General features: G+C 71.1%; 381 protein-coding genes, 3 tRNA genes, 1 other RNA gene, 5 pseudogenes and 1 riboswitch. Of the genes and pseudogenes, 156 read left to right on the top strand and 234 right to left on the bottom strand.

What is annotated here, in order from left to right:
- The first annotated feature begins 173 nt into the window (after nucleotides 1-173).
- From HQQ79_RS08385 to HQQ79_RS08350, 8 genes are all read left to right on the top strand, one after another.
- Complete coding sequence (locus tag HQQ79_RS08385; protein ID WP_173033656.1) at nucleotides 174-5,513, top strand: DUF6531 domain-containing protein; 5,340 nt, start codon at nucleotides 174-176, stop codon at nucleotides 5,511-5,513.
- 13 nt (nucleotides 5,514-5,526) lie between these two features.
- Nucleotides 5,527-5,874: a hypothetical protein gene (locus HQQ79_RS08380; protein WP_173033654.1), complete on the top strand. Its 348-nt coding sequence runs from the start codon at nucleotides 5,527-5,529 to the stop codon at nucleotides 5,872-5,874.
- Between the two features lie 48 nt (nucleotides 5,875-5,922).
- Nucleotides 5,923-6,387 carry a hypothetical protein gene (locus tag HQQ79_RS08375; protein ID WP_173033652.1) on the top strand — a complete coding sequence of 155 codons (465 nt, stop codon included), beginning with the start codon at nucleotides 5,923-5,925 and terminating at the stop codon, nucleotides 6,385-6,387.
- A gap of 210 nt (nucleotides 6,388-6,597) precedes the next feature.
- Nucleotides 6,598-7,197 (top strand): Imm26 family immunity protein, encoded by a 600-nt coding sequence (locus HQQ79_RS08370; protein WP_173033650.1) that lies wholly within the window; start codon nucleotides 6,598-6,600, stop codon nucleotides 7,195-7,197.
- Nucleotides 7,187-7,606 (top strand): DUF6188 family protein, encoded by a 420-nt coding sequence (locus tag HQQ79_RS08365; protein WP_173033648.1) that lies wholly within the window; start codon nucleotides 7,187-7,189, stop codon nucleotides 7,604-7,606. Before HQQ79_RS08370 ends, HQQ79_RS08365 begins: the two co-directional genes overlap by 11 nt.
- On the top strand, nucleotides 7,603-8,019 hold the full coding sequence (locus tag HQQ79_RS08360) for a DUF6188 family protein (protein ID WP_017886112.1): 417 nt from the start codon (nucleotides 7,603-7,605) through the stop codon (nucleotides 8,017-8,019). Before HQQ79_RS08365 ends, HQQ79_RS08360 begins: the two co-directional genes overlap by 4 nt.
- Nucleotides 8,020-8,078: 59 nt before the next feature.
- Nucleotides 8,079-8,741: a hypothetical protein gene (locus HQQ79_RS08355; protein WP_173033646.1), complete on the top strand. Its 663-nt coding sequence runs from the start codon at nucleotides 8,079-8,081 to the stop codon at nucleotides 8,739-8,741.
- On the top strand, nucleotides 8,738-9,256 hold the full coding sequence (locus HQQ79_RS08350) for a hypothetical protein (RefSeq protein WP_071244566.1): 519 nt from the start codon (nucleotides 8,738-8,740) through the stop codon (nucleotides 9,254-9,256). The genes HQQ79_RS08355 and HQQ79_RS08350 overlap by 4 nt, the downstream gene beginning before the upstream one ends.
- 129 nt (nucleotides 9,257-9,385) lie before the next feature.
- On the opposite strand, the gene HQQ79_RS08345 is transcribed toward HQQ79_RS08350, so the two are convergent.
- A complete protein-coding gene (locus tag HQQ79_RS08345; protein WP_071244565.1) occupies nucleotides 9,386-10,609 on the bottom strand; it encodes an alpha/beta fold hydrolase in 1,224 nt (407 codons plus the stop codon).
- Between the two features lie 23 nt (nucleotides 10,610-10,632).
- Here HQQ79_RS08345 and HQQ79_RS08340 point away from each other — a divergent pair, with 23 nt between their 5' ends.
- The 4 genes from HQQ79_RS08340 to HQQ79_RS08325 all read left to right on the top strand — a co-directional run bounded on the left by HQQ79_RS08340 (nucleotide 10,633) and on the right by HQQ79_RS08325 (nucleotide 16,041).
- The gene (locus HQQ79_RS08340; protein ID WP_017886108.1) at nucleotides 10,633-11,214 is read left to right on the top strand and encodes a DUF3000 domain-containing protein; all 582 of its coding nucleotides are present in this window, start codon (nucleotides 10,633-10,635) and stop codon (nucleotides 11,212-11,214) included.
- Nucleotides 11,215-11,369: 155 nt separating this feature from the next.
- Nucleotides 11,370-12,554: an HRDC domain-containing protein gene (locus HQQ79_RS08335; protein WP_173034310.1), complete on the top strand. Its 1,185-nt coding sequence runs from the start codon at nucleotides 11,370-11,372 to the stop codon at nucleotides 12,552-12,554.
- Between the two features lie 128 nt (nucleotides 12,555-12,682).
- Nucleotides 12,683-13,900 (top strand): thiolase family protein, encoded by a 1,218-nt coding sequence (locus HQQ79_RS08330; protein WP_027465475.1) that lies wholly within the window; start codon nucleotides 12,683-12,685, stop codon nucleotides 13,898-13,900.
- Between the two features lie 2 nt (nucleotides 13,901-13,902).
- Nucleotides 13,903-16,041: a 3-hydroxyacyl-CoA dehydrogenase NAD-binding domain-containing protein gene (locus HQQ79_RS08325; RefSeq protein ID WP_173034308.1), complete on the top strand. Its 2,139-nt coding sequence runs from the start codon at nucleotides 13,903-13,905 to the stop codon at nucleotides 16,039-16,041.
- 112 nt (nucleotides 16,042-16,153) lie between these two features.
- On the opposite strand, the gene dxs is transcribed toward HQQ79_RS08325, so the two are convergent.
- The 5 genes from dxs to dut all read right to left on the bottom strand — a co-directional run bounded on the left by dxs (nucleotide 16,154) and on the right by dut (nucleotide 23,210).
- A complete protein-coding gene (gene dxs, locus HQQ79_RS08320; RefSeq protein WP_173033644.1) occupies nucleotides 16,154-18,091 on the bottom strand; it encodes a 1-deoxy-D-xylulose-5-phosphate synthase in 1,938 nt (645 codons plus the stop codon).
- Between the two features lie 151 nt (nucleotides 18,092-18,242).
- A complete protein-coding gene (acnA, locus tag HQQ79_RS08315; protein WP_027465472.1) occupies nucleotides 18,243-21,059 on the bottom strand; it encodes an aconitate hydratase AcnA in 2,817 nt (938 codons plus the stop codon).
- A 128-nt stretch (nucleotides 21,060-21,187) separates the two neighbouring features.
- On the bottom strand, nucleotides 21,188-21,967 hold the full coding sequence (locus tag HQQ79_RS08310) for a DUF3159 domain-containing protein (RefSeq protein WP_111030153.1): 780 nt from the start codon (nucleotides 21,965-21,967) through the stop codon (nucleotides 21,188-21,190).
- Nucleotides 21,968-21,999: 32 nt separating this feature from the next.
- Nucleotides 22,000-22,722 carry a DUF3710 domain-containing protein gene (locus HQQ79_RS08305; protein ID WP_027465470.1) on the bottom strand — a complete coding sequence of 241 codons (723 nt, stop codon included), beginning with the start codon at nucleotides 22,720-22,722 and terminating at the stop codon, nucleotides 22,000-22,002.
- Entirely contained in the window at nucleotides 22,719-23,210 is a 492-nt protein-coding gene (dut, locus tag HQQ79_RS08300; protein ID WP_173033642.1) for a dUTP diphosphatase, read from the bottom strand. Before dut ends, HQQ79_RS08305 begins: the two co-directional genes overlap by 4 nt.
- Nucleotides 23,211-23,273: 63 nt before the next feature.
- Between dut and HQQ79_RS08295 the strand changes: the two genes are divergently transcribed.
- The gene (locus HQQ79_RS08295; protein ID WP_110859581.1) at nucleotides 23,274-23,705 is read left to right on the top strand and encodes a DUF3093 domain-containing protein; all 432 of its coding nucleotides are present in this window, start codon (nucleotides 23,274-23,276) and stop codon (nucleotides 23,703-23,705) included.
- 128 nt (nucleotides 23,706-23,833) lie between these two features.
- On the opposite strand, the gene HQQ79_RS08290 is transcribed toward HQQ79_RS08295, so the two are convergent.
- Nucleotides 23,834-24,133, bottom strand: a complete 300-nt coding sequence (locus HQQ79_RS08290) for a DUF4193 domain-containing protein (RefSeq protein ID WP_017886098.1) — start codon at nucleotides 24,131-24,133, stop codon at nucleotides 23,834-23,836.
- Between the two features lie 298 nt (nucleotides 24,134-24,431).
- Here HQQ79_RS08290 and sepH point away from each other — a divergent pair, with 298 nt between their 5' ends.
- Nucleotides 24,432-25,460 carry a septation protein SepH gene (gene sepH / locus HQQ79_RS08285; protein ID WP_173033640.1) on the top strand — a complete coding sequence of 343 codons (1,029 nt, stop codon included), beginning with the start codon at nucleotides 24,432-24,434 and terminating at the stop codon, nucleotides 25,458-25,460.
- Nucleotides 25,461-25,493: 33 nt separating this feature from the next.
- Here sepH and HQQ79_RS08280 read toward each other — a convergent pair whose 3' ends face one another.
- On the bottom strand, nucleotides 25,494-26,660 hold the full coding sequence (locus HQQ79_RS08280; RefSeq protein ID WP_173033638.1) for an alkaline phosphatase family protein: 1,167 nt from the start codon (nucleotides 26,658-26,660) through the stop codon (nucleotides 25,494-25,496).
- Nucleotides 26,661-26,703: 43 nt separating this feature from the next.
- Between HQQ79_RS08280 and HQQ79_RS08275 the strand changes: the two genes are divergently transcribed.
- Entirely contained in the window at nucleotides 26,704-29,190 is a 2,487-nt protein-coding gene (locus HQQ79_RS08275; RefSeq protein WP_111057234.1) for a DNA topoisomerase (ATP-hydrolyzing) subunit A, read from the top strand.
- Nucleotides 29,191-29,476: 286 nt separating this feature from the next.
- Here the strand turns inward: HQQ79_RS08275 and HQQ79_RS08270 are convergent, their stop codons facing one another.
- Entirely contained in the window at nucleotides 29,477-31,603 is a 2,127-nt protein-coding gene (locus tag HQQ79_RS08270; protein ID WP_173033636.1) for a DNA topoisomerase IV subunit B, read from the bottom strand.
- Between the two features lie 167 nt (nucleotides 31,604-31,770).
- Between HQQ79_RS08270 and HQQ79_RS08265 the strand changes: the two genes are divergently transcribed.
- Nucleotides 31,771-31,995, top strand: a complete 225-nt coding sequence (locus HQQ79_RS08265; protein ID WP_017886093.1) for a hypothetical protein — start codon at nucleotides 31,771-31,773, stop codon at nucleotides 31,993-31,995.
- A gap of 71 nt (nucleotides 31,996-32,066) precedes the next feature.
- Here HQQ79_RS08265 and HQQ79_RS08260 read toward each other — a convergent pair whose 3' ends face one another.
- From HQQ79_RS08260 to HQQ79_RS08235, 6 genes are all read right to left on the bottom strand, one after another.
- Nucleotides 32,067-32,516: a peptidoglycan-binding protein gene (locus HQQ79_RS08260; protein ID WP_173033634.1), complete on the bottom strand. Its 450-nt coding sequence runs from the start codon at nucleotides 32,514-32,516 to the stop codon at nucleotides 32,067-32,069.
- A gap of 127 nt (nucleotides 32,517-32,643) precedes the next feature.
- The gene (locus tag HQQ79_RS08255; protein WP_173033632.1) at nucleotides 32,644-33,417 is read right to left on the bottom strand and encodes a type 1 glutamine amidotransferase; all 774 of its coding nucleotides are present in this window, start codon (nucleotides 33,415-33,417) and stop codon (nucleotides 32,644-32,646) included.
- Nucleotides 33,414-34,673 (bottom strand): MurT ligase domain-containing protein, encoded by a 1,260-nt coding sequence (locus HQQ79_RS08250; protein WP_027465463.1) that lies wholly within the window; start codon nucleotides 34,671-34,673, stop codon nucleotides 33,414-33,416. Before HQQ79_RS08250 ends, HQQ79_RS08255 begins: the two co-directional genes overlap by 4 nt.
- 6 nt (nucleotides 34,674-34,679) lie before the next feature.
- The gene (locus HQQ79_RS08245; RefSeq protein WP_027465462.1) at nucleotides 34,680-35,939 is read right to left on the bottom strand and encodes an RNA polymerase sigma factor; all 1,260 of its coding nucleotides are present in this window, start codon (nucleotides 35,937-35,939) and stop codon (nucleotides 34,680-34,682) included.
- Nucleotides 35,940-36,132: 193 nt separating this feature from the next.
- Nucleotides 36,133-37,452, bottom strand: a complete 1,320-nt coding sequence (locus tag HQQ79_RS08240; RefSeq protein ID WP_111057239.1) for a nitrate/nitrite transporter — start codon at nucleotides 37,450-37,452, stop codon at nucleotides 36,133-36,135.
- Nucleotides 37,453-37,609: 157 nt separating this feature from the next.
- Nucleotides 37,610-38,539, bottom strand: a complete 930-nt coding sequence (locus tag HQQ79_RS08235) for a proteasome assembly chaperone family protein (RefSeq protein ID WP_173033630.1) — start codon at nucleotides 38,537-38,539, stop codon at nucleotides 37,610-37,612.
- Between the two features lie 76 nt (nucleotides 38,540-38,615).
- Here HQQ79_RS08235 and HQQ79_RS08230 point away from each other — a divergent pair, with 76 nt between their 5' ends.
- The 3 genes from HQQ79_RS08230 (at nucleotide 38,616) to sucB (ending at nucleotide 43,224) form a co-directional block, all read left to right on the top strand.
- The gene (locus HQQ79_RS08230) at nucleotides 38,616-40,106 is read left to right on the top strand and encodes a leucyl aminopeptidase (protein ID WP_173033628.1); all 1,491 of its coding nucleotides are present in this window, start codon (nucleotides 38,616-38,618) and stop codon (nucleotides 40,104-40,106) included.
- 156 nt (nucleotides 40,107-40,262) lie between these two features.
- On the top strand, nucleotides 40,263-41,636 hold the full coding sequence (gene lpdA / locus HQQ79_RS08225) for a dihydrolipoyl dehydrogenase (RefSeq protein WP_027465458.1): 1,374 nt from the start codon (nucleotides 40,263-40,265) through the stop codon (nucleotides 41,634-41,636).
- Between the two features lie 73 nt (nucleotides 41,637-41,709).
- Complete coding sequence (gene sucB, locus HQQ79_RS08220; protein WP_173033626.1) at nucleotides 41,710-43,224, top strand: 2-oxoglutarate dehydrogenase, E2 component, dihydrolipoamide succinyltransferase; 1,515 nt, start codon at nucleotides 41,710-41,712, stop codon at nucleotides 43,222-43,224.
- A gap of 83 nt (nucleotides 43,225-43,307) precedes the next feature.
- On the opposite strand, the gene HQQ79_RS08215 is transcribed toward sucB, so the two are convergent.
- Nucleotides 43,308-44,198 carry a hypothetical protein gene (locus tag HQQ79_RS08215; RefSeq protein ID WP_173033624.1) on the bottom strand — a complete coding sequence of 297 codons (891 nt, stop codon included), beginning with the start codon at nucleotides 44,196-44,198 and terminating at the stop codon, nucleotides 43,308-43,310.
- Nucleotides 44,199-44,326: 128 nt separating this feature from the next.
- Between HQQ79_RS08215 and HQQ79_RS08210 the strand changes: the two genes are divergently transcribed.
- Nucleotides 44,327-45,043 carry a DUF4191 domain-containing protein gene (locus HQQ79_RS08210; RefSeq protein WP_027465455.1) on the top strand — a complete coding sequence of 239 codons (717 nt, stop codon included), beginning with the start codon at nucleotides 44,327-44,329 and terminating at the stop codon, nucleotides 45,041-45,043.
- 185 nt (nucleotides 45,044-45,228) lie between these two features.
- Here HQQ79_RS08210 and HQQ79_RS08205 read toward each other — a convergent pair whose 3' ends face one another.
- Nucleotides 45,229-45,684 carry an RDD family protein gene (locus HQQ79_RS08205; RefSeq protein ID WP_027465454.1) on the bottom strand — a complete coding sequence of 152 codons (456 nt, stop codon included), beginning with the start codon at nucleotides 45,682-45,684 and terminating at the stop codon, nucleotides 45,229-45,231.
- A 141-nt stretch (nucleotides 45,685-45,825) separates the two neighbouring features.
- On the opposite strand from HQQ79_RS08205, the gene glnA (HQQ79_RS08200) reads away from it, so the two are divergent.
- Nucleotides 45,826-47,250: a type I glutamate--ammonia ligase gene (glnA, locus tag HQQ79_RS08200; RefSeq protein ID WP_173033622.1), complete on the top strand. Its 1,425-nt coding sequence runs from the start codon at nucleotides 45,826-45,828 to the stop codon at nucleotides 47,248-47,250.
- A gap of 399 nt (nucleotides 47,251-47,649) precedes the next feature.
- Here the strand turns inward: glnA (HQQ79_RS08200) and HQQ79_RS08195 are convergent, their stop codons facing one another.
- The 6 genes from HQQ79_RS08195 to HQQ79_RS08170 form a co-directional block, all read right to left on the bottom strand.
- On the bottom strand, nucleotides 47,650-49,077 hold the full coding sequence (locus HQQ79_RS08195) for a UDP-glucose/GDP-mannose dehydrogenase family protein (protein WP_051596711.1): 1,428 nt from the start codon (nucleotides 49,075-49,077) through the stop codon (nucleotides 47,650-47,652).
- Entirely contained in the window at nucleotides 49,074-50,618 is a 1,545-nt protein-coding gene (locus HQQ79_RS08190) for a glycosyl hydrolase (protein ID WP_173033620.1), read from the bottom strand. The genes HQQ79_RS08195 and HQQ79_RS08190 overlap by 4 nt, the downstream gene beginning before the upstream one ends.
- A complete protein-coding gene (locus HQQ79_RS08185; RefSeq protein WP_173033618.1) occupies nucleotides 50,611-52,239 on the bottom strand; it encodes a glycosyltransferase family 2 protein in 1,629 nt (542 codons plus the stop codon). Before HQQ79_RS08185 ends, HQQ79_RS08190 begins: the two co-directional genes overlap by 8 nt.
- A gap of 569 nt (nucleotides 52,240-52,808) precedes the next feature.
- Complete coding sequence (locus HQQ79_RS08180; RefSeq protein WP_173033610.1) at nucleotides 52,809-55,760, bottom strand: bifunctional [glutamine synthetase] adenylyltransferase/[glutamine synthetase]-adenylyl-L-tyrosine phosphorylase; 2,952 nt, start codon at nucleotides 55,758-55,760, stop codon at nucleotides 52,809-52,811.
- A gap of 36 nt (nucleotides 55,761-55,796) precedes the next feature.
- The gene (glnA, locus tag HQQ79_RS08175; protein ID WP_027465449.1) at nucleotides 55,797-57,134 is read right to left on the bottom strand and encodes a type I glutamate--ammonia ligase; all 1,338 of its coding nucleotides are present in this window, start codon (nucleotides 57,132-57,134) and stop codon (nucleotides 55,797-55,799) included.
- A 114-nt stretch (nucleotides 57,135-57,248) separates the two neighbouring features.
- Complete coding sequence (locus HQQ79_RS08170; protein ID WP_027465448.1) at nucleotides 57,249-57,428, bottom strand: SPOR domain-containing protein; 180 nt, start codon at nucleotides 57,426-57,428, stop codon at nucleotides 57,249-57,251.
- A 149-nt stretch (nucleotides 57,429-57,577) separates the two neighbouring features.
- Here HQQ79_RS08170 and map point away from each other — a divergent pair, with 149 nt between their 5' ends.
- The 3 genes from map to rnpB all read left to right on the top strand — a co-directional run bounded on the left by map (nucleotide 57,578) and on the right by rnpB (nucleotide 59,801).
- The gene (gene map / locus HQQ79_RS08165) at nucleotides 57,578-58,441 is read left to right on the top strand and encodes a type I methionyl aminopeptidase (protein WP_027465447.1); all 864 of its coding nucleotides are present in this window, start codon (nucleotides 57,578-57,580) and stop codon (nucleotides 58,439-58,441) included.
- A gap of 41 nt (nucleotides 58,442-58,482) precedes the next feature.
- Nucleotides 58,483-59,232 carry a polyphosphate--glucose phosphotransferase gene (gene ppgK / locus HQQ79_RS08160; RefSeq protein ID WP_027465446.1) on the top strand — a complete coding sequence of 250 codons (750 nt, stop codon included), beginning with the start codon at nucleotides 58,483-58,485 and terminating at the stop codon, nucleotides 59,230-59,232.
- Between the two features lie 208 nt (nucleotides 59,233-59,440).
- An RNA gene (rnpB, locus tag HQQ79_RS08155) (RNase P RNA component class A) lies at nucleotides 59,441-59,801 on the top strand.
- Between the two features lie 411 nt (nucleotides 59,802-60,212).
- Here rnpB and HQQ79_RS08150 read toward each other — a convergent pair.
- The 10 genes from HQQ79_RS08150 to HQQ79_RS08105 all read right to left on the bottom strand — a co-directional run bounded on the left by HQQ79_RS08150 (nucleotide 60,213) and on the right by HQQ79_RS08105 (nucleotide 71,203).
- Nucleotides 60,213-60,947 (bottom strand): zinc ribbon domain-containing protein, encoded by a 735-nt coding sequence (locus HQQ79_RS08150; protein WP_027465445.1) that lies wholly within the window; start codon nucleotides 60,945-60,947, stop codon nucleotides 60,213-60,215.
- Nucleotides 60,948-60,949: 2 nt separating this feature from the next.
- Nucleotides 60,950-61,795: a Nif3-like dinuclear metal center hexameric protein gene (locus tag HQQ79_RS08145; RefSeq protein WP_071244543.1), complete on the bottom strand. Its 846-nt coding sequence runs from the start codon at nucleotides 61,793-61,795 to the stop codon at nucleotides 60,950-60,952.
- Between the two features lie 134 nt (nucleotides 61,796-61,929).
- The gene (locus tag HQQ79_RS08140) at nucleotides 61,930-63,003 is read right to left on the bottom strand and encodes a hypothetical protein (RefSeq protein ID WP_173033608.1); all 1,074 of its coding nucleotides are present in this window, start codon (nucleotides 63,001-63,003) and stop codon (nucleotides 61,930-61,932) included.
- A 107-nt stretch (nucleotides 63,004-63,110) separates the two neighbouring features.
- A complete protein-coding gene (locus HQQ79_RS08135) occupies nucleotides 63,111-63,770 on the bottom strand; it encodes an alpha/beta hydrolase (RefSeq protein ID WP_173033606.1) in 660 nt (219 codons plus the stop codon).
- Nucleotides 63,771-63,820: 50 nt separating this feature from the next.
- Entirely contained in the window at nucleotides 63,821-64,804 is a 984-nt protein-coding gene (locus HQQ79_RS08130; RefSeq protein ID WP_173033598.1) for an AraC family transcriptional regulator, read from the bottom strand.
- A gap of 129 nt (nucleotides 64,805-64,933) precedes the next feature.
- Entirely contained in the window at nucleotides 64,934-65,347 is a 414-nt protein-coding gene (locus HQQ79_RS08125) for an ATP-binding protein (protein WP_035808261.1), read from the bottom strand.
- Nucleotides 65,347-65,682, bottom strand: coding sequence for an STAS domain-containing protein (locus tag HQQ79_RS08120; RefSeq protein ID WP_017886068.1), 336 nt, complete (start codon nucleotides 65,680-65,682; stop codon nucleotides 65,347-65,349). The genes HQQ79_RS08125 and HQQ79_RS08120 overlap by 1 nt, the downstream gene beginning before the upstream one ends.
- 59 nt (nucleotides 65,683-65,741) lie before the next feature.
- Nucleotides 65,742-66,950: a multidrug effflux MFS transporter gene (locus tag HQQ79_RS08115; protein WP_367948077.1), complete on the bottom strand. Its 1,209-nt coding sequence runs from the start codon at nucleotides 66,948-66,950 to the stop codon at nucleotides 65,742-65,744.
- 739 nt (nucleotides 66,951-67,689) lie between these two features.
- Nucleotides 67,690-70,347 (bottom strand): phosphoenolpyruvate carboxylase, encoded by a 2,658-nt coding sequence (locus tag HQQ79_RS08110; RefSeq protein ID WP_173033594.1) that lies wholly within the window; start codon nucleotides 70,345-70,347, stop codon nucleotides 67,690-67,692.
- A 172-nt stretch (nucleotides 70,348-70,519) separates the two neighbouring features.
- Nucleotides 70,520-71,203 carry a heme oxygenase (biliverdin-producing) gene (locus HQQ79_RS08105; protein ID WP_138803218.1) on the bottom strand — a complete coding sequence of 228 codons (684 nt, stop codon included), beginning with the start codon at nucleotides 71,201-71,203 and terminating at the stop codon, nucleotides 70,520-70,522.
- 84 nt (nucleotides 71,204-71,287) lie between these two features.
- On the opposite strand from HQQ79_RS08105, the gene HQQ79_RS08100 reads away from it, so the two are divergent.
- On the top strand, nucleotides 71,288-72,133 hold the full coding sequence (locus tag HQQ79_RS08100) for a siderophore-interacting protein (protein ID WP_173033592.1): 846 nt from the start codon (nucleotides 71,288-71,290) through the stop codon (nucleotides 72,131-72,133).
- Between the two features lie 476 nt (nucleotides 72,134-72,609).
- Nucleotides 72,610-73,176 carry a GIY-YIG nuclease family protein gene (locus tag HQQ79_RS08095; RefSeq protein WP_173033576.1) on the top strand — a complete coding sequence of 189 codons (567 nt, stop codon included), beginning with the start codon at nucleotides 72,610-72,612 and terminating at the stop codon, nucleotides 73,174-73,176.
- Between the two features lie 48 nt (nucleotides 73,177-73,224).
- On the opposite strand, the gene HQQ79_RS08090 is transcribed toward HQQ79_RS08095, so the two are convergent.
- The 4 genes from HQQ79_RS08090 to HQQ79_RS08075 all read right to left on the bottom strand — a co-directional run bounded on the left by HQQ79_RS08090 (nucleotide 73,225) and on the right by HQQ79_RS08075 (nucleotide 77,541).
- Nucleotides 73,225-74,775 (bottom strand): GMC family oxidoreductase, encoded by a 1,551-nt coding sequence (locus HQQ79_RS08090; RefSeq protein ID WP_027465434.1) that lies wholly within the window; start codon nucleotides 74,773-74,775, stop codon nucleotides 73,225-73,227.
- A complete protein-coding gene (locus HQQ79_RS08085; protein WP_173033574.1) occupies nucleotides 74,772-76,157 on the bottom strand; it encodes an alpha/beta fold hydrolase in 1,386 nt (461 codons plus the stop codon). Before HQQ79_RS08085 ends, HQQ79_RS08090 begins: the two co-directional genes overlap by 4 nt.
- A gap of 82 nt (nucleotides 76,158-76,239) precedes the next feature.
- Entirely contained in the window at nucleotides 76,240-77,238 is a 999-nt protein-coding gene (locus HQQ79_RS08080; RefSeq protein ID WP_173033572.1) for a hypothetical protein, read from the bottom strand.
- A gap of 51 nt (nucleotides 77,239-77,289) precedes the next feature.
- Entirely contained in the window at nucleotides 77,290-77,541 is a 252-nt protein-coding gene (locus HQQ79_RS08075; RefSeq protein WP_173033570.1) for a DUF4287 domain-containing protein, read from the bottom strand.
- 155 nt (nucleotides 77,542-77,696) lie between these two features.
- Here HQQ79_RS08075 and HQQ79_RS08070 point away from each other — a divergent pair, with 155 nt between their 5' ends.
- The 3 genes from HQQ79_RS08070 to HQQ79_RS08060 are packed head-to-tail and all read left to right on the top strand — an operon-like array spanning nucleotide 77,697 to nucleotide 80,666.
- On the top strand, nucleotides 77,697-78,809 hold the full coding sequence (locus tag HQQ79_RS08070) for an amino acid ABC transporter permease (protein WP_173033568.1): 1,113 nt from the start codon (nucleotides 77,697-77,699) through the stop codon (nucleotides 78,807-78,809).
- Entirely contained in the window at nucleotides 78,809-79,582 is a 774-nt protein-coding gene (locus tag HQQ79_RS08065; protein WP_173033566.1) for an amino acid ABC transporter ATP-binding protein, read from the top strand. Before HQQ79_RS08070 ends, HQQ79_RS08065 begins: the two co-directional genes overlap by 1 nt.
- 40 nt (nucleotides 79,583-79,622) lie before the next feature.
- Nucleotides 79,623-80,666, top strand: coding sequence for a transporter substrate-binding domain-containing protein (locus HQQ79_RS08060; protein ID WP_173033564.1), 1,044 nt, complete (start codon nucleotides 79,623-79,625; stop codon nucleotides 80,664-80,666).
- A gap of 447 nt (nucleotides 80,667-81,113) precedes the next feature.
- Here HQQ79_RS08060 and HQQ79_RS08055 read toward each other — a convergent pair whose 3' ends face one another.
- From HQQ79_RS08055 to HQQ79_RS08020, 8 genes are read right to left on the bottom strand one after another with little or no spacing between them, the layout of a single operon-like run.
- Nucleotides 81,114-82,307, bottom strand: a complete 1,194-nt coding sequence (locus HQQ79_RS08055; protein ID WP_173033562.1) for an LLM class flavin-dependent oxidoreductase — start codon at nucleotides 82,305-82,307, stop codon at nucleotides 81,114-81,116.
- Nucleotides 82,304-83,929, bottom strand: coding sequence for an ABC transporter substrate-binding protein (locus tag HQQ79_RS08050; RefSeq protein WP_173033560.1), 1,626 nt, complete (start codon nucleotides 83,927-83,929; stop codon nucleotides 82,304-82,306). The genes HQQ79_RS08055 and HQQ79_RS08050 overlap by 4 nt, the downstream gene beginning before the upstream one ends.
- Nucleotides 83,926-85,599 (bottom strand): ABC transporter ATP-binding protein, encoded by a 1,674-nt coding sequence (locus HQQ79_RS08045; RefSeq protein ID WP_173033558.1) that lies wholly within the window; start codon nucleotides 85,597-85,599, stop codon nucleotides 83,926-83,928. The genes HQQ79_RS08050 and HQQ79_RS08045 overlap by 4 nt, the downstream gene beginning before the upstream one ends.
- Nucleotides 85,596-86,507, bottom strand: coding sequence for an ABC transporter permease (locus HQQ79_RS08040; RefSeq protein WP_173033556.1), 912 nt, complete (start codon nucleotides 86,505-86,507; stop codon nucleotides 85,596-85,598). Before HQQ79_RS08040 ends, HQQ79_RS08045 begins: the two co-directional genes overlap by 4 nt.
- A complete protein-coding gene (locus HQQ79_RS08035; protein ID WP_173033555.1) occupies nucleotides 86,504-87,535 on the bottom strand; it encodes an ABC transporter permease in 1,032 nt (343 codons plus the stop codon). Before HQQ79_RS08035 ends, HQQ79_RS08040 begins: the two co-directional genes overlap by 4 nt.
- Nucleotides 87,532-88,560: an LLM class flavin-dependent oxidoreductase gene (locus HQQ79_RS08030; RefSeq protein ID WP_173033553.1), complete on the bottom strand. Its 1,029-nt coding sequence runs from the start codon at nucleotides 88,558-88,560 to the stop codon at nucleotides 87,532-87,534. Before HQQ79_RS08030 ends, HQQ79_RS08035 begins: the two co-directional genes overlap by 4 nt.
- Nucleotides 88,557-89,948, bottom strand: a complete 1,392-nt coding sequence (locus HQQ79_RS08025) for an NtaA/DmoA family FMN-dependent monooxygenase (protein ID WP_173033551.1) — start codon at nucleotides 89,946-89,948, stop codon at nucleotides 88,557-88,559. Before HQQ79_RS08025 ends, HQQ79_RS08030 begins: the two co-directional genes overlap by 4 nt.
- The gene (locus HQQ79_RS08020) at nucleotides 89,945-91,144 is read right to left on the bottom strand and encodes an LLM class flavin-dependent oxidoreductase (protein ID WP_173033549.1); all 1,200 of its coding nucleotides are present in this window, start codon (nucleotides 91,142-91,144) and stop codon (nucleotides 89,945-89,947) included. Before HQQ79_RS08020 ends, HQQ79_RS08025 begins: the two co-directional genes overlap by 4 nt.
- A 237-nt stretch (nucleotides 91,145-91,381) precedes the next feature.
- On the opposite strand from HQQ79_RS08020, the gene HQQ79_RS08015 reads away from it, so the two are divergent.
- Entirely contained in the window at nucleotides 91,382-91,942 is a 561-nt protein-coding gene (locus HQQ79_RS08015; RefSeq protein ID WP_173033547.1) for a histidine phosphatase family protein, read from the top strand.
- A gap of 69 nt (nucleotides 91,943-92,011) precedes the next feature.
- On the opposite strand, the gene HQQ79_RS08010 is transcribed toward HQQ79_RS08015, so the two are convergent.
- Both HQQ79_RS08010 and HQQ79_RS08005 read right to left on the bottom strand, forming a co-directional pair.
- Complete coding sequence (locus HQQ79_RS08010; protein ID WP_173033545.1) at nucleotides 92,012-93,034, bottom strand: transporter; 1,023 nt, start codon at nucleotides 93,032-93,034, stop codon at nucleotides 92,012-92,014.
- Nucleotides 93,035-93,102: 68 nt separating this feature from the next.
- Nucleotides 93,103-93,933 (bottom strand): DUF1684 domain-containing protein, encoded by an 831-nt coding sequence (locus tag HQQ79_RS08005; RefSeq protein WP_173033543.1) that lies wholly within the window; start codon nucleotides 93,931-93,933, stop codon nucleotides 93,103-93,105.
- A gap of 381 nt (nucleotides 93,934-94,314) precedes the next feature.
- On the opposite strand from HQQ79_RS08005, the gene HQQ79_RS08000 reads away from it, so the two are divergent.
- Entirely contained in the window at nucleotides 94,315-95,541 is a 1,227-nt protein-coding gene (locus HQQ79_RS08000) for a cobalamin-independent methionine synthase II family protein (RefSeq protein WP_173033541.1), read from the top strand.
- Between the two features lie 202 nt (nucleotides 95,542-95,743).
- Here HQQ79_RS08000 and HQQ79_RS07995 read toward each other — a convergent pair whose 3' ends face one another.
- A complete protein-coding gene (locus tag HQQ79_RS07995) occupies nucleotides 95,744-96,703 on the bottom strand; it encodes an SDR family oxidoreductase (RefSeq protein WP_173033539.1) in 960 nt (319 codons plus the stop codon).
- A 75-nt stretch (nucleotides 96,704-96,778) separates the two neighbouring features.
- Here HQQ79_RS07995 and HQQ79_RS07990 point away from each other — a divergent pair, with 75 nt between their 5' ends.
- Nucleotides 96,779-97,039: a hypothetical protein gene (locus HQQ79_RS07990; RefSeq protein ID WP_027465422.1), complete on the top strand. Its 261-nt coding sequence runs from the start codon at nucleotides 96,779-96,781 to the stop codon at nucleotides 97,037-97,039.
- 125 nt (nucleotides 97,040-97,164) lie between these two features.
- The gene (locus HQQ79_RS07985; protein WP_173033537.1) at nucleotides 97,165-98,016 is read left to right on the top strand and encodes a family 16 glycosylhydrolase; all 852 of its coding nucleotides are present in this window, start codon (nucleotides 97,165-97,167) and stop codon (nucleotides 98,014-98,016) included.
- Nucleotides 98,017-98,058: 42 nt separating this feature from the next.
- Here HQQ79_RS07985 and HQQ79_RS07980 read toward each other — a convergent pair whose 3' ends face one another.
- Nucleotides 98,059-98,259, bottom strand: a complete 201-nt coding sequence (locus HQQ79_RS07980) for a hypothetical protein (protein WP_111110269.1) — start codon at nucleotides 98,257-98,259, stop codon at nucleotides 98,059-98,061.
- 38 nt (nucleotides 98,260-98,297) lie between these two features.
- Nucleotides 98,298-98,636 (bottom strand): DUF3140 domain-containing protein, encoded by a 339-nt coding sequence (locus HQQ79_RS07975; RefSeq protein WP_173033535.1) that lies wholly within the window; start codon nucleotides 98,634-98,636, stop codon nucleotides 98,298-98,300.
- 114 nt (nucleotides 98,637-98,750) lie between these two features.
- Between HQQ79_RS07975 and HQQ79_RS07970 the strand changes: the two genes are divergently transcribed.
- Together HQQ79_RS07970 and HQQ79_RS07965 are read left to right on the top strand one after the other, a co-directional pair.
- The gene (locus tag HQQ79_RS07970; protein WP_173033533.1) at nucleotides 98,751-98,897 is read left to right on the top strand and encodes a hypothetical protein; all 147 of its coding nucleotides are present in this window, start codon (nucleotides 98,751-98,753) and stop codon (nucleotides 98,895-98,897) included.
- A gap of 64 nt (nucleotides 98,898-98,961) precedes the next feature.
- Nucleotides 98,962-99,909: an isoprenylcysteine carboxylmethyltransferase family protein gene (locus HQQ79_RS07965; protein ID WP_173033531.1), complete on the top strand. Its 948-nt coding sequence runs from the start codon at nucleotides 98,962-98,964 to the stop codon at nucleotides 99,907-99,909.
- Here HQQ79_RS07965 and HQQ79_RS07960 read toward each other — a convergent pair.
- From HQQ79_RS07960 to HQQ79_RS19150, 3 genes are all read right to left on the bottom strand, one after another.
- Nucleotides 99,890-100,306, bottom strand: a complete 417-nt coding sequence (locus tag HQQ79_RS07960; RefSeq protein ID WP_027465416.1) for a VOC family protein — start codon at nucleotides 100,304-100,306, stop codon at nucleotides 99,890-99,892. The two genes, HQQ79_RS07965 and HQQ79_RS07960, sit on opposite strands and share 20 nt — an antisense overlap.
- Before the next feature lie 242 nt (nucleotides 100,307-100,548).
- Nucleotides 100,549-101,163, bottom strand: a complete 615-nt coding sequence (locus HQQ79_RS07955; protein WP_173033530.1) for a DapH/DapD/GlmU-related protein — start codon at nucleotides 101,161-101,163, stop codon at nucleotides 100,549-100,551.
- 119 nt (nucleotides 101,164-101,282) lie between these two features.
- Nucleotides 101,283-102,239: an AraC family transcriptional regulator gene (locus tag HQQ79_RS19150; RefSeq protein ID WP_173033528.1), complete on the bottom strand. Its 957-nt coding sequence runs from the start codon at nucleotides 102,237-102,239 to the stop codon at nucleotides 101,283-101,285.
- Between the two features lie 106 nt (nucleotides 102,240-102,345).
- Here HQQ79_RS19150 and HQQ79_RS07945 point away from each other — a divergent pair, with 106 nt between their 5' ends.
- Nucleotides 102,346-102,675, top strand: coding sequence for a hypothetical protein (locus tag HQQ79_RS07945; protein WP_173033526.1), 330 nt, complete (start codon nucleotides 102,346-102,348; stop codon nucleotides 102,673-102,675).
- Nucleotides 102,676-102,685: 10 nt separating this feature from the next.
- On the opposite strand, the gene HQQ79_RS07940 is transcribed toward HQQ79_RS07945, so the two are convergent.
- The gene (locus tag HQQ79_RS07940) at nucleotides 102,686-103,000 is read right to left on the bottom strand and encodes a hypothetical protein (RefSeq protein ID WP_071244494.1); all 315 of its coding nucleotides are present in this window, start codon (nucleotides 102,998-103,000) and stop codon (nucleotides 102,686-102,688) included.
- Between the two features lie 189 nt (nucleotides 103,001-103,189).
- On the opposite strand from HQQ79_RS07940, the gene HQQ79_RS07935 reads away from it, so the two are divergent.
- A complete protein-coding gene (locus HQQ79_RS07935) occupies nucleotides 103,190-104,023 on the top strand; it encodes an SDR family oxidoreductase (protein WP_111057716.1) in 834 nt (277 codons plus the stop codon).
- A gap of 137 nt (nucleotides 104,024-104,160) precedes the next feature.
- On the top strand, nucleotides 104,161-104,658 hold the full coding sequence (locus HQQ79_RS07930; protein ID WP_027465412.1) for a hypothetical protein: 498 nt from the start codon (nucleotides 104,161-104,163) through the stop codon (nucleotides 104,656-104,658).
- 25 nt (nucleotides 104,659-104,683) lie between these two features.
- On the opposite strand, the gene HQQ79_RS07925 is transcribed toward HQQ79_RS07930, so the two are convergent.
- Nucleotides 104,684-105,025 (bottom strand): hypothetical protein, encoded by a 342-nt coding sequence (locus tag HQQ79_RS07925; RefSeq protein WP_173033524.1) that lies wholly within the window; start codon nucleotides 105,023-105,025, stop codon nucleotides 104,684-104,686.
- Between the two features lie 504 nt (nucleotides 105,026-105,529).
- Here HQQ79_RS07925 and HQQ79_RS07920 point away from each other — a divergent pair.
- A complete protein-coding gene (locus HQQ79_RS07920) occupies nucleotides 105,530-106,687 on the top strand; it encodes a glycosyltransferase family 4 protein (protein WP_173033522.1) in 1,158 nt (385 codons plus the stop codon).
- Here the strand turns inward: HQQ79_RS07920 and HQQ79_RS07915 are convergent.
- From HQQ79_RS07915 to HQQ79_RS07900, 4 genes are all read right to left on the bottom strand, one after another.
- Entirely contained in the window at nucleotides 106,648-108,429 is a 1,782-nt protein-coding gene (locus HQQ79_RS07915) for a collagen-binding domain-containing protein (protein ID WP_173033520.1), read from the bottom strand. The genes HQQ79_RS07920 and HQQ79_RS07915 overlap by 40 nt on opposite strands.
- Nucleotides 108,426-110,102 (bottom strand): aspartate 4-decarboxylase, encoded by a 1,677-nt coding sequence (gene aspD / locus HQQ79_RS07910; protein WP_173033518.1) that lies wholly within the window; start codon nucleotides 110,100-110,102, stop codon nucleotides 108,426-108,428. Before aspD ends, HQQ79_RS07915 begins: the two co-directional genes overlap by 4 nt.
- Nucleotides 110,103-110,122: 20 nt before the next feature.
- A complete protein-coding gene (locus HQQ79_RS07905) occupies nucleotides 110,123-111,829 on the bottom strand; it encodes an aspartate:alanine exchanger family transporter (protein WP_173033516.1) in 1,707 nt (568 codons plus the stop codon).
- 230 nt (nucleotides 111,830-112,059) lie between these two features.
- Complete coding sequence (locus tag HQQ79_RS07900) at nucleotides 112,060-112,728, bottom strand: ArsR family transcriptional regulator (protein ID WP_173033514.1); 669 nt, start codon at nucleotides 112,726-112,728, stop codon at nucleotides 112,060-112,062.
- Between the two features lie 45 nt (nucleotides 112,729-112,773).
- Here HQQ79_RS07900 and chrA point away from each other — a divergent pair, with 45 nt between their 5' ends.
- Complete coding sequence (gene chrA, locus HQQ79_RS07895) at nucleotides 112,774-113,979, top strand: chromate efflux transporter (protein ID WP_173033512.1); 1,206 nt, start codon at nucleotides 112,774-112,776, stop codon at nucleotides 113,977-113,979.
- A gap of 14 nt (nucleotides 113,980-113,993) precedes the next feature.
- The gene (locus HQQ79_RS07890; RefSeq protein WP_173033510.1) at nucleotides 113,994-114,386 is read left to right on the top strand and encodes an arsenate reductase ArsC; all 393 of its coding nucleotides are present in this window, start codon (nucleotides 113,994-113,996) and stop codon (nucleotides 114,384-114,386) included.
- Here the strand turns inward: HQQ79_RS07890 and HQQ79_RS07885 are convergent.
- A complete protein-coding gene (locus HQQ79_RS07885) occupies nucleotides 114,364-115,080 on the bottom strand; it encodes an alpha/beta hydrolase (protein WP_367948076.1) in 717 nt (238 codons plus the stop codon). The two genes, HQQ79_RS07890 and HQQ79_RS07885, sit on opposite strands and share 23 nt — an antisense overlap.
- A gap of 76 nt (nucleotides 115,081-115,156) precedes the next feature.
- Nucleotides 115,157-115,684 carry a phenolic acid decarboxylase gene (locus tag HQQ79_RS07880; RefSeq protein WP_017885669.1) on the bottom strand — a complete coding sequence of 176 codons (528 nt, stop codon included), beginning with the start codon at nucleotides 115,682-115,684 and terminating at the stop codon, nucleotides 115,157-115,159.
- Between the two features lie 63 nt (nucleotides 115,685-115,747).
- On the opposite strand from HQQ79_RS07880, the gene HQQ79_RS07875 reads away from it, so the two are divergent.
- A complete protein-coding gene (locus HQQ79_RS07875) occupies nucleotides 115,748-116,218 on the top strand; it encodes a MarR family winged helix-turn-helix transcriptional regulator (RefSeq protein ID WP_017885670.1) in 471 nt (156 codons plus the stop codon).
- A 240-nt stretch (nucleotides 116,219-116,458) separates the two neighbouring features.
- Nucleotides 116,459-117,412 carry a nuclear transport factor 2 family protein gene (locus tag HQQ79_RS07870; RefSeq protein WP_173033508.1) on the top strand — a complete coding sequence of 318 codons (954 nt, stop codon included), beginning with the start codon at nucleotides 116,459-116,461 and terminating at the stop codon, nucleotides 117,410-117,412.
- 25 nt (nucleotides 117,413-117,437) lie between these two features.
- Here HQQ79_RS07870 and HQQ79_RS07865 read toward each other — a convergent pair whose 3' ends face one another.
- Nucleotides 117,438-118,013, bottom strand: a complete 576-nt coding sequence (locus HQQ79_RS07865) for a GrpB family protein (protein ID WP_173033506.1) — start codon at nucleotides 118,011-118,013, stop codon at nucleotides 117,438-117,440.
- 58 nt (nucleotides 118,014-118,071) lie between these two features.
- Nucleotides 118,072-119,271: an MFS transporter gene (locus HQQ79_RS07860; protein WP_367948075.1), complete on the bottom strand. Its 1,200-nt coding sequence runs from the start codon at nucleotides 119,269-119,271 to the stop codon at nucleotides 118,072-118,074.
- A 126-nt stretch (nucleotides 119,272-119,397) separates the two neighbouring features.
- Here HQQ79_RS07860 and HQQ79_RS07855 point away from each other — a divergent pair, with 126 nt between their 5' ends.
- The 5 genes from HQQ79_RS07855 to arr all read left to right on the top strand — a co-directional run bounded on the left by HQQ79_RS07855 (nucleotide 119,398) and on the right by arr (nucleotide 122,887).
- The gene (locus HQQ79_RS07855) at nucleotides 119,398-119,961 is read left to right on the top strand and encodes a cyclophilin-like fold protein (RefSeq protein ID WP_173033504.1); all 564 of its coding nucleotides are present in this window, start codon (nucleotides 119,398-119,400) and stop codon (nucleotides 119,959-119,961) included.
- Nucleotides 119,962-120,014: 53 nt separating this feature from the next.
- The gene (locus HQQ79_RS07850; RefSeq protein ID WP_173033502.1) at nucleotides 120,015-120,857 is read left to right on the top strand and encodes an SDR family oxidoreductase; all 843 of its coding nucleotides are present in this window, start codon (nucleotides 120,015-120,017) and stop codon (nucleotides 120,855-120,857) included.
- Between the two features lie 73 nt (nucleotides 120,858-120,930).
- Entirely contained in the window at nucleotides 120,931-121,779 is an 849-nt protein-coding gene (locus tag HQQ79_RS07845) for an alpha/beta fold hydrolase (RefSeq protein ID WP_173033500.1), read from the top strand.
- Nucleotides 121,772-122,344 (top strand): TetR/AcrR family transcriptional regulator, encoded by a 573-nt coding sequence (locus tag HQQ79_RS07840; RefSeq protein WP_027465387.1) that lies wholly within the window; start codon nucleotides 121,772-121,774, stop codon nucleotides 122,342-122,344. The genes HQQ79_RS07845 and HQQ79_RS07840 overlap by 8 nt, the downstream gene beginning before the upstream one ends.
- Nucleotides 122,345-122,464: 120 nt before the next feature.
- Nucleotides 122,465-122,887, top strand: a complete 423-nt coding sequence (gene arr, locus HQQ79_RS07835) for an NAD(+)--rifampin ADP-ribosyltransferase (protein ID WP_173033498.1) — start codon at nucleotides 122,465-122,467, stop codon at nucleotides 122,885-122,887.
- A 6-nt stretch (nucleotides 122,888-122,893) separates the two neighbouring features.
- On the opposite strand, the gene HQQ79_RS07830 is transcribed toward arr, so the two are convergent.
- Nucleotides 122,894-124,198, bottom strand: coding sequence for a glutathionylspermidine synthase family protein (locus HQQ79_RS07830; RefSeq protein ID WP_173033497.1), 1,305 nt, complete (start codon nucleotides 124,196-124,198; stop codon nucleotides 122,894-122,896).
- Nucleotides 124,198-124,569, bottom strand: a complete 372-nt coding sequence (locus HQQ79_RS07825; protein WP_152377983.1) for a tRNA-dihydrouridine synthase — start codon at nucleotides 124,567-124,569, stop codon at nucleotides 124,198-124,200. Before HQQ79_RS07825 ends, HQQ79_RS07830 begins: the two co-directional genes overlap by 1 nt.
- Nucleotides 124,570-124,702: 133 nt before the next feature.
- On the opposite strand from HQQ79_RS07825, the gene HQQ79_RS07820 reads away from it, so the two are divergent.
- Both HQQ79_RS07820 and HQQ79_RS07815 read left to right on the top strand, forming a co-directional pair.
- Entirely contained in the window at nucleotides 124,703-125,209 is a 507-nt protein-coding gene (locus HQQ79_RS07820) for a hypothetical protein (protein ID WP_173033496.1), read from the top strand.
- 131 nt (nucleotides 125,210-125,340) lie between these two features.
- Nucleotides 125,341-125,868 carry a hypothetical protein gene (locus HQQ79_RS07815; protein WP_173033494.1) on the top strand — a complete coding sequence of 176 codons (528 nt, stop codon included), beginning with the start codon at nucleotides 125,341-125,343 and terminating at the stop codon, nucleotides 125,866-125,868.
- Between the two features lie 68 nt (nucleotides 125,869-125,936).
- Here the strand turns inward: HQQ79_RS07815 and HQQ79_RS07810 are convergent, their stop codons facing one another.
- Nucleotides 125,937-126,590: a TetR family transcriptional regulator gene (locus HQQ79_RS07810; RefSeq protein ID WP_173033492.1), complete on the bottom strand. Its 654-nt coding sequence runs from the start codon at nucleotides 126,588-126,590 to the stop codon at nucleotides 125,937-125,939.
- Between the two features lie 187 nt (nucleotides 126,591-126,777).
- On the opposite strand from HQQ79_RS07810, the gene HQQ79_RS07805 reads away from it, so the two are divergent.
- The 4 genes from HQQ79_RS07805 (at nucleotide 126,778) to HQQ79_RS07790 (ending at nucleotide 130,587) form a co-directional block, all read left to right on the top strand.
- A complete protein-coding gene (locus tag HQQ79_RS07805) occupies nucleotides 126,778-127,275 on the top strand; it encodes a hypothetical protein (protein ID WP_173033489.1) in 498 nt (165 codons plus the stop codon).
- Between the two features lie 3 nt (nucleotides 127,276-127,278).
- Entirely contained in the window at nucleotides 127,279-128,154 is an 876-nt protein-coding gene (locus HQQ79_RS07800; protein ID WP_173033487.1) for a hypothetical protein, read from the top strand.
- Nucleotides 128,155-128,323: 169 nt separating this feature from the next.
- Complete coding sequence (locus tag HQQ79_RS07795) at nucleotides 128,324-129,430, top strand: tyrosine-protein phosphatase (RefSeq protein WP_173033485.1); 1,107 nt, start codon at nucleotides 128,324-128,326, stop codon at nucleotides 129,428-129,430.
- 137 nt (nucleotides 129,431-129,567) lie between these two features.
- Complete coding sequence (locus HQQ79_RS07790) at nucleotides 129,568-130,587, top strand: LacI family DNA-binding transcriptional regulator (RefSeq protein WP_173033483.1); 1,020 nt, start codon at nucleotides 129,568-129,570, stop codon at nucleotides 130,585-130,587.
- 99 nt (nucleotides 130,588-130,686) lie between these two features.
- Here HQQ79_RS07790 and HQQ79_RS07785 read toward each other — a convergent pair whose 3' ends face one another.
- The 3 genes from HQQ79_RS07785 to HQQ79_RS07775 are packed head-to-tail and all read right to left on the bottom strand — an operon-like array spanning nucleotide 130,687 to nucleotide 133,452.
- The gene (locus tag HQQ79_RS07785) at nucleotides 130,687-132,051 is read right to left on the bottom strand and encodes a HAMP domain-containing sensor histidine kinase (protein WP_173033481.1); all 1,365 of its coding nucleotides are present in this window, start codon (nucleotides 132,049-132,051) and stop codon (nucleotides 130,687-130,689) included.
- Nucleotides 132,048-132,731, bottom strand: coding sequence for a response regulator transcription factor (locus HQQ79_RS07780; protein ID WP_173033479.1), 684 nt, complete (start codon nucleotides 132,729-132,731; stop codon nucleotides 132,048-132,050). The genes HQQ79_RS07785 and HQQ79_RS07780 overlap by 4 nt, the downstream gene beginning before the upstream one ends.
- A 1-nt stretch (nucleotide 132,732) precedes the next feature.
- A complete protein-coding gene (locus HQQ79_RS07775; protein WP_173033477.1) occupies nucleotides 132,733-133,452 on the bottom strand; it encodes a VIT family protein in 720 nt (239 codons plus the stop codon).
- Nucleotides 133,453-133,576: 124 nt separating this feature from the next.
- Between HQQ79_RS07775 and HQQ79_RS07770 the strand changes: the two genes are divergently transcribed.
- The 3 genes from HQQ79_RS07770 (at nucleotide 133,577) to HQQ79_RS19145 (ending at nucleotide 135,871) form a co-directional block, all read left to right on the top strand.
- On the top strand, nucleotides 133,577-134,041 hold the full coding sequence (locus HQQ79_RS07770; protein ID WP_173033475.1) for a DUF2231 domain-containing protein: 465 nt from the start codon (nucleotides 133,577-133,579) through the stop codon (nucleotides 134,039-134,041).
- Nucleotides 134,042-134,198: 157 nt separating this feature from the next.
- On the top strand, nucleotides 134,199-134,849 hold the full coding sequence (locus HQQ79_RS07765) for a heme utilization protein (protein ID WP_173033473.1): 651 nt from the start codon (nucleotides 134,199-134,201) through the stop codon (nucleotides 134,847-134,849).
- A gap of 2 nt (nucleotides 134,850-134,851) precedes the next feature.
- Nucleotides 134,852-135,871: a LacI family DNA-binding transcriptional regulator gene (locus HQQ79_RS19145; RefSeq protein ID WP_173033471.1), complete on the top strand. Its 1,020-nt coding sequence runs from the start codon at nucleotides 134,852-134,854 to the stop codon at nucleotides 135,869-135,871.
- 76 nt (nucleotides 135,872-135,947) lie between these two features.
- Here HQQ79_RS19145 and HQQ79_RS07755 read toward each other — a convergent pair whose 3' ends face one another.
- Complete coding sequence (locus HQQ79_RS07755; protein ID WP_173033469.1) at nucleotides 135,948-136,829, bottom strand: inositol monophosphatase; 882 nt, start codon at nucleotides 136,827-136,829, stop codon at nucleotides 135,948-135,950.
- Nucleotides 136,830-137,193: 364 nt separating this feature from the next.
- Between HQQ79_RS07755 and HQQ79_RS07750 the strand changes: the two genes are divergently transcribed.
- From HQQ79_RS07750 to HQQ79_RS07735, 4 genes are all read left to right on the top strand, one after another.
- Nucleotides 137,194-138,066 carry a carbohydrate ABC transporter permease gene (locus HQQ79_RS07750; protein WP_228516251.1) on the top strand — a complete coding sequence of 291 codons (873 nt, stop codon included), beginning with the start codon at nucleotides 137,194-137,196 and terminating at the stop codon, nucleotides 138,064-138,066.
- The gene (locus tag HQQ79_RS07745) at nucleotides 138,066-138,896 is read left to right on the top strand and encodes a carbohydrate ABC transporter permease (RefSeq protein ID WP_173033465.1); all 831 of its coding nucleotides are present in this window, start codon (nucleotides 138,066-138,068) and stop codon (nucleotides 138,894-138,896) included. The genes HQQ79_RS07750 and HQQ79_RS07745 overlap by 1 nt, the downstream gene beginning before the upstream one ends.
- A 56-nt stretch (nucleotides 138,897-138,952) precedes the next feature.
- Nucleotides 138,953-140,290, top strand: a complete 1,338-nt coding sequence (locus tag HQQ79_RS07740; RefSeq protein ID WP_173033463.1) for an ABC transporter substrate-binding protein — start codon at nucleotides 138,953-138,955, stop codon at nucleotides 140,288-140,290.
- 120 nt (nucleotides 140,291-140,410) lie between these two features.
- Complete coding sequence (locus HQQ79_RS07735; RefSeq protein WP_367948074.1) at nucleotides 140,411-141,619, top strand: glycosyltransferase; 1,209 nt, start codon at nucleotides 140,411-140,413, stop codon at nucleotides 141,617-141,619.
- Nucleotides 141,620-141,772: 153 nt separating this feature from the next.
- On the opposite strand, the pseudogene HQQ79_RS19140 reads toward HQQ79_RS07735, so the two are convergent.
- Both HQQ79_RS19140 and HQQ79_RS07725 read right to left on the bottom strand, forming a co-directional pair.
- Nucleotides 141,773-141,979, bottom strand: a pseudogene (locus tag HQQ79_RS19140) (transposase); the annotation flags it as partial.
- Nucleotides 141,980-142,117: 138 nt separating this feature from the next.
- Nucleotides 142,118-143,389, bottom strand: coding sequence for an alpha/beta hydrolase (locus tag HQQ79_RS07725; protein WP_173033459.1), 1,272 nt, complete (start codon nucleotides 143,387-143,389; stop codon nucleotides 142,118-142,120).
- A 74-nt stretch (nucleotides 143,390-143,463) separates the two neighbouring features.
- Between HQQ79_RS07725 and HQQ79_RS07720 the strand changes: the two genes are divergently transcribed.
- On the top strand, nucleotides 143,464-144,120 hold the full coding sequence (locus HQQ79_RS07720; protein WP_173033457.1) for a TetR/AcrR family transcriptional regulator: 657 nt from the start codon (nucleotides 143,464-143,466) through the stop codon (nucleotides 144,118-144,120).
- 401 nt (nucleotides 144,121-144,521) lie between these two features.
- Here HQQ79_RS07720 and HQQ79_RS07715 read toward each other — a convergent pair whose 3' ends face one another.
- Nucleotides 144,522-145,364 (bottom strand): hypothetical protein, encoded by an 843-nt coding sequence (locus tag HQQ79_RS07715; RefSeq protein WP_173033455.1) that lies wholly within the window; start codon nucleotides 145,362-145,364, stop codon nucleotides 144,522-144,524.
- A gap of 133 nt (nucleotides 145,365-145,497) precedes the next feature.
- Here HQQ79_RS07715 and HQQ79_RS07710 point away from each other — a divergent pair, with 133 nt between their 5' ends.
- Nucleotides 145,498-146,010: a hypothetical protein gene (locus tag HQQ79_RS07710; protein WP_173033453.1), complete on the top strand. Its 513-nt coding sequence runs from the start codon at nucleotides 145,498-145,500 to the stop codon at nucleotides 146,008-146,010.
- A 26-nt stretch (nucleotides 146,011-146,036) separates the two neighbouring features.
- Here HQQ79_RS07710 and HQQ79_RS07705 read toward each other — a convergent pair whose 3' ends face one another.
- From HQQ79_RS07705 to HQQ79_RS07695, 3 genes are all read right to left on the bottom strand, one after another.
- Entirely contained in the window at nucleotides 146,037-147,386 is a 1,350-nt protein-coding gene (locus HQQ79_RS07705) for a cation:dicarboxylase symporter family transporter (RefSeq protein WP_173033451.1), read from the bottom strand.
- 139 nt (nucleotides 147,387-147,525) lie between these two features.
- Nucleotides 147,526-148,512, bottom strand: coding sequence for an endonuclease/exonuclease/phosphatase family protein (locus HQQ79_RS07700; RefSeq protein WP_173033449.1), 987 nt, complete (start codon nucleotides 148,510-148,512; stop codon nucleotides 147,526-147,528).
- Between the two features lie 208 nt (nucleotides 148,513-148,720).
- The gene (locus tag HQQ79_RS07695) at nucleotides 148,721-149,401 is read right to left on the bottom strand and encodes a hypothetical protein (RefSeq protein WP_173033447.1); all 681 of its coding nucleotides are present in this window, start codon (nucleotides 149,399-149,401) and stop codon (nucleotides 148,721-148,723) included.
- A gap of 129 nt (nucleotides 149,402-149,530) precedes the next feature.
- Here HQQ79_RS07695 and HQQ79_RS07690 point away from each other — a divergent pair, with 129 nt between their 5' ends.
- The gene (locus HQQ79_RS07690; RefSeq protein WP_173033445.1) at nucleotides 149,531-150,865 is read left to right on the top strand and encodes a nucleotide disphospho-sugar-binding domain-containing protein; all 1,335 of its coding nucleotides are present in this window, start codon (nucleotides 149,531-149,533) and stop codon (nucleotides 150,863-150,865) included.
- Nucleotides 150,866-150,949: 84 nt separating this feature from the next.
- Here the strand turns inward: HQQ79_RS07690 and HQQ79_RS07685 are convergent, their stop codons facing one another.
- The gene (locus tag HQQ79_RS07685) at nucleotides 150,950-151,705 is read right to left on the bottom strand and encodes a GntR family transcriptional regulator (protein ID WP_173033442.1); all 756 of its coding nucleotides are present in this window, start codon (nucleotides 151,703-151,705) and stop codon (nucleotides 150,950-150,952) included.
- Nucleotides 151,706-151,944: 239 nt separating this feature from the next.
- Here HQQ79_RS07685 and HQQ79_RS07680 point away from each other — a divergent pair, with 239 nt between their 5' ends.
- Entirely contained in the window at nucleotides 151,945-154,116 is a 2,172-nt protein-coding gene (locus HQQ79_RS07680; RefSeq protein WP_173033440.1) for a phosphocholine-specific phospholipase C, read from the top strand.
- Between the two features lie 131 nt (nucleotides 154,117-154,247).
- Here HQQ79_RS07680 and HQQ79_RS07675 read toward each other — a convergent pair whose 3' ends face one another.
- From HQQ79_RS07675 to HQQ79_RS07650, 6 genes are all read right to left on the bottom strand, one after another.
- The gene (locus HQQ79_RS07675; protein ID WP_173033438.1) at nucleotides 154,248-154,757 is read right to left on the bottom strand and encodes a hypothetical protein; all 510 of its coding nucleotides are present in this window, start codon (nucleotides 154,755-154,757) and stop codon (nucleotides 154,248-154,250) included.
- A 75-nt stretch (nucleotides 154,758-154,832) separates the two neighbouring features.
- Nucleotides 154,833-155,498 carry a hypothetical protein gene (locus tag HQQ79_RS07670; RefSeq protein ID WP_173033436.1) on the bottom strand — a complete coding sequence of 222 codons (666 nt, stop codon included), beginning with the start codon at nucleotides 155,496-155,498 and terminating at the stop codon, nucleotides 154,833-154,835.
- A 195-nt stretch (nucleotides 155,499-155,693) separates the two neighbouring features.
- On the bottom strand, nucleotides 155,694-155,936 hold the full coding sequence (locus HQQ79_RS07665; RefSeq protein WP_027465359.1) for a hypothetical protein: 243 nt from the start codon (nucleotides 155,934-155,936) through the stop codon (nucleotides 155,694-155,696).
- A gap of 10 nt (nucleotides 155,937-155,946) precedes the next feature.
- Nucleotides 155,947-156,192: a hypothetical protein gene (locus HQQ79_RS07660; protein ID WP_173033435.1), complete on the bottom strand. Its 246-nt coding sequence runs from the start codon at nucleotides 156,190-156,192 to the stop codon at nucleotides 155,947-155,949.
- Nucleotides 156,159-156,231 (bottom strand) — tRNA-Val (locus HQQ79_RS07655). The genes HQQ79_RS07660 and HQQ79_RS07655 overlap by 34 nt, the downstream gene beginning before the upstream one ends.
- A 54-nt stretch (nucleotides 156,232-156,285) precedes the next feature.
- Entirely contained in the window at nucleotides 156,286-158,457 is a 2,172-nt protein-coding gene (locus tag HQQ79_RS07650; RefSeq protein ID WP_173033433.1) for a hypothetical protein, read from the bottom strand.
- Between the two features lie 248 nt (nucleotides 158,458-158,705).
- Here HQQ79_RS07650 and HQQ79_RS07645 point away from each other — a divergent pair, with 248 nt between their 5' ends.
- The 5 genes from HQQ79_RS07645 (at nucleotide 158,706) to HQQ79_RS07625 (ending at nucleotide 162,400) form a co-directional block, all read left to right on the top strand.
- The gene (locus tag HQQ79_RS07645; RefSeq protein WP_173033431.1) at nucleotides 158,706-159,350 is read left to right on the top strand and encodes a SatD family protein; all 645 of its coding nucleotides are present in this window, start codon (nucleotides 158,706-158,708) and stop codon (nucleotides 159,348-159,350) included.
- Nucleotides 159,350-160,216: a hypothetical protein gene (locus tag HQQ79_RS07640; protein WP_173033429.1), complete on the top strand. Its 867-nt coding sequence runs from the start codon at nucleotides 159,350-159,352 to the stop codon at nucleotides 160,214-160,216. The genes HQQ79_RS07645 and HQQ79_RS07640 overlap by 1 nt, the downstream gene beginning before the upstream one ends.
- 41 nt (nucleotides 160,217-160,257) lie before the next feature.
- Nucleotides 160,258-160,791, top strand: a complete 534-nt coding sequence (locus HQQ79_RS07635; RefSeq protein WP_173033427.1) for a hypothetical protein — start codon at nucleotides 160,258-160,260, stop codon at nucleotides 160,789-160,791.
- 80 nt (nucleotides 160,792-160,871) lie between these two features.
- Entirely contained in the window at nucleotides 160,872-161,852 is a 981-nt protein-coding gene (locus HQQ79_RS07630) for an aldo/keto reductase (protein WP_071248013.1), read from the top strand.
- Entirely contained in the window at nucleotides 161,849-162,400 is a 552-nt protein-coding gene (locus HQQ79_RS07625) for a hypothetical protein (RefSeq protein WP_111057656.1), read from the top strand. The genes HQQ79_RS07630 and HQQ79_RS07625 overlap by 4 nt, the downstream gene beginning before the upstream one ends.
- 18 nt (nucleotides 162,401-162,418) lie before the next feature.
- Here HQQ79_RS07625 and HQQ79_RS07620 read toward each other — a convergent pair whose 3' ends face one another.
- Nucleotides 162,419-163,993 carry a CoF synthetase gene (locus HQQ79_RS07620; RefSeq protein WP_367948073.1) on the bottom strand — a complete coding sequence of 525 codons (1,575 nt, stop codon included), beginning with the start codon at nucleotides 163,991-163,993 and terminating at the stop codon, nucleotides 162,419-162,421.
- Nucleotides 163,990-165,027 (bottom strand): hypothetical protein, encoded by a 1,038-nt coding sequence (locus HQQ79_RS07615; RefSeq protein ID WP_173033425.1) that lies wholly within the window; start codon nucleotides 165,025-165,027, stop codon nucleotides 163,990-163,992. Before HQQ79_RS07615 ends, HQQ79_RS07620 begins: the two co-directional genes overlap by 4 nt.
- A gap of 106 nt (nucleotides 165,028-165,133) precedes the next feature.
- Between HQQ79_RS07615 and HQQ79_RS07610 the strand changes: the two genes are divergently transcribed.
- The 5 genes from HQQ79_RS07610 to HQQ79_RS19135 all read left to right on the top strand — a co-directional run bounded on the left by HQQ79_RS07610 (nucleotide 165,134) and on the right by HQQ79_RS19135 (nucleotide 169,600).
- Nucleotides 165,134-165,508 (top strand): holo-ACP synthase, encoded by a 375-nt coding sequence (locus tag HQQ79_RS07610; RefSeq protein WP_173033423.1) that lies wholly within the window; start codon nucleotides 165,134-165,136, stop codon nucleotides 165,506-165,508.
- An 81-nt stretch (nucleotides 165,509-165,589) separates the two neighbouring features.
- Nucleotides 165,590-165,877, top strand: a complete 288-nt coding sequence (locus HQQ79_RS07605; RefSeq protein ID WP_051596691.1) for an acyl carrier protein — start codon at nucleotides 165,590-165,592, stop codon at nucleotides 165,875-165,877.
- Complete coding sequence (locus HQQ79_RS07600) at nucleotides 165,874-167,049, top strand: acyl-CoA dehydrogenase family protein (RefSeq protein WP_173033421.1); 1,176 nt, start codon at nucleotides 165,874-165,876, stop codon at nucleotides 167,047-167,049. Before HQQ79_RS07605 ends, HQQ79_RS07600 begins: the two co-directional genes overlap by 4 nt.
- Nucleotides 167,046-168,017, top strand: a complete 972-nt coding sequence (locus HQQ79_RS07595; protein ID WP_081827279.1) for an amino acid--[acyl-carrier-protein] ligase — start codon at nucleotides 167,046-167,048, stop codon at nucleotides 168,015-168,017. Before HQQ79_RS07600 ends, HQQ79_RS07595 begins: the two co-directional genes overlap by 4 nt.
- Nucleotides 168,014-169,600 carry an alpha/beta fold hydrolase gene (locus HQQ79_RS19135; RefSeq protein ID WP_173033420.1) on the top strand — a complete coding sequence of 529 codons (1,587 nt, stop codon included), beginning with the start codon at nucleotides 168,014-168,016 and terminating at the stop codon, nucleotides 169,598-169,600. Before HQQ79_RS07595 ends, HQQ79_RS19135 begins: the two co-directional genes overlap by 4 nt.
- A gap of 15 nt (nucleotides 169,601-169,615) precedes the next feature.
- On the opposite strand, the gene HQQ79_RS07585 is transcribed toward HQQ79_RS19135, so the two are convergent.
- Nucleotides 169,616-170,542 carry an alpha/beta hydrolase gene (locus HQQ79_RS07585; RefSeq protein WP_173033418.1) on the bottom strand — a complete coding sequence of 309 codons (927 nt, stop codon included), beginning with the start codon at nucleotides 170,540-170,542 and terminating at the stop codon, nucleotides 169,616-169,618.
- Between the two features lie 56 nt (nucleotides 170,543-170,598).
- Nucleotides 170,599-171,087 (bottom strand): peroxiredoxin, encoded by a 489-nt coding sequence (locus HQQ79_RS07580; protein ID WP_017886715.1) that lies wholly within the window; start codon nucleotides 171,085-171,087, stop codon nucleotides 170,599-170,601.
- Nucleotides 171,088-171,328: 241 nt separating this feature from the next.
- On the opposite strand from HQQ79_RS07580, the gene aceE reads away from it, so the two are divergent.
- The 6 genes from aceE to HQQ79_RS07550 all read left to right on the top strand — a co-directional run bounded on the left by aceE (nucleotide 171,329) and on the right by HQQ79_RS07550 (nucleotide 179,079).
- Nucleotides 171,329-174,073, top strand: coding sequence for a pyruvate dehydrogenase (acetyl-transferring), homodimeric type (gene aceE / locus HQQ79_RS07575; RefSeq protein WP_071405343.1), 2,745 nt, complete (start codon nucleotides 171,329-171,331; stop codon nucleotides 174,071-174,073).
- Nucleotides 174,074-174,080: 7 nt separating this feature from the next.
- Nucleotides 174,081-175,307, top strand: a complete 1,227-nt coding sequence (locus HQQ79_RS07570; RefSeq protein ID WP_027465341.1) for a CdaR family transcriptional regulator — start codon at nucleotides 174,081-174,083, stop codon at nucleotides 175,305-175,307.
- A 78-nt stretch (nucleotides 175,308-175,385) separates the two neighbouring features.
- Nucleotides 175,386-176,327, top strand: a complete 942-nt coding sequence (locus HQQ79_RS07565; protein ID WP_173033416.1) for an ACP S-malonyltransferase — start codon at nucleotides 175,386-175,388, stop codon at nucleotides 176,325-176,327.
- Nucleotides 176,324-177,376: a beta-ketoacyl-ACP synthase III gene (locus tag HQQ79_RS07560; protein ID WP_254066178.1), complete on the top strand. Its 1,053-nt coding sequence runs from the start codon at nucleotides 176,324-176,326 to the stop codon at nucleotides 177,374-177,376. The genes HQQ79_RS07565 and HQQ79_RS07560 overlap by 4 nt, the downstream gene beginning before the upstream one ends.
- Before the next feature lie 122 nt (nucleotides 177,377-177,498).
- Nucleotides 177,499-177,747: an acyl carrier protein gene (locus tag HQQ79_RS07555; RefSeq protein WP_017886710.1), complete on the top strand. Its 249-nt coding sequence runs from the start codon at nucleotides 177,499-177,501 to the stop codon at nucleotides 177,745-177,747.
- An 87-nt stretch (nucleotides 177,748-177,834) separates the two neighbouring features.
- On the top strand, nucleotides 177,835-179,079 hold the full coding sequence (locus HQQ79_RS07550) for a beta-ketoacyl synthase (protein WP_027465338.1): 1,245 nt from the start codon (nucleotides 177,835-177,837) through the stop codon (nucleotides 179,077-179,079).
- Nucleotides 179,080-179,323: 244 nt separating this feature from the next.
- Here the strand turns inward: HQQ79_RS07550 and HQQ79_RS07545 are convergent, their stop codons facing one another.
- The 6 genes from HQQ79_RS07545 to HQQ79_RS07520 all read right to left on the bottom strand — a co-directional run bounded on the left by HQQ79_RS07545 (nucleotide 179,324) and on the right by HQQ79_RS07520 (nucleotide 184,302).
- The gene (locus HQQ79_RS07545; RefSeq protein WP_367948072.1) at nucleotides 179,324-179,824 is read right to left on the bottom strand and encodes a DUF3145 domain-containing protein; all 501 of its coding nucleotides are present in this window, start codon (nucleotides 179,822-179,824) and stop codon (nucleotides 179,324-179,326) included.
- Between the two features lie 176 nt (nucleotides 179,825-180,000).
- The gene (locus tag HQQ79_RS19130; protein WP_173033414.1) at nucleotides 180,001-180,846 is read right to left on the bottom strand and encodes a DUF1684 domain-containing protein; all 846 of its coding nucleotides are present in this window, start codon (nucleotides 180,844-180,846) and stop codon (nucleotides 180,001-180,003) included.
- Nucleotides 180,843-181,967, bottom strand: coding sequence for an AI-2E family transporter (locus tag HQQ79_RS07535; protein WP_173033412.1), 1,125 nt, complete (start codon nucleotides 181,965-181,967; stop codon nucleotides 180,843-180,845). Before HQQ79_RS07535 ends, HQQ79_RS19130 begins: the two co-directional genes overlap by 4 nt.
- Nucleotides 181,968-181,974: 7 nt before the next feature.
- Nucleotides 181,975-182,049, bottom strand: a tRNA-Ile gene (locus HQQ79_RS07530).
- A 13-nt stretch (nucleotides 182,050-182,062) separates the two neighbouring features.
- Nucleotides 182,063-183,274, bottom strand: coding sequence for a glycosyltransferase (locus tag HQQ79_RS07525; RefSeq protein ID WP_071248051.1), 1,212 nt, complete (start codon nucleotides 183,272-183,274; stop codon nucleotides 182,063-182,065).
- Nucleotides 183,275-183,387: 113 nt separating this feature from the next.
- The gene (locus HQQ79_RS07520; RefSeq protein ID WP_173033410.1) at nucleotides 183,388-184,302 is read right to left on the bottom strand and encodes a DMT family transporter; all 915 of its coding nucleotides are present in this window, start codon (nucleotides 184,300-184,302) and stop codon (nucleotides 183,388-183,390) included.
- A 39-nt stretch (nucleotides 184,303-184,341) separates the two neighbouring features.
- On the opposite strand from HQQ79_RS07520, the gene def reads away from it, so the two are divergent.
- Nucleotides 184,342-184,917 carry a peptide deformylase gene (def, locus tag HQQ79_RS07515; protein ID WP_173033408.1) on the top strand — a complete coding sequence of 192 codons (576 nt, stop codon included), beginning with the start codon at nucleotides 184,342-184,344 and terminating at the stop codon, nucleotides 184,915-184,917.
- A 58-nt stretch (nucleotides 184,918-184,975) separates the two neighbouring features.
- On the opposite strand, the gene HQQ79_RS07510 is transcribed toward def, so the two are convergent.
- From HQQ79_RS07510 to dusB, 11 genes are all read right to left on the bottom strand, one after another.
- A complete protein-coding gene (locus tag HQQ79_RS07510; RefSeq protein WP_173033406.1) occupies nucleotides 184,976-185,464 on the bottom strand; it encodes a hypothetical protein in 489 nt (162 codons plus the stop codon).
- 137 nt (nucleotides 185,465-185,601) lie between these two features.
- Nucleotides 185,602-185,674, bottom strand: a tRNA-Asn gene (locus tag HQQ79_RS07505).
- Nucleotides 185,675-185,789: 115 nt separating this feature from the next.
- Nucleotides 185,790-186,848 (bottom strand): D-isomer specific 2-hydroxyacid dehydrogenase family protein, encoded by a 1,059-nt coding sequence (locus tag HQQ79_RS07500; protein ID WP_367948071.1) that lies wholly within the window; start codon nucleotides 186,846-186,848, stop codon nucleotides 185,790-185,792.
- Nucleotides 186,845-187,774 carry an ATP-binding cassette domain-containing protein gene (locus HQQ79_RS07495; RefSeq protein ID WP_173033404.1) on the bottom strand — a complete coding sequence of 310 codons (930 nt, stop codon included), beginning with the start codon at nucleotides 187,772-187,774 and terminating at the stop codon, nucleotides 186,845-186,847. Before HQQ79_RS07495 ends, HQQ79_RS07500 begins: the two co-directional genes overlap by 4 nt.
- A gap of 148 nt (nucleotides 187,775-187,922) precedes the next feature.
- Nucleotides 187,923-189,620 carry an ABC transporter ATP-binding protein gene (locus HQQ79_RS07490; RefSeq protein ID WP_173033402.1) on the bottom strand — a complete coding sequence of 566 codons (1,698 nt, stop codon included), beginning with the start codon at nucleotides 189,618-189,620 and terminating at the stop codon, nucleotides 187,923-187,925.
- Nucleotides 189,617-190,678 (bottom strand): ABC transporter permease, encoded by a 1,062-nt coding sequence (locus HQQ79_RS07485; RefSeq protein WP_173033400.1) that lies wholly within the window; start codon nucleotides 190,676-190,678, stop codon nucleotides 189,617-189,619. Before HQQ79_RS07485 ends, HQQ79_RS07490 begins: the two co-directional genes overlap by 4 nt.
- A 2-nt stretch (nucleotides 190,679-190,680) precedes the next feature.
- On the bottom strand, nucleotides 190,681-191,757 hold the full coding sequence (locus tag HQQ79_RS07480; RefSeq protein WP_083404423.1) for an ABC transporter permease: 1,077 nt from the start codon (nucleotides 191,755-191,757) through the stop codon (nucleotides 190,681-190,683).
- Nucleotides 191,758-191,874: 117 nt separating this feature from the next.
- Nucleotides 191,875-193,491 (bottom strand): ABC transporter substrate-binding protein, encoded by a 1,617-nt coding sequence (locus tag HQQ79_RS07475; protein ID WP_027465328.1) that lies wholly within the window; start codon nucleotides 193,489-193,491, stop codon nucleotides 191,875-191,877.
- A 1,201-nt stretch (nucleotides 193,492-194,692) separates the two neighbouring features.
- A complete protein-coding gene (gene dnaG / locus HQQ79_RS07470; RefSeq protein ID WP_027465327.1) occupies nucleotides 194,693-196,612 on the bottom strand; it encodes a DNA primase in 1,920 nt (639 codons plus the stop codon).
- Between the two features lie 40 nt (nucleotides 196,613-196,652).
- On the bottom strand, nucleotides 196,653-197,948 hold the full coding sequence (locus HQQ79_RS07465) for a deoxyguanosinetriphosphate triphosphohydrolase (protein ID WP_173033398.1): 1,296 nt from the start codon (nucleotides 197,946-197,948) through the stop codon (nucleotides 196,653-196,655).
- Nucleotides 197,945-199,117 (bottom strand): tRNA dihydrouridine synthase DusB, encoded by a 1,173-nt coding sequence (dusB, locus tag HQQ79_RS07460; RefSeq protein WP_173033396.1) that lies wholly within the window; start codon nucleotides 199,115-199,117, stop codon nucleotides 197,945-197,947. The genes HQQ79_RS07465 and dusB overlap by 4 nt, the downstream gene beginning before the upstream one ends.
- A gap of 47 nt (nucleotides 199,118-199,164) precedes the next feature.
- Here dusB and HQQ79_RS07455 point away from each other — a divergent pair, with 47 nt between their 5' ends.
- Nucleotides 199,165-199,650: an aminoacyl-tRNA deacylase gene (locus tag HQQ79_RS07455; protein WP_173033394.1), complete on the top strand. Its 486-nt coding sequence runs from the start codon at nucleotides 199,165-199,167 to the stop codon at nucleotides 199,648-199,650.
- 8 nt (nucleotides 199,651-199,658) lie between these two features.
- Here HQQ79_RS07455 and HQQ79_RS07450 read toward each other — a convergent pair whose 3' ends face one another.
- The 4 genes from HQQ79_RS07450 to HQQ79_RS07435 all read right to left on the bottom strand — a co-directional run bounded on the left by HQQ79_RS07450 (nucleotide 199,659) and on the right by HQQ79_RS07435 (nucleotide 203,323).
- A complete protein-coding gene (locus HQQ79_RS07450) occupies nucleotides 199,659-199,904 on the bottom strand; it encodes a hypothetical protein (RefSeq protein WP_146247980.1) in 246 nt (81 codons plus the stop codon).
- Between the two features lie 5 nt (nucleotides 199,905-199,909).
- Nucleotides 199,910-200,644 carry a DsbA family protein gene (locus tag HQQ79_RS07445; RefSeq protein WP_173033392.1) on the bottom strand — a complete coding sequence of 245 codons (735 nt, stop codon included), beginning with the start codon at nucleotides 200,642-200,644 and terminating at the stop codon, nucleotides 199,910-199,912.
- 130 nt (nucleotides 200,645-200,774) lie between these two features.
- Nucleotides 200,775-202,160: a glycine--tRNA ligase gene (locus tag HQQ79_RS07440; protein WP_173033390.1), complete on the bottom strand. Its 1,386-nt coding sequence runs from the start codon at nucleotides 202,158-202,160 to the stop codon at nucleotides 200,775-200,777.
- A 107-nt stretch (nucleotides 202,161-202,267) separates the two neighbouring features.
- Nucleotides 202,268-203,323 carry an aminotransferase class V-fold PLP-dependent enzyme gene (locus HQQ79_RS07435; RefSeq protein ID WP_173033388.1) on the bottom strand — a complete coding sequence of 352 codons (1,056 nt, stop codon included), beginning with the start codon at nucleotides 203,321-203,323 and terminating at the stop codon, nucleotides 202,268-202,270.
- Between the two features lie 70 nt (nucleotides 203,324-203,393).
- Between HQQ79_RS07435 and HQQ79_RS07430 the strand changes: the two genes are divergently transcribed.
- A complete protein-coding gene (locus HQQ79_RS07430; RefSeq protein WP_173033386.1) occupies nucleotides 203,394-204,341 on the top strand; it encodes a LysR family transcriptional regulator in 948 nt (315 codons plus the stop codon).
- 59 nt (nucleotides 204,342-204,400) lie between these two features.
- Here the strand turns inward: HQQ79_RS07430 and HQQ79_RS07425 are convergent, their stop codons facing one another.
- From HQQ79_RS07425 to hrcA, 15 genes are all read right to left on the bottom strand, one after another.
- Nucleotides 204,401-205,198 (bottom strand): isoprenyl transferase, encoded by a 798-nt coding sequence (locus tag HQQ79_RS07425; protein WP_071251399.1) that lies wholly within the window; start codon nucleotides 205,196-205,198, stop codon nucleotides 204,401-204,403.
- A complete protein-coding gene (recO, locus tag HQQ79_RS07420; RefSeq protein ID WP_027465318.1) occupies nucleotides 205,195-206,049 on the bottom strand; it encodes a DNA repair protein RecO in 855 nt (284 codons plus the stop codon). Before recO ends, HQQ79_RS07425 begins: the two co-directional genes overlap by 4 nt.
- Before the next feature lie 211 nt (nucleotides 206,050-206,260).
- Entirely contained in the window at nucleotides 206,261-208,030 is a 1,770-nt protein-coding gene (gene leuA, locus HQQ79_RS07415; RefSeq protein ID WP_110860436.1) for a 2-isopropylmalate synthase, read from the bottom strand.
- Nucleotides 208,031-208,472: 442 nt separating this feature from the next.
- Nucleotides 208,473-209,873 (bottom strand): FtsX-like permease family protein, encoded by a 1,401-nt coding sequence (locus HQQ79_RS19125; protein WP_173033384.1) that lies wholly within the window; start codon nucleotides 209,871-209,873, stop codon nucleotides 208,473-208,475.
- The gene (locus tag HQQ79_RS07405; RefSeq protein ID WP_173033382.1) at nucleotides 209,870-210,622 is read right to left on the bottom strand and encodes an ABC transporter ATP-binding protein; all 753 of its coding nucleotides are present in this window, start codon (nucleotides 210,620-210,622) and stop codon (nucleotides 209,870-209,872) included. Before HQQ79_RS07405 ends, HQQ79_RS19125 begins: the two co-directional genes overlap by 4 nt.
- 112 nt (nucleotides 210,623-210,734) lie before the next feature.
- The gene (locus tag HQQ79_RS07400; protein ID WP_173033380.1) at nucleotides 210,735-211,424 is read right to left on the bottom strand and encodes a response regulator transcription factor; all 690 of its coding nucleotides are present in this window, start codon (nucleotides 211,422-211,424) and stop codon (nucleotides 210,735-210,737) included.
- Nucleotides 211,421-212,659 carry a histidine kinase gene (locus HQQ79_RS19120; RefSeq protein ID WP_216852339.1) on the bottom strand — a complete coding sequence of 413 codons (1,239 nt, stop codon included), beginning with the start codon at nucleotides 212,657-212,659 and terminating at the stop codon, nucleotides 211,421-211,423. Before HQQ79_RS19120 ends, HQQ79_RS07400 begins: the two co-directional genes overlap by 4 nt.
- A gap of 73 nt (nucleotides 212,660-212,732) precedes the next feature.
- Entirely contained in the window at nucleotides 212,733-213,671 is a 939-nt protein-coding gene (gene era, locus HQQ79_RS07390) for a GTPase Era (RefSeq protein ID WP_027465313.1), read from the bottom strand.
- Nucleotides 213,668-214,990, bottom strand: a complete 1,323-nt coding sequence (locus tag HQQ79_RS07385; protein WP_071248109.1) for a hemolysin family protein — start codon at nucleotides 214,988-214,990, stop codon at nucleotides 213,668-213,670. Before HQQ79_RS07385 ends, era begins: the two co-directional genes overlap by 4 nt.
- A 3-nt stretch (nucleotides 214,991-214,993) precedes the next feature.
- Nucleotides 214,994-215,455: an rRNA maturation RNase YbeY gene (ybeY, locus tag HQQ79_RS07380; RefSeq protein ID WP_017886675.1), complete on the bottom strand. Its 462-nt coding sequence runs from the start codon at nucleotides 215,453-215,455 to the stop codon at nucleotides 214,994-214,996.
- Nucleotides 215,452-216,513 carry a PhoH family protein gene (locus tag HQQ79_RS07375; RefSeq protein WP_254066195.1) on the bottom strand — a complete coding sequence of 354 codons (1,062 nt, stop codon included), beginning with the start codon at nucleotides 216,511-216,513 and terminating at the stop codon, nucleotides 215,452-215,454. The genes ybeY and HQQ79_RS07375 overlap by 4 nt, the downstream gene beginning before the upstream one ends.
- A gap of 70 nt (nucleotides 216,514-216,583) precedes the next feature.
- Nucleotides 216,584-216,937, bottom strand: coding sequence for a histidine triad nucleotide-binding protein (locus HQQ79_RS07370; RefSeq protein WP_027465310.1), 354 nt, complete (start codon nucleotides 216,935-216,937; stop codon nucleotides 216,584-216,586).
- A 38-nt stretch (nucleotides 216,938-216,975) separates the two neighbouring features.
- A complete protein-coding gene (locus tag HQQ79_RS07365) occupies nucleotides 216,976-217,713 on the bottom strand; it encodes a 16S rRNA (uracil(1498)-N(3))-methyltransferase (protein ID WP_111236433.1) in 738 nt (245 codons plus the stop codon).
- The gene (gene dnaJ / locus HQQ79_RS07360; RefSeq protein WP_017886671.1) at nucleotides 217,713-218,825 is read right to left on the bottom strand and encodes a molecular chaperone DnaJ; all 1,113 of its coding nucleotides are present in this window, start codon (nucleotides 218,823-218,825) and stop codon (nucleotides 217,713-217,715) included. Before dnaJ ends, HQQ79_RS07365 begins: the two co-directional genes overlap by 1 nt.
- 33 nt (nucleotides 218,826-218,858) lie before the next feature.
- Nucleotides 218,859-219,878 (bottom strand): heat-inducible transcriptional repressor HrcA, encoded by a 1,020-nt coding sequence (gene hrcA, locus HQQ79_RS07355; RefSeq protein WP_027465308.1) that lies wholly within the window; start codon nucleotides 219,876-219,878, stop codon nucleotides 218,859-218,861.
- Between the two features lie 110 nt (nucleotides 219,879-219,988).
- Here hrcA and HQQ79_RS07350 point away from each other — a divergent pair, with 110 nt between their 5' ends.
- Nucleotides 219,989-220,462 carry a DUF4870 domain-containing protein gene (locus tag HQQ79_RS07350; RefSeq protein WP_083404419.1) on the top strand — a complete coding sequence of 158 codons (474 nt, stop codon included), beginning with the start codon at nucleotides 219,989-219,991 and terminating at the stop codon, nucleotides 220,460-220,462.
- 37 nt (nucleotides 220,463-220,499) lie between these two features.
- On the opposite strand, the gene hemW is transcribed toward HQQ79_RS07350, so the two are convergent.
- Nucleotides 220,500-221,753, bottom strand: a complete 1,254-nt coding sequence (gene hemW, locus HQQ79_RS07345) for a radical SAM family heme chaperone HemW (protein WP_027465306.1) — start codon at nucleotides 221,751-221,753, stop codon at nucleotides 220,500-220,502.
- A gap of 28 nt (nucleotides 221,754-221,781) precedes the next feature.
- Here hemW and HQQ79_RS07340 point away from each other — a divergent pair, with 28 nt between their 5' ends.
- Entirely contained in the window at nucleotides 221,782-222,474 is a 693-nt protein-coding gene (locus tag HQQ79_RS07340) for an HAD family hydrolase (RefSeq protein ID WP_173033376.1), read from the top strand.
- Between the two features lie 69 nt (nucleotides 222,475-222,543).
- On the opposite strand, the gene HQQ79_RS07335 is transcribed toward HQQ79_RS07340, so the two are convergent.
- The gene (locus HQQ79_RS07335; RefSeq protein ID WP_035808235.1) at nucleotides 222,544-223,191 is read right to left on the bottom strand and encodes a DUF1990 family protein; all 648 of its coding nucleotides are present in this window, start codon (nucleotides 223,189-223,191) and stop codon (nucleotides 222,544-222,546) included.
- A 131-nt stretch (nucleotides 223,192-223,322) separates the two neighbouring features.
- Here HQQ79_RS07335 and HQQ79_RS07330 point away from each other — a divergent pair, with 131 nt between their 5' ends.
- Entirely contained in the window at nucleotides 223,323-223,820 is a 498-nt protein-coding gene (locus tag HQQ79_RS07330) for a hypothetical protein (protein ID WP_173033374.1), read from the top strand.
- Nucleotides 223,821-223,827: 7 nt separating this feature from the next.
- Here HQQ79_RS07330 and lepA read toward each other — a convergent pair whose 3' ends face one another.
- The gene (gene lepA, locus HQQ79_RS07325) at nucleotides 223,828-225,675 is read right to left on the bottom strand and encodes a translation elongation factor 4 (RefSeq protein ID WP_173033372.1); all 1,848 of its coding nucleotides are present in this window, start codon (nucleotides 225,673-225,675) and stop codon (nucleotides 223,828-223,830) included.
- Between the two features lie 147 nt (nucleotides 225,676-225,822).
- On the bottom strand, nucleotides 225,823-226,989 hold the full coding sequence (locus HQQ79_RS07320; RefSeq protein WP_027465302.1) for a pyridoxal phosphate-dependent aminotransferase: 1,167 nt from the start codon (nucleotides 226,987-226,989) through the stop codon (nucleotides 225,823-225,825).
- Nucleotides 226,990-227,211: 222 nt separating this feature from the next.
- On the opposite strand from HQQ79_RS07320, the gene rpsT reads away from it, so the two are divergent.
- Nucleotides 227,212-227,472: a 30S ribosomal protein S20 gene (gene rpsT, locus HQQ79_RS07315; protein WP_017886662.1), complete on the top strand. Its 261-nt coding sequence runs from the start codon at nucleotides 227,212-227,214 to the stop codon at nucleotides 227,470-227,472.
- A 206-nt stretch (nucleotides 227,473-227,678) separates the two neighbouring features.
- Here rpsT and holA read toward each other — a convergent pair whose 3' ends face one another.
- The 13 genes and pseudogenes from holA to HQQ79_RS07250 all read right to left on the bottom strand — a co-directional run bounded on the left by holA (nucleotide 227,679) and on the right by HQQ79_RS07250 (nucleotide 244,834).
- Nucleotides 227,679-228,698, bottom strand: coding sequence for a DNA polymerase III subunit delta (gene holA, locus HQQ79_RS07310; RefSeq protein WP_027465301.1), 1,020 nt, complete (start codon nucleotides 228,696-228,698; stop codon nucleotides 227,679-227,681).
- Nucleotides 228,699-229,371: 673 nt separating this feature from the next.
- Nucleotides 229,372-230,394, bottom strand: a pseudogene (locus tag HQQ79_RS19115) (ComEC/Rec2 family competence protein); the annotation flags it as partial.
- 720 nt (nucleotides 230,395-231,114) lie between these two features.
- Nucleotides 231,115-231,882 (bottom strand): ComEA family DNA-binding protein, encoded by a 768-nt coding sequence (locus HQQ79_RS07300; RefSeq protein ID WP_173033370.1) that lies wholly within the window; start codon nucleotides 231,880-231,882, stop codon nucleotides 231,115-231,117.
- A gap of 107 nt (nucleotides 231,883-231,989) precedes the next feature.
- Nucleotides 231,990-234,551: a leucine--tRNA ligase gene (gene leuS, locus HQQ79_RS07295; protein ID WP_173033368.1), complete on the bottom strand. Its 2,562-nt coding sequence runs from the start codon at nucleotides 234,549-234,551 to the stop codon at nucleotides 231,990-231,992.
- A gap of 50 nt (nucleotides 234,552-234,601) precedes the next feature.
- Complete coding sequence (gene cydC / locus HQQ79_RS07290) at nucleotides 234,602-236,290, bottom strand: thiol reductant ABC exporter subunit CydC (protein ID WP_173033366.1); 1,689 nt, start codon at nucleotides 236,288-236,290, stop codon at nucleotides 234,602-234,604.
- A complete protein-coding gene (gene cydD / locus HQQ79_RS07285) occupies nucleotides 236,287-237,954 on the bottom strand; it encodes a thiol reductant ABC exporter subunit CydD (RefSeq protein ID WP_173033364.1) in 1,668 nt (555 codons plus the stop codon). The genes cydC and cydD overlap by 4 nt, the downstream gene beginning before the upstream one ends.
- A 10-nt stretch (nucleotides 237,955-237,964) precedes the next feature.
- Entirely contained in the window at nucleotides 237,965-238,969 is a 1,005-nt protein-coding gene (cydB, locus tag HQQ79_RS07280) for a cytochrome d ubiquinol oxidase subunit II (RefSeq protein WP_173033362.1), read from the bottom strand.
- A 16-nt stretch (nucleotides 238,970-238,985) separates the two neighbouring features.
- Nucleotides 238,986-240,398, bottom strand: a complete 1,413-nt coding sequence (locus tag HQQ79_RS07275; RefSeq protein ID WP_027465275.1) for a cytochrome ubiquinol oxidase subunit I — start codon at nucleotides 240,396-240,398, stop codon at nucleotides 238,986-238,988.
- A gap of 275 nt (nucleotides 240,399-240,673) precedes the next feature.
- Entirely contained in the window at nucleotides 240,674-241,597 is a 924-nt protein-coding gene (locus HQQ79_RS07270) for an ABC transporter substrate-binding protein (RefSeq protein WP_111225145.1), read from the bottom strand.
- Nucleotides 241,594-242,322, bottom strand: a complete 729-nt coding sequence (locus tag HQQ79_RS07265) for an ABC transporter permease (protein ID WP_027465273.1) — start codon at nucleotides 242,320-242,322, stop codon at nucleotides 241,594-241,596. The genes HQQ79_RS07270 and HQQ79_RS07265 overlap by 4 nt, the downstream gene beginning before the upstream one ends.
- The gene (locus HQQ79_RS07260; RefSeq protein ID WP_027465272.1) at nucleotides 242,319-243,035 is read right to left on the bottom strand and encodes an ABC transporter permease; all 717 of its coding nucleotides are present in this window, start codon (nucleotides 243,033-243,035) and stop codon (nucleotides 242,319-242,321) included. Before HQQ79_RS07260 ends, HQQ79_RS07265 begins: the two co-directional genes overlap by 4 nt.
- A complete protein-coding gene (locus HQQ79_RS07255; protein ID WP_173033360.1) occupies nucleotides 243,032-243,958 on the bottom strand; it encodes an ABC transporter ATP-binding protein in 927 nt (308 codons plus the stop codon). The genes HQQ79_RS07260 and HQQ79_RS07255 overlap by 4 nt, the downstream gene beginning before the upstream one ends.
- Nucleotides 243,959-244,186: 228 nt before the next feature.
- Nucleotides 244,187-244,834 carry a TetR/AcrR family transcriptional regulator gene (locus HQQ79_RS07250; RefSeq protein WP_071248156.1) on the bottom strand — a complete coding sequence of 216 codons (648 nt, stop codon included), beginning with the start codon at nucleotides 244,832-244,834 and terminating at the stop codon, nucleotides 244,187-244,189.
- 139 nt (nucleotides 244,835-244,973) lie between these two features.
- Between HQQ79_RS07250 and HQQ79_RS07245 the strand changes: the two genes are divergently transcribed.
- The gene (locus tag HQQ79_RS07245) at nucleotides 244,974-246,038 is read left to right on the top strand and encodes an App1 family protein (protein WP_111225147.1); all 1,065 of its coding nucleotides are present in this window, start codon (nucleotides 244,974-244,976) and stop codon (nucleotides 246,036-246,038) included.
- A 78-nt stretch (nucleotides 246,039-246,116) separates the two neighbouring features.
- Nucleotides 246,117-248,033: a glycoside hydrolase family 15 protein gene (locus tag HQQ79_RS07240; protein ID WP_173033357.1), complete on the top strand. Its 1,917-nt coding sequence runs from the start codon at nucleotides 246,117-246,119 to the stop codon at nucleotides 248,031-248,033.
- 112 nt (nucleotides 248,034-248,145) lie between these two features.
- On the opposite strand, the gene HQQ79_RS07235 is transcribed toward HQQ79_RS07240, so the two are convergent.
- From HQQ79_RS07235 to HQQ79_RS07210, 6 genes are all read right to left on the bottom strand, one after another.
- The gene (locus HQQ79_RS07235; protein WP_071245742.1) at nucleotides 248,146-249,519 is read right to left on the bottom strand and encodes a glucose-6-phosphate dehydrogenase; all 1,374 of its coding nucleotides are present in this window, start codon (nucleotides 249,517-249,519) and stop codon (nucleotides 248,146-248,148) included.
- A gap of 158 nt (nucleotides 249,520-249,677) precedes the next feature.
- Nucleotides 249,678-250,094 carry a cytochrome c oxidase subunit 4 gene (locus tag HQQ79_RS07230; RefSeq protein ID WP_027465267.1) on the bottom strand — a complete coding sequence of 139 codons (417 nt, stop codon included), beginning with the start codon at nucleotides 250,092-250,094 and terminating at the stop codon, nucleotides 249,678-249,680.
- 4 nt (nucleotides 250,095-250,098) lie between these two features.
- A complete protein-coding gene (ctaD, locus tag HQQ79_RS07225; protein ID WP_027465266.1) occupies nucleotides 250,099-251,835 on the bottom strand; it encodes a cytochrome c oxidase subunit I in 1,737 nt (578 codons plus the stop codon).
- 11 nt (nucleotides 251,836-251,846) lie between these two features.
- On the bottom strand, nucleotides 251,847-252,749 hold the full coding sequence (gene coxB, locus HQQ79_RS07220) for a cytochrome c oxidase subunit II (protein WP_027465265.1): 903 nt from the start codon (nucleotides 252,747-252,749) through the stop codon (nucleotides 251,847-251,849).
- 293 nt (nucleotides 252,750-253,042) lie between these two features.
- Complete coding sequence (locus HQQ79_RS07215) at nucleotides 253,043-253,411, bottom strand: iron-sulfur cluster assembly accessory protein (RefSeq protein ID WP_035808216.1); 369 nt, start codon at nucleotides 253,409-253,411, stop codon at nucleotides 253,043-253,045.
- A gap of 58 nt (nucleotides 253,412-253,469) precedes the next feature.
- The gene (locus HQQ79_RS07210) at nucleotides 253,470-254,921 is read right to left on the bottom strand and encodes a dipeptidase (RefSeq protein ID WP_173033356.1); all 1,452 of its coding nucleotides are present in this window, start codon (nucleotides 254,919-254,921) and stop codon (nucleotides 253,470-253,472) included.
- A gap of 52 nt (nucleotides 254,922-254,973) precedes the next feature.
- On the opposite strand from HQQ79_RS07210, the gene HQQ79_RS07205 reads away from it, so the two are divergent.
- Entirely contained in the window at nucleotides 254,974-255,549 is a 576-nt protein-coding gene (locus tag HQQ79_RS07205; RefSeq protein WP_173033354.1) for a DUF3043 domain-containing protein, read from the top strand.
- A gap of 246 nt (nucleotides 255,550-255,795) precedes the next feature.
- On the opposite strand, the gene HQQ79_RS07200 is transcribed toward HQQ79_RS07205, so the two are convergent.
- From HQQ79_RS07200 to HQQ79_RS07075, 26 genes are all read right to left on the bottom strand, one after another.
- A complete protein-coding gene (locus HQQ79_RS07200) occupies nucleotides 255,796-256,872 on the bottom strand; it encodes a quinone-dependent dihydroorotate dehydrogenase (protein WP_173033352.1) in 1,077 nt (358 codons plus the stop codon).
- Nucleotides 256,869-257,369 (bottom strand): transcriptional regulator NrdR, encoded by a 501-nt coding sequence (gene nrdR, locus HQQ79_RS07195; RefSeq protein WP_027465260.1) that lies wholly within the window; start codon nucleotides 257,367-257,369, stop codon nucleotides 256,869-256,871. The genes HQQ79_RS07200 and nrdR overlap by 4 nt, the downstream gene beginning before the upstream one ends.
- Nucleotides 257,370-257,382: 13 nt before the next feature.
- Nucleotides 257,383-258,690, bottom strand: a complete 1,308-nt coding sequence (gene hisD, locus HQQ79_RS07190) for a histidinol dehydrogenase (protein WP_173033350.1) — start codon at nucleotides 258,688-258,690, stop codon at nucleotides 257,383-257,385.
- A complete protein-coding gene (locus HQQ79_RS07185; protein WP_173033348.1) occupies nucleotides 258,687-259,586 on the bottom strand; it encodes a hypothetical protein in 900 nt (299 codons plus the stop codon). The genes hisD and HQQ79_RS07185 overlap by 4 nt, the downstream gene beginning before the upstream one ends.
- A complete protein-coding gene (locus HQQ79_RS07180; RefSeq protein ID WP_173033345.1) occupies nucleotides 259,583-259,933 on the bottom strand; it encodes a DUF2200 domain-containing protein in 351 nt (116 codons plus the stop codon). Before HQQ79_RS07180 ends, HQQ79_RS07185 begins: the two co-directional genes overlap by 4 nt.
- 11 nt (nucleotides 259,934-259,944) lie before the next feature.
- On the bottom strand, nucleotides 259,945-263,475 hold the full coding sequence (dnaE, locus tag HQQ79_RS07175; protein WP_083404253.1) for a DNA polymerase III subunit alpha: 3,531 nt from the start codon (nucleotides 263,473-263,475) through the stop codon (nucleotides 259,945-259,947).
- Nucleotides 263,476-264,213: 738 nt separating this feature from the next.
- Nucleotides 264,214-265,143 carry an RluA family pseudouridine synthase gene (locus HQQ79_RS07170; protein WP_173033343.1) on the bottom strand — a complete coding sequence of 310 codons (930 nt, stop codon included), beginning with the start codon at nucleotides 265,141-265,143 and terminating at the stop codon, nucleotides 264,214-264,216.
- Nucleotides 265,140-265,826 carry a signal peptidase II gene (gene lspA / locus HQQ79_RS07165; RefSeq protein WP_254066176.1) on the bottom strand — a complete coding sequence of 229 codons (687 nt, stop codon included), beginning with the start codon at nucleotides 265,824-265,826 and terminating at the stop codon, nucleotides 265,140-265,142. Before lspA ends, HQQ79_RS07170 begins: the two co-directional genes overlap by 4 nt.
- Nucleotides 265,827-265,828: 2 nt before the next feature.
- Nucleotides 265,829-266,506 carry a DivIVA domain-containing protein gene (locus tag HQQ79_RS07160; protein WP_173033341.1) on the bottom strand — a complete coding sequence of 226 codons (678 nt, stop codon included), beginning with the start codon at nucleotides 266,504-266,506 and terminating at the stop codon, nucleotides 265,829-265,831.
- A gap of 185 nt (nucleotides 266,507-266,691) precedes the next feature.
- Nucleotides 266,692-266,988 carry a YggT family protein gene (locus HQQ79_RS07155; RefSeq protein WP_017886631.1) on the bottom strand — a complete coding sequence of 99 codons (297 nt, stop codon included), beginning with the start codon at nucleotides 266,986-266,988 and terminating at the stop codon, nucleotides 266,692-266,694.
- 68 nt (nucleotides 266,989-267,056) lie between these two features.
- A complete protein-coding gene (locus HQQ79_RS07150; RefSeq protein WP_027465253.1) occupies nucleotides 267,057-267,641 on the bottom strand; it encodes a cell division protein SepF in 585 nt (194 codons plus the stop codon).
- 41 nt (nucleotides 267,642-267,682) lie between these two features.
- On the bottom strand, nucleotides 267,683-268,408 hold the full coding sequence (locus HQQ79_RS07145; RefSeq protein WP_173033338.1) for a YggS family pyridoxal phosphate-dependent enzyme: 726 nt from the start codon (nucleotides 268,406-268,408) through the stop codon (nucleotides 267,683-267,685).
- 7 nt (nucleotides 268,409-268,415) lie between these two features.
- Nucleotides 268,416-269,576, bottom strand: a complete 1,161-nt coding sequence (gene ftsZ / locus HQQ79_RS07140) for a cell division protein FtsZ (protein WP_027465251.1) — start codon at nucleotides 269,574-269,576, stop codon at nucleotides 268,416-268,418.
- 146 nt (nucleotides 269,577-269,722) lie between these two features.
- A complete protein-coding gene (locus HQQ79_RS19110) occupies nucleotides 269,723-270,997 on the bottom strand; it encodes an FtsQ-type POTRA domain-containing protein (protein WP_173033336.1) in 1,275 nt (424 codons plus the stop codon).
- Nucleotides 270,994-272,415, bottom strand: a complete 1,422-nt coding sequence (gene murC, locus HQQ79_RS07130; RefSeq protein ID WP_173033334.1) for a UDP-N-acetylmuramate--L-alanine ligase — start codon at nucleotides 272,413-272,415, stop codon at nucleotides 270,994-270,996. Before murC ends, HQQ79_RS19110 begins: the two co-directional genes overlap by 4 nt.
- Nucleotides 272,412-273,509, bottom strand: a complete 1,098-nt coding sequence (murG, locus tag HQQ79_RS07125) for an undecaprenyldiphospho-muramoylpentapeptide beta-N-acetylglucosaminyltransferase (protein WP_173033332.1) — start codon at nucleotides 273,507-273,509, stop codon at nucleotides 272,412-272,414. The genes murC and murG overlap by 4 nt, the downstream gene beginning before the upstream one ends.
- A complete protein-coding gene (ftsW, locus tag HQQ79_RS07120) occupies nucleotides 273,506-274,771 on the bottom strand; it encodes a putative lipid II flippase FtsW (protein WP_027465248.1) in 1,266 nt (421 codons plus the stop codon). Before ftsW ends, murG begins: the two co-directional genes overlap by 4 nt.
- Complete coding sequence (gene murD, locus HQQ79_RS07115) at nucleotides 274,734-276,269, bottom strand: UDP-N-acetylmuramoyl-L-alanine--D-glutamate ligase (protein WP_173033330.1); 1,536 nt, start codon at nucleotides 276,267-276,269, stop codon at nucleotides 274,734-274,736. Before murD ends, ftsW begins: the two co-directional genes overlap by 38 nt.
- A gap of 4 nt (nucleotides 276,270-276,273) precedes the next feature.
- The gene (gene mraY / locus HQQ79_RS07110; protein WP_173033328.1) at nucleotides 276,274-277,377 is read right to left on the bottom strand and encodes a phospho-N-acetylmuramoyl-pentapeptide-transferase; all 1,104 of its coding nucleotides are present in this window, start codon (nucleotides 277,375-277,377) and stop codon (nucleotides 276,274-276,276) included.
- Nucleotides 277,374-278,849, bottom strand: coding sequence for a UDP-N-acetylmuramoyl-tripeptide--D-alanyl-D-alanine ligase (gene murF, locus HQQ79_RS07105; protein WP_173033326.1), 1,476 nt, complete (start codon nucleotides 278,847-278,849; stop codon nucleotides 277,374-277,376). The genes mraY and murF overlap by 4 nt, the downstream gene beginning before the upstream one ends.
- Nucleotides 278,846-280,492 (bottom strand): Mur ligase family protein, encoded by a 1,647-nt coding sequence (locus HQQ79_RS07100; protein WP_173033324.1) that lies wholly within the window; start codon nucleotides 280,490-280,492, stop codon nucleotides 278,846-278,848. The genes murF and HQQ79_RS07100 overlap by 4 nt, the downstream gene beginning before the upstream one ends.
- A 14-nt stretch (nucleotides 280,493-280,506) precedes the next feature.
- Nucleotides 280,507-282,276 (bottom strand): penicillin-binding protein 2, encoded by a 1,770-nt coding sequence (locus tag HQQ79_RS07095; protein WP_173033322.1) that lies wholly within the window; start codon nucleotides 282,274-282,276, stop codon nucleotides 280,507-280,509.
- Between the two features lie 49 nt (nucleotides 282,277-282,325).
- Entirely contained in the window at nucleotides 282,326-283,012 is a 687-nt protein-coding gene (locus HQQ79_RS07090; RefSeq protein ID WP_173033320.1) for a hypothetical protein, read from the bottom strand.
- 1 nt (nucleotide 283,013) lies between these two features.
- Nucleotides 283,014-283,979: a 16S rRNA (cytosine(1402)-N(4))-methyltransferase RsmH gene (gene rsmH, locus HQQ79_RS07085; RefSeq protein ID WP_071405412.1), complete on the bottom strand. Its 966-nt coding sequence runs from the start codon at nucleotides 283,977-283,979 to the stop codon at nucleotides 283,014-283,016.
- Nucleotides 283,980-284,085: 106 nt separating this feature from the next.
- The gene (gene mraZ / locus HQQ79_RS07080) at nucleotides 284,086-284,517 is read right to left on the bottom strand and encodes a division/cell wall cluster transcriptional repressor MraZ (protein WP_017886616.1); all 432 of its coding nucleotides are present in this window, start codon (nucleotides 284,515-284,517) and stop codon (nucleotides 284,086-284,088) included.
- 736 nt (nucleotides 284,518-285,253) lie between these two features.
- The gene (locus HQQ79_RS07075) at nucleotides 285,254-285,649 is read right to left on the bottom strand and encodes a DUF3040 domain-containing protein (protein ID WP_173033318.1); all 396 of its coding nucleotides are present in this window, start codon (nucleotides 285,647-285,649) and stop codon (nucleotides 285,254-285,256) included.
- A 117-nt stretch (nucleotides 285,650-285,766) separates the two neighbouring features.
- On the opposite strand from HQQ79_RS07075, the gene HQQ79_RS07070 reads away from it, so the two are divergent.
- A complete protein-coding gene (locus tag HQQ79_RS07070; protein ID WP_231495653.1) occupies nucleotides 285,767-286,864 on the top strand; it encodes a polyprenyl synthetase family protein in 1,098 nt (365 codons plus the stop codon).
- A gap of 70 nt (nucleotides 286,865-286,934) precedes the next feature.
- On the opposite strand, the gene HQQ79_RS07065 is transcribed toward HQQ79_RS07070, so the two are convergent.
- Nucleotides 286,935-287,291, bottom strand: coding sequence for an Rv2175c family DNA-binding protein (locus tag HQQ79_RS07065; RefSeq protein WP_173033316.1), 357 nt, complete (start codon nucleotides 287,289-287,291; stop codon nucleotides 286,935-286,937).
- A 172-nt stretch (nucleotides 287,292-287,463) separates the two neighbouring features.
- Here HQQ79_RS07065 and HQQ79_RS07060 point away from each other — a divergent pair, with 172 nt between their 5' ends.
- Both HQQ79_RS07060 and pknB read left to right on the top strand, forming a co-directional pair.
- On the top strand, nucleotides 287,464-288,732 hold the full coding sequence (locus HQQ79_RS07060; protein WP_367948070.1) for a LysM peptidoglycan-binding domain-containing protein: 1,269 nt from the start codon (nucleotides 287,464-287,466) through the stop codon (nucleotides 288,730-288,732).
- A gap of 82 nt (nucleotides 288,733-288,814) precedes the next feature.
- The gene (pknB, locus tag HQQ79_RS07055) at nucleotides 288,815-290,872 is read left to right on the top strand and encodes a Stk1 family PASTA domain-containing Ser/Thr kinase (protein WP_173033314.1); all 2,058 of its coding nucleotides are present in this window, start codon (nucleotides 288,815-288,817) and stop codon (nucleotides 290,870-290,872) included.
- Nucleotides 290,873-290,968: 96 nt separating this feature from the next.
- Here pknB and HQQ79_RS07050 read toward each other — a convergent pair whose 3' ends face one another.
- From HQQ79_RS07050 to HQQ79_RS07040, 3 genes are all read right to left on the bottom strand, one after another.
- Complete coding sequence (locus HQQ79_RS07050; RefSeq protein ID WP_173033312.1) at nucleotides 290,969-292,354, bottom strand: class II 3-deoxy-7-phosphoheptulonate synthase; 1,386 nt, start codon at nucleotides 292,352-292,354, stop codon at nucleotides 290,969-290,971.
- Nucleotides 292,355-292,457: 103 nt separating this feature from the next.
- Entirely contained in the window at nucleotides 292,458-293,183 is a 726-nt protein-coding gene (locus HQQ79_RS07045; RefSeq protein WP_027465236.1) for a 1-acyl-sn-glycerol-3-phosphate acyltransferase, read from the bottom strand.
- A gap of 50 nt (nucleotides 293,184-293,233) precedes the next feature.
- Nucleotides 293,234-294,187: an ROK family glucokinase gene (locus HQQ79_RS07040; RefSeq protein WP_017886608.1), complete on the bottom strand. Its 954-nt coding sequence runs from the start codon at nucleotides 294,185-294,187 to the stop codon at nucleotides 293,234-293,236.
- 121 nt (nucleotides 294,188-294,308) lie between these two features.
- On the opposite strand from HQQ79_RS07040, the gene HQQ79_RS07035 reads away from it, so the two are divergent.
- Nucleotides 294,309-296,351: a long-chain fatty acid--CoA ligase gene (locus tag HQQ79_RS07035; RefSeq protein WP_173033309.1), complete on the top strand. Its 2,043-nt coding sequence runs from the start codon at nucleotides 294,309-294,311 to the stop codon at nucleotides 296,349-296,351.
- Nucleotides 296,352-296,860: 509 nt separating this feature from the next.
- Here HQQ79_RS07035 and HQQ79_RS18910 read toward each other — a convergent pair.
- The 3 genes from HQQ79_RS18910 to HQQ79_RS07025 form a co-directional block, all read right to left on the bottom strand.
- On the bottom strand, nucleotides 296,861-296,992 hold the full coding sequence (locus tag HQQ79_RS18910; protein WP_258366694.1) for a hypothetical protein: 132 nt from the start codon (nucleotides 296,990-296,992) through the stop codon (nucleotides 296,861-296,863).
- A 142-nt stretch (nucleotides 296,993-297,134) separates the two neighbouring features.
- Nucleotides 297,135-297,638, bottom strand: coding sequence for a peptide deformylase (locus tag HQQ79_RS07030; protein WP_173033307.1), 504 nt, complete (start codon nucleotides 297,636-297,638; stop codon nucleotides 297,135-297,137).
- 1 nt (nucleotide 297,639) lies between these two features.
- Nucleotides 297,640-301,050: a pyruvate carboxylase gene (locus HQQ79_RS07025; protein ID WP_173033305.1), complete on the bottom strand. Its 3,411-nt coding sequence runs from the start codon at nucleotides 301,048-301,050 to the stop codon at nucleotides 297,640-297,642.
- 60 nt (nucleotides 301,051-301,110) lie between these two features.
- On the opposite strand from HQQ79_RS07025, the gene HQQ79_RS07020 reads away from it, so the two are divergent.
- Nucleotides 301,111-301,923 (top strand): ParA family protein, encoded by an 813-nt coding sequence (locus HQQ79_RS07020; RefSeq protein ID WP_027465232.1) that lies wholly within the window; start codon nucleotides 301,111-301,113, stop codon nucleotides 301,921-301,923.
- Between the two features lie 865 nt (nucleotides 301,924-302,788).
- Here HQQ79_RS07020 and HQQ79_RS07015 read toward each other — a convergent pair.
- The 5 genes from HQQ79_RS07015 to HQQ79_RS06995 form a co-directional block, all read right to left on the bottom strand.
- Entirely contained in the window at nucleotides 302,789-303,349 is a 561-nt protein-coding gene (locus tag HQQ79_RS07015) for a MerR family transcriptional regulator (RefSeq protein ID WP_027465231.1), read from the bottom strand.
- A 184-nt stretch (nucleotides 303,350-303,533) separates the two neighbouring features.
- Nucleotides 303,534-304,238 (bottom strand): MerR family transcriptional regulator, encoded by a 705-nt coding sequence (locus tag HQQ79_RS07010; protein WP_027465230.1) that lies wholly within the window; start codon nucleotides 304,236-304,238, stop codon nucleotides 303,534-303,536.
- Nucleotides 304,238-304,717, bottom strand: a complete 480-nt coding sequence (locus tag HQQ79_RS07005) for an FHA domain-containing protein (protein WP_051596676.1) — start codon at nucleotides 304,715-304,717, stop codon at nucleotides 304,238-304,240. The genes HQQ79_RS07010 and HQQ79_RS07005 overlap by 1 nt, the downstream gene beginning before the upstream one ends.
- A 158-nt stretch (nucleotides 304,718-304,875) precedes the next feature.
- On the bottom strand, nucleotides 304,876-305,886 hold the full coding sequence (locus tag HQQ79_RS07000) for an iron chelate uptake ABC transporter family permease subunit (RefSeq protein WP_173033303.1): 1,011 nt from the start codon (nucleotides 305,884-305,886) through the stop codon (nucleotides 304,876-304,878).
- A complete protein-coding gene (locus tag HQQ79_RS06995; RefSeq protein WP_027465227.1) occupies nucleotides 305,883-306,917 on the bottom strand; it encodes an iron ABC transporter permease in 1,035 nt (344 codons plus the stop codon). The genes HQQ79_RS07000 and HQQ79_RS06995 overlap by 4 nt, the downstream gene beginning before the upstream one ends.
- 159 nt (nucleotides 306,918-307,076) lie before the next feature.
- Here HQQ79_RS06995 and HQQ79_RS06990 point away from each other — a divergent pair, with 159 nt between their 5' ends.
- Nucleotides 307,077-308,573, top strand: coding sequence for a trypsin-like peptidase domain-containing protein (locus tag HQQ79_RS06990; RefSeq protein WP_254066175.1), 1,497 nt, complete (start codon nucleotides 307,077-307,079; stop codon nucleotides 308,571-308,573).
- A 19-nt stretch (nucleotides 308,574-308,592) separates the two neighbouring features.
- Here HQQ79_RS06990 and HQQ79_RS06985 read toward each other — a convergent pair whose 3' ends face one another.
- Nucleotides 308,593-309,750: a hypothetical protein gene (locus tag HQQ79_RS06985; RefSeq protein WP_173033301.1), complete on the bottom strand. Its 1,158-nt coding sequence runs from the start codon at nucleotides 309,748-309,750 to the stop codon at nucleotides 308,593-308,595.
- Nucleotides 309,751-309,965: 215 nt separating this feature from the next.
- On the bottom strand, nucleotides 309,966-310,223 hold the full coding sequence (locus HQQ79_RS06980; protein ID WP_367948069.1) for a hypothetical protein: 258 nt from the start codon (nucleotides 310,221-310,223) through the stop codon (nucleotides 309,966-309,968).
- Between the two features lie 33 nt (nucleotides 310,224-310,256).
- Between HQQ79_RS06980 and HQQ79_RS06975 the strand changes: the two genes are divergently transcribed.
- Nucleotides 310,257-310,619, top strand: coding sequence for an RNA-binding S4 domain-containing protein (locus tag HQQ79_RS06975; protein WP_173033299.1), 363 nt, complete (start codon nucleotides 310,257-310,259; stop codon nucleotides 310,617-310,619).
- Here the strand turns inward: HQQ79_RS06975 and HQQ79_RS06970 are convergent.
- From HQQ79_RS06970 to HQQ79_RS06950, 5 genes are all read right to left on the bottom strand, one after another.
- Complete coding sequence (locus HQQ79_RS06970) at nucleotides 310,613-310,987, bottom strand: hypothetical protein (RefSeq protein ID WP_216852329.1); 375 nt, start codon at nucleotides 310,985-310,987, stop codon at nucleotides 310,613-310,615. The two genes, HQQ79_RS06975 and HQQ79_RS06970, sit on opposite strands and share 7 nt — an antisense overlap.
- On the bottom strand, nucleotides 310,987-311,922 hold the full coding sequence (locus HQQ79_RS06965) for a DnaJ domain-containing protein (RefSeq protein WP_173033297.1): 936 nt from the start codon (nucleotides 311,920-311,922) through the stop codon (nucleotides 310,987-310,989). The genes HQQ79_RS06970 and HQQ79_RS06965 overlap by 1 nt, the downstream gene beginning before the upstream one ends.
- A 173-nt stretch (nucleotides 311,923-312,095) precedes the next feature.
- Nucleotides 312,096-313,172, bottom strand: a complete 1,077-nt coding sequence (locus tag HQQ79_RS06960) for a winged helix DNA-binding domain-containing protein (RefSeq protein WP_173033295.1) — start codon at nucleotides 313,170-313,172, stop codon at nucleotides 312,096-312,098.
- On the bottom strand, nucleotides 313,169-313,915 hold the full coding sequence (locus HQQ79_RS06955; protein ID WP_027465222.1) for a phosphotransferase enzyme family protein: 747 nt from the start codon (nucleotides 313,913-313,915) through the stop codon (nucleotides 313,169-313,171). Before HQQ79_RS06955 ends, HQQ79_RS06960 begins: the two co-directional genes overlap by 4 nt.
- Nucleotides 313,916-314,017: 102 nt before the next feature.
- Nucleotides 314,018-314,938, bottom strand: a complete 921-nt coding sequence (locus tag HQQ79_RS06950; RefSeq protein ID WP_173033293.1) for an NUDIX domain-containing protein — start codon at nucleotides 314,936-314,938, stop codon at nucleotides 314,018-314,020.
- Between the two features lie 68 nt (nucleotides 314,939-315,006).
- Nucleotides 315,007-315,102, top strand: a riboswitch (TPP riboswitch).
- Here HQQ79_RS06950 and thiM point away from each other — a divergent pair.
- From thiM to thiD, 3 genes are all read left to right on the top strand, one after another.
- Complete coding sequence (gene thiM, locus HQQ79_RS06945) at nucleotides 315,091-315,957, top strand: hydroxyethylthiazole kinase (protein ID WP_173033291.1); 867 nt, start codon at nucleotides 315,091-315,093, stop codon at nucleotides 315,955-315,957. It overlaps the preceding riboswitch by 12 nt.
- On the top strand, nucleotides 315,954-316,706 hold the full coding sequence (locus HQQ79_RS06940) for a thiamine phosphate synthase (RefSeq protein ID WP_367948068.1): 753 nt from the start codon (nucleotides 315,954-315,956) through the stop codon (nucleotides 316,704-316,706). The genes thiM and HQQ79_RS06940 overlap by 4 nt, the downstream gene beginning before the upstream one ends.
- Nucleotides 316,703-318,253 (top strand): bifunctional hydroxymethylpyrimidine kinase/phosphomethylpyrimidine kinase, encoded by a 1,551-nt coding sequence (gene thiD, locus HQQ79_RS06935; RefSeq protein ID WP_173033289.1) that lies wholly within the window; start codon nucleotides 316,703-316,705, stop codon nucleotides 318,251-318,253. Before HQQ79_RS06940 ends, thiD begins: the two co-directional genes overlap by 4 nt.
- Here thiD and HQQ79_RS06930 read toward each other — a convergent pair.
- From HQQ79_RS06930 to HQQ79_RS06915, 4 genes are all read right to left on the bottom strand, one after another.
- On the bottom strand, nucleotides 318,198-318,707 hold the full coding sequence (locus HQQ79_RS06930) for a metallophosphoesterase (protein WP_111058186.1): 510 nt from the start codon (nucleotides 318,705-318,707) through the stop codon (nucleotides 318,198-318,200). The genes thiD and HQQ79_RS06930 overlap by 56 nt on opposite strands.
- Nucleotides 318,704-319,174 (bottom strand): MarR family winged helix-turn-helix transcriptional regulator, encoded by a 471-nt coding sequence (locus HQQ79_RS06925; RefSeq protein ID WP_051596672.1) that lies wholly within the window; start codon nucleotides 319,172-319,174, stop codon nucleotides 318,704-318,706. Before HQQ79_RS06925 ends, HQQ79_RS06930 begins: the two co-directional genes overlap by 4 nt.
- An 83-nt stretch (nucleotides 319,175-319,257) precedes the next feature.
- Nucleotides 319,258-319,719, bottom strand: a complete 462-nt coding sequence (locus HQQ79_RS06920) for a VOC family protein (protein ID WP_111033788.1) — start codon at nucleotides 319,717-319,719, stop codon at nucleotides 319,258-319,260.
- Between the two features lie 21 nt (nucleotides 319,720-319,740).
- Nucleotides 319,741-320,037 (bottom strand): GNAT family N-acetyltransferase, encoded by a 297-nt coding sequence (locus tag HQQ79_RS06915; protein WP_173033287.1) that lies wholly within the window; start codon nucleotides 320,035-320,037, stop codon nucleotides 319,741-319,743.
- A 76-nt stretch (nucleotides 320,038-320,113) separates the two neighbouring features.
- On the opposite strand from HQQ79_RS06915, the gene HQQ79_RS06910 reads away from it, so the two are divergent.
- A complete protein-coding gene (locus HQQ79_RS06910; protein WP_071405392.1) occupies nucleotides 320,114-320,749 on the top strand; it encodes an NADPH-dependent F420 reductase in 636 nt (211 codons plus the stop codon).
- A 144-nt stretch (nucleotides 320,750-320,893) separates the two neighbouring features.
- Here the strand turns inward: HQQ79_RS06910 and HQQ79_RS06905 are convergent, their stop codons facing one another.
- Nucleotides 320,894-321,862: an aldo/keto reductase gene (locus HQQ79_RS06905; protein ID WP_173033285.1), complete on the bottom strand. Its 969-nt coding sequence runs from the start codon at nucleotides 321,860-321,862 to the stop codon at nucleotides 320,894-320,896.
- A 97-nt stretch (nucleotides 321,863-321,959) separates the two neighbouring features.
- On the opposite strand from HQQ79_RS06905, the gene HQQ79_RS06900 reads away from it, so the two are divergent.
- On the top strand, nucleotides 321,960-323,189 hold the full coding sequence (locus HQQ79_RS06900) for a hypothetical protein (protein WP_173033283.1): 1,230 nt from the start codon (nucleotides 321,960-321,962) through the stop codon (nucleotides 323,187-323,189).
- A gap of 179 nt (nucleotides 323,190-323,368) precedes the next feature.
- On the opposite strand, the gene HQQ79_RS06895 is transcribed toward HQQ79_RS06900, so the two are convergent.
- Nucleotides 323,369-324,226, bottom strand: coding sequence for a LysR substrate-binding domain-containing protein (locus tag HQQ79_RS06895; RefSeq protein ID WP_173033281.1), 858 nt, complete (start codon nucleotides 324,224-324,226; stop codon nucleotides 323,369-323,371).
- 136 nt (nucleotides 324,227-324,362) lie between these two features.
- Here HQQ79_RS06895 and HQQ79_RS06890 point away from each other — a divergent pair, with 136 nt between their 5' ends.
- Nucleotides 324,363-325,685, top strand: coding sequence for an MFS transporter (locus HQQ79_RS06890; protein ID WP_071405388.1), 1,323 nt, complete (start codon nucleotides 324,363-324,365; stop codon nucleotides 325,683-325,685).
- Between the two features lie 177 nt (nucleotides 325,686-325,862).
- Here HQQ79_RS06890 and HQQ79_RS06885 read toward each other — a convergent pair whose 3' ends face one another.
- Nucleotides 325,863-326,510: an NAD(P)-dependent oxidoreductase gene (locus tag HQQ79_RS06885; RefSeq protein ID WP_173033279.1), complete on the bottom strand. Its 648-nt coding sequence runs from the start codon at nucleotides 326,508-326,510 to the stop codon at nucleotides 325,863-325,865.
- Between the two features lie 108 nt (nucleotides 326,511-326,618).
- On the opposite strand from HQQ79_RS06885, the gene HQQ79_RS06880 reads away from it, so the two are divergent.
- A complete protein-coding gene (locus tag HQQ79_RS06880) occupies nucleotides 326,619-326,981 on the top strand; it encodes a helix-turn-helix domain-containing protein (RefSeq protein ID WP_071247254.1) in 363 nt (120 codons plus the stop codon).
- 50 nt (nucleotides 326,982-327,031) lie between these two features.
- A complete protein-coding gene (locus HQQ79_RS06875) occupies nucleotides 327,032-328,063 on the top strand; it encodes an NADPH:quinone reductase (RefSeq protein WP_173033277.1) in 1,032 nt (343 codons plus the stop codon).
- Between the two features lie 150 nt (nucleotides 328,064-328,213).
- On the opposite strand, the gene HQQ79_RS06870 is transcribed toward HQQ79_RS06875, so the two are convergent.
- Nucleotides 328,214-328,399, bottom strand: coding sequence for a hypothetical protein (locus HQQ79_RS06870; protein ID WP_027465208.1), 186 nt, complete (start codon nucleotides 328,397-328,399; stop codon nucleotides 328,214-328,216).
- Nucleotides 328,400-328,440: 41 nt separating this feature from the next.
- Nucleotides 328,441-329,250 carry a GAF domain-containing protein gene (locus HQQ79_RS06865; protein ID WP_027465207.1) on the bottom strand — a complete coding sequence of 270 codons (810 nt, stop codon included), beginning with the start codon at nucleotides 329,248-329,250 and terminating at the stop codon, nucleotides 328,441-328,443.
- A 113-nt stretch (nucleotides 329,251-329,363) separates the two neighbouring features.
- Between HQQ79_RS06865 and HQQ79_RS06860 the strand changes: the two genes are divergently transcribed.
- Both HQQ79_RS06860 and HQQ79_RS06855 read left to right on the top strand, forming a co-directional pair.
- Complete coding sequence (locus HQQ79_RS06860; RefSeq protein ID WP_173033275.1) at nucleotides 329,364-330,260, top strand: patatin-like phospholipase family protein; 897 nt, start codon at nucleotides 329,364-329,366, stop codon at nucleotides 330,258-330,260.
- Complete coding sequence (locus HQQ79_RS06855; RefSeq protein ID WP_173033273.1) at nucleotides 330,257-332,299, top strand: alpha/beta fold hydrolase; 2,043 nt, start codon at nucleotides 330,257-330,259, stop codon at nucleotides 332,297-332,299. Before HQQ79_RS06860 ends, HQQ79_RS06855 begins: the two co-directional genes overlap by 4 nt.
- Before the next feature lie 39 nt (nucleotides 332,300-332,338).
- Here the strand turns inward: HQQ79_RS06855 and HQQ79_RS06850 are convergent, their stop codons facing one another.
- Nucleotides 332,339-333,520: an acyl-CoA dehydrogenase family protein gene (locus HQQ79_RS06850; RefSeq protein WP_111055003.1), complete on the bottom strand. Its 1,182-nt coding sequence runs from the start codon at nucleotides 333,518-333,520 to the stop codon at nucleotides 332,339-332,341.
- A 59-nt stretch (nucleotides 333,521-333,579) separates the two neighbouring features.
- Between HQQ79_RS06850 and HQQ79_RS06845 the strand changes: the two genes are divergently transcribed.
- Both HQQ79_RS06845 and HQQ79_RS06840 read left to right on the top strand, forming a co-directional pair.
- Nucleotides 333,580-334,188 carry a QsdR family transcriptional regulator gene (locus tag HQQ79_RS06845; RefSeq protein WP_173033272.1) on the top strand — a complete coding sequence of 203 codons (609 nt, stop codon included), beginning with the start codon at nucleotides 333,580-333,582 and terminating at the stop codon, nucleotides 334,186-334,188.
- On the top strand, nucleotides 334,185-334,628 hold the full coding sequence (locus HQQ79_RS06840) for a thioesterase family protein (protein ID WP_027465203.1): 444 nt from the start codon (nucleotides 334,185-334,187) through the stop codon (nucleotides 334,626-334,628). Before HQQ79_RS06845 ends, HQQ79_RS06840 begins: the two co-directional genes overlap by 4 nt.
- Nucleotides 334,629-334,790: 162 nt before the next feature.
- Here the strand turns inward: HQQ79_RS06840 and HQQ79_RS06835 are convergent, their stop codons facing one another.
- Together HQQ79_RS06835 and HQQ79_RS06830 are read right to left on the bottom strand one after the other, a co-directional pair.
- Complete coding sequence (locus HQQ79_RS06835) at nucleotides 334,791-335,231, bottom strand: VOC family protein (protein WP_027465202.1); 441 nt, start codon at nucleotides 335,229-335,231, stop codon at nucleotides 334,791-334,793.
- 223 nt (nucleotides 335,232-335,454) lie between these two features.
- Nucleotides 335,455-338,934, bottom strand: a complete 3,480-nt coding sequence (locus tag HQQ79_RS06830) for a bifunctional proline dehydrogenase/L-glutamate gamma-semialdehyde dehydrogenase (RefSeq protein ID WP_173033270.1) — start codon at nucleotides 338,932-338,934, stop codon at nucleotides 335,455-335,457.
- Nucleotides 338,935-339,039: 105 nt separating this feature from the next.
- Here HQQ79_RS06830 and HQQ79_RS06825 point away from each other — a divergent pair, with 105 nt between their 5' ends.
- The 6 genes from HQQ79_RS06825 (at nucleotide 339,040) to HQQ79_RS06800 (ending at nucleotide 348,001) form a co-directional block, all read left to right on the top strand.
- Nucleotides 339,040-339,942 (top strand): LysR substrate-binding domain-containing protein, encoded by a 903-nt coding sequence (locus tag HQQ79_RS06825; RefSeq protein ID WP_027465200.1) that lies wholly within the window; start codon nucleotides 339,040-339,042, stop codon nucleotides 339,940-339,942.
- Between the two features lie 166 nt (nucleotides 339,943-340,108).
- Nucleotides 340,109-341,725 (top strand): hypothetical protein, encoded by a 1,617-nt coding sequence (locus HQQ79_RS06820; protein ID WP_173033268.1) that lies wholly within the window; start codon nucleotides 340,109-340,111, stop codon nucleotides 341,723-341,725.
- A 227-nt stretch (nucleotides 341,726-341,952) separates the two neighbouring features.
- Nucleotides 341,953-343,293, top strand: coding sequence for a hypothetical protein (locus tag HQQ79_RS06815; RefSeq protein WP_173033265.1), 1,341 nt, complete (start codon nucleotides 341,953-341,955; stop codon nucleotides 343,291-343,293).
- 259 nt (nucleotides 343,294-343,552) lie between these two features.
- Nucleotides 343,553-345,421 (top strand): putative Ig domain-containing protein, encoded by a 1,869-nt coding sequence (locus tag HQQ79_RS06810; RefSeq protein WP_173033263.1) that lies wholly within the window; start codon nucleotides 343,553-343,555, stop codon nucleotides 345,419-345,421.
- A gap of 209 nt (nucleotides 345,422-345,630) precedes the next feature.
- Nucleotides 345,631-347,244, top strand: a complete 1,614-nt coding sequence (locus HQQ79_RS06805; RefSeq protein WP_173033261.1) for a putative Ig domain-containing protein — start codon at nucleotides 345,631-345,633, stop codon at nucleotides 347,242-347,244.
- Nucleotides 347,245-347,368: 124 nt separating this feature from the next.
- A complete protein-coding gene (locus tag HQQ79_RS06800) occupies nucleotides 347,369-348,001 on the top strand; it encodes an FMN-dependent NADH-azoreductase (RefSeq protein ID WP_027465195.1) in 633 nt (210 codons plus the stop codon).
- 2 nt (nucleotides 348,002-348,003) lie between these two features.
- Here the strand turns inward: HQQ79_RS06800 and HQQ79_RS06795 are convergent, their stop codons facing one another.
- Nucleotides 348,004-349,047: an MBL fold metallo-hydrolase gene (locus HQQ79_RS06795; protein ID WP_173033260.1), complete on the bottom strand. Its 1,044-nt coding sequence runs from the start codon at nucleotides 349,045-349,047 to the stop codon at nucleotides 348,004-348,006.
- Nucleotides 349,048-349,246: 199 nt separating this feature from the next.
- Between HQQ79_RS06795 and HQQ79_RS06790 the strand changes: the two genes are divergently transcribed.
- The 3 genes from HQQ79_RS06790 to HQQ79_RS06780 all read left to right on the top strand — a co-directional run bounded on the left by HQQ79_RS06790 (nucleotide 349,247) and on the right by HQQ79_RS06780 (nucleotide 350,734).
- Nucleotides 349,247-350,290, top strand: coding sequence for an ATP-dependent DNA ligase (locus HQQ79_RS06790; RefSeq protein ID WP_173033258.1), 1,044 nt, complete (start codon nucleotides 349,247-349,249; stop codon nucleotides 350,288-350,290).
- A gap of 142 nt (nucleotides 350,291-350,432) precedes the next feature.
- Nucleotides 350,433-350,594, top strand: a complete 162-nt coding sequence (locus tag HQQ79_RS06785) for a hypothetical protein (protein WP_163343780.1) — start codon at nucleotides 350,433-350,435, stop codon at nucleotides 350,592-350,594.
- 2 nt (nucleotides 350,595-350,596) lie between these two features.
- Complete coding sequence (locus HQQ79_RS06780; RefSeq protein WP_171907766.1) at nucleotides 350,597-350,734, top strand: hypothetical protein; 138 nt, start codon at nucleotides 350,597-350,599, stop codon at nucleotides 350,732-350,734.
- 22 nt (nucleotides 350,735-350,756) lie between these two features.
- On the opposite strand, the gene ligD is transcribed toward HQQ79_RS06780, so the two are convergent.
- Nucleotides 350,757-351,779 carry a non-homologous end-joining DNA ligase gene (gene ligD / locus HQQ79_RS06775; RefSeq protein ID WP_173033256.1) on the bottom strand — a complete coding sequence of 341 codons (1,023 nt, stop codon included), beginning with the start codon at nucleotides 351,777-351,779 and terminating at the stop codon, nucleotides 350,757-350,759.
- A gap of 153 nt (nucleotides 351,780-351,932) precedes the next feature.
- Here ligD and HQQ79_RS06770 point away from each other — a divergent pair, with 153 nt between their 5' ends.
- The 3 genes from HQQ79_RS06770 to HQQ79_RS06760 are packed head-to-tail and all read left to right on the top strand — an operon-like array spanning nucleotide 351,933 to nucleotide 354,589.
- Nucleotides 351,933-352,769, top strand: a complete 837-nt coding sequence (locus tag HQQ79_RS06770) for a DUF429 domain-containing protein (protein WP_035808202.1) — start codon at nucleotides 351,933-351,935, stop codon at nucleotides 352,767-352,769.
- 9 nt (nucleotides 352,770-352,778) lie between these two features.
- Nucleotides 352,779-353,981: a glycosyltransferase gene (locus HQQ79_RS06765; RefSeq protein ID WP_027465191.1), complete on the top strand. Its 1,203-nt coding sequence runs from the start codon at nucleotides 352,779-352,781 to the stop codon at nucleotides 353,979-353,981.
- Nucleotides 353,978-354,589 carry a uracil-DNA glycosylase gene (locus HQQ79_RS06760; protein WP_173033254.1) on the top strand — a complete coding sequence of 204 codons (612 nt, stop codon included), beginning with the start codon at nucleotides 353,978-353,980 and terminating at the stop codon, nucleotides 354,587-354,589. Before HQQ79_RS06765 ends, HQQ79_RS06760 begins: the two co-directional genes overlap by 4 nt.
- 51 nt (nucleotides 354,590-354,640) lie before the next feature.
- On the opposite strand, the gene HQQ79_RS06755 is transcribed toward HQQ79_RS06760, so the two are convergent.
- Nucleotides 354,641-355,069 (bottom strand): hypothetical protein, encoded by a 429-nt coding sequence (locus HQQ79_RS06755; protein ID WP_051596670.1) that lies wholly within the window; start codon nucleotides 355,067-355,069, stop codon nucleotides 354,641-354,643.
- Between the two features lie 97 nt (nucleotides 355,070-355,166).
- Here HQQ79_RS06755 and HQQ79_RS06750 point away from each other — a divergent pair, with 97 nt between their 5' ends.
- Together HQQ79_RS06750 and HQQ79_RS06745 are read left to right on the top strand one after the other, a co-directional pair.
- Nucleotides 355,167-356,621 carry an APC family permease gene (locus HQQ79_RS06750; protein ID WP_027465189.1) on the top strand — a complete coding sequence of 485 codons (1,455 nt, stop codon included), beginning with the start codon at nucleotides 355,167-355,169 and terminating at the stop codon, nucleotides 356,619-356,621.
- Between the two features lie 355 nt (nucleotides 356,622-356,976).
- Nucleotides 356,977-357,597: a hypothetical protein gene (locus HQQ79_RS06745; protein WP_051596669.1), complete on the top strand. Its 621-nt coding sequence runs from the start codon at nucleotides 356,977-356,979 to the stop codon at nucleotides 357,595-357,597.
- 4 nt (nucleotides 357,598-357,601) lie between these two features.
- Here HQQ79_RS06745 and HQQ79_RS06740 read toward each other — a convergent pair whose 3' ends face one another.
- The 3 genes from HQQ79_RS06740 to HQQ79_RS06730 all read right to left on the bottom strand — a co-directional run bounded on the left by HQQ79_RS06740 (nucleotide 357,602) and on the right by HQQ79_RS06730 (nucleotide 358,959).
- The gene (locus tag HQQ79_RS06740; RefSeq protein WP_027465188.1) at nucleotides 357,602-358,036 is read right to left on the bottom strand and encodes a hypothetical protein; all 435 of its coding nucleotides are present in this window, start codon (nucleotides 358,034-358,036) and stop codon (nucleotides 357,602-357,604) included.
- Between the two features lie 96 nt (nucleotides 358,037-358,132).
- A complete protein-coding gene (locus HQQ79_RS06735; protein WP_367948091.1) occupies nucleotides 358,133-358,606 on the bottom strand; it encodes a DUF6264 family protein in 474 nt (157 codons plus the stop codon).
- Nucleotides 358,579-358,959 (bottom strand): hypothetical protein, encoded by a 381-nt coding sequence (locus HQQ79_RS06730; RefSeq protein WP_173033250.1) that lies wholly within the window; start codon nucleotides 358,957-358,959, stop codon nucleotides 358,579-358,581. Before HQQ79_RS06730 ends, HQQ79_RS06735 begins: the two co-directional genes overlap by 28 nt.
- Before the next feature lie 90 nt (nucleotides 358,960-359,049).
- On the opposite strand from HQQ79_RS06730, the gene HQQ79_RS06725 reads away from it, so the two are divergent.
- A complete protein-coding gene (locus HQQ79_RS06725) occupies nucleotides 359,050-359,382 on the top strand; it encodes a hypothetical protein (protein ID WP_035808197.1) in 333 nt (110 codons plus the stop codon).
- Nucleotides 359,383-359,475: 93 nt separating this feature from the next.
- Here HQQ79_RS06725 and HQQ79_RS06720 read toward each other — a convergent pair whose 3' ends face one another.
- Complete coding sequence (locus HQQ79_RS06720) at nucleotides 359,476-359,976, bottom strand: DUF427 domain-containing protein (RefSeq protein ID WP_173033248.1); 501 nt, start codon at nucleotides 359,974-359,976, stop codon at nucleotides 359,476-359,478.
- A gap of 223 nt (nucleotides 359,977-360,199) precedes the next feature.
- Between HQQ79_RS06720 and HQQ79_RS06715 the strand changes: the two genes are divergently transcribed.
- Complete coding sequence (locus HQQ79_RS06715) at nucleotides 360,200-361,621, top strand: amino acid permease (protein ID WP_173033246.1); 1,422 nt, start codon at nucleotides 360,200-360,202, stop codon at nucleotides 361,619-361,621.
- 192 nt (nucleotides 361,622-361,813) lie between these two features.
- On the opposite strand, the gene HQQ79_RS06710 is transcribed toward HQQ79_RS06715, so the two are convergent.
- Together HQQ79_RS06710 and HQQ79_RS06705 are read right to left on the bottom strand one after the other, a co-directional pair.
- Nucleotides 361,814-362,338: a hypothetical protein gene (locus HQQ79_RS06710; protein WP_173033244.1), complete on the bottom strand. Its 525-nt coding sequence runs from the start codon at nucleotides 362,336-362,338 to the stop codon at nucleotides 361,814-361,816.
- 139 nt (nucleotides 362,339-362,477) lie between these two features.
- Nucleotides 362,478-362,936, bottom strand: a complete 459-nt coding sequence (locus HQQ79_RS06705; protein WP_173033242.1) for a hypothetical protein — start codon at nucleotides 362,934-362,936, stop codon at nucleotides 362,478-362,480.
- A gap of 239 nt (nucleotides 362,937-363,175) precedes the next feature.
- Between HQQ79_RS06705 and HQQ79_RS06700 the strand changes: the two genes are divergently transcribed.
- Nucleotides 363,176-364,177 (top strand): hypothetical protein, encoded by a 1,002-nt coding sequence (locus HQQ79_RS06700; RefSeq protein ID WP_173033240.1) that lies wholly within the window; start codon nucleotides 363,176-363,178, stop codon nucleotides 364,175-364,177.
- Between the two features lie 10 nt (nucleotides 364,178-364,187).
- Nucleotides 364,188-364,697: a hypothetical protein gene (locus HQQ79_RS06695; RefSeq protein WP_173033238.1), complete on the top strand. Its 510-nt coding sequence runs from the start codon at nucleotides 364,188-364,190 to the stop codon at nucleotides 364,695-364,697.
- A 576-nt stretch (nucleotides 364,698-365,273) separates the two neighbouring features.
- Here the strand turns inward: HQQ79_RS06695 and HQQ79_RS06690 are convergent.
- The gene (locus tag HQQ79_RS06690) at nucleotides 365,274-366,275 is read right to left on the bottom strand and encodes an AraC family transcriptional regulator (RefSeq protein WP_173033236.1); all 1,002 of its coding nucleotides are present in this window, start codon (nucleotides 366,273-366,275) and stop codon (nucleotides 365,274-365,276) included.
- 116 nt (nucleotides 366,276-366,391) lie between these two features.
- Nucleotides 366,392-366,589: a hypothetical protein gene (locus HQQ79_RS18390; protein WP_027465181.1), complete on the bottom strand. Its 198-nt coding sequence runs from the start codon at nucleotides 366,587-366,589 to the stop codon at nucleotides 366,392-366,394.
- 122 nt (nucleotides 366,590-366,711) lie between these two features.
- On the opposite strand from HQQ79_RS18390, the gene HQQ79_RS06685 reads away from it, so the two are divergent.
- The 5 genes from HQQ79_RS06685 to HQQ79_RS18615 all read left to right on the top strand — a co-directional run bounded on the left by HQQ79_RS06685 (nucleotide 366,712) and on the right by HQQ79_RS18615 (nucleotide 373,252).
- Nucleotides 366,712-370,158 (top strand): DEAD/DEAH box helicase, encoded by a 3,447-nt coding sequence (locus tag HQQ79_RS06685; RefSeq protein WP_173033234.1) that lies wholly within the window; start codon nucleotides 366,712-366,714, stop codon nucleotides 370,156-370,158.
- Between the two features lie 75 nt (nucleotides 370,159-370,233).
- Nucleotides 370,234-371,025 carry an HNH endonuclease family protein gene (locus HQQ79_RS06680; RefSeq protein WP_254066173.1) on the top strand — a complete coding sequence of 264 codons (792 nt, stop codon included), beginning with the start codon at nucleotides 370,234-370,236 and terminating at the stop codon, nucleotides 371,023-371,025.
- A 76-nt stretch (nucleotides 371,026-371,101) separates the two neighbouring features.
- Nucleotides 371,102-371,767 (top strand): GPP34 family phosphoprotein, encoded by a 666-nt coding sequence (locus HQQ79_RS06675; protein WP_173033232.1) that lies wholly within the window; start codon nucleotides 371,102-371,104, stop codon nucleotides 371,765-371,767.
- Between the two features lie 160 nt (nucleotides 371,768-371,927).
- Nucleotides 371,928-372,731 (top strand): glucose 1-dehydrogenase, encoded by an 804-nt coding sequence (locus HQQ79_RS06670; RefSeq protein ID WP_173033230.1) that lies wholly within the window; start codon nucleotides 371,928-371,930, stop codon nucleotides 372,729-372,731.
- A 104-nt stretch (nucleotides 372,732-372,835) separates the two neighbouring features.
- Complete coding sequence (locus tag HQQ79_RS18615; protein ID WP_173033228.1) at nucleotides 372,836-373,252, top strand: SseB family protein; 417 nt, start codon at nucleotides 372,836-372,838, stop codon at nucleotides 373,250-373,252.
- 108 nt (nucleotides 373,253-373,360) lie between these two features.
- Here HQQ79_RS18615 and HQQ79_RS06660 read toward each other — a convergent pair whose 3' ends face one another.
- Nucleotides 373,361-373,777 (bottom strand): hypothetical protein, encoded by a 417-nt coding sequence (locus tag HQQ79_RS06660; protein ID WP_173033226.1) that lies wholly within the window; start codon nucleotides 373,775-373,777, stop codon nucleotides 373,361-373,363.
- Nucleotides 373,778-373,839: 62 nt separating this feature from the next.
- On the bottom strand, nucleotides 373,840-377,334 hold the full coding sequence (locus HQQ79_RS06655) for a TM0106 family RecB-like putative nuclease (protein ID WP_173033224.1): 3,495 nt from the start codon (nucleotides 377,332-377,334) through the stop codon (nucleotides 373,840-373,842).
- Nucleotides 377,335-377,478: 144 nt separating this feature from the next.
- Between HQQ79_RS06655 and HQQ79_RS06650 the strand changes: the two genes are divergently transcribed.
- Entirely contained in the window at nucleotides 377,479-377,862 is a 384-nt protein-coding gene (locus HQQ79_RS06650; RefSeq protein ID WP_173033222.1) for a hypothetical protein, read from the top strand.
- 31 nt (nucleotides 377,863-377,893) lie between these two features.
- A complete protein-coding gene (locus HQQ79_RS06645; RefSeq protein ID WP_111058128.1) occupies nucleotides 377,894-379,690 on the top strand; it encodes a hypothetical protein in 1,797 nt (598 codons plus the stop codon).
- 24 nt (nucleotides 379,691-379,714) lie between these two features.
- Here the strand turns inward: HQQ79_RS06645 and HQQ79_RS18905 are convergent, their stop codons facing one another.
- Nucleotides 379,715-379,942 (bottom strand): DUF1653 domain-containing protein, encoded by a 228-nt coding sequence (locus HQQ79_RS18905; protein ID WP_258373722.1) that lies wholly within the window; start codon nucleotides 379,940-379,942, stop codon nucleotides 379,715-379,717.
- Between the two features lie 91 nt (nucleotides 379,943-380,033).
- On the opposite strand from HQQ79_RS18905, the gene HQQ79_RS06635 reads away from it, so the two are divergent.
- From HQQ79_RS06635 to HQQ79_RS06585, 11 genes and pseudogenes are all read left to right on the top strand, one after another.
- A complete protein-coding gene (locus HQQ79_RS06635) occupies nucleotides 380,034-380,786 on the top strand; it encodes a hypothetical protein (RefSeq protein WP_173033220.1) in 753 nt (250 codons plus the stop codon).
- Between the two features lie 91 nt (nucleotides 380,787-380,877).
- Nucleotides 380,878-381,411, top strand: a complete 534-nt coding sequence (locus HQQ79_RS06630; protein WP_367948067.1) for a thioredoxin family protein — start codon at nucleotides 380,878-380,880, stop codon at nucleotides 381,409-381,411.
- Complete coding sequence (locus HQQ79_RS06625; RefSeq protein ID WP_173033216.1) at nucleotides 381,408-381,887, top strand: DUF4395 domain-containing protein; 480 nt, start codon at nucleotides 381,408-381,410, stop codon at nucleotides 381,885-381,887. Before HQQ79_RS06630 ends, HQQ79_RS06625 begins: the two co-directional genes overlap by 4 nt.
- A 229-nt stretch (nucleotides 381,888-382,116) precedes the next feature.
- A complete protein-coding gene (locus HQQ79_RS06620) occupies nucleotides 382,117-382,704 on the top strand; it encodes a hypothetical protein (protein WP_173033214.1) in 588 nt (195 codons plus the stop codon).
- Between the two features lie 91 nt (nucleotides 382,705-382,795).
- Nucleotides 382,796-383,683 carry a MurR/RpiR family transcriptional regulator gene (locus HQQ79_RS06615; protein WP_173033212.1) on the top strand — a complete coding sequence of 296 codons (888 nt, stop codon included), beginning with the start codon at nucleotides 382,796-382,798 and terminating at the stop codon, nucleotides 383,681-383,683.
- 8 nt (nucleotides 383,684-383,691) lie between these two features.
- Entirely contained in the window at nucleotides 383,692-384,615 is a 924-nt protein-coding gene (murQ, locus tag HQQ79_RS06610) for an N-acetylmuramic acid 6-phosphate etherase (RefSeq protein ID WP_173033210.1), read from the top strand.
- Between the two features lie 46 nt (nucleotides 384,616-384,661).
- Nucleotides 384,662-386,215, top strand: coding sequence for a PTS transporter subunit EIIC (locus tag HQQ79_RS06605; RefSeq protein ID WP_173033208.1), 1,554 nt, complete (start codon nucleotides 384,662-384,664; stop codon nucleotides 386,213-386,215).
- A gap of 182 nt (nucleotides 386,216-386,397) precedes the next feature.
- Nucleotides 386,398-386,463: pseudogene (locus HQQ79_RS18610) on the top strand (Lsr2 family protein); the annotation flags it as partial.
- A gap of 304 nt (nucleotides 386,464-386,767) precedes the next feature.
- On the top strand, nucleotides 386,768-387,466 hold the full coding sequence (locus tag HQQ79_RS06595) for a methylase (RefSeq protein WP_173033206.1): 699 nt from the start codon (nucleotides 386,768-386,770) through the stop codon (nucleotides 387,464-387,466).
- The gene (locus HQQ79_RS06590; RefSeq protein WP_173033204.1) at nucleotides 387,459-390,770 is read left to right on the top strand and encodes a DEAD/DEAH box helicase; all 3,312 of its coding nucleotides are present in this window, start codon (nucleotides 387,459-387,461) and stop codon (nucleotides 390,768-390,770) included. Before HQQ79_RS06595 ends, HQQ79_RS06590 begins: the two co-directional genes overlap by 8 nt.
- Nucleotides 390,771-390,772: 2 nt before the next feature.
- On the top strand, nucleotides 390,773-391,822 hold the full coding sequence (locus HQQ79_RS06585; RefSeq protein WP_173033202.1) for an Eco57I restriction-modification methylase domain-containing protein: 1,050 nt from the start codon (nucleotides 390,773-390,775) through the stop codon (nucleotides 391,820-391,822).
- Between the two features lie 148 nt (nucleotides 391,823-391,970).
- Here the strand turns inward: HQQ79_RS06585 and HQQ79_RS06580 are convergent.
- A pseudogene (locus HQQ79_RS06580) lies at nucleotides 391,971-393,289 on the bottom strand (ISL3 family transposase).
- A 601-nt stretch (nucleotides 393,290-393,890) separates the two neighbouring features.
- On the opposite strand from HQQ79_RS06580, the gene HQQ79_RS06575 reads away from it, so the two are divergent.
- Both HQQ79_RS06575 and HQQ79_RS06570 read left to right on the top strand, forming a co-directional pair.
- Nucleotides 393,891-395,960: a DUF262 domain-containing protein gene (locus HQQ79_RS06575; RefSeq protein WP_173033200.1), complete on the top strand. Its 2,070-nt coding sequence runs from the start codon at nucleotides 393,891-393,893 to the stop codon at nucleotides 395,958-395,960.
- Between the two features lie 58 nt (nucleotides 395,961-396,018).
- Nucleotides 396,019-397,224, top strand: a complete 1,206-nt coding sequence (locus HQQ79_RS06570) for a GTPase (RefSeq protein WP_173033198.1) — start codon at nucleotides 396,019-396,021, stop codon at nucleotides 397,222-397,224.
- Here the strand turns inward: HQQ79_RS06570 and HQQ79_RS06565 are convergent.
- The 3 genes from HQQ79_RS06565 to HQQ79_RS06555 all read right to left on the bottom strand — a co-directional run bounded on the left by HQQ79_RS06565 (nucleotide 397,161) and on the right by HQQ79_RS06555 (nucleotide 399,625).
- The gene (locus HQQ79_RS06565; protein WP_173033189.1) at nucleotides 397,161-397,706 is read right to left on the bottom strand and encodes a hypothetical protein; all 546 of its coding nucleotides are present in this window, start codon (nucleotides 397,704-397,706) and stop codon (nucleotides 397,161-397,163) included. The genes HQQ79_RS06570 and HQQ79_RS06565 overlap by 64 nt on opposite strands.
- Nucleotides 397,707-398,178: 472 nt before the next feature.
- The gene (locus HQQ79_RS06560; RefSeq protein WP_173033187.1) at nucleotides 398,179-398,430 is read right to left on the bottom strand and encodes a hypothetical protein; all 252 of its coding nucleotides are present in this window, start codon (nucleotides 398,428-398,430) and stop codon (nucleotides 398,179-398,181) included.
- A gap of 262 nt (nucleotides 398,431-398,692) precedes the next feature.
- On the bottom strand, nucleotides 398,693-399,625 hold the full coding sequence (locus HQQ79_RS06555; RefSeq protein WP_173033185.1) for an NADP-dependent oxidoreductase: 933 nt from the start codon (nucleotides 399,623-399,625) through the stop codon (nucleotides 398,693-398,695).
- A 139-nt stretch (nucleotides 399,626-399,764) separates the two neighbouring features.
- Here HQQ79_RS06555 and HQQ79_RS06550 point away from each other — a divergent pair, with 139 nt between their 5' ends.
- From HQQ79_RS06550 to HQQ79_RS06530, 5 genes are all read left to right on the top strand, one after another.
- Nucleotides 399,765-400,337: a hypothetical protein gene (locus HQQ79_RS06550; protein WP_173033184.1), complete on the top strand. Its 573-nt coding sequence runs from the start codon at nucleotides 399,765-399,767 to the stop codon at nucleotides 400,335-400,337.
- A 164-nt stretch (nucleotides 400,338-400,501) separates the two neighbouring features.
- Nucleotides 400,502-401,341, top strand: coding sequence for an ABC transporter ATP-binding protein (locus tag HQQ79_RS06545; RefSeq protein ID WP_173033182.1), 840 nt, complete (start codon nucleotides 400,502-400,504; stop codon nucleotides 401,339-401,341).
- Nucleotides 401,338-402,135: an ABC transporter permease gene (locus tag HQQ79_RS06540; RefSeq protein ID WP_111023905.1), complete on the top strand. Its 798-nt coding sequence runs from the start codon at nucleotides 401,338-401,340 to the stop codon at nucleotides 402,133-402,135. Before HQQ79_RS06545 ends, HQQ79_RS06540 begins: the two co-directional genes overlap by 4 nt.
- 29 nt (nucleotides 402,136-402,164) lie before the next feature.
- Complete coding sequence (locus HQQ79_RS06535; protein WP_173033180.1) at nucleotides 402,165-403,367, top strand: sensor histidine kinase; 1,203 nt, start codon at nucleotides 402,165-402,167, stop codon at nucleotides 403,365-403,367.
- Nucleotides 403,364-403,996 carry a response regulator transcription factor gene (locus HQQ79_RS06530; RefSeq protein ID WP_071247163.1) on the top strand — a complete coding sequence of 211 codons (633 nt, stop codon included), beginning with the start codon at nucleotides 403,364-403,366 and terminating at the stop codon, nucleotides 403,994-403,996. The genes HQQ79_RS06535 and HQQ79_RS06530 overlap by 4 nt, the downstream gene beginning before the upstream one ends.
- 61 nt (nucleotides 403,997-404,057) lie before the next feature.
- On the opposite strand, the gene HQQ79_RS06525 is transcribed toward HQQ79_RS06530, so the two are convergent.
- Genes HQQ79_RS06525 through HQQ79_RS06510 form a run of 4 tightly spaced genes read right to left on the bottom strand, consistent with a single transcriptional unit; the run spans nucleotide 404,058 to nucleotide 407,300 of the window.
- Nucleotides 404,058-405,389 (bottom strand): hypothetical protein, encoded by a 1,332-nt coding sequence (locus HQQ79_RS06525; RefSeq protein WP_173033178.1) that lies wholly within the window; start codon nucleotides 405,387-405,389, stop codon nucleotides 404,058-404,060.
- On the bottom strand, nucleotides 405,386-405,706 hold the full coding sequence (locus tag HQQ79_RS06520; protein WP_071247159.1) for a hypothetical protein: 321 nt from the start codon (nucleotides 405,704-405,706) through the stop codon (nucleotides 405,386-405,388). The genes HQQ79_RS06525 and HQQ79_RS06520 overlap by 4 nt, the downstream gene beginning before the upstream one ends.
- The gene (locus HQQ79_RS06515) at nucleotides 405,703-406,986 is read right to left on the bottom strand and encodes a hypothetical protein (RefSeq protein ID WP_173033176.1); all 1,284 of its coding nucleotides are present in this window, start codon (nucleotides 406,984-406,986) and stop codon (nucleotides 405,703-405,705) included. The genes HQQ79_RS06520 and HQQ79_RS06515 overlap by 4 nt, the downstream gene beginning before the upstream one ends.
- The gene (locus HQQ79_RS06510; RefSeq protein ID WP_071247155.1) at nucleotides 406,983-407,300 is read right to left on the bottom strand and encodes a hypothetical protein; all 318 of its coding nucleotides are present in this window, start codon (nucleotides 407,298-407,300) and stop codon (nucleotides 406,983-406,985) included. The genes HQQ79_RS06515 and HQQ79_RS06510 overlap by 4 nt, the downstream gene beginning before the upstream one ends.
- Nucleotides 407,301-407,481: 181 nt before the next feature.
- Here HQQ79_RS06510 and HQQ79_RS06505 point away from each other — a divergent pair.
- Nucleotides 407,482-407,613 (top strand): annotated as a pseudogene (locus tag HQQ79_RS06505) (DNA-binding response regulator); the annotation flags it as partial.
- Between the two features lie 130 nt (nucleotides 407,614-407,743).
- Nucleotides 407,744-409,348, top strand: coding sequence for a DHA2 family efflux MFS transporter permease subunit (locus tag HQQ79_RS06500; RefSeq protein ID WP_173033174.1), 1,605 nt, complete (start codon nucleotides 407,744-407,746; stop codon nucleotides 409,346-409,348).
- Between the two features lie 205 nt (nucleotides 409,349-409,553).
- Here HQQ79_RS06500 and HQQ79_RS06495 read toward each other — a convergent pair whose 3' ends face one another.
- The 6 genes from HQQ79_RS06495 to HQQ79_RS06470 are packed head-to-tail and all read right to left on the bottom strand — an operon-like array spanning nucleotide 409,554 to nucleotide 417,281.
- Complete coding sequence (locus HQQ79_RS06495; RefSeq protein WP_173033172.1) at nucleotides 409,554-411,677, bottom strand: glycoside hydrolase family 36 protein; 2,124 nt, start codon at nucleotides 411,675-411,677, stop codon at nucleotides 409,554-409,556.
- On the bottom strand, nucleotides 411,674-412,567 hold the full coding sequence (locus HQQ79_RS06490; RefSeq protein WP_173033164.1) for an ABC transporter ATP-binding protein: 894 nt from the start codon (nucleotides 412,565-412,567) through the stop codon (nucleotides 411,674-411,676). Before HQQ79_RS06490 ends, HQQ79_RS06495 begins: the two co-directional genes overlap by 4 nt.
- On the bottom strand, nucleotides 412,564-413,520 hold the full coding sequence (locus tag HQQ79_RS06485; protein WP_051596654.1) for an ABC transporter ATP-binding protein: 957 nt from the start codon (nucleotides 413,518-413,520) through the stop codon (nucleotides 412,564-412,566). The genes HQQ79_RS06490 and HQQ79_RS06485 overlap by 4 nt, the downstream gene beginning before the upstream one ends.
- Nucleotides 413,517-414,557 (bottom strand): ABC transporter permease, encoded by a 1,041-nt coding sequence (locus tag HQQ79_RS06480; protein WP_111023919.1) that lies wholly within the window; start codon nucleotides 414,555-414,557, stop codon nucleotides 413,517-413,519. Before HQQ79_RS06480 ends, HQQ79_RS06485 begins: the two co-directional genes overlap by 4 nt.
- Before the next feature lie 14 nt (nucleotides 414,558-414,571).
- On the bottom strand, nucleotides 414,572-415,561 hold the full coding sequence (locus HQQ79_RS06475) for an ABC transporter permease (protein WP_071247140.1): 990 nt from the start codon (nucleotides 415,559-415,561) through the stop codon (nucleotides 414,572-414,574).
- 34 nt (nucleotides 415,562-415,595) lie between these two features.
- On the bottom strand, nucleotides 415,596-417,281 hold the full coding sequence (locus HQQ79_RS06470) for an ABC transporter substrate-binding protein (RefSeq protein WP_173033162.1): 1,686 nt from the start codon (nucleotides 417,279-417,281) through the stop codon (nucleotides 415,596-415,598).
- Between the two features lie 116 nt (nucleotides 417,282-417,397).
- Here HQQ79_RS06470 and HQQ79_RS06465 point away from each other — a divergent pair, with 116 nt between their 5' ends.
- Nucleotides 417,398-419,932 carry a glycoside hydrolase family 2 protein gene (locus tag HQQ79_RS06465; RefSeq protein WP_173033160.1) on the top strand — a complete coding sequence of 845 codons (2,535 nt, stop codon included), beginning with the start codon at nucleotides 417,398-417,400 and terminating at the stop codon, nucleotides 419,930-419,932.
- Between the two features lie 73 nt (nucleotides 419,933-420,005).
- Here HQQ79_RS06465 and HQQ79_RS06460 read toward each other — a convergent pair whose 3' ends face one another.
- From HQQ79_RS06460 to HQQ79_RS06450, 3 genes are all read right to left on the bottom strand, one after another.
- A complete protein-coding gene (locus tag HQQ79_RS06460) occupies nucleotides 420,006-422,177 on the bottom strand; it encodes an alpha-galactosidase (protein ID WP_367948066.1) in 2,172 nt (723 codons plus the stop codon).
- Entirely contained in the window at nucleotides 422,174-424,189 is a 2,016-nt protein-coding gene (locus HQQ79_RS06455) for a beta-galactosidase (protein ID WP_173033158.1), read from the bottom strand. Before HQQ79_RS06455 ends, HQQ79_RS06460 begins: the two co-directional genes overlap by 4 nt.
- 105 nt (nucleotides 424,190-424,294) lie before the next feature.
- Nucleotides 424,295-425,425 (bottom strand): ROK family transcriptional regulator, encoded by a 1,131-nt coding sequence (locus HQQ79_RS06450; RefSeq protein ID WP_173033156.1) that lies wholly within the window; start codon nucleotides 425,423-425,425, stop codon nucleotides 424,295-424,297.
- Nucleotides 425,426-425,572 lie beyond the last annotated feature (147 nt).

The raw sequence follows: 425,572 nt of genomic DNA, 5'->3' as shown, positions 1-425,572 counted from the left end.
CCGGGCCGCCAGGCCGTCGTAAGCTCCGGACGACCCCCGGCCAGACGGGCGGCGCGGGGCCCGCGGCCCCCGCGCCTCCTGTCCGTTGCTCGTTTCGGATGCATGCGGTCCTCTGGCATTTCAGTCGCTGGCCGTGACAGGATGGGCCCGTCAGCATCTGGGGGGAATTGACGATGGCGAAGATCCACGGGAACGATCCGACCGGCTACTCGTACGGCGCGGCGGACACGCTCAAATCGGCGTCGACGGCGCTCGCGTCGTCGATCGGCGGCCAGTCCGGATCGCGGTCGTCGTCGGTGACGACCGCGACTGCGGAGTTCCGGGGGTACTTCTCCGAGGTCTTCGCGGACAACGCCGACATCGGCGCACGCAGCGCGACGAAGCTCGTCGAGTCGTTGCAGAGCCTGTCGGGGTTCGTGCAGGAACTCCGCGACGCCGCGAAGGACGAGGACGACCGGCGGAAGCAGGCGAAGGCGTGGGACGCCCGCAAGCGTGAACGCGAGGAGAACTTCTTCGTCGGCGCCGGACACGAGATCTCGACGTGGTTCGGCGGCGGTGACGACCCGAAGCCCCCGGAGCCGGAACCGGAGCCGCGGCTGCAGGCGGACGAGGTCAGCGTCAAGGGGCGCGAGATCCCCGCGGGTGGTGGGACCAGCGGTGGGACGTCGTCGGCCGTCCCCGAAGACCTCCGCTCCTTCGAGGCGAACACCCGCACGCTCGACTCCGACCTGTCGGGTGCCGTCTCCACGTTCCGCAACGCCCTGAGCGACTACGAGGCCGAGTGCAACCCCTGCTGGGGCACGCTGAACGCCCAGTCGCTGCTGACCGCCGTCAACGACTGGCTCACCGCGAACGGGCAGGACGCCGACTGGGCGGGCACCGTCGCCGCGCAGTTCGAAGCCGCCGGTGGTGGTGCCGGGCCCGCGACGCTGTCGGACGCGGCGATCGCGGCGGCCCTGTCCGCGGCGGGCATCGACGCCGGACGTGACGACTTCACCATCGGACCGTTCTCGGCGATGGGGACGCCTCCGACGAACGGGTTCGCCGACGATCCCGTCAACACCGCCACGGGCAACTTCCTGGAGCCCGAGACCGACCTGTCGTTCGCCGGGCAGGCGGCGTCGCTCCGGCTCACCCGGATGTACAACTCGCTCGACGGCCGTGCCGGGGTGTTCGGGCTCGGGTGGTCCTCGATCCTCGACACCCGGCTGGAGATCACCGACGACGCCGCGTCGGTCGTGCTCGACGACGGCCGGCAGGTCGACTTCCCGCGGCAGGGCGACGGCTGGGACCGCGCGGTCGGCGAGGACCTGTGGCTCCGGGCCGAGGGGGACGGCCTCGTCGTCCAGGACAACGCCGGCGGTCACTGGGCGTTCACGCCGTCCGGACTGTGGTTGCGCAGCGGCCGTGGAGCCGGCACCACCGTGACCGTTCGGCGTGACGAGCAGGACCGCATCACCCGCCTGTCGCACGTGTTCGGACGGTTCATCGACGTCGAGTACGCGGGCGACCGGGTGGCGTCGACGAGCGCCTCCGACGGACGCCGCGTGGAGTACCACTACGACGATGCTCGTCGACTCGTCCGTGCGACGGACGCCGTCGGCAGCCGTCGGTACCGCTGGAACGACGACGGGCTGATCGACCGCGTGACCGCTGCCACGGGTGTGGTCGAGTGCGAGAACACCTACGACGCCCGTGGTCGTGTCGTCGAGCAGCGCACGCCGTTCGGACGGCGCGTGCGGTTCGCGTACCTGCCGGGCCGCGTCACCTCGGTCTCCGACGTCGACGGGGACCACACCAACACGTGGATCGCCGACCGCAAGGGCCGGGTCGTCGGGATCATCGACACCGACGGGCGGCGTCAGTCGATGTCGTATGACCCGCACGGCAACCTCGTCTCGGTGACCGAGCGCGACGGGCAGGTGACCGTCCACGGGTACGACGAGCGAGGACGGCGCGTCCGGACCGTGACACCGGAGGGCGCCGACCTGACCTTCGGGTACGACGAGCAGGACCGCATGACCACGGTGGTCACCGCGAACGGCGGGGTCGTCGAGTACGAGTACGCGGGCGACGACCGGAACCCGTCGACCATCGTCGACCCCGTCGGCGGTCGCACCGTGCTCGAGTGGCGGGACGGCCTGTTGGTCCGGACCACCGATCCGACGGGCGTGGTCGTCGTCTTCCACCACGACGCCTCCGGCGAGGTCGGCGGCGTCGAGAACGCCGTCGGTGACACCGCACGTCTGATCCGCGACGCCGGAGGCCGGATCATCGAGGCGGTCACACCGCTCGGCAACCGGACCCGGTACCGCTACGACGCCGCCGGCCTGCTCACCGCGCGTGAGGACCCGGACGGCGGGCTGTGGCGGTTCGAGCACGGCGACGGCGGTCGGGTCACGGCGACGATCGATCCGACCGGTGCCCGCACCGAGGTCGCCTACGGCCAGCACGGCGAGATCGTGTCCACCACGGATCCCCTCGGTCGCGTCGTGACGAAGGACTTCGACGCCTTCGGCAACGTCTCGTCGATGACCCTGCCCGACGGTGCCGAGTGGGCGTTCGTGCACGACGCGCTCTCCCGACTCGAAGCCGTGGTCGACCCGGCCGGTGGCACCTGGACACGCGAGCACGACGTGGTCGGAGCCCTCGGTGCGACGGTCGACCCGACCGGTGTCCGCACCGAGGTGGGGCGCTCGCGCGCTGACGGCGTCTCCACGGTCCGCGACGCCTTCGACGCCGTGTCCGTCACGACCGACGAGTTCGGCCGTCCGACCCGGCTCGAGCATCCAGACGCCTCCGCCGAACTCACGACGTACGACGCCTGCGGCCGACCGGTCGAACTCGTCGACGCGGACGGTGGACTCACCAGGATCGAGCGTGACCTGGCCGGACGAGTCGTCGGTGTGACCACTCCGGCGGGCCGCACCACCCGGTACGAGTACGACGCGTGCGGCCGCCCGGTCAGCGCGATCGACCCCGCTGGCGCACGCACCACGCTGACCTACGACGCCGATTCACGGGTCGTCGCGCGCACCCTGCCGACCGGCGAGGTCGCCCGGACCGAGTACGACCGCCAGGGCCGGGTCGTCCATGCAGACGTCCCCGGAGTCGGCACCGCGCGGTACCGGTACGACCGCGTGGGTCGGGTCGTGTCGGCGCGGGACACCCGTTTCGGCCAGAGGACCTTCCGCTACGACGCCGCCGGACAACTCGTCGCCGCGGTGAACGGGCTCGGCGGCACCACCCGGTACGAGTACGACCAGCGTGGGCGCCTCGTCCGCACCGTCGATCCGCTGGGTGGGGTGACCGTCCGCACGTACACGCAGCTCGACAAGGTGGCCTCGTCCACCGATCAGCTCGGTCGCACGACGACGGCGACCTACGACGCGGCCGGGCGCCAGCTCACCCAGACGGACCCGGACGGGAGCGTCCTGCGGTGGGAGTACGACGCGGCCGGGCGCGAATCCGCGCAGTACGCCGGGGACCGGTTGATCGGCCGCATCGACCGCGATGCGCGTGCTCGCACGGTGACGATCACCGACGAGACCCGTCCCGACTCCCCCGCCACCCACGTCCTCGAGTTCAGCCGACTGGGCCAGCTCGTCCGCCGTGCCACCGGCGCGCGCGAGACCCGGTGGACCCACGATACCGACGGACTCCGCACCTCGGTGCAGTCCCCTGACGGGTCCACGACCCGGTACGAGCACGACGACACCGGACGGGTCGTCCGCGTCGACCACTCCGCATTCGGCGAGGTCCGGTACGAGCACGACGCGGCGGGGCGGCTCCTGCAGGCCCGCGGCGGCGATCAGCTGCAGACCTGGGAGTACGCGAACGGACACGTGGTCCGGCACACGCGCATCGACGCGGACGGCACGCACGCCAGCACGATCGAACGCGACGCCGACGGGCGCATCACCCGGGTCGACGGACCCGGTGGGAGCACCACCTACGAGCACGACGATGCCGCGCAGCTGGTGGCGTCCGTCCAGGAAGCCCGTCGCACCGACTGGGTCTACGACGTCGCTGGTCGTCTGGCTGAGGAACGGACGGACTCCGGGGCCCGACGGTTCCGGCACGACGCCGCCGGTCAGCTGATCGGCGTCGACGCCGTGGACGGGTCGCCCGAGGTGGAGTACGCCTACGACGGCGCTGGTCGTCGGGTGCAGGCGCTCCGAGCCGACGGCGTGACGACCACGTACGGCTGGACCCCGCAGGGTCACCTCACCGGGGTGGCGGAGACCACCGCGGCAGGCAGCACCACGACCGACCTGCACGTCGACGCCCTCGGTGAACTCGCGCATGTCGACGGCCTCCCGATCGACTGGGACACCGCCGCGTTCGCACCGACGCTCCTGGCCGTCGGTGACGAGCCGGTGCTCCGCGCTCCCGGCGGCCTGATCGCGGTGGACGACCGCTGGATCGCCAGCGGTCGGCGCACCACGAGAGCAGCCGACGACGCCGACCCGTGGCAGACGCTCGTCGACCTCGGCGGCTCCGGCCTGCCCGGCGGCATCGCACTCGGCGCCGACGGTTCGCTGCAGGTCGCCGGCCTGGAGTGGATGGGAGCCCGCGCCTACGACCCGTCGTCGCGCGGCTTCCTGTCCGTCGACCCGGTCACCGCGCCCGCCGGAGCAGCCTGGGCCGGCAACCCGTACTCGTTCGCCGGCAACGATCCGCTGCACGCCATCGACCCGCTCGGTCTCGCGCCCGTTACCGACGCGGAGCTGGAGGCCTACGCGGCAGCCGAACAGGGTCCGCTCGCCCGGGCCGCTGCAGCCACCGGTGACTGGTTCGCGGACAACTGGGAGTACGTCGCCGGCGGTGCCATGGTCGTCGCCGGAGGGGTGCTCGTCGCCACCGGGGTGGGTGGTCCGGTCGGCGCGATGCTCATCAGCGCCGGTGCCGACACCATCATCCAGAAGGCCACCACCGGCGAGGTGAACTGGGGCCAGGTCGCCGTCAGCGGGGCATTCGGTGCGGTCGGCGGTGGTGCCGGTGCCCTGATCGGGAAGCACCTGCTGGGCAACGCCGCAGAGGGCGCGGTCGAGAACGTCGCGAACTACGCCGTGAGCGGCCAGCCGGTGACCCCCGGTGGCCTGCTCCGGAACGCGGCCGAAGGTGCCGCGACGTCGGCGGCCACCGGCGGCACGATGTCGAAGGTGCACCTGCCGACCGCGGTGAACAGGCTTTCCGACGTCGCTCCTTTACCTCCGACAGGACTCGGTGAGCGCGCTCAGCGAATTGCAGACAAGGTTCTCGAAGACCCGAACAAGATGGGGCACATCTTCGACAAGAAGGAACACGGACTTGATCCGCTCGTCGACTCGATGGGAGGGAAGCGTCCGGTCATCGAGGCCGTTGCCCATCACCTCGACAAAAAAGATCTACCCCCCGGCAAATTTGTTGAAGATGTACCGATAAGCGACGCTACTGTTCGCGTACGTGGATCCAATGTAGAGGACACCCCTCGTGTCGGTACAATGTTCATCCCAAGGGACACACCTTGAAGATTGGGGCAACATGAAGACAGAAGACGAATCACGTCTGCACGATCTCGTCCGCACTTGCTTGGATCACCTACTCCTACCTGAATCAGGACCATTGCAGGAACAAGCGCAAGCAATTCGAGGATTCCGAGCGACTGGTCCACGGATCTGGCAGATAGACCTTGACGACTCACCCGCCGTCAGCTTGCCGGACCAGCCCCTTCCGATCGAAGCCTCTTATGCAGATGAATCTTCTGAAGTTGTAGGCGAAGTTCTTATCTGGACGAAGAACGGGAGGATTGACAGTCTAGAGCTTCCGTGGTTCACGGATTTGATGCCAAGAAACATTCCCAGCGCTCAACAACTGCTATTTGACGAATGATTTCCAGCGTCTTCAAGCGGAGGACAAGGCGAGGTTGAATCGGATCCGATGCTGCGACTTTTTACCCGTGAATCTGAAGAGGGCGATAGCGGATGGTTCGACCTCGCCGACGTCGTGTCCTCCCTTCATCTGCCGCAGCTTTCATGGACGGCCGAGGACATATTCGTGAACGTGTCGAGAGATCCCGGACTGGACGTTGCCGAACTGGAGCAGCTCTCGAGCGCGCCCCACTTGCCCAATCCGGTGCTCGACAATGCCTCGTTCATGCGACTCACCGAAACCACGCAGCAGTTCATCGATGGCGAGTTCGTCGGATTCAACCCATCCGAAGTCGGTGATATCGACAGAGCAGTCATCCGTCTCGACATGAGTGACGGCTCGTTGTGGACGATCATCATCGACACAGATCGGGTCGAGATTCGGGACGGATTTGCCCGGGCATTCGGGCCGGGAACGCGAGTGCCGGCGATGACCACCCGCACCACCGGGCCTTCGACCGAAATGCCACCGTGAACACCGCACGGTCGCGAGCCTTGAGCAGAAACAGAGCAACCGGCCCACGAGAACGAAACGTGCTCTCTAGAGTCCACCGGTCCACGCGGGGATGGCTCCCCATCCGTGAACAGCATCACCCGTCAGGGTCGAGTTGCCCATCGGAGTTGGGGCGAAGCTCCCCCGCGATCCCACTTGTGACGTGTGCAGCCAAAGCCTGAAAGGACCACGTTGAGTTCACAGCAACAGGTCTACCCAGTTGCGGTCGGTGACGTGTTCACCGTGCCGCTCAACGACAGCAAGATGGTGCTCGGACAGGTGATCGGCAAGTACACGAAGGCGCTCTACGTCATCATCTTCGACCTCGTCGCGCCCGTCAGCTCAGTGCAGAGCCTCCACCTCAGCGAGGTGACGGCAGCGACTCCCATTCTCGCGCGGATGACGTTCGATGCGCGATTCCGACCGGGCATGTGGCAGATCGTGGGCAACAGCATTCCCGACCAACGCCGGTTCCTGCCCGCGTTCAGCCACGGATCGGAGGACTACGACGGGGTGCACGTCACGAACTTCGACAGGTCGAGGATGAGGAGGGCGACGGCTGACGAGGCCCGCCGTGTTCCGCATCTGACCGTCGACTCCCCGATGGTCGTGGAGAAAGCGGTTCGTGCCCACCACGGCTTGGAACCGTGGCGGCCGGTGTACGACGACCTCCGGTACCGCCCCACTCCGACGTCATGGGAACTCTTCGGAGAACCTCGATCTGCTCGAGCAGACTCAGCGAGGTCAGCTCCTGAACAGCAATCCGTACAAGGGAACGATCATGGTCGCTGACACCGCTGACACCGCTGACCCCACCGGGGACGCGATGACCGTCGAGCGCGCGGGCACGCTCGACCTCATAGGCGTCGACTTCCGGCTTGAGCTGGGGTTCGGCAACGGCTACCGCGTCCAGCTCGAATCCGAGTGCACCGTCACCGACCGGTCCGGAAGCACCGCGGTCGTCGATCCCGACCGCAAGGACTCACTGCTCCCGGTCCTGAGGCTGTTCGGTGCCGAGCTCGTTCGGAGTTCGGCCGAGAACGGCGTACTGACGCTGATCTTCGACGGCGGGGACACCCTCGTCGCCGGTCCCGACGCCGAGTTCGAGTCCTGGCAGGTCTCCGGGCCGAAGGGTCGCCCGGCCCGCACCGAGCCGCCGACCGGAAGCACGGGCACGGGCACGGAAGGAGATCGCGGATGAGCGGCGTTCCGCGCCAGCCCTTCGCGCTGGACATCGCCGGCGACACCGTCGACCTCATCAGCATCGGACCAGACGTGACGATCCGCTTCTCGAGCGGTGCTTCGCTCCGGTTCGAGACCGACTTCGCGCTGACAGGCTCTGACGGGGAGCACGCGTTCCTCGATCCCGGCGACAAACCGTCCCTGCTCGACCTCCTTGCCCTGCACAACAAGGTCGTCTCGGACGGTGCAGTCACGGGCGCGCGGATCGCCATCCGGTTCGCCTCGGGTGAGTTGCTCGAGGGCTGGTCGAACCGCCGAGGTCCGTCCTGGCACTACAGCGAACCGGGGCGCGCACGAGTGGACATCGACGTTCTGCCCGACGGCGAGGTCCGGTACCGACACAGCCCGTCGTCCGCGGAGATCAGACGGTGACGGACGCGCCCCCGGCCATCTCGATCCACCATCTCCGAGCGGTCACCAACGGAACGACTGTGGACCTGCCAGATCGTGTCGTCGAGGTCCTCGCCGCAGTGGGATCGGACGCGCAAGTGCTCGTCTCCGACGTGTCCGCATGCTCGTTCGCAGCGGTCATCCGCAGGAGCTATTCGACAAAGCAGCCGAACCTCGTACCGTTCATCGACCCACTCGAAGCCCTCGGGGACGAGCTCGTCCTGATCTGTCAGGTCGAGCACGGCGATGAACTCGTGACGGTCGTGTTGCGCGCGACGGACCGGACGCTCGTGGCTGCCACGGCGGTCGACCGCTCCGTCGGACTCGTCCACATCACCGTCCAGGAGCTGTGCAGGCGCCTGCGCGCATCAGACGCTCCGGGGGCGGAACTGGCGCTCGAGGTGGCATCGCAGTGTCCAGCCGAGGTCCGGGTCCGCATCTTCGAACAGGGAGCCCTTTCGACGGCACGGACCTTCCTGACGAAGTACACGATGGCCGCCGACAGTGGCTCCGACGTTCGCGGGCTCGACGAGTTCGCCCGTGTGCTCGCACCGCTCGGCGACGAGCAGCCGGGGCTCTCCACCGTGCAGGCTGACACCGCAGTCGCGATCATCGCGTTCACGCCGGGCAGGACCGACGTCCTCGCTGCCATGAGCGTGGGCGGCTTCTCGCCACAGGTCGAGACAACAGAGGAGACCGGATGACCACGACGTTGCCGAACGACCTCGAGATGGTCACGTACACGATCCCCGCTGATCACATCGTGCTGCCCGATCTGGTCCAGTTCTTCTCAGAGCTCGATTCACCAGAGCTCGTCTGGGTCCTCACGACCCTGTACGCCGTCACGTCCCCTGACAAGCCGGTCCAAGCGCTCCCACTCGAACGCCGCGTCGACGCGGCGGCGGAACCCGGGCTCATCCTGAGCCATGCCGAGGCGATGGAGATCGCTGACAGCATGCGGCAGCTCATCGACGGCGAGTTCCTCGGCTACCTCCCCGGCTCGGACCTGACCGACGAGTCGAACCTGGTCGTCCGGATCGACGCGTTCGACAGTGGCGAATGGACCGTGACGGTCCGACCGCCGCTCACGACGATGAGCGATGCCTTCGACCGGACGCACGGCCCAGCGCAGCTCGGCCGACCGGCGACTCGTCTCGAGGAGTTCGGGCCGCGACAGCAGACGACGAACGGAACGAATGCCGGACCACCCGCTTCGTGAGCAGGAATGGTCGGGTGTCGGACGGTGACCCGACCATTTCTGCTCACGATGCGACCGAACGGACGCAAGGGCGGACGGGAGGCGCGGTGCCAGCTGACACCGCGCCTCCCGTCCGCCCTTCGGTCGCGTCTACCGCGCGCTGGTCGCCCCGCGCCGCTGGACCACCTCGGTCAGCCACGCGAGGATGCGGGCGTCGAACCAGTCGGCGTCGTGGTTCCAGAGCTTGGTGTGCCGGGCCGTGGTCTGGATCTCGAGCCGGACCAGGTCCGGCCGCGCGCGGGCCAGGTCGTGCGAGGCCGAGGACGGCACGAACCCGTCGTCGTCGCTGTGCAGCAGCAGGATCGGCACCGTGAGCTCGTCGGAGCGCGTGACCATGTCGAGCTCGCGCAGGTCCACGGGAGCCTGGAGCCCGGCGAGCCGGTGCAGCACCGGCGTGCGGAGCAGGCGTTGCGCGACCTTGCGGACCGGACGCGGCAGACGCAGGAGCTGGCTCTGCGACTTCAGCACCGCGTGCCAGTCGACCACCGGGGACTCCAGCACCACCCCGTCGACCAGGCCGGCGAAGCGCGAGCGGAGCAGGGTCTGCAACACGACGGCGCCACCCATCGACCAGCCCATCAGCACGACGCTCTGGGCGTCCTGCGCGGTGAGCCAGCGGAGGACGGAGTCGACGTCCTCCCATTCGGTGCTGCCGAGGCCGTAGCGGCCGTCGACGCTCGGCGGGGCGACGCCGTCGTTCCGCCACGAGGCGAGCACCACCGAGTACCCGGCGGCGCGGAACACCGGGACGGCGCGGATCGTCTCGGCACGCGTGACGCCACGGCCGTGCACCAGGACCGCCCAGGGCGCTGCCGGGTCGTCGGCGCGGACGACCCAGGCGGGGGCGGGGCCGTTCGGGGTGGGGATGTCGACGTCCTCGACGGGCACGTCGAGTTCGCCGGGGGTCAGGTAGAACCAGCCGCCCCAGCGACCGCGACGTGCGGCGGTCGGATCGCCGGCGTCGATCGCGATGATGCGGCGCGTGACCGTGGTGTCGGTCGTGCCGAGGACCTCGCCGACGCGCATGTGGCCGGTGCCGCCGCCGAACCAGAGCGAGTAGCGGCCCTGCAGCTCGGTGTCGGCGGTGCGCTCGATCGTGACGGTCTTCCGGACGGGGTCGACGGCGTGGATCGGGACGCGCTCGTTGCGCTTGCGGTCGGGCGTGACCACGGCGCGGGCGACGGCGGCGACGAAGCCACCGATGACGGCCGTCCCCACCGCGGCAGCTGCCAGACCGGCGCCGAGTGCGATGAACCCGGCCGATCGAGCGGTCTCCTGGACGACGTCCTCGGCGGGTCGCGCGGATCGGGACATGGCCCGGAGCCTAGTCTGCATGTGTGTCCGAAACCCGAGAGCCCGACGCCTTCGCGCGGCTCCGCGCGTTCGTGTCCGGCGGCAGCGGCCGTGCCGAGACCACCGTCACCGAGATCCCCTCGCCGACCCGGATCGCACCGTTCTCGATCGCCCTGGCGGCGGACGTGTCCGGCACCGCGCACGGCGTCGAGTCGGACCTGGGCACCGGCCGGTTCATCGCCCTGTACGACCCGGAAGAACCCGAGGGCTGGGGTGGCGCGTTCCGCGTCGTCTCGTTCGCCCAAGCACCGCTCGAGCCGGAGATCGGCGTCGACGAGTTCGTCGCCGACGTGACCTGGAGCTGGCTCGTCGACGCGCTCGAGTCGCACGGTGCGACGTACGACCACGCCTCGGGCACGGCCACCAAGATCATCTCGCGCGGGTACGGTGACCTCGCCGCACAGGGCGACGGCGCCCAGCTGGAACTCCGCGCGTCGTGGACACCACGCGGCGACGACCTCACCGCACACGTCCGGGCCTGGCAGGACATCGTCGCCATGCTCGCCGGTCTGCCGCCCGCATCGGACGGCGTGACCCTGCTGGCCCCGAGGAGGCTCGCCAAGTGACCGACCCCGCTCCCCAGGACGCCGCTGGATCGACCGGCCCGGCTGCGCCCGCAGCCACGGCCGCCGGCTCGACTGCTCCCGCTGCCGCTGCTGGCTCGGCCGCTCCGGCCGCCGCCGCCAGCCCCGCCTTCGAGGCATCGCACGACGCCGTCAAGGTGATCGACACGCGCGAGGACTACCTCGAGGCGGTCGCCGCCATCGCCGCCGGCCACGGCCCCGTCGCGGTCGACGCCGAGCGCGCCAGCGGGTACCGCTACTCGCAGCGCGCCTACCTGATCCAGGTGTTCCGCCGCGGTGCCGGTGCGTTCCTGTTCGACCCGATCCCGATCGGCGACTTCTCGGAGCTGCAGGCCGCCATCGTCGACGAGGAGTGGCTGTTCCACGCCGCCTCGCAGGACCTGCCGTGCCTGCAGGAGGTCGGCCTCGTCCCGACGCGCATCTTCGACACCGAACTGGGCGCCCGCATCGCCGGGTTCCCCCGTGTCGGCCTCGGAGCCGTCGTCGAGCAGCTGCTCGGCATCACCCTGGCGAAGGCGCACTCGGCCGCCGACTGGTCGACCCGTCCGCTGCCGCAGTCGTGGCTCGTCTACGCGTCGCTCGACGTCGAGCTGCTGCCCGACCTCCGCGACGCCCTCGCCGAGAAGCTCGACGAGGCGGGCAAGACCCGGATCGCCCAGGAGGAGTTCGACGCGGTCCTGCACCGCGCCCCGAAGCCCGCCCGCGCCGAGCCCTGGCGTCGGCTGTCCGGCATGCACGCGCTCCGTGGTGCTCGAGCACTGGCGATCGCCCGGTCGCTCTGGCTCGCCCGTGACGAGTACGCACGACAGGCGGACATCGCCCCCGGACGCACGATCCCCGACTCGGCGATCGTCGCCGCCGCGGCCGCTGCACCCGAGTCCCGCGCCGAACTCGGTGCGCTGAAGTCCTTCACGGGCCGCGCCAGCCGTTCCGAGCTCGACCGCTGGTGGGCCGCCGTCGAGGAAGGCCGCACCACCGAGGACCTCCCCCGTCTCCGCGGTGCCGGCGAGGCCACCCTGCCCCCGCCCCGCGCCTGGGCGGACCGCAACCCGGCGGCCGACCGCCGGTACAAGGCCGCGCGCGCCGCGGTCACGAAGCGTGCCGAGGAGCTCGACATCCCGCTCGAGAACCTGCTCACGCCGGAGACGCTCCGGCTCGTGTCGTGGGCCCCGCCGTCGCCGCCGTCGACCGAGCTGGTCGGAGCCGCCCTCGCCGAGCACGATGCCCGTCCGTGGCAGGTCGAGGAACTCGCGTCGATCATCGCGTCGGCCTTTGTCGCTGCTGCACAGCGGCCCGCGGCGACGGACGACGACGAGTCGTAGGAACTGCCCAACCGGCATGCGGCCGCCCAGGCTGGGGGCATAGCGTCGGGAGGGTCGCCGGGCGAGGCCCGGCCAGGCCGGAGCGACCTGCGTTCCGGCCCGATCGATGAGGATCTGGGAGGCCCGGATTGCCAAAGGCATCAGACGTCGTGTTCGTGGACGGCGTTCGCACACCGTTCGGACGAGCCGGCGAGAAGGGGGTGTTCTGGAAGACCCGGTCCGACGACCTCGCGGTCCACGCGATGCGCGGACTGCTCGACCGGAACGCCTTCGACACCGCAGCCGTGGACGACGTCGCCGTCGCGGCCACCACGCAGCAGGGCGACCAGGGGCTGACGCTCGGCCGCACGGTCGGCATGCTCGCGGGTCTGCCGAAGTCGGTGCCCGGCTACGCGATCGACCGCATGTGCGCCGGTGCCATGACGAGTGTCACGACGCTCGCGGGTGCCATCGCCTTCGGCGCCGCCGACATCGCGATCGCCGGTGGTGTCGAGCACATGGGCCGGCACCCGATGGGCTTCAACGCCGACCCGAACCCGCGCTTCGTCGCGGAGCGCATGGTCTCGAGCGACGCCCTCGTCATGGGCGCCACCGCCGAGCGCCTGCACGACCGCTTCCCCGCGATCACGAAGGACCGCACGGACGCCTACGCCGTCCAGTCCCAGCAGCGCTACGCCGCCGCCTGGGCGAACGGCAAGCTCCAGCCGGACGTGATCCCGGTCGAGGTCAACAAGGGCGACGGCTGGGACGTGGTCAGCACCGACGAGCCGCCGCGGCCGGGGACGACCCTGGAGGCGCTGGCCGCGTTGAAGACGCCGTTCCGGCCCCACGGACGGGTCACCGCCGGCAACGCAGCCGGTCTGAACGACGGTGCCACCATGAGCCTGCTCGCGTCCGAGGACGGCGCGAAGCAGCACGGACTGTCGACGAAGATGCGCATGGTCTCGTTCGCCTTCGCCGGCGTCGAGCCCGAGGTCATGGGCGTCGGCCCGGTCCCCGCGACCGACAAGGCCCTGTCGAAGGCCGGCCTGTCGATCGACGACATCGGCCTGTTCGAGATCAACGAGGCGTTCGCCGTCCAGGTGCTCGCGTTCCTCGACAACTACGGCATCGCCCAGGACTCCCCGAACGTGAACGCCTGGGGCGGCGCGATCGCCGTCGGCCACCCGCTCGCGTCGAGTGGCGTCCGGCTGATGAACCAGCTCGCCGCACAGTTCGCCGAGCGACCGGACGTCAAGTACGGCATCACCACGATGTGCATCGGGCTCGGCCAGGGCGGAACCGTCATCTGGGAGAACCCGAACCACAGCAAGTCGGCCGAGCGTTCGGCTCGGAAGGGGGCGTGACCATGACCATCGTCGACAACGACCGACTGGCCGAACTCAGCGAGGACGAGGTCGTCACGCACTCGTTCGTCAAGCACGTCACGATGCCCTCCGGTGGCACGCTGGCGCTCATCACGCTCGACAACGGCAAGGACTACAAGCGGCCGAACACCCTCGGGCCCCGCACGCTCCGTGAGCTGTCCGGCGTGCTCGACACCCTGAAGACCGAGGCCGCCGCCGGCACGATCCAGGGCGTCGCGATCACCGGCAAGGAGTACTGCTTCGCCGCCGGGGCCGACCTGTCCCAGGCAGCCGCGGTCCCGTCGCGCGAGGCCGCCCACGACCTGGCCGCCCTCGGGCACGCCACGCTCAAGAAGTTCGCCGACCTCGGGGTGCCGTCGTTCGCGTTCGTGAACACCCTGGCGCTCGGCGGTGGGCTCGAGATCGCCCTGCACTGCACCTACCGGGCGTTCTCGTCCGCGGCGCAGGGCATCGGGCTCCCCGAGGTGTTCCTCGGCATCATCCCCGGCTGGGGCGGCGCGACGCTGCTCCCCCGCCTGATCGGCCCGGAGCGCGCGCTCCGCGTCATCGTCGAGAACCCGCTCAAGAACAACCGCCTGATGGACGGCCCGGCCGCGGTCGAGATCGGCATCGGTGACGTGCTCGTCCCGTCCGTCACGTTCCTGCCCTCGGCCGTGGCGTGGGCGGACGGCGTCATCACCGGAACGACCAAGGTGGTGCGGAAGAACGAGCCGGGCATGCTCGAGAAGGCCGCATGGGGCACCGTCGTCAAGGTCGCCCGCGGACAGGTCGCGTCGAAGATCGGCACCGTGCCGAAGTCGCCGTTCCGGGCGCTCGACCTCGTCGCCGCCGCCAAGTCGGGTTCGCTCGACGAACGCTTCGCCGATGAGGACGAGGCCCTCGCCGACCTCATCTCGGGCGACCAGTTCGCCGCGTCGATGTACGCCTTCGACCTCGTGCAGAAGCGTGCGAAGAAGCCCGTCGGCGCTCCCGAGGGCGTCGACGCGAAGAAGATCACGAAGGTCGGCGTCCTGGGCGCCGGGCTGATGGCGTCGCAGTTCGCGCTGCTGTTCGCCCGACGCCTGGGCGTCCCCGTCGTCATCACCGACGTCGACCAGTCCCGTGTGGACGCCGGCGTCGAGCGGATCCGCGGCGAGGTCGCGAAGCTGCTCGACAAGGGCCGGATCTCCCCCGACGACGCGAACCGCATCACGGCACTCGTCAGCGGGTCGGTGTCCTACGACGCCTTCGCCGACGCCGACTGGGTGATCGAGGCCGTCTTCGAGGAGATGACCGTCAAGCAGGAGGTCCTCCGGAAGATCGAGCAGGTCATCGCACCGGACGCCATTCTCGCCACGAACACGTCGTCGCTCTCCGTCGACGAGATGGCGTCGGTCCTGACGAACCCCGAGCGACTCGTCGGCTTCCACTTCTTCAACCCGGTCGCGGTCATGCCGCTGCTCGAGGTGGTGCGCGCGGCGAAGACCTCGGACGAGGCCCTCGTCACCGCCCTCGCCGTTGCGAAGACCCTGAAGAAGACCGCGATCATCACCGCGGACCAGCCGGGCTTCGTCGTCAACCGGGTGCTCGCACGGGTGCTCGGCGAGGCGATGCGCGGCGTGGAAGAGGGCACCTCCTTCGACACCGTCGCCCAGGGTGCCGCACCACTCGGCCTGCCGATGTCACCGTTCGAGCTGCTCGAGCTCGTCGGGCTGCCGGTCGGCGCGCACGTGCTCGACTCGCACCACGCGGCCTGGCCCGAGCGCTTCTACCCCGGCGACGGCCTGAAGAAGATCGCCGAGCACGGGACGATCCTGACCCGCGACAAGAAGGGCAATGCGACCGGGTACGACCCCGCCGCCGTGAAGCTCGTCGCGCCGTCCAAGAAGGACGCGAAGCCGGTCGACGCCGCCGAGATGCAGCGCCGGTTCGAGGACGCCCTGGCCGACGAGCTGCACCGCATGCTCGAGGACCGGGTCGTCGAGCACGTCGAGGAGATCGACCTCGGGCTCATCCTCGGTGCGGGGTACCCGTTCCAGGCGGGTGGGATCAGCCCGTACCTCGACCGGTCCGGCGCGTCCGAGCGAGTGTTCGGCGGCACGTTCCACGAGCCGCGGATCGTCGGCCCCGCTTCCCGCTAGCGCCGACTCGGTCTCGAAGGCCCCACCGCCGCACAACCAAAGTCACCCCGAATCGCGGATCGCCGTGGTTCGGGGTGACTTTGGTTGTGCGAGACGCTCGCGAACCGCGCGGTCAGCGGTCGGACGCCGCGGACTCGCGGGACCGCGCGGGCTTCGCCTGCGGCAGCTTCGTCCCGACGACCTGGTCGATGACGTCGCGGGCGATGGCCTGCGCCGTCAGCCCCGCGTCGGTGAGGATCTGCGACCGGGTCGCGTGGTCGATGAACGCGTCGGGCAGCCCGAGCTCGTTCACCCCGGTGTCCACCCCGGCAGCGCGCAGGTCCTGCCGCAACCGGGTCCCGACTCCGCCGACCCGCACGCCGTCCTCGATGGTGATCACGAGTCGGTGCGTCCGCGACAACTCGATCAGCGAGGTCGGGATCGGCACCACCCAGCGCGGGTCCACGACGGTGACGCCGATGCCCTGCGCCTCGAGCAGCGCCGCGGCCTCGAGTGCCACCGGCACCATCGACCCGACGGCGACGAAGAGCACGTCCTCGACGTCGTCCGCGGCGGCGTGCAAGACGTCCACACCATCGGGGAGACGACGGACCGCGGGGATGTCCGGTCCGACCTGCCCCTTCGACCACCGCAGCACGGTGGGGGCGTCGTCGACGGCGATCGCCTCGCGGAACTCCTCGCGCAGCGTCGGGGCATCGCGGGGCGCGGCGATCCGGATCCCCGGCACGACCTGCAGCAGCGCGAGGTCCCACATGCCGTGGTGCGAGGGGCCGTCCGGGCCGGTGATGCCGGCACGGTCGAGCACGAACGTCACGCCGGCCCGGTGCAGGGCGACGTCCATCAGCACCTGGTCGAACGCGCGGTTCAGGAAGGTCGCGTAGAGCGCCACGACCGGGTGGAGTCCCCCGTAGGCCAGGCCCGCGGCAGTCGTCACGGCGTGCTGCTCGGCGATGCCGACGTCGTAGACCCGGTCGGGGTGCTGCTCCTGGAACAGGTGGAGCCCCGTCGGCCGGAGCATCGCCGCCGTGATGGCGACGATCCGAGGATCCGAGGCGCCGGCATCGGCGAGGGAAGACGCGAACACCGACGTCCACGACGGCCCCGATGCGGCGTCGAGCGACTCCCCGGTCTCCGGGTCGATGTGCCCGACCGCGTGGAACTGGTCGGCCTGGTCGCGCAGGGCGGGCTCGAAACCGTGGCCCTTCTCGGTGATCGCGTGCACGATGACGGGAGCGCCGTACTCCTTGGCCTGCCGGAGCGCTGCCTCCATCGCCTGCTGGTCGTGGCCGTTCACCGGGCCGATGTACTTGATGTCGAGGTTCGAGTACAGCGCCTCGTTGTTCGTCAGCCGCGACAGGAAGCCGTGCAGGCCCCCGCGCATGCCTCGGTACACCGCACGACCCGGAGCGCCGAAGCGAGCCGCCACGGCCTGCGTGCCCTCGTACAGGGCGCGGTACTCGCGGCGGGTGCGCACGGAGCTGAGGAACCGCGCCATGCCACCGATCGTCGGGGCGTACGAGCGGCCGTTGTCGTTGACGACGATGACCAGTCGACGGTCGTTGTCGTCGGAGATGTTGTTGAGCGCCTCCCACGTCATGCCGCCGGTGAGCGCGCCGTCCCCGACCACCGCGACGACGGTGCGGTCGGTCTGCCCGGTCTGCCCGAACGCGCGGGAGATGCCGTCGGCCCACGACAGCGACGACGACGCGTGCGAGGACTCGACGATGTCGTGCTCGGACTCGCTCCGCTGCGGGTAGCCGGCGATGCCGCCGCGTTCGCGCAGCTTCGAGAAGTCCTGACGGCCGGTCACGAGCTTGTGCACGTACGACTGGTGCCCCGTGTCGAAGACGAACGGGTCGTTCGGCGAGTCGAACACGCGGTGCATCGCGAGCGTCAGCTCCACGACGCCCAGGTTCGGCCCGAGGTGCCCACCGGTCTTCGCGACCTCGGCGACCAGGAAGCGCCGGATCTCGGCGGCGAGGTCGGTCATCTGCGCGTCGGAGAGACGCTTCAGGTCGCGCGGCGACGTGATGCTGGCGAGCAGGCTCACGGGCGCTCCTTTCGTGGGTACCAAGCCATCACCCTATTCCCGCTACCAGGTGACGGACTGGAGGCCCGTGGCGGTGTCGCCACGGGCCTCCAGTCCGATCTGTGGTCGCGTCAGCGACCCGTGCGTACGACGCTCCTGTCGTTCAGCGGACTCAGACGAGCGAGCGGAGCACGTACTGCAGGATGCCGCCGTTGCGGTAGTAGTCGGCCTCGCCGGGGGTGTCGATACGGACGACCGCGTCGAACTCGATCGGCTGCTTGCCGGCCGGCGAGTGCTCGCTCGGCGTCGCGGTGACGTGCACCGTCTTCGGGGTGCGGCCCTCGTTCAGCTCGGTCAGCCCGGAGATCGAGACGACCTCGGTGCCGTCGAGCCCGAGGGACTCGACCGTCTCGCCCGCCGGGAACTGCAGCGGGACGACGCCCATGCCGATCAGGTTGGAGCGGTGGATCCGCTCGAAGCTCTCGGTGATGACCGCACGGACCCCGAGCAGGTTCGTGCCCTTGGCCGCCCAGTCACGGGACGAGCCGGAGCCGTACTCCTTGCCGCCGAAGATGACGAGCGGGATGCCCTGCTCCTGGTAGTGCTGCGAGGCGTCGTAGATGAACGACTGCGCACCGTCGGGCGTCGTGAAGTCACGGGTGTAGCCGCCCTCCACGCCGTCGAGCAGCTGGTTGCGCAGACGGATGTTCGCGAACGTGCCGCGGATCATGACCTCGTGGTTGCCGCGACGCGAGCCGTAGGAGTTGAAGTCCTTGCGGTCGACGCCGTGCTCGGCGAGGTACTGGCCGGCGGGGCTGTCGGCCTTGATCGAACCGGCCGGCGAGATGTGGTCGGTCGTGACCGAGTCGCCCAGCTTCGCGAGCACCCGGGCGCCGGAGATGTCCGACACCGCGTCGGGCTGCATCGTCATGCCCTCGAAGTACGGGGGCTTCCGGACGTAGGTCGACTCCTGGTCCCACTCGAAGGTGTCGCCGGTCGGGGTCGGCAGGTTCTTCCAGCGGTCGTCGCCCTCGAACACGGAGCCGTACTCGTGGGTGAACATCTCGGTGTCGATCGACTCGTCGATGACCTGCTGCACCTCGGCCGCGTCGGGCCAGATGTCGGTCAGGTAGACGTCGTTGCCGTCCTGGTCGGTGCCGAGGGCGTCCTTGTCGAAGTCGAAGTGCATCGACCCGGCGAGGGCGTAGGCGATGACCAGCGGCGGGGACGCCAGGTAGTTCATCTTGACGTCGGGGTTGATCCGGCCCTCGAAGTTGCGGTTGCCCGAGAGCACCGCGGTGACGGCGAGGTCGTTGTCCTGCACGGCCTGCGAGATCTCCTCGGGCAGCGGGCCCGAGTTGCCGATGCAGGTGGTGCACCCGTAGCCGACCGTGTAGAAGCCGAGCTGCTCGAGGTAGGTGGTGAGACCGGCCTTCTCGTAGTAGTCGGTGACGACCTTCGACCCGGGCGCGAGGGTGGTCTTCACCCAGGGCTTCGCGGTGAGGCCCTTCTTCGCGGCGTTCCGGGCGAGGATGCCGGCGGCCATCATGACCGACGGGTTCGACGTGTTCGTGCACGAGGTGATCGCGGCGATCGCGACGGCACCGTGGTCGATGGTGAACGGGTCGGCCCCGTCCATCGCGACCTTCGTCGGCGCCGAGGCGGTCGACGGTGCGCTCGACACGTGCACGTGCTCGTGCAGTGCGGTGTCCTCGTTGGTCGAACCGGCGGCGATCGGGTCGGAGGCCGGGAACGTCTCCTCGACCGCGTCGTCGAGGTCGGTCTGCTCGGACGGCGTCGTGTAGTTGTTCAGGTCGAGCTCGAACTGGCTCTTCGCGTTCGTGAGCTCGATGCGGTCCTGCGGACGCTTCGGGCCCGAGATGGACGGCACGACCGTGGAGAGGTCGAGCTCCATGTACTCGGAGTAGTTCGGCTCGACCGAGGCGTCGTGCCACAGGCCCTGGGCCTTGGAGTACGCCTCGACCAGGGCGATCTGCGCCTCGTCGCGACCGGTCAGCCGCAGGTAGTCGAGCGTGACGTCGTCGACCGGGAAGATCGCCGCCGTCGAACCGAACTCGGGCGACATGTTGCCGATGGTGGCGCGGTTGGCGAGCGGGACGGCACCGACACCCTCGCCGTAGAACTCGACGAACTTGCCGACGACGCCGTGCTTGCGGAGCTCCTGCGTGATGGTGAGCACCACGTCGGTCGCGGTCACGCCGGCCGGGATCTCACCGGAGAGCTTGAAGCCGACGACCTTCGGGATGAGCATCGACACGGGCTGGCCGAGCATCGCGGCCTCGGCCTCGATGCCGCCGACGCCCCAGCCGAGCACGCCGAGGCCGTTCACCATCGTGGTGTGCGAGTCGGTGCCGACCAGGGTGTCCGGGTACGCGTAGGTCTCGCCGTCGAAGTCACGCGTGTACGTGACCTTCGCCAGGTACTCGATGTTCACCTGGTGGACGATGCCGGTGCCCGGGGGGACGACCTTGAAGTCCTCGAACGCGGTCTGGCCCCAGCGGAGGAACTGGTAGCGCTCACCGTTCCGCTCGTACTCGAGGTCCGTGTTGCGCTGCAGGGCGTCCGTGCTGCCGAACAGGTCGGCGATGACGGAGTGGTCGATGACCATCTCGGCCGGGGACAGCGGGTTGATCTTGTTCGGGTCGCCGCCGATGTCCGCCATGGCCTCGCGCATGGTGGCGAGGTCGACGATGCACGGCACACCCGTGAAGTCCTGCATGACGACGCGCGCCGGCGAGAACTGGATCTCGGTGTCGGGCTCCGCGTCGGGCCGCCAGGAGCCGAGTGCCCGGATCTGTCCCTCGGTGACGTTCTTGCCGTCCTCGGTGCGGAGGAGGTTCTCGAGCAGCACCTTCAGGCTGTAGGGCAACTTCTCGTGCCCGGGAACCGAGTCGATCCGGTGGATCGCGTAGTCGACACCCCCAACCGACAGTGTGTCCTTCGAGCCGAAGCTATTGACTGCAGCCACCGTGCCGCCTCCCTACTGATCGGTTTGCCCTCATCCTCGCGGGCCGTGGACCGTCCCACCAGCAAGGCAAACCTAATCCCGAGAACGCGTGCGCGCCCTGCGAGAACTATCTTGATGTCGAGAGAACTCTACACCGGGGCGACGTCGTCGCGTCGGACGAACACGGTGCGGACCAGCAGCCAGGTCACCCAGAGCACCGCCGCGTACAGCGGCACGCCGAGGATCAGCTTCAGCCCGGCGAGCAGTTCGACCTGCGCCGTCAGGTACAGCGGGACCTCCACCGCGAGCCGGACCGCGAACAGCCCGACCCAGATCCAGGTGGCGACCGTCAGTACCCGGCGCTTCACCGGGTCGGCGCGCCAGTCGACGTGCGAGCCGTCCTCGTTCGCCGGCAGCAGGAAGCCGACGACGAGCCCGATGAGCGGCCAGCGGATCGCCAGCGTGATCAGCAGCCCGACGAGCCAGACGGCGTTGATGACGATCCCGGGGATGAAGTTGCTCTCCGCACGGCCGGTGATGAGCGCGAGGCCGGCCGAGACCGCGACGCCGAGGATGCCCGCGAACGACATCGTCACCGACTGCCGCTGCAGCAGCCGGAGCACCACGAACACCAGGCCGACCGCCACCGGGATCACGACGCTCGGCACGAGCTCCTTCGTGATCGCGTAGACGACCAGGAACGCGAACCCGGGCAGCACCGATTCGGCGAGGCCGCGCACCCCGCCGACCGCGCCGAGCAGCGCCCGGCCGGACGGCGCCTCACCGGGCGCGACGCGGGCGATGCCGGCGTTCTGCACGGCGTCGCGGAACTGCGCGGAGAAGGACGGTGCCACCGACGGCTCAGCCGCCGGTGCAGCGGGGTCGGAGCCAGCCGTCTCGGGTCGTGGGGTGTCGTCGTGGTCCGGCACCGTGCCTCCAGGCGGGGTTGGTCGTCAGTCGGTCAGATCGCGGTCTGCGTCGACTTGGGCATGTGCAGCGGGATGAGGTCGCGCGGCGGCATCGGCGTCGTGCCACGCACGACGACGACGCTGCGGAACAGCTCCTCGATCTCGCTGGCGTCGTCGGGCTGCTCGGCGGCCTTGCCGGCGATCACGCCGCGCAGGAACCAGCGCGGGCCGTCGACGCCGACGAAGCGGGCCGGACGGGAGCCGGCGGTGCCGCCGTCGCCGTCCACGGCGACCGGTACGGACGCGCGGAGCTCGGGGCCGAACGGGCCGTCGACCTCGGTCACGACACCGCCCTGGCGTTCGATCTGCTCGGCGATCTGGGCGCGGATCTCGTGCCACAGGCCGGTGGACCGGGGCGCCGCGAACGGCTGGACCTGCAGCGTGGACTCGTCGTAGTCGAGCCCGACCGCGACGACGCGCTGCGAGCCCTCCTCGACCTCGAGGCGCAGGTGCAGGCCCTCGCGCGGGAGCACCTTCACCCCGCCCAGGTCGACGTAGGGGCGGACCAGGTTCGCCTCGGTCTCGTCATGGGGGCCGTTCTCGGCCCGGTCCTCCGGAGCGGACTTGTCCGTCGGGGCGACCGCGTCGACCTCGTCGAGGTCCGCGTCGGCATCCGTCGCGATGTCGACCTCGGGGGACGTGTCCGCGACCTCGATGTCGTCGGCGACGGCGTCCGCCACCTCGACCTCGTCCCGCTTGCGTCGGCCGAACTTCATGCGCGCGTTCCTTCCTGAGCGTCTGCGGCGGCACCGGTCACGGCGTCGCTCCGGTCACCGTAGCCCGACGAGCCGAACCCGCCCTGTCCGCGGACGCTGTCCGGCAGGTCGTCGACCCGGGTGTAGGTCACCTTCGGCACCGGCATCACGATCAACTGGGCGATGCGGTCGCCGACGTGCACCTCGTACGGTTCCGTCTGGTCGGTGTTGAGCAGGGCGACCTTGATCTCCCCGCGGTAGCCGGAGTCGACGGTGCCGGGGCTGTTCACGATCGTGATGCCGTGCTTCGCCGCCAGGCCGCTCCGCGGGACCACGAACGCGGCGTAGCCCTCGGGCAGCGCGATGCGCAGACCCGTGGCGGCCAGGTGTCGTTCCCCCGGCTGCAGTACGAAGGCCTCGGTGGAGACGAGATCGGCACCCGCGTCGCCGGGGTGGGCGTGGCCGGGAGCGTGCTCCCCGGTCCAGAGGACGTCGACTGGTTCGGTCACGTGACGAGGGTAGTGCAGCCGTGACCGTTCCGTGACCTCGCTCGCTCGTGATCGAATGGACCCGTGACCCTGTACCGCGAACGACTCTGGGCCCCGCCCGCCCTCTACCTGGCGACGGCGCTCGTCATCCCCGCCACCCTGCTCGTCTTCCTCCCCATCAGCGTCCTGGCCGGCGTCCTCGTGGCGATCGGGATGGAGCTCGGGGTGCTGGTCCTCCTGTGGGCACTCGCACCCACCATCGAGGTCACCGACACCGAGTTCCGTGCGGGCAAGGCACACCTCCCCCGCACGCTCGTCGGCACGACCGAGGCGTTCGAGGGCGCAGCGGCCACCGAGCAGCGCGGGCCGGCACTCGACGCCCGCGCGTGGACCCTCTTCCGCGGCTACGTCCGGGGGGTCGTCAAGGTCGAGGTGCGCGACGACGCGGACCCCACGCCCTACTGGCTGGTGAGCGTCCGACACCCGGGCAAGGTCGTCGAGGCGCTGCGGTCCTGACGGACCACGGTCCACGGCCTGGAGGCGCGGCTCGGCCCCGCCTCGCAGCACACGACGAAGGCCCCGCATCCCTGGAGGATGCGGGGCCTTCGCTGATCGTTGCGTCGAGGACGACGCGGCTGTGTTCGCTAGAGCGACGCGCACTCCGCGCAGACCGGTCCGAGCTTCGACTCGTGGTCGAGCTGGGAGCGGTGCTTCACGAGGAAGCACTCGACGCAGGTGAACTCGTCGACCTGCGGGGGCAGCACCACGACGTCGAGGTCGACGTCGCTGAGGTCCTGCCCGGCGAGTTCGAAACTGCCGGGGTTGTCGGAATCATCGTCGACGACCCCCGACATCTTGTCGGGAACGCGCTCCTTGAGGGCCTCGATCGACTCCGAGTCGGAGTTGTCGTCGGTCTTCCGGGGGGCGTCGTAATCGGTGGCCATGCCCATCCATTTCTCGTATCGAGAGGTCGTCGCCGGGTGATCGGCGGCGACAGTTTGCACCACGCCCCGCCAGAGCGCAAACCGAGTGCTGCGGCGGGTCGTGCTGGCGGTGCAACCCACGACCGGAACCGGACATTCCCGACACCCGTTGCCGGAGTGCCGCGTGCCCGGGATCGGCGGCGCGGATGTCCGCGGCACGCCCGTGCGCCTCCCCGGAAACCGCCCGTCGTCCCTGCATACTCACGGGGTACGACAGCAGGACCGTACGCGACGCTGGGAAGGCGGAACCATGCAAGACGTGAGAGTCATCGGAGTCGAGTCCGGCGCACTCCTCCTGGCGACCGACGGCGGCACCGAGTTCCGGTTGCCCGTCACGTCGTCGCTGGCAGGCCAGGTGCGCCAGGCGAACCCCGACGCCGGTCCGCAGAAGCGGGTCTCCCCCAAGGACGTCCAGGCACGCATCCGTGGCGGCGCAGACGCCGCCGACGTGGCCGCCGCGCTCGACGTCGACGTCGAGTACGTCCGTCGCTTCGAGGGGCCGGTCCTCGCCGAGCGCGCCTTCATCCTCGACGCCTCGCACCGTGTGCCGGTCACCCCGGTCGACGACGAGTCCCCCGACACCTTCGGCCCCGCGATCACCGCGAAGCTGGAGGCCGGTGAGGCCACCGCGATCACCTGGGGCTCGTGGAAGCACCCGGAGAGCGGGTGGCAGGTCCGCGTCCGCTACACCGCGGGCGAGGTCGAGCACGACGCCCAGTGGCACTTCGACCCGAAGACCTCGACCCTCGCGCCGGACAACGGTGACGCCCACCGGCTGTCGCACACCGACGACGAGGGCATCGCCCCGCGCCTGCGCGCGGTCGAGTTCGAGCAGCAGGACGACGACGGCACCCGCTTCGACTCCGGCGCCTTCCGCGTCGACGAGCCGGAGCAGCCGGCCGCCGAGCCCGAGCCGTCCCAGCACGCCCCACTCCGCGCACCGCTGCCCCGCATCGGCCAGGCCGCCGTGGAAGAGCGCGCTCCCGGCAACGAGACCGCCGACCTGCTCGAGGCGCTCCGCCGTCGTCGCGGGGAGCGCGAAGCAGCGTCCTTCGGCGAACAGCGCGACGAGCCCGCCCGTGGGACCTCCATCAGCGTCGTCGACATCCCGCTGCAGGGCTTCGAGGACGGCGGCGCGCACGACACCGCACCGCAGTCCTCCGACGTCCGTCCCGCCTCGGCGCCGGAGTCCGAGAGCCGTGGCGAACGCAAGAAGCGCAACCGTCGCTCGATGCCGAGCTGGGACGAGATCGTCTTCGGCACCCGTCCGGACGACGACCCCGCCTGATCAGCACGTGCACCGACCGTCGGCGCCGACGTCCTAGTGGGCGAACGCGCCGGCGAGTCGGAGCGGCACGATCGTCTCCTCGTCGGTCATGGCACCGTGCTGGCCGATCATGCGCTTCGGCGTCTCGTCCTCGCGCAGGGCACGGTCGTCGTTGAACGCCCACGAGCCGCGCGCCACGACGAGCACGTCGCCGATGCGCGGCACCACCTGGTCGGACACGTGCCCGAACCACCCGGCCTCGATCGCCTCGGCGCGGCTGGCGACGTACGCCTTCTTGCCGTAGCGGGCCCGGAACGCGCCGACGAGGGCGCGGACGTCGGTGCCCGGTGCGACGGTGAGCTGGCGGCAGCGCGGGTCACCCGCGACGCCGACCACGTCGGTGAGCAGCAGCGGGTCGATGGAGATGTTCGCGTGGTCCGGCACGTCGAGCACACCGTGGTCCGCCGTCACCAGGACCCCCACGTCGTCGGCGCTGCGGGCGTCGAGGCGGGCGAGTTCGCCGTCGAGCAGCTCGAGGGCGGCCGTCCACCGGTCGGACTGCCAGCCGTACTTGTGTCCGATCGAGTCGAGCTCCGGCACGTACAGGTAGACGAGCGAGCGGCCACTGGTGGTCTCGGCCAGTGCGGCGTCGACGCGCTGGGCAACGGTGTCCGCCGACACGTACCGGGCTCCGCCGAGCACGTTCGCGGTCATCCCGGACGAGCGGTAGCGGTCCGGCCCGACGACGACGGGGTCGAGTCCGAGCTCCGCGGCCCGGGTGAACAGGGTCTGGGTCAGGAACCAGTCCGCGGGCACCTCGGTGTCCCAGCCGCCCAGCAGGTTCATCACGGCACCGGTGTCCGGGTTCCAGCCGCTGTACCCGACGACGCCGTGGGTGCCGGGCGACCGGCCGGTGGTCAGGGTGCTCAGGGCGGCCGCGGTCGTCGTCGGGAACCCGCTCCGCAGCTTCTTCGCGGCGCCGGTGCCCTTCGCGCCGGTCAACCAGCGGGCGTGCCCGGCGCGCGCCGCCAGCGCGGCGGAACCGAGGCCGTCGACCAGCACGACGATCGCCGAGCGGGCGGGGCGGAGGGTGATCCGGGCCTCCAGGCCGTCGTTCCGCAACCACGCCTCGTCCGCAGCGCCGAGCGCCACGAGGCAACTCGGGAAGACGTCGGCGAGGTTCGCGACGGCGTCGGGGGCCGTCGGTACGCTTGTTCCCATCCCACGAGTCTCCCAGACGACTCCGGTTCTCCAGAAAGGTGCCATGGCACGCACGGACGTAGTCGGCCTGCCCGACGGTGAGCGCATCGAGGACGTCGACGTCTCCGAGGAGATGCAGGGCTCCTTCCTCGAGTACGCGTACTCCGTCATCTACTCGCGGGCGCTGCCCGACGCCCGCGACGGCCTGAAGCCGGTGCAGCGTCGCATCCTGTACCAGATGGCCGAGATGGGGCTGCGACCCGACCGCGGACACGTCAAGAGCGCCCGCGTCACGGGCGAGGTGATGGGCAAGCTGCACCCGCACGGTGACGGCGCGATCTACGACGCGCTGGTCCGCATGGCCCAGCCGTTCACGATGCGCGTGCCGCTCGTCGACGGCCACGGCAACTTCGGCTCCCTCGACGACGGCCCCGCTGCCGCCCGGTACACCGAGGCGCGGCTCGCCGAACCGTCGATGGCGATGACCGAGGGCCTGGGCGAGGACGTCGTCGACTTCGTCCCGAACTACGACAACCAGATCATGCAGCCGGGCGTGCTCCCGGCGGCGTTCCCGAACCTGCTCGTCAACGGCGCCTCCGGCATCGCGGTCGGCATGGCGACGAACATGGCGCCGCACAACCTCGGCGAGGTGGTCGAGGCGGCGAAGCACCTGCTCATGAACCCGCAGGCCACCCTCGAAGAACTCATGGAGTTCGTGCCCGGCCCCGACCTGCCGTCCGGCGGCACGATCGTCGGGCTCTCCGGTGTCCGCGACGCCTACGCGACCGGCCGTGGTTCGTTCCGCACCCGCGCGAAGGTGAGCGTCGAGAACCTCACCCCGCGCAAGGTCGGGCTCGTCGTCACCGAGCTGCCCTACTTGGTCGGCCCCGAGCGTGTGATCGAGAAGATCAAGGACGGCGTCCAGTCCAAGAAGCTCGTCGGCATCTCCGACGTCAACGACCTGACCGACCGCAACCACGGGCTCCGGCTCGTCATCGGCATCAAGAGCGGCTTCAACCCCACCGCCGTGCTCGAGCAGCTCTACAAGCACACCCCGCTCGAGGACGGCTTCGGCATCAACAACGTCGCGCTGGTCGGCGGATCACCGCGCACCCTCGGGCTCCGCGAGCTGCTCGACGTCTACGTGCAGCACCGGCTCGACGTCGTCACCCGCCGGTCGCAGTACCGGCTGGCACGACGCAAGGAACGACTGCACCTGGTCGAGGGCCTGCTCATCGCGATCCTCGACATCGACGAGGTCATCCAGGTCATCCGCACCTCCGACGACTCCGAGGCGGCCCGAAACCGCCTGCGCGACGTCTTCGACCTGTCCGAGGTGCAGGCCGAGTACATCCTCGAGCTGCGCCTGCGCCGCCTGACGAAGTTCTCGCGGATGGAGCTCGAGGCCGAGCGCGACCAGCTGCTCGCCGACATCGCCGCCCTCGAAGAACTGCTGGCATCCGACGAACGACTCCGCGCGCAGGTCGCCCTCGAGCTGACCGAGGTGTCCGACAAGTTCGCGACCCCGCGCCGCACGCTGCTCACCGAGGCTGACGCCCCGGTGAAGGGCGGTCGGAAGGCCGCGGTCGACCCGGAGTCCCTGCAGATCGCCGACTCCCCCTGCCGCGTGCTGCTCTCGACCACCGGACGGCTCATCCGCGTCGACATCCCGACGTCGGAGCTCGGCATCGTCCGCGTGCCGAAGCGCTCGAAGCACGACGCCGTCCGCTCCGCCGTGGTGAGCACGGTGCGGGGGCAGATCGGCGCGATCACCTCGACCGGGCGGGTCCTCCGGCTCTCCCCCGTCGACGTCCCCGCCGTGCCGCCAGCCGCGGTCCGGCTCGACGCCGGCGTCCGGGTCACCGACTTCCTGGCGCTCACCAAGGGCGAGACCGTCGTGGCGATCGTCGACCTGTCCGGCGCGTCGTCGGACTCGCTGGCGATCGGCACCGCGCACGGCGTCGTGAAGCGCGTCGTGGCGGGTGCGTGGCCCGACAAGCCGGAGTTCGTCGCGATCGGCCTGAAGCCCGGCGACCACGTCGTCGGTGCTGCGCAGGCGCCCGAGTCCGACGATCTGGTGTTCATCAGCTCGAACGCGCAGCTGCTGCGGTTCCCGGCGTCCGTCGTCCGGGCGCAGGGGCTGCCCGCCGGTGGGGTGGCCGGCATGGCCCTGGCCGACGGCGCCTCGGTGATCTGGTTCGGCTCGGTCGCACGCTCCGACGACGCCGTGGTCGCCACGGTGTCCACCACCTCGACAGCACTGCCCGGCACCGACGCCGGTCGCGCCAAGGTCTCCGCCCTGTCGGAGTTCCCGGCGAAGGGCCGCGCCACCCAGGGTGTCCGGGCGCACGCGTTCCTGAAGGGCGAGGACGGGCTCACGGTGGGATGGGCGGGCATCGCGCCGCCGCACGCCGTCGGCACGGACGGCGCCGCGCGGACCCTGCCCGACTGGCTGTCGAAGCGCGACGGTTCCGGCGCCCCGCTCGAGGCGGTCATCGGCTCGATCGGTGGCAGCGCCGCGACGCTCGACGGCACCGCCGGCGAGGCGTAGGCGGGCGCTGGCGTGCGCCACCGGTGTCGCTGACACGGCGCCGTTTCGCGCTGAGCGACACCTCACGCTCTTCGTGCCCAGTGAGGTGTCGCCCAGCGCGTGAGAACGCAGGGCGCACGGCCTGGAGGCGCGGGGCGGCGCCGCCACGGGCCTCCCGTCCGCCATCACCGTGTCGCGGACGCGGCGCGGTTTCGCGCTGAGCGACACCTCACGGACCGGCGGCCGCGTGGACTGTCGCCCAGCGCGTGAGCACGCCAGGCCGCTCCGCGGCCCGGGCGTGAAGGCGCTACGCGTCGATGCGGTCGCGGTCCAGGCCCTCGCCGGCCAGGATGAACTCCTTGCGCGGCGCGACGTCGTTGCCCATGAGCAGCTCGAACACCTTCGCGGCACCCTCGGCGTGGGTCACGTTCACCCGACGCAGGGTGCGGTGCGCGCGGTCCATCGTGGTCTCCGCCAGCTGGTCGGCGTCCATCTCACCGAGGCCCTTGTACCGCTGGATCGGCTCCTGGTACTTCTTGCCCGTCTTCTCGAGCTTCTTCAGCACCGCCTGCAGCTCCTGTTCGGAGTACGTGTACAGCGTGTCGTTCGGCTTGCCGCGGTTCACCACGACGACCCGGTGCAGCGGCGGCACGGCGGCGAAGACCCGGCCCTGCTCGATCATCGGCCGCATGTACCGGAAGAACAGCGTCAGCAGCAGCGTGCGGATGTGGGCGCCGTCGACGTCGGCGTCCGACATGATGATGATCTTGCCGTAGCGGGCCTGGTCGATGTCGAACGTACGGCCCGAACCAGCGCCGATGACCTGGATGATCGACGCGCACTCGACGTTCGAGAGCATGTCCGACACGGACGCCTTCTGCACGTTGAGGATCTTGCCGCGGATCGGCAGCAGTGCCTGGTACTCGCTGTTGCGGGCGAGCTTCGCGGTGCCCAGCGCCGAGTCACCCTCGACGATGAAGAGCTCCGTGCCCTCGGTCTCCTGTGAGCGGCAGTCGGCGAGCTTCGTCGGCAGCGAGGAGTTCTCGAGCGCGTTCTTGCGGCGCTGCGTCTCCTTGTGTGCCCGCGCCGAGATGCGGGTCTTCATCTCGGACACGACCTTCTCGAGCAGGGCCGCCGACTGTGCCTTCTCGGTGCGCTGCGTCGAGGTGAGGATCTCGGTGATGCGCTTCGACACCACCTGGTCGACGATCTTCCGGACCGCCGGGGTGCCGAGGATCTCCTTCGTCTGCCCCTCGAACTGCGGCTCGGGCAAACGCACGGTCAGCACGGCGGTCATGCCGGCGAGGACGTCGTCCTTGTCGAGCTTGTCCTGCCCGACCTTGAGCTTGCGCGCGTTCGCCTCGACCTGGGCACGGACGGCCTTGACGACGCCCGACTCGAACCCGGCCTGGTGGGTGCCGCCCTTCGGCGTCGCGATGATGTTGACGAAGCTGCGGAACACGGTCTCGTAGCCACTGCCCCAGCGGAGCGCCAGGTCGACCTCGCACTCGCGCTCGACCGAGGTGGAGACCATGTGGCCCTTGTCGTCGAGCATCGGCACGGTCTCGGTGAAGGTGCCGGTCCCCTGCACGCGCCAGACGTCGGTGAGGGGGCTGTCGACGGCGAGGTGCTCGACGAACTCGCCGATCCCGCCCTCGTACCGGAAGCGCTCGACCACCGGACCGGCGGCCACGGTGGTGCCCGTCGCCTCGGCCCGGGCGGCAGCGGCGTCGATCGACGCCGCGCGCTCGTCGGTGATGGTGATGCCGAGCCCGGGCACGAGGAACGCGGTCTGCCGTGCACGGGTGACCAGGTCGTCGGTGCTGAACCGAGCGTCGGCGGTGAAGATCTGGCGGTCCGCCCAGTAGCGGATCCGGGAGCCGGTGACGCCCTTCTTGACCTTGCCCACCACACGCAGCTCGCTGCCCGAGGTGAAGGGCGCGAACGGAGCGTCCGGGCCGATGCCCTTGCTGTCGTCGAAGATGCCCGGCTCGCCGCGGTGGAACGACATGGCGTAGGTCTTGCCGCCCCGGTCGACCTCGACGTCGAGGCGCTCCGACAGCGCGTTCACGACCGAGGCGCCGACGCCGTGCAGGCCACCCGAGGCCGCGTACGACCCCGAGCCGAACTTGCCGCCGGCATGCAGCTTGGTGAACACAACCTCGACCCCGGTGAGGCCGGTCTTCGGTTCGACGTCGACGGGGATGCCCCGGGCGGTGTCCCGGACCTCGACCGAGCCGTCGGCGTGCAGCACGACACCGATCTCGTCACCGTGCCCCGCGAGGGCTTCATCGACCGAGTTGTCGATGATCTCCCACAGGCAGTGCATGAGGCCCCGGGAGTCCGTCGAGCCAATGTACATGCCCGGCCGCTTCCGGACCGCCTCGAGCCCTTCGAGGACGGAGAGATGGCGTGCGGAGTAGTCGGAGCTCACCGTCGGAGTTTACCGAGCGGCACCGACAGCACCGTGTGGACACTCGCACTGGGGCCAAGCGATCCGCGCTGAGCGAAACAGGGCCCGACAATGCGTCGCTCTCAGGCATCACGTGTTGAAATGGTGCAACCACCCGGCACCACCTGCGATCCGTGAGGAGCACAGCAATGACCCAGACCGTGCAGGACCCCTCCATCGACGAAGTCAGCAACCACCAGCTGACCGCCGCCGACCGTTGCGACAGCTGCGGGGCGCAGGCCTACATCCGAGCCACCATGTCGAGCGGCGAGCTCTACTTCTGCGCCCACCACGGCGCCGAGTTCAAGGACAAGCTCGCGGCGACCGCCATCGAGTGGCACGACGAGAGCAGCCGACTCTACGAGTCGAAGTAGTCGCGACCGACACACGGACAGGAGGCGCGGTGCCAGCTGGCACCGCGCCTCCTGTCTGTCTGCAGCCCGGTTCAGAACTCGCGGTTCAGTGACCAGGCCACCCCGCGGTAGCTGTTCGGGCCCCAGATGCCGTCGATCGGCCCGCTGTACCTGCCGTGGGCGGCGGCCCAGCGTTGCAGCGCAGCGATGACCGCCGGGGTCTCCGAGCCGAACGCGACCGACCCCTGGTAGTACCCACCCTTGGCGAGCTGACGGCACACCCCCAACCAGGAGTTCGGCCCCATGACGCCGTCGATCGGCCCTGCGTACCCTGCCATGCTGCCGAGGCACTGCAGCCGCTTGTAGAAGATCGGCCCCGGGACGCCGTCCGACTCGGTCGTGGTCGTCGGCACCGAACTGCAGGCGGAGCTGATCCGCGTCGTCGCGGCCTCCGCCGGAGCCGTTTGGGCGACCGTGCCGGCAGTGGTCAGGGTCACGATGAGTCCACCGACCAGGGCGAGGACGAGTTTGTTGTGGTGCATGGAGCCTCCTTTGTCGGCCTCCAACATGTCAAATGTTGAATCCGAGTGGACGCTCTTGGCAACTGTTGCCATCCGTGCGCATGCAGAAGGCCGGGCCCCGTAGGGACCCGGCCTTCTGCTTCGTGCATCAGGCGATGCGCTTGAACGCCTTGTCGACGTAGCGGTCGACCGTGGCGCGCGCTTCACGTGCGTAGCGGTCGATGGTCGCCGTCTGCTCCGCGTCCGGCGCGTACGCCCGGCCCAGCCGTGCGGTGGCCGCGGCGAGGACGCCGTCGGTCAGCTGCGGGTTGAGCGGCAGGATCGGGCCCTGCGTGTGCGTGCCGAAGGAGTTGCCGACGATCGCACCCTCGACCGGGGCTCCCGCCTGGTTGCCACCACCGGACACGACGTCGGCGAACGGGCTGACCCCTGGCGCGAGCTCGATCGTGGTGGCGTGGTCCTCGAAGCCGGCGAGACGCTTCGGTGCTCCGGGAAGCAGCGGGTACCGGGTCTCGAGGACGAAGTAGTTCACGCGCCGCTCGGCACCGCGGACGGCACGGGCGTCGAACACACCGAAGCCGGCGACCGGCGCACCCTCGGTCGGCACGACCTCGTTCGTCGCCAGGTCGAACCCACCGCCGACCGCGATGACCGGTACACCATCGGTCGCGAACGCACGGAGCGCGCCGCCGATGCGGGTGACGTCGTCGCCCAGCGAACGCATCGCGCTGAGCGGTCCGTTGCCGATCACGACGACGTCCGCCGCGGTCGGGAGCTCGTCACCGGGCGCGTACTCGACGACCTGTGTCTCGATGCCCGCAGCGGCCGCACGGCGGACCAGGGCCGCGACGTTCCCACGGTCGCCCGAGACGCCCATCTGCCGGGGGTAGACGTGCAGGATGGTCAGCCGGTCGGCCGTCATGCGGTCTTCTCCATGTCCGGGTGGCCCAGGGCCTTGCGGGCGATCATCATGATCTCGTAGTTGACGATGAAGTTCTTCGTCCCGCGGGTCGTCGAGCCGAGCTGCTCCATGTGCTTGATGGCTGCTTCGACGTCGGGCTCGACCCGGCCGATGCGGACACCGGCGTGCTCGAGCGCGATCGCGATCTGCCACGCCTTGTCACCGGAGACGACGTCCACGTGGTCGAGCTTCGAGAAGTCGATGTCGTAGATCCAGGAGATGTCGGGCGTGCCCTCGTCGATCGCCATGAGGACCTGTTCGGGCTGGTCCGGCAGGGCGTCGAGGTTGAGCTGCAGGCTCGCGGCGTTCTTGAACATCGTGAACTCGGCGGACTCACCCGCGATCGGCAGACGCTCGCCGCGGCCGTACGCCGGCTTCATCGTGCCGAAGGCCTTGGTCACGGCGTCGGCACGGAACTGCGCACCGAGGGCCGCACTCGCCGTCGCGGTGGCCGCAGCGGCGTCGACCGCGTAGTGCAGGCCGCGGGCGGGCAGCCGGACGGGGATCTCGGCACCGTCGAAGCGGATCGTCGCGCCGTCGCCCGTGTGGGCCACGACCTCGGCGTCGGCGGTCTGCTGGGCACGGTCACCGGCGTCGAACGAGTCGGCGTTCTGCAGGCCGTTCGGTGCCGCGGCGATGACCTCGTCGCTCGCGCCGAACCGCAGGACGCGCTGCCCGGGGGCGCCGGAGTAGCCGTCGAGGAACTGGTCGTCGTGGTTCGTGATGACGTTCGCCGTCGACAGCGCGGCGGTGTCGAGCATCATCGTCGCCACGCGCTCGGTCTCGAAGAACCGGTACAGCTGGTCGACCTGCACGTTGAGCATGGTCACCGTCGAGGGCGACAGGATGCCGGCGAGCTCGACCGCGAAGGCCTCGTCGACCTCGAGGATGCCGATGTCGGCCTTGAGCCGGCCGGTCAGCGAGACCTCGGACAGCAGGGCCGACGCGATGCCCTGCGGCAGGTTCGCGCCGGACGGGTTCGTGAAGACCCGCAGCCCGTGTGCGCGGACGATGTCGGAGATCATGTGCGTCGTCGTCGACTTGCCGTTCGAGCCGAGCACGAAGACGACGCCGTTCGGGAACTGCTTCGTCACGTGCTGCAGGAAGTCCGGCACGAGCTTCAGGACGATGTACCCGGGGTAGGCAGACCCGCCGCCCCTCGCACGGGCGAGGGCACGGAGGATCCGCCCGATCAGGATCGGGATGAAGAAGCGCATGCCGGCTTACTCGAGGTAGTCGCGCAGCGACTGCGACCGCGACGGGTGGCGGAGCTTCGCCATCGTCTTGGACTCGATCTGACGGATGCGCTCGCGCGTCACGCCGAACGTGTCACCGATCTGGTCGAGGGTCTTCGGCTGGCCGTCACCGAGGCCGAAGCGCATGCGGATGACGCCCGCCTCGCGCTCGGACAGGGAGTCGAGCAGGCTCTCGAGCTGCTTCTGCAGCATCGTGAAGCCCACCGCGTCAGCCGGCACGACCGCCTCGGTGTCCTCGATGAGGTCACCGAACTCCGAGTCGCCGTCCTCGCCCAGGGGCGTGTGCAGCGAGATCGGCTCGCGGCCGTACTTCTGGACCTCGACGACCTTCTCCGGGGTCATGTCGAGCTCGCGGGCGAGCTCTTCCGGAGTGGGTTCGCGACCGAGGTCCTGCAGCATCTGCCGCTGCACGCGGGCGAGCTTGTTGATGACCTCGACCATGTGCACCGGGATGCGGATGGTGCGGGCCTGGTCGGCCATGGCACGGGTGATGGCCTGACGGATCCACCACGTCGCGTAGGTCGAGAACTTGAAGCCCTTGGTGTAGTCGAACTTCTCGACCGCACGGATCAGGCCCAGGTTGCCCTCCTGGATGAGGTCCAGGAACTGCATGCCACGACCGGTGTAGCGCTTCGCGAGCGAGACGACCAGGCGGAGGTTCGCACCGAGCAGGTGCGACTTCGCACGCTGACCGTCACGGGCGACCCAGCGCAGTTCACGCTCGGCGGGCTTCGAGAGCCCCGTCGCGTGCTGCAGCTTGTCCTCGGCGAACAGGCCGGCCTCGATGCGCATCGCGAGCTCGACCTCCTGCTCGGCGTTGAGCAGGGCGACCTTGCCGATCTGCTTCAGGTAGTCCTTCACCGGGTCGGCGGTGGCACCCGTGATGGTCGTCGAGTAGACGGGCGCCTCGTCGTCGTCGGTCTGCGAGATGACGAGCGCACCGGCGGCGACCGCGGCAGCGGCGTCCGGCTTGGCCGTCTTGTCGTCGGTGTCGTCGGCCTCGTCGGTCGGCTCCTCGACGGGCTCGTCGGACGCGATCGCCTCGTCGACGGCGTCGGTCTTCTTCGCCTTGGGCGCCGCCTTCTTGGCGGGCGCCTTCTTGGCGGGGGCCTTCGTGGCGCGCTTCTTCGGCGCTGCGGTGCCCTCGGTGTCCGTGGCGTCCTCTGCCACAGCGCCCTCGGGCTCGGTGTCCTTCGTGGGATCGATCGTCGTGCTCCGGGCAGCCATGCGATCACCTCTCTCGTCGTGCCACGTTCGTGGGGTCGTGGCCTCCCTCGCCGCCCAGGTCCCGCGCCGCAGTCCCCCGCGTCGTACGAGTCCTACCGTTCCGGGCAGCACTAGGACCCATGTCAAGTCCCCCGAGTTCACCGGCGCACCGAAGTGCTCCGACAGACAGGGGTCCCGAACGGGTCCGTGATCATTATTGCACGTGCCGCTTCCGCAGGCGTGCAACGAGTGCAACCCAGAGTGGCCCGACGCGTATTCCCTCTTCCGAGTGCAGCACGCGGCGGGTCCGACGGCGGGCGTGCAGGAGCATCCCGACGCCGAAACCGACCACGACGTACTGCACCGTGAGGGCGATCCGGAAGTTCTCCCAGGCGAAGACCGTGGTGCCGGTGGCCCGTGCCGCCGCGTCGAGGACGACGCCGATCAGGTACATCATCACGAAGGCCGCCAGGAACCCGCCGACGTTCACCACGCCGTTCGCCGAGCCGAGCGAGCCGACCGGGTTGAAGGTCCGGGCGAAGTCGAAGCCGATGAGCGAACCGGGCCCGCCGATCCCCATCGCGACGACGAGCAGCACGAGCAACCACGTCGGCGGGTGCCCGGGCCAGAGCAGGATCGCCGTCCAGAGCACCGCGAGCAGGACGACCACGCCGAGCACCAGGTTGGACCGGCGCATCGGGAACCGTGCGCAGAGCACACCGAGCACCGGGCCGGCGACGAACCCGACGACCACGATGATCGTGAGGAACCCCGCCGCCTCACCCGGGGAGTACCCGAGCCCCCGGAGCATCGGCACGCCCCACAGCAGCGAGAACACCGTGCCCGAGGACTGGGTGACGTAGTGCGACCAGAACCCGAGCTGCGTGCCCGGGCGGCGGAGCGCGTGCCCGAACGTGCTGAACGCGGCACCCCACGAGTGCGGCAGCGGGATCGTGTCCGTCCGCACCGGCACGGGACCGTTCCGCACGAAGACCGCGGCGAGCACGAGACCGACGGCACTGGCCGCGGCCGCGACGCCGAACGCCGGGGTCCAGCCCACCGTGTGCAGGAGCACCGCGAACGGGAACGCCGACAGGATCTGGCCGATCTGCCCGAGGTTGCCGGTCCACTGCGAGATCTGCGGCAGGATCCGGCCGCTGAACCACATCGGCACCAGGCGGATCACCGAGATGAAGGTCATCGCGTCACCGGCGCCGACGAGCACACGCCCCGCGATGGCCGGCCCGATCGACGGGGACACCGCGACGATCGCCTGTCCGACGACCAGCAGCGCGGCGCCGAGGAGCACCAGCCGGCGCGGGCCCACGCGGTCCAGGGCGATCCCCACCGGGATCTGCAGCCCCGCGTAGACGGCGATCTGCACGACGGCGAGGGTCGACAGGACGGCGGCGGAGACGGCGAACCGGTCCTGCGCATCGACACCGGAGACCCCGAGCGAGGACCGCTGCACCACGGCGAGGACGTACGCGAGGACCGCGACGCCCCAGATCAGGAAGGCACGACGGGAGTTCACCGGTCCAGGCTACCGACGCGTCCCCGCGTCGATACGCGACGAGCGTCGTCGAGGTGCGTCACGTCGTGCCGGCGACCGGAGGACGGCCTGGAGGCGCGGTGCGGGGCCGCCACGGGCCTCCAGGCCGTCCTGTCGGGACGTCCGGATCCCGCGACGGTCAGTCGGTCGCGTCGCCCTGGGTGCGCCGGTCGGCCAGGAAGCGCTCGAGCTCGGCCGCGATCGCGTCCGCGGTCGGCACCTCGCCGTCGACGCCGGTCAGCGGCGATGCAACGGGGTTGCCCTCCATGTACGTGTCGTGCCGCTCCTCGAGCACGGAGACCAGGCGCTGCAGCTCGGGGTTGCCGGCCACCTGCTCCTCGACGCGGGTCAGGAACTCGCGACCCGACTCGCGCAGGGCGTCGGTCGGGAAGATGAGCCCGGTCGCGGCGGCGATGCCGGACAGCGCCGCGACGGCGGCGTCGGGGAACTCGGTGTCCGACAGGTAGTGGGGCACGAGCAGCACGAGCCCCGTGACCTGTGCGCCCGTCTCGGCGAGGCGGTGCTCGACCAGGTGCAGGACGTTCGCCGGCGCCTGGGTCTCGGGCTTCCAGACGCTCATCTGCTCGACGAGGTCGGCCCGGGTGCCGGAGACGGTCAGGCTGATCGGACGGGTGTGCGGGACCGGCATCGGGATGGACTGCACCCACGTGGTGTCGGCCACCTGCAGGTCGGCGACGAGCCCGGTGACGGCTCGGACGAAGCGGTTCCACTGGAAGTCCGGCTCGTAGCCCGACAGGAACAGGAACGGCTGGCCGATCTCGTCGCGCACCAGGTGCAGGGCCAGACGGGGCGGCTCGACGGCGCTGATGTGGTCGTGCTCGAAGGTGATGACCGGGCGACGGGCCCGCCAGTCGAGCAGCACGTCGGGGTCGAACTCGGCGACGAGCTCGGTGTCGAGGTCCTCGAGGATCGAGTTCGTCACCTGCGCGACGGCCGATCCGGCATCGGCGAACCCGGTCAGCCCGGCGATCAGGTGCAACCCTGCTGGCACGGTCGGGGCGTCCGCGTCGAACGTGTAGAGCTCCTCGGGGTGGTTCACCGTCCCCATGCTAGGCGGGGCCTCCGACGTCCCCGGTGCGCGACGACCACGCCGACAGCGAACAGGCCCTCGGTAGGGTTGGAGCATGGTCCGACCGACGCTCTCCACCACCAGTTCACCCCCCGAGACCACCACCGCCGACGTGCTCGTCGTCGGGGTCCGTCCGGGCTCGTCCGGCGAGGCCGACAGCACCGCGGTGCTCGCTCCGACCGCCCTGGGCACGCTCGACGCCCTGGCCGGCCTCGACCTCGCCGCGATCGGGGTCACCGGCGCGAAGGACCAGCTCGTCCGCCTGCCCGCCACCGGCGTCGGTGCGAAGTCGGTCGCGCTGATCGGGCTCGGGTCCGCCACGGGTGCCGCGGCGATCCGCGCGGCCGCCGGCAGCGCCGTCCGCCAGCTCCCCCGGGTGGACTCGATCACGCTCGCCCTGCCGACCGACTCGGCCGAGCTCGTCGACGCCGCCCTCGAGGGCGCGGCGCTCGGCGCGTACGCCTTCACCCGGCACAAGGGCACCGGCACCAAGGCCCCGGCCCGCGGTGACCAGCGCATCGAGGTCGTCGCGCCCGCCGACGTCGCCGCAGACGCCGCCGTGCGCCCCGCGATCGTCGCCGACGCCGCGTCGCTCGTGCGCGACCTCGTGAACACCGCCGCGGGCGACCTCGGGCCGCAGGACGTCGCCGACGTCGCGACCGGGTTCGCCTCGGACCTGCCGCTCACCGTCGAGGTCCTCGACGAGCAGGCGCTCGAGGAGCAGGGTTTCGGCGGCATCCTCGGTGTCGGCCGCGGTTCGGAGCGTCCCCCGCGCCTGGTCGTCGTCCGGTACGCACCCGAGTCCGCCACGAAGCACCTCGCCCTCGTGGGCAAGGGCATCACCTTCGACTCGGGCGGCCTCTCGCTCAAGCCCGCGGCGTCCATGCTCGGCATGAAGACCGACATGACCGGTGCCGCCACCGTGCTCGCCGCGACCGTCGCCGCCGCCCGCCTGGGGCTGAACGTGCGCGTGACCGCGTGGCTCGCCCTCGCCGAGAACATGCCCTCCGGCACCGCGACCCGCCCGGGCGACGTCCTGACGCTGAAGAACGGCACCACGGTCGAGGTCACGAACACCGACGCCGAGGGCCGCCTGGTGCTGGGCGACGGGATGGCCGCCGCGTCGCTCGAACAGCCCGACGCGCTCGTCGACGTCGCCACGCTGACCGGCGCCCAGGTCGTCGCGCTCGGCGACCGCACCACCGGCCTGATGGGCAGCGACGACCTCGTCGCGAAGGTCCGCGCCGTCGCCGAGGGCGTCTCGGAGCCGATCTGGCCGATGCCGCTGCCCGAGGAGCTCGAGGCCCGGCTGTCCAGCGACGTCGCCGACATCGTCAACGCCACGGTCGGCAACCCGGCCGGCGGCATGCTGCTCGCGGGCAAGTTCCTCGAGCGCTTCGCCGGCGAGGGTGTCCCCTGGGCGCACCTCGACATCGCGGGTCCGTCGGAGAACAAGGGCGGCGGGTACGCCTGGTTGGGCAAGGGTGCGACGGGCGTGATGGTCCGGACGCTCATCGCTCTCGCAGAAGACCTCCAGTCCGAGTAGTAGGTTTGGTACCGGTGGGAACGGCGCACCGACGCGCCTCCCACCGGTACTGCACGGGACGGGACCGGAACCACGCGGTCCGACCGTCGGACGCCGCCCTCCGCGGTGTCCACGTAGGGCCCGATCGGCCCGACACGCACGAGGGAGTTGCACCAGGTGACGGAACAGACTTACGACGTCGTTGTCCTCGGTGGCGGGAGTGGTGGGTACGCCGCTGCGCTCCGGGCCGCCGAACTCGGCATGAGCGTCGCGCTCATCGAGGGCGACAAGCTCGGAGGGACGTGCCTGCACCGCGGCTGCATCCCGACCAAGGCGCTGCTGCACGCCGCCGAGATCGCCGACGGCACGCGTGACGCCGAGAAGTACGGCGTGATCGCGGAGTTCGCCGGCGTCGACGTGCCCAAGGTGATCGACTACCAGCAGGGCGTCATCAACTCCAAGTACAAGGGCCTGCAGGGCCTGATCAAGGCCCGCGGCATCACCGTGGTCGAGGGCTGGGGGCGTCTGACCTCGCAGAACACCGTGCAGGTCGGCGACCAGACCGTCACCGGCAAGAACATCGTGCTCGCAACCGGCTCCTACTCGAAGTCCCTGCCCGGGCTCGAGATCGGCGGCCGCGTGATCACCTCCGAGACCGCACTCCGCATGGACTACGTCCCGAACAAGGTCGTCATCCTGGGCGGCGGCGTCATCGGCGTCGAGTTCGCCAGCGTCTGGAAGTCCTTCGGCGCCGAGGTCACCATCGTCGAGGGGCTGCCGCACCTGGTCCCCGCCGAGGACGAGTCGATGTCGAAGCAGCTCGAGCGTGCGTTCCGCAAGCGCGGCATCGAGTTCTCGCTCGGTGTCCGGTTCCAGGGCGTCGAGCAGCACGAGAACGGCGTCGTCGTCACGCTGGAGGACGGCAAGACCTTCGACGGTGACGTCCTGCTCGTCGCCGTCGGCCGTGGCCCCGTCACGCAGAACGTCGGCTACGACGAGGTCGGCGTGGCGATGGACCGCGGGTTCGTCACCACGAACGAGCGTCTCGCCACGAACATCCCGAACGTCTACGCCGTCGGCGACATCGTCCCCGGTCTGCAGCTCGCGCACCGCGGCTTCCAGCAGGGCATCTTCGTCGCCGAGGAGATCGCCGGCCTCAACCCGGTGGTCATCGAGGACAAGAACATCCCGAAGATCACCTACTCCGACCCCGAGGTCGCGTCGGTCGGGCTCTCGCAGGCCAAGGCCGAAGAGCAGTACGGCGCCGACAAGGTCGACTCGTACGAGTACAACCTGGCCGGCAACGGCAAGAGCCACATCATCGGGACCTCCGGTTCCGTCAAGGTCGTGCGCGTCGTGGACGGCCCCGTCGTCGGGGTCAGCATGATCGGTGCCCGCGTCGGCGAGCTCATCGGCGAAGCCCAGCTCGCCGTGAACTGGGAGGCGTACCCGGAGGACATCGCTCCCCTGGTGCACGGTCACCCGACCCAGAACGAAGCGCTCGGCGAGGCGTTCCTGCACCTCGCGGGCAAGCCGCTGCACGCGCTGTGACCGGCACCGGTCACCGCACTGTGACAATGACACCAACAACCACTGCAATCCCCCGCGAAGAGGAGTCCACCCGATGAGCGAATCCGTCAACCTCCCGGCGCTCGGCGAGAGCGTCACCGAGGGCACGGTGACCCGATGGCTGAAGAACGTCGGTGACCGGGTCGAGGTCGACGAGCCGCTGCTCGAGGTCTCGACCGACAAGGTCGACACCGAGATCCCGTCGCCGATCGCCGGCGTCGTCGAGGAGATCCTGGTGCAGGAGGACGAGACCGTCGAGGTCGGCACCGCCCTCGTGAAGATCGGTGACGGCTCCGGCTCGTCCGACGGCGGTTCGGACTCGTCCGACTCCGGCGCCGACGACGCGAACGCCGCCGCTGCCGACGCCGAGGAGCCCGAGGCCGCTCCCAGCACGGAGCAGGAGGCCGAGACCCCCGCCCCCGAGCCCACCGAGCCCGAGCCCGCCCCCGCCGGTCAGACGCAGCCCGCCGCCCCGCAGGCACCGTCCGCCCCGCCCGCGGCAGCACCGGTCCCGGCCGCCGCGCCGGTCCCGCCGCCCGCAGCCGCGCCGCCGGCAGCCGTGCCGGCACAGGCCGCTCCGGCAGCCGCACCGGCTCCGGCTTCTGCGCCGAGTGCCACGGCCGCCGCCGCGGTGCCGAACCCCACGCAGGACGGCGCAGCCTCCGGCTACGTCACCCCGCTGGTGCGCAAGCTCGCGAACGAGCAGGGCGTCGACCTGTCCACGGTCACGGGCTCCGGTGTCGGGGGGCGCATCCGCAAGGAGGACGTCCTCGCCGCCGCCGCGAAGGCCCCGGCCGCCTCGGCTGCAGCAGCACCCGCCGCCGCTTCCGGCCCGTTCGTCGCCGAGGTCTCGCCGCTGCGCGGAACCCGCGAGAAGATGACCCGTCTGCGCAAGGTGGTCGCCGAGCGTGCCGTGCAGTCGATGACCTCGACCGCACAGCTCACGAGCGTCGTCGAGGTCGACGTCACGAAGGTGGCGCAGTTCCGCGACGCCCACAAGGCGGAGTTCCTCGAGAAGACCGGCTCGAAGCTCTCCTTCATGCCGTTCTTCGCCCTCGCGGCGTCCGAGGCGCTGAAGGCCCACCCGAAGATCAACTCCACGGTCGACGGTGACGAGATCGTCTACCCGGAGACCGAGAACGTCTCGATCGCGGTGGACACCGAGCGCGGCCTGCTGACCCCGGTCATCAAGGACGCGGCCTCGCTGGACCTGGCGCAGTTCTCGAAGTCCATCGCGGACCTCGCCGAGCGCACCCGGAACAACCAGCTGAAGCCCGACGAGCTGGCCGGCGGCACGTTCACGCTGACCAACACCGGTTCGCGTGGCGCGCTGTTCGACACCCCCGTGGTGTTCCTGCCGCAGTCGGCGATCCTCGGCACCGGCATCGTCACGAAGCGCCCGGCGGTCGTGAAGGTCGACGGCCAGGAGGCCATCGCGATCCGCTCGTTCGTCTACCTGGCGCTGTCGTACGACCACCGGATCATCGACGGTGCGGACGCCTCGCGGTACCTCGTCGCGGTGAAGAACCGTCTCGAAGAGGGCAACTTCGCCCCGAACCTCGGGTACTGATCACCAGCAGCACGGCCGACGGCCCCGGTTCCCCTCGTGGGAGCCGGGGCCGTTCCCGTTCCCGTTGCCGGTCGGGTTCGGCGTCACCCGCCGCCGAGCAGGGTCAGCGCGGCGACCGCCGACCCGACGGTGACGACGAGCCCCACGAGGACACGGCGGAGCGGGAGTCGTCGTCCGGCTCCGAGTGGGACGCCGTGCTCGACCGCGTCCCGCAGACGATCAAGCAGTCCGTTCTGCCCGTCCAGTGTCGGCGGTTCGGCGAACACGAGGTCGCTCGGCACGGGGGTCCACCGGAACGGGCGGGGCGCGGCGGCGGCACGGACGACGTCGAGTGCTGCTCGTGCGCTCGGCCCGTCACCGTCGAGGGCGTCCTGCAGCGCTCCGAGCACCTGGGCCTGGGCGGGGTCGGCCGGGTCGACGCGGTCCCACACGCTCCGGGCTGCGAGCACGAGGGTCCGGGTCGCATCGATCACGTGCGCGGTGCGCGTCGGGGTCGTCGCGTCGGTCGGGTTGATCGGGCTCGCCGCGTTCGTCGGGTTCGTCGGGTTCGTCGCGTTCGTCGGGCGGTCGCAGAGCACCACGGCACCGGAGTCGTCCACCAGCACGTCGTCGATGCCGGCGGTACCGAGCAGGACCGCGCCGTCGTGCACGGACACCAGGAGCTCCACGAGCGGGACCGTCAGGGTCACCGCGACCCCGGTGGTCGGGGTGCCGAGCCGGTCGAGCGCCGGCACGAGCGGCGTGCCCGTGGGCCGGTCGAGGTCGACCACGAGACGCCCAGTCGGCGTCCGACCGACCGCGGACACCGGGACGAGGTGGCGCTCGGCGGCTGCGGAGCGATCGGCGACCCACGTGAGCACGTCGTGCTCGTCGTGCCCGTCGTGCCCGGCGTGCCCGTCGTGTTCCTCGTGCTCGTCGCGCTCGTTGCCGGTCGCGATCCAGCGATCCGGGTGGTGGTCGGTGCTCGTCTCCATGGTGACCAGCGTGGCGGTGGCGCGGTGGGCCTCCAGGCTCTCCCGCACCATCTGTGGACAAGACGTGTTCGCGCACAGCCGGACACGCGACGGTCTCCCCCGGCGCACGGAGGCCGTATCCTGTTCGCATGGCACGCAGCTCTTCCACAGACAAGAAGGCGAAGGAGCCGGGGCGTCTCAAGCAGATGTTCCAGGTCTTCCAGATGACCCGAAAGGCCGACCCGTCGTCGGTCTGGTGGTTCGCCCTCGCCTTCGTCGGTCCGGTCGTCCTCGGTGTCCTGCTGGCGCTGCTCCTGCCGGGGCAGAACTGGCTCGCGATCGTCCTGTGGATCGTCGCCGGTGTGCTGCTCGGTGTGCTGCTCTTCCTCATCGTGCTCGGTCGTCTGGCCGAACGTGCCGCGTACTCGCAGATCGAAGGCCAGCCCGGTGCCGTCGGTGCCGTGCTGTCGAACTCGCTCCGTCGCCAGTGGCGCTCGAGCGAGATGCCGGTCGCGGTGCACGGTCGCTCGCAGGCAGCGGTCTACCGCGCCGTGGGTCGCCCGGGTGTCGTCCTGATCACCGAGGGCCAGCGAGGCAACCTCAACCGCCAGGTCGACGAGGAGCGCCGCAAGGTCCAGCGCATCGTCCCGAACGTCGCCGTGCACGTGCTGCACGTGGGTGACGGCACCGGTGAGAGCCTGACGCTGCACAAGCTGCCCCGCGCCATGAACAAGCTCAAGAAGTCGCTCAACCGCAACGAGGTCCTGGCGGTCGCGAACCGTCTCGACTCGCTGACGCAGAGCCCCGCGGCCTCGATCCCGAAGGGCATGGACCCGATGCGGGCCCGCGCCGGACGGCCGCGCTGACCGAACCCCCACACACGGCACGAGGACGCCCCCGACCACCTGGTCGGGGGCGTCCTCGTGCGTGCGGGGTGCGTGCGGGGTGCGTGCCTCGCTCGAAGCCGGTCCTGCACGGTGCGAGGTTCCGTACTCGGTGCGGGAAGCGCAGGCGGGCACCGAGTACGGAACCTCGCACCACACAGCGCGGCTCAGCGCCGGACGAGCACCGTCCCGGCGATGCGGTCGTGCGCACCCCGACTGTCGCGGTCGATGATGAGCGCCGGGACCACCAGGCAGAGCAGCACCGTCCGGAGGATCGGCCGCCACACCCCTACGTAGCCTCCGCGCATCGGGACGACCCGCAGTCCGACGCAGATGTGGCCGAACGACCCGGACAGCAGGCAGATGAACAGGATCTGCAGCACGGCGAAGATGGCGATCTGCACCCACGAGTGCGCGATGTCGCCCGAACCGTTCACCGGCGACCACACGCCGGTGACGTAGGCGACCAGGTCGGCCAGCGCGCCGTCGATCAGCAGCGCCACGACCCGCCGGCCGATCCGCCCGACACTCCGGGGTCCGGACTCCGGCAGACCGAGGTCCTTGCCCGGCCACCCGTCCGGGTGCTCGGAGGGCGCGGACGGACTGGGAGTGCTACGGGCCATGGTCCCCAGCGTAGGCGACGGCCCGGGCGTAACACGCCCGAAACAAACCAGTCATGTCCGGGAAACCCCGTGTCAATAGCCTCGTCGGAGGTGCCTTGACCGGTGCCTCCGACATCACCCAACCCATTGGAGATCGGCCCCATGTTCAGCGATTCCTCCGAGGTCCTGGCCTTCATCAAGGACACCGACGTCAAGTTCCTCGACATCCGCTTCACGGACCTGCCCGGTGTGCAGCAGCACTTCAACATCCCGGCATCCACCGTCGACGAGGACTTCTTCTCGGTCGGCCAGCTGTTCGACGGCTCCTCGATCCGTGGGTTCGCGTCGATCCACGAGTCCGACATGCAGCTGATCCCCGATGTCACCACGGCGTACGTCGACCAGTTCCGCGCCGAGCGCACGCTCATCATGATCTTCGACATCTACAACCCGCGGAACGGCGAGATCTACGGCCGTGACCCGCGCCAGGTGGCGAAGAAGGCCGAGAAGTACCTCGCCTCGACGGGCATCGCGGACACCGCGTTCTTCGCCCCCGAGGCCGAGTTCTACATCTTCGACGACGTCCGCTACTCGGTCACGCAGAACGAGTCCTTCTACTCGGTCGACTCCGAAGAGGGCGCCTGGAACACCGGTCGCGACGAAGAGGGCGGCAACCTCGCCAACAAGACCCCGTACAAGGGCGGCTACTTCCCCGTGTCGCCGGTCGACAAGACCGCCGACCTGCGCGACGACATCACCCTCAAGCTGATCGACGCCGGCTTCGAGCTCGAGCGCTCGCACCACGAGGTGGGCACGGGCGGCCAGCAGGAGATCAACTACAAGTTCGACACGATGGTCCACGCCGCGGACGACATCCTGAAGTTCAAGTACATCGTCAAGAACACCGCCGACCAGTGGGGCAAGGTCGCCACGTTCATGCCGAAGCCGCTCTTCGGCGACAACGGCTCGGGCATGCACACCCACCAGTCGCTCTGGTCGGACGGCAAGCCGCTCTTCTACGACGAGAACGGCTACGGCGGGCTGTCGGACCTCGCCCGCTGGTACATCGGCGGCATCCTGAAGCACGCCTCGGCGCTGCTCGCCTTCACCAACCCGTCGATCAACTCGTACCACCGACTGGTCAAGGGCTTCGAGGCGCCGGTCAACCTGGTCTACTCGGCCGGCAACCGCTCGGCGGCGATCCGCATCCCGATCACGGGCACCAACCCGAAGGCCAAGCGCATCGAGTTCCGCGCGCCCGACGCCTCCGGCAACCCGTACCTGGCCTTCGCCGCGCAGCTGATGGCGGGCCTCGACGGCATCCAGAACCGCATCGAGCCGCACGAGCCGGTCGACAAGGACCTCTACGAGCTCCCGCCGGAAGAGGCGAAGGGCATCCCCCAGGTCCCCGGTTCCCTCGACGAGGCGCTCGACGCGCTCGAGGCGGACCACGAGTTCCTCACGAAGGGCAACGTCTTCACCGAGGACCTCATCCAGACCTGGATCGACTACAAGCGTGAGAACGAGATCCTCCCGCTGGCCCAGCGCCCGCACCCGTTCGAGTACGAGCTGTACTTCGGCGTCTGAGTTCCGCTGGCACCACACGAAGGGCCCCGCACCGTCAGGTGCGGGGCCCTTCGCCGTACCGGCCACGTTTCGGGGTGGGCGACACCTCACGGGCTGCGCCGCCCGTGAGGTGTCGCCCAGCGCGAGAGGACGCGGCCACCGTCAGCGCGGGGTGCGGACGCGACCGCCTGGAGGCCCGGTGCCGGTCCGACGGGCGTGCGCCGGGCCTCCAGGCGGTCGCGACGCACGTTCCTTCCCATCGCCGCTGGACTGGAAAGCGGAATCGGGCGTACCTGGTCAGAACTTCCGACCAGGTACGCCCGATTCGACCAGGTACGCCCGGTCGGACCAGGTACGGCCCCGGGCGCACGGGAACGGGGCCCGCGCCGCCCGGCACGGACCCCGTCTCGCGAACGGTGACTAGCGGCTCGTGGCCAACGCGTCGTTCGTCCCCGCTGCGACGCTCACGGGTGCACCCGTGACCGGCGTGGGACGTCCCAGGGAACGGACGGTCCACCCCGCTTTCACCCAGTCGGAGACCGGGAGGCAGTTGCGCGCGTCGATGACGACGCGGCGCCCGACGAGGTCACCGAGGGCGACCGGGTCGGCGGTGATGATGTCGTCCCACTCGGTGAGCACGAGGACGACGTCGGCGCCCTCGATCGCGTCCGTCATCGAGGCGGCGTAGCTCAGCGTCGGGAACGAGCGCTTCGCGGGCTCCATCGCCTCGGGGTCCCAGAGCGTCACCTGTGCGCCGCGGAGGTGCAGCGCAGCGGCGACGTTGAGCGCCGGGGAGTCCCGGACGTCGTCGGTCAGGGGCTTGAACGCGGCACCGATCACGGCCACGCGGCGGTTGAGCACCGATCCCCCGGCCGAGTCGATCGCCATGTCGATGACCCGCTGGCGCTGCCCCATGTTGATCTCGTCGACCTGCTGCATGAGGCCGACGACCTGGCCCGCGCCGATCTCGTTCGCGCGGTACATGAGCGCCCGGATGTCCTTCGGCAGGCAGCCGCCGCCGAAGCCGAGGCCGGCGTTCAGGAACTTCCGGCCGATGCGGGCGTCGTGGCCGAGGGCGTCGGCGAGCGTGGAGACGTCGGCACCGGTGATCGCGCACATCTCGGAGATCGCGTTGATGAACGAGATCTTCGTGGCGAGGAACGCGTTGGCGCTCACCTTGACGAGCTCCGCGGTGGCGAGGTCGGTGGTGATGACCGGGGTGCCCTCGCTGATCGGTGCGGCGTAGACCTCGCGGATCACGGCGTCGGCAGCCTCGGAGGCTCCGCCCCAGACCAGACGGTCCGGGTGCAGGGTGTCCTCGACGGCCTTGCCCTCACGCAGGAACTCGGGGTTCCAGATGAGCTCCGCGTCGATACCGGCGGGGGTGAACTCGCGGACGATGCCACGGAGACGCGATGCCGTGCCCACCGGGACCGTCGACTTGCCGACGATGAGGCCCGGGTGGGTGAGGTTCTCGGCGACACCACGGGTGGCGCTCTCCACGTAGGCAAGGTTCGCGGCGTGCGATCCGGCCTTCTGCGGTGTGCCGACGCAGACGAAGTGGACGTCCGCAGCGGCCACGGCCGAGGCGATGTCGGAGGTGAAGCGGAGCTTGCCGCTGGCGACGTGCTTCGTGATGAGCTCGGGCAGCCCGGGCTCGAAGAACGGGACCTCACCGGCGGACAGCGCGGCGAGCTTCGACGGGTCGATGTCGACACCGATGGTCTCGAAGCCCATCTCGGCCATGGCGGCCGCGTGGGTGGCACCGAGGTAGCCGGTGCCGATGACGCTGATGACGGGTGCGGGACGGGTGTCGGCCGATGCGGTCGACTTCTTGGACTCGCTCATTGCGTGACCTCCTGCAGGTCGTAGTCGATGTCGTTGCGCTTGATGCCCTCGGCGAAGGCCTTGAGGGAATCGGCGCGGGAGTTGAGACGCCAGTCGTTCGTGGTGCGCTTGCCGTCGATGATGGTGGTCGCGGTCTCGCTGAAGTACGCGAAGCCGACGATGTCCTTGTTCGCGGGGTCAGCCAGCGCATCGAAGAGCGAGTTGATCCACTGCGTCTTCTGCGGGTTCGCGACACTGGTGCCGGTCTCGGTCGCCCCGATCTCGTTGAGCATGATGCCCTTGCCCGGCGCGATCTGCCGGAGCTGCGCGAGCGTCGCTCCGAAGGTCGTGGCGAACGTCGGCTGCTCGGTGGCGTCACGGTAGTAGCCGCTCATGCCGACCCAGTCCACGTAGTCCGCACCCGGGTAGTACTGCTGCATGTACTCGAGCGTCTGGTACTTCGTGTTGCCGAGCTTGTCGATGCGGCTCGGGGACCAGTCCCAGATGACGTACTTGTTCGCGCCGTTCGCCTGGAAGACGTCGTGCACGTGCTTCCACATCTTCTTGTAGGAGCCGACGGGGTTCTTCTGGGCGTCACCCTCGGACCAGTTGTACCAGGAGCCGTTCATCTCGTGGTCGAGACGGATGACCATCGGCTGCCCGTTGGCCGCAAGCGCCTTGGCGTACTTCGTCAGGTAGGCGTCGAACGACCCACCGGAGATGTCGTCGTTCGTGTACCCGGGGACGTACTTCTGGTCGTTGCCGGTCTGCGCCGGCACCGTCTCCCACGTCATGAGGGGGACGCGACCGTTGGCCCAGGAGCGCTGCACCGCGGTGGCGTTGAACTCCTGGTCGAAGCCCTGGAAGAAGCCGGTCATGTTCGACGCGGTGCCGACCTGACGGGAGACCTCGTCGTACTCGGCCCAGTTGAACGGGGACTGCGCGGTGTACAGGCCGTACCAGCGCGACTGCTGGCCGAGGATCTCGGCCTTCGTCGGCGTGACGACCGGTGTGGCACCCGGGTCGGTCGAGGGGCCGGGGTTCGGCTTCGACCCACCGCCGTTGCCCGAACCCGAACCGCTGCCCGACCCGTTGTCCGACGAACCCGAACCGGACCCGCCGGCGGAACCGGCACCGCCGGAACCCGAGCCGCCGCTGCCGGAACCGGCGGCGTTGACGTTGGACGAGCCTCCCGAGCTCTTCGCGGCACCGAGCTGGGACTGCAGCGACGCGATCTGCGCCTTGAGTTCCGAGATCTGGTCGCCGCGCGACCCGGCCTGGGCCGTGCGGGAGTCGAGCTTGCCCTCGAGCGACCAGATGCGCTCCTGGGCGGCGTCGAGCTGCGTCTGGAGCTCGGCGGCGGACACCTTCTTGGCCTTCGGCGCCTCGACGCCGAGCGCCTGGTGCACGGCGGTCGAGACGGGGCCGGTGGGCGAGATCCACACCGACCAGGTGATGAGGCCGAGCGCCAGCACGATGGCCGTCGTGCCGATGGCCGTCCGGCGGGCGTGCTTACTGGACTGCGCCCACCAAGCACTCGAGGAACGGATGATGTCAGACAATGAGGAACGCCTCCAGGGCGAAGATCGCGATGCCGATCACGTACGGGATCGCTGCGTACGGGTTGTACCGGCGGGCTCGGGCGGGGGCCGGCGCGGCTGCTCGCTGGGCCTCCTGCTGCGCGACCGCGGCTGCGGCCTCGCGGCGGGTGGCGAGGACGGTGGTGGTGGAGTTGGTCGCCGCGTCGGCGCCGAAGAGCTCGTCGAACGCGCGGTCGACGGCAACCTGGTCGACGGTGTCGATCGGAGCGGACGAGCCCGCCGAGCCTGCGTCCGCACCGGCCATCCGGGCACGTTCGGCGTCGATCGGGCTGACCGGGATCTGCGCCGTGGAGGACAACGGCTGGACGGCGTCCGCCGGGTCCTCCTGCATCGGACCACCGGCGTAGGCGCCGGCTCGGGTCCCCCAGCCGGACGCGTGCGCCAGGCGGAAGAAGCCGATGAGCCGGATCGGCATCAGGAAGAACGTCGACACGATGATGAACATCGGCAGGCGGAAGAAGTCGCTCGGCTTCTCGGACAGGTGCCGCATCTGGCGGATCGCCATGCTCAGCACGCTCGAGATCACCATGAGCGCCGCGACGTAGACGAAGCCGGTCGAGAAGCCGTACTGCGACAGGATGCCCTGGTACAGGTTCTCGCCCTGGCCGGTGAAGGCGCGGTAGATCCAGCCGGCGATCACGCCGAAGAGCATGAACGGCAGGATGATGTCGGTGATGAAGAACGCCGCCAGGATCGGAGCGTGGCCGAGCATCCACGGCAGCATCCGCAGCGTGTTGTACTGCGAGCCGCGGGCCCAGCGGAGCTGCTGCTTGAACAGCTTCTTCACCTGCAGCGGGGCGTCCGTGTAGACCAGCGACGTGTACTGGTAGACGGTCCGGTACCCCTCCTTGAGCGTGAGGTTCGTCAGCGTCCGGTCGTCGGAGACCTCGAGGAACACGCCCATGAACTTCTCGTGCATGAACCGGTCCATCACCCGCATGAGGATGCTCCGGCGGAACGCGATGGTGCGCCCGGGCAGGCAGCCGATCTGCCCGAGGACACTCTGTGCCGGCATCGAGTAGAGCGCCCGCGAGTTCTCGAGCCAGTCGGCCCAGCGGGTGATCCAGCTGCGCTCCGGCTCGAGGATGCGCTGCCGGGTCGTGACGCCACCGACGGACTCGTCGGCGAACGGCCGGAGGAGTTCCTCGAGCGCGCCGGGGGTCCAGACGGTGTCGGAGTCGACCAGCACGGTGATGTCGCCGTTGGACATCTCGGTGCCGACCTTGACGGCGTTGCGCTTGCCCGGGATGGGCGTGTGGGTCCAGCGGACGAGCGGGGCGAACTCGTCGCAGACCTCTTCGAGCGCCTCGTTGCGAGCACCGTTGATGACGACGATGATCTCGCCGGGCTGCTGCTCGACCATGCGGCCGATGACGTCGCGGAACAGGTCGAGCGGTTCGTCCACGACGGGGACGACGACGCTGGTGGTACCGACGAAGGTGCCGGTGAAGGGGCGGTAGCGGGCGGAGATGACGACCTTGAGCAACCAGAGCAACCAGATCACCGCGGAGTACACGGCGAACAGGTAGAACTCGGGGTGCCCTTCGACCATCTGCCTGATCTGCAGAATGAAGGTGAACACTGATCCCTGCTTCAACGTTCGAGGTGGAGATTCCGCTTCATCGGGGAATCAGGGCCGGTTCGGGTGATGCCATTGATGCAGAACCTGAACGCGCGCGCAACGCGGCCCCCGTCCGGGGGCGTTACGGGCGCGTTACGGGGTACACACTGGTCCCCCTCTCGGCCGGTCGGAGCGGTCCCCCGTCGTGCTGACAGCACTCCTGCGGACCGCGCGACCGCGGAGCCTCACCTCGATGGGCGACAGGTGCGGCCTGGAGGCACGGGTCGGGTCCGGTGGAAAGCCCTGGTCAGCAGGTGGCCACGTGGCGTGTCGGGGGGCACCGGAAATGGTCCCCTGGCGGTCCGGTGGGAGTTCGGTCACGGCACGGTAACGAGCCGGGCTCTGTTTCGAACAGGGGTACGAACGGGGTGCCGTCGGGGGACGCCCCTCGACACGGGGAATTAACCTTCGACGGCTGCTCAGGTCGGGCCCGTCCGGAGACGTCCGGGCGTGTCGCGGGCGACGCAGCGTCCCGTCGCGGGCGACGCGGCGTCCTGTCGCGGGCGACGCGGCGTCCGGTCGCGGGCGGGTCAGGCGCCGTAGAACTCGCGCTCGAACACCTGTCGGGCGCGTCGCGTGACGCCGAGGTAGTCGTCCTCGAGGCGGCTCGCGGAGCCCGGCGGGTACTCCATCAGACGGGCGACACCCTCGAGCTGGACGCGGTCGACGGGCAGGACGTCGGTGGTCTTCCCCGACCACAGCACGAGGGCACTCCGGGTGCGCGATGCGAAGCGCCAGGCGGCCCCGAGCCGCTCGCCGTCCTCGGCGCCGACGAGTCCGGCGTCGACCGCGGCGTCGAGCGCCTCGAGCGTCGACGTGGTGCGGAGCGACGGGATCTCGAGCGCGTGCTGCAGCTGCAGGAGCTGCACGAACCACTCGACGTCGCTGAGCGATCCCCGGCCGAGCTTGAGGTGCCGGGCGGGGTCGGCACCGCGGGGCAGCCGTTCCGACTCCACACGGGCCTTGATTCGGCGGACCTCGCGCACCTGGTGGTCGTCGATCCGCTCGGGGTACCGGGTGCGGTCGGCGAGGTGCTCGAAGTCACGCAGGAGTTGCGCGTCGCCGACGGCCCCGCGGGCGCGGAGGAGCGCCTGCGCCTCCCACGTGAGCGACCAGCGGGCGTAGTAGGCGCCGTAGGACTCGAGTGTCCGCACGACGGGACCGTTCTTGCCCTCGGGGCGCAGGTCGATGTCGAGGTCGAGCGGGTGGATCGTGTCCTCGGTCAGCCGGTTGAGCTCGCGCACGATGGTCTGGGCGGTCCGGGAAGCGACCTCCGGAGCCAGGTCGGGTGCGCGGTACACGTACAGCACGTCGGCGTCCGAGCCGAAGCCGAGTTCCCGCCCGCCGTACCGGCCCATCGCGATGATCCCGAACTCGAAGCCCTCGGGGGCGTCACGGCGCGCGAGCGCGAGGGCACCAGCAAGGGTCGCCTCGGTGACGTCGCTCAGGGCCGGGCCGAGGCCGTCGACGTCGAGCGAGCCGAGCACGGCGGCCATGCCGAGCCGCAGGGTCTCCCGACGTCGGGTCGACCGGAGCAGCGCCGCGGAGCCGTCGACGTCGTCGCCGTGCCGGGCGGTGGTCGCGGTCATCTCGGCGAGCAGGGCGTCGATCGGCCGCGGACGCAGCAGCGCCTCGGGTTCGTCGAGCCAGGCGACCGCCTCGGGGAACCGCTCGAGCAGCCCGGACAGGAACGCCGACTCGGACAGCACGGTGGTGAGCGAGTGCGCGGCACCCGACGAGTCGCGCAGCATGCGGAGGAACCAGCTCGACTCCCCCAGGCCGTCGCTCAGCCGGCGGAAGGCCAGCAGCGCGCGGTCCGGTGCCGGCCCCTCGGCCATCCAGCGCAGGAGCACCGGGAGCAGGTTCCGCTGGATCGCCGCACGCCGGCTCGTGCCCTGCGTCAGGGCGCGGATGTGGCCGACGGCTCCGGCGGGGTCGACGAACCCGACGCCGGCGAGCCGGTCGACGACCTGGTCGTTGGTCAGGACGATCTCGTCCTCGGTCGAGGCCACGGCGGACAGCAGCGGCCGGTAGAACAGGCGCTCGTGCAGCCCGCGGACCTCGAGCTTCACGGCACGCCAGCGGGCCTCGAGCGCCGGGGCCGACGCGGCGACACCGCTCGACCGGGCGAGCACCCGCAGCTCCTCTTCGTCGGAGGGCATCAGGTGCGTCCGCTGCAGGCGCCGGAGCTGGATGCGGTGCTCGAGCACCCGGAGCAGGGCGTAGTCCGGCCCGAACCGAGCGGCCTCGGCACGGCCGACGTACCCGGCGTCGGTCAGGGCGTCCATCGCCTCGAGCGTCGACCGCACCCGCACGGACGGGTCGTCGCGGCCGTGCACGAGCTGCAGGAGCTGCACGGTGAACTCGACGTCCCGCAGGCCGCCGGGGCCGAGCTTGAGCTGCCGGTCGACGTCCGCGTCGGGGATGTGCTCGGTCACCCGCTCGCGCATCCGCTGCACCGACTCGACGAACCCCGGCCGGGTGGAGGAGTTCCACACGAACGACGCGACGGCCTCGGCGTACCGGGCACCGAGGTCGGCGGACCCGGCGATCGGCCGGGCCTTGAGCAGCGCCTGGAACTCCCACCCCTTCGCCCAGCGCTCGTAGTACGCCACGTGCGAGTCGAGGGTGCGCACGAGTGCGCCGTCCTTGCCCTCGGGCCGGAGGTTCGCGTCGACCTCCCACAGGGCGGGCTCGGCGGCGAGGTCGGTGATCGCGTGCATGGCGGCGATCGCGATGCGGGTGGAGACCAGCACGGCCCGGTCGGTGGGGACGCCGTCGGTGGGCTCGGTGACGAAGATGACGTCGACGTCGCTGACGTAGTTGAGCTCGCGCGCACCGGCCTTGCCCATCGCGATCACGGCGAGCGGCGTGGCCGCGACGTCGGCCGCGGGGAACGGCACCTCGCGCCGCGCGATGTCCACCGCGGCGTCGAGGGTGGCTCCCGCAAGGTCGGCGAGTCCGGCAGCCACGGCCGGGAACGCGTCCGTCGGCACGGGGTGCAGCACGTCGAACAGGGCGATCTGGGCCAGGTGCCGGCGGTAGCGCACGCGCAGGCGCATCCGGGCGTCCTCACCCGTGGCGCCGTCGACGGCCTCGGTCAGCGACGCCGTGTACCGCTCCTGCGACCACGGTTCGCCGACCGGTTCGAGCAGCAGGGCGAGCTCCGCCGGACGTCGGTGCAGGAACTCCCCGAGACCGATCGAGGCGCCGAGCAGGCGGACCAGGCGCTCGGTCGCCGCGTCGTCCGTCAGGACGGGGCGGAGCTCGTCCGGCGCGCGCTCGAGCAGCCGCTCGAGCATCCGCAGGGCGCCGTCCGGATCAGCGGTGCCGCCCCAGAGCGCGGCAGACCCGGCGACCGGCAGCGGCACGTCGGGGCCGAACCGGGCCTCCAGGTCGGCAGCCCGCTCGAGGCTCTCCGACAGCTCCGCGAACCCCAGACGGGCCAGCTCCGAACGTGACGTCGTCGTCCGACCGGTCATGTGGAACGTGCTCCCGAGGGGTCAGGGCGCTCGACTCTAGAGCGCGCCGAGGTTGGTGTCGAGCTCGAACGGGGTGACCTGGTCGCGGTAGCGCTTCCACTCCTGCCGCTTGTTGAGCAGCACGAAGTTGAACACCTGCTCGCCGAGGGTCTCGGCCACCAGCTCGGAGTCCTCCATGAGGCTCAGGGCGTGGTCGAGGCTCGCGGGCAACTGGCTGTAGCCCAGGGCCCGGCGCTCCGAGTCGCTGAGGCTCCAGACGTTGTCCTCGGCCTCGGCGGGGAGCTCGTACTCTTCCTCGATGCCCTTGAGGCCGGCGGCGAGCAGCAGCGAGTACGCCAGGTACGGGTTCGCCGCCGAGTCGATGCCGCGGTACTCGATGCGCGAGGACTGGCCCTTGTTCGGCTTGTAGAGCGGCACGCGCACCAGGGCCGAGCGGTTGTTGTGGCCCCAGGTCACGAAGGACGGGGCCTCGTCGCCGCCCCAGAGCCGCTTGTACGAGTTGACGAACTGGTTCGTCACCGCGGTGATCTCCGGCGCGTGCTTGAGCACGCCGGCGATGAAGTGCTTGGCCGTCTGCGACAGCTGGTACTGGCCACCGGCCTCGTAGAAGGCATTCTGGTCGCCCTCGAACAGCGACACGTGGGTGTGCATGCCGGAACCGGGCTGGCCGGAGATCGGCTTCGGCATGAACGTCGCGTAGACGCCCTGCTCGATCGCGACTTCCTTCACCACGGTGCGGAAGGTCATGATGTTGTCCGCCATCGTCAGCGCGTCGGCGTAGCGGAGGTCGATCTCGTTCTGCCCGGGGCCGGCCTCGTGGTGCGAGAACTCGACCGAGATGCCGAGGTCCTCGAGCATCCGGACCGACCGGCGACGGAAGTCGTGCGCGCTGCCGCCGGGGACGTTGTCGAAGTAGCCGGCCTGGTCGACGGGCTGCGGGCCGCCGTCCTTCCACTCGCGGCTCTTCAGCAGGTAGAACTCGATCTCGGGGTGCGTGTAGAACGTGAACCCGCGGTCGCTCGCCCGCGCCAGGGTGCGCTTCAGCACGTTGCGGGGGTCGGCCACGGCGGGCTGCCCGTCCGGCGTCGTGATGTCGCAGAACATCCGCGCGGTGGGATCGATCTCGCCGCGCCACGGCAGGATCTGGAAGGTCGAGGGGTCCGGGTGCGCCAGGACGTCGGCCTCGTACGAACGGGTGAGGCCCTCGATCGCGGAGCCGTCGAACCCGATGCCCTCGGCGAACGCGCCCTCGACCTCGGCTGGGGCGATCGCCACCGACTTCAGCGTCCCGATGACGTCCGTGAACCAGAGTCGGATGAACTTGATGCCGCGCTCCTCGATGGTGCGGAGCACGAAGTCCGTCTGCTTGTCCATGCACGACCTTTCCGTGTATCGGGTGGCCGCTGGCGGGCCTCGTCCCAGGCTAGTGGTCCGGCGGTGTGCGCGGGGCCGTGCGACGCGCCGTCGCCGGGGCGCCGGTCGCGGTGCTCAGCGGTCCTCGGCGTCCCACTTCTCGTTGTTCGCGGCGATGCGGTCGAGCGCGTGCTGCGCCTCTTCTCGCGTCGCGAACGGGCCGATCCGGTCACGCTGCGGGGACTGCGGGCCCTGCTCGACCTGGCCGGTCTTGTCGTTGAACCACCACTGGGACTCGATGCGGTCTTCGCTCATGCCGCCCACCGTACCCACGCAACCGTCTGGAGGCCCGGTGCCGGTCCGGCGGACCGGCACCGGGCCTCCAGGCAGTCACGCCCAACCCGTCGGACCGCACCGTGGGGCGGTTGCGTTCGGCGCGTCGCGCCGCGGCTAGAGTGGTCCGCATGCCCCGGGACGAACACGGACACCTGACCGCCGGCCGCATCTCCCCGCACCGCGCCGTCCCGAAGGACATCGAGCGTCCGGAGTACGTCGGGAAGGTCGAGCCCCACGAGCACGGTCTCGGTGACACCTACACACCGGACGAGGTCGAGCGCATCCGCGTGGCCGGACGCATCGCGTCGCAGGCCATCGACGCCGTCGGCGAGGCCATCCGCCCCGGCGTGACCACCGACGAGCTGGACCGGATCGGGCACGAGTTCGTCGTCGCACACGGCGCCTACCCCTCCACGCTCGGGTACCGCGGCTACCCGAAGTCGCTCTGCTCGAGCCTCAACGAGGTCATCTGCCACGGCATCCCCGACGACACCGTCCTGCAGGAGGGCGACCTCGTCAACATCGACATCACCGCCTACAAGGACGGCATGCACGGCGACACGAACCGCACGTTCGTCGTCGGGCAAGCAGCACCCGAGGTGTCGGACCTGGTGACACGGACCGAAGAGGCACTGCGTCGCGGCATCAGGGCCGTCGCCCCGGGCCGACAGGTCAACGTGATCGGTCGTGCCATCGAGGCGTACGCGAAGCGCTTCGGCTACGGCGTCGTCCGCGACTACACCGGACACGGCGTCGGTCGGGCGTTCCACTCCGGCCTGATCATCCCCCACTACGACGCACCGCAGTACGACACGGTGATCGAACCCGGCATGGTGTTCACCATCGAACCCATGCTCACGCTCGGCGGCATCGAGGCCGACATCTGGTCCGACGACTGGACAGTCTCGACCCGTGACAAGTCGTGGACCGCGCAGTTCGAGCACACCCTCGTCGTCACCGAACGCGGCGCGGAGCTCCTCACCGTCTCCTGACCGGACACCTCCGGCAGGCAACCGAAAGGCACGACAACCTCATGACCTCCCTCGCAGTCGGCGTCGACATCGGTGGTACGGGCATCAAGGGCGCGATCGTCGACGTCGCGTCCGGCGCCCTCACCACGGACCGCATCAAGAAGGCCACGCCCGAGGGCGGGAAGCCCCAGGACATCACGGCGGTGGTCAAGGAGATCATCGGCGAGCTCGCCCCCGGTGACGACGTCCCCGTCGGCGTCTGCTTCCCGGCGATCGTGCGGGACGGCAAGACGATGTCCGCCGCGAACGTGTCGAAGAAGTGGATCGGCTTCGAGGCCGAGGCGCTGTTCGAGAAGGAACTCGGCCGCTCCATCCACTTCGTCAACGACGCCGACGCCGCCGGGTTCGCCGAGCAGCAGTTCGGCGCGGCCAAGGGCAAGGACGGCCTGGTCATCGTGACGACGCTCGGCACCGGCATCGGCACCGCGCTCATCAACGACGGCGTGCTCATCGTCAACTCGGAGCTCGGGCACCTGGAGATCGAGGGGCACGATGCCGAGTCGCGCGCCTCGTTCGCCGCCAAGGAGCGCGACGACCTGTCGTGGAAGCACTGGGCGAAGCGCCTGCAGAAGTACTACTCGACGCTCGAGGCCCTGCTCTCCCCCGAGCTCTTCGTCGTCGGCGGCGGGGTCTCGAAGCAGTACGAGGAGTTCCTCCCGCTGCTCGATCTGCAGGCCGACATCATCCCCGCGACGCTCCGCAACAACGCCGGCATCATCGGCGCCGCGACCCTGGCGGCGCGCAGCGTCTAGTCCTCGTTGCGGGCGTGCCTGGTCGCGGCTGTCCCTGGTCGCGGCTGTCCCTGGTTGCGGGCGTACCTGGTCGCGGGAGTACCTGGTCGAATCGGGCGTACCTGGTCGGAACTTTCGACCAGGTACGCCCGTTCTCATCAGGTAAGCGTGTGGGTGCGGCTCTCCTCGCATCGGGCACCGCGGAGCCGGGTAGACTCGCTCCAGCGAATGGGTCGGTGAGACGGTCGCGTCGCTCCCCCGGGAGCGCCGAGGAACGTCCGGGCTCCACAGAGCAGGGCGGTGGGTAACACCCACCCGGAGCAATCCGCGAGACAGTGCCACAGAAAGCAGACCGCCGGCGGCAACGTCGGTAAGGGTGAAACGGTGGTGTAAGAGACCACCAGGGGTCCGGGTGACCGGATCCGCTCGGTAAACCTCGCCCGGAGCAAGGTCAGACAGAGGACGTTGAGGCTGCTCGCCGAGTCCTCGGGTAGACCGCTGGAGGCCGACGGCAACGTCGGTCCGAGAGAGATGGCCGTCACCGCCGCGCAAGTGGCGGGACAGAACCCGGCGTACGGCCGGCCCATTCGCCCCCTTCCCCGTGCCGCGTTGGCCCGCGTGCACGCGCGCGCGGCGCGCGCGGTCACGACTCCCCGCTCAGCTCCGCCGAGTGGTCACCATCTGTCGGCCGGCAGGGCCGCAGCCGACAGTTCGTGACCTCTCGGCGGCACGCACCCGACGCGTTGCGACCAGCCCACGACGGACAGGAGGCGCGGTGCGGCGCCGCCACGGGCCTCCCGTCAGGCGGCGCGCGCGCCGCGCGCGGTCATGACTCCCCGCTCAGGTCCGCCGAGCGGTCACCAACTGTCGGCCGGCGGGACCGCAGCCGACCGTTCGTGACCTCTCGGCGGCACGCACCCGACGCGTTGCGACCAGCCCATGACGGACAGGAGGCGCGGTGCCAGCCGGCACCGCGCCTCCGCCACGGACGTCGCTCGCGACTACAGCCCGGACTCGGCCGTCCGCACCAGGATCGCGTCGCTGTCGGGGCACAGCACCACGTCGTCGGGTGCAGCCCGGCGGATGGTCTGCAGGTCGGAGTTGTTGAGCGCCACGCCCGAGGCCGTCGACACGCCACCCTGCAGCAGCGAGGCGCCGAAGCCGTAGCGCGCACGCTGCCGGTCGTACAGGGCGAGCAGCTCGGCCGGCACCTTGGCAGCGACGTCGGCGCGGGCCTGCTCGGCGGACTCGCGGTCGGCCGTGAGCCGGGCGATCTCCGCGTCGCGCTCGGCGACCAGACCACCGCGGGCGGCCTCGACGTCGGCGAGCTTCGCCTCGATGTCGCCGACCCGGGCGCGGAGCCCGTCGAGGTTCTCCATGATCTCGAGCTCGGCGGTCTCGAGGCCGCCGATGCGCCGCTGCAGCGAGTCGAGCTCGCTCTGCAGTCCGGCGGCGTCCTTCGCGTTCGCGACGTTCTGCAGCATCGTGGTGTCGCGTTCGACACGGGCCTGTGCCACAGCGGTGTCGGACTCCAGGCGGGCGAGGTCGCGCTCGGCGTCCTCGACCTCGCCGGTGGCGGCGACGAGTTCGCTCCGGAGCGCCGCGGCCTGCTTGCTCAGCTCGGTCAGCTGGTCGCCCTTCTGCAACGACGTGATGCGGTGCGCGATGCGGGTGACGTCGTTGTCGAGACGCTGGACGTCGAGGAGGATGACCTGGTCCTCGGGTGCTGCCTTCATGGTCAGGCTCCTTCTGTGGGGGTGGTGGGTTCGGCGGCCGGCAGGACGGCGAAGTCCCACGGGTCGGTGCGGAGGTCGCTCACGGTGACGCGGACCCCGGCCCGGGTGCGCAGCTGCTCGGCGGCGACGTCGAGCCAGAGCCACTCGGTGGCCCAGTGCGAGGTGTCGATGAGCGCCGGCCCGCCGCCGAGCAGCGCCTGTTCGCGGAACTCCGAGGCCGGGTGGTGCCGCAGGTCGCTCGTGATGTAGACGTCGGCGTCGAGCACGGCGGGGTGGCCGAGCAGCGAGTCGCCCGCACCCGCGCACAGCGCCACGGTACGGACGGGCTGGTCGAAGTCACCGGAGACGCGGACGCCGGTTGCGGTGGGCGGCAGCAGGTCGACGAGCTTCCGGGCGAGGGCGCCGAGGGTCGTCCCCTCGGGCAGCACCCCGACTCGGCCGATGCCCGTGTCGGGGTCGGCTCCGGCGTCGAGCGGGCGCTGCTCGGTGAGCCCGAGGCGATCGGCGAGGACGGCCGAGGTGCCGGTCGTCACGACGTCGGCGTTGGTGTGCGCCGCGAGCAGGGCGCTGCCGCCCCGCACGAGGGTCGCGAGGACGCTGCCCTTGTAGGTCGACTCCGCGATCGTCGTCACCCCGCGCAGCAGCAGCGGGTGGTGCGTGAGCAGGAGCCCGGCACCGAGTTCGACGGCTTCACGGGCGGTGGCCGGGACAGCGTCGACGGCGAGGTGCACGTGCTCGACGGTGGCGGCGGGATCCCCCGCGACGAGCCCGACGGAGTCCCACGACTCGGCACCGGCGGCGGGCCACAGGTCCTCGATCACGGCCTGGAGTTCGCGGAGCGTCGGCATCCCGTCAGTGTACCGAGGCGACCGCCCCGCACGGGGCAGCCGGTCCGTGTGGGGTGATCCGGGCCTCCAGGCAGTGCAGCCGGAGGCAGTGCAGCCGGAGGCAGTGCAGCCGACGGCGTCGTGGCCGCAAGCCGTCAGCGACGAGCGAGCAGACCGAGCAGGCGGTCGACGAGTCGCGACCACCAGCCGGCCGGGGCCGGCGCTGCCGCCGTGGCGGTGTCGGCGTCCGCTGCCTGCGCGACGGGGGCCGGGACCACGGGTGCGGCGACGGCGTCCGGCAGGACGACCGGCGTGCTGGCGGTGACGCCCTGGTGCGCGGTGAGCGCGGCGGCGAAGGCCGCGCGGTCGATGACCGTCGGCCCGGTGGCGGGCAGGACGAGCGGGGTGGGTCGCGTGGCCGCGGACACCGGGGACACAGTCGGGAGGCCCAGCACCGGTCGGACGGGTTCGTCGCGTTCCGGGGTGACGAGTTCCACCACCGGTGCGGCTTCCGGTGCGGGTGCCTGCTCTGCTGCGGAGACGCTCCGTGCTGCGCGGGTCGGCACGGGGGCCGCCCGGGTGACGAGCGCCACGGGAGCGGTCGCTGCGCGGCGGGCTGCGGCGCGGTCGCGGCGGTCCGCCTCGGCGGCGGCATCGGTCAGCAGGTCGGCGAAGACGGTGTGGGCGAAGGCGCGGGCGGCCGTCACCTCGGGGTCCTCCGAGCCGGCGACGGTGGCCTCCCACGCGGCGAGGCGAGCGAGGTCCTCGTCACGGCGGCGGACCTCGTCCTCGAGCAGGACGATGCGCTCGATGCTGCTGCGGCCGGTGGACGACGAGACCTTGACCGCGAGGTCCTCGATGCGCAGGGCCAGACGCTCCGGCGGCTCCGGGAACGACGGGGCGCAGACCGCGGCGTGGCGGGCGCGGTCGCGGCGGAACGCGGGGGCGGCGGGTGCCGACGGGGTGGTCTCGTCCGCCGGGGTCGTCTCGTCAGCCGGGGCCGGGGTGGCGACGTGCGCCGGGGCGGTCGTCGGGTCGACGGTCGCTTCGTCGGCGGTCGAGGTGCTGATCGCTGCGTGTCCGGGGCGCTGCACGGGGCCGGTGACGGGCGGGACGACGAGGTCCGGCACGTACGGGGCACGGGTCGCCGGTGCGTCGCGGAGCCACTCCTCGAGTTCGCGGCCGAACGGGTCCACGAGCGGGGTGCGTGCGCCGGACTGGGTCTCCATGCTCGAAGGATAAATATCGCGCGGGCCGAAATGCGGGACATCCGCGGAGTGTCGCTGCACCGCCTGCCATATCGGAGCGGAGTTGAGCGGCGTGTCGCGCGCCGTGGTCACCGGGGTGGGCGGAGGCCGTCCTCGAACGCCCGCAGCAGTTCCCGTCCAGCCGACCAGGCACCGACACCACTGGCGACGTTCACGTGCCCGAGGGGACCGACACGGACGACGTCCGCGCCCATGACGTCGGCGAACACGACGCCCCGGTCGGCGCTGCAGTACGGGTCGTCGTCGCTCACGACGAGGCGCGTCGGGACCTGCTGGGCCGCGGGCACCGGGCGCGGTGTCACGAAGCCCGAGGCCTCGGCCGGGAACGCGGCGCCGAGCGGGTCGGGCGGGGCGACGAGGAAGGCACCGGCGACGAGCGCGGGAGCGTCCGCCGTGGTGGCGAGCCAGTCGGCGACGGCCAGGACGCCGAGGCTGTGGGCGATGAGGACCGGGGGTTCCGTGCACGAGGCCACGGCCGCGGAGATCGCGTCGTGCCAGTCGTCGGGCTCCGGGTCGCTCCACGAGGTGGGGGCGATGCGGACGGTGGCGCGCTGAGGGTGACGGTCGTGCTGGTCGTGCTGGCCGTTCTCGTCCTGCTGGCCGTTCTCGTCCTGCTGGCCGTGCTGGCCGTGCTCGTCCTGCTGCTCCCGCTCCCAGACGGACTGCCAGTGGTCCGGGTCCGAGTTCCAGATGCCGGGGACGATCACCCACGGTCGCGGTCTGCTCACCCCGGCAGCGTAGCGAACCGGCGGGGTGCCGATCCGGAGTGTGACGTGCGTCAGGGCTGCAGGACAGCGCCCCGGGGCTGCTGCAGCGTGTCGCGCGGGTACTGCCCGAAGCGCGACGCGTACGCCGCCGAGAACCGGCCCAGGTGCGCGAAGCCCCAGCGCAACGCCACGCTCGCCACCGTCAGCTCGCCCGCCGACGCACGCCGGAGTTCCTCGTGCACGCGGTCCAGGCGGATCCCCCGCAGCAGCGCGTTCGGCGCTGTGCCGACCTGCCGCTGGAACGCCTGCTGCAGCCCCCGGACGCTCAGGCCGACGTGCTGGGCGACGTCGGTCGTGGTCACGGGCGTGTGGGCGAAGGCGTGCATGAACTCCACGGCTTCGCGGACGCGACCGGTGGCTCCCTGCGGCAGCGTGACATCCGGGGCGATGGACTCGTGCGGGAACGTGTCGAGGAAGGCCAGCGCGGTCTCGCGCACGGTCTCGGCGAGGGCCAGCGCGGTGAGCGGTGTCGGGCCGAGCACGATCGCCGCGGCTCGTTGCACCCGGGCGTTCCAGGCGCGGAGATCCTCCGGCCGGGGCGCTGCGGTGTGATCGAACACGAGGGGGCCGGGCCGGGTGCCGTGCACCTCGGCGGCGACGCGCTCCAGGTACGTGCGGTCGAACTGCACGAGGCTCTGGCGGATCTCCTGCAGGTCGAAGGCGAAGGGGCGCCGTGTCGGGAACACCCGGGGCGTCCCCGGTGCGAAGTCGACCTCCTGGCGACCGACGTCGACGCGGCCACCGCCGTCCGAGGTCCACATCACGACGTACTCGTCGGGGACCTCGACCTCGCCCTGCATCCGCCCGTCGAACCGGGTGGAGCGGAACGTCATCGATCCGTCGCCCACGACCTGGAACCGGTACGCGAACGGACGATCGGTCCGGGACGCCGAGAACCCCGTGCTCTCGTAGGCCTCTTCGTACAGTTGCACGGCCGCGTCGAGTCCGGCGCCGGACGTCTCGAACCGGATCCGGGGATCAGGCTCGACAGTCATCGCGCGAATCGTGACACGGTGTCCGGGAAACGCGACAATCGGCGATCCGTCATTGCGGTTTACGGCCCACGGAGTGCGCTGGGTGGACGACCGATGCGGCCCAGTCGATGCCCGGGGCCGTGCTCCCGCTCAGTGGCGGGAGCGCAGCACCGTCCAGCGGTTCCGGTCGGCCACGCGTTCGTACCGCAGGTCGTCGACGACCATCCGGACGAGGGCGAGCCCGCGACCGCCCTCGGCGAAGTCGTCGGGCAGCACGGCGGCGTCGGGATCCACCGTCGCCGCGACCCCGTCGTCGGACAGCAGCGCCTGGAAGCGCTCGTCGCCGATCTCGAGCCGGAGCTCGCACGAGACGCCGTCCGGCCGGGCGCCGTGCTCGATGACGTTCGAGGTGAGTTCGACCAGGGCGAGCTCGAGGGCCATCCGGTCCTCGGCGGCGACGGACGGCTCGTGCTGCCACACGCCCGCGAGGAAGTCGTGCACGGCGGACACGTCGTCCGGAGGGCACGCCAGTGCGAGCATGTGCTCGGCGACGGGGGCGGTCATCACCAGTCGGTCACCGCGGCGTCCCCGTCGGGGTACGTCCGCAGGATCTTGTCGATGTTCGAGAGCTTGAGCACCATCTGGACCTGTTCCGACGGCGCCGCGATGCGGAGGTCGCCGCCGGCCTGCCGCGCGGTCTTGAGGCTGCCGACCAGGGCGCCGAGGCCGGAGGAGTCCATGAACTCGACCCCGGAGAGCTCGACCACGAGCCGCGAACGCCCGTTGCCGACGATCTGGGCGACGGTCTCGCGGAACGTGGGCGCGGAGACCATGTTGAGCCGGCCGCTGCACTCCAGGACGGCGGTGTCGGTCTCCGCCTCGTGTACGACGATGTCCATCTCGGTGGGTCTCCTCAGATCGGTGCGCCTTGCAACCAGCAACCTACCGGCTCAGACCGTCAGGTGTGGGACCGGTTTCGCCGCGTCGCCGTCACCTGGACCACCACGGCCGCGGCCATCAGCGCTGCCATCACCCCGCCCATCGCCAGTGCCGTGCCGCCGAGGGCTCCGGCGAGCGGTGTGCCGAGACCGCCGATGCCGAAGGTCAGCCCGCCCTGCAGGGCGGCCGCAGTCCCCGGGTGCGCCGCGCCAACGTGCTGGGTGCGGGTCATCGCCGCCGGCAGGACGAAGCCCCACGCGGCCGTCACGACCGCGAGGGCGCACCACACCGGCACGGGTCCGAGTCCGAGGATCGCCGACACGAGCACGGCCGTGGCCCCGACCGTCCCGACGACCAGGCCCAGGGTCAGCAGGGCGTCTTCGGTGAACCGTCCGACGAGCCGACCGAACAGCAGCGTCGTGACGATCATCATCGACGCGTTCGTGGCGAAGACCAGCGTGTACAGCCCCTCGGAGAACCCGAACTCCGACTGGAACACGAACGAACTCGTCGCGATGTACGCGAAGAACCCCACCGTCGACAGCACCCCGCTCAGCACGTAGGCCCGGAACCGCGGGATCGCCAGGAGCTCGCGGATGCGACGTCCGTTGGCGGCGAACCCGACGCCACCGCGACGCTCCGGCGGCAGGGTCTCGCGGAACCGCAGCACCACCGCCACGAAGAAGACGGCACCGAGCACGGCCAGCACGACGAACATGAGCCGCCACGTGCCGACCGTGAGCACCGCTCCCCCGGCCAGCGGGGCCACCACGGGGCCGATCGCATTGATGGCCGCGAGTGTGCCGAAGACCTTCGCCATCCGGGTGCCGCTCGTCACGTCGGACACCATCGCCCGACCGGCCACGGCGCCCGCGGCACCGGCGAGTCCCTGGGCGACGCGGGCCACCACCAGCGTCACGACGTCGGGCGCGAGCGCGCAGCCGACCGACGCCAGGGCGAACAGGGCGGTCCCGACGACGAGCATCGGCCGACGACCGATCCCGTCACTCACCGGTCCGACGAGCAGCTGGCCGACCGCGAAGGCCACGAGGAACGCCGTGAGCGACAGCTGCACCGCGCCCGGCGTGGTGTCGAGGTCGCGCGCGATGGCCGGGAGTGCGGGGATGTACATGTCCGTCGCGAACGGCGAGACCCCGACGATGAGCGCCAGCGGCACGATCGGGGGCAGCACGGTCGTCGTCGGTCCCAGGCTGCGCTCCGTCGTCACCTCGGACACGCTACGCGTCCCCGAATCGATTCGACAGGCACTTCGAGAGCAGCAACGGTCGAGTCGAGGTGCCGGACGCGACCGTTGCTGCTCACGAAGCGCCGGGCCTGCGACGTGCGTGCGGACGGACGGGAGGCCCGGTGCGGGCCCGCCACGGGCCTCCCGTCCGGCGCCGCGCGCGGTCACGACACCCCGCTCACGTCCGCCGAGCGGTCGCGTTCCGTCGCCCGGCGACGGCGCAGCCGACGCTTCGTGACCACTCGGCGGGGCCACCCGACGTGTCCTGACCACTCGGCGGAGCGGCGGCGCGAGGCGCGCGCGGTCACGACACCCCGCTCACGTCCGCCGAGCGGTCGCGTTCCGTCGCCCGGCGACGGCGCAGCCGACGCTTCGTTACCACTCGGCGGAGCGGCGGCGCGAGGCGCGCGCGGTCAGGACACCCCGCTCACGTCCGCCGAGTGGTCGCGTTCCGGCGCCCGGCGACGGCGCAGCCGACGCTTCGTGACCACTCGGCCGGGGCAACCCGACGTGTCCTGACCACTCGCGCGGAGCGGCGGCGCGAAGCGCGAGCGGCCACGACACCCCGCTCACGTCCGCCGAGTGGTCGCGTTCCGTCGCCCGGCGACGGCGCAGCCGACGCTTCGTGACCACTGGGCGCAGCGGCCCGGGACGTGCGCGCGGACGGACGGGAGGCCCGGTGCCAGCTGGCACCGGGCCTCCTGTCCGTCGGTCGGGGGCGTCAGCCCGTGTTCTGCAGGCCGGCCGCGATCCCGTTGACGGTGAGCAGCAGGAGCCGGTGGTCGGCGTCCGTCGGGTCCGTGCTGCCGGACGTGCGGATGGCGCGCAGCGCACGGAGCTGCAGGTGCGACAGCGCGTCGACGTACGGGCTGCGGAGGCGCACGGCGCGGGCCAGGACGGGCCGGTCCTCGAGCACGTCGCTGCCGCCGGAGACGCGGAGCACCCAGTCGCGGGTGCGGACCATCTCGTCGAGCACCTTCGCGGCGAGGTCGTCGCGGTCGGCGAGCTCGAGGTACCGGCGGGCGATGTGCTCGTCGGTCTTCGCGAGCGACATCTCGACGTTCTTGATCATCGCGGCGAAGAGCGGCCACTCGGCGTACGCGGCGCGGAGCACGTCGACGTCGCCGACGGCCTCGAGCGCGGAGCCGAGCCCGTACCAGCCGGCGAGGTTGATGCGCGCCTGCGTCCACGAGAACACCCACGGGATGGCGCGCAGGTCCTCCAGCGACTCCACCGACAGGCCACGACGGGCCGGGCGGGAGCCGAGGGGCAGCAGGCCGATCTCCTCCATCGGGGTGACCCGGGCGAACCAGGGCGCGAAGCCGTCGGCCTTGACCAGGTCGTAGAAGGCCACGCGCGAGACGTCGTCGAGCTGCTGGGCAAGGTCGGCGAACCGGGCGGCCGCGGCGGCGGTGCGCGCCTCGTTCGACGGCGACGACGCGAACAGCGTCGCCGAGGCCATCTGCTCGAGGTGGCGGGCGGCGATGTCCTGGTCGCCGTACTGGGCGAAGATGACCTCACCCTGCTCGGTGAGCTTCAGGCGACCGTCGATCGACCCCGGCGGCTGCGCGAGGACGGCCTCGTTGGCGGGACCGCCACCGCGGCCGAGCGAACCGCCCCGGCCGTGGAACAGGGTCAGCTCGATGTCGTTGTCGCGGGCCCAGTCGGCGATGCGGGCCTGCGCGTCGTACAGCGCCAGGTTCGCGGACACCGGGCCGACGTCCTTCGACGAGTCCGAGTAGCCGAGCATGACCTCGAGCCGACGGCCGGTCGCGGCGAGGCGTCGCTGGAAGGCCTCGGTGCGGACGGCCTCGTCGAGGATGTCGACGCTGGCGTGCAGGTCGGCGAAGGTCTCGAAGAGCGGGATGACGTCGAGCACCGGCGCGGCCTCGGCGGACCCGAGCGCGGCGACCGCGAGTTCGTGCACGTTCGCCAGGTCCGCCGGGGACTGCGTGAAGGACACGATGTACCGGTTCGCCGCGCGGACGCCGTAGCGGGACTGCAGCCCGGCGATCGTGCGGAAGACGGCGAGGACCTCTTCGGTGGTCTCGCTCAGTTCGCCACCGGCGCGGATCTCGGCCAGGGCCGTGCGGTGCACCTGCGAGTGCTGCCGGACCTCGAGCTCGGCGAGGTGGAACCCGAAGGTCTCGACCTGCCAGATCAGGTTCTGCAGCTCGCCGTTCGCCGGGCGGATCGCACCGGCGGCGATGAGCGACGCCTGGATGGTGCGGAGGTCGGCCAGCAGCGCCTCGGGTCCGTCGTAGGCCAGCGGCGTGGTGCCGGTCCGGGTGGCGTCGATGCGTGCGGCGACGAACAGGAGCGCACGACGGTGCGTCTCGTTCGGTGCACGGACGCCGATGCGCTCGGCGATGCCCGGGTCGAGGGATTCCTGCGCGGCGACGAGGGCGGTGAGGCCGGCGTCGGCGGGGGTGTCGCTCGCATCGAGGGTCAGGGCGCTGCCGATGCGGGTGGTCGCGCGGGCGAGGCCGAGCAGGATGTGCTCCGCCGCGATCTCGGCGGCCTGGCGGGTGACGTCGGCCGTCACGTGCGGGTTGCCGTCGCGGTCGCCGCCGATCCAGGTGCCGAACCGCACGAACGCGGGCGCGATCACGGGAGCGCGGCCGGCGTCGTCGCCCTGCAGCCGGTCGTCGAGCAGGCGGTAGACCTGCGGGACGATCTCGAACAGGGTCTGGTCGAACACGCTCATCGCGGTGCGGACCTCGTCGAGCGGGGTCGGCCGGGTGGTGCGGAGCGGGGAGGTGCGCAGGAGGGTCGTGATCTCCTCGAGCAGGCGGCGCTCGTTCTCGGCGCGGGCCGTCGCGTTGCGGACGCGGTCGCGCTCGTCGATGAGGTCCGTGATGCGGCGGACACCCGTGGTGACGGCGCGGCGGCGGGCCTCGGTCGGGTGGGCCGTCAGCACCGGGTGGAACCGCAGGGTGCGGAGGCGCTCGGCGGCCTCGGCCTCGCCGACCTCGGCGACGAGCTCGGCGTAGGTGGCGGGGAACGAGTCGCCGGCCACGCCGCCGTCGTCGCCGCGCTGGCGGAGGACCCGCACGCGGTGGTGTTCCTCGGCCAGGTTGGTGAGGTGGAAGTAGGTGGTGAACGCCTGTGCCACGGCCTCGGCGCGTTCGGCCGACATGCCGGAGACGATCGCCTGGGCACGCGCTGCACCCTCGGCGTGGTCGCCCTCGTAGGCGTCGATCACGGCGGCGCGCAACGACTCCACGTCGTGGAGCAGTTCGTCGCCCCCGTTCTCCCGCAGCACCCGGCCGAGGAGGTTGCCGAGGTACCGCACGTCGGCGCGCAGGTCACTGTCGACCGCACCGCTGACGTCGTCCCGCGCGCGCTCGTGGCGTGCAGATCCGTCGATCGCCGTCATGGAGTCCTTTCCGGGTCGTCCGGGAGGCTGGTCCCGGGTCCCAGCAGCGTATCGGCACCCGGGGACGCATGACGTCGACCGTCCGGACGGACGCGGGGCCGGGCGGGAGTGCGCAGCCGCTGCGCGCTCAGGCGGGTCCGAGCGGGCTGGGCCCGGGTACTGCCGCCGCGGGTCAGGCGGGCACGGAGGCGCTGCCCGGCTCCTGACGGAACGGCGCACGGCGGGCATCGAGGCCGGCGAGCAGCCCACGGTTCAGCTCGTAGGCGAGCTCGACCTCGGCGATCACCCGCTCCTGCTCGTCGGCCGTCCAGGGCGCGGCGTCGAGCTGGGCCCGGTAGGTGTGCTCGAAGTCGCTCGGGTCGGCGACCTGGTCGAAGATGTAGAAGAGGACACCGTTCGTGTCGAACCCGAACCGCTCGGCCAGCACCTGTCCGATCACGTGCCCGCCGGACACGTCGCCGAGGTACCGCGTGTAGTGGTGTGCCACGAAGCCGCCGGGCCACTCGGCCGCGACCTCGTTGAGGCGTCGCACGTACGCGGTCGTCGCGGGCAGCGGGCACACCAGCTCGGACCAGTCCGGGCCGATCAGGTACTCGAGGTCGGCACGGATCGCCGGCATCCGGGTGAGCTGCGCGGTGACGAACGGCGCCGCCACGGGATGGTCGGCCATGCGTTCCGCCGCCCGCTCGAGCGCGTCGTACACGAAGGCGTACTGTCCGAGCAGGTCCGCGTAGTCGGCGACGTCGCAGTCGCCGCCGAGCAGGTCCTGCATGAAGCCGCTCGTGGCCGAGGCACCGTGCGAGCGCCGCGTGCGACGCCGCAGCAGCTCGGAGAACGGGATGACGGTCGAGTCCATGAGGTAAGGCTAACCTTAGTGATGCGCGCGTCAAGCAGGGATCACCCAGGTGGCGCCGAACCCGCGAGAGGAAGCTCCCCCACGATGAGCTCGAAACCCAAACGCCCCCAGCACGTCTTCGTCGTCGACCGTACCGAACGGCTCTCGCCCCACATGGTGCGCGTGCACCTGGGCGGCTCGGCCTTCGAGGAATTCGTCGCCCAGGCCGACCCCGACCGACTCGGCTCGACCGACAAGTACGTCAAGCTCCTGCTCGCCAAGCCGTCGCTCGGACTCGTGCCGCCGTACGACCTCGAGGCCCTGCGCGAGACCCTGCCGAAGCACGACCGCCCTGCCCGCCGCACCTACACGGTGCGTGCGGTCGACCACGCCACGCGGACCATCGCGATCGACTTCGTCGTGCACGGTGACGAGGGCCTCGCCGGTCCCTGGGCAGCGTCCGCGCAGCCGGGTGATCGGCTCGCCCTGTCCGGGCCCGGTGGTGGCTACGCGCCCACCACGGACCCGGCGGTCACGCACGTGCTGCTCGGTGACGACAGCGCCCTGCCCGCGATCGGCGCCGCACTCGAGTCGATGCCCGACTCCGCCACCGGGGTCGCCCTGGTCGAGGTGGCCGGGCCCGCCGACGAGCAGGACCTCCGGCACCCGGCGGGGGTCGACCTGCGGTGGCTGCACCGGGACGCCACCGGCGCCCAGCCGGGCACGCTCCTGCTGGAGACGGCCCGCGGGCTGCCGCGTGCCTCCCGGCCGGTCCAGGTCTTCGCGCACGGCGAGCGGACCGCGATGAAGGCGATCCGTCGGCTGCTGCAGGACGACTGGGGGCTGGAGAAGCGCGAGATGTCGTTGTCGGCGTACTGGGCGCTCGGTCGCGGTGAGGACGAGTTCCAGGAGGAGAAGCGCGAGCCCGTCGGGGTGATCTTCACCGACTGACGGCGGCCTGCGTGCCCGTTCCTTCCCATGGTGGGCGCGATGGCTGGTGGAAACGGGCGTACCTGGTCGGAAGAACGCACCAGGTACGCCCGATTCGACCAGGGACGCTCGTTCTTGGGCGGTACGCCCGTTCTCGGTCGGTACGCCCGGCGGCCGGGGCGCGCGGTTCCCGCAGGTACGCCCGATCCTTCCCAGAAGGGGCGCGATGGCTGGTGGAAACGGGCGTACCTGGTCGGAAGAACGCACCAGGTACGCCCGCTTCGACCAGGTACGCCCGATTCGACCAGGTACGCCCGATCCTACCCAGAACGCGCGCGATGGCTTGTGGAAACGGGCGTACCTGGTCGGAAGAACGGACCAGGTACGCCCGGTTCGACCGGGTACGGCCGATTCGACCAGGTACGCCAGGCACGCCCGGTACGCGCAGCGGCCGGGAGGCCCGGGGCACGTCGGTGGGTCGGGCTAGCGTTCCGCGCATGGTCACCTCGTCGTGCTGCGTGCCGGGTTGCGCGGGCGTCCTCGCGGACGGTCTCGCGGGCGTCCCCCTGTGCGGCGCGCACGTCGCGTTCGTCGCCGACCTCGCGGCCGAACGCCCCGGCATCGAGGACGCCCTGCCCGGCCCGTGCCCGGCGTGCGGTTCGCGGATCGGGGTGCGCTACCCCTCGGGGATGGTGTGCGCCCGGTGCGAGTGGCGCTGGGGCGAGGTGCCGGACGGCGACCTCGCTCCCCCTCGGGTCGACGTCGTCTACTACCTGCGGATGCGCGACGACTTCGGCGACCGCATCAAGATCGGCACGACGATGAACCCTCGGCAACGGCTCGCCGCGATCCCGCACCAGGACCTGCTGGCGTTCGAGCGCGGTGACCGGACCCTCGAACGCCGACGGCACGCCACGTTCGCCGCCAGCCGGTACCCGGGTACCGAGTGGTTCCGGGTGACGCCGGAACTCCTGGCCCACGTGGACACCGTCGCCGCCGGGGTCGACGACCCGTGGGACCTGCACGCCCGGTGGACGAGCGAGGCGCTCGCGCTGCGGGGCTGACGCACGACCGAGCAGGCGGGGCGCCTGCTCAGCCGTCGGGGCGCCTGCTCAGGCGGCCTGCAGCATGCGGTCGGCGGTGCGGAGCGAGAGCGCCATGATCGTCAGCGCCGGGTTCGCGATGACCGCGCTCGGGAACACCGAGTTGTCGGCGATCCACAGGTTCGGGACGTCCCACGAGCGGCCGTCCTGGTCGACGACGGAGGTCTCGCGGTCCGTGCCCATCCGCGCGGTCCCGATGGTGTGCGCCGTGCGTTCGAGCACCCGGACGTCCTGGCCACCGGCAGCCTCGACGATGGTCGTCATCGTGCGGACCGCGTGGCGGCGGATCGCCTCTTCGTTCGAGCCCGGGGTGAACGAGACCCGGGCACGCGGGACGCCGTGCTCGTCGAGTTCGTCGGTCAGCTCGAGCCGGTTGTCGTCGTACGGCAGGCACTCGGCGTTGATGCCGACGCCGGCCGAGAACGGGTAGTCCTGCAGCGCCCGGACGAGCTCGGCACCGCGGAGTCCGCCACCCCGCACCAGCGAGGTCGCGAAGGTCTGCGGCTGCACGCCCAGGCTCTGGATGAGGTAGCCGCCCGCGAAGTCGGCGTCCGCCGGTCGGACGAAGTCCTCGGTGATGATCGACGACGGGTACCCGCGGTACGAGCGCATCGACTCGTCGAACCGCGCCCACACCTGGGTGGCTCCGTGCGCGGTGAAGTTCCGGCCGACCTGTCCGCTGCCGTTCGCGACACCGGTGTGCAGCAGCAGCCGCGGCGTCTCGACACCGCCCGCGGCGAGGACGAGGGTCCGGCAGCGCTGGCGGTGCTCACGCCCGTCGGCGGTGTAGAGGACCGCCTCGACCCGTCCCGCCGCGTCGAGCTCGATGCCGTGCACGAAGGACTCCGGACGGATCTCGGCACCGAACGCCACGGCGGCGGGCAGGTAGGTCGTGTCCATCGAGACCTTCGAGCCGTTGCGGCAGCCCTGGTGGCAGGAGCCGCAGGACACGCAGGCCTGGCGCAGCCCGTGGTGCTCCTGGTGCCGGTCCTCGGTGGTCAGGCCGACCGGGGCATCGGTGGCGGTGATCCCGACCGCCGCGGTGCCGCGCATCATCATGTCCGACGAGGCGTTCCGGGCCGGCGGGCGCATCCGGTAACGACGGGACGGGTCCCACGGGTAGTGCTCGGGGCCGGCGACACCGACGTCGTGCTCGACCTGCTCGATCCAGCCCGTGAGCTCGGCGTGGCTGATCGGCCAGTCCTGTCCCGCGCCGCTCTCGGTCCGCAGCCGCAGGTCGTGCTCGCTCGGCCGCGGGGTGAACGCGCCCCAGTGCAGCGTCGAGCCACCGACGCCCGTGCCGCTGTTGTTGGGGCCGAAGGCGGTGGGGGCTCCGCCGCCGCTCAGCCGCTCGTCCATCCAGTTGATGTCACCGGGGGCGGCGACCTCGTCCGGCACGTGGTCGCCCGGCTCGGTGTTGCGGCCGGCTTCGAGCGCGACGACCGTCAGGCCTCGGCGGGCCAGCGAGGCGAGGAGCGGTGCTCCCCCGGCCCCGGTGCCGACCACCACCACGTCGACGACGTCGTCCGTGCCGTACGTGCGTTGTCCGTCGAGTCTCATCGTGCAGCTCCGGTCGTCGGTGCGGTGTCGATCGTGGTGGCCGTGCCGGGGTCGGCGGGGGCCTCGGGTTCCCAGGCCTCGCGCTGGCCCGCCGCGAGCAGCTGGAAGCCCTGCTTGCGGACGCCGTCACCGCCGTTCGCGTAGCCGTCGAAGTCGATGGCGGCCATGGTGGCGGGGTGTGCGAGCCAGTGCTTCACGAGGTCGACGCTGGCGTCCTCGAACCACGCGCGCAGCTGCTCGGCGTCGAGATCACCGTCGGCGCGGTACCGCCCGGCTGCCACGGACTCGAGGGCCTGGTCGAGCACGCCGTCGCGGGCGGGTGCGGCGAGCACGTCGAGCGCGGCTCGGTAGGCCTCGGCGTCCACCGGCATGCCGTCCGGCCGCCAGCCGTCGCCGAGCCCGGCGGCGAGCTGCGCGTCGACCCGCAGGGCGAGGTCGACCTGGTCGGTGCCGGGCTGCGGGACGACGATCCGCGCGACCGCACGCAGGGTGCCCAACTGCGTCGGCGTCAGCGCGTGGGGTGCGGCCGTCGGGTCGTCGGGCAGGGCGCGCTCGGCCAGCAGGCCTCGGGTCCGAGCGCTGACCCGCGGCGAGGCGATCACGCGGGCGTGCTCCACGGGGACGACCGGCGACCCCGCGACCCGGCGCTGCCAGAAGTCGCGGAGGCGCTCGGCCACGGCCTCTGGCTGTTCCCAGGGCAGCAGGTGGGCGGCGCCGTCGACGACGTGGAGCTCGCTGTTCGGCCAGTGCGGCAGGGTCAGGCGACGCTGGGCGTCGGCATCCAGGTCGCCGTCCTCGGCACCGGCGAGCACCAGGGCGGGCACCGGGTTCGGTGCGGCGTCCGACCAGTCCTCGCGGCTGCCGCGGGACAGCCAGTCGGTCCAGGCCGCGGGGTCGGTCCGCTCGACGTCCTGCACCGCCGCACTGTGCCGCGCGGGCGCCAGGGGTGCCGCGGCGTTGGCGGCGACGAACTGCGCGGCGTCCTCGGTGCCGATCGGGCCACCGGCAGCCCACGAGAGCATCGTCCAACGGCGGTCGTCGTCCATCGGCTCGGGAGCGAGCGGGGACGCGGCGAGGAGCACCACGGCCCGCAGCCCGAACAGGCCGTTCGCGCCGGAGATCGTGCGGTCAGCCACCACCGTGGCGACCTTGCCGCCCATCGAGTGCCCGAGGAGCATCCACTCCGTCGAGCCACTCGCCCCGATCGCGCGCTCCACCAGGACGGCCATCTCCTCGACGGTGGTGCCGGACGACGCCGGGCTGCGACCGAAGCCGGGCAGGTCGATGCCGATCAGGTCGAGGTCGCCGAGGAGCTCGGCGCGCAGCAGCGCGAACTCCTCGGAACTCGCGCCGAGGGCGTGGAGACAGAAGACGGTGGTCACTCTGTATACCTACCCGTCGCTCGCGACCGCTCCCAGCCGGGCCGTACCCCGTCACCCCGCGCCTGTACCCCGATCGGCGGCGTCACCGGGCGTAGGCGTCGACGAACAGCGCGCCCCGGAGCTCGCGCAGGGTGTCCGCCAGCCGGTCGACGGTCCGGCCGGAGATGCCCGAGACCTGCAGGTCGTACGGGCCGAGCGCCGGCAGCCGCCCGGTGCGGATGCGGACGACCTCCCACCCCACGGCGCGGATCGCTCGGTCCTTCCTGCGGTCGGTGTCCTGCCGCGGGCCGACGTGCTCGAGCCCGTGCCGACCGGTGGAGTCGTACTCGATGGCGACGCGGAGCTCCGGCAGGATGATGTCCGGCCAGGCCTCGACGTGGTCGAAGAACGGGCGGTCGAGTCGGATGGCGGAGTGGTCGTAGGTGAACGCGAACCGCTCGGACAGCATGCCCCGGAGTTCGGCTTCGACCGCCGAGGCCGTCGCCGGGGCGCAGACGCTCGTGAACGACTCACCCGACGGCAGCCGCGGGGTCTTCGGGCAGACCGTGCGGGGAACGGACTGGGCGGCCCGACGGGGTGCACCACCAGCCGACGCTGCCGAGCCGACGGACCCGGCGACGGGCCGACGAGAGCGGGCACGGCTCGACGGGACGGCTCCGGCCGGGACCCCGCGCACCGGAGCCGCGGGCAGGGTCTGTCGTCCGGCACTCCGGACGACCCGCTGCGGCACGGGCACCGTCTGGGGCCAGTCCGACGGCAGCACCGGCCACCGCTGGGGCTGGGCCTGCACCGCGCACTCGGGGCACCACACGGAGCGGCGGCGCTCACGGCCCGGACGGGACCGCTGTTCGGACGGGGTCGCGACGAAGACGTGCCCGACGTCGCACTCCCAGGTGAGCAGGACCTCGGCCGCCGGGGGGACCTGGGTCAGGACGACGCCGTGGTTCCAGTCGGGGTGGTACTGCCGGATGAGCACCGGGTACGGCGCCCAGTCGGCGCGGAATTGCCCGACGGCGTACGGAACAGCTTCGCCGCGCGACCACTGTCGGCGGCGCCACCACGCATCGACGGGTTCGGTCACCCCACCACGCTAGGAACGACCACCGACACCCGCCGCACCACGCACGTCGGCTCAGGAGGCCAGCGCGTGCTTCACGTAGGCGACCAGGGCGTTCGCGTGCCCGTGCCCGAGGCCGTGCTCGGACTTGAGCCACCCGACGACCTCCATGTGCTGGTGGCCGTCGAGCCGGTCCGCGACCAGGTCGAGCCACTCCTGCACCGGGCGCCCGTACCTCGCCTCGATGCTCGGGAAGTACGACGCCGGACCCTTCACCTTGGTGCCGTCCGCCGGGGGCACCGGGGCGGTCACACGATGCGCTGTCATGGCGCAACGGTAGCGCTCCGTCCGCCGTCACGGAACGTCACGCGGGGCAGGCGTTCTGTGACGCCGCGTTGCGCCGGATGGCCGGGTGTTGCGTCGCGTGGCGGGGTGTTGCGCGAGGCGTTGTCGGCGCCGCCCGGGCCTCCTACGGTCGCGACATGACCGACACCACCAGGGCCCCGCAGCGGGAGGCGACCAGCGTCGACGACGCGGGCCGGACGCCCGAGCCGAGCCGCGCCTCCAGGCCGGAGACCGCGACCATCGACGCGGCCGGACACGCCGCACTCGACCGCCCCGTCGTGCCGCTGCGCCACCCGCTGCGGTGGATCGCCGCGGCCCTCGTGCTCGTGGTGCTGCTGAACTTCGTCGAGACGCTGTTCACCAACGAGCAGTGGGGCTGGCCCGCCGTCGGCAAGTGGCTGTTCAGCCCCGCCGTCCTGACCGGACTGCAGCTGACGCTGACGGCGACGGCGCTGAGCGCGGTGATCAGCTTCGCCGGCGGTGTGGTCGTCGCGATCGCACGGCTGTCGCAGAACCCGGTGCTGTCCGGGCTCGCGTGGGGGTACGTCTGGCTGTTCCGGTCGGTGCCGCTCATCCTGGTGCTCGTTTTCCTGTACAACCTCGGGTCGCTGTACCCGACCATCGGCATCGGGATCCCCTTCGGGCCGCAGTTCCAGGTGCCGACCGCCAACGTGCTCGGCGACCTGGCGATCGGTGTGATCGGGCTGAGCCTCAGCGAGATCGCCTACGCGTCGGAGATCGTCCGCGCCGGCGTGCTCGCCGTCGACCACGGCCAGCACGAGGCCGCGCAGGCGCTCGGGCTCCCCCGTCGCCGGCAGTTCGTGCGGGTGATCCTGCCGCAGGCGCTGCGGTCGATCGTGCCGGCGTTCGTCAACCAGGTCGTCGGACTGCTGAAGGCCTCGTCGCTGCTGTTCTACGTCTCGCTGCTCGACCTGTTCGGCGTGGTGCAGAACCTGTCGAACACCTACCCGACGGACATCATCCCGCTGCTCGTCGTCGCCACGATCTGGTACCTCGTGCTCACCAGCGCGGTGTCGATCGTCCAGTACTACGTCGAGCGGTGGACGGCCCGCGGTTCCGTCCGGGCGTTGCCGCCCACGCCGTTCCAGCGGGTGCGGGCCGCCGTGCGTCGCGGTTCCGGACGTGGGTCGAGACGGCCTGGAGGCCCGGATCGCCCCCGCCAGGCCGCCTCCGCCGCGCGCGTGGTCGCGTCCGGCCCCGCTTCCACCATCGACGACAGGACCATCTGATGAGCGCAGCGATCAGCATCCACGGAGCCGTCAAGGCGTTCGGCGACACGGTCGTCGTCGACGGCGTCGACCTGTCGCTGCCGTCCGGCAGCGTGACCGTCGTCCTCGGCCCCTCCGGTTCCGGCAAGTCCACGCTGCTCCGGGCGATCAACCACCTCGAGCCGCTCGACCGCGGGGTCGTCACCGTCGGCGACGAGCCCATCGGCGTCCGCCTGCGCACCGGCCGCGACGGGGTCCCCCGCTGGAAGGAGCTGCCCGAGCGGCACATCCTGCGGCAGCGGTCGCGGATCGGCTTCGTGTTCCAGCACTTCAACCTGTTCCCGCACCTGACCGCGCTCGAGAACGTGGCCGAGGGGCCGATCGCCGCCGGAGTCCCCCGTGCCGTGGCGCGCGACCGCGCAGCGGCCCTGCTCGAGCGCGTCGGACTCGGTGACCGTGGCGACACCCGGCCGCGGCAGCTCTCCGGCGGGCAGCAGCAGCGCGTGGCCATCGCGCGGGCGCTGGCGCTCGAGCCGTCGGTCGTCCTGCTCGACGAACCGACCTCGGCACTCGACCCGGAGCTCGTCGGCGAGGTGCTCGGGGTCATCCGGGGGTTGGCGGACACGGGCACCACGCTCGTCATCGTCACCCACGAGATCGCCTTCGCCCGCGAGGTCGCCGACCACGTCGTGTTCCTCGACCACGGGCGGGTCGTCGAGCAGGGCCCGCCGGCCCAGGTGCTCGACCACCCGCAGCACACTCGCACGCGTGACTTCCTGTCCCGCGTCCGCTGACCCCTGATCCCCGATCCCCGCACGCACCCCAAGGAGAACCATGTCCACGAACACCCCGTCCCGCTGGCGCAACCGCGCCGGCTCCCTCGTCCTCGCAGCCGGCGTCGTCGTCGCCCTTGCCGGCTGCGCCGCGAACGCGAACGCCGGCTCCGGCTCCGGCTCGGGTTCGGGCTCGGGCTCGGGCTCGTCCGACGGCACCGTCACGATCGGAGCTGCGTCGAACGGCGCCGCGACCGAGACGAAAGTCCGCGTCACCGAGGACTCGAAGCTCCACGACGAGCTCCCGGCTTCGATCAAGAAGTCCGGCACACTCGTCATCGGCATCGGTGCCCTGCCGTCCGGGTACCCGCCGCTCGCGTTCACCGGCGACGACCAGAAGACGCTCACCGGCTCGGAACCCGACCTGGGCCGACTCGTCGCCGCGAAGCTCGGGCTCGAACCGCAGGTGAAGAACGCGACGTGGGACAACCTCTTCGTGGGCATCGACGGCGGTTCGACCGATGTCGGACTGTCGAACATCACCGTCACCGAGCAGCGGAAAGAGAAGTACGACTTCGCCTCGTACCGGCAGGACAACCTCGCCCTGCAGGTCAAGAAGGGCAGTTCGCTCACGTTCGACGGCGACCCGTCCGTACTCGCCGGCAAGACGATCGCGACGGACTCCGGCACGAACCAGGAGAAGATCCTGCTCGGGTGGAAGGCCGACCTCGCGAAGGAGGGCAAGACCATCACGGTGAAGTACTACCCGGACGCCAACGCGAAGCTGCTCGCCGTGCAGTCCGGAAAGGTCGACGGCTACCTCGGCCCGAACCCGACCATCGCGTACCAGAACAAGCAGAACGCTGGGACGGCGAAGGCGACCACGACCGCGGGGACTTACTCCGGCGCCGGCGGCTCGCTGCAGGGGCTCATCGCGGCGACGACCAAGAAGGGCAACGGGCTGGCCGCGCCGGTGCAGGGCGCGATCAACGAGCTCATCGACGACGGCACCTACGCCAAGTGGCTCACGGCCTACAACCTGTCGAACGAGGCCGTGAAGCAGTCCGAGCTCAACCCGGAGGGCCTGCCGCTCGACGCCAGCTGACGCCGCGCGCGCTGTCCGACACCCCTGTGGCCGTCCTGGCCGCGGGGGTGTCGTGCGTGCGGGCGTCGTGCGTGCGGGCGCGGGCGTCGTGACGCGTCGGCCGATGCCGAACGACACCGTGTACGTCGTACGACGTCGACGGAGTCGCACCGTGCACGCGCGCACCATCGCGGACGCGGGCCAACGACACCGCCGCAGTCGCACGACGTCAACGGAGTCGCACCGTGCACGCGCGCACCATCGCGGACGCGGGCCAACGACACCGCCGCAGTCGCACGACGCCGGCCGTGTCGCCCCATGCACGCGCAACGAACGACGTTCCACCAGTCGATCGACGCGCGCAACGTCGCACCATGCACACGCACCAGATGCGTGCGCAACGAACGACGTCCCACGAGTCGATCGACTCGTGGGACGTCGGAACATGCACACGCACGGACAGCCGCGTCAGCCCACCGCAGCCTCCGCCGCGGCGGGAGACACCGCACCGGGCGACGCCGCAACGGGCGACACCGCGCGCGCCGCCCACTCCTCCGCGAGCAACTCGTACGACCGCACCCGCGCAGCATGGTCGTGCGTGATCGTCGTGACGAGCAGCTCGTCCGCTCCGGTCACGCGCTGCAGCGTCTCGAGCTGGTCCGCCACCGACCCCGCGTCGCCGACGAACCGGGTCGCGAGGCGATCCGCGACCGAGGCCTCGTCGGCGGCGACGAGCGGGTGCTCCCGTGCCCACGCCGGCGTCGGGTACTCGATCGCCCCGACCCCGGAGCGGATCGAGTGCACCCACTGGCCGTAGCCGAGGGCGAGATCCGCGGCCTCCGCGGCGGTGCGGCCGACGACCACGTCCGCCGAGACGATGACGTGCGGGGCGTCGAGGACTCCCGGGCGGAAGGCATCTCGGTACGCCTGCACGGACGCCAGCACCGTGCCCGGGGACGTGTGGTAGTTCGCGCCGTACGGCAGTCCGAGCGCACCCGCCGCGCGGGCACTCGCGCCGCCGGTCGAGCCGTGGATCCACAGCTCGACGGGTGCTCCGGCGGCGGGCGGGGCCTCGACGACCGAGCCGTCCCGCGACCAGGTGCCGGCGAACAGCTCGCGGATGAGGTCGAGTTCTCCCTCGAACCGGTCGACGTCGCCGGGCACCCGGCCGAGCAGCTCCCCCTGCAGCGCGAACCGACTGCCGGGCGCGATCCGGAAGTCGAACGGCGCCGGGATGACGAGTCCGTCGACGACCTCGTCCTCGCGCGGCGCGAGCGACGGGGACTTCGGGGTGCCGGGGGCCGGCGCACCCGAGCGCCCGAGCCCGAGGTCGATCCGCGGACCGTAGAGCGCGGCGAGGGTGCCGAAGGTCTCGGCGATCTGCAGCCCCCGGACGTTGCCGACGAGCGTCGCGGCGCTCCCGACCCGGATCGTCGAGGTCGCGCCGGCCACCGCCCCGATCACGATGGTCGGCGCGCTGCCGGCCACCCCGGGGTTGAGGTGGTGCTCGGCGAGCCAGTACCGGGCGTACCCCGCCTGCTCGGCGCGCCTGGCGAGGTCGACGGTGTTGCGCAGAGCGGCCGCGGCGGTGGAGCCCGCCGACACCGGCGCGAGGTCGAGGACCGACAGCGGGACCGCCCGAGGCTCGAGGGCGCCGCTCACGACGCGTCCTTCCACGCGCCGGTGAGCTGGTCGAGCCGGGTGTCCGCGCCGAACGCGATGCCGTGCACGTCCTTCGCCGTGGCGATGATGCTCGTGAGCTCGTGCACCGGCACGAAGTCGACCTGCGAGGCGATCCGCTGCTGGATCGACGCGAAGGTCTTCGCGCGCTCGGCGGGGTCGGACTGCGACAGCTCCTGGGTGAAGAGCGCGTCGAGCGTGGTGTCGGACGCGCCGATGGACTGTGCTCCGGCGCTCGAGAACTTCGAGCGGAGCACGTCCCCGTCGGCGCGCGAGCTGTTGTCCCACGCCAGGTCCCAGTCGCCGCTGGTGGTGTTGGCGAGGTACTGCGGCACGGTGCCGCTCTCGAGGGTCAGGCCGATGCCGACCTTCTGCAGCTCCTGCTGGATGAGTTCGAGCGAGGTCTGGTTCGGCCCGAAGTTCGTGATCCAGATGAGCGTGAGCTGCAGCTTCTTGCCGTCCTTCGCGCGGATGCCGTCCGAGCCCTTCTCCCACCCGGCGTCCTGCAGCGCCGAGGCTGCGGCCGCGGGGTCGTGTTCGATCGACGACGACGTGTCCACGTGGCCGGGGGTCGTCGATCCGAGGACCGAGTTCGCGACCGCGAACAGGTCGTTCAGGGACGTGTCCCGGACGGTCTTCGGGTCGACGGCCTGTGCGATCGCCTTGCGGACGACGAGGTCGGACACGAGCGGGCGCTTCTGGTTGAACGTGAGACCGAACACCTGCCCGGGGTTCGCGCGGGTGACGAGCTCGTACTGCGACTGCAGCGTGTCGACGTCGCTCGGCTGCACGCTGCTGATGGCGTCGAGCTGCCCGGACTGCAGGCTGCCGGTGCGGACGCTGGCTTCGGGGACGACCTGGAACGTCACCTTGGACAGGTGCGCCGCCCCGGTGTTCGACCGCGCTGCGGGGCCCCAGTCGTAGTCCTTGCGCTTCGTCAGGACGGTGGAGGTGTTCTTCGTGTAGGACGACAGCGTGAACGGCCCGGTCCCGATGACGGCCTTGCCGTCGGCCCGGTCGTCGAACGGCGTCTCGGTGGTCTTCGGCGCGACGATGCCGAGCGCGACCGACGCGGTGGCGTTCGGGAACGCGGCGTTCGGCGTCGTGAAGTCGACCTCGACGGTGTCGTCGTCGATGACCTTCGTCTCCTGGTACCCGGAGAAGTACGCCGCGGCGGTGCTGGTGGCTCCGGCGGCGGCGATGTCGTCGAAGGTGTCCTTCACGGCCGTGGCGTCGAGCGCCGTGCCGTCCGAGAACGTCACGCCGGAGCGCAGGTCGAACGTGAAGGCGGTGGCGTCCGCGTTGGCCGAGTACTTCGTCGCCAGCCACGGCTTGAGCGACCCGTCCGACGGGTCCTGCCAGAGCAGCGAGTCGACGAGCTGGCGGGTGATCGCGAGTGTGTCGTTGCCGGCGCCGACACCCGAGGGGTTCAGCGTGATGGGGTCGTTCGCGACGGCGTAGGTGAGCGAGCCGCCGTCGACGGGCTTCGACGACGAGGACGACGACGCGGTGCTGCCCGACGAGCAGCCGGCCATCACCAGGGCCGCCGCGGTGCCGGCCGCGATCGCGGCCACCAGACGGATCGGGGTGCGGTGGATGGTCATGAGACTCCTTCGGGTGCGGCAGCGCCGTCGACGACGACGCCTGCGGGGTCGGGTGCGACGCGCCGGGATCGTCCGGGGATCGCGTCGAGCAGGGCACGGGTGTACTCGTGCTGCGGGTGGTGGAGGACGTCGGCGACACCGCCGTGCTCCACGACGCGCCCGCCCCGGAGGACGGACACCTCGTGGGCGATGCGCCGGACGACGGCGAGGTCGTGCGAGATGAACAGGTACGAGACGCCGAGCGTCTCCTGCAGCGACGCGAGCAGGTCGAGGATCTGCGCCTGGACGGACACGTCGAGCGCGGAGACGGGCTCGTCGAGGACGACGAACGACGGGTCGAGCGCGAGCGCACGTGCGATGGCGACGCGCTGCCGCTGGCCGCCCGACAGCTCCGACGGTCGACGTGCCGCCGCCGACGCGGGCAGCGCCACGAGGTCGAGCAGCTCCGCGGCGCGCGCCTGCCGGGAGCGCCGGGTCCCGATGCCGAACGCCGCGAGCGGGTCCGCGATGATCGACCCGACCGACAGGCGCGGGTGCAGGGCCGCGTAGGGGTTCTGCTGCACGATCTGCGCGCGCCGCCGGTACGCCCAGAGCGTGCCGCCACGGGCGCCCGTCACGTCGCTGCCGTCGAACCGCACGGCCCCCGCGTCGGGTCGTTCGAGTCCGAGGACGAGGCGCGCGGTCGTCGACTTCCCGGAGCCGGACTCCCCCACGAGCGCGAGCGTCCGGCCCCGCGGGACGGTCACGTCCACCCCGTCGACGGCGGTCACGCGGTCGAAGGACTTCCGCAGTCCGGTCGCGATCACGAGGGGCGTGCCGGTGACGGCCTGGAGGCGCGGTGCGGCTCCCACGGATCCGCGCGCGTCGTCGAGACTGGGCGCCGCTCGGATCAGGGCACGGGTGTACGCCTCGCGGGGTGCGCCGAGCACCTCGGCGGGTGTGCCCTGCTCGACGATCCGCCCCTCGGACATCACGACGATGCGGTCGGCCCGGTCGGCGGCGACCCCGAGGTCGTGCGTGATGAAGAGGACGCTCGTGCCGCGCTCGGCGACGAGTCGGTCCAGGTGGTCGAGGATCGTCCGCTGCACCGTGACGTCGAGGGCGCTCGTCGGCTCGTCGGCGACGAGCAGCTCCGGGTCGCCGATGAGCGCGATCGCGATGAGGACGCGCTGTCGCATGCCGCCGGACAGCTCGTGCGGGTACTGCCGCGCACGGAGCTCCGGGCGGTCGATGCCGGCGCGACGGAGCTCCTCGACGGCCCGGTCCGCGGCCTCGGCGCGCGTGGCGAGCCCGTGGATCCGGAGCACCTCGGCGACCTGGGTGCCGATCCGGGTCACCGGGTTGAGCGAGACGGTGGGGTCCTGCGGGACGAACCCGATCCGCAGCCCGCGCACCGAGCGCACGGCGGCGTCGGACGCGGTGACCAGGTCGAGGTCCGCGGTACCGGCGGCCGCCCCGGAGAGCTGCGCCGTGCCTCCGGTCAGGGCTGCCGCTGCGGGCAGGAGCCGGAGGACCGCGTGCGCCGTCGTCGACTTGCCCGAACCGGACTCGCCGACGATCGCGACGCGTTCCCCGCGACCGACGTCGAGCGAGACGCCGTGCAGCGCGGTGCGTGCGGCTCGGCCGCGACCGTAGGCGACCGTCAGGCCGCGGATGCTGAGGAGGCTCATCGGACGGCCCGCCGTTCGGTGTCGAGGGCCCGTGCGATGCGGTTGCCGGCGAGGACCGTGACCGCGATGACGAGACCCGGGATGGTGGTCAGCCACCACGAGGTGGCGATGAAGTCGCGGCCGGTCGAGACGAGGGAGCCCCACTCCGGAGCCGGCGGCTGGGCACCGTAGCCGAGGAAGCTCAGGCTCGAGACGGCGAGGATCGCCGTGCCGAACTCGAGCGCGGCGAGGACGACGACGGGGCCGGCGGCGTTCGGCAGGACGTGCACGGCCAGCACGCGCCACCATCGGTTCCCGTTCGCCGACGCCGCCTCGACGTACGCCGCGGTGCGGACCCGGACGACCTCGGACCGCATGATCCGGGCGATGGTGGCGATGCTCGCGACGCCGACCGCCACGGCGACGTTGACGGTGCCGAAGCCGAGCACGGTGACGATCGTCAGCGAGAGCAGCAGACTCGGGATCGCGAGCAAGACGTCGGCCAGGCGCATGAGGACGGTGTCCACGACCCCGCCGACGAACCCGGCGACGAGTCCGACGACCGACCCGCCCACCAGGCCGATGACGATCGCGAGGACCGCGGCCTGCAGCGTGAGCGCGGTGCCGTGCACGACCCGGGAGTACAGGTCGCGGCCGAGCTGGTCGGTCCCGAACCAGTGCGCGGCGTCCGGCGCGGTGAGCTTCGCGGCGGGGTCGGCGGCCAGCGGGTCGTGGTGCGTGAGGACGCCCGGCAGCACCGCGGCGAGGACGACCAGGGCGAGCCAGACGGCAGCCACGGTCAGGGTCGGGCGGGCGGCGAGGGTGCGGAGCGCCGCGGTCGCCCCGCTGCGGACGCCGGGCGAACCGGGGACGCCGTCGGCGACGAGCACGCCGGGGCGGCCGAGGGCGAGCTGGGTGGTGTCGGTCATGCGGGGGCTCCCTGGGGTGCGGTCGTGGTGGACCCGGCGGTCGCGCCCGGCGTCGTCCCGGTGCCCGCGCCGTCCTGCTCGCGGAGCCGCCGACGACTGCCGGCCAGGACCACGCGCGGGTCGAGCAGCGGGTACACCAGGTCGACGACGAGGTTCGCGACGACGAAGACCGCCGCGGCGACGAGCACGATGCCCTGCACGACCGGGATGTCCTGGCCCTGCACGGCGGTCGCGGTGACACGGCCGAGCCCCGGGCGTGAGAACACGGTCTCGGTGACGACGGTGCCGGAGAACAGCTGCCCGACGATGAGCCCCGTGACGGTCAGCGCCGGCAGGGCGGCGTTCCGCAGGGCGTGCCGGAGCTGCACGCGCCAGCGACCCGCACCCTTGGCGTAGGCGGTGTCGACGTACGGCTCGCGGAGCGTCTGCACGAGCGACTTCGACAGCAGCTGGGCGATCGTCGCCCCGGTCGGCAGCGCGAGGGTGATCGCGGGCAGGACGACGGACGCCGGCCCCTCGCCGCCGAACGCCGGGAAGACGTGGAGTCCGAACGAGAACCACTGCACGAGCAGGAGCGCGAACCAGAACCCGGGGACGGCGACGCCGATCGGGGGCAGCGAGAGGAGGAACTGGCCGAGCGCACGGTTCCGCGTCCAGGTCGCCAGCACCGCCAGGCCTCCGCCGAACACGACCGCGAGCAGCAGTCCGGCGACGGCGATCTGCACCGTGGGGCCGACCGCTTCGCCGATCACCTCGGTGACCGGGCGGCCGACGCCGATGGACCGACCGAGGTCGCCGGTCAGCAGCGACCCGAGATGCTGCACGTACTGCACGAGCACGGGCTGGTCGAGTCCGTACCGGTGCCGGAGCGCGTCGAGCTGCGCCGCCGTGACGTCGGTGGCATCGGGACCGAGCATGATCCGCGCCGGGTCGCTCGGCAGCACGTAGAGGACGAAGAACGAGATCGTCCAGGCCGCCCAGAGCACGAGCACGGCCTGCCCGATCCGGGCGAGCACGTAGCGGGTCACGCGGCGATCACCTCCGGCTGCCGGTGCGCGCTCCAACCGAGCTCGGGCGCCACCTTCGCGACCACGTCCGCGACGATCTGCTCGTACTCGTCACCGGCGAACTCGTAGGGCAGCTCGACCCGGAACTCGTCGACCTCGGCGAGTGTGGCGTCGTGCACGAGTTGCTCGACGATCTGCTCGGCCGGCCCGACCAGGTCGGCGGAGAACAGCGTGCGTCGCGGACCCTGCGGCCCGGCCTGCCGGGCGAGCCGTGACTCGTACCAGGCCCGGTAGCGCTCGCGCGAGACCCGGTCGGCGGAGTCCGTCGGCACCACGCAGCGCCCCCAGGCGACCCGGGGCGCGCGGCCGACGGGCAGCGCCGCACGGTACGCGGCGAGCTGGTTCCGCTGCGCGGTGCCGTAGTCGTCGGTGCCCTCGCCGGACGTGAGGTTGCCGATCAACAGGTTGAGCCCGGCGCTGCCCGCGAAGGCCGCCGAGCGGAGCGACCCGCCGCCGTACCAGACCCGGTCGACGAGCCCGGGGGCGTACGGCTGCAGCCGGGGTCGCTGGACGGCGCCGGGGCTCTGGATGACGGTGTCCTCGTCGCCGAGGTACGTCCCGCGCAGGTTGTCGACGAACCGGGTCACCCGGCCGTACCCGCGGTCGAAGGAGCGCCAGTCGCCGTCGAACACGAGGTCGCCGAGGACCTCCTCGTGCGGCGAGCTGGTCGACAGCCCGACCTGGACGCGTCCGTGCGACAGGACGTCGGCGAGCGAGAAGTCCTCCGCCAGCCGGAACGGGCTCTCCCACCCGATCGGGACGACGGCGACACCGAGCTCGATGCGGGCGGTCCGCTGCGACGCGGCGGCGAGGAACACCGCGGCCGAGCCGATGCCGTGCTCGAGGTGCCGGTGCCGGACCCAGGCGCCGTCGACGCCGAGGCGCTCGGCCGTCTCGAAGAGGCCGAGCGTGGCGTCGAGACCGTCCACGGGGGCGTCGTCCTCGAAGTTGCCCGGCACGAGGATCGCGAGGCTGCGGACCGTCACGCGAGCACCCCCGCGCCGCGGGCCGAGCGGATCGTCCCCGGCAGGCCGAGGGTCTCGCGGAGCGTTGCGCCCTCGTCGTACGACTGCCGGTACACGCCGCGCTCCTGCAGCAGCGGGACGACCCGGTCGACGAACTCGTCGAGTCCGTACGGGTTGGTGTGCGGCACGACGACGAACCCGTCGGTGGCGCGCTCCTGCACGTACCGGTCGATCTCGGCGGCGATGTGAGCGGGCGTGCCGACGAAGCCGCCACGGGTGGAGGCGCGGATGACCAGGTCACGGATCGACAGGTGTTCGGCCGCGGCGAGGTCACGCCACGACTGCACCAGCGCGGGGACGTCGCGGGTGTGGCGGACGCGGCCACGGGTGATGTCGGCGCCCTCCAGGTCCGGCTCGATCGAGGGCAACGGCCCGTCGACGTCGTACGACGACAGATCACGGTTCCACACCTGTTCGAGGAACGCGATCGCCGTCGCCGGGCTGACCTGGGCGCGGCGGATCGCCCGGGAACGTTCCTCGGCCTCGTCCGCCGTGTCGCCGAGCACGAAGGTCGCGCCAGGCAGGATCTGCAGCTCGTCCTTCGACCGTCCGACCCGTTCGAGTCGCTCGGTCACGTCGCGGTAGAACGACTGCGCGTCGTCGAACTCGGTGTGCAGCGAGAAGATCACCTCGGCGTGCCCGGCGGCGAGGTCGCGGCCCTCGTCGGAGTCACCCGCCTGCACGATCACCGGGTGCCGCTGGGGGCTGCGCGGCACCGGGAACGTGCCGGTCACGTCGAACTGCGGGCCGTGGTGGTCGACGTCGTGGATCCGGGACCGGTCGGCGAAGGCCCCGGCGGCCAGGGTCCCGGCGGCGCCCGACCCGTTCGCCACGATCGCGTCCGAGTCCCACGAGTCCCAGAGCTCGCGCGACAGCTCCAAGAACTCGGCGGCTCGCGTGTACCGGTCGGCGTGGTCGAGGAATCCCCCACGGCGGAAGTTCGCACCGTGGAACGCGTCCGAGCTCGTCACGACGTTCCAGCCGGCGCGGCCGTCGGTCAGGTGGTCGAGCGTGGCGAGCTGCTTCGCGAGTTCGACGGGCTCGTTGAAGGTCGTCTGCAGGGTGCCGACGAGCCCGATGTGGTCGGTGACCCCGGCCAGCGCGGCCAGGATCGCGAGCGTGTTCGGGCGCCCGACGACGTCGAGGTCGTGGATGCGTCCCTTCTGCTCGCGCAACCGCAGCCCCTCGGCGAGGAACAGGTAGTCGAAGAACCCGCGCTCGGCGTTGCGGGCGAAGTGCTCGAACGACGAGAACGCGATCTGGCTCTCGGCCCGGTCGTCGCTCCAGATCGTGGTGTTGTTGACGCCCGGGAAGTGGGCGGCGAGGTGGACCTGACGCTTGGCGTTCATGCTGAGACCCCCAGGGAAGACGGACGGGCGTACCGGCTGACCGCCGGTGCGATGCCGAGCCGCGTGCGCAGGTCGGCGGTGGGACGGGACGCCACGTCGGCACGGAGGCCGGCGGTGACGAGGGCGGGGACGAGCTGCCGGGCGATCGGGGTCGAGTCGATCGGGATCCGCAGCGGGCGGAGGCGGACGCCGGCGAAACCGAGGTCACGGAGCGCGCCGATCCGGTCGACCAGGTCGGCGACCGTGGTGGCGAGGACGGTCGTGTCCGAGCCGGAACCGAGCGCGTACGGCGCACCGGCCGCGGCGTCGAGCGCCGCGAGCTCGTCCGCGGCGGCAGCCGCGGAGGACCCGAAGAGGACCGCGAGGTCCGCGAGCACCGGACGGCGGACGTCGGACCCGGCCGCCTGCTCGGCGTCACGGACGAGTGCCAGCGCGTCCTGCGCCTCCAGGCCGTCGAAGCCGGGCGTGACCAGCACGACGTCCGCGGCGTCCACGGCGAACGCCGCCGCGTCCGCACGGTGCGCGAGCGCGAAGACCGGCGGGCGCCCCTGCGGCGACCGCGGCACGATCGACGCGCCGTGCACCGAGACGAACGAACCGGAGAACGCCGCGTTGTGGATGCGGTCGCGGTCGATGAAGCGGCCCGTCGTGACGTCGCGGATGATCGCGTCGTCGTCCCAGCTGTCCCAGAGTCGTGCGACGACCTCGGCGACCTCGCGTGCCTCGGCGAACAGGGCGGCCGCGTCGTCGCCGCCGGGGCGGCGGCCGAAGAGCGCGGCCTCGCGGGTCGTCGGGCTCACCTGGATCCGCCACCCGGCTCGCCCCAGCGAGACGTGGTCGAGGGTCTGGAGGCCCGTGGCGACGTGGAAGGGCTCGGTGTGCGTCACCGAGACAGTCGGCACCAGACCGATCGCGCGGGTCGCGGGGGCGACCGCGTTCGCGACGAGGAGCGCGTCGAGGCGGCCGACGACGGTCGACGTGTCGAGGTCGCCGTCGGGGTCGGTGGGGCCGGCGGTGAAGGTGTCCTCGAGGGTGACGGCGTCGACTCCGAGCCGGTCCTGCTCGACGACGACGTCGCGCCAGTGCCGGAGGCTCGTGAGGCGCTGTGCTGCCGGGCCGGCGGCGCGCCAGGCGGCGGGATGCCAGCCGGCGCCCTGCAGCGCGGTGACGAGGGTGATGCGGTCGGGCACGGTCATGGGGCGACGCTAGGACGGTTCGGCCGGGCGGCGAAGCGGTGTTGCGGAACGTGACCGACGGTGTCGCCGTGTGACGCGCGGCGGGCGGGCGGGGCGTCGCGGGCGGCGGGGCGTCGCTCGGTGCGAGGTTGTCCACTCGGTGCGTCGGAACAGACCGGGCACGGAGTGGACAACCTCGCACCAGACGGGGCCGGGGACGGGGCCGGGGCGCACCTCGCACCGTGCGAGGATCGCCGGATGGTCTCGTCGTTCCTGACCCACGCTGAAGTGGTGGTCGACCCCGCGGTCCCGATCGAGTCGTGGGGGCTGTCGCCCGAGGGACGCGTCCGGGCCGCCGCCGCACACCGGCTCGCGTGGACGCCGGGCTCCCGGCGGATCGTCTCGAGCACCGAGCGCAAGGCCGTCGAGACCGCCGACCTGCTCGCCAGCGCCGTCGGGCTGTCGGTGGAGCACGACCCGCTGCTGGGCGAGATCGACCGGAGCGCGACCGGCTACCTGCCGCCGACCGAGTTCGAGGCCGTCGTCGACACGTTCTTCGCCGAGCCCGAGCGATCGGTCCGCGGCTGGGAGCGGGCGATCGACGCCCAGGAGCGCATCGTCGCGGCCGTCCGCCGGCACTGCGCCACCGGCGACCTCACGATCGTGTCGCACGGCGCGGTCGGCGCGCTGCTCCTGGCCCACCTGCGCGGCGTCCCGATCACGCGCGCCCTCGACCAGCCCGGCATGGGCAGCGTCTTCCACTTCGACGCGCTCGCCTGGCGGGCGACCAGCGGCTGGAGACGCGTCCCCGCGACCTGACGGGAGGCGCGGGGCGGGGCCGCCACGGGCCTCCCGTCCGCCGCCTGCGCGGCCCGACCGCGCCGCTCGTCAGACCACGCGCGTCGCGCCCGTCACGGGGCCGGGGGCGGCGTCCTCGTCGTCGGCGTCGTGCAGGGTCCGTTCGGCCTGCCCGAGCAGGTGGTGCACCGCGAGGCCGATCGAGCGGGCACCGACGACCGCGACGAGCACGCTCAGCAGCGCCAGCAACGCGGCGGTGGGGATCCAGGCGGACGGCAGCGCGAGTGCCCGGAACCACTCCACTGCGGCGGTGGCGACCGCGGCGGCCGGGAACACGAAGGACCAGAACCCGAGCGAGAACGCCAGGCGGACGTACCGCGGCAGCAGGGCCAGCTGCACCAGGACCATCAGGACGCCGAGCCCCGCGATGGCCTGCACGGGCAGGGTGACCGCTCCGTCGGTGAGGGCGAACACCGACAGGGTGGCGACCGCCGGCGGCGCGACCAGGATCGCCATCGTCGGCACGAGCGGCCCCGGCAGCGCCGGTCGGAACGCCAGCCGGATGAGCAGCAGGCCGGTCATGACGCCCCAGAAGAACACGCCGACGCCGAGGGCCGGCCAGGACAGCCAGCCGACGCCGACCTCGTGCGTGGCGACCGAGGCGACCAGGGCCGCGGCGACGGTCGGCAGCAGGTAGCCGCCGTGCGCGGACTCCAGGGCGAGCCGGCCTTCGAACCAGGTGCTCAGCAGCCAGGCGGCGAACCCGGCCGCGATGGCCACGGCGGCGAGCACGACGACCTGCCCGGCGACGGGGGCGAACCGCGCGAGGTCGACGCCGAGCAGCATCGCGGTCGCGGGCACGAGCGCGGCGATCGGCCCCTGCGCCGGGTGGCGGAGCTGGTCGACGAGCCGTTCGCTGACGCGTGCGCCCCGGACGGCGTGCGCACCGAGCAGCCACACCCACGCGACGGCCGCGATCGCCCAGAACACCTGCGGCACCACGGTGGGCAGGTGCAGCACGGGGGCGGCGTACGACCACGTCTCGGCGAAGCCGGCGAGGCCGAACGGGACGGCGAGGGTGTTGAGCGGGATGCGGGAGGTGGGTCGTGGCATGGCTCCCCCATTCTCGTGGACGGGTCGGCTGCGTCGGTGCGCGCTCGGGGGCCGTGCGTGCTCCGCGGTCAGGCTGCGGGCAGTTGCTCGCCCGCCTCGATCGCCACGTCGAGCCGGTTCTCGGCGGGCGGCAGCGGGCAGGTCGCGTGCGGGGTGTACGCGCACGGCAGGTTCGTCGACCGGTTGAAGTCGATGCGGGTGGCACCGTCGGCATCCGGTGCGGCGATGTCGAGACTCCGGTTCGCCGCGTACGTCGTGACCCCGCTCGTGCGGTCGGTGAACAGCACGTGGAGGCCGCCGGCGTGCCCGTTGAACGCCAGGAGCGACCGCGGCCCGTCGAGGTCGAACGTCAGGACGCCGGGGGCCTCGTACACGTGCAGCAGGCCGTCGACGACGCTGCCCACGGTGACCTCGCGCGGGGTGTCGAACGGCTCGAAGTGCGCGTCCACGACGAAGTGCACAGCGGGGGCGTACGCCGGGGTGCCGTGGTAGCCGACGCGGGTCGGGTTCGACGGGTGTCGTGGGCGCAGCAGGTCGCTGCCGCCGCGCCGGGCGACCTCGATCACCGCGGTCTCGTCGCCGTCGCGCCACACCACGTTCGTGCTCGAGCGCTCGGGCAGCGGGCCGAACCGGTGCGTCCCGGTGACCTGCTGCCCGTCGACCTCGATCGTCTCGTCCTCGGCCAGTGCGACCACCGGGCCGTCCTCGTCCGTCGACCAGCTGCCCGGTGCGTCCTCGAAGCGTTCCGGCGTGGCGGTGAGCCAACGGATGCTGGTGATCGCGAGGAACCCGTGCTCGCTCGCCCGGACCTGCTCGTGGTCGTCGTGCCACGTGGTCCACGTCTCGGCGAAGGTCGCGGTGGTCGGTGTCGTGGCGTTCGCCGGGGTCGTCGTGCTCATGGGTCGACCGTACGACGCGTGGCCCGTCGGCGCGACGATCGTGTCGCCGTGCGTCGGCGGGGGTCGCGCGCGTGCGGGCGGGCGGTGGCCGGGGCGGGCGCGGGGCGGGCGGTGGGCTGGTCGACGAGGAACGACACCGTCGACGTCGTACGACATCGATCCTGTCGTTCGGACGCGCCTGCAACTGTCCGCGCACGCAACAGGCGACCGAGTCGGTGTCGTACGACATCGACCCTGTCGTTCGGCGTCCGCACGAAGCCGTGGTCGCGGAACGTAACGGGCCCGACCCCTCGTGGCAGAGTGGCACTGCAGCGCACCGCGAAGCCTCGCGCGCGGCCCCCGACTCCCGACAGTCCGCACCCATCGAGAGGAAGGCAGCGCATGCCCTTCGAGAACACCGACCGCATCCAGGCCACCACCGCCGGATCACTCCCCCGCACCCCGGAGCTCATCGCCGCGAACGCCGCGCGGCCCGTGGCCGCCGACGGCTTCACGCTCGAGACCACCGACGAGGTCCGGGCCCTGACGAGCGCGGCCGTCGACGACGTCGTCGCCCGGCAGACCGCGCTCGGCATCACGCAGCCCGGCGACGGCGAGTTCGGCAAGGCGATGTCGAACAGCGTCGACTACGGCGCGTGGTGGGGGTACTCGTTCCAACGTGTCAGCGGACTCTCGCTCACGGACGCCGACATCTTCACGCAGCAGCCGGTCCGCTCGAGCCCGGGCAACGTGCAGCTGACCAGCTTCCCGGACCGTCGCGACTGGACGATCTTCCGCGAGGCCTACACCGACCCGGCGTCGGGTATCGGCACCGGCAAGAACGCCACCGCGTTCCCCACCACGACCGGCCCGATCACCTACACCGGCCACGAGGCCGCGGCCACCGACGCCGCGAACCTCAAGCACGCGGTCGAGGCCGCCGGCGCGGACAACGGTTTCATCACGGCGCTCTCCCCCGGCTCCGCCGCCCGCATCGCGAACGAGTACTACGCGACGGAGGAAGAACACATCTGGGCGTGGGCCGACGCCCTGCGCGAGGAGTACACGACGATCCTCGACGCCGGCCTGGTGCTGCAGATCGACGACCCCTCGATCGCCGAGAACTGGGACCAGATCAACCCCGAGCCGAGCACCGAGGACTACCGCGCCTTCACCCGCATCCGTGTCGAGGCGCTCAACCACGCACTCAGGGGTCTCGACACCAGCCGCGTGCGCTTCCACCTGTGCTGGGGTTCCTGGCACGGCCCGCACACCACCGACATCGAGCTCCGCCACATCGTCGACCTGATGCTCGACATCGACGCCGGCGCGTACTCGTTCGAGGCCGCGAACGCCCGCCACGAGCACGAGTGGACCGTCTGGCAGGACGTCACCCTGCCCGAGGGCAAGGTCATCGTCCCCGGTGTCGTCGGCCACGCCGCGAACGTCGTCGAGCACCCCGACCTCGTCGCGCAGCGCATCGAGCGGTTCGCCTCGGTGGTCGGGCGTGAGCGCGTCATCGCCGGCACGGACTGCGGCCTCGGCGGCCGCGTGCACCCGCAGATCGCCGCGGCGAAGCTCGAGTCCCTCGGCGAGGGTGCCCGGCGCGCGAGCGCGAAGCTCTTCTAGCCGCCCGTTCCTTCCCAGAACGGCTGCGATACCTGGCGAGATCGGGCGAACCTGCCACGAAGATCACGGCAGGTACGCCCGGTTCCGGCAGGTACGCCCGGTTCCGCCAGGTACGCCCGGTTCGGGGAGGTGCGCCCGGCTGTGCACGCACGCACGGGCGGACGGGAGGCTCGGTGCGGGCTGGCACCGTGCCTCCAGGCCGTCAGCGGCGTCGGCGCAGGGCGACGGCCGCGACCGCGACGAGCGCTCCGGCCCACAGCACGGGGCGCGTGACGCGCCGTCGCTTCGCGACCCAGCCGCCGTTCGTAGCGTTCGCGGCGTCGGCGGGGGCGTAGAGGTTCCCGTCGGTCGGGGCGCCCTCGCCACGGAGCGCGAACGTCTCCACCATCGGCTTCGTGATCTTGTGGAACAGGCCCGGGAACACGTACTGCAGCGGCACGAGCGATGCCTGGATGCGTCCAACGAAGCGGTAGCGCTTGGGGTGCGTGGCGGCCTGCACGACGGCACGGCCCGCCCGCTCGACCGAGACGGTGGGCGGCAGCGGGTGCGAGGTCTTGCCGGTGTAGTTGGCACCGTTCTGGTAGATCGGGGTGTCGATCGTGGACGGCAGCAGTGCGGTGAACCGGATGCCGGTGCCCGCGAACTCGTCGCCGAGCACGTCGACCAGGCCGAGGGCGGCGTGCTTGCTCGTGACGTACGCCGACTGGTACGGCGCCGAGAGCAGCGACTGGATCGAGCCGACGAGCACGTAGGTGCCCTTCCCGCGCTGCTTCCAGTGCGGCAGCAGGTGCGTGACGGCGTTGAGGTGCCCGTACAGGTTCGTGTCGACGACGCGCTTGAACGCCTCGGTGGGGGTCTGCTCGAACAGGCCGTAGACGAACAGGGCCGCGTTGCCGACGAAGACGTCGATGCGACCGAAGCGGGTCGTCACCGTGCCGATGAGGTCCTTGACCTGGTGCTCGTCGGCGACGTCCGTTGGGATCGCGATCGCCTCGGCGCCGAGCTTCCGGCACTCGGCGGCTGCGGCCTCGAGCGAGTCGTGCCCGCGTGCGGCGAGCACGAGCGTGGCGCCCTGCCGGGCGAACTCGTGTGCGGCGGCTCTCCCGATGCCGCTCGATGCTCCGGTGATGACGACGATCTTCCCGCGGTACCGATGTCCCATGTGTCCTTGGTACCCGGCCGTGGTCCGTTCCCGCACAGCCGGGTCGTACCCCTGCACGCGGTGCGAAGATGGAGCATGCGCAAGGACGACCTGACCGTCGACGAAGCCGCGGTCATCGCCGAGCACGCCCGCTCCGGTGTCCTCGACGTCGACGACCCCGAGGTGCGGAAGGTCGTCGAGCAGGCGAACCGGGTGCTGGTCCGTGCACAGATGTGGGGCGAGGAGCGGAGCCCGAAGCTGCGGCGTCGCCGACGGCTCATCGCGGTCGGCGCCCTCGTGATGGTGCTCGTCTGGGTCGCGGGCCTGCTCGTGCCGCTGGCGATGCGCTTCGGCTGACGGGTCCGTCGGCGCCGGCTGCGGTGTGCGCGGGGCGGATCAACCACGGTGCGGCCCTGGTCTGACTCGTCCGGATGGTGCATGATCCGACGACCACACCACCATCGCGCTGCAGGGAGCACGACATGGACCAGCACATCGATCGACGGCGCTTCATGACGCTCGGACTCGCCGGAGCCGCGACGACGGCCCTCGGCGCGACGGCGATCGGCGCGGACGGGTCGGCGCAGGCAGCGACCACGGCGGCTGCTGCCGCCCCTGTGCTGCTCGCCGCCGACGAGTTCGACGGCCCGGCCGGAAGCGCGCCGAACCCGGGGATCTGGCGGTACGACCTGGGTGCCGGTGGCTGGGGCAACGCCGAGCTGCAGACCTACACGGACTCGCGGCGGAACGCGGCGCTCGACGGTGCCGGCAACCTCGTGATCACCGCACACCGCGAGGCCGACGGCTCGTACTCGTCGGCCCGGCTGAAGTCCGAGAGCACCTACACCGCGCAGTACGGCCGCATCGAGGCGCGGATCCGGATCCCCCGCGGTCAGGGCATCTGGCCGGCGTTCTGGATGCTCGGCGCCGACATCGGGCAGGTCGGGTGGCCGGCGTGCGGGGAGATCGACGTCATGGAGAACGTCGGGTACGAGCCGGGGATCGTGCACGGCACGGTGCACGGGCCCGGGTACTCCGGCGCGCAGGGCATCTCGGCGGCGTACACGGCTCCGTCCGGAGCAGCCTTCGCCGACGACTTCCACGTGTACGGGGTCGACTGGCGCCCCGGCTCCATCACCTGGACGGTCGACGGTGTCGCGTACCGGACGGTCACCCGGTCCGACGTCGGCTCGGCGACGTGGGTGTTCGACAAGCCGTTCTTCGTGATCCTCAACGTCGCGGTCGGCGGGAACTGGCCGGGTTCGCCGGACGCCTCGACGCGGTTCCCGCAGCAGATGACGATCGACTGGCTGCGGGTCCACCAGAACGGCTAGCCGGGACCCCGCAGCCGACCCGGTCCGTTCCGCGCTGCCCGCTCAGGGACGGCGGTTCGCCCGGGCGACGAGCCACAGGTAGGTGCTGTGCCCGACCAGGGCGAGTCCGAAGAACACCGCGGCGACCGCGTACACCCGGTCGAGCTTGCCCTGCCCGATCACGAGCATCACGACGCAGAACGCGACGGCGATCGCGAGGACACCGACCTGCACGGTCGACCAGATCCGTCGGAAGCGCGGCATGCCTGTCTCGTTCACACCTCCCATTCTGCCCGATGCCGTCAGTGCTTCTCCGGGTCGTGGCCCCAGTTCATGAGCGAGTACCGCCAGGGGGTGTCGTGCACGTCGCCGTCGGGACGCTGTTCCGAGTGCCGGGCGACGTAGCCGACGACCTTCCGCATGTGCGCCAGGTCGTCGTCGGTGCGGTCGGCCTCGTGCTTCTCGAGGATCCGGATGATGTGCCGACCGCTCTCGTGGCCGGTCGATTCGCCCCCGCCGGACGGCTTCTGCCCGACGGACTTCGACTCGTCGGTGTCGAGCCACTTCCGCAGCTCGGTGGCGGTCATGTTCACCGCGTCGTCGAAGTCGGCTCGGGTCTGCTCGTCGTCGTGCTCGCTCATGCCGTCGAGACAACCCGACGGTGCTGGACGACTGCGCAGGGCGGATCGAGTCTGATGGGAATGGAACGGCCCCGCCCGGTGTCGAACTCTCCACCGACCATGAAGGAGCCCACCATGAGCCTCGACCTCCACAAGAGCACCGGCACCGGAAACGTCACCGACGAGCGCACCTGCCTGCCGAAGCCCGTCCTGCCCAGCCTGCACGACGAGCGCACCCCGTCCTTCGGCCGCTGGCTCGGACAGATCAACCACACCGACTGACCCACCAGCGGGAGCGAGGGCGCCCACGGCCCGGGCCCTCGCCGCGCACTGCTACCGTGCACCCATGTCCTGGGGCCGGCGGTACTACGCGCTGCAAGCCGTCGGCGGAGCGGCCTGGTGGATCGCCGTCGCGACGGTGCCGTGGATCCGCATGGCGACGCTCGGCTCGCTCGACCCGGTGCTCGTCGCCGTGTTCGACGTCCCGCTGTTCGTCGTCGGCTCGGCGCTCGCCGCCGCCGGGGTCCGGGCCTCCGCGGTGGTCACGACGGTGTGGACCGCGCTGGTGCTCGTCGCCCTGAGCGTCTGGGCCACCGTGACCGGCGAGGCCGGCTGGGGCGTGCTCGTCATGCTGGCCGCCACGATCGGGTCGACGGTCGCCCTCGCCCTGGTCCTGCTCGGACGGGTCCCGACGGAGTGGGTGACGAGCGGTCCGCTGCGGATCCGGACGGCTGATGCCGCGGCCCCGCGCTCCCGGCACGTCACCGCGACCGTGCTGCAGATCGTCGTCTTCTGGGGCCTGTTCCTCGGGGTGCTCCCCCTGGTCATCGCGTTCGCGGAGCACCGCTGGGGCCTGCACCCGCAGCTACCGACACCCGTCGTCACCGCCCTCACCGTCGTCGGTGTGGTCGTGCTCCTGCTGGCCAGCGCGCTCGGCATCGCGTCGGCGGCGGCGATGTCGACGAAGGGCGAGGGCACACCGCTGCCCTCGGCCACCGCGAACCGCCTGGTGGTCGCCGGGCCGTACCGGTCGGTACGGAACCCGATGGCACTCGCCGGCATCACCCAGGGTGTCGCCGTCGGCCTGCTGCTGTCGTCGTGGCTGGTCGTCGTCTACGCGATCGCCGGTTCCGTGGTCTGGAACTGCATCGTCCGCCCGCTCGAGGAATCCGACCTGGCGGAACGGTTCGGCGACGACTTCCGCCGCTACGCCGAGCAGGTCCGGTGCTGGGTGCCGCGGTGGCCGGTGCCGGCGCGGGTGGGTTCGGTGCCGCTCAGCTCGTCGCGCCGCTGATGTTGACCAGCCACGACACCCCGTGGCGATCGGTCAGCATGCCGAAGGTGTCGCCCCAGGGCGCGGTGGTGAGTGGTTCGACGATCGTCGCGCCCTGGGCGAGGCCGTTCCACCACCGCGTCAGCAGTTCGTGGTCGTCGCCGCTGAGCGAGAGCGAGATGCTGCTCTCCGCCGGTGTCGGCATGCCGGACGGCGCGTCCGACGCCATCAGGAGCAGGCCCTGGTCGCCGTCGAGCTGCCCGTGCATCACCTTGTCGGCGTCGGCGGGGTCCTGGCTCATGCCGGCTTCACCGAACGTGCCGATGGTGAGCGTGCCACCGAAGACCGAGTGGTAGAACTCGAGCGCTTCGCGGGCGCCGCTCCGGAACCCGAGGTAGGGGTTGAGGCGAACGGTCATGACGGTCTCCCTCGTCCTGCGCGGGCGCCGTCGCCCGCGTCGTGATCATGCTGGCAGAGTGCGCGTCCCCGCGGAAGGAGACGCCGTCGTCTTCGTCCGGCGCCGCCAGGTCGTCGAGACGCCTCCACATTCGGCGGCGTCTCGACGGCGGGGCGGCGTCGCAGCAGCACGCCGGCGTCTTCGAAGCAGCACCAACGCCGGACGGGAGGCACGTGGCGGCGCCGCCACGGGCCTCCAGGCCGTCAGGCGGTGGGGTCCACCACCGGTGGTCGCGCGGACGGGGCGAGCTCACGGATCCGCTTGGCGGGGACGCCGGCGTAGACGCCGTGCGCCGCCAGGCGGCCGACGACCACGGCGCCGGCGGCGACCACGACGTCGTGCTCGATGTGGGCGCCGGGCAGGATCGTGGCGCGGCCGCCGATCCAGACGTGCTCCTCGACGACCACCGGGCGGCCGGTCGCGACGTCGCTCCACCGGCCCTCGGCGTCGATCTCGTGGTGGCTCGTCATGATGAGCACCTGCATCCCGATCGCGGTGTTCGCGCCGATCGTCACGGGAGCGACGGCCTCGACGGTCACGTTCCGGTTGCAGAAGACGCCCCGGCCGATCGTGAGGTGCTTCGGGTCGCCCGTCAGCGAGAACCCGGTGCCCACACCGGACTCGGCGTGTGCGCCGGCGGCACGGAGCAGCAGCCGACGGACGATCCGCGGCAGCAGCGGGGATCCGAGCAGTGCGGTGAAGACGAAGTGCTCACGGGCGTAGGAGGCGTCCTCGACGAGCCGGCGGCCGAACGTCGACGGATCGGTCGTCGGCGGGACGACCGCAGTCGGGACGGGTGGTGCTGCTGAGCCGGCCATGGGGTCTCCAGTCGTCGTGGCTGCGTGTCCGTGCAGCGCAAACGTAGGACGACGATCGTCGGCGATCGGCCGGACGACGGGCGGTTGCGGGATTCTTGCGGGCCCGCGCGGCAGCTCGTCTACGCGCGGGCGCCGTCGCGCGCGGTGGACGCCGTCTGCCGGGGCAGCTCGCCGAACTCCTCGCGGTAGCTCCCCGCGAACCGGCCGAGGTGGGCGAACCCGGTGGCCCGGGCGATCTCGGCGATGCTCCGCCCGTCGCCCGACTCGAGCTGTTCGCGGGCGAGCAGCAGCCGGATGCGTCGCAGGTACATGGTCGGGGTGATGCCGTGGTGCCGCTGGAACGCCGCCTGTACGCCGCGCACGCTGAGGCCGGCGGCCTCGGCGACGTCGTCGACGGTGATCGGCTCGGTGGCGTGCTCGAGCAGGAAGGTCTCGGCACGGGCGAAGCGGGCGGTGGAGGCCATCGCCGGCTCGTGCTGCCCGACCGGCCAGTGCGGGATCGCGGTGAGCAGACCACCGGCGGCGAACCGGGCGAGCTCCCGCTCGCGTTCGATCGGTACGGCGTCCGGTCCGGCCAGCACCTCTTGTGCGACGGACCGCACCATGAGCCACCAGGCAGCGAGCGGGGCACCCTCGGGGACGTGCCGCGGACGGAACTCGATGGGACCGGGGGCCCAGTCCCCGCGCTCGGCGGCGACCTGCTCGACGATCGAACGGTCGATGCGCAGGACGTCCTTGTTGCAGGCGATCCAGCGGAAGCGCTGGGGGCCCTGACGGAAGAGCGTCGGGCGGCCGATCTTCACGGTGTTCTCGTCGAGCTGGGCGACCCCGGACTTCATCCAGAAGATCATCATCGCGTCGCCCGGCTCGATCGTGCCGCTCAGCACTCCGGTGCAGCGGGTCGACTCGAGCGACAGCAGTGCCGTGCCGCGCACGCGCTCCTCGAACACGAACTCGGCGTCCGTCGGTTCGACCGACAGCCCGTGGGTGATGTGCGTCCGGGCCATCGCCTCGGCCGCGACCGACGGCTCGGCGGTCTGGATCTCCCGCAGCAGGCGGTGCATGGTCTCGGGCACGTGATGATCCTGACGACAAGTCGGCGTCGGCGCAACGAGCGACGCGCCGTGTTCCTGTACGACGGCCAGCCGACGGCCTGTTGGCTGTGCACATGGAGGCCCGGACATGAAGCAGATCCAGTACGACCGCTCGACGATCCTGACGAGCGACGACGTGGCCGACGCCGTGATCGAGTACGCCGCAGCCCTGGCAGGCGGCAACCGGGCGGACACCGTCGCGATCCCCGCTGTGGCCGCCGACGGCACCATGACGACGACCAAGGTGCTGATCGGTCCGTCGAGCCAGCTCGTCGTCGAGGATGCCGAAGAGGACGAGCTCGAGCGCGAGGACACGGGTTTCGTGCAACGGCTGCGGGCAGCCGCGCTGACCTTCGAGCACGACGAGGTGATCCACGCGGACACCCGGTCGGACCTGACCGACGGGCCGGTGGCGTAGGGGCGCCCGCTCAGCGCCCGAAGTCCGGCGGCGACGCGTTGGTGTCGACGGCGAGCACGGCCTCGGTGCGCCGGCCGAGCTCGAGCAGGAACGCCTCGCCCTCGGGTTCGAGGTCGTCGTCCGGAGCCGGCTCGAGGGCGACCGGGATCGCCGGGGCCAGGAGCACCTCGATCGTGCTCGCCACCCCGAAGTCGTCGGCCGTCGGGATCGACACGACGTCGCTCAGCCGACTCTGGTGCAGTGCTGCGGCGTACCGGATCACCGCATCGGCGATCGTGTCGCTCGTCAGGACTCGGACGGTACCCGCGTAGTTCACGTACTTCAACGTTGCTCCCTGGTGAAGAGGAGCATCCGTCGCGGTGACGGTTCCCTGATCCGCTGCCACGGTAGGCCGCCGTCGTGCCGGGTACACATCTTCGAGCGCGGAACGGGGTACGCCGTGACCCTGGACGGGCGTTCAGTGGCGCCCGCCCAGCATCGGGGACGTCCAGGGAAACCGACCACAGGGAGAGACATGACCGAGCAGCAGCAGCCCCCGGGGAGCGACCAGGAACTCACGCCGAAGGCCGACCACGGCGAGGAGTCGTACCGCGGCTCCGGCAAGCTCACCGGCAAGCGTGCCGTCATCACCGGCGGGGACAGCGGCATCGGGAAGGCCGTCGCGATCGCGTTCGCGCGCGAGGGTGCCGACGTCCTGATCAGCTACCTGCCGGAAGAAGAGGACGACGCCCAGGACACGAAGCGCTGGATCGAGGAAGCCGGTCGGAAGGCCGTGCTGTTCCCGGGCGACGTGAGCGACCCCGCGTACTGCCGATCGGTCATCGACCAGGCGGTCTCGGAGCTCGGCGGGCTCGACGTCCTCGTGAACAACGCCGCTTACCAGATGACCCACGAGACGATCGAGGAGATCAGCGACGAGGAGTGGGACCACACCCTCGCGACGAACCTCAGCGCCTACTTCCACCTCGTCAAGGCGGCCCTGCCGCACCTCGGCCCGGGATCGTCGATCATCGGCTCGAGCTCGGTGAACTCCGACAACCCGAAGCCGAACCTGGCGCCCTACGACGTCACCAAGGCCGGCGTCGCGAACCTGTCCGCCGCGCTCGCGCAGCTGCTCGGCGATCGCGGCATCCGCGTGAACAGCGTCGCACCCGGTCCGATCTGGACGCCGCTGATCCCGTCGACGATGCCGCCGGAGCAGGTCGAGCAGTTCGGCAAGCAGTCGCCGCTCGGCCGTCCCGGCCAGCCGGCCGAGCTCGCACCCGTCTACGTGCTGCTCGCCAGTGACGACGGCAGCTACGTCTCCGGCGCGCGGGTCGCCGTCACCGGCGGCACCCCGATCCTGTGACGGGACGCCGGTCCGGCAACGGGACCAGGTGACGGACCGGAGGCCCGGGGCACGACGTGCGCCGGGCCTCCCGTCCGTCGTCGGGGGACGCTCCTGGCTGAATCGCCGCCCACCGGGGCCGGCCTACGTTCAGGGCCATGTCCACGCGAGCGAAGACCGTCACGGCGCTGTTCGGCGCCGCCACCGTAGCCCTCCTGCTCACCGCCTGCGACCCCGGCGGAGCCCAGAACATCAACCCCGTCGGCAAGGTCCCCGGCTCCGAGGAGAAGTCCCAGTCGGCCCAGTGCGACGTGGCCGCCAGCGCCGCCGTCGACATGATCGACAAGGCGGTCGGGTCGCACGACACCACCGAGTTCGCGAACATCCAGAAGGGTGACGGCGGCTGGTACCTCGGTGCCGCGATCGTCCCCGCGGACAGCAACGACTCGAACGACGACGAGGTCACCATCTGGGCGACCACCGCCGACCCCACGGCCGACGACTTCGACGGCCCGCTGTACGCCGTGAACGACGTCGCCAAGCAGGCGGTCGCCGACGAGACCACCACCACCTCGGACGCGCCGACGCCGTTCGCCGACGACTCGAAGGCCGCCCAGCAGGTCGAGAGCTGTGTCGTCGAGGCGTCCGACCGCTAGTCGTCGGACACCGTGTCGTGGCCGATCAGTCCTTGGGCTGGTCGGCCACTTCCACGTCCACGTGGTAGTCGTCGCCGCCGTCGGTGCTGATCGTCGACACCGAGTCGTAGACCACGTCGTAGCCCGCCGTGTTCACGTCGCAGTGCACCTCGGCGCCGTCCTCGATCGCGATGTCGTCCGCACCACAGTCGACCTCGGGCGTCGCATCCGAGACGTCGGCCAACGCGTCGACGACGACGCGTTCGAAGGCGTCCGGTGTGACGGTCCGTGACGCCGACGACGATGCCGTGCACCCGCTGAGCGTCACCGCCAGGGCGATCGTCGCGGTGAGCGTCGTGAATGCGGTGATGCCGCGCTGGTGCTGCATGGTGTCCCCCGTGGTCCCCTGGCCGCTGCTCGCCCCGAGATCGGGGACCGGCGGTTCCTCGACGATAGCGGGATGGTGCGAGGACGTCTGCCACGAGTTCGGGTCAGGAGCAGACGTCCTCGCGCTACGACGCCGTCGGGTTCGACGCGGTGGTCATGACGAGGCCAGCCCGGGAACGGGGGTCGGGCACCCGCCGGTAGGGTCCGGCGGGGTAGCTTCCCGAGACTGTATGACGACCACGGCTCAGACGTGTACGGAATCCGCCGGAACCGGACAGTCTCGTCCGTCCGCCGCCTTCGCCCGGACTGAACGTCCACTCGACGAGTCGTGAAGGCCCGCTCAGCAGCACGTCGTTTCACTAGACGATCGTCTTCTGAACGCCTACGGTTCCCAGCACCCCGTCCCGCTCCCGAACCGTGAGAGACCGCATGCACAGCCCCCGCCAGACCACCGTGCTCGAGACCGGCCGCTGACGTGGCGGCGGCGAAGGCGACCGTCCTGCTCGTGAGCGACTTCCCCCTGTCGGCGATGCGGGGTGAGCGCGCCGCGCTGGTCGAGCAGGCGAAGGCCTTCGCCGAGTCCGGTCACGTCGTCTGGGTGGCGACTCCGCGGTCGAGCGAGACCGCGGAGCTGCGAAGGCACGGCGTCCGCCTGTTCGAGGTCGAACCGTCGATCAGCCCCCCGGAGAGCGACCTGCCGGTGGTCCGCAACTCGGTCCGTGTCCGCCGGTGCCTCGGTACGCTGATGCTCGAGGAACGGATCGACCTCGTCGTCACCCACTCGGACTTCGGCCTCGCCGCGGCGGCGCTGACCACGGCGCGCTCCCTCGAGCTGCCGACGATCCACACCGTGCACGGTTCGGCGCCGGTCCGGGGCCGGACCGCGGCGGCGATGGCGCCCCTCGCACGGCACGCGCACCGTGTGGTGACCGGCATCCGGCCCACACGGCACCGCTTCACCGGGCACCCCATGGACGACGCGCGCCGCAACATGGCCGTGGCCGTCTGCGGGGCGGCCGACGTCGTCGTCACCCCGACGACACGACAGGCACGTGCGCTGCGCGAGGCCGGCGTCGGCCCGGTCCACGTCGTGCCCAACGCCCTCGGTCGCCGGACGGTCGAACCGCCGCCGGCACCGGAACTCGGCCCGCTCCGGCTCGTCTGGGCGTCGCGGTTCACCCCGGACAAGCGTCTCGACGTCCTCCTCAACGCGATCCGGCTGGTGGAGATCCGACTCGGTGCACACGCGGTGCGGGTCGATGTCGCCGGCGGGACCGTCCCCCCGACCCGCACGCCGGTGTCGGTCCGCGTCCACGGCCGCCTGTCGTCGCAGGCTGTCCACGACCTGCTGCTGTGCGGGCACGCGGCGGTGGTCTGCTCGCTCGAGCACGACGGCCAGCCGATGGCCGCGCTCGAGGCGTTCCGGGACCACCGTCCCGTCATCGTGTCCGACATCCGCCTGGCGAGCGAGTTCGGCTCCGCCGCCGTCCTGACCGACGACGAGACCGCGTTCGGGCTCGCCACGACGATCATCGAGCTGGCCTCGGACCGGACGCTGCTGCGACCGCACACCGCCGCCGCCGTCGAGCACGCCCGGCTCGCGACGGCGGAACGGCACACCGATCAGGTCCTCCGGCTGGTTGCCGGATCCCGTTCCTGCTGAGTGACGGACCGGGCGCGGTGACGCACGAGGGCCGTCGTGCCGCCGGTGACGATCAGCCCGAGCGCGAACAGCACGAGGGGCAGCGGATCGGCTCCGGTGGCGGCCAGGCTCCCGGTCCCGCCGCCGGGCTCCACGCCGACGACCGGCGCCGCGTCGACGCCACCGCCCGTGCCGGATCCGCCGTCGCCGCTCTGGTTGCCCGTGCCGGTCCCGCCCGGGACGGGGGTCGGGACGTCGGACCCGCCACCACCACCACCACCGTCGCCGTCGCCGTTGCCACCGCCGTCGCCACCGCCGTCGCCACCGCCGTTGCCGTCGTCCGGCAGCGCCGTGTTCACGATGGTGCAGACCACGTCGTCGCCGTCCGCGACGGTGACCACCCCGTCCGTCAGGGGCGCGCCGGTGCAGGTCCAGTCCCCCGCCTCGTAGCCGTCGGGGCCGCCCGACTCGGTCAGCGTGTAGTCCCCCGGCGGCACCGGTCGACCCGTCACCGCGTCGCTGCCCGACGTGCCGGAGACCGTGGTCGGTCCGCTCGCGGTCAGGGTCCAGTCACCCGGATCCGCGTCGCCACCGACGACCTGCTTGACCAGGGTGAGGTCCCCCTCGACCGCGTCGGTCGACAGGCACGACACCGTCGTCGAGAACGGGAACCCGTGGATCTCACGTGGCACCGGCCCGGCGGCGGTCGCGACCCCGTGCGTGAACGACGCCGCGACGACGTTGCCCTCGACGTTCTGGGTCACATCCCACCGCAGGTCGGCCCGGGGAGCGTAGATCGTGCCCTCGAGGACGTCGGCGCCGGTGACGTGCACGGTCGTCGCGTCCGGGAAGTTCCAGAGCACGAACGGCGCGTGCGCGTTCGTCAGGTTCGCGAGGTTCGGGACGGAACCGTCGAAGGTCGTCCCGGTGACGTTCACGACGAGCGGCGATCCGGGGCCGGGCAGACCGTCGAAGGTCAGCAGGTCGAGGGCGTCGAGGTCGGCGGCGGCCACCGTCAGCACGTTCGTGACGCCGGGCTGGACATCGGCGTACGCGGCCGTCCCCGGCGCGATCGGCGTCGGCAGGGGCGCGCCAGCGGCATCGTGCAGCACGGTCGTCACCGGGCACGTCCCGAGGTCGGCGGACAGGGACCGGTAGCGGGCGAAGGACGACGCGAAGTCCAACACCGACGGGTCGGCCGTCGTCGGGACGGAGCTCGCCGGCTGCCGGGTGGTCCCCTCGATGCGGGGGAACGTCTCGGCGGTGGTGCCCTCCGGAGCGAGCCGGTAGTCGATCGTCGCGCCGTTCTGGTCGGTGTCGAAGGCGTCGTAGGTCGCCGTGTCGCCGACGTGGGCGTACCCGCCGTTCAGCACGCGGAGCACGGCCGACTGCTCCGACGGGAACCGGATGCCGCCGTCGACGTACAGGAACGTGGGACGGCTCTCCCCCGGCAGCGTCAGGGCGTTCGCGGGCGGGTTGCCCGCGCCGATGTTGTAGCTGGTCTCGAAGGCCAGGTCACCGCCGGCGGCGAGCGTGCCCTCGGCCTCGTCGGCGGCGAGCTCGACGTCACCCTCGACGAAGACCAGGAACCCCTGGTTCGCCGGGTGCCCGTCCACCGGCACGGTGACGGGGTTGACGGGTGGGACGTCGGCCGCCGTTGCCGGCGCGGTCGCGAACATGGCCGCCGGCGTGACCAGGGCCGCCGGCACGAGGAGCGCGGCGACGCCGAGCAGTGCCGCCCGGCTGCGGACCCGCGCCGTCACGGCCGGGCCGCCCGGCCGGGGTCGGCCTCGGCGTCGGCGTCGGCGCCCTGCTCGTCGCGCCACTCGTCGAAGTACTGCTTGCCGATCGCCCGCAGGCTCCGGCCGATCTGCGTGTAGTCCTCGTCGCGCAGGTTCGCCAGCGACACCCGGACCGACCACTCGGGGCCGTCGAACCCGCCCCCGTTCAGCAGGATGATGCCGGTCTGGTCGGCGAGCCGGAACAGGATGTCGGTCGGTTCGTAGTGCTCGCGGAGGAACGCGCCGATCCCCGGCCCTCGCAGCCGTTCGGCGTAGGCCAGCACGTCGAGCTCCACGTAGTAGCCGACCCGGTTGACGTCTTCGGGCAGGGTGACCTGCATGCCGTCGAGCAGCAGCTCCAGGCGGTGCCGGATCAGCCCCTGCGCCTGGTGCTTGTAGTGGTCGGTGTCGTCGAGCACGGCGTACGCCGCGAAGAGCAGCATCTGGCACTGCTGCGGGAGGGACAGCCCGGCGGTGTGGTTGAGCGCCACCGAGCGGCTGTCGGCGACGAGCCGGTCGACGAACCGGATGTCGCGCGGGTGCAGGGAGAGGGTGCCGTACCGGGCGTCGAGGGCGGCCTGGTCCGCTTCGGGCAGTGCGGCGAGCCGCTCGTCGAACACGTTGTCCCGGTTGACGGCCACGACGCCGAGCCGCCAGCCGGTCGCGCCGAAGTACTTCGAGAACGAGTAGACGCCGATCGTGTTCCGCGGGACCTCGGCCATCAGGGAGCGGAAGCCGTCGATGAAGGTGCCGTAGACGTCGTCGGTGATGATCGTCAGCTCGGGGTTGTCGGTGGCGACGACGTCGGCGATCGCGTCGAGCGTCTCCTGGGCAATGCGGACCGAGGGCGGGTTCGTCGGGTTGACGACGAACAGGGCCTTGATGGACGGGTCGCGCAGCCGGTCGATCTCCTCCGGCGGGTACTGCCAGGTGTGCACACCGTCCTGGTCCACGGTGCTGGCGTGCAGGTGCACCTGCTCGAGGTCGTAGTCGGCCAGCGCGGGGATCTCGAGGTACGGGGTGAAGATGGGCGTCATCAGGGCGATCCGGTCGCCGCGGTGCATCAGCCGGTTCTCGAGCAGTGAGTCGAACACGTAGCACATCGCCGCGGTGCCGCCCTCGACGGCGAACAGGTCGTACGGCTGCGCCGGCGGTTCCCCGGCGCACATCTCCTGGACGAGGTACTCGTGCACGATCTGCTCGGCGTGGTGCAGCATCCGGTCCGGCTCCGGGTAGTGGTCGCCGATCACGGAGTCTGCGAGTTCCCAGACGAAGGAGTCGGGTGCGAAGCCGAGGTCGTCCACCCCGTGCCGGAGCACCCGGCGCAACAGGTCGACCCCGGGTTCGCCGTCGTGCTCGGTCAGCCACGAGCCGAAGCGTTCGGCGATGCCGTCCTTCTGCGGCACACCGACGAGTTCGGGGTCCCACTCCCGGTTCTCGCGCGAGACCGTGAGCGCGAACTGGCCGAGTGCGAAGAACGCCTCGCGGGGGGTGGGCGCGATGAAGTTCGGGTTGCCGCGGCCGGCGTTGAGCATCTGGAACGCGGTGCGTGCTTCGTGCTCGCCGGCGATGCGCTGGAGCTCGGCCTTGAGTTCGAACGGGGACAGGTGCTGCAGGCGCGCGATCTGCTCGCGGGAGACGCTGGCGACGGGCATGTGGTGCTCCTTGTGCGGGGTCAGTGTGCGGTGATCGCGACGACGACGGCGCCGCCGATGCTGAGGACGATGTTGCCGATGGCGTAGGGGACGGTGAAGCCGAGCAGCGGCACACTGCTCTTCGCCGTCTCCTGCAGGGACCCGACCGCCGCGGTGGTGGTCTGGGCACCCGTGAGCATGCCGAGGACCAAGACGGGGTCGGTCTTCCGGAAGAAGAACCGGCCGACGAAGGTCATGACGACCAGGGGCACCAGGGTGACGACCACCCCGGCGACGAGCAGCTGGACGCCGTACTGCGCGAGCCCGTCGATGAAGCCCGGCCCGGCGTTGATGCCGACGACGGCCACGAAGAGCGTGAGCCCGACGGTCTCGAAGAACCACTGCGCGCCGGGCGGGACGTGCCCGAAGGTGGGGCTCTTCGAGCGTCGCCAGCCCAGGATCAGTCCGACGATGAGCGCACCGACGCTGGTGGTGAGGGACAGCGGCACGGCGCCCACCGTGATCGACGGCACACCGATGACGGCGCCGACGGTGATGCCCAGGGCGACGGTGACCATGTCGGTCTTCGGATCGGTCCGCTCGGGGAACCCGACGTACCGGATCCCCTGCTCCAGCAACGGCAGCGGCCCCTGGACCCGCAGCTCGTCACCGGCGTGGAGCGCGGTGTCGGGGCCGAACGGGATCGCGTGCCCACCCCGGCTGATGCCCTTCAGGAAGATCTGCCGGGCCCGTTCGGTCTGCCGGAGTTCCTCGACGGTCCGACCGACGACCGCCTTGTTGGTCACGACGACGGACAGTTCCTCGATCGGCACGTCGAGCAGCGCCGGGTCGTCGATCTCAACGGCGAACGCGGCCAGGTCGTCCTCGATGATCGCCGCGTGGTGGCCGGCGACGACCACCACGTCGCCGGGGGCGAGCGTCTGGTCCAGGTGCGGCTCCACGATGGTGTCCCCGTGCCGCACCCGTGCGATGAAGACCCGGGAACCGATGCGGGCGTCCGAGGCCTGCTCGAACTCGCCGACGGTCTGCGGCGTGAAGGCCGACGTCAGCCGGTACGCGCGACGGACGACCTGCTGGTACGCGGACGTCACGTCGGGGTTGTCGTCGTGCACCCCGAGGCGCTGCTCCAGGTCGTGGGCGGCGGCGGGCAGGTCGCGGATGCCGAGGAACCGCGGGGCGAGCAGGGAGATGTAGAGCGCCGCACCGACGGTGCCGAAGATGTAGGTCACGGCGTACGCCACCGGCACCAGGTCGCTCCATGCCTTCGCCGTCGCGTCGCTCACCGGGAGTCCGGCGATGGAGTCCTGCGCGACGCCGATGATCGACGACTGCGTCAGCCCGCCGCCCGCCAGACCGGCGGCCAGACCCGGGTTGTAGCCGAGGATGCTGCTGATGACGATCGTCGTGCCGAACCCGACCACGGCCAGCACGACGGCGAACACCGCCTGCGGCAGCCCGGAGCCCTTCAGCCCCGCGACGAACTGCGGGCCGAGCTTGTAGCCGAGCGAGAACAGGAAGATCAGGAAGAAGATCTGCTTGACGATCGGGTCGACCTGCAGGTCGTCCCCGAGCACGGCGCCGATGACGACGCCGGCGAGCAGGGTGCCCGTCACGGCCCCGAGACCGATGCCGCGGTAGCTGAAGCGCCCCACGAAGAACCCGACCCCGAGCGCCAGGAACACGGCGATCTCGGGGTGTTCGATGATGGTGTCCCTGACCCAGGTCATGCGGCCGCCTTCGCCCTCGGGGCCCCTGCCTGCCCCGTTGGCCGAAAACGTAAACGGACCTCACATCCGGCGTTCCCAGGAACGCGCGCGCCGCCCTGGGCGCACCACGCGACGGACGGGAGGCTCGGTGCGGGCCCGCCCCGTGCCTCCAGTCCGCAGGCGGTCGAGCAAGGAGAACGCCCCGATGAGGAGGGGGGATCTCATCGGGACGTTCCGTTCGTGGGGCCGCGTCAGGCGGCGAGGCGCGCAGCGAGCGCGGTGGCCCGTGACCGGAGGTCCGCAAAGGTGGCCTCGTACGCGTCCGGCGTGCCGACGCGCGACGGGTTCGGCAGCGACCAGTGCAGGCTGTCGCCGTCGTCGATCGACTCGTGCGCGCGGTCGCAGACCGTCACGACCAGGTCACCGTCGGCGACGAGGTCGCGGAAGGCGCGCGGGACGTGGCGGCCGAGGTCCAGGCCGTGGCGTTCCCCGACGGCGACCGCCCCGGGGGCGATGGCGGCTGCGGGACGCGTCCCGCCGGACAACGAGCCGATCTCGCTGACCTGCGCCCAGACACCCGCGGCCAGCGGGGAGCGCGCGGAGTTGCCGGTGCAGACGAACAGCACGCGGGACACCGGGCCCGGCACCGCTGCCGAACCGTGCGGGACACCGCTCGGTTCGAGGTGCAGGTAGCTGCGGCGACCGTCGCCGTCGGAGCGGCGTCGCGTGACCAGACCGGCCTGCTCGAGGACGCGCAGGTGGTGCGCCAGGAGCGGCCCGGAGATCCCGAGGGCGGCCCGCACCTCGCTCGGGCTGGCGTCGGACGCGGCGAGCAGGTCGACGATCGCCAGGCGGGCGACGTCGCCGAGGGCCGCGTGCTGCGCCGCACGCTGCTCGAGGTCCTGCCGCCGGGTGTTCATCGGTTCAATGTTGACTGAACCATCTGCCGTCGTCAAGATGAGCGGGTGACGACGAGCCCCGAGCCCCTGCGGTCGTCCGCGGGATCGGTGTTCCTGGTGTTCCTGCGGCTCGGGCTGACCTCGTTCGGCGGGCCGGTCGCACACCTCGGGTACTTCCGCGAGGCCTTCGTGGTGCGTCGCCGCTGGCTGCGGGACGACGCCTACGCCGACCTCGTCGCACTGTGCCAGTTCCTGCCCGGACCGGCGTCGAGCCAGGTCGGGATGGCACTCGGGCTGCAGCGCGCCGGACTGCTCGGACTCCTCGCCGCGTGGTGCGGGTTCACCCTGCCGTCCGCGGTGCTGCTCGTCGCGTTCGCCCTGCTCGTTTCCGGAACGCCCGACCTGGCCGGCGCCGGGTGGCTGCTCGGGCTGCAGGCGGCCGCCGCCGCGGTGGTGGCGCAGGCGGTGCTCGGCATGGCGCGCTCGCTCACACCGGACCGCCGTCGGGCGACCATCGCGGCCGCCGCCGCGATCGTGGTGCTGCTCGTCCCCGGACCGGGGCCGCAGGTCGCGGTCATGGCGGCCTGCGGCGTGGTCGGCGTGCTGTGGCTCGGCCGGGTGGTCGGACCGGTCGAGGAGGTCGCAGGCACCGAGCTCGCCGTGCGGCTCCCCCGCTGGGTCGCCGTGTCGGCGCTCGTCGCGTTCGCCGCCCTGCTCGTCGCGGCACCCGTCGCCGCGAGCGGCACCGGGGCCGTGCGCCTGTTCGGGGTCTTCGCGCAGGCGGGCTCGCTCGTCTTCGGCGGGGGCCACGTCGTCCTGCCGTTGCTCGAGTCGCAGACCGTGGCCACCCACCTGGTCGACCACGCGGACTTCCTGGCCGGGTACGGCGCCGCACAGGCCGTGCCCGGGCCGCTGTTCACCTTCGCCGCGTGCCTCGGCGCCGTCGCCCACGGCAGTCCGAGCGGGCTCGTCGGCGCCACGGTGGCACTCGTCGCGATCTTCCTGCCGGCGGCACTCCTGGTCGTCGGCGCGCTGCCCTTCTGGCACGTGCTCCGCGCCCTGCCGTGGGCCCGCCGCGTGCTGGCCGGCGTGAACGCGGGGGTCGTCGGGCTCCTCGCCGCGGCGCTCTGGGACCCGGTCATCACCGAGGGGGTCCGCTCGGCACCCGCACTGGCGCTCGCCGTGGCCGCCTTCACCGCCCTCACCCGCTGGTCCGCTCCCCCGTGGGCCGTCGTCCTCGGAGCCGGCCTGCTCGGCGCCGTCGTCCTCTGATCGGAGTACCACGCATGCCCACCGTCCTGTTCGTCTGCGTCCACAACGCCGGTCGTTCCCAGATGGCCGCCGGCTTCCTGCAGCACCTGGCCGGTGGCCGCGTCGACGTCCGGAGCGCAGGCTCCGAACCGGCCGACCGGCTCAACCCCGTGGTCGTCGCGGCGATGCTCGAGGAGGGCATCGACATCCGGAGCGAGCAGCCGGCCCTGCTCAGCACCGATGCCGTCCGCGCTGCCGACGTCGTCATCACGATGGGGTGCGGGGACGCCTGCCCGGTGTTCCCGGGCAAGCGCTACGAGGACTGGGAGCTGACCGACCCCGCGGGGCTCGACCTCGACGCCGTCCGGCCGATCCGCGACGACGTGCGCGCGCGGGTGCAGGACCTCATCGCCCGGACCGCTCCCTGACGCGGTCGAGCAGGCGGTCGACGAGCTGCTCGCGCCACGGGACCGACGACCAGACGTGGTCCGCACCCTCGACCGCGGTGAACGTCGCCCCGCTGAGCAGTTCGCCGTAGCGCCGGCCGTACTCGACCGGGACGATCTCGTCGGCGGTGCCGTGCAGCACGTCGACCGGCCCGTCGTACCCGCGGGCCTGTGCGTAGACGTCGAGTCCGTCCCGGACCTCGTCGACGAACCCGCGCCCGAGGGCGGTCCCACCGAAGTCGAACCAGCCGCGGTCACGGACGGGTGCGAGCGGCTGCCCCTGGATGGCGTCGTGCACGGCGATGTCGTCGACCACGACCCCGGCCGGTGACCACAGGGTCAGGCTCCGCACCAGGTCGGGGACCCGGGCCGCCGCCATCGCCGACTCGACGGCGCCCAGGCTGTGGGCGACGACGTCGATCGGTGCCCCCTGGTCGGCCGAGAACGCCCGGATCATCGTGACGACCTGCTCGACCTCGTCGCCGATCGAGATGTCCGCGAACCGTCCGTCGCTCGTGCCGTGCCCGAGACGGTCGTAGGAGCGGACCGTCAGACCGGTGTCGGTCAGGACGGTCGCGGCCTGCACGAAGAGCTGGCGCGGGCCGATCGACGAGTCACCGAACCCGTGCACGAACAGCACCGCGCCGCGGGCGCCGACGCCGGGCGGTACTCCCACCCCCGGAGCGCCCCGCCCCGGTGCTCGAGCCGGATGCTCGTCAGGGCACGCTCCAGCGGACGTTCCGCGGTCATGCTCAGTTGCTCCGGTCGGCGAACCCGGCCGGCAGGTCGGCGGGCGCAGTGTCGACGACGGTCTCGTCGTCCTGGCCGACGAACTCGAACAGGGTGATGTGGGCGAACTCGGGGACGACGTAGATCGGGTAGGTGGGGCCGGCGTCGCGGTACTCGCGCATCCGGTCCAGGTGGTCGTTCTGGAACAGCACGGTCTTGCTGCCGTCCTCCTCGACCCAGTGCGGGAAGAAGATCGTGCCGTGCAGCACGCGCTCCCCCGGCACCACGGTCACGACGACGCTCGTGCCGGTCGGCTCGTTCCACGACACTTTGTAGACGCCGGCGGTGAGCACAACGAGGTCGACCTGCTGGTCCTTGACCCAGCGCCCGCCGACCATGCCGGAGTGGATGCGGTAGTCGATGGTGGTGGCGTTCTTGACGTACATCTCGTACTGCCAGCCATTGGCGTACGTGTAGATGAACCGGTGTCCGACGATGCCGGAGAGGTCCTGCGACGGGACGGGCTGTGCGACTGAGGTGGTGATCGTCATGCACTCATCCTGCGCCAAACATAGTTTTGTTGCAAACCTTTTTCGAGGACCTAAGCTGAGGACATGGGCAGCGAGCACGACACCGCAGGACTCCGGGACATCGCCCGGCGGCTCAGCGACCAGGTCGGCCCGTTCCGCCGCACCCTGCTGAACGCATCACGCCGTGACGGTGCGCTGCCGGAGCTGCCCGATGCCCAGATCGAGGTCCTGCGACGACTCGACGAGGCCGGATGGCTCACGCCGACGGCGCTCGGCCGGTCCCTCGGCCTCGCCCGCTCCACGGTCAGCAACCTCGTGACCGCGATGGAACGCGGCGGGCTCGTCCACCGGCGGCTCGCCACCGGCGACGGCCGCAGCACCGAGATCGCCCTGACCGAGCTCGCGTCCGAGCGTCTCCGGGTCTACGACGCCTCGGCCGAGCACGTCCTGGTCGGCGCGCTCGAACGCCTGGGCCCGGACGGGGTCGACGCGCTGCGCGCCGCGCTGCCCGTACTCGCCGAGCTCCGTCTGGCCATCGACGAGCCCGGAGCGTAGGGATCGGCTGACAGTGCGCGTGAGCCGTCGCACAGGTCCGGCTCGTCGATCACCAGCGGGAGCGGGTCACCCTGGCAGCGCGTGCACAGGCCACCCTGGAGGCGCGCACCGCGACTGAGAAGCCGGTCACGGTCGCAGCGCGAGGCGGCTCCACGGCGCGCGCCGGCCCCCAGGGTCCGGTTCCATCGTTCTGCCGTGCAGACGACATCACTTCTCCCCATCATCGCCAAGGCGTGTGCGGTGGCAGCTCCGGTCGCCATCGCCGTGTCGCTCGTGGCCGGTCCGGCCGTGGCGGCACCCCTCCACACCTCCACATCCGACACCACCGCGACCGCCGCGCACCACACGGTGACCCGTGCGGCGCGGACCACCTCGGGCGGCACGGCCGTCTCACGGCTCGACCGTCGCGCCGAGCAGCGCAACGAGGCCACGGTCCGGCACCTGTTCCGGTGCGCGTTCCGGTCCCCCGGGTCCGCGACGGCCCGTGCGGCTGCCCGGACCGCCGTCGCGACCGGTGCCGTCGCCCACGGTGCGACGAGCGCCTCGGGTCCGTCCGCGTTGCTCGCCGAGTTCACCGCGGACCGCTCCCGGGTGCCCGGCGCCCACGCCGTGATCAAGCACGTCGCCGGGGACGCGGACCTGGTGGCGGTGCACTGGCAGATCACCGCGAAGCCGACGGATGAACGCACGGGTGACGCCGCCGTCGACCTGTTCCGCATGCGCGACGGGCGCATCAGCGAGTGGTGGGCACTCCGTCAGACGGTGCCGAAGGGGACCCCGGCCAGCGGCAACACGAACAGCATGTTCAGCGACCTGTACCCGGCCGCGAAGCGTGACCGTCACCTGACCGAACAGCAGGAGGAGCACAACCGGGTGCTCGCCGTGACCGCGTACGACCGGCTGTTCCGCGACCACGACGTGTCCGTGCTGGACGAGGAGTTCGACCCGGCGTACCTCCAGCACAACTCGGTCGCGGCGAACGGCACAGCCGCGCTCAAGCAGTTCTTCGCCGGCAGCGCCGCGCAGAGCCTGCCGAAGCAGGAGTCCGTCATCTCGCTCGCCGACGGCGACCTGGTGTGGACGTTCTCGAAGCCGGTCGGGGCGAAGGCCGACGCACCGTTCGGTGCGGCCGACCTGTTCCGGGTCGACGGCAACCTGATCCGCGAGCACTGGGACGTCGTCCCGACGAGCTGAGACTCGGCCGACGGAGCCGCGCGTCTCAGGACGCGCGGCTCCTTCGCGCCCGCTCCTTGATCGCGGTGATGACGGCCGTCTTCGCGTCGGCGTAGGCGTTCATGTCGTCCCAACTCCGGTCGAGCAGCTCCCGCTTCGTCCGTTCGTACAGCGCCCGGTCACCGGCGTCGGCGCGCAGGTGGTCGCGGAGGAGCAGGTAGTCGTCGACCGCCGCCGCGCCCCGCTCGTAGACGTGCATGTGGACGTCACGGGCCGGCGTCCGGACCAGGCGGTGACCCGGCTCCCGGACGCGTAGCTCGTACCCGGCGGCCAGGAGCTGGTCGAGGTAGCTGGCCTCGGCGGTGACGTCCGGGACGGCGACCACGATGTCGACGATCGGTTTCGCGGCCAGGCCGGGGACGGCCGTGGAGCCGATGTGCTCGACGACCGGGGCGTCCGTGCCTGAGCCGGGGAGGGCCTCCAGGATGCGTCGCCGGTGGTCCGCGAAGACCGCAGCCCACCCGCTGTCGGCGGGGTGCAGGGGCACGGTGACCGGTTCCGGGCCGCCGATGATCTCGACGGTCGTGACGTCCGGGCGGGGGTGGACTTCGTCGTGGTGCACCCGGACATGATCGCAGCCGGCGGTCGCGGTCGCGGTGGCTTTCGCGGTCGCGGTCGTGTCAGAGCTTCGCGGGGAACGCTGAACCACGACCGATGACGGTGAGGAGCGCCGCGACCGCCCCGAACACGATCATCACCACGGCGAGTACCAGCCCGTCGAAGGCCGTCAGCAGGGCTGCGCCGAACAGGCCGGCCGCGAAGATCGCGATGTTGAACGCGACCGGCAGGAACGCGCTCGCGACGTCGGCGTCCTCGCCGCCTGCGGTCGTCAGGGCGGCCTGCAGCTGCGTCGACGAACCGCCGAAGCCGATCCCCCACAGGCCCGCGGCCACCAGGACCGCGACCGGCGACGTGTGCCCGACGAGCAGCACCACGCCCGCCAGGACGAACAGGCCGACGCTGCCGTGCAGCAGGGGTCGGGGATGCCGGTCGAGCAGGGCACCGGTCACGACGACGCCGAGGATCGCGGCGATCCCGTAGACCAGCAGCACCAGCCCGGCGCTCAGTTCGGTGCCGGTCGCCCGCAGGTACGGCGAGATGTACGTGTAGATCGTGTTGTGTGCCACCATCCACGTCGCGATCACGGCGAGGATGACCGCGATGCCGCGGATCCGGAACACCCTCACGACGGACAGCTTCGCGGCGCTCGTCTGCCCCGGGGCATCCGGCACGAACAGCGCGATCAGCGCGAGGACCACCACGCCGACCAGGCTCAGCCCGATGAACGACGACCGCCAGCCCAGGGCGTCGCCGATGAAGGACCCGAGCGGGGTGCCCAGCGCGAACCCCACCGGCGCGCCCGTCGAGACGATCGCGAGCGACACCCCGGCGGAGCGGGCCGGGCTGATCCGCCGGGCGTAGGTGGCGAACATGCCCCAGATCGTCCCCGACATCGCGCCGGCGACGAACCGGGTGACCAGCGCGACCGCGACGTTCGGCGCGAACGCGGTCAGGGTGTTCGCGACGAGCAGCACGGCGATGGCGGCCACGATGAGCGGCTTGCGGCGGAACCCGCGGGTCAGGGCGATCGCCGGGACCGTGGCGATGACCGTGCCCATCGCGTACGCGCTGACGAACAGGCCGACCGTGCCCTCGCTCGTGCCCATCCCGTCGGCGATCGCGGGCAACAGCCCGGCCGGCATCGTCTCCATGGCGACGAGGAGGAACCCGATCGCGGCGAGCAGGGCGAGCGGGAACCAGGGCAGTCGGCCGTCGGTCGCCCGGTCGGTCGTGGGGAGGTCGGAGGTCGTCGTGGTCACGGACCGACGGTAGGGGCATCGTCCGGCGGACAGGGAGGTTCTGCAGGACCCCGTTTCGCCGGAGCCTCACTGGGCGGGTGGTGGTGGGGCTTCGATGGTGGGTGTCCACCAACTCAGGGAGCTCCGATGCACATCCACACCAGACGCCGTACCGCCGAGGATCCGCTCGTCGGGCTGGGTCCGCTCGCGTCGGCTCCGGTCGTCGCGCTCGTGGTGGGGGCGCTCGCCGGGTGCAGCGGCGTCGAGCGCGCGGAGTCGCCTGCGCCGTCAGCTGCGACGTCGACGGCGTCTGCGTCTCCTTCAGCAGCTCCCACGATCACCACCCCGACGGAGGCCGACCCCGTGCACATCACCATCGAGCTCGACGGCGAGACCCTGACCGGCCGGTTGACGGACAACGCGACGGCGCGCGCGCTGGCCGCCCAGCTGCCGGCGACGCTGACGTTCGGCGACTACGGCGGCCAGGAGCAGATCGCCCGGCTCCCCACGCCGCTCGACACCACCGGCGCCCCGAGCACGAGCGATGCGCCGGCAGGCACCATCGCCTACTACGCGCCGGACCAGTCGATCGTCCTGTACTACACGGACGTCGGCAGCTTCTCGGGGATCGTGCCGATCGGCACAGTCGACGACGTCGCAGCGGTGCGCGACCTGCCGTCCGGCGCCGCCACCGTCCGAGTGCGCGGCTGACGGGTATCCGTCCCCTTCTTCGCGTCCCTTCCATCGAACAGGAACCACACACCATGACCGGAACCAGCACCTTCCTCATCACCGGCACGAGCCGCGGGATGGGCACCGACTTCGCCCGGGCCGCCCTCGACGCCGGGCACCGGGTCGTGGCGACCGGACGCGACCCCGAGCGGGTCCGCGCCGTCCTCGGCGACCACGAGCGCCTGCTCGCCGTCGAGCTCGACGTGACCGACCCGGAATCGGTCCGGGCCGCCGTCGACGCCGCGACCGACCGGTTCGGCGGCGTCGACGTCCTGGTGAACAACGCCGGGAGCTTCCAGGCCGGGTACTTCGAGGAGATCTCGGCCGAGCAGTTCCGCGCGCAGCTGGAGACGAACTTCTTCGGAGCGCTCGCCGTGACGCGCGCCGTGCTCCCGGTCATGCGACGGCAGCGCTCCGGGCACGTCATCAGCATCAGCTCCACCGCAGGCATCGTCGCCGGCGCCGGTGGGAGCGCCTACTCGGCGTCGAAGTTCGCGCTCGAGGGCTGGATGGAGGCCCTGCACGACGAGGTCGCGCCCTTCGGCATCCGCACCACGGTGGTCGAGCCCGGCTTCTTCCGCACCGACCTGCTGGCCGAGGGCGACTCGACCTTCTGGGGTGACGTCGCGATCGACGAATACGCCCCGCTCTCGGCCGGGTCGAAGGAGTTCTTCCGCGGCATGCGGGGCAACCAGTCCGGCGACCCCGCGAAGCTCGCGCAGGTGCTGCTGACGCTGATCGCGATGCCCGAGCCGCCGCTGCGGTTCGCCGCCGGCGCGGACAGCGTGGCGGGGATCGTGCAGAAGGGACAGCAGCTCGTCGAGCAGGCGCAGGCGTTCCCCGAGCTGTCGACGACGCTCGACCTGGAGGCGTGACACATGCCCCTTGCCAACCCTGGCTACGGGTATTAGCCTTTCAGTTACTACCCGTAGCCGAAGGAGCCACGACATGCTCGAACACCTGGACACCGAGGGCGGCACGATCGCCTACGACCTCTCCGGAACAGGGCCGCTCGTGGTCCTCGCCCACGGCATGGGCGACAGCCGGCACGCCTACCGTTTCGTCGCGCCGGAGCTCGTCGCGGCCGGCTACCGGGTGGCGAACGTCGACCTCCGCGGCTGCGGCGACTCGAGCACCGGGTGGGCCGGCTACGAGCGCGCCGACATCGCACGCGACCTCGTCGCCGTGGCCCGCCACCTCGGTGGCCCGGCCGTGGTCGTCGGGCAGTCCATCAGCGGCGGTGCGGCGACGATCGCCGCGGCGACCGCCCCGGACCTGGTCGCGGGCATCGTCGAACTGGCGCCGTTCACGCGCAAGCAGTCCGTCGACCTGGGCGGACTGATGCGCAACCGCCGACACCGCGCCGGCACCGTCCAGCTCGCGCGGGTCATGACGAGCGGCAGCCTGCCCGGCTGGCTCGCGTACCTCGACATCGCGGTGCCCACCAAGCCCGCCGACTGGGCGACGGAACGCAGCCGCATCGAGACGACCCTGCGGCAACCGGAGCGGATGGCGGTCCTCCGCGCCATGACCCGCACGTCACCCGCCGACGCCGGCGAGCAGCTGGGTGCCGTCCGCTGCCCCGTGCTGGTCGTCGAGGGCAGTGCCGATCCGGACTGGGCCGAGCCCCGCGCCGAGGGCGAGCGGATCCTCGCCGACCTGCCGGACGGCCTCGGCGAACTCGCCGTGATCGACGGCGCCGGTCACTACCCCCACACCGAGACGCCGGCGGCGCTCCTCGCCCTGCTGCTGCCGTTCCTCGCCCGCACGCTGCCCGTCGCAGGTCCCGTTGCCTAGGGCGGGGCTCGACCCGGCGACCGTCACCGAGGCCGCGGCGACGCTGGCCGACGAGATCGGCCTCGCCCAGCTGAGCATGAGCGTCGTCGCCGATCGCCTCGGGGTGAAGGCACCGTCGCTGTACAAGCACGTCGACGGGCTCGGCGACCTCACCCGCAGGATCGCGATCCTCGGCGCGAACGAGCTCGGTGACGCGCTCCGCGACGCCATGCAGGGGCGCAGCGGTCGGAGTGCGCTCGAGGCGGCGGTGCAGACCGTGCGCCGGAGCGTCCAGGAGCACCCGGCGCGGTACCAGGCGGCCGTCAGCGTCCGGCCGACCGGTGCTGATGACCCCCTGGCGGTCGCTCTCGGCCGCACCCTGGCGTCCTTCGCCGCGGCGCTCCGCGACTACCCCCTCGACCCGGCCGACGAGATCCACGCGCTCCGGGTGCTCCGCAGCGTCCTGCACGGGTTCGCGACGATCGAGGCGTCCGGTGGGTTCCAGATGGACACGGACGTCGATGCGAGTGCCGCGTGGATGGTCGACTTCCTGGATCGTGGCTTCCGTGCCGCGACGACACGGTGACCGCATCCACGGCGGCGCGCCCGTCGTCACCGTCCTGTGCGTCGCCGTCGTCGTCTCGGAACAGCCGCGGTGGCGCGCACTGGTCGGACACGGGCGCTGAGTCGTTCGTAGGCTGACGCCATGGCAGCAGCAGACGAGACCGGTCCGTTCTGGCACGGCACCGTGGCGGCCCTGCGACCCGGGGAGTTCCTCTCCCCCGGTTTCCGCTCGAACTACCGCCCCGACGTCGTGATGAATCACGTGTACTTCACGGCGACCCGCGACGGCGCCGGGCTCGCGGCCGAACTCGCGGCCGAGCTCGTACCCGGCGACCGCGAGCCGCGCGTGTACCGTGTCGAGCCGACCGGTCCCTTCGAGGACGACCCGAACGTGACCGACAAGAAGTTCCCCGGCAACCCGACCCGGTCGTACCGCAGTGCCCTCCCGCTCCGCGTGGTCGGCGAGGAGACCGGGTGGACACGGCTCACCCCGGAGGCGTTGCGCGGGTGGCGGGAACGGCTCGTCGCGATCCCGCCCGAGGAACGCGGCGAGATCGTCAACTGACCGACGTCAGGCCGCGATCAGGTTCGGGGCGAACCGGCACCAGTAGTCCGTGATCGGCCCGTCGGACTCGCGGATGCCGACTCCGAAGGACTCGCCGCCCACGACCCACGACCCGAGCACCGGGTGGTTGTGCCCGTTCGACCCCGGGAAGTCCGGGAGCTCGTGGTACTGCTGCCACACCCGTTCGGCCCCGGTGCCGGGGCGCCGGTACTCGCGACCGTTCGTCGTGACCGAACCGTCGGCTCGGTGCACCGCGATGCCGTCGCCCTCGCGACCGAACACGGGCTTCACGACGAAGTCGCGCATGCCGTTCGGACCGTCCGCGAAGGCCGGCAGCAGGTTCGGGTGGCCCGGGAACAAGCGCCAGAGCGCGACGAGCAGCAGCTTGTTCGACAGGAACATCTTCCACGCCGGCTCGTACCAGCGGCCGAGCCGCCCGCGGTCGCTGACCAGGAAGGCGCCGAACTCCTCGTCGCCCTGCGCCCGGTCGTCCCCGGAGACGAGGTCCTCCCACGGGTACAGCTTGAAGAGGTTGCGGATCACCGGGTACTGGGTCCCCGGCTCGTCCCCGGGCAGCGTGAACACGCTCCGCGACGAACCGGCCGGCTCCTGGTCGCCGACGAACTGGCGGGCCGTCGCGTGCCAGCCGATGTCCTTCATCTCGATGCCGGTGTGCTCCCACCCGGCCTCCCCCGCCAGGTCGCGCATGTATGCCACGGTGTCCCAGTCCTCGCCCGCCGTGTCGAGGTCGGAGTGCGCCACGAACAGTCGGCCACCGTCCTCGGCGCGCAGGGACTCGTGCAGCAGTGTCCGCCAGCGCGCCACCATCGCCTCGTGGATGCCGTTCCACTGGTCGGTCTCGGCGGAGAGTTCGCCGTTGGCGAGCCGGTCCTGCATCCAGTGCCACTGCGTGACCGATGCCTCGATCAACCCGGTCGGGGTGTCCCCGTTGTACTCGAGCATCTTGGCGGGTGAACCGTCTCCGGCGGAGGCCAGGTCGAACCGCGCGTACAGGTCGGGCTCATCGTGCTCGAGCGACCAGGCGGCGAGGTCGAACCCTGCTCGCGTCAGGCCCAGCGTGCCGAGGGCACCGGTGGCGAGGTACCGCGCGGCTTCGAGGCACATCCGGTGCAGTTCCTCGGTCTGCCGCTCGAGCGCCTCGACCTCCGGCAGCGTGAAGACGTACGCGGCGGTGTCGTTCCAGTACTCGACGGGCGTGCCGTCGTCGCGGACCGACCGCGAGTAGATCAACCCGGTCTGCTGGATCCGGCGCCGCCAGTCCGGACGCTCGGGGAACTCGATGCGCTCCATCAGCCGCCGAACCCACCGTGTCCGCCGGCTCCGCCGAAGCCGCCCTTGGTGACGGAGCTCCCACGGGACGAGACGCCGGCCTTCGCGGTCTTCCCGGCGGGCAGGGCGCTCGTGCCGCCGGAGACCGCGTCCCCCACGCCGGGGACCCTCGTGGCACGGTTGGCGAAGAGCGGCAGGAAGTACCAGCCGGCGTGCCCGCCGTGGTTGTTGCAGTCGTCGTCCGGCAGACGCTTCTCGGTCGCGTTGTCGCGGCAGATCTTCGCGTAGTCGCTGTCGACCCCGGCTCCCTCGCCGCACCCGGTCAACGACGCTGCCAGGGCTGCGACCACTCCGATGGAGACGACACGGGAAGCACGGCGACGAACACTCACGAAGGGGAACAGTACCGCTCACCACGAGCTGGTGTCCGCGTCGGCACGTCGGCCAGCGCAGACGATCGTCTGGCGAACCGGTAGCGTGTGCAGTGGCGGCACCCGCCGCACACCGTCCACGAGAGGGTCGACCATGTCGCGGAGCACCGATCGGGCCCGGGTGGCACCGATCGCCCTCGCCGTCGGGGTCGCGGCGCTCGCGGTCGCCCTCGCGCTGCCCGCGCCGGCCGCGCCGGGACCCGAGGCGCTCGGGGTAGGGGCATCGGGCGCGCTCGGCACCGCACTCGGCGCGCCGCCCGCGGCGAACAGCACGCACCGGTTCGCGATCAGGTCTCCACGGACGGTCGGCACGGACCGGGTGGTGCGCGTCCGGTTCGCCGGCTCGGGGAGGCCCGGCGCCGTCGTGGTCGTCCACTACGCCGCCCCGGAGAGCCAGGTCGCGACCGTCCACGTCGCGGAGGTCGAGCCGGGCAGCAGCGCCGTCGGCCCGACCGGCCGGTTCGCCTTCACCGCGTCGCTGCCCGAGCTGCCCCGCGGCGCTGAACAGGCATCCTGGAGCGCCCTGCTGATCGACCCCGCATCACTGGCCGTCATCGGCCGCGTCGAGGGCGTCCACCTCGTCGAGCAGACGGACCCCTGACACCCCGCTCCGTGGCCCCGCTCGATGAGAGGGCGCGCAGGGTGCTGGCCGCCGCACCATCCTGCGGTTACGTTCGCTAGACGAACGTCTGGCCAGCAGTCAGCGGCGAGACCTGACCACGAGGAGCCCCCGTGTCGACACCCCACCGCACCCCGTCATCCCGACCCGTGTCCATCGCACTCGGGGCCGCGCTGCTCCTGACCCTCGGCCTCGCCGGCTGTTCCACGGCCGGGTCCGCGACACCCTCGCCCTCCCCGTCCCCCGCCGCGCAGGGCGACGCACCCGCGACGACCGGCTCGTCACCCTCGGTCGACGTGACCGTCGCCGCGACGTCGCTCGGCAAGGTCGTCGTGGACGGCAAGGGCATGACCGCCTACTACTTCGACGCCGACGTCAAGGACTCCGGCACGAGCACCTGCACCGGTGGCTGCGCGACCGCATGGCCCGCGATCGAGGCGACCACGACGACGCCGAAGGTGTCCGGCATCACCGGCACGGTCGGCACCATCAAGGGCGTCGACGGCGGACGGCAGATCACCATCGACGGTCGGCCGATCTACACCTTCGTCGGGGACAAGAAGGCCGGCGACGTGACGGGGCAGGGCGACAAGGGTGTCTGGTACGTCGTGAACCCGGACGGGACCGAGCAGAAGAAGTAGACCGGAGGCCCCGGCGGGACGGCAGACATGCCGGGACCGCCGGGGTCAGTTCTCGGCCAGGCCCGGGGTCAGTTCTCGGCCAGGCCCGGGTCCCCACCCACCCGCACGGGCTCCACCCGCTCGAGCAGCGCATGCACGCCGGGCAGTCCGAGCCCGGTGAACAGCGCCGCCCACAGGTCACGGAGCTGCCCCTCGGTGTCCCGCGTCAGCCGCACGCTCGTCCGGGCCCACATCACCCCGAAGGTGGACGTCAGCACCAGGTCCGCCGCACGTGCCCACTCGGGATCGGTGTCCGGGCCGACACCTCCGCTCGAAGCCGACAGGTGCCGACGGACGTAGTCATCCCAGGTGAAGACCCGCGGGATCACCTCCCCCGCACCACGGAGTTCGTGACTCAGCCGGATGGCCCCGGCCGCCACCGAACACCGCATCGCGTCGGAACAGGCGGAGGTCAGCATGACGAGCAGGTGCTCGAGCCCCGCGGGCTGCGTGATCCGCGAGTCGATCGCCGCCCAACGCTCCTGCTGCCGCTCGATGACCGCGAAGGCGAGCTCGTGCTTGGACGAGAACACGTGGTAGCCGATCGCCGACTTCGGCCGGTCCATCGCGGCGGCCACCCGTGCGAACGAGGTCCCCGCGTAGCCGTGACTCGCGAACTCGGACGCCGCGGCCTCGATGATCTGCTCGCGGGTCCGGGTCTTCGCCTGCTGCCGCTGGTTCATCGCACTCCTCGATCGGGTCTTGGTTCATCATACGAACGTCTGATCAGGCATGGGCAGCGGTCGCACCGGGCGCGATGCCTCTGATCTCCTCAGGTTCAGGATTTCGCTACACGATCGTCTGACGCATTGTTAGCGTTCACGCACACCGAGCCACCCCCACCCGCACCGCCACGAACCGAGGAGTCCCATGCGTTCCACCCCGTCCACCCACCGCACCCCGTCGGTCCGCCTACTGACCGTGCTCGCGACCTGCGTCACCCTCGGCGGTGCGCTCGCCGCAGGCGTCCTGGCCCCCGCGCAGGCCGGAGCCGCCACGATCTCCCGCACGACGCACACCGAGCACACCTCGGCCCAGCCTTCCGCCGTGGCATTCACCACCGAGACCTACGGCGGCCCCGACCGGAAGAGCTTCACCGGCATCACCTTCGCCGGCACCGGCAAGCCCGACACCCTGGTCATCGTCTACTACGACGCTCCGGGCAAGCCCCGCGGCCTGTTCGACAAGCACATCGCCGAGGTCACGTCGGGGGACGACTTCGTCAGCGCCAGCGGCCACTACCGCTTCACCGCGGCGTTCCCGGACCTGCCGCGCGGCGCGACGACGCTGCACTGGCACGCCCGGCTCGCCGACCCGGACACCCTGTCGGTGATCGGACGCGTCAACGGCACCCGCACGCTCGGCTGACCCGTGACTCGCCACGCGCACCCGGCGCTCGTCCACACCCTGGCCGTCGCCGTGTCCCTGGCGGCCGTCGTCGGGGCCACCCTCACCTGGGTTCCGTCGGCCTCGGCCACCACGAGCGACGCCGACCGGGTCGCGGCGCCGATCATCGCCGGCACCGAGGTCGGGGTGCCCGGCGGCTCCTGCACGGTCGGTGCCGTGCTGGCCGGCAAGGGGTTCCGGAGCCAGTTCACCCCGTACCAGCGAGCGACCCGGTGGGTCGTGCTCGCGAAGCACTGCGCGCCGCTGCAGGCACCCCTGCAGCTCGACGGCGCGACCGTCGGCAGCGTGGTCTGGCAGTCCGCGGAGTCGGACCTCGAGCTCGCCGTCGTCCTGCCCCTGGCGTGCACCCGGGCCCGGGCGGCGACCGGGTCCTGCGACCCGTCCGTCGCGACGTGGACGCCACGGGCATCGGGTCGCGTGTTCAACCGGGTCGGCGGGGTCCTGGCACGTCCCGCCGTGACCGGTATCGGCCAACCGGATGCCGATTCCTTCTGCACCAGCGGGGCGTCGAGCGGGCTGCTGTGTTCCTGGACCTCCACACGTGTGTCGGCAGCAAGCCGTCCCGGCGCGCAGCATCTCGCCGCGGCGCGCGCCGAGGCCGGTGTCGGCGCCGGCATCGAGCCGGGCGACGCCGGCGGACCGGTGATCAGCACCACGAACCGGCTGTACGGGATCATCTCGGGCAGCACGACGACGAGCACGACGGGCTCGACGGGCTCGACGGGCTCGACGGGCTCGACGGGCTCGACGGGCTCGACGGGCTCGACGGTGCTGCTCTACACGCCCGTCCAGCAGGTGCTGACCGAGCTGTTCCGGTACCGGCTGGCCCCGGCGTCCTGAGGCGCGGGCCGCCGGGTGGGCGACTGAGCGCTGCCTCATGACCCGGACACGCCCCGGCCACCTCGCCGCCACACCGCCGACGACCCTCGCCGCGATCCTGCGGGGAGCCGGACGCCACCACGTCCGGCTCCCCACGACCCCCGGGTCCTGATCAGATCGAGGTTGCCCCGTGTCCCCGCTCCCCCACTCCCCACTCACCCGCTCCCCACGCATCCACTCCCCGCGCACCACCCGCGTCGCCGCGACCGCCCTCGCCGGCCTGGCCGTCGTCGCCTCCGCCGCGTTCTCCGTCACCGCCGCCCACGCCGACAGCACCCTCCAGCCGGCGTTCACCGCCGCCGACCACCCGATCACCGACGTCCCCGGGCTGGTCAACGGCCGTGAGCTCGCCGCGGTCCACGGCCGGTCCGGTCAGACCGTGAACGCCCCGCGGCTGATCCGCTCCGAGTCACTCGACAAGATCACCGCGGCCGGGGCCACCACCCTGGCTGACGAGTACCACGTCGACCTCGTCGTCGACCTGCGCACGTCGTCCCAGATCGCCGCGAAGCCGGACGTCGCGATCCCGGGTGCACGACACGTCGACATCTCGATGTTCGGCGCGGACGGTGACTACAGCGACGACACCGCGATGTACCACGACCTGGTCGACAAGGGCCGGGTCGACCAGGCGACACCCGGGTCGATGATCACCGCGTACCGCCGGGTCCTCCGGATCCTCGCCACGCACACCAGCGGCACGGTCCTGATCCACTGCTCCCACGGCATGGACCGCACCGGCACCGTCGTGGACCTGCTCGACCGGGTGCTCGGCGTCGACAGCGCGGACATCCTGCACGACTACCTGCTCTCGAACACGCAGCTCGGGGTGACCTGGGCCACACCGCAGCTGCTGCAGGGCACCTTCGAGCAGGACATCGCCACCGAGTACGGCGGCATGGGCTCGTACCTGACCGACACGATCGGCGTGACGAAGCACGAGGCCGCCGCCCTGCGCGAGCGCTTCCTCGTGTCGAACGACCCCACCGCGTCCTCCATCACGGTCGCGGGCGTGCGCGTCCACCTGCCCGCCGCGGCCTCGTCGCACGGCGCGACGGTCACGGCCCCGGTCCGGACGCTGCGCGCTGCGGACGTCCACGTGCACACCACGAACCCGAACGCGGTCACGAGCGTGCACGTCTCCGGGCGGACCGCGCACATCACCGTGACGGCCCAGGACGGCACCACGACCAAGGGGTACCGCCTGACGGTGCGGCACCCGGCGACGAAGCGCTAGTCCGGCACCGCCGCCGACCGCCCGCGCGCCGCGCCGGCGGTCGGCGTGACCAACTGTTCACCACCACCGTCGCCCGGTCCGAGCGTCCCTCCGGCTACCGTGACACTCGTGCAGTCCTCCAGACAACGGCGCCCGCGGTGACCGGACACCCCGCCGTCCCGACCATCCACGACGTCGCCGCCCTGGCCGGTGTGTCGAAGTCGGTCGTCTCCCGAGCCCTCGCCGGCGCGTACGGCGTGGCTCCGTCGACGACCGAGCGGGTCAAGCGCGCCGCCATCGACCTCGGCTACGTGGCGAACGCCAACGCCCGCGGCATGTCGGCACACCGCACGCACACGCTCGGGGTGTTCGTCCGCGATGCCTCCACCCCCTTCTACGGGCACCTGCTGACCGCGTTCCAGCTGCAGGCCGCGGCGCGCGGGTACCGCGTCGTCACCGCCACCGGTGCGGGGTCGTTCCCGGTCAGCGAGGAACGCCGAGCGCTCGAGACCCTGGTCTCCCTGCGCGTCGAGGGGCTCATCGTCTGCAGCGGCGCCCTGCCGATCGCCGACGTCCTGCCGTTCGCCCGGCGCATCCCGACCGTGGTCTCCGGGCGCCCCGAGACGAACGATGCGGTGAGCAGCGCGTACTGCGACGAGCGCGGCGGCGGACGCGGGCTCGCCGACCACGTTGCCGATCTCGGACACCGCCGCGTCGCCGTGCTGACGGTCACACCGGCCGGGTCGCTGACGCAGTCGGCACGCACCGACGCGATGGTGCGCCGGCTGCGTGCGCGCGGCGCGGAGGTGCTCCGGATCCGCTCCGAGGACCACGGAGCGGATCCCGAGGACCTCGACTCGTTCGTTGAGCAGGTCCTGCGGGCCGGTGGCGTGACGGCGATCATGGCACCGAGCGACCGCTGGGCCGTCGGCGTGCTCGAGTCGATGCGCCGCCGCGGCCTCCGTGCGCCGGACGACCTGTCGGTCACGGGCTACGACGGGGTCGCCCCACTCGCCACCGAGCTGCTCGGCATCACCTCGTGGCGACAGCCACTCGGCCTGATCGGCCGCCTGTCCGTCGACGACGTGGTCGACCAGATCGACGGCCGGTCGATGGGCGTGACCCACAACGCGGTCGACGGCACCCTGGTACCGGGCCGGACCGCCGCCCGGGTCTGAGCGCCGAGCGGAACGCACCCCGGGCCTGCCCGGCCCGCTCCTCAGCCGCGACGTTCGGTCATCCGAGAGTCCGAGTGACGATGTGGTCGGCGATCCCGGTCAGCACGCGGGGAGCGTGACGCTGGCGACGGCACCCCCGGAGGGGACGTTGCGGAGGTCCGCCGTCCCGTTGGCACGTTCGGCGATGCCTCGTACGAGGGAGAGCCCGAGTCCGCTCCCGCCGAGGACGGCACGCCGTGCGCTGTCCGCCCGGGTGAAACGGTCGAAGGCCTGTGGGAGGAAGTCTTCCCGGACGCCGGGTCCGTCATCGACGACGCGCAGCTCGAGCCGCCCGTCGGCGGACTGCTCGAGCGTGACCCGGATCACGCCGCCGTCCTCCCCGGCCGCGATCGCGTTCGCCACGAGGTTGTCGATGACCCGGGCGAACGCCGCGGGCTCGATCCCGTAGTGCTCGTCCGGCGCAGTCAGGCGGACGGCGAAGTCGATGTCGCGCAGACCGACGTGCGAGACGGCGCGAGCACGGTCGATCGATCCCATGAGTTCCGTGACGAGCGCAGCGACCGGCGTCGACGGAACGGCGCCGCCTTCACCCAGTCGACTGAGTTCCAGCAGGGCGTTCGCCAGCGCGACCAACCGAGCGGCATCGCTCTCGGCTGCGCGCAGCGCACGTTCGAGGGCCACGGCATCGCCGGACGAGCGGTGCGCGAGTTCGAGCCGCGCGGTCAGTGCCGCCAGCGGCGTGCGGAGTTCGTGGCTCGCATCGGAGACCATCCGCCGCTCACGCTCGGTGTTCTCGCGCTGCCGGTCGATGAAGGTGTTGAGGGTCCGGGCAAGTGCCGCGAGCTCGTCGTCGGACGCCCCTACGGGAAGGTGACCACCACCGTTCCCGGCACTGAGGTGCTCGGCGATCCGGCGCATCCGCCCCACCGGGCGGAGGGCGAGCGTCGACAGCAACCACGCCGTCGCGCCGAAGGCGAGCAGCGCCAGGATCGTGCCGACGACCAGAGACCGGTCCACCCGCGCCACCGTCTCCTGTCCGGCCCGACCGTCGTGCGCGGCCCAGACGACGAACGACCCGGCGGCGTTCCCCACCGGCACACCGACGACGGTCGCGACCCGGTGCGCGGTGTGGAGCCGCAGCGTGACCCCGTTGTCCGGCACCGTCGAGGGCAGCACCTCACGGACGTCGCGCGGCAGGGAGTCCACGACCCATCCGCCGGACGCCGACCGGATGCCGACCAGGACGTCCTCTGCCGGACGGTCCGGCGCCTCGTCCGGGTTGCGCCGGAGATCGGAGACAAAGGGTGCGGCGTCACCGGAGGCGAGGGACCGGTCGGTCGCGAGCGTCGCGCGTTCGATCTGCACGTGCAGGACGACCGCGACCCCGGAGAGCACGACTGCACCGACCATCAGACTCCCGAGGGTGATGCGGGCACGGATCGACAGACGGCGCAGGAACCTCACGTCGCCGACACGACCTCGAGGGCGTACCCCACGCCGCGCACCGTCCGGATCGCGACGTCAGCGCCCGAGGCCTGCAGCTTCTTGCGGACGTAGCTGACGTACTGGTCGACGATGGTCGGATCGAAGTGCTCGGGGCTCCCCCAGACCTCCTCGAGCACCTCGGTCCTGGTGCGCGTGTCAGGGACGCCCTGGATCAGGAACCGCAGCAACGAGAACTCCTTGACGCTCAGCGGCAGGTCCCGCCCGCGCACCGACGCACGCACGGCCAGGGTGTCGAGCCGCACCGACCCGGCCTCCACGATGGTCACCCCACCCGCGGCGCGACGCCGCAGGTGCGCCCGGATCCGCGCGTTGAGCTCGGTGATCGCGAACGGCTTCGTGAGGTAGTCATCAGCCCCGGAGTCCAGCCCGAACACCCGGTCGTCGACGGCGTCTCGTGCGGTCACCAGGATCACCGGGAAGTCCTGGCCGAGCTCACGGAGCCGTCGACAGACCTCGAAGCCCGTCATCCCGGGCAGCATGACGTCGATCGCCGCCGCCTCGAACGACCGGGCCCGGGCCTGGACGAGTGCGGCGATGCCGTCGGTCACGACCGTGACCACGTGTCCTTCACCGGTCAGGCCGCGCTCGACGAGGGCACCCATCTCCGGGTCGTCCTCCACCACCAGGATGTTCGCCATCTCAGACGACCCCGCTCGTGCCGAGCAGGGACCCGATGGCGAAGGTCGCCGCGAGGGCCAGAGCTCCACCGACGACCACCCGGGCGGTGGCGCGACGCAGCGAGCCTCCTCCGATGCGGGCTCCCGTGGCTCCGGTCAGGGCCAGCGCGAGGAGGACGACGACGAACGTCGCGGGTACCCGGATCGCCTCCGGGAAGAGGAGGATCGCCAGGAGCGGAAGGAGCGCGCCGATCGAGAACGCTGCGGCCGATGCGAACGCAGCGTGCCACGGGCTGACCACCTCGTCCTCGTCGATCCCGAGTTCGGTGGTGCGGTGCGCGGCGAGGGCGTCGCGCTCGGTCAGTTCCGAAGCCACCTGTTCGGCCGTTGCTCGTCGGAGACCGCGGCCCTGCCAGAGCTGCGTGAGTTCCTCGAGCTCGGCGGCCGGGTCGTCGGCCAGTTCACGGCGTTCCTGTTCGATGAGGGACTGCTGACTGTCCTTCTGACTGCTCACCGACACGTATTCGCCGAGCGCCATCGACACCGCGCCGCCGACGAGGGCCGCGATGCCGGCCGTCGCGATCGCCGGCACGGAGGACGAGGCACTGGCGACGCCGACGACGATGGAGGCCGTCGACACGATCCCGTCGTTCGCACCGAGGACTCCGGCGCGCAGCCAGTTCAGACGTGCCGCGAGGTCGCCGGTGTGCGCTTCTCCGGCGTGCGGCTCCGCGGTGCTCATGGTCTCAGCGAACCATGTCCGGGTCGCCCTGTTCGTGTGAGGTTTCGAACGATCCGAGCCGCCAGATCCTGTTGTCTGGTCGAACCGCGCCTGCACCGTCGGGCGCTCGACGTGAAAGGCCGTCATGGACTGGCAGTTCGGCGGGATACCGCTCCACCCCCTCTTCGTCCACCTGACCTCGGTCGCCGTCCCGGTCGCGGCGTTGACCGCGATCGTGGTCGCGGTGTGGCCCGCGGCGCGACGGTGGCTCGCAGTCGGCGCACCGATCATCGGCCTCGTCGCCCTCGTCTCGGTCCCCCTGGCGACGTCCTCGGGTGAGTGGCTCGAGCACCGAGAGCGCGAGAGCGCACTGCTCGAACGGCACACCGAACTCGCCGACGGCCTGCTGCCGTGGTCGATCGCGGTCTTCGCGCTCCTGCTGCTGTGGTGGGCCTGGCACAGGTTCGCGACCGACCGGGTGACGAGCGGCGGTGCGCTGCGCGCGGTCGCGGTCGTGGGTCCCGTGCTGCTGCTCGCCGCCGGCGTCGTGTCGATGATCGAGGTCATCGTCATCGGACACGCGGGCGCCGAGTCCGTCTGGAAGGGCTGACCGCACGGACCGGGACGGCACCTGCGCGGTACCGCCGACACCCATCGTTCACCGTCCCGTCACGGACCGACGGGTGAGATCCGGACCCGTCCGGTCGATCATGGGGAACGTTCCCGATCATCGGGAACGTTCCCCATCCCCGACCACGGACGGACCCATGCCCCAGAACGTCACCGCCAAGCTGCCGCGCGACCCGAGCGACCCGTACCGCCACGGCATCTACCTGCGCCCGGACGCCCGCACCTGCCGAGCCGTCACGGTCGTCACCGATCAGCTCCGCGCGCAGTACGGCCTGCTGTCGGCCGGCGCCTTCCCGCCGCACGCCACACTCGTCGGCAGCCAGCCGTTCGGCAGCCACGAGGACCAGGTCATCGCGGCCGTCTCGGCGCTGCTCGACGGCCGACCGGGGTTCGACGTGCACAACGCCGGCGTCCGAGAACAGGGCATCGGGTTCGTCTACGACGTCGCGACCCGACTGGACGGCTCGCACAACGACGACTTCGTCCGGCTCGCCGCCGACATCGAGGCTGTGGTCGCCCCGTTCCGGCAGCCGATGCAGGTCCCGCTGGCGAACGACTACGACCCGGAGCAGTACCGCGCGCACCTCTCGCTCGCCTCGCACGACCTGTACGGCCGACCGGACCTGCACGACGAGGTCGGCGCGTTCATCCGCGAGCTCGACGTCGACGTGCCGACCGGGTTCCGCGGCGACACCGTCGTGCTCTACCGCACCGCGAGCCCGGACTGGTCCGGTCGCTGGTGGCAGACGATGACCTGGGAGCACGTCCACACCTGGAAGCTCGCCTGACCGTGGCCGCGACCCTCCGCGACGTCGCCGAGCGGTGTGCCATCTCGCGATCGCTCGTGTCACTCGCCCTGCGGGGCGACGACGGTGTGTCCCGGCCACGTCGGGAACTCGCGGTGCGGACGGCGGACGAGCTGGGCCTCCCGGTCGGTTCGCTCGCCAGGCGACGCGCGCAGGGCGCGCCGCTCGTCCTCGGGGTGGTCGTCACCGAAGCCGCGAACCCGTTCCACGACGAAGCACTCCGGAGCGCACGCGCGACCGCGCAGACCCTCGGGTTCGCGCTCCGGGTCGTGGACGGGTTCCGTGACCCTGCCCGGTTGGCCGACGGCCTGGAGGCCCTGCACGCCTCCCGCGGATCGGCCGACGGTGCGCTCGGGGTCGCGGTCCTGAGCAGTCGGCTCGCCCCGGCACGGCTCGCGGCGGTCGCGCGCGACCTGCCGGTCGCGGTCCTCGGATCGAGCGGGTCGGCGCTCGCCGGTCTCGGATTCGACACCGTGCGTGCCGACGAGGAGTCGGGCATGCGGGCACTGGTGCTCCACCTCGCCGCCCTCGGGCACCGACGCACGTGCTTCGTGGCGGAGTCCGGCCACCCGTCGACGACCCGTCGTGCCGTCGCGCACGCCGCGGTCACCGGGCAGCTCGGCGCACCGGGCGAGCACCGCGTCGACGACGTCGAGGCCCTGGCGGCGGACCCGGCACGGATCGCGCGGCACCTCGGTGACGGGGTCACGGCGTTCGTCGCGACGAACGACGCGACCGCGGCGCGGCTCGTGTCGATCGCCGACGGCGCGGGGCTCGCGCTCCCCCGGATGGCGGCGGTGACCGGGTTCGACGGCACCGGTCTCGGCGAACGGCTCGACCTGACGAGTGTCGACCAGCCGCGCGTCCGGATGGGCGCGCGGGCGGTCGAGCTCGTGGTCGAGCGGCTCCGGGGTCGCCGCGGCGACCGGCACGAGGTGCTCCCGACACGCCTGCTGCCGCGTGGGTCCACCGCGCGGGCGGTCGCCGGGCACCCGCTCGGCTGACCGCTCGCGACACCCGCGCCGGGTCGGTCCGCGGCCGGCGGTCGGGCCGGCGGGCCGACTGGCGGCGGTCGGCGGCTCAGTCGGCGGGGGTCGTGGCCGACAGCTCCTGCACCCGGCGCACCAGCTCGGCGTGCGATCCCCCGGCGCCGGCGGCGACGTAGTCGTCGGCCAGGTGTGCACGGTCAACGACTCCACCCCGACGGAAGCCCCGGAACCACCCGCCGGCGCGCTCGAGCACCAGCGCTCCGGCGGCGACGTCCCACGGGTGCGTGGCGAAGCCCATCGTCACGTCCGACCACCCGGCGGCGACGTGCACCAGGTTGAGGGCACCGCTGCCGAGGCTGTGGTGGTGGCGGTACCGGAGCGTCAGGTCCCGGAGCAGGTCGAACGCCGCGGCCTCGCCGAGCAGGTCGAGGTCCTGCTGCACGGGGAAGCTCGTCAGGACCGTCGCGGCGTCGTCCGGCCCCGACGACGAGTGCATCGGCGCACCGTCGAGCCAGGCACCGACGTCGTCCGCCGCGAACACGTGGTCCGCGACCGGATCGAAGACCACCCCGGCGACGACCTCGCCGTCGACCTCGGCCGCGATCGAGATGCACCAGTACGCGAGACCGCGGGCGAAGTTCGCGGTGCCGTCGATCGGGTCCACGATCCACCGCACCACGGGGTCGTCGGTGCTGCCGGTGTCCCCGGTGCAGTCGGTGTCCCCGGTGGTGCCGGTACTGCCGGTGGTGCCGGTTTCCTCGCCGAGGACGACGGAGCCGGGCACGGCTGCGGTGAGCACCGCCGTGATCGCCTCTTCCGCCGCGCGGTCGTGCAGGGTCACCACGTCGTGCGCGTCGCGCTTCGTGCTGATCGTCATCGGGGCGCGGAACACGGCGAGCAGGTCGGGCGCGACGGTGCGCGCGGCCTCCTCGGCGATCGCCCAGAGTGTCTGGGGAGCAGGAACGGTTCGCATGGTCTCCGGTTCTACGACGTCGAGGCTCCTGGACGACGAACCACGCCGGTCGACGGACGGAACCCGAGGTGAACGCGCGGCGTGCGGCGGTGAACGTCGGCAGCCGATCGGCGGAGGGGTTGAACGCGGCGTGAACGGGTGACGGCGGGTGGTCGACGAGCCTTGACCGGTCTTCGACCCCCGCCGCACAGTGGAGTCGTTCCCGGTTAGGGAACGTTCCCTACTCGGAGGAGTCCGCCCCATGACGGTCCCCGTCAGGTCCGGCCTGGTCGCCGGTCCCCCGCGTGCCGCAGGGTCGCCGCGATCGCCGCGGTCGTCGCATTCGCAGCGTCCACCCCGGGCGACCCGGACGACACGGTCCTCGTTGCGCTCGGACCGCCGGCTCGGTCTGGTGCTCCTCGCACCGGCGCTGCTCGCGTTCGCGGTCTTCGTCTTCTACCCGCTCGGCCGCGTCCTGGTCCTCAGCACCCAGGGCACCGACATCTTCGGTCAGCCGGCGGGCTCGGTGGGGCTGCAGAACTACGTCCGCACGTTCACCGATCCCGCGTTCGGACGGACGATGCTGACCACCGCGGTCTTCTGCGTCGGCGTGGTCGTCGGCCGGATCGTGTTCGGTCTGCTCGTGGTGATCCCCCTGACCGTGAAGCTCCGCGGCCTGCCGGTCTTCCGCGCACTCCTGACGGCGCCCATGGTCGTGTCCGTGTCAGCGGGGTCCGTCGCGTTCGCGGCGATGCTCGCACCCGGGAACGGATTGCTGAACACGGTGATCACCCAGTTCGGCGGCGCGCCCGTCCCGTTCCTGACGAGCACGCAGTGGGCCCTGGCGAGCGTCATCGTCGTGACGATCTGGGGGTCGCTCGGGTTCACCGTGCTGCTCCTGCTCGGAGCGTTCGGCGCCATCGACCAGGACGTCATCGAGGCGGCGCACCTGGACGGTGCCGGGCCCGTGCGGACACTCTGGTCGATCTCCCTGCCGCTCGTCACGCCGACGCTCTTCTTCGTCGTCGTGACCGGAACCGTCGAGGCACTCACGACCTTCGGGCAGATCCAGATCCTGACTGGCGGCGGTCCGGCCGACTCGTCGAAGACCCTCGTCTACGCGATCTACCAGCAGGCGTTCGGGTCCGGCAGCGCGAACTTCGGCCTCGCCGCCGCGCTCGGGGTCGTGCTGTTCCTGCTCGTCCTCGGGTTGTCGCTGGTGCAGTTCGGCGTGCTCGAGAAGCGGGTGAACTACTGATGCGCCCCGTCACCGCACGCCGACTCCGGAGCGTCTTCGTCTACGCCTGGCTCGTCATCGCTGTCGTCGTCGTCTGCTTCCCGCTCTACTACGTCTTCGAGGGCGCGCTCACCCCGACCCGGTACCTGGACCAGGGCCTCGCCGGTCTCGTGCCGATCCACCTGACACTCGACAACATCGTCCGGGCCACGCAGGTCGTCCCGCTCGGGCAGCAGTTCCTGAACAGCGTCGTCGTCACCCTCGCCCAGACGGTGCTGCAGGTCGTCATCGGCATCATCACCGCCTACGCCCTGGTGTTCTGTCGGCTCCGGGGCACCCGCGCCCTGTTCCTCGTCCTGCTCGCCAGCATGATGATCCCCGGCGAGACAACGCTGATCGCGAACTACCTGACCGTCTCGTCGTGGCACCTCATCGACACGCTCCTGGTCGTCTTCCTGCCGTTCGTGGCCTCGGCGCTGACGATCTTCCTGTTCCGCCAGGCGTTCCTGAGCTTCCCGGACGAGCTGCGCGAAGCCGCGGTGCTCGACGGCGCCGGACACTTCCGGTTCATCCGGTCCATGCTCCTGCCGCTCACCCGCCCGACGCTCGTCTCGGTCACCCTGGTGAGTGCGACGGCCGCCTGGAACGGGTTCTTCTGGCCGCTCCTCGTCACGAACTCGCCGGAGCACCGCACCGTGCAGGTCGGCATCGCCCAGCTGTCCGACGCCGAGGCCGCCGACATCGGCGTGGTCCTCGCCGGTGCAGCCATGGTGACCCTCCCCGTCCTGGTCCTGGTCTTCGTCGCCCAGCGGTTCCTCGCCGGTGGCCTCACCGCCGGCGCGCTCAAGTGACGACAGGTCCGCTCCCCTCCCCGACCCCCGCCCGCCCCACACCCGAAGGACGCACCATGCCCGCACGTCGCTCCATCACCCTCACCGCACTCGCCACCGGCGCCGTCGCGGTCCTCGCCCTGACCGGGTGCTCCACGTCGAGCTCCGCGTCGGACAGCTCCGGCCCCGTCACCGTCGACTTCTGGCACGCCATGTCCGGGCCGCCCGCGACCGAGCTCGACGCGCTCGTCGCCCGCTTCAACAAGGAGAACGACAAGCACATCACCGTGAAGTCGTCGTTCCAGGGGGACTACGCGGCCGTCCAGACGAAGTACACGGCGGCGGTGCAGTCCGGCTCGACGCCGGACCTGCTCATGATGAACGACGTGTCGACCGGCTTCATGATCGACTCCGGCCAGACGGTGTCCCCCGCGACGCTCAGTGGATCGAAGTCGGGTACCGACACGATCGCGCCGGCCGCCGCGACCTACTACAGCGACGGCAAGCAACTCGCGGCGATGCCGTTCTCGGTCTCGATGCCCGTGCTCTACCTGAACAAGGCGCTCGTCGCGAAGGCCGGCCTCGACGCCACGAAACCGCCGAAGACGCTGGCGCAGGTCGCGACCTGGGCCGAGAAGATCCACGCCGCGACCGGTGGCTACGGCATGAGCATGAACATGGGCGACTCGTGGATGCTCGAGGAGCTCACCGCCTCGGGCGGCCAGGCGTTCTGCACGCCGGAGAACGGGCGGAAGGGCAAGCCGGTCACCGGCGTCTCGCTCACCTCGGACACCCAGGTGCAGTTCATGACCACACTGCAGAAGCTCTACCAGGACGGTGCCGCCCTGAACCCCGGCACCGACTCGACCGTGCAGAACTCGGCGTTCTCGAGCGACAAGGTCGGAATGCTGCTGACCTCCTCCGGCGCCTACACGACGGTCGACCCGGACGGCTCGAAGTCCGTCGTCGCTCGGTTCCCCACCACGTCGGCCTCCGACGACGCCGGGCAGGTCATCGGCGGCAACGCGCTCTGGATCTCCGGCAAGGGCCACTCGTCCGCCGAGCAGCAGGCGTCGTACACGTTCGCCAAGTGGCTCCAGACGCCGGACGTGCAGGCCGAGTGGGCGAAGGCGACCGGCTACGTCGCGATGAACACCGACGCCCAGGGCACCACCGTGGGCAAGCGCTCCCTGTCCGACCCGAACATCGCCACGATGTACCAGCGGCTCGCCGACGACCCCACGAGCGTCGCCGCTGCCGGCTGCATCACCGGCGCGTTCCCGACGGTGCGCGCCACCGTCATCGGCGCCTTCAACCGGATCGTCGAGGGTGCCGACGTCGAATCGACCATGAAGGACGCCGAACAGCAGGCCGGCAAGCAGATCGAGTCCTACAACGAGGCCGCTGGCAAGTGACCAACTCCGGGTGCACGCCCCGTCGAGGCTGACCAAGGGTTCATGGAGCGCAACCGCCGTTCGCCATACGGTTGTCTGATGAAGCGGGCGGGGAGCCCGCACGACGATCGGAGCCCTGTGGTGTCTGCTGCGAACGGCCGGCCCGGCTACGGGGCTCCGGAGCTCCTGCGCATCGTGTTCTCGTTCCCACGGGGGCGGGGACACCTCGCGCCGATGCTGCCACTCGCCCGCGCGGCCAGCGCAGCCGGACACCGGACCGCACTGAGCGGCGCACGCGAGGCGGTCCTCGAACAGACCGGGTTCTCGCACCGGCAGCCGCGGGACGTGGAGCTGCCGGCGAGCAGGCCGGGCACCGGCACCCTGACCCCGATCGATCCGAGTGCGGTGCTCACCCGCGTCCCCCAGGTCTTCCTGGGGGACGCGGCCGCCGGGGCCGTCGTCGACGTCGGACGGCTGGTCACTCGGTGGTCGGCTGACCTCGTGGTCTGCGGGGAGTTCGACTTCGGTGCCATGACCGCCGCCGAACGTGCCGGGGTGCCGTGCGTGGTGGTCCTGGCCTTCGCCTCGGCCGGTGGGACCTGGCGCGACGCGGTGCGGGAGCCGCTCGAGGCGCTCCGCCGACGCGCGGGACTCGGGCCCGACCCGCAGCAGCAGATGCTCGGCGGCGCACTCACCGTGGTCCCGTTCCCCGCGTCGATGCGATCCGGGCTCGAGCTGCGTGGTCCGGTGATCCGGATGCGACCGGACACCTGGTCGGCACACTCGTCGGATGCCGCGGCGTGGCTGGCCGCCGGCGACGGACCCCGCGTCTACGTCACGCTCGGCACCGAGTTCAACACGAAGTCCGGCGACCTGTTCGCTCGGCTCATCGACGCGCTCGCTGCCCTGCCGGCGCGGATCCTCCTGACGACCGGACCCTGGGTCGACCCGACGACCTTCGCGGTGCCGGCGGGCCCGGGAGCGATCCGGATCGAGCAGTACGTCCCACAGGACACGGTGCTCGGGCTCGTGGACCTCGTGGTGAACCACGGCGGCTCCGGATCGGTGACCGGGGCGCTCGCGCACGGGGTACCCCTGCTGGTCCTGCCGCTCGGTGCGGACCAACTGCCGAACGGCAGCTGCGTCGAGACCCTGGGCGCCGGACTCGTCCTCGACGCCGCGACGGCGGCCGCGGAGGACATCCGCACCACCGCGTCGCGACTCCTGACCGAGCCGTCGTTCGGCGTCGCAGCGGAACGGGTCAGGACCGAGATCGCGACGGGCGAACCCCCGGCCGTCGTCCTGGCCGCCGTCGAGCGCCTGATCGGCTTGACGCCCGCCCCGCGGTGAGGAGCGCAGGTCCCGCCACACCACGGCGGCGCGGCGGTCAAGCGTCGCCCCGTGCTGGTGCAAGCGCACGCTCATGGAGTCGATCGATGCGACCCAGTCCAGGTCCCCGGCCTGCTGTGCTCGTGACTGCACGTACTCCAGCACCCGCGCCCAGACCCCAGCGTCGGCCCACCGGTCGAAGTTCTTGTAGACCGGGTTCCAGTTCCCGAACCGTTCCGGCATGTCCCGCCAGGGTGCGCCCGTGCGCAACCGCCATACCGTCGCCTCAACGACCATTCGACGATCCACCGGCGGCCGTCCGGTGGCCTTCGCCCTCGGGAACAACGAGCCGATCACAGCCCAAACCTCATCAGAGATCACATCACGCGATACACCTCAAGACCCGCCCGCCAGCCACCGGAACGGGTTGAGCAACACGCGATAGCCCGCTAGGACGCACGAGCCGCGGCACACCTGCGGCCCCGCCGTCTCAACAGCAGATGGGCTACCGGGCGGGGCCTAGGGGGCGAGGTTCCGCTTCTTGAGCCAGTTCTCGGTGACGGTCATCTTGACCTGGCCGCCGATGCTGTCCTCTGTGGCGTCGAACCCGTGCCAAGCGAAGGGGACCTGCACGATCGTGGCGTCGGCGCCCGCTTGTTTCGCCTGTTCCATCACCTCCTCGTTGCCCTTGGCGGGGATGAAGTCGTCTCTCTCGGGCTGCAGGACGAGAGTCGCCGGGGTCGCGGCGCCGAGGTAGGTCGAGGGTGACACTGCTCGGGCGTGATCGGGGACGTCGGCCGGTGCGCCACCGAGGAAGAAGCGCGTGAACTCCTGCGGGTCGAAGCTCGGCAGGGGTGAGGCGCCGTGGTCGTACGTGTAGTCGATGTTGCTCACGGGATACCCGGCCACGACGGCGTCGGGAACAGGGACCTTGCCAGCTCCGGGGCACGTGGAGGGGGCGGCACCCGCGGCGGCGGACCAGCCGAGGAGCATGGCGAGGTGGCCGCCTGCGGAGTCGCCCATGACGGTCAGCTTGCTGGTGTCAGCGCCGACGTCCTTCGCCACCTTGTCTGTCCAGGTCAGGGCGCAGGCGACGTCTGCGGGGGCTTCGTCCCATGTTGCGTGCGTGGCGTCCGCGAGCCGGTAGTCGACGTTGACGACGTACCAGCCCCGATCGGCCCACCGCTGGGCCAGGCTGTCGGACTCTTCCGCAGTACCGCCGTACCAGCCGCCGCCATGGATGTACATCATCACCGGCGCGCCCTTCGGGCCGCCCTCGGGTTCGTAGATGCGCGCTTGCTGGGCCTTACCGCCAGCCGTGACGTAGGTCGTGATCCTGGTCGGGGTCACGGGCGCGTTCGTCAGCGCCAGAGTGCGGGCGAAGTTCACGGATCCGCCGTTGGCCGTCGCCGAATGCACCAGAGCTGCGGTGATGCCGGTCGAGGCGACCAGCGCCCCAAGGGCGAGAACAGAGGCGATGCCCCGGACTACGGGTCGTCGCCGTGCCCGCCACAGGGGAACGCAGAGAAGAACAGCGATGACACTGACGATCACCAGGTGCGGCGCGAAATAGCCCCACGCCATCGAGCCGCCGAGCGTCACGATGTTGCTCGTCGCAGGAACGAGGTTCCCGGCAGCGAAGACGACGACAAGGCCCCCCAGGACGGCGCCGACCACGGCAGCGACGGTCCGCGCCCACCGGAAACGCGCCGGACGGTCTCTGCCAGTCCGCTCGTCCTGCGGAGGTAGGGACTGGGATGACTGCTCGTTCGTGCTCATGGTGCCCTTCATGCAAGCCAACGTAGTGAACCGAGACTACGTCTAAACATCGACGCCGTCTAGCTTTTGCGCGTTACACTCGGCGTATGAGTTCCCCTGCAATCCCGCTCGGACGCCGCGAGATGTTGAAGGCCCGCTCACGACGCGCAATCCTCGACGCGGCTATCGCGTTGGTCGCCGAGCGGGGTGGCCCCGCCTTCACCGTCGAAGAACTCGCCGAGCGTGCGGACATGTCTCGGGCGACGGTGTTCAACTACTTCCCTTCGGTGTCAGACGTCTTGGTGACGGCGAGTGTCGAGCAGTTCGAGACTGCGTGGGCGACGTTCGACGAAGTGAGTGCGGCCGCGCCAGGGACCGATGGTTCTCGTGCCGCTGTCTTTGACGAGGTGTCTCGGTCATTGCGCGCCACGAGCATGCCCGACGTGATCGTGTCCGTCGGAGCAGTCGTCGGGCGAGGCGACGAAGCGTCACCCCGGCACGAAGCCCTGCTCCGACAGGTCATGGACCGAACCTCGCTGCACCTGGCCGAGCATGTCTCCACCCGCTACCCGAGTTGGAGCCGTCTCGAAGTCGATCTACTGGTTGGATCGCTCATGAGCGGCGTCACGGTCGCCTCGAGCCACTGGCTTCTGAACGAGGGCGGGGACCTCAGCACAGAGTCCAGGGCCACCTGGACCCGGATGCTCGACAGCGCAATCGAGGGGTCACGAACCGGCTACGGCCAGAACAAGCGACCCACCTGAGCTGTCGATCCACTGCGCCGTCACCCAGCACCACTCTTTGCCCCACTCGCGCCGTCGAAGCGACGGGCCGCTTTTTGGCGTGCTTTGCGCCGCTGTTTGTGCCGTGATGGGCGTCCCGTGTGGGGATCGCTCACCGGATCGACCATCGAGAGCTCGTGGCCCCTGGGCTCCAGCGTGGCCAGGGCGTCGCCGTCGGCGAAGTGTCGCTCGGCGCCGCCAGGTACCGAACGGCAGCTGTGTCGAGACGATGGGCGCCGACTCGTCCTCGACGCGGAGCCGACCGCAGCGGACCGAGTCAGGACCGCGGTCGCGACAGACGAACCCCCGGGTGTCGTCCTGGCCGCCGTCGATCGCCTGACCGCCGACCAGCGCTGACGAGCGACGACCCGACGACTGTCGGGTCAGCGCACCAGGCAGATCGTGCGGAAGTCGACGTCCGGACCGGGCCGTGTGTACGACGAGCCGCTCTCGAGCCAGTCGGCGGTCGGCGCGATCTGGTCGGGGACCATGTCCTCTTCCGACCGCGCGTCGATGCCCTCGGACGCCCAGTACTCCCGGACTCCGTCCACGTCGCGGTTCGCACCCTCGATCACGGTGTGGTCCTCGGGCAGGAGCTCGTTGCCTTGCTCGTCGGTGTACTCCCCCGGGTCGTACCAGTACATCCACCGCACGCCCTGGTGGGCGTTCGACAGCTGGCAGTCCTCGCTGTACGCACCACCGGCTCGCTCGCCATCGCGGTAAGCGGACTTCCGGTCGCCACCGAGGATCCGCACCGTGCGGTCCCCGATCCGCTCGAGCGTGGCCCGGGCGTCACCGTCGGCGAAGTGCCGCTCGGCGGCGGTCGCCGGCTGCGCCCGCTGCTGGGCGTCGGCGGCCATGCTCCGCACCTGTGACGTCAGGACCAGGCCGTTCCACGGCACGGCGATGACCAGCACGACGATCGCCGCGACGACGGCGACCAGTGAGTGGCGCGGTTCGCGCCGACGAGCCCGGACCTGCACGACGAGCACGACCACGGGGATCCCCACGGCGAGCACGGTGCCGATGACCAGCCGCGTCAGCACGCCCCCTGCTCCGAGCCGGTCGTCCATCGACCCGAAGTCGCGTGCCAGGTACGCCCCGATCTGGACCGCCCAGCTCACGACGAGCAGCACCGGCAGCACGAGCGCGATGGCGATCGCGTTGCCCCGCCCCGTCGTCGGGCCCGTCCCCTGGTCACGCCAGTCCTGCTGTTCCGTGCCCATGCCGGCCCCCGCCCCCGTGGTGTCGGGACCATCCTGCCAGCAGAACGCGCCCCGGGCCCCGCGGGCGACGCCGCCGCCCCACCCCCGAAGCGGTGGTGCCCCAGCGGCCCCTGTTCCTGCCAAGATGACCGACGTGACCACGACCACGCCCCGCGCCGATCCCGACGCCGCTGCCGACGGCTTCGAAGGCGGCTGGTTCCGCATCGACGGCGACCTGGAGCACCTGGACGACGTGGTGTGGCGACCCGCCACGGACGCGGACGACACAGCGACCACCCCCGGCCCTGCCGCCGTCATCGTCGGTGGCGAGCCGCGCGAGCACGTCGGTTCGACGCTGCCGTTGGCGCAGCTGGCGGAGATCGACGTGGCACGTCAACGCACCGTGCGGAAGCTCTGGCTCAGCCCGATCACCATCGTGGTGTGCCTGCTCGTCGTGACCGCGCTCGAGGTCTCGGGGCTGCCGTGGCGGACGGACCTCGGTCGGCAGCTCCTGGTCGGAGTCGGCACGGCCCTGCCGGTCGACGCGCTCTGCACCGCGATCTGGTGGCGGATCACGCGTGATCCCTCGGGCGCCGTCGTCCGCAAGATGGGCGGACACCGGACCCGCCAGCAGTACGACCAGCAGCGCGCCGTCCTCGAACGCTGACCGCGCCGCGAGCGCGCCCCGACCCCTCAGCGAACCGGCGCCGACACCGCGGCTGCACCCGCAGCAGGCTCCGCCTCCGACGACGGCCGCACCACGCGCCCGGGCCGCAGCACCGCGTCCACCCGCTCACGGTCGAGCTCGCCCTGCCACCGCGCCACCACGAGCGTCGCGACGCAGTTGCCGAGTAGGTTCACGCTCACCCGCATCGCGTCCATGATCCGGTCGGCACCGAGCAGCAGCGCGACGCCTGCGACCGGGAACAGCCCGAGGCTCGTCGCCGTCGCGGACAGCGCCAGGAACGACGAGCCCGGCACCCCGGCCATGCCCTTCGACGTCAGCAGCAGCACCCCGAGTGCGGCGACCTGCTGCTCGAGCGTCAGCGGCACCCCGAACGCCTGGGTCAGGAACAGCAGCGAGATCGACAGGTAGATCGCCGCCCCGTCGAGGTTGAACGAGTAGCCCGTCGGCACGACGAGTCCGGCGACGCTCCGTGAGACGCCGACCTCGGTGAGCCGGGTGATCATCCGCGGCAGCACGGCCTCGGTCGACGCGGTACCCAGAGCCAGCCCGAACTCGGCGCGGGTGTGCCACACGAACCGCCAGATCGGCACCCCGGACAGCAGCCGCCCGCCCACGAGCAGCGCCACGATGAACACCGCCGCTGCGCCGTAGCAGGCAGCGATCAGCAGCCCGTACGACCCCAGGGTGTCGATGCCGTACTGCCCGACCACGTACGCCATCGCCCCGAACGCACCGAGCGGCGACAGACGCATCACCCAGCCCAGGATGCGGTAGACGACCTCGAGGCACAGGTCGAGGCCCCGCACGAGCGGCCGCGCACGGTCACTGCCGATCGCGGCGATCGCCGCGCCGACGAACACCGCGAAGACGAGCACCTGCAGGATGTCGTTCGTCGCGAACGCGTTCACGACGCTCGACGGGATGAGGTCGAGGATGAAGGTCCCCGCGTCCGGAGCCGTGCCGCCGGCGGTCTTCGCCGCCACGGCGGAGGCGTCGAGCGACGACGGGTCGATCCGCAGGCCGGCCCCGGGGCGCACGAGGTTGCCGACCAGCAGGCCGAACACGAGCGCGCACGACGACGCGAGCAGGAAGTAGATCATCGCCTTGCCGGCGATCCGTCCCACGGACCGCAGGTCGCCGACGTGCACGATGCCCGTCACCACGACGATGAACACGAGCGGCGCGATCACCATCTCGATCAGCCGGATGAACCCCTGCCCGACGACGTTCAGCACCGGCGCCGCCGCGGGGAAGCAGACCCCGACGGCGATGCCGAGGGCCACCCCGATCGCGATCTGCACGAACAGCGAGTGGTACCAGCGGGCGGGAGCACGATCCGTGGTGGTGACGTCCATGCATCCACCCCACCGCGCGCGTGTTTCGACGACGTTGCGAGTCTGTTCCCACCTGCCGCGCCGCACGCCCACCGAAACAGGGCCGCACGCCCACCGAAACAGGGCCGCTCGCCCACCGGAACAGGGGCCGCCGTCCGGGTCAGCTGCCGCCGACGACCGTCAGGGTCGGGCGGTGCCGAGCACCGGACTCGTCCTGGCTCGTCAGCACGCTCCACGACCGGACGACTCCGGCCGACGGCCCGATCAGGGTGTGGTCGATGGGCATCGCCAGCCGCGGATCGAGCCACGTCGGCCACGTACCGAGCGCCGCGGCGTGCACGGTCGACGCGGCGTCCCGGCACGAACCGAGACGTCCGTCGTCGAAGCTGTCGACCGATCCGTTGAAGTCCCCCGACACGACCACGTCAGCGCCGCGGCCGCACTGCTCGCCGATCCACCGCAGGTCGGTTCGCCAGCCCGCCAGGCCACGCCCGATCGGTTGCGGAGCGTGCACGGCGACGATCGTCGGGATCGACGGCCCGGACACCGTCATCGTCTTCACCGGATCGACGCCGGGCGACATCGAGGCGCCGAACGCGCGATCGGCCCCGACGAGCACCGCCACCTGCGTGCCGGCACCACCCATGAACAGCCGCACCGGCCGACCGTGCTGCCCCATCCACCGAGCCACCGCGGTGGCGACCCGTCGGTCCCCCGCGTCGGGGAGCACGACGACGTCCGCCCGTGCGGTCAGTGCCGCGCGGGCGATGCCCTGCGCACCGACGAGTCCTCCGTTGGTGTTCCACTCGAACACCCGGAGTGCACCCCGGGCACCGTCGACCGGCCGCACGTCCCATCCCCGCACGCCGAGCACCGCCGTGTTCGCCACGGCGACGACGAGCAGGACCGCCCCGAGCGACGCAGCGACCAGCCGCACGGCTCGCGTACGTCGCAGGACGATGGCGACGAGCACCAGGGCGAGACCGGCAGCGACCAGTCCTGCGGTCACGAGGGACCGGGCCGGCAGCACGGCAGCGAGCACCGGAGCCCGCCCGACACCGAGCCAGGGAGCGGCGACGAAGGCGATACCGACCAGCAGGGTCGCGACCACCACGGTGGTCGCGACAGCAGCCGCACGACGAGACACCCCTGGATCCTCGCGCACGGCCACCCGCGGCTGCGGGTGAACAGAGACCGCCTGCTGAGGATCCTGCTGGGCCACAGCAGTGGCAGCAACGTGGGGCGCCCACGCCGTGGGGCGTCACGACACCGGACTGGAGGCCCGGTGCCAGCTGGCACCGACCCTCCAGTCCGTCACCGCGCACGTCGCGGGCCGCGCGCGCGACCGCGGGCAGCTAGCTGCCGTTCGCCTCGACCACGCGCCACACGAGCATGCCGACCGTCACCAGGGTGCCGAGCACCGAGACGATCGCCGCGACGACACCGAGCCGACGCCCGCGGCACGGCCGCACGATCGCGACCATCGCCAGGATCGACGCGACGAACTGGAACGGCCACCCGAGCACGAACACCGATGGCCAGCAGCTGCTGTACAGCCCGGTCAACGCGAGGAACAGCGCGAGCAGGGCGATCCCGAGCCGGTTCGCCCCGGCAGTCTCGGCGGTCCCGCCGTCCGAGGCGTCGCCGAGTGGGCCGCCCGGGTACGGGTTGTCGGGGCGCAGCGCCTGCAGCGCCCGGATCCGTTCGGCATCGAGCGCACCGTCCCGGGCACGCGCCGCATCGGCCAGCGCGAGGGCGTCGTTGCCGTGCCCCGCAGCCTCGTGCTGAGCGACGGCCCACGCGAAGAGCGCGCGCTGCCGGGGGTCCGAGCGGGTCGCGGCATCGACCGCCCAGCCGAGCGTGGTGAGGAAGAGCAGGCCCCCGAACGCGAGCAGGACCGCGCGCCCCGGCTCGTCGGGGTCCACCCGGAAGAGCACCACGCTGCACGCCACCATGCCGACGCCGAACAGGGCCGTCGCCCCGATCTGGCCGCGCCAGTAGCCGTTGCCCGAACTCGCCCCCGCGGGTGTGGTCATGCAGCGACCCTAGCGTCCGGGTGCCGATGCTCGAGGACTCTCACCCACTCCCAGTCCGTGCCGCGCCACGCGCCTGCTCGCCGCGCCTACGCTCCGAGCGTCCGGCCATCCCCCGACGGAAGCGGCCCCGTGTCCTCGTACCTGCTCTGCGCCCCGCCCGTCTACGGCCACCTCGCACCCCTCGTCGACGTGGGGCGCGACCTCGCCGAGCGCGGCCACGAGATCACCGTGCTGACGGGGTCCAAGTACCGCGACCTCGTCGTCGGCGCCGGGCTCCGCTTCGTGGCCCTGCCGGCCGACGCCGACTTCGACGACGCCGAGCTGCAGGACCGGCTCGCCGACGCCACGGCGGCCCGCGGGGTGGCCGTCGTCCGCGAGGGCATCATCGCGATGTTCGTGCGGCCGATCCCCTCCCAGTACCGCGCGTTGACGGCCCTGCTGGCAGCGAGTCGGTTCGACGCGGTGCTCGGCGAGGCGACGTTCACCGGGCTCGCCCCGTACCTCGCGCTGCCGCCGGGCGACCGCCTGCCCGTGCTCGGGATCGCGACCACCCCGGTGACGCTCACCAGCATCGACGCCGCACCCTTCGGCACCGCGCTCTCGCCGGGTCGCGGGCCGCTGGCGCGCGCACGCAACCGACTGCTCACGGCGGCGATCCGCCCCGTCCTCACACGCCCCCTGCAGCAGGCCGTCGACGCCGTGCTCGCCGAGGTGGGGGCGCCGCCGTCCCAGACCGGGACCTTCGACTTCGCCTACCGCTGCTTCGACACCCTGTTCCAGCTGAGCGTCGCGGAGCTCGAGTACCCGCGCCGCGAGCTCCCCGACTCGGTCCGGTTCGTCGGTCCGGTCGTGACCCGTGCGGTACCGACGCCCGAGGCCGACCTGCCCGCGTGGTGGGACGACCTGGACACCGACACCCCGGTGGTGCTCGTGACCCAGGGCACGATCGACACCGTCGACCTCGGCCGGCTCATCGCGCCGACGCTCCGCGCGCTGGCGGACGACGACGTCCTCGTCGTCGCCACCACCGGTGGCCGCCCGGTCGACCAGGTCGAACGCGCGCTCGGCTCGGCGCTGCCCGCCAACGCCCGGGTGGCGACCTTCCTGCCCTACGACCAGCTCCTACCGCGGTGCAGCGTGGTCGTCACGAACGGCGGGTTCGGCGGGGTGCAGCGTGCCCTCGCGCACGGCGTGCCGCTCGTGGTCGCCGGGTCGACCGAGGACAAGCCGGAGGTCGCCGCCCGGGTCGCGTGGGCAGGCTGCGGTCGGAACCTGCGTTCCGGGACGCCACGGCCGCAGGCGATCCGTCGGGCGGTCCGCGAGGTCCTCGCCTCGCCGACCCACCGCGCCCGCAGCCGTCAGGTCGCGGCGTCGATCGCAGCCTCGCCCGACCCCGTGGACGTCATCGAGGCCGGGCTAGCGGCGGCCGTCGCCGCCGCCGCGGACGGCTCACCGCGACGCTGATCCCGCCTGCCGGCCCACGCCGTGCGGTCGAGGGGAGACGGACGGGAGGCACGGTGCCAGCTGACACCGGGCCTCCCGTCCGGCTCATCCCGCGTCGTCGTGCCCGGTGCCGGTCAGCGGTGTCGGTGCCATTGCGGACGCCGTCCGGATCCGGAGCGGCACGGTCCCGGCGACGTACCGGTCGTCGCCCGCCTCGAGCGGGCGGCCGTCCTCGGCGGTGCTGGACCGGCGCACCTGCAGGAGCGCCGCTCCGGGCCGGACCCCGAGGAGCGCGGCGTCGGCGTCGTCCGCCAGCAGCGCGTCCACGGTGGTGACGGCGGCACCGACCCGGATGCCGAACCGGTCCTCCAGGGTCGCCGACACCGACGTCTGCCCGCCCGGGATCGTCCGGATGACGGCGGCGACCCACGGCGCGTAGGCGGTGCGCTCGAGCATGACGTCGACACCGTCGAGGGAGCGCACCCGCACGACGTGCAGGACACGCTCGTCGTGCGCCGCGCGGAACACCCGCCGCTCGGTCATCGTCGGCGCCCGCTCCTCGGTCGCCACCACCCGTCCGCCCGGTTCGTGCCCCCTCGCCCTGGCCAGCTGACCGAACGACTCGAGCCCGCCCGCTTCGTGGCCCAGCGTTGCCGTCCGGACGCGCCAGCGGGAACCCGAGCGCGCGGCGAGGACCCGCCGATCTCGGAGCAGGCCGAGCGCGTTCCGCACGGTGCCGCGCGCGACGCCGTAGTCGGCGGCGAGGTCGTGCTCGGCCGGCAGGACACCGGTGTCGTCGAACTCACCGCGGAGCACCCGGTCGGCGAGGTCCTCGGCGAGGTCCCGGAACAGTGGTCGCACCCGGTGATCCTCCTCTGCCCCGCGACGAGCTGTCCACGTGCGAGGCGGCGTCGGTGCTGAAGATCCCGGAAGGACGGCACCGACCAGTCGGGCACCCGGACACCTCCGTCCCGTTTCCACCGGACGCGTTCACCCGCCTGCCACGACCAGGCCAGACCCGGTTCAGCGCACCTGGTTGTCATGCTGACGGGCGTTCTCCCACCGGGCGCCCGCACTCCCCACGATCAGGAAGGCCCCCGATGAGCACGAGGAAGCCCGAACACGGCGCACCCGATGTCAACCTGGACGCCGCACCACCGCTGACCCCGGACGCCGCGTACACCGCCGCGGTCCGACCCGGAGTCAGTCGACGGACCGTCCTGATCGGCGGCGCGGCCGCGATCATGGCCGGTGTCGCCGCCGACTCTGCCTTCGGACCGGGAGCGGCCGACCGTGCCAGCGCAGCGACCGCCCGTGCCGTCCCCACCGGCACGATCGCCGACGTCGAGCACGTCGTCGTGCTCATGCAGGAGAACCGGTCGTTCGACCACTACTACGGCACGATGCCCGGGGTCCGCGGGTTCTCGGACAAGCAGGCGCTCGAGCTGCCGACCGGACACGACGTCTTCCACCAGCCGTCGGCGGCCCGCACCGACGGTGGCGCGATGCTGCCGTTCCGGCTCGACACCACCCGGTTCAACGCGCAGAACGCCGACGGCCTCGACCACTCCTGGGGCGGTGGGCACACCGCGTGGAACGGCGGTGCCTGGAACCGGTGGGTCGACGCGAAGAGCGCCCAGACGATGGGCTACTTCACGAGCGAGGACATCCCGTACCAGCGCGCACTCGCCGGAGCGTTCACGGTCTGCGACGACTACCACTGCTCGCTCAACGGTCCGACGACGCCGAACCGCCTGTACCAGTGGTCCGGCACCATCGACCCCCGCGGCACCCAGGGCGGACCGGCGACCGACAACCCGGCGGACTACGAACCGGTGTTCGCCTGGACCACCTACGCCGAACGGCTGCAGTCGGCCGGCGTCACCTGGAAGACCTACGCCAACGACGAGGTCGGCGACAGCTCCGCCGACCCGTACGTCGGCGACTACGGCGACAACCCGCTCTGGCTGTTCGAGCAGTACCACCGTGCGCTCGCGTCCTCCGACCCCGCCCAGCAGGAGCTCGCCGCGCGCGCCGGGCTGCACGACGGGTGGAAGCCGAACTCGGGCAAGGGCCTCGACGTCACCCACCTGCTCAGCCAGTTCGGGCAGGACTGCGCGACCAACAGCCTGCCCACCGTGTCGTACGTCATCGCCCCCTACGGCTGGAGCGAGCACCCGGCGGCCAGCCCGGACTACGGCGCCCACTACACGAACGCCGTCGTGCAGGCGCTCTTCAGCAACCCGGACACCTGGGCCTCGACCGTCCTGCTCGTCAACTACGACGAGAACGACGGGTACTTCGACCACGTCGTCCCCCCGTTCGCCGAACCCGGCACCCCCGACGAGTACGTCGACGGACTGCCCATCGGCATGGGTGCCCGCGTGCCGATGACCGTGGTGTCGCCGTGGAGCCGTGGCGGGTGGGTCAACTCGCAGGTGGCGGACCACACGTCCGTGATCCAGTTCCTCGAACACGTCACGGGGGTTCGCGAGCCGAACATCTCCGCCTGGCGACGGACCGTCTCCGGGGACCTGACGAGCTGCTTCGACTTCACCGCGCCGGACCCGAGCATCCTCGGTCCCGATGTCGTCCCCGGCATCGAGCAGACCCGGGCGCTGGTCGCGGCCGCCGACGCCGACCAGGCGAAGCCACCCATCGAGGAACCGGCGATCGGCGCGCAGACCCTGCCCGTCCAGGAGCCCGGCACCGTCCGCCGCCGGAGCCTGCCCTACCGGCAGCACGCCGACACGACCGTCGACCACCGCACCGGTCGGGTCACCGTGACGCTCGCGAACGACGGCCGTCAGGGCGTCAACTTCCTGGTCTACCCGAACACCGCGATGCCGTTCGCCGCCCACCCGAAGACCGTCCCCGTCGGCTCCACCGCCGACTGGGCATGGGACACCACGACGACCGCCGGTGCCTACGACGTCAGCGTCTACGGACCCGACCGGTTCCTCCGGCGCTTCGCCGGCACCGTCGCGGTCGGTGGTCGGGCGACCGGCGGCGTGCCGCACGTCTCGGTCGTCCGGGACACCCGGGGTCGGCGCACGCTGCAGCTCCTGCTCGAGAACACCGGCAGGGCCGAGCTCCGCTTCGTGCTCGTGGCCAACGACTTCGTCGAGCACCGCGAGACCGCACACGTCCGCGGCTCCGGGCACAAGACGATGCACTGGCCGCTCGACGAGTGGGGGTACTACGACGTGGTCGTCACCGCGGACGGTGTGCCCGGGTTCCGGTACCGCTTCGCCGGACGCGCGGAGCGCTGACGCGGGCCGACCCGCGTGGGTCGGCAGGGGCGGTCAGGCCGCGTCCACGACGAACGGGAGGCCCGGTGCCAGCTGGCACCGGGCCTCCCGTCTCATCTCGTGACCGTCTCACGTCCGTCCCGCGTGCCGTCTCACGCGTCGGCGGCGGACCCGGCGGGTGCCACCGGTGCGACCGGTGTCGCGGCGTCAGCGGCGGCGGCGTCGGCGTCGGCGTCGGTGTCGGCGTCGGCTCGCGCAGCCTGCCGGGCCAGCGCCCCGTCCAGGAAGCGTTCGACGAACGGCAACGCCACCACGATCGCGCCGACGACGGCCGCGACGGGGACGATCACCGTCCAGCCGCGCAGGATCGAGTAGATGGTGGCGCCGAGGACGACCCACACGACGACCGTGAGCGGCCGCACCGGACCGGCGCTGGCGGGCAGGTTGACCGCGTCGACGGCCGCGGGCATCGCTCGCCGTCCGAGCAGTGTCAGCATGACCCCGATGACGATGAACCCCGTCGCCCGGACGGTGCCGACCCACGCGACGTCGCTCGCCGGATCCGCCAGCACACGCTGGATGAACACCACCGCCGACAGGACCCCGACGGCGAACAGGGTGACGATCACGAGGACGGTCAGGAGACGGACGGAGCGGCGCACGAGGACTCAGCATAGGGAGCCGTCGCAGCGCCCCGCCGCGGCGGCCCGACGCGGCGCCCCCGTCGCACCGGCTCGCTAGGCGACGACCACCTGCGCGTTGACCAGGATGTCGTGCAGGTCGGGACGGAGCGCATCCTGCGAGGTCGTCCGGACCTTCACGATGAGCGCCGCTCCGGGCTTCGCGAAGGCACGCGCGACCGTCGCCGACCAGGACCCGTCCGTGTTGTGCCCGGCGATCGACAGGAACTGCGCGGTGCCGCCGGTGATCGTCGGCAGGAGCTGCTCCTCGAGCCGGTCGGCCGGCAGCCCCGCGGCCGTGAACAGCTGCTCGGTGGCGGCGCGGTCCCCGATCGTCGGGTCGAGGTCGGTCAGCCGCTGCTGCGTGATCGTCGCCACGGAGCCGTCGGCGTTCGTGTACTCCCGCGACCCGGTGGTCGGGTCCTCGCCGGTCTGCTCCCAGCCGTCGAGCGCCGAGACCTGGAGCCCGAACGCGGGCAGCGTGCTCGCCGAGAGCGCGGCGCCGTCCTCGAACGTGAGGTCCTTCGTGGCGGAGTCGGCGGTGGCCGGCGCGGTCGGCGTCTCCGTCGGCGTCTCCGTCGGTGCCTGTGTCGGTGCCGATGACCGAGGTGTGGCCCGCTCCGCTCCCGGTGCCGCGGTGCCGGTGCCGGTGCAGCCGGAGAGTGCGAGCACGACGATCACGGTCGCCGTCCCCGCGGTGGTGATCCTGGATGTGATGGACATGTGGTTCCCCCTCGGATCCCGCCGTGCGCCCCGTGCACCGGTGGGTCGGACTGGAGAGCCTACGGGTCCCGGCGGCGGCCCGCGCCCGGGTCACACGTCCGGGGTCTGTCCAGACCAGCCGAGCGATCTCCGGAGCACGACGAAGTGCAGCCCCGCGACGCGAGCGACGTGTGCCGGGCGCGGGCGCTCGGCCGACTACGAGTCGTCGCCTGCGTTCCGAGCACGCTTCCGCGCCTGAGCCCGGGCGTAGGACACCGAGCCGATCTGCACGGCGGCGAGGATGATCCAGAGGACCGCCATCTGCGTGTGGAACCGTGACGGTTCGACGACGGCCAGGACGAGCCAGACCAGCGCGATGACCGCCCACACCCAGACGAGCCACGGCAAGGGCTTGCCGATCAGCCGTTCGAGCAGACTGCGTCGCTGCATCTCGGTCATGGCGCTGACGCTACCGGACGCCAGGGTGATCGCCGAGGACCCGGGGCGACGATCGGTTGGATCCTTCCGGATCTGGTGGCTGCCGTTCCGGGAAGCGGGCCGAAGCGGGCACGGCGAGCACATCGACGATCAGCGAGGCGGCGGCGACCTCGAAGCCGTACGGCGATGACACCTCAGCGACTGACGGATCGTTGGCCACGCGCTGAACCCGGGTCTTCTCGGTGGGCCCTGCCGGGATCGAACCGACGACATCCACGGTGTAAACGTGGCGCTCTACCAGCTGAGCTAAAGGCCCTCACCACGATCCTAGGGCGTCAGCGCTCGATCGTCGTCGAACCGAGCGGGCACGTCACGACACCCCGCACCGGGGTCGGTCGCAGCGGATCACGAGTCCTTGCACGTCCTCGTCCCGGTCCTCCGACACGCCCCCCGACAGCACGATGGGGGTGTCGTCGGCGCTGAGGTCGATCGCCAGCGTGCTGGTGCCCGACCGTTCGTCCTGCACCGGCGGGAACCGGGCGATCGTCGTCTGCTCGGAGTTGGTGCACCGCGCGTCACGGCACGAGAGCAGTCCCAGAGTGCCGCGTTCCTCGTCACGGACCGCGACGAGTGGCCGCCCCGATCGGTCGATGACGAACGCCGGAAGGAGGCTCGTCGGCCCCTTCGGCGTGATGTCCGTGTGCAACGAAGACGAGCACGACGCATCCGCGCAGAACGTCAGCCGTTGGGTCGAGACACCGTTCGACCGCGCGAGCACGACCGGGTTCCCGTCGCCGCCGATCGCCACCCGCGCGTCGTACGCCTCGTCCCACTCCCGGACCGGCTCCCCCGGCGGGATGGCGTGCGACAGGTCGCGGACGACGGGCTGACCACCGTCCGGGCTGAACGACACCAGCCGAAGGGCGGTGAAGGTCGGCGAACGAGCGTCGGTCTCCGACACCAGCGAGACCACCGCGGTGCCGTCCGGCGCGACGGCGACGTCCACGCCCTGGTGGTCCAGCGGCGGGATCCACGGCATCGCCACCTGCCGAACCGTGTGTTCAACGCAGGACACGTCCTCGCAGAACACGGCGACCAGGTGCGAGCGTCCTTCCGGTTCACCGCCGCGGGCGATCCCGACCACGACCGGCCGGTCGCCGGAACCCGCGATGGCGACGTCCGTCATCCAGTAGCTGACGTGATCCCGGTCTCCGTCGACGATGTCGACGGCAGTGACCGTGGTGCGGCGCCCTTCCGGGCGATCGACGGCCGGCGCCTCGTCGGCGGAGTCGCGCTTCTCCGCCCGTCTCCCCGCGGGCCAGGCGGCACCGTCCGACTTCGGCGCCGCATCGAGTTGGTCCGCGCGTGAGTGCACGACTTCGAGCTCGTACTGCTGCGCGACTTCGTCCTCGAACCGCACCTTCCAATGGGCAGTGAGCAGCCCGCCGTCGCCGGCGCTCCCGATCGCGGAGCCGCCGGTCAGGCCGGGCATCTCCACGGGGGTGTCGCACGACGCATCCCCACACATCCGCAGACGGCTGGGCGGTGTCGACGGCGTGCTCACGACCGCCGTCCGGCCTCCGACGTCCGCGATGTCGCCGCCGAGCAGGCCGCGCGCATCGACCGACGCGGCGTCGTACTGCACAACGGCGAGCGGATTACTCGAGACGACCACCGCGAACACCACCGCCGGGACGAGCACCGCCGTCGCTCCGACGAGGCCGGGCCTGGCCCGTCGTCCCCCGGCCACCGAGTCCGCCGCCAGCGGTGACCGAAGCCGACCGCCTTCGTTCCGTGTTGCGGCCCCACGCACCGCGATCGCGACGATGACCAGCACCAGACCGGTCACGGCGACGCAGCACCAGGCCACGACCACGCTGCTCCGGAGCACGGACGGCGGCAACAGGCGCAGCAGCACCAGGACGCCGACCCCGAGCACCGTCATCAGAGTCATTCCCCCGACGAGCGCACGACGCGGCGTCGCCGTCGCCTCGTGTCCACCACGGACGACGACCCGACCAGATCCCCAGGCACGACGGAAGACCGATCGACGGGGCACACCGGCCACGAGCAACGCCCAGCCGAGCAGCAGGGGCGCCACGATGACGGCACCGAGCACCAGCAGCACGACGATCACGACGGCGCCCCATCCACCTGCCCGCCACGACACAGCGGTGGCTGTCCCCGCCGCCAACGCCACCAACGCGACGAGAGCGGCCTCGACGACGAGCCACCGGTGGTGGACCGACCACCGCCAGGCGTCGCGCGGTCCCGCCACCGCGTCGTCTGCGGCCGCGAGCATGACCACGGTGGTTGCGGTCACCCCGAAACCGAGCCCGAGCGCCGCGATGACCGTGCCCACGGCGAGCAGGGCCACGGGTACCCCGGCCCCGTCGAGCGCCACGAACGCACCGTTCACCAGGGCGACTCGACCACCAGGGACGCCGAGCAGCAGCACTACCCCGGCCAGCAGCAGCCCGGCAGCGAACGGCACGACGAAGGCGAGCACCGCGCGGCCCCCGCTCCACGCGATCAACGGCACGGGTGGCGGACCGTACTGCCGCCGCACCGCGGTCTCGGTCCGTCCTGCGCTGGCGACACCAGTCCCCGGGCGTGCACCATCCATCTGCTCGTCCCCCTCCGACAGCGTCCGCCCATGCTGTCAGGTTCGACGCCGGACGTCCAGAAGGTGACATTTCAGCCGCATGCCCTCGCGGTGGTGGGAGTGGCCGACGCGAATGGTTTAGCCCGAGGCTTACTTTCGACGATATGAAGCTCTACGCTTAACCCATGCAGTCCGAGCCCGTGATCGCCGTGATCGTCGACCTGGTCGACTCCCGCACGCTCGAGGACCGCTCCGCAGCCCAGCAGGACGTCGAGCACGCCTTCGACAGTACCGCGGACGTCACCGCGCTCGACCCCCTCCGTGCCACGGTGGGCGACGAGTTCCAGGTCATCTACGGCACGCTCACCGACGCCCTCGTGGCGACGACGGCCGCGACCCTCGCACTCCCCCCGACCGTGCAGATCCGCCTCGGCCTCGGCCGCGGGCAGGTCCGGACGATCGGCACCGGCGGCGCCGGCCCGCTGCAGGACGGCCCGGGCTGGTGGTCGGCGCGGGACGCCATCAACGAGACCCACCGGCGCGAGGACGGCCGGACCGCGTTCCTGCGGTCCTGGTACCACGACGCCGACGACCGCCACGGAACGACGGAGCGACTCGTGAACGCCTACTTCCTCAGCCGCGACCACGTCGTCTCGCGACTCGCACCCCGCGCCCGCCGGATCGCACTCGGTCTGGTGCAGGGCCGGACGCAGGCACAGATCGCCGCGGACGAGGGGATCACCCCGTCGGCGGTGTCCCAGTCCGTGCAGAAGTCGGGCGTCGCCGCCCTGGTCGAGGGCCTGCGTGTCCTCGGGGACGGGGGCCGCTGATGCTCGCCGGAGTCCTCCTGACCCTCGTCGGGCTCGCCGACGTCGTCCGCGCACGGACCGGGACCGACGCGGCACCACGGCGCGTGCTGACCACCACGGTGATCGTCCTGCTCTGGGCCGCCGTGGCGACTGTGGCGGTGCTCGGCCTCGGCCTCGCGGTCTGGTCGGTGCTGGTCGCGGTCGTCCTCGCACCCCTGTGGGTCGCGACGACGATCCCGGTGCGGTCCGGCGGTGCACCCGGCGGTCGCGATCGGGCACTCCCCTGGCTCCGACGCTCGGGATCCTGGCCGGCCGTCCTGCTCGCGGTCGCCGTCGCCGTGCTGCTGCTCTGGGTACCGGCTGCCGACGCGTCCGGCTTCGTGGTCGACTGGCACCGTGACGCCGGCCCGGCGTTCGTCGGAGCGGTGCCGCTCGCGGCGCTCGTCGCCGGCATCGGGTCCGCACTGTTCCTGGTCGACTCGGCCAACGTGGTCGTCGCCCAGGCGCTGCCGCCAGGGCTGTCGCCCGACGCACGGCCCGGTGCAGTGGCGGCCGAACCGACCCGCCGGAAGCGCTTCGACCGGCGCCGCACCACCCGGGCACCCGGGGCAGACACCGACACGGACACGGACACGGACGGCACGGTCACCCTCAAGGGCGGACGCATGATCGGCCCGATCGAGCGTCTGCTCTTGGCCGGGTTCTCGTTGGCCGGCGCCTTCCCCGTCGTGGCGGCGCTGATCGCCGCGAAGGGGATCGTCCGCTTCCCCGAGATCCGCCGCGAGACGACCGGGTACCAGGCCGAGTACTTCCTGATCGGCAGCCTGGTGAGCTGGGCGATGGCGTTCGCCGCCGCCGGCATGTGCTGGTTGCTGGCACTGGGCTGACGAACAGCCCCGCCCCCGATCACCGCAGGTACGCTCTCCCCGTGAACGGTGTCGGAGTCGGTTTCCTCGACGAAGCCGGGCGGCTCCGCCTGCTCGGTGCGGGTGTGACGGGCGCGGCCTTCGCCGTCGTCCTGGTCATGCTGGTCCTGTCGTCGTGGACCGAAGCGACCACCGCCGTCCTGGTCTCGGTCGGCATCCCGACCGCGGTGGCGGGTGCGGCGATCGCCGTCGTCCTGCAGCGCCGCGCCTGGCGCGCCGAGGGCGGCTACGAGCGGTCGATCGTCGTGCGCGAGTGGATCGCCGACGGCCAGGTGCCCGACGGTGTGCCGGCGGACCAGTGGATCCCGCTCGTGCAGGCCCAGGCCGACCGCGAAGGCGCCGGCTGGGGCAAGGTCGTCCTCGGCGTCCTGTGGATCGCGATGACGTGGTCGATGCGCGACCAGCACGGCACGCTCATCACGACGATGCTCATCCTGCTGTGGAGCGCGATGGCCCTGTGGGCAGCCGTCTGGGTCATCCCCCGCGCCCGGGCGGCGCGAGCGCTCCTGCGCCGCGGCGTCACCACGATCGGCTGAACCCCGCGCGGCTGGACCCCGCTCGGCTGCACCCTGCTCGGCTGAACCCCGCTAGCGCACGTCTGACTACGCTCGGATCCATGCAGAGTCGCACCCTCGGCCGCACCGGCCGCTCCGTCTCCCCCATCGGTCTCGGCACCTGGCAGTTCGGCGGTGACTGGGGTCCCGTCTCCGAAGCCGACGCGAACGCCGTCATGGACGCCTCCGTCGAGTCGGGCGTCACCCTGTTCGACACCGCCGACGTCTACGGCGACGGCCGGAGCGAGCAGCTCATCGGCGCGTGGCGTGCCGCGAACCCCGACGTGCCGCTGACGATCACCACGAAGATGGGTCGTCGCGCCGACCAGGTCCCCGAGAACTACGTCGCCGCGAACTTCCGCGAGTGGGTGGACCGCTCGCGGAAGAACCTCGGGCAGGACACCCTCGACCTCGTGCAGCTGCACTGCCCGCCGACCCCGGTCTACGAGGACGACGCCGTCTACGACGCCCTCGACGCGCTCGTCGCCGACGGCTCGGTCGCCGCCTACGGCGTCAGCGTCGAGACCGCCGACCAGGCCCTCACCGCGATCGCCCGGCCCGGCGTCGCGAGCGTCCAGATCATCCTCAACGCGTTCCGCCTCAAGCCGCTCGACCGCGTGCTGCCGGCCGCCCTGGAGGCAGGGGTCGGCATCCTCGCGCGCGTCCCGTTGGCCTCGGGGCTGCTCTCGGGCAAGTACACGACCGACACGTCGTTCGCCGAGGGCGACCACCGCAACTACAACCGCCACGGCGAGGCTTTCGACCAGGGCGAGACCTTCAGCGGCGTCGACTACGACGACGGCGTGCGCGCCGCGCAGACCTTCGCAGCTTCCCTGCCGGACGCCGTCTCGGTCCCGCAGGCTGCGCTGGCGTGGATCATCGCGCAGGACGGCGTCACCGCGGCGATCCCCGGCGCACGCAACCCGGAGCAGGCGCGCTCGAACGCCGCCGCCGGCGACCTGCCGCCGATCGAGGGGCTGGACGCCACCGTGCACGACCTGTACGACACGTGGTTCCGCGCGAGCGTCCACGACCGCTGGTGAGACGCCGGAGCGTCGCGGTCGCGGTGGCCGCACTCCTGCTGCTGTCCGGGTGCGCCGCATCCGGACCGGCCACCGCCCGCGACGCTCCGCCCTGGCCACGGCCGACCGACCTGACGGCCCGCGCCGAGTCCGCCGGGCTCCGGAACGTCTGGGGCGAACGGCTGGCCGAGCACGTGCACACGCACCTGACGATCCTGGACGGCGACGAACCGGTGACCGTCCCGGCGAACGTCGGGCACTCGGACAGCCGGAAGTTCGCCGCAGAGATCCACACGCACGACACCTCGGGCATCGTGCACGTCGAGTCCCCGACGGAGCAGACGTTCACGCTCGGGCAGTTCTTCGACGAGTGGGGCGTCTCGCTCGGTCCGGAGCACGTCGGTGGCCTGCGCGGCGAACTGACGGTGTGGGTCGACGGGCACCGGAGGATCGGCAACCCGCGCTCGATCGAGCTCACGGACCTGCGCCAGATCGTCCTCGTCGTCACGACCGTCGGCGAGGTCCCGCACCTGCCGGCGCCCTTCGACTGGCCGCCGCAGTACGACTAGCGCCGGAACCGGCTCGGCTCAGGCCTCCTTCGCCGCGACCCACGACAGGTCGAGGTCCCACTGCGCGACCGACCCGGCCGGCAGCTGCCACACGTACTCGTTCTTGAGCTTCTTGCCGTCCTCGCGGAACGGCCCCGTCCGGTACGGGTAGAACGCCACCGTCGGCAGCGTGCCGGGCGGCGCCGTGCGGATCGCGTTCGAGAAGTCCTTGTTCAACCGCCGCAGCTCGGCGATCACGTCGCCCCGGGCGGCATCCGCGCCGAACCCGCCGGCACCCGAGGCGAGCTGGAACGCGATGTGCAGCTGCCGGTCACCGCGGTCGTCCTCGTAGCTGATCAGCCGGTGGTTCTCGACGGCCTCGAGCAGCTCCGGGTCGCCGTAGACGACGTCCCGCACCACGTCGGGTGCGACGACGGCGCCGTTGTAGTCGACGGACAGGTCGGACCGGCCGTAGTGGAACAGCAGCGGTAGGTCGAGCTCGGCCTCGGCGGCGAGCGCCGCGTGTCCGGTCGCCCGGAGCACGGACCGCAGCTCCTTCATCCGCACGACGTGTCCGCGGTCGTGGATGTTGTAGCGGATGCGTGGGCTGATGTTCTCGGAGCGGGCGATGGTGACGACGAGTTCGCCGAGGTCGTTCGTCTCGATCAGGTAGCCGAACGGGTTGAACTGGAACACCATCGGCAGCACCCCGTACTCGCCCTGCTTGGTGAGGGCGGCGGAGAGTTCCGGTGAGGCGGCGATCGCCCGGCGGAGCTGCACGCTGAACGGGGTCTCGATGCCGAGGTTGATCTCGAGGTCACTCGCCCCGTAGGAGCCGAGCACGGCCTGCGCGTACTGCTCGATGTGGGCGCGCATGTTCTCGCTGATGCCCTCGCCCCCGAACGCGGCGACGATCGTGTACTGGCTCCAGTCGAGCCGGTCGTCCTCGAACAGGGCCTTCAGGAACGGTGGGTAGCTGCAGATGATGTAGGTGAAGTCGGTGCCGAACTCGCGCATCGTCTGCACGATCTTGTCGCGGTCCGGGCCGATCGACTTGATCATGGAGGACTCGGTGAGCGAGGCGGTCACGTTCATCCCGGTGGCCCAGGCCCCGAGCGAGAAGGCGTTGAGCACGAACGGCTGCTTCGACAGGTCCTTGGCGGTGCGGGAGAACCCGAGCTGCAGCAGCTGTCGGGTGGCCTGGCGTTCGTCGGGGCCGCGCACCCAGCTGGTCGGGGTGCCGCTCGACCCACTGGACTCGTCGACGACGACGCCGCGTCGGGGCAGGCGTCCGTCGATGCAGCGCTCGGGGATGCTCCAGCGCTTAACGTAGGATTCCTTGTCCATCTCGGGCAGTCCCGAGATCGCCGCGGCGATCCCGCCACGGGTGTCGAGCCTGGAGGTCCGTCCGGACTCCGCCAGGAACGCCCGGTACGCGGGGACCCGCTTCGCAGCCCGTTCCGCGGTCCGCCAGGCGCGCCAGCGTCCGAGGGTCCAGCGGAGCGGCTCGATGCCCGGCGTGAGCAGGAGCTTGTGGGTGCCGACGCGGGGCATGAACAGTGCGACGAAGGTCTCGACCACCCACACCACCGAGAACACCGCTGCGCGCTTCACCGGGTCCCCCCGACGGTCATCGCTGCTGCGGGTCGGCGGTGTGCCAGGGGTGGTGGGTCGCTGTGTCCGAAGCGGAACAGCATCCAGGCCATCCGCCCGTCGGACTCGTCGACGCCCGCGCGTTCGACGAACGCGGCGTGTGACCGCGGGTTGGTGATCACGGTCCCGAAGGGGTGCATGGCGATGCCGCGTGCGGAGAACGCGAGCCAGATGCGCATGAAGACCCGTCCGGCCTCGACGTACTCGGCCGGGGTGCTGAACGGTCCCTCGAGCCAGGCGAGCTGTCGGACGCCCCGCATGGTGGACAGGTACACCCTGCGGAAGACCCCGCCGATGCCCGGGGCCTGCCAGAGTCCGCGGTGCTCCATGGCGAACCGGAGCACCGGGCCGGGCATGAGCATCGTCTCGGCGGACAGCCCGTCGCCGGTGGCCGCTGCCTGTCGCTTCGAGAACCGCAGCCAGTGCAGGATCTCGTCGTGCACGGCGTCGTGCTGCAGGTCGTCGAACAGGGTCTCCTGGTTGACGCGCACGATCTCGTCGACGGTGGTCCGGTCGTCGGTGGTGCGGAAGCGTTGTCCGGCCGCCGATGCGATGGCGGACGCGGCCTCGACCGCGGTGGCGTCGACGAGCGTTGCGTCGTAGGGCCTGCGCGAGGTGCGCCGTGCGAGGAAGCCGGCCAGGGCCTCCCGGTCGTCCGTGGTGACCACGTGCGGACGCAACGTCACCGTGCCCAGCCGGTGCAGGTGGTCGTCCGCACCGGCGTCGAGCCGACCGAAGTCCATCTCGGCGTGGTCGAGCCGTTCCTGCACGGTGAACCCGTGCGCCCGTGCCACCACGTCGAGCCCTGCCAGGAACACCCCGGCGCAGACGTGCCCGAACGGGATGCCGAACGACTCCGCCGGCAACCCCCGTCGCAGGTCGTAGAACACGGTCGCGGTGCGGTCGTCCTCGACGCGCACGACGATCGGTTGCGAGTTGTGCGGCGACGGGTAGTGCCGCGCGTCCTCGATGATGCCCGTCCACGGTGATGCCATCGTTCCCCCTCGGTGGTCCCTGGCGACGATCATACGAACCCCCTCGGCGCCCCATGCCCCTCGGGGAATGCGCTGTGGAGAACTCGTGCGTAGCCTGCTCCTCGTGATGACCATCCGCACCGGCACCGACCTCGCCGCGGTCGAGGACGTCGTCGACGCCGTGACGGCGCACGGCGAGCGGTACCTGGACCGGGTGTTCACCCTGCGGGAACGCACCGACACCCGCGACGACCCGGAGCGCCTCGCTGCCCGGTTCGCGGGCAAGGAGGCCGTCGTGAAGCTGCTCCGGCCGGCTCCGGACCAGGCGATCCCGCTGCGGGACGTCGCCGTCGTGCTCGATGCCGACGGGGCCCCCACGGTCGAGCTGTCCGGGGCGGCCGCGGCCCTGGCGGAGTCGATCGGGTGCGGCCCGATCGCGGTCTCGTTGGCACACGAACGGGGGCTCGCGGTGGCGACGGCGGTGGCCCTCTCGGAGCGCTGACCCGGCGCTCCGGACAGGGGTGCGGTTTCCCGCACCGGCACGGCGGTTTCCCGAGGGCCGTTCCTCTTTACGGTTGCAGTCATGGAACAGGACCCGAACCCCTCCAGCACCACCGCGACGATCGCCGACCCGGCCACCGACCGGGCCGTCCGTCGCGCCCTCGCCGAGCACGGCCGGCTGACGGTCGACGCGTGGGACGTCGCGTCGATCGCCGACCTCTACGCCCTCGGCCTGACCTCGCACGCCACCGTCAACGTGATGCTCGCGGTGGAGTCGGACCTCGACGTCGAGTTCCCCGACTCCGTGCTGAACCGGTCCACCTTCGCGAGCGTCGAGTCGATCACCGCGGCCGCGGAGCTCGCGTCGTGACCCTGGTCCTGCCCGCTCCGTCGGTCATCGACCGCTTCGCCGAGCGTGCGAGCGCGGTGGCCGAGGTCGCCGCACAGTTCGCCGACGAGGTCGACCGCGACGCCCGACCCCCGCGCGAGGCCATCGCCGCGATGCGGGAGTACGGCCTGCTCGCGGCGGCGGTGCCGACCGAGCACGGTGGCGAGGGTGCCTCCGTGGCCGAGCTCTCCGCGATCGCGACCGAACTCGGCCGGGCCTGTGCCGCGACCGGCATGGTGTTCGCGATGCACCAGGGCCAGGTCATGGCGCTCTGGCGGCACGGCGGCGACGGTGCCGGCGTGCTCGAGACCATCGAGGCCGTCCGTGGCGGTGCGCTCGTCGCGTCGGCCACCACCGAGCGCGGCGTCGGCGGTGACGCGCGGCGGTCCACGTGTTCCATCGAGCCGACCGACGACGGCCGGATCCGTCTGCGCAAGGACGCGCCGGTGATCTCGTACGCCACCGAGGCCGACGCGGTGTTCGTCACTGCCCGACGCGACCCGGAGGCCCCGGCGTCGGACCAGCGACTGCTCATCTGCCGCACCGACACGATGGTCCTGTCGCAGACGTCCACCTGGGACACCCTGGGGCTCCGCGGTACGTGCAGCAACGGGTGGATCCTCGACACCGAGACGACGATCGACCGCGTGTTCCGCGACGACTACGCCACGATCTCCGCCCAGACCGTGCTGCCGGTGTCGCACGTGCTCTGGGCCTCGGTCTGGCTCGGCATCGCTGTCTCGTCCGCCGAACGTGCCCGCAGCGCCGTCCGCAAGCAGGCGCGCGCCGCGGTCGGGACGACCCCGCCCGGTGCCCTGCGGCTCGCCGAGCTCCTGGTCGACCTGCAGGCCCTGGCCGACTCGGTGCGCCACGCCGCCGAACGGTTCGACGCCGCCGCCGACGACCCGGACGTGCTGGCCTCGAGCGCGTACGCCCTCGCCGCGAACGCCCTGAAGATCGGTGCGTCCGAGCGCGTCACCGACATCGTCACGAAGGCGCTGCGCATCGTCGGGATCGCGGGCTACGCCGCCTCGGGTCCGATGAGCATCGCCCGACACCTCCGAGACGCCCACGGGGCCGCCGTCATGGTGAGCAACGACCGTCTCCTCAAGAACGACGCCGACCTGGCCATCATGACGGGAGTGATCCTGTGACCATCACGGACACCACCACGCACACCACCGACACCAGCACCGCGGACACCGCCGCCGCGCTCGACGCCGCCCGCGCCGCCCTCCGCGCCCGCCTGCTCACCGACGGCGTCCTCCTCGACCTCGGCACGCCCGGCCTCTACGGCCGCACCGGGGTCTTCGAGCGCGTGTACGCCGCGGTCGACGCCGCAGCGGTGCGCAGCCAGCAGCACCTCGGCGCCGAGGTCCTGCGCTTCCCGCCGGTCGAGCCGCTCGCGTCGTTCGAGCGCACCGACTACATCGCGTCGTTCCCGGACCTCGCCGCGTCGATCTCCGGGTTCACCGGCGACGACCGCACCCACCGCGCACTGCTCGCCGCCCGCGAGCGCGGTGAGCGCTGGGAGGGGTTCCTCGAGCCGGCCGACCTCATGCTCACCCCCGCGGTCTGCCACCCGGTCTACGGCCTGATCGGCGACACCGTGCCCCGGCAGGGCCGGTTCTTCGACGTCCTCGGCGACTCCTTCCGCCGGGAGCCCTCGCTCGACCCGATGCGCCTGCAGGCCTTCCACATGCACGAGTTCGTGCACGTCGGCACGCCCGCGTCCGCGGCGGCCCACCGGGACGGCAGCATCCCGGTGATGCGCGCGCTGCTCGAGTCGTTCGGGCTCGAGATCGACGTCGTCCCCGCGAACGACCCCTTCTTCGGCCGCGTCGGGCAGATGCTCGCCCGCAACCAGGTCGAGCAGGCGCTCAAGTTCGAGTTCGTGACGAAGGTCTACGGTCCCGACCACGACGCGACCGCGATCAGCTCCGCGAACTTGCACGAGGACCACTTCGGCACCTCATTCGGCCTCCGCACCGAGGACGGACAGGTCGCGCACAGCGCCTGCATCGCGTTCGGCCTGGAGCGCATCACCATCGCCCTGTTCGCCGCCCACGGCACGGACCTCGACGCCTGGCCGGCGTCCGCCCGCGCGGCCCTCGCCCTGTGACCACGCTCCACGGCTGGTCCGGATCGCCGGCGATCCGCGCCGCGGTCCAGCTCCCCGCCGCCGCGCGCGCCGGCGTCGTCATCTGCCCGCCGCTCGGGCAGGAGGGCGTCATCGCGTACCGCACGCTCCGTCTGCTGGCCGACCGCCTGGAGGCCCGTGGCATCGCCTCGGTGCGCTACGACCCGTCCGGACGTGGTGACGGCGCCCCCGACATCACGCCGGACGCGCAGGTCCGGTCCGCACGCCACGCCGCCTCCGTGCTCCGCACGACGGGGGTGCAGCACGTCGCCTTCGTCGGGCTGGCCTCGGCGGCCCTCGTCGCGGCGAACGCGGCCGCGGACACCGACGGCCTCGTCGTCTGGGACGCCCCGGCATCGGGCAAGGGCTGGCTCCGTCGGCAGCGCGCCCTCGCGACCATCACGATCGGTGCCGACCGCGTGGTCGACGGCGTCGAGAGCCTCATCGGGTTCGACGTCGAGCCGGACGAGGCCGCCGCACTCTCGGACCTCGCCTTCGCCCCGCGCACCGGGCCCACCGTCGCGCTCGTCCGTCCGGGTGCCCGGCCACCGAAGCCCCTCGGCGGTGTCGACGTGACCGAGGTCACCGGCAGCGCCGAGCTCCTCGACGGCACGAGCATCCACGCCCGCATCCCCGGAGCCGCCGTCGACACCGTCGTCGCCTGGCTCGACACCTGGGCACCCGAGACGGCGGTGCCCGTCCGCGCGCCCGTCCTCGACGAGGTCCTCGACGTCGACGGCCGCGTGTCGGAGCGGATCGTCCACCTCGGCGATCAGGGGCTGTTCGGGATCGAGACCGTCTCGTCCGCCCAGCACCACGACGCCCCCGTCGTCGTGCTCCACAGCGGCGGCGCCGAGCACCGCGTGGGCGCCACCGACTACCAGGTCGAACTCGCCCGCGCCCTCGCCCGCGACGGCGCCCGGGTCGTCCGGGTCGACCGCCGTGCCACCGGCGAGAGCACCGGCGTGCACGAGGACGAGCGGAGCTTCCTGTTCGCGCAGGAGTGGGTCGAGGACCAGTCCGCCGTCGTCACCGCACTCGCCACACCATCGGACCGGCTCGTGCTCGTCGGCATGTGCGCCGGCGCCTGGGTCGCGGGCCGCGCCGTCGAGGAGGCCCCGCGCCTGGTCGTCGAGATCAGCCCGAACGACTACCGTCGCGTCCCGGCCGAGCCCGGCTCGTACGCCGACGGGGTCCGGGCGATCGACGCCCCGTCGCCCGCCCGGATGTGGGTGCGCGAGCGGTACAACCGGTTCGTGCCGAAGGCCGTCCGCGACCGGATCGCCCGTCGCGACCGGATGGGCGGGGTCGTCGGCCACGTCCGCCCGCTCGTCGAGCACGGCACCGACGTCGTCGTGATCGTCGCTCCCGAGGACGCAGCCCTGTTCGACCGGCTCGGTGGGCAGAAGGCCGTCCGGCGCTGGCCCGGTGACGACCGTCGCGGCTCGGTGTCCGTCGTCCGCGTCGAGGACGGCGACCACGCGCTGTTCTCCCCGGCGATGCGCGAGGCCGTCGTCGCCGAGGTGCGTTCCCGCGTCGCGGCGACGTTCCCCGTCCACACCTGAGGCGGCCCGCCCGGCTCAGCGGAGGCCGAGCTCCCGCGCGACGGCGTCGGGACGCTCGACGTGGGCGAAGTGCCCGCTGTCGTCGAGCAGCACCGTCCGGACCTGCGGCACGAGCGCCCGCAGCGCCTCGAGGTCCGAGACGCGGGCGAACACGTCGTCGCGCCCGGCGATCGCCGTCACCGGGCAGGTGACGGCGCGCCACCGGTCGACGTCGTACGCCGCCGCCGACCGTGCCGCCTCGGTGAACTGCTCCGGCCGGAGCTCCTCGACGAAGGCCTCGAGCACGCTCGGGTCCAGGCGTCGCACGTTCGTGAACACCGGCGCCGCGACGAGCGGCAACAGACCGACCCGGGCGATCCCCCGGAGCAGCGGACGAGCGGCGCCACCGGTCACCGTGAGGCCCGCACGCAGCAGGGTGAACGCCGGCAGGGTGCCGAGCGCCCGCACCGGGTGCCGAGCCGCACCGGCGGTCGCGACCGTGGTGCCGGACACCAGGGCGAGCGACCGCACCCGTTCGGGCGCCACCACCGCCAGGTGCAGCCCGACGAACGCGCCCATGGAGTGCCCGACCACGTCGACCGCACCGAGACCCAGCGTTTCGAGGACGGCCGACACGGCACCCGTGACGGCGTCGAGCCCGAGCGGACCGTCCGGAGCCGGCGAGGACCCCCAGCCGGGCAGGTCGATCAGCACCAGGCCGCGGTCACCGACGCCCTGTGCGGCGTGCAACAAGGGTGTCCACGTCGACCAGGAGCCGGCGACGCCGTGCAGCAGCAGGAGCGGGTCCGGACCGGCGCGGTGGTGCACCACGACGGGGCCGGTCGGGGCCTCCACGACCGTGCGGGTCAGCCCCCAGGTGCCGGGCGTGACGCGCACCGGGTACGGGGCGTACGCATCAGCGGTGACCCCGTGACCACGTGGGTCGGTGTCGATGGCGTGCACCGGGCCTCCTGTCCGACCGTCGACGCGGACGCGTCCGTCAGGAGGGATTCGGAACGCTAGCCGACGGGGACGGGTGCCGAGCAGGCGGCGAGCCGGTCGAGGGCCGCCTTGTACTCGGCGACGTCGCGCTGCAGGCCGGGCTCGGTGATGATCGAGGCCTTGATCCGACCCTGCACGTCGATGACGAAGGTCGCGCGGGTGGCGAAGCCCTTGTGCTCGAGGAACACGCCGTACTCCTTCGAGACCGCGCCGTGCGGCCAGAAGTCGGCGAGCAGCTCGAAGTCGTAGCCGTTCGTCTCGGCGAACGACCGCAGCGTCGCCTTCGAGTCGACCGAGATGCCGAGGAGCTCGATGCGCTGGTCCTGGAACATCGTGATGTTGTCCTGCAGGGTGCAGAGCTCGTTCGTGCACCCGGACGAGAACGCCAGCGGGAAGAAGACGAGTGCGACCGGGCGGTTGCCGCGGAAGTCGCTGAGTCGGACGTGCTCACCGAACTGGTTCGGGAGCTCGAAATCCGGCGCGAGTGAGCCGATCTCCAGTGCCATCGCTACGTGTGCTTCTTCCTCGGGCGAGGGGTGTGCCCGTCGGGTCCGTGCGCCGCAGATCGCGTGTGCACGATCGGCCATGCTACGCCGACGACACGCGAATGCAAGCACCCGTCCACCTGCACGTCACCATCAGCATCAGCGTCGGTCCTGGGGCCTAGAGTGGACGGGGCCCCAGCCGGTCGCGACCCGACCACCGGAGCCACCATGTCCACCACCACGAGAACGAACGAGGTCAAGGGTGACGGTGAACGACCAGGACCCGTACAGCGCCGGGGCGAACGACCAGGATCCGCAGGAGACCGCCGAATGGCGTGAGTCCCTCGACGGGCTGGTCCAGACCCACGGACACCAGCGCGGTCGCGAGATCATGCTGAGCCTGCTCAAGCGGTCCAAGGAACTGCACCTCGGCGTGCCGATGGTCCCGACGACGGACTACGTGAACACCATCGCGCCGGAGAACGAGCCGGAGTTCCCCGGCGACGAAGAGCTGGAGCGCCGGTACCGCCGCTGGATCCGCTGGAACGCGGCCATCACGGTGCACCGCGCACAGCGTCCCGGCATCGGGGTCGGCGGGCACATCTCGACGTACGCGTCCAGCGCTGCGATGTACGAGGTCGGCTACAACCACTTCTTCCGCGCGCAGGACCACCCCTCCGGTGGCGACCAGGTCTTCTTCCAGGGCCACGCCTCCCCCGGCATGTACGCCCGCGCGTACATGGAAGGGCGCCTCTCCGAGGACCAGCTCGACGGGTTCCGGCAGGAGAAGTCGCACGCCGGCGGCGGCCTGTCGTCGTACCCGCACCCGCGCCTCATGCCGCACTTCTGGCAGTTCCCGACCGTGTCGATGGGCATCGGCCCGATCAACGCGATCTACCAGGCGCAGCAGGCCAAGTACCTGTCGAACCGCGGCATCAAGGACGCCATGGACCAGCAGGTCTGGGCGTTCCTGGGCGACGGCGAGATGGACGAGGTCGAGTCCCGCGGGCAGCTCCAGGTCGCCGCGAACGACGGCCTCGACAACCTGAACTTCGTCATCAACTGCAACCTGCAGCGACTCGACGGTCCGGTCCGTGGCAACGGCAAGATCATCCAGGAGCTCGAGGCGTTCTTCCGCGGTGCGGGCTGGAACGTCATCAAGGTCGTCTGGGGCCGCGAGTGGGACGACCTGCTCGCCCGTGACACCGAGGGCGCGCTCCTCAACCTGATGAACCAGACGCCGGACGGCGACTACCAGACGTACAAGGCCGAGAACGGTGCCTACGTGCGCGAGAACTTCTTCGGGCGCGACCCGAAGGCGCTCGAGCTCGTCAAGGACTACACCGACGACCAGATCTGGAACCTCAAGCGCGGTGGCCACGACTACCGCAAGGTCTACGCCGCGTTCAAGGCCGCGACCGAGCACAAGGGCCAGCCGACCGTCATCCTGGCGAAGACGGTCAAGGGCTACGGCCTCGGCCCGAGCTTCGAGGGCCGCAACGCGACCCACCAGATGAAGAAGCTCACGCTCGACAACCTCAAGCAGTTCCGCGACGAGATGCGCATCCCGATCTCCGACGCGCAGCTCGAGGAGAACCCCTACACGCCGCCGTACTACCACCCGGGCAACGACGACGAGGCGATCCAGTACATGCACGAGCGTCGTCGCGCGCTCGGTGGCTACGTGCCGGAACGTCGCACGAAGTACACGCAGTTCACGCTGCCGGACGACTCGAAGTACCAGGTCGTCAAGAAGGGCTCCGGCAAGCAGGAGGTCGCCACCACCATGGCGTTCGCGCGCCTGCTGAAGGACCTGTTGCGCTCGCCCGACTTCGGCGACCGCGTGGTCCCGATCATCCCGGACGAAGCACGCACCTTCGGCATGGACGCCTACTTCCCGTCGGCGAAGATCTACAACCCGAACGGCCAGCACTACACGTCGGTCGACCGCGAGCTCCTGTTGGCCTACAAGGAGAGCCCGCAGGGCCAGATCATCCACGTCGGCATCAACGAGGCGGGCGCCCTCGCGGCGTTCACCGCGGTCGGCACCTCGTACTCGACGCAGGGCGAGCCGCTCATCCCGGTCTACGTCTTCTACTCGATGTTCGGGTTCCAGCGCACCGGCGACGCCATCTGGGCCGCCGGAGACCAGATGACCCGTGGCTTCATGATCGGTGCCACCGCCGGCCGCACCACGCTGACGGGCGAAGGCCTGCAGCACGCGGACGGCCACTCGCCGCTCCTCGCCACGACGAACCCGGCCGTCGTCTCGTACGACCCGGCCTACGGCTACGAGATCGGCCACATCGTCAAGGCCGGCCTCGACCGCATGTACGGCACGAACGAGGACGGCTCGCCGAAGCACGCCGACCCGAACGTCATGTACTACCTGACGGTCTACAACGAGCCGCTGGTGCAGCCGGCCGAGCCCGAGGGCGTCGACGTCGAGGGCATCCTCAAGGGGATGTACCTGCTCAAGGCGAGCGAGCACGACGGCCCGAAGGCCCAGCTGCTCGCGTCCGGTGTCGCCGTGCCGTGGATCCTCGAGGCGCAGCAGCTCCTCGCCGAGGACTGGGGCGTGTCGGCCGACGTCTGGAGCGTCACGAGCTGGGGTGAGCTGTACCGCGACGGTGTGGCCGCCGAGCAGCAGGCGTTCCTCAACCCGAACGAGCCGGCCCGCACGCCGTTCGTCACCGAGCGTCTGCTCGGCACCGAGGGCCCGGTCGTCGCCGTGAGCGACTTCATGCACCTGGTGCAGGAGCAGATCCGCCCGTTCGTGCCGACCGACTACGCCACGCTCGGCGCCGACGGCTTCGGCTTCTCGGACACCCGTCCGGCCGCTCGCCGCTTCTTCCACATCGACGGCCCCTCGGTCGTCGTGCGGACGCTGCAGCAGCTCGCCCGCCAGGGCAAGGTCGACGGCGCGCTCGTCCAGCAGGCGATCGACAAGTACCGCCTGCACGACGTGACCGCCGGCACCACCGGCAGCGCGGGCGGCGAGAGCTGATCAACCCGTGACGACGGTCCGCCCGGACCACGAGAGCCAGGAGAGCGCGCGCGAGCGTGCGCTCTCCTGGCTCCGTCAGGTGTCCGGAGAACTCTCCACCGCCACCATCAAGCGGCTCGAGGACACGCTCCCCTGGTACAGCGAGATGCCGCCGGGGCGCCGCTCCGCCGTGGGCCTCGTCGCCCAGGCCGGCATCACCTCGTTCATCAGCTGGCTCGAGGGCACCGCGTCGACACCGTGGATCGCCGCGGCCGACGTCTTCGGGTCCGCCCCGCGGGAACTCCTGCGCTCGGTGAGCCTGCAGCAGACCCTGCAGCTCATCCGCGTCGTGGTGACCGTGGTCGAGGAACGCGCCGCCGACGACGAGATGCTGCAGGAGGCGATCCTCAAGTACTCCCGCGACATCGCGTTCGCCGCCGCCGACGTCTACGCCCGCGCGGCCGAGGCTCGTGGCCTGTGGGATGCCCGGCTCGAAGCGCTCGTGGTCGACTCGATCCTCTCCGGCGAGTACGACGACGAACTGCCCTCCCGCATCGCCGCCCTCGGGTGGCACGGCCACGGCGAGGTCGCGGTGCTCGTCGGCACCGCACCGAAGCAGCTCGAGGTCGACCAGGTCCGGCGCACCGCACGGCACATGGACGCCGACGTGCTCGTCGGGGTCCAGGGATCGCGGCTCGTCGTGGTGATCGGCCGCGCCACCCCGCGCGACGACGTCCCCGAGGGCGAGGAACCCGTCTCCTTCACGACCATCGCGCAGGCCCTCGAACCGCTGTTCGGCGAGGGCCACCTGGTGCTCGGCAACGAGGTCCCCGGGGTCGTCGACGCCTCGACGAGCGCGAAGGCCGCCCTCGCCGGGTTCGCCGTCGCGCGTGCCTGGCGTGGCGTGCCCCGCCCGGCCCTGGCCGACGACCTGCTGCCCGAACGGGCCCTGGCCGGCGACCCCCTCGCCCGGTCGGCCCTGGTGCAGCGCATCTACGTCCCGCTCAAGGACCAGTCCACCGAGCTCCTGCAGACGCTCTGGTGCTACCTGGACACCGGGCGTTCGCTCGAGGCCACGGCGCGCGAGCTCTTCGTGCACCCGAACACCGTGCGCTACCGCCTGCGCCGGGTCGCCGACATCATCGGCTGGGACGCCACGCACGCCCGTGACGCCCTGATCGTGCAGTCGGCGCTCATCCTCGGCGCGATGTCCGAGTCCGCCACCGGACGCCGCCGCATCACCCCACGGCGGTAGAGAACCAACAATGTCCCGCGGGGATTCGTGTGGGAAGTCCACACGGGCCCCGCGGGACGAGAACGCGAGGATTGTCCGGTGATCGTCGTCGTCGCGCCCGGACAGGGCTCCCAGACCCCCGGCTTCCTCGCCCCCTGGCTCGAGGACGCCACCGTTCGTGAACGAGTCGGGCAGTGGTCGGAGTCGATCGGCGTCGACCTCGCCGAGCACGGCACGAACTCCGACGCGGACACCATCAAGGACACCGCGCTCGCACAGCCCCTCATCGTCGCCGCCGGTCTGGTGACCGCCGACGCACTGCTCGCCGAGGGCCGTCGTGCCCTGGTGGGCGGGGTCGCCGGACACTCGGTGGGCGAGTTCACCGCCGCCGCGGTCGCCGGGATCCTCGAGCCGACCGACGCCGTCGCCCTGGTCGCCGAACGCGGCCGGGCCATGGCCGACGCCGCCGCGCTCGAGCCGACCTCGATGGCCGCCGTCCTCGGTGGCGACGCCGACGCCGTGGCCGCAGCCCTCGCCGAGCACGGCCTGGTGCCCGCGAACCACAACGGTGGCGGCCAGACCGTCGTCGCCGGTGCGGCCGAAGCCATCGCGGCCCTCGCCGCCGACCCGCCCGCCAAGGCCCGCGTGATCCCGCTCGCCGTGGCCGGTGCGTTCCACACCCGGTACATGGCCCCCGCCGTCGAGCGGGTCGCCCCGGGCGCGGCCGCTGCCACCGTGCAGGACCCGACCCTGCCGATCTGGACGAACGCCGACGGCTCCCGGGTCGACGACGGCCGTCGCTTCGTCGACCTGATGGTCCAGCAGATCGCGAACCCCGTGCACTGGGACGCGGTCATGGAGTCCTTCTCCGCCGCCGGCGTGACCGGCATCATCGAGCTCGCACCCGCCGGTGCCCTCGTCGGCCTGGCGAAGCGCGGCCTCCGCGGCACGCCGACCGTCGCCATCAAGACCCCCGACGACCTGCCTGCAGCGATCGACCTGCTGCAGCGCGCGGGCCAGGAAGCAGACGCAACCGCATGACCGACCCGACCACCCCGACGGACGTCCCCACGGGCCTCCCGACCGGATCCGCGCGCCCGCTGCTCCAGCAGCGCCGCGGCCACGAGTTCACCCGGATCCTGGCGTTCGGCGCCGCCCGCGGCGAGAACGTCGTGCCGAACGACGACCTCGTCGGCCCGATCGACTCGTCCGACGAGTGGATCCGGCAGCGCACCGGCATCATCACCCGCAAGCGCGCCGGCAAGGACGTCGAGGCCGTCGACCTCGCCGAGGCCGCAGCGCGCGAGGCCATCGAGAAGGCCGGCATCGAGCCGTCCCAGATCGGCGTCGTGCTCGTGAGCACCGTCACGCACACCGTCGCGACCCCGTCGATGGCGTCGCTGCTCGCCGACCGCATCGGGGCCACCCCGGCGGCCGCGTACGACATCAGCGCCGCCTGCGCCGGGTACGCCTACGGCATCGCCCAGGCCGACTCGTTCATCAAGTCCGGACTCGCCGACCACGTGCTGGTCGTCGGCGCCGAGAAGCTCAGCGACGTCGTCGACCCGACCGACCGCTCGATCTCGTTCCTGCTCGGGGACGGTGCCGGCGCCGCCGTGATCGGCCCGAGCGACTTCCCGGGCATCGCCCCCACCATCTGGGGTTCCGACGGCTCGAAGTGGGACGCCATCGGCATGACGGCGACCTACAACGAGTGGGAGGCCGGCGCGCCGCGTCCGACCATGCGCCAGGCCGGGCAGACGGTGTTCCGCTGGGCCGTCTGGGAGATGGTCAAGGTCGCCCGCCAGGCACTCGAGACCGCCGGGGTCCGCCCCGAGGACCTCGCCGCTTTCGTGCCGCACCAGGCGAACATCCGCATCATCGACGAGTTCGCCAAGCAGCTCGGCCTGCCCGAGACGGTGACGATCGCCCGCGACATCACCACCACCGGCAACACCTCCGCCGCGAGCATCCCGCTCGCCACGCACCGCCTGCTCGAGGAGCACCCGGACCTGTCGGGCGGCCTCGCCCTGCAGATCGGCTTCGGCGCCGGACTCGTCTTCGGCGCGCAGGTGGTCGTCCTCCCCTGATCCCCGCCCGGTCGCGCAACCGCGCGCCCGGTCCCCATCCCGACGAGCCTCCGCGCACCCGGACCCCGCGTGCCCTAGGCTGGTCAACGGTCAAACGACACCCCCCTTCAAGGAGAACACTCATGGCCCTGTCCAACGAAGAAGTCCTCGCCGGCCTGGCCGAGCTGATCAACGACGAGACCGGTATCGCCACCGACACCGTCGCCGCCGACAAGTCCTTCACGGACGACCTCGACATCGACTCCATCTCGATGATGACCATCGTGGTCAACGCCGAGGAGAAGTTCGACGTGAAGATCCCGGACGAAGAGGTCAAGAACCTCAAGACCGTGGGCAACGCGGTCGACTACATCGTCAAGGCCCAGGCCTGACACGAGCTTCCTGAGCGCCGCGGCCCGCGGACCCCTGCGGGCCACGGCGCTCATCTTGTTCACCCCAACGAAAGAACACGTCGTCCCATGACCAAGAAGACCGTCGTCGTCACCGGGATCGGTGCGATCTCACCCCTCGCCGCGACCGCCCCGGACACCTGGGACGCGCTGCTCGCCGGCAAGTCCGGCATCACCCGCATCGAGGACCCCCGTTACGCCGAGCTCGAACTCCCCGTGGAGTTCGCCGGCCAGGCGCGGCGGTTCCTCACGGACCAGCTCACCCGCCCCGAGTCGAAGCGCCTCGACCCCTCGTCGCAGCTGTCGCTCGTCGCGGCGCGCGAGGCCTGGGCCGACGCCGGCATCGACGACGAGTCGGTCGTGCCCGAGCGCCTGATCGTCGACTGGGCGACCGGCATCGGCGGCGTCAACACGCTGCTCGACGCCTGGGACACCCTTCGCGAGAAGGGCCCGCGTCGCGTCCTGCCGATGACGGTCCCGATGCTCATGGCGAACGGCCCCGCCGCCGCCATCGAGATGGAGTTCGGGGCCCGTGGCGGCGCCCGCACCTACCTGTCGGCCTGCGCGTCCTCGACCGAGTCGCTGGCCGAGGCGTACCGGCACATCGCCGACGGCGACGCCGACATCGTCATCACCGGTGGCGCCGAGGCCGCGCTGCACCCGCTCCCCCTGGCCGCGTTCGCCGCGATGCAGGCCCTGTCGCGCCGGAACGACTCCCCCGAGACCGCGTCGCGTCCGTACGACGTCACGCGTGACGGCTTCGTGCTCGGTGACGGCGCAGCAGCGCTCATCCTCGAGTCGAAGGAGCACGCGGAAGCCCGCGGCGCGACCATCTACGCCGAGGTCGCCGGCTCCGGCATCACCTCCGATGCCTTCCACATCACTGCGCCGGACCCCGAGGGCAGCGCCGCCGCCCGTGCGGTCCTGCAGGCCCTCGAGCACGCCGACGCGAGCATCGAGGACGTCGTGCACGTCAACGCGCACGCCACCTCGACCCCCGTCGGTGACGTCGCCGAGTACCACGCGATGCGTCGGGTCTTCGGCGACCACCTGGACGACGTCGTGGTGTCCGCCACCAAGGCGTCCACGGGGCACCTGCTCGGTGGTGCCGGTGCGATCGAGGCGGTCTTCACCGTCCTCGCGCTGCACAACCGCGTCGCCCCGCCGACGATCAACCTGCACGACCAGGACCCGGAGATCGTGATGGACGTGGCCCGCGAGCCGCGTGCCCTGCCCGAGGGCGACCTGCTCGCGGTCAGCAACTCGTTCGGCTTCGGCGGCCACAACGCCGTGGTCGCGTTCCGCAGCGTCTGATCCGTCACACCCTCTGCCAGGAGGCCCGTCCCGCGTCGTCGGCGCGGGCTTCCTTCGTTCCGGTGGTCGGTTCGCAGTCCCGCCAACACGCCGTCGTTTCGCTGAGGCGCCCCGGGAACGACGAGACGCCGCCGTGTTCGGCGGCGTCTCGAGTCTTCAGCGGTGTCAGGACAACACGCCGGCGTGTTGCGCACCCAACGCCGACGTCCGGCGCACCCGAGACGCCGGCGTGTTGCGAGTCGGGTCAGCCGACGCGGTGCAGCCAGACGACCGGGTTGCCCTCGGCCGCGTGGCGGAAGGGCTCGAGTTCGTCGTCCCAGGCCTGCCCGAGGGCGAGTCGGAGCTCACGGTGCAGCTCGAGGGCGTTGCTGCCCGCGACCTCCATCGCGTAGCGCACCCGGTCCTCGGGGATGACCATGTTGCCCGTGACGTCGGTCTGGGCGTAGAACACACCGAGGTCGGGCGTGTGCATCCAGCGGCCGCCGTCCGAGGCGCTCGTCGGCTCCTCGGTGACCTCGTACCGCAGGTGCTCCCACCCGCGCAGGGCCGACGCGATCGCGGCACCGGCGCCCACCGCACCGGTCCACGTGTACTCGGTCCGGCGCGCACCGTCCTGTGCGGGCCGGTCGAGCCACGAGAAGTTCACGGCGCGGTTCATCGCGCGACCTGCTGCCCATTCGACGTGCGGGCAGAGCGCGCGGGGTGAGGAGTGCACGTAGAGCACTCCTGTCGTCGTTCCGTTCACGGTTCCTCCGATACGTCAGGTGCGACTTCCCCATCGACCTGGTGCGGAGGATCCTGACCCGAGGGGCCACGGAACCATCGGTATGCGATTGTGATGTCCCGACGGGACACGCCCATTATGCAGCGCCACGCCTGGGAACGGCAAGGACCCGACCGGATCAGTGCCACCGCAACCCGTCAGTGCAGGACGGCACCGTTCGCGTCGACCGGGTGCCGCTCCCCCGCCGTGATCGGCACCGGGACGCGGTTGTCCTCCGGTGGGATCGGGCAGGCGTACTGGTACGAGAACGCGCACGGCGGCAGCACCAGCCGGTTCCAGTCGAGCTCGACCGTGGCCTCGGCGCCGGGGTCGTCGAGGTACAGGAACCGACCCATCGAGTAGGTGCTGCCCGGGTCGTCCTCGGGCAGGGCACTCGTGGCGTCCTGCACGATGAGCTGCAGCCGGGCGGCTCCGCGGTGGGCAGCCGACCGGACGGCGACGAAGCGCACCGCGGCACCACCCACGACGGTCTCGACGTGTCCGGCGACCGGCAGGGCGTCGCCGGCGGCGTCACGGACGCTGCCACGGGCCTCCGGGGCGTCCCCGACCAGCGGGACGTACGTGCCGGACGTCACCCAGTCGCCGGACCACGCGAAGCGGCCGATCTGCGCGAAGCGGGCGATCGCCTCGGACGACGGGTCCCAGACGCGCAGGGTGTCACCGCTGACGGTACCGGCGAAGCCGTCCGGCAGCGCGACGGTCGACGGCACGACGGCGGTGTCCCCGGCCACCAGGACCGTGCCGGCGACCGGGACGCCGTCGACGACGACGCCGTCGGATGCCTCGGCCGTCACGGTGAGTCCGCCGACGGCCGGGGCCCACGTCCCGGGGACCGGCCAGACCGGCTGCGGGTGGTCGACGTGCTGGGCGTTCACCAGGGCGAGCGGCCCACGGGCACTGCGCGCCCAGCGGTCACGGTCGTGGACGTGCTCGGCGAAGGCGGCGACGACAGCGTCGTCGGCTGCGCCGGTGCCGCTCGTCACGCCTGCTCCTGGCGGGGGTAGATGACCTTCTGCACGATGATGATGACCGACGCCGCGACGGGCAGCGCCACGAGCGCACCGAGCACGCCGCCGATCGTGCCGCCCGCGACCGCCGCGATGACCACGAGGGCGCCGGGCACCTGGACCGCCCGCGACATGATGCGCGGGGAGATCAGGTAGGCCTCGACCTGCATGTAGACCAGGTAGTAGATACCCGAGAACAGGGCGGTGGCTGGCGACGCGAAGAAGCAGAGCAGCGAGATCACGATGGCGGCGGCCAGCGTGCCGACCAGCGGGATCAGCGAGCCGAGGAACGCGATGAACGCGAGCAGCACGGGCAGCGGAGCACCGATGATGAGCAGGAAGATGAAGCTCAGGATGCCGTTGATGAGCGCCTGCGACACCTGCCCGACGACGTACCGGCCGACCGCCTGCGTGATCTGCTCGCTCACGTCGATGAAGTTCTGGCGACGCGACGCCGGGACGAACCGGTAGGCCGCGCGCTTCATGCCCCGCATCGACGCGAGGAAGTAGAGCATCAGGATGATGACGATGAGCGCCCCGGTGACCCCGGACAGGATCCCGCTGCCGACCGCCAGGATCCCGCCGCCGACGCTGAGCAGGTTGCCCGGCTTCTCGACGAAGGACTGCAGCGACTGCAGCGCGTGGTCGATGTCGAACGACCCGGCGAACTGCTTCGACAGGTCCTGCACCCACGGCTGCTGCGAGATGTCCTGCACGATCTCGGGGAAGTTCTGGACCAGGTTCGAGGTCTGCTCCACCAGGATCGGGACGACGGCGAAGACGATGCCGGCGAAGGCCCCGAGGACGACCACGACGACGATCGTGATGGCGGACCAGCGCGGGATGATCCGCTCGAGGAACGACACGAGGGGGTCGATGCCGAGCGCCAGGAACAGCGCGACCCCGATGTAGACCAGGACCGTGCTCAGCTCGTTGATGATCGACCCGGCGAGCAGCGCGACGAGCACCCCGATGGCGCCCATGAACCCGATGCGGAAGGCGTTCACGCGCACGCCGGTACCGCCACGGGTCACCTCGAAGGTGACGTTCGGTGTCGGTGCGTGGTCGTCCTGCGACGTGTCGCGCTTCCTTGGCATGTGCACGTAGGGCGGGCGGGACTCGAACCCGCGGATCGTTCGGTTATGAGCCGACTGCCTTGACCAGCTTGGCTACCGCCCCTCGCCGGAGACCCTCAGGCCACCGGCTCACCACGATACAGCGACTCGAACGTCGACAGCGTGCGGTTGATGTCGTGTGCCTCGATCATGGCCAGGCTGCGTTCCCGCATCGCCACGTACTCCGACTCGGGCGCGGTGAGCACCGTCGTGAGCTTCGCCGCCAGGTCGTCCACGTCGCCCGGGGTGAACAGGTACCCGTTGCCGTCGATCAGGTGCGGCAGCGCCATCGAGTCAGCGGCGACCACGGGCAACCCCGAGGCCATCCCCTCGAGCGACGAGATGCTCTGCAGTTCCGCCGTGGACGGCATCGCGAACACCGTCGCGTTGGTCAGGGCTTCCTGCTTGCGCTCGTCGGAGACGAAGCCCAGGAACCGCACGCGGTCCTCGAGCCCGAGCTCCTTCGCCAGCGCGGTGAGCTTCGGGATCATCTCGCCGTCGCCGACGATCGTCAGCGTCGCGGACAGCTCGGCGGGCAGCAGCGCCACCGCGCGGACGAGCACGTCGAGGTTCTTCTCGGGGGCCACACGACCCACGAACACGATGTCGTTGTTGACCGGGCGTCCCTCGCGCGCCACGTACCGGGACGCGTCGATGCCGCACGAGATCGCGAGGACCTGCTGTCCGGCGATGGCCTTCCGCAGGTAGTCGGCGGCCAGGTTCGTCGGCGTGGTGATGGTGTCGGCCAGCCGGTAGGTCTTGGCGGCGTCGCTCCACGCGATCTTCAGCGCGAGGGGCAGCGTCCACTTGCCGAACGGCGTGTACTCGAGCAGGTTCTCGGGCATGAAGTGGTTCGTCGCGATGACCCGGATGCCGCGGTCGTTCGCCTCGTGCACGATGCCGCGACCGATGACCACGTGCGACTGGATGTGCAGCACGTCGGGCTTCACGGCGTCGAGGATCGGGGCCGTCCACTTCCGGACGCTCCACGGCCACACGAAGCGCAGCCACGGGTGCAGCGGCCACTTGTACGACTTCAGGCGGTGCACGACGAGCGTGACGCCGTGGTGCTCCTCGTCGAAGGTGCCGTACTGGCGGCTCGAGGCCGGGGCCACGACGTGCACCTCGTGCCCGCGCTCGGCGAGACCGACGGCGAGCTGCTCGGCGAAGGTGGCGGCGCCGTTGACGTCGGGGGCGAAGGTGTCCGCTGCGATCAGCACGCGCAACGGTCGGTGACCGCCCGTCGCACCCGTCGGTCCGGCGGTGGCGGTGGTGGCGTCTCCTGACACGGCTGAGTTCGTCCTCTCGTGGGCGATGGCTGGTCGGCAGTGACGCTATCGCACCAGGATCGACGGTCGCGTCAGCCGCGCGGATGAGGGCGGCGACCTCCGGGCGCGCGGCGTCAGGCCCGGGTCTGGGGGTGGTGCTTGGCGAGCAGGAACACCCCGGTGATGGCGATGCCCGCGGCGACCACGAACCCCGCCACCGCGAACCACGGCGCCCCCGATGCCTCGCCGAGCACGATGACGCCGATGCCGACCGCGACGATCGGATCGATCACCGTCAGCCCCGCGATCACGAGGTCGGCCGATCCGCTCGAGTACGCGTTCTGCACGAAGTACCCGCCGAGCGACGCCGCCACGACCACGCCGGCGATGGCGAGCACGGTCAGCCAGTCGAAGGTGCCGTTCACGAACCGGTTGAGCACGACCTTGGCCAGTGTCGCCACGAACCCGTAGAGCACCCCCGCCCCGACGATGTAGTAGAGCGCGCTGCGGTGCTTCGCGACCAGCCGGAAGGACACCAGCACGAGCACCAGCACGACGGCCAGGATCACCAGCACGGTGACGAGCTGCTGGCGGGTGATCGCGCTCTCGTGCCCGACGAACGCCGCGATGCCGACGAAGATGCCGACGCCGATGATGCACGTCCACACTGCCCGCCGCGCTCGACGACCGAGCGGTACGCCCGACGACCGTGACGAGAACCACGTCGTGATGACGAGGGCGACGGCGCCCAGCGGCTGCACGACGATCAGGGGGGCGAACGTGATGCTGATGAGCTGGAGCACCACCGCGATGCCGAGCATGAGCGTGCCGAGCACCCAGTAGCCGCTCGAGACGAGCCCGACGACGTGCCGGACGCTCAGCCCCTTCGACTGCCGACCGAGACGTGCCTCGACCCGCTGCACCCCGCGGCTCTGGAACTGCGCCCCGAGCGACAGGAAGACCGCACCGATCAGGGCCACCGGGATCATCAGCGCCTGGAACGGCGTGAGGTTGCTCACGGCGTCCGGCAGCTGGAGGTCCGTCGTCACGCGTCGAGGCTACCGTCCCCCGCCGGATAACCTGGGTGAATGGCCGTTCTCCCGATCCGCATCACCGGCGAACCCGTCCTGCACGAGCGTGCAGCCGAGGTCACCGCGTTCGATGACGACCTCCGCACCCTCGTCGCCGACATGCTCGAGACCATGGACCTGGCCCCCGGCGTCGGCCTGGCCGGACCGCAGGTGGGCGTCGGCAAGCGCCTGTTCGTGTACTCCTACACCGATGACGACGACGTCCTGCACCGGGGCGCCGCCGTCAACCCGGCCCTGTGGATCACGCCCCCGGTCCCCGAGTCCGTCGAGGAGCTCGACGAGGACGAGGAGTCCGAGGGCTGCCTGTCGATCCCGGGCGAGCGGTTCCCGCTCCGCCGCTCCGAGAGCGCCCTGCTGCGGGCCTTCGACGAGCACGGCACCCCGTTCGAGGTCGAGGCGCACGGCTGGCTGGCCCGGATCTTCCAGCACGAGTACGACCACCTGGACGGCTGGCTCTACGCCGACCGCCTGGTGCACCCCTACGGCAAGCAGGTCGCCAAGGCGATCCGCAAGAGCAGCTGGGGCGGACCCGGCCAGTCCTGGTTGCCGGGTCGCGACCACCCCGAGGGCTGACGCCCGTCCTGCCGCCGTCGGCCCGTCGCGGGTGCGGCGGTCGGTCTGGAGGCCCGGCTCAGCCCCGGTAGGCCGCCAGTGCGTCCCGCAGGTGGTCGGTCTCCGGGTGTCCGGGGCAGTACCGCAGGAGGCCTGCGGCCACGTGCGCCCCGCGCTCGTCGGCGATCGCCGACGTCCACGGGTCCGAGCCGCGCACCGCGCAGGCGCTCGCGAGCTCGACCAGGGTCGCGTCGCCACGCGCCGCGGTCACCGCGGCCTGCTGCTGGCTCGACGGCACCGAGCCGGTCAGGCGCTTCGCCGAGCAGTCGGTACGCTCGGCATCCCACACCGCCGAGTAGGTCGTGTAGGTCTCGCTGTCCGATCCGCCGCGGTCGCAGACGAACGCGAAGACCACCGGCGACGCGCCTGAGCCCAGCCCGGTGTCCGAGCTCGTCGGGTCCTCGGAGGCATCGGTGTCCGGGCCGACGCTGCTGCAGCCGGTGAGCACCGCCGTCGCGGCGACGACCACGCCCAGGAGCGCGAGTCGAGGCGAACGGGAACGGTGCACCTGTGAACGCTAACAGCATCGACCGGGCACGAGCCGCGCGAACGCTGCGGATCCGGTGCGCAGGTGTGCTGGTGCGCTGGTGCAGTTCGGCAGCCGGAACGCAAAAGGTCCCCATCCAGAAGGATGAGGACCTGTCGCTCCCCGAGTTGGACTCGAACCAACAACCTGCCGGTTAACAGCCGGCTGCTCTGCCAATTGAGCTATCGAGGATCACTGTCCGCTGGCGAATGACGTGCGAACAACGGGTAACAGCATAGCAGGACCCTGGCGCCCTCCACCGCATCGGACACGCCGCCCGGGCGCGCCGCGCAGTGGAGCCCCCGGGTCAGTACCCGGCGACCGGGTCGACGACGCCGACGAAGCCCTCGCCGTCGCCCCCGAGGAACGCCGTGGCGTTCAACCGGACGCGCTCGGCCAGCAGGGGCGCGACCATCTCCGGGGTGTCGGCCTGGTGCGGGGTGATGACGGCACCGGGCTCGGACCACAGCGGGTGGCCGTCGGGCAGCGGTTCGGGGTCGGTGACGTCGAGGCCGGCCGCGGCGATCTCCCCGGCGCGCAGCGCGGCGACCAGGGCGTCGGTGTCGACGAGTCCACCGCGCGCGATGTTCACGAGCCGGGCGGAGGGCTTCATGATCCGGAACTGCCGCTCACCGAAGAGCTTCGCGGTGCCCGAGGTCATCGCCGCCGCGATCATCACGACGTCGGCGTCGGGCAGGACCTGGTCGAGCTCGTCGGTCGTGACGGTCCGCGCGGCTCCCGGGACGGGGTCGGGCGAGCGGCGCACGACGGTGACGTCGACGTCGAACGGCGCGAGCAGCCGGAGGTACTCGAGCGCGATCCCGCCGGCACCGATCACGACGACGTTCCGCCCGTACAGCGAGACCCCCTCGGGCTCGGTCGCCCACGACGACGCACGAGCGCGCTTCTGCAGGACCCGGAGCGTGCCGAGGGTCAACGCCAGCGCGTGCTCGGCGACCGGCTCCGCGTAGGCACCCTTGGCCGACGTGAACAGCACGCGGTCGCCGTGCTCCTGGATCAGGTGTGCGAAGGCGTCGACTCCGGCGAACGGCAGCTGCACCCACCCGACGGCGGAGTGCCGGCGCAGGGTTTCGTCCAGGCCGGCGGGATCGCGGTTGTCGAGCCAGACGATGCCGCGGGTGTCCGGGCCGAGCGGCCCGACCGTCCCGCCGGCCTCGGTCACGACCCGCGCGTGCAGGTCGCTCGGTCCGACGGTCCCGCTGACCTCGGGGGCCGCACTCACGGGCCGGTCGGCCGGCGCGGGCAGCACCGCGACGGGGCCGGACTCCGGGGGTCGGATCGGCAGGGGCGTGCGGGCGGTGGGGACGACTGCCCGGTGCCCGCGGGCCGGCTTCGCGGCGCTCACAGGCCCTCGGGCCGGTCGGTGCGCGGGCCGGTGCCGGCGGCGAGCGGACGACGCGGCGCCGACGAACGGCGAGACGTGCTCGGTGCCGGACGACGCTTCACCCCGCGGGCCGCGGTCGAGGCGAGGGTCTTCACGTAGGGGTCGACGGGGTTGTCGAGGACCTCGTCGAAGGTGCCGAGCCCGACGAGCCGGGCATCGGCCATCACGGCGACGCGGTCGGCGAGGGCGCGGGCCTCGCGCAGGTCGCTGGACACGACGACGGCCGAGAACTGCCGGCCGCGCTGCAGCGTCGCCAGGGCCTCGAGCACGGACTGCCGCACGAGCACGTCGACCCCGCGTGCCGGTTCGTCCGCGACCAGCAGCTGGGGTTCGAGCACGAGCGCCTTCGCCAGGGCGACGCGCTGGCGCTGCCCGCTCGAGAGCTCCCACGTGTTCAGGCGCATCGCCCCGAGCGGCAGGTGCACCGCGTCGAGCAGCCGGGCCACGATGAGCCCGGCCTCGCGCCGGTCGAACCGGCGGTCGCGTGCGTAGATCGGTTCGGCGACGGCCTCGCCCACGGTCAGGTCCGGGCTGAGCCGGTCGGCGCCGTCCTGCGGCAGGTAGCCGATCCGGCCGCTCAGCCGTTCGAGCTTGCGCGACGAGGGGCGGAGGCCCCGGGTCTTCTGGCCGAGCACCGTGAGCTCGCCGCCGACGATGTGCCGACGGAGGGCTCCCTCGCCCTCGCCGTGGGATCCGAGCTGGCCGGCGATGGCGGCGGCGAAGGTCGACTTGCCCGAGCCCGACTCACCGAGCAGGGCGAGGATCTCCCCCTGCCGGACCGTCAGGCTCACGCCGTCGACCGCCCGGATGGACTCGCCCCCGCGTCCGCCCCGGTACTCGATCGACACGTCGTCCGCGACGACCGCCGGTCCGTTGACCGCGATCATGGGTCCCCTTCCACGCCGCCCCCTGGCGGCGGTTCGCGACGGGCCGCCCTGGCAGGTCCGTCGTGCGTACAGCAGTGGAGCCGACCACCCTGGAGGCCCGGCGTGCGTCGACGACGCTGGCCGGGCCTCCAGGGTGGGTCACGTCGGGTCAGGACCCGGCGTGCTCCAGTCGCTCCAGCGTACGCCGTCGCTCCGCCTGCTCGGCTGGGTCCGGCACCGGCAGCGACGCGAGGAGCCGCTGCGTGTAGGGGTGCTGCGGCGCGCCGAGGACCTGCGCCGTCGTGCCCGTCTCGACCAGGTCGCCGCGGTACAGCACCGCGATCCGGTCGGAGAGCGCGCCGACGACCGCGAGGTCGTGGCTGATGAACAGCGAGGCGAAGCCGAGGTCCTGCTGGAGCTCGAGGAAGAGCTCGAGCACGCGCGCCTGCACGGAGACATCGAGCGCACTGGTCGGCTCGTCGGCGATGAGCAGCTTCGGCCGGAGCGCGAGCGACCGGGCGAGCGACGCGCGCTGGCGCTGCCCGCCGGAGAGCTCGTGCGGGTAGCGGTCGCCGTACGCGGCCGGCAGCTGCACGGCCTCGAGCAGCTCGTCCACCCGCTTGCGTGCAGCGCGCGGGCTCGAGACCTCCTTGTGCACGACCAGCGGCTCGGCGACGCACTCGGCGATCGTCAGCAGCGGGTTGAACGAGGTCGCCGGGTCCTGGAAGACGAACCCGATGTCCTTCCGCAGGTGCTTGAAGTCGCGTTCGCGGTACCCGAGCATCTCGGCGCCGAGGACCTTGAGCGACCCGCCGGTGACCTTCGTCAGGCCCGCCATCGCCCGGCCGATGGTGGTCTTGCCGGAGCCGGACTCCCCCACCAGGCCGAGGACCTCTCCCGGACGGATTGCCAGGTCGACGCCCTTGACCGCCTTGAACGCCGGCGAGCCGAGCCGCCCGGGGTACTCGATCTCGAGCCCCTTCGCCTCGACCAGCGGGGTGACGTCCTCGGAGATCGCGGCGCGCCGGGCCACCCCGGTGGACGCCTCGAGCCGAGGCACCGCCGCGAGCAGCCGCTTGGTGTAGTCGGCCTGCGGCGTCGCGAACAGCGCCGACGCCGTGGCCTCTTCGACGATCTCGCCCTGGTACATCACGGCGACGCGGTCGGCCAGGTCGGCGACCACGCCCATGTTGTGCGTGATGACGACGATCGCGGTGCCGAACTCGTCACGGCAGCGACGCAGGAGGTCGAGGATCTCGGCCTGCACCGTCACGTCGAGCGCCGTCGTCGGTTCGTCCGCGATGATGACGCTCGGCTCGAGGGCCAGTGCGCTCGCGATGACCACGCGCTGCTTCTGCCCGCCGGAGAACTGGTGCGGGTAGTGGTCGACGCGGGTCTCGGGGTCGGGGATGCCGACGCGACCGAGGTAGTCGATGGCCTTCGCCCGTGCTTCCTTCCTGGACACGCCGCCGTGGGCACGGAGCCCCTCGGCGATCTGCCACCCGACGGTGAAGACCGGGTTGAGGGCGGTCGACGGTTCCTGGAACACCATCGCCCCGGCGGTTCCGCGCAGGCTGCGGAGCTTCTGGGCGCCGACGCTCACCACGTCGGTGCCGTCGAGCAGCACCGCGCCGCCGAGCGTCGCCGTCTCCGGCATGAGCCGCAGCATGCTGCGCGCCGTGACGGACTTGCCGGAGCCGGACTCGCCGACCAGGGCGAGCACCTCGCCGGGGCGGACGTCGAGGCTGACGCCCTTGACCGCGTCGACGGCGCCGCCGTCGGTCGCGAACGTGACGGTCAGGTCGTCCACGACGACGACCGGTTCGGTGGTGGTGTCGCCCGGTTGCAGGCGGGTGGTCGGGGTCATGCGTCCGTCCCTTCCGTGTCGTTCCCGGCGGTGCGCGGTGCCTCGGCGTCGCGCGTGTCGCGGGGTGTCGCGGCGTCGCGCGTCTCGCGCGTCTCCCGCGTGGACACGAGCTGCTTCAGGCGTCGGCGTGCACGCAGGCGGGGGTCGGAGATGTCGTTCAGGCTCTCGCCGATGAAGGTCACGCCGAGCACGAGCACCACGATCGCGACACCCGGGTAGACACCCGTCCACCAGACACCGCTCGCGACGTCGGAGAGCGCGCGGCTCAGGTCGTAGCCCCACTCGGCGCCCGACGTCGGGCCGATGCCGAACCCGAGGAAGCCGAGGCCGGCCAGGGTCAGGATCGCGTCGCTCGCGTTGAGCGTCAGGATGAGCGGCAGGGAACGGGTCGAGTTCCGCAGGACGTGCCGCGTCATGATGCGCCACGGGTTCGTGCCCATCACGCGCGCCGACTCCACGAACGCGTCGTTCTTCAGCCGGACGGCCTCGGCCCGGACCACGCGGAAGTACTGCGGCACGTACACGACGGTGATCGAGATCGCCGCCGCGATGATGCCGCCCGAGTAGCTCGAGTTGCCGCCGGAGATGACGATGGACACGATGATCGCGAGCAGCAGCGACGGGAACGCGTAGATGGCGTCGGCCACGACCACCAGGACGCGGTCGAGCCAGCCGCCGAGGTACCCGGAGACCATGCCGAGCAGGACGCCCACGATGATCGAGACGATCACGGCGACGATGACGACGAGCACGGCTGTGCGGGCACCGTAGAGCACGCGGCTGAACACGTCGAAGCCGCCGACCGTGGTGCCCCAGATGTGCTCGGCACTCGGTTCGCCGGTGCGCGGGAAGCTCTGCCCGTTCGCGCCCTGCAGCTGGCCGAAGCCGTACGGGGCGAGGAGCGGTGCGAAGACCGCGACGAGCAGGTAGAGGGCGCAGATGACCACGCCGACGATGAGCATGGCGCGCTGCCAGCCGGTGCTCCGGCGGAGCTGGACCACCACGGGGAGTCGCTTCCAGAGCGGCTCGTGGCGGTCGACGAGGGTGGTGTCGACCATCGTCAGAACCTCACTCTCGGGTCGATCAGGGCGGCGACCACGTCGACGATGAAGTTGGTCACCGCGACGATCACCGCCAGCATCGCGACGATGCCCTGCACCGCGACGAAGTCACGGGCCGACAGGTACTGGTTGAGCTCGAAGCCCAGGCCGCGCCACCCGAAGGTCGTCTCGGTGAGCACCGAGCCGCCCAGGAGCATCGCGATCTGCAGCCCCATCACGGTGATGATCGGCACGAGGGCCGGACGGAACGCGTGGGTGCGGACGAGCCGCGACTCGCGCACGCCGCGGGACCGGGCGGCGTCGACGTACTCCGAGCCGAGCGACCCGATCATGTTCGCGCGCACCAGGCGCAGGAAGATGCCCGCCGTCAGCAGACCGAGCGTCAGCGCCGGCAGGACGGCATGCTGCAGCACGTCGCCGATGACCGCGGCGTTGCCGGTGCGGAGCGCGTCGATGATGTAGATGCCGCTCGCGCCCGGGATGCCGTCGAGGATGAGCGACACCCGGGTCGATGCACGGTCGCCGAGGGGCAGCCAGCCGAGCCACACCGAGAAGACGAGCTTGAGCAGCAGACCACCGAAGAACACCGGCGTGGCGTAGGTCAGGATCGCGAGCGCACGGAGCAGCACGTCCGGCCACTTGTCGCGCGTGTACGCGGCGAGCATGCCGAGCGGGATGCCGAGCACGAGCGCGACGATGAGCGCGTAGAACACGAGCTCCGCGGTCGCGCCGCCGTACGTGACGATGATGTCGGTGATCGGACGGTTGTCCGTCGACGAGGTGCCGAAGTCACCGCGCAGGATGTTGCCGAGGTACTCGAAGTACTGCACGAGCACCGGCCGGTCGTACCCGGCGGCGTGCAGGCGTTCCTGCAGCTGGCTCGGCGTGAGACGACCGCCGACCGATGCGGTGATCGGGTTCCCGATGACGCGCATCAGGAAGAACACGAGCGTCACCAGGATGAAGACGGTCGGGATGATGAGGAGGAACCTGACGAGGATGTACCGGCCGAGTCCGCCGCCACTGTTCTTGGCACTGCGTTGTGCCTGTGGCTTGGTGGGATCGGTGCCGTTCACGTCCTGCGTCGCCTCGGGAGTGCTGAGGGTCACGGGGTGTGTGCCTTTCGTCGCCGTTGCACAGGCACGCGGGCGTTCCTCGTGGGAACGCCCGCGGCCTGCACGTGGGGCTTGGTGCTACTTGCTCAGGGTGGCGTACCGGAACTTGAACGAGGCGTCGAGGGTCAGGCCCTTGACGTCCTTGCCGGCGACCGCGACGGACTTGCCCTGCAGCAGCGGCAGCGTCGAGATCTGGGTGGCTTCGCGCTCCTGGGCCTGCTCGATCAGGGCAGCACGCTTGTCCGTGTCGGACTCGGCCTGCTCCTTCGCGATGAGGTCCTGGATCTCCGGGTCGTCGTAGTGGTTCTGGACGAAGTTCTCCTTGGTGAAGAACGGCGACAGGTAGTTGTCGGCGTCGGAGAAGTCCGGGAACCAGCCGAGCTGGTACACGGGGTAGGCGTCCTTGGTGCGCTCCTGCGCGTAGGTCGTGTAGACCGTCGACTGGATGTTGACGGTGAACAGACCGGAGTCCTCGAGCTGCTGCTTGAGCAGCGCGTACTCGTCGTCCGAGGCCGAACCGTAGTGGTCGGGCGCGTACTGGATGTCGAGCTGCACCTTGCCCGTGACACCGGCGTCCGACAGCGTCTTCTTCGCCTTCGCCACGTCCGCGCCGCCGTCGCCGTCGCCGTACATCTCCTTGAACGGCTGGACCGCGCCGGTCAGGCCGTCCGGCACCATGGAGTAGAGCGGGGTGAAGGTGTCGTTGTAGACCTCCTTCGCGAGCTGGGCACGGTCGACCACGTCGGCGGCGGCCTGACGCACGGCCAGGGCCTTCGCCTCGTCGGCGTCGTCCTGCCCGGTGCCGAACGGCTGGGTCTTGAAGTTGAAGACCACGTAGCGGATCTCGCCACCGGGGCCGTCGGTGACCTTCAGGGAGTCGTCCTTGCGCAGGTCCGAGATGTCGGTCGGCGTCAGGGAGCGGTACGCCACGTCGACGTCGCCCTTCTGCACGGCGAGCTTGAGGTCGGTCTCCTTGGTGTAGTAGCTGGCGGTGACCTCGTCGGTCTTCGCCTTGCCGAGCAGGCCGTCGTACTTCGGGTTCGTCTTGTACTGGATCGTGTCGTTCTCCTTGTAGGAGCTGATCTGGTACTGCCCGGCGAAGGCCTTGCCCTTGACGATGTCGTCGGCGCTGGTGAGCTTCGTCGCGCTGAAGACGTCCTCGTCGACGATCGGACCCGCGGGGCTCGAGAGCACCTGCGGCCAGGTCTGGTCGGCGTGGTCCAGGTTGAACACCACGGTGGTGTCGTCCGGGGTGTCGATGCTCTTGAGGTTGGCCAGCAGCGACTGCGGACCGTTCTCGTTGTTGATCTTCAGCTCGCGATCGAACGAGAACTTCACGTCGCTCGACGTGAGCTTGTTGCCGTTCGCGAACTCGAGCCCGTCCTTGAGGGTGACCTTGTAGGTCGTCGGGTTCGTGAACTCCGCCTTCGTGGCGATGTCCGGCTCGACGTCCGGGCTCCCCACGGGCGTGTTCATCAGGAACGGGAACACCTGGTTCTGCACGGCGAAGGAGCCGTTGTCATAGGAACCGGCCGGGTCGAGGGACGTGATCTTGTCCGTCGTCCCGATGCTCAGGCCGTTCAGTTCGGTGTCACTCACGCTGCTGCTCGCGCAGCCGGTCAGCACCAGCGCCGTCGCTGCTGCACCGGCGCCGAGCGCGATGCCGCGCTTGCCCCACTTGGTCACGGATGCCATGTCCGCTGCCTCTCTGGTCATGATTGCAAGAGTCCTGAGCCGGAGGGTGGAACGTCTGTGTGCCCGGCCAGGAACGCTCATTGGTATCACCCTGTCACGGAACAGAACGAACCGGGGGCGATTTGTTTACACCGCTGTAATGCACGGGCCCGCCGCGTGATGCATGATTCCGCCGGAGTCGAGCGGCGCGTCACGCACAAAAGTTGCGTGGTGCAACCTGGGGCGTATTGCGCTGGTTCTCGGCCGTTCCCGCCACTTCCCACCCCGAAAGTGCCGGGGCTGCCGTCCCACGGAACGCCCGGCGACGGTTCCCGCGACCTCGGGGGTGCGCCGGCGGCGCGTCGTGCGACTTCACCCCCGGCCGGGAGGCCCGCCCCGCGTCAGTCCCGCCTCTTGCCCCGCCGACCGGTCACGAATCCCCGCCCGACCCTCCCCGCGCGGTCACGTCCCGTCGGCCGGACCCCGGCCAACCGACGATCTGCGACCACTCGACGCCCCACACGCGGCACGTCCTGACCACTCACGCCGTCGCCGGTCGCACAACCTGCCGCTCGCAGCTCCACCGTGCGACAGTTCGTGCCACCTCGGCGAGACGCACCCGGCGCGTCGTGCGACTTCACCCCCGGCCGGGAGGCCCGCCCCGCCTCCGCCCCGCCCCTCGCCCCCGCCGACCGGTCACGACTCCCCGCCCGACCCACGTCCGCGCCGCCCCTCGCCCCCGCCGCGCGGTCACGTTCCGTCGTCCGAACCCCGGTCAGCCGACGCTTCGCGACCACTCGACGCCCCACGCGCGGCACGTCCCGACCACTCACGCCGTCGCCGGCACAACCAGCAGCCGCTCGCAGCCGCACCGTGCGACGGTTCGCGCGACCTCGGCGAGACGCACGCGGCGCGTCGTGCGACTTCGTCCCCCGGCTTGGAGGCCCGCCCCGCGTCCGCCCCGCCCCTCGCCCCTGCCAACTGGTCACGACTCCCCGCCCGACCCGCCCCGCGCGGTCACGTTCCGTCGGCCGGACCCCGGCCAACCGACGCTTCGCGACCACTCGACGCCCCACACGCGGCACGTCCTGACCGCTCACGCACCCCCAAGGGCGCACCAACCGCCGATTGCAGCCCCACCGTCCGACGGTTCGCGCGACCTCGGCGAGAGGCACGCGGCGCGTCGTGCGACCCCGCGCCCACCAACAGCGCGGGAAGAGCCCTAGGACGCCTCGGCGTCGGCGCGCAACCGCATCCGCTGCCCGTCGATGTCGACGAGCTGCCGCTGGATCTCGGCGCGACGCTCGGCCTGCTCGTGCGGGTCGGCGCGCTGCAGCTGGCCGAGCAACGAGGCCTTGCGGGCGAGCAGGTCGCGCTCGACCAGAGCCACGACGATGCTCCGGCAGTAGGCAGCCAGGTCCTCGGCGTTGCGCGCGGGGATCGGTGCGAGGGCGAGTTCGTGCGTCAGGGTGCGGAGGGGCGCCGGCACGTCGGCGAGCAGCCGGTCGAGCCAGTCCCCCGCGCCGATGACGTCGACGTTGGCGACCACGGCGTCCCGCACGGCGGCGAGCATCGGCGTCGAGAACGTGGCCGACGCGGCGAGCCCGAGCATCGGTGCCCCGACGGACGTGGGCTGCTGCACCATCGCCATCACGGCGTCGCGCTCCATGCGGCTGATCGGGTCGTTCGGCAGCGAGCGGATCCCGGCGACGGGCTCGTCGGGGGTGTCGGCCCCGTCGGTGCCGGTTCCGGCACGGCCGTCGCGCCCCGAGCCCGCGGACCGGTCGTCCTGGGCAGCGGACCCCGCACGGCGTCGGGCGGTCTCGACCGACCGACGGACCTCGGGGATCTCCATCCCCAGCCAGCCGGCGAGTTCGCGCACGTAGCCCTGCGTCAGTGAGCGGTCGCGGATACCGGCGAGCACGGGCGCAGCAGCGCGCAGGGCACCGACGCGCCCCTCGACGGTCTCGAGGTCGTGGCCGTCCAGGGTGCGGCGGATCATGAACTCGAACATCGGGCGCTTGTTCGTGACCAATCGGCGGATCGCGTCGTCACCGCGGGCGAGCCGGAGGTCGCACGGGTCGAGCCCACCGGGCGCCACGGCGACGTAGGTCTGCGCGGCGAAGCGCTGTTCTTCCGCGAAGGCACGCGAGGCTGCGCGCTGCCCGGCCTCGTCGGGGTCGAACGTGAACACGACCTCGCCGTTGGCGTTCGGGTCGGCGCCGGCCAGGTCACCGAGCATCGGGCGCAGCACCTTGATGTGGTCGACCCCGAACGACGTGCCACAGGTGGCGACGGCCGTCGTGACGCCCGCGACGTGACAGGCCATCACGTCGGTGTAGCCCTCGACGATGACGACCTGCTTCTGCTTCGAGATGTCGCGGCGTGCCAGGTCGAGCCCGTAGAGCACCTGGCTCTTGTGGTAGATCGGGGTCTCGGGCGTGTTGAGGTACTTGGGACCCTTGTCGTCCTCGAGCAGGCGGCGCGCCCCGAAGCCGATGGTCGCCCCGGTGACGTCGCGGATGGGCCACATCAGGCGCCCGCGGAACCGGTCGTACGGCGAGCGGTCACCCTGGCTGACGAGGCCGGCGGACACGAGTTCCTCCATCGTGAAGCCGCGACCGCGCAGGTGGTCCTTGAGCATGTCGTAGGACTTCGGGGCGAACCCGACGCCGAAGTGCTGGGCGGCCGAGGGGTCGAACCCGCGCTCCCCCAGGAACCGGCGGGCGGGGTCGGCGGCAGCGGTGGTGAGCTGCCCCGTGAAGTACTCGAGCGCTGCTTCGTTCGCGGCGATCAGCCGGGCCCGGGTGTTGTAGTCGGTGCGCGGCCCGTCGCCCTCTTCGTAGTGCAGGGTGAAGCCGATCTTCGCGGCCATGCGCTCGACGGCCTCGGCGAAGGTGGTGTGGTCCTGCGCCATGATGAAGCTGAAGACGTCGCCGTCCTCACCGCAGCCGAAGCAGTGGTAGCGGCCGACCTGGGGCCGGACGTGGAACGACGGGGAGCGTTCGTCGTGGAAGGGGCAGAGGCCCTTCATCGACCCGACGCCCGCGTGCTTCAGCGTGACGTAGTCGCCCACGACGTCGGCGATGTTGACACGCGAGCGGACCTCGTCGATGTCGTTCCGCGCGATCCTGCCAGCCACCCCTCGATCCTAGTTCGTGGGACCGACGTCGGCGGACCGGTCAGACGGCGATGTGGACCGGTTCACGGTCACCCACCACCAGACGTCGGTGCCACGCGAGTGCACCCTGGTCGGTCAGGCTCGCGACCTGGTCGACGACGGCGCGCAGTCGGCCGGCGTCGTCGCCCGCGGCGTGCCAGTCGGCGGCGAAGCCGGGCTCCAGGTCGGACGCCCCCGTCGCCGCCAGCGCGTCGAGCAGTTCGGTGAGCACGCGGCGCTGGTCTTCGTACACGGGCTGACGGTCGCCCTGGGTCATCACGAAGGCCGCGACGATGCCCTTGAGCACGGCGATCTCACCGATGATCTCGGGCGGGGTGACGACCGACGCGGCGAACCGCACGAGCGACCCCGAGGCGTAGGACTCACGGGTGGCCGTCGTGGCGGTGCGCGCGAAGCGTCCGATCAGCTGCGACGTCAGGTTCTTCAGGCGTGCGGCGTCACGGCGGGAGCCGTCGTACGCGGTCATCCAGAGCGGCAACTCGCGCAGGCGGTCGAACGCCTCGAGCAGCTCGTCGCGGCTCAGGTCGTCGCCGACCCAGGCGTGCATGGCGCTCACGATGTCGTTCTCGCCGACGCGGTCACCCAGGGCCGCGACGTCGATGAACCCGGCGACGACGGCGTCCTCGAAGTCGTGCACCGAGTACGCGATGTCGTCGGCGAGGTCCATGACCTGCGCCTCGATGCAGCGCTGACGACGCGGGGCGCCGGCGCGGAGCCACTCGAAGGCGTCGTGGTCGTCGTCGTAGAAGCCGAACTTGGTGCGCCCGGAGGACGACTCCGAGACCCCCTGCGCCGCCGGCCACGGGTACTTGCAGCTGGCGTCCAACGACGCGCGGGTCAGGTTGAGCCCGTACGGACGGTCGACGTCGGAACCCGGCCGGACGCCGTAGACCTTCGGCTCGAGCCGCGTCAGCAGCCGGAGGGTCTGCGCGTTGCCCTCGAAGCCCCCGATCCCGGTGGACCAGGCGTTCACGGCGGTCTCGCCGTTGTGCCCGAACGGCGGGTGCCCGATGTCGTGCGCCAGGCACGCGGTGTCGACCACGTCGGGGTCGAGCCCGAGCGAATCGGCGAGCTCGCGGCCGACCTGCGCGACCTCGAGCGAGTGGGTCAGCCGGTTGCGGGCGAAGTCGAGCCCCGCCGTCGGGCTGAGCACCTGGGTCTTGGCGGCCAGACGCCGGAGGGCGCTGGAGTGCAGCAGTCGGGCGCGGTCACGGGCGAAGTCCGAGCGGCGGTTGCCGTGTTCTTCGGGGAGCCAGCGCTCCGCGTCGGCCGGGCCGTACGAGGCGGTGGCGCTCATCCGCCGCTGTGGTGCAGCTCGGCGGCGGCCAGGACCTTGCGGAACTCGGAGTCGACGTCGCGGGTCTCGAGCCAGCGGTCGGGCAGGGCGGTGCGCTTCGGGTGCCCGGCACGACCGCGCGGCCCCTCGGCGTCGGCACCCGGGTACGGCGCGTCGTGGTCGAGCTGACCGAGGAAGTCGTCGATCTCCTGCAGGCTCGACGCCATCGCCAGGCCGGCCCGGACGTCGCTGCCGATCGGGTACCCCTTGAAGTACCAGGCCACGTGCTTGCGGATGTCGCGGCAGGCGTGCTCTTCGTCGGCGAAGAACTCGACGAGCAGCTCGGCGTGCCGGCGGAACCCGTCGGCGACCTCACCCAGGGACGGCATGTACCGCAGCCCCTCGCCGCGGAACGCCGCGGCCAGGTCGCCGAACAGCCACGGGCGGCCGAGGCAGCCACGCCCGACGACCACGCCGTCGGCGCCGGTCTCGTCGATCATCCGGAGCGCGTCGGCGGCCGACCAGATGTCGCCGTTGCCGAGGATCGGGATGTCGGTGACGGTCTCCTTCAGCGTGGCGATCGCGGACCAGTCGGCGTGCCCGGAGTAGTGCTCGTTCGCGGTGCGGGCGTGCAGCGACACCGCGGCGACACCGGCGTCGCGCGCGATGCGTGCGGCGTCGAGGTAGGTCAGGTGGTCCTCGTCGATGCCCTTGCGCATCTTCACCGTGACGGGGACGTCACCGGCGGCACGCACGGTCTTCGTGACGAGCTCCTGGAAGAGGTCGAGCTTCCAGGGCAGCGCCGCGCCGCCGCCCTTCCGCGTCACCTTGGGAACGGGGCAGCCGAAGTTCAGGTCGATGTGGTCGGCACGGTCTTCGCCCACCAGGATCGACGCCGCTTCGGCCACGGTGTTCGGCTCGACGCCGTACAGCTGGATCGACCGCGGGGTCTCGGACTCGTGGTGCTGGATGAGCTGCATCGACACGGGCGTCCGTTCGACGAGCGCGCGCGAGGTGATCATCTCGCACACGTACAGGCCGGCGCCGTACTCGCGGCAGAGCCGGCGGTAGGCCATGTTCGTGATGCCCGCCATCGGCGCGAGCACGACCGGCACGTCGACCTCGATGGGGCCGATGCGCAGGGGCTTCGCCGGACGGGTCGCCGTCCCGGGTGCGTCAGTGATCGTCATACGTCTCCCATTCTCCCACGTCGGTGCGCGCCGGTAGCGTTCTCCACATGACTACCGACGCCAGCACCCGGTTCGACGCCGACGCCGAGGCCCGTGGCCTGCCGGTCGAAGTGGTCGAGCGCCCGGCCGCGAACTCCCTGCACGAGGCCGCCGGACTGCTCGGCATCGAGCCCGGCGACATCGTCAAGACCCTGGTGGTGAAGCGCCACGACGGCGGGTTCCTGCTCGCCCTGGTGCCCGGCGGCCGCAGCATCGCCTGGAAGAAGCTCCGCACGGTCGTCGGCGTCAACAAGCTCTCGATGCCCGACGCCACCACTGCGCTCGAAGCGTCCGGCTACGAGCGCGGCACCATCACGCCGATCGGTGCCACGGGCGACCTGCCGGTGTACGCCGACGAACGCATCGTCGGCCGCCGGGTCGCCCTGGGCGCCGGCCGGCACGGTGCGAGCGCCTTCGTCGACGCCGACGCGCTCGTCGCCGCCTACGGCGCGACCGTCGCCGACATCACCGACGAGGAACCGCAGCGCGACTGACGCAACCGTCAGTCCGGCACCTCGGACCAGTCGCCCTCGGCCCCGGCGAACGAGCCGGCGTCGATCAGGCAGGCGTCGCCCTCGCAGACCGGCGCACCGCCGGGCGTGACGAGCGTCAGCAACGCGGGACGGGCCTCCAGACCGGGGACGCCGGAACCACCGAACGCACCCGGCAGCCCCGTGAGCGCGTCCGGGACGGACGGCACCGACGTCACGGCCTGGAGGCGCACCGCGCCCTGGTCGCTGATGGTCATGTCCGTCATCGGGGCACCGCCACGTCCGCGCTCGCGTCGTCCGCAGCGCGCTCGGCCGCCGAGGCGACCTCCTCCGGCGTGGTCTCGCGGAGCGCGACCACCTGGCGGAGCACCTGCTCGAACGCCGTGGGGTCCTGGGCGCCGGAGACGCCGTACTTGCCGTCGATCACGAAGAAGGGCACGCCGTTGATCCCGTACGCCTGCGCCTGGGCCTGGTCGGCGCGGACCGCGGCGAGCTGGGCGTCGTCGCGCAGGGTGCTGAGGACCTCGTCGCGGTCGAGGCCGATCTCCGCAGCCAGGTCGGCGAGCGAGGACTCCTGTCCGACGTGTTCGCCGCGCTCGAAGTAGGCGGTGAACAGACGCTCGACCATCTCGAGCTGCTTGCCGTACTGCTTGGCGAGGTGGATGACCTGGTGTGCCTTCACCGTGTTGGTGTGGTGCATGGCCTCGAAGTCGTAGTCGAGACCGACGCCAGCGGCGATGGCGGTGACCTGGTCGAGCATCTGCTGCGCCTGGTCGACGGGCATGCCCTTGTGGCCCGAGAGGAACTCGGCCTCGGTGCCCTCGAAGTCGACGGGGGTGTCCGGGCTGAGCTCGAAGGAGTGGTACTCGACCTCGACGGGGCGGCCCTCGCTCGAGGCGCCGAACGCGGCGACGCCGGCCTCGAACTTGCGCTTGCCGATGTAGCACCAGGGGCAGGCGATGTCCGACCAGACATCGACCTTCACGGAGTCGTTCATGCTGACCCCAACGCGCTCCTGCGGCGCGCATTCCCGCCGCTGGCAGCAAAACACCGGTGTTCGCAGGTCGAGCACCCTGCTGCGGGTGTGCAACACACGAACACCGGTGTCTTGCGGGGCCGCGAGACCCCTACGCGCCGAGCAACCGCTGCGCCAGGTACCCCTGCAGCTGGTCGAGCGAGACGCGCTCCTGGCCCATGGTGTCGCGCTCGCGCACCGTGACGGCCTTGTCCTCGAGCGTGTCGAAGTCGACCGTGATGCAGAACGGCGTGCCGATCTCGTCGTGGCGACGGTAGCGACGGCCGATGGCACCGGCGTCGTCGAAGTCCACGTTCCAGTTCTTGCGCAGGTCGTCGGCCAGGCCGCGGGCGACGGGCGAGAGCTGCTCGTTGCGCGACAGCGGCAGGACGGCGGCCTTCACCGGGGCCAGGCGCGGGTCGAGGCGCAGGACGGTGCGCTTGTCGACACCGCCCTTCGCGTTGGGGGCCTCGTCCTCGTGGTACGAGTCGAGCAGGAACGCCATGAGTGCACGGGTCAGCCCGAACGACGGCTCGATGACGTACGGCACGTACTTCTCGTTGGCGGCCTGGTCGAAGAACCGGAGGTCCTGGCCGGACGCCTCGATGTGGTTGTTCAGGTCGAAGTCGGTGCGGTTCGCGACGCCCATCAGCTCGCCCCACTCCGAGCCGGTGAAGCCGAAGCGGTACTCGATGTCGGCGGTGGCGTCGGAGTAGTGCGCCCGCTCGCCGTCCGGCACGTCGAAGCGGCGCAGGTTCTCCGGGTCGATGCCGAGGTCGGTGTAGAACGCGACCGAGTCGGCGATCCACTGCTCGTAGTGCTCCTCGGCCGAGGCCGGCGGCACGAAGTACTCGATCTCCATCTGCTCGAACTCGCGCGTGCGGAAGATGAAGTTGCCGGGCGTGATCTCGTTGCGGAACGCCTTGCCGACCTGACCGATGCCGAACGGAGGCTTCATGCGGCTGGTCGTGACGACCTGCGCGAAGTCGACGAAGATGCCCTGGGCCGTCTCGGGGCGCAGGAAGTTCAGGCCCTCTTCCGACTCGACCGGGCCGAGGTAGGTCTTGAGCATCCCGGAGAACTCGCGGGGCTCGGTCCACTCGCCGCGGGTGCCGCAGTTCGGGCAGGCGATCTCGCCCATGCCGCCCTCGGGGGCGCGGCCCTTCTTCGCCTCGAACGCCTCGAGCAGGTGGTCCTCGCGGAACCGGTGGTGGCAGTGCAGGCACTCGACCAGCGGGTCGGTGAAGGTCGCGACGTGCCCGGAGGCCTCCCACACCTTGCGGGGCAGGATCACCGCGGAGTCGAGTCCGACCATGTCCCCGCGGCCGCGGACGAACCGCTGCCACCACTGGCGCTTGATGTTCTCCTTGAGCTCCACACCGAGGGGCCCGTAGTCCCATGCGGAGCGGGAGCCTCCGTAGATCTCACCCGACTGGAAGACGAAGCCGCGGCGCTTGGCCAGGGCGATGACGCTGTCGAGACGGGAGGGCTGTGCCAAAGGGTGCTCCAGAGGTCGCCGAGCTGGGTGCTCGGTGCGGAAACGGTCCGGGCAAGACTACCGGCGATCCTGGCCCGGGAGGCCCGCCCCGCGTCCGCCCTCCACGCTCACCCGCGCGACGTGCCCGGCCCCACCCCGCCGAGCGCGGCCACGACGTCGGTCACGTCGGACTCGTCGTTCCACAGGTGGAACGCGATGCGCAGTCGCCCGGCACGCCCCGAGGCGGTGACGCCCGCGGCGGTGAGGGCCCGGAGGGCCGCCCCGTCGGCGTCCGCGAACGTCACGATCGCCTGCCCGTCGCCCTGCCGAGACGACCCGAGGGCGTCGCACAGCCGATCCGCGAGACCGGTGGCGTGCCTCCAGACCGCCCGCTGGTCGAGCGCGACCGCGTGTTCGAGCGCGGCCACGGCACCGGGCCACGCCTGCCAGGCCGGCGAGACGTCGAAGCGACGCGCGTCGTCGGCCAGGTGCATGGCGGGGCCGTAGCAGGAGGACCAGACGTCCGCTCCCGCGTACCAGCCGGCCTGCACCGGGCGGAGCCGGCCGAGGGCGGTGTCGGAGAGCGTCATGAAGGCGACGCCGCGCGGAGCGCAGAGCCACTTGTAGGTGTGCGTGAGCGTCACGTCGAACGGTGCGGCGTCGACGGGCAGCACGCCGGCGGCCTGCGTGAGGTCGCAGAGGGTCAGGGCGCCGACGCGTCGGGCGGCGGCCACGACCGGGTCGGGGTCGGTGACCACGCCGGTCGCGGACTGCACCGCGGACCACGCGACCAAGGCGGTGTCGGGCCCGACGGACGCCGCGAGCCGCTCGAGCGGGACGCTCCGGACCCGGACGCCGCGGTGCGCCTGGGCGAGGAACGGGAAGACGACCGAGCTGAAGTCGCCGTCGGGGACGACCACCTCGGCGCCGTCCGGCAGCGCGTCGGCGACGACCGCGGCCATCACCGAGGTCTGCGATCCCGTCGCCACGCGCTCCACCGGGACGCCGACCAGCGCGGCGAAGAGCGCCCGTCCCTGCTCGACCAGCGCGCCGTACCGGGCGGGCGACGTCTCGGCCCGGGACCACGCGTCGAGGTCGGCGCGCTGGGCGGCGAGGGTGCCGCGGGTCGGCAGGCCCGCTGTGCACGCCGCAAGGTAGCCGCGGCCGGCGGGGAAGGAGTCCATGCGGACAGCGTCCTCGTTCCCGCCCCATCACACCAGAGCCGGTTCGTTGTGCCACCGATAACATCGGGTGATGGACGAGATCGATCCCCAGTTGCTCCGGGTCCTCCGCGCCGTGGCCGACGGCGGGTCGATCACCCGCGCTGCCGCCGCACTCGGGTCGAGCCAGCCGGCCGTCAGCCAGCTGCTGGCCCGGGCCGAGCAGCGTCTCGGCCACGCGCTGGTCCTGCGGGGCGGACGGGGCGCGACCCTCACGCACGCGGGGCAGGTGCTCGCCGACCATGCCCTGCACGTCCAGGCCGCGCTGACCGCGGCGCGCGAGGACCTCGACGCCGTCGGTGGACTCAGCCGTGGCCGGGTGCGACTCGCCGGGTTCCCGAGCGCGTCCTCCGCCCTCGTGCCCGCGGTGCTCGCCCGGCTCGCCGCGACGGCGCCCGGCGTGACGACCTCGTACGTCGAGGTCGAGCCACCCGAGGCACTCGACCTGCTGCGCGGCGGCGAGGTCGACGTCGCCCTGACCTTCACCTACGTCGGTGACGAGGTCGGGACCACCCCGGACGCGGGCCTCGTGACCCGGGCACTCGGTCGCGACCCGCTCGCGCTGGTGACGCCGGTCGAGCCAGGAGGCGCTGCGCGACTCCGCCCCGCCGGCTCCACCGTCGTGGACCTCGCGTCCCACCACGACGCCCGGTGGATCGGGGGCTGCCCGCGTTGCCGTGGGCACCTGCTCGCGTCGTGCGCGAGCGCGGGGTTCACGCCGGACATCGTGCTGGAGACGGACAACGCGGCCGCGGTGGTGGGGCTCGTCGCCGCCGGGCTCGGGGTGGCGCTGCTCCCCCGGCTGGCACTCGCGACGACGGTCATCCCCGCCGGTGTCGCGATCGACCCCGTGGACGACGAGCTCGCCCGGCGTGTCGAGGTCGTCGTCGCCCGTGGTGCCGACCGTGTGCCGAGCGTCCGTGCGGCGCTCGACGCGGTGCGCTCCGCCGCCCACCTGCTCGAGGGGCCGCTGCCGGGTTGAGGGGCCGGGCTCGGGGGCTCGGGCTCGGGCTCGGGCTCGGGCTTGGGCTTGGGCTCTGGCTAGGCCGTCGGGGTGTCGACCGCGCCGCCGTAGCGTCGGTCGCGGCTGGCGTACTCCTCGATCGCACCCCACAGGTCGGTGCGACGGAAGTCCGGCCAGAGCCGGTCGAGGAACACCATCTCGGCGTAGGCGGACTGCCACAGCAAGAAGTTGCTCGTGCGCTGTTCCCCCGAGCTCCGGAGGAACAGGTCGACGTCGGGCATCTCGGGCACGTACAGCCGCTTGGCGAGAGCCTTCTCGGTGACCTGGCTCGGCTTCAGGCGTCCGGCGGCGACGTCCTCGGCCATGCCCCGCACGGCGTCGACGATCTCGTTCCGGCCGCCGTAGTTCACGCACATCGTCAGCGTGAGGACGTCGTTGCCCGCCGTCATCCGCTCGGCGGTCTCGAGCTCGTCGATGACGCTCCGCCACAGCCGCGGGCGCCGGCCGGCCCACCGCACCTTGACGCCCCACTGGTGCAGCTGGTCACGGCGACGGCGGATGACGTCGCGGTTGAAGCCCATCAGGAACCGGACCTCTTCCGGGGAGCGCTTCCAGTTCTCCGTCGAGAACGCGTACGCCGACACGTGCCCGACGCCGATCTGGATCGCCCCGGCGACGACGTCGAGCAGCGAGGCCTCGCCCGCCTTGTGCCCCTCGATCCGCGTCAGGCCGCGGCCGTTCGCCCACCGGCCGTTGCCGTCCATGACGATGGCCACGTGCTCCGGCACGAACCGGGCCGGGATCGCCGGGGGCGTCTCGCCGGTCCAGTCGATCGGGCGGAACGGTTCGACGTCGTCGGGGCGGCGGGGGCTCATGCGGTGGGGGCTCCTTCGACAGCGGGATCAGGATCGGGCTCGGGTACGGCGGGTGCCGGGGTCGAGGCCACCGCGCGCGCCGTCGCCTCGGGTCCGCCGTGGGTCTGCGGCACCGGCATCGGGTGTTCGGAGCGGTCGACGTGCGGCAGGGACCGGAGCGATCGTTCCAGGTGCCACTGGGCGTAGGCCGCGACCACGCCGGAGGCCCGCGAACGCGTCCGCTCGTCGGTGGCGTCGACCGTCGCCCAGTCACCGGCGAGCAGGGAGCCGAGCACCCCGAGCGTCGCCGGGTCGAGCCGCGGGGTCCCCGGTGGTGCCGCACGGTCGGCGACGACACCGCCGAGCTGCACCACGAACGCCGAGTGCGGGCCGGGCTCCCCCGTCACCGCACAGTCGCTGAACGAGGGGGCCCACCCCGCGATGCTCATCGCACGGAGCAGGTACGAGTCGAGGGTCGCGCTGGACTGGTGCTCACCGCGCGACAACGAGCGGAGCGCCCCGACGAGCAACAGGTACTGCTGCAGCCCGGCGTCGGCCTCGCTCAGTCGGTCGGCGGTCTCGACCATGGCGCTGGCCGCGGTGTAGGCGCCGTAGTCGGCGACGATCTGGGCCCCGTACGCGCCGAGGGACTCCGCCTGGGTGACGATGTCGAGCGAACGGCCCTCGTAGAACTGGGCGTCGACGACCATGAACGGCTCGAGGCGGCTGCCGAACTTCGACGCGGTCCGCCGCACGCCCTTGGCCACGGCGCGGATCTTGCCGTGCTGCCGCGAGAGCATCGTGACGATGCGGTCGGCTTCACCGAGCTTGTGGGTGCGCAACACGACGCACTCGTCCCGGTACAGCGGCATGCCCCCAGTATCCCCCGCCCCGCCGACAGCCGCGTGCGGTGCGGGCGGGAGGCTCGGGGGTACCGAGTGGAATCGGGCATACCCGGTCGGAAGGAACGACCAGGTACGCCCGATTCGACCCGCAATCGCGCGTGACGGGGGAAAGACCGGGCACAGACGGGAGGCGCGCTGCGGGACGGACCCGCACCGCGCCTCCAGGGCTGGTTGCGTCTCAGGCCGAGACGAGCTCCGGTGCGCCGGCCGCGGCACCCGCGCGCACCGCGCGGTTCACCGCGGACACGATCGCCTTGAGCGACGCCGTCGAGATGTCGGCGTCGATGCCGACGCCCCACAAGCGCACCCCGTCGACGTCGAGCTCGACGTAGGACGCCGCCTTCGCGTCACCGGAGGCGCTCATCGTGTGCTCCGAGTAGTCGTACAGCGTGACCTGGACGCCCTGCTCGGCGAGCACCTTCAGGAACGCGTCGATGGGACCGGTGCCGACGGCCTCGGCCGTGACCGCGCCCTCGTCGACCCGGAGTGCCACGGACAGCGAGGTCGTGCCCTCGAAGTCGCTCGACGTCGCCGTCTTGGTGAGCTCGTACCGGCCCCACTTCTCGTCGTCGATCGACGCGGGCAGGTACTCGTCCTGGAACACGTCCCAGATGCGCTGCGACGAGAACTCGCCGCCCTCGGTGTCGGTGTGCCGCTGCACGACGCCGGAGAACTCGATCTGCAGCTTGCGGGGCAGGTCAAGGGCGTGGTCGGTCTTGAGCAGGTACGCCACACCGCCCTTGCCTGACTGCGAGTTGACGCGGATGACGGCCTCGTACGACCGGCCGATGTCCTTCGGGTCGACCGGCAGGTACGGCACCGCCCACTCGATCTCGTCGATGTCCTTGCCCGCGGCGGCGGCCTTGGCCTTCATCGCCTCGAAGCCCTTGTTGATGGCGTCCTGGTGCGAGCCGCTGAACGCCGTGTACACGAGGTCGCCCGCCCACGGCTGTCGCTCGGGCACCGGCAGCTGGTTGCAGTACTCGACGGTGCGCTTCACCTGGTCGATGTCGGCGAACGAGATCTCCGGGTCGATGCCCTGCGTGAACAGGTTCATCCCGAGGGCGACCAGGTCCACGTTGCCGGTGCGCTCACCGTTGCCGAACAGGCAGCCCTCGATGCGGTCGGCGCCTGCCATGTAGCCGAGCTCGGCGGCCGCGACCGCGGTGCCGCGGTCGTTGTGCGGGTGCAGCGACAGGATGACGTCCTCGCGGTGGGCGAGGCGGCGGGACATCCACTCGATCGAGTCGGCGTAGACGTTCGGCGTGGCCATCTCGACGGTGGCGGGCAGGTTGATGATGACCTTGCGCTCGGGCGTCGGCTCGAAGACCTCGAGGACGGCGTTGCAGATCTCCAGTGCGACCTCGAGTTCGGTGCCCGTGTAGGACTCCGGCGAGTACTCGTAGTAGATCGTCGTGTCGTGCTGCAGCGTCGCCTCGGCGGCCTTGCAGAGCTTCGCGCCGGTGACCGCGATGTCCACGACGCCCTGCACGTCGGTGCGGAAGACGACCTCGCGCTGCACGATGCTCGTCGAGTTGTACAGGTGGACGATGGCCTGCTTCGCGCCGTCGATCGCCTCGTAGGTGCGCTGGATGAGGTGCTCGCGCGCCTGGGTCAGCACCTGGATGGTGACGTCGTCGGGGATCGCGCCCTCGTCGATCAGCGACCGGACGAAGTCGAAGTCGGTCTGCGAGGCGCTCGGGAACCCGACCTCGATCTCCTTGTAGCCCATCCGGACGAGGAGGTCGAACATCGCCCGCTTGCGCTCGGCGTCCATCGGGTCGATGAGGGCCTGGTTGCCGTCACGCAGGTCGACGGCACACCAGCGCGGTGCCTTGTCGATGCGCTTCGTGGGCCAGGTGCGGTCCGGCAGGTCGACGCTGATCTGCTCGTGGAACGGGACGTACTTGTGGATCGGCATCCCGGAGGGCTGCTGGGTGTTCTGCATCGTTCTTCGCTTTCGTCGCGTGTTCGTGAGCTGTTGTGGTGCGGCCACGACGGACTCCGCGACGAGGTGGGCCGGAGTGTCAGGCCTCGTCGCGGCAGCGAAGGAGGAGGAGTGCCGAGTACATCGGGACCCACGGTAGCACCGGTGTACCAGGCTGGCGCAAGCGTGTGACGCGGGACCGCCCGGTGCTTCGGCAGGGCGTGCCGAGTGGGTGCCGGGGAGGTGCCGGGTGGTCGAGACCTGCCGCGCGCCGGTCGCCGAGCGGTCACGGTCTGTCGCCCCGGGCGGCGTCCAGACGACGGTTCGTGACACCTCGGCGGACGTGAGCGGCGTGGCGGAGCCGGGCAGGGCACGTCGGCGCGACCACACGACGAACGGGAGGCCCGGTGCCAGCTGGCACCGGGCCTCCCGTGTCGTCGCGTGGTGCGACCAGGGCGACGGGTCAGTCGACCGCGAGCGCCTCGGTCGGCGGGACACGCATGGCGCGCCGCACCGGGGCGATGGTGGCGACGACCGCCAGGACCAGCGCGCCGATCACCACGATGCCGATGGTCAGCGGCGGCAGCACCGGTGCCACGGGCGTCCCGAGCGAGCCGAGCAGCGTCTGCCCGCCGACCCAGCCGTACAGCGTGCCGAGTGCGAGCCCCGAGACGACGGCCGCGACGACCATCTGCACGGCCTCGGTCACGATCATCCGTCGAACCTGCGCGCCGGTCAGGCCGAGCACCCGCAGCAGCCCGAGTTCGCGTCGACGCTGGAGCACCCCGAGCGCCAGGGCGTTCACGACCCCGACGGCGGCGATCACGGCGGAGAACCCGACGATCACGCTGACGACGGCGTTGATCTGCACGAAGAGGTCCCGCTGCGCCTCGATCATCTCGGGGGTGGCGCTCCCCGCGCTCATGGCGCGCATCTCGGTCTCGAGCACGTGCTGCATGATGCCGAGCGCCACCGCGAAGGTGACGAGCAGGGTGACACCGATGACGAGCCCGATGGTCGCCCGCGAGGACCGACCCGGCGCCCGCATCGCGTTCCGTCCGGCGAGCAGGACGACGGGGTCGTGCGAGCCGATGCGGCCGATGAGCTGCAGCACGGGTGGCATCACGATCGTCGCCCCCACGGCGATCCCCGCGAAGGACACGAACCCGCCGAGCGCCGCCGGAAGGACCGCGACCGGGGACAGCGAGCTCACCGCGAGCCCGAGCAGCATCAGCACCGCGCCGCCGGCCATGAGCACGATCGCCCAGACCTTGCGGGCCGTACCGGACCGGACGTCGTCGTGGCTCGGCTCGACGGACGACGACAGGGCTTCGAGCGGTGTGACGGTGAGCACGCGGCGCGACCCGGCAGCGAAGGCACCCCAGGTGGCGAGGACGACGGCCACGACCGGCAGGACCAGCTCCCACGGCACGTACGTGTACTCGGCGTCGGGCAGGACCCCGTTGCCCCGCAGGACGACCACGAACAGGGCCGAGAGCGCGGTGCCCACAACGGCGCCGACGACCCCGCCGAGCACGCCGACGACCAGGCCGGTGCGGGTGATCCGCGCACGGAGGGTCGCACCGGTCGCACCGACGAGCCGCTGCAGCGCGATGATCCGGGTCTGCCCGGCGATCAGGGTGGCGCAGGTGTTCGCGGTGACGATCGCGCCGACGTAGAGCGCGATGCCGAGGAACAGCCACCCGACCACCGACAGGATCGCCTTGATCGGTCCGAGGTCGGCGACCCCGGCGGCTCGGAGCGCCTCGGTCACGATCCCCGGTGCGATGACCAGGGCGGAACCGAACGTGGTGCCGAGGGCGGCGACCAGGACGGTGGGGGCGAAGGATCGGATGCCGTTCACGCTGCTGCCTCCATCCCGAGCATCGTCGTGGAGATCGCGCCGGCGTCCATCGCGGGGCGGTCGGCGACGATCCGGCCGTCGGCCAGGAACAGGATCCGGTCGGCGTTCGCGGCCGCCACCGGGTCGTGCGTGACCATGACGACGCTCTGGCCCCATTCCTGGACGGCGCCGCGGAGGATCGCGAGCACGTCGCGCCCCGTGCGGGAGTCGAGCGCGCCGGTCGGTTCATCGGCGACGACCACCGCCGGCCGCGAAGCGAGCGCCCGTGCGATGGCGACGCGCTGCTGTTGCCCGCCGGAGAGCTGGTGCGGCCGGTGCGTCAGCCGGTTGCCGAGCCCGAGCATCTCGACCAGCCGGTCGATCCAGGCGGTCTCCTCGTGCGAGGGCTTGTGCCCGCCGAGCAGGAACGGCAGCCGGATGTTCTCGCTGACGTCGAGCGTCGGGAGGAGGTTGAACGACTGGAACACGAAGCCCAGCCGACGACGACGCAGCTCGGTGAGGTCCTTGTCGCCCAGGGCCGTGATGTCGACGCCGTCGATCTGGATCCGGCCGGCGGACACGGCATCGAGGCCGGCCGCGACGTGCATGAGGGTCGACTTGCCGGACCCGGACGGGCCCATCACCGCGGTGAACTCCCCCGCGCCGATGTCGACGCTGACGTCGTCGAGCGCGGTCACACGTCGGGCGTCGTCGCCGTAGTGCTTGGACACGTGGTCGAGGCGGATGATCGGGGCGTGGCTCGTGGTCATGCATCCACGATGGCGGTCAGGGGTCCCGTCCCGCGTCGCCCGCTCGGCTCCTGTGGATCGTCCGCTCGGCTCGGTTGCCTGTGGAGGGGTCATCCCCGCGGATGACCCGGCATCAGTCGGCCTTGGTGACGAGCCCGTGTTCGTGGGCGAAGACCACGAGGCGCACCCGGTCCCGGAGCTCGAGCTTCGTCAGGACCCGCGAGATGTGCGTCTTCACGGTCGCCTCGCTGACGTACTCGTGCTGGGCGATCTCGCCGTTGCTGAACCCCCGGGCGGCCAGGTCGAAGATCTCGCGCTCACGCGGCGTGAGGTCGGCGAACGCCGCGGGGACGGCGGCAGCGCGTCCGACCGAGTCGTCGTACCGCCGCAGGAGCTCCCGCGTGGCCGACGCGGCGAACACCGCGGTGCCGGCGTGCACGGTCCGGACCGCCGCGAGCAGGAACTCGGGGTCGGCGTCCTTGAGCACGAAGCCGCTCGCACCGGCGCGGATGGCCTTGGCGGCGGCCTCGTCGAAGTCGAACGTGGTCAGCACGAGCACCTTCGCACCGTCGGTGCCGGACTGCTCGACGATGTGGCCGGTCGCCGTGATGCCGTCCATCACGGGCATCCGGACGTCCATCAGCACCACGTCGGGACGGGTCCGTCGGACGAGTTCGACCCCCTCGGCACCGTCGCCCGCCTCGCCGACGAACCGCAGGTCGGGCTGTGAGTCGACGAGCATCCGGATGCCGGTGCGGAACAGCGCCTGGTCGTCGACGAGGGCAACACGGATCGAGTGCTCGTCGGTCGGGATCGTGGTCATCGGGCGGTGCGCTCCTGCTCGGTCGGGGTGATCCGGCCGCGGGGCATCTGCCCGCTGGCCGGGACGGTCGGCATCCGGACGGCGACCGCGAAGTCGTCCCCTCGGGCCCCGGCGGTCATGGTGCCGCCGGTCATCACGGCGCGCTCGCGCATGCCGACCAGGCCGTGGCCCGTCCCGGGGCCGCGGACCCCGTCGTCCGCGCGTCGGTTCACGACGGCGATCTCGACCGTGTCCGGCCGGTAGGTCAGGGCGGCACGCACCGGGCTGCCGGGCTCTCCGTGCTTGTACGCGTTCGTCAGGCTCTCCTGCACGATCCGGTAGACGGCGAGCTGCGTGGTGGTGGGCAGCCCGGCGGGGTCGCCCTCGCGTTCCACCCGCACGTCGAGCCCGAGCTGCCGCATCTCGTCGACGAGCCGGTCGATGTCGTCGATCTCGGGCGTCGGCGCGGTCCCCTGCTCGTGCCGGAGCGCGCCGAGGAGCTCGCGCACGTCGCCGAGGGCTCGGCGGGCCGTGGCCGAGATGGTGCTGAGGGCCTGGTCGGCCACCGCGGGGTCGGCCTTCAGGGCGTACCGGGCACCGTCGGACTGCGCGATGACGACCGCGAGCGAGTGCGCGACGATGTCGTGCATGTCGCGGGCGATCCGCACGCGCTCCTGCTCGACCGCGACAGCCCGATCGGCCCGCGCGGCGTCACGCTCGGCAAGCAGCTGGGCCTCGCGACTCATGCTCGCCGAGCGACGGGTCCGGACCACGAGTCCGGCGAGCCACGGGAGCAGCAGCAGGAGCAGGACGACGGCGAAGAACGACAGGGTGACCTGCAGCGACTCCGGCACCGACTTCGAGGTGGTCTCGTAGGTGAGGCGGTTCTGGTAGTCGTCGAAGCCCATGTACGCCGCCGCCGCCACGGACCCGAGGATCGCCGACACGAGCCCGGCCAGCCGCACACGGCGGCTGCCGTAGGCACTCGTCGTGTACATGACGCCGGCGATGAAGGCGTTCGAGACGTCCGGCACCTGCAGGGTGGCCATCTCGAAGACCGCGAACACCCACGCCACGGCCAGGGCGAGCCCGGGTGACAGACGCCGGATGGCCAGGGCGCCGGTCATCCCGACGACGGTGACCACGGACAGCGGCCCGTCGAGCCCGCGCCCGCTGGCGACCAGCACGAGGCCGCCGAGCAGCACGGCGATCAGCAGGTCGGTGATGACCTGCGCGCGCAGCATGGGACGGAACACCCGTCCACGGTACGGCGGGTCGCTCGTCCCCGCGTCCCTCGCCCGGATGACCCGGGGTGCGAGCGGCCGACGGTCAGAAGCCGAGGCGTCCGAGCTGCTTCGGGTCACGCTGCCACTCCTTGGCCACCTTCACGCGGATGTTCAGGTAGACGTGCCGGCCGCCGAGCAGCGACTCGATCTCGACGCGGGCCCGGGAACCGACGTCCTTCAGGCGCTCGCCCTTGTGTCCGATGACGATCGCCTTCTGGCTGTCCCGCTCGACGAACAGGTTCGCGAAGATGCGCAGGGGGCCGTCGGCGTCGTCGTCCGCGTCGGGCTCGACGATGTCCTCGATGACCACGGCGAGCGAGTGCGGTAGCTCGTCACGGACACCCTCGAGCGCAGCCTCACGGATGAGCTCGCCGATTCGCTCCTCGTCGGTCTCCTCGGTCACCGCGCTCGAGTCGTACAGCTGCGGCGACTCGGGGAGCAGGGCGGTGATCACGCCGAGCAGGTCTTCGAGCTGCATGCCCCTGGTGCCCGAGGTCGGCACCACGGCGTCCCAGTCGCGGAGCTTCGAGACGGCCAGCAGCTGCTCACCGACGCGGTCCTTCGAGGTGCTGTCGATCTTCGTGACGATCGCGATCTTCTTGGCGCGCGGGTACTGGTCGAGCGTGTCGTTGATGAACCGGTCGCCGGGACCGACGGGCTCGTTCGCCGGCACGCAGAACCCGATCACGTCGACGTCGCCGAGCGTGGACTGCACGAGGTCGTTGAGCCGCTCGCCGAGCAGGGTGCGCGGACGGTGCACGCCCGGGGTGTCGACGATGATCACCTGGCCGTCGGGCCGGTGCACGATCCCGCGGATGGCGCGCCTGGTGGTCTGCGGCTTCGACGAGGTGATGGCGACCTTCTCGCCCACCAGGGCGTTGGTCAGCGTCGACTTGCCGACGTTCGGACGGCCGACGAACGAGACGAAGCCCGCGCGGTAGGGCTTCTCCGAGCCGGCCTGGGTGGTGTCGGGGTCGGTCATGCGTGCGTGGTTCCCGTCGTGGTGGGTTCGGCGTCGTCGAAGGCGTCCTCGACGTCGGCCAGGGCGTGGGTGCGTTCGGCGAGCACGGTGATGAGGTGGCGGCGCTTGCCCTCCACCCGGTCGGCGGTCAGGACGACCCCGGACACGGTGACGGTGTCGCCGGAGACGGCGAGGTGTCCGAGCTCCTTGGTGAGCAGGCCACCGGCGGTGTCGACGTCGTCGTCGTCGAGCTCGATGCCGAACAGGTCGCCGAGCTCGTCGATCGGCAGTCGAGCGGAGATCCGCCAGATGCCCGGTTCGACCTCGGTCCGGTCGACGACGGCGCGGTCGTACTCGTCGGAGATGTCGCCGACGAGCTCTTCGATCAGGTCCTCCATGGTCACCAGCCCGGCGACACCGCCGTACTCGTCGACCACCAGCACCAGGTGGTTCTTGGCGACCTGCATGTGCCGCAGGGTGTCGTCGGCGTGCTTCGACTCCGGCACGAACTCGGCGGGCCGCAGCAGCCGGCTGACCCGCTCGCTGCGGGACGCCGGCCGTTCGTACAGCCACCGCGCGACGTCGCGCAGGTAGAGCACCCCCCGCACGTCGTCGCTGTCCTTACCCGTCACCGGCATCCGGGACACCCCGGCCGCCAGGAACTGCTCCATGGCCGCGGCCAGCGTCTCCGCACCGTCGACGGTGAGCATGTCCGTGCGGGGCACCATGACCTCGCGCACCAGGGTGTCGCTGAACTCGAACACCGAGTGGATGAGCTCGCGGTCCTCGTCCTCGAGCACGTTGCTCTCGGTGGCCTCGTCGACGAGCGAGAGCAGCTGCTCCTCGCTCGACACGGTGGAGGCGCTCCGGCCGCGGCCAGGGGTGACGCGGTCGCCGATCCGCACGAGCAGCCCGGCCAGCGGACCGAGCACGATGCGGACACCACGGACGATGCCGCCGGTCGCACCGATCAGCCGCTCGGCGTGGGCGCGTCCGACGCTGCGCGGACTCGACCCGACCAGCACGAACGACACCGCGGTCATGATCGCGGCGGAGACGACGAGTGCGATCCACCAGCTGTCGAAGGCGCGTACGAGGGCGATCGTGACGAGCACCGCAGCCGCGGTCTCGGCGAGGACCCGGAAGAAGTTCAGCGCGTTGACGTGCGCCCCGACGTCGTCGGCGATCGCCTCGATGGCGCGGCGGCGCTTGTTGCCCCTGGCGATCTCCTCGAGGTCGGCACGGGAGACCACCGAGAGTGCGGCGTCGCTCGCGGCGAGGAGCCCGCCGAGCACGACGAGCCCCAGCGCCACCGCGAGGAGTCCGGCGACGACGACCACCGGCTACCGCCCTCGGTGCTGGGCGGCGAAGGCGGTCAGGATCTCGCCCTGGATGCCGAACATCTCGGCCTTCTCGTCGGGCTCGGCGTGGTCGAAGCCGAGCAGGTGCAGGATGCCGTGGCAGGTGAGCAGCAGCATCTCGTCGGTGCTCGAGTGCCCGGCGGTCTTCGCCTGCTCCTCGGCCACCTGCGGGCAGAGCACGATGTCGCCCAGCAGCCCGGCCGGCGTGGGGTCGTCCTCGGTGCCGGGGCGCAGTTCGTCCATCGGGAAGCTCAGGACGTCCGTCGGTCCGGGCTCGTCCATCCACCGGACGTGCAGCTGCTCCATCGCACCCTCGTCGACCAGCACGATCGCGAGCTCGGCATCGGCGTGGACGTGCATCGCGTCCAGGGCGAACGCGGCGAGCCGCTGGATCGCGGCCTCGTCCACCTCGACGCCGGACTCGTTGTTGAGCTCGATGCTCACCGGGTGCCTCCTCGGGCGTCGTTCTGGGGGTACGGGGGTCGTGCGCGGTCCTGCGGCGGTCGCCCACGGCGTTCGGCGCGGTTCGCTCCGTCGGGGTTGCCGACCGGGGCGGTGCCGCGGCCACCGGGGCGCTGCCCGGCCTGCTCGGCGAGGCGCTCCTCGTCGTAGACCGTGTACGCGTCGACGATCCGGCCGACGAGGGTGTGGCGGACCACGTCCTCGCTGCCGAGACGGGCGAAGTGGATGTCCTCGACCTGGTCGAGGATGCGCGTCACGAGCCGGAGACCGGAGACGTTGCCCGGCAGGTCGACCTGGGTGATGTCACCCGTGATGACCATCTTCGAACCGAACCCGAGCCGGGTCAGGAACATCTTCATCTGCTCGGGCGTGGTGTTCTGCGCCTCGTCGAGCACCACGAAGGAGTCGTTGAGGGTCCGGCCACGCATGTACGCCAGCGGGGCGACCTCGACGGTGCCGGCCGCCAGGAGCTTCGGGACCAGTTCCGGGTCCATCATCTCGTTGAGGGCGTCGTACAGCGGGCGCAGGTACGGGTCGATCTTGTCGGTGAGCGTGCCCGGCAGGAAGCCGAGCCGCTCGCCGGCCTCGACCGCGGGACGGGTGAGGATGATCCGGTTGACCTCGCGCCGCTGCAGCGCCTGCACGGCCTTGGCCATCGCCAGGTACGTCTTGCCGGTACCGGCCGGACCGATGCCGAACGTGATGGTGTGCTCGTCGATGGCGTCGACGTAGGCGCGCTGCCCGTCCGTCTTCGGGCGGACGGACTTGCCGCGGCTCGACACGATCGGGGTGCCGAAGGTGTCGGACGGCTTGCGGTCGTCGTCGAGGATGCGTGCGGACATCGGGATGTCGGACGGGCCGATCTCCTGCCCGCGCCTGACCATGCCGACGAGCTCGTCGACGAGCGCCTTCGCGCGTGCGACATCGCGCTCGGGCCCGGTCAGCGTGACCTCGTTGCCACGGACGACGACCCGGACGCCCGAGTACTGGCGCTCGACGGTCTTGAGCAGACGGTCCTGGGGACCGAGCAGCTGCACCATGGCGATGCCGTCGACCTGGAGCGAGACCGAGACGGACTCGTCGTCGGCGGCGGTGGGCTGTACTGGTTCGTTAACCGGCAAGGGTGCCTTCCTGCAGTTCACCTGCGAGTACGTGCGCGTGCACGTGGAACACGGTCTGACCGGCGGCTTCGCCGGTGTTGAAGACGAGTCGGAACTGGCCGTCGGCGCGCTCGTCGGCGATGCGCTGCGCGGTGGCGACGACGTGGGCCAGCAGGTCGGGGTCGCCCGCTGCGAGTTCGCCGACGTTGGCGTACTGCTCGGTCTTGGGGACGACGAGCACGTGGACGGGAGCCTTCGGGGCGATGTCCTCGATCGCGATCACACGGTCGTCCTCGGCGACGATGGTCGCCGGGATCTCGCGCGCGATGATCTTGGAGAAGACGCTGGGCGTGCTGCTGCTCATGGGTCCATCGTAGGACGCGCCCGACGGCGTGGTCCGGCTCACCAGCGACCCAGTCGCGCCTGCAGGACAGCGAGTGCCGCCGGTCCGGCGGTGGACGTGCGGAGCACGCTGTCGCCGAGTCGGACCCGCACGGCGCCCGCGGCCTCGAGCCGGTCGAGCTCCGCGCCGTCGATGCCTCCTTCGGGGCCGACGACGAGGGCGATGTCCTCGGCGTCCGTCGGGGGCTCCCAGGTGGCGAGCCGCACGGTCGCGGTCGGGTCGAGCAGGACGAGGGTGGTCCCGTCCCCGAGCGCGGACACGAGCTGTCCGGTCGTCACCAGCGGCGCGACGACGGGCACCCGCGGACGGATCGCCTGCTTCGCGGCTTCGTGCGCGATCGCGGCCCATCGGGCACGGCCCTTCTCGACCTTCGCGCCGTCCCACCGGGAGACGCTGCGCGCGGCCGACCACGGCACCACCCGGTCGACGCCGATCTCGGTCGCCGCCTGCACGGCCATCTCGTCGCGACCGCCCTTGGCCAGGGCCTGCACGAGTGTCAGCGACGGGCGCGGTGCGTCCTGGTGCTCGACGGTCTCGACCGCGAGCTCCAGCGTGTCCTTGCCGAGTGCCGTCACCGGACCGGAGACCACGGTGCCCCGGCCGTCGGCGATCCGCAGGACCTCGCCGACCCGGACGCGCGCGACGGAGACCGCGTGCCGGCCCTCGGCGCCGTCGAGCGACACCGGGTCACCGACGGCGACGCCGTCCAGCGAGTCGACGAGGTACAGCGACGCCATCAGTGGTTGAAGAACCGGTCGCGGAGCTTGCCGAACATGCCCTGCTGGAACCGGGCGAGCTGCGGCGCGGTGGTCTTGTGCGACTTCGCGAGCTGCTCGACCAGCTGCCGTTCCTTGTGGGACAGCTTGGTCGGCGTGACGACCTGCACGCCGACCCGCAGGTCACCGCGGCCGTTCCCGCGCAGCTTCGTGATGCCGCGGTCCTTGATGACGAGGACGTCGGCACTCTGCACACCGGGACGGATCTCGAGCTCGACCGGACCGTCGAGGCCGTCGATCGTGGTGGTCGTGCCGAGGACGGCGTCGGTCATGCCGACCTCGAGCGTCGCGAGCAGGTCGTCGCCGTCGCGGCTGAAGACGTCGTCGTGGCGCACGCGGATCTCGAGGTACAGGTCGCCGGACGGGCCGCCGGCCGGACCGACCTCGCCCTGGCCGGGCATCTGCAGGCGGAGTCCGGAGTCGACGCCGGCGGGGACGTCCACCGGCACGGTGCGACGCGCGCGGACGCGGCCCTGACCCTGGCAGGTCGGGCAGGGGCTCGGGATGACGGTGCCGTACCCGCGGCACGTGCCGCACGGGGCGCTCGTCACCACGTTGCCCAGGAGCGAACGGACCTGGCGCTGGATGTGCCCGGAGCCGCCGCAGATGTCGCACGTGCGCGGGCTGGTGCCCGGTGCGCAGCAGGAGCCGTGGCAGGTCTCGCACAGCACCGCCGTGTCGACCTCGACGTCCTTGTGGGTGCCGAAGACGACCTCGTCGAGGTCGACCTCGATGCGGAGCAGGGCGTCCTGGCCGCGCTCGGCACGGCTGCGCGGGCCCGACCCGCGGCCGCCGCCACCGCCGCCGCCGAAGAAGGCGTCGAAGATGTCGCTGAAGCCACCGGCGCCACCACCGAAGGGGCTGTCGGCCTGCGGCCCGGCGTCGTACCGGCGCCGCTGCTCGGGGTCGCTCAGCACGTCGTACGCGTGCGTCACGTCCTTGAAGCGCTCGGCGGCGTCGGGTGCCGGGTTCACGTCCGGGTGGAGCTCACGCGCCAGGCGGCGGTAGGCCTTCTTGATGTCGGCATCGGAGGCGTCTCGCTGGACGCCGAGGACGTCGTAGTGGTCTGCCACGTATCCCTCAGTCGGTTGGGTTCGGTCGGTTGGTCAGTGTTCGCCCAGGAGCTTGGACAGGTAGCGGGCGACGGCGCGGACGGCCGCCATGTTCGTGCCGTAGTCCATGCGGGTCGGTCCGAGGACGCCCAGGCGGGCCACCTCGCCACCGGCCAGGTAGCCGCCGGCGACGATGCTCGTGGCGTCGAGCCCGTACTCGGCGTTCTCGACGCCGATGCTGGCCGCCACCGCGATGTCGTCCACCTGCATCTCCCCGAACAACCGGAGCAGGGTGACTTGTTCCTCGATCGCTTCGAGCACCGGGAAGAGCCCGCCGGAGAAGTCCTGCTCGCTCTTCGCCAGGTTGGCCGCACCGGCCATCAGCAGGCGGTCCTGCCGGTTCGCCGCGACCTGCTCGATGAGCGTGGCGACGACGACCCCGCCGAGCGTCTGGGCGTCGGGGCGGAGCTGCTGCGGCACGGCTCGGAGCGCGGTCGGGACGTCCTGCAGCAGGAGCCCCACCGTCGCGCCGTTCACCACGGTGCGGAGTTCACCCAGCGAGTCTTCGTCGAGCGGGACGTCGGTCTCGACCACGCGCTGTTCGACACGGGCCGTGTCGGTGATGAGCACCACCATCAACCGGGCGTCACCGAGCCGGACGAGCTCGACGTGCTGCACCCGGGCGCGCACCATCGAGGGGTACTGCACCAGGGCGACCTGGTTGGTGAGCTGGCTGAGCAGCCGGACGGTGCGCCCGAGGACCTCGTCGAGGTCGTTCGGGGCGCCGAGGAAGGTCTCGATGGCGTGGCGCTGCGCGCTGGAGAGCGGACGGGCACCCGCCAGGTGGTCCACGAATACGCGGTACCCCTTGTCGGTCGGCACCCGGCCGGACGAGGTGTGCGGCGCGGCGATCAGCTGCTCGTCCTCGAGCAGGGCCATGTCGTTGCGGATCGTCGCGGCGCTGACCCCGAAGGCGTGCCGCTCGACGATGGTCTTCGACCCGACGGGTTCACGCGACGCCACGTAGTCGCGCACGATGGCCTTGAGGACCTCGAGGCTGCGTTCACTGACCACGAGCGCCTCCTTTCCCGATCGACCTGGCACTCGGACGTGTCGACTGCTGATCCTACGCCCGACCGCTGACGGCCCGGGACTTCCGGGCGGTCGGCCGATACGCTTCCGCCATGACCTACGGACAGCAGCCCGACGGCCCCGGACCCGAGCAGCCCGGCGGCCAGTACGGCCACGGCCCCGGTGGCCCCCAGCAGCCCGGCGGACCGCAGTACCCCGGCGGACCGCAGTACCCCGCCGGCTACACCCCGCCCCGGCCGATGAGCCCGGAGGACCAGCGCCTGTGGGCCACGCTGACGCACATCGGCGGCATCTTCTTCAACTTCATCGCACCGTTGGTCGCTTACCTGGTCCTCCGCGACCGCGGCGGCTTCGTCCGCGAGCACACCCGCGTCGCGCTCAATTTTCACATCACGATGGGCATCGCCTACGTGGTCGGTTCGCTCACGTCGGTGTTCGGCGTCGGGGTCCTGATCGTGCTGGCAGCGGGCATCGTGTCGCTGATCTTCAGCATCATGGCCGCGATCGCCGCGAACCAGGGCCAGTTCTACCGCTACCCGCTCTCGATCGAGTTCATCAAGCAGTAAGCGGCAAGCACTGCGCAGCGGGCAGTGCGCCGGCCCCTCAGTCGAGCAGCTCCCGCACCACCGCGTCGGCGAGCAGGCGACCCTGCAGGGTCAGGTCGATCCGTCCCCGCACCGCGGCCGACCCGTCCACGAGTCCGCGTGCGATGAGGCCGGCGACCCGGCCACGGGCCTCCTGGCGGATCTCGCTCGTCGCGAGCTCCCCGCGGACCCGCGCCGCCAGCAGCAGGCGCTCGACGTACCGCGTCTCGTCGTCGATGGTCTCGCGGCCGGCGGCCGGGGACTCCCCCGACAGCACCCGGTTCGCGTACGCGGCCGGGTGCTTGACGTTCCACCAGCGCGTGCCGGCGACGGCGGAGTGTGCGCCGGGGCCGACGCCCCACCAGTCGTGGCCCTTCCAGTAGGAGAGGTTGTGGCGACTCGCGTGCGCGTCGCCGCGCGCCCAGTTCGACACCTCGTACCAGGAGTAGCCGGCGTCGCCGAGCACCTGGTCGGCGAGCTCGTACATGTCGGCGGCCAGGTCGTCATCGGGGGCTGGGAGCTCGCCGCGGGCGACCATGCGGCCCATCGCGGTGCCGTCCTCGACGATGAGCGAGTACGCCGACACGTGGTCGGGCTCGCAGGCGATCGCGGCGTCGAGCGAGGTCCGCCAGTCGGCGAGGGACTCACCCGGCGTCGAGTAGATGAGGTCGAGCGAGACGTCGAGGCCCTGCTGCTTGGCGAGGTCGACGACGACGGGGACCCGGAGCGGGTCGTGCGTGCGGTCGAGCGTGGCGAGCACGTGCGGCACGGCGGACTGCATGCCGTAGCTGATCCGGTTGAAGCCGCCGGCCCGCAGCGTCTCGAGCGACGCCGCGTCGACGGAGTCCGGGTTCGCCTCGGTGGTGACCTCTGCCCCGGGCAGGATGCCCCAGGTGTCGTCGATCGCACGGAGGATCATCGCCAGGTCGGACGCCGGGAGCATGGTCGGGGTGCCGCCGCCGAAGAAGACGGTCGACACCGGCCGCCGGGGCACACCGGAACGGTCGAGCACGGTCGCGGCCCACTCGATCTCGCGCACGGCGTGCCCGGCGTAGTCGTCGCGACGGACGCCGCGGAGTTCCGACGCCGTGTAGGTGTTGAAGTCGCAGTAGCCGCAGCGCACGCGGCAGAACGGCACGTGCACGTACACGCCGAACGGCACGTCACCGGCGGTGGGACCAGCCCCCGGCCCGGCAGCGGAGCCCGCCGCCGCCCACGGGGTGATCAGGCCGTCCGCTGGTGCTGGATCGGCGATCGGGAGAGCACTCGGCATGGGCTCCATTCTCCGTCATGATGGAGCCATGGAGCACCATCCCGTCCCCACCACGGTCCTGTGGGACATCGACGGCACCCTCGTGATGAACGCGTCGTCCCCGGGCAACCTCTACCACCTCGCCCTCGAGCGGGCGGTGGGCCGCGACCTCACCCTGCGGGTCGGGCACCAGCACGGCCGGACCGACGCCGGGCTCATCGCCGAGCACGTGCACGCCCACGCGTTCGAGGACACCCTGATCCCCACGGTCAGCCGGCACCTGCACGACCTGACCGCCGAACGGCACGCCTCCGGCGACCACCGCAGCAGCGTCCCCGGGGCGAAGGCGCTCCTGACCCGCTTCGCCGAACTCGGGTGGCGCAACGGCCTGCTCACCGGCAACTCCGAGTACCGCGCCCGGGTGAAGCTCACCGGCGCCGGGTTCGACGCCGACGTCTTCGACTGGGAGCACTCGTACTTCGGCGACACCGAGGTCGAGCGGGCCGGGGTCACCCTGCGCGCCGCCGCCGAGCTGGTCGGCACCCGGGCGGTCATCGTCGGCGACACCCCGCGCGACGGTGAGGCCGCGGACGCCGCGGGCATCCCCTTCCTGGCCGTGGCGACGGGTGTCTACGACGTGGACGCGCTGCGGCACACGAACGCCGTGACGGTCGCACGCGACTGCCAGCAGGACGCCGCCCTCATCGAGGATGCGATCGCCGCACTCCCGCCGCTCCGCTGAGGAGCAGGAGCGAGCGGGGTCGCGAGACCGCGGGCGCGACCGCGAGACCGCGAGACCGCGACCAGACGCCTAGTCTCCCCGCAGCGCCGCCAGGTACTTCTCCGCCATGACCTTCTGCTGCCGCCGCACGAACGGCGCGACGAAGCGCCACTTCCTGCTCGCCGGCTGCGAGAACTGCCGGACCTGCAGCCACACCGAGCCGTCCGGGGTGCGCTCGACGACGAACGACTCCTCGCCGGAGAGCGGGTGCCCCTCGAGCGTGCCGTAGGCGAACCCCTTGCGGTCGTGCTCGTCGATGATCGACACGACGCGCACCGGTGCCAGCACGGTCTGCCCGAACGCGTGGATCGTCAGCGTCGCGCTGGTGCCCGCAGTCAGCAGCGGGGTGCCGTCGGGTGCGAACTTCTCGACCCGGGGCGTGCCGATGGACGCCGGGGCGATCGGCACACCGTCGTCGTCGAAGGTGACCGGGTTGTACCGGACCTCGTCGTCGTCGGGCTGCTCCTCGACGCGCACACGGACACCACTGCGCTCCTGGATCTGCCACGTGAGCGCCTGCACCACGGCGGTCTCGAACCGCTGGTCGCCGTGTCCGATCCGCGCGCGCGACTCGGCCGGCGTGAAGCCGTCCGGCGGGTAGGTCATGAGGTCCGACGCCTGGGTCGCCCCCACCGCGCCGTACGTCAGGGCGGTCCGGTAGCTCCCGCGGATGCTCATGCCGCCATGTTACTTGGGCGGGCCGCCCCGGATCGAACCGATCCACGCTCACCTCCGTCGGATCGGCCCGCCCGCCGTGCACCCCGAACTGGAGGCCCGACAACCGCCCGCCCCGGGGCTATCGTCAGCAGGTGCCCCGCCCCACCCCCGTCCGTCCGGGGTCCGTCGACCGCCGGACCGCCGTCCTCGCCGCGCTCGCGATCGTCGCGTTCGGCGTGGCGGCGGCCGCCCGGGTGCTGGTGGACGTGACCACGTCGGCCGCGGCGTCACCCGCCCGGTACGCCACCGTCGCGCTCGCTCCCGAGGCGTGGAACGGCTTCGACACCGCGAACGTCATCGCCGCCGTCGGGGCGAGCTGCGCCGGCGCCGGGGTGCTGCTGTTCGGTGCAGCACTGGTGTCGGCGGTGCGGCGTCAGCGCGGCCGTCGGCTGCCGCTGGTCCTCGCGGTCGTGACGCTCGCGATGGTCGTCGGCGCCGTGGTCGCCGGGGTGGCCTCCGGCGAGCAGACCGACTTCGACGCGGCTGCCCACTGGGCCATCCTGCGGACCGCACTGGCGGGACTGGCCGCTGCGAGCCTCCCGGCCCTCTGCCTGGCCGCCCTGCGGGCGCGCGCCCGCCGGACCGGCTGACCCGGCGCTACTTCTTCTTCTCTTCGACGTCGCCAGAGAGCGCCGCGATGAAGGCCTCCTGCGGGACCTCGACCCGACCGATGGTCTTCATGCGCTTCTTGCCCTCCTTCTGCTTCTCGAGGAGCTTGCGCTTGCGGGTGATGTCACCGCCGTAGCACTTCGCCAGGACGTCCTTGCGCATCGCGCGGATGCTCTCGCGGGCGATGATGCGGGCGCCGATGGCAGCCTGGATCGGCACCTCGAACTGCTGGCGCGGGATGAGCTTGCGCAGCCGCTCGGTCATGAGCGTGCCGTAGGCGTACGCATTGTCACGGTGCACGATCGCACTGAAGGCGTCGACCTGGTCGCCCTGCAGCAGGATGTCGACCTTGACGAGGTCGGCGGCCTGGTCGCCGGTCGGTTCGTAGTCGAGCGACGCGTAGCCCTGGGTCTTGCTCTTCAGCTGGTCGAAGAAGTCGAAGACGATCTCGCCGAGGGGCATCTCGTAGCGGATCTCGACGCGGTCCTCGCCGAGGTACTCCATGCCGAGCAGGGAGCCGCGGCGCTGCTGGCAGAGCTCCATGATCGCGCCGACGTAGTCCTTCGGGGCCAGGATCGCGGCGCGGACCATCGGCTCGCGGACCTCGACGATGCGCCCGGTCGGGAACTCCGAGGGGTTCGTGACCTCGGTCACGGCGTTGTCCTCGGTCGTGACCTCGTAGATCACGCTCGGGGCCGTGGTGATGAGGTCGAGCCCGAACTCGCGGGACAGCCGCTCGGTGATGATCTCGAGGTGCAGCAGCCCGAGGAACCCGCAGCGGAACCCGAAGCCGAGCGCCACCGAGGTCTCCGGCTCGTAGACCAGTGCGGCGTCGGAGAGCTTGAGCTTGTCGAGCGCTTCGCGGAGCACCGGGTAGTCGCTGCCGTCGATCGGGTACAGGCCCGAGAACACCATCGGCTTCGGGTCCGTGTAGCCGGGCAGCGCCTGGGTCGCGGGCTTCTGCGCGCTCGTGACGGTGTCGCCGACCTTGGACTGGCGGACGTCCTTCACACCGGTGATCAGGTAGCCGACCTCACCGACGGACAGCCCCTTCGTGGGCTTCGGCTCCGGGCTCGAGACCCCGATCTCCAGGATCTCGTGCGTCGACTTGGTCGACATCATCTGGACCTTCTCGCGGGGCGAGATGGTGCCGTCGATCATGCGGACGTAGGTGACGACGCCGCGGTAGCTGTCGTAGACCGAGTCGAAGATCATCGCGCGGGGCGCTGCCTCGGCGTCGCCGACGGGGGCCGGCACGCGACGGACGACCAGGTCGAGGAGCTCCGGCACCCCGACGCCGGTCTTGCCGGACACCCGGAGGACGTCCTCGGGCTTGCCACCGATGAGCTGCGCGAGCTCGGCCGCGTACTTGTCCGGTTCGGCCGCCGGGAGGTCGATCTTGTTGAGGACCGGGATGATCTCGAGGTCGTTCTCGAGCGCCAGGTACAGGTTCGCGAGCGTCTGCGCCTCGATGCCCTGGGCGGCGTCGACGAGCAGGATCGCGCCCTCGCACGCGGCCAGGGAGCGCGAGACCTCGTACGAGAAGTCGACGTGCCCGGGGGTGTCGATCATGTTCAGCGCGAAGGTCTCACCGTCGAGTTCCCACGGCATGCGCACGGCCTGCGACTTGATCGTGATGCCGCGCTCGCGCTCGATGTCCATGCGGTCGAGGTACTGCGCACGCATCGCGCGGTCCTCGACGATGCCGGTGATCGACAGCATGCGGTCGGCCAGCGTCGACTTGCCGTGGTCGATGTGCGCGATGATGCAGAAGTTGCGGATCGCGTCGGCCGGGGTCGCTGCGGGCTCCAGCGGAGCGGATGCTTGTGGGCTCACGGTTCCTCAGGTGGGTCGGACGGTCGCAACAGTCTCCCACGCTTCACCCGCCCTGGAGGCACGGCGCGCGTTCGCCACGTGCGTGACGGACGCGGGGCGCGCCTCCGAAGCGGTGATGCGGTCGACGAGGCGGGCGTCGGCCGCCGGTCAGACGGTCGCGTGCGCCGGAGCCGGCAGGGCACCGAGGCCGCGCCGCAGGTCGTCCGCGGTGGCTGCGAGGCACACGCGGATCCACCCCTCGCCGGTGCGTCCGAAGGCACTGCCCGGCGCGACGGCGACCCGCTCACGCTGCAGGAACCCCAGCGCCCACTCGGCGATGTCCCCGTCGGACGCGTGCGACATGTCGATCCACAGGTAGAACGCCCCGCGTGGGTCGAGGTACCGGATGCCGGCGGCGTCGAGCGTCTCCTTCGCGACCTCGAGGTTCGCGCGGTAGTGCTCCCGAGCGTCGCGCACCGCGGAGTGGTCCCCCACGATCGCCGCGAGGGCCGCGTACTGGTCGGGTTCGGCGACGCAGCTGATCATGGCCTCCTGCGTGGTCCGCATCGTCGCGCCGAGTCCCTTCGGCGTGACGAGGTAGCCCACGCGGACACCGGTCATCGCGTACGTCTTGCTCAGCGAGAACGCCGAGAACACGCGGTCGTCCTCGTCGAGCGCCGCCAGGCTGACGTGCCGGGTGCCGTAGGTGAAGTACTCGTAGACCTCGTCGCTGATCACCCAGAGGTCGTGCCGCTTCGCGAAGGCCAGGAGCGCACGCAGGGTCTCCTCGCCGAAGACCGAGCCGAGCGGGTTCGACGGCGAGTTGACGATGAGCACCCGGGTGCGTTCGGTGACGCTCGCCTCGAGGGCCTGCAGATCGGGTTCGAAACCGTGCTGCGGCTCCAGCCGGTACGGCACCGGGGTCGCCCCGATGATGTGGGCGTTCATCGTGAAGGTCGTGTAGCCGGGGTCCGGCACGAGCACCTCGTCGCCCGGGCTCAGCGTCAGCGTCATCGCCTGGAAGAGCGCCTGCGTCGCACCGATCGTCATCCAGATCTGCTCGAGGTCGGCCTCGATCCGGTTCTCACGGCGGAGCTTGTCGCGGACGGCTTCGCGGAGCGGCGCGATCCCGCCGTTCGGCGTGTACCCGGTGCGGTCCTCGGTCCAGGCGCGACGGGCCGCCTCGCCGATGTGCGGCGCCACCGGGACGTCCGGCTCGCCGATCACGAGCATCGTGACGTCGGTACCGCTCGACTGCAGCAGGGCCGCCTGCTCGAAGACCCTCCGGATGCCGGAGGCGGGCACGGTGTCGATGCGCGGTGCGAGGGAGGGCATGTCCGTCACGGTATCCGGTGCGTGTTGCCGTGGGGTTTCGCCGCGGTCGACCGCGGGCTTCCGCCGATCCGGCGGTGTTTCGTGCTTTGGTGGCAGCCCGCTTGCCTGGTAGTGTTGGTGGCTGGCTTCCGCGTTCCCCGCCCACGGGTGGAACGCGATGCGACCAAGGGCCCCTCTACCCTGCGGTCGCGCCCACCCGTACGAGACGAGCAGGAGCAATTCATGGCGAACATCAAGTCGCAGATCAAGCGCATCAAGACCAACCTCAAGGCCACCGAGCGCAACAAGGCGTACAAGTCGGAGCTCAAGACGCACATCCGTCGTGCCAACGACGCCGTCGCCGCCGGTGACAAGGACAAGGCCGTTGCCGCCCTGGCCCTCGCGTCGAAGAAGCTCGACAAGGCCGTGAGCAAGGGTGTCATCCACAAGAACCAGGCCGCGAACCGCAAGTCGGCCATCGCGAAGAAGGTCTCGTCGCTCTGACGTCCTGACCCTTCTGGTCCGAAGGCCCCGCACCGTTGGTGCGGGGCCTTCGTCGTGTGTGGCACGTGCGGCGTGCGTGCGGCGTGGGGTGCGTTTGGTTCGCTTCGTGAGCAGAAAGGGTCGGGTCGTGATGGAACACCCGACCATTTGTGCTCACGAAGCGCCGGCCGACCGGCGCGCGAGAAGGCCGGGAGGCCCGACTCGCCTCAGCGGGGCTCGCCGCGTCGGGCGATGGTGCGGACCATGACCTCGAGCGCGTAGTGCGCGTCGCGCGAGCCACCCTTCACCGCGGTGTCCGCCTCGGCGATGCTGATGATCGCGTTCGCCAGCCCGGACTCGCTCCAGCCGGCGACGTCACGCTGCGCGCGCTGCACCTGCCACGGCGCCATGCCGAGCGCCGAGGCCGCCTGCCCGCTCGGACCCCGGAAGGCGCTGACCTTCGCCATCGTGCGGATCTTGCTCGCGAACGCGGCGACGATCGGCACGGGTGCCTCGCCGGTGGCCAGGGCGTGCCGCAGCTCGACGATCGCCGGTGCCGACCGACCCGCGAGGGCGATGTCGGCGACCTTGAACGCGTTCGTCTCGACGCGACCGCCGTAGTACTTGTCGACGACCTTGTCGGTGATCTCCTCGGCCTCGTCCGCCAGGAGCTGTCGGCACGCGGCGGCGAGTTCGGCGAGGTCGTCGGCGAACGCGGTCACCAGGGTCCGGACGGCGGAGGGTGCGATCCGGCGTCGTGCTGCGCGGAACTCGGCGTTCACGAAGTCGATGCGGTCGGTCTCGCGCTTGAGCTCGTCGCACAGCACCTCGACCCCGCCGCCGACACCGCTGCGGATCGTGTCGAGGAGCTTCTTGCCGCGCACGCCACCCCCGTGCCGGAGCACCAGGGTGACGTCGTCGGCGGGGGCCTGCAGGTACGAGATCGTCTCGGTGATGAAGGCGTCGGTGCACTTCTCGACGTTCGTGACCTGCACGAGTCGCGGCTCGCCGAACAGCGATGGGCTGGCGAGGGTCGCGAGGAGCCCGGGGGCGTACTGGTCGGCTTCGAGGTCGTGTACCTCGAGCGCGGGGTCCTCGCCCTGCAGCAGGTCCTTCAGCACACCGCGGGCGCGGTCGGCGAGGAACGCTTCGGGCCCGGTGATGAGCACGACGGGTGCCGGACGGATCCCCGACCAGGGCACCTGGTCGATCTTCGCTGCGGCGCGCGCGGGCTTCTTGGCGGCCATGTGGTCCTTCCGGTGGTGCCGGCCCGGACGGTGCCGGGTCGAGTGGTGCACCGACGATCCTACGGGCGGCCGCCGACGACGAGCGCTCCGTCCACACCCGCACCTCATCGCTGCCGGAGCGGGCGAGCACCACGGTCCCGCGTTCGTCGGTGCGGAGCGGCAGCGTGTCAGCAGCCTCGAGCATGCCGAGCGCGGACGGCGTCGGATGCCCGTAGGTGTTGTCCGCACCGACCCCGATGAGTCCGACCCGCGCGGCGAGCCCTCGGTAGAGCTGCGGGTCCTGGTCCGCGGAGCCGTGGTGCGCCACCTTCACCACGTCGATCGGCCCTTCCGGCAGACCACCGGCGTTGCGCAGCCGACGTTGCGACGACTCCCCCAGGTCGCCGAGGAAGACCCCGGTCAGGCACGCCGGACAGGAGTCTCCGTCCGCCGGCCCCGTGACCAGCACGATGCTCGCGTCGTTGCCGGCGGCACGGTCCCCGCCCGGCGGCCACACCACGCGCCAGGCGAGCGGCCCGAGGGTGCCGGACACGCGGTCGTCCGCCGTCCGGACGTCGACACCGGCACGCCGGAGGTCGTCGACCACCCGCTCGTCCGACGCACGGCCCACGGGTCCGACCAGGGCGGTCTCGACCGTGTCCGCCACAGCGCCCACCGCGCCGACGTGGTCGCGGTCGAAGTGCGTCAGGACGAGCAGGTCTATCCGGGTGACCCCGAGCAGTTCCAGGCACGCCCGGAGCCGTTCCTCGTCGTCGCCGGTGTCCACGAGCGCGACGGCGTCATCGCCGCGGAGCACCACGGCGTCCCCCTGCCCGACGTCGCACGCAGCGACCGACCAGTCGCCCGGTACCGATCCCCGGACGACGAGCACCGGGACGGTGACGGCTGCGACACCGACCACGACCACCACCCCTGCGGCGAGCACCAACCGGAAGCCGAGCCGCCCCCGGACCAGCACGGCGACCGCGATGCAGCCGCACACCAGCACCGCGGCGGCCACACCGGGCACCCCGGCCGGCCAGGGAGCCGACGCGTGTGGCAGGGCGGCCGCCCCGTGCGCGATGCCCCCGACGGCGGCGGCCGGGACCCACGCGACGGCCGCGAGCCCCTGCGCACCGACCGGCCACACCGGAGCGAGGCCACACGCGGCGAGCCCGATCACCGTGACGACCGGCGCGAACGGCTCCGCCAGCAGGTTCGCGGGCACCGCGTAGGTCGGGAGCGCCGCCGACAGCGGGATCGTCACCGGCCAGCAGGCTACCTGCGCGGCGACCGGGATCGCGAGTGCGGCGGCGACCGGCGGCCACACACGACGCGCCAGGAGCTCGGTGAGCGGCGGACCGAGCACCACGATCCCGCTCGTGGCGAGCACGGACAGGGCGAACGCGAACGACCGCGCGAACCAGGGGTCGACCACGAGCATGCCGACCGCGGCGAGGGCGATGAGCGGGACACCCCGCACCGGTCGACCGGCCAGGTGCACGACGAGCACCACGATCGCCATCACCGTGGCCCGGACGATCGACGGGTCGGGGCGCACGAGCACGACGAACACTAGGAGCACGCCGACTGCCGCCGCGGCCCGGGGGCCTCTCGGCAGACCACAGGCTCGACCGAGGACCACGACGAGCCCGACCACCACCGCGCAGTTCGCCCCGGACACCGCCGTCAGGTGCGTCAACGCCGAGGTCTCCATCGCCGCCTCGGTCGTCGGGTCGAGGCCGGAACGGTCCCCGATCGCGAGCCCGCGCAGCAGCGCCGCTCCGGGCTGCGGCAGGTCGGCCGTGGCTCGTACGAAGGCCTGCCGCGCGGTGTCGGTGGCACCGAGGAGCCCGTCGGGCGGCACCGATGACGGCGTCCCGCGCAGGAACGCGACGAACGCGGTCGCGGAACCGGGTTCGTCCGGCTGCAGGGTGGCGGTCACGGTGACCCGGGCACCGGCCGCCAGCACGGCGCCCGGTGCGTCACCGTGCTGGTCGGGGACGAGCCGGACCGGCACCCGGAGCCCGTCGAGGCCGTCCGCACGCACCAGTGTCGCGGTGACGGAGCGGTCCCCCGGCACGAGGTCGCGGGTCAGCACGGCCTCGACGTCCACGTGCCCCGCCCCCGGACCGGCGACGAGCGCACGGAGCGGTTCCGGGGCCCGCCGGGAATCCCCCACGGTGACCGACACCGCGAGCAGCGTCGTCAAGGCCCCCGCAACGAGCAGCAGCCCCGCGACGGTCGGCACGACCCCGGTGCCCCGACGCCACCGGAGCACGCTGCCGCTGACGCCGGCAAGGAGTGCCCCGGCCCCACCGACCGCGGGTGCCACGTCGGGCACGCCGACGAGCAGGGCGGTCGCGATCCAGGCGACCGCGACCGGCACCGCGAACCGCAGGTCGATCGCACTCGGCGCGAGCTGCACCGTCGCCCCTCAGACCCGCACACGATCGCGGAGCTCGGCGAACCGCACGTCGCCGATGCCGCTGACGTCGAGCAGGTCCTCGACCGCGGTGAACCGGCCGTGCTCGTCACGCCAGGCGATGATCCGCCCGGCCAGCCCGGGTCCGATCCCGGGCAGGGTCTCGAGCGCGGTCTGGTCGGCGGTGTTCAGGTCGACGACGGCGGTCTCCTCGCCCCCGGTGCCCGCAGTGCCACCGCTGCTCCCGGCCCCGGCCCCGGCGGCGGCGGTCGGGCCGGCGGCAGCACCGTCTGCCCTCGGCCCGAGCGCCTCGGGCACCTCCTGTTGCCCGACCCGCGGCACGTACAACCGCTCGCCGTCGGTCAGCACCCGGGCCAGGTTCAGGCGGTCGAGGTCGGCGTCGTCCGTGGCGCCACCGGCACGTTCGAGCGCGTCCCCGACCCGGCTCGGTGCCGGCAACTCGACCACACCGCTCCGCCGGACCGCCCCCAGCACGTGCACCACGACGCGCCCGGCACCAGGAGCGGACGGAGCAGCACCGGCAGACGCACCTGCGGACGGAGACGGTACGCCCGACGCCCCACCAGCACCGGCCGTCGGCGCCCCACGCACAACGACCCCACCCGTTCCCCCGGCACCCTCGCCTCCACCCGACAGCAGCGCCCCGACGAGGACCACCACGACGGCGACCACCACCACGACCGCCGCCAGCACCACGGCTGCCCGCGGTGACAACGCGAGACGGGACCACCAGGGTCCGGGAGACGACGGGGACGACATGCCCCGAACGCTACGGAGCCCGGCCGATCGGCCGGGCTCCGGAGGTCACACCCGTGGAGGGGTGCCACGAACGCCCCTGCTGTGAGGGACGACGCCAGCGACGGTCGCTACCCCTTGATGGCGATGTTCACGAGCTTCGGCGCCCGGACGATCACCTTCACGATCTCGCGGTCACCGATGTACCGCTGCACGTTCGCCGACGACCGTGCGAGCTGTTCGAGCTCGTCCGCCTCGATCGACTTCGACACCTCGAACGAGTCACGCACCTTGCCGTTGACCTGCACGACGGCCGTCAGGGTCTCCTGCACGAGCAGCGTCGGGTCGGCCTTCCGCCAGCCGTACGTGGCGACGGTGGCCTCGTAGCCCAGCTTCTCCCACATCTCCTCGCCGGTGTACGGCGCGAAGACGCTCAGCCCGAGCGCGATGGTCTCGACGGCCTCGCGCACGGCGGGGTCACCGGCGCCGGGGCCGCTGTCGATCGCCTTGCGGGTGACGTTGACCAGGTCCATCAGTCGCGCGATCACGACGTTGAACTTGAACGACTCCATCATCCCGGGGGCGTCGGCGAGGAATCGGTGCGTGACCTGGCGGAGTGCCCGGTCGCCGTCCGCCCAGACGACGTCGCGTGCGGACGTGACGTCGAGCGCCAGGCGGTAGGCCCGCGCCAGGAACCGAGCCGAGGCGGACGGCGAGACGTCCTCCCAGTTGATGTCGTCCTCGGGCGGGCCGGCGAAGCCCATGACCAGGCGGATGGCGTCGACGCCGTTCGCGTCGAGCTCGTCACCGAGCGAGACGCCGCCCTTCGACTTCGACATCTTCGAGCCACCGGACAGCACCATGCCCTGGTTGAGCAGTGCCGAGAACGGCTCGGTGAAGTCGAGGTACCCGAGGTCGAACAGCACCTTCGTGACGAAGCGGGCGTAGAGCAGGTGCAGGATCGCGTGCTCGATGCCGCCGATGTACTGGTCGACGGGAGCCCAGCGGCGCGCGGCTGCCGGGTCGAACGCCTGGGTGTCGTCGTTCGCCGACAGGAACCGCAGGAAGTACCACGACGAGTCGACGAAGGTGTCCATCGTGTCGGTGTCGCGGAGCGCCGGGGTGCCGTCGACGGGGTTCGGGACGTTCACCCAGTCGGTCGCGCCACCGAGCGGGGACGTGCCCTTCGGCTTGAGGTCGAGGCCCTCGGTGTCCGGCAGCACGATCGGCAGCTGGTCCTCGGGCACCGGGTGCTCGGTGCCGTCGGCACCGTGGATGATCGGGATCGGGGTGCCCCAGAAGCGCTGGCGCGAGATGAGCCAGTCGCGCAGGCGGTAGGTCTTGGCGGCACGGCCGGTCCCGCGTTCCTCGAGCAGCGCGATCGCCGCGGTGATGGCGTGCTGCTTCGACATGCCGTCGAGCGGCCCGGAGTTGATCATCCGGCCCTGGCCGGTCAGCGCTTCGCCGGTGGCGACCGGGTCGAGGGTCGGCACGTCGAAGTCGTCGAGCGTCGCGCCCTCGGGGATGACCGGGATCGCCCCGGTGACGGCGGCGTTCGTGTCGACGACCACCTTGACGGGCAGGTCGAACGCCCGCGCGAAGTCGAGGTCGCGCTGGTCGTGTGCGGGCACGGCCATCACGGCGCCGTGGCCGTAGTCGGCGAGCACGTAGTCGGCGGCCCAGATCGGCAGACGTTCCCCCGTGAGCGGGTGGATCGCGGACCGGCCGAGCGGCACGCCGGTCTTCGGGCGGTCGGCGTTCTGCCGGTCGATCTCGGACGTCTTCTGCGTTGCCGTCAGGTAGGCGTCGAAGTCGTCACGGACGGAGGACGGCACCGACGGGTCGGCGACCAGCGAGGCAGCCAGGTCGGAGTCCGGCGCGACGACCAGGAACGTCGCCCCGTGGATCGTGTCCGGACGGGTGGTGAAGACCGTGACGGGCTCGTCGCGGCCCTCGATCACGAAGTCGACGTCGGCACCGACCGAGCGGCCGATCCAGTTGCGCTGCTGCGCGATGACCTTCGCCGGCCACCGCCCCTCGAGCTGGTTCAGGTCGTCGAGCAGCCGGTCGGCGTACTCGGTGATCTTGAAGTACCACTGCGTGAGCTTCTTCTTCACGACGACGGCGCCGGAGCGGTCCGAGGTACCGTCGGGCAGGACCTGCTCGTTCGCGAGCACGGTCTGGTCCACCGGGTCCCAGTTGACCCAGCTGTCCTTGCGGTACGCCAGGCCCTTCTCGTACATCTTCAGGAACAGCCACTGGTTCCACTTGTAGTACTCGGGGTCCGAGGTGTGGATCTCGGTGGTCCAGTCGAACGACGGCGCGTAGCGCTTGAAGGACGCCTTCTGCTGCTCGATGTTCGCGTAGGTCCAGTCCTTCGGGTCCACCCCGCGCTTGATCGCCGCGTTCTCGGCGGGCAGCCCGAACGAGTCCCAGCCGATCGGGTGCAGCACGTTGAAGCCCTGCTGGCGCCAGTAGCGCGCGACGAAGTCCCCGAGGGCCCAGTTCTCGGCGTGCCCCATGTGCAGGTCGCCGGACGGGTACGGGAACATCTCGAGGATGTACTTGCGCGGACGGGTGTCGTCGAGGTCGGTGGTGAAGAGCCCGAGCTCTTCCCAGCGGGGCTGCCACTTCTCCTGGATACGACGGAAGTCGTAGGCGTTCGGGTCCTCGGCGTGCTGCTCGGTGGTCACGGTCGTCAACGATACAAGCCGGGAGGCCCGTCCCGCGTCCGCCTGTCGGCTCACCCGGCGAGCAGGCGTCCGTCCCGCATCCGCAGGGTGCGGTCGACCAGGTCCGGCGCCACCGGGACGTGCGAGACGATGACGACCGTCCGGCCCGCTGCGCGGGCCGTGGTGACGAGGTCACGCAGCACGGTGTCCCCGAGGTCCGGGTCGACGTCGGCGGTCGGTTCGTCGAGCACCAGCACCGGGAACGCGTGCAGCAGTGCGCGGGCGAGCGCGAGCCGGTGTGCCTGCCCGCCGGACACGAGCACGCCGCGTTCCCCGACCGAGGCGTCCAGCCCGCCCCGCCGGACGACCCAGTCCCCCAGGCCGACCCGGTCGAGCACGGCGAGCAGTTCGTCGTCGGTCGCGGTTTCACGGGCGAAGAGCAGGTTCTGCCGCACCGACTGGTCGAACACGAACGGGTCCTGTTCGATCAGGCCGACCCGGGCCCGCACCGCGTCGGGGTGCATCGCCTTCGCCTCGACGCCGTCGAGCGTGTAGGAGCCCTCGTGCTCCACGAACCGGACGAGCGCGTCGACCAGGGTCGACTTGCCGGCACCGCTCGGCCCCTGGAGCACGACGACCTCGCCGGGGGTGAGCGTGAACGAGACCCCGTCGACCGCGGGCTCGGCAGCCCCCGGCCAGCGGACCGTGAGGTCGTGGACGGCGAGTGTGACCGGCCCCTCGACCACGAGCGACGCCGGGGCGGCGTCCTCGTCGGGCTCGGGGACGATGCCGACGGGCACCTCGGCGGGCACGACCTGCTCGACCCGATCGGCCGCAGCACGCACCCGGCGGAGCGTCAGGACGGCGAGCGGGACGGTCCCGACGACCTCGAAGAGCGCGAGCGGCACGAAGACCGCCAGTGCCCAGAGCGGACCGTCGAGCGCGCCGGACACCACGGCGGGGGCACCGACGGCGAGGATCCCGATCACCGCACCGCCACCGACCAGGCCGACGAGTGCACCGACGAGCGACTCGACCGTGCCACGGCGCCGGACGGCCCGGGTGACGCCGGCGTCGAGCCGGGCGATGTGCGCGAGCCGCTCGTCGAGGGTGCCGTACGCGGCGAAGACGTCGAGCGTCCGGACGGTGTCGAGCACGAGGTCCGCGACGCGACCGCGGTCGGCGGCGGTCTCGCGATCCGAGCGCTCGGCGATCGAGCGGGTGACGATCGTGCCGACCAGGGCCGCGACCGCCAGCGCGAGGACGAGCACGAGCGCCGCCGGCACCGACACGAGCGCCACGGCGACGACCGACAGCACCGCGACGACCCCGGCGGAGACGAGCGGGCCGACGACGCGGATCGGCAGGTCCTGCAGCCGGTCGGTGTCGGTCACCAGGCGCGTCATGAGGTCGCCGCGTCCGGTCCGGCCGAGTCCGGCGGGCGCGATCGACGCCAGCCGTCGGTACATCTCCGTCCGCACCACGGCCAGTTGCCGGAAGGACGCGTCGTGCCCGGCGAGCCGGTCGACGTAGCGCAGCACCGCACGCCCCAGCGCGAAGGCGCGCACGCCGACCATCACGAGCGTCAGGTACAGGATCGGCGGGTGCTCGGCGGCACGGGTGATCAGGTAGCCGCTCGCGGCGAGGAGCGCGACGGCGCAGAGCGCGCTGAGCGCTCCGGCGGCGACCGCCTTCGCCCAACCCGACCCGTGCGGCATCGCGAGCCGCAGGACGGAGCCGCCACGGGCCTCCCGGCTCATGCGCGCACCCCCCTGCGGACCGTCACGGACCCGCCGGCGCGGACGTCCACGCGGACGTCCGCCGCGGCGACGACCGCGGGTCGGTGGCTGGCGACCACGACGACGGCGCCGTCGGCCGCCAGGCCTCGGGCTGCCGCGATGACGCGTTCCTCGGCCTCGGCGTCCAGCGCCGACGTCGGCTCGTCGAGCAGCACGAGGGGCGTGGCGGCGCGGCGTGCGCGGTACAGCGCGCGGGCGACGGCGACGCGCTGTGCCTGGCCGCCGGACAGTCCGCTGCCACCGGCGCCGACCGGGAGGCCCGGGTCGAGTCCCAGCCCCGCGTCGCCCAGGGCGGTGCGCACGTCGGCGTCGTCGGGCGTCGCGCTGAGCGCGACGTTCTCGGCGATCGTCCCGCGGACGAGACGCGGGCGCTGGTCGGCCCACGTGGTGCGCTCGGCGACGGACGCGCCGGCCGGGCCGGGCACGGTGACGGCACCGTCGTGCGGCAGGACACCGCGGAGTGCGGCGATGATGCTCGACTTGCCGGAACCGCTTGAACCGGCGAGCACGACGAGGGTGCCGGGCTCGGCGTGCAGGTCGAACGGTCCGATCACGACGTCGGGTCGGCGGACGGTGAGCCCGCGGACGTCCAGGGCACTGGCGGGTGCTGCGATGTCCGTGTCGGTTCCGCTGCTGGCGGTCGCGGACGACGATGCGGTCTCGTCGTCGGCCAGCACGTCGAGCACCGCGGCCGACGCCTCGACGCCGTCCTGGGCGGCGTGGAAGTCGGCGCCGACCTGGCGGATGGGGGCGAAGGCCTCCGGTGCCAGCACGAGCACGAACATCGCGGCGCCGAGGCCGAGGGAGCCGTCGACCAGGCGGATGCCGATCGAGACGGCGACCAGCGCGACGGACAGGCTCGCGGCGAGCTCGAGCGCGAAGCCGCTCACGAACGACAGCCGGAGCACGCCGATCGTGCCCCGGCGGTACTCGTCGGTGACCGCTCCGATGCGACCGACCTGGCGGCGCGCACGGCCGAAGACCTTGAGCGTGGCGAGCCCCTCGACGGCTTCGGTGAAGGCGCCACCGAGCTTCGCGAGGGCGTCCGACTGCTTCCGCTGCAACGACTGCGTCGCCAGGCCGATCAGGATCATGAAGACCGGGATCACCGGCAGGGCGAAGAGGATGACCAGCCCGCTCGTCAGGTCGCCCAGGCCGATCGCGACCAGGAGCATCGGCGTCGCGATCGCGGTGAGCGCGAGCTGCGGCAGGTACCGGCCGAAGTAGGCGTCGAGTGCGTCGAGCCCGGGACCGAGCGTGGTGGCGAAGCCGGCGCTCGACCGGCCGGCGAGCCACGACGGACCGCGCTCGGCGGCGCGGGCGAGCACCGTCGTGCGCATCTCGCTCTTCACCTTCGCCGCAGCGCGTGCCGCCAGGTCGTCGGTCGCCCACGCGGCCACCGCACGCAGGACGAACGCCCCGCCGAGCAGCGCGAGCGCCTGCCCGAACGCAGCGGGGACCGTGCCGTCGCCGACGGCGTCGACCCCGAGGGTGACGGCCGCAGCGATCCCCCACGCCATCGCGATGGTCGCGAGCGTGCGGAGGACACCGGTGCCGGCGGCGGCGACGATGAAGCCGCGCGCCGTCCGGGACAACCGCAGGAGTCGGGGGTCGAGGGGCTTCATCGTCGTCCGCCTAGTGCGCGGCCGCGGTGACCTGGGCGCGGGAGACGCGCTTGCGGAACACCCAGTAGGTCCAGGCCTGGTACGCGAAGACCAGGGGCACGAAGATCAGCGCGACCCAGCTCATCACGGTCAGCGTGTACGACCCGGACGAGGCGTTGTACACGTTCAGGCTGTTCGCGACGTCGTTCGAGGCCGGCATGACGTCGGGGAAGACCGCCGTGAACATCGCGAGCACGATCGCGGCGATGGTGACCGCCATCAGCGTGAAGGCGCGCCCCTCCTTGCCCCAGGCGTTGCGGAGCACCGCGAGCACCAGGGCCAGGGCGGCGACCACGGAGAGCACCAGCGAGGCCGGTGTGGCCCGGACGAAGGCCATCGACACCAGGAACGCGGCTCCGACGACGATCGTGACGATGCCGGCCCGGGTTGCCAGGCGCTTGGCGCGGACGCGGATGTCGCCCTCGGTCTTCAGCGCGACGAAGACGACCCCGTGGGTGAAGAACACCAGCAGCGTCGCGGCACCGGTCAGCAGCGCGAACGGGTTGAGCAGGTCGAAGATCGTGCCGGTGTAGTTGTGCCCGGCGTCCATCGGGATGCCACGGACCACGTTGCCGAACGCGACGCCCCACAGGAACGACGGCACGGCACTGCCGACGATGATCATCAGGTCGAAGCGGCGCTTCCACTCGAGGTGCTTGTTCTGGTGCCGGTACTCGAACGACACCCCTCGCAGGATGAGGGCAGCGAGGATGAGCAGCAGCGCCAGGTAGAAGCCGGAGAACATCGTGGCGTACCACTCCGGGAACGCCGCGAACAGGCACGCCCCGGCGACGATGACCCAGGTCTCGTTGAGGTCCCAGACCGGGCCGATGGTGTTGATCAGGACCCGTCGGTCGGTGTCGTCCTTGCCGAGGAACGGCAGGGACATGCCGACACCGAAGTCGAATCCGTCGAGGACGAAGTAGCCGACGAAGAAGACGCCGACGATCGCGAACCAGAGAACGGGGAGATCCATCAGGCAGCGTCCATTTCTAGTAGACCGTCACTTCGTGCTTGACCTCGCCGGTCTCCTCGTCGACCTCGTCCGGGTCGGCGGGCCCCTCTTGCGCGACCTTCTTGATGAGCTTGAACTCGACGACGGCCAGCGAGCCGTAGATCAGGGTGAAGACCAGCAGCGAGATGAGGACCTCGAGTCCGGTCACGTTCGGCGACACACCGTCCTTCGTCTGGAGCAGCCCGAACACGAGCCACGGCTGGCGACCCATCTCGGTGAAGACCCAACCGACGATCATCGCGGCCATCGGCAGCGGCACCGTCCAGGTGGCGATGCGCCACACCCAGCGCTGCGTCGGGAACCGGCCCTTGCGGGTCAGCCACAGGCCGACCAACGAGACCATGACCGCGCCGACGCCGAGGGCGATCATCCAGCGGAACGACCAGTAGGTGACCCAGATGATCGGCTTGTAGTCGCCGGGGCCGTACACCTGCGTGTACTGCGCCTGCAGGTCGTTGATGCCCTCGACCGTGCCGTTGAACGTGTGCGTCGACAGGAACGACAGCAGGTACGGCACCCGGATCGAGAACAGCTCGTGCACGCCGTCCGGGGTGCCGAGCGTGAAGATCGAGAACGAGGCGTCCTTGCCGGTCGCGGTGTTGTACAGCGCCTCGGCCGCCGCCATCTTCATCGGCTGCGTGTCGACCATCGTCAGTCCGAGCTGGTCGCCGGTCAGGACGGTCAGCGCGCCGGCCGCGAGCATGGTCCACATGCCGAACTTGAGCGCCGGCATCATCGTCTCGAGGTTCTGGTTGCGCGCCAGGTGGTAGGCCGCGACCGAGATGATGACCGCCGCGGCGACCATGAAGCAGGCGAAGAGCGTGTGCGGGAACGCGGCCAGGGCGACCTTGTTGCCGAGCACCGCCCAGATGTCGGTGAGTTCCGCACGGCCCTTGGCCTCGTTCATCGCGAAGCCGACCGGGTGCTGCATGAACGCGTTCGCGGCGATGATGAAGTACGCCGACATGATCGTGCCGGCGCTGACGCACCAGATGCTCGCCAGATGCAGCCCCTTGGGCAGGCGGTCCCAGCCGAAGATCCAGATGCCGATGAACGCCGCCTCGAAGAAGAACGCCAGGATCCCCTCGAGCGCGAGCGGTGCGCCGAAGACGTCACCGACGAAGCGCGAGTAGTTCGACCAGTTCATGCCGAACTGGAACTCCTGGACGATGCCCGTCACGACACCCATCGCGAAGTTGATCAGGAAGATCCGCCCGAAGAACCGCGTCAGCTGCAGGTAGTGCGCGCGGCCGGTCCGGTACCAGGCGGTCTGGAACACGGCCACCACGGCTGCCATGCCGATCGTCAGCGGGACGAAGAGGAAGTGGTAGATGGTCGTCAGACCGAACTGCCACCGCGACAGGAGGAGCGGATCGAGGAGGTCGTTCATGCGGCGATTCCGAGACGGGTGGCCGCGCGCTGTTCGTGCACGTCAGTTGCTTCCTGTGGAACGGATACATCAGGTGTCACAGCCCTTGGGACATCCCAACGCTATCGCGCCACACCCCGGTTCGACAACTTGTAGAACCTCCCCGTGCACAAACGTGCACAGCCTCTGCACGGCACAACCGTGCGGCACGTATGTTCGCGCTGCCCCGTGCGCGAACGACGACAGGCGCCGGGTAGATACCCGACGCCTGTCGCTTTTCTTTCGTGGAGCTGTGGCTACAGCAGACCCTCGGCCTTCAGCCAGTCCTCGGCGATGGTGGACGCCTTCTCCTTGTCGGCCGTGCTCTTGGTGTTGAGCTCGATCAGGGCCTCGGTCGTGAGCTTCTCGTTGACCGAGTCGATCGCGTCCGCAGCCTTCTCGTTGACCTTCTTCGAGACGACCGGCACGACGTTCTGCGGCAGGATCAGGTTCTCCGGGTCCTTCAGCGTGACGAAGCCGTTCGCCTTGATGCTCGGGTCGGCCGTGTAGATGTCGGCCAGCTGGACGGTGTCGTCCTTGAGCGCCTTCACCGTCAGGGCGCCGCCGCCGTCCTCGATCGCCTTGAAGTCGACGTCGACGCCGTAGACCGACTTGAGCCCCTTCGGGCCGTACGGCCGCGTCTGGTTCTCGGAGTTGGCGCCCACGGTGAGCTTCTCGTCGACGTTCTTCAGGTCGGCCAGGCTCGTGACGTCGTTGTCCTCGGAGAACTTCTTCGTGACGGTGTAGCTGTCCTGATCGGTGGCGTCGGCCTCGTCGAGGACCCGGAGGCCCTTCGGCAGGGCCTTGTCGAGCCCGTCGTCGATCTGGTCGGCGGTCTTCGCGTCCGAGTCCTTGTCGAAGTACTGCAGCAGGTTGCCGCTGTACTCGGGCATGACGTCGATGGCGCCCTTCTCGAGCTGCGGGATGTAGACCTCACGCTGCCCGATGTTGAAGTTGCGCTTCACGTCGAAGCCGTCCTTCTCAAGGACCTGGGCGTAGAGCTCGGCGATGATCTCGTTCGAGTAGTACTGCTGCGAGCCGACGACGATGGTCTTCGAGTCGGACGAGTCGCTGGAGCCGCTGTCGAGCGGGTCGCTCGACGCGCAGCCGGCGAGGGCGGCGACGACGCCCACCGCCATCGCGGCGGCGACACCGGCGCGGATCTTGGGTGCTGTGATCACGAGGGATTTCCTTCCGGGAGTGGATTGCGGGCTCGCTCACGCGACCCCTGACGCTGTCGGGCCGACGGGTCCGCGGTGCCCTTCGGCACCGCCGCCCGCTGCAGCACGGCGAACACGATCTCGAACGCGATCGCGAGGGCGATCACGAGGATGGAGGCGCCGAGCATCTCGGCGTAGTCCTGGGTCTTCAGGCCGAGGAAGAAGTACCCGCCGAGGCCACCGGCCCCGACGTACGCGGCGAGCGTGGCCGTCGCGACGACCTGCAGCACCGCGGCACGGATGCCACCGATCAGGAGCGGGAGCCCGAGCGGGATCTCGACCTTCCACAGGATCTGCCAGCCGGTCATGCCCTGGGCCTTCGCGGCGTCGACGACACCCGGGTCGACGGACTCGATGCCGGAGTACGCCCCGGCGAGCACCGACGGGATCGCCAGGATGACGAGGGCGAGCAAGGGAGCCTGCAGGCCGATGCCGAGCAGCAGCCCGAACAGCGAGAGCACGCCGAGTGTCGGGAGTGCCCGCACCCCGCCGGACACCGCGATCGAGAAGCCACGAGCACGGCGCGTGTGGCCGATCGCGTACCCGACCGGCACGGCGATGACGGCGGCGATGAGCACCGCGAGCAGGGTGATCCAGACGTGTTCCCAGAGGCGCTGGGGGATGCCGTTGTAGCCGCCGTAGTTCGCGGGGTCGAACACCCACGCGAAGGCCTGTCCGATGATCACGAGGAGACCTCCGCTGCTTGCAGGACCCGGCGGGCCTGTCGGCGTGACACCGAGTTCGTCCGGGTCCACGGCATGACCAGGCGCCCGAGCAGCACGAGGAGGCCGTCGAGGGCGAAGGCGAGCACGAGCACCATCACGATGCCGGAGAGGATCTCCTCGTAGATCCCGCGCCCCAGGCCGTCGGTGAACAGGAGGCCGAGACTCGGGATGCCGAGGACCGCGCCGACCGTGGTCAGCGAGATCGTGGAGACCGAGACCACCCGGAGCCCGGCCAGCAGGACCGGACCGGCGAGCGGGAGCTCCACACGGAAGAACCGCTGCGCCGGTGAGTAGCCCATGGCGGTCGAGGCGGACTTGGTCTCGGAGTCGACCGAGGTCAGCCCGTCGACCGTGGACCGGACCATCAGTGCGAGGCCGTACAGCGTCAGGCCGATGACGACGTTGATCGGGCTCTGCAGGCCGGTGCCGATGATGCTCGGCAGCGCGACGAACAGGGCGAGCGACGGGATGGCGTAGAGCAGACCGGCGAGGGTCACGATGCTGCTGCCCACACCCGATGCGAAACGGGACCCACCGGGGCGCTGCAGCCGGACCACCAGCCACCCGATCGGGATCGACAGCAGGAACGCGACGATGATCGGCGGGATCGCGATCGCGAGGTGGGAGAGCGTGTTGTCCCAGATCGTGTCGAGGTTCGCCAGCACCCACTTCACCGGGTGCCCCCACCCTGCGCCGGAGCACCCGGTGCGTCGTGCGACGCTCCGGCCTCTGCTGCTCGTGAGTCGGACTGCGGCACGGCCTCGGCGGCGTCGACGACCCCGACGGGGCCCGTCAGCACGCCGGCCGCGCGGCCTTCACCGTCGACGACGATCGGACCGGTCGGGGTCTGCTCGACTCGGAGCGCGCGGCGCCCGCGTCCGGCGCCGATGAACGTGGCGACGAAGTCGTCGGCGGGTGCGGCGAGGATCTCGGCCGGCGTCCCCTGCTGGGCGATCTCGCCGCCCTTCTTGAGAATGACGACCTGGTCGCCGAGCTTGAACGCCTCGTCGATGTCGTGCGTCACGAACACGACGGTCTTGCCGAGTTCGCGCTGCAGGCGGATGAGCTCGTCCTGCAGGTCGTTGCGCACCAGGGGGTCGACAGCACCGAACGGCTCGTCCATGAGCAGGATGTTCGGGTCGACGGCCAGCCCGCGGGCCACACCGACGCGCTGCTGCTGGCCACCGGAGAGCTGTGACGGGTAGCGGTCGGCAAATGCACGGTCGAGTCCGACGGTGTCCATGAGCTCGAGGGCGCGCTTGCGTGCGTCGGCCTTGGAGACGCCGGTCAGCAGCGGGACGGTCGCGATGTTGTCGACGACCTTGCGGTGCGGCAGCAGTCCGGAGTTCTGCATGACGTACCCGATGTGGCGACGGAGCTCGACGGGGTTGATCCCGGCGACGTCCGAGCCGTCGATCTCGACGGTGCCGGAGGTGGGGTCGACCATGCGGTTGATCATGCGGAGCAGCGTGGTCTTGCCACAGCCGCTGGATCCGACGAAGACGGTGGTGGTCCGGGACGGGATGACCAGATCGAATTGCTCGACCGCAGTCGTGCCGTCCGGGTAGGTCTTGCGCACCGAGCGGAACTCGATCATGGGGTGCCCTTCTGTTCGGAGGTAGCCCGACTCCGGATGAGAGTACCCGGGGGTGCCGACATCGGTTCGCTGTGACGATCCGTGACGGCCCCGCGGCGGTGCATCGGTCGGTGGGGATGCTGACGGGCACGACGGGATCGGCGGGGACGACGACGCCCGCGCCTCGGTGTTCGGAGGCGCGGGCGGATCGGATCGGTCACCGGCGTGTCGCGCCGGCTGAATGGGTGGTCAGGACGCCGCGATCACCGATTCCAGGTGCGCGCGGTTCATCCGGCGGTACTCCTCGATCAGCTCCGTGTCGGGGTGCTCGCGGTCGCGGTGCGCCCGCGCCAGCACCGCGTGACCGGACTCGGCGAGGACGACCCAGGCGCGGGTGATGTGCTCGTCGTCCGGCAGGCCGAAGCGGTCGCGCATGATCTGGCCCACGGTCGCTCCGAGTGCGCCCATGCGGTCCTCGGCGTCACCGGTACCGGTGTCCGCCGGGTCACCGAAGCGGATGGCCCGGAAGCCGGGTTCGGTGCGGTACATCTCGGCGGTCATGTCGATGAGCGCGTCGTTCGCGTCCTGCCAGGTCTCGGCACCGCTGGCGTCGAGGGCCTCGACGAAGCGGGAGGCGAGCCGCTGGGTGCAGCGGATCGCGAGTGCCTCGACCACGGCGATGCGGTCCGGGAAGTACCGGTAGACGGTGCCGATCGACGCCCCCGCGCGCTCGGCGACCATGGCGGTCGTGAGCCGTTCGAACCCGATCTCGTCGATCACCGCGGCTGCGGCGTCGAGGAGGCCGGCGAGGCGCGCCGAACTGCGGGCTTGGACCGGCTCGTTCCTGAGCAGTGATGATCCCCCCGGCAGAGCGTTCGTTACCTCGGTGACGAGCACGTGTTCTCCTCTTGCGCTCCAGCGCGGTTGGTTTGGTGTGACGGGGACAACTTTCGCAGAACGCGCCTGGAACATGGCTGCGACTCACCAGTTCCGCCCAGCGCGCGGTTTCGTCAGCCGTACATGGGATGATGACGCCATGCCCGACCCGACGCCCCACGAGCCGTCGTTGGCCGAGCCGCTCCTGCACCGCGCGGCCCGCATCGAGGACGCCGTCCAGGAGTTCCGCGAGCACCGTGCACGCCGTCGCGGACTGGTGCCGACGGTGGTCCCGTACACCGGCTACGGCGCGCCCGGTTGGGTGCGCATCCTCTGCCGTGTGCTGCTGACCCGCCGCGGTCTCGCCTCCGACGTCTCCTACGCGGGCGTCCGAGGCTGGAAGAGCTTCACGAGCGTGGCCGTCGACCACGCCGAGGTCACCGTCACCGCCGGCGGTGTCTCCCACGTGGTGAAGACCGACCGTGGCGGCGTCGTCGACACCATCGTCCCGATCGACCTCGAGCCCGGCTGGCGCACGGTGCGGCTGTCGGCAGGCGGCGGGCGCGACGTCGAGGCCGACGTGTTCGTCGTGCACCCGGACACCCGCTTCGGGCTGCTGTCCGACATCGACGACACCGTCATGGTGACCTCGCTCCCCCGCCCCATGCTCGCCGCCTGGAACTCGTTCGTGCTGACCGAGCACGCCCGCCGCCCGGTGCCGGGCATGTCCGTGCTGTACGAGCGGATCCTCGCGCAGCACCCCGGCTCCCCGACGGTCTACCTGTCGACCGGGGCGTGGAACGTCGCCCCGACGCTGCAGCGCTTCCTGTCCCGCAACATGTACCCGTCCGGCACGCTCCTGCTCACCGACTGGGGTCCCACCCACGACCGGTTCTTCCGCAGCGGCCAGCTGCACAAGCAGGAGAACCTGCGGCGGCTCGCCAAGGACTTCCCGGACATCCGCTGGCTCCTGGTCGGCGACGACGGACAGCACGACGAGAGCCTCTACGGGGACTTCTCGCGGGAACACCCGGACAACGTCGCGGGCGTCGCCATCCGGCAGCTGTCCACGAGCGAAGCGGTCCTGGCCGGTGGTCGCTCGCGGGCGCAGGAACGCTCCCGTGACTCGTCGGCGCCCTGGGTGTACGCACCGGACGGCGCCGGCCTGTGGAGCGAGCTCGCACGGGTCGGCATCATCGAGTCCGACGCCTCCGACCCGGCCTGAGCGACCCTTCATCACGTTCTCGGCCCGGAGGCCCCGTCGCCGACCGCGGCGTTCGGGCATCGGGTGTTCGATCGGTCCATGAGCACCGAGCCGGCCGCACCGCCCGAAGCCGCACCGCACACACCGCCGAACCGCATCGAGGACCACGCCCTGATCGGCGACACCGGCACCGCTGCCCTGGTCGGCCGCGACGGGACCATCGACTGGGCGTGCCTGCCGCGCTTCGACAGCTCGTCCACCTTCGCCTCGCTGCTCGGCACCGAGGACCACGGGCACTGGACCCTGCGCCCCGTCGACGACGACGCCACCGCCGAGTGGCGGTACCACGGCGACACCCTGGTGCTCTCGACCGTGTGGACCACCCGTGACGGCGTGGTCGAGGTCACCGAGTTCATGCCCGTCGGGGCGCACCGCCCCTCGATCGTCCGCCGGGTGCGTGGGCTCCGCGGTACCGTCGAGCTCCGGCAGACGCTCCGGATCCGCTTCGACTACTCGCGCGCCCTGCCCTGGATCCGGCAGATCGGGGACGACGACGAACCGGCGCTGCTCGCGACGGCGGGTCCCGGCTCGGTGATCGTCCGGGGGCCGCAGTTCCGCGCCGACGACCACCGGCACACCGCCGTCACGACGATCCACGACGGCGTCGTGCTCGACACGGTGCTCACCTGGTACCCGTCGCACCGCGAGCCCCCGGAGCCGCTCGACGTCGACGCGGCCCTCGCCCACACCATCTCGTGGTGGACGGCGTGGACCGCCCCGGCGCAGACCACCGGTCGGTACGCCGACGCCGCACGACGGTCGCTGGTGTTCCTCCGTGCGATGACCCACGGTGAGACCGGTGGCGTCGTCGCGGCCGCGACCACGGGCCTGCCGGAGGACCCCGGCGGCGAACGCAACTGGGACTACCGCTACGTGTGGCTGCGCGACGCCTCCCTCGCGCTCGCGTCGCTCATCGCCCACGGCTACCGCGACGAGGCCACGCACTGGCGCGGCTGGCTGCTGCGCGCGATCGCAGGTGACCCCGCCGACGTGCAGATCATGTACGGCATCGCCGGCGAACGCGAGCTGCCCGAACGGGACTTGCCCGAGCTGCCCGGGTACCTCGGGTCGACGCCCGTCCGCGTCGGGAACGGCGCCTCGACGCAGTACCAGGGCGACGTCTTCGGCGAGGTGCTCGCGGCACTGCACGACGCGCGCGAGCTCGGGGTCGAGGAGAACGCCGACTCCTGGGCACTGCAGCGGGCACTGCTCGGCTACGTCGAGGAGCACTGGCAGGAGCCGGACAACGGCATCTGGGAGATGCGCGGCCCGCGGCGCAGCTTCACGCACTCGCGGGTGATGATCTGGGCCGCGTTCGACCGCGGGGTCGCCGCGGTCGAGGAGTTCGGCCTCGAGGGCCCCGTCGACCGTTGGCGCTCCCTGCGCGACACCGTCCGCGCCGAGATCGAGGAGCACGGCTGGAACGCCGATCGCGGTTCGTTCCGCCAGCACTACGACACCGACGAGGTCGACGCGAGTCTGCTCGTCCTGCCGCAGGTCGGGTTCTGCCGCGCCGACGACCCCCGGATGACGGGCACCGTCCGCGCCATCGAGGAGGACCTGCGCGTCGGGGATGACGGCCTCGTGCTCCGCTACCGCACGACGGCCGGCTTCGACGGGCTGTCCGGCGCCGAGCACCCGTTCCTGGCGTGCTCGTTCTGGCTGGTGGAGCAGTACGCGGCCTCGGGACGGGTCGAGGACGCCGAGCATCTGATGGACGTGCTCGTCGGGTACGCCAACGACGTCGGCATGCTCTCCGAGGAGATCGACGTCGCCACCGGACACCACATCGGCAACACCCCGCAGGTGCTGTCGCACCTGACGCTCGTTTCGGCAGCGGACGCCATCGAGCGCGCACGTGGCGCGACCGTCGGGCACCGCACGCGGTTGCCCGTCCACGACGGCGGCACGCGGTCGTGGACCGGCGAGGGTGAGCGCGCCGGCTCCCCCGCCTGACGCGTCGCGCGGCCCTGATGGTGACTCCACGACGGACGGGAGGCCCGGTGCCAGCTGGCACCGGGCCTCCCGTCCGTCAGGGCGTCCGTTCAGGACGTCGGCAGCGCGTCCGTCAGGACGACGACTCCCAGTCAGCCGGGCCGCGCGAACCGGCGCGGTACTCCTCGAGCGGGACCTCGTCGGCCTTCCAGGCGGCAACGACCGGCTCCACGATCTCCCAGCAGCGCTCAGCCACGTCGCCGCGGATGGAGAGCAGCGGGTCGTCGTGGAAGATGCCGTTCAGGACCTCGCCGTACGGGGTGAGCTCGCCGTCGCTGAACGACGACGACAGGGTGACCTGTCCCATCTCGAACGGGTTGCCACCGCCGTTGGCCGACACCGACAGTTCGATCTCGTCCGGGTTCAGGACGATGCGCAGCGTGTCGGTCTTCGGGCGACCGCTCAGACCGGAGGGCAGGCGCGTGACCGGCTTGAACGTGATCAGCACCTCCTTGCGGCTGGCGCCGAGGGCCTTGCCGGAGCGCAGCGTGAAGGGGACGCCTGCCCAACGGGCGGTGTCGACCTCGACCGAGATCTCGGCGAGGGTCTCCGTCTGGCGCGACGGGTCGACACCGTCCTCTTCCTGGTACGACGGCAGTTCCTTGCCGTCGATGGTGCCGGCGGTGTAGACCGCGCGGCGCGAGGCGATCTTCGCGTCGTCGCCCTTGAGGCGGGTGGAGCGCAGGACCCGGGCGAGCGACGAGCGGAACTCGACCGCGTCGATCGCGGCCGGGGCGTCCATCGTGACCAGGCCGAGGATCTGCAGCAGGTGCGACTGGATCATGTCGACCATCGCGCCGGCCTCGTCGTAGTACTGGGCGCGGTTCTCGAGACCGAGGGTCTCGTCGTAGAAGATGTCGACCTTCTCGATGTTCTCGGCGTTCCAGATGGGCTCGAACAGGCGGTTCGCGAAGCGCAGACCGATGATGTTCAGCACCGTGGTGCGGCCGAGGAAGTGGTCGGTGCGGTGCACGCGGTCCTCGGGGACGAGCTTGAGCACCGTCTCGTTGAGGGCCTGGGCGCTGGCGACATCGGTGCCGAAGGGCTTCTCGAAGGCCAGGGTCGTGCCCTCGGGGAGCTCGACGTGCTCGAGCGCCTCGCAGATGTCGGAGGCGATCTGCGGCGGGAGGGCGAAGTACAGGATCGGCTCGGAGTCCGCCGCGGCCAGGAGCGCCTCGAGGTGCTTCGGGTCTGTGGGGTCGCCCTGGATGAACTGCGTCGACTCGATGGTCGCGTCGACCTCCGGCCCCTTGACGTCCTGCGACGCGAAGGACTGCGTGACGATGTCCTTCCACTTCTCGGGGCTGCGCTCGCTGCGGCCCGTGCCGATCAGCTGCACGGGGACGGCACGGCCGCTCTGCAGGAACGTGCCGAGGCCCGGCAGGAGCAGGCGGGAGGCGAGGTCGCCCGTCGCGCCGAAGATGATGAGGGTGCGCTTGTCGGTCACCTGAGGTGACTCCTTTCGCTGTGGTGGGAGGTCCGCTCCAGTCAAGTCGCGGGCGGGCCCGTTTGTTCCGGATCGGGACCGGAGTTCGTCTCCTGGACGCACTTCGGGCGGCACCGTTCTGGTGCCGCCCGAAGTGTCAGGTGCGCTGCAGCGCCGGGTCAGTGCCCGAAGTTGCCGCGGTAGTACTCGTAGACCCAGCCGACCAGGGTGATCGCCACGAGGACGAGTCCGATCGGGACGATCCACAGGCCGGCGGCCACGCCGAGGAAGCACACGGCGACCGCGGCGGCCAGCAGGATGGGCCACCACGACCACGGGCTGAAGTGCCCGAGCTCGGCGTCGCCGTCCTCGATGTTGGCGTCGGGACGGTCCTCGGGCAGGACCCCGCCCTGGGACGACATGACCTTGCCGAGGTAGAAGGCGATGAACGCCGACATCAGGCCGGTCAGGCCGATCGCCACGGTGCCCACCCACTCGGGCTCGCCGTAGTAGATCATCGCCCACGTGGTGTAGGCGGCGTCCGCCAGGATGAAGAACCCGAAGAGGATCCAGAACAGGTTGGTGTTCGCGCGCATGGCGTTACTTCACCTCGCCCTTCGCAGCGTCGTAGGTCGGGGCATCGGGGGCGTCCTTCGCGGGACCCACACCGATCGGCACACCGGCCTCGGGGTGGTTCAGGTCGAAGGCCGGGGACTCCGAACGGATGCGCGGGATCGACGTGAAGTTGTGGCGCGGCGGCGGGCAGGAGGTCGCCCACTCGAGCGAGCGGCCGTAGCCCCACGGGTCGTTCACCGCGACCTTCGGTGCGTTCCGGGCGGTCACGTAGACGTTGAAGATGAACGGCAGGAACGAGATCGCGAGGATCATCGAGCCGATCGTCGACAGCTGGTTCATCCAGGTGAAGCCGTCGTTCGGCAGGTACGTCGCGTACCGACGCGGCATGCCGATGACGCCCAGCCAGTGCTGGATGAGGAACGTCGTGTGGAACCCGATGAACAGGAGCCAGAAGTGGATCTTGCCGAGACGCTCGTTGAGCATCTTGCCGGTCCACTTCGGCCACCAGAAGTAGAAGCCGGAGAACATCGCGAAGACGACGGTTCCGAAGACCACGTAGTGGAAGTGCGCCACGACGAAGTACGAGTCGGACACGTGGAAGTCGAGCGGCGGCGACGCCAGGATCACGCCGGTGAGACCACCGAAGGTGAACGTGATGAGGAAGCCGAGGGCCCAGAGGAGCGGCGTCTCGAACGTGACCGAGCCGCGCCACATGGTGCCGACCCAGTTGAAGATCTTCACGCCGGTCGGGACCGCGATGAGCATCGTCATGAGCGAGAACCACGGGAGCAGGACGCCACCGGTGACGTACATGTGGTGCGCCCACACCGTGACCGAGAGGGCCGCGATGGAGATCGTCGCGTAGACCAGGGTCTTGTACCCGAAGATCGGCTTGCGGCTGAACACCGGGAAGACCTCGGAGACGATGCCGAAGAACGGCAGCGCGATGATGTAGACCTCGGGGTGCCCGAAGAACCAGAACAGGTGCTGCCAGAGCAGGGCCCCGCCGTTGGCCGGGTTGAAGATCTGTGCGTCGAACACGCGGTCGAGCCCGAGGCCGAAGAGCGCCGTCGCGAGGACCGGGAAGGCCATCAGGACGAGGAGCGCCGTCACGAGGGTGTTCCACGTGAAGATCGACATGCGGAACATGGTCAGACCCGGGGCACGCATCGTGATGATCGTGGTGATGAAGTTCACCGCGCCGAGGATCGTCGAGAAGCCGGTCATGCCGAGCCCGAAGACCCAGAGTGTGCCGCCGAGCCCTGGTGTGAACGTCGTGTCACTCAGTGGCGCGTAGGCGAACCACCCGAACGAGGCAGCACCCTGCGGGGTGAGGAAGCCGCCGACCGCGATGAGCGAGCCGAACAGGTAGAGCCAGAAGGCGAAGCCGTTGAGTCGCGGGAAGGCGACGTCCGGCGCACCGATCTGCAGCGGCATGATCGCGTTCGCGAAGCCCGAGAACAGCGGCGTCGCGAACATCAGCAGCATGATCGTGCCGTGCATCGTGAACAGCTGGTTGTACTGCTCCTTCGTCGCGACCACGTGCAGGCCGGGTTCGAAGAGCTGGGCACGGATCACGAGGGCCATCACACCTGCGAGCAGGAAGAAGATGAACGACGCGATCAGGTACATGTACCCGATGGTCTTGTGGTCGGTGGAGGTGATCCACCGAACGACGATGTTGCCCTTCCGACCCACCTTCGACGCCTGGAAGTCCGGCGACGAGGTCTGGGTCGGTTGGCCGACGAGTGACGTTGTCATCTGACGAGCCCCTACTTGTTCTCGCTGGACGCCTCGACCGGCGCCTTGTTGTTCGGTTCGTTGGTGTTGGTGTTGTACTCGTCACCGAGCAGACCGACCTTGCCCTGGTCCTTCAGGGTGTCGAGGTAGTCCTGGTACTGCGCCGGCGTGACGACCTTCACCTGGAAGAGCATCAGCGAGTGGTACTCACCGCAGAGCTCCGCGCACTTGCCCTGGTACGTGCCGAGCTTCTCCGGGATGAAGTACTCCCAGTTGGTCTTGCCCGGGAGCATGTCCTTCTTGTAGAGGAAGTCGATGACCCAGAAGGAGTGGTCGACGTCGCGCGAGGAGAGCTCGATCGCGACCTTCTTGCCCTTCGGCAGGTAGAGGGTCGGCAGCTGCGACTCGTCGATCGCCCCGTTGGCGTTCTCTTCTTCCTGGGCCTGGATGCCCTGGTAGTAGACGCTCTCTTCGGGGTTGTCCTTGTTGATGTAGTTGAAGTCCCACGCCCAGCGCTTGCCGTACACGTGCACGGTGGCGTCGGGGTCGGCGAAGGGCTTCTCGATCGCGGCCTGGTCCTTCGCGGTGAAGGCGAAGAAGCCCAGCACCAGGATCAGCGGCACGATCGTGTAGAAGATCTCGAGCGGCATGTTGTACCGCATCTGCACGGGCAGGCCGGTCTGGCCCTTCCGGCGGCGGTAGACGATCGCTGCCCAGATGATCAGGCCCCACACGATGAGACCGACGGCGAGGAGAACGACCCAGCTGGTGGTCCACAGGCCGACGATGCGGCTCGTGTGGTTGGTGACGTTCTTCGTCTCCTCCGTGCCGGGGAGCCATCCGTTCATCTGCTGCTGCGTGCAGCCAGCCAGTGCGATGACCAGACCGACGGCCACCGGGACGGCCGCCCAACGTATACGGCGATTCGAACGCACTGTTACCTCTCGCAAAAGACGTGAGCTTCAGGAGGTCAGCCCGTCGAGTCCGACGGCGAGCCGCACGAAGGCGGCGCATGGCTGGCTCCCAGCTTGATTGGAACACTCCTAGCTTACTCGCAGCTCGGTACCGCTCGCGCACACACGACACGGTTCTGGCCTCGATCCGCGCGTCGGCGGGCACCATTTCGCCCGTTCACGCCGCGCCCCGGCGCGCCACGTCCGGCCACACGAACGCGAGCGGGGAGCGACCGTTCCGGTCGCTCCCCGCTCGCGTGTCGGATCGCTGGTGATCAGTGGAAGCTGTCACCACAGGCGCAGCTGCCCTGCGCGTTCGGGTTGTCGATCGTGAAGCCCTGCTTCTGGATCGTGTCCTCGAAGTCGATCGTCGCGCCGTCGAGGTACGGGACGCTCATCTTGTCGACGACGACCTCGACCCCGTCGAACTCGGCGGTGACGTCACCGTCGAGCAGGCGCTCGTCGAAGTACAGCTGGTAGATCAGGCCCGAGCAGCCACCGGGCTGGACGGCGAGGCGCAGGCGCAGGTCGTCGCGGCCCTCCTGCTCGAGCAGGCTCGCCACCTTGCCGGCAGCGGCGTCGCTCAGGAGGACGCCGTGCGACTGCGTTTCGGTCGCCGGTGCTTCGGTGATGGTGTCGCTCATCGCGCGTCTCCCTCCGGGCGGTGCTGGTCACCGCGCCTGGCGTCGATTGTAAGCACCCTCAGCTGCGCGTCGCGACCCTGGCGAGCAGGATCGTCTCCGACGCGATGGCACGGTGCAGGACACCGAGGTGCTGCGACTCGTTCGGGCTGTGCGCACGGGTGTCCGGGTCCTCGACGCCGGTGACCAGGATCTGCGCGTCCGGGAACTCCGCGGCGAGGTCGGACACGAACGGGATCGACCCGCCGATCCCCTGCTCGACCGCCTCGGCGCCCCACCCCTCGCGCATCGCCGTGCGGGCCTCCTGGACGGCCCAGCCAGCGGTGTCGACGAGGAACCCGTCGCCGCTGTCCGGCTCGGTGATCTCCATCCGTGCACCGAACGGGACGTGCTCGCGCAGGTGCCGCTCGACGGCCGCGGACGCCTGCCGGGCGTCCTGGCCGGGGGCGACGCGGACCGAGACCCGTGCCGAGACCGTGGGCAGGAGGGTGTTCGAGGCGTTCGCGACGCTCGGCACGTCCATGCCGGTCACCGTGATCGACGGCTGGAACCACATGCGGGACAACACGGCGCCTGTGCCGATCGGGCGCACACCGGGCACGAGCGCGGCGTCGACGGCGAGTTCGTCCTCGGTGCGCTCCGGCACGTCGGCCTCGTACGAGGTCAGCCCGTCGACGGCGACCGAACCGTCGGCGTCGTGCAGCGAGGCGAGCAGCCGCACCATGGGGATCATCGCGTCCGGGGCCGCTCCCCCGAACATGCCGCTGTGGCTGGCGTGCTCGAGCGTGGTCAGGGTGAGCTTGAAGGTGACGTTGCCGCGCAGGGAGACCGTGATCGACGGCACCTCGGTCGACCAGTTGTCGCTGTCCGCCACGACGATGACGTCGGCGGCGAGGTGCTCCTTCTGCTCGCGCAGGAACGTGCGGAACGAGCGGGAGCCGAACTCCTCCTCGCCCTCGACGAACAGCACGATCCCGAGGTCGAGGTCGTCACCGAACTGGGCGTGCACCGCGCGGAGCGACGCGATGTGCGTCATCACACCGGCCTTGTCGTCCGAGGCGCCGCGGCCGTACAGGCGGTCACCGCGCAGGGTCGGCTCGAACGGCGGCGTCTCCCACAGGGCCTCGTCGCCCTGCGGCTGCACGTCGTGGTGGGCGTAGAGCATCACCGTCGGCTTGCCGTTCCGCGCCGGGCGCACCGCGAGCACCGCGGGCTGGCCGAGCTCGGTCTCGGCGTCGGCCTCGGCGACGTCGGCCGTCGAGCCGGACACCGCCGACCGCACGATCCGGACGTCGTCCGCGCCGAACACCCCGGTGGACCGTGCGAGGTCCGCGACGGCCTCGGCACTCGCGCGCACGTTCGCCGGGTCGAAGGCCGACCAGGACACCGACGGCAGGCGCACCAGCGCGGACAGGTCGGCGATCGTCGTGGGCAGTGCCCCCTGCACGTGTTCGCGCAGGGCGTCGAGGAGCGCGGGGTCGGTCGCGGGGCTGTGCTGTTCGCTGTCGGTCATGCCCGGTAATCTAGAGGAGATCCCGCACGCACACCGCCGTTAGGAACGCACCGTGGCGAAGGCAGCCCCCAAGACCAACACGACCGTCAACCCGACCGAGGCCGAGCTCCTCGAGCAGGGCAAGGGCCGCCCCACGCCGTCCCGCCGCGAGCGAGAGGCAGCGAACCGCCGCCCCCTCGTCGGCAACACGCCGGTCGACAAGAAGGCCGCCCGCGCTCGTCTCAACTCGGAGCGCGAGCGTGCCCGGGTCGGCATGGCCAACGGCGAGGAGCGCTACCTGCCGGCGAAGGACCGCGGTGAGCAGCGACGCTTCGTCCGCGACTGGATCGACGCCCGCTGGAACGTCGGCGAGGTCATGATGCCCGTGCTCGTGCTGTTCCTGATCGTCGGGTTCGCCGCCGCGCAGACCGTGATCGCGTCCTACTCGCTCCTGCTGGTGTGGGCGTTCGTGGCGCTGTTCATCATCGACTGCGTGGTGCTGTGGCTGTCGCTCCGCCGCAAGCTCACCGCCAAGTTCGGCGAGCTCCAGCGGGGCACGTTCCTCTACATCCTCACGCGGGCGTGGCAGCTGCGCTTCCTGCGGCTGCCGAAGCCCCAGGTCCGGCGTGGGCAGTACCCCACGCTCTAGCCACACGCACACGACGAAGCGCCGCCCGGCCTGCCGGGCGGCGCTTCGTCGTTCCCGCTCCCCCGCTCTCCGCTCCCCCACTCCCCACTCCCCCGCCCCGCTCGTGCTTCGTGAGCAGGAATGGTCGGGTGGGCAAGCAGCACCAGACCATTCCTGCTCACGAAGCGGCCGTGAGCGCACCCCCACGACGGACTGGAGGCCCGTGGCGGTGTCGCCACGGGCCTCCAGTCCGTCAGGTGGTCGCGTCTACCGCGCGGCGCGACGCAGCCGCCGTCGGCGCAGCCGGTTGATGCGCGCAGCCCAGGTCGGTCCCTCGTAGAGGAACGCCGTGTAGCCCTGCACGAGCGTGGCCCCGGCGTCGATGCGATCCTGCACGTCCTGCTCGGTGGTCACACCGCCGACGGCGATGACGCAGAAGTCGGCGGGCACCGCGGCGCGGACGCGACGCAGGACCTCGAGCGAGCGGGCGGCGACCGGCGCACCGGAGAGGCCCCCGGCACCCATCGCCTCGACGTCGGACGGATCGGCCGTCAGGCCGTCGCGGGAGATCGTCGTGTTGTTCGCGATCACCCCGGACAGTCCGAGCTCGACCGCGAGGCCCGCGATCGCGTCGATCTGCTCGTCGGTCAGGTCCGGTGCGATCTTGACGAGCACCGGCGTCCGGCCGGCGGCGTCACGCACCGCGGACAGCAGCGGTCGGAGCTGGTCGAGTTCCTGCAGTCCGCGCAGGCCGGGCGTGTTCGGCGAGCTGACGTTGACCGCCAGGTAGTCCGCGAACGTGGCGAGCCGACGGGTGGACTCGAGGTAGTCGTCGATGGCGTCCTCGACGGAGACGACCCGGCTCTTGCCGATGTTCACGCCGATGACCGGTCGGCCGGGGTTGCGGCGGGCGCGCTCGAGGCGTCGGGCGGCCGCTGCGGCGCCGTGGTTGTTGAAGCCCATGCGGTTGATCAGGGCGCGGTCGCCGATCAGGCGGAACAGGCGCGGGCGCTCGTTGCCGGGCTGCGGCTTGGCGGTGATGGTGCCGACCTCGACGTGGCCGAAGCCGAGCAGGCCGAGACCGGCGATGCCGCGGGCGTCCTTGTCGAACCCGGCGGCCAGGCCGAAGCGCGACGGGAAGTGGATGCCCATCGTGGTGACGCCGTCGGACGCCGCGGGACGGCAGTACCGCTCGACGACGCCGCTCAGGAACGGCACGCGGGGCAGCCCTGCGATGACGGCGAACGCCAGGTGGTGGGCGCGCTCCGGGTCCATGTTCGCGAACACGGAGCGGAACACGACGCGGTAGCCGCCGCGCACGATCCGTTCGGCGATGCCGCTCACGCGCGCGTGCCGGACGGTGCGGACGACCCGGCGGCCGTGTCGGATGCCCCGTGGTGGTCGCGGCGGAGCTGGCCGATGGCGTCCTCGAAGTCCTCGAGCGAGTCGAACGCCTGGTAGACGCTCGCGAACCGCAGGTAGGCGACCTCGTCGAGCTCCCGCAGGGGCGCGAGGATCGCGAGGCCGATGTCGTTCGCGTCGATCTGGCTGGACCCGGAGGACCGGACGGTCTCCTCGACGCGCTGCGCGAGCACGGCCAGGTCACCGTCGGTGACCGGACGCCCCTGGCACGCCTTGCGCACGCCGGAGACGATCTTGTCGCGGCTGAACGGCTCGGTGACACCGTTGCGCTTCACGACGTTCAGCGACGCGGTCTCGGTGGTCGAGAACCGTCGACCGCAGTTGGGGCACTGACGACGGCGGCGGATGGAGGTTCCGTCGTCGCTCGTCCGTGAGTCGACGACGCGGGAGTCCGGATGGCGGCAGAAGGGGCAGAACATGTCGTTGCCCAGGCTATCGGTTCGTGCGCTCCGTCACGGCGGCCCCGTGCGCGGGGAGCTGCTCCTCGGTGGACAGCGCGACGATGTGCGGGGCGACCTCGGCCAGGGCCTCGGGCGTGTACCGGACGATCTGCTGGGGCCGCAGGAACGTCGACGCGGACAGCCCGGACCCGAACCGGGCCTGGCCGCCGGTCGGCAGCACGTGGTTCGACCCAGCCAGGTAGTCCCCCAGGCTCACCGGCGTGCTCGGTCCGACGAACACCGCACCGGCGGCGTCGATGTCGGCCAGCACCGCGTCGTCGTCGACCGTCTGGATCTCGAGGTGCTCCGGCCCGTACGCGTTGCTCACGGTCGCGGCGTCGGTCAAGGAGTCCACCAGGACGATCGCGGACTGCGGTCCGTCCAGGGCGGCCTGGAGGCGCGCAGCGGTCCCGAGCACCGCCGTGCGTTCCGGGATCGCGGCCTCGACCGCGTCGGCGAACGCCGCGGACGTCGTCACCAGCACGCTGCCGGCCTGCTCGTCGTGCTCGGCCTGGCTGATGAGGTCGGCGGCCACGAACCCGGCGTCGGCGGTGTCGTCCGCGATCACGAGGATCTCGGTCGCCCCGGCCTCGGAGTCGATGCCGACCACCCCGCGCACCAGACGCTTGGCCGCGGCGACGTAGTTGTTGCCCGGCCCGGTGACCAGGTCGACCGGCTCGAGGTCGATCTCGGCGACGCCGAACGCCAGCGCGCCGACGGCTCCGGCACCGCCCATGGCGTAGACCTCGTCGATGCCGAGCAGCCCCGCCGCGGCGAGGATCGTCGGGTGGACCGCGCCGCCGTGGTCGCGCTGCGGCGGCGACACGAGGGCGATCGAGGGCACGCCCGCGACCTGGGCCGCGACGACGTTCATCACGACGCTGGACGGGTAGACGGCCTTGCCACCGGGCACGTAGAGCCCCACGCGGCGCATCGGCTGCCAGCGCTGGTGGACCTCGGCGCCGTCGGCCAGGGTCGTCACGGACGGGGCGGGGATCTGCGCGGCACTCGCGGCCCGGACCCGGCGGATGGCCTCGTCGAGGGCTGCTCGGACCTCGGGGGTGAGCCCGGCCACGGCGGCGGTGATCTCGGCAGCGGGGACCCGGACGTTCGCGGGGGCCCCGCCGTCGAAGCGCTCGGCCTGGTCGTGCAGGGCCGCGGCCCCACGGTGTCGGACGTCCTCGATCAACTCGCGCGCGGCGTCGACCGCGTGCGACACGTCACCCGCGGCACGGGGCATGAGTCGGAGGAGTTCGGCACGGGCGGGGAGGCCGCCGCGGAGGTCGATTCGCTGCATCATGAGGCCTCCAGCGTACCGGCGGCGTGCTGCACGACGGCGTCGACCACGGGCCGGTGGCGGACCGCGTGCTCGGCGTCCCACGCGTCGAGCAGGTGCAGCGTGGCGATCCGGAACGCCAGCGCACGGACGAGCAGCTGCGGCCACTCGGGGACGCCGGTGCCGAGCACGCCGAGCCGGCTGACGGCGACCCCGTGCCAGCACACGGCGTCGACCGCGGCGATCGCGGCGCCGAGGCCCGCCGGGCGCCAGTACGGCGCCCAGTCGAACACCGTGGGCGGCTCCCCCGGCGTGAAGAGCACGTTGCCGAGCAGGTCACCGTGGACGAGCTGCGACGGGGACGTCACCGGCCGGAACGTCGCGGCCAGGCGGTCCAGCGTCGGGTCGTCGGGCAGGGCCGCTCCGCCCCAGGCCATGCGGTCCGCCCGGCTCCAGGGCTCGTCGCGGTGGTCGAGGAAGTCCGGGCGTGGCAGATGGGCGATCGCCCGGTGGAACGCTGCACCCGCGGCGATCACGTCGGCCACGCGCGTCGGGTGGGTCCGACCGGCGACCCACCTCCAGGCTTCCCAGCCGTCGTCGCCGGTGCTGACGCCGGTGCCGGCGCCGTCGCCGTCGGCGTCGCCGGCAGCAGCGTCGCCGGCAGCGGCGGCGGCGCGGGCGTCCACGACCCAGTCCCCGGACGCGGCGGCGACCGGGCGCGGCGTCCGGAACCCGGCCGTGTGGTCGAGCCGCGCCAGCGTGGCGGACCGCCACCGGGCCTCCAGGCGGTCACCGGACGGGCGGAGGACGACGTCCCCGGCGCGCCACGTGCGTCCACGCCCGCCGCCGAGGCGCTCGAGCGCCCGGTCGTGCACGCCGAACGCCCGGAGGACGTGCGGTGCCGGCTGGCCGTCGGTCACGCGGTCCGCAGGATCTTCACCATCGGCCGGCCCTTGGCGACCTCGTCGACGAGCTTGTCGAGGTACCGGATCTGCCGCATGAGCGGGTCGTCGAGCTCCTCGATCCGCACCCCGCAGATCACCCCGGTGATGAGCGGGGCGTTCGGGTTGAGGTGCGCGCTGGCGAAGAAGTCCTCGAACGTGGTCCGGTCGGCCAGTTGCTGCGCGAGCGCCAGGTCGTCGAAGCCGGTCAGCCACTCGATGACGGTGTCGAGCTCCGCCTTCGTGTGGCCCTTCCGCTCCACCTTCGCCAGGTAGTGCCCGTAGACGTCCGCGACGGGCGTCCCGAAGATCCGGTGACCGGCCATGGTCGACGCTCCTACACCAGGCAGCGGGGTCCGAGCAGGCTCTTCAGCTCGCCGAACAGGTCGGGGGTCAGGTTCACCGGGAACGGCAGCTCGAAGGTGCGCGCGACGTCGTCCTTGAGCAGCTTCAGCCGGACCTCGGTGTCACCCTGGTGGCGGCCGAGCACGGCGGCGAGTTCCGTCACCGTGGTCGTCGTGGCCTGTCGCTCCGGCAGGGACAGCGTGAGCGGGCCGGAGCCCATCGCGTCGCCGACGTTCGGCTGGAACATGCTCACCGCGTGCAGGGCCTTGCCGTCGTCGCGGACGTTGACTCGGCCACGCAGGACGACGATCGAGTCGGGCACCAGGGACGGGCCGAACTCCTGGTACGTCTTGCCCAGGAACATCACGCCGATCTGGCCGCCGAAGTCCTCGATGTCGACGATGCCGTACGGGTTGCCGCTCGTCTTCGCCACCCGGTGCTGCACGCTCGTCAGCAGGCCGGCGACGGTGACCGTCTCGCCCTCGATCGAGTCGTCGGCCGTCAGCAGGTCGGCGATGGTGATCGACTGGTGCTTCGCGAGCTCGATCTCGAGCCCGGCGAGCGGGTGGTCGGACACGTAGAGCCCGAGCATGTCCCGCTCGAACGCGAGCTTGTCGCGCTTGGACCACTCCGGACGGTCCGGCACCTGCGACACCGCGGCGCTCGGGGCGTCCTCGGCTGCCTCGGCGAAGAGCGAGTCGAAGTCGAACCCGACGTTGCCGTGGGCCTCGTCGCGCTTGACCTTGACCGCACCCTCGACCGCGCCCTCGTGGATCTCCACCAGGGCACGTCGGGTGTCGCCGAACTCGTCGAAGGCACCGGCCTTGATGAGCGACTCGACCGTGCGCTTGTTCGCCGACGAGATCGGGATCTTGCGCAGGAAGTCGTGGAACGACTCGAAGGCGCCCTTCTCGGTCCGGGCCTTGACGATGTCGTCGACGACGTTGAACCCGACGTTGCGGATGGCACCCATGCCGAACCGGATGTCGTCGCCGACGGCGGCGAAGAAGCCGATCGACTCGTTGACGTCCGGCGGCATCACCTTGATGCCCATCCGGCGGCACTCGTTGAGGTAGAGCGCGAGCTTGTCGCGGGCATCGCCGACGCTCGTCAGCAGCGCCGCCATGTACTCGGCCGGGTAGTGCGCCTTGAGGTAGGCGGTCCAGAAGGACACCACACCGTAGGCCGCCGAGTGCGCCTTGTTGAACGCGTAGTCGGAGAAGGGCAGCAGGATGTCCCACAGCGTCTTGATCGCCGCGTCGGAGTACCCGTTGTCCTTCATGCCCTGCTGGAAGCCCGCGTACTGCTTGTCGAGCTCGGACTTCTTCTTCTTGCCCATCGCGCGGCGGAGGATGTCCGCCTGGCCGAGCGAGAACCCGGCGACCTTCTGCGCGATGGCCATGACCTGCTCCTGGTAGATGATCAGGCCGTAGGTCGTGCCGATGATGTCCTTGAGGGGCTCTTCGAGCTCCGGGTGGATCGGCGTGATCGGCTGCTCGCCGTTCTTGCGGAGCGCGTAGTTCGTGTGCGAGTTCGCACCCATGGGCCCCGGGCGGTACAGGGCGATGAGCGCGGAGATGTCCTCGAAGTTGTCGGGCTTCATCAGCCGCAGCAGGCCACGCATCGGCCCACCGTCGAGCTGGAACACGCCGAGGGTGTCGCCGCGCTGCAGGAGCGCGTACGCCTCGGGGTCTTCCAGGCCCATGTTCTCGAGGTCGAGCTCGGTCCCGCGGTTCGTCTTGATGTTGTCGAGGGCGTCACTGATGATCGTGAGGTTGCGGAGCCCCAGGAAGTCCATCTTGATCAGGCCGAGCGACTCCGCTGCCGGGTAGTCGAACTGCGTGACGATCTGGCCGTCCTGCTCCCGCTTCATGATCGGGATGATGTCGATCAGCGGGTCGCTCGACATGATGACGCCGGCCGCGTGCACGCCCCACTGGCGCTTCAGCCCCTCGAGCCCGAGTGCGGTGTCGAAGACGGTCTTCGCCTCGGGGTCGGTCTCGACCACGGTGCGGACGTCGACGGCTTCCTTGTAGCGCGGGTGGTCCTTGTCGAAGATCCCGGTGAGCGGGATGTCCTTGCCCATCACGGGCGGCGGCATCGCCTTCGTGAGCTTCTCGCCCATGCCGAACGGGAACCCGAGGACGCGCGAGGAGTCCTTGAGTGCCTGCTTCGCCTTGATCGTGCCGTACGTGACGATCTGCGCGACGCGCTCCGACCCGTACTTCTCGGTGACGTACTTGATCGCCTCACCGCGGCGCCGGTCGTCGAAGTCGACGTCGAAGTCGGGCATCGAGACGCGGTCCGGGTTGAGGAACCGCTCGAAGATCAGGCCGTGCCGGATGGGGTCGAGGTCGGTGATGCGCATCGCGTACGCGACCATCGAGCCGGCACCGGAGCCACGCCCCGGACCGACGCGGATGCCGTTGTTCTTGGACCAGTTGATGAAGTCCGCGACCACCAGGAAGTAGCCCGGGAACCCCATCTGGTTGATGATGCCGACCTCGTAGTCGGCGCGGTCCTGGACCTCTTTCGAGATGCCGTCCGGGTACCGGTAGTCCAGCCCCTTCGCGACCTCTTTCTCGAACCAGGAGTGCTCGGTCTCGCCCTCGGGCACCGGGAACTTCGGCATGTAGTTGGCCGAGGTGTCGAACTCGACGTTGCAGCGTTCTGCGATGAGCAGCGTGTTGTCGCAGGCCTCGAGGTTGTCGCGGAAGACGTGCCGCATCTGCGCCGGGGTCTTCAGGTAGAACTCGTCGGCGTCGAACTTGAAGCGGTTCGGGTCGTTCAGGGTCGAGCCGGACTGCACGCAGAGCAGTGCCGCGTGCGACTTGGCGTCGTGGGCGTGCGTGTAGTGCAGGTCGTTCGTGCCGACCAGCGGGATGTCGAGGTCCTTCGCCAGGCGGATCAGGTCGCTCATGATCCGGCGTTCGATCTCGAGGCCGTGGTCCATGACCTCGGCGAAGTAGTTCTCCTTGCCGAAGATGTCGCGGTAGTCGGCGGCCGCCTGCACTGCTTCGTCGTACTGGCCGAGACGCAGGCGCGTCTGGATCTCCCCCGAAGGGCAGCCCGTGGTCGCGATGATGCCCTCGTGGTACTCCTGCAGGAGCTCGATGTCCATGCGGGGCTTGAAGTAGTAGCCCTCGAGCGACGCCTTGGACGACAGCCGGAACAGGTTGTGCATGCCCGTCGTGTTCTCGGCGAACATCGTCATGTGCGTGTACGAGCCGGCGCCGGACACGTCGTCGCCACCACCGTCACCCCAGCGCACACGGGTCTTGTCCGAGCGGTGCGTGCGCGGCGTGATGTACGCCTCGGTCCCGATGATCGGTTTGACGCCACCGGCCTTTGCGGCCTTCCAGAACTCGAAGGCGCCGAACATGTTGCCGTGGTCGGTCACCGCCACGGCGGGCATCCCCTGCGCGGCGGTCTCCGCCACGAGGTCGGAGAGCCTGGCGGCACCGTCGAGCATCGAGTACTCGCTGTGCACGTGCAGGTGGACGAAGGAGTCGGAATCCGACACGGAACCTCCGGTTCGTACGGTGTGCTGCGGGGTGGGAACAGCCTAACCGCGGCCGCCCACATTCCCGCGCGCGTCGGGGCGGTCGGGAGGCGCGGGGCGGGGCCGCACCGTGCCTCCAGGCCGGCAGCGGGTCGGGACACGCGCGGGGCGCACCGCCCAGCGGTCAGGACATGCCGCACGCTGGCCGCGGCGGGCGCGGAAAGCGTCGCCCGGCGGCCTCCCAGCCGACAGATCGTGACCCCTCGGCGCAATCGGCCGGGCGCGCCGGCCTGGAGGCGCGGGCCGGGCCCGCACCGCGCCTCCAGGCCGGCAGCAGGTCGCGGCACGCGCGGGACGCCCCGCCGAGCGGTCAGGACACGCCGCACGCTGGCCGCGGCAGGTACGGAACCCGTCGCCCGGCGGCCTCCCCGCCGACAGTTCGTGACCCCTCGGCGCAATCGGCCGGGCGCGCCGGCCTCGGATCGGGACGCGCGCGGGGCGCGCCGCCCAGCGGTCAGGACACGCCGCACGCTGGCCGCGGCGGGTGCGGAAGACGTCGTCTGGCGGCCTCCCAACCGACAGTTCGTGACCCCTCGGCGCAAGCTGCCGGGCGCGCCGGCCTCGGGTCGCGACACGCGCGGGGCGCGCCGCCGAGCGGTCAGGACACACCGCACGCGGGCCGCGGCAGGTATAGAACCCGTCGCCTGGCGGCCTCCCAACCGACAGTTCGTGACCCCTCGGCGCAAGCCGCCGGGCGCGTCAGAGCGACGCGCTCCGGATCTGCTCCAGCGCTGCCTGCAGGTCGTCCGGGTACTGCGCCTCGAACGACACCCACTCGCCCGTGCGGGGGTGGTCGAAGCCCAGCCGGACGGCGTCGAGCCACTGGCGGGTCAGCCCGAGCTCGGCCGCCAGCACCGGGTCGGCGCCGTACATCGTGTCCCCGACGAGCGGGTGGCGTGTCGCCGCCATGTGCACCCGGATCTGGTGGGTGCGCCCGGTCTCCAGGTGCACCTCGAGCAGGGTGGCAGAGCGGAAGGCCTCGAGCGTCTCGTAGTGGGTGACGCTCGGCTTGCCCTTGGACGTGACCGCGAACTTCCAGTCACTCGACGGGTGCCGGCCGATCGGAGCATCGATCGTGCCCGACGTGGGGTCGGGGTGGCCCTGCGCGAGCGCGTGGTAGACCTTCTCGACCGTGCGCTCCTTGAACGCCCGCTTCAGGTGCGTGTACGCCAGCTCGGTCTTCGCGACCACCATCAGGCCCGAGGTCCCGACGTCGAGGCGGTGCACGATCCCGGCACGTTCGGCGGCACCGGACGTCGCGATCGTGAAGCCGGCGGCGGCGAGGCCCCCGGGCACGGTCGGCCCGTCCCACCCCGGCGAGGGGTGCGCAGCGACGCCGACGGGCTTGTCCACGACGACGATGTCCTCGTCGTCGTGCACGATCGTCATGCCCGGCACGGCCGCCGGCACGATGCGCGGCGGCTCCTTCGGGGTCCACTCGACCTCGAGCCAGGATTCGGCATGCAGACGGTCCGACTTGTCGACGGGCACCCCGTCGACGCGGACGCCCCCGGCGGCGACGACGTCGGCCGCGAACGACCGGCTGAAGCCGAGGAGCTTCGCGATGGCGGCGTCGACGCGCTCACCGGCGAGCCCGTCGGGCACGGGAAGAGAACGCGATTCGCTCACGTGGCGTCGTGGCCCAGCGTGTCGCGACGGTCGCGGTCCTCCGGCCTGGAGGCGCGGGTCGGCTCGTCGAGCGCCGCATCAGCCGACGAGAACGCGGCCCCACCGTCGAGCGGCTGCGCCGCGTCGACCGGCTGCGCCGCGTCGAGCTGCGCCTGGCGCTTGGCCGAGAGCGTGCGGGTGCCGTCGAGGTTCACCCCGAGGATCACCAGCAGCACGAAGACCACCATGCTGATGCAGATGAAGGAGTCGGCGACGTTGTAGATCGCCGGCATCATCCACGGCGTCGAGATGAAGTCGACGACGTGACCCCGGCCGAAGCCGGGCTCACGGAAGAGCCGGTCGAGCAGGTTGCCCAGCGCGCCGCCGAGCAGCATGCCGAGCACGATGGCCCACCACATCGACCGGATGCGACGCGAGTACACGATGATCGCGACGACGACCGCGGCCGAGATGACCGAGAACACCCAGGTCATGTTCACCGCGAACGAGAACGCTGCCCCCGGGTTCCGGACGTACAGGAACTGCAACGCCCCCCCGAGGACCGGGACGGGGGTGCCGTACGGCAGGTTCGCGACGACCAGCGTCTTGGCGACCTGGTCGAACGCCACCACCACGACAGCGGCGAAGGCCAGTGCCGCGATTGCGCGGACACTGACCTTCGCTCGTGATGCTGGTCGCGACAACGTCAGTTGCCGAAGCCCTGCGCCGAAGCCGGCGCCGGGGTGAGACCGGACTGCTCGCCCGAGTCGAGCTCGGAGAGCTGCCCCTGGATGTAGCTCTTCAGCTGCGCACGGTAGTCGCGCTCGAAGGTCCGGAGCTCGTCGATCTTGCCCTCGAGCTGGCGCTGCTCCTGCTCGAGCACTGCAACACGCTGACGGTTCGTGTTCTCGGTGTCGGCGATGATCTGACGCTGCTTCGCCTCGGCCTCGGAGACCAGGCGAGCGGCCTGGGCCGTGCCCTCGGCGATGAGCGCGTCGCGCTTCTCGATGCCCTCGCGGACGTGCTCCTCGTGGAGACGACGCGCCAGGGTCAGGAGGTTCGTGGTGCCCTCGGTGTCCTCGTCGGCGGGGACCGTGGTGGTCGCTGCCGCCGCGGCGACCGGAGCGGGCTCCGGTGCTGCCTCGACCGGGGCCGGGGTGGGCTCCGGCTCGGCTGCGGGAGCGGGCTGCTCGGCCTGCGCCGACTGCGGGGCCGATTCGGCCGCCTGCAGGCGCTGGCGGAGCTCGTCGTTCTCCGCGGTCAGGCGACGGAGCTCGACCACGACCTCGTCGAGGAAGTCGTCGACCTCGTCCTGGTCGTAGCCCTCGCGGAACTTCGTCGGCTGGAACCGCTTGTTGACTACGTCTTCCGGCGTCAAAGCCATTGCCGTCACCTCAATAGAACTGCTGAACGTGTGGAACCGCGTGCGGTGCGACCGAATGTACCAGTCGTACCGTGCGGTGCGGATGCGCCACCGGAGCGGGCATCGATCCCGACCACCGTACACCGACGATGGGGAGGAACCGTGCCGCGCGCCTGGCGTGGCGCGTGTCGCGGACGGGAGTCCGCTCAGATACCGCGTGCCAGGGCGGCGACCACGAACCGGGCGATGATGACGACGAGCATCACGATCGTCCAGCCGAAGTCGAGCGCCACCGGCCCCAGGCGGAGCGGCGGGAGGACCCGTCGCACCGCTCGGATGGGCGGATCCGTGATCGTGTAGACGAACTCGGACACCACGAGCATGCCCCCGCGCGGACGCCAGGAACGGTTGAAGCTCTGCACGAGGTCGAGCGCGAAACGCCCCCACATCACGAAGAAGTACAGGAGCAACGCGAGGGAGATGATCCCTAGGATCACGGACACGATGGGGCTCGCTCGTCTCGGGCGAGCGTCGTCAGACGACGCTCAGGGGCGGGTGTGCCGGGTACGGCTCAGGACTGGGCGAAGAAGTTCGCCTCGATGTCGGACTCTACCTCAGCAGGCTCACCGCTCACTGCGACGTGCGCCGGCGACAGGAGGAAGACCTTGTTCGTGACGCGCTCGATCTTGCCGAACAGACCGAGCGACAGCCCGGAGGCGAAGTCGATCATGCGGCGGGCGTCACCCTCGGTCATCTGCGAGAGGTTGATGATGACGGGGATGCCGTCGCGGAAGCTCTCGGCGATGGACTGGGCGTCCTTGTACTCGCGCGGGTGGACGGTGAGGATCTCGTTCATTTCCTGGACCGGGGTCGCCTTCTGTGCGGTCGTGTGCGAGCGGCGGAGCGGAGTGACCTGGGCGCCGCGCTGGTGGGTGTGCGTCTTGGTGGGAGCCGGGACGGCTGCGGGAGCGGCCGCCGGGGCTGCTGCCGCCGCGGGGGTCTCCTGCGGCTCGGCGGGCGCCGGAGCAGCCGCTGCGGCCTGGCGTGCAGGGGCTGCCTGCTGGCGCGCGGGCTCGGCCTGCTGCTCGTCCTCGTAGTCGAGTTCCTCATCGGCGAGGCCGAGGTAGACCATCGTCTTCTTCAGCGGGTTGGCCATGGTTCCTCCGGGGTTCGTGCTCGTGGTGCCCTGCAACGAGGCTAGGGTGCGGGCGGCCGGTTTCCCGTGATTGCGGTGCCGATCCGCAGGTGTGTCGCGCCCTCGAGGATCGCCTCGGCGTAGTCCCCGCTCATGCCGGCCGAGATGTCGGTCGCAGCAGGCTCGAGCGCCACGACCCGTTCGGAGATCGAGCGGAGTCGGGCGAAGGCGGCTCGGGGCTCCTCGTCCAGGGGCGCGACCGCCATGACACCCCGCAGCCGGATCGTCCCGGTGGCCAGCACGCGCGACACCATGGCCTCGACGTCGTCCGGCTGCACCCCGCCACGGCCGGGGTCGTCGGTGAGGTTCACCTGCACGAACCCGTCGATGACCCGGGGTTCCGGCTCGGCCTCGGTCGGGGCGAACGCGTCGACGACGGACCCACGGTCGAGCGACTGCACCACGTGGGCGTACCGCCGGGCCTGCCGGGCCTTCTTCGACTGCAGCTGCCCGACGAAGTGCCAGGTCAGGCCGAGGTCCGCCAGCTCGGCGGCCTTCGCCTGCGCCTCCTGGTGGCGGTTCTCCCCCACGTCCGTCACGCCGAGTGCGGCGAGCTCGCGGACGAGCGACGCCGGGTGGTACTTCGTGACGACGACGAGCGTCAGCTCGTCGGGCGAGCGCCCTGCGGCGCGCGCCGCGTCGGCGATGCCGCTCCTGACGGACGCGAGACGCGCCTCCGGTCCGTCGTCGGGTGACGAGGCGGACGGGAGGCGCGTGTCGGCTACCAAGGGTTGGTTACTTCAGGAAGTCGGGGACGTCGAGCTCGTCGTCGTCGTCGAACGCCGGGTCGGCGGCGCGCTGCACCGGCGGCTGGTGCTCCTGCGAGGCCCAGGACGGGCTCGACGTGGTCGAGTCCTCGATCGCGCCGGTCGAGGCGGCGACGGGCGCCGCGGCGCTCGACTCCGGGTCGACGTAGCTCGAGCGACGTTCCTTCTGCTGCTGCGCCGGCTCGCCGCCGTCGAAGCCCGCGGCGATGACGGTCACGCGGACCTCGTCGCCCAGGGTGTCGTCGATGACCGCACCGAAGATGATGTTCGCCTCGGGGTGCACGGCTTCCTGCACCAGACGCGCGGCGTCGTTGATCTCGAAGATGCCGAGGTTCGAGCCTCCCTGGATGGACAGCAGCACGCCGTGCGCACCGTCGATCGAGGCCTCGAGCAGCGGCGACGCGACGGCGAGCTCGGCCGCCTTGATCGCACGGTCGGCACCGCGGGACGAGCCGATGCCCATGAGCGCGGAACCCGCACCCTGCATGACGCTCTTGACGTCGGCGAAGTCGAGGTTGATCAGACCCGGGGTGGTGATGAGGTCGGTGATGCCCTGCACACCGGCGAGGAGCACCTGGTCGGCCGTGGCGAAGGCCTCGACCATCGAGATGCCGCGGTCGCTGATCTCGAGCAGGCGGTCGTTCGGGACGACGATGAGCGTGTCGACCTCGTCCTTGAGGCCCGCGACGCCGTTCTCGGCCTGCGACTGGCGACGCTTGCCCTCGAAGCTGAAGGGCTTCGTGACGACACCGATGGTCAGTGCGCCGATGGACTTCGCGATGCGTGCGACGACCGGTGCGCCACCGGTGCCGGTGCCGCCACCCTCGCCCGCGGTGACGAACACCATGTCGGCGCCGGCCAGGGCCTCTTCGATCTCCTCGGCGTGGTCCTCGGCGGCACGACGGCCGACCTCGGGGTCCGCGCCGGCACCGAGGCCGCGGGTGATCTCGCGGCCGACGTCGAGCTTGACGTCGGCGTCGCTGAGCAGCAGGGCCTGGGCGTCGGTGTTGATCGCGATGAACTCGACGCCACGGAGACCGAGCTCGATCATGCGGTTGACGGCGTTGACGCCGCCGCCGCCGACACCGACGACCTTGATGACGGCGAGGTAGTTGTGGTTCGTGGTCACGTCAGTCAGGCCTCCGGTCGAACCCTCAACCTCTACTTGAAGTTCAGGGGCAATGCTGGTAGATGTGGTGCTGGCTTCGACGCTACGGGTGCGTTCGGCGCACTGTCGCCCCGCCACGCCGCGTGTCGCCGATCAGGTCCGGCAATTCAGTCCTTGGCGCGGATCACGCCGTTGTCCGGTGCCGAGACGTCGTACTCGACGACGACGCCGGGGTTCCGCGCCGCGTGGTCCTTGACCAGCGCGGCGAGCAGTTCGGCCTTCGCCACCGAGTCGTCCGGGCTCCCCCACACGACGGTCGAGCCGTCCTTGAGGGTCAGGGTGACGTCGTCGGCCGTCGACCCGGCGACACGCGTCACCTGGGAACGGACGGTCGACGGCAGCGCCAGCACGACCTCGGTCATCGTTCGGAAGCTCGCGGAACCGAGGCGCGCCCGGCCGATGTCGGCGAGCGGCATCGTGGCGGGACGCTTCGGCGACGACTGCACGACGATGCCCGCGGGGTCGACGAGGTCGAACGTGCTGCCGGACTGCACCGCGACCACCGGCGTGCGCTCGGTCACCGTGACGACGAGCGTGTGCGGCGGAGCCTCCTCGGTCACGTAGCTCTCGATGAGCGGGAAGCCGGCGACGTCCCGCTTGATCGCGTCGAAGTCGAGCCGGGCCAGGGGCGTGCCGATCTGGTCGGACAGCGCCTGGCGCAGCGCGGACTCGTCGACGCGGTTGGTGCCCTTGATCTCGATCGTGCGGAGCGCCATCAGCGGTGAGAACACCGCGACGAGGATCGAGACCCCGAGCACGAGGACGACGCTCGCCGCCGTGATCCACGCGGCGCGACGGTGCCGGCTGCGCCGGGTGAACCGGCGGACCTCGGCACGCTCGAGCAACCGGCGTCGGCGCTTCGCGATGCGTGCCTCACGCGCGGTCTCGGCGGCGCGCACCCGCGCCCCGATGGGCGCCTCGGCGTGCTGGTCGGTCCGGGAGGCACCGGTCGCGTCGAGCACGTCGGTCACGGTCGCGTCGTGGTCGGCTCCACCGCTCGTGGCGGCTCGGCGTTCCGCGTCGCGGCGGTCGGCCTCCGGGTCCCGGTGGTCCTCGTTCGGCGTGTACTCACGCAGGCGGTCCGCCACGGTGGAGAGTCCGGCGCCGAACCGGCGCCCGGCCGCACCGGCGAAGGCGCCGACGCGGTCCCGCTGGGGACCGGAGGTGTCGGCGTCGGGCTGGACCGCCGGGGTGGGGTCGACCGTCTCGTCGACCGGGGGTTCCGGGGCGGACGCGGGGCGGGCCTCCCGGTCGTCAGCGACGCGTCCGCGGAACGGGAGCCGCGGCTTCGAGGGACCACGACGCTGCCGGGGCGCTTCCGCGGCCTCGGCCGGGGCGTCCCTGCGGGCGTCCCCCTCGTCGAACCCCTCGGGGCGCTTCACCGGGACGACGCTCCGTCGGTACCCAGGGCGCCGAGCACCTGCGGGATGATCCGGTACACGTCGCCGCAGCTGAGCGTCATGATGATGTCGCCGTCACGGGCGACCGCGGCCGCGCGTGCCGCCGCCTCGTCCCAGTCGGGCAGGAACTCGACGCGCGACTGGTCGGCGAAACGCTCCTGCACCAGGGCGCCGGTCACGCCGGGCTCCGGGTCCTCGCGGGCACCGTAGACGTCGAGCACGACCGTGTGGTCGGCGAGCTCCTCGTACACCTTGGCGAAGTCACCCGCCATCAGGCGGGTGCGCGAGTACAGGTGCGGCTGGTGGATGGCGATGATGCGGCCGTCGCCGACGACGTTGCGGGCGGCCTTGAGCGCCGCGGCGACCTCGGTCGGGTGGTGGGCGTAGTCGTCGTAGACCGAGACCCCGCGCTCGACGCCGTGCAGCTCGAAGCGGCGCTGGGTGCCGCCGAACGCCTCGAGCCCGCGGATCGCGTCGGCCGGGGCGACGCCCAGACCGGTCAGGACCGCGAAGGCGCCGACGGCGTTGATCGCGTTGTGCCGGCCGGGCACGCGGAGGGTCAGGTGGTACGCCTCGCCACCGGCGCGGAAGTCGACCTCGACGCCGGCCGACTCGGTGATGCCCTCGATGCGGACGTCCGCGTCGACGGCCTCGCCGAACGTCACGATCTCGGGGGCGTCGGCGCGCTGGCGGATGCCGGCCGTGACCGTCTTCGCACCGGCGTCGTCGCTCGAGATGACGACGCGCTCGCTCGCCTTCGCGGCGAACTCGACGAAGGCCTCGGTGAAGGCCTCCTCGCTGCCGTAGTGGTCCAGGTGGTCGGCGTCGACGTTGGTGACCAGGGCCACGGCGACGTCGTAGAGGAGGAACGAGCCGTCGGACTCGTCGGCCTCGACCACGAACAGGTCACTAGACCCCGGGGCCGAACTCGTGCCGAGGGACTGGATGACGCCGCCGTTGACGAAGCTCGGGTCGAGGCCGAGCTCGACCATCGCCGTGACGATCATGCCGGTCGAGGTGGTCTTGCCGTGCGCACCGGCGACCGCGACGAGGCGGTGCTCGGCGATCAGGGCGGCGAGGGCCTGTGAGCGGTGGAGCACCGGCAGACCGCGGCGCTGCGCCTCGAGGAGCTCGGGGTTGTCGGGCCAGAGGGCGCTCGTGACGACGATGGTGTCGGCCTGGCCGACGTTCGCCGCGTCGTGACCGATGTGCACGGTCGCGCCGAGGTCGCGCATCGTGCCGGTCGTCTCCGTCTCGCGGGAGTCGCTGCCCGTCACGCGGTGCCCGGCGGCGAGGAACATCCGGGCGATCCCGCTCATGCCCGCGCCGCCGATGCCGACGAAGTGCACCGTGCCCAGGTCGTCCGGGATCGGCTGGGTCAGGTCCGGCTTGATGGTCATCGTTCCTCCGTGGTGCTGGGGGCCTGCTTCGCGGCGTCGAGGACCAGGTCGGTCATCCGGTCGGCGCCGTCGCGGTGGCCGACGCTGCCCGCCCGCACGGTCATGTCCGCGATGCGGGAGCGGTCCTGCAGGATGCTCAGCAGCTGGAACGTCACCCAGTCCTGGTCGAATTCCCCGTCGGCCACCAGGACGGCTCCCCCGGCGTCGACGACGTCCTTCGCGTTGTGGCGCTGCTCACCGTTGCCCACCGGGTACGGCACGAGCACGCTCGGCAGCCCGACCGCGGTCAGCTCGCACACCATGCCGGCACCCGAACGCGACACGACGAAGTCGCTCGCCGCGTACGCCAGGTCCATCCGGTCGCAGTAGGGCAGCACGTGGTAGCCCTCGAGGTCGCTCGGGCCGATGTCCGACGCGGCACCCACGACGTGCAGGACCTGCCAGCCGGCGCCGACGATCGTGGCGGCGGACTTGTTGATCGTCCGGTTGATGCTCCGCGCACCCGAGGAGCCACCGGTCACGAGCAGCACGGGCCGGTCCGGGTCGAGCCCGAACTCGGCGAGCCCCTCGGCCCGGACGGCACGGCGGTCGAGCGACTCGATCTCGCGACGGAGCGGCATGCCGACGACGCGGCCGTGGCGCAGGCGGGTGTTCGAGAAGGTCAGGCCGACGTGCTCGGTGAGGAACGCGGCGAGGCGGTTCGCCAGCCCGGGCTTGGCGTTCTGCTCGTGCACGACGATCGGGGTGCCGGTGCGGCGCGCGGCGATGTACGCCGGAGCGGCCGCGTAGCCACCGACGCCGAGGACCACCTCGATCTCGTGGTCGCGGATGATCTGCTCGGTCCGCTTGACCGCCGCCGCGAAGCGCTGCGGGAAGCGCAGGGCCGCGCCGTTGAGCTTCCGGGGGAACGGCAGGCGCGGGATCGTCAGCAGCTCGTAGCCGCGCATCGGGACGAGGCGGGACTCCAGGCCCTCGGCGGTACCCAGCACGAGCACCTCGGCGCCGGGCTCCCGCTCGGTCAGCCGGTCGGCGACCGCGAGCAGGGGGTTGACGTGGCCGGCGGTGCCGCCGCCGGCGAAGAGGTACTTGCTCACCGCAGTGATCCGTTCGTGGAGGTCCGGCCGAGTGGGGCGTTCGTCAGGCCGGGGTCGTTCTTGCCGGGCAGGTCACGGGCGAAGGAGAGCACGACGCCGATCGCCACCAGGGTCATGATGAGGGCCGAACCACCGGCCGAGATGAGTGGCAGGGGCACACCGAGCACGGGCAGCAGTCCGAGCACGACGGCGATGTTGATGAGCGCCTGGCCGATGATCCACGCGAGGATGCCACCGGTGACCGTCTTCACGAAGGGGTCGCGGGACTGCCGGATGATCTTGATCATGCCGACGGCGAGCACCACGAACAGGCTGAGCACCACGACGGCGCCGATCAGGCCGAGCTCCTCGCCGATGATCGCGAAGATGTAGTCGTTGTCCGCCTCGGGCAGCCACGACCACTTCGCCTTCGAGTTGCCGAGGCCGACGCCGAACACGCCGCCGGACGCGAGCGCCCACATGCCGTGCACGGGCTGCCAGCAGATGTCCTGGTACTGGCTGGTGTCGGTGCACCCGGACAGCCAGGCGCTGATGCGGGTCGAGCGAGATGCCGAGGCCATCGTCACGAAGGGCAGCATCACGGCGAACGCACCGAGGCCGACGAGCAGGTGCCGGGCCCGGACGCCGCCGATGTACAGCGCGCCGAACACCAGGATGAGCATGACCATCGCGGTGCCCTGGTCACCGCCGAGGACGACGAGCCCGAGCGAGAGCATCGAGGCGATCCCGATCGGGATGAACACCTCTTTCCAGTCGTCGAGCTTGTCCCGCTTGACGTAGATGATGGCGCCGATGCCGAGCACCAGGCCGAGCTTCACGACCTCGGACGGCTGCGCGGTGAACGATCCGAGCTCGATCCAGTTCCGGTTGCCCTGGATGTCGATGCCGAGCGGGGTGAACACGAGCAGCTGCAGCACGAGCGCCGCACCGAGCAGCCGCATCGCCCACTTCCGCCAGATCCGGGTCGGGACCCGGCTGGCGATGAGCATGAGCGGCACGCCGAGCACGGCGTACAGGCCCTGACGGGACGCCGCCCCGAAGAAGTCGTGGGTCGCCGCGTACTCCTCGACGCTCGACGAGGACAACACCATCACGACGCCGAAGACGACGAGGAACAGCGTGACGCCGAGGATCGTGTAGAAGGTGCTGGACTCCGCGACGAAGACGTTCTTGACGGCGACGATCGCGCCGTTGGTCCGTCGTGGGGTCGACGCGGTCCGGCCGTTACGGCTGTTCGGAAGATCCGTCGGTGTCGTCGCCATCGACTTCTCCTCCCAGGTGCTCGTTGACCGCGGCCGCGAAACGCTGCCCCCGGTCGGCGTAGGAGCCGAACTGGTCGAACGACGCCGCCGCCGGAGCGAGGAGGACGGTGTCGCCCGGCCTCGCGACCGATGCGGCATGCCGGACCGCCTCGCGCATGACCTGATCAGTGTCCGTCGTCTCCACCTGGAGCACCGGGACCGTGGACGCGTGTCGCGCGAATGCCTCGAGGACCGGGGTCCGGTCGGAGCCGATCACCACGACCGCGCGGACGCCGGGGCCGAAGCGCTCGACCAGACCGTCGACGTCGACGCCCTTGAACAGGCCGCCGACGATCCACACGACGGTGTCGAACGACGCGAGCGACGCGGTGGCGGCGTGCGGGTTCGTGGCCTTGGAGTCGTCGACCCAGGTGATGCCGTCCGCCTGGGCCACGAGCTCGGTGCGGTGGTGGTCGGCGCGGAACGCCCGGACGGCCGACTGGATGGCGCTCGGCTGGACGGTGCCGGCACGGGCCAGCGCAGCGGCGGCCAGGACGTTCATGGTCATGTGCGGGCTGGCGAGCCCGGCAGCCTCGAGGTCGGCGATGGTCGACAGCTCGAGCGCGCTGTTGCGACGGTCCTCGTTGAAGGCCCGGTCGCACAGGACGTCCTCGACGATGCCGACGTCGCCGGGAGCGGGGACGCCGGGGGTGAAGCCGACCGCACGGCAACCCTCCACCACGTCGGCCTCCTGCACCATGTGCCGGGTGGCCTCGTCGGAGGTGTTGTAGACGCACGCCATCACGGTGCGCTCGTAGACCTTGGCCTTCGCCGCGCGGTACGCCTCGGCGGAACCGTGCCACTCCAGGTGGTCGTCGGCGATGTTCAGGCAGGCGCTCGCGAGCGGCACCACGGCACCGTCACCGGACGTCGCCGCGTAGTGCAGCTGGTGGCTCGAGAGCTCGACGACGAGCACGTCGTAGCCGACCGGGTCGCGGACGACGTCGAGCACCGGCACGCCGATGTTCCCGCACGCGACCGCACGCAGGCCGCCGGCCTCGTACATCGCGGTCGTGAGCTGTGTCGTCGTGGTCTTGCCGTTCGTGCCCGTGATCGTGATCCAGGGGGCCGCGACCGGGCCGCGGACGACCTTGTCGCGCACGCGCCAGGCGAGCTCGATGTCGCCCCAGACGGTGCTGTTCGTCACCGACCACCGCACGGTGGCGTTGTGCGGGGGCAGCCCCGGCGACACGATGACGACGTCGGGTGCCTGCTGCACGAGGGCGTCCGGCACGGTGTCGAGCGGCGTCTGCAGGAACCGGGCACCGATGACGTCGAGCAGCTCGACGCTGTCGGCGGGGGCGTCGGAGGAGTAGACCGTCACCTCGCTGCCGAGCTCCACGAGCGTGTCGGCGACCGAGAACCCGGTGGCCCCGAGGCCGAGGACGGCGACGTTCAGCCCCCTCCACCCCTCGGAGTACCAGCTGTCGAGGGACTGGAGGCGGGACGGCGAGGACACCGGGTCAACCAACGCGTGCGATCCATTCGAGGTAGAAGAGTCCGACCCCCGCCGCGACGAAGAGCCCGGCGATGATCCAGAAGCGGACGACGACGGTCACCTCGGCCCACCCCTTCAGTTCGAAGTGGTGGTGCAGCGGACTCATCAGGAAGATGCGCTTGCCGTGGGTGATCTTGAAGTAGGCCCGCTGCAGGATGACGGAGCCGGTGACGATGAAGAACAGGCCACCGATGAGGACAAGCAGCAGCTCGGTGCGGCTGAGGATCGCGAGGCCGGCCAGGGCGCCGCCGAGGCCGAGCGAACCGGTGTCACCGAGGAAGATCTGCGCCGGCGAGGTGTTGTACCAGAGGAAGCCGATGAGCCCACCGCAGACCGCGGCCGCGACCACGGCGAGGTCGAGCGGGTTCGACACGGTGTAGCAGGCGTGTGCGGTGTTCGAGTCGAGGCGGGCGCCGCCGCAGATCTGGTTCGACTGCCAGAAACCGATGATGACGTACGAGCCGATCGCCAGGATGCTCGACCCGGTGGCCAGGCCGTCGAGCCCGTCGGCCACGTTGACGCCGTTCGACGTCGACACCGTCAGCAGGACGATCCAGGCGAGGAACAACACGGTGCCGATGACGGTGCCGAGCGCCATGAAGTCGAGCCACGGCACGTCGCGGATCGCCGAGATCATCGTCGATGCCGGCGGCTTGCCGTTCGACGTCGGCACGACCAGGGCGATCGTGGCGAAGATGACGCCGACGATGACCTGACCGAGGATCTTGGCCCAGCCGCCGAGCCCGAGGCTCCGCTGACGCCGCACCTTCAGGAAGTCGTCGATGAAGCCGACGAACCCGAGCCCGACCATCAGGAACAGCACGAGCAGGCCGGACAGCGTGATCGAGTCACGCCCGACCAGGTGGCCGACGAAGTACCCGATCACCGCACCGATGATCAGGACGATGCCGCCCATGGTGGCGGTCCCGCGCTTGGTGTGGTGGGACTGCGGACCGTCGTCACGGATGAACTGCCCCCACCCGAGACGGTGGAAGAGCTTGATGAAGAACGGGGTGAGCAGCAACGTGAACACCAGCGACGTGGCGCCGGCGATGAGGAGCGCGATCATTCGGTGACACCTCCGAGGCGGTCGCCGAGGAATCGCAGTTCGGCAGACTTCGAGGACTTGACGAGGACGACGTCGCCGGGGCGGAGCATCTCCTGCATGGCACGGACGGCGTCGTCGACGTCCTCGATGTACACGGACTCGCCGTCCCACGATCCCTCGAGGGTGGCGGCCTGGTGGATGGGCATCGCGCCGCGGCCGACGACCACGAGCTGTCCGATGCCGAGGCGGACGACGAGCCGACCGATGCGGTCGTGCTCCTCGACGGAGAACTCACCGAGCTCGGCCATCTCACCGAGCACGGCGACGGTCCGCTCCCCCGGGCGCACGATCTGCGCCAGGGTCCGCAGCGCCGCCGCGGTGGAGTCGGGCGACGCGTTGTACGCGTCGTTGATGACGGTGACGCCCTCGGGGCCGCCCTGGAGCAGTTCCATGCGCCAGCGCTCGGCGCGCGTCATCGACGCGAGCGCCGCGGCGCCGTCGGCGAGCGGGACGCCCCACAGGTGGGCCACCGTGAGCGCGGCGGACGCGTTCATCGCGTGGTGCTCACCCAGGATCGCGAGGCGCACGTCGACGTGATCCGGGCCTCCAGGCTGTCCTGGAGGCGCGGTGAGGGTGAAGCGGGTGCCGCTGCGGTCCGTCTCGATGCCGGTGATGCGGTAGTCGGCCTCCGCCGACGTGCCGAAGCCCACCACGCGCGCGGCCGTCAGGTCGCGCATCGACGCGACGCGGTCGTCGTCGACGTTGAGCAGGGCCGTCGCGGTCTCGGGCAGGTCGGTGACCATCTCGGACTTCGCGCGCTGCGTCGCCTCGATGCCGCCGAACTCGCCGGCGTGCGCGAGGCCCACCTTGAGGACGACGCCGAGGTCGGGCTCGGCGATCGACACGAGCTTGGCGATGTGGCCGACGCCGCTCGCGCCCATCTCCACGACCAGGTACCGGGTGTCGTACGTGATGCGGAGCATCGAGATCGGTGCGCCGACGTGGTTGTTGAACGAGCCCTCGGGCGCGACGGTCGCGCCGTGCTGCTCGAGGATCGTGCGGAGCATGTTCTTCGTGCTCGTCTTGCCGTTCGAGCCGGTGATGCCGACGACCCGCAGGGGCGCCGGGCGACCGTCGGCGTCGACGCGGTCCGCGGTGCTCATCCGGACGCGCGTGACGACCTCGTGCGCGAGCGCGGCGAGGGCCTCGTACCCGTCGGCGACGACGATCTGCGGCGCGGTCGTGTCCACGCGCTCGGGCGTGATCACCAGGGCGGCACCGGCGTCGACCGCAGCGGGCACGAAGCGTCGGCCGTCGGTGACCTCACCGGGCAGGGCGAAGAAGACGCTGCCGGGGCGGACCAGGCGCGAGTCGGTCTCGACCGAGCCCTCGACGACCAGGTCGCCGGGCTCGGCGACGTCGGTCGCCTGCGCGCCGCCGATCAGCTCGCCGCCGACCGCGGTGGCGATCTCGGCGAGGGTCATGGCGATCATCGGACGTCCTCCGCCGGACCGGAGTTCGGCTCCCAGCCCGCCTCGCGCAGGGCCGCGCGGGCCTCGTCACGGGCGGAGTACGGCGTGCGGACGCCCTGGATGTCGCGGTAGTCCTGGTGCCCCGGGCCGGCCCAGAGGATCGAGTCCCCCTCGCCGACCAGGCTCACGGCCGTGCGGATCGCCGCCTCGGGCGGGCTGACCTCGTGGATCTCGTGGTCCGGGTAGGCGGCACGTGCTGCGTCGACCAGGGTCTTCCGGATCGACGCGGCGTCCTCGAAGCGCGGGTGGTGGTCGGTGACGACCAGGATGTCGCTGCCGGCCGCGGCCACGCGGGCCATGTCGCCGCGCTTCGTGGTGTCGCGGTCGCCGTCGGCGCCGAACAGCATGAGGACCTTGCCGGAGGTGAACTGCCGGACGGCGGCGAGGGTGTTCTCGAAGGCGTCGGCGCTGTGGCCGAAGTCGACGTAGACGCTCGGGCCGTGCTCGCCGGAGACGCGCTCGGTGCGGCCGGGCAGGTAGCACTCGATGGCGGAGACGCGGTGCGGCTCGCCGTCGCGCTCGCTCGCGTCGTCCTCGTCCGGGTAGCGGCGGTGGCCCGACTCGAGCGCGTGCGCGATGGCACCGAGCTCGAACCCGCCCTCGACGAGCATCACGATCGCGAGTGCCGCGTTCGCCGCCATGTGCCAGCCGATGAGCGGCACACGGGTCGTCAGCTCGCGACCCTCGGGGCCGGTCAGGCGGAACTCGGTGTAGGCGGCGTGCGCCTCGACGATGTCGACGTGCCACTCGGCCTCGACGTCGGGGTGCACCGTGATCGTGGTCACGGGGATGCGGGAGTCCTGCACCACGCGGTGGCCCCAGTCGGTGTCCAGCGAGACGACGCCGCGACGGGCGTGCTCGGGCTGGAACAGCGGGAGCTTCGCCTGGTAGTACTCCTCCATGTCGGCGTAGTCGTCGAGGTGGTCGTGCGACAGGTTCGTGAAGGCCGCGACGTCGAAGACGATGCCGTCGACGCGGTGGCGGCTGAGGGCCTGGGCGCTGACCTCGACGGCGACCGCACGGACCTCGCTCTCGCGCATGCGGGCGAGGAGCGCGTGCATCTCGCTGGCCTCGGGCGTGGTCAGGCGGCTCGTCACGCTGAGCGAACCGATGTGGCGCTCCGCGGTCGAGCTCAGGCCGGTGACCAGGCCGAGCTGCTTGAGGATGCCTTCGAGGATGTACGACGTGCTCGTCTTGCCGTTCGTGCCGGTGACGGCGAACAGCTGCGGCAGGTCGGTGGCCTCGTCGGGCTGGGTGCGGTAGACCCACGCCGCGACGTCGCCGAGGGCGGCGCGGGGGTCGTCGACGACGAGCACCGGCAGCCCGGACGGCTCGACCAGTGCGACGCCGTCCTGGTCGGTCAGGACGGCGACGGCGCCGCGCTCGGCGGCCTCCGTCGCGAACTGTGCGCCGTGCCGGTTGGCACCGTGCACGCCGACGAACAGGTCACCCGGCTGCACCTCGGTGGCGCTCAGGGTGACACCGGTGGTCTCGATGCTGTCGACCGATCCGACGACTCGCAGACCGAACGCGTTGGCGAGTTCGGAGACGGCCCTCGGGGTCGGGTGTTCGGGTCGGAGGACCGGGGGGATCCGTGCGGACAAGTGTTCCTTCTTCCTCACCACGTGGACGGGTAGAGCTTCGCCTCGGACGCGGAGGGGGCTACTCGGTACTTCTCGAGCACCTGGGACATGAGTGTGCGGAACGCCGGAGCCGCTCCGCTGGACCACTTGTTGGTCTGCGGCTTCGTGAACGTCACCGTGACAACATACTGGGGGTCTTCGGCGGGTGCCATTCCGGCCACCGACGTGATGCGCTGACCGCCGTAGCCCTGCGACCCCTCGGCCACCTCGGCGGTCCCCGTCTTCGCGGCGATGTTGTAGCCGGAGATCGGCTTCATGCCCACCAGCGTGCCACCCGTGACGACGCTCTGCAGCATGCCGGTGACCTGCGTGGCGGCGGCTGCGGAGACGACCCGCTGCTTCTGCACGTCGGGCGCGTCGATCGTCTTGCCGTCCGCCGTGGTGCAGCCCTTGACGAAGTGCAGCGGGATCCGGACACCGTCGTTCGCGATGGTCTGGAACACGCTCGCGACCTGCACCGCCGTGGTCGAGATGCCCTGGCCGAACATCGAGTTGATGTTCGTCTGCTGGTCCCAGTTCGGGGTGGTGCCGTAGTCCATCGACGGCTGGCCCGGGTAGTCGATGGCCGTCTCCGGCTCGAACAGCCCGAACTTCTTCATGTAGTCGAAGCGCTGCTGCGATGTCAGCCGTGCGCCGAGCTCGGTGATGCCGACGTTCGACGAGTTCTGCAGGATGCCGGTCAGCGTGAGGTTCTCGGTGGCGTGGAACTCGGAGTCGTGGATCGTGCCGCCCCAGGGGAACGTGCGCGAGTACGGCACGACGGCCTGGTCGGTGGGGCTCGACTTGCCCTGGTCGAGCAGCGCGGCGGCGATGGCGGCCTTGATCGTGGAGCCCGGCTCGTACGACGCGGTCAGGGCACGGGAACCGAAGGCGCCCTTGTCGGTCGTGGCGTCGACGTCGTTCGGGTCCACCGTCGGGTAGTCGGCGACAGCCAGCAGCTCACCCGTCTTGACGCTCGTGACCGTCGCCGTCGCGGACTCCGCCTGCAGGGTCTTGGCGGCGGACGCGATGGTCTGCTGCGCCATGTACTGCAGGTCGCTGTCGATGGTCGTCTCGAGTGTGCCGCCGTCCTTGGCCTTCTTCGTGGTCACGGTGCTGCCCGGGAGCTGCACGCCGTCCTCGCCACGCTCGTAGGTCTCCGAGCCGTTGGTGCCCGCCAGGCACTGGTTGTAGGAGTACTCCAGGCCGGCCTGGGCACCGTCCGTGCCCATGAAGCCGGTCAGGTTGCCCGTGGTCGCACCCGTCGGGTACACCCGCGCCGCCTGCGGCTCCGGGTACAGCCAGGGGATGCCGAGCGCACGCACGGCCTCGTAGTGCTGCACGTCGAGGCCCTTGACCAGGTACGCGAAGTCGGACTTCGGGTTCGCGGCGATGTTCTTCCGCATGGTCGCGACGTCTCCGCCGGACGCCTTCGCCAGCGCACTCAGGGCGGTGCCGACACTGACGTCCTTGATGCGGGCGCCGCCGAGCTTGCCCTTGAAGCCCTTCACCAGGCGCGGCGAGGTCGTGATGTTGTACCGGGTGACGCTGTCGGCGAGTTCGGTGCCGTTGCGGTCCACGATCGACCCGCGGGTGCCGTAGATCGTCACGGGGATGCTGCGCTTCTGCGCCGACGCCTTGTTCAGCTCCGACGCCTGGACGACCTGGATGTCGACGAGCCGCACCACGAACACCCCGACGAGGGCGATCACGGCGAGCATCACGATGCTGTAGCGCAGGCGTCGGTTGCGGATCGTCTTCGTCACGCGGTGCGGTCCTTCCCGGGCGGTGCTGAGGGTGCGGCGGACCCGCCGGTCACCGGGTGGAGGGCGCCTGGAGCGGGTTCGCGTCGGACTCTACGGACGACTTCGCCGTCCCCTGGTCCGACGCGCTGGCGCCGCTCGTCTTCTCAGACGTGGCGGTGCCGTCCGCGGATCCTGTGGCGCCGGACGTGTCCTTCGTGCTCGACGTGTCCGTCGTGCCGGTCTCCTTGCTGGTGGAGGTGTCCCCCGGCTTCGTGGCCAGCGGCACGTCGCTCAGCAGTGAGTTCGGCACCTGGTTCTCGGTGGACGCCGTGGCCTCGTCGGGCTTCGCCGGGGTCGGCGTGCCGTACACCCGACCGGTCTTCGGGTCGAGGTACACCGGCGTCGAGTTGGCGATCATGCCGAGCGACTGGGCGTTGCGGGCCAGGTTCTGCGGCGAGTCGAGGACCCGGAGCTGCTCGGACAGCGACTGCTGCGTGCGGGACAGGTTCGTCTGCTCGGCCGACAGCGAGTTGAGCGTGTAGGCGCCCTGGCTGAGCACCATGCTGATGCCGAGCTGGGCCAGCAGCAGGATCCCGAGCGCGGCGACGGCCACCACGGCGTACCCGATGCGGGGGCGTGCCCGGCGCTGGGCTGCGGTCGGGGTGACCTCGACCAGCTCGGGGCGGCGCTGACGGTCGGGGCGCGGGGCCCGCGACGGGACGACCGCAGGGTCGACGAGTGCGAGGTTCGTGCTCATGTCAGTTCCGGATCCGCTCGGCCGCGCGCAGGCGCACGGGGGTTGCTCGGGGGTTGGCGGCGCGTTCGGCCTCGTCGGCCAGCTCGGCGCCCTTGACGATCAGGGAGAAGGTGGGGGCGTGCTCGGGCAGCTCCACCGGTAGGCCGGCGGGGGCGCTCGACTTCGTGCGCTCCACCAGTGCCCGCTTGACGATGCGGTCCTCGAGGGACTGGTACGACTCGACGACGATCCGACCGCCGACCGCGATGGCGTCGAGCGCCGCCGGGATCGCCCGCTCGAGCACGCTGAGTTCGGCGTTGACCTCGATGCGGAGCGCCTGGAAGACGCGCTTGGCGGGGTGCCCCTGGCGCTGGATGGCGACCGGGGTCGCGTCGTGCAGCACCTGGACCAGGTCGCCGGACATCTCGAACGGCTTCGTCGCGCGCCGCTCGACGATCGCTCGGGCGTAGCGTCCGGCGAGCTTCTCCTCGCCGTAGCGCTGGAAGATGCGGCGGAGTTCGCCCTCGTCGTAGGTGGCCAGGACGTCGGCGGCGGTCTGCCCCTCGGTCCGGTCCATCCGCATGTCGAGCGGGGCGTCCTGGCTGTACGCGAACCCGCGCTCGGCCCGGTCGAGCTGCAGCGAGCTCACCCCGAGGTCGAAGAGCACGCCGTCGACCTTCGTGAAGCCCTCGCCCTCGATCGCGTCGACGATGCCGTCGTACACGGTGTGCACGAGCCGGACGCGGTCACCGAAGCGGGCCAGACGCTCCCCCGCGATGCCGAGCGCGTCGGTGTCCCGGTCGAGTCCGATGAGCGTGAGCTCCGGGAACCGCTCGAGCAGGCCCTCGGAGTGGCCGCCCATCCCGAGCGTGGCGTCGACGACGACCTTGCCCGGGCCCTCGAGCGTCGGCGTGAACAGGTCGACGATGCGCTGGAGCATCACCGGCGTGTGCGGGAAGCGTGGCGTCTCGTTGTCGTTGTCGGCCATGTGCAGCCCCTCGTCTCCTGGGCCGTGGGTCCGGATCCCCATCCATGCGACCTGACACCGGGGAAGTGGCGTCAGGGCTTCACGGCTGGGAGTCCCGATCCGCGGATCAGAAGATCCCCGGGATCACCTCCTCGTCGTTGTCGGCGAATGCCTCTTCGGCTTCGGCGTAGTAGGCCTCCCACGCGGGGGTGGACCAGATCTCGGCACGGTCACCGCTGCCGATGACCGTGAGGTCCCGCTCGAGCCCCGCGTACTCGCGGAGGTTCTGCGGGATCGTCACGCGGTTCTGCTTGTCGGGCTGTTCGGCGCTGGCCCCCGAGAGGAACAGACGCATGTAGTCCCTGGTGCGCTTCGACGTCATCGGGGCGGTCCGGATGCGCTCGTGGAGTTCCTCGAACGTCCGGGCGCTGAAGACCACGACGCAGCGTTCCTGGCCGCGGGTCATCACGAGCCCGCCGGACAGTTCGTCCCGGAACTTGGCGGGGAGGATCACGCGACCCTTCTCGTCGAGCTTCGGGGCATGAGTACCGAGCAGCACGTCGGGCCTCCCCTCCGCTCCACCGGACCGTTGCAAGCCCCACTTTACTCCACTCCCCTCCCCAAGCCCAGGATTCCGCTCCCATTTCAGCCCTCGACACCCCTACTGGGGGCACGCAGACCGGCATGGACCAGGCAGCGACGACCTCCAAGGCCCGGAATCATGGGGTTTGGCGGCACCGCGGATGGCGTGGAGGAAAGTGGAGGACTTTCGCAGCCGGTGGAGCACCACGGGGCGCGCCGCGGGTGCAGGGTCTGCCCCACCACGCCCGGCTTCCGGTCAGCGCGTGGTCACGACGTGCCGCCGCCACGACGCCGAGTGGTCACGAACCGTCGCTCGCGCCGGCCCCAGCCGACAGTTCCTGCGCCCTCGGCGACCCGCACGCGGCGTGTCGTGACCACTCGCGCACGCACGCACGCACGCGGCGACGGTCCACCCCCGGCCTGGAGGCCCGCCCCACCCTCGCCGCGGTGCTCACCCGGGCGCACGGTCGGCTCCACCACGCCCGGCTTCCGGTCAGGGCGCGGTCACGACGTGCCGCCGCCATGACGCCGAGTGGTCACGAACCGTCGCCCGCGCTGGCCCCAGCCGACAGTTCCCGCGCCATCGGCAACCCGCACGCGGCATGTCGTGACCACTCGCGCGGCACGATCCCGCCCCCGGAAACACGAAACGGGGCCGACCCGAAGGCCGACCCCGTGGAGGAGTGTGGAGGGAGTCCTGCTGACCCCGTCAGCTACTGACTCTGGTCGTTGCGCTTGTCCCAGCGCTCGTTCAAACGGTCCATGAAGGACCCGCCGCCACCGCTGGACGGACGCGCGGACCCACCGGACGCGGGCTTGCCCGGCCGAGCGGGCTTCGCCTTCGGAGCACGCATGCCCGGGCGCAGCGCGAACAGGACACCGGCGAGCATCACGACGAAGCCGAGGATACCCAGCAGCGGCGCCTTGATGACGAGGCCGACGATGACGATGGCGACCCCGGCGAGTGCGCCGAGGACCCCGAGCGTGATGGCTGTGTACGTCGGACGACCCTGTCGACGTGTGACACGAGCCACGAAATCGGAATCGTTCTGGTAGAGGCTGCGCTCCATCTCTTCGAGAAGGCGCTGCTCCTGTTCCGAGAGCGGCATCTTGGTTCCCTCTGTTCCTGGGATCGACGCGGGGTTGAAAAACGCGGGTTGAGTGGACCGATTCTATGCCTCGACCACTCCACTAGGGTAGGGATCGTGGCTGAGAGTACGCGATTAGTGGACCTCGTATCGGCGCGTATCGACCGGGCACTCGACGAGCAGCGTGAACGGCTCCTCGCGATCAGCCCCGACCTCGCGCCGTTCGACCGGTACGCACGAGACCTGTTGTCCGGCGGCAAGCGCTTCCGGGCACTGTTCTGCTACTGGGGATGGCAGTCGGTGGCGGGCCGTTCGGGCTCGTTCGACCCGCTGGCCGAAGGGTCCCGGCAGACCACGGCCGAGGCGGTCGTCACGGTCGCCGCCGCGCTCGAGGTCTTCCACGCCGCCGCCCTGGTGCACGACGACATCATGGACCGCTCGGACACCCGACGCGGGCGTCCGGCCGCGCACCGCCGCTTCGAGTCCCTGCACGAGGAGTCCGGCTTCGTCGGCGACCGCGGGCAGTACGGCACGAACTCCGCGCTGCTCCTCGGCGACCTGCTGCTCTCGCTGAGCGACTCGGTCTTCGACGAGGGCCTCGCGCTCCTCGACCCGGTGCGGGCCCGCATCGTCCGTCAGGAGTTCCACGCGATGCGCCTCGACGTCACGGCGGGTCAGTACCTCGACGTGCACGAGGAGACCGCCTGGCCGGTCATCGACGAGTCCGAGCACCTGCTCCGCGCCCAGCGCGTCATCGTCTTCAAGTCGGCGAAGTACTCGATCGAGGCCCCGCTGGTCATCGGTGCCCTCGTCGCCGGCGCGAGCGACTCCCAGCTCGAGGGCCTCCGCGCCTTCGGGCTCCCCCTCGGCGTGGCGTACCAGCTCCGCGACGACATGCTCGGGGTCTTCGGCGATCCCGAGGTCACCGGCAAGCCGGCCGGCGACGACCTGCGCGAGGGCAAGCGCACCGTCCTCATCGCCTCGGCGCGCAAGACGCTGGCGAACGGCCCACGGCAGCTCCTGGACGAGCTCCTCGGAGACCCCGACCTCGACGAGGAGCAGGTGCAGATGCTCCGCGCGACCCTGACCGAGTCGGGCGCCGTGGCCGCCGTGGAGCGGTCGATCGAGCGGCACGTCCAGCGCGCCAAGGCGGCGCTCGACGCCTCGCCGCTGACGCCGTCGGCGCGCGAGCAGCTCGCGTCGCTGGCCGACACGGTCAGCCGCCGGTCGTCCTAGACGCGAGGCCAGGACAGAAGGGAGGCCCGTGGCGACACCGCCACGGGCCTCCTGTCCGTCCGGATGGCGTCTAGAGCAGCGACTGGGCGACGCGACGCACCTCGGCCTTGCGGCCGGCGCGGAGCGCCGCGATCGGCGTCGTGCCCATCGCGTCGTCGACGGTGAGCATCCAGCGCACCGCCTCGTCGTCGGTGAAGCCGTTGTCGCCGAGCACGATCAGCGTGCCGCGGAGCTCGGGCATCGGCTCCCCGTCCTCGAGGAACTCGACCGGCACGCGCAGCACACCGCCGACGCGGGCTGCCAGCAGGGTCTTCTGCTCGAAGAGTCGGTGGATCCGTCCGGGGCTCGTGCTGAACATGTCCACCAGCTCGGGGACGGTCAGCCAGCGTTCGGAGAGGGACAGGTCGTCGGCGGGTGCGGCACTCACACGCCCATGGTGCCAGAGTGACCGCCGGAGTGAATCCGCCTCGTTCGTCACATTCGTCACATCCACCCCATCTGACTCTCTGGTTGACTTGGGAATCAGGCCATGCCAGCGTTGTGGCACCTGTGAGTGCGCGCACGCGTGCGCACGGCTCAGTCGAGATCAGGAGAAACCCGTGGACCACGCTGCAGACGAAGTCGCCCGGCGCGCACGATCCGCCCGGTTCGCCACCATGCCCATCGTCCTCGCGGGCACGATCGCCGTGACCGCCGGCCTGACCGGCCCCATCGCGCACGCCGAGCCGCGGCACGACGACGCCGACGCGAACCACAAGCGCCACGTCGACCAGGACCGCGCCGTGACCGACCGCCCGGTGTTCGGCACCGCCGTCGCCCGGCCGACGCAGACCGTCGTGCGGACGGTCGCCGCCACCACGAAGGCCCCCACCACTTACACCGTCCACCACGGCGACACGGTCTCGGGCATCGCAGCCCGCTTCGGCCTGTCGGCGCAGGAGGTCCTCGTGCGCAACGGCCTGGGCTGGAACACGATCATCCACCCCGGGCAGACGCTCCACCTGGCATCGACGCCCGCCGTCACCACCGCATCGGTGCGGACCTCCGGGTCGACCGGCGGCTCCGGCTCGGACACCTCGAGCTACCACGTGAAGCAGGGCGACACCGTCTCCGCCATCGCGTCCCGCGTCGGCGTGTCCACCACCGCGCTCCTCAGCGCGAACAAGCTGTCGCAGCGCAGCGTCATCTACCCCGGGCAGACGCTCCGGGTGCCGCACGGAACGTCATCGACGCCGTCGGTCTCCACCGCCTCGGCTCCGTCGACGAAGACGAGCGTGAAGATCAGCGCCGGAGACACCGTGGCCTCGATCGCCGCCGCGCACCACGTCTCCGTCAAGTCGCTCCTGTCGGCGAACGGGTTGTCGTACACGAGCACGATCTACGCCGGCAAGACGCTCGTGATCCCGTCGAACGCCACCGCCGCGCCAGCGGTCTCCGCGAGTGCGGCGGTCAGCGGTGCCGTCGGCCTGAGCGCCGAGCAGCGCCAGAACGCCGCGACCATCGTGGCCGTCGGTCGGTCGCTGGGCGTCCCGGACCGGGGCATCGTCGTGGCCCTCGCCGCCGCGATGCAGGAGTCGAGCCTCCGGAACCTGCCGCACGGCGACCGCGACTCGGTCGGTCTGTTCCAGCAGCGTCCGAGCCAGGGTTGGGGCAGCGCGCTGAAGCTGCAGGACCCGGCGCACGCCACCGCGCTGTTCTTCGGCGGGCGACACAACCCGAACGCCGGCAAGACCCGCGGCCTGCTCGACGTGCCCGGTTGGTCCTCGATGAGCATCACCGACGCGGCCCAGGCCGTGCAGCTCTCCGCCTACCCGAAGGCCTACGCCACCTGGGCGAGCGCCGCCCAGGGCTGGCTGGCGACGCTCTGAGCCTCATCCGGAAGATCGAGATTGGGTCACGGGCGGTGCGCCGGTGCGTCCGAGTGCGGTTCCGATTCGTAGAATGCCGCCGATGACCACCAACGCCGCCACGGATCCGATGATCGGTCGCATGATCGATCAGCGGTACCGCGTCCGCTCCCGCATCGCGCGCGGGGGCATGGCGACCGTCTACCTCGCGACCGACGTGCGCCTCGAGCGACGCGTCGCGATCAAGATCATGCACGGGCACCTGGCCGACGACCAGGCCTTCCGTGAGCGCTTCATCCAGGAGGCCCGGTCGGCGGCCCGGCTGTCGCACCCGAACCTGGTGGGCGTGTACGACCAGGGCGCCGAGGGCGAGATCGCCTACATCGTCATGGAGTACATCCCCGGCATCACGCTGCGGGACCTGCTGCAGGAGCACCACGCCCTGACGCCCGAGCAGGCGACCGACATCCTGCGCGCCGTGCTGGCCGGCCTCGCCTCGGCCCACCGCGCCGGGATCGTGCACCGCGACCTGAAGCCCGAGAACGTCCTGCTCGCCGACGACGGCCGCATCAAGCTCGGCGACTTCGGCCTGGCCCGGGCCACGACCGCGAACACGGCGACCGGCGCGGCCCTGCTCGGCACGATCGCCTACCTGTCCCCCGAGCTCGTGACCCGCGGCGCCGCCGACTCGCGCAGCGACATCTACGCGCTCGGCATCATGCTCTACGAGATGCTCACCGGCGAGCAGCCCTACAAGGGCGAGCAGCCGATGCAGATCGCCTACCAGCACGCCAACGACTCCGTGCCGGCACCGAGTGCCGCCGTGTCGGGGGTGCCGCCGGAGCTCGACGAGCTGGTCGCCTGGTCGACCGCACGCGACCCCGAGGACCGCCCCCGCGACGCGCGCGAGATGCTCGACCACATGGCGGGCAACCAGCAGCGTGCGACCGGCCAGTACCGCACCGCCGTGCTCCGCCCCGAGAACGGCACCGCGATCCTGCCCTCGGGTGGCGCCGGCACGCTCGGTGCCGCAGCGGCCGCAGGAGCCGCAGGTGCGGACGAGACCGCCATCATCGACCGGTCCGGCGACCGCGACACCGGCGACCGCGGTCGAGCACCCGCCCGTGCGCGCGGCAACGCCCCGGGCCCCCGTCGCACCGGGGCACAGCCGGGCGTGCTCTCCCCCGCCGGACAGCGGCTCGCCGACCAGTCGGCGAAGCGTCGGAAGCGCGGCTGGATCCTGCTGTCCGTGGTCGTCGTGCTCGCGCTGATCGGAGCCGGCTTCGGCTGGTACTTCGGCCCGGGGCCGGGTGGCAACGTGCGGATCCCGGAAGTCACGGGCAAGTCGGTCTCGCAGGCCCGGCAGCTGCTCGAAGCACAGGGCCTGCAGGCGGCGTCGAAGACCGGGACACGGTTCGACGCCGTCGTCGCGAAGGGGCAGGTCTCCACGACGAAGCCGGCCCCGAAGCGCGAGGTGCAGAAGGGCACGGCGGTGCAGATCGTCGTGTCGAACGGCCCCCGGATGATCCCGCTGCCGGCGATCGTCGGGCAGCCGCTCTCCACCGTGACGGCCGCACTCGACGACGACTTCGAGCTGCAGGACGACCGGTACGAGTTCTCCGCCGACGCCCCGAAGGACACCGTGGTCGCGGCGACCGGTCGCGCGTCCGGCGGCAAGCCGCTCGACCTCACGACGGTGAAGGCCTACGGCGAGACCGGGCAGGTCACGCTGACCGTCTCGCTCGGCCCCGTGCCCGATGTGGTCGGCAAGACGGTCGACGAGGCCGCCGCCGCACTCGACGACGTCGGACTGCTCCTCGGCGCCCGGACCGAGGAGTACAGCGAGACCGTGCCAGCGGGTCAGATCGTCTCCGCCGCCGTGCAGGGTTCCCCCGCCGTGCGCGGGTCGGCCGTGGACGTCGTCGTGTCGAAGGGTCCGACGCCGATCACCGTGCCCGAGGACGGCGTCGTCGGGGCGACGATCAACGAGGCGACGAAGACCCTCGAGGACCTCGGCCTCAAGGTCTCCGTGCCCGACTGCACGAACATCCTCTGCGGCTTCTACGACTGGAAGTCGAAGCTGCCGGTCACCGGCACCGACCCGGGGGCCGGCGCCACCGTCTACCGCGGCGACACGGTCACCCTGTCCTACGACCAGTAGGACGGCCGGGGCACGCGCGGCCAGGAACGTGCGGAGACGACGGACAGGAGGCCCGGTGCCAGCTGGCACCGGGCCTCCTGTCCGGGGGTTCCTGCGTTACGAGCGGTCGGGCTGGTGTGCGCCGAGTTCCTCGGCCACCAGGAAGGCGAGCTCGAGGGACTGCATGTGGTTCAGGCGCGGGTCGCACAGCGACTCGTAGCGGGTGGCGAGGGTGGCCTCGTCGATGTGCTCCGAGCCGCCGAGGCACTCGGTGACGTCGTCACCGGTGAGCTCGACGTGCATGCCACCCGGGTACGTGCCGACCTGGCGGTGCGCCTCGAAGAAGCCGAGGACCTCGTCCACGACGTCGTCGAACCGGCGGGTCTTGTAGCCCGTCGGTGTGGTCAGGCCGTTGCCGTGCATCGGGTCGGTGACCCACAGCGGGTTGGCGTCCATGCCCTTGATCGCCTCGAGCAGCTTGGGCAGCTCGTCACGGATCTTGCCCGCACCCATCCGCGTGATGAAGGTCAGGCGACCCGGCTCACGGTTCGGGTCGAGCTTGTCGACGAGCGCCTTCATGTCGTCCACGCTCGTCGTCGGGCCGAGCTTCACGCCGATCGGGTTGCGCACCCGCGACAGGAAGTCCACGTGGGCGCCGTCGAGGTCGCGCGTGCGCTCACCGATCCAGATGAAGTGACCGGAGGTGTCGTACGCCAGACCGGAGCGCGAGTCGATGCGGGTCATCGGGCGCTCGTAGTCCATCAGCAGCCCCTCGTGCGAGGCGTAGAACTCGACGTGCTTGAGCGCCTCGAAGTCGGCACCGCAGGCGTCCATGAAGCGGATCGCGCGGTCGATCTCCTTGGCGAGGTGCTCGTAGCGGGCGTTGGCGGGGTTCGAGGCGAAGCCCTTGTTCCACGAGTGCACCTGGCGCAGGTCGGCGAAGCCCCCCTGCGTGAAGGCCCGGACGAGGTTCAGCGTCGAAGCAGCCGTGTGGTACCCCTGCACCAGGCGGCGCGGGTCGGCCGTCCGGCTCTCCGGCGTGAAGTCGTAGCCGTTCACGATGTCGCCGCGGTAGGCGGGCAGCGTGACGTCGCCACGGGTCTCGAAGTCGCTCGAACGGGGCTTGGCGAACTGCCCGGCCATGCGTCCCATCTTGATGACGGGCATCGAGGCGCCGTAGGTCAGCACGACGGCCATCTGCAGGATCGTCTTGACCCGGTCGCGGATCGAGTCGGCGGTGGCACCGGCGAAGGTCTCGGCGCAGTCACCGCCCTGCAGCAGGAAGGCCCTGCCCTGGGCGGCGGCGGCGAGCCGCTCACGCAGCTTGTCGACCTCGCCCGCGAACACGAGCGGCGGGAGCGTGGCGATCTCGGCCGACGCGGCCTCGGCAGCGGCGGCGTCCGGCCAGGTCGGCTGCTGCTTGATCGGGAGCGTCCGCCAATAGTCGAGCCCCTCGATGACGTCCGGATCCTGCAGGGCGACGAAGTCGGTCGACTCGAACAAGGGCGTTACCTCGGTGTTCTGTGCGGGCGGCCCGACGACGCCACCGGCACCAGGCCGCGCGTCGTCGATGGGCGTCCTGGCGGGGTGCCGGGACCATCAGAGCCTAACGTGCAGGCGTCGACTTCCGTTCCCGCATGACGGCCTCGCGCGCGGAGCTCGCCCGCTCCTTCACGCTCGTGGCGTAGACGTCCACGTACTCCTGTCGGCTCAGGCCGGCGAGCTCGTGCATGACCTCGTCCGTGACGCTGCGCAGGATGAAGCGGTCGGTCTCGAACCCCTGGAACCGCGAGAAGTCGAGCGGCTTGCCGAACACGACCCCGACGCGCTTGATCTTCGGGAAGCGCTGACCGATCTGCTGCACCTCGCGCGTGCCGACCATGGCGACGGGGACGACGAGCACGCGCCCCTCGAGGATCATCCGGGCGATGCCGGTGCGCCCGCGGTAGAGCTTGCCGTCGGGGCTGCGGGTGCCCTCGGGGTAGATGCCGAGCTGTTCACCGCGCGCCAGGACCTGCAGGCCGGTGCGCAGCGATGCCTCGGACGCCTTGCCGCCGGAGCGGTCGATCGGCAGCTGGCCGATGGCGTTGAAGAACGTCTTCGTCGCCCAGCCCTTCAACCCGCGGCCGGTGAAGTAGTCGCTCTTCGCCAGGAACGACAGTCGACGGTCGAGCACCGCCGGCAGGATCACCGAGTCGATGAACGAGATGTGGTTCGACGCGAAGATGACCGGGCCCTTGGCGGGCACGTGCTCACGCCCGACGACCCACGGCCGGAACAGGGTGAGGATGAGCGGGCCGAGCACGAAGTTCTTCAGCAGCCAGTAGGTCATCGACGACTCCAGGTGATGAGAAGGTGGTGGCCCGGGTGGGTGGCCCGACCCTACGCCGTGCGGGCGTGGATGCGGGCGAGGTCGGCGGCACCGACGACGCCGGCGTCGTTGACGAGTTCGGCGATGACGAAGTCCGGCTCCGGGTGGTACCCGCGGGCCGGCAGGTTGTTGAGGTACGCCTGCTTGATCGGGTCGAGCAGCCGGTCCCCCGCGCTGGCGACGCCGCCGCCGAACACGAAGAGCTGCGGGTCGAGCACCGCGGACAGCGACGCGCACGCCTCGCCGAGGTGTCGACCGAGCCGACGGAGGGCCGCGAGGGCACCCGGGTCGTCGGCCAGGATCAGGTCGCCGACGATCTTGCCGTCGAGCTGGCCGCCGTTGTCGGCGCGGGCATCAGCCAGGGCCGAACCGATACCACCGGCGTCGGCGACATCGTTCGCCATGCGCTGCAGGGCACGACCCGAGCCGTACTGCTCGATGCAGCCGCGGGCACCGCAGCCACAGGGCAGCCCGTTCGGGACGATGCGCAGGTGGCCGATCTCGCCGCCGGTGCCGAAGCCCCCGCGGAACAGTCGGTCCTCGGTCACGATGGCCCCGCCGACGCCCGTGCCGATGGTGAGCATGGTCATGTCGGACACGAGTCGACCGGCGCCGAACCGGAACTCGGCCCAGCCGGCGGCGTTCGCGTCGTTGTCCACCGTGATGTGCAGGTCGCCGAGGCGCTGCTGCAGCTTCTGCCGGAGCGGTTCGTTCCGCCACCGGATGTTCGGCGTGTAGTAGACGATCGACTGCGAGGCGTCGATGAACCCGGGGGCGGCGACCCCCACGGCGCCGACCTGGTGGAGCGAGCTGAGTCGCTCGACCATCGAGACGACGTCGTCGAGCATGGCGTTCGGGTCCGCAGCGTTGGTGGCCACGCGGTCCTCGGCGACGATCTCGCCCAGTTCCGTCACGACCGCACCCGCGATCTTGGTGCCCCCGATGTCGATTCCGATGGCGTGCACGAGCAACGAGCCTACCGGTTCGCCGCGAAGTCACGGAACGCCCGGTGACGCGTCCTATGCTGGCGGTGTCGCCTCGGTGTTGAGGCGCACTCGAGTCGAACCGGCAGACAAGGGAGTCACCGTGAACGATCAGCGTCCTGCACGCAGCAGCGCCTCCACCGACACATCCACCGCTGGCAGTGCCGCCACCGGGAACCCACCGTCGGCCGGCAGGCACGCCACACCCGCCGGCGCCGGCGCCGGCGCCGGTCCGGCCACCGCGGCCGCACCGGCCTCACCGGCCACCCCGGCCGCACCGACCGCCCCTGCCCAGGACCACCCGGTCTCCGCGGCCCACGGCGGTCCCGTCGCCCCGGACCACGGCTCGGCGGCACGGCTCCTCGGTGACCGCGTCCGCCTGACGCCCGACCGTCCGATCCTGGCCCAGCGCCACGGCGACACCTGGACGACCTTCACCGCGGCGGAGACGCTCGCCCGGGTGCGCGGCATCGCCAAGGGCTTCGTCGCCGCCGGGCTCGAACCGGGCGCGCACGTCGCGATCCTGTCGCGGACGCGGCTCGAGTGGACCCTGGTCGACTTCGCCGTGTGGACAGCCGGCCTCGTGTCCGTGCCCGTGTACGAGACGAGCTCCCCCGACCAGGTGCGCTGGATCCTGTCCGACTCCGAGTCGGTCGCGATCGTCGTCGAGCAGGAGGAGCACGCGCGCCGCGTCGCCTCCATCGCGCCCGACCTGCCCTCCCTTGGCCAGCACTGGACGATCGACGGCGGAGGCCTCGACGACCTGACCCGGCTCGGCGAGGAAGTCACCGACGACGAACTCGACGCCCGGACCGCGAACGTGCACGGCCACGACGACGCCACGATCATCTACACCTCGGGCAGCACCGGCCGACCGAAGGGCTGCGTCCTGCGGCACGACAACTTCACCGCCACGGTCGAGGGCGCGAGCGAGGCGATGCCCGAGGTCGTCGCCGACGGCGCCTCGACCCTGCTGTTCATCCCGCTCGCCCACGTCTTCGCCCGGTTCATCGCCGCGATGTCGGTGTCCGCCGGCGTCCTCGTCGGCCACGAGCCGGACACCAAGGACCTGATGCGCGCGGTGTCGACCTTCAAGCCGACGTTCCTGCTCGCGGTCCCCCGGGTGTTCGAGAAGATCTACAACTCCGCCGAGCAGAAGGCCGACCTCGGTGGCAAGGGCAGGATCTTCCGCGCGGCGGCCGACACCGCGGTCGCCCACTCCGAGGCCCTCGCCGCCGGCAGGGTGCCGTTCCTGCTCGGGCTGAAGTTCAAGCTGTTCGACCGGCTCGTGTACGCCAAGCTCCGCGACGCCCTGGGCGGCCGGGTCGGGTACGCCGTCAGCGGTTCGGCACCCCTCTCCCCGCGGCTCTCGCACTTCTTCCGCTCGATCGGGGTGCTCATCCTCGAGGGCTACGGCCTGACCGAGACCACGGCACCCGCCACGGTCAACCGCGCCCGCGAACTCCGCATCGGGACCGTCGGCCGCGCGCTGCCCGGCATCGAGGTCCGGATCGCCGACGACGGCGAGATCCTGATCCGCGGCGTCGACGTCTTCGACCGGTACTGGCGGAACGACGAGGCGACCGAGCACGCCTTCGCCGACGGCTGGTTCCGCACCGGTGACCTCGGCCGGCTCGACGCCGACGGGGTCCTCACCGTCACCGGACGCGCCAAGGAGCTCATCGTCACCGCGAGCGGCAAGAACGTCGCCCCGGCACCGCTCGAGGACGGCATCCGCGAGCACCCGCTCATCGGCCAGGTCGTGGTCGTCGGCGAGGGCAAGCCGTTCGTCGCCGCGCTCGTGACGCTCGATCGCGAGATGCTGCCCGGCTGGTGCGAGTCCCGCGGGATCACCCCGGCACTGAGCGGGCACGAGGCCGCGTACGACGAGCGCGTGCTCTCCGCCGTCCAGGAGGCCATCGACGCCGCCAACGGCCGGGTCTCCCGCGCCGAGTCGGTCCGGTCGTTCACGATCCTCGACACGGACCTGACGGAGGCCTCCGGGCACCTCACGCCGAAGCTGACGATCAAGCGGTCGGTCATCCTGAAGGACTTCGCCGCCGACATCGACCACATCTACTCCGGGTCCAAGGTGCAGACGACGGCGACCCCGGTGATCGAGGGTCGGCGCCGCAACCGCGCGTAGCGCCCGTCGGGCGTACCGGGTCGATTCGGGCGTACCGGGTCGGTTCTTCTGACCAGGTACGCCCGATTCCGGTAGGTGAGCGCAGGTCGGAGACGCGACCGCCTGGAGGCCCGGCGCCGATCCGCCGGACTGGCGCCGGGCCTCCAGGCGGTTGCCGCGCGGTCGGCTGGCAGCTTTCGGGCGTACCGGGTCGTTTCGGGCGTAGCGGGTCGTTTCTTCTGACCAGCTACGCCCGATTCCGCCAGGTACACGCGGGGCCAACCCTTGACCGTCTAGCCACGCGCGTGCGGGGCCGATTCGGGCGTACCGGGTCGACTCGGGCGTACCGGGTCGATTCGGGCGTACCGGGTCGATTCGGGCGTACCGGGTCGGTTCTTCCGACCAGGTACGCCCGAATCCGCCAGGTACGCGCGGGTGTGCACGCAACAGCCTGGAGGCCCGGATCACGTCCGTCGGACGTGATCCGGGCCTCCAGGCCGTTCAGCGGGCGCCGGGGGCGCCTGCGGGGCTCAGGCCTCCTGCGACTGCTCCGTCGCGGGGGCGTCGAGGACGGCGGTCGAACCGGTCGTGACGGTGGTCTCGGCCGGTCGACGGTTGGTGCGGGTGCGGTGCGAGCTGAGCTCGTCGTTCTGACTGGTCATGCGGGAGTCCTGGGGGGATGGGATGGTCGTCGGTGGGAGGCCGACAGCAGCACGGTACCCCCTCGTCAGGACAAAGCGACAATCCCCCGTGGGGGTGTCACACCACTGTTCACAGCCGGCGAACGCGGGCCTGTGCGAGCACTCAGTGGAACCAGTCCTGCGCGCGGATGTCGCGCAGTGCCTGACGGCGGGTCTCGGGGTCGAGCGTCATCACGTAGACGGTGCCGTCGAGGTGGTCGCACTCGTGCTGGAGCGCCTCGGCCATCAGGCCCGTGCCCTCGAGGACGACCTCGTCGCCGTCGACGTCGACACCCCGCACCTTCGCGTACGGGGAGCGACGCGTCGGGTAGCCGAGCCCCGGGACGGAGAGGCACCCTTCTTCCATGAGCTCAGGCTCCCCGGACACCTCGACGATCTCGGGGTTGAGGACGTAGCCGACCTCGCCGTCCACGTTGTACGAGAACGCACGGAGTCCGACGCCGATCTGGGGCGCGGCCACTCCGGCACGCCCGGGTTCCTTGACGGTGTCGATGAGGTCCTGCACGAGGTCACGGACCCCGGCGCTCCCGAGCAGTTCGGGCCGGATCGGGTCGGCCGGCGAGCGGAGGACGGGGTCGCCGAACAGGCGGATGGGACGAACGGTCAAATTACTGCAGCACCACCAGGAGGTCGCCGGCGTCCACCTGCTGGGTCACCGGGATCGCGAGTCGGCCGACGGTGCCCGACACGGGCGCCGTGATGGCCGCTTCCATCTTCATCGCCTCGATGCTCGCCACCGGCGTACCGGCCTCGACGACGTCACCGACGGCGACCTTGAGCGTCACCACGCCGGAGAACGGCGCGGCCACGTGCTTGGGGTCGGACGCGTCGGCCTTCTCGGCCGCCTTCGTCTCGACCTCGACCGAACGGTCGCGGACGGCGACCGGGCGGAGCTGCCCGTTCATCGTCGCCATGACCGTGCGGATGCCCTTGGCGTCCACCTCGCCGATCGCCTCGAGCCCGACGAACAGGTCGACGCCCTTGCCGAGCGGGACGCTGTGCTCCTGTCCGGGGCGCAACCCGTACAGGTAGTCGACGGTCGGCACGACGGACAGGTCGCCGTACTGCTCCCGCACGCGCTGGAACTGCTGCGTCGGCTGCGGGAAGAGCAGGCGGTTGAGGGCCTGCTGGCGCACGGGTCCGGGGGTCTCGAGGTGCGCGCGTTCGTCCGCGGGCACGGGGGTGATCTCGAGTCGGACGTCACGACCGGCCAGGACCTTCGAGCGGAACGGCTCGGGCCAGCCGCCGGGCAGGTCGCCCAGTTCGCCGGCCATGAACCCGACCACGGAGTCCGGGATGTCGTACTTGTCGGGGTTCTGCTCGAAGTCGACCGGGTCGGCACCGACCGCGGCGAGCTGCAGCGCGAGGTCACCGACGACCTTCGACGACGGCGTGACCTTGGTCGGGCGCCCGAGGATCCGGTTCGCCTCGGCGTACCAGTCCTCGACCTGCTCGAAGCGGTCGCCGAGCCCGAGGGCGATCGCCTGCTGCCGGAGGTTCGACAGCTGACCGCCGGGGATCTCGTGCTTGTAGACACGCCCGGTCGGACCGGCGAGCCCGGACTCGAACGGGGCGTACACGCGACGGACCGATTCCCAGTACGGCTCGAGGTCACCGACGGCGTCGAGCGACAGACCGGTGTCGCGCTCGGTGTGGGCCAGTGCGGCGACCAGGGCGGACATGCTCGGCTGGCTGGTGGTGCCGGCCATGGGTGCTGCGGCCACGTCGACGGCGTCGGCCCCGGCGCGCGCAGCGGCGAGCAGCGTCGCGAGCTGGCCGCCGGCGGTGTCGTGGGTGTGCACGTGCACGGGCTGGTCGAAGCGCTCGCGCAGGGCGGTGACGAGCTTCTCGGCTGCACCGGCACGGAGGAGCCCCGCCATGTCCTTGATGCCGATGACGTGCGCGCCGGCCTCGACCATCTGCTCCGCCAGGCGGAGGTAGTAGTCGAGCGTGTAGAGGTCCTCGGCGGGGTCGAGGAGGTCGGCGGTGTAGCAGAGCGCCGCCTCGGCGACGGCCGTGCCGGTCGCGAGCACCGCCTCCAGGGCGGGACGCAGCTGGCTGACGTCGTTCAGCGCGTCGAACACGCGGAAGACGTCGACGCCGGACCGAGCCGCCTCGTCGACGAAGGCGTCGGTGACCTCGGTCGGGTACGGCGTGTACCCGACGGTGTTGCGGCCGCGCAGCAGCATCTGGATCGGGATGTTCGGCATCGCTTCGCGCAGCGAGGACAGGCGCTCCCAGGGGTCTTCACCGAGGAACCGGAGTGCCACGTCGTAGGTGGCGCCACCCCAGGCCTCGACGCTGAGCAGCTGCGGGGTGAGCCTTGCCACGTGCGGTGCGACGGCGACGAGGTCCTTCGTGCGGACCCGGGTCGCGAGGAGCGACTGGTGGGCGTCCCGCATCGTCGTCTCGGTCACCGCGAGGGCCGTCTGGGCGCGCAGTGCCTTCGACCACTCGGCCGGACCCATCGCCAGCAGGCGGTCGCGCTGCCCCTCGGGCACCGGGGTCGTCAGGTCGGTGGCCGGGAGCTTGTCGGCCGGGTCGGTGATCAGCGGCGACCGCTCACCGTTCGGCTTGTTCACCGTGACGTCGGCGAGCCAGGTGAGCACCTTCGTGCCGCGGTCCTTCGAGACGTGGCCGCCGAAGAGCTGCGGGCGTTCCTCGATGAACTTCGTCGAGACGTCGCCGCGGGCGAAGTCCGGGTCCTCGAGCACGGCCTGCAGGAAGGGGATGTTCGTGCTGACGCCGCGGATGCGGAACTCGGCGAGGGCACGCTTGGCCCGGGACACCGCCGCCGGGAAGTCCCGGCCGCGGCACGTCATCTTCGCGAGCATCGAGTCGAAGTGCGGGCTGATCTGCGCGCCGGTGGCGACCGTGCCGCCGTCGAGCCGGACGCCGGCACCGCCGGGGCTGCGGTAGGTGCTGATCCGGCCGGTGTCCGGACGGAAGCCCTGCGTCGGGTCCTCGGTCGTGATGCGGGTCTGCAGCGCGGCGCCGTGCACGGCGACGGTGTCCTGGGACAGACCGAGGTCGGCGAGGGTCTCCCCCGCCGCGATGCGCATCTGCGACTGCACCAGGTCGACGTCGGTGACCTCTTCGGTGACCGTGTGCTCGACCTGGATGCGCGGGTTCATCTCGATGAAGACGTGCTGCCCCTCGCGCTCGCCCTCGGTGTCGAGCAGGAACTCCACGGTGCCGGCGTTGACGTACCCGATCGACCGGGCGAAGGCCACGGCGTCGCGGTGGAGTGCCTGCGCGATCGCGGGGTCGAGGTTCGGCGCCGGCGCGATCTCGACGACCTTCTGGTTGCGCCGCTGCACCGAGCAGTCCCGCTCGAACAGGTGGATCGTGCCCGCGTCGGTGCCGGTCGCGTCGGCGAGGATCTGCACCTCGATGTGGCGCGGACGGATGACGGCCTGCTCGAGGAACATCGTCGGGTCGCCGAACGCACTGTCGGCCTCGCGCATCGCTGCTTCGAGGGCGTCGCGCAGCTCGGGCTTCGTCTCCACCCGGCGCATGCCACGGCCACCACCACCGGCGACGGCCTTGGCGAAGACCGGGAACCCGATCGCGTCGGCGCCGGCGATCAGTTCGTCGATGTCGCGGCTCGCCGGGGTGCTCGCGAGGACCGGGACGCCGGCCGCGATCGCGTGCTCCTTCGCGGTCACCTTGTTGCCGGCCATCTCGAGCACGTGCTCGCCCGGACCGATGAAGGTGATGCCGTTCGCGGCTGCTGCCGCGGCGAGCTCGGGGTTCTCGGACAGGAACCCGTACCCCGGGTAGATCGCGTCGGCCCCCGACTCGCGGGCGACGCGGATGATCTCGGAGACGTCCAGGTACGCCCGGACCGGGTGGCCCCGCTCCCCGATCAGGTAGGCCTCGTCGGCCTTGAGGCGGTGCAGGGAGTTCCGGTCTTCGTACGGGTAGACGGCCACCGTACGGGCCCCCAACTCGTAGGCGGCACGGAACGCGCGGATGGCGATCTCGCCACGGTTCGCAACGAGGATCTTCGTGAACACGACGTCCCTTTCAGCCCGGGTTGAGGTGAGACAACCCTAGTGGCGGTAACGTTGCTCAACGTGCATGTACTCAGCGTGAGCTCCCTCAAGGGTGGTGTCGGCAAGACGACGGTGACGCTCGGCCTGACCTCGGCCGCGTTCGCCAAGGGACTGCGCACGCTGGTGGTGGATCTGGACCCGCAGTCTGACGTCTCCACGGGCCTCGACATCAACCTCGCCGGCCACCTCAACGTTGCCGACGTCCTCGAGAACCCGAAGGAGAAGATCGTCCGTCAGGCGATCGCCCCCTCGGGCTGGACGAAGGGGTCGCAGGGCAAGATCGACGTCATGGTCGGTTCGCCCTCCGCCATCAACTTCGACGGGCCGCACCCGTCGATCCGCGACATCTGGAAGCTCGAAGAGGCCCTGGCCAACGTCGAGCAGGACTACGAACTCGTCCTCATCGACTGCGCGCCGTCACTGAACGCCCTGACGCGCACCGCGTGGGCCGCGTCCGACCGCGTCACCGTCGTCACCGAGCCCGGCCTGTTCTCCGTCGCCGCCGCCGACCGTGCGCTGCGCGCCATCGAGGAGATCCGCCGCGGACTCTCCCCGCGCCTGCAGCCCCTCGGCATCATCGTGAACCGTGCCCGGGTGCAGTCCCTCGAGCACCAGTTCCGCATCAAGGAACTCCGCGACATGTTCGGCCCGCTCGTGCTCTCCCCGCAGCTACCGGAGCGCACGTCGCTGCAGCAGGCGCAGGGTGCCGCGAAGCCGCTGCACGTCTGGCCCGGCGAGTCCGCGCAGGAGATGGCGAAGAACTTCGACCAGCTGCTCGAGCGCATCATGCGCACCGGCAAGATCGGTCCGTACGCCGAGGGTGGCGCCGCGTAGGTCGGTGCTCGTGCGGTCGCGGTCGCGGTCGCGTGACATGCCGCTCACGTCCGCCGAGTGGTCACCAACTGTCGGCAGGCGACGTCGTAGCCGACAGTTGGCGACCACTCGCGCCACACGCACGACGGTTCGTGACCACGCGCAGACCGCCGGGAGGTCCGCCCCGGCCCCGGTGGACACGCCCGGCCGCGGCACTCCGAGCGGTCACAACACACCGCTCACGTTCGCCGAGTGGTCACCAACTGTCGGCAGGCGACGTCGTAGCCGACAGTTGGCGACCACTCGACGACACACGCACGACGGTTCGTGACCACGCGCAGACTGCCGGGAGGTCCGCCCCGGCCCCCGGTGGACACGCCCGGCCTCGGCTCGCCGCGCGGTCACAACACACCGCTCACGTCCGCCGAGCGGTCACCAACTGTCGGCTGGCAGCGTCGCAGGCGACAGTTCGTGACCACTCGGCGAGGCACACACGACGGTTCGTGACCACTCGGCGACTCACGGGAGGCCCGCCCCGGCCCCGGTAGACACGCCCGGCCCCGGCTCGCCGCGCGGTCACAACACACCGCTCACGTCCGCCGAGCGGTCACCAACTGTCGGCCGGCAGCGTCGCAGCCGACAGTTCGTGACCACTCGGCGAGGCACACACGACGGTTCGTGACCACTCGGCGACTCACGGGAGGCACGCCCCGGTCGCGGCAGACACGCCCGGCCCCGGCTCGCCGCGCGGTCACAACACACCGCTCACGTCCCCCGAGCGGTCACCAACTGTCAGTTGGGAGCGCCGCAGGCGACGGTTCGTGACCACTCGGCGACGCGCACACGGCGGTTCGCGACCGCTGGACCCGAACCCGAACGCGAAAGGTCAGGAAGCGCGGGAAGCACGACGAGCGGCGAGCTCGTCCGAGGGGTCGGCCGCCGCGGTGGCGTCGAGCTCGACCAGGGAGCTCTCGACCTCGCGCAGGACCTTGCCGACCGCGATGCCGAAGACACCCTGGCCGCGTGACACGAGGTCGATGACCTCGTCGTCGGAGGTGCAGAGGTACACCGAGGCGCCGTCGGACATCAGCGTGGTCTGCGCCAGGTCGGAGACGCCGGACTCACGGAGCTGGTTGACCGCGGTGCGGATCTGCTGCAGTGAGATGCCGGTGTCGAGCAGCCGCTTCACGAGCTTCAGCACGAGGATGTCGCGGAACCCGTACAGGCGCTGCGACCCGGAGCCGGCGGCCCCGCGGATCGTCGGCTGCACGAGCTCGGTGCGGGCCCAGTAGTCGAGCTGTCGGTACGAGATGCCGGCTGCCCGTGCAGCGACGGTGCCGCGGTAGCCGTTCTGTTCGTCGTGCTCGGGCAGACCATCGGTGAAGAGCAGCCCGAGGTCGTACCGGGTCACATCAGACTCGGTGCCAGGGGTGTCGTTCCCACTCATGAGCTTGCCTTCCACGACGATCGAGCTCCCACCCGAAGCTTCAACGACGGGTTGAGAGTTGTTCCGAGGTCCACGGTAGCGACTCCGACCGCTCCCGCGCGGGACATCCGACCCGGCGCGTCCGGCGTGTCGAGGATACGCCTCGGCCACTGACACACAAGCCCTGTCGAAGCACCGGACGGCGTCATGCGTCGAGACGACCGATGGCCTGGCGGATGAGGTTCGACCGGATGATCTCGAGGTGCCCGGCGATCTCGCGCGCGAGCTCGGTGGCCTTGGCCCGCGAGGTGGCGTCGCCCCGGCGGGAGACCGGCATGAGGGCGGACTCGATGAGACCGACCTCGCGCTCGGCAGTGCTGCGCAACGTGCGGAGGTGTCGCGGCTCGATACCCGTGCGCTGCAGTTCGACCAGGGCCTTCAACACGGAGACGCCGTCGTCGCCGTAGGTGTCGGTGGCCGGCAGCAGCGAAGCCGAGACCGCGTCGGCGAGGAGCATCGGTGAGGCACCGGCGGCCCGGACCGTCTCGTCACGGGTGTACCGACGCTCGCGTCCGAGGATCGACGGCTTCGGCGCGTCGCCTCCGCCGGGCAGGACGGGCTCGCGGCCGGCATCGAGGTCGGCGAGGTACTCCTTGATGACCTTGAGCGGCAGGTAGTGGTCGCGCTGCAGTCCGAGGATCACCCGGAGCCGCTCGAGGTCGGCAGCGGAGAACTTGCGGTACCCACTGGCCGTGCGGATCGGGGTGACGAGCTCGCGCTCTTCGAGGAACCGCAGCTTGGAGCTCGACAGGTCCGGGAACTCGGGCTTGAGGCGAGCGAGGACCTGCCCGATGGTGAGCAGGTCCGGCGCCGCGGACCCCGCCCGGGCCGCAGCGGACCGTGCGGCCACTACGCGTTCGCCAGGCGCGCCAGGTCGACCCGAGATGCGTAGAAGGTCAGGCGGAACTTGCCGACCTGGACCTCGGCCCCGTCGGTGAGCAGCGCTTCGTCGATGCGGACACCGTCGAAGTACGTGCCGTTCAGGGAGCCGTTGTCCTTGACGCTGAAGCTCGTGCCGTGGCGCAGGAACTGCGCGTGCTTGCGCGACACGGTGACGTCGTCGAGGAAGATGTCGGCGTCGGGGTGTCGACCGGCCGTCGTGACGTCGGAGTCGAGGAGGAACCGCGCACCCACGTTGGGGCCACGACGGACCACGAGCAACGCCGACCCGGAGGGCAGGGCGTTGACGGCTTCACGTTCTTCGGTCGAGACACCGGACTCGGCGGTGAGCGCCGCGCCCATGTCCATGCTGAAGGTCAGCGTGGTGTCGACCAGCCGCTGCTCCGGGGTCTTCTGACCGCCCGGCTGCGGGACCACTGGATCTGGCATCGGTGGACCTCCTCCTCTTGGCCCACCAGCGTATCGGAAACGAAGGCCCGAGCGGCAGCCCCGATCTGGGACTGTGGAGGGACTTCCGCGATCCGCGAACGCACGAGCCGCGTCAGCGTCCCGTGAGACCCGAAGTCATCGACTCGTGCGACCCGGCGTCACCGGCCCCGTGCGAGCAACCAGAGCAGGTACGGCGCCCCCACGACGCCCGTCACGACCCCCACCGGCAGCGCGTTGCCGGGGATCGCGAACTGGGCGAGCAGGTCGCTGCCGAGCGTGATCGCGGCACCGACGGCTGCGGCCGGCGCGAGTGCGACCCGTCCACCGCCGACCAGGCGTCTGGCGATCGGCGCGGCCATCAGCGCCACGAACGAGACCGGCCCCGCCGTGGCGACGGCTGCGGCGGTCAGGCACACGGCGGTGAGGAGCAGGAGCACCTTCGCCCGGTCCGGCCGGAGTCCGAGTGCGGCGGCGACCTCGTCCCCGAGGCTCAGCACCTGGAGGCGTGCGGACTGCAGCAGTGCGAGCACGCCGAGCACGACGAACGCGATGGCGAGCACCCCGACCAGGTCGCGATCGACGGCGTTCAGGCTGCCCGAGAGCCAGAGCAGCGCGGTGCCGGCCTGGGTGACGGTGCCGCTCGTGAGCATCCAGCCGGTGATGCTCAGGCAGATCGCCGCGACACCGATGCCGACGAGGACGACCCGGTTGCCGGTGATCCCCCGTCGCCAGGCGAGCCCGGCGATGACGATCGAGACCACCACCGCGCCGACGAGCACGACCGTGAAGAGCGTTCCACCGCTGGCACCGAACAGCACGATGGCGGTGAGTCCGGCGGCACTGGCCCCCGAGGTGATCCCGATGACGTCGGGACTCGCGATCGGGTTCCGCACGACGCTCTGCACGATCGCGCCCGCGATGCCGAGACTCGCGCCGACGAGGACGGCACCGAGCACCCGCGGCCCGCGGAGCTGCCCGATCACGAAGTCCGAGATCCGGTCCCCCTGGCCGAACAGGGCGGCGAGCACCTGGCCCGGCGTGAGCGGGATCGAACCGGCGCCGAGCCCGACCAGGACGAGCACCAAGACGACCACGACCACGGCGACGAGCACCGCGACCTCACGACGAAGCCCCGAGCGCAGCCCGACGGAACCGAACAGCCGCCTCACAGTCCCCGCACCACCCTCGACCGCACGAGCGCGATGAACACCGGCGCCCCGATAAGCGCCGTGACGATGCCGACCTGCAGCTCCCCCGGGTACGCCACGACTCGGCCGATGACGTCGGCGACGAGCAGCAGTGCGGGGGCGACGATCGCCGACAGCAGGATGGTCCAGCGGTGGTCGGGGCCGCTCAGCCGGCGGACGGCGTGCGGCACGGCGAGCCCGACGAAGGCGATCGGCCCGGCGGCGGCCACCGCGGACCCGGCCAGCAGCACCGCGACCAGACCGCCGACGGCGCGGACGAGCACGACCCGCTGCCCGAGCGACGCCGCGAGTTCGTCCCCGAGCGCGAGGGTGTTGAGCGACCGACCGAGGCCGAACGCGATCGCCAGCCCGACGAGCACCGGCGCCGTGATGATCCCCGCCGTGCCGAGGTCCTTGCCCGCGAGGGCACCGACCTGCCAGAACCGCAGCTGGTCGAGCAGGCTCTGGTCGGTCACGAGGACCGCGGTGGTGACCGACGACAGCGCTGCGGCGACCACGGCTCCGGCGAGCGCGAGTCCGACGGGTGAGAGGCCGCGACGGGCGACGGTCGCGATCCCGTACACGAGCAGTGCGGCGAGGGCGGCCCCGACGAACGCGAAGGGCAGGTAGGCCGCCGTGCCGCTCACGCCGAAGAGCGCGATCCCGGCCACGACGGCCAGGGTCGCTCCGGAGTTGATGCCGAGGACGCTCGGGTCGGCGAGCGGGTTGCGCGTCACGCCCTGCATGACCGCCCCGGCCACCCCGAGCGCGGCCCCGGCGAGCAGTCCGACGACGGTGCGGGGCACGCGGTTGCCGAGCACGATGAGCCCGACCTCGTCGCTCCGACCGGGGTGCATCACCGTGTCGAGGACGGTGCCGAGCGGGATCGGCCGCGAGCCGTACGCGATCGACAGCGCACACGCCACGGCGAGGACGACGACCGCCAGCACGGTCGCACCGACGAGTCGGGGGACGGAGCTGGGAGCCGGGGGCGTGGACGTCGACGGAGGCATGGAAGTAAGGCCACCCTAACGCGGGAGCCCCACTCGGCGTCCCCCGAGCAAGCCCGGAGCATGCGCAGGGTTCGTTCATAGGCTCGTCATGGGGAAGCGCTCTGTACTGGTCTCCATCGACGCCCGACCGGGTTGTCGAGGGACGACCGGAGAGCACCGATGAACGAGACCCCGAACCCCGCAGCCGCCGACCACGACGAGAACGGCACCCCCGCCGCGCAGCAGCAGGCTCCCGGGATGCACTGGGAGGCGCCGCACGCCGACCCGGCCTCCCTGCGCCCGGCGTACGCGTTCGACGGCTCCGGTCCCTACCTCTACGGCCCCGACGGCTCCGGCCCCTACGCCTACACGCCGGACGGCCGCGGCCCCTACCTGATCGGCAGCCCGGCCCTCGCCGGCGCGAACCACGCCTGGGCGTACTCGGCGGCGACCGCGAACCACCCCGGTACGACGAAGCGACCGCGTCGGCTCGGGCTGGTGATCGGCTCCGGCATCGCCGCGCTCGCCATCGTCGGTGCGGCCGGTGGTACCGCCCTCGGCCTGTCCTCGCAGGGGACGACCACGACGTCGAGCCAGTCGCAGGGCACCACCACGCTGCCCGGCACCGGATCCGGCACCGACGGCACCGGCGGCACGGGCAGCAACGACGGCACGAACGGCTTCACGGTGCCCGGCGACGGCACCGGGAGCGGCAGCGACACCGGCACCGGCACCGGCACCGGCACGACCCAGTCCCCCGCCACGGCGGCGACGGCCGCCGACAAGAAGGGCGTCGTGACCATCAACACCGTCCTGAACTACGACGAGTCGTCGCAGGCGGCCGGCACCGGCATGGTCCTGACCTCCGACGGCACGATCCTGACGAACAACCACGTGATCCAGGGTGCGACGAGCATCACCGTCACCGACGAGACCACCGGCAAGGAGTACAAGGCCGACGTGGTCGGGGCGGACGCCACCAACGACGTCGCCGTCCTGAAGCTCGAGAACGCCTCCGGGCTGTCCACGGTCACGCTCGACGACGACGGCGAGCCGAGCACCGGCGACACCGTCAAGGACGTCGGCAACGCCGAGGGCACCGGCAACCTCGTCGCCGCCGAGGGCACCGTCACCGCGACCGACCAGGACATCCAGGTGCAGAGCGAGTCCGGCACCGGCACCGAGTCCCTGACCGGCCTGATCGAGATCTCGGCGGACATCGTCTCCGGTGACTCCGGCGGGCCGGTGCTGGACAGCGAGGGCGAGGTCGTCGGCATGGCCACGGCAGCGTCCTCGGGCACGGCCGACGTCACCGGCTACGCCATCCCGATCACCACCGCGAAGACGATCGCCGAGAAGATCCTCGCCGGGGAGTCGTCGGGCACGATCACCATCGGGCTGCCCGCGTTCCTCGGGGTCCAGGTCAGCAACACCACCGGCACCACGGGCGGCGTCGCCGTCGCCGGCACGGTCGAGGGCTCCGGCGCCGCGAGCGCCGGCCTGACCGCCGGCGACACCATCACGAGCATCGACGGCACCGCCGTGACGAGCTCGGACCAACTGACCAAGGTCGTCCAGTCGCACTCGGTGGGCGACAAGGTGAGTGTCCGCTACACCGACAGCACCGGCGCCGCGAAGACGGTCACGATCACCCTGACCGCCGGCCCCGCCGCGTAGCGGGAGAACCCAGGCGCGCTCAGCCCAGCAGCGCCCGCACCACCGACCGGTAGACGTTGGCCGGGGAGTCCGTCCGGAAGGCGGTCTCCCCGGCCTTCGTCGTGCCCACCCGCGCGAAACCGCGTCCCTCGGCCCGCACGATCGTGATCGGCTTCGGCTTGCCCGGTCGACGCAGGTACGAGACGGTCCACGGCGCAGCCCAGAACCGCGCGAGGCGCGGGTCCGCCTCGGCGAGGGCCTCCGGCAGGTCCGGTGCGTCCGGACCGCCGGCCAGCTTGCGGCCGAGCAGGTGCCCTGGGAGCGACCCCGTGCGGAACGGGAAGGTCCACGTCGGACCGATGCCGAGCCTCCCGGCCATCAGCGCGACGGCCCGGTCGGGCGTGACGGACGCGACCACGGCGCCCGCCGCGTCGGTCCCGTCGACGACGGTCTGCGACCAGGCCTGGAGGCGCGACTCGCCACCGTCGGGCAGGTGCTGTTCCAGCGTGACCGGCTGGGCATCGCCCTGCCAGGGTTCGAGCAGGGTCTGGGTCGACTCCGGCAGCGTGCCGAGCCGGCCGACGAGGCCCGCCTCGATGAGTTCGCGGCCCGCCGAGGTGCGGAGGAGCGTGGGGTTCCACCGGCGTCCGGCGAGGCTCTGCAGGGTGCCGATCGCGTCCGTGCTGAGCCGGGGGCCCTCGAGCGGTGTCGTCGGGCCGGGGGCCGGCAGAGGCTCGAGGTCGCGCTCGGGGCGGACCGGGACCGTCTCGGTGGCGCGGACGCTCTCGAGGACGGCGAGCACGAGGTCGTCGGTCTCGAGCAGCCGGGCGAGCGGGCGTTCGATCGTCAGGTCGACGCGGTGCCGGCCGGTGACGAAGAGCAGGTGGGTGCCGGCGACGTCGCCGTGTTCGTCGGGCCGGACGTACTCGACCAGCCGGGCCGGGGCGCCGGCGGTGGTCCACGGGTCGCAGCCGACGAGCAGCAGGCCCTCGACCGAGCCGGGCAGCCGCGCGAGCAGGCCGGTGTTCTCGTCGCCGATCGCGCGGTCGCTGGGTCGGGATCGAACGGTGAGGACGACGTCGTCGCCGGTGACGCGCAGGTCCGCCTGGGCTGTGTCCTCGCGGCGCCAGGAGTCCGGGCGGCGGAGGGTGAGGCGGGCGGTGCGGTCCTCGGTGCCGAGCGGGACGGGGACTGCCATGGGATGAGCGTATGTCGGGAGCGGGGCGTGGGAGCGTGCGGCTCGCCGGGGTGGCTCGGGTGGGCTCGCACCGTGCGAGGTGCTGAGCGAGTGGTGCGAGGTGCTGGGCTCGCACCGTGCGAGATGCTGGGCGAGTGGTGCGAGGTTCCGTCTTCCGTGCGACCCACGAGCGGTCGCACGGAAGACGGAACCTCGCACCAGACGCGCCGAGCGCATCAGCGCCGAGCAGCCCGCGCGGGCGGGGGCGGCGGGACGGGCTTCGCGGCGACGACGTCGGCGAGCCGGACCTCGACCGGGCCGCGGCGGGTCGCGATCGTCACGGCGGCGGGCGTCCGGGCGACCAGGTCGCCGAGGGCGTCCTGCGCGCCGTCACCGTGGTGCGCCCGGACCACCAGGCGGTCCCCGATCGCGGCGTCGTGCAGCACCCCGAGCGCACGGGCCCGGGCGATCGCCGCCTGTTCGTCCGCATGCACCGCCCCAGGGTACGGGCCGCCTAGAGTGTCGGCATGGAGAAGGCCCGGGTCGACAGCTGGATCTGGGCCGTCCGGATCACCAAGACCCGGTCGGCCGCAACTGCCGCGTGCAAGGCCGGGCACGTCCGGGTGAACGGGGAGCGGGCGAAGCCGGCGCAGCCGATCGGCCCCGGCGACGAGGTGCGGGTGCGCCAGAACGGCTTCGACCGCATCGTCGTGGTGACCGGCATCATCCTGAAGCGGACGAGCGCCCCCGAGGCCGCGAAGCACTTCGATGACAAGACCCCGCCGCGGCTGTCGAAGGAAGAGGCCGGGTTCGTCCCGATGCGCGAGCGCGGGGCCGGACGGCCGAGCAAGCGGGAGCGCCGCGACCTCGAGAAGCTCCGCGGCTACTGACGCTTCGGCTTGCCGTACGGGTCGATGACGACTTCGAACTCCGTCTCGCCGTCCCACTCGACGGTGACCGGCTGCCCGGTCCAGCGGGCCTCGAGGTGACCGTCGTCGTCCTCGTCGGAACCGCACAGGGCCGAACCGCTCGGCACCCGCTCGATCGCCACCCGTCCGTCACGGCCGACCGCGTACAGCTCGACGACCCGTCCACGGATCGACTGTGTCCGCGCCGAGTCGTGTCGGACCTCGCCGAACCGCCGTGCTCCGTCCGCGGAGACGACCCAGTACTCCACGGCGTCGCCGATCTCGACGGCCGGGCCACAGCACTCGTGCTCCCAGCCGCCGATCTCGATCACGACGTGCGACGCGGACATCAGACGAAGCGGACGGTCTGCTGCAGGCGGTCGCGGATCTCGAACACGTCGACGGATCCGGCCGGCGACCAGACGCCGCCCAGCACCTGGGCGAGCGCACTGCGACGGACGACGAGCGCGGTGGGCTTCTTCGGGGAGCCGACGAGCTGCACGTCCTCGGTGACGGCGGCGTCCGGCACGACGAGCAGCCGCCCGGAGAACCGCACCCGGGTCTGCTTCTGCACGGCGCGGGCGGCGCGGACGAGTTCCTTGACGGGTCGCTCCCCCGGTGCGAGCGTCTCGCCGACGATCTCGCCGTGCTCGACGCGGACCGGAGCGCCCCAGTCGATGGACTCGACGGCCCAGAGTCCGCTCGGGGTCAGGACGGCGTGGTCGAGCTTGCCCTCGGCCCCTGCGTCGAGGTCGTGCCACACCGTGACGCCGATCCCCATGTCGGAGACGATCAGGGCGGTCGCCTCTTCGGCCAGGGCCTCGGCGAGCAGCCGTCGGATGTGCCGGGGCGCGGAGCGGATGAGCGTGGGGTCGTAGGGGTCCTCGACGGGGTCGCCGAGGCCGACCCACTCGCGCTCGGCCTGCAGGAAGACCTCGCGCGATCGACCACCGGGGTGTCCGTGGGACCGTGCCCGTGGGCGGGTGTCGCGACGCGCCGCCGGGGGTGCGTACGCGTCGCGACCGGTGTCGCCTCTGCCGGTGGAGCCGGCAGCACCGAACGAAGCCGACGCCCGGGACCCGATGTCGTATGCGCGCCGGGCTTCCGGCGTGCCGATGCGCTCCCATGCGAGCTGGACCTGGCGGAAGCGCTGAGCATCGCCGCCGAGGTCGGGGTGCGTCGCGCGGGCCGCCCGCCGGTAGGCGCGGCGGAGCGCGTCGTCGTCAGCCGTCGCGGGGACGCCGAGGACTTCGTAGGGGGTGGCGTCGGCCGGGCTGTCCGTCATGGCCCTGCGACATTACCGGAGGCAGTGTCGGAGTCCGCCGCATGGTTGCTGGGTACGGTCTGGGCCCACGCCGCCGGTTCCGCACCGACGCGCCAGCGGCGGGGCGGCCCTGCCGGTGGGGAGAGGGGCGGTGCAGTCTCGGACCGTCGGCACACGGTCCGCAGGTGGTCGCGTCAGACCACCGCGGTCACGACCGGAGCTCCGAGGAACGCCGCGTACCGCGCGGCCGCAGCCTCGAGTACACGGACGGTCGACGCGTCGAGGGTGCCGAAGGGTACGACGGTGACGAGGTGCTCGCCCCGGCGCTCGGTGCGCTTCCAGGTGCCGACGACGCGACCCCGGACGACGGCCATCGGCAGGAACACACCGTTGGCTCCGGGGACGACCCGATCGGCGTGGGCGGGGTCGAGCTGCGCGGACCGGTCGGCGTACCCGAGCAGGTACTCGTCGAAGCCGGGGAGCAGGTGCCCGGTGGGGACGCGCCCGGCTGCCGGCCGGTCGGCGAGGGCGAGGAGCCCGTCGCCGAGCTCCTCGACCGCGTCCCCCGCCGCGGCCCGGGCCCGGCGGAGGTCACCGAGCGGCAGCTTCGTCCAGCTCGCGGCGTCGGCCTCGGTCGCGGGGCCACGGCCGCGCAGGTACCCGAGCAGGACCCGGCGGAGGGCTTCGTCGCGGTCAGGCGGGTCAGCGGTGGCGGGTGCCCATTCGTCGAGCAGCACGAGCCCCTGCCCGACGCGGGCGATGGGGCCCCAGGCGACGAGGCGTTCCTGCGCGAGCTGCAGGATCAGGTGGTAGCCGCGACCTCCGCCCGGGTCGATGCCGGCATCGCGGTACGCGGCGAACAGGTCGTCCCTGACCAGCGCACGGCCGCCCTCGAGAGCCGCGATCGTCGCCTCACGGGCCCGACCGAGCAGGGCGTCGTCGATGCCGAGCTCGGCGGCGCGTCGGGCGATCGTGCGGAGGGTCCGTTCGGCGGTGAGCGAGAGCAGCAGGCGCAGGTCGTCGGGGCGCAGGGCGTGCAGGGTGCCGCGCATCGGCCACGAGCGGACGAGTTCCCCGCGGTCGAAGGCCTCGCGGACGTCGTCCCGCGTCGATCCGGGAGCGCGGACCCCGATGGCCCAGAGCACCTGACCGAGGTCCTGCCCCTGCACCGCCAGCATCCGCTCGACGACCTCGGTGGGGCGCAGCCCGGGCGCCGCGATGCCCTGCGCCGCGAACCGCGCCGTCCGGAGCCGCGCGGGGCTGGTGGTCACGCGACGGCGGCGGTGACGGCGTCGGCGTGCTGCTCCAGGTAGGCGACGTCGGCGCGGTACAGGTCGGCGTGGCCGTGCTGCAGGTCGCTGACGAACTTCGGGTTGCCGGCGGCGGCCTCGTGCTCGATCGTCGTGACGAGCGCGACGAGGGACGCGATCATCGTCTCGGCCAGGACGCTCCGGGAGCGGTCGTCGAGGGCGTAGGCGCGGCAGAACTCGGCGGCCCGTGCGAGCCGCTCATCGAGGTCGGGGGCGGTCGATCCCTCGACGGCGCCGGTGGTGAACGGCGCGAACCGGTAGACGGCACTCGCGACGTCCCAGACGCGGGGTCCGGGGTGCGCGGTGTCGAAGTCGATCAGGCCGACGGCGGCGATGCCGTCGTAGACGCAGTTGTACGGGGCGAAGTCGCCGTGCACGATCGTCTCGACCGGGGCACGGTCAGCCTGCGACCAGAGGTCGTCGGTGGCGCTGCGCGGGAAGCTGGCGGCGGCGTCGTGGAACTGGCGGAGCAGGCGGGCGCTGGTGACGAGGGCTGCTTCGCTGGCGATGTCCTCGGTCCAGGGGTACTCCCCCGCGACGCCCGGGACGAACGAGACCGTCTCGAGGGTGTCACCGAGTGCGATCGGTTCGGGGGCTGCGACGAACCCCTGCTCGTGCAGGTGGGCGAGCAGCCGGTGCACCGTGGGGGTCCACGGCCCGGCGGGGCGGTGGACTCGGTCGTCGGCCCTGGTGATGCGCTCCAAGGGGAACCTCCTGCGTGTTGCGTCTCCGTTGACGGAGGGCCAGCGTACCGGCAGCGACCGACGGCCGCTCGGCGACCATCCGGAACACGGCGGTCCGGCCGGCTACAGCTGGTCGCGCAACCAGGACGGCCCGTGGACGACCGCGCCGAGGGCCTCGACGCGGTCGCGGAGCTCGCGGTCGGCCGTCACGACGACGACCGGCCCGTCGCCGGCCTGCACCGCGACCCGCGCGGACTCGACGATCGCGTCGTCGCCGGAGGCCGGAGCACGGACGACGTCGACAGCACCGGTGGCGGCACCGCGGTCCGCACCAGCACCGCCACCGTCCGCAGCGGCCCGGGCCTCCCCCTCGAGCACCACGGTCCACCGCGGCCACCACCGCGCGAACGGCAGGTCGAGCAACGATGCGGACACCCCGCCCGCGGCGAGCGCCGACACCTGTGCGAGCAGGCGTGACGCGGAGCCGGCTCGGTCCTTCCACCAGCCGTCGGGCACGCTGCCGACGACGTTCGCCGCATCGACGACGACGTGCGGCGTGGTCGAGACCGTGGCACGGAGCGCCGGCCACGACCTGCCGAAGCCGGGGTGCAGGGGCAGGTCGTCGACCTGGTCGATCGGGATCCACGACAGGGCGAGGCTCTCGCGGTCGGCGATGACGGGTTCGAAGGGTCGGGAGGCGCGCCCCACGACGGTCGTGTAGGTCCAGAACCCCAGGTCGAGCAGTGCCGTGTGGCGCAGGGCGATCGCGTCGTCGGGCACGCCGGCTTCCTCGGCGGATTCGCGGAGGGCGGCGGTCACGGCTGCTTCGCCCTGGTGCCGTGCGCCGCCGGGGATGCCCCAGGTGCCGCCGTGGTGGCTCCACTCGACGCGGTGCTGCAGGAGCACGCGGCCGGCGCCGTCGTCGACGAGCAGGCCGGCGGCGCCGAAGCGTCCCCACGCCTTGGTGCCGTCGGGGCCGACCGCCCAGGCGTCGCCGGGGTCGCGGGGGCCGGTTGGGGGCCCGGGGGGCGTTGCATCTGGCACGGTCCAACCCTGGCACACGGTGCCCGGAGCGGGCCTCGAAGTGGTCACCGGGCGTCGTGTACGGTGTCGCTCGAGACACGGGGTGCCGCATCCAGCGGCTGAGATCACACCCGTCGAACCTGCTCGAGCTCGTACTCGCGAAGGGATCGTCCATGGAGACCGCTGCGCCCTCCCCTGCCTGGGCCCACCGAACCGCCGAACTGCTCGAGGCCGTGCGTGCCCGGGCCCCGCTGGTGCAGTGCATCACGAACACCGTCGTGCAGAACGTCACGGCGAACGTGCTGCTCGCGCTCGGGGCCTCGCCCGCGATGGTCGACGTGGCGACCGAGTCGGGGCCGTTCGCCCGCGTCGCGGACGCCCTGCTGGTGAACACCGGCACCCCGCACGCCGAACCGCGGGTCGCCGCGCTGGACGCCGTGCACGCGGCCCGTGACGCGGGCACCCCGTGGGTCCTGGACCCGGTGGCCGTCGGTTCGCTGCCGGTGCGGACCGCCCTGGCGCGTGACCTGCTCGCGCTGCGCCCGACGGTGCTGCGGGGCAACGCGTCCGAAGTGCTCGCCCTGCTCGTCGACTCGGCCGGTGGCCGCGGGGTCGACAGCACCGTGGGCACGGAGGACGCCCGGGTCGCGTCCGTCGCTGCTTCGGACGGGAGGCTCGTGGCTGCGGTGGCCGTGTCGGGTGCGGTCGATCTGCTGGTCGCGCCCGGCATCGGTGTGGTCCGGGTCGCGAACGGGACCGATCTGTTGACGCGGATCACCGGTGGCGGGTGCGCGCTCGGCGCGGTCGTCGCCGCGTTCACGTCGGTCGCGCCGGAGGACGCGGGGGCCGCTGCCGTCGCCGCCACCGCGGTGCACACGATCGCCGCCGAGCTGGCGGCACGGGAGGCCGGCGGACCGGGGACCTTCCAGCCGCTGTTCCTCGACCGGCTGGCGTCGCTGACCCCGGAGGACGTCGTCCGCGAGGCCCGGATCACCCTCGAGGCCGCTCCTGCGGTCGACGCCCGGGCGGTGTCGGCGTGAGCGGGCTGCAGTCTGCGGGGTTCGGCGTCTACCTGGTGACCGACGGTGCCCTGGCCGACCGGCACGGCATCGGGGTGCTCGGGGTCGTCCGTGCCGCCGTGCACGCCGGGGTCCGGATCGTGCAGGTGCGGGACAAGGACGCCTCGGCGCGTGACCTGCTCGCCCTGACCGCCGCGGTCGCCGACGCCGTCGGGGACCGCGCGAGGGTGGTGGTCGATGACCGGCTCGACGTCGTCCTCGCCGCACGGCACGCGGGACACCGGGTCGCGGGCGTGCACCTCGGCCAGTCCGACGTCCCCGTCACGGCCGCCCGTGCCCTGCTCGGAGCGGACGCCCACGTGGGCCTCACGGCGAACACGTTCGCGCACCTGGCTGCCGTCGAACGACTCCCCCACGGCACCGTGGACCTGCTCGGCGTCGGGGTCGTGCATCCCACGGCGACGAAGGCCGACCACCCGCCCGCCCTCGGCCACGACGGGTTCGCCCGGTTGGCCGCCGCCACCGGCCTGCCGTGCGTGGCGATCGGTGGGGTGACCCTCGACGACGTCGTGCCGCTCCGGGCAGCCGGTGCCGCGGGCGTCGCGATCGTGTCGGGCATCTGCGCCTCGGCCGACCCCGGGTCCGCCGCGGCGGCGTACGTGGCCGCGTGGGGCCCTGGACCCGGCCAGGCGGCGGAGGCGGGGCGGCCCGCAGAAGGCGCACCGGTCCTCCCGGCCTCCACCTCCACGCACCACGGGGCGGACGCATGAGCGTCCCACGGGTGCTGAGCATCGCCGGGACCGACCCGACGGGCGGGGCCGGGATGCAGGCGGACCTCAAGGCGATTGCCGCGCACGACGGGTACGGGATGGGGGTCGTGACGGCGCTCGTCGCGCAGAACACGCACGGGGTGCGGTCGGTGCACGTGCCGGACGTCGGGTTCCTGCGGGAGCAGCTCGACGCGGTGTCGGACGACGTCGTGCTCGACGCGGTGAAGATCGGGATGCTCGGCACCGCCGACGTCGTGCGGACCGTGTCGGACTGGCTGCGGGAGCACCGGCCGCCCGTGGTCGTCGTCGACCCGGTGATGGTGGCGACGAGTGGTGACCGGTTGCTCGACGAGGACGCCGCCTCGGCGATGGGTGCGCTGTTCGGGCTGGCCGACCTGGTGACACCGAACCGGGCCGAGCTCGTGGTGCTGGCGGAGCTCGCCGGCGCGTCGTCGTCGGCGTCGTCGCTGGATGCCGCGCGGACCGTGGCAGCGCGGTGGGACGTCCTGGTGCTGGCGAAGGGTGGCCACGACGAGGGACCGAGCTCCGACGACGTGCTCGTGGCACCGGACGGCACCGTGCGGGTGTTCACCGGTCCCCGGGTCGCGACGACGAACACGCACGGCACGGGGTGCTCCCTGTCGAGCGCGATCGCGACGCTCGCCGCCCGGCACGGGGACTGGGAACTCGCGGTCGGAGTGGCGAAGCCGTGGCTGACGGCGGCCCTGCACGGGGCCGACGCCCTGGCGGTCGGGAGCGGCAACGGCCCGGTCGACCACGGCGCGCAGGCGCGGGCGGCCCTGCCGGCGCTGTCGTACACGGACGTGTGGTGGGCGGATGCGGCGTCGGTGCTGCAGGAGACGATCGACTGCGCGTTCCTGGTGGGGCTCCGGGACGGGACGCTCGAGCCGGAGGTGTTCGCGGGCTACCTGGCGCAGGACGTCCACTACCTGCGGGCGTACGAGCGGCACCTGGCGGCGCTCGGGGTCGGTGCCGCCGGTGCCGGTTCGGATGCGGGTGCTGCCGCTGCTGCTGCGTTCTGGGCGGCTGCTGCGCAGGGGTGTGCCGACGAGGCCCGCGACCTGCACCACCGTCGACTGGCCGGCTCGCACGCCGACGATCCCGTGCACCCCACGTGCGCCGGGTACCTCGCACACCTGCAGCAGGCGGCGGACTCCGGCTCCGCGGCGGTGCTCGCCGCCGCGGTGCTGCCCTGCTTCCGGGTCTACGCCTGGGTCGGGTCGCAGCTCGGGGTCGCTCCGGACGGGCACGCCTTCGCCGACTGGATCACGGCGTACGGGGACCCGGGGTTCGCGGCGTCGAGTGCCGAGGCGACCCGGCTCGTCGAGGAGCTGGCCCGTGCCGCGACACCCGACGAGCGAGGGCGGATGGCCCGGGCGTTCCGGCGTTCGACGGAGTGGGAGCTCGCGTTCTTCCGGATGCCGACGGAGGCACGCGACCGGGGCGAGCGGGCAACCGGGGCTAGCGGGGCTAGCGGGCGACCGGCGGCAGCCGCACCAGTTCGACGGACAACTCGGCGCCGGTGACCGTGCCGCGCATCCACGTGTGGTCGGGCTGGCGACGGCGGTCGGTCGGCGAACCGGGGTTCAGCAGGCGCATCCCCGACGGTGCCACGGTGTCCCACGGGATGTGCGAGTGGCCGAAGACGAGCACGTCGGTGTCCGGGTACTCGGCGTCCATCCGCCGCTCCCGACCGGTCGACGCCCCGGTCTCGTGCACCAGGGCGAAGCGCAGGTCCTCGACGCCGAACCGAGCGACGAGCGGCAGCCGGTCGTCGAACTCCGGGCCGTCGTTGTTGCCCCGCACCCCCGCGAAGCGGCTGGACCGCGCCTGCACGGCGTCGAGGGTGGCGAGGTCGACCCAGTCCCCCGCGTGCACCACGAGGTCGGCCGCGTCGACGTCGGCCCACAGCCCGGGCGGCAGGTCCTTCGCGCGCTTCGGCAGGTGCGTGTCGGACAGCAGGACGAACGACGTCGTCACGACTCGGTGGGCGCCGGCATCGGGAGCCCGGCCTCGTCGGAGGCGCCGAGGCGCTCCAGCAGCCCGGCGAGCAGCGCGATGTCGTCGTCCGACCAGTCGGCGAGCCGTTCGTCGAGCGCGTCGCGGTGCAGCTGCACCGACCGCTCGAGCGCTGCGCGGCCGGCGTCAGTCGCCTCGAGCGGCTTCGCGTTGCCGCTACCGCCGTCGGTCGTCCGCACCAGTCCGGTCGCGAGGAGCCCGGACAGCTGCCGCGAGATCGTCGAACGGTTCAGCCGCAGGTAGCGGGCGATGTCGATGGCCATGCAGCCCGGGTGCTGCACGACGAAGTCGACGAGGGACTGGTCGACGACACTCAACACCTGGTCCGAGCCCCGGGCACGGATGCTCGCCCGACGGGTGATGCGGGCGAGCTCGGTGTACGCCCGGCTGATGTCGCTGTTGCGGACCCTCGAACTCGGGTGGTCCATGGTGGCTCCAGCCTGTCTGTGCCGGCGCCGGCCGGCGGTCTTCTCGTCCGGTCACACTACCGGCGGGCCGGCGGAGAGTGGGGTCAGTGACCGGAGGCCGCGGCCTGCAGCGCGGGGATGTCGAGCTTGACCATCTGCATCATGGCCTCGAACACGCGGGCGTTGGCCTCCGGGTCGCCCGATCCGCTCATCAGCTCCCCCAGCATCGACGGGGTCACCTGCCACGCCAGACCCCAGCGGTCGGTCAACCACCCGCACGCCATCGGGCTCCCGCCGTCGGCGAGCAGGGCGTCCCACAGCCGGTCGAGCTCGTCCTGGGTGTCCACGTCGATCTGGAACGAGACCGCGTCGGTGTGCGGGTGCCCGGGGCCGCCGTTCATCGCGCGGTACGGAGCGCCGAGCAACGTGAACTCCACGACGAGGGCACGGCCGTCGGGCATCCGGCTGACGCTGTCGACGCGACTGTCGGGGAACAGTCCGACGTAGTACTCGGCGGCCTGTTCGGCCTGGTCGTCGTACCAGAGGAACGGGGTGATGGTGGGCACGGGAGCCCCTTCGTTCGGTGCTCAGTCCGCGGCGCTGCGGCTGAGCAGGTCGGCTTTCTCGGGGTGTTCGTCGAACCACTTGCCGACGAACCAGCACATCGGCACGATGCGCCTCGTGGTCGACGACTCGACGTCGGCGACGGCGTACTCGACGAGTTCCGCCGCGTAGCCGTGGCCGCGGTGCTTCGGGACCGTGTAGGTGTGCGGGAACGCCACCGCGTCACCGTTCACCCGGTAGTCGAGCACGCTCACGAGCTCGCCACCGACGTACATCGCGTAGCGGTCCTGGTCGGTCTCGTCGCGGAACTCGTGGTCCATGCCGCCATCATGCTCCCGGCGGGGCGTTCGTGCCTCCCCGGGAATGCCCGACGGCGCGCAGCGTTGCAGGGACACCATGACAACCATCGGAATCATCGGCGCCGGCAACATCGGATCCCAGCTCGCACGACTCGCGGTACGGAACGGCCACCAGGTCGTCATCGCGAACTCCCGCGGCCCGGAGACCCTGACCGACCTGGTCACGGAACTCGGCGACGGCGCACGCGCAGCGACCCGCGACGAGGCAGCCGCAGCGGGCGAGATCGTCGTCGTGACGGTGCCGCTCGCCGCGATCGAGACGATCCCCGTCGAGCCCCTCGTCGGCAAGGTCGTCATCGACACGAACAACTACTACTGGGAGCGCGACGGCCACATCGCCGCCCTCGACGACCAGTCGACGACCACCGCCGAGATGCTGCAGGACCACCTGCCCGGCGCCCGGGTCGTCAAGGCGTTCAACCACATCGGCGCCGACGACCTGACCGGCCACGCGACGCCGGCCGGCACCCCGGACCGGCGGGCCCTCGTCATCGCCGGCGACGACGACTCCGCCAAGCAGACCGTCGCCGAGCTCATCGACGCGTTCGGCTTCGACGTCGTCGACGCCGGGCCCCTCGCCGAGGGCTGGCGCATCCAGCGGGACACCCCCGGCTACGGCCCGCGGATGACCGCCGCCGAGCTGCGCGACGCCCTGGCCGCCGCGACGCGCTAGTCCACGGCTCCGCGCAGCCCGCCGCCGTTTCGCGCTGAGCGACACCCCACGGGCACCGCACCCCGTGAACTGTCGCTCAGCGCGAAACTACTCAGCGCGAAACGACTCAGCGCGAAACGGCGCGAAACGGCGCGAAACGCCCGCTCAGGCCCGGTCGAAGATCGTCGTCATGTCGGCGATGTCGTCCTCGGTCGGCGTCCACGTCGTGCCGGCCTCGACGTTCTGCGTGATCTGCTCCGGCTTCGTCGCCCCCGCGATGACGCTCGACAGCCCCGGCTGCGCCAGGAGCCACGCGAACGTCGCCTGCAGCATCGTCACGCCCCGGTCGTCGCAGAACCGCTGGTAGTCGTCGAGCACGTCCCAGGGGGCGTCCTCGAGCACCTGCGGCTTCGACGTCGTCAGCCGCCCGTCGGCCGGGCCGCCCGACTTCGTGTACTTGCCGGTGAGCAGCCCGTTGTACAGCGGGAAGAACGGCAGGAACCCGAGCGCGTACGCCCGCACCGCCGGCAGGACCTCGGCCTCGGCGTCCCGGGCGAGCGGGCTGTACTCGTTCTGTGCGGACACGAACGCCGTGGTGCCGGCGATCGACGCCGTGAGCTCGGCCTCGGCGATCTGCCACCCCGCGAAGTTCGAGTGGCCGACGTACCGGATCTTGCCCTCGCGGACCAGGTCGTCGAGGACCGACAGGGTCTCCTCGATCGGCGTCACGTCGTCCGGCCGGTGCATCTGGTAGAGGTCGATCCAGTCCGTGCCGAGGCGGCGCAACGACGACTCGACCGCGAGCCGCACGTACCGGCGGGACCCGCGGACGCCCCAGTCCGGGCCGTTCGCGCCCTGCATGTCCATGCCGAACTTCGTGGCGAGGACGATCTCGTCACGGCGGCCGCGGATCGAGCGTCCGAGCATCTCCTCGGACATGCCCGGCACGCCGCCGTAGATGTCGGCGGTGTCGAAGAGCGTCACCCCGGCGTCCAGGGCCGCGGCGACGACCGCGTCGGTGCCCTCCTGCGACTCGGACGCGGTTCCCCGCCGCCCGAAGTTGTTGCAGCCGAGGCCGACGGTGGAGACGACGAGCCCCGAGGGGCCCAGGGGACGGTGTTCGATTCCGGTCATCACCCGAACGTACCGGCGACCCCGAACTGGGGCTGCGATCCGCACAGCGGTTGCCGCTACAACTGAGCATGGATCAGTCGACGGAAGGAGCGCCGCAGTGGCAGCGCATCGCATGCCCGAATCGGACCGGCCCCGTCGGCCCGTCCCGGCCTGGGTGACCGCGCCGCCCGTCGACGAGGTCGCGCCCGAGCGGGTCGCCGCCGCCGGTCACGTGAACGCCTCCGGCCGGGAGGCCCGCCCCACCCCCGCCTCGTCACGCGCCGCCCACGCGGCGCCGGTCCCACCGACCACGGTCACCCCGGGCGGGACCGCGGCCGCGGCGCACGCACCCGCGCACGCACCGACCGCCGAGCCCGCGTCGATCGCCGCCCTGGTCGAGGCCGACGCCCCGGTGCCCGACTTCCCGCCGCAGCAGGAGTTGCTGCCCCCGGCCCCGACGTCGCCGAACGTGCACACCGTGCCGTTCGAGACCCCTGCGGTGCCGCCGTCGTCGGTCGTCCCCGCGTCCGGGCTCGTGGTGCCGGTCTCCCCGGTCGCCGCCGCACCCGCCTCGGCGGACGCCGCACCGCTCGTCGCACCGCTCACCACCCCGTCGCCGGAGGCCGCCCCGGCGCCGCCGACCGCTGCGCCCGCGGTGCCCGTCGCCGGACAGCCGCGGTTCTCGGTGCCCGGCCTCGAGCACGTGGTCGTCGAGGGCACCGAACCCGAGCCCGTCGGCCCGATCGGTTACCGGACGCCCCGGCGCTTCGCCCACCAGCAGGCCGCCGCACGGTCGGCCGCACCAGCAGCCGCAGCCGCGCGATCCTTCGACGCCGTCCTGCACGCGGCGCCGGCCGCCGCCGCTCCCGGCCGCCCCGCCGTCGCGACCCCGAACGCCGACGCGACCACGGCCGTGGTCGCACCCGCCCCGGTGCCGCAGGGTGCTGGCGGGGGCGAGGCGGGCCTCCCGACCGAACTGCTCGACCAGACCGTGGCCGCGGCCGCCGTGCCGGAGCCACGCCGTGCACTCGGCGCGACCGCCGGTGCGGTGCTCGGTGCCGTCGCCGGGATCGCGACGATCGGTCTTGCGGCCTGGTGGTTCACCGCTCCCGCGACCGTGCACGGTGTCGGTGTGGCGCTCGGACTGCTCGCGCTGGTGCTCTCGATCGTGACGCTGCGCGACCGGACGGCCACGTGGCAGCGGCCGGTCGCGCTGCTCGGCGCCGTGCTCGGTGGTGTCGGTACGGTCGTGCTGCTGTGGGCCGTCGCGGCGGCGCTGCTGCCGCTCGCGGGGGTGACGCTGCCGGACGTCACCGGCACCGGCACGACCCCGACGCTCGCCCCGTAGCGCAGCCAGCGCTCGCGAGCGCTCAGACGCCGTCGTCTCGGCAGGACGCCGCGTCGACGTCGAGACGCCCCCGAAAGTCGAGGCGTCTCGGCGGCTCGACGGCGGCGGGACAACACGACGGCGTCTCGTCGCGTTCACCATCCCGGAACACGCCGGCGTCTCGGCGCCGATGCGCGCGCTCAGACGGCGCGAACGACCCCGCGGGACAGGATCGCGTTCGTCAGCGCGTCGATCGGCTCCCGCTGCACCGTCGGGTTGGCGATGAGGACGTAGTCCACCGCCGGCAGGTCCGGCAACCCGAGCCGCTGCGACACCTTCACCAGGTCGGCCGGGATCAGCGAGCGCGGGAACACCGCGACGCCGATGCCCGCGCGCACCGCGGCGAGCACCCCGTTGACGTCGCGGGTGTTGCAGGTGATCCGCCAGGTGCGGCCGGCGGCCTCGAGGGCGTCGATCGCCATCTGCCGGCTGATGCTCGGCGCCTGGTACGCGATGAGCGGGACGGGTTCGCCGGGTTCCAGGGCGATGCCGTCCTGCGCCATCCACACCATCTGGTCGGTGGCGACCCGGGTGCCCTCGGCGGACTCCCCCGCCGTCTGCTTGATGAACACCAGGTCGAGCTGGCCGGCGTGCACCCGGCGGAGCAGCGGTGACGACTGGTTCACCGTGAGCTCGAGGTTCACCTGCGGGTGCAGCCGCCGGAAGTCCCGCAGGATCCGCGGCAGCTGGGTGATGGCGAGGTCGTCCGCCGCCCCGAACCGCAGCCGTCCGCGGGTGGCTGCGCCCGAGAAGTAGGCGTCGGCGGTGGCGTGCGCGGCGAGGATCGTCCGCGCGAACCCGGCCATCGCGTCCCCGTTGTCGGTCAGGGCGACGCCGCGGGTGTCCCGGGCGACCAGGGTGCGCGCCACCGCGGTCTCCAGGCGCCGGACGTGCTGCGACACCGTCGGCTGGCTGATGCCGAGCCGGGTACCGGCCTGCGTGAAGCTGCCGGTCTCCGCCACGGCCAGGAACGTCTGCAACAGGACCGGATCGAGCACGGGGCACCTCGTTCGTTCGCACGGTCATTCGACATCGCAATGGAGTGATAGCCACCATAGGGGTATCGAATGGGCGGGCGCCACGTAGTTTCGTTGGGGTACCAGATCCACACCGACGTCCGGAGAACCCCGCACCGTGAGCGCGTCACCGACGACCCTCCCCCCGCCCACCGAACCGCTCCCGATCCAGGCCACGCGACCGCCGTGGCGCCACACGCTCATCGCCCTGTCCGTGCCGAACTTCCGGCTGTTCACGGCGACCAACCTGGTGGCGATGACCGCCGGCTGGATGCAGCGCATCGCCCAGGACTGGCTCGTGCTGCAGCTGACCGGGTCGGTCGCGCAGGTCGGCATCACGGTCGCGTGCCAGTTCGCGCCGATGCTGCTGTTCGGGCTGCTCGGCGGCGTCCTGGTCGACCGGTTCTCGAAGCGCGCGCTCATGATGATCACGCAGGGAGCCTTCGCGGTGCTGTCCGCGCTGCTCGCCGTCCTGACGCTGGCCGGCGTCGTCGAGGCGTGGCACATCTGGGTGATCGCGTTCCTGGTCGGCATGGTCACCGTGATCGACAACCCGGCACGGCAGGTGTTCGTCACCGAGATCGTCGGGCACAAGCACCTGCGGAACGCCATCAGCGTGAACTCGTCGGTGTTCCAGCTCGGCGGCATGATCGGTCCGGCGCTGTCCGGGGCCCTGCTCGTCGCGGTCGGCGCGGGGTGGTCGTTCGGTGTGAACGCGATCGCCTGCGTCGCCGTCGTCGTGACGCTCGGGTTCCTGAAGGTCTCGGAGCTGCACCGCACACCCCCGGCGCCCCGCGGCAAGGGGCAGCTCGTGGAGGGCCTCCGCTACGCCGTGCACAAGCCGACGATCATCGTGCCGGTGATCCTCGTCGCGTTCTTCTCGGTGTTCGCACTGACGATGCCCGTGCTGCTCTCCGCCTTCGCGTCACAGGTGTACGACGTCGGAGCCGGCGGCTACGGGGTCTTCAACTCCGCCGTGGCGATCGGCGCCCTGGTCGGCGCGCTGCTGTCGACCCGCCGGGCCGTCGTCCGGCTCCGCACCATCGTCGGCGGGGTGTTCTGGACGGGCGTGCTGCTCGTCGTCTCGGGGTCGATCCCGGCGATCGCACCGTTCACCGTCGCGCTCGTGGCGGTGGGGATGTCGCAGCTGCTGTTCCAGACCGCGTCGAACTCGCTGGTGCAGCTGTCCTCGAACGTGGCGATCCGCGGCCGGGTGATGTCGCTCTACGTCCTGGTGCTGCTCGGTGGGCAGGCGATCGGCGGGCCCCTGATGGGACAGATCGTCGACCACTTCGGTGCGCACGTGGGGATGATGGTCGCCGGTGGCGTGCCGGCAGCAGCCGCCGCGGTGATCGCGCTCGTGCTCGCCCGCCGGGGCGGCCTGCACCTGGCGGTGCGGATGCGCCACCACCTGCCGGTGCCGGCGATCGTCGCCCACTAGCGGGGGCCCTGGCGGTGACCACCCGCCGGCCTGGAGGCCCGTGGCGGCCCCGCCCCGCGCCTCCCGTCCGCCCGTTGGTCGCGCCGGGCAGTCCGCAAAACACCGGTGTTCACGCTCGACGCCGCGGGATCCCGCGGTGTGTTGTGTGAACACCGGTGTCTTGCGAGGGGCAGTGCCTCAGTAGGCGACGCCGAAACGCGTCTGGTGGTGCGCCGGGGTGACGATCTCGTCGACGAACGCGATCGCGTAGTCGGCGCCGGAGATGTCCGAGTTGCCCTCGGCGTCGGCGAGCAGGACCTCGTCCGAGGCGCGGTAGGTGCCGCGACGCTCGCCCGGGTTGTAGCCACCGAAGGCTGCGGCGGGGCTCACGTAGAACCAGTCGACCTGGGTGTCCGAGGCGCGCAGGGCGTCGAGGATCTGCGCGTGGCTCTTCGCCTCGCCCGTGAAGGCATCCGGGAAGCCGTCGGTGTCGAAGAGGCGGGGGCCGTCCTCGGACACGCGCATCGAACCGGCACCGCCGACGATGCCGAGACGCGCACCCGCTGCGGCGGCGGCGTCGACGAAGTGCTGGAACTTGTCCTTCAGCTCGCTGCCGTCCGCCTGCACGGCGTGGAGCGAGACGATGACGACGTCGGCACCCTTCGTGACCTCGGACACGAAGTCGGCGTCGAACGCGTCACCCTGCGCCAGGGTCAGGCCCTCGGCCGGCTCGAGCTTGCTCGTGTCGCGGGCGACCGCGGTGACGGTGATGCCGCGGGAGAGTGCCTCGTGGGTGATGGCGGAGCCGGCGTAGCCGGTGCCTCCGAAGACGACGATGTTGGTCATGGTGTTCCCTTCGTGGACGTGCTGGGCGTCAGTGACGTTGACAGTCACCGTACAAGAGTTACTCTCTTTGAGTAAGTAGGCACCTGGCGGTGCGTTGCGGAGGACACCATGTCAGCACTCGAGTACAGCCCCTACGCGGCGGACTGCCCCAGTCGGCAGCTGCTCGACCGCATCGGCGACCGGTGGAGCGTGCTGACGATCGGCGCCCTCGCCGACGGTCCCGCACGGTACTCGGCGGTGGCGGCCCGGGTGCAGGGGGTCTCGCAGAAGATGCTCACCCAGACGCTGCGGGCCCTCGAACGCGACGGCATGGTGACGCGGACGGTGTTCCCCGAGATCCCGCCGCACGTGGAGTACGAACTGACCGAGCTCGGCCGGTCGCTGCGCACGGTGCTCGTGCCGCTGGAGGACTGGGCCACCTCGCACATGCCCGACGTCGCCGAGGCGCGCGAGGGGTACGACGCGCGCTGAGCACCGGCGCACTCGGAATCCCCGACGGCGACGAGTGGTTGCCTGGGGACATGCGATCGATCGTCTACACGAAGCCCGGTGCCAGCAGCGTTCTCGAACTCGTCGAGCGGGAGATCCCGGAGCCCGGAGCCGGTGAGGTCCGCGTCCGCGTCGTCACCTCCGGCGTCAACCCGACCGACTGGAAGGCCCGCGCCGGCGGGACCTACGGCGACGGGCTGCCGTTCCCCGAGATCACGCCGAACCAGGACGGCGCAGGTGTCGTCGACGCCGTCGGTGCCGGAGTCGACGGACTGGCCGTCGGCGACCGTGTCTGGCTGTTCATGGCGGCCGCGTCGCGTCCGACCGGCACCGCGCAGGAGTACACGGTCGTGCCCGAGTCGCGCGTGGTCCCGCTCCCCGACGGCGTCTCGTTCGACGTCGGCGCCTCGCTCGGCGTCCCCGCCATGACGGCGCACCGAGCGCTCACCACCCACGAGGACGGCCCCGCGCGCCTGGGCCCCGGCGCCCTGGACGGCTTCACCGTGCTCGTCGCCGGCGGTGCCGGTGCCGTGGGGCACGCCGCGATCCAGCTCGCCCGCTGGGCCGGCGCGACCGTCATCACGACGATCAGCTCGGACGCGAAGGCAGCACTGGCGACTGCGGCCGGTGCCCACCACGTCGTGAACTACCGCGAGGAGGACGCCGCCGAGCGCATCCGGTCGATCGCGCCGGAGGGTGTCGACATCGTCGTCGAGGTGTCGATCCCGCAGAACGCCGCGCTGGTCGCCGACGTGCTGGCGAACCACGGCGTCGTGTCGATCTACGCGAACAACGGCGGTGACGAGGCGAGCCTGCCGATCCGCCCGAACATGAGCGTGAACGCCCGCTACCAGTTCCTGCTGCTCTACACGATCGGCGACGAGGCGCTGTCCGCGGCGGCCGAGGACCTCACCGAGGCGCTGCACGACGGTGTGCTTCCGGTCGGCGAGGACGTCGGTCTCCCGCTCACCCGGTTCGCGCTCGAGCAGACCGCGCAGGCGCACGACGCCGTCGAGCAGGACACGGTCGGCAAGGTGCTCATCGACGTGACCGAGGGGCGGTAGCCGCGACACCGGCTCGGGCTCCGGCTCCGGCTCCGGCTCCGGCTCCGGCTCGGGCTCGGGCTCGGGCTCGGGCTCCGGCTCGGGCTCGTCCACGACGAACGGCTCCCACGCATGCGTGGGAGCCGTTCGTCGTGGACGATGCGGGAGGGGTCAGCGACCCAGACGCGCGGCGATGGCTGCGGTGACCCGGAGCCGGGCTGCAACGCGCTCGCGTTCGATGTTGGCGGCGATGACGTCGAGGTCTTCGTAGTCGGCGTCGGTGGTGGTGTCGTTCCAGTTCGGCGAAGAGATCCGGGCACGCCCGAACGACGGCGGAGCAGGGTTCACGGTCGTCATGGGGGCATCGTACGTCGAGCGTCCGACAGAGCGTGTGAGCATCACGGGCCTTTCCTTGGATTGCGGTCGCGCTCGGGGAACGAGTAGGTCAGCGAGAACGCGACGGCCATGAACGACGCCATCATCGCGATGTTCTTGGCGTCGAGTTCGGTGAAGGCGTCGGGGACCGGGGAGTCGACGGTGAGCATGCCGAACGAGTACTGGTCGGACCGGATCACCACCGAGACGTACGAGGTGTACCGCGGTTCGAAGCCCGGCTGGTCCTGGTCGACGTCCACGTCGGCCGAGCGGTCACCGACGATCCGGGGTGATCCCCCGACCAGCACCCACTCGAGGTTGCGGTCGCCGTAGGGCGTGCCCGCTCGGAAGACCCCGGCGGTGTCGCCGGCGCCACCGTGACCGATCGGCTCGAGCGCCCGCAGATCGGTGGACAGCTGGTACACGTTGGCGCGGACGTCGGGCACCTTCGGCAGCAGGTAGAACGCCAGGGCCACGGCGACGCGGTCGGCGACGACCGAGAGTTCGCCGTGGCGATCGGACCGGGGCAGCTCGGTGAACCGGACGAGCCGGGTGGCGATCTGGCCGAACGCGTACCGGACCGCCGTCGACTGCTCGAGCTCGGCCGCGGTGGCGTTGTCCTCGGCCACGGACCGTGCGGCGTCGCTGCGCCGGGTCCGGACCACCTGCACGGTCACGGCACCGACGAGCACGACGAGACCGAACGCGACGAGCGACAGTCGGACCGCCGGCGTGACGAACAGGTTCGGCAGCTGGAACGCCGCGGTGGGCGCAGCAGCCACCACGATCGGCCACACGACCGTGCCGACCCGTCCTGAACGCTGGTTCCCCATGACCACGACGCTAGGTCACGCCACCGACGCGGACGGAGTTGTCCACAGGCGGGTTCTCCACAGGATCCATCGGCCTCCACCGGCCCGTCGCACGCAGCTGGTAAGCAGGACCCATGACCGACGTCAGCACGCCCGTTCCCGGATCCAGAGCCCTCGTCCTCGGTGGCGGAGGTGTCGCCGGCATCGCGTGGGAAGTCGGTGTCCTCGTCGCCCTGCAGGAAGCCGGGGTCGACCTCGACGCCGCCGACCTCGTGGTCGGCACCAGCGCCGGCAGCGTCGTCGGCGCGTTCGTCCGGAACGGTGCCGTCCAGCAGGCCTACGACCAGCAGCACACCCCTGCGCCCACCACCTACGAAGAGCCGGCGCCCATCGACGTCGAAGCCGTGCAGCAGCACATCGGCGCAGCGCTGCAGGGTGCGACCGGCGAGCAGGACGCCCGCGCTCGACTCGGCCAGGCCGCCCAGCAGGTCGTCGGCGGGCAGAGCGACGACGAGCGCACGGCGACCTTCGGCGAGACGCTCCCGTCCACCGAGTGGCCGGAGAAGCCGCTCGCCGTCACCGCGGTCGACGCCACCGACGGCACCTTCCGCCTGCTGACGGCGGCCGACGGTGTGCCGCTTCCCCGTGCGGTCGCGGCCAGCTGCTCGGTGCCCTTCGTCTGGACACCGGTTGCCATCGACGACCGCCCGTACGTCGACGGTGGCGTCCGCTCGGGCACCAACGCCGACGCCGCCGCCGGGTACGAGCGGGTGCTCGTCATCGCCTGCGGCCCCGAGGGCCCGTCACCGTGCGGGCCATGGCTCGACGTCGCCGTCGAGGCGCTGCGCGCCGGCGGTTCGTCGGTCGAGGTCGTCGTGGCGGACAGCGCGTCCCAGCAGGCCTTCGGCACGAACTCGCTCTCGCTCGCCACACAGGCGCCGTCGGCCGAGGCCGGTCACGCCCAGGGCACCGCGGTCGCCGAGCAGGTCGCCGCCTTCTGGGCCGAGGACCTGGCGAGCGTGCACGCATGAGCACCCCGTTCTCCGACCTCGACCAGTACATCGCGCTCCCCCGCGTCGACGGCATCGACATCAGCCCCGACGGCACCCGCGTCGCGCTGACGGTCAGTGCGCTCGACCCGGACGCCACCGGGTACCGCCGATCGATCTGGCAGGTGCCCGCGACGCCGACCCCCGACACCGCCGCGCGCCCGGTCCGCCTGACACGCTCCGCCAAGGGCGAGGGCGGCATCGCCTTCACCCGCACCGGCGACCTGCTCTTCGTCTCCGCCCGGCCCGACGCCGACGCCACCGACCTCGAGGCCGCCCAGCTCTGGGTGCTGCCCGCGGCCGGCGGCGAGGCCCGTCCGCTCACCCGCCTGGCCGGGGGCGTCGGTGGCGTCCTGGCCACCGCGGCATCGTCGGACCTCGTCGCGCTGACCGCCGACCTGCTGCCGGGGGCCGGCTCCGACCCGGCGACCGTGCTCGAAGCCGACGCGGAGCTCCGGAAGACCCGGAAGGACAAGCACGTCCGCGCGATCCTGCACGAGACCTACCCGGTCCGGTACTGGGACCACGACCTCGGCCCGGCACAGACGCACGTCCTGACCCTCGACACGGTCGGCATCGACGGCGCCGGCGCCGGCGCCGAACCCGTCCGGCCCGTCGACCGCACACCGGCCCCCGGCCGCTCGCTCGACCACGTCAGCGGGGCACTCACACCCGACGGCTCGGTGCTGCTGGCATCCGTGGGCGTCCGGGAGGCCCGTGGAGACCGCTCGACGCTCGTCACCATCGACCTGTCCAGCGGCCACCGCACGGTGCTGTTCGACGACGTCGACGTCGACGACGAGATGCCGGCGCTGAGCCACGACGGCCGGACGATCGCCTGGGTCCGCACCGTCCGCTCCACCCCGGCCGGCGCGAACCAGCAGGAGGTCTGGGTCGCCGGCATCGACGGCTCCGACGCCCGCCGCGTCGCGACCGACTGGGACCGCTGGCCGAGCGAGCTCGTGTTCGAACATGGTGACCGCGCGCTCCTGGCGGTCGCCGACCAGGACGGCCGCGCGCCGGTCTTCCGCATCCCCCTCGACGGCGGAGCCGTCGAGCAGCTGACGCACGACGACTGGGCGTACTCGAGCCTGCGCGTGGCGGCGGCGACGGGCGTGGTCGTGGCGCTCCGGGCCTCCTGGGCGGCCCCGCTGCACCCGGTGCGGATCGCGACGGACGGCACGGTGACCCCGTTGGGGACGCCGGCGTCCCTGCCGGACGTGCCCGCCCACCTGGAAGAGGTCGAGACGACCGCAGCCGACGGCGCCCGCGTGCGCGGCTGGCTCGTCGTGCCCGAGGGCGACGGGCCGCACCCGCTGGTCCTGTGGATCCACGGCGGACCGCTCAACTCGTGGAACCAGTGGTCCTGGCGTTGGAACCCGATGCTGCTCGCAGCCCGGGGCTACGCCGTGCTGCTGCCGGACCCAGCGCTCTCGACCGGTTACGGACTCGACTTCGTGAACCGCGGCTGGAACGACTGGGGGCAGGCGCCGTACACCGACCTGATGGCGATCACCGACGTGGTCGAGGCGCGGGCGGACATCGACGCGACCCGGACCGCAGCGATGGGCGGGTCGTTCGGCGGGTACATGGCGAACTGGGTCGCCGGGCACACCGACCGGTTCCGCGCGATCGTCACCCACGCGAGCCTGTGGGCGCTCGACCAGTTCAACGGCACGACGGACTCGTCGCAGTACTGGTCGTCGATCTTCGACGCCGACGGGATCGCGGCGAACGACCCGCACCGGTTCGTGGCCGAGATCACGTCGCCGATGCTCGTGATCCACGGCGACAAGGACTACCGGGTGCCGATCGGCGAGGGGCTGCGGCTCTGGTCCGAACTCGCGGAGCACCACGCGGCACCGGACGGCTCGATGCCGCACCGGTTCCTGTACTTCCCGGACGAGAACCACTGGGTCCTCGCTCCGCAGCACGCCGTGGTCTGGTACGAGACGGTGTTCGCGTTCCTCGGGCAGCACGTGCTCGACCAGGAGTGGGAGCGGCCAGCCCTGCTCGGGTAGCGCTCGCGCCCGGCGAGCGGGCGCGAGCCGGGCGGGCCGCTAGACGAACGCGGCCTGCCCGGTGATCGCCCGCCCGACGATCAGGGTGTTGACCTCGCGCGTGCCCTCGTACGAGTAGATCGCCTCGGCATCGGCGAAGAACCGGGCCACACCCTTGTCGAGCACGATGCCGTTGCCGCCCTGCACCTCGCGGCACCAGGCGACGGTCTCCCGCATCTTCGCGGTGGCGAACGCCTTGGCCATCGCCGAGTGCTCGTCACCACCGACCCCGGCGTCCTGCATGGCCGACGCCTGCGTGCACAGTGCGATCGAGGCCGTGATGTTCGACAGCGACTTGACGAGCAGGTCCTGCACGAGCTGGTGCGCGGCGATCGGCTTGCCGAACTGGATCCGCTCGCGGGCGTAGGCCAGCGCGGCCTCGTATGCTCCGACCGCGATGCCGACGGCCTGCCAGGCGACCTCGGTGCGGGTCAGTCGGAGCACCTCGGCGGTCGAGCGGAACGACGTCGCGTTCTGCAGCCGACGCGACTCGGGCACCCGGACGTCCTGCATGACGATGTCGGCGTTCTGCACCCCGCGCAGGGCGATCTTGTCCTCGATCTTGGTCGCGGTGAAGCCCGCGGTGTCGGTGGTGACGAGGAAGCCCTTGACCTGACCGTCGGCGACGTCCTTCGCCCAGATCACGACGACGTCGGCGAAGGTGGCGTTGCCGATCCAGCGCTTCTCGCCGTCGAGCACCCACTCGTCGCCCTCGCGCCGGGCGGTGGTGCGCAGGCCCTTCGCCGAGTCGCTGCCCGAGTACGGCTCGGTGAGCCCGAACGCCCCGACGATCTCGCCCGTGGCCATCCGGGGCAGCCACTCGCGCTGCTGTTCGTCGCTGCCGGCGACCGCGATCGAGTTCATCGCCAGGCCGGACTGCACGCCGATGAAGGTGGCGACGCTCGCGTCCACGCGTCCGAGTTCGAGGGCCGCCCACCCGCGGTACACGGCCGAGTTCTCGAACTGCCGCACGAGCGGGACGCCCGGCCCGTACATGCCGAGCTCTGCCAGCGGCGCGATCACCTGCATCGGGAACTCGGCGCGCGCCCAGTACGCGTCGGCGATGGGCGCGACCTCGCGCTCGAGGTACTGCCGGAGCTGCCCGAGCGACGCGCGCTCCTGCTCGGTGAGCTGCTGCTGGAAGCCGTAGAAGTCCGATTCGAGCAGGGGCGTCGCGGGCATCGTCGTTGACATGGGATCCACGATGCATCATTCTCGAAAACGTTGCAAGAGAGGATCGCGTGTACACATCGGATTCAGCGCTGCGCGCCTTCCGGGAGGCCCGTCACACCTTCATCGCCGGCTCACGGATCGACATGGGGGCGTTGGCTGCCGCACTCGGCGTCGACCGCACGTCGCTGTTCCGCTGGGTCGGCAACCGTGACCGGTTGCTGTCCGAGATCCTGTGGTCCCTCGCAGTCCCGACCCTCGACGGGGCGACCCAAGCCGCCGACGAGATCGGGGCGACCGGAGCTGCCCGGCTCGTCGTCGTGCTCGACCGGTTCACCGCCGACCTGATCGACGCCCCGTACTTCCGGGCGTTCCTGACCCGCGAACCCGCTCGGGCGATGCGTCTGCTCACCACCTCGGACAGCGACGTGCAGAGCCGGTTCGTCGCCCGGGTGACCGCACTCATCGAGCAGCAGGAGTCGTCCGGTACGTTCGATCCGGCACCGTTGTCGGCTGAGGAGCTCGCACGGCTGCTCGTCCGGATCTCCGAGTCGTTCACCTACGCCGAGTTCATCTCCGGTGAGACCCCTGATCCCGCCCGGGCACGTGCGGCGTTCGAGTACGTCCTTCGGCCCGACCTGGTGCACGCCACACCCGCACCACCGATCGGAGACCGATGACCATCGACGAGTACCCGTTCCGCCGGACCTACCCCACCAGGTGGAACGACAACGACATGTTCGGGCACGTCAACAACACGATCTACTACTCGGCGATGGACAACGCGTCGACGTACTGGTTCCGCGAGGTCGCCGGGCTCGACCCGTTCTCGTCGGAGTGGATCGCCGTGCTGGTCTCGTCGAGCTGCCGGTTCGTCGAGTCCGCCGTCTGGCCGGACGTCATCGAGGTCGGGATGCGCTCGAAGCACCTCGGCACCACGAGTCTGTCGTGGGAGTTCGGCCTGTTCCGCCAGTCCGACGGCGCCCTGCTCGCCACGGGTGAGTTCGTGCACGTCATCATCGACCGCGAGGGCGCCCGCCGACCGATCCCGCTGCCCGCCGAACTCCGCGAGCTCGTGACCGGCTCGATGGTCGCGCAGCAGCCGGCCGTCGCCGACTGACCAGCCGCGCGGCGCACGTCCCGCCCGACCCGGCGCACGTCCCGCCCGGAGCCCCGCGCACAACCAAAGTGCTCCCGAACCGCGCAATCGCGTGGTTCGGGAGCACTTTGGTTGCACCGATCGGATCGGCACCGGGTTCCGGCCGAGGGCGGCGCGGACTGCTCAGGACTTGAGGGCTGCGAGCTCGAGGTTGATGTCGTCGGGATCCTGCACGGACAGGATCACCATGCCGGCGTCGCCCAGGTCGGTGACCTCGCCGTGCTCGACACCCGCGGCATCGAGTCGGGCGGCCGCCTCGTGCAGCTCGTCGACCGAACCCACGACGAAGCTCACGTGGTCGAGGCCGACGGTGTCCGGATCGAACGTCTGCCCTGCGGGAGCGACCGGACGGAGCCCGAACACCTGGTCACCGAGCCGGAACACCGATCCGCCGTAGAAACGCTCGCGATCCTCGCGGACACCCGGCTCGTCGACCTGGTCACTGAAGTCGATCGCCGGATCCGTGCCGAGCAGCAGCTGGTAGAAGGCCTTGCTCCGGTGGATGTCGGTCACGGTGACACGGACGTGGGCCAGGGCGGTCGGGCGTGCGAACGGCTCGGTCATGGTGGAGCTCCTCAGGGTTGCGCGCCGAGGTTGCGACGCGCACCCGAGGCAACGCTTGGTCCCTCCGAAGCACCCGAGGACGTGCGGCGACCGGACAGCACCGCACACGACGTTCCGCACGCCGCACAACCGAAGTGCCCCCGAACCACGCGATCGCGCGGTTCGGGGGCACCTCGGTTGTGCAAGCGGCGCTGGACCCGAACGCCAGCGCCGCAGTCCGGGGTCAGATCAGGTCGTCGGTCAGGTGGTTCGGCGTGCCGAAGCGGTGCGCCGTGATGGACACCGCCTGCTCGCGGACGAACGGCAGGATCTCGAGCCGCCCGGCCTCGGTCACCGGGCCGCCGTACACCGCGACGTCCGGACGACCACCGACGGCCGAGTACAGCGCCGAGGTGTCCCCACCGATGAGCCGCACCCGGGTCGACGGCCCTGAGGCGACCGAGCTGGCGAAGGCCTCGTCGGACACCGTCTGCGACAGGGAGCGGACGATCGGCAGCGAACGGATCGCCGCGGCGACGGACGACGGCAGCGTCGCGGCCGTGGAGACCTCGATCGTCGTGCCGGCACGGAGCGCAGCGGCGACGACGCGGACGAGCTCGACCACCGAGGCGTCGGGGTCCGTGTCCGAGTCGGCAGGAGCCAGCCGCACCTGCACCGACGGGAACGGCAGGTACCGGGCGATGTTCCGCTCGGCGGAGAGCGCCGAGACGTCGGTCGCGGTGCCGAACAGCGTCGACCACGCCTGCTCGTCGGACGCCAGCGAACGGTCCAGCACCGGCGAGGACACCTCGGCCGCCCGGACGAACGCCGAGACCGGACCCGACACGGCGACACCGGACGCAGCGGCCGCCGGTGCCGGCGTCCACGAACCGAGCCCGAGCAGGTAGTTCAGCCCACCGGCCTTCGTGCCGGCGCCCACGGCCGACTTCTTCCACCCGCCGAACGGCTGACGCCGGACGATGGCGCCCGTGATGCCGCGGTTGACGTAGAGGTTTCCCGCCTGGATCCGCGACAGCCACGTGCCGATCTCGGCCGGGTCGAGCGAGTGCAGGCCCGAGGTCAGGCCGTAGTCGACCTCGTTCACGATGTCGATCGCCTCGTCGAGGGAGTCCGCGGTCATCATGCCGAGGATCGGGCCGAAGTACTCGGTGCGGTGGAACTCCGAACCACGCCGCACGCCCTGTCGGACACCCGGGCTCCAGAGCCTGCCGGTCTCGTCGAGCTGCTTCGGCTCGACGGCCCAGGACTCCCCCGCGCCGAGCTTCGTCAGCCCGTCGAGCAGCTTGCCCGAGGCCGGCTCGATGACCGGGCCCATCTGGGTAGCGGCGTCGGTCGGGTACCCCACGGTGAGCGAGGACACCGCGTCGAGCAGCTGGTTGCGGAAGCGCTTCGACTTGGCGACCGAGCCGACCATGACGACGAGGGACGCGGCCGAGCACTTCTGGCCGGCGTGCCCGAACGCGGACGCGACGACGTCCTTCACGGCGAGGTCGAGGTCGGACGACGGCGTGACGATCACGGCGTTCTTGCCCGAGGTCTCGGCGAGCAGCGGCAGGTCAGGGCGGAACGAGCGGAACAGCTCGGCCGTCTCGTAGGCACCGGTGAGGATGACCTGGTCGACCATCGGCGACGCGATCAGCTGCTGCCCGAGGTCGTTCTCCGACACCTGCAGGAACGCGAGCACGTCGGCCGGGGCCCCGTGGGCGTCGAGCGCGGTCTCGATGATCGAGGCGAGCACGGCCCCGGAGCGTTCGGCGGGCGGCGCGGGCTTCAGCACGACCGCAGACCCGGCCGCCAGCGCAGCGAGGGTCGATCCGGCGGGGATCGCGACCGGGAAGTTCCACGGCGGCGCGACCAGGGTCAGCGCCGCGGGCGTGAAGGTCGCACCGTCGACGTCGTCGAGCGAGGACGCCAGGGTGCCGTAGAAGTGCGCGAAGTCGATCGCCTCGGACACCTCGGGGTCGGCCTGGTCGATGGTCTTGCCGGTCTCGGACGCCATGACCTCGACGAGGGCGGCGCGGTTCGCCTCGAGCGCGTCACCGACGGCGTGCAGCACGGCGCCACGTGCACCACCGGACCAGGTCCCCCAGACCGCACCCGCGGCCTTGGCGCGACCGAGCGCGGTGTCGAGCGCCGTGGCGGAGTCGACCCGGGCCTCCTGGACGGCACGGACGCCGAGCGTCGACGACGCGACGCGTGCGGTGATGGCGTCACCCCAGGCGCGGACGGCGCCGACCGAGGGGTCGCTGTCCGGGGTGTTCTCGAAGTGACCGGGGCCGGGGCGGCCGACGGCGGCGTAGCGGTCGGCGACCCGGTGTGATGCCGGTGCTGCGAGCCCCTCGGGCGTCGCGAGCGGCACCAGGGACGCGCGGAAGCGCTCCTCTTCGCGGGCGAACAGCGGCGGCGAGGACACCAGCGAGAAGACCGCGGACATGAAGTTGTCCTGCGACGCGCCCTCCTCCAGACGGCGGATCAGGTAGGCGATCGCGACGTCGAACTCGCCCGGGTGGACGACCGGCGTGTAGAGCAGGAGCGAACCGACGGTGTTCTTCACAGCCGACGCCTGCCCCTGCGCCATGCCGAGCAGCATCTCGAACTCGATGCCGTCCCGCACGCCGCGTTCGCCGGCGAGCAGCCAGGCGTGCGCGACGTCGAACAGGTTGTGCCCCGCGACACCGACGCGGACGTTCTCGACGCGCGATGGGGTGAGCGCCCAGTCGAGCACGCGCTTGTAGTTGGTGTCCGAGTCCTGCTTGGTGTGCCAGGTGGCGAGCGGCCAGCCGTGCACCGAGGCCTCGACCTGCTCCATCGGCAGGTTCGCGCCCTTGACCAGACGGACCTTGATGCCCGCGCCACCACGAGCGCGGCGGGCGGCGGACCACTCCTGCAGCTCCTGCATCGCGGCGAGCGCGTCGGGCAGGTACGCCTGCAGCACGATGCCGGCTTCGAGGCCGAGGAACTCCGGCTCGTCGAGGAGCTTCGTGAAGACCGCGATGGTGAGGTCGAGGTCCTTGTACTCCTCCATGTCGAGGTTGATGAACTTGGCCGGGCTGGCGGCTGCGGCGCGCTGGAAGAGCGGTCGGAGCTGCTCGACGATGTCGTCCACCGCGTGGTCGAACGCCCACGGCGAGTGCGGGTGCACCGTCGAGGAGACCTTGATGGAGACGTAGTCGACGTCGTCGCGGGCCAGGAGCTTGTGCGTGCCCTCCAGTCGTCGGGCGGCTTCGCGCTCGCCCAGCACGGCCTCGCCGAGCAGGTTGACGTTGAGGCGGACGCCGTCGCGCTTGATGCCGGCGATGGCCGGGCCGAGCTTGGAGTCGGTGGCGTCGACGATGAGGTGGCCGACCATGTTGCGGAGGACCCGTCGGGCGATGGGGACGACGACGTTCGGCAGCACCGGGGCCATGCCGCCGCCGAGCCGGACGAGTCCGCGGAGCGCGGCCGGCAGGAACCCGGGGGCGTCCGGGGCGATCTGCCGGAGTTTGCGGGCGGCGACGGCGAGGTCTTCCGGTCGCACGACCCCGTCGACGAACCCGACGGCGAAGTCGAGTCCGGCGGGGTCGGCGAGCACGCCGGCGAGCTGCTTCGCGGAGCCGTCGACCGGGTACGACTCGGCCTCGGCGAGCCACTGACGGACGAGCGCGACGGACTGGTCCGCCAGGGCGTCGTGGTCGATGGCGGAGTCCTCGTGCAGCGTCGTCATGGGTTCAGTGTGGAGGTCCGGGATGCGGTAGCGGAAGTGAGCGTTCCTGATGGATACCGTTCAGTTGCGCTACCGTTCCGGTCGTGACCCGGCTAGCGTCGGACCATGCTCGACGTCCGCCGTCTCGTGCTCCTCCGTGAGCTGTCCATCCGCGGCACGATCGCGGCCGTCGCCGAGGCGGTGAACTTCACTCCGTCGGCGGTCTCGCAGCAGCTGAGTGCCCTGGAGCGGGAGGCCGGCGTGCAGCTCCTCCGCAAGGCCGGTCGACGACTCCAGCTCACCCCGCAGGCCGAGGTGCTGGTGGCCGCGGCGGGCCAGGTGCTCGACGTCCTCGAGCACGCGCAGTCCCAGGTGGAGGAGACCCTGTCGTCCGTGCAGGGCCGGGTGCGGGTCGCCGTGTTCCAGTCGGCGGCCCTCGCCCTGATGCCGAGCGCCCTGCACGAAATGGCCACGGAACACCCCGACGTCCGGGTCGAGATGGTGCAGCGCGAACCGGAGACCGCGCTGAACGAGACGTGGGCTCGCGACTTCGACATGGTCATCGCCGAGCAGTACCCCGCCCATGCCGCTCCGCACCTGCCCGGGCTCGACCGGTCCGACCTGACGACGGACGCGGTCCGGCTCGCCCTGCCCCCGCGCGACACGGCGCTGCGCCCGGTGTCGTCACTCGAGGACGCCCGCACCATGCCCTGGGTGATGGAGCCCCGCGGGACCGCGTCGCGGCACTTCGCCGAGCAGGTCTGCCGGCGCTGGGGTTTCGAGCCCGACGTCCGGTACGAGACCGCCGACCTGCAGACGCAGATCCGCCTGGTCGAGTCGGGCAACGCCGTCAGCCTGATGCCCGACCTGATGTGGACCGGTCGGACGACGACCTGCCGGCTGCTCGAGCTGCCCGAGCGGCCGCGGCGGACGATCTTCACGGTGGTCCGCGCCGCTGGCGCATCGTCGCCAGCCGTGCGCGCACTCCGCTCCGCGCTCGAACGTGCCGCGTCCGTCGTCGGAGCGTGACAGGGCGGTCTGGAGGCGCGGCTCGGGTCCGGCACGACGGCTGCGGACCTCCGTGCCATCGTGATCGTTCCGTGATCGAGCGATCGTCAGGACTGGTCAGCGGGCGACATTCCCTGAGTAGAGGACGCTGATCCGGCGTCCCACCCAGGCATCCGAGGGGGATCCCGTGAACCAGTCCTGCAAGTACACCTTCCGCCGCAGCGCGGCGATCGGAGCGGCGATCGCGATCGTCACCGCTTCGTCGGCGTTCGGCATCGGGGCGAGCGCCGCCTCCGCAGCGACCGACGAGACCGCTGCACCGAGCACCACCGCGACGTCGGCTCCGCAGGGCACGACCGCCGCGAACGCCGCGACCGACACCTCGGCGGCCGACACCGGCACCGACACCGCTCCCGACACGGCGCAGGCCGCACCGGACGGCGAGACCGCCGACCCGGCACCGGCGCCCGCACCTGCACCGGCACCGGCACCGGCACCGACCGACGAGACGGCGACGCCGGACACCACCCCGGCCACGACCACGCCGCCCGCCGCGAGCACCGCGCCGACGACCCCCGCCGCCGAACAGCCCGCCCCCGAGGCATCGACGCCCGTCACCTGGGCGGAGCCGTCGACCGAGGACTCGCCGATCGTCCTCACCGCGACCGCCGGTCAGCCGTTCTCGCACACCTTCACCGCCCAGGGCGGTGACGGCCCACTGGAGTACCTGTTCAACCCGCTGAACTTCTACCCGAACAACGACGTCAACGGCTGGTCCTGGAACGAGCAGACCGGCGTCCTGAGCGCCACCCCGAAGAGCACCTTCGACGGGCCCGCACTGTTCGCGGTCACCGCGACCGACCTGCACCAGAGCGCCGTGCAGTACGTCCAGGTCGACATCGAACCCGGCGCCCCGGTGGGTGTCACGTTCGGCGTCGACAGCTCGGACTCCGACGTCAGCTGGCAGGTCGACGCCGACGGGACGATCCGGGAGTACGCGCCGGGTGGCACCGGTGAGACCGTGGTGTCGGAGGTCCCCGCCACCGTCGGCTCCTCGATGACCCTCGCGGGCCTGGCCGTCGATGCGCTGGGCAACCGCACCACCCCGGGCGACGAGTACCCGCGCTCGACCGTCACGAGCACCACCGCGTCCGACGGCGTGGTCTGGGACCCGAACTGGTCGGCGAACACGGTGACGTTCTCGGAGCCGGGTACCCGCACGCTGACGGTGTCCGAGGGCGGCGTCTCGACCTCGTTCACGGTCCGCGTCTCCGAGGCCCCCGCTGCCGTCGCCGGCATCACCATCGGGGTGCTCCCGGCGGACGGGACGTCCGGCGACCGGTGGGGCGTCGAGGGCGACGTGATCACCTACTACCCGGCGGACGGCGACCCGCAGCAGGTCGACGCGATCCCGGCCCGACAGGGTGACCGGGTGCAGATCCGCGCCCTGGCCGTGGACGCCGAGGGGCAGCCGGTCGGCGACCACACCGACCTCACCTTCACGAGCGACGTGGCCAGTGACCACATCGAGTACGACCCCGAGGCTGTTGCCACGTGGGTGACCTTCGAGCACGCGTCGCCGCACACGATCACCGTGGCGTCCGGGGACGTGACGAGCACCATCCGCTTCGAGGTGCAGCCGACGGCGACGACGACCACCGTCAGTACCGCCCACACGCCGACCGCGTCGGGCACGCTCGCGTACACCGGCGCCGACGAGTCCGGCCCGCTCGCGTGGACCCTCGGCCTCCTGGCATCGGGCGCCGGCCTGCTCGTCTGGCGCCTGCGTCGCCGACTCGGCTGAGGCACGTCACAGCGACCGCCTGACGGACCGGAGGCGCGGGGCAGGACCGCCCCGCGCCTCCGGTCCGTCTTTGCGCAATTCTGTGAAAAACCCCAGATGAGAGGCGGTAGTACCGAGATGAAACCGTGATCTCCGGTCGGGGTCGGAACGGGTCCGCGAACCGTAACGTGAGCACCGAGGAGCGCGCGGGCACCGTGTGCTCGCCATCAGACTCCCGAGGGGGAACCATGCACCAGTCCACCAAGCCGCCCGTCCGCCGCGCGGCGGCGATCGGCATCGTCGTGGCGGCGACCGCCATCGGCTCGGTCATCGGCGTCGGCGCGCCCGCGACGGCGGCGACACCGACGGGGACGACGACACCGACGAGCACCACGGCGACCTCCACGGCCGCCAAGACGTCGAGCGCCAGCCCGACGCCCGGCGCCGGCCCCGCCGCGAAGGCCACGGACGGCGCCACCCCGGCGGCAGCACCGGGTGACGGCAGCGACCTCGCGTTCACCGAGCCGTCGACCCAGGCGGCCCCGATCGCCCTCACCGCGACGGTCGGCACGCCGTTCAGCCACACGTTCACCACCACGGGCGGCAACGGCACCGTCGCGTACGCCATCCAGGACGCCCCGTCGGCGGACTACACGGTGAACGTCGAGACCGGCGTGCTGAGCGGCACGCCGACGACCGCCGGCACGTTCGACTTCGAGGTCGTGGCCCTCAGCGGCTCGACACAGGTGACCGAGTACGTCCGCCTGACCGTCTCGCCGTCGCCGGTCGTCTTCACCGAGCCGTCGACGAAGGCGAAGCCGCTCGCCCTCACCGCCACCGCCGGCGCGACCTTCACGCACACGTTCCGCACCACGGGCGGCACGGGGTCGCTGGCGTACGCGATCCAGGACGCACCCTCGTCCGACCTGACCGTCAACGTCGAGACCGGGGTGCTCACCAGCACCGTCACCACCGCAGGCACGTACGACTTCGAGGTCGTCGCCCTCCGTGGCACCGCGACCGCCACGGAGTACGTGCGCCTGACCGTCCTGCCGGCCGCACCCATCGGGGTCCGCGCGATCGTCGACACCGGCACACCCGGCGCAACGGTCTGGTCAGTCGCACCCGGTGGCGTCGTCAGCGCCTTCTCCGGCGGGGGCGAGCCCCTCGGCACCGTCGCGTCGATCCCCGTCCAGCAGGGCGGCTCGCTGGTGGTGTCCGGCCTCGCCGTCGACCGGTTCGGCAACCCGACCGCGCCGGCTTCCGTGAGCACCGGGTTCGGCGCGACGGTGACGAGCTCGGTGGCGTCGGACCGGGTCGTCACCGATCCCCGGGGCGACGCCTCGAAGGTGACGTTCCCGCACGCCTCGGACCACCGTCTCACCATCACCCAGGGCGGTGCCTCGACCACGTTCGTCGTCGCCGTCCGTCCCGTCGCCACGGCCGCGGTCGCGACCACGACGAGCGGCACCGGCGGCACGCTCGCCTACACCGGCGCCGACGAGACCACGCCGTTGGCGTGGGCCCTGGGCCTGCTCGCCGCCGGCGGCGGCCTGCTGGTCCTCCGCCTGCGTCGTCGTCGCGCCTGAGACGCGACCGACGAACGGACGGGAGGCCCGGTGCCAGCTGGCACCTGGGCCCCCGCCGGCCGGTACCCGGCAGACGCGCCAGCGGCTGCCGGGTAGTGTCCCGTGGGGAGCCTCCCGTCCGTCTTGCGGTCGCGCCGGTCCCGGCGCAGGTCGTGACCAATCCGTGACCGAAGGATCGTCAGGTCTGCTCCCCACGGGACATTCCCTGAGTAGAGGACGCTGATCCGGCGTCCCGACCTGGTATCCGAGGGGGATCCCCGTGAAGCAGTCCTGCACATCCACGTTCCGACGCAGCGCCGCGGTCGGCGCAGCCGTCGCGATCGTCGCCGCGTCGTCCGCGTTCGGCATCGGCGCCACCGCCGCCGTCGCCGACACCGCCGACACCGCCACGTCCAGCACCACCGAGGTGACACCGACGGCACAGCCAGGGGGCACGACCGACCCGGCAGCGCCGGTCGCCTCCCCCGCTCCCGACGCTCCGGACGGGGCCGCCGTCCCCGGCACGCCGGCAGCGGACCCGGCTCCGACGCCGAGCCCGGATCCCGCAGTGCCGGTCGACCCGATCCCCACGCACACGCCCACGCCGACACCGGCTCCCGCGGCACCGGCCGGAACGGAGTCGACCACGGCGGCCTCGGTTCCGGTCACCTGGTCCGAGTCGTCGAGCCCCGAGGACCGGATCGTCCTGCACGCGACGGCCGGCGAACCGTTCTCGCACACGTTCGTCGCGAACGGCGGCGACCGCCCACTCGAGTACCTATTCAACCCGCACACCACGCCGCCCGGTCTGCACTGGGACGAGAAGACGGGCGTCCTCAGCGGAACCCTCACCAACCCGGCGGACTCGTTCGACATCGACGTCGCCGCCACCGACCAGTACCAGAGCGCGACCCAGTACGTCCGGGTCGAGATCCAGCCGGGCGCGGCCGCGCACATCGGCGCCCAGGTGTACTCGAACGCCGAGGGGCGCAATCCCTCCTGGTCCGTCGCGGGCGGCCCGGACGGCGGCATCGCCCCGATCGGCGGCGGCGGTCTGATCGACGCGGTGCCGGTCGGACGCGGTGGGTCGCTCTGGGTCAGCGCCGTCGTCACCGACCGGATCGGGACCCCGCTCAACGGCACGGAGATGCCGTCAGAGTCGACCCTGACCAGTGACGACCCCGACGATGTCCTTCGCTACGACGACGAATCCAACACCTGGAAGGCGACCTTCGACGGCACCGGTCCGCGACAGCTCACCCTGCGCTCCGAGGGGCTCTCGCTGTCGATCCCGGTGGACATCGCCGACACCCCGCTCACGTTCACGGAGAAGTCCTCCTCCGATGCCCCGCTCGACCTGACCGCGACGTCGGGCACGCCGTTCAGCCACCGCTTCTCGGTGCAGGGCGCGACCGGCCCGGTCGAGTACTCGCTCGCCGGCTCTGACGGCGGCGACGTCATCGGTGACGGGGACTTCTTCCGCTCCGAGTTCTCGATCGACCCCGCCACGGGCGTCCTGTCCGGCACGCCGCGCCCCGCGACGCAGTACGACTTCGAGGTGATCGCACGCAGTGGTTCCGAGACCGCGACGGCGCACGTCACCCTGACGGTCGAGCCCGGCGCCCCGGTCGGAGTCCTGGCGTCGGTCTACCACGGCGCTGAGGGCCCGGAGTGGGAGGTCGCACCCGACGGATCGGTCACCGAGTACACGATCGACGCTGCGGGTTCGGTGCAGACGAAGTCGGTCGACAGCGTGCCGGCGGACCAGGGCATCCCGCTGTTCGTGAAGGCCGTCGCCGTCGATGCCAACGGCAACCGCACGACGACCCCGGGCAGCCCGCACCCCGTCGTGACGAGCGACGTGGCCACTGACCGGATCACCTGGGTCGCCGAGGCGGAGTCCAACCAGGTCGACTTCCCGCACGCGTCGATCCACACGCTGACCGTCTCCAACGGAGGGGTCACGACCTCGTTCCGGGTCGATGTCCGAGCGAACGCCGATGCCGCCGGGTCCTCGACGACCCGTCCGGCGTCCGGCACGCTCGCCTACACCGGTGCCGACGAGTCCGGTCCCCTGGCGTGGGCGCTCGGCCTGCTCGCCGCCGGCGGTGGCCTGCTGGTGCACCGTCTGCGCCGTCGACGCGCCTGACACGCGATCCGATGCGGACGGGAGGCGCGGTGCGGGTCCGCACCGCGCCTCCCGTTCGTGAATCGTGCGGGAACCCCCAACCCGGGTCACATTCCGATCAAGCCCGTCGCGCACGTGCGCGGATAACCCCTACGATCCGATCATGCCGAGGATTCTCGGCGAACTCTTACGTTCCGGCACCCGACCGGACTCAAACCCTGGGGGACGAAGTGCGCCGCAGCACCTCCACCGTCCGACGCGCCTGCGCCGTCGGCACCACCGTCGCGCTGATCGGTCTCACGACCGGTCTGGGCGTCATGACCGCGACCGCAGCGACCGCTGCCGAGTCGAACCCGGCCGTCAGCGCTCCTGCGACGGCCGCCACCGACGGCACCACGCCGAGCGACACCGCCACGGACGGCACGGGCACGCCCGCGACCGGCTCCGAGGCGGACGGCAGCACGCCGCCCGCCGGCGACACCACCGGTGACGACGCCCCCGCGGGCGACGACACCGGCGTGACCGGCCCGGACACCGAGCCGACCGACGCCGGCACCCCCGGCACCGGCTCGACGGCTCCGGCCGGCACCCCCGCCGCCCCGGCCGCGACCACGCCCACGGAGCCCACCGCCACCGCGACCACCCCGGCCGCCGCAGCCGCCGCGGAGCAGTCGGTCACCATCACCGGCGACCTGTACGTCGGCTCGGACCTCGTCGCACGACAGTCCGGGTTCACCAAGGGCAGCAAGATCTCGTACGTCTGGACCTCCCCGACCGGGGCCGTCCTGTCCGAGAGCGCCACCTACACGATCACGACCGCCGACGCCGGCCAGGAGATCACGGTCACGCTCGAGGGCTCGGTCGCGGGCGAGACCGCCACGGCGACCACCGAGACCGCAGTGGCCCCCGTCTTCGTGGACGAGGACGGCCAGCCGCTCTCCGACGAGGACGGCGACACGTCCATCGAGGCGACCGCCGGCGAGGCCTTCTCGCAGACCTTCCGGGCGCTGAGCACCCCGGCGCCGGAGCTGTCGGCATCGTCGTTCGACGACGACGGCAACGAGCAGTCCACCCTGCCGAAGGGGATCTCCTTCGACGCGGAGACCGGCGTGCTCTCCGGCACCCTGACCGACGCCGACCAGTACTACCAGGTCATGATCACGGCGACGTCGACGAGCCCGAGCGGCCCCGTCTCGAACCAGCAGTTCGTCGACATCGACGTGCAGGCCGGTGCCCCCGTGGGCATCGAGGTCATCACGCTCACCGAGGACGCGCTCCTCGACGGCACGTCGACCACCGCGTGGATCATCAAGCCGAACGGCGACGTCTACCAGGGCGACCTGCTCACCGACGACGAGCCCGTCAAGGGTGGCAAGGTGACCGTCGAGCAGGGCGGCACGCTCCTGGTCTCGGGCACGCAGGTGGACCGCTTCGGCAACGAGCTCTTCCCGGAGTTCGACGAGGAGACGGGTGAGCCGACGTTCTTCACCCCGACCGTCACCTCGGACGTCGCGACCGACGTCATCGGGCCGTACTCCGACATGGCCGATGTCGGGCTCGTGTCCGTCACGTTCCCGCACGCCTCGACGCACACCCTGACCGTCTCCGGTGCCGCGGTGCCGAGCACGGTCTTCGCGGTGGACGTGCAGCCGACGATCGCCCCGGCCGCCGTCATCAAGCCGATCGTCCCCGCGGCGGTCGCCACGCACCACACCGGCTCCGGCCGGCTCGCCTACACCGGAACCGATGCGACGGGTGCCCTCCCCTGGGCGCTCGGCCTGCTCGTCGCCGGTGCCGGTCTGATCGGCGCCCGCACCCTGCGCCGTCGCCGCGCTCAGCGCTGACGGTCCCCGTCGTCTCCCGTCCGTCGCGTGCCCGCGTGACGGACGGGAGGCCCGGCTCGGCCCCGCCTGTCCCCGCACGGGGCGGCGGGGCCGTTTCCGTCCCACCGTCGGTAGCGTGGGCACCATGCCCACGCTGCTGCACATCGACTCCTCGGCCGACCTCACCCACTCCCGCTCGCGCGCACTGACCGCGGCCTTCGCCGACGCCTGGCGCGCCCGCGGCCCGGAGTACACGGTCGTCCGGCGGGACCTGCACGTCGACCAGCTCCCCCACCTGGAGAGCTCGGCGCTGCACTGGGCCGCCGCCGACCGCACCGCCGAGGAGACCGTGGCGCCCGAGGCCGAGGCCCTGCGCCAGCAGGTCATCGACGAGCTCCTCGCCGCCGACGTCGTCGTGGTGGGTGCGCCGCTGTACAACTACACCGTGCCGTCGACCCTGAAGGCCTGGATCGACCGCATCCACGTCCCCGGCATCCTGACCGGCGGCGTGCAGCCCCTGGCCGGACGACCCGTCGTCACCGTGGTGAGCCGCGGCGCGACCTACGACGCCGGCACCCCGACGGAGGGCTGGGACCACGGCTCCCCCGTCCTGCACATCGTGCTCGGCACCGCGCTCGGCATGAAGCTCTACCCGATCACCGTCAGCGCGACCCTGGCCGACCGGCTGCCGGACCTCGCACCGCTGGCCGACCACGCCGCCGCGGAGTTCGCCGACGCGAAGACGACGATCGAGCGCCTCGCGACCACTCTCGGCTGAGGTCAGGCGGGCCGGATCTCGCCGGCCCGCCCGAGCAGCTCCGCGTGGAAGGCCGTCTGCGTCAGCGCGCTCGCGAGCAGGAACCCGGTCATCGACTCGATCCCGCCGCTGAAGGGCACCCGGGCCGCGACCTCGAACAGCGTCGGACGGTCCAGCGCATCGAGGGCCGCGGCGACGTGACGCGAGCGCTCCTCCCGGTGCCGGGCCAGGGTCTCGGCGCGGGTGACGACGTCACGGAACCGGTACTCGTGCCCCGGACAGACCTCGAGCTCGGCGTACGGGTCGAGCCGCTCGAGCGACGCCAAGTAGTCCCCGAGCGGGTTCGTGCCGGTCCGGCCGCCGAGCCCGATACCGGAGTTGATCCGCGGCAGCACGTGGTCGCCGGAGAACAGCAGCCCGTCGGCCTCGTCGAGGAAGCACACGTGCCCGGTCGTGTGGCCCGGGGTCCAGAGCGTCCGGATCGTCCGACCAGGGATCGGCAGCAGGTCGCCGTCCTCGAGCAGCACGTCCGCGTACGGCGCCTCGATCCGGCCCATCCCGATCCGGCGTCCGCTGCCCCATGCCTCGACGACCCCGGCCCGCAGGTGCTCGGGCAGCCCCCACGTCGCGATGTCCGCGTCGTTCCGCTCGGCGTCGATCCGCTCCCGTTCGAGCGCGCTGACCTCGAGGCCGTGCATCGCCACCCGGGCCCCCGTCGCCCGGCGGATGGCCGCCGCGGCACCCAGGTGGTCGGCGTGCAGGTGTGTGACGGCCACGAGCGACACGTCGTCCAGGGTGCGTCCGATCACGGCGAGCCCGTCCCGCAGCTCGGCGAGTCCGCCGTCGGCCGACCACCCGGGGTCGATCACCGCGAGCGAGCCGTCCGACCCCTCGACGACGTACACGAGGGTCGCATCGGGCACCCCGAACCGGAACGGCACCGCGAGGGTCCAGATGCCCGGCCGAACCTGCTCGACGGGTGGCAGGACGCCGTCGCGGAGCGCGGCGGCCTGCACGGGGCTGATCGGTTCCGGGGCCGGCGCTGCCGGCGGGGGCACGGTCGTCACGCCGGCCACCCTACCGACGCGTGTCTGGCCCGCGACGGCCCTGCTCCCGACGCATGGTGAGCAGAAATGGTCGGGTGCGGGCCGTGGACCCGACCATTTCTGCTCACCGAACGCACGTGCCGGGCGGAGCACGGGCCTCCAGGCAGACGGCGCAGGCCGCGCCGACAGCCCCGCCGACGCGCGCGAGTAGACAGGACGCATGGAGATCGCACCGATGCTCGCCAAGGCCGTAGCCACCGTCCCCGACCCGGACAGCACGAAGGGCGGGCTGCGGTACGAACCGAAGTGGGACGGCTTCCGCGGCATCGTGACCATCGACGGCGACGACGTCGAGATCGGCAGCCGCGGCGCGAAGCCGCTCACCCGGTACTTCCCCGAGCTCGTCGACGCGTTCCGGGCGCAGTTCGGCGGCCGCGACCACCCGGTCGTCCTGGACGGCGAGGTGATCCTGCGTTCCGGCGAGCCCGGTGCCGAGCGCCTCGACTGGGAGGCGCTGTCGCAGCGCATCCACCCGGCGGCCTCGCGGATCGCCAAGCTCAGCGTCGACACCCCGGCGCAGTTCGTGGCCTTCGACCTGCTGGCCGTCGACGGGCAGGAGCTCCTCGACCTGCCCTTCGACGAGCGCCGTGAGCGCCTGGAACAGCTCGGTGACGCGATGACCGACCCGCTCTTCGTCACGCGCACCACGCTCGACGTCGAGCAGGCGCGCGAGTGGCTCACCACCTTCGAGGGCGCCGGGCTCGACGGCGTCGTCGCGAAGCCCCGCGCGCGGCCGTACGAGCCGAACAAGCGCTCGATGCTCAAGATCAAGCACCACCGCACCGCCGACGTCGTCGCCATCGGCTACCGCGTGCACAAGAGCGGCTCCGGCGTCGGGTCGCTGCTGGTCGGCCTGTACGACGCGGACGGCGAGCTCCGCCAGGTCGGCGGCGTCTCCGCCTTCTCGGACAAGCGGCGGGCCGCGTTGATCGACGAGCTCGAGCCCGTCGTGCTCCGCGATGCGGACGGGAGGCCCGTCACCGGTGACGGGGAACGGTCGCGGTTCTCGTCGGGTCGCGACACGTCGTTCGTCCGGCTGGCGCCGGAGCTGGTGCTCGAGGTCCGGTACGACCAGATGGAGGGCGACCGGTTCCGGCACACCGTGCAGTTCGAGCGGTGGCGGCCCGACCGTGACGCGACGTCGTGCGGGTTCGAGCAGCTCGAGGTGCCGAGTGCGTACGACCTGAACGAGGTGCTGTCCTGACGCGGAACGCACTGCGGTGTCCGTTTGTCGCTGTTCTGTCACGTTCCGCGAAAAGTAGTTAGCCGAACTAGCGAAGCCGTGCCAGGATGATCTCAGCAGCACGAGGCGTCCAGTCCGGATGCCCTGATCGGAGCGGATCGACATGAGCACCAGCACGCTTGTCCGCCACCCTCGGCGGAGCCCCTTCACAGAAGTCCGAGAGGCACGGCGCCAGCGCGTCCTGCAGCTCAGCGCGGTCATCAGCGCCATCGCCGGCGTGACCGCCACGGCGCTCGCTCTCGTCACGGTCGGACTCGGCTCGTGATCGTGGACGGCATCACTGACGTGCACCGCGGCACCTGGTCGCGGCTCACCCGTCTGCACACCGCCAGCATCGGGCTGCCGACGCACACCACGCGCGTCGAAGACCCGGACCGTCAGCGGGACGTCTCCTCCGCAGCCTGAGGCTCGGTTCGGCTGCTCGGCCTCAGCTCGGCTTCTTCGCCCGTGAGGGCTGCACGCGCGGCGGCTCCCCCGGCATCTTCGGGAAGTCCGGCGGGAACGGCAGCTCACCCTCGCCGTTCGCCAGGTCCCGCTCCCACCACTCGAGCAGCGGTGCGATGCTGCCCGGCTGCTCCCCCATCGACTCCCATGGGTCGCCGGTGGTGCGCAGCCGGTCCGGCACCGTCCGGATCGTGAAGGCCGTCGGGTCGGCTGTCCGCAGTTCCTCCCACGTGATCGGCGTCGACACCGAGGCGTGTGCCAGGGCCCGGGGGCTGTAGGCACCGGCCATCGTGCGGTCGCGGTTCGCCTGGTTGAAGTCGACGAAGATCCGCTGCCCCCGCTCCTCCTTCCACCACGCCGTCGTGACCCGGTCGGGTATCCGTCGTTCGAGTTCGCGCGCCGCGGCGATCACCGCGTGCCGCACCTCGAGGAACTCGTGCTCGGGGCGGATCGGCGCGAACACGTGCAGGCCGCGGTTGCCGCTCGTCTTGATCCAGGTCGTCAGGCCGACCTCGTCGAGGACCTTCCGCAGCTCCTCGGCCACCGGCACCGTGTCGCCGAAGTCCGTGCCGGGCTGCGGGTCGAGGTCGATGCGGAGCTGGTCCGGGTGGTCGCTGTCCTCGGCACGAGAGGCCCACGGGTGGAACACCACCGTGTTCATCTGGGCGGCCCACACCGCCACGGCCGGCTCGTCGATCACCAGCTGCGGGTGCGACCGGGCACTCGGGTAGGTCACCGTGACCGAGCGGACGTAGTCGGGCGCCCCCTTCGGCGGGTTCTTCGAGAAGAACTGCTCGCCGTCGACACCGCCCGGGAACCGCTGCAGCGAGATCGGCCGGTCGCCGTTCGCCCGGACGAAGGCGTCGCCCACCGTCACGAGGTACTCCGCCAGGTCGAGCTTCGTGATGCCCGCCTCGGGCCAGAGCACCCGCGAGGGGCTGCTGATCCGGACCTCGCGGTCACCGTCGGGCCCGGGCACCCGCACCGTCGTCGCTTCGCTCGCCATGCAGCGGACCGTACACGCGTGCCGGCTGCCCGCCCGCAGCCGGGTGTGCGCCGCCGAGATCCCGCTGGACACCGGTGTTCCCTGGTCGAACACGCGCACGCCGGTGTTCAGCGCGCGAACACCGGTGTCTTGCGGGCACGGCAGGATGGGCGGGTGAACGCGTACCTCGGCATCGACCTCGCGTGGGGGCTCGGCTCCGAGCGCAAGGCCGCGAACGAGACCGGGCTGGTCGCGATGGACCACGACGGCACGATCACCGACGCCGGGTGGGCCCGCGGGGTCGACGCCGTCACGGACTGGATCGCCGAGCACCTGGGGCCACGATCCCTGATCGCCGTGGACGCCTCGCTCGTCGTGACGAACCCCACGGGCATCCGCGAGTCCGAGCGGCAGGTCGGGCAGCGCTACGGCCGGTGGAAGGTCGCGGCGAACCCGACGAACCAGGCATCGGCGGCGAGCGCCGGCTCAGCGCTGCTCGACCGGCTGACCGCGCTGGGCGTGGGCTACGTCTCCGACACGGACTCGATGCGCCGACGCACCGGTCCGGCGATGTTCGAGTGCTACCCGTACACGACGCTGGTCGGGGTGGAAGAGCTCGGCTACGACGTGGAACGACCCCGGTACAAGCGGCTCGACCTCCGGATCCCCGCCGCCGAGGCACGTGCCCGTCGCGCCGAGGCCTTCGACGAGCTGGTCCGGCGGCTGCGCGAGACCCCGCTCGACCCGCCGCTGCTGCTCGACTCCCATCCGCTGACGCGGCGGCTCGCCGATCCGTCGGTGCTGCACGGTCCGACGCACAAGCACCGCGAGGACCTGCTCGACGGGGCCCTGTGCGCGTGGACGGCGGCGTTCTGGGAGCGACACGGCGACCAGCGCGTGCAGATCCTGGGAGGTGATCGGGGCCTCCCATCCGACCCGCTGGACGAGGCGGGCCGCCGGCCCGTCGTGGTGGCACCCGCACGCCCGTCGCAGCGGAGGCCGCGCGGCTAGGGTTGAGCGGTGAGCACGACGACCGAACCCCTGCACATCGGGCTGGTGTCGCTGCACACCTCCCCCGGAGACGAACCCGGTTCGGGCGAGGTCGGCGGCATGAACGTCGTCGTCCGGCACCAGGCCGAGGCGCTGGCCGACCTGGGCCACCACGTGGACATCATCACGCGCCGGTCCGCTCCGACGCAGCCGGACTCGGTGTCGCTCGTGCCGGGCGTGTGCCTGCGGTTCCTGTCCGCGGGGCCGGCCGAGCCGGTGCCGAAGGGTGAGCACGACGCGTTCATCGAACCGTTCCGTCACGAGCTGCAGCAGCTCGGGCCGTTCGACGTCCTGCACTCGCACCACTGGTTCTCCGGCGCCGCCGCACTGCCCGTCGCCCGCGAGCGCGGCATCCCCCACGTGCAGTCGTTCCACTCCATCGCCGCCGACCCGGCCACGCCGCTGTCCGAGGGCGAACGCCCCGAGTCGGCCGGCCGCATCGCCGGCGAGGAACTGCTGGCTCGCGAGTCGGACGCCGTCGTCGTGGTGTCCGAGGCCGAGGCCTCGACCGTGCGCACCCGGCTCGGTGGCGACGACGCCCGCATCTGGATCGTGCCGCCGGGGGTCGACGGGTCCGTCTTCCGGCCCGCCGCGGTCGGTGCGCGCCGCGCCGCCACCCCCTACGTGGTCGCGGCGGCGCGCGTGCAACCGCTGAAGGGCCTGGACCTGGCGATCGAGGCGATCGCCGACATCAGCCTGGAGGCCCGCCCCACCCTCGTCATCGCGGGCGACGTCTCGAGTGAGGCGGGCGACTACGTGGACGAACTGCGTCGGCTCGCCGACGCGCGGGGCATCGCCGACCACGTCACCTTCGTCGGGCCGCAGTCGCGTGCCGACCTGGCGTTCCTGTTCCGTGGCGCGGCAGCCGTGCTCGTGCCGTCCCACTCCGAGACGTACGGGCTCGTCGCACTCGAGGGCTCCGCTTCCGGGGTGCCGGTCGTGGCCGCCGCTGCCGGGGGTCTGCGTGAGGCCGTGGTCGACGGGGAGACGGGCGTCGTGCTCGAATCCCGCGACCCGCAGGCGTGGGCGGACGAGATCGAGCGGATCCTGACGGATGCGCCGTACGCCGCCGGGCTCGCCGCTGCGGGCCGGGAGCACGCGGAGCGCCTGAGCTGGGAGCGGTCGGCCGCGGGGCTCGAGGACGTCTACCGCCGGGTGCTCGGGCGATCGTGAGCGGGACGGGCGGTCGGTTCGCCGCGTTCTGGGCGGCGCTCGACGCCGTGCCCGTCGAGTCGGACGCCGAGGCGCTCTACGACGTCGGATCGGCCGAGGGACGGCTGCGGCGCGCGAACCTGGCGCGGTACCTGGAGCAGGCCGGGGCAGGGGCCGACACGTTGCTCGTGGCCGAGGCCCCGGGGTGGCGCGGCATGACGAACACGGGTGTGCCGTTCACGAGCATGCGCGAGCTCGCGTCCGGGTACTCGGTGCCACCGGAGCCGACGGCACCGTGGGAGGCCTCGTCCCGCGTCGTGCACGCCGCGCTGGAGAGCTGGCGCGGTGCGCTCCCGGTCGCGTGGGCGATCTTCCCGCACCACCCCTTCGTGGCACCGGACCGGCTGACGAACCGGACGCCACGGCCCGCCGAGGTCCGCTCGGGCGCACCCGTCGCGCTCGCGCTGCTCGAGGCCCTCGGCGGTGCGGACCGGGTCCGGGTGGTCGCGGTCGGTCGGAAGGCGCAGGGAGCGCTCGCCCTGGCCGGCATCGAGGCGATCGCCGTGCGGCACCCGGCGCAGGGCGGCGCGAAGCAGTTCACCGAGCAGGTGCGGGCGCTGGACCGCTAGCCAGCTGTTCGATCGCGCGGGCGTCCCGGTCGCATCCTGGTCGCGTCCCGCTCAGGCGGAGCGGACCTCGACGCCCTTGGCCGCGAGCCGCTCGGCGACGTGGGCGGGCAGTGGAGCGGCGGCGTACACGGTCCGGAGCTCCGGCAGGTCGAGCAGGTCGTCCCAGTTCTGCGGGTCGAAGCGGTCGTCCGAGCCGTCCCAGCCGGGGTGGACGTCCCGCAGCACCTCGAGGTCGGAGTCCACCGTGATCTCGGTGACGAGCGACAGGTGCGACGGCAGCAGGTCGAGGTCGTCGTAGTACTCGCGCGCCCGGTCGTCCTGCCCGTCGACGTCGAGGTCCTCGTCGGTCTCGTCCTCGGCGTCCGGATCGTAGGGGTCGAGGACGTCGAGGTCGTAGCAGAGGACGTCGAGCACCAGGAGCTTCGCGTTGAAGTCCGCGAACTCGATGGGCTCCTCGGTGGTGTTCGACTGCTGGTCCATGGCCGGAGCGTATCCGTCGCCGAGCGACCGTGTTGCGATCGCGAGAAACCTTCCTGTGGGACTGGACAGAAAGGCACCTCGCGCGCAAGGGTGACGCATGGCCACCACCAAGACGGACCGCCCACAGCAGGAGCAGCACGAGCTCCGCCGGGTCATCGGTCCCAAGCTCCTGCTGCTCTTCATCGTCGGCGACATCCTCGGCACGGGTGTCTACGCGCTCACCGGTCAGGTCGCGGCCGAGGTCGGCGGGGCAGCGTGGCTCCCCTTCCTCATCGCGTTCGCGGTCGCGCTGCTGACGGCGTTCTCGTACCTCGAACTCGTGACGAAGTACCCGCAGACCGCCGGTGCCGCCCTCTACGTGCACAAGGCGTTCGGCATCCACTTCGTCACGTTCATCGTGACGTTCATCGTGATGTGTTCCGGGATCACGTCGGCTTCGACGGCATCGCGGGCGTTCGCGGCGAACCTCGGCGCCGGGTTCGGCATCGAGCTTCCGAACGGCGTGGTGATGCTCATCGCGATGGGCTTCATGCTCGCGGTGATGTTCATCAACTTCCGCGGGGTGAGCGAGAGCGTCAAGACGAACGTCGTGCTGACGTTGGTCGAGCTGTCCGGTCTCGTCATGGTGATCCTGATCGGGTTCTGGGCGATCGCGGGCGGCAACGCGGACTTCTCGCGGGTCGTGATGTTCGAGACGCCGGAGGACAAGTCCCTGCTGCTGTCGATCAGCACCGCGACGTCGCTGGCGTTCTTCGCGATGGTCGGGTTCGAGGACTCGGTCAACATGGCCGAGGAGACCAAGGACCCCTCGCGCATCTTCCCGAAGATCATGCTCACCGGCCTCGGCATCACCGCCGTGATCTACGTGCTCGTGTCGATCTGCGCCGTGGCCGTCGTGCCGATCGGTGAGCTTGCCGGCAACGAGACCCCGCTCGTCACCGTCGTGCAGACCGCCGCGCCGGACTTCCCGATCGCCGACCTGCTGCCCTTCATCTCGATGTTCGCCGTCGCCAACACGGCCCTGATCAACATGATGATGGCGTCGCGCCTGCTCTACGGCATGAGCAAGCAGGGCGTGCTGCCGGGCTTCCTGTCCCGCATCTCCCCCGCCCGTCGCACCCCGTCGACCGCGATCGTCTTCACCACGCTCATCTCGCTGCTGCTGATCGGGTGGGTCTCGCTCGACCCGGACTCCCCCATCGTCGTCGTCCTCGGTGGCACCACCTCGCTGTTGCTGCTGACGGTGTTCGCCGTCGTCAACGTGACCGTGCTCGTGCTGCGCCGCGACAAGGTCGACCACAAGCACTTCCGAGCCGGCGTCGTCATCCCGGTCATCGGCATCGTCACGTGCCTGTGGCTCGTCATGCCGTTCTCGTCCGGTCGTGACCCGCAGCAGTACCAGATCGCCGGCGCACTGCTGGCCCTGGGCGTGCTGCTCTGGGTCCTGACTTGGTTCACCCACGGACGGAAGCAGGCCGAGAAGGCCCCGACCGGACTCGTGACGGAGCCGACGAAGGTGCAGCGCCCGCCGCACGACCACCGCGACGTCTGATGGACGCGACGAGCGTCATCTGGACCGTCGTCGTCGTGGTGATCGCCGCACTGTCCCTGTCCGCCGGAGGCTGGCGCCTTCGTCGGGGTCGACGGGACGACCGACGCGACCGGTGACCGCCGCGCACGGATGACCCGTGACGGTTCTGGTTCGCGAAGCCCTGCGCTTCGTGAACCAGAACCGTCACTCGTTGCCGGGAACGCACCTGCCCCGGAGCGAGCCACCGACGGCGAACCCAGAGCCGCGGAGCGCGGAGCGTGCGATCACGGCGGGCCGCCGCACGCTTCCCAGGAGGCGCCCGTACGCTCGTGCTGCTCTTCCTGCTCCGCCCGCCCAGCCCGTCGAGAGGTCCGTCATGCGCCGTGTCGGCATCACCCTCGCCTCGGTGTTCGGCGCCGGGATCGTGGCGGTCGGCATCGGTGTGGTCGTCCTCGTCGTGATCGCGGTCAACTCGCTCGCCGGCATCGCGAAGTCGAGCGCCGCCACCCCGACTCCCGCCTGCCCGGCCGTCGCCTCGAAGACGATCGGCGGGATGGTCGTGCCGGCCGGACCCGTCGGCGGCTTCTGCCAGGACCGCCTGGTAAACGCCGCACACGTGATCGAAGCCGCCCAGGCGCTCGGCATCGGCCCGCACACGCAGGCCGTCGGGGTGATGACCGCGATCGGCGAGTCGAGCCTGGTGAACCTGGACCACGGCGACGCCGCGGGCCCGGACAGCCGTGGCCTGTTCCAGCAGCGTGACAACGGCGCCTGGGGCACGTACGAGCAGCGGATGGACCCGTACACGGCCGCGTCGATGTTCTACGCGAAGCTGGTGAAGGTGCCCGGCTGGAAGACGATGAGCCCGACGCAGATGGCGCACGCGGTGCAGATCAACTCGGACCCGGACCACTACGCGAAGTCGTGGCCGCAGGCGAAGGCGATCGTCGAGGAGCTCACCGGCCAGGACGTGCCGGACGCCGCTCCCCAGGGCTGACCACTCACGAGGCCACCGGCTGCGTGTCCTCGTCGAACTCGACGATCGCGGCTCCGCCGGAGTGCACGACGACCTGGGCGCGGAGCCGGATCGAGTGCTCGTCGAGGGCGCACGCACAGGCGTCGACCCACTCCCAGTCCACCGGGTAGAGCCGGTCGGCGTCAGGGCGCTCCCACACGAGCACGACGTCGACGGCGCCGAGCTGCGCCACGATGTCCGCGATCAGGGCCGCGAAGTCGTCGACGTGCTCGTCCGGGGAGTACGGCAGATCGGCGATCGGCAGCAGGAACGGGATCGACATCCCACGGTCGTCGAGGAACAGCACCCAGCACTGCCGGCGCAGCGGTCGTTCGACGACGGCTTCGACGAGTCGGACGACGTCGTCGTCGGTGCGGACGGGTTCACGGATCAGGCGGTCGAGCATCTCGGTGTCAGGCATGGCTCCAGCGTGTCGAACCGGAAGCCACCGCCCGAGGCGCGGTCCGGGTTCTGTGGAAAGCCGCTCCACGGACCCAGCCTGTGAGGGAAGAGTCCCTCAGATGCCGTGCGTGACCGAACTGTCGACGAGCAAGAGCGAGGCGAAGAACACCGCGACGATCGCCGCCATGCCGACGAGCACCACCGGCCAGGTCAGCCGCCGTCGCACGAGCCGCAGCACGCAGACCGTGATCGTCGCGACCAGGACGGCCGCCACGATGATCGGCCCCACGACGACTACCGAGTCACCCAGCGTCTCGTTGCACGTGTTGCCCGGCGCCCCGCACGACACGAACGCGAGCGACATCAGCCGGATCCCCCACCCCGCTGCCAACGCGCCGACCGTCAGCACGACGAGCAGGGCGGTGGAGGCGACCAGGTCCGCGACGCGGCTGCGACCGGCCAGGGGGTGGCGGGCCTCCCGACCGAAGCGTGACGGGCCGGACCCGAGCGGATCCGGACCCGCGCCGGGGGCCGGACCGCTCCGCCGCGCGGGCGCGGCCATCAGGAGCGCCGGCCGCGCGTCGACCAGAGGGCGAGCGCGATGAGGACGGGCTGACCGAACAGGCGGACGAAGCGCTTCTCGTCGCTGTCCAGACCGAAGGCGTCGCGGCGGTTCACCCACTGCGACAGGTTGCCGGGGAAGATGACCGTGAAGAACAGGGCCGCGACCGAGCCGACGAAGCGGCGGGCCGGCTTCGGAGCGAGCACCAGGGCCGAGCCGAGCGTGATCTCCGCGACCCACGACGCGAGCACCGTCGTGTCGTCGTCCAGGGGGACGAAGTCGGGCACCTGCGCCGTGAACTCCTTGCGCGCGAAGGTCAGGTGACTGGTGCCCGCGACGACGAGGGCCAGGCCGAGCAGGACGCGGAAGAAGGAACGCATGCCTCCATGGTGCCCGTTCCCGCGATCGGGTGCCCGCGCTGCGCGACCTGGACGTGCTCGAAGCGAGGTTCACTCGCTAACATGCGGTCCATGGGAGCAGTTGCTCGTGACCACGAACCGCCGGCAGCCCCGGCGACCTTCGCGGTGCTGCTCGGACCGGTCGCGTTCTACCTCGGCATCATCGTGCCCGCGCAGTCCACCGTGCGGCACGTGCTGCTCGGTGCGGTGTTCGGGCTCGTGTGCGTGCTGAGCGGCTGGCGGGCGATCCGGATCGCCGGGCGTCGCCGCGCGGTGCAGGTGTGGTCGTGGATCGGCATCGTGATCGGGACCGCCGGGCTCGTCATGCTCGTCTGGCAGGTGCTCGTGATCGTGACCGGGGGCGCGTTCCCGCCGCCGTTCTGGTCGCCGTACGCCAACCGCTGATGCGGTCCGGCCGGGAGGCCCGGGTCGGGTCCGCCCCGCCGCGCACGACTCCGGTCGGTCCGGATCAGGGCCGCCCCGGGAGACGAGACCGGGTCACCAGCCGAGCGTGCCGGGCGCGCCCTTGAACGGTCCGACGATGTCCGCCGTGATCCAGCCGCCGTAGAAGTCGCCGTCCTGCGCCTGGACCCGTTCGCCGCCGACCTCGCACGAGTCCATCGCGGACGGGTAGATCGCCACGCGTTCCCGCAGCGACTCGTAGCCGGGCACGGGCGTCGGGTAGTTCCAGGCGGCACGGCTCGCGACCGTCCCGTCGCCGCCGACGATGTCGAAGTAGCGCGCCAAGCCCTTGAACTCGCACATGCTCGAACCGGACGCCTTCACGAGCGCGCCCTCGGCCAGGTCGGCCATCGGCAGGTAGTAGACCGGCGGGTGCGAGGTCTCGAGCACGCGGACGGCGTCGGTCGTGTCGGCGACGACCGTGCCGCCCAGGCGGACGACGACGCGGGCGGTGACCCGCTCGACGGCGGGTGGGCGGGGGTAGTCCCAGACGGACTCCTGGCCGGGGCCGGGCTCGGTCCTCTTCGGGTGGCGCATGCTCCAGGTCTACGCCCGGTGCCTGCGGTGCAGCCGCGTGCGTGCCTCGCGCCCCCGACCTTTCGCGCTGAGCGACAGTTCACGGGATCGGCGGCGCGAGAAGTGTCGTCCAGCGCGAAACCCCGCCCCGGCCCCGCCGCCCAACCCGCCCCGGCCCCGCCAGCCGCCAGAACGCCCGCAGCCCGCCCGTGCGCACGGCCGCCTCCGGGTGCACCATGGGCGGGTGACGACGACGACACGCACCCTGTTCCGACGGAAGCCCATCGACACGATCGATGACGAGACCGGGGGCGAGGGCGGCCTGAAACGGCACCTCGGTCTGTGGCAGCTCACCGCGATCGGCATCGGCGGCATCATCGGTGCCGGCATCTTCACCCTCGCCGGCACCGTCGCGAACGGCGTCGCCGGACCCGCGGTGCTGATCAGCTTCCTGGTCGCCGGGGTCGCGAGCGCCGCCGCTGCCCTGTCGTACGCAGAGTTCGCGGGGCTCATCCCGAAGGCCGGCAGCGCGTACACGTACGGCTACGCGGTGCTCGGCGAGATCGTCGGGTGGTTCATCGGCTGGGACCTGCTGCTCGAGTACACGGCGATCGTGGCGGTGGTCGCGATCGGCATCTCCGGCTACGTGGGGTTCCTGGTCGGCCAGTTCGGCATCGATCTGCCCGCGTGGATGCTCGGCGCCCCGGGCACCGGTGACGGGCACGTGATCGACGTCTTCGCGATCGCGTTGTGCCTGCTCACCGCGTTCGTGCTGACGCGCGGCATCCGCAGCGCCGCCCGGTTCGAGTTCGTCGCCGTCGGCATCAAGGTGGCGCTCGTCGTGCTCATCGTCGTGCTCGGCGTGTTCCACATCAACAGTGCGAACTACTCCCCGTACTTCCCGTTCGGCTTCGGCGGCGTGATGACCGGCGCCGCCACCGTGTTCTTCGCCGTGTTCGGCTACGACGCCATGTCCACCGCGGCCGAGGAGTCCACCGACGCCCGCAAGCACATGCCGAAGGCGATCCTGCTGTCCCTCGGCATCTCGATGGTGCTGTACGTCCTGGCGACCCTCGTGCTCACCGGGATGCAGAAGTACACCGACATCGACCCGGCGTCGGGCTTCTCGTCGGCGTTCGCGTCCGTCGGTCTCGGCGGTGTCGCCAACGTCATCGCGATCGGTGCCATCGTCGGCATCGTCACGGTGCTGGTGACGTTCATGCTCGGTGCCTCGCGCGTCTGGTTCTCGATGAGCCGCGACGGTCTGATGCCGAAGTGGTTCGCGAAGACCGACCCGAAGCGGCACGTGCCGACCCGGGTGACCTGGATCCTCGGCGTCGCGTCGGCGATCCTGGCCGGGGTGCTGCCGATCGGTGTGGTCGCCGAGCTCACGAACATCGGCATCCTGCTCGCGTTCGTCGTGGTGTGCTCGGCCGTGGTGGTGCTGCGCTACCGGCAGCCCGACCTGGACCGCCAGTTCCGGCTGCCGTTCATGCCCGTCATCCCGATCATCGGCGTCATCGCGTCGCTGTGGCTCGTCACGTTCCTGCAGTGGGAGACCTGGGTGCGGTTCGCGATCTGGTTCGCGATCGGGCTCGGTGTGTACTTCGGGTACTCGCGGAAGCACAGCAAGCTGGCGGGGGCCGAGGCTCCTACAACCCGGTAATCCGCAGGTCGTCCGCCGAATCGGCCGTCGAGCTCATGAGTGTGGTCGCGGCGCCAGCGCGGTCCGCACTGTCGGGCGAGATGTGCGCATAAATGTCGAGGGTCGCCTCCGACGGGCTGAGCACGGAGCGGGCACGGGACCAGAATTCGCGCAAACCAAGATCAGCGTGATCGGGTCAGGAACGGGGAGGCACTAATGATCGTCGCCAGCAGCCGCGCCACTCTCCTGGGGTGCGGCATCTTGCGGTTCAGCGCCTGTCTCTCCGGCGCGGCGCGAGTCATTCTCGCTTGCGCTTTGCGAGTAGTTCTTCATTCCGATCTCAGCGAGGGAGAGTCCGGTGATCCGCTCGAACGCGGCGACGGCTGCTACCGCCGATCGTTGTCCTCGGAACCACATGGCGAACGCGGTTGTCGCGGCTGATGCAACGAGCGAGTCCTGCCTGTACGGGTTGGTGGCGGCGAGCATGACCACGTTGGCAATATTGGCGTCTTTCTTGTCCAGCAGTAGATGCATCCGGAGGATTTTGGCGTTCTCATCGGCTGCCTCGGTCCCCCTCGAGATGTGATCGAAGATCTCGGGTACGAGCGTCGAGAGTTCGTCGCGGCGACCTCGAACATCGTCGCCATGGCGCTTCCAACGTTCCAGGAAAAATGGTCCGATGACGGTACCTGCGAAAGCGACGACGGCACCGATTACTACTGCCCACCCGTCAGTCATAGGAGGAACCTACCGCGGTTCTGGTCGATCCCGACGCGCCGAGCCGGGTGAGTGGCGGGGGCGTTCACCTCTAGGCGAATAATTCATAACACCGCATGGCCGCCCGAGATCGTGGGCATTCTGCATCATAAGACGGGGACTACAGCGGAGGAGCCTCGCTGTCAGTCGGGCCAGCCGTCGCAAGCCACTCGGTGCGCTGACGTTCGCGCTTCCGCAGATGGAACGCACCGACACCTGAGCCAACGAAACCGAGGATGGCGAGCGCGATCACCATCGCCCAGGTGGCTTCCACTCGAGGCTGACCAACACTGTCAGTCAGAACAACTCGAAAGAACACGCTTGAGAACACGAAGTACACCCACAGCAGCAGACCCCAGCCCGCAAGACGCGTTGCCCACCCGTAAAGCAGCACCCGCCGCTTCCGCGGTGCTCGGTACTGCAGGTTGATCCGCTTCGCCAGCGCGTTCCGAAGCCAGATCAGCTCAGCTCTGCCTTCGAAGTCATCTTCCGCGTCCTTCAGTACAGCAGTCACTCGTTCGAGTTGGCGGATCGCGGACTGTTCTCTCGCGATCCCCAGAGCACCGAGTACAGCTGTCACCAAGACAGCCGCTAACGGAGCCACAACACCCCAGTCCACAGGCGTCCTTTCCTCGCAGGAAGCGTATCGAGGCGCTCTCAGCTGATCGAGTCCCCAAGGTAGGGGCATCTTCAGCACAGGTATGGGCTGTCGGAGACGGGTCCACCGATAGCCGGACCCACTGAACAGCCGCGTAGCGCGGAGCGCTCGGAGCGATCCTCATCTACCCCTACACTCTCTGTGAGCACAGAGGGGGAACCTTGGTCAATTACGGTGTTAGCCCGTACGCCATTAGCTTCAATCCGTCGTATGCGCGGGGTGGTGAACAGCGACCGATACATGACGTGGATGGACAGGGGACCAGTGCGACGACTCCCCTGCTGGCAGCACTGACTGCCCTTCACGGCGACAGTCTTTACCCCGACGAAGACGACGCGAGCCGATTCCTCCGTGTCACTCGCCTGCAGCAGTTCGACCACTTCATCTTCGCGGAATTCGGTGTCGCTCGGACTGGGCTTGAGGGCAATCTGCACCCCAAAAATGCGGAGAAGGTGCCCATCAGCTCCGACGATATGTCCGAAACTTACGTTAGATCGGTGTTCTTTGCTCCTACCGACGGGCATGAGCTCTACTGGTTGAACGAACGAGCTGGAACGACGACGCCCTACGGCACCTTTGAGAAGAGGCTCCGGTCGAAGATGCGTGAGGCCTTCGGGGATTTCACCTACAAGATCTCCCCGGTTGCTGACTGGGCGGCGGTGAAAAGCTGGGCGGAGACCGTGCCAGTGCGCGATATGACCTTTGTGGCGCCACGCAGCGGCGGGTCGAGCCAGTCGATGGACGTGAACGGCATTAAGGCTCGCGTCGAAGTCAAGATCAAGCCGAAGGCACCGCTGGCTCTGCGATCGCTCCTCAAGGACGATGGCCCGGACCGAAGCCTCGTCTTCGGGTTCCTGGCCGGATCGGTGTTCGCTGGCCAGAGTAGCGTCAGTGCCGACAGCGTCGTAGCTGACGGGTGGTCAGCCCGTGTCACGTTTGACACTCCCAGCGGGCGGCAGCGCTCGTTCGGCCTCGACGTCGTCGACAAGGACCCCACACTCGTCTACCAGGTCGGTCCGAAGTCGGACGCTGGCACTACGCTTCGACCAACGGACGTCGACTTCCTCAAGGGATGCGCCGAGTTTGTTGCCGATGCTGATGCCTTGGTAGCAGGTGCAGACACGATCCGGACCGACCTGGTGATCTCAACTCCAGAACAGTGAAGGGTGGGACATGAATGGCGTATCGATTCTTCGACTGATCCGTGACCAGTTCTTACCTAAGAACACTCCGCCCAGCGTAGGGCGAAAGAGACTCACCGGCCTTCAAGTTGGATGGGTCGTCTTGGCCGTCATGGTGGCTATTTTGTATGCGCTTTTCGGTGACTCGGAGAGCGCTTCGAGCTCAGTCCTTGCTGCCAACGCCATCTTCACCGCCCTGTCGCTCACCATGGCGATGTTCTTCTGGCCTCGGGCAATCGATATAAAGAACGACCCAAAGCTTTTGAAGAGCGACGCCCGATGGTATGTCTACCTCCTGACGACTCAGCTCTTTTGGACCGTCATAGTCGGCATCTTCGCCACGGGCGCGACAATCCTGTGTCTGGCTATCGATTCCTTCCTGAAGCCGGTTACCGACAATCTTCTCGCGGCCTGCGTCGGCCTTACGGCATACCAGGTCTTACTGCTTGGCCAGTCCGTCTTCCGGCTGTATGCGGCGACGTTTTGGCTTTCCCGGTCCTGAGTCAAGCCCCTCAATCAGAGATCTCATCGAGAAGCCCCGATCGTCGCCGGTCGGGGCTTCTCACATTTACCGCCTTGGGATGAGCTATCGGCCACGTGGTTTGGTTCCACTGACATGGTGGTCCCCTTTGGAGGCTGCCCGCGTCAACATAACCCATACGGGCCCGGTGGTCGCCCGCCCATCAGCTACCGCGGTAAAGGCAAGCGGGCGGGCTTGGAGGCTCAGCGCCCCGTGGAAGTGCTTACCGTCGATTCGAATGGTTGGCCGCGCAAACGAGCATCTTGCTCAGCCTCGGCGTTCCAATCCTCGACGAGGATGCGCCTGACGACGAACTGGAGGCACCTCAACCGCAGCTCGTGGCTGACTTACGGCTACGCACGCAGGACATGGTCGCTGACCAGCACCAGCCGAACGTGAGGCAGTTGTAGCAATCGTCGACCGTTTCGGGCGGCCCTCCTAATCGCGGATCCCCCGCAGGTCGCGGCTGAGCGACTCCAAGCAAGCTGGACGTGCCGACGAGCGGCTGGCCCTCAGCGACCGCCGATGCTCCGCCGACGCCGGCAGCGCCCGCGCCGCTCAGCGCCGCAACGTCTCCCGCGGGTACTCCCCGAACCGGTTCGCGTACACCGAGGCGAACCGCCCCATGTGCGCGAAGCCCCACCGCCGGGCGACGTCCGCCACCGAGGTCGCCTGCGGGTCGAGGATCCGCAGTTCCTCGTGCACCCGTCCGAGCCGTACCTCGCGCAGGTACGTCATCGGCGAGCGCTCGAACGCCCGCTGGAACGACTCCTGGATCCCCCGGATGCTCAGCCCCGCGGCCTGCGCGATGTCGGCGACGGTGAGCGGCTGGTGGGCGTGCGCCTGGATGAACTCGACCGCGGCCCGGAGTCGTCCGTCGCTGCGGGTGCCGTAGCCCGCGGGGAACCGCTCGGCCTGCAGCGGGTACATGCGGAACAGGGCGCGGGCGACGTCACGCTGCGCCTCGTGCCAGGCGAGGGACTCGTCGCCCTCCTCGCGCAGCGCACGGAGCGCGCCGGACACGGCGGTCCGCCACTGGCCCAGAGCTGCGGAGTCAGGCGTCGTCGTGGTGTCGAACGCCATGGTGCCGTCGACCAGGTGGTCTTCGGCGGCGACGTCGAGCACCAGGTCACGACGCAGGTGCACCAGGCGCTGGTCCCAGTCCTGGTACTCCATCTCGAACCGGCGCTCGACGGGGAACAGCGTCGGGACGCCGGGCTGCATGCGGACCTCGTCGCGGCCGACGTCGACGCGGGCCTCGCCGCGTTCGAGCCACTGCACGACGACCTCGCCCTCGGTGGCGACGTCACCCCGCAGGTACCCGTGCATCTGGGAACGGCGGACACTCAGCCGTTCGTCACCGACACCGACGTACTTGAACCAGTAGTCCTGGTCGAGGGCTCGGGAGTACCAGGCCTTGCCCGCGTACAGGCCGGCGAGCGAGCTGATGGCCTCGTCGGTGTCCTGACCAGCCACGGCGACGAGCGAACGCGGCGAGGTGGGGCGTGCAGCAGGATCGGAACCCGGAGCGGGCGCCTGCGACTCGGTCGTGTCGGTCATCGGAACACCTCTCTCTCCTGGAGCAGAGCGGTGTGGTCACCTCCGGGTGGTCCCCGGCCTGCCCTCTCACGCTAGGGAGCAGCGGGTGGTCGTACAACCGGGTTGCGCTCTGCGGCCTAACGGCCGGTCCAGCGAACCCAGCCGTGCACCTGAGCGGCCGCGCTCTCGAAGGACGAGTGCCCGCCGGTCAACGAGTGGTCCGGGGAATCGACGGTGTACGTGTCGGTCCGGGTGATGTCGCACACGACCTCGGCGTCGATCCACCCGTTCCAGTGGTCGGCTGAGTCGCGTACCCACCGCAGTCGGTCCGGCATGAGGTTCCAATCGATTCCGTGGACCGCTGTCGCCGCGCTCCGCGTTGGACGGTAGTCCTGTCAGATGTCCGTCGCACAGGGTGGCGGCGGGGATCGTCGGTGGTGACTGGCACGATGGTCCCGTGCCTGCTGCCCCGATGATCGACGCCGTCGACGTCATCCGCTTCGTCGGGCCGCAGACCTTCGGCCGCGCACGCGACGTCGTCCGCGCCGGCCTGGTCGACGATGCCACCTGGCACGACGACGACGGCACGGTCACCGCGGTCGTGTCCGGCACCGCCGACGACCCGTACGAACTCCGCGTCGACACCACCCCGGCGCGCGGCGACTTCGTCCGCCCGGTCCGCAGCACCTGCAGCTGCCCGCTCGGCGGCGACTGCAAGCACGTCGCGGCCGCGCTCCTCACCATCAACGCCCGCGCCCTCGCCGCGAACGCCGGCCCACGCCCGGAAACGCCGGCTCCGCCGCCCTCGGACTGGAGGCACGACCTCGCCCGCCTCGCCGGTGACGACGAGCGGGCACCCACCCCGCAGGGCACCCGGATGGGACTGCAGTTCGAGTTGCGTGACGCGGTCCCCGCCAAGCTCGCCTCGCGAGCCCGTGCCGCCGGCCGCGCCCTGCCCGCGCCGTCCCGCAGCGTTCGGCTCGGGGTCCGGCCGGTGACCCGCAGCGACGCCGGCAACTGGGTGCGCGGGCAGCTGACCTGGGGCACGCTCCCCTACTCGCAGAACCGGCTCGGGGTCGGTGCCGAGCAGCACGCCTGGTTCCTGCAGCTCGCCGCCCTGCACCGCGCCGGGCAGCTCGCGGGCCTGCCCGGTGAGAGCGACTGGCTGCACCTCGACGACTTCCGGAGCCCCCTGCTCTGGCCGCTCCTGCAGCAGGCCGCGGCGCTCGACATCGCGTTCGTCACCGGCAAGCGCGAGGGCGGTGCGGTGCTCGGCAAGCAGGCCCAGGTGCTGCTCGACGTCGCCCGGCACGACGACGCCGTGGTGATCGGCGCGAGTGCCGTGCTCGACGGCCGGCCCGTGGTACCCGGAGCAGCGCGGATGATCGGCGACCACGGCGTCTACGTGTTCCGCGAGAGCCCCGAGTTCACGGTCGCCGTCGCCCCGACCCCGGCGCCGGTGCCCGAGGACCAGCGCCGCATGCTCGTCGAGGGCACCCGGATCACCGTGCCGACCGCCGAGGTCGACGAGTTCCTGGCCGACTGGTCGCCCCGGTTGCGCGGCGCCCTCGGCCTGGTCAGCTCCGACGGCTCGGTGGAGCTGCCGGAGCGCACCCCGCCGGAGCTCGTGCTCACCGCGACCTTCGAGCCGGCCCGGGCGCCGCGCACCGACGACCGCGTGCACCTGCACTGGCGCTGGCACGTCGACGGCCGGAAGGACCCGGTATCCCTGCACGGCCCGCTCCCCGACCTGTCCGGGCTCCGTGCCGCCGACGATCCTGCCGGCACCGACAGCCCCGACAGCACCGACGTCCCGGCCAGTACCAACGGCGCCCCCGTGGCGGACCCGGCCGCGGCGGTGGAGCCGACCACGGCGATGACGCCGGCCGACGACGCGACGCAGGCCGGGCCTCCCGTCCGCCCTACCGGACCCGGTGGCGGGCTGGACTGGTTCCAGGACGGCACCATCGACGGGGCCGACGTCGCGGTGTTCGCGAACGAGTTCCTGCCCGAGCTGCCGTCGCTCGGCATCCGCACCCTCGTGCAGGGCGAGCGCCTCGACTACGAGCGGTTGAGCGGGCGGCCGCACATCCGTGTCACGACGATGCCGTCGGACAAGCACGACTGGTTCGACCTCGGCATCATCGTCAGCGTCAACGGCAAGCAGATCCCCTTCACGCCGCTGCTCACCGCGCTGGCGGGTCGGCAGCGACGGCTCAAGCTCGTCGACAACTCGTACCTGTCGCTGGCCGACCCCGCGTTCGACCGGCTCAAGGAGCTCATCGACGAGGCCCGCGACCTGGACGAGTGGGAGCCCGACCAGCCGATCGCCGTCACGCCCCTGCACGCCGGGCTGTGGTCGGAGTTCGACCTGCTGGCCGACGAGACCTCGCACGACGAGCGGTGGCAGGCGATCGCCTCGGGGCTGCTCGGGGCGACTCCCCCGGGTGACGTCCCCGTGCCGGACACCGTGCACGCCGACCTGCGGCCGTACCAGCACGCCGGGTACGCGTGGCTGTCGTTCCTGGTGACGCACGGCATCGGCGGGGTGCTCGCCGACGACATGGGGCTCGGCAAGACGCTGCAGGTGCTCGCGATGGTCGCTGCCCGTCGTGCCGCGGAGCCCGACGCGCCGCCGTTCCTGGTCGTCGCACCGACCTCGGTCGTCGGCAACTGGGCCGCCGAGGCCGCCAAGTTCGTGCCGTCGCTGCGGGTCGCGACGGTGACCTCGACGTCGCTGAAGGACCCGGCGCTCGTCGCCCGGACCGCCGCTGCGTCGGACGTCGTCGTCACCTCGTACGCGCTGCTGCGGCTCGACGCCCGTGCCTGGACCGACCTGCCGTGGTCGGCGCTGGTGCTCGACGAGGCCCAGTTCGTGAAGAACCCGCAGTCCCAGACCCACCGTGTGGCCTCGGAGCTGCAGGCACCGGTGAAGTTCGCGATCACCGGCACCCCGCTCGAGAACGGGCTGACGGACCTGTGGGCACTGTTCCACATCGTCGCGCCCGGGCTGCTGTCCACCTGGACCCGGTTCGGCGACGACTACGTGAAGCCCCTCGCCTCGCCCGAGCTCCGCGGCGAGGCCCGGCAGGAACTCACCGGGCGGCTGCGCCGACGGATCCGGCCGCTCATGCTCCGCCGCACCAAGGAAGCCGTCGCGGCCGACCTGCCACAGAAGCAGGAACAGGTCGTCCGGGTCACGCTCGACCCCGCGCACCGGGAGCTGTACGAGCGCACCCTGAACCGGGAGCGCCTGAAGGTCCTCGACCTGATCGACGACCTGTCGAAGAACCGGATGATCGTGTTCCGGTCGCTGACGCTGCTGCGGATGCTCGCGCTGTCGCCGGCGCTGGTGTCGACGCCTGCGAGCGACTCGGATGTTTCCGCACCTCAGATCCCCTCGGCCAAGCTCGACCTGCTGCTCGACGAACTCGAACAGCTCGCGGCAGAGGGCCGTCGCGCCCTGGTGTTCAGCCAGTTCACCTCGTTCCTGCGGATGGTGTCCGACGCCCTCGACGCTCGCGGCATCGGCTACGAGTACCTCGACGGCTCCACCCGCAAGCGCCCGGAGGTCATCGAGCGCTTCCGGCAGGGCACCGCCCCGGCGTTCCTCATCTCGTTGAAGGCCGGCGGGTTCGGGCTCACCCTGACCGAGGCGGACACCGTGTTCGTGCTCGACCCGTGGTGGAACCCCGCCGCCGAGTCCCAGGCCGTCGACCGCACGCACCGCATCGGGCAGACCCGGTCGGTCAGCGTCCAACGGTTCATCGCCGAGGACACCATCGAGGAGAAGGTCCTCGCCCTCGCCGCCCGCAAGGCCGAGCTGTTCGCCACGATGATCGACGACGACGCCCTGTTCGCCGACGACCTGACCGCCGACGACATCCGCTCCCTGCTGACCTGAGCCGCTGCGCACACCGCCGCACCACCGTTCCGCCCGCACCACCGTTCCGCCCCGCACCACCTGGAGTCCCACCGCATGACGTCCCGCCGACGCCGCAGCCGCATCACCCTGACCTCCGTCCTCGTCGTCCTGGCCCTCGCCGTCGGCGGCTACGCCCTCGACGCGTCCGGCGTCCTCGGGCCGGACGCCGACGCGGCGGGCACGACCGCGGCGGGCGGCCCCACGGCCGGGGAGACGACCACCATCGGACCGCAGCAGGCGTCGTCGGGGGCGACCCCCGCCTCCAGTCCGACCGTCAGCCGCGGAACCGACGCCGACGCGGTCCGCGCACGCACCCAGCTCGCCGACCTGCCCGTCAAGGGCAAGGCAGCCGGCACCGGCTACGACCGCACCGGCGACTTCGGCAGCGCCTGGCTCGACGTCGACCACAACGGGTGCGACACCCGGAACGACGTCCTCGCCCGCGACCTCGCCGGCATCACCCGCGAGGGCCGCTGCAAGGTCCTCACCGGCACCCTCGTCTCGCCGTACACCGGCGCGACGGTGGACTTCATGCGCGGCAACACGACGTCGACGCTCGTCCAGATCGACCACGTCGTCGCGCTCGAGAACGCCTGGCGCACCGGGGCGCAGCGGCTCACCGAGACCGAACGGCAGGCGCTGGCGAACGACCCGGTGAACCTGTTCGCCGTCGACGGCCGGTCCAACTCGCAGAAGGGCTCCGGCGACGCGGCGACCTGGCTGCCCGCGAACAAGGCGTTCCGCTGCACCTACATCGAGCACCAGGTCACGGTGAAGGCGAAGTACCGCCTGTGGGTGGCTCCGGCGGAGCGGGACGCGATGGTGCGGGTGCTGGACGCCTGCTGACGTCGGGCGGTCCGGCGCCGCTGGGTGTCGGCTCGGAGGCCCGGCGCACCTCCGCCCCGCGTGGCAGGCTGCGGGCATGGCTGAGCAAATCACGGTCCCACAGGCGTTCGCGCTCCTGCAGGTCGAGCCCGACGGACGCCACGCGCTCGATGGTTCGACGCTCGACACCGGTCTCGCGGGAGCGGTCCTCGCCGACCTCGCGCTGCGCGGTGCGGTCTCGCTGCAGGACGGACTCGTCGCCGTCGTGAACGGCGCCGCAACGGGCGACCCCGTGCTCGACGGCGTGGTCGGCTCCATCGCGGCGGCCGGTGCACCGCGCAAGGCGAAGTGGTGGGTGAGCCGACTCGGCAAGCGCCAGCTGCGCGACGACGTGTTCGCCGGACTCGTCGAGCGCGGCGTCATCAGCGTCGAGCAGGGCAAGGTGCTCGGCCTCTTCCCCACCACGAAGCACCCGGAGCGGGACGGAGCCCCGGAGGCGCTGCTGCGATCCGGCATCGCGGACGTGCTGGCCGGCCGCGCAGGACCCACGCCGTTCTCTGCCGCGGTCATCGGCCTGCTCGACGCGACGAACACCCTGCGCAAGCAGTTCGGCGCCGTCGACAAGAACCTGGTCAAGGAGATCACCTCGGGCACCTGGGCGAGCCCGGCGGTGAAAGCGGTACTCGAGGAGATCGAGGCCGCGACGATGGTCGTGATCATGGCGGCGACCATGGCGACGACGACCTCGATCGTCACGAGCTGAGGCAGGCAGCGCAATGGTGCGGGTGCTGGACGCGTGCTGACCCCGTTGTTAAACGACAGGTGTAGTCTAGCTATATGGATGCAGATGCATCGATCGGACTCGCTGCCCCACCGCGGACCCCGAGCCCTTCACCGTCGAAGACCTCAGGAGGCCTCCCACCATGCCCGAAACCAGCACCGTCACCGCCCGCTTCGCCGACCGCGTCGTCCTCATCACCGGCGGCGGCTCCGGCCTCGGCCGCGCGACCGCCGTCCGCCTGGCCGCCGAGGGCGCTGCGCTCTCCCTGGTCGACGTCTCCGAGCAGGGACTCGAGGCGACGAAGACCGCCGTGCTCGAGGCCACCCCGGACGCGCAGGTCCTGACGACCGTCGCCGACGTGTCCGACGAGGCCCAGGCCGACGCCTACGTCACCGCCACGACCGAGCGCTTCGGCCGCATCGACGGCTTCTTCAACAACGCCGGCATCGAGGGCAAGCAGAACCCCACCGAGTCCTTCACCGCCGCCGAGTTCGACCGCGTCGTGTCGATCAACTTGCGCGGCGTGTTCCTCGGGCTCGAGAAGGTGCTCAAGGTCATGCGCGAGCAGGGCTCCGGCATGGTCGTGAACACGGCGAGCGTCGGCGGCATCCGCGGCATCGGCAACCAGTCCGGGTACGCGGCAGCCAAGCACGGCGTCGTCGGCCTCACCCGCAACTCGGCCGTCGAGTACGGCCGCTACGGCATCCGCATCAACGCCATCGCCCCCGGAGCCATCTGGACGCCCATGGTCGAGAACTCGATGAAGCAGCTCGACGCGGAGAACCCGCGCAAGGCCGCCGAGGAGTTCATCCAGATCAACCCGACCAAGCGCTACGGCGAGGCCCCCGAGATCGCCGCCGTCGTCGCCTTCCTGCTGTCCGACGACGCGTCCTACGTCAACGCGACGGTCGTCCCGATCGACGGCGGGCAGTCGGCCGCGTACTGAGTCCGTCACCTCCGACGCCCGGCCCACGTCCGCGTGCGCCGGGCCTCGGCCTGGAGGCGCGGCTCGGCCCCGCCGTGTCCGCCGACCGTGACAGCATGGTTGGCGTGAGTACCGATGAGACGAACGGATCAGCCTTCGGCCGAGGCGTCGACAAGGCCCCGCCGACCGCGGCCGCCGAACTGCGACGGAAGATGGCCGCCTCGCCCGCGGGCTTCCTGCGGAGCGCGGCGTGGGTCCCCTGGAAGGCGGCGGGCACTCCGGAGGCCGGCAGCGTCGCCCACGTCATGATCCGCGACAAGCCGTTCGTGCCCGTCTTCACCGACCCGGACGAACTCGCCGCCGGACTGCCCGACGCCGAGGGGCGTCCGGTACCGATGTCCGAACTCGTGTCCGCGCTGCCCGAGGAGTTCGGCATCGTGGTCGACCCCACGAGTGCGGCCGAGGCGAACTTCCTGCACGCTGATGTCCTCGCCGAGATGCGGGCGCAGATGCAGGGTGGCGTGCCGACCAGCGACGGCTGACCCGCTCCGTCTCACCGTCCGCTCCGGGCGAGTGCGGAGCATTTCCGCTGGGTGACGGTTATGGTTCGCGATCCTCGGGATTCGTGAACCGAAACCGACAGGCGGGTGTCAGGAACCCGACGCCGCCCCGATCACCGCGAGCGTCAGTGCGAGAGCGATCGCTACCGCTGCAGCCGTCCCGAGTGCGACGAGCCACCCGAGCGGCCGCTTCCAACGGACCTTCGCTGCGAGGACCCCGCCTCCCGTGCACACGACGATGAGGACGATCGCCTCGACCACTGCGGTCTGGACCCCCATCGATCGGTTGCACACGCGCGTCGAGGACTCCCAGTCGCACCCGTACTGCGACATCGTCCCGAGGACCCAGCCGAACAGCACCGCGAAGCCGCTGAGCATCGCGATGACCACGAACAGGGCGATGGTGACGACGAGGTCGACCGTCCACGCCGCGTTCGGCTTCGGTGCCCCGACCGGGTCCGGCGCTGGTCTTCCGGCCGGCAGCGGTCCTTGCGCTCCTGCAGACATCGTCCCCCACTCCTCTGGCCCCCTCGGCCGCCTGCAGCCTAGAGGACTCGGCGTCGCCTCGGTCAGCGAGGCGGGTCGACGAGCTCGATGAAGCGGGACAACAGGGACAAGCCCGCGATCGACGGGGGCAGTCCGGTGGTCAGCGCCGGTGAGTGCACGAGGTACGCCGCCCACTTCGCCCGCGAGATCGCCACGTTCAACCGGTTCGGCATGAGCAGGAAGTCGAGGCCGCGTGGAATGTCCGCCGCACTCGACGCTGCGAGGGACACGATCGACACGACGGCCTCTCGGCCCTGGAACAGGTCGACCGTGCCGACCTGGGTGCCGGTGAAGCCCGCGCGGTCGAGCTCCTGCCGGATCAGTGCTCCCTGTGCGTTGTACGGCGCCACCACGATGACGTCCTCGTCGGTCAGGGCACGGGTGTCGGAGCCGTCGGTCCAGGTGCGGCCGACGACGTCACCGACGAGGGCGACGACCCGGGCGGCCTCTTCAGCAGCGGACGTCGTGTTGCCCGCGTGCACGACCGGCACGGGGTGCACACCCGCGGCGATGCCGTCGAGGTGCCGGCCGGAGACCATCGAGGCGAGCTGCCCGTCGTAGGACAGGGCCGAGACGGACTCGGTCAGCGCGGGCTCCATGCGGCGGGTGCGAGCGAGGAAGTACCCGAACTCCGGCGGCAGGACGTGTTGTCCGTCGGCGAGCCAGCCGAGCGCGGACTCGTCGACGGGCTCGGGGTGCGACCCCTGCGACACCTGGGGCAGCTGCTGGGGGTCACCGAGCAGCAGGAGCCGGGTCGCAGCGACCGACGAGGCGATGGTCGGGGCGAGGGAAAACTGCCCGGCCTCGTCGACGACGAGCAGGTCGAGGAAACGGCGCTCGATCGTGGACTCGTTCGCGAACGTCCACGCCGTGCCACCCACGACACCGCCGGCGCCCGAGGCCTCGCACGAGGACAGGAACGCGGCGACCGCGGCGCCGTTCTTCACGGGGGTCCAGGCTGCGGACTCGAGCTCGTCCTCGGTTGCGCCGGACTTCGGCACCTTCACGACCCGGTCCGCGGGGACGCCGGCGTTCACGACCGAGGCCAGGAAGTTCTCCGACGTCGCGTGGGACTGCCCGACGACCCCGACGCGCCAGCCGTACTCGCGGACGAGTCGGGCGACGACGTTCGAGCCGACGTAGGTCTTGCCCGTGCCGGGAGGGCCCTGGATCGCCAGGTACGACCGGTCGAGGTCGAGCAGGGTCGCGACGACGGCCGACACCGTGTCGTCGCCCTGCACCGGCACGATCGGGCCACGCGGGGGCACCCGGCGCAGCAGGTCGAGCGCGGGGTCGGGCAGCATCTCGGGCAGCTCGTCGAGTACGGCCTGACCCCACCACGCGATCGCCTCGGGCTGGGGCTTCGCGCGGGGCGGCGCCGACGGGGCAAGCGCCACGGGGAACTCGTGGTGCGGCTCGCCGCCGACGGGCAGTCCTTCTTTCACGAGGACCTCGACGGCATCGCCGTCGTCCCGGACGTCCACGATCACGGCGCGCGACGAAGCGCCCTTCGACCCGGGGGCCGGGGAGGCGACCGATGGCGGAAGTGGGTCGTCGTAGACCAGGTGGGGCGTGCCTCCAGGCCGGAGCCGCGAACCGGGCGCGAGCGTCCCTGACAACCGGAGTTCCCGCGACTGCGACCGGGCACGCGGCAGCGTGTCCCAGTCGCGCTCGACGGACGCCCGCTCCACGACCAGGACGTCACGCGTGTCGGCCCAGTCGTCGACCGGGTTCCGCAGGCGGTCGAAGTGGTCCTGCCAGAAGGTCTTGGCCTCGCGGCGGTGGTAGTCGATCGCGGCCGCGGCGAGCGCCAACGCGGTCTGGTCAGGGGTGCGGTCGAGGGCGTCGACGTCCTCGAGCTGCGCGGCCAGCGCGACGGACACCGGATTGGGCTCGCGCTCGACGGGGATCGGTGGGACCTCGAGCTCGAGCGCCGGGTCGGCCGCATCGAGGTCGTCGGTGCGCAGCGAGCGGAGCCAGTCGCGCAGGCGCAGGGTCGAGCGGCAGTCGTAGGCGTTGTAGTCGGCGACCTGGTCGAGCATCCTCTGCCCTTCGGCCGCGTCGCCGTTCCGGAGCTCGTCGATCGCATCGACGTAGGCGGTGATGCTGTCCGCGGCGTTCGTGACGTCGCTCTCGCGCAGGTCCGACCCCATGTACAGCGGTTCGAGCTTCTTGATGGAGTAGCTGTGGCTGCCGACGACCAGGGCCTTGCGGACGATCGGGTACAGGTCGACCAGGACCCCGGCTCGCAGCAGGTCGTCGACGGCGTCCTCGCCCACGCCGTGCCGGGCGGCGAGTGACAGCAGGTGCGTCCGCTCGTAGGCCGCGTAGTGGTAGATGTGCATGCCCGGGTACTGCTGCCGCCGGGCTTCGATGAACGCGAGGAACTGCTCCAGCGCAACTCGTTCGTCGCGGATGGTGTGTGCCCAGAACGCGGTGAACTCGGCGCGGTCGTCGACCAGGCCGAACAGGTAGTCGAGGCCCCAGTGCACGCCGTCCTCGGTGTGCAGCGGGTCGCCCTCGAAGTCGAAGAACACGTCGCCCTGGTCGGGTGCCGGGATCGCGTCGAGCGCACGGGCGTCGAGCACCTCGAAGCGCGGCTTCACGGGCTGGCCCGGCCCGTCGGCGCCCTTCCGTCGGGCGTCTTCCGACTCGATCTGGAGGCTCGCCTGACGCACCAGCCGATCCTGCGTCGCGCGGGACAAGCCCGGCACTGCCCGGGTTCGGACCGCCAGGTCGTCGATCGTCCGCACCTCGTGCTTGATCAGCTTCGCCCGTTGGTCCAGACGCATGCCCGCGACGAGGACGAGCTCGCGGTGCTCGGCGACCTGGGTCGAGCAGACGGCGCATCGGCCACAGGATGAGTAGCGCGGGTCGCCCCACTGCAGTGACTCGTCGGCGGCGATGCGCTCGGCGATGACCCGCTGCAGTTCGGCGCGCTGCGTGCGGTACACCGGCGCGATGTCGGCGAGGTCGTGCGTGGTGGTCGTCCGGTCGCCGAGCACCAGGTGCACCTGCTGCCCGGTCGGGATGCCGTGCGCCTGCATCTGTTCGGCGTACGCGGCGAGCTGCAGCAGGGCGCTGATCTTGGCGTGCCGGGCGAGCTTGGTGTCGTAGACCTCGTACTCGCCGCGGTCGTTGCGGATGATGAAGTCCGCGAAGCCGATGAAGCCGGGGGCGTCTGCGGTCGGTGCTGCGTGGAACGTCGGCTGGTACAGCACGTCGGCACCGTCGGCGAAGGCCTGTCGTGCTTCGGCTGCGGCGCGTGCGTAGTCCGGCGGGGCGGGGCGGTCGAACTCGACGACGTCGCGGGTCTGCTTGAGGATGTCGAGGTAGTCGAGCTCGTGCTGGTCCCCCAGCCGTGCGGTGCGCTCGAGCATGTCGTCGTGCACGTCGGGCAGGGCTTCCCCGCGACCGAGCTTGGCGTCGAGGCGGCGCAGGAACGCCCACTCGCAGGCCGACCACGTCGACAGGTCGCTGGGGCTGAGGACGACGCCGCCGTCACTCGTGATCTGCATCCTGCTCCCCCGTCTCGTGTGGTGCCCTGCGAGCCTAGGGGCGGCCGCCGACAGGTCGGCGATCGACGTCACGAACGACGAGCGGGCTGCTGCTACTGTCCCGCTGACGACAGGTGGCGTCGCGACGGACCGAAGGGTTGAACGGTGGGGTTGTTCAAGACCGCAGAGGAGAAGGAGCGAGCCCGAGCGCAGGCTGTCGCGAAGAAGGCTACGGACGCGGAGCGAGCCGCACAGCGACGTCACGACGAATCTCCGATCGGACGCGCAGAACTCGCACTCGCCGCAGGGAAGGCCTTGTTCGAGCTCTCCTTGCCCGTCGAGAGTGACGACGGCCGAACGCTCAGCGATATCGAGGCGATCGGTTGGCGGCTGCAGCACACCGGTTACGTCCATGAGGTGTCGATCTCGTCACTCAGCAACACGCAGAACCAGCTCGATCAGGTGTTCTCGAGCGGGCGAGTCGTCGGCGTGTACGTCTTCCGACGGGACGCTGTCGCACCGACGGACGCTCCTGACTCCGTAGGCTGACCGCGGTTAGCCACGACCGCGGAGGACACAGATGCCAGAACGCCCGACCCTGCTCTTCCTCCACGGTGTCGGGAAGGGAGACCCTGACGGCGCTTGGCGCGTGGCCCTCTCGGGCGCACTGGTGCGCCTCGGCTACCCAGCGATCGGAGCGGACGCCTTCGTTGCGCCGCGGTACGCGCACCTCCTGAACGGCACTGACGACGCCGATCGTGTCCCGCCGATCACGAGCAAGCCACTCCGGCGCGAGGATGCGCGGAGGAACCGGCGAGAATTCGAAGGCCGAACTGCGGCGATGGAGTTCCGCGTCGGTCAGAACGATCTCGGAACGGGCTACGACCAGGCGGAGGCGGTCATCGGTGCTGCGACCGAGCTGCCGCAGTTCAAACAGGCCAGGAACTACCTGGAGCATGACGACATCCGCGCAAGCGTTCTCGTCCGAGTACTCAAAGCGCTCCCCGAGACAGGACGGCTGCTGATTCTCGGGCACAGCTTGGGATCAGTGGTGGCAGCAGACATCGTCAGACGGCTTCCGCCGGCGATCGAGGTCGTCGGGATGGTGACGATCGGCAGCCCCTTGGCGAGCCGACGTTTTTCGATCGACGACCTCACCAATGCGATGGACGAGCCGCCGACGAACCTGGGGTGGTGGGTGAACTTCTGGAACCGCCTGGACCCGGTGGCCTCACACCGCGGTCTGTCATCGGTGTTCCCGTGGCTCCTCGACCACCAAGTCGTGACGGCAGCGAATGTGCACGTCCACGATGCGGTCGAGTACCTGAGCGACCCCGCCGTCGCGACTGCCATCGGCTTCGGACTCTTCGGTTCCCACTCGCAGGAGCTCGTGCCGGCTGCCCGCGGAGTGGACACCCCGGTCGATGAGACTGAACTGCTCGGCCTGCTCGCATTGCGGTACGCCACGCATCTCCGGAACGGGCTCGACGGCGACGACCGCGAGCGTTTCGAAGGTGCCCTTCGTCATGTGCAATCCACGGTCGCGCAGGGCATGTTGACCCGTCGCGCAGCCGAAGGTCGCCCCGCCCCCGCGCGCATCACTGAGCTCACGTTCGACTTGGCCGACGTGCACGCTGCCGTTCCGGAGCCTCCCGTCGTCACGTTGCGTGACCGGAGCGCGGCGGTCGTCCCGCTCATCGTGCTCGCTTCGGGAAACGTCCTGCGGCCGTTCGAGATTGATGTTTCGAAGAAGGTCCGCCAACAGGCGATGCGCGACCTCGCTGCGGAGTCAGGTCTGGGGAGTCCGTTCGGAGATCTCGTGCTCGAGGCCACCACAACCGCTCAGAACGTGCTCAACCCTGGCCGTGGTGCTGCCTGGTGGAAGCTCGGCGCAATCGGCGTCGGTGCGGCAGCGCTGGTGGTCGCAACTGGCGGGCTGGCACTCGCGGCTGCGCCCGGTGTCGTCGGAGCGGCCGCTGTCACGAGCGCCCTCGCCGCGTTCGGCCCCGGCGGCATGATCGGCGGCCTCGTCACCGCTGGAAGCCTCATCGCAGCTGGTGGCGGAGGCATCGCGGTCGGCAGCAGCAGCCTCGCCGCCGGACTCGCCAGCCCTGACACCTCCGCTGAGGCGCTCGAATCCATCGTCACCCGACAGCTCACCGCGGTGGTCCTCCGACAAAAAGCCGGACTCGAGCAAGATCCCGCGGTCTGGCGAGCGCTCGCAGAGACGGAGCGTCAAGTCCGTCGAGAACACGAACGTCTCGATGAGTTCTCGGACCCTTCGGCACCGTCACTCAAAGAGCTGCAGCGGAAAATCTTGGCGATCGAGCGAGCGCTCGAATACATGCGAAAGCACGGCCTCGACCCAGTCAACTGAACTGCAGGAACGTCTTTGGGGCGCTCAGACCTGTACGGTCTCGACACGCACGAACCGCGGCCCGTCGTACCCGTCACGTGTCACGTGTGCCGTGAAGTCGGCGAGCGTGCGAACCCAGTGCCCCCGCTCGCCGTACAGCGCCTGGTACACGACCACGGGCTCCTCGGTTTCCACGTCACGAGCGACGAGCAGCACCTCGTAGTCGTTGCCCTTGAAGTGCCGGTAGCGGCCCGCGGTCACGTCGTCAGTCACCCGACCGAGGGTACGGCCCGAGCGGTGGGGCCATGACCGCGCGTTCTGCTTGACTGAGCAGCACGGGGAACGAGCACCACGGGGGAACGACATGACCACATTGAGCACGCGCGAGCGGGACCGTCGCGCACAGCGTGTCTTCTTCGTCGTCATGGCAGTCGTCATGGCGGTCGCGGACGTCTGGCTGCACTTCCACGCCGGCGTCATCCGCCCCTCGGCCTTCTGGGTCCCCACGGTCGTCGGACTCGTGTACGGCGCCGTGGTGTGGCCGCTCGGCCTGCGTCAGGAGTCGAGGTGGTGGCCGAATCTGGTCGCGGCGGGATTCCTCGGTGGCTTCCTCGGCCTCATCGCGACGAAGACGTTCTCGCCGTACGCCTGGTTCCTCGCGGTCGTGATCGGGACGTTGCTGTTCCAGGCTGCCCTCCCGCCGAAACGACACGCGGCGCGGGTCGTCGCCAGGCTCCCCCTGACCGAGGTGCGACCATGGACCGGCTCGGGAGTCAGGGCCACGGCCGTCGAGCGCCCCTTCGGCAAGGGTCGGACGAAGCCGGCCGTCGCCCTCACCACGCAGGACGGGACCACCGCGTTCCTGGTGATGGAGTTCGCCTCGTTCTTCGACGGTGAAGCGGCGATCGCAGAATCGGCGAACGGTGAACAGCTGACCTTCCTCACCAGGAAGGGCGTCGCTGCGAAGTCGTCCATCCTCGACGACGCGACGCCGGGGATGGCCGACGGCACGCTGTTCCTGCACTCGGCGAAGGACGAGTCGCGGCCTTCCGCCGTCTTCAGCGATGACGACGCCGCCGCGTTCGAGCAGTGGGTCCGCACGCTTCCCGAGGACTGAGCCCCCGCCGAGCCCGGCGCGACGTGCACAGCTCGGCGTCACATCCGGTCACGTTCGACAGCAGTTCGTCGGCTGCGCGTACCGTCGCCGTGTGACCTTCGGAACCGCAGTGGCCGTGCTCGTGGGGGTCCTCGCGCTCGCGACGGTCCTCGGTCTCCTGCTCCGCCACCGGACCGGTCGAGCCCGGTCGGCGGGCAGCGCCGCGTCGACGAGGCAGGACGCAGACGGCCTCGCGCTCGACACCGATTACGGCACCGCCGCCACGTTCGTCCAGTTCTCCACGCCGACTTGTGCGCGGTGCCCAGCCACCCGGCGTCAGCTCGCCTCCGTCGCAGACCAACACGAGGGCGTCCGACGCATCGAGATCGACCTCGCCGAGCACCCCGAACTCGCTCGCCGCTTCGACGTGATGCAGACGCCGACGGTCCTGCTGCTCGACGCCGACCGCTCGGTCCACACCCGCTTCGGAGGCCCACCCCGCCCACCCGAGCTCACCGCAGCCCTCGACGCCGTCCTGACTGCAGGCAGCACAGTCACCACACGCAGCACAGTCACCACACGCAGCACAGTCACCACACGCAGCACAGGCACCCCAGGCACCACCGGCACCCAGGAGTCCCGATGACCACCACGAACGACACCGAACGCGGCGTCGACCCGCGCTCCCCACGCTTCGGCGCCGCCATCACCACGGTGCTCCTCGCCGCGACGATCGTCCTCACGCTGATCCCCGAGACGTGGGTCGCCGGCATCGTGCTGCTCGCGGTCATCGTCGTGCTGTTCGCCGTCGGAGGCATAGCCGGCATCCGCCGCCACCCCTACGGCGCACTCTTCCGACGGGTCGTCCGCCCACGCCTTGCCCCGCCCGCCGAACTCGAGGCCCCGGAACCCCCGACCTTCGCCCAGCAGGTCGGCCTGTTCGTGACCGCGGTCGCGCTGCTCCTCGCACTGCTCGGCGTGCCGTACGCCGCCCCCATCGGTGCCGCGGTCGCCCTGGTCGCCGCGTTCCTCAACGCCGTCTTCGACGTCTGCATCGGCTGCCTGCTCTACGTGTGGCTGGTGCGCGCAGGGGTCTTCCGTCCGCGACGCGGCGTCGCCTGACGGCGTCCGGCCTGGAGGCCCGCCTCACCTCCGCCCCGCCGCCCGCGCCGCGAGTTCGGTCGCGCCCACTGCCCTGCGAACAACCAGAATCTCCTCGCGCCGCGCGATTGCACGGTTCGAGGTGACTTTGGTTTGTGACGGCGAAGGCTCCCCCACGACAAGTCGTTCACGATCGCCCTGCCGCCTGGGCCGGCATCACCGTCGGGCGATCCGCTCGTAGGGTGGGGGCATGGGGGAACTCGAACTGACAGCACGGCGCGCCTGGCGACGGACGACCTTACTCGCGCTGATCGGAGCCGTCGTGGGCGCCGTCATCGGCTGGCTGCTGGCCACGACCGAGTCGGGTGCCGTCGCAGTCCTCACCGTCATCGGCTTCGGCGCGTCCGTCGGTGGCCTGGCCGGCACCTTCTCGATCCTCGCAACGACGATCGGGATGTCGACCGCGATGCAGGCCACGACGGCTGGACTCTCCCCTGCCGGCAAGCGCATGGTGACGCAAGCGATCAAGACCGGCAGTCCGATCCAGCCGCGCGAATCCGACCTCGCCCTCCGAGCACGCGAGCACGCACGACTGCTCTGCACCTACCAGCCGCTCGCCCTCGCCCAGTTCCTGCTGCTCTACATCGGCATCGCCGGCATCCAGTTCCCGAGGCTCGCGGACGACGACGTCTTCGGCTCGGCGTTCGCCCGGTTCCTCTGCGCGGCACTGCTCATCACCGCACTGATCATGACGCCGATCCTGCTGCGAGCGGTACGTCGATCGCGACGGTACCTGCAGGCGTCGACCGTCGTGGCATCCCCGACCCAGCAGGCCTGACGAGCACGACCGCCCGCACCACCCGCACCCTGTAACGTGCAATTTACTTTCAGTACTGGCGCTCGCTCACGAAAGACGCTTTCATGGCGGGATGACGATCACCGAGCGGTCCGAGCGCGCCGACGCCTTCGCCCTCGTCCGCACCCAGTCGGCGAGCATGCCGTCGAGCATGCGCGCCATCGCCGACGCCGTCCTCGACGACCCGGCAGCCGCGGCCTCCACCAACGCCACCGACCTCGCCGGCCGAGCCGGGGTCTCCCCCGCCACCGTCTCCCGGTTCGCCCAGCACCTGGGCTTCGCGAACTTCGCCGCCCTGCAGCGCAGCATGACCCGTGCTGTCGAACGCGGGATCCACGAGCGTGAGTCCACCGAGATCCACGCCGGGGTCGCGGTCGACGACGACGTCGCCACCGTGATCGCGAAGGTCACCGAGGACGTCCGAGCGGTGATGGCCGACACCCGTGCCGCGCTCGACCCGCACGCACTCGACGAATCAGCACGAAAACTAGCCAATGCCCGCCGCGTCGTCCTGTACGGCGTGGGAGCGAGCGGCATCGTCGCCCGCGACCTGCACCTCAAGCTCGAACGCATCGGCATCGTGAGCTCCATCGCCGACGACCCGCACAACGCCCTGACACTGGCGAGCGTCATCGGCGAGCACGACGTCCTGGTGCTCGTCAGCCACTCGGGCTCCACCGTCGAGACCCTCGAGGTCGCCCACGCCGCCCGAGCCCAGCACGCCACGATCATCGCGATCACCGGCCACGCCGCCGCCCCACTCGCCACCACCGCCGACCACGTCCTGCTCGGTGTCGCCGGTGCCGAGAGCGCCCTGCGCCCCGCGGCCATGGGCAGCCGGATGAGCCAGCTCGCCATCGTCGACACCCTGTTCATCGTCGTCGCGCAGCGCACCGACGAGCGCTCCCAGCCGCTCCTCGCCCGCAGCCGCGACGCCGTCCGCACCCACCACCGGAACTGAGCACCACCATGAACCAGACGCACGAAACCCACGACGCCCTCCGCGACGAACTCGCCGCCCTCACCACCGAGGCGACCGACCACGCGCTGGACGACATCGACACGATCTCCACGCTGGAAGCTGCTCAGCGCATGAACGCCGGAGACCGCAGCGTGCCTGCGGCACTGGAGCCGTGCCTCCCGGCCATCGCACTGGCGGCAGACTCGATCGCCGCAGCGTTCGCGCGTGGTGGCCGACTCGTCTACGTCGGCGCCGGCACGCCGGGCCGGCTCGGCGTCCTCGACGCCAGCGAATGCCCGCCCACCTTCGGCACCGACCCGAGCCAGGTGGTCGGCGTGATCGCCGGCGGCGACCCCGCCCTGACCACCGCGGTGGAGGGCGCCGAGGACGACGAAGCAGCCGCCGTCCGCGACCTCGACGCGCTCGGCCTGACGGCCGACGACGTGGTCGTCGGGATCAGCGCGTCCGGCAGGACGCCCTACGTCATCGCAGCCATCCTGGAGGCCCGGCGCCGCTCCGCCCTGTCGGTCTCCGTCGCGTGCAACCCCGACTCGGCCGCGGGGCGGGAGGCCGACATCGCCATCGACGTCGTCGTCGGCCCCGAGTTCATCGCCGGATCGACCCGCCTGAAGGCGGGCACCGCGCAGAAGCTCGTGCTCAACATGCTCACCACGCTCGCGATGGTGCGCAGCCACAAGACGTACGGCAACCGCATGGTCGACGTGCGGGCGACGAACGCGAAGCTCGTCGCGCGGGCGTTCTCGCTCGTGCAGGACGTCACCGGCGCTGCCTCCGCCGAGGTCGAGGCGGCACTCGATGCCTCGGACGGCGAGGTCAAGACCGCCATCGCCGTGATCCTGACCGGCGCCTCGGCTACCGATGCCCGCGAGCGCCTCGATGCTGCAGCTGGCTCGTTGCGCGCCGTGCTGTAGACCCCCGTTCCCCCTTTTCCGTTTCCTTTCCCCCGAGGAGCACGCCATGCCCGATGCACAGCAACTCGCCCAGCAGATCCTCGACGCCGTCGGCGGTTCCGCGAACATCGCCGACGTCGAGAACTGCATGACCCGCTTGCGGGTCGAGGTCGTGTCCGACTCCTCCGTCGCGCTCGAGGACCTCAAGGCCACCGACGGCGTCATGGCCGCCATCGCGGCCGGCTCGAACCTGCAGATCGTGCTCGGCCCGGGTCTCGTCGACCGCGTGGCCGACGGCCTGGAGGCCCTGCGCGCGGCCGCCCCGCCGGCTGCGGCTGGCGGCTCTGGTGCGTCGCCTGAGGAGCTCGCTGCTCGCGGTGCGTCCATCAAGGCGAGCGCGCGGTCCCGTTCCGACGGCCGCACCATGCGCGCGATCCGGAAGATCTCCGCGATCTTCATCCCGCTCATCCCCGCGCTGATCGCCTGCGGGCTGATCGCCGGGATCAACGGGATCCTGACGAACCTGGGGTGGGTGCCTGCGCTGACGCCGTTCCTCGGCGTGCTCTCGTCCGGGTTCCTGTCGCTGCTCGCCGTGTTCGTCGGGATGAACGCCGCGAAGGAGTTCGGCGGCACGCCCATCCTCGGCGGTGCCGTCGGCGGCATCATCGTCGCGGCCGGTGTCGCGAACGTCACCGTGTTCGGCGAGACACTGGCTCCCGGGCAGGGCGGAGTGCTCGGCGCACTGGCCGGTGGCATCCTCGCCGCCTACGTCGAGCGCTTCATGCGCCGGGTCACGCCGGACGTCATCGCGCTCATCGTCGTGCCGACCGTCACTGTCCTGGTCGCCGGCTCCATCACCCTCGGCGTCCTGATGTCCGTCGCCGGTGTCGTCTCCGTCGCGATCGGGACCGCTGCCACCTGGCTGCTCGCGAACGGCGGGGCCTTCGCCGGCTTCGTGCTCGGAGGCCTGTTCCTGCCCCTCGTCATGACCGGCATGCACCAGGGACTCATCCCGATCCACACCACCCTGATCGACCAGACCGGGTGGACCGTGCTGCTGCCCGTGCTGGCGATGGGTGGTGCCGGGCAGATCGGTGCGTGCATCGCGCTGTGGGTGCGGTTCCGGTCGAACGCCTCGCTGGTGCGGACCATCCGTGGTGCACTGCCGGCCGGGTTCCTCGGCGTCGGTGAGCCCCTGATCTACGGCGTGACGCTCCCCCTCGGCCGGCCGTTCATCACCGCATGCATCGGTGGGGCGTTCGGTGGCGGTGTCGTCGGGCTGTTCGACCAGCTCGGGCACTCCGTCGGGGCGATCGCCATCGGGGCCTCGGACCTGTCGCTCATCCCGCTGCTGAACGGGTCGTCGGGATACGGGTGGGCGTTGCTCGGGTACGGGTCGGGGCTCGTGGTGGCCTATGTCGTGGGGTTCGCGGCGACGTTGTTGTTCGGGGTGTCCGCGTCGGTCAAGGCTGACCTCGAGGAGCAGTCCGCTCCCGGCGCACCGCTCGACCTCGTATCGTCGGCCGTGCCGGCGGACGCGACCGATGCGCCTCCTGCAGCCGGTGCCGCGGGTCCTGCCACGGCGGGTGTCAGTTTCGCTCGGGCGGCGGCTTCGCGTTGATGCGGTCGGGCGCGAGCGCGTGCATGGCGCATGCTCGACGCCATGCGCGAAGCGTTCTCGGACTACGTCGCCGCCGCCCGAAAGGTCAGCGGAGGCTCCGGTGGCGCAGGCGCCGGTAGAGCGCCAAGGGTGGCAACTCCGACGAACTCGCGAAGACCCGCGAGTGGGCGGACGCGAACGGCCACGAAGGCTCCTCGCGCGGCCGCATCAGCCAGGCCGTCCGCGACCCGTACGAAGCCGCGCTCTGACGCCGCTCCCCACACAGAACAGACAAAACAGCCAGAACAGTCGACCGCCCCGTGGTGGTCGGCTGTTCTCGTTCGCGCCCGTATGGTACTCCTCTGTTGCTTCTGGCCCTGCCCCCCCTCGAATATGATGTAGAGGCTTTGGACAAAGACACGACGTCTCGCCCCCCCCCCCCCCCGACGAAGAGGCTTCATGACTCCTACCGCCCCCGCAACAGCTCTCCCTGCGGCGGAACCGGGTCACGAGTCGCGCCGCAGCGCCAACCCTCTCGTAACCTTCGAGGAAGCCACACCAGACGATTCTCCCTTGCGCGACGACGCTTCCGGGGCGCTGACCTCCTACCGACGGAAGATCGCCATGAGCAAAGACGACGCCGACCGCCTGTTCGTCAAGTCGCGGCACCGCGTCAAGGCCTACGGCGAGGTGTTCACCCCGCGCTCAATGGTGGATCAGATGCTCGATCTCGTCAGCGACGATCTCGAACGCGGTGAGGGTTTCATCGACAGGACCTTCCTCGAACCAGCGGCCGGCGATGGAAATTTCCTCGTCGCGATCCTGCAGCGCAAGCTCGCCGCGGTCGAAGAGCATCTAGACCCGTCCACCTGGCAAAGAGAATCGCTGTTCGCGGTCGCGTCCATCTATGCGATCGAGCTACTTGAGGACAACCACCGGGACGCGCAGGCTGCGCTGGTGAGCGAGTTCGTGAAGTTCCACACCTCGTGCGGCACGCCCTGCTCACCGCGCACCGACCTCTTTCGCGCTGCGGTCTTCCTCGTTGAGACGAACGTCCTGCGCGGCAACACCCTGACCGGTCGCACGCCCGACGGCGACGAAATCGAGTTCTCATGGTGGACCCGCCAGGCGGACGACCCCTCAAAGGTCAAAAGAGAGCCGTTCACTCTCAACTCGCTGCGCGAGGACGGTGCTTTCGACTTCGCCGTGTACGCCGCCTACGAGCCTTGCCCGGTCCACCACGTTCACAAGAAAGCGAACGCACATGCCTAACCCGACGATCAGTACGTTCCGGGAGATCACGCCGCAGATCTACTCGTGGAGCACGACCGACCTACCCAAGTACGGCGGCTGGGAAAAGATCGGCTACACGGAGCAGGAGGGTGGCGCACAGGCGCGCATCGCTCAGCAGGCCTCGCAGCTGTCGATCAGCAAAAAGATCGAGTGGGTATTCAAGGCGACCTACATGACGCCCGACGGCGGGAGGTTCACCGATCACGACTTCCACGCATTCCTCAAGCAGCAAGGCATCGAGCGCGACGGCGTCCCGGCGACCGAAGGCCGGCCGAAGCGCACCGAGTGGCACCGTTTCAACGATGCTCCGAAGAGCTCGCGCGAGTACTTCCTCGACTTCGCCTCGGGCAACTTCGAGATCGACACCCCAGGCGTCGTAGCGCAGGACTACGAGCTCCGCCCGGAGCAGAAGGACGCTGTCGCCCAGGCGCTCGAGGCGTTCGGTGCCGGGAAGGCCGAGGTGCTGTGGAACGCCAAACCGCGCTTCGGCAAAACCCTCACCACCTACGACCTCATGCGCGAGCTCGATGCGCGCCGGGTGCTTATCGTGACGAATCGTCCGGCGGTCGCGAACTCGTGGCTCGACGACTTCCTACGCTTCGTCGGCCACCAGACGACCTACCACTTCGTGTCCGAGTCCACGTCGCTGAACGGCCGTCCGACGATGACGAGGGAGCAATGGCGCTCCTACGCTCGCGAGCACCTCGATCAGGACCCCCGCGTCGTTGAGTTTCTCTCGCTGCAGGATCTGAAGGGTTCGATGTACTTCGGCGGAAGCTTCGACAAGCTCAAGCACATCGCGCAGTTCAATTGGGACCTTCTCGTCATCGATGAGGCTCACGAAGGTGTCAACACAACGAAGACCGACGTTGCTTTCGACCAAATCACGCGTAAGTGGACGCTGCACCTGTCTGGCACGCCGTTCAAGGCTCTCGCCTCTGGAAGGTTCGACGAGGACCAGATCTTCAACTGGACCTACGAGGACGAGCAGGTCGCACGCGCCAGGTGGGACGACCCGAACCAAGAGAATCCCTACGAGGCGCTACCTACGCTCAACTTGCTCACTTACCAGGTTTCGCGGATGATTAGCGACCGTCTCGCTGAGGGCGTGGCGATCGCCGAGGACGAGGCGAACATCGACTACGCCTTCGACCTGGGTGAGTTCTTCCGCACAAAGGACAACGGGTTCTTTGAGCACGAGGCGGACGTGCAAGTGTTCCTCGACCGACTGTCTGCAAATGAAAAGTACCCGTTCTCAACGCCCGAGCTGCGTGACGAGATCCGGCACTCGTTCTGGCTGCTCGACCGCGTGGCGTCGGCGAAGGCGCTGCAGCGTCTGCTGAACAAGCACCCGGTGTTCAAGGGTTACAAAGTCGTCCTGGCCGCCGGCGATGGGCGCGGCGCTGACGACGACAGCGATTTGGTGGCCACGAGGGCATCTCTGACGAACGTTCGCGAGACCATCGCAGAGGCCGAGAAGACCGGCGGTAGGACGATCACGCTCTCGGTCGGTCAGCTTACCACGGGTGTGACCGTCCCCGAGTGGACGGCGGTCGTGATGCTCTCGAACGTGACTTCGCCGGCGCTGTACATGCAGGCAGCCTTCCGGGCGCAAAACCCGTGCACCTTCGAACGTGGCGACAAGGTCTTCCAAAAGAAGAACGCCTACATCTTCGACTTCGCTCCCGAGCGCACGCTGACGATCTTCGACGAGTTCGCGAACAATCTTCACACGAACCCTTCGGGCGACCCGGCCGTGCGGCAGGAGAATATCCGCACGCTGCTGAACTTCTTTCCGGTGCTCGGCGAGGACGCCGAGGGTCGAATGGTCGAGCTCGACGCCTCGCAGGTCCTCACATTCCCGAAGGTCTTCAAGGCCCGAGAGGTTGTGCGCCGCGGGTTCCTGTCGAACCTGCTGTTCGCGAACGTCGCCGGGATCTTTCGCTATTCCGAGCACGTCAAGGAAATCCTCGACAAGCTCCCGACCGCCGAGCAGGGCAAGCTCAAAAAGAAAGAGCTCGACCTTCCCGAACCGCTGCCGAACGTCGACCGCGACGGCAACGCCGAGGTCGACATCGAGACCGTCATCAATCCCAAGATCGCCGAGCTGGGCGCTCCGGTGTGGCGCGTCGAGGAGATCCCGACGACCGACCCGCAGGCTCCTACAGCCGAGGTGGCGACTAAGCTCGCGAAGCTAGTCACCGGGAAGACGCGCGACACCCGCGACAAGCTCCAGGCCGAATATGGCCTGACGAACAAGCAGGTCGAGCGCGACGAGAAGGCCACCGAGTCAGAGGTCGTTCGCAAGTATGAACGCGTGCGTGTCGAGCACGAGATCACCTCGAAGCACCTCACCGACGAGCTGGCCGAGGCCCCCACCGAGGCCGACGCCGCCGTGCTGGTCGCGAAGAAGGCCGAGCAGGAGAAGGCCTTCCAGGAAAGCATCGCCGAGATCTTGATGGAGACGACCGAGGCGGTCACCCGGACCGTCGTCGAGCGCGAGGAGAGGAAGAAGGAGCAGAGGCGCGCCGACCAGACCATGGACGACGCACGTTCACACCTCCGTGGCTTCGCTCGTACGATCCCGATGTTCCTCATGGCCTATGGCAACCGGGACATCCACCTGTCGAACTTCGACGACTACACCCCCGACGACGTCTTCGAGGAGATCACCGGCATCAGCGAGACGGAGTTCCGCCTGCTGCGCGACGGGCAGGAGGTGACCGAGGAAGACGGCACCGTTTCCAGGATCCCCGGGCTCTTCGATCAGGCGGTGTTTGACCAGTCGATCCAGGAGTTCCTCGACAAGAAGCAAGCGCTCGCAGACTACTTCGACGACGCGCAGACGGAAAGCATCTTCGCCTACATCCCGCAGCAGAACACCTCCCTCGTCTTCACTCCGCAGCCGGTCGTCAAGCAGATGGTCGACATTCTCGAGGCCGAAAACCCCGGGATCTTCGCGGACCCCGAGAAGACCTTCGCCGACTTGTTCTCCACTGCAGGGCTCTTCCTGATGGAGCTCGTGCGTCGTCTAGACACCGGCCTTTCGGACCAGATCCAGGACCAGGACGAGCGACTCAAGCACATCCTGACCTCGCAGCTGTTCGAGATGAGCCACAACGAGATCCTCCACGAGATCACCCTTGAGGCCGTCTCCGGCGGGGTGCCGGAGCGCAAGAAGTGGCTCAAGAAGTCCGGCCACTTCAGAGTCGGCAACCTCGCGAAGATGACCAGCGCACAGCGCAAGCAGACAATCGACGACATGCTGACGGAAGGCAACTGACCGTGGGAAAAAAGTTCGATGTAGTGATCGGCAACCCTCCCTACCAGGAGGAAGCGCAGGGCGGTGGCACACGTGATACGCCCGTGTACCACCAGTTCATGAATGCCGCTTACGAGGTCGCAAGCAAGGCCGTGCTCATCACGCCGGCGCGCTTCCTCTTCAACGCCGGATTCACTCCGAAGGCGTGGAACCAGAAGATGCTCGCTGACCCTCACCTGACCGTCCCGCATTACACACCCAACAGCGACGAACTGTTTCCCGGCACGAACATCAACGGCGGGATCGCGGTCACGTATCGCGATGAGAATCACGAAGGTGAGCCCATCGGTACCTTCACGCATTACCCGGAGCTCAACACGATCCTCCACAAGGTGGTCGAGTCCGGCATCGTCTCGTTGGACTCGCACATCACGAGTTCTCGCTCGTACCGATACACGGCGAAGCTGTATGACGACAATCCGGAGGCGCGCGAGCTTCGGCCCGCAGGGAACGAAGCGCTGATCAGCACTAATGCGTTCAATCAGTTCTCCTTCCTCTACCGCGTCGAGCACCCCAATGACGGCCAGCAGTACGTGCGGGTTCTGGGACTCGACGGGAAGAAGCGCGCGTCGCGTTGGATCCGTAGTGAGTACGTCACAGGGCCGAAGAACTTCGACATGTTCAAGGTTGTCGCGCCTGCATCCCGGGGGCACCTCGGACAGTTTGGCGGGGAACCCGCGCTCATCCTCGGCGCACCTTTGCTTGCGGAACCACGAGTTGCGGTTACTCAGACCTTCATCACCATTGGCGCCTTCGACACCGAGGCCGAGGCCGAGGCTTGCTTGAAATATGTGAAGTCCAAGTTCGCACGGGCGATGCTTGGCGTACTTAAAGTCACCCAGCACAACCCGGCAAACAACTGGAAGTATGTTCCACGCCAGGATTTCACGGAAACCTCAGACATCGACTGGTCAAAGCCGATCCCGGACATCGACCAGCAGCTGTACGCCAAGTACGACCTCGATCACGTCGAGATTGAATTCATCGAGTCGCGTCTGAAGCCGATGGCCTAACTTTCGCACGCCGCCCCGCCCTCTCCCGCAGGTATATATGCCTTGTCTAGCAGACAGCTACTGTACCGATCAGTCGTGACGCGAGAAGAAGGCACTATGACCGGATCGCTAACCGTATCCGTGCAGCCCGCGATACCCCATTACTGGCTCATCGCATTTGTGGGGGTAGGCGGGCTCTGAAGCCGCCGGATTTGAGCAGGGATCTGGCGATGTAGTTCGTGAGGTTCCGGAACCCGAGCGCACTGCCGCTGAGATGCTCCAGGCGCCCGTTGATCGCCTCGGTGGGCCCGTTTGAGGTGCCGGGCCGGTCGAAGAACGCGAGCACGTCGGTGGCGCGCTGGGTAAGAGTGCGGCCGAGCCGTCGGAGCTCGACCAACGATGCCGGGACACCGTGTGCGATGGAGTCGATGACAGCTTGCAGGAGCTGCTTCCCGGTGTTCTTGTCGGGGCGCCGGTAGGCAGCGATCATGCGCCGGTAGATCCCCCAGGTCGCTTCGACCTCGACATGCTGCTCAACGCTGAACACGGCGTGCAGGCGGGCGTGCTGTCGGTCGGTGAGGAAGTCAGCACCGGTGTGCAGGGTCCGACGTGCACGGTAGAGCGGGTCCCCGGCTCGACCACGGTGGCCGTGCAACGTCTGCTGCACCCGTCGCCGGCACTGTTCCAACGCATCGCCTGCGAGGCGGACGACGTGGAACGGGTCCATCACCGCTATCGCGTCGGGCAACTCTTCGGCGGCGGCGGTCTTGAACCCGGTGAACCCATCCATCGCGACGACATTGACGCCGTCCCGCCAAGCCTGCGGGCGGTTCGCGAGCCAGTCTTTGAACGCCTGCTTCGAGCGGCCGGGAACCATGTCGAGCAGCCTGGCTGGCCCGGTGTTGGTGCGGTTCGGGGTGAGGTCGATGATGACGGTGACGTATTTGTCACCGTAACGGGTGTGCCGCCAGACGTGCTCGTCGACGCCGATCGTGGTGATGCCGTCGAAGCGGGCAGAATCATCGATCAGGACCCGTCTGCCCTCCGTCAGGACGGCGTTGTTCGCGGTGTCCCAGGACACCCCGAGCCCGGCAGCGACCCGGGACACGGTGAGATGGTCGATCACGACGCTGGCTAGTGCCCACCGCACCCCGCCCCGCCCCGCCCCGCCCCGGCCCGGCCCGGCCCGGGAGAGCTTCGCTCGTTCTGGCGCCGCCTGGCTCGTGTCCTCTCGCCAACTGCGTCCACAGTGCCCGCAGTGCCCGCACCGATACCGGCGCACCCGAACCAGCAGCGTGGTGGGGCGATGTCCGAACGGTTCGTGCGCCAGCCGACGCGTGAGTGTCCGCGCGATGTCCCTTCCGCGCCGCACCGGTGGCACCAGGGATCCAGGACCGACCGCCGGCATTCGATCACCGCCCGGTCGAGGTCGAGGCATTGCCCGACTGCGGTCAAGCCGAGTTCATCGAGGCGGCAGAACGAAGTCAGGTCAGGGGTGACGAAGGTAGCGTGGGACCACGTCGAGGTCTTCCGGCAGTGGCTGGCATAGGAACCTCCATCATCGGGAGACCTCGACCCTCACCCCGCCACCGACGCGCCCACCACAGACACCGCAGCTACCCCCTCAACTGCGGAGAGCGCTATTACTCGTTTGAAGAGGTACTGGCCCACGGCCGGGAGCCCGACAATATTCAGTCGGTACGTAACGTTTGGGTATACCCCAGCGCCACAGTCGCGGCTAGCTGTGCGCCTGTGGTTCTAGGGTCCTCCTCGGGCCTTTGCCACACATCTGCGAGCTGATCTAGAGTTTCAGCGGCGTAAAGCGGTGGCGAGGCCCGTTAGCGCAGACTGACGTGAAGGCGAATGTTTCGCAGCGCATACACGAGGGACAGGCGAGGGTGCCCGGGACACCGGGTCGGACGAGCTCTGGCTGACCATGCTGCCGAGGAGGAGGTAGCCGCGGTGCGGCGATCGAGCGATCGTTGCCGCAACATCGTGGCGCGAAGCCGCGATCCGGAGACGAGAGTCGCCATGACGGCATTTCATAGCGACTACGATCATCGCTAGCGTGTGCCGAAAGCCCGCGTTCATGAAGTTGAAGGGGAACAGCTTGGCCCAGCTCAGTGCTCATGAAATGTCCGTCTCGAAGATTTTCAGCTCTGATTATCAGTTCCAAATTCCGGAATATCAGCGGCCGTACTCTTGGGGAGGAGCGCAGGCTCGTCAGCTGCTCGACGATCTCAGCGATGCGCTCGCTCGAGAGACCGCAACCGAGCCGTACTTCCTCGGGTCGCTCGTTCTTATCAAGAGCGATGATTCGCCGTTCGCCGAAGTGATCGACGGGCAGCAGCGACTCACGACACTAACGATCTTGCTGTCGGTGCTCCGTGCACTGTCAACTGGGGATTTCGCATCTGCACTGAGCGCCCTAGTGATCGAACCGGGAAACAGCTTGCTCGACCTCGAGCCGAAGCCGCGGCTGCGTATTCGCGACCGCGACGCCGAATTCTTCCAAACCAGGGTCCAGCAGGCCTCCGATCTCGCAGGACTGATGTCCACACCGGATGGAGCCCTCGCAACCGACGCGCAGAAGAACATCCGTGACAACGCGCGTCTCCTTCACGAGGTCCTCCGGGATTGGGAGGATGGACGTCGTGTGGCGCTCTCGAAGCTCATCAGCTCCCGCACTTACCTCGTCGTCGTAACGACCCCAGACATCGCGAGTGCGCACCGGATTTTCAGTGTGATGAACTCGCGCGGTCTTGACCTGTCGGCCGCTGACATTTTCAAATCAGACGTGATCGGCAGTCTGCCACCCGAATCGAGAAGCGTCTTCGCCAACAAGTGGGAAGAGGCGGAGATCGACCTCGGTCGAGCATCGTTCCAAGACCTCTTCGCACACATTCGAACGATCTACTCGATGACGCGGCCCACCAGAGAGCTACTTCAGGAGTTTCCGGAGCAGGTGCTTCGGCGGTTCCTGCCCGGCGACGGGTCGACGTTCATCGACGACGTTCTGCTGCCCTATGCAGACGCCTCCGCGATCATCGACAACGAGAACTACTCCTGGCCGCACGACGCCGAAGTCGTCAATAACTGGCTTCGTACCCTTAACCAACTCGACACCGGCGACTGGCGCCCTGTCGCTCTGTGGCTGTTGAAGCGGCACTCGGAGGACCCCATCCAGCTTATCGAGCATCTCTCTCGACTCGAACGATTGGCTGCCTCGATGCTCATCCGCCGGGAGTACGCGACCCCGCGCGGGACCCGATATGCCAACCTCCTCCGGAGCCTCACCGCTGGGCTCGGAATCGACTCCCCGGAGTACGAACTTTCGGACGACGAGCGGCGAGAGACTCTTGCTCAACTGCGCGGACCGATCTACAAGTCTGCGCCGGTCCGTCGCTATGTTCTGCTCCGCCTGAACGACCTGCTCAGTAGCACGAGCATGCAATTCAATCCGAAGATCATTACCGTCGAGCATGTTCTTCCGCAGTCGCCAGCAGAGGGCTCGATCTGGAGCGAGCTGTTCGACGACGAGCTCCGCGACCACTGGACGCATCGGCTTGCGAACCTGGTGCTCCTCGACCGCAAGAAGAACTCTGAGGCGCAGAACTACGAGTTCGAGACCAAGAAGAAGCGGTATTTCAAGTCAGCAAGCGGTGTCACGACCTTTGCAATCACGGTCGGGGTCTTGAATGAGCCGGTCTGGACGCCCGAGCGGTTGGAGGAACGCCAGAGAGAGTTGCTCCTCAAGCTCGCGGCTGCCTGGGATATAGAGCGCACTGAAGACGGCACGTCGCTCGTCGACCTCGACGAGTTCGCCCTCTCTGCCCCGACCGTCCGCACAGGGCCAGGACGGCCGAGGACAACCGTTCGAGATCTCATCGCCGCGGGGCTAATCGAAGCTGGTGCGACCCTCGTGTGGGAACGACCGAGAGTCGGCGACCAGTACAGCGCCGTCGTTCAGGCAGACGGCTCCTTCGAGCTGCCTGACGGTCGGACGTTCGACACTCCCTCCCGGGCGGCTCGCGAGGCAGCCCAGGTTCCCACCGTGGATGGGTGGCGTAAGTGGACTCTTCCCGACGGCCGCAGGCTTGACGATCTTTGGCGTCTGCACGAGGGGCGTCGAACACAAGAGTCTGTCACCCAGCACTAGATTCGCACTAGACCAAAACTCCGGCCACGACCCCGCTGGATCGAAAGGACACACGTTCATGCTCCCGAAGTCCCCAGGCGACGCCGACCACGAGCGGGCGATCGATAGTGAACCGTTCCTGACAGCAAATGCAAAAGCGAAGGGTCGGTACGGACGGTTCAACCTCGCCGTGGTCGGGGGCACTGGCGTAGGCAAATCTTCCCTTGTAAACGCGATCTTCGGCCGTGATCTCGCGAAAGTCGGCAAAGGACTCCCAGTCACAGAGGGTGTGCACTACTACTCTGATGAGGCGCTCGGGGTATGGGACTTCGAGGGGTTCGAGATCGGCTCGTCCAAGTCGCCGGCAGGTTCACTGCGCGACCACCTCAAGATCGTTGCCAGCAAGCCCACCAAGGAACAGATTTCAGTGGTGTGGTTTTGCGTGAATTCGACTGCGGACCGGCTCACACACGCCGACATCGAGATCATCCGTGAGTTGGACACCGCTGGCCTCCCAGTCATACTCGTACTGACGAAGGTCGACTGGAGGAAAACGGTCACTGGTAAATTCAAGGCGCCGGAAGGTGTGCAGGAGTTCCAGGCCTGGCTCGAAGCGCCTACTGATGCGGACGGGCGAGAGGTTGATTTGCCCGTCAAGAGCGTCGTACTCACGTCCGTTGTCGGGAAACACGGGAAGGGTGCGGGCCACGGGCTCGGTGATCTGCTCGTCGAGACACTTGCACTATCACCCGATGACACCAAGGATGCGTTTCGTGTCGCTCAGCGACTCAATCTTCCTTGGAAACGCCAGCTGGCCCGACCGGTTATCGCCGCGTCTGCGTCCGCTGCTGCCGCGGCGGCCGCGGTCCCGATCCCAATAACTGACGCGCTCACACTCGCGCCGATTCAGCTCACGATGATGGGCCGGATCGCCGCGATCTACGATCTGGATTTCAAGACGATGATGTCGGTTTCCACTGTGGCTCAGCTCAGCGCGCAACTCGCTGGACGCGCGTTGGCGCGCAGCTTCATCAAGCTCCTACCGGGAGCGGGCTCGGTGGTCAGCGCATCCGTCGCCGCAGCACTCACGGCCGCAGCCGGTGAAGGATGGATGCGGCTGTGCGAGGGCATCCATACCGGCAAGGTTGATATCTCAAGGATCGACGAGGCCTGGCAGGACTACAGCCCGACGCTCGTGAAGGTCATCCGGAATCTGGTCGATCAGCGAGCGTCGAAGGTCGAACCCGTAGTTGACTCCGACGCTGGCTCGTCTATGCGCTCGTAGGCATCTCGAATCAGGTCCGTCACGTCTAGGCCAGCGCGCAGCACATTGCGAACATGCACTGTGGAGGAATTCGTGTGCTCCACTCTGCGCCCGATGCTAATGGTCTCGTCGCGACTCAATTCTCGCGCCCAGATCAGGTCGTAGGTCGCGGCGTCGAAGAGCAGGAAGAGCGCTTCTTCGAACTCCCATGACCGAAACGCGGAGAATGCTTGCGTTCGTCTATCGAGAGGATTGATAACTCTTGCCTTCACTTGAACACGGTGCCCGTCAGGTCGTCGCAGGTCGTAGCTCTTCTCCGAATTCGGCGCGAGCGCACCGCCGTACGCGCGCAGCGCGAGTGACTCGGCGAGGTCACCGAGCGGGGAATTGCGAGTTCTGACGAGTCCGCGGCGGAGGAGCTCGTCGAGGACACCAACGTACGAAGCGAGCAGCTGGCGGACGGTGAGCTCTGAGGGCTCGAATGGTAGCTGCGTTGCTGGCATGCGCTCAGCCTATGGAAGGGCATCGCAATCGCAGCCAATGGTGACGACGCGATCCACCAGAACGAGTACTCCTGGCGCACGTCGATCCGTGGCTCTTGAACGCAACTCCGGCCAACCCATCGTGAATCGAACAAGAGCGAGGGCGCCGGGAGCTCCACCTCGGGATGACCCGGACACGCAACGGCCTGTGGGTTGACGCGCGTAGCGGAGTGATGCGCGGCGCTGAGCACGGTCAGACCGGTCCCTGCAGCGCTTGCAGGGTAGACTCCGCCGTCGCCGGCTCATTGAACGCGACGACGAACGTTCGCCCGTCCCGCACCTCAATCCGCACACCTATCTCTCCGCCCACCGAGTACAGCCGTCCCTTCGAGTTCCGGGCCGACCCCTTGATCCCCCATCCGCCGAAATCGGCGTAGGCGTCGATCCGGACGACGGTGATCTGAATGAGGTCATGACGAAGCAGCCGTGTCCTTCAGAACGGGGATAATCCCACCGTGATCCACTCCAGCGAGCACTCGACGAAGGCAGCCGCTCGCGTGACGAGCACCATGGCCCAGAGGACTCCCGCGAGGACGAGAGCGAGACCGATGAGCGACCAGGCGCCGAACCCGTGTGCCGCAGCCCCCGCAGTGCACATAACCCCGACTGGGGCAAATATGAAAAGCGCCCCGATCGCGGCGCCGCGGTCCGCCGGGCTGCGGAACGCCTTGTCAGTCTCACCCACTTCGCCTCCTCGTTGACCACGCTATGTATGGGATGTTTCAGCGGTCACACAAGAACGTACCGTCTTCCTAAGCAGAAGCCGGTCCGTAACTCATCGCTCAGCATTGGTGCGAACTGAGTCGCCAAGAGCCGATCGAATGAGCGGGTGAGAGTCCCAGGCCGGACGCGGCGTGCAGCCGACGACCTGATGGGTCGAGGCAAGACAAACGGAAGGCGCGGCACCAACCGGCACCGCGCCTCCCGTCGATCATCACGTCGTCAACTCACCAAGTGAGCACGAACCGCCCCCGCGTCCCCCCGGCCTCCAACCGCTCATGCGCCTCCACAGCCCGCGCAGCCGGAAGCACCTCAGCGACCCGCGGCGTCAAGGTCCCACTCTCCGCCGCATGCCGCAGCTGCTCGAGCTTGTCGAACGACCGGTACTCCGAGAACACCATCACCTGCACGAATGCGATCCCCCGAGCCCCGTTGCCCTGCCACCCCCGCACGTCGAAGAAGACTCCCCCGTCACGAACGGCGTCGACGACCTCGTCGCGCTGCACGGCAGCATCGGCGAGCGCATCGACCCCGCCCGGCACGAGTTCACGGACAGCGGAGGCGAAGGAAGCTCCTCGCGGCACCACGTGGTCCGGCCCGAGCGACCGGACGAGTGCTTCATCGGCCGGAGCAGCATCTGCGATGACGGTCAGCCCGGCGGCCTTCGCCAGCTGCACCACGTAGTTCCCGAGCAGCCCCGCGGCCCCGGTCACGGCGAGCGTCTGCCCCGGCGCGAGCGAGGCGTGCGACAGGATCTGCAACGCCGTCAGCCCGTTCATCGGCACCGTGGAGGCGAGCGGAAGAGACGTCCCGCGAGGGATCCGCGTGAACGACCCCACCGGCGCGACGAGCTCCTGCACGTAGGCGCCACCGTGGGCGCTGAGCGGCAGCGCCATCGCCATGACCTCGTCGCCGACCTGCCATCCGGTGACGTCGGGCCCGACCTCGTCGATGACGCCGGCGGCGTCCATCCCCGGCACGTACGGCGGCGAGGCCTGCGAGCTGTCCCGCTGCCCGGCACGCACCCCCGTGTCGGTCGGGTTCACGGCGAACGCCTGCACCCGGATCCGCACGGATCCCGCACCGGCGTGCGGCTCCGGCACCTCGTGGACGGCGAGGGCCTCGGGCCCTCCGAACTGTTCGACTCCGACGACCTGCATCCTCCCGGTCTACGCGCACGTTGCTTGACGCAACCTGACGCGACCACCCCACGGCCTGGAGGCCCGGCATCAACCCGCCCCGCGCCTCCCGCCCGTCAGGGGGTGCGGTCCACGGCACGTGGTGCGCCATGCTGGCACCGTGCGTCTCGACGAACTCCTCACCCGGTCCGACGGTCCCGCGATCGCCGAGGAGCTCGGCGCTCTTCGCCGACCCGCCCGGTACGTCCTCGAGGGCATCCACCAGGAGTCCCGGCAGAAGTACTGGCAGTTCCGCGTCGACATCGACGAGGCCGCGCAGACCTGGACCCTCGTGCGCCAGCGGGCCAAGCCGGTCTCCTACCGCGACGGCGTGCTGCACGACCCCGACGACGGCCCGGACGAGATCTCGTTCGCCCGGAGCATGGTCTCCGATCCCGTCGTCCGGATGGCCGTGCCCGACCTGATGCTCCGATGGGGTCGCGGCCCCGAGAGCTTCCACCCGATCCTGGTCCAGCACATCGGCGAACACTCGATCCTGGTGACCTTCGAGCACCGCGGGGACCCGGCGACCCGCGCGACACTGGTGGTCGACGAGCGCGACGGCATCGCCCGCCGCTTGTCGGAGTACGGCGAGGACACGATCATCACGAGCGTGCGGACCGCCGAGCCGGACGAAGTCCTGCCCCGCGCCCGCTTCGTGCAGCCGACGGACTGGGTCCGGCCGCAGTACTGAGACGGTGACGGTTTCGGTTCACGATCCCCGACGATCGCGAACCAGAACCGTCAGCGGCCGGAAACCGAACCACCTCCCCCGCCGGCACCATCCCCCGATCGGACGATGCCGAGACCACCGCCCCGACCGATCCCCCACGGCCACCGGGCGGCGAAGCTGGACCCATGCCCGAGTCCCCCGCCATCGAGGTCCAGCACCTCGGCAAGCAGTACGCCACCGGCAAACGTGCCGTGGACGACGTCTCCTTCACGATCGACCGGGGCGAGACCTTCGCGCTCCTCGGCCCCAACGGTGCCGGCAAGTCCACGACGGTCGAGATCCTCGAGGGGTACCGCTCCCGCACCGCCGGAGAGGTCCGCGTCCTCGGTCACGACCCGACACGGACGAGCCGCAGCCACAACGCACGCATCGGCATCGTCCTGCAGACCAGCGCGGAGTCCCCGAACGTCACCGTCGCCGAGCAGCTGAACCACTTCGCGACGCTGTACCCGAAGCACCGCAGCGTCGAGGAGCTCCTCACCGCGACTGGGCTCGAAACGCAGCGCAACACCCGCATCAGCCGCTTGTCGGGTGGCCAGCGCCGCCGCGTCGACGTCGCCCTCGGCATCATCGGCCGCCCGGAGGTCCTGTTCCTCGACGAACCGACCACGGGCTTCGACCCCGAGGCCCGTCGGCAGTTCTGGGATCTCCTGCGCCGGGTGCAGCACGAGGGCACGACGATCCTGCTCACCACGCACTACCTCGACGAAGCCGCCCAGCTCGCCGACCGGGCGGCGGTCATCGCCGACGGGAAGCTCCTCGACCTCGCACCCATCGACGAGATCGGCGGCGCCGAGGACCGCATGCCCCGGGTCCGCTGGCGTGACGACGACGGCGGACACCACGACGAGCGCACGACCGACCCGACGGCGCTCATCCGCAGCAGCACCACACCCATGCACGACCTCGAAGTCATCCGTCCGTCCCTCGAGGACGTCTACCTCGACATGGTGGGACAGAAATGAAGACAGCGACGAGCCGCATCTCGTACGAGATCCGCACCTACTTCCGCGCCCCCGACGCGGTCTTCTTCACCTTCCTGTTCCCGATCATCATGCTGGCGCTGTTCTCGGTGGCGTTCTCCGGCGCCGCTGACATCCAGGCCGGTCCGGACGTCAGCGTCGACTACGCCACCTACTACCTGCCCGGCCTGGTGGCGACGGGCATCCTGCTCTCCGGCACGCAGTCGCTCGGCGTCGACATCGCCACCGAGCGCAGCGACGGCACGTTGAAGCGCCTCGGCGGCACACCGCTGCCCGTCCTGTCGTACTTCGTCGGCAAGATCGGGATGGTCCTCGTCACCACGCTCGTGCAGACGGCCCTGCTGCTGGCGATCGCGAGCCTGGTGTTCGGCGTCGACCTGCCGACCGACGCGAGCAACTGGGGTGTCTTCGCCGGGGTGATGGTCCTCGGCATCGCCACCAGCTGCGTCCTCGGCATCGCGGTCTCGGCGCTCCCCCGCGAGGGCCGGCGCGCCACCGCCACCATCGTCCCGATCGTCCTGGTGCTGCAGTTCATCTCCGGCGTCTACCTGCCCTTCACGCAGCTCCCCACCTGGTTGCAGGACGTCGCCTCCGTCTTCCCCCTGCGCTGGATGGCGTCCGGCATGCGGTCCGTCTTCCTGCCCGGTGCGTTCGAGTCGGGTGAGCCGGGAGGCGCGTGGCACCTCGGCCTCGGAGCCCTCGTGTTGGCAGCGTGGCTGGTCCTGGGCACGGTGGCCTGCCTGCTGACGTTCCGGTGGAACCGCAAGGACGCCTGATGGCGCCCCGCTGGTGGGATGCTGGGCACATGAGCGGTGAGACGTGGATGCGCAACCGGTGGTTGCACGTCTTCTTCGCGGGCACGATGCTCCTCACCGCCGTGATCACCGTGTTCGGGTGGTCCCCGTGGGGTACCCGCTGGCCGGCCTTCACCGCGGTCGTGGTGCTCCTCGTCGCCTACGTCGTGTTCGGCCACCGCGGCTACGACAGCCCCCGTGCCGCAGCGGCCTTCCTGCCGCTGGTCCTCGTCGCCGCCCTGGTGCTGCCCGCCGTCGTGCCGAGCACCGCGTTCGTGCAGTGCATCGCGTTCCCGCTGGTCTGGGTGCAGTCCGAACGGGTCCGGACCGCCGTCCTGCTCTCGGTCGCGGTCGGCGTCGCGAGCGGCATCGGCCTGCAGGTCTCCGGCGGCCCGGACGCCCTCGTCAGCACCGTGCTCATCGAGGGCATCAGCGTGATCGGTGCCTGCGCGATGGGCGTGTGGATCTCGAGCGTCGCCGGCCTGTCCGAGGAGCGCCGCCAGCTCCTCGACGAACTCCGCGCCACCCAGCAGTCCCTCGCCGATGCCCACCGCAGCGCGGGTGTCGCGAGCGAACGGGAGCGCCTGGCCCGCGAGATCCACGACACCGTCGCGCAGAACCTCGCCGGCATCGTCATGCTCACCGAACGTGCCCGCAAGGACCTGGCGAACGACCGCGGTGCCGCGCTCGACGAACGACTGGTGGTCCTCGAAGAGTCCGCGCGTGCCGCCCTCGAGGATTCCCGCGCCCTCATCGCCGCCGGGGTCGCCGGTGCCACGAGCGGCAGCCTGGCCGGGGCCCTGCACCGTCTGGCGGAGCGCTACACCCGCGAGACCGGCACGCCCGTCGCCGTCGACGCGACCGACGGCCCGCTCGACCGCGACGCCCAGGTCGTGCTGCTCCGGGTCGTCCAGGAGTCCCTCGCGAACATCCGTGCGCACGCCGATGCCGGCTCCGTCCGCATCGTCCTGCAGCACGCGCCCGAACAGGTCGGCGTCCGTGTGACCGACGACGGCGTCGGGTTCGACACCGGCGTCCCGACAGCCGGGCACGGTCTCCGGGGCCTCCACGAACGGTTGTCGCTCTCCGGCGGTGCCTGCACGATCACGAGCAGCCCTGGCGGCGGCACCGTCGTCGACGCGAGCCTGTCCACCGGAGCCGAGCCGGGCCTCCCGGCCGTCGATCGTCACCCCGTGGCGGAGGTGAACCGGTGATCCGCGTCGTGGTCGCCGACGACCACCCGATCGTCCGGTCGGGCATCGTGGCCCTGCTGCAGGACGCCGACGACGTCGAGGTCGTCGGCCAGGCCAGCGACGGCCGCGCCGCGGTGACGGTGGCGCTGGCCGAACGCCCCGACGTCGTGCTCATGGACCTCCGGATGCCCGTGCTCGACGGCGATGCGGCGACGGCGCAGATCCTCGCCGCCGACCCCGGCGTCCGCGTCCTGATCCTGACCACGTACGAGTCCGACGACCAGATCCTCGCGGCCATCGAGGCCGGCGCCACCGGCTACCTGCTCAAGGCCGCCCCGGAGTCCGAGATCCTCGCCGGCGTCCGGGCGACCGCACGGGGCGAGACCGCGCTCGCGCCCTCCGCGGCCGCAGCGCTCGTCCGCCGAGCGACAGGCGCGCTCCCCGCCGCCGCCGGCCCGTCGCTGACCCCGCGCGAACTCGACGTCCTGCGCCTCGTCGCCCAGGGCAACAGCAACCCGGCGATCGGCCGCGCGCTGTTCCTCAGCGAGGCCACGGTGAAGACGCACCTCGGGCACGTGTTCGAGAAGCTCGGCGTGAACGACCGCACGCGCGCGGTGACCCGCGCGATGGAGCTCGGTCTGCTCCGCTGACACCTCGTCGATCTATTCGCTCTTGACGAAGCTGAGTTCGAACGGCGAGAATCCGCCCGGACTACTGAGCCTTCGACCCGTCCGGCGCGCTGAAGACCGCCAGCACGGATCGGAGGACGGACCCGGACGGCATCGGCTCCAGACGCACCCGTCCGTCGTCCAGCACATCGCGGCGGAACCATCCAGCAGCACCGGCAGCGATGACGTCCAGCCCGTACGGCGTCCGGTCTCCCCACAGACGGAGGCGGATCCAGACGGGCTCACGCCACAGGCGATCTGCCACGAACCCGGAGATCGGGGCGGCACCGTCGGGCATCCCGATTGACGCGATCCGTGCGTCGACGACCTGCGCCGGCAGGACGAGTTCGTCGTCGCTGGCGATCGCCCAGGCCGGCGAGACCCGCGCCCAGGCGAGCAGGTGCCCGACGGCGCGGCCCGCGGGCACCACGTCGTACTGCGCGATGGTGTCGTCACGCAGCCGGTCGTCGACCAGGTCGGCGACGTTGCCTCGTGCGCGCACCAGCGCGGTGTCGCCGCCGAGCCACATGCTCCACTCGACCGAGCGACCAGCGTGGTCCGCCGCGGCTCCGTACCGGTAGCCGGGTCGTTCGAGCAAGTTCGCGATCCGCTGCCCGTCGCCGACGAGCGCACCGAGCGCGCCGGTGAGACCTGCCTCGGCGAGTTCGACGCCCTCGGGCGACCGGCGCTTCCCGCGCGAGATGATGCCCCGGCCCCGCAGCGACCACAGGTGCTGGAGCGCTTCGTCGCTGAGCATCCAGCGGCCCACCGGGCGGGGCTGGGCGAGGACGACACCGTCGAGGGCTTCGAGTGTCGCGCCGATCCGGTCCGATGCGCCCGGATCGATCCGTGGCGACGCCGACGGGTTGTCGTCGGGGACGTCGGAGTGGTCGATGCGTCCGGTCGGCGGGTCGTCGTCGTCCGTCCCGGTGTCGGCGATCGATGCCGCCGCCAGCACACTCCGGAAGAACGGGACGAAGTCGATGAACTCCTCGACCGCACAGCTGCCGGTGACGTGCACCTGGTGTCGACCGATCACGGCGATCCACTGGCGCACCAGCACCGTGGTGTGCTCCGCTTCGTAGCCCCACTCGACGGTCCGGGACGGCACGCCGAGCACGTCGTCGAGGTCGTTCGGTTCGACCGCGAACACCTGTGCGCGAGGCTGCAGCGCGAGGATCGACGCGATCGCGTTCGACGACACCACGTGCAGTGGGGCCTCGGCGAGCTCCGTGGTCAGCACGATGTTGGGGCGGAACCTCGCATCGGGGACCTCAGGCGCGGCGAGGACGACGACGTTGTCGGACGACTCGATCCGTTCCCAGTTCGACGGCGATGGCAGGCTCAGCGGCCCGACCTCGGTCGGAGCGCTCACCGTTCACGCTCCACGCGGTACCAGCGGGGCTGAAGCCGTCGCGGAACGCCGGACAGCAGGATCCACAGGCCGAGCGCACCGGTCACGGCGGCGGCGACCGCGAACACGAAGGAGAACCCGAAGACCGGCGTTCGGATGAAGCTCGCCGCGAGTCCCATCGACAGCACCGCGAGTCCCAACCAGAACCACCCGAAGACGACGTTCTGGTGGAGCCGACCGATCCACGAACGCCAGACGCCGGCGTAGGCCAGCGCTCCGAGGCCGCCGAAGAGGAGCCCGATGGCGAACAGCACGACGACGAACCCGAGCGGGGTCATCCGAACACCTTCTTCCACGTGTCTCGCACCCATCGCTGGGCTTCGGACCCATCGTAGAAGTTCTCCTTGCCCCAGGTGCCGAGTGCTTCGCCTGCTTCGCCGCCCGCCCAACCTCCGGCAGCACCGCCGACGACCCCGCCGACGGCTCCACCGAGCGCGCCCACACCGATCGTCCCGATGACCGGCAGGACGACCGTGCCCCCGCCCGCTCCCACTGCCGCACCGGCAGCGGCACCGACCGATGCGCCGACGGACGCGCCGATGGTTCCGAGGATGACCGAGGGCCCGCCGACGATGACGACGTTCTCGAGGCTGCTCTCGATGCGCTGTGAGGTCGACCACTCCGGGTGTTCTTCCTCGTCCTCGACCCACTGCTCCTGGCCGGCGGAGTAGAGGGTGAGCGCGGCGCCCCCGATACCGAGCGCTTTTCCGAGGTGCTTCGCCCAGGTCGGGAGCGCACCGCGCGACACCTCGGGATCGGTGACGAACGTGCTGTGACTCGACGTCGGTCCGGTGAGCCGGAGTTCGGGCGGCGTCGGAGGATGCGGCGAAAGCACACCGCTCGGCGTCTTCCAGTACTTGACGCCGTTCTCCATCTCGTCCCACATGGGGATCGTCAGCTGCACGTTGATCGACGATTCCGGCACGACGTGGATGCGCCGCCACCGCTCGAGCGCGCCCTCCGCGACCGACGATCCGACACCGACACCGGTGCCGACGACACCGGATCCGCCGACGACGTCGACGAAGGACTGCACGGCGGTCTTGCTGTACTTCTCGAGCCGACCGAGTGCGTCGGCGCAGTCCTGGTCGGCCTGCTGCGCGTTCGCGTTGAAGGTCGCGATGAGCTCTCGGACGTGACTCGACGACGTCGCGGGATCCGGGCCGGGGGTCGGGGACGGTGTGGGTTCCGCGCTGTTCGAATCGGGCTGCTGCGCCGCTTGCCGCTCCGCCTCGTTGGCATCGGCGATGTCCGTGAGGATCGAGGCCCGTCGGGTCTGCAGCCCGGACACGGTCGACGCGTAGGTCTGCAACGCCGTCGCCGCGAAGTCCGCGTTCTGCTTGATCATCTCGGCGATGAGTGCAGGGTTGTTCATCGCGTCGAGCACGATGTCACGTTCGGGCGTCTGGTAGACGTCGGCGGCGGCGAGTCCCTTCCACTCGGTCGACACCGCCTCGACCCGCGCGACGACGTGTGATCCGAAGGTACCGAGCGCGGTGGCCGCCGATTCGAGTGCAGCAGGGTCGGGCAGTTCCTGCAGGTCGCTCGTGGAGATCACTGCGGGATACCGTTCTCGTAGGTCGCCGCCATCTGCTCGTCGCCGGCCTCGTAGGCGCCGATGGCTTGTCGCGTGGCACTGATCGCCCGCTCGATGTGCTGCTGGGCGGCGAGCAGGTCGATCTCGAACGGGTTCGACTGGATCGACGCGAGCTTCGCCGCGGTCGAGGGCCCGTGTCCGCCGAGCGCCGCGAGGGCGTCGCTCAAGGCCGACACGAGGTCCGTCTCGAGGGTCGGGAACTCCTGGGTCTCCCCTTCCGCGTTGTCGATGGCACCGCGCGCGGGTCCCGGGTCGATTCGCCAACCATCAGTCACGTTCTGCTCCCCCTGTCGTGATGCCCGTCCACGATAACGAGTCCGGCGCGCGCGGGCGAGCTTCTGTCGCTCACCGCTGGTCGTCCCCGGGATCATCCAGAGGACACCGTCCGCGTTCACGTGACTCCCCGTCTTGCAAGGCCGATGTCCTCCATTGCACGGTCGATCGGAAGGCGGCATCGTCCTGATCCTGACCACGTACGAGTCCGACGACCAGATCCTCGCCGCCATCGAGGCCGGCGCCACCGGCTACCTGCTCAAGGCCGCCCCCGAGTCCGAGATCCTCGCCGGCGTCCGGGCCACCGCACGGGGCAACAGCAACCCGGCGATCGGCCGCGCGATGGAGCTCCAGCTCCTGCCGCGAGTCCCCGGTCCGCCCGTCACCGGAAGCGGGTGTACCGTCAGGTCGTCAGCATGCTGACCATCTGAGAGGAACCACTGGAATGAGCGCTCCCGCCGCAGCACCACTCACCACGCCGGACCGTCGTCGCTGGCTCGGCCTGGTCGTGATCAGCCTCGCCGTGGCGCTCATCATCGTCGACTCCACGATCGTCAACGTCGCGATCCCGAGCATCGTCGCCGACCTCGACATCGGCTCGACCCTGGTGCAGTGGGTGCAGGAGAGCTACACGCTCGTGTTCGCCGCCCTGCTGCTCGTCTTCGGGTCCGTGGCCGACCGGTTCGGCCGCCGACGCCTGCTCACCACCGGCGTCATCGTGTTCGCGGTGGCGTCGGTGCTCGCCGCGCTCTCGCCGACCGGTGAGCTCCTCGTCGTGTCCCGCGTGCTGCAGGGCATCGGCGGCGCGATGGTCCTCCCCACCACGCTCTCGATCCTCAACGCGACGTTCACCGGCCGGGAGCGTGGCATCGCCTTCGCCGTGTGGGGCTCGACGATCGGCGGCATGGTCGCGGTCGGCCCCCTGCTCGGCGGCTGGCTGACGACGGACTTCTCGTGGCGGTGGGCCTTCGGCATCAACGTCCCGATCGTCGCGGTCATCCTCGTCGGGCTCGCCGTCGCCGTACGGGAGTCGCGAGACGCCCGGCACACCGGCCGCATCGACCTCGTCGGAGCGCTGCTGTCCGTGATCGCGAGTGCCGCCCTGGTGTTCGGGCTCATCGAGGGCCGCACCTACGGCTGGTGGACCCCGTCCTCGACGTCGCTCACCATCGGCTCGTGGTCGTGGGACGGCCCGATCTCCCCGATCCCCGTCGCGTTCGTCGTGGCCGTCCTCGCCGGAGTCGCCTTCGTGGTCCGTTCCCTGCGCCGGCAGCGGGCCGGACGCTCGACCCTGATCGCACTCGACCTGTTCCGCATCGGCTCGTTCCGGAACGGTTCCGTCGCAGCGCTCATCGTGTCGCTCGGCGAGTTCGGCATCATCCTGTCGCTGCCGCTCTGGCTGCAGAACGTGCTCGGGTACTCCGCCCTGCAGACCGGCTTCGTGCTGCTCGCACTGGCGATCGGGTCGTTCGTCGCGAGTGGGTTCGCCGCCACGGTCGGGCAACGCGTCGGAGCACTGCCGATCGTCCGGATGGGCATCGGCGCCGAGATCGTCGGGGTCGCCGCGATCGGGTTCGTCGTGACGTCGTCGACGCCGTGGTGGGCGATCGTGCCGTGCCTGTTCGTCTACGGGTTCGGCGTCGGGCTCGCGACGGCCCAGCTCACCGGTGTCGTACTGCAGGACGTCCCGGTCGAACGCAGCGGTGAGGCGTCCGGGGCCCAGAGCACCGCGCGCCAGATCGGCTCGGCGCTCGGCATCGCCGTCCTCGGCACCGTCCTGTTCACCTCGACCGGCAGCATCCTGGAGCACCGTCTGCAGGACGCGGGCACCCCGGCCGCCACCGCGACGAAGATCGCCGACGCCGTGGTGCAGTCCTCCGGCGGAGCCATCTCCGGCCTCGACGGGGCCACCCGTGCCGACGCCGCCGACGCGTTCTCCGACGGCACCCGCGCCGCCGCGTTCTCCGCCGCCGGCTTCCTGGTCATCGGCCTCGGCGCCACCCTGCGCGTCCGCGCTCCGCGACGCCCCGACGACGAGGAGCAGGCGTGACCGGAGACCCCGTCCTGCAGCGCTCCTGACGGTTCTGGTTCACGATCCCCGAGGATCCTGAACCGGAACCGTCACCGCGCGGACACGAACCCGCGTGCCCCGCGCCGTGGACGCGACCACCGACGAAACGGGAGGCACGGTGCCTGCCCGCACCGTGCCTCCCGTCCGCTCCGGCGCGCGCCCTGCCATCGCGACGCGCGCCCGCTCAGGCCCCCGCGTCCGCCTCCTGCGACCGGACGCGGAGCACCCGCGCTGTGGGGGCCGATCCGCCGTTCGCGACCTCGAGCGAGCCCGAAGCGGCGTCCCACGCCACGGACCACGACCCGAGTGCCGTCGGGAACAGCGGCTCGACGACCACCGCCTGCCCGGCGAACGCCGGCAGCGGCAACGACACCGACGCCGACGCACCGGGCAGCGACCACACCGACAGGTACAGGTCGCCCGAGGCGGTGTGCAGGCCGAGTGCGACCCACGGGTCCTCCCAGGCGGGCAGCCCGAGGGGCCAGACCGGGACGGACCCCTCGACGACGTCGAGGACCTGCCGGTGTGCCGCGATGGCGTCACCGACCACCGCGCGCTGCGACGACGTCATCTCGTTGAGGTACCCGGACAGGTACATCCGCCCGAGCACCCCGTTGACGAGCGACAGCGTGAACAGCTCCGGGTCCATCGTCGGCGCCGGGTACGCCCAGTTCCCCGCCTGCTCGGGCAGCATCGCGGCGGGAGCGGCGGCGGCGATCGTGGCGGACAACACCGGGTCCTGCTGGTCCGACGTCGACTGCATGTGCAGGCGGGACAACACGGCCCAGTCGGCGCGCATCGCTCCCGAGGCGCAGTTCTCGATGAGCAGTGCCGGGTACCGCTCCTGCACCGCGTCGAGCCAGTCGAGCAGCGCCCGCTGGTGGTCGAGCATCCCGGCGAACGGCCCCGTCATGGTGTTGTTGTCCATCTTGAAGAACGTCACCCCGAGCTCCCCGACGAGCCGGTCGACCACCGCGTCGAGGTGCGCGCGGGCCTCCGGCGAGCGCAGGTCGAGCAGGTGCCGCCCGTGCTCCGAGACCCGGACCCCGTGGTGCTCGACGAACGCGGACGGCGGCAGGGTCGAGGCCAGCGGCGAGTGGATGCCGATGACCTCGGGTTCGAGCCAGAGGCCGGCCTGCATGCCGCGCGCACGGATGTGGTCGATGACGGCCCCGAGTCCCGTCGGGAACCGCGACGCCGCTTCCTCCCACGCTCCGACGGTGTCCCACCAGTGCCCCTCGGCGTACCAGCCGGCGTCGATGCAGAACAGGTCCGCTCCGGCGTCGGCTGCCGCGTCGATGAGCGGCAGGAGCTTCTCGGTGGTCGGGTCGCCCATGAGCGTGTTCATGTAGTCGTTGAACACCAGGGGCAGGGCGCGGTCGGCCTCCCGCACGTGCCGGAACGCCCGACGCTGCCGGGTGAGCACCCCGAAGGCGTCGTCGATCGACCCGGCGATGCCGACGGACACCGGCACCGAGGTGAACGGCTGCTCGGGCGTGACGACGGTGGTCCACTGGTGTTCCTGGTCGGTGGGGCCGCTCAGCAGCAGGTACGCGTGCCGCCGGGTCTCGCCGAGCTCGTACAGCCACGGCCCGTTGTGCTCGACCTGCCAGACGAGCGCGTACGGAAGCGACACAGCGTCCTCCGCCCGCAGCACCCCGATCGGCAGCGCCTCGCCCGTCGACCACGAACCGCGGTTCTGCACGACGGCGCGGCTGCGGGGCGGGTGGTGCTGGGCCTCCCGGTCGATCGCCGCGAGCCCGATCGACCGCAGCGGATCGGTCCGCCAACGGCTCTCCGCTGCCCAGTCGTTGTCGGCGTGCACGAGGGCGAGCTCGTCGACGGTGGCGCCCGAGTCGGCCAGGAACGCCCCGGTCGCGAACGACGAGACGAAGTCGACGACGTGCTCACCGTGCTCGGCCGACACCTCGGTCCACGTCTGGAACGCGGGCACGCCGGCGCGCGCCCGGAACACCGACTCGGCCTGGAGGCCCGTGGCTGCGTCCGCCTGCACGATCCGGAACCACAGGTCGGTCCCGTCGTCGTGCACGTGGTGCGACACGGGGCGCAGTCGCGCCCCGATGGTGGAGTCCACGTGCCGGAACCCGCCCGGGAACCGGCCGTGCCCGATCGTCGTCAGCTCGACGAGCGGCTGCGGGTCGTCCGGCCCGTCGGCGAGCGCTCTGCCAGCCGACGCTCCGCCGGCCGGCACGAACGACACGAGCGCCGCTGGCTGGTCCGCACCGACCCGGAACCGTGAGGCGAACCCGTCGGTGACCCAGTCGACGAACGTCGGCCCGTTGCTCATCGCGCCCCGACCGGTGCGGGCTCGCTCGACACCCAGTCCCCGATCGTGTGGTCGTAGCAGGTGGTGTTGTCGATCTTCGTCCGGTCGAGCGGCGGCCCCGCGGTGATCCGGCGCTCGGTGCGCTCCGGGTCGGGGGCGGCCTCGGCGAGCAGCCGGGTGTAGTCGTGGTGCGGGTCGAGGATGACGGCGTCCGACGGACCCCGCTCGACGACCCGGCCGCGGTAGAGCACGAGGATCTCGTCGGAGAAGTGCCGCGCGGTCGCCAAGTCGTGCGTGATGTAGAGCACGGCCAGGTGGTCCTCGCGCTGCAGGCGGCCGAGCAGGTTGAGGACGCTCAGGCGGATCGAGACGTCGAGCATCGACACGGGTTCATCGGCGATGAGCACCTGGGCGCCCGGGGCGAGTGCGCGGGCGATGGCGACGCGCTGCCGCTGCCCGCCGGAGAGCTCGTGCGGCCGTCGCGACGCGAAGTCCTCGTCGAGGTTCACCCGACCGAGCAGTTCCCGCACCTTGTCGGCGGTCTCGTCGGCGCCGCGAGCCCGGTGGTGCAGCTGCAGCGGCCGGGCGATGTGGTGCTCGATCGAGTGGAACGGGTTGAGCGAGGCGAACGGGTCCTGGAACACCATCTGCACGTGCCGCCGGTACATGCTGCCCTCGACGGGGGTGCCGTCCTCGAGCCGCACGTCGATCGAGCCGCGCGTCCTGGTCTCGAGCTTGGCGAGCATCCGCGCGATGGTGGACTTGCCCGAGCCGGACTCCCCCACCAGCGCGACGGTGCGGCCGGGCAGCAGGTCGAACGACACGTCGTCGACGGCCCGCAGGGTGGTGCGCTTCAGGCCCTTGCGGGTGTGGAAGTCCTTGCCGAGGTGGCTGACGGTCACACTGGTCATCGGTCCGTCTCCTGTGCTGCCTGGACCACGACGGCCCGGGTGTCGGTCTCGGGTTCGGCGCCGTCCTCGACCCCGGTGCGGATGAACGCGCCGCGGGCTCCGGACAGGCTCGGGAACGACTGCAGCAGCTTCCGCGTGTACGGGTGCTGCGGGTCGTGCTGGATCACGCTGGCGCGGTCGCACTCGACGACCTCGCCGCGGAGCATGATCGCGATCCGGTCGCTGATCTCGAGCAGCAGCGGCAGGTCGTGGGTGATGAACACGACGGCGAACCCGAGCTCGTCGCGCAGTCGGACGATCTCGCGCAGGATCTCCCGCTGCACCACGACGTCGAGCGCGGTGGTCGGCTCGTCCATGATCATGATCTGCGGTTCGAGCAGCATCGCCATCGCGATCATGACGCGCTGCCGCATGCCGCCCGACAGTTCGTGCGGGTACGCGGTGATGCGGGACGGGTCGACGCCGACGCGGCGCAGGGCGTCCTCGGCGATGGCCCGACGTTCCTTGCGGGGCAGGCCCTTGCGGTGTTCGACCAGGGCGTCGTCGAGCTGGGCACGGATCGTGGTGACCGGGTTGAGCGCGTTCATCGCCCCCTGGAACACCATCGACAGTTTCGACCACCGCACGGCCCGGAGCTGCTCGTGCGGCAGGCCGAGCAGGTCGACGTCGGTGCCGTCGCGGTCGTGGAACGTGATGCTGCCCGACGTGACCTTCGCCGGCGGCCGGTGCAGCCGGGTGATGGCGTACGCCAGCGTCGTCTTGCCGCAGCCCGACTCCCCCGCGAGTCCGAGGATCTCGCCGGGCGCCAGGGTGAGCGAGACGTCCTTGACGGCGTGCACGGGGTGCTCGGTCTCGTAGACCACGTCGAGGTGGTCGATGGTCAGCACGGCCGGCCGGCGGCCGTCCCCCGTGGCGTCGGAGGTGACCGGTCGTGCGGTGTCGGTGGCACTCATCGGGCGACCCCCTTCGTGTCGTGACCGGCGGTGGCGACGCGGGCCGGGCCTCCCGAGCGGGCCGCACGCTTCGCACGACGGTCGCGCCGTCGCTGCGCACGCACGTTCGCGAGTCGCGGGTTGATGACCTCGTCGATCGAGAAGTTCACCAGGGACAGGCCCATGCCGAGCAGGGCGATGAGCAGGCCGGGCGGCACGAACCACCACCAGGCGCCGTTCGCCAACGCGAAGCCGTTCTGGGCGTAGAAGAGCATCGTGCCGAGCGTCGACGAGTTCGACGCCCCGAGCCCGAGGAACGACAGCCCCGCCTCCCCGAGGATCGCGGCGATCACCGCGAACACGAACTGCGACGCGAGCACCGGCAGCAGGTTCGGCAGGATCTCGACGGCGATGACCCGCCAGGGCCGTTCGCCGGCGACCCGGGCAGCGGACACGTAGTCGCGGTTGCGGATCGACATCGTCTGCGCCCGCAGCACCCGGGCGGACCCGGCCCACGACGTGATCGCCAGGACGACCGCGATGGTCCAGAGCCCGCGGGCCTCACGCGGCACCAGGCCGGAGATGACGATGACGAGCGGCAGGCCGGGGATGACGAGGAACACGTTCGAGAACAGCGAGAACGCCTCGTCCATGATCCCGCCCAGGTAGGCGCCGAGGATGCCGAAGAACGCGGACAGCACCGTGGCGAGGACGCCGACGATGAGCCCGATCTGCAGGCTGCCCCGGGTGGCGAAGGCGAGCTGCGCCAGGACGTCCTGACCGGTCTGGGTGGTGCCGAGGACGTTCGAGCCGCTCGGTCCCTGCAGCCCGGTGTCGCGGATGGTGGTGGGGTCGCCGACGAGCAGCGGCCCGATCACCCCGAACAGCGTGACGCCGGCGACGAGCGCGATGCCCGTGACGAGCCACGGGGTGAGGGTCGGCAAGAACCTGCGGATGCCGCCCTTCGACGCGCGCCGGGTGGCGATCGACGTGGTGCTGTCGGCCTCCTCGGTCAGCGCGCCGATGGTGGGCTCGGTCTCCTGCTGGATGTTGGTCATGGTCGTCTCCTCCCCTAGCTCCGGGCCCGCGTGCGCGGGTCGATCAGTCCGTACAGCAGGTCGACGACGAGGTTCGCGCCGAGGACCGCCAGGGTGATGAACAGGAAGATGCCCTGCATGAGCGCGTAGTCGTTGTTCGTCACGGCGGACAGCAGCTTCGACCCGATGCCCGGGTACGAGAACACCTGCTCGGTGACGACGGACCCGGACACGATGAACCCGAGGGAGATCGCGAACCCGGCGACGGACGGCAGCACGGCGTTCCGGGCGGCGTAGTTCCGCAGGATCTTGCCGTCGGACAGGCCCTTCGCCTGCGCGGTGGTGATGTAGTCCTCGGACAGCGTCGACACCATCATGTTCCGCATGCCGAGCAGCCAGCCGCCGAGCGACGCGAGCACGATCGTCACCGCCGGCAGCACCCCGTACTGCACCGCCGAGACGATGAAGTCCCAGTTGAACCCGGGTGTCAGGATGACGTCGTAGCCGCCCTGCGCCGGGAACAGGTGGAGCCCGGTGGCGAAGAAGTACACCAGGATCAGCGCGAGCCAGAAGTACGGCACCGCGGCGAGCAGGGTGGTGGCCGGCACGAACGAGTCCAGCCAGGTGCCGGGCCGCCACCCGACGAAGGCCCCGAGGCCGACGCCGATGATCGCGGCCACGATGGTGGCGATGCCGACCAGGGCGATGGTCCACGGCAGCGAACTGCCGATCACCTCGGTGACGGGTGCCGGGAAGTAACTGACGGACACGCCGAGGTCACCGCGGAACACGTTGACCAGGTAGTGGCCGTACTGGGAGATGAGCGGCTCCGAGGAATCGCCACCGAGGAGCAGCTCGTACGCCTCCCGGGTCGCCGGGGTCACCTGCCCGCCGCGCTGCTGGAGCTTGGCGAGCAGGATGTCCACCGGGTTGCCGGGCAGGAGCCTGGGGATGATGAAGTTCAGCGTCAGGGCCGCCCACAGTGCGACGACGTAGAAGCCGATCTTGCGCAGGAAGTAGGTCATCGTCGAGTGCCCCTCGGTCGCGATCCCATCGGTGTCAGCCCTTCGCCGGCTTGAGCGCCTTGAAGATCTCGGCGTTGTCCGGGCTCGCCCAGACCGCCGGGAACGCGTACAGGTCGTCCTTCGTCGGCCAGCCGGTGAACTTCGCCGCGTGGAACTCGCTCGTCGTGCCGCCGGTCATCACGGGGATGTAGGGCAGGTCCTCGACGATGTGCTCCTGGATCGTGTCGAGCTCGGGCTGGGTCGCCGCGGTGTCCTCGGGGTTGATCGTGGCGAGCTTCGCGATGGCCTTGTCGACGTCGGGGTTGCTGTACCGCGAGATGTTCATCGGGGCCGCTGCACCGACCTTCGCGGTGTTGGCCGTCGTGAAGTAGTTGTTGTACAGGTAGTACGGGTTCGCCGTCGGGCCCTGGCCGAGCGAGTCGATCGCGAGCTCGAAGTTGCCCTTGGTCTTCTTGTCGGTCCACTCGTTCCACGACGACTGCTGCGCCTTGAGCTCGATACCCGCGGCCTTGAGCTGCTGCGTCATCGTGTCGATCGCGGTGATGTAGTCGGTCCACCCGGTGACGACCTCGACCGTCAGGGACAGCTTCTTGCCGTCCTTGGCGTAGATGCCGTCGGAGCCCTTCTTCCACCCGGCGTCCTCGAGGGTCGAGGCGGCCGCGTCGGTGTCGGCGGTCTCCGGCATCACGGCCGGCTCGATGTCCTTCGAGATGGTGTCCTTCTGCGTCGTGGTGAGCGCGAAGGTCGGCGAGATCTCGCTCGCGGTGTTCTCGAACGCCAGCGAGTTGAGCTGCTTGCGGTTGATGGCGTCGGCGATGGCGTGGCGGACGGCCGGGTCGGTCTGCGGGCCGGCGCAGCCCAGGTCGGTGTTCGCGCAGGTCAGCAGGGCCATCTGGTTCTGGCCGACGGTGATGCCGTCGTAGCCGTTGTAGTTGGCGGGGATGTCGTCCATGTTCGGCACCGGGCCGGTCTGCCAGTCGATCGACCCCTGCTTCAGTGCGTCGGCGCCGGCGGTGTTGCCGGAGAGCGACAGGTAGCGGATGGTCTTCACGGCCGGGGCGCCGTCCCAGTACTTCTTGTTCGCCTCGAGGGTGAACGCCTGCGCCTTGAAGGTGCCGAGCGTGTACGGGCCGGTGCCGACGGGCTCGCGCACGACGTCGGTGGTCGGGTCGATGTCCTTCCACAGGTGCTCGGGCACGATCCAGGTCTTGCCGAGCAGGTTCGGGCCGAGCACGAACGACGGCTTGTCGAACGAGACGACCACCTTGTCGTCGCCGTCGGCCTTCGCGGTGCCGTCGTAGCCGATCGAGTTCAGGGCCTTCTGCTTCTTGAGCATGTCGAGCGTGAACACGACGTCCTTCGAGGTGAAGGGTTCGCCGTCGCTCCAGGTGGCCCCGTCGCGCAGCGTGATGGTGAGCTGCGTGCCGTCGTCGTTCCACTCGTAGGACTTGCCGAGCAGCGGCTTCGGGTCCTTCGTGTTGACGTTGGTGATGAAGAAGAGCGACTCGTAGATCGTGCCGACGCCGCCGATGTTGGACGGCGACCACGGGTTGAAGTTGATCTGGTAGTCGCCGGACTGGCCGGTGTACGCCACCAGGGTCGAGGCAGCGGCGTCGTTCGTGCTGGCGGTGCCGCTGGAGCTGCAGCCGCTGAGCGCGAGGCCGGCTGCGAGGAGAACGGCGCCGCCGATGGCGAGCCGTGAACGGGTTGGGTTGAACATCGTTGTCCTCTCGGTCTGCGTCGTCGCAGGGTCCACGTTGTGAGCGTGATTGTTACACGCGTAAACTAAGGCGGTCAAGGGGTCGGGTCACGGCCCCGTAACGATGAGGAGACGCAATGGAGCGGACCACCCTGGACGGCACGTGGACCCTCGAGGCGGTGACCGGGCCCGAGCAGTCGGCGGAGCACCGCGAACCGGTCGAGGCGCAGGTCCCCGGCTGCGTGCACACCGACCTGCTGCGGGCCGGCCGGATCCCTGACCCGTTCGACGGCGACGGCGAGGCCGCCACCCAGTGGATCGGCGACACCGTCTGGCGCTACCGCCGCACGTTCGACTGGACCGCGCCGGACGAGACCCGCCACGACCTCGTCGCCGAGGGCCTCGACACCCTCGCCACGATCGAGCTCAACGGCATCGTCGTCGCGACCACCGCCAACCAGCACCGCTCGTACCGGTTCCCCGTCGGGCACCTGCTCCGACCGGGCACGAACGAGCTCGTCGTCACGTTCGACGCGCCCGTCCCCGCAGCCGAGCGTCTGTCCGCACTGCACGGCGGCGAGCTGCCCCACGTCAACCACCACCCCTACAACGCGCTCCGCAAGAACGCGTCGAACTTCGGGTGGGACTGGGGCGTCGACGTCGCCACGAGCGGCATCTGGAAGTCGATCGGCATCGAGTCCTGGAGCGGCGTCCGCATCGCGGCCGTCCGCCCGCTCGTCGACCTCGACGGCACCACCGGTGTGCTGTCGGCCCACGTCGACGTCGAGCACGCCGGTTCCACCGGCTCCTTCTCACAGGCGATCGGCAGCGCGCCCGTCGCGTCCGCGGACGGTTCTGCGGGCAGCGGCCTGGAGGCCCGGATCACCCTGGCCCCGCACCCCGCGTCCGCAGGGCACCCGGGTTCCGACACCGCCGGCCGGGTGGTCGGCGCGCGCCCCGTCGTCGACGGCGCGGCGACCGTCCGCCTCGAGGTCCCCGACGTCGCCGTCTGGTGGCCCCGCGGCGAGGGCGACCAGCCGCTGTACGACGTCCGGGTCGAGGTCGGCGACGACGTGTGGACCGGCCGCGTGGGCTTCCGCACCGTCACGCTCGACACCGCCGCCGACGCCGGCGGCGCGCCGTTCCTGCTGCGCGTCAACGGCCGTCCGGTCATGGTGCGCGGGGCGAACTGGATCCCCGACCACGCCTACCTGACCGAGATGACGCCCGAGCGCTACGCGGACCGGATCCAGGACGCGATCGACGCGAACATGAACCTGCTCCGCATCTGGGGCGGCGGGATCTACGAGTCCGACGACCTGTACGACCGGTGCGACGAGCTCGGCGTCCTGGTGTGGCAGGACTTCCTGTTCGCCTGTGCCGCCTACGCCGAGGAGCCCTGGCTCGCCGACGAGGTCGAGCCCGAGGTCCGCGAGGCCGTCACCCGCCTCAGCCCGCACCCGTCGCTCGTGGTGTGGAACGGCAACAACGAGAACCTCGTCGCCTACGCCGAGTGGGGCTGGCGGCCGTCGCTCGTCGGCCGGACCTGGGGCAACGGCTACTACCGTTCCCTGCTCCCGTCGATCGTCGCCGAGCTGGACCCGACCCGGCCGTACACGCCGGGCAGCCCGTTCTCGTTCGACGAGTACCTGACGCCGAACGACCAGCGGAACGGCAGCGTGCACATCTGGGACGTCTGGAACCGGCTCGACTACCGCGCATACGCCGACTGGGAGCCGCGGTTCGTCGCCGAGTTCGGGTTCCAGGGCCCGCCGGCGTGGTCGACCCTGACCGCGGTGGTGCACGACGAGCCCCTCGACCCGGACGGCCACGAGATGCTCGTGCACCAGAAGGCCGACCAGGGCAACCGGAAGCTCGCCGACGGCATGCGCGGGCACCTGCCCGAGCCGGCCTCCATCGAGGACTGGCACTTCGCCGCGCAGCTCAACCAGGCGCACGCGATCCGCTTCGGCATGGAGTGGTTCCGCTCCCGCACGCCCGACAACACCGGCATGGTCGTCTGGCAGCTCAACGACGACTGGCCCGTGGTGTCCTGGGCCCTCGTCGACCACGCCGGCATCCGGAAGCCCGTGTGGTACGCCGTCCGGCAGGCCTACCAGCCCGTGCTGCTCACCGTGCAGCCGTCGTCCGGCGGCCAGGGTGGGCTCGACGTCGTCCTCGTCAACGCGTCCGGGGCGTCGGTCGCCGACGAGGTCACGGTCTCCCGCGTCGCCTTCGACGGCACCGTGCTCGAGTCGTCGTCGTTCACGCTCGCGGCCGACCCCGCCGATGCCGCCCGGGTGCAGCTGCCGTCGTCGCTCGCGGTACCGGGCGACCCCGGTTCCGAGGTCCTCGTCGTCACGGGAGCCGGCACCCGCACGGTGCACGACTTCGCCGAGGTCGTCGACCAGGCGCTCGAGCCCTCGCCCCTGTCGACGGTCGTGTCGGCGACGGACGACGGCGCGACGGTCACCGTGACGGCGACGGCGTACGCGCGCGACGTCTCGCTGTTCCCCGACCGCGTGGATGCGGCCGCCCGCGTTGACGACGGGTTGGTGTCCCTGCTCCCCGGCGAGTCGGTGACCTTCACGGTGACGGGTGCGCCGGGCATCGCCGCACAGGAGCTCGTCCACCCGCTCGTCCTCCGCCACGCGGGTTCGCTCCTGCCCTGAACGGGGCGTCGCGCTGACGGTTCCGGTTCACGATCCCCCGGGTTCGCGAACCGGAACCGTCGGTCGAACGTGCTCAGTCGAGGGCGCGGAGCTCCAGCACGATCGCGGTCGCGGGGGCGAGCAGCGGGAGCCGTGCGCCGACGTCCTCGAACACGGCGCCCGTCAGTTCCAGGTGCCCGCGCACGAGCCACTCCGGCGGCACCATGTCGAGCCCGTGCGGCACGGCGAGCCCGGCCACCGGGGCGAGCCGGTAGCGCCGCGACCGGTCGAGTCCGCGCACCCGGAGCGGCACCGGCAACGACCTCGGCCCCGTCTCCGTCCGCGCCACCCGCACCAGCGCCCGCGAACGGTCGGTGGCCACGACCGACGTCGCCACCGTCCCCGGGTCCCCGAGGTCCAGGTGCCGCAGCCGCCCGGAGTGAAGCAGCCCTCGCTCCCGTCGGTACAGCGCCGTCCAGGCCCGGAGCCGGTCGAGCTCCTCGGGTGACAGCTTCGTGATGTCGGTCTCGATGCCGGCCGAGCCGAACAGCGACACCGCCATCCGGAAGTCCAGGTCGAGGTGCCGGCCCGTGGTGTGCGAGATCTCCGGCCCGACGTGCGAACCGATCAGCTCGAGTGGCAGCAGCACCTCGGTCCAGCGCTGGATCGGCAGTCGCTCGAAGGCGTCGTTCGAGTCCGACGGCCACACCCGGTCGGTCCGCTCGAGCACGCCGAGGTCGATCCGGGCACCGCCGCTCGCGCACGCCTCGATCTCGAGCCACGGGTGCCGCGCACGCAGCTCGTCCATCAAGGCGTACACGCCGCGGGTGTGCGCGTCGATGCCGGCGCGACCCGCGTGCACCGCGTGCACGATGTCCCGGTTCTGGTCCCACTTCACGAAGTCGACGTGGTGCGCACCGATCACGCGGGACATGCTCTCGAGCACGTGGTGCCGGGCCAGCGGGTTCGCCATGTCGAGCACGTACTGGTTCCGCCACGTGCGGACGTCGTCCTCAGGGCGCTGCAGCATCCACTCGGGGTGGGCCTCCGCCAGCTCGGAGACCGGGCTGACCATCTCGGGCTCGAACCACAGGCCGAACTCCATGCCGAGCGCACGCACCCGGTCGACGAGCGGTGCCAGCCCGTCCGGCCACACCGTCGGGTCGACGCGCCAGTCCCCGAGCGAGGTCGCATCCGACCGCCGGCCGAGGAACCACCCGTCGTCGAGCACGAACCGCTCGACCCCGATGTCGGCCGCCGTCTCCGCCAGTGCCACCAGGGGCTCGAGCTCCTGCCGGTAGTAGACGGCCTCCCACGTGTTCAGCACCACGGGCCGGGGTCGTCGCGGGTGCCCCGGACGGCTGCGCAACGAGTCGTGCAGGCGGTCGGACAGCCCGTCGATCCCGGTGTCGCTCCACACGAACACGGCGTCGGGGGCGGTGAACGACTCCCCCTCGCCGAGCACGACCTCGCCGGCGCGCAGCAGTTCCCCGGCACCGAGCAGCGGTCGCGCCTCGGCGAGCTGGTCGTACCGGTACACGGAGTCGGCGCTCCAGGCCAGGTGCACCGCCCACAGCTCGCCCTCGGCATCCGAGAACCCGGGCGTCCCGAGCACGAGCAACGTCGGCGAGTCGTGTCCGGTCCGCCCGCGACGGCTCTCGCGCGCGTGGCTCCCGGCGGTCGCTGCCCGGCGCTGCGGGGTGCGCTCACGGGTCCACCGTCCGCCCAGGTCGAGCACCTCGGTGATCCGCTCTCCCACCGGCAGCGTCGCCTCGAGCGCCTGCACGTGCACGGGTCCGGCGTGCGTGTTCGTCACCGTGTGCCGCACCCGCAGCACCCCGGCGGTGTCGAGTGCGAACTCGCTCCGGAGCGCCACCGAGTCCGACTCGGCGGTCACGACGATCCGCTGTTCGTCCGCGACGGAGACGACAGCCGTGGCGACCTCACGCCACCGCGGCACCAACGGCAGCCCGTCCACGTGCCCCGCGATCCCCGGTCGACCCTCCCACCCGTCGCGCTCGGTCGGCAGCACCGTGAGGGGCCACCGCGCGTCGAGCGCACTCGGTCCGAGCGGCCGGCCGAGTGCGAGCAGCAGGTCGGCCGTCTCGTCCGGCGCGACGGGCCCGACGTCCCGACCCCAGTGCAGCACCTCGGGCAGCCCGTCCGCCGCGGAGGCCAGCACCAGCGACACCCCGGCTGATCGCAGCACGTGCACCCGTCGATCGCCTGCACCGACGGCTGTCGACTCGCGCTCCACGACGGTCACGAGGCCCGCTCCTCGCGCAGCACGCGGACGCGTCCGGCCGGCACGACGGTGTCCGGCCCGTGGCCGGACCCGTCGAGCAGGTCCGTCCCGGACGCGACGACCGTGACGTCGTCAGCACGGTGGTTGACGAGGAACAGGAAGGCGGAACCGTCGTCGCCGACGCGACGCACCGCCTCCAGGCCGGGAGGCCCGGTGACCGTCCGCAGGATCCCCCGCTCCGCGATCACCCCGTCCACGAGCCGTTGGATGCTGTCGTCCGCGAGCATCGCGGACACGTACCAGGCGCCGCCGCCGACGGCGCGGCGCGTGACGGCGGGCCGGCCCGCGAGCGGGCCGTCGGTGTACCGGAGCACGGACTCGGCGTCCTCGAGCACGACCGCTTCGGCCCAGTCGGTGACGACCTCGCCGTCGTCGAGGGTCCAGCGTTCGTCGCGCTGCAGCGGGGTGAACTCCTCGCTCCAGGCGCCGAGCACCTGGCGGAACGCTCCCGGGTAGCCCCCGGTGCGGATGCGCGCGGTCTCGTCGGCGACGCCGGACAGGTACGTGACGACCAGGGTGGCGCCGCGGTCCACCACGGCGGACAACCGCGCGGCGGTCGCGTCGTCGACGATGAGCATCGTCGGCACGACGACCACGTCGTAGCCGTCCAGGTCGGCGTCGGCGGGGACCACGTCCGTGAGCACCTGCCGGTCGTGGAACGCGCGGTGCCAGGCGCGGAGCTCCCGGCCGTAGCGCAGGCCCCGGTGCGGCTTGAGCCCTGACTGCACGGCCCACCCGGAGGCCTCGTCCACGACGATCGCGACCCGGGCCGGCTCGACTCGGGTGCCCTGCACGGGTGCGAGGTCCTGCAGCGCCCGGCCGAGGGCGAGGATCTCGCGCCAGATGCGTGTGCGGGTGCCGGCGTGCGGGAGCATCGCCGAGTGGAACTGCTCCGCGCCCGCGGTGGAGGCCCGCCACTGGAAGAACAGCGCCCCGTCGGACCCGTGCGCGACGTGCGCCAGGGCGTTCCGGACGAGCTCCGCGGGTTCCTTGGCGCGGTTGCGCTGCTGCCAGCTCGGGCCGCCCGTCGAGTGCTCCATGAGCAGCCAGGGACGGCGTTCCGCCGACATCCCGCGCATCCGGTCACCGGCCAGCGCGAGGTCCTGCTCGCGGCGGGCGTCGTGGACGAGCGTGTAGTGGTCGTTCGCGACGATCGCCACGTGCTTCGCCCACCCGGCGTAGTCGACGACCTGCGACCCGGCGCCCACCATGAAGTTCGTCGTGACCGGCACGTCCGAGTGCTGCTCGATGACGGCTTTCTCAGCGTCGTACTGGCGGAGCAGGGCGTCGGACGAGTACCGCTCGAAGTCCAGCGCGAGCCCGGGGTTCGGCGCACCACCCACACCGCGCGGCGGCGAGACCTCGTCGAACGAGGTGTAGGTGTGCCCCCAGAAGGCCGTGCCCCACGCGTCGTTCGCGGCCTCGACGTCGCCGTACTCCGAGACGAGCCAGTGCCGGAAGTCCGCTGCCGACTCCTCGCAGTAGCACCGGCCGTTGCCGCCGCCGAGCTCGTTGCTCACGTGCCAGAGCCGCACCGCCGGGTGTCGGCCGTACCGCTCGGCCAGCGCGTCGACCATGCGGAGCGCCTGTTCCCGGAACAGCTCGGAGGCCGGGCACCACCCGAGTCGCCCACCCGGTCGTTCCCGACGCTCCGTGGCGTCCACGGGCAGGATCTCCGGGTGTGCGGTCAGCAGCCAGTTCGGTGGGGCAGCGGTCGGCGTCGCGAGGTCCACCGCGATGCCGTGCTCGTGCAGCAGCGCGAGCACGTCGTCGAGCCACTCCCACGTGAAGTCCCCCGGCGACCGCTCGAGCAGTGCCCACGAGAACACCCCGACGGTGACCAGGTTCACGCCGGCCTCACGCATCAGGCGAACGTCCTCGAGCCAGGTCTCCCGGGGCCACTGCTCGGGGCTGTAGTCGCCGCCGAACGACAGGCCGTCGGTCGGCCACGGGACGGTGGGGGCAGCGGTCACGGCATCTCCTTCGATGGTGTGGACCGCTCAAGCCTCCCGTCTGCGTCCGCGTTTGTCAACGTGTGTAACTAACGTCGCGACACCTCTACCGGCTCCCTCGGCCGATCACTCCCCCAGCAGCCGACGGATGGCGAGGACCGCCCCGGCGCGTGCCCACTCCGAGAACTCGAACGGCTGTACCTCCACCGTGACCGGCTCGGTGTACGGCGCCAGGGCGGCCCGCATCGACTCGTCGACGGTCGCCCGCGCCAGGTCGTACACGGGCAGCCCGTCGCCCGTCAGCACGATCGCTGCGGGGTCGGCAATGTGCACCGCGGTGGCGAGCAGGACCCCGAGGGCACGGCCGGCATCCTCGAACGCAGCGAGGGCTGCCTCGTCGCCGTCCCGGGCGAGCTCGACCACCTGGTCGTAGGTCTTCCCCTCGTGCCCGGCGTTCCGCACGATGACCGGGCTGGGCAGGTAGCTCGAGGCACACCCGGCGTGACCGAGGCCACAGTCCGGACCGCCCCCGAGGACGGGAAGGTGGCCGATGCGCCCCAGCCGTCCGTGCTCCCCGGTGGAGACCTGCCCGTTCGCGATGAGCCCGAGGCCCAGGCCCTCACCGACCGTCACGAGGACCATGGACCCGCGACCGGCACCCGCACCGAACCAGTGCTCCTTCGCGGTGAGCGCGTGGACGTCGTTCGCGGTGAACGTGGCGATCCCCGTCCGCTCCTCGAGCATCCGGGCGAACGGCACCTCGTGCCACCCGAGGAACACCGACGCCGCGACGACGGACTCCCCGGCGCGGACCATGACGTCACCGGGCAGCGAGACCCCGATCGCGCAGATGGCTGGATGCGCAGCACGGAGTCGGCCGAGCACCACCGTGATCTGCTCCGCGAGCGACTCGGCGGCGGTGTCGTCGATGCCTTCTTCGTGCAGGGCGAGGACCCGTCCACCCAGGTCCGTGACCGCGGCGTACAGGCGGTCCTTCGTGAGCTTGATGCCGAGGAACTCCCACTGCCCGCTGCTCACCTGCAGGAGCTCCGACGGCCGGCCGGTGGCGCCGCGCACATCAGTGCCGACCTCGACCACGAGCCGCTGTGACACGAGGATGCGCATCGCCCGCGTGAGGCTCGCCCGTGAGAGCCCGAGTGACCGAGCGATCTCGGCGCGGGAGAGCACCCCGTGGATGAGGATCTCCCGCAGCGCCAGTCGGGAGCCGTCGGGCAGGGCCGGCCAGGCTTCGGTCATCGTTCCTCCGTCGTCGGCTGATCCTACGGCCTGACCGGGCCCCGTCGACAAGGACCCAGAACGGGCCGGAAACGCAGAAAACCCCTGACCACGAATGGTCAGGGGTTCCCTGGTTCTTCTACGTTAAGTCCGGCGGCGTCCTACTCT

The organism is Curtobacterium sp. VKM Ac-2852, assembly GCF_013205045.1.
In the GTDB taxonomy this organism is placed as follows: Bacteria; Actinomycetota; Actinomycetes; order Actinomycetales; family Microbacteriaceae; genus Curtobacterium; species Curtobacterium flaccumfaciens.
Note: the sequence above shows the minus strand (reverse complement) of the source record. Positions and strands in the feature narration are given on the sequence as shown.

Coding starts and splice junctions, on each gene's coding strand:
- HQQ79_RS08385 (WP_173033656.1), top strand. CDS start 174: ATGGCGAAGATCCACGGGAACGATCCGACCGGCTACTCGTACGGCGCG.
- HQQ79_RS08380 (WP_173033654.1), top strand. CDS start 5,527: ATGAAGACAGAAGACGAATCACGTCTGCACGATCTCGTCCGCACTTGC.
- HQQ79_RS08375 (WP_173033652.1), top strand. CDS start 5,923: ATGCTGCGACTTTTTACCCGTGAATCTGAAGAGGGCGATAGCGGATGG.
- HQQ79_RS08365 (WP_173033648.1), top strand. CDS start 7,187: ATGGTCGCTGACACCGCTGACACCGCTGACCCCACCGGGGACGCGATG.
- HQQ79_RS08360 (WP_017886112.1), top strand. CDS start 7,603: ATGAGCGGCGTTCCGCGCCAGCCCTTCGCGCTGGACATCGCCGGCGAC.
- HQQ79_RS08350 (WP_071244566.1), top strand. CDS start 8,738: ATGACCACGACGTTGCCGAACGACCTCGAGATGGTCACGTACACGATC.
- HQQ79_RS08345 (WP_071244565.1), bottom strand. CDS start 10,609: ATGTCCCGATCCGCGCGACCCGCCGAGGACGTCGTCCAGGAGACCGCT.
- HQQ79_RS08325 (WP_173034308.1), top strand. CDS start 13,903: ATGACCATCGTCGACAACGACCGACTGGCCGAACTCAGCGAGGACGAG.
- HQQ79_RS08305 (WP_027465470.1), bottom strand. CDS start 22,722: ATGAAGTTCGGCCGACGCAAGCGGGACGAGGTCGAGGTGGCGGACGCC.
- HQQ79_RS08290 (WP_017886098.1), bottom strand. CDS start 24,133: ATGGCCACCGATTACGACGCCCCCCGGAAGACCGACGACAACTCCGAC.
- HQQ79_RS08280 (WP_173033638.1), bottom strand. CDS start 26,660: ATGGGAACAAGCGTACCGACGGCCCCCGACGCCGTCGCGAACCTCGCC.
- HQQ79_RS08275 (WP_111057234.1), top strand. CDS start 26,704: ATGGCACGCACGGACGTAGTCGGCCTGCCCGACGGTGAGCGCATCGAG.
- HQQ79_RS08265 (WP_017886093.1), top strand. CDS start 31,771: ATGACCCAGACCGTGCAGGACCCCTCCATCGACGAAGTCAGCAACCAC.
- HQQ79_RS08260 (WP_173033634.1), bottom strand. CDS start 32,516: ATGCACCACAACAAACTCGTCCTCGCCCTGGTCGGTGGACTCATCGTG.
- HQQ79_RS08255 (WP_173033632.1), bottom strand. CDS start 33,417: ATGACGGCCGACCGGCTGACCATCCTGCACGTCTACCCCCGGCAGATG.
- HQQ79_RS08250 (WP_027465463.1), bottom strand. CDS start 34,673: ATGCGCTTCTTCATCCCGATCCTGATCGGGCGGATCCTCCGTGCCCTC.
- HQQ79_RS08245 (WP_027465462.1), bottom strand. CDS start 35,939: ATGGCTGCCCGGAGCACGACGATCGATCCCACGAAGGACACCGAGCCC.
- HQQ79_RS08235 (WP_173033630.1), bottom strand. CDS start 38,539: ATGGGGACGGTGAACCACCCCGAGGAGCTCTACACGTTCGACGCGGAC.
- HQQ79_RS08230 (WP_173033628.1), top strand. CDS start 38,616: ATGGTCCGACCGACGCTCTCCACCACCAGTTCACCCCCCGAGACCACC.
- sucB (WP_173033626.1), top strand. CDS start 41,710: ATGAGCGAATCCGTCAACCTCCCGGCGCTCGGCGAGAGCGTCACCGAG.
- HQQ79_RS08215 (WP_173033624.1), bottom strand. CDS start 44,198: ATGGAGACGAGCACCGACCACCACCCGGATCGCTGGATCGCGACCGGC.
- HQQ79_RS08210 (WP_027465455.1), top strand. CDS start 44,327: ATGGCACGCAGCTCTTCCACAGACAAGAAGGCGAAGGAGCCGGGGCGT.
- HQQ79_RS08205 (WP_027465454.1), bottom strand. CDS start 45,684: ATGGCCCGTAGCACTCCCAGTCCGTCCGCGCCCTCCGAGCACCCGGAC.
- glnA (WP_173033622.1), top strand. CDS start 45,826: ATGTTCAGCGATTCCTCCGAGGTCCTGGCCTTCATCAAGGACACCGAC.
- HQQ79_RS08195 (WP_051596711.1), bottom strand. CDS start 49,077: ATGAGCGAGTCCAAGAAGTCGACCGCATCGGCCGACACCCGTCCCGCA.
- HQQ79_RS08180 (WP_173033610.1), bottom strand. CDS start 55,760: ATGACCGGTCGGACGACGACGTCACGTTCGGAGCTGGCCCGTCTGGGG.
- glnA (WP_027465449.1), bottom strand. CDS start 57,134: ATGGACAAGCAGACGGACTTCGTGCTCCGCACCATCGAGGAGCGCGGC.
- HQQ79_RS08170 (WP_027465448.1), bottom strand. CDS start 57,428: ATGAGCGAAGACCGCATCGAGTCCCAGTGGTGGTTCAACGACAAGACC.
- map (WP_027465447.1), top strand. CDS start 57,578: ATGCCCCGGGACGAACACGGACACCTGACCGCCGGCCGCATCTCCCCG.
- ppgK (WP_027465446.1), top strand. CDS start 58,483: ATGACCTCCCTCGCAGTCGGCGTCGACATCGGTGGTACGGGCATCAAG.
- HQQ79_RS08150 (WP_027465445.1), bottom strand. CDS start 60,947: ATGAAGGCAGCACCCGAGGACCAGGTCATCCTCCTCGACGTCCAGCGT.
- HQQ79_RS08145 (WP_071244543.1), bottom strand. CDS start 61,795: ATGCCGACGCTCCGCGAACTCCAGGCCGTGATCGAGGACCTGTGGCCC.
- HQQ79_RS08140 (WP_173033608.1), bottom strand. CDS start 63,003: ATGGAGACCCAGTCCGGCGCACGCACCCCGCTCGTGGACCCGTTCGGC.
- HQQ79_RS08130 (WP_173033598.1), bottom strand. CDS start 64,804: ATGACTGTCGAGCCTGATCCCCGGATCCGGTTCGAGACGTCCGGCGCC.
- HQQ79_RS08125 (WP_035808261.1), bottom strand. CDS start 65,347: ATGACCGCCCCCGTCGCCGAGCACATGCTCGCACTGGCGTGCCCTCCG.
- HQQ79_RS08120 (WP_017886068.1), bottom strand. CDS start 65,682: ATGGACATCGTCGTACACGAGGCGGAGACCGACACCGCCGTCCTGGAG.
- HQQ79_RS08110 (WP_173033594.1), bottom strand. CDS start 70,347: ATGACGGCGATCGACGGATCTGCACGCCACGAGCGCGCGCGGGACGAC.
- HQQ79_RS08105 (WP_138803218.1), bottom strand. CDS start 71,203: ATGGACTCGACCGTCATCCCGTTCTCCGAGCTGCTGCGGCGTCGCACG.
- HQQ79_RS08100 (WP_173033592.1), top strand. CDS start 71,288: ATGAGCTCGAAACCCAAACGCCCCCAGCACGTCTTCGTCGTCGACCGT.
- HQQ79_RS08095 (WP_173033576.1), top strand. CDS start 72,610: ATGGTCACCTCGTCGTGCTGCGTGCCGGGTTGCGCGGGCGTCCTCGCG.
- HQQ79_RS08090 (WP_027465434.1), bottom strand. CDS start 74,775: ATGAGACTCGACGGACAACGCACGTACGGCACGGACGACGTCGTCGAC.
- HQQ79_RS08075 (WP_173033570.1), bottom strand. CDS start 77,541: ATGACAGCGCATCGTGTGACCGCCCCGGTGCCCCCGGCGGACGGCACC.
- HQQ79_RS08070 (WP_173033568.1), top strand. CDS start 77,697: ATGACCGACACCACCAGGGCCCCGCAGCGGGAGGCGACCAGCGTCGAC.
- HQQ79_RS08065 (WP_173033566.1), top strand. CDS start 78,809: ATGAGCGCAGCGATCAGCATCCACGGAGCCGTCAAGGCGTTCGGCGAC.
- HQQ79_RS08060 (WP_173033564.1), top strand. CDS start 79,623: ATGTCCACGAACACCCCGTCCCGCTGGCGCAACCGCGCCGGCTCCCTC.
- HQQ79_RS08050 (WP_173033560.1), bottom strand. CDS start 83,929: ATGACCATCCACCGCACCCCGATCCGTCTGGTGGCCGCGATCGCGGCC.
- HQQ79_RS08045 (WP_173033558.1), bottom strand. CDS start 85,599: ATGAGCCTCCTCAGCATCCGCGGCCTGACGGTCGCCTACGGTCGCGGC.
- HQQ79_RS08040 (WP_173033556.1), bottom strand. CDS start 86,507: ATGACCGACACCACCCAGCTCGCCCTCGGCCGCCCCGGCGTGCTCGTC.
- HQQ79_RS08025 (WP_173033551.1), bottom strand. CDS start 89,948: ATGAACGCCAAGCGTCAGGTCCACCTCGCCGCCCACTTCCCGGGCGTC.
- HQQ79_RS08020 (WP_173033549.1), bottom strand. CDS start 91,144: ATGACCGTGCCCGACCGCATCACCCTCGTCACCGCGCTGCAGGGCGCC.
- HQQ79_RS08015 (WP_173033547.1), top strand. CDS start 91,382: ATGGTCTCGTCGTTCCTGACCCACGCTGAAGTGGTGGTCGACCCCGCG.
- HQQ79_RS08010 (WP_173033545.1), bottom strand. CDS start 93,034: ATGCCACGACCCACCTCCCGCATCCCGCTCAACACCCTCGCCGTCCCG.
- HQQ79_RS08005 (WP_173033543.1), bottom strand. CDS start 93,933: ATGAGCACGACGACCCCGGCGAACGCCACGACACCGACCACCGCGACC.
- HQQ79_RS08000 (WP_173033541.1), top strand. CDS start 94,315: ATGCCCTTCGAGAACACCGACCGCATCCAGGCCACCACCGCCGGATCA.
- HQQ79_RS07995 (WP_173033539.1), bottom strand. CDS start 96,703: ATGGGACATCGGTACCGCGGGAAGATCGTCGTCATCACCGGAGCATCG.
- HQQ79_RS07990 (WP_027465422.1), top strand. CDS start 96,779: ATGCGCAAGGACGACCTGACCGTCGACGAAGCCGCGGTCATCGCCGAG.
- HQQ79_RS07985 (WP_173033537.1), top strand. CDS start 97,165: ATGGACCAGCACATCGATCGACGGCGCTTCATGACGCTCGGACTCGCC.
- HQQ79_RS07980 (WP_111110269.1), bottom strand. CDS start 98,259: ATGCCGCGCTTCCGACGGATCTGGTCGACCGTGCAGGTCGGTGTCCTC.
- HQQ79_RS07975 (WP_173033535.1), bottom strand. CDS start 98,636: ATGAGCGAGCACGACGACGAGCAGACCCGAGCCGACTTCGACGACGCG.
- HQQ79_RS07970 (WP_173033533.1), top strand. CDS start 98,751: ATGAGCCTCGACCTCCACAAGAGCACCGGCACCGGAAACGTCACCGAC.
- HQQ79_RS07965 (WP_173033531.1), top strand. CDS start 98,962: ATGTCCTGGGGCCGGCGGTACTACGCGCTGCAAGCCGTCGGCGGAGCG.
- HQQ79_RS07960 (WP_027465416.1), bottom strand. CDS start 100,306: ATGACCGTTCGCCTCAACCCCTACCTCGGGTTCCGGAGCGGCGCCCGC.
- HQQ79_RS07955 (WP_173033530.1), bottom strand. CDS start 101,163: ATGGCCGGCTCAGCAGCACCACCCGTCCCGACTGCGGTCGTCCCGCCG.
- HQQ79_RS07945 (WP_173033526.1), top strand. CDS start 102,346: ATGAAGCAGATCCAGTACGACCGCTCGACGATCCTGACGAGCGACGAC.
- HQQ79_RS07935 (WP_111057716.1), top strand. CDS start 103,190: ATGACCGAGCAGCAGCAGCCCCCGGGGAGCGACCAGGAACTCACGCCG.
- HQQ79_RS07930 (WP_027465412.1), top strand. CDS start 104,161: ATGTCCACGCGAGCGAAGACCGTCACGGCGCTGTTCGGCGCCGCCACC.
- HQQ79_RS07925 (WP_173033524.1), bottom strand. CDS start 105,025: ATGCAGCACCAGCGCGGCATCACCGCATTCACGACGCTCACCGCGACG.
- aspD (WP_173033518.1), bottom strand. CDS start 110,102: ATGCCCGTCGCCAGCGTCTCCCGCGAGCAGATCGCGCGCCTGCAGCAC.
- HQQ79_RS07905 (WP_173033516.1), bottom strand. CDS start 111,829: ATGACCTGGGTCAGGGACACCATCATCGAACACCCCGAGATCGCCGTG.
- HQQ79_RS07900 (WP_173033514.1), bottom strand. CDS start 112,728: ATGAACACCCGGCGGCAGGACCTCGAGCAGCGTGCGGCGCAGCACGCG.
- HQQ79_RS07890 (WP_173033510.1), top strand. CDS start 113,994: ATGCCCACCGTCCTGTTCGTCTGCGTCCACAACGCCGGTCGTTCCCAG.
- HQQ79_RS07880 (WP_017885669.1), bottom strand. CDS start 115,684: ATGACGATCACCACCTCAGTCGCACAGCCCGTCCCGTCGCAGGACCTC.
- HQQ79_RS07875 (WP_017885670.1), top strand. CDS start 115,748: ATGGGCAGCGAGCACGACACCGCAGGACTCCGGGACATCGCCCGGCGG.
- HQQ79_RS07855 (WP_173033504.1), top strand. CDS start 119,398: ATGCACATCCACACCAGACGCCGTACCGCCGAGGATCCGCTCGTCGGG.
- HQQ79_RS07850 (WP_173033502.1), top strand. CDS start 120,015: ATGACCGGAACCAGCACCTTCCTCATCACCGGCACGAGCCGCGGGATG.
- HQQ79_RS07845 (WP_173033500.1), top strand. CDS start 120,931: ATGCTCGAACACCTGGACACCGAGGGCGGCACGATCGCCTACGACCTC.
- arr (WP_173033498.1), top strand. CDS start 122,465: ATGGCAGCAGCAGACGAGACCGGTCCGTTCTGGCACGGCACCGTGGCG.
- HQQ79_RS07830 (WP_173033497.1), bottom strand. CDS start 124,198: ATGGAGCGCATCGAGTTCCCCGAGCGTCCGGACTGGCGGCGCCGGATC.
- HQQ79_RS07820 (WP_173033496.1), top strand. CDS start 124,703: ATGTCGCGGAGCACCGATCGGGCCCGGGTGGCACCGATCGCCCTCGCC.
- HQQ79_RS07810 (WP_173033492.1), bottom strand. CDS start 126,590: ATGAACCAGCGGCAGCAGGCGAAGACCCGGACCCGCGAGCAGATCATC.
- HQQ79_RS07805 (WP_173033489.1), top strand. CDS start 126,778: ATGCGTTCCACCCCGTCCACCCACCGCACCCCGTCGGTCCGCCTACTG.
- HQQ79_RS07780 (WP_173033479.1), bottom strand. CDS start 132,731: ATGGCGAACATCCTGGTGGTGGAGGACGACCCGGAGATGGGTGCCCTC.
- HQQ79_RS07775 (WP_173033477.1), bottom strand. CDS start 133,452: ATGAGCACCGCGGAGCCGCACGCCGGAGAAGCGCACACCGGCGACCTC.
- HQQ79_RS07770 (WP_173033475.1), top strand. CDS start 133,577: ATGGACTGGCAGTTCGGCGGGATACCGCTCCACCCCCTCTTCGTCCAC.
- HQQ79_RS07765 (WP_173033473.1), top strand. CDS start 134,199: ATGCCCCAGAACGTCACCGCCAAGCTGCCGCGCGACCCGAGCGACCCG.
- HQQ79_RS07755 (WP_173033469.1), bottom strand. CDS start 136,829: ATGCGAACCGTTCCTGCTCCCCAGACACTCTGGGCGATCGCCGAGGAG.
- HQQ79_RS07745 (WP_173033465.1), top strand. CDS start 138,066: ATGCGCCCCGTCACCGCACGCCGACTCCGGAGCGTCTTCGTCTACGCC.
- HQQ79_RS07740 (WP_173033463.1), top strand. CDS start 138,953: ATGCCCGCACGTCGCTCCATCACCCTCACCGCACTCGCCACCGGCGCC.
- HQQ79_RS07725 (WP_173033459.1), bottom strand. CDS start 143,389: ATGAAGGGCACCATGAGCACGAACGAGCAGTCATCCCAGTCCCTACCT.
- HQQ79_RS07720 (WP_173033457.1), top strand. CDS start 143,464: ATGAGTTCCCCTGCAATCCCGCTCGGACGCCGCGAGATGTTGAAGGCC.
- HQQ79_RS07715 (WP_173033455.1), bottom strand. CDS start 145,364: ATGGGCACGGAACAGCAGGACTGGCGTGACCAGGGGACGGGCCCGACG.
- HQQ79_RS07705 (WP_173033451.1), bottom strand. CDS start 147,386: ATGGACGTCACCACCACGGATCGTGCTCCCGCCCGCTGGTACCACTCG.
- HQQ79_RS07695 (WP_173033447.1), bottom strand. CDS start 149,401: ATGACCACACCCGCGGGGGCGAGTTCGGGCAACGGCTACTGGCGCGGC.
- HQQ79_RS07680 (WP_173033440.1), top strand. CDS start 151,945: ATGAGCACGAGGAAGCCCGAACACGGCGCACCCGATGTCAACCTGGAC.
- HQQ79_RS07670 (WP_173033436.1), bottom strand. CDS start 155,498: ATGTCCATCACATCCAGGATCACCACCGCGGGGACGGCGACCGTGATC.
- HQQ79_RS07665 (WP_027465359.1), bottom strand. CDS start 155,936: ATGACCGAGATGCAGCGACGCAGTCTGCTCGAACGGCTGATCGGCAAG.
- HQQ79_RS07645 (WP_173033431.1), top strand. CDS start 158,706: ATGCAGTCCGAGCCCGTGATCGCCGTGATCGTCGACCTGGTCGACTCC.
- HQQ79_RS07640 (WP_173033429.1), top strand. CDS start 159,350: ATGCTCGCCGGAGTCCTCCTGACCCTCGTCGGGCTCGCCGACGTCGTC.
- HQQ79_RS07630 (WP_071248013.1), top strand. CDS start 160,872: ATGCAGAGTCGCACCCTCGGCCGCACCGGCCGCTCCGTCTCCCCCATC.
- HQQ79_RS07615 (WP_173033425.1), bottom strand. CDS start 165,027: ATGGCATCACCGTGGACGGGCATCATCGAGGACGCGCGGCACTACCCG.
- HQQ79_RS07610 (WP_173033423.1), top strand. CDS start 165,134: ATGACCATCCGCACCGGCACCGACCTCGCCGCGGTCGAGGACGTCGTC.
- HQQ79_RS07605 (WP_051596691.1), top strand. CDS start 165,590: ATGGAACAGGACCCGAACCCCTCCAGCACCACCGCGACGATCGCCGAC.
- HQQ79_RS07580 (WP_017886715.1), bottom strand. CDS start 171,087: ATGGCACTGGAGATCGGCTCACTCGCGCCGGATTTCGAGCTCCCGAAC.
- HQQ79_RS07560 (WP_254066178.1), top strand. CDS start 176,324: ATGACCGACCCGACCACCCCGACGGACGTCCCCACGGGCCTCCCGACC.
- HQQ79_RS07555 (WP_017886710.1), top strand. CDS start 177,499: ATGGCCCTGTCCAACGAAGAAGTCCTCGCCGGCCTGGCCGAGCTGATC.
- HQQ79_RS07550 (WP_027465338.1), top strand. CDS start 177,835: ATGACCAAGAAGACCGTCGTCGTCACCGGGATCGGTGCGATCTCACCC.
- HQQ79_RS07535 (WP_173033412.1), bottom strand. CDS start 181,967: ATGCCAAGGAAGCGCGACACGTCGCAGGACGACCACGCACCGACACCG.
- def (WP_173033408.1), top strand. CDS start 184,342: ATGGCCGTTCTCCCGATCCGCATCACCGGCGAACCCGTCCTGCACGAG.
- HQQ79_RS07495 (WP_173033404.1), bottom strand. CDS start 187,774: ATGATCGCGGTCAACGGACCGGCGGTCGTCGCGGACGACGTGTCGATC.
- HQQ79_RS07490 (WP_173033402.1), bottom strand. CDS start 189,620: ATGACCCCGACCACCCGCCTGCAACCGGGCGACACCACCACCGAACCG.
- HQQ79_RS07485 (WP_173033400.1), bottom strand. CDS start 190,678: ATGGTCGACACCACCCTCGTCGACCGCCACGAGCCGCTCTGGAAGCGA.
- HQQ79_RS07475 (WP_027465328.1), bottom strand. CDS start 193,491: ATGGCATCCGTGACCAAGTGGGGCAAGCGCGGCATCGCGCTCGGCGCC.
- HQQ79_RS07465 (WP_173033398.1), bottom strand. CDS start 197,948: ATGAGCGCCACCGCCTCGTACGGCCCGGCCGACGCGGAGCGCTGGCTC.
- dusB (WP_173033396.1), bottom strand. CDS start 199,117: ATGACGATCACTGACGCACCCGGGACGGCGACCCGTCCGGCGAAGCCC.
- HQQ79_RS07455 (WP_173033394.1), top strand. CDS start 199,165: ATGACTACCGACGCCAGCACCCGGTTCGACGCCGACGCCGAGGCCCGT.
- HQQ79_RS07450 (WP_146247980.1), bottom strand. CDS start 199,904: ATGACCATCAGCGACCAGGGCGCGGTGCGCCTCCAGGCCGTGACGTCG.
- HQQ79_RS07445 (WP_173033392.1), bottom strand. CDS start 200,644: ATGAACGACTCCGTGAAGGTCGATGTCTGGTCGGACATCGCCTGCCCC.
- HQQ79_RS07435 (WP_173033388.1), bottom strand. CDS start 203,323: ATGGACTCCTTCCCCGCCGGCCGCGGCTACCTTGCGGCGTGCACAGCG.
- HQQ79_RS07430 (WP_173033386.1), top strand. CDS start 203,394: ATGGACGAGATCGATCCCCAGTTGCTCCGGGTCCTCCGCGCCGTGGCC.
- HQQ79_RS07425 (WP_071251399.1), bottom strand. CDS start 205,198: ATGAGCCCCCGCCGCCCCGACGACGTCGAACCGTTCCGCCCGATCGAC.
- recO (WP_027465318.1), bottom strand. CDS start 206,049: ATGCCGCTGTACCGGGACGAGTGCGTCGTGTTGCGCACCCACAAGCTC.
- leuA (WP_110860436.1), bottom strand. CDS start 208,030: ATGCAGAACACCCAGCAGCCCTCCGGGATGCCGATCCACAAGTACGTC.
- HQQ79_RS07405 (WP_173033382.1), bottom strand. CDS start 210,622: ATGACCACGAGCCACGCCCCGATCATCCGCCTCGACCACGTGTCCAAG.
- HQQ79_RS07400 (WP_173033380.1), bottom strand. CDS start 211,424: ATGACCACGATCCCGACCGACGAGCACTCGATCCGTGTTGCCCTCGTC.
- era (WP_027465313.1), bottom strand. CDS start 213,671: ATGACCGACCCCGACACCACCCAGGCCGGCTCGGAGAAGCCCTACCGC.
- HQQ79_RS07375 (WP_254066195.1), bottom strand. CDS start 216,513: ATGGTGCAGCTGCTCGGTCCCCAGGACCGTCTGCTCAAGACCGTCGAG.
- HQQ79_RS07370 (WP_027465310.1), bottom strand. CDS start 216,937: ATGAGCAGCAGCACGCCCAGCGTCTTCTCCAAGATCATCGCGCGCGAG.
- HQQ79_RS07365 (WP_111236433.1), bottom strand. CDS start 217,713: ATGGCGTCGCTGTACCTCGTCGACTCGCTGGACGGCGTCGCCGTCGGT.
- HQQ79_RS07350 (WP_083404419.1), top strand. CDS start 219,989: ATGACCTACGGACAGCAGCCCGACGGCCCCGGACCCGAGCAGCCCGGC.
- hemW (WP_027465306.1), bottom strand. CDS start 221,753: ATGCCGAGTGCTCTCCCGATCGCCGATCCAGCACCAGCGGACGGCCTG.
- HQQ79_RS07340 (WP_173033376.1), top strand. CDS start 221,782: ATGGAGCACCATCCCGTCCCCACCACGGTCCTGTGGGACATCGACGGC.
- HQQ79_RS07335 (WP_035808235.1), bottom strand. CDS start 223,191: ATGAGCATCCGCGGGAGCTACCGGACCGCCCTGACGTACGGCGCGGTG.
- HQQ79_RS07320 (WP_027465302.1), bottom strand. CDS start 226,989: ATGCCCTCCCTCGCACCGCGCATCGACACCGTGCCCGCCTCCGGCATC.
- rpsT (WP_017886662.1), top strand. CDS start 227,212: ATGGCGAACATCAAGTCGCAGATCAAGCGCATCAAGACCAACCTCAAG.
- holA (WP_027465301.1), bottom strand. CDS start 228,698: ATGGCCGCCAAGAAGCCCGCGCGCGCCGCAGCGAAGATCGACCAGGTG.
- HQQ79_RS07300 (WP_173033370.1), bottom strand. CDS start 231,882: ATGTCGTCCCCGTCGTCTCCCGGACCCTGGTGGTCCCGTCTCGCGTTG.
- cydC (WP_173033366.1), bottom strand. CDS start 236,290: ATGAGCCGGGAGGCCCGTGGCGGCTCCGTCCTGCGGCTCGCGATGCCG.
- cydD (WP_173033364.1), bottom strand. CDS start 237,954: ATGAAGCCCCTCGACCCCCGACTCCTGCGGTTGTCCCGGACGGCGCGC.
- cydB (WP_173033362.1), bottom strand. CDS start 238,969: ATGGATCTCCCCGTTCTCTGGTTCGCGATCGTCGGCGTCTTCTTCGTC.
- HQQ79_RS07275 (WP_027465275.1), bottom strand. CDS start 240,398: ATGAACGACCTCCTCGATCCGCTCCTCCTGTCGCGGTGGCAGTTCGGT.
- HQQ79_RS07255 (WP_173033360.1), bottom strand. CDS start 243,958: ATGATCGAGTTCCGCTCGGTGCGCAAGACCTACCCGGACGGCACGACT.
- HQQ79_RS07245 (WP_111225147.1), top strand. CDS start 244,974: ATGCCCGACCCGACGCCCCACGAGCCGTCGTTGGCCGAGCCGCTCCTG.
- HQQ79_RS07240 (WP_173033357.1), top strand. CDS start 246,117: ATGAGCACCGAGCCGGCCGCACCGCCCGAAGCCGCACCGCACACACCG.
- HQQ79_RS07230 (WP_027465267.1), bottom strand. CDS start 250,094: ATGCGCGCGAACACCAACCTGTTCTGGATCCTCTTCGGGTTCTTCATC.
- ctaD (WP_027465266.1), bottom strand. CDS start 251,835: ATGACAACGTCACTCGTCGGCCAACCGACCCAGACCTCGTCGCCGGAC.
- HQQ79_RS07215 (WP_035808216.1), bottom strand. CDS start 253,411: ATGAGCGACACCATCACCGAAGCACCGGCGACCGAAACGCAGTCGCAC.
- HQQ79_RS07210 (WP_173033356.1), bottom strand. CDS start 254,921: ATGACCGACAGCGAACAGCACAGCCCCGCGACCGACCCCGCGCTCCTC.
- nrdR (WP_027465260.1), bottom strand. CDS start 257,369: ATGTTCTGCCCCTTCTGCCGCCATCCGGACTCCCGCGTCGTCGACTCA.
- hisD (WP_173033350.1), bottom strand. CDS start 258,690: ATGATGCAGCGAATCGACCTCCGCGGCGGCCTCCCCGCCCGTGCCGAA.
- HQQ79_RS07180 (WP_173033345.1), bottom strand. CDS start 259,933: ATGGCCGGTCACCGGATCTTCGGGACGCCCGTCGCGGACGTCTACGGG.
- HQQ79_RS07160 (WP_173033341.1), bottom strand. CDS start 266,506: ATGGCTTTGACGCCGGAAGACGTAGTCAACAAGCGGTTCCAGCCGACG.
- HQQ79_RS07150 (WP_027465253.1), bottom strand. CDS start 267,641: ATGGCCAACCCGCTGAAGAAGACGATGGTCTACCTCGGCCTCGCCGAT.
- murC (WP_173033334.1), bottom strand. CDS start 272,415: ATGACCATCAAGCCGGACCTGACCCAGCCGATCCCGGACGACCTGGGC.
- ftsW (WP_027465248.1), bottom strand. CDS start 274,771: ATGGCGACGACACCGACGGATCTTCCGAACAGCCGTAACGGCCGGACC.
- mraY (WP_173033328.1), bottom strand. CDS start 277,377: ATGATCGCGCTCCTCATCGCCGGCGCCACGTCGCTGGTGTTCACGTTG.
- murF (WP_173033326.1), bottom strand. CDS start 278,849: ATGATCGCCATGACCCTCGCCGAGATCGCCACCGCGGTCGGCGGCGAG.
- HQQ79_RS07090 (WP_173033320.1), bottom strand. CDS start 283,012: ATGAGCACGAACCTCGCACTCGTCGACCCTGCGGTCGTCCCGTCGCGG.
- rsmH (WP_071405412.1), bottom strand. CDS start 283,979: ATGGCCGACAACGACAACGAGACGCCACGCTTCCCGCACACGCCGGTG.
- HQQ79_RS07075 (WP_173033318.1), bottom strand. CDS start 285,649: ATGCCGCTCTCGGAACAGGAGCAGCGCCTTCTCGAAGAGATGGAGCGC.
- pknB (WP_173033314.1), top strand. CDS start 288,815: ATGACCACCAACGCCGCCACGGATCCGATGATCGGTCGCATGATCGAT.
- HQQ79_RS07045 (WP_027465236.1), bottom strand. CDS start 293,183: ATGACCTACTGGCTGCTGAAGAACTTCGTGCTCGGCCCGCTCATCCTC.
- HQQ79_RS18910 (WP_258366694.1), bottom strand. CDS start 296,992: ATGACCAGTCAGAACGACGAGCTCAGCTCGCACCGCACCCGCACCAAC.
- HQQ79_RS07015 (WP_027465231.1), bottom strand. CDS start 303,349: ATGAGTGGGAACGACACCCCTGGCACCGAGTCTGATGTGACCCGGTAC.
- HQQ79_RS07005 (WP_051596676.1), bottom strand. CDS start 304,717: ATGCCAGATCCAGTGGTCCCGCAGCCGGGCGGTCAGAAGACCCCGGAG.
- HQQ79_RS06995 (WP_027465227.1), bottom strand. CDS start 306,917: ATGCCTCCGTCGACGTCCACGCCCCCGGCTCCCAGCTCCGTCCCCCGA.
- HQQ79_RS06990 (WP_254066175.1), top strand. CDS start 307,077: ATGAACGAGACCCCGAACCCCGCAGCCGCCGACCACGACGAGAACGGC.
- HQQ79_RS06985 (WP_173033301.1), bottom strand. CDS start 309,750: ATGGCAGTCCCCGTCCCGCTCGGCACCGAGGACCGCACCGCCCGCCTC.
- HQQ79_RS06975 (WP_173033299.1), top strand. CDS start 310,257: ATGGAGAAGGCCCGGGTCGACAGCTGGATCTGGGCCGTCCGGATCACC.
- HQQ79_RS06970 (WP_216852329.1), bottom strand. CDS start 310,987: ATGTCCGCGTCGCACGTCGTGATCGAGATCGGCGGCTGGGAGCACGAG.
- HQQ79_RS06965 (WP_173033297.1), bottom strand. CDS start 311,922: ATGACGGACAGCCCGGCCGACGCCACCCCCTACGAAGTCCTCGGCGTC.
- thiM (WP_173033291.1), top strand. CDS start 315,091: ATGGAGACCGCTGCGCCCTCCCCTGCCTGGGCCCACCGAACCGCCGAA.
- thiD (WP_173033289.1), top strand. CDS start 316,703: ATGAGCGTCCCACGGGTGCTGAGCATCGCCGGGACCGACCCGACGGGC.
- HQQ79_RS06925 (WP_051596672.1), bottom strand. CDS start 319,174: ATGGACCACCCGAGTTCGAGGGTCCGCAACAGCGACATCAGCCGGGCG.
- HQQ79_RS06915 (WP_173033287.1), bottom strand. CDS start 320,037: ATGGACCACGAGTTCCGCGACGAGACCGACCAGGACCGCTACGCGATG.
- HQQ79_RS06910 (WP_071405392.1), top strand. CDS start 320,114: ATGACAACCATCGGAATCATCGGCGCCGGCAACATCGGATCCCAGCTC.
- HQQ79_RS06905 (WP_173033285.1), bottom strand. CDS start 321,862: ATGACCGGAATCGAACACCGTCCCCTGGGCCCCTCGGGGCTCGTCGTC.
- HQQ79_RS06885 (WP_173033279.1), bottom strand. CDS start 326,510: ATGACCAACATCGTCGTCTTCGGAGGCACCGGCTACGCCGGCTCCGCC.
- HQQ79_RS06880 (WP_071247254.1), top strand. CDS start 326,619: ATGTCAGCACTCGAGTACAGCCCCTACGCGGCGGACTGCCCCAGTCGG.
- HQQ79_RS06875 (WP_173033277.1), top strand. CDS start 327,032: ATGCGATCGATCGTCTACACGAAGCCCGGTGCCAGCAGCGTTCTCGAA.
- HQQ79_RS06870 (WP_027465208.1), bottom strand. CDS start 328,399: ATGACGACCGTGAACCCTGCTCCGCCGTCGTTCGGGCGTGCCCGGATC.
- HQQ79_RS06865 (WP_027465207.1), bottom strand. CDS start 329,250: ATGGGGAACCAGCGTTCAGGACGGGTCGGCACGGTCGTGTGGCCGATC.
- HQQ79_RS06860 (WP_173033275.1), top strand. CDS start 329,364: ATGACCGACGTCAGCACGCCCGTTCCCGGATCCAGAGCCCTCGTCCTC.
- HQQ79_RS06855 (WP_173033273.1), top strand. CDS start 330,257: ATGAGCACCCCGTTCTCCGACCTCGACCAGTACATCGCGCTCCCCCGC.
- HQQ79_RS06850 (WP_111055003.1), bottom strand. CDS start 333,520: ATGCCCGCGACGCCCCTGCTCGAATCGGACTTCTACGGCTTCCAGCAG.
- HQQ79_RS06840 (WP_027465203.1), top strand. CDS start 334,185: ATGACCATCGACGAGTACCCGTTCCGCCGGACCTACCCCACCAGGTGG.
- HQQ79_RS06835 (WP_027465202.1), bottom strand. CDS start 335,231: ATGACCGAGCCGTTCGCACGCCCGACCGCCCTGGCCCACGTCCGTGTC.
- HQQ79_RS06830 (WP_173033270.1), bottom strand. CDS start 338,934: ATGACGACGCTGCACGAGGACTCCGCCATCGACCACGACGCCCTGGCG.
- HQQ79_RS06825 (WP_027465200.1), top strand. CDS start 339,040: ATGCTCGACGTCCGCCGTCTCGTGCTCCTCCGTGAGCTGTCCATCCGC.
- HQQ79_RS06815 (WP_173033265.1), top strand. CDS start 341,953: ATGCACCAGTCCACCAAGCCGCCCGTCCGCCGCGCGGCGGCGATCGGC.
- HQQ79_RS06800 (WP_027465195.1), top strand. CDS start 347,369: ATGCCCACGCTGCTGCACATCGACTCCTCGGCCGACCTCACCCACTCC.
- HQQ79_RS06790 (WP_173033258.1), top strand. CDS start 349,247: ATGGAGATCGCACCGATGCTCGCCAAGGCCGTAGCCACCGTCCCCGAC.
- HQQ79_RS06785 (WP_163343780.1), top strand. CDS start 350,433: ATGAGCACCAGCACGCTTGTCCGCCACCCTCGGCGGAGCCCCTTCACA.
- ligD (WP_173033256.1), bottom strand. CDS start 351,779: ATGGCGAGCGAAGCGACGACGGTGCGGGTGCCCGGGCCCGACGGTGAC.
- HQQ79_RS06755 (WP_051596670.1), bottom strand. CDS start 355,069: ATGGACCAGCAGTCGAACACCACCGAGGAGCCCATCGAGTTCGCGGAC.
- HQQ79_RS06750 (WP_027465189.1), top strand. CDS start 355,167: ATGGCCACCACCAAGACGGACCGCCCACAGCAGGAGCAGCACGAGCTC.
- HQQ79_RS06745 (WP_051596669.1), top strand. CDS start 356,977: ATGCGCCGTGTCGGCATCACCCTCGCCTCGGTGTTCGGCGCCGGGATC.
- HQQ79_RS06740 (WP_027465188.1), bottom strand. CDS start 358,036: ATGCCTGACACCGAGATGCTCGACCGCCTGATCCGTGAACCCGTCCGC.
- HQQ79_RS06730 (WP_173033250.1), bottom strand. CDS start 358,959: ATGCGTTCCTTCTTCCGCGTCCTGCTCGGCCTGGCCCTCGTCGTCGCG.
- HQQ79_RS06725 (WP_035808197.1), top strand. CDS start 359,050: ATGGGAGCAGTTGCTCGTGACCACGAACCGCCGGCAGCCCCGGCGACC.
- HQQ79_RS06720 (WP_173033248.1), bottom strand. CDS start 359,976: ATGCGCCACCCGAAGAGGACCGAGCCCGGCCCCGGCCAGGAGTCCGTC.
- HQQ79_RS06710 (WP_173033244.1), bottom strand. CDS start 362,338: ATGACTGACGGGTGGGCAGTAGTAATCGGTGCCGTCGTCGCTTTCGCA.
- HQQ79_RS06695 (WP_173033238.1), top strand. CDS start 364,188: ATGAATGGCGTATCGATTCTTCGACTGATCCGTGACCAGTTCTTACCT.
- HQQ79_RS06690 (WP_173033236.1), bottom strand. CDS start 366,275: ATGACCGACACGACCGAGTCGCAGGCGCCCGCTCCGGGTTCCGATCCT.
- HQQ79_RS18390 (WP_027465181.1), bottom strand. CDS start 366,589: ATGCCGGACCGACTGCGGTGGGTACGCGACTCAGCCGACCACTGGAAC.
- HQQ79_RS06680 (WP_254066173.1), top strand. CDS start 370,234: ATGACGTCCCGCCGACGCCGCAGCCGCATCACCCTGACCTCCGTCCTC.
- HQQ79_RS06675 (WP_173033232.1), top strand. CDS start 371,102: ATGGCTGAGCAAATCACGGTCCCACAGGCGTTCGCGCTCCTGCAGGTC.
- HQQ79_RS06670 (WP_173033230.1), top strand. CDS start 371,928: ATGCCCGAAACCAGCACCGTCACCGCCCGCTTCGCCGACCGCGTCGTC.
- HQQ79_RS06660 (WP_173033226.1), bottom strand. CDS start 373,777: ATGTCTGCAGGAGCGCAAGGACCGCTGCCGGCCGGAAGACCAGCGCCG.
- HQQ79_RS06655 (WP_173033224.1), bottom strand. CDS start 377,334: ATGCAGATCACGAGTGACGGCGGCGTCGTCCTCAGCCCCAGCGACCTG.
- HQQ79_RS06645 (WP_111058128.1), top strand. CDS start 377,894: ATGCCAGAACGCCCGACCCTGCTCTTCCTCCACGGTGTCGGGAAGGGA.
- HQQ79_RS06635 (WP_173033220.1), top strand. CDS start 380,034: ATGACCACATTGAGCACGCGCGAGCGGGACCGTCGCGCACAGCGTGTC.
- HQQ79_RS06625 (WP_173033216.1), top strand. CDS start 381,408: ATGACCACCACGAACGACACCGAACGCGGCGTCGACCCGCGCTCCCCA.
- HQQ79_RS06620 (WP_173033214.1), top strand. CDS start 382,117: ATGGGGGAACTCGAACTGACAGCACGGCGCGCCTGGCGACGGACGACC.
- HQQ79_RS06615 (WP_173033212.1), top strand. CDS start 382,796: ATGACGATCACCGAGCGGTCCGAGCGCGCCGACGCCTTCGCCCTCGTC.
- murQ (WP_173033210.1), top strand. CDS start 383,692: ATGAACCAGACGCACGAAACCCACGACGCCCTCCGCGACGAACTCGCC.
- HQQ79_RS06605 (WP_173033208.1), top strand. CDS start 384,662: ATGCCCGATGCACAGCAACTCGCCCAGCAGATCCTCGACGCCGTCGGC.
- HQQ79_RS06590 (WP_173033204.1), top strand. CDS start 387,459: ATGCCTAACCCGACGATCAGTACGTTCCGGGAGATCACGCCGCAGATC.
- HQQ79_RS06575 (WP_173033200.1), top strand. CDS start 393,891: ATGAAGTTGAAGGGGAACAGCTTGGCCCAGCTCAGTGCTCATGAAATG.
- HQQ79_RS06570 (WP_173033198.1), top strand. CDS start 396,019: ATGCTCCCGAAGTCCCCAGGCGACGCCGACCACGAGCGGGCGATCGAT.
- HQQ79_RS06565 (WP_173033189.1), bottom strand. CDS start 397,706: ATGCCAGCAACGCAGCTACCATTCGAGCCCTCAGAGCTCACCGTCCGC.
- HQQ79_RS06555 (WP_173033185.1), bottom strand. CDS start 399,625: ATGCAGGTCGTCGGAGTCGAACAGTTCGGAGGGCCCGAGGCCCTCGCC.
- HQQ79_RS06545 (WP_173033182.1), top strand. CDS start 400,502: ATGCCCGAGTCCCCCGCCATCGAGGTCCAGCACCTCGGCAAGCAGTAC.
- HQQ79_RS06540 (WP_111023905.1), top strand. CDS start 401,338: ATGAAGACAGCGACGAGCCGCATCTCGTACGAGATCCGCACCTACTTC.
- HQQ79_RS06535 (WP_173033180.1), top strand. CDS start 402,165: ATGAGCGGTGAGACGTGGATGCGCAACCGGTGGTTGCACGTCTTCTTC.
- HQQ79_RS06520 (WP_071247159.1), bottom strand. CDS start 405,706: ATGACCCCGCTCGGGTTCGTCGTCGTGCTGTTCGCCATCGGGCTCCTC.
- HQQ79_RS06500 (WP_173033174.1), top strand. CDS start 407,744: ATGAGCGCTCCCGCCGCAGCACCACTCACCACGCCGGACCGTCGTCGC.
- HQQ79_RS06495 (WP_173033172.1), bottom strand. CDS start 411,677: ATGAGCAACGGGCCGACGTTCGTCGACTGGGTCACCGACGGGTTCGCC.
- HQQ79_RS06490 (WP_173033164.1), bottom strand. CDS start 412,567: ATGACCAGTGTGACCGTCAGCCACCTCGGCAAGGACTTCCACACCCGC.
- HQQ79_RS06485 (WP_051596654.1), bottom strand. CDS start 413,520: ATGAGTGCCACCGACACCGCACGACCGGTCACCTCCGACGCCACGGGG.
- HQQ79_RS06480 (WP_111023919.1), bottom strand. CDS start 414,557: ATGACCAACATCCAGCAGGAGACCGAGCCCACCATCGGCGCGCTGACC.
- HQQ79_RS06475 (WP_071247140.1), bottom strand. CDS start 415,561: ATGACCTACTTCCTGCGCAAGATCGGCTTCTACGTCGTCGCACTGTGG.
- HQQ79_RS06470 (WP_173033162.1), bottom strand. CDS start 417,281: ATGTTCAACCCAACCCGTTCACGGCTCGCCATCGGCGGCGCCGTTCTC.
- HQQ79_RS06465 (WP_173033160.1), top strand. CDS start 417,398: ATGGAGCGGACCACCCTGGACGGCACGTGGACCCTCGAGGCGGTGACC.
- HQQ79_RS06450 (WP_173033156.1), bottom strand. CDS start 425,425: ATGACCGAAGCCTGGCCGGCCCTGCCCGACGGCTCCCGACTGGCGCTG.